The organism is Lachnoclostridium phytofermentans ISDg (assembly GCF_000018685.1).
GTDB lineage: Bacteria > Bacillota > Clostridia > Lachnospirales > Lachnospiraceae > Lachnoclostridium > Lachnoclostridium phytofermentans.
The window spans coordinates 1,142,058-1,603,430 of the sequence record NC_010001.1; the positions used below are offsets into that span (position 1 = coordinate 1,142,058).

At 34.4% G+C, this 461,373-nt stretch carries 390 protein-coding genes, 1 tRNA gene, 4 riboswitches and 3 other annotated features (1 of these 398 cut by a window edge); of the genes, 333 read left to right on the forward strand and 58 right to left on the reverse strand.

Features of this window, described 5'->3' with window-relative positions; all coding sequences use genetic code 11:
• Positions 1-16 precede the first annotated feature (16 nt).
• A complete protein-coding gene (locus CPHY_RS04765; protein WP_012198922.1) occupies positions 17-973 on the forward strand; it encodes a D-2-hydroxyacid dehydrogenase in 957 nt (318 codons plus the stop codon).
• A 137-nt stretch (positions 974-1,110) separates the two neighbouring features.
• Here the strand turns inward: CPHY_RS04765 and CPHY_RS04770 are convergent, their stop codons facing one another.
• The 6 genes from CPHY_RS04770 to CPHY_RS04790 form a co-directional block, all read right to left on the reverse strand.
• Positions 1,111-2,580 carry a catalase gene (locus tag CPHY_RS04770; protein WP_012198923.1) on the reverse strand — a complete coding sequence of 490 codons (1,470 nt, stop codon included), beginning with the start codon at positions 2,578-2,580 and terminating at the stop codon, positions 1,111-1,113.
• Between the two features lie 236 nt (positions 2,581-2,816).
• Positions 2,817-3,929, reverse strand: a complete 1,113-nt coding sequence (locus CPHY_RS22045) for an ABC transporter substrate-binding protein (protein WP_012198924.1) — start codon at positions 3,927-3,929, stop codon at positions 2,817-2,819.
• 24 nt (positions 3,930-3,953) lie between these two features.
• Positions 3,954-4,766: an ABC transporter permease gene (locus CPHY_RS22050; protein ID WP_012198925.1), complete on the reverse strand. Its 813-nt coding sequence runs from the start codon at positions 4,764-4,766 to the stop codon at positions 3,954-3,956.
• Positions 4,760-5,539 carry an ABC transporter permease gene (locus CPHY_RS04780; RefSeq protein WP_242657986.1) on the reverse strand — a complete coding sequence of 260 codons (780 nt, stop codon included), beginning with the start codon at positions 5,537-5,539 and terminating at the stop codon, positions 4,760-4,762. Before CPHY_RS04780 ends, CPHY_RS22050 begins: the two co-directional genes overlap by 7 nt.
• A 106-nt stretch (positions 5,540-5,645) precedes the next feature.
• Complete coding sequence (locus CPHY_RS04785; RefSeq protein ID WP_041703992.1) at positions 5,646-6,719, reverse strand: ABC transporter ATP-binding protein; 1,074 nt, start codon at positions 6,717-6,719, stop codon at positions 5,646-5,648.
• A 14-nt stretch (positions 6,720-6,733) separates the two neighbouring features.
• Complete coding sequence (locus CPHY_RS04790) at positions 6,734-7,273, reverse strand: helix-turn-helix domain-containing protein (RefSeq protein ID WP_012198928.1); 540 nt, start codon at positions 7,271-7,273, stop codon at positions 6,734-6,736.
• A 453-nt stretch (positions 7,274-7,726) separates the two neighbouring features.
• Here CPHY_RS04790 and CPHY_RS04795 point away from each other — a divergent pair, with 453 nt between their 5' ends.
• On the forward strand, positions 7,727-8,482 hold the full coding sequence (locus CPHY_RS04795) for a DUF3221 domain-containing protein (protein WP_012198929.1): 756 nt from the start codon (positions 7,727-7,729) through the stop codon (positions 8,480-8,482).
• 169 nt (positions 8,483-8,651) lie between these two features.
• Here CPHY_RS04795 and abc-f read toward each other — a convergent pair whose 3' ends face one another.
• Positions 8,652-10,652: a ribosomal protection-like ABC-F family protein gene (gene abc-f / locus CPHY_RS04800; protein ID WP_012198930.1), complete on the reverse strand. Its 2,001-nt coding sequence runs from the start codon at positions 10,650-10,652 to the stop codon at positions 8,652-8,654.
• A gap of 561 nt (positions 10,653-11,213) precedes the next feature.
• On the opposite strand from abc-f, the gene CPHY_RS04805 reads away from it, so the two are divergent.
• From CPHY_RS04805 to CPHY_RS04885, 17 genes are all read left to right on the forward strand, one after another.
• Entirely contained in the window at positions 11,214-11,861 is a 648-nt protein-coding gene (locus tag CPHY_RS04805; RefSeq protein WP_012198931.1) for a redox-sensing transcriptional repressor Rex, read from the forward strand.
• A complete protein-coding gene (locus CPHY_RS04810; protein ID WP_012198932.1) occupies positions 11,858-12,625 on the forward strand; it encodes a hypothetical protein in 768 nt (255 codons plus the stop codon). The genes CPHY_RS04805 and CPHY_RS04810 overlap by 4 nt, the downstream gene beginning before the upstream one ends.
• A 24-nt stretch (positions 12,626-12,649) precedes the next feature.
• On the forward strand, positions 12,650-13,018 hold the full coding sequence (gene acpS / locus CPHY_RS04815; protein ID WP_012198933.1) for a holo-ACP synthase: 369 nt from the start codon (positions 12,650-12,652) through the stop codon (positions 13,016-13,018).
• 13 nt (positions 13,019-13,031) lie between these two features.
• Positions 13,032-14,579 carry a bifunctional ADP-dependent NAD(P)H-hydrate dehydratase/NAD(P)H-hydrate epimerase gene (locus CPHY_RS04820; protein ID WP_012198935.1) on the forward strand — a complete coding sequence of 516 codons (1,548 nt, stop codon included), beginning with the start codon at positions 13,032-13,034 and terminating at the stop codon, positions 14,577-14,579.
• The gene (alr, locus tag CPHY_RS04825) at positions 14,572-15,741 is read left to right on the forward strand and encodes an alanine racemase (RefSeq protein WP_012198936.1); all 1,170 of its coding nucleotides are present in this window, start codon (positions 14,572-14,574) and stop codon (positions 15,739-15,741) included. The genes CPHY_RS04820 and alr overlap by 8 nt, the downstream gene beginning before the upstream one ends.
• Positions 15,742-15,873: 132 nt before the next feature.
• On the forward strand, positions 15,874-16,221 hold the full coding sequence (locus CPHY_RS04830; protein ID WP_029501644.1) for a type II toxin-antitoxin system PemK/MazF family toxin: 348 nt from the start codon (positions 15,874-15,876) through the stop codon (positions 16,219-16,221).
• Between the two features lie 488 nt (positions 16,222-16,709).
• The gene (locus CPHY_RS04835) at positions 16,710-18,173 is read left to right on the forward strand and encodes a hemolysin family protein (RefSeq protein WP_012198938.1); all 1,464 of its coding nucleotides are present in this window, start codon (positions 16,710-16,712) and stop codon (positions 18,171-18,173) included.
• 881 nt (positions 18,174-19,054) lie between these two features.
• Positions 19,055-19,828 carry a threonine/serine exporter family protein gene (locus CPHY_RS04840; RefSeq protein ID WP_012198939.1) on the forward strand — a complete coding sequence of 258 codons (774 nt, stop codon included), beginning with the start codon at positions 19,055-19,057 and terminating at the stop codon, positions 19,826-19,828.
• On the forward strand, positions 19,825-20,427 hold the full coding sequence (locus CPHY_RS04845) for a threonine/serine exporter family protein (protein ID WP_012198940.1): 603 nt from the start codon (positions 19,825-19,827) through the stop codon (positions 20,425-20,427). Before CPHY_RS04840 ends, CPHY_RS04845 begins: the two co-directional genes overlap by 4 nt.
• A 57-nt stretch (positions 20,428-20,484) precedes the next feature.
• Positions 20,485-20,964 (forward strand): 23S rRNA (pseudouridine(1915)-N(3))-methyltransferase RlmH, encoded by a 480-nt coding sequence (gene rlmH, locus CPHY_RS04850; RefSeq protein WP_012198941.1) that lies wholly within the window; start codon positions 20,485-20,487, stop codon positions 20,962-20,964.
• Between the two features lie 243 nt (positions 20,965-21,207).
• Complete coding sequence (locus CPHY_RS04855) at positions 21,208-21,747, forward strand: YcxB family protein (RefSeq protein WP_012198942.1); 540 nt, start codon at positions 21,208-21,210, stop codon at positions 21,745-21,747.
• Between the two features lie 301 nt (positions 21,748-22,048).
• A complete protein-coding gene (locus tag CPHY_RS04860; protein WP_278183991.1) occupies positions 22,049-22,567 on the forward strand; it encodes an RNA polymerase sigma factor in 519 nt (172 codons plus the stop codon).
• A gap of 4 nt (positions 22,568-22,571) precedes the next feature.
• The gene (locus CPHY_RS04865) at positions 22,572-23,303 is read left to right on the forward strand and encodes a hypothetical protein (RefSeq protein WP_012198944.1); all 732 of its coding nucleotides are present in this window, start codon (positions 22,572-22,574) and stop codon (positions 23,301-23,303) included.
• Entirely contained in the window at positions 23,304-24,176 is an 873-nt protein-coding gene (locus tag CPHY_RS04870) for an ABC transporter ATP-binding protein (protein ID WP_012198945.1), read from the forward strand.
• Between the two features lie 2 nt (positions 24,177-24,178).
• Complete coding sequence (locus CPHY_RS04875; protein ID WP_012198946.1) at positions 24,179-25,444, forward strand: ABC transporter permease subunit; 1,266 nt, start codon at positions 24,179-24,181, stop codon at positions 25,442-25,444.
• An 11-nt stretch (positions 25,445-25,455) separates the two neighbouring features.
• The gene (locus tag CPHY_RS04880; RefSeq protein WP_012198947.1) at positions 25,456-26,610 is read left to right on the forward strand and encodes a hypothetical protein; all 1,155 of its coding nucleotides are present in this window, start codon (positions 25,456-25,458) and stop codon (positions 26,608-26,610) included.
• Positions 26,611-27,084: 474 nt separating this feature from the next.
• Complete coding sequence (locus tag CPHY_RS04885) at positions 27,085-27,699, forward strand: hypothetical protein (RefSeq protein WP_041703209.1); 615 nt, start codon at positions 27,085-27,087, stop codon at positions 27,697-27,699.
• A gap of 449 nt (positions 27,700-28,148) precedes the next feature.
• Here the strand turns inward: CPHY_RS04885 and CPHY_RS04890 are convergent, their stop codons facing one another.
• Positions 28,149-29,324 (reverse strand): ISL3 family transposase, encoded by a 1,176-nt coding sequence (locus CPHY_RS04890; RefSeq protein ID WP_012198949.1) that lies wholly within the window; start codon positions 29,322-29,324, stop codon positions 28,149-28,151.
• Positions 29,325-29,835: 511 nt separating this feature from the next.
• Between CPHY_RS04890 and CPHY_RS20605 the strand changes: the two genes are divergently transcribed.
• From CPHY_RS20605 to CPHY_RS04930, 7 genes are all read left to right on the forward strand, one after another.
• Positions 29,836-31,038 (forward strand): hypothetical protein, encoded by a 1,203-nt coding sequence (locus CPHY_RS20605; protein ID WP_012198950.1) that lies wholly within the window; start codon positions 29,836-29,838, stop codon positions 31,036-31,038.
• A 208-nt stretch (positions 31,039-31,246) separates the two neighbouring features.
• Positions 31,247-32,260, forward strand: coding sequence for a hypothetical protein (locus tag CPHY_RS04900; protein WP_012198951.1), 1,014 nt, complete (start codon positions 31,247-31,249; stop codon positions 32,258-32,260).
• 614 nt (positions 32,261-32,874) lie between these two features.
• The gene (locus CPHY_RS04905; RefSeq protein ID WP_049762299.1) at positions 32,875-33,387 is read left to right on the forward strand and encodes a hypothetical protein; all 513 of its coding nucleotides are present in this window, start codon (positions 32,875-32,877) and stop codon (positions 33,385-33,387) included.
• A gap of 362 nt (positions 33,388-33,749) precedes the next feature.
• Positions 33,750-35,267 (forward strand): PIN domain-containing protein, encoded by a 1,518-nt coding sequence (locus CPHY_RS04910; RefSeq protein WP_012198953.1) that lies wholly within the window; start codon positions 33,750-33,752, stop codon positions 35,265-35,267.
• 189 nt (positions 35,268-35,456) lie between these two features.
• The gene (locus tag CPHY_RS04915; RefSeq protein ID WP_012198954.1) at positions 35,457-36,272 is read left to right on the forward strand and encodes a hypothetical protein; all 816 of its coding nucleotides are present in this window, start codon (positions 35,457-35,459) and stop codon (positions 36,270-36,272) included.
• A gap of 667 nt (positions 36,273-36,939) precedes the next feature.
• Complete coding sequence (locus CPHY_RS20610; RefSeq protein WP_012198955.1) at positions 36,940-38,325, forward strand: SIR2 family NAD-dependent protein deacylase; 1,386 nt, start codon at positions 36,940-36,942, stop codon at positions 38,323-38,325.
• Positions 38,326-39,123: 798 nt separating this feature from the next.
• Positions 39,124-39,738: a hypothetical protein gene (locus CPHY_RS04930; RefSeq protein ID WP_041703209.1), complete on the forward strand. Its 615-nt coding sequence runs from the start codon at positions 39,124-39,126 to the stop codon at positions 39,736-39,738.
• Positions 39,739-40,214: 476 nt separating this feature from the next.
• On the opposite strand, the gene CPHY_RS04935 is transcribed toward CPHY_RS04930, so the two are convergent.
• Complete coding sequence (locus tag CPHY_RS04935) at positions 40,215-42,515, reverse strand: helix-turn-helix domain-containing protein (RefSeq protein ID WP_012198957.1); 2,301 nt, start codon at positions 42,513-42,515, stop codon at positions 40,215-40,217.
• A gap of 236 nt (positions 42,516-42,751) precedes the next feature.
• Here CPHY_RS04935 and CPHY_RS04940 point away from each other — a divergent pair, with 236 nt between their 5' ends.
• The 31 genes from CPHY_RS04940 to CPHY_RS05085 all read left to right on the forward strand — a co-directional run bounded on the left by CPHY_RS04940 (position 42,752) and on the right by CPHY_RS05085 (position 83,232).
• The gene (locus CPHY_RS04940) at positions 42,752-43,711 is read left to right on the forward strand and encodes an ABC transporter permease (protein WP_242657966.1); all 960 of its coding nucleotides are present in this window, start codon (positions 42,752-42,754) and stop codon (positions 43,709-43,711) included.
• Positions 43,712-43,724: 13 nt separating this feature from the next.
• On the forward strand, positions 43,725-44,609 hold the full coding sequence (locus CPHY_RS04945) for a carbohydrate ABC transporter permease (RefSeq protein WP_012198959.1): 885 nt from the start codon (positions 43,725-43,727) through the stop codon (positions 44,607-44,609).
• A 67-nt stretch (positions 44,610-44,676) separates the two neighbouring features.
• The gene (locus CPHY_RS04950; protein ID WP_012198960.1) at positions 44,677-46,311 is read left to right on the forward strand and encodes an extracellular solute-binding protein; all 1,635 of its coding nucleotides are present in this window, start codon (positions 44,677-44,679) and stop codon (positions 46,309-46,311) included.
• A gap of 115 nt (positions 46,312-46,426) precedes the next feature.
• The gene (locus tag CPHY_RS04955) at positions 46,427-48,679 is read left to right on the forward strand and encodes a polysaccharide lyase 8 family protein (RefSeq protein WP_012198961.1); all 2,253 of its coding nucleotides are present in this window, start codon (positions 46,427-46,429) and stop codon (positions 48,677-48,679) included.
• Positions 48,680-48,740: 61 nt separating this feature from the next.
• A complete protein-coding gene (locus tag CPHY_RS04960) occupies positions 48,741-49,793 on the forward strand; it encodes a glycoside hydrolase family protein (protein WP_012198962.1) in 1,053 nt (350 codons plus the stop codon).
• A gap of 72 nt (positions 49,794-49,865) precedes the next feature.
• Positions 49,866-51,041 (forward strand): glycoside hydrolase family 88 protein, encoded by a 1,176-nt coding sequence (locus CPHY_RS04965; protein ID WP_012198963.1) that lies wholly within the window; start codon positions 49,866-49,868, stop codon positions 51,039-51,041.
• Positions 51,042-51,332: 291 nt separating this feature from the next.
• Positions 51,333-53,249 (forward strand): HD domain-containing protein, encoded by a 1,917-nt coding sequence (locus CPHY_RS04970; protein ID WP_012198964.1) that lies wholly within the window; start codon positions 51,333-51,335, stop codon positions 53,247-53,249.
• Positions 53,246-53,602 carry a DUF2200 domain-containing protein gene (locus tag CPHY_RS04975; RefSeq protein ID WP_012198965.1) on the forward strand — a complete coding sequence of 119 codons (357 nt, stop codon included), beginning with the start codon at positions 53,246-53,248 and terminating at the stop codon, positions 53,600-53,602. Before CPHY_RS04970 ends, CPHY_RS04975 begins: the two co-directional genes overlap by 4 nt.
• 87 nt (positions 53,603-53,689) lie before the next feature.
• The gene (locus CPHY_RS22285) at positions 53,690-53,824 is read left to right on the forward strand and encodes a hypothetical protein (RefSeq protein WP_278183985.1); all 135 of its coding nucleotides are present in this window, start codon (positions 53,690-53,692) and stop codon (positions 53,822-53,824) included.
• 219 nt (positions 53,825-54,043) lie between these two features.
• A complete protein-coding gene (locus CPHY_RS04980) occupies positions 54,044-55,783 on the forward strand; it encodes an ABC-F family ATP-binding cassette domain-containing protein (protein WP_012198966.1) in 1,740 nt (579 codons plus the stop codon).
• A 197-nt stretch (positions 55,784-55,980) separates the two neighbouring features.
• Positions 55,981-56,192: a binding site (T-box leader), on the forward strand.
• Between the two features lie 55 nt (positions 56,193-56,247).
• Positions 56,248-58,671, forward strand: a complete 2,424-nt coding sequence (gene leuS, locus CPHY_RS04985) for a leucine--tRNA ligase (protein WP_012198967.1) — start codon at positions 56,248-56,250, stop codon at positions 58,669-58,671.
• A gap of 480 nt (positions 58,672-59,151) precedes the next feature.
• Positions 59,152-63,123: a leucine-rich repeat protein gene (locus CPHY_RS04990; protein ID WP_012198968.1), complete on the forward strand. Its 3,972-nt coding sequence runs from the start codon at positions 59,152-59,154 to the stop codon at positions 63,121-63,123.
• A 286-nt stretch (positions 63,124-63,409) separates the two neighbouring features.
• Positions 63,410-63,868: an RNA polymerase sigma factor gene (locus CPHY_RS04995; protein ID WP_012198969.1), complete on the forward strand. Its 459-nt coding sequence runs from the start codon at positions 63,410-63,412 to the stop codon at positions 63,866-63,868.
• On the forward strand, positions 63,865-64,590 hold the full coding sequence (locus tag CPHY_RS05000) for a hypothetical protein (protein WP_012198970.1): 726 nt from the start codon (positions 63,865-63,867) through the stop codon (positions 64,588-64,590). The genes CPHY_RS04995 and CPHY_RS05000 overlap by 4 nt, the downstream gene beginning before the upstream one ends.
• Complete coding sequence (locus tag CPHY_RS22710; RefSeq protein ID WP_330370886.1) at positions 64,581-64,925, forward strand: ATP-binding cassette domain-containing protein; 345 nt, start codon at positions 64,581-64,583, stop codon at positions 64,923-64,925. Before CPHY_RS05000 ends, CPHY_RS22710 begins: the two co-directional genes overlap by 10 nt.
• Before the next feature lie 2 nt (positions 64,926-64,927).
• On the forward strand, positions 64,928-65,428 hold the full coding sequence (locus CPHY_RS22715) for an ATP-binding cassette domain-containing protein (protein WP_330370910.1): 501 nt from the start codon (positions 64,928-64,930) through the stop codon (positions 65,426-65,428).
• On the forward strand, positions 65,385-66,005 hold the full coding sequence (locus CPHY_RS05010; RefSeq protein WP_012198971.1) for a hypothetical protein: 621 nt from the start codon (positions 65,385-65,387) through the stop codon (positions 66,003-66,005). Before CPHY_RS22715 ends, CPHY_RS05010 begins: the two co-directional genes overlap by 44 nt.
• Before the next feature lie 289 nt (positions 66,006-66,294).
• Positions 66,295-70,290, forward strand: a complete 3,996-nt coding sequence (locus CPHY_RS05015) for a leucine-rich repeat protein (protein WP_012198972.1) — start codon at positions 66,295-66,297, stop codon at positions 70,288-70,290.
• Positions 70,291-70,474: 184 nt separating this feature from the next.
• Positions 70,475-70,669 carry a hypothetical protein gene (locus CPHY_RS05020; RefSeq protein ID WP_041703217.1) on the forward strand — a complete coding sequence of 65 codons (195 nt, stop codon included), beginning with the start codon at positions 70,475-70,477 and terminating at the stop codon, positions 70,667-70,669.
• Positions 70,670-70,865: 196 nt separating this feature from the next.
• A complete protein-coding gene (locus tag CPHY_RS05025; protein ID WP_012198973.1) occupies positions 70,866-71,426 on the forward strand; it encodes an RNA polymerase sigma factor in 561 nt (186 codons plus the stop codon).
• Positions 71,423-72,388 (forward strand): hypothetical protein, encoded by a 966-nt coding sequence (locus tag CPHY_RS05030; RefSeq protein ID WP_012198974.1) that lies wholly within the window; start codon positions 71,423-71,425, stop codon positions 72,386-72,388. The genes CPHY_RS05025 and CPHY_RS05030 overlap by 4 nt, the downstream gene beginning before the upstream one ends.
• Before the next feature lie 775 nt (positions 72,389-73,163).
• Positions 73,164-73,328 (forward strand): VOC family protein, encoded by a 165-nt coding sequence (locus CPHY_RS05040; RefSeq protein WP_012198976.1) that lies wholly within the window; start codon positions 73,164-73,166, stop codon positions 73,326-73,328.
• Positions 73,329-73,405: 77 nt separating this feature from the next.
• A complete protein-coding gene (locus CPHY_RS05045; protein WP_012198977.1) occupies positions 73,406-73,933 on the forward strand; it encodes a GNAT family N-acetyltransferase in 528 nt (175 codons plus the stop codon).
• Positions 73,934-73,980: 47 nt separating this feature from the next.
• Entirely contained in the window at positions 73,981-74,214 is a 234-nt protein-coding gene (locus CPHY_RS05050; protein WP_012198978.1) for a PF20097 family protein, read from the forward strand.
• 41 nt (positions 74,215-74,255) lie between these two features.
• On the forward strand, positions 74,256-74,783 hold the full coding sequence (locus CPHY_RS05055; RefSeq protein ID WP_012198979.1) for a GNAT family N-acetyltransferase: 528 nt from the start codon (positions 74,256-74,258) through the stop codon (positions 74,781-74,783).
• 87 nt (positions 74,784-74,870) lie between these two features.
• The gene (locus CPHY_RS05060) at positions 74,871-75,287 is read left to right on the forward strand and encodes a DUF3788 domain-containing protein (protein WP_012198980.1); all 417 of its coding nucleotides are present in this window, start codon (positions 74,871-74,873) and stop codon (positions 75,285-75,287) included.
• Positions 75,288-75,449: 162 nt separating this feature from the next.
• Complete coding sequence (locus CPHY_RS05065) at positions 75,450-75,641, forward strand: helix-turn-helix transcriptional regulator (RefSeq protein ID WP_012198981.1); 192 nt, start codon at positions 75,450-75,452, stop codon at positions 75,639-75,641.
• A gap of 255 nt (positions 75,642-75,896) precedes the next feature.
• Positions 75,897-76,850, forward strand: coding sequence for a TIM barrel protein (locus CPHY_RS05070; protein WP_049762301.1), 954 nt, complete (start codon positions 75,897-75,899; stop codon positions 76,848-76,850).
• 126 nt (positions 76,851-76,976) lie between these two features.
• Positions 76,977-77,220 (forward strand) — a binding site (T-box leader).
• Between the two features lie 64 nt (positions 77,221-77,284).
• Positions 77,285-79,060, forward strand: a complete 1,776-nt coding sequence (locus CPHY_RS05075; RefSeq protein WP_012198983.1) for an alanine--tRNA ligase — start codon at positions 77,285-77,287, stop codon at positions 79,058-79,060.
• Positions 79,061-79,567: 507 nt separating this feature from the next.
• Positions 79,568-81,415 (forward strand): P-loop domain-containing protein, encoded by a 1,848-nt coding sequence (locus CPHY_RS05080; RefSeq protein WP_012198984.1) that lies wholly within the window; start codon positions 79,568-79,570, stop codon positions 81,413-81,415.
• 338 nt (positions 81,416-81,753) lie between these two features.
• Positions 81,754-83,232 carry an aldehyde dehydrogenase family protein gene (locus tag CPHY_RS05085; protein WP_012198985.1) on the forward strand — a complete coding sequence of 493 codons (1,479 nt, stop codon included), beginning with the start codon at positions 81,754-81,756 and terminating at the stop codon, positions 83,230-83,232.
• 183 nt (positions 83,233-83,415) lie between these two features.
• Here the strand turns inward: CPHY_RS05085 and CPHY_RS05090 are convergent, their stop codons facing one another.
• A complete protein-coding gene (locus CPHY_RS05090; protein WP_041704017.1) occupies positions 83,416-84,555 on the reverse strand; it encodes a DUF3800 domain-containing protein in 1,140 nt (379 codons plus the stop codon).
• 469 nt (positions 84,556-85,024) lie between these two features.
• Here CPHY_RS05090 and nth point away from each other — a divergent pair, with 469 nt between their 5' ends.
• The 5 genes from nth to CPHY_RS05115 all read left to right on the forward strand — a co-directional run bounded on the left by nth (position 85,025) and on the right by CPHY_RS05115 (position 90,852).
• Positions 85,025-85,663, forward strand: coding sequence for an endonuclease III (gene nth, locus CPHY_RS05095; RefSeq protein WP_012198987.1), 639 nt, complete (start codon positions 85,025-85,027; stop codon positions 85,661-85,663).
• Positions 85,664-86,344: 681 nt separating this feature from the next.
• Positions 86,345-88,270, forward strand: a complete 1,926-nt coding sequence (locus CPHY_RS05100) for an ABC-F family ATP-binding cassette domain-containing protein (RefSeq protein WP_012198988.1) — start codon at positions 86,345-86,347, stop codon at positions 88,268-88,270.
• A 281-nt stretch (positions 88,271-88,551) separates the two neighbouring features.
• Positions 88,552-89,127: a class I SAM-dependent methyltransferase gene (locus CPHY_RS05105; RefSeq protein WP_012198989.1), complete on the forward strand. Its 576-nt coding sequence runs from the start codon at positions 88,552-88,554 to the stop codon at positions 89,125-89,127.
• On the forward strand, positions 89,102-89,779 hold the full coding sequence (locus CPHY_RS05110) for a response regulator transcription factor (protein ID WP_012198990.1): 678 nt from the start codon (positions 89,102-89,104) through the stop codon (positions 89,777-89,779). The genes CPHY_RS05105 and CPHY_RS05110 overlap by 26 nt, the downstream gene beginning before the upstream one ends.
• Positions 89,776-90,852: a HAMP domain-containing sensor histidine kinase gene (locus tag CPHY_RS05115; protein ID WP_041703220.1), complete on the forward strand. Its 1,077-nt coding sequence runs from the start codon at positions 89,776-89,778 to the stop codon at positions 90,850-90,852. The genes CPHY_RS05110 and CPHY_RS05115 overlap by 4 nt, the downstream gene beginning before the upstream one ends.
• A 317-nt stretch (positions 90,853-91,169) precedes the next feature.
• Here the strand turns inward: CPHY_RS05115 and CPHY_RS05120 are convergent, their stop codons facing one another.
• Positions 91,170-91,784 carry a uridine kinase family protein gene (locus CPHY_RS05120; RefSeq protein ID WP_012198992.1) on the reverse strand — a complete coding sequence of 205 codons (615 nt, stop codon included), beginning with the start codon at positions 91,782-91,784 and terminating at the stop codon, positions 91,170-91,172.
• A 283-nt stretch (positions 91,785-92,067) separates the two neighbouring features.
• Between CPHY_RS05120 and CPHY_RS05125 the strand changes: the two genes are divergently transcribed.
• The 4 genes from CPHY_RS05125 to CPHY_RS05140 all read left to right on the forward strand — a co-directional run bounded on the left by CPHY_RS05125 (position 92,068) and on the right by CPHY_RS05140 (position 95,446).
• The gene (locus CPHY_RS05125) at positions 92,068-92,250 is read left to right on the forward strand and encodes a hypothetical protein (RefSeq protein ID WP_041703222.1); all 183 of its coding nucleotides are present in this window, start codon (positions 92,068-92,070) and stop codon (positions 92,248-92,250) included.
• A gap of 154 nt (positions 92,251-92,404) precedes the next feature.
• Positions 92,405-92,770 carry a DUF3783 domain-containing protein gene (locus CPHY_RS20615; RefSeq protein ID WP_012198993.1) on the forward strand — a complete coding sequence of 122 codons (366 nt, stop codon included), beginning with the start codon at positions 92,405-92,407 and terminating at the stop codon, positions 92,768-92,770.
• Positions 92,771-93,001: 231 nt separating this feature from the next.
• The gene (locus CPHY_RS05135; protein ID WP_012198995.1) at positions 93,002-93,919 is read left to right on the forward strand and encodes a DUF2935 domain-containing protein; all 918 of its coding nucleotides are present in this window, start codon (positions 93,002-93,004) and stop codon (positions 93,917-93,919) included.
• Between the two features lie 705 nt (positions 93,920-94,624).
• Positions 94,625-95,446 (forward strand): nitroreductase family protein, encoded by an 822-nt coding sequence (locus CPHY_RS05140; RefSeq protein WP_012198996.1) that lies wholly within the window; start codon positions 94,625-94,627, stop codon positions 95,444-95,446.
• A gap of 132 nt (positions 95,447-95,578) precedes the next feature.
• Here the strand turns inward: CPHY_RS05140 and CPHY_RS05145 are convergent, their stop codons facing one another.
• Positions 95,579-96,280: a (Fe-S)-binding protein gene (locus tag CPHY_RS05145; protein WP_012198997.1), complete on the reverse strand. Its 702-nt coding sequence runs from the start codon at positions 96,278-96,280 to the stop codon at positions 95,579-95,581.
• Between the two features lie 26 nt (positions 96,281-96,306).
• Positions 96,307-97,605, reverse strand: coding sequence for a DUF4317 domain-containing protein (locus tag CPHY_RS05150; RefSeq protein ID WP_012198998.1), 1,299 nt, complete (start codon positions 97,603-97,605; stop codon positions 96,307-96,309).
• Positions 97,606-97,830: 225 nt separating this feature from the next.
• Here CPHY_RS05150 and CPHY_RS05155 point away from each other — a divergent pair, with 225 nt between their 5' ends.
• The 19 genes from CPHY_RS05155 to CPHY_RS05235 all read left to right on the forward strand — a co-directional run bounded on the left by CPHY_RS05155 (position 97,831) and on the right by CPHY_RS05235 (position 111,722).
• Positions 97,831-98,241, forward strand: coding sequence for a helix-turn-helix transcriptional regulator (locus CPHY_RS05155; protein WP_012198999.1), 411 nt, complete (start codon positions 97,831-97,833; stop codon positions 98,239-98,241).
• The gene (locus CPHY_RS05160; protein ID WP_012199000.1) at positions 98,238-98,819 is read left to right on the forward strand and encodes an ATP-dependent Clp protease proteolytic subunit; all 582 of its coding nucleotides are present in this window, start codon (positions 98,238-98,240) and stop codon (positions 98,817-98,819) included. Before CPHY_RS05155 ends, CPHY_RS05160 begins: the two co-directional genes overlap by 4 nt.
• 267 nt (positions 98,820-99,086) lie before the next feature.
• Entirely contained in the window at positions 99,087-100,130 is a 1,044-nt protein-coding gene (locus tag CPHY_RS05165) for an alpha/beta fold hydrolase (protein ID WP_012199001.1), read from the forward strand.
• A 407-nt stretch (positions 100,131-100,537) separates the two neighbouring features.
• Positions 100,538-101,251, forward strand: coding sequence for a LytR/AlgR family response regulator transcription factor (locus CPHY_RS05170; protein WP_012199002.1), 714 nt, complete (start codon positions 100,538-100,540; stop codon positions 101,249-101,251).
• A complete protein-coding gene (locus CPHY_RS05175; protein ID WP_012199003.1) occupies positions 101,248-101,976 on the forward strand; it encodes a sensor histidine kinase in 729 nt (242 codons plus the stop codon). The genes CPHY_RS05170 and CPHY_RS05175 overlap by 4 nt, the downstream gene beginning before the upstream one ends.
• 235 nt (positions 101,977-102,211) lie before the next feature.
• A complete protein-coding gene (locus CPHY_RS05180; protein WP_041703230.1) occupies positions 102,212-102,712 on the forward strand; it encodes an ATP-binding cassette domain-containing protein in 501 nt (166 codons plus the stop codon).
• Positions 102,712-103,125, forward strand: coding sequence for an ATP-binding cassette domain-containing protein (locus CPHY_RS05185; protein WP_041703233.1), 414 nt, complete (start codon positions 102,712-102,714; stop codon positions 103,123-103,125). Before CPHY_RS05180 ends, CPHY_RS05185 begins: the two co-directional genes overlap by 1 nt.
• A gap of 103 nt (positions 103,126-103,228) precedes the next feature.
• On the forward strand, positions 103,229-104,245 hold the full coding sequence (locus tag CPHY_RS05190; RefSeq protein ID WP_041703236.1) for an ABC transporter ATP-binding protein: 1,017 nt from the start codon (positions 103,229-103,231) through the stop codon (positions 104,243-104,245).
• Positions 104,227-105,033, forward strand: coding sequence for an ABC transporter permease (locus CPHY_RS05195; RefSeq protein WP_012199005.1), 807 nt, complete (start codon positions 104,227-104,229; stop codon positions 105,031-105,033). Before CPHY_RS05190 ends, CPHY_RS05195 begins: the two co-directional genes overlap by 19 nt.
• Positions 105,034-105,036: 3 nt before the next feature.
• Positions 105,037-105,849: an ABC transporter permease gene (locus CPHY_RS05200; RefSeq protein ID WP_012199006.1), complete on the forward strand. Its 813-nt coding sequence runs from the start codon at positions 105,037-105,039 to the stop codon at positions 105,847-105,849.
• Positions 105,850-105,964: 115 nt separating this feature from the next.
• Positions 105,965-106,459: a DUF3201 domain-containing protein gene (locus tag CPHY_RS05205; RefSeq protein ID WP_012199007.1), complete on the forward strand. Its 495-nt coding sequence runs from the start codon at positions 105,965-105,967 to the stop codon at positions 106,457-106,459.
• Positions 106,460-106,632: 173 nt separating this feature from the next.
• Entirely contained in the window at positions 106,633-106,809 is a 177-nt protein-coding gene (locus tag CPHY_RS21620) for a hypothetical protein (RefSeq protein ID WP_157668656.1), read from the forward strand.
• Positions 106,810-107,073: 264 nt separating this feature from the next.
• On the forward strand, positions 107,074-107,826 hold the full coding sequence (locus CPHY_RS05210) for an exodeoxyribonuclease III (protein WP_012199008.1): 753 nt from the start codon (positions 107,074-107,076) through the stop codon (positions 107,824-107,826).
• A gap of 318 nt (positions 107,827-108,144) precedes the next feature.
• Complete coding sequence (locus tag CPHY_RS05215; RefSeq protein WP_012199009.1) at positions 108,145-108,891, forward strand: hypothetical protein; 747 nt, start codon at positions 108,145-108,147, stop codon at positions 108,889-108,891.
• Positions 108,892-109,160: 269 nt separating this feature from the next.
• Positions 109,161-109,598: a DUF4362 domain-containing protein gene (locus CPHY_RS05220; protein ID WP_012199010.1), complete on the forward strand. Its 438-nt coding sequence runs from the start codon at positions 109,161-109,163 to the stop codon at positions 109,596-109,598.
• Positions 109,599-109,783: 185 nt separating this feature from the next.
• Entirely contained in the window at positions 109,784-109,918 is a 135-nt protein-coding gene (locus CPHY_RS22290) for a hypothetical protein (protein ID WP_012199011.1), read from the forward strand.
• Between the two features lie 175 nt (positions 109,919-110,093).
• Positions 110,094-110,336: a hypothetical protein gene (locus CPHY_RS05225; RefSeq protein WP_012199012.1), complete on the forward strand. Its 243-nt coding sequence runs from the start codon at positions 110,094-110,096 to the stop codon at positions 110,334-110,336.
• Between the two features lie 26 nt (positions 110,337-110,362).
• Entirely contained in the window at positions 110,363-110,737 is a 375-nt protein-coding gene (locus CPHY_RS05230; protein ID WP_012199013.1) for a desulfoferrodoxin family protein, read from the forward strand.
• Between the two features lie 388 nt (positions 110,738-111,125).
• Positions 111,126-111,722 carry an FMN-dependent NADH-azoreductase gene (locus CPHY_RS05235; protein WP_012199014.1) on the forward strand — a complete coding sequence of 199 codons (597 nt, stop codon included), beginning with the start codon at positions 111,126-111,128 and terminating at the stop codon, positions 111,720-111,722.
• A gap of 161 nt (positions 111,723-111,883) precedes the next feature.
• On the opposite strand, the gene pdxR is transcribed toward CPHY_RS05235, so the two are convergent.
• Complete coding sequence (pdxR, locus tag CPHY_RS05240; RefSeq protein ID WP_012199015.1) at positions 111,884-113,305, reverse strand: MocR-like pyridoxine biosynthesis transcription factor PdxR; 1,422 nt, start codon at positions 113,303-113,305, stop codon at positions 111,884-111,886.
• A 106-nt stretch (positions 113,306-113,411) separates the two neighbouring features.
• Here pdxR and thiD point away from each other — a divergent pair, with 106 nt between their 5' ends.
• From thiD to CPHY_RS05265, 6 genes are all read left to right on the forward strand, one after another.
• Positions 113,412-114,218 carry a bifunctional hydroxymethylpyrimidine kinase/phosphomethylpyrimidine kinase gene (gene thiD, locus CPHY_RS05245; RefSeq protein WP_012199016.1) on the forward strand — a complete coding sequence of 269 codons (807 nt, stop codon included), beginning with the start codon at positions 113,412-113,414 and terminating at the stop codon, positions 114,216-114,218.
• Positions 114,219-114,406: 188 nt separating this feature from the next.
• Positions 114,407-115,315, forward strand: a complete 909-nt coding sequence (locus CPHY_RS05250; RefSeq protein WP_012199017.1) for a helix-turn-helix transcriptional regulator — start codon at positions 114,407-114,409, stop codon at positions 115,313-115,315.
• 63 nt (positions 115,316-115,378) lie between these two features.
• Complete coding sequence (locus CPHY_RS05255) at positions 115,379-115,648, forward strand: DUF3795 domain-containing protein (RefSeq protein WP_041703242.1); 270 nt, start codon at positions 115,379-115,381, stop codon at positions 115,646-115,648.
• Positions 115,649-115,688: 40 nt separating this feature from the next.
• Positions 115,689-116,411 (forward strand): AlkZ-related protein, encoded by a 723-nt coding sequence (locus CPHY_RS05260; RefSeq protein ID WP_012199019.1) that lies wholly within the window; start codon positions 115,689-115,691, stop codon positions 116,409-116,411.
• A 127-nt stretch (positions 116,412-116,538) separates the two neighbouring features.
• On the forward strand, positions 116,539-116,823 hold the full coding sequence (locus tag CPHY_RS21625) for a hypothetical protein (protein WP_012199020.1): 285 nt from the start codon (positions 116,539-116,541) through the stop codon (positions 116,821-116,823).
• Positions 116,824-116,921: 98 nt separating this feature from the next.
• Positions 116,922-117,206, forward strand: coding sequence for a hypothetical protein (locus tag CPHY_RS05265; RefSeq protein ID WP_012199021.1), 285 nt, complete (start codon positions 116,922-116,924; stop codon positions 117,204-117,206).
• Between the two features lie 226 nt (positions 117,207-117,432).
• Here CPHY_RS05265 and CPHY_RS05270 read toward each other — a convergent pair whose 3' ends face one another.
• Positions 117,433-118,398: an alpha/beta hydrolase gene (locus tag CPHY_RS05270; protein ID WP_012199022.1), complete on the reverse strand. Its 966-nt coding sequence runs from the start codon at positions 118,396-118,398 to the stop codon at positions 117,433-117,435.
• Positions 118,399-118,766: 368 nt separating this feature from the next.
• Here CPHY_RS05270 and CPHY_RS05275 point away from each other — a divergent pair, with 368 nt between their 5' ends.
• The 13 genes from CPHY_RS05275 to hisS all read left to right on the forward strand — a co-directional run bounded on the left by CPHY_RS05275 (position 118,767) and on the right by hisS (position 134,070).
• The gene (locus CPHY_RS05275; RefSeq protein WP_012199023.1) at positions 118,767-120,221 is read left to right on the forward strand and encodes a protein adenylyltransferase SelO; all 1,455 of its coding nucleotides are present in this window, start codon (positions 118,767-118,769) and stop codon (positions 120,219-120,221) included.
• A gap of 330 nt (positions 120,222-120,551) precedes the next feature.
• On the forward strand, positions 120,552-121,193 hold the full coding sequence (locus CPHY_RS05280; RefSeq protein WP_012199024.1) for a trimeric intracellular cation channel family protein: 642 nt from the start codon (positions 120,552-120,554) through the stop codon (positions 121,191-121,193).
• A gap of 255 nt (positions 121,194-121,448) precedes the next feature.
• On the forward strand, positions 121,449-121,976 hold the full coding sequence (locus CPHY_RS05285) for a flavodoxin domain-containing protein (RefSeq protein WP_012199025.1): 528 nt from the start codon (positions 121,449-121,451) through the stop codon (positions 121,974-121,976).
• A gap of 276 nt (positions 121,977-122,252) precedes the next feature.
• Positions 122,253-123,746 carry a YfcC family protein gene (locus CPHY_RS05290; protein WP_012199026.1) on the forward strand — a complete coding sequence of 498 codons (1,494 nt, stop codon included), beginning with the start codon at positions 122,253-122,255 and terminating at the stop codon, positions 123,744-123,746.
• 158 nt (positions 123,747-123,904) lie between these two features.
• On the forward strand, positions 123,905-124,180 hold the full coding sequence (locus tag CPHY_RS05295; protein ID WP_012199027.1) for a hypothetical protein: 276 nt from the start codon (positions 123,905-123,907) through the stop codon (positions 124,178-124,180).
• 111 nt (positions 124,181-124,291) lie between these two features.
• The gene (gene thpR / locus CPHY_RS05300) at positions 124,292-124,822 is read left to right on the forward strand and encodes an RNA 2',3'-cyclic phosphodiesterase (protein ID WP_012199028.1); all 531 of its coding nucleotides are present in this window, start codon (positions 124,292-124,294) and stop codon (positions 124,820-124,822) included.
• Positions 124,823-125,127: 305 nt separating this feature from the next.
• A complete protein-coding gene (locus CPHY_RS20620) occupies positions 125,128-126,858 on the forward strand; it encodes an FMN-binding protein (protein ID WP_012199029.1) in 1,731 nt (576 codons plus the stop codon).
• A 436-nt stretch (positions 126,859-127,294) separates the two neighbouring features.
• On the forward strand, positions 127,295-128,320 hold the full coding sequence (locus tag CPHY_RS20625; protein WP_012199030.1) for an ArsR/SmtB family transcription factor: 1,026 nt from the start codon (positions 127,295-127,297) through the stop codon (positions 128,318-128,320).
• Positions 128,321-128,619: 299 nt separating this feature from the next.
• Entirely contained in the window at positions 128,620-129,393 is a 774-nt protein-coding gene (locus CPHY_RS05320; RefSeq protein ID WP_012199031.1) for an ABC transporter ATP-binding protein, read from the forward strand.
• A 180-nt stretch (positions 129,394-129,573) separates the two neighbouring features.
• Positions 129,574-130,356 carry an ABC transporter permease gene (locus tag CPHY_RS05325; RefSeq protein WP_012199032.1) on the forward strand — a complete coding sequence of 261 codons (783 nt, stop codon included), beginning with the start codon at positions 129,574-129,576 and terminating at the stop codon, positions 130,354-130,356.
• A gap of 104 nt (positions 130,357-130,460) precedes the next feature.
• Positions 130,461-131,240, forward strand: coding sequence for an ABC transporter permease (locus CPHY_RS05330; RefSeq protein ID WP_012199033.1), 780 nt, complete (start codon positions 130,461-130,463; stop codon positions 131,238-131,240).
• A gap of 344 nt (positions 131,241-131,584) precedes the next feature.
• A complete protein-coding gene (locus tag CPHY_RS05335) occupies positions 131,585-132,346 on the forward strand; it encodes a MerR family transcriptional regulator (RefSeq protein WP_012199034.1) in 762 nt (253 codons plus the stop codon).
• A 482-nt stretch (positions 132,347-132,828) separates the two neighbouring features.
• Positions 132,829-134,070, forward strand: a complete 1,242-nt coding sequence (gene hisS, locus CPHY_RS05340; protein WP_012199035.1) for a histidine--tRNA ligase — start codon at positions 132,829-132,831, stop codon at positions 134,068-134,070.
• A 4-nt stretch (positions 134,071-134,074) separates the two neighbouring features.
• Here the strand turns inward: hisS and CPHY_RS22055 are convergent, their stop codons facing one another.
• Positions 134,075-134,251, reverse strand: coding sequence for a hypothetical protein (locus CPHY_RS22055; RefSeq protein ID WP_242657967.1), 177 nt, complete (start codon positions 134,249-134,251; stop codon positions 134,075-134,077).
• Between the two features lie 395 nt (positions 134,252-134,646).
• Here CPHY_RS22055 and CPHY_RS05345 point away from each other — a divergent pair, with 395 nt between their 5' ends.
• Positions 134,647-135,759, forward strand: a complete 1,113-nt coding sequence (locus CPHY_RS05345; protein WP_012199036.1) for a DNA (cytosine-5-)-methyltransferase — start codon at positions 134,647-134,649, stop codon at positions 135,757-135,759.
• A gap of 202 nt (positions 135,760-135,961) precedes the next feature.
• Positions 135,962-136,342, forward strand: coding sequence for a hypothetical protein (locus CPHY_RS05350; RefSeq protein ID WP_012199037.1), 381 nt, complete (start codon positions 135,962-135,964; stop codon positions 136,340-136,342).
• A 235-nt stretch (positions 136,343-136,577) separates the two neighbouring features.
• Here the strand turns inward: CPHY_RS05350 and CPHY_RS05355 are convergent, their stop codons facing one another.
• The gene (locus CPHY_RS05355; protein ID WP_012199038.1) at positions 136,578-137,690 is read right to left on the reverse strand and encodes a GntR family transcriptional regulator; all 1,113 of its coding nucleotides are present in this window, start codon (positions 137,688-137,690) and stop codon (positions 136,578-136,580) included.
• A gap of 259 nt (positions 137,691-137,949) precedes the next feature.
• On the opposite strand from CPHY_RS05355, the gene CPHY_RS05360 reads away from it, so the two are divergent.
• The 16 genes from CPHY_RS05360 (at position 137,950) to CPHY_RS05430 (ending at position 158,259) form a co-directional block, all read left to right on the forward strand.
• Entirely contained in the window at positions 137,950-139,434 is a 1,485-nt protein-coding gene (locus tag CPHY_RS05360; RefSeq protein ID WP_012199039.1) for an ABC transporter substrate-binding protein, read from the forward strand.
• Between the two features lie 16 nt (positions 139,435-139,450).
• Complete coding sequence (locus CPHY_RS05365) at positions 139,451-140,359, forward strand: carbohydrate ABC transporter permease (RefSeq protein ID WP_012199040.1); 909 nt, start codon at positions 139,451-139,453, stop codon at positions 140,357-140,359.
• Entirely contained in the window at positions 140,359-141,201 is an 843-nt protein-coding gene (locus CPHY_RS05370) for a carbohydrate ABC transporter permease (protein WP_012199041.1), read from the forward strand. The genes CPHY_RS05365 and CPHY_RS05370 overlap by 1 nt, the downstream gene beginning before the upstream one ends.
• Before the next feature lie 21 nt (positions 141,202-141,222).
• Positions 141,223-142,299, forward strand: coding sequence for a hypothetical protein (locus CPHY_RS05375; protein ID WP_012199042.1), 1,077 nt, complete (start codon positions 141,223-141,225; stop codon positions 142,297-142,299).
• Between the two features lie 17 nt (positions 142,300-142,316).
• Positions 142,317-143,174, forward strand: coding sequence for a hypothetical protein (locus CPHY_RS05380; RefSeq protein ID WP_012199043.1), 858 nt, complete (start codon positions 142,317-142,319; stop codon positions 143,172-143,174).
• A 15-nt stretch (positions 143,175-143,189) separates the two neighbouring features.
• Positions 143,190-145,385 carry a hypothetical protein gene (locus CPHY_RS05385; RefSeq protein ID WP_012199044.1) on the forward strand — a complete coding sequence of 732 codons (2,196 nt, stop codon included), beginning with the start codon at positions 143,190-143,192 and terminating at the stop codon, positions 145,383-145,385.
• 126 nt (positions 145,386-145,511) lie between these two features.
• Positions 145,512-147,782, forward strand: coding sequence for a 3-O-alpha-D-glucosyl-L-rhamnose phosphorylase (locus tag CPHY_RS05390; RefSeq protein ID WP_012199045.1), 2,271 nt, complete (start codon positions 145,512-145,514; stop codon positions 147,780-147,782).
• On the forward strand, positions 147,782-149,047 hold the full coding sequence (locus CPHY_RS05395) for an SGNH/GDSL hydrolase family protein (RefSeq protein ID WP_012199046.1): 1,266 nt from the start codon (positions 147,782-147,784) through the stop codon (positions 149,045-149,047). Before CPHY_RS05390 ends, CPHY_RS05395 begins: the two co-directional genes overlap by 1 nt.
• A gap of 128 nt (positions 149,048-149,175) precedes the next feature.
• On the forward strand, positions 149,176-149,805 hold the full coding sequence (gene pgmB / locus CPHY_RS05400) for a beta-phosphoglucomutase (protein WP_012199047.1): 630 nt from the start codon (positions 149,176-149,178) through the stop codon (positions 149,803-149,805).
• Between the two features lie 424 nt (positions 149,806-150,229).
• The gene (locus tag CPHY_RS05405; RefSeq protein ID WP_041704042.1) at positions 150,230-151,567 is read left to right on the forward strand and encodes a Na+/H+ antiporter NhaC family protein; all 1,338 of its coding nucleotides are present in this window, start codon (positions 150,230-150,232) and stop codon (positions 151,565-151,567) included.
• 396 nt (positions 151,568-151,963) lie between these two features.
• A complete protein-coding gene (locus CPHY_RS21630; RefSeq protein ID WP_157668657.1) occupies positions 151,964-152,104 on the forward strand; it encodes a hypothetical protein in 141 nt (46 codons plus the stop codon).
• A gap of 1 nt (position 152,105) precedes the next feature.
• On the forward strand, positions 152,106-152,888 hold the full coding sequence (locus tag CPHY_RS05410; protein ID WP_012199049.1) for a hypothetical protein: 783 nt from the start codon (positions 152,106-152,108) through the stop codon (positions 152,886-152,888).
• Between the two features lie 127 nt (positions 152,889-153,015).
• On the forward strand, positions 153,016-153,690 hold the full coding sequence (locus CPHY_RS05415; protein WP_012199050.1) for a response regulator transcription factor: 675 nt from the start codon (positions 153,016-153,018) through the stop codon (positions 153,688-153,690).
• Positions 153,687-154,970 carry a HAMP domain-containing sensor histidine kinase gene (locus CPHY_RS05420; RefSeq protein WP_049762305.1) on the forward strand — a complete coding sequence of 428 codons (1,284 nt, stop codon included), beginning with the start codon at positions 153,687-153,689 and terminating at the stop codon, positions 154,968-154,970. Before CPHY_RS05415 ends, CPHY_RS05420 begins: the two co-directional genes overlap by 4 nt.
• A 170-nt stretch (positions 154,971-155,140) precedes the next feature.
• The gene (locus CPHY_RS05425; protein WP_012199052.1) at positions 155,141-155,896 is read left to right on the forward strand and encodes an ABC transporter ATP-binding protein; all 756 of its coding nucleotides are present in this window, start codon (positions 155,141-155,143) and stop codon (positions 155,894-155,896) included.
• Positions 155,897-155,898: 2 nt separating this feature from the next.
• Entirely contained in the window at positions 155,899-158,259 is a 2,361-nt protein-coding gene (locus tag CPHY_RS05430) for an ABC transporter permease (protein ID WP_012199053.1), read from the forward strand.
• A gap of 146 nt (positions 158,260-158,405) precedes the next feature.
• Here CPHY_RS05430 and gltS read toward each other — a convergent pair whose 3' ends face one another.
• Both gltS and CPHY_RS05440 read right to left on the reverse strand, forming a co-directional pair.
• On the reverse strand, positions 158,406-159,608 hold the full coding sequence (gene gltS, locus CPHY_RS05435; protein WP_012199054.1) for a sodium/glutamate symporter: 1,203 nt from the start codon (positions 159,606-159,608) through the stop codon (positions 158,406-158,408).
• 180 nt (positions 159,609-159,788) lie between these two features.
• Positions 159,789-160,979: an iron-containing alcohol dehydrogenase gene (locus CPHY_RS05440; RefSeq protein WP_012199055.1), complete on the reverse strand. Its 1,191-nt coding sequence runs from the start codon at positions 160,977-160,979 to the stop codon at positions 159,789-159,791.
• Between the two features lie 385 nt (positions 160,980-161,364).
• Between CPHY_RS05440 and CPHY_RS05445 the strand changes: the two genes are divergently transcribed.
• The 8 genes from CPHY_RS05445 (at position 161,365) to CPHY_RS05480 (ending at position 169,556) form a co-directional block, all read left to right on the forward strand.
• Positions 161,365-161,565, forward strand: coding sequence for an NUDIX hydrolase (locus CPHY_RS05445; RefSeq protein ID WP_012199056.1), 201 nt, complete (start codon positions 161,365-161,367; stop codon positions 161,563-161,565).
• Positions 161,566-161,593: 28 nt separating this feature from the next.
• The gene (locus tag CPHY_RS05450) at positions 161,594-162,187 is read left to right on the forward strand and encodes a GNAT family N-acetyltransferase (RefSeq protein ID WP_012199057.1); all 594 of its coding nucleotides are present in this window, start codon (positions 161,594-161,596) and stop codon (positions 162,185-162,187) included.
• A 16-nt stretch (positions 162,188-162,203) separates the two neighbouring features.
• Positions 162,204-163,160 (forward strand): carbohydrate kinase family protein, encoded by a 957-nt coding sequence (locus tag CPHY_RS05455; RefSeq protein WP_012199058.1) that lies wholly within the window; start codon positions 162,204-162,206, stop codon positions 163,158-163,160.
• Between the two features lie 596 nt (positions 163,161-163,756).
• Complete coding sequence (locus CPHY_RS05460; protein WP_012199059.1) at positions 163,757-164,245, forward strand: GNAT family N-acetyltransferase; 489 nt, start codon at positions 163,757-163,759, stop codon at positions 164,243-164,245.
• Between the two features lie 494 nt (positions 164,246-164,739).
• Positions 164,740-165,297 carry an NUDIX hydrolase gene (locus CPHY_RS05465; RefSeq protein WP_012199060.1) on the forward strand — a complete coding sequence of 186 codons (558 nt, stop codon included), beginning with the start codon at positions 164,740-164,742 and terminating at the stop codon, positions 165,295-165,297.
• Positions 165,298-165,508: 211 nt separating this feature from the next.
• Positions 165,509-166,978, forward strand: coding sequence for a methyl-accepting chemotaxis protein (locus tag CPHY_RS05470; RefSeq protein WP_012199061.1), 1,470 nt, complete (start codon positions 165,509-165,511; stop codon positions 166,976-166,978).
• 112 nt (positions 166,979-167,090) lie between these two features.
• Positions 167,091-167,387, forward strand: a complete 297-nt coding sequence (locus CPHY_RS05475) for a hypothetical protein (RefSeq protein WP_012199062.1) — start codon at positions 167,091-167,093, stop codon at positions 167,385-167,387.
• 636 nt (positions 167,388-168,023) lie between these two features.
• Positions 168,024-169,556: an ABC-F family ATP-binding cassette domain-containing protein gene (locus CPHY_RS05480; protein ID WP_012199063.1), complete on the forward strand. Its 1,533-nt coding sequence runs from the start codon at positions 168,024-168,026 to the stop codon at positions 169,554-169,556.
• Positions 169,557-169,692: 136 nt separating this feature from the next.
• Here the strand turns inward: CPHY_RS05480 and CPHY_RS05485 are convergent, their stop codons facing one another.
• Together CPHY_RS05485 and CPHY_RS05490 are read right to left on the reverse strand one after the other, a co-directional pair.
• Positions 169,693-170,040 (reverse strand): hypothetical protein, encoded by a 348-nt coding sequence (locus tag CPHY_RS05485; protein ID WP_049762306.1) that lies wholly within the window; start codon positions 170,038-170,040, stop codon positions 169,693-169,695.
• A gap of 94 nt (positions 170,041-170,134) precedes the next feature.
• Positions 170,135-171,046 carry a YitT family protein gene (locus tag CPHY_RS05490; protein ID WP_157668659.1) on the reverse strand — a complete coding sequence of 304 codons (912 nt, stop codon included), beginning with the start codon at positions 171,044-171,046 and terminating at the stop codon, positions 170,135-170,137.
• A gap of 515 nt (positions 171,047-171,561) precedes the next feature.
• Between CPHY_RS05490 and CPHY_RS05495 the strand changes: the two genes are divergently transcribed.
• The 11 genes from CPHY_RS05495 to CPHY_RS05545 all read left to right on the forward strand — a co-directional run bounded on the left by CPHY_RS05495 (position 171,562) and on the right by CPHY_RS05545 (position 180,153).
• Positions 171,562-172,029 carry a low molecular weight protein-tyrosine-phosphatase gene (locus CPHY_RS05495; protein ID WP_012199066.1) on the forward strand — a complete coding sequence of 156 codons (468 nt, stop codon included), beginning with the start codon at positions 171,562-171,564 and terminating at the stop codon, positions 172,027-172,029.
• Positions 172,030-172,084: 55 nt separating this feature from the next.
• Entirely contained in the window at positions 172,085-172,798 is a 714-nt protein-coding gene (locus tag CPHY_RS05500; protein WP_012199067.1) for an RluA family pseudouridine synthase, read from the forward strand.
• A 196-nt stretch (positions 172,799-172,994) separates the two neighbouring features.
• Positions 172,995-173,204, forward strand: a complete 210-nt coding sequence (locus CPHY_RS05505) for a hypothetical protein (protein WP_012199068.1) — start codon at positions 172,995-172,997, stop codon at positions 173,202-173,204.
• Positions 173,197-174,090: a radical SAM/SPASM domain-containing protein gene (locus tag CPHY_RS05510; RefSeq protein ID WP_012199069.1), complete on the forward strand. Its 894-nt coding sequence runs from the start codon at positions 173,197-173,199 to the stop codon at positions 174,088-174,090. Before CPHY_RS05505 ends, CPHY_RS05510 begins: the two co-directional genes overlap by 8 nt.
• A 143-nt stretch (positions 174,091-174,233) precedes the next feature.
• The gene (locus CPHY_RS05515) at positions 174,234-174,416 is read left to right on the forward strand and encodes a DUF6472 family protein (protein ID WP_012199070.1); all 183 of its coding nucleotides are present in this window, start codon (positions 174,234-174,236) and stop codon (positions 174,414-174,416) included.
• Between the two features lie 453 nt (positions 174,417-174,869).
• The gene (locus tag CPHY_RS05520) at positions 174,870-175,370 is read left to right on the forward strand and encodes an RNA polymerase sigma factor (RefSeq protein ID WP_012199071.1); all 501 of its coding nucleotides are present in this window, start codon (positions 174,870-174,872) and stop codon (positions 175,368-175,370) included.
• Positions 175,357-176,253 carry a DUF3298 and DUF4163 domain-containing protein gene (locus CPHY_RS05525; protein WP_012199072.1) on the forward strand — a complete coding sequence of 299 codons (897 nt, stop codon included), beginning with the start codon at positions 175,357-175,359 and terminating at the stop codon, positions 176,251-176,253. The genes CPHY_RS05520 and CPHY_RS05525 overlap by 14 nt, the downstream gene beginning before the upstream one ends.
• Positions 176,254-176,372: 119 nt before the next feature.
• Positions 176,373-176,612: a phage holin gene (locus tag CPHY_RS05530; protein ID WP_012199073.1), complete on the forward strand. Its 240-nt coding sequence runs from the start codon at positions 176,373-176,375 to the stop codon at positions 176,610-176,612.
• 375 nt (positions 176,613-176,987) lie between these two features.
• On the forward strand, positions 176,988-178,118 hold the full coding sequence (locus CPHY_RS05535) for a Gfo/Idh/MocA family protein (RefSeq protein WP_012199074.1): 1,131 nt from the start codon (positions 176,988-176,990) through the stop codon (positions 178,116-178,118).
• A gap of 11 nt (positions 178,119-178,129) precedes the next feature.
• On the forward strand, positions 178,130-179,101 hold the full coding sequence (locus tag CPHY_RS05540) for an aldo/keto reductase (RefSeq protein ID WP_012199075.1): 972 nt from the start codon (positions 178,130-178,132) through the stop codon (positions 179,099-179,101).
• Between the two features lie 20 nt (positions 179,102-179,121).
• Complete coding sequence (locus tag CPHY_RS05545; protein ID WP_012199076.1) at positions 179,122-180,153, forward strand: aldo/keto reductase; 1,032 nt, start codon at positions 179,122-179,124, stop codon at positions 180,151-180,153.
• A gap of 200 nt (positions 180,154-180,353) precedes the next feature.
• Here CPHY_RS05545 and CPHY_RS05550 read toward each other — a convergent pair whose 3' ends face one another.
• A complete protein-coding gene (locus CPHY_RS05550) occupies positions 180,354-181,706 on the reverse strand; it encodes a putative bifunctional diguanylate cyclase/phosphodiesterase (protein WP_041703252.1) in 1,353 nt (450 codons plus the stop codon).
• 193 nt (positions 181,707-181,899) lie between these two features.
• On the opposite strand from CPHY_RS05550, the gene CPHY_RS20630 reads away from it, so the two are divergent.
• From CPHY_RS20630 to CPHY_RS20635, 12 genes are all read left to right on the forward strand, one after another.
• On the forward strand, positions 181,900-182,901 hold the full coding sequence (locus CPHY_RS20630) for a putative ABC transporter permease (protein ID WP_012199078.1): 1,002 nt from the start codon (positions 181,900-181,902) through the stop codon (positions 182,899-182,901).
• A 116-nt stretch (positions 182,902-183,017) separates the two neighbouring features.
• Positions 183,018-184,274 carry a methyl-accepting chemotaxis protein gene (locus CPHY_RS05560; protein ID WP_012199079.1) on the forward strand — a complete coding sequence of 419 codons (1,257 nt, stop codon included), beginning with the start codon at positions 183,018-183,020 and terminating at the stop codon, positions 184,272-184,274.
• Positions 184,275-184,676: 402 nt separating this feature from the next.
• Positions 184,677-185,603, forward strand: coding sequence for a glycoside hydrolase family protein (locus CPHY_RS05565; protein ID WP_012199080.1), 927 nt, complete (start codon positions 184,677-184,679; stop codon positions 185,601-185,603).
• A gap of 155 nt (positions 185,604-185,758) precedes the next feature.
• Positions 185,759-187,423: an ATP-binding cassette domain-containing protein gene (locus tag CPHY_RS05570; RefSeq protein ID WP_012199081.1), complete on the forward strand. Its 1,665-nt coding sequence runs from the start codon at positions 185,759-185,761 to the stop codon at positions 187,421-187,423.
• The gene (locus tag CPHY_RS05575; RefSeq protein WP_012199082.1) at positions 187,417-189,057 is read left to right on the forward strand and encodes an ABC transporter ATP-binding protein; all 1,641 of its coding nucleotides are present in this window, start codon (positions 187,417-187,419) and stop codon (positions 189,055-189,057) included. Before CPHY_RS05570 ends, CPHY_RS05575 begins: the two co-directional genes overlap by 7 nt.
• Before the next feature lie 203 nt (positions 189,058-189,260).
• Positions 189,261-190,199 (forward strand): ABC transporter ATP-binding protein, encoded by a 939-nt coding sequence (locus CPHY_RS05580; protein ID WP_012199083.1) that lies wholly within the window; start codon positions 189,261-189,263, stop codon positions 190,197-190,199.
• A complete protein-coding gene (locus tag CPHY_RS05585) occupies positions 190,186-191,517 on the forward strand; it encodes an ABC transporter permease (protein WP_157668661.1) in 1,332 nt (443 codons plus the stop codon). The genes CPHY_RS05580 and CPHY_RS05585 overlap by 14 nt, the downstream gene beginning before the upstream one ends.
• A 23-nt stretch (positions 191,518-191,540) precedes the next feature.
• The gene (locus CPHY_RS05590) at positions 191,541-192,914 is read left to right on the forward strand and encodes an ABC transporter permease (protein WP_012199085.1); all 1,374 of its coding nucleotides are present in this window, start codon (positions 191,541-191,543) and stop codon (positions 192,912-192,914) included.
• Between the two features lie 311 nt (positions 192,915-193,225).
• A complete protein-coding gene (locus CPHY_RS05595) occupies positions 193,226-194,284 on the forward strand; it encodes a LacI family DNA-binding transcriptional regulator (protein WP_012199086.1) in 1,059 nt (352 codons plus the stop codon).
• A 128-nt stretch (positions 194,285-194,412) separates the two neighbouring features.
• Entirely contained in the window at positions 194,413-195,489 is a 1,077-nt protein-coding gene (uxuA, locus tag CPHY_RS05600; protein WP_012199087.1) for a mannonate dehydratase, read from the forward strand.
• A gap of 21 nt (positions 195,490-195,510) precedes the next feature.
• Positions 195,511-197,130, forward strand: a complete 1,620-nt coding sequence (locus CPHY_RS05605; protein ID WP_012199088.1) for a mannitol dehydrogenase family protein — start codon at positions 195,511-195,513, stop codon at positions 197,128-197,130.
• A gap of 421 nt (positions 197,131-197,551) precedes the next feature.
• Entirely contained in the window at positions 197,552-201,343 is a 3,792-nt protein-coding gene (locus tag CPHY_RS20635; protein ID WP_012199089.1) for a family 10 glycosylhydrolase, read from the forward strand.
• A gap of 105 nt (positions 201,344-201,448) precedes the next feature.
• Here the strand turns inward: CPHY_RS20635 and CPHY_RS05615 are convergent, their stop codons facing one another.
• Complete coding sequence (locus CPHY_RS05615) at positions 201,449-202,588, reverse strand: metallophosphoesterase (RefSeq protein WP_012199090.1); 1,140 nt, start codon at positions 202,586-202,588, stop codon at positions 201,449-201,451.
• Positions 202,589-202,786: 198 nt separating this feature from the next.
• Between CPHY_RS05615 and CPHY_RS05620 the strand changes: the two genes are divergently transcribed.
• The 16 genes from CPHY_RS05620 to CPHY_RS05700 all read left to right on the forward strand — a co-directional run bounded on the left by CPHY_RS05620 (position 202,787) and on the right by CPHY_RS05700 (position 223,646).
• Positions 202,787-203,026 carry a hypothetical protein gene (locus tag CPHY_RS05620; protein WP_012199091.1) on the forward strand — a complete coding sequence of 80 codons (240 nt, stop codon included), beginning with the start codon at positions 202,787-202,789 and terminating at the stop codon, positions 203,024-203,026.
• Between the two features lie 122 nt (positions 203,027-203,148).
• A riboswitch (Lysine riboswitch) is annotated at positions 203,149-203,351 on the forward strand.
• 326 nt (positions 203,352-203,677) lie between these two features.
• Complete coding sequence (locus CPHY_RS05625) at positions 203,678-205,186, forward strand: Na+/H+ antiporter NhaC family protein (protein ID WP_242657987.1); 1,509 nt, start codon at positions 203,678-203,680, stop codon at positions 205,184-205,186.
• 836 nt (positions 205,187-206,022) lie between these two features.
• Positions 206,023-207,384 (forward strand): MATE family efflux transporter, encoded by a 1,362-nt coding sequence (locus CPHY_RS05635; protein ID WP_012199093.1) that lies wholly within the window; start codon positions 206,023-206,025, stop codon positions 207,382-207,384.
• Between the two features lie 395 nt (positions 207,385-207,779).
• Positions 207,780-210,287 carry a substrate-binding domain-containing protein gene (locus tag CPHY_RS20640; RefSeq protein ID WP_012199094.1) on the forward strand — a complete coding sequence of 836 codons (2,508 nt, stop codon included), beginning with the start codon at positions 207,780-207,782 and terminating at the stop codon, positions 210,285-210,287.
• A gap of 91 nt (positions 210,288-210,378) precedes the next feature.
• Complete coding sequence (locus CPHY_RS05645) at positions 210,379-211,296, forward strand: DMT family transporter (protein ID WP_012199095.1); 918 nt, start codon at positions 210,379-210,381, stop codon at positions 211,294-211,296.
• Between the two features lie 11 nt (positions 211,297-211,307).
• Positions 211,308-212,300 carry a YitT family protein gene (locus CPHY_RS05650; RefSeq protein WP_012199096.1) on the forward strand — a complete coding sequence of 331 codons (993 nt, stop codon included), beginning with the start codon at positions 211,308-211,310 and terminating at the stop codon, positions 212,298-212,300.
• 507 nt (positions 212,301-212,807) lie between these two features.
• Positions 212,808-214,994, forward strand: coding sequence for a glycosyl hydrolase (locus CPHY_RS20645; protein WP_012199097.1), 2,187 nt, complete (start codon positions 212,808-212,810; stop codon positions 214,992-214,994).
• Positions 214,995-215,406: 412 nt separating this feature from the next.
• Positions 215,407-215,841 (forward strand): class I tRNA ligase family protein, encoded by a 435-nt coding sequence (locus tag CPHY_RS22060; protein ID WP_049762307.1) that lies wholly within the window; start codon positions 215,407-215,409, stop codon positions 215,839-215,841.
• Positions 215,792-216,151, forward strand: coding sequence for a class I tRNA ligase family protein (locus tag CPHY_RS22535; protein ID WP_242657969.1), 360 nt, complete (start codon positions 215,792-215,794; stop codon positions 216,149-216,151). Before CPHY_RS22060 ends, CPHY_RS22535 begins: the two co-directional genes overlap by 50 nt.
• A gap of 473 nt (positions 216,152-216,624) precedes the next feature.
• Complete coding sequence (locus tag CPHY_RS05670; protein ID WP_012199098.1) at positions 216,625-217,947, forward strand: ABC transporter substrate-binding protein; 1,323 nt, start codon at positions 216,625-216,627, stop codon at positions 217,945-217,947.
• Between the two features lie 59 nt (positions 217,948-218,006).
• Entirely contained in the window at positions 218,007-218,849 is an 843-nt protein-coding gene (locus CPHY_RS05675; RefSeq protein WP_012199099.1) for a carbohydrate ABC transporter permease, read from the forward strand.
• 35 nt (positions 218,850-218,884) lie between these two features.
• Positions 218,885-219,712, forward strand: a complete 828-nt coding sequence (locus tag CPHY_RS05680; protein ID WP_041704065.1) for a carbohydrate ABC transporter permease — start codon at positions 218,885-218,887, stop codon at positions 219,710-219,712.
• Between the two features lie 141 nt (positions 219,713-219,853).
• Positions 219,854-220,891 carry a LacI family DNA-binding transcriptional regulator gene (locus CPHY_RS05685; protein WP_012199101.1) on the forward strand — a complete coding sequence of 346 codons (1,038 nt, stop codon included), beginning with the start codon at positions 219,854-219,856 and terminating at the stop codon, positions 220,889-220,891.
• A 30-nt stretch (positions 220,892-220,921) separates the two neighbouring features.
• Complete coding sequence (locus CPHY_RS05690) at positions 220,922-221,503, forward strand: DUF2500 domain-containing protein (RefSeq protein ID WP_012199102.1); 582 nt, start codon at positions 220,922-220,924, stop codon at positions 221,501-221,503.
• 329 nt (positions 221,504-221,832) lie between these two features.
• On the forward strand, positions 221,833-222,693 hold the full coding sequence (locus CPHY_RS05695) for a hypothetical protein (RefSeq protein WP_012199103.1): 861 nt from the start codon (positions 221,833-221,835) through the stop codon (positions 222,691-222,693).
• On the forward strand, positions 222,690-223,646 hold the full coding sequence (locus CPHY_RS05700; protein ID WP_012199104.1) for a U32 family peptidase: 957 nt from the start codon (positions 222,690-222,692) through the stop codon (positions 223,644-223,646). The genes CPHY_RS05695 and CPHY_RS05700 overlap by 4 nt, the downstream gene beginning before the upstream one ends.
• A gap of 1 nt (position 223,647) precedes the next feature.
• Here CPHY_RS05700 and CPHY_RS05705 read toward each other — a convergent pair whose 3' ends face one another.
• Both CPHY_RS05705 and CPHY_RS05710 read right to left on the reverse strand, forming a co-directional pair.
• Positions 223,648-225,270 (reverse strand): tetratricopeptide repeat-containing diguanylate cyclase, encoded by a 1,623-nt coding sequence (locus CPHY_RS05705; protein ID WP_012199105.1) that lies wholly within the window; start codon positions 225,268-225,270, stop codon positions 223,648-223,650.
• A 15-nt stretch (positions 225,271-225,285) separates the two neighbouring features.
• On the reverse strand, positions 225,286-226,629 hold the full coding sequence (locus CPHY_RS05710) for a GGDEF domain-containing protein (RefSeq protein WP_012199106.1): 1,344 nt from the start codon (positions 226,627-226,629) through the stop codon (positions 225,286-225,288).
• A gap of 242 nt (positions 226,630-226,871) precedes the next feature.
• Between CPHY_RS05710 and CPHY_RS05715 the strand changes: the two genes are divergently transcribed.
• The 3 genes from CPHY_RS05715 (at position 226,872) to CPHY_RS05725 (ending at position 229,723) form a co-directional block, all read left to right on the forward strand.
• Positions 226,872-227,633, forward strand: coding sequence for an ATP-binding cassette domain-containing protein (locus CPHY_RS05715; RefSeq protein WP_012199107.1), 762 nt, complete (start codon positions 226,872-226,874; stop codon positions 227,631-227,633).
• A 170-nt stretch (positions 227,634-227,803) separates the two neighbouring features.
• A complete protein-coding gene (locus CPHY_RS05720) occupies positions 227,804-229,252 on the forward strand; it encodes a M1 family metallopeptidase (protein WP_012199108.1) in 1,449 nt (482 codons plus the stop codon).
• 96 nt (positions 229,253-229,348) lie between these two features.
• Entirely contained in the window at positions 229,349-229,723 is a 375-nt protein-coding gene (locus CPHY_RS05725) for an MmcQ/YjbR family DNA-binding protein (protein WP_012199109.1), read from the forward strand.
• Positions 229,724-229,979: 256 nt separating this feature from the next.
• Here CPHY_RS05725 and CPHY_RS21635 read toward each other — a convergent pair whose 3' ends face one another.
• Positions 229,980-230,144: a hypothetical protein gene (locus CPHY_RS21635; RefSeq protein ID WP_157668662.1), complete on the reverse strand. Its 165-nt coding sequence runs from the start codon at positions 230,142-230,144 to the stop codon at positions 229,980-229,982.
• 359 nt (positions 230,145-230,503) lie between these two features.
• Between CPHY_RS21635 and CPHY_RS05730 the strand changes: the two genes are divergently transcribed.
• Positions 230,504-231,031 (forward strand): RNA polymerase sigma factor, encoded by a 528-nt coding sequence (locus CPHY_RS05730; RefSeq protein ID WP_012199110.1) that lies wholly within the window; start codon positions 230,504-230,506, stop codon positions 231,029-231,031.
• Between the two features lie 82 nt (positions 231,032-231,113).
• On the forward strand, positions 231,114-232,637 hold the full coding sequence (locus CPHY_RS05735) for a hypothetical protein (protein WP_012199111.1): 1,524 nt from the start codon (positions 231,114-231,116) through the stop codon (positions 232,635-232,637).
• 242 nt (positions 232,638-232,879) lie between these two features.
• Here the strand turns inward: CPHY_RS05735 and CPHY_RS05740 are convergent, their stop codons facing one another.
• Positions 232,880-233,101, reverse strand: coding sequence for a hypothetical protein (locus CPHY_RS05740; RefSeq protein WP_041703260.1), 222 nt, complete (start codon positions 233,099-233,101; stop codon positions 232,880-232,882).
• A 128-nt stretch (positions 233,102-233,229) separates the two neighbouring features.
• A complete protein-coding gene (locus tag CPHY_RS05745; RefSeq protein WP_012199112.1) occupies positions 233,230-234,513 on the reverse strand; it encodes an aminotransferase class I/II-fold pyridoxal phosphate-dependent enzyme in 1,284 nt (427 codons plus the stop codon).
• An 825-nt stretch (positions 234,514-235,338) separates the two neighbouring features.
• Between CPHY_RS05745 and CPHY_RS05750 the strand changes: the two genes are divergently transcribed.
• From CPHY_RS05750 to CPHY_RS05805, 12 genes are all read left to right on the forward strand, one after another.
• Positions 235,339-236,832, forward strand: a complete 1,494-nt coding sequence (locus CPHY_RS05750) for an extracellular solute-binding protein (protein WP_012199113.1) — start codon at positions 235,339-235,341, stop codon at positions 236,830-236,832.
• Positions 236,833-236,919: 87 nt separating this feature from the next.
• Complete coding sequence (locus CPHY_RS05755) at positions 236,920-237,804, forward strand: carbohydrate ABC transporter permease (protein ID WP_012199114.1); 885 nt, start codon at positions 236,920-236,922, stop codon at positions 237,802-237,804.
• A 13-nt stretch (positions 237,805-237,817) separates the two neighbouring features.
• Positions 237,818-238,714: a carbohydrate ABC transporter permease gene (locus tag CPHY_RS05760; RefSeq protein ID WP_012199115.1), complete on the forward strand. Its 897-nt coding sequence runs from the start codon at positions 237,818-237,820 to the stop codon at positions 238,712-238,714.
• Between the two features lie 14 nt (positions 238,715-238,728).
• The gene (locus tag CPHY_RS05765; RefSeq protein WP_012199116.1) at positions 238,729-239,385 is read left to right on the forward strand and encodes an efflux RND transporter periplasmic adaptor subunit; all 657 of its coding nucleotides are present in this window, start codon (positions 238,729-238,731) and stop codon (positions 239,383-239,385) included.
• Between the two features lie 1,312 nt (positions 239,386-240,697).
• Entirely contained in the window at positions 240,698-242,014 is a 1,317-nt protein-coding gene (hflX, locus tag CPHY_RS05770) for a GTPase HflX (RefSeq protein ID WP_012199117.1), read from the forward strand.
• A gap of 189 nt (positions 242,015-242,203) precedes the next feature.
• On the forward strand, positions 242,204-242,716 hold the full coding sequence (locus CPHY_RS05775) for an RNA polymerase sigma factor (RefSeq protein WP_012199118.1): 513 nt from the start codon (positions 242,204-242,206) through the stop codon (positions 242,714-242,716).
• On the forward strand, positions 242,709-243,455 hold the full coding sequence (lepB, locus tag CPHY_RS05780) for a signal peptidase I (protein ID WP_012199119.1): 747 nt from the start codon (positions 242,709-242,711) through the stop codon (positions 243,453-243,455). Before CPHY_RS05775 ends, lepB begins: the two co-directional genes overlap by 8 nt.
• Before the next feature lie 24 nt (positions 243,456-243,479).
• A complete protein-coding gene (locus CPHY_RS05785) occupies positions 243,480-244,091 on the forward strand; it encodes an ABC transporter ATP-binding protein (RefSeq protein ID WP_012199120.1) in 612 nt (203 codons plus the stop codon).
• Between the two features lie 13 nt (positions 244,092-244,104).
• The gene (locus CPHY_RS05790) at positions 244,105-244,878 is read left to right on the forward strand and encodes an ABC transporter permease (RefSeq protein ID WP_012199121.1); all 774 of its coding nucleotides are present in this window, start codon (positions 244,105-244,107) and stop codon (positions 244,876-244,878) included.
• 234 nt (positions 244,879-245,112) lie between these two features.
• A complete protein-coding gene (locus tag CPHY_RS05795; protein ID WP_012199122.1) occupies positions 245,113-246,561 on the forward strand; it encodes an FAD-dependent oxidoreductase in 1,449 nt (482 codons plus the stop codon).
• A 326-nt stretch (positions 246,562-246,887) separates the two neighbouring features.
• Positions 246,888-247,409 (forward strand): DNA-deoxyinosine glycosylase, encoded by a 522-nt coding sequence (locus CPHY_RS05800; RefSeq protein ID WP_012199123.1) that lies wholly within the window; start codon positions 246,888-246,890, stop codon positions 247,407-247,409.
• 49 nt (positions 247,410-247,458) lie between these two features.
• Positions 247,459-248,481, forward strand: a complete 1,023-nt coding sequence (locus CPHY_RS05805) for a M42 family metallopeptidase (protein WP_012199124.1) — start codon at positions 247,459-247,461, stop codon at positions 248,479-248,481.
• Positions 248,482-248,617: 136 nt separating this feature from the next.
• On the opposite strand, the gene CPHY_RS05810 is transcribed toward CPHY_RS05805, so the two are convergent.
• Positions 248,618-249,040, reverse strand: a complete 423-nt coding sequence (locus tag CPHY_RS05810) for a DUF4362 domain-containing protein (RefSeq protein WP_012199125.1) — start codon at positions 249,038-249,040, stop codon at positions 248,618-248,620.
• A gap of 208 nt (positions 249,041-249,248) precedes the next feature.
• A complete protein-coding gene (locus CPHY_RS05815; RefSeq protein WP_012199126.1) occupies positions 249,249-250,118 on the reverse strand; it encodes a LysR family transcriptional regulator in 870 nt (289 codons plus the stop codon).
• A gap of 375 nt (positions 250,119-250,493) precedes the next feature.
• On the opposite strand from CPHY_RS05815, the gene CPHY_RS05820 reads away from it, so the two are divergent.
• Positions 250,494-251,465 carry a Gfo/Idh/MocA family protein gene (locus CPHY_RS05820; protein WP_012199127.1) on the forward strand — a complete coding sequence of 324 codons (972 nt, stop codon included), beginning with the start codon at positions 250,494-250,496 and terminating at the stop codon, positions 251,463-251,465.
• 655 nt (positions 251,466-252,120) lie between these two features.
• Here CPHY_RS05820 and CPHY_RS05825 read toward each other — a convergent pair.
• Entirely contained in the window at positions 252,121-253,680 is a 1,560-nt protein-coding gene (locus tag CPHY_RS05825; RefSeq protein WP_198301336.1) for a right-handed parallel beta-helix repeat-containing protein, read from the reverse strand.
• 327 nt (positions 253,681-254,007) lie between these two features.
• A riboswitch (cobalamin riboswitch) is annotated at positions 254,008-254,211 on the forward strand.
• 226 nt (positions 254,212-254,437) lie between these two features.
• Here CPHY_RS05825 and cobT point away from each other — a divergent pair.
• The 17 genes from cobT to murQ all read left to right on the forward strand — a co-directional run bounded on the left by cobT (position 254,438) and on the right by murQ (position 272,584).
• On the forward strand, positions 254,438-255,505 hold the full coding sequence (gene cobT / locus CPHY_RS05830) for a nicotinate-nucleotide--dimethylbenzimidazole phosphoribosyltransferase (protein WP_012199129.1): 1,068 nt from the start codon (positions 254,438-254,440) through the stop codon (positions 255,503-255,505).
• Complete coding sequence (locus CPHY_RS05835) at positions 255,502-256,062, forward strand: bifunctional adenosylcobinamide kinase/adenosylcobinamide-phosphate guanylyltransferase (protein ID WP_012199130.1); 561 nt, start codon at positions 255,502-255,504, stop codon at positions 256,060-256,062. Before cobT ends, CPHY_RS05835 begins: the two co-directional genes overlap by 4 nt.
• On the forward strand, positions 256,028-256,813 hold the full coding sequence (locus tag CPHY_RS05840) for an adenosylcobinamide-GDP ribazoletransferase (protein ID WP_012199131.1): 786 nt from the start codon (positions 256,028-256,030) through the stop codon (positions 256,811-256,813). Before CPHY_RS05835 ends, CPHY_RS05840 begins: the two co-directional genes overlap by 35 nt.
• Entirely contained in the window at positions 256,791-257,207 is a 417-nt protein-coding gene (locus CPHY_RS20650; protein WP_012199132.1) for a bifunctional adenosylcobinamide kinase/adenosylcobinamide-phosphate guanylyltransferase, read from the forward strand. The genes CPHY_RS05840 and CPHY_RS20650 overlap by 23 nt, the downstream gene beginning before the upstream one ends.
• On the forward strand, positions 257,185-257,817 hold the full coding sequence (locus CPHY_RS05850; RefSeq protein ID WP_012199133.1) for a histidine phosphatase family protein: 633 nt from the start codon (positions 257,185-257,187) through the stop codon (positions 257,815-257,817). The genes CPHY_RS20650 and CPHY_RS05850 overlap by 23 nt, the downstream gene beginning before the upstream one ends.
• A gap of 27 nt (positions 257,818-257,844) precedes the next feature.
• Positions 257,845-258,864, forward strand: a complete 1,020-nt coding sequence (cbiB, locus tag CPHY_RS05855) for an adenosylcobinamide-phosphate synthase CbiB (RefSeq protein ID WP_012199134.1) — start codon at positions 257,845-257,847, stop codon at positions 258,862-258,864.
• Positions 258,865-259,020: 156 nt separating this feature from the next.
• Positions 259,021-260,109 carry a pyridoxal phosphate-dependent aminotransferase gene (locus CPHY_RS05860; protein ID WP_012199135.1) on the forward strand — a complete coding sequence of 363 codons (1,089 nt, stop codon included), beginning with the start codon at positions 259,021-259,023 and terminating at the stop codon, positions 260,107-260,109.
• 17 nt (positions 260,110-260,126) lie between these two features.
• Positions 260,127-261,668, forward strand: a complete 1,542-nt coding sequence (locus CPHY_RS05865; RefSeq protein ID WP_012199136.1) for a cobyric acid synthase — start codon at positions 260,127-260,129, stop codon at positions 261,666-261,668.
• On the forward strand, positions 261,665-262,189 hold the full coding sequence (locus CPHY_RS05870; protein WP_012199137.1) for a cob(I)yrinic acid a,c-diamide adenosyltransferase: 525 nt from the start codon (positions 261,665-261,667) through the stop codon (positions 262,187-262,189). Before CPHY_RS05865 ends, CPHY_RS05870 begins: the two co-directional genes overlap by 4 nt.
• A gap of 19 nt (positions 262,190-262,208) precedes the next feature.
• A complete protein-coding gene (locus tag CPHY_RS05875; RefSeq protein WP_012199138.1) occupies positions 262,209-262,763 on the forward strand; it encodes an NADPH-dependent FMN reductase in 555 nt (184 codons plus the stop codon).
• 330 nt (positions 262,764-263,093) lie between these two features.
• Positions 263,094-263,291: a binding site (T-box leader), on the forward strand.
• Positions 263,292-263,486: 195 nt separating this feature from the next.
• Entirely contained in the window at positions 263,487-264,764 is a 1,278-nt protein-coding gene (serS, locus tag CPHY_RS05880) for a serine--tRNA ligase (protein ID WP_012199139.1), read from the forward strand.
• Between the two features lie 272 nt (positions 264,765-265,036).
• Positions 265,037-266,407 (forward strand): MATE family efflux transporter, encoded by a 1,371-nt coding sequence (locus CPHY_RS05885; protein ID WP_012199140.1) that lies wholly within the window; start codon positions 265,037-265,039, stop codon positions 266,405-266,407.
• 144 nt (positions 266,408-266,551) lie between these two features.
• The gene (locus tag CPHY_RS05890; protein WP_012199141.1) at positions 266,552-267,529 is read left to right on the forward strand and encodes an L-lactate dehydrogenase; all 978 of its coding nucleotides are present in this window, start codon (positions 266,552-266,554) and stop codon (positions 267,527-267,529) included.
• Between the two features lie 607 nt (positions 267,530-268,136).
• Positions 268,137-269,762, forward strand: coding sequence for an extracellular solute-binding protein (locus tag CPHY_RS05895; protein WP_012199142.1), 1,626 nt, complete (start codon positions 268,137-268,139; stop codon positions 269,760-269,762).
• Between the two features lie 70 nt (positions 269,763-269,832).
• A complete protein-coding gene (locus CPHY_RS05900) occupies positions 269,833-270,789 on the forward strand; it encodes an ABC transporter permease (RefSeq protein ID WP_012199143.1) in 957 nt (318 codons plus the stop codon).
• A gap of 10 nt (positions 270,790-270,799) precedes the next feature.
• Positions 270,800-271,669, forward strand: a complete 870-nt coding sequence (locus CPHY_RS05905; protein ID WP_012199144.1) for a carbohydrate ABC transporter permease — start codon at positions 270,800-270,802, stop codon at positions 271,667-271,669.
• 21 nt (positions 271,670-271,690) lie between these two features.
• The gene (gene murQ / locus CPHY_RS05910) at positions 271,691-272,584 is read left to right on the forward strand and encodes an N-acetylmuramic acid 6-phosphate etherase (protein ID WP_012199145.1); all 894 of its coding nucleotides are present in this window, start codon (positions 271,691-271,693) and stop codon (positions 272,582-272,584) included.
• Between the two features lie 65 nt (positions 272,585-272,649).
• Here murQ and CPHY_RS05915 read toward each other — a convergent pair whose 3' ends face one another.
• Together CPHY_RS05915 and CPHY_RS05920 are read right to left on the reverse strand one after the other, a co-directional pair.
• Positions 272,650-273,507 carry a MurR/RpiR family transcriptional regulator gene (locus CPHY_RS05915; protein WP_012199146.1) on the reverse strand — a complete coding sequence of 286 codons (858 nt, stop codon included), beginning with the start codon at positions 273,505-273,507 and terminating at the stop codon, positions 272,650-272,652.
• 19 nt (positions 273,508-273,526) lie between these two features.
• Positions 273,527-274,711, reverse strand: a complete 1,185-nt coding sequence (locus CPHY_RS05920; RefSeq protein ID WP_012199147.1) for an anhydro-N-acetylmuramic acid kinase — start codon at positions 274,709-274,711, stop codon at positions 273,527-273,529.
• Positions 274,712-274,846: 135 nt separating this feature from the next.
• On the opposite strand from CPHY_RS05920, the gene CPHY_RS05925 reads away from it, so the two are divergent.
• The 8 genes from CPHY_RS05925 (at position 274,847) to CPHY_RS05960 (ending at position 282,627) form a co-directional block, all read left to right on the forward strand.
• The gene (locus CPHY_RS05925; RefSeq protein WP_012199148.1) at positions 274,847-275,992 is read left to right on the forward strand and encodes a DUF1343 domain-containing protein; all 1,146 of its coding nucleotides are present in this window, start codon (positions 274,847-274,849) and stop codon (positions 275,990-275,992) included.
• 201 nt (positions 275,993-276,193) lie between these two features.
• The gene (locus tag CPHY_RS05930; RefSeq protein WP_012199149.1) at positions 276,194-277,747 is read left to right on the forward strand and encodes a glycoside hydrolase family 3 protein; all 1,554 of its coding nucleotides are present in this window, start codon (positions 276,194-276,196) and stop codon (positions 277,745-277,747) included.
• 61 nt (positions 277,748-277,808) lie between these two features.
• Entirely contained in the window at positions 277,809-278,741 is a 933-nt protein-coding gene (locus CPHY_RS05935) for an N-acetylglucosamine kinase (RefSeq protein ID WP_242657988.1), read from the forward strand.
• A complete protein-coding gene (locus CPHY_RS05940; RefSeq protein ID WP_012199151.1) occupies positions 278,734-279,231 on the forward strand; it encodes a GNAT family N-acetyltransferase in 498 nt (165 codons plus the stop codon). The genes CPHY_RS05935 and CPHY_RS05940 overlap by 8 nt, the downstream gene beginning before the upstream one ends.
• Positions 279,232-279,737: 506 nt before the next feature.
• Complete coding sequence (locus CPHY_RS05945) at positions 279,738-280,724, forward strand: ABC transporter ATP-binding protein (RefSeq protein ID WP_012199152.1); 987 nt, start codon at positions 279,738-279,740, stop codon at positions 280,722-280,724.
• 211 nt (positions 280,725-280,935) lie between these two features.
• A complete protein-coding gene (locus tag CPHY_RS05950) occupies positions 280,936-281,562 on the forward strand; it encodes an ABC transporter permease (protein WP_157668664.1) in 627 nt (208 codons plus the stop codon).
• Positions 281,546-282,340, forward strand: coding sequence for an ABC transporter permease (locus CPHY_RS05955; RefSeq protein ID WP_012199154.1), 795 nt, complete (start codon positions 281,546-281,548; stop codon positions 282,338-282,340). The genes CPHY_RS05950 and CPHY_RS05955 overlap by 17 nt, the downstream gene beginning before the upstream one ends.
• Positions 282,341-282,378: 38 nt before the next feature.
• Positions 282,379-282,627: an RDAC family protein gene (locus CPHY_RS05960; protein ID WP_012199155.1), complete on the forward strand. Its 249-nt coding sequence runs from the start codon at positions 282,379-282,381 to the stop codon at positions 282,625-282,627.
• Between the two features lie 240 nt (positions 282,628-282,867).
• Here the strand turns inward: CPHY_RS05960 and CPHY_RS05965 are convergent, their stop codons facing one another.
• From CPHY_RS05965 to CPHY_RS05980, 4 genes are all read right to left on the reverse strand, one after another.
• Positions 282,868-283,872: an ABC transporter substrate-binding protein gene (locus CPHY_RS05965; RefSeq protein WP_012199157.1), complete on the reverse strand. Its 1,005-nt coding sequence runs from the start codon at positions 283,870-283,872 to the stop codon at positions 282,868-282,870.
• 133 nt (positions 283,873-284,005) lie between these two features.
• The gene (locus CPHY_RS05970) at positions 284,006-285,085 is read right to left on the reverse strand and encodes an ABC transporter permease (RefSeq protein ID WP_012199158.1); all 1,080 of its coding nucleotides are present in this window, start codon (positions 285,083-285,085) and stop codon (positions 284,006-284,008) included.
• Positions 285,086-285,097: 12 nt separating this feature from the next.
• Positions 285,098-286,618: a sugar ABC transporter ATP-binding protein gene (locus CPHY_RS05975; protein WP_012199159.1), complete on the reverse strand. Its 1,521-nt coding sequence runs from the start codon at positions 286,616-286,618 to the stop codon at positions 285,098-285,100.
• Positions 286,619-287,238: 620 nt separating this feature from the next.
• Complete coding sequence (locus tag CPHY_RS05980; protein WP_012199161.1) at positions 287,239-287,826, reverse strand: class I SAM-dependent methyltransferase; 588 nt, start codon at positions 287,824-287,826, stop codon at positions 287,239-287,241.
• Positions 287,827-288,012: 186 nt separating this feature from the next.
• A riboswitch (cyclic di-GMP riboswitch) is annotated at positions 288,013-288,101 on the forward strand.
• A gap of 141 nt (positions 288,102-288,242) precedes the next feature.
• Here CPHY_RS05980 and CPHY_RS05985 point away from each other — a divergent pair.
• Positions 288,243-290,642, forward strand: a complete 2,400-nt coding sequence (locus tag CPHY_RS05985) for an EAL domain-containing protein (RefSeq protein WP_012199162.1) — start codon at positions 288,243-288,245, stop codon at positions 290,640-290,642.
• 304 nt (positions 290,643-290,946) lie between these two features.
• The gene (gene nudC / locus CPHY_RS05990; protein ID WP_012199163.1) at positions 290,947-291,807 is read left to right on the forward strand and encodes an NAD(+) diphosphatase; all 861 of its coding nucleotides are present in this window, start codon (positions 290,947-290,949) and stop codon (positions 291,805-291,807) included.
• A gap of 342 nt (positions 291,808-292,149) precedes the next feature.
• On the opposite strand, the gene rsgA is transcribed toward nudC, so the two are convergent.
• Entirely contained in the window at positions 292,150-293,229 is a 1,080-nt protein-coding gene (gene rsgA, locus CPHY_RS05995; RefSeq protein ID WP_012199164.1) for a ribosome small subunit-dependent GTPase A, read from the reverse strand.
• An 879-nt stretch (positions 293,230-294,108) separates the two neighbouring features.
• On the opposite strand from rsgA, the gene aspS reads away from it, so the two are divergent.
• From aspS to CPHY_RS06095, 19 genes are all read left to right on the forward strand, one after another.
• Positions 294,109-295,434: an aspartate--tRNA(Asn) ligase gene (gene aspS, locus CPHY_RS06000; protein ID WP_012199165.1), complete on the forward strand. Its 1,326-nt coding sequence runs from the start codon at positions 294,109-294,111 to the stop codon at positions 295,432-295,434.
• A 306-nt stretch (positions 295,435-295,740) separates the two neighbouring features.
• Positions 295,741-296,898 (forward strand): SGNH/GDSL hydrolase family protein, encoded by a 1,158-nt coding sequence (locus tag CPHY_RS06005; RefSeq protein ID WP_012199166.1) that lies wholly within the window; start codon positions 295,741-295,743, stop codon positions 296,896-296,898.
• Between the two features lie 180 nt (positions 296,899-297,078).
• Positions 297,079-298,038 (forward strand): tocopherol cyclase family protein, encoded by a 960-nt coding sequence (locus tag CPHY_RS06010; RefSeq protein WP_012199167.1) that lies wholly within the window; start codon positions 297,079-297,081, stop codon positions 298,036-298,038.
• A 188-nt stretch (positions 298,039-298,226) separates the two neighbouring features.
• Positions 298,227-298,787 (forward strand): DUF1836 domain-containing protein, encoded by a 561-nt coding sequence (locus CPHY_RS20655; RefSeq protein WP_012199168.1) that lies wholly within the window; start codon positions 298,227-298,229, stop codon positions 298,785-298,787.
• Positions 298,788-298,851: 64 nt separating this feature from the next.
• Positions 298,852-299,517: a hypothetical protein gene (locus tag CPHY_RS06020; RefSeq protein WP_012199169.1), complete on the forward strand. Its 666-nt coding sequence runs from the start codon at positions 298,852-298,854 to the stop codon at positions 299,515-299,517.
• Positions 299,502-300,923, forward strand: coding sequence for a flotillin family protein (locus CPHY_RS06025; RefSeq protein WP_012199170.1), 1,422 nt, complete (start codon positions 299,502-299,504; stop codon positions 300,921-300,923). Before CPHY_RS06020 ends, CPHY_RS06025 begins: the two co-directional genes overlap by 16 nt.
• A gap of 90 nt (positions 300,924-301,013) precedes the next feature.
• On the forward strand, positions 301,014-302,612 hold the full coding sequence (locus CPHY_RS06030) for a xylulokinase (RefSeq protein ID WP_012199171.1): 1,599 nt from the start codon (positions 301,014-301,016) through the stop codon (positions 302,610-302,612).
• A gap of 140 nt (positions 302,613-302,752) precedes the next feature.
• Positions 302,753-304,156 carry a rhamnulokinase gene (gene rhaB, locus CPHY_RS06035; RefSeq protein WP_012199172.1) on the forward strand — a complete coding sequence of 468 codons (1,404 nt, stop codon included), beginning with the start codon at positions 302,753-302,755 and terminating at the stop codon, positions 304,154-304,156.
• Positions 304,157-304,383: 227 nt separating this feature from the next.
• Positions 304,384-305,634 carry an L-rhamnose isomerase gene (locus tag CPHY_RS06040; protein WP_012199173.1) on the forward strand — a complete coding sequence of 417 codons (1,251 nt, stop codon included), beginning with the start codon at positions 304,384-304,386 and terminating at the stop codon, positions 305,632-305,634.
• 294 nt (positions 305,635-305,928) lie between these two features.
• Positions 305,929-306,900: a helix-turn-helix domain-containing protein gene (locus CPHY_RS06045; protein ID WP_012199174.1), complete on the forward strand. Its 972-nt coding sequence runs from the start codon at positions 305,929-305,931 to the stop codon at positions 306,898-306,900.
• Complete coding sequence (rhaM, locus tag CPHY_RS06050) at positions 306,900-307,214, forward strand: L-rhamnose mutarotase (protein ID WP_012199175.1); 315 nt, start codon at positions 306,900-306,902, stop codon at positions 307,212-307,214. Before CPHY_RS06045 ends, rhaM begins: the two co-directional genes overlap by 1 nt.
• Positions 307,215-307,332: 118 nt before the next feature.
• Positions 307,333-307,446, forward strand: a riboswitch (TPP riboswitch).
• Positions 307,447-307,895: 449 nt separating this feature from the next.
• Complete coding sequence (locus CPHY_RS06060; protein WP_012199176.1) at positions 307,896-308,195, forward strand: thiamine-binding protein; 300 nt, start codon at positions 307,896-307,898, stop codon at positions 308,193-308,195.
• Positions 308,161-308,925 carry an ABC transporter permease gene (locus tag CPHY_RS06065; protein WP_012199177.1) on the forward strand — a complete coding sequence of 255 codons (765 nt, stop codon included), beginning with the start codon at positions 308,161-308,163 and terminating at the stop codon, positions 308,923-308,925. Before CPHY_RS06060 ends, CPHY_RS06065 begins: the two co-directional genes overlap by 35 nt.
• 153 nt (positions 308,926-309,078) lie before the next feature.
• Positions 309,079-310,101, forward strand: a complete 1,023-nt coding sequence (locus CPHY_RS06070; protein ID WP_012199178.1) for an ABC transporter substrate-binding protein — start codon at positions 309,079-309,081, stop codon at positions 310,099-310,101.
• 8 nt (positions 310,102-310,109) lie between these two features.
• Positions 310,110-310,850 (forward strand): ABC transporter ATP-binding protein, encoded by a 741-nt coding sequence (locus tag CPHY_RS06075; protein ID WP_012199179.1) that lies wholly within the window; start codon positions 310,110-310,112, stop codon positions 310,848-310,850.
• Positions 310,851-311,216: 366 nt separating this feature from the next.
• On the forward strand, positions 311,217-313,070 hold the full coding sequence (recQ, locus tag CPHY_RS06080; RefSeq protein WP_012199180.1) for a DNA helicase RecQ: 1,854 nt from the start codon (positions 311,217-311,219) through the stop codon (positions 313,068-313,070).
• A 434-nt stretch (positions 313,071-313,504) separates the two neighbouring features.
• Entirely contained in the window at positions 313,505-319,354 is a 5,850-nt protein-coding gene (locus tag CPHY_RS22295) for a CehA/McbA family metallohydrolase (RefSeq protein WP_012199181.1), read from the forward strand.
• Between the two features lie 105 nt (positions 319,355-319,459).
• Positions 319,460-320,617, forward strand: a complete 1,158-nt coding sequence (locus tag CPHY_RS06090) for a YibE/F family protein (protein WP_012199182.1) — start codon at positions 319,460-319,462, stop codon at positions 320,615-320,617.
• A 713-nt stretch (positions 320,618-321,330) separates the two neighbouring features.
• Positions 321,331-328,095 (forward strand): Ig-like domain-containing protein, encoded by a 6,765-nt coding sequence (locus CPHY_RS06095; protein WP_012199183.1) that lies wholly within the window; start codon positions 321,331-321,333, stop codon positions 328,093-328,095.
• A 76-nt stretch (positions 328,096-328,171) separates the two neighbouring features.
• Here the strand turns inward: CPHY_RS06095 and CPHY_RS06100 are convergent, their stop codons facing one another.
• The gene (locus CPHY_RS06100; protein ID WP_012199184.1) at positions 328,172-328,816 is read right to left on the reverse strand and encodes a GNAT family N-acetyltransferase; all 645 of its coding nucleotides are present in this window, start codon (positions 328,814-328,816) and stop codon (positions 328,172-328,174) included.
• A 413-nt stretch (positions 328,817-329,229) separates the two neighbouring features.
• Positions 329,230-329,547: a hypothetical protein gene (locus CPHY_RS06105; protein ID WP_012199185.1), complete on the reverse strand. Its 318-nt coding sequence runs from the start codon at positions 329,545-329,547 to the stop codon at positions 329,230-329,232.
• Between the two features lie 435 nt (positions 329,548-329,982).
• Here CPHY_RS06105 and CPHY_RS06110 point away from each other — a divergent pair, with 435 nt between their 5' ends.
• Positions 329,983-331,647 carry a MutS-related protein gene (locus CPHY_RS06110; protein ID WP_012199186.1) on the forward strand — a complete coding sequence of 555 codons (1,665 nt, stop codon included), beginning with the start codon at positions 329,983-329,985 and terminating at the stop codon, positions 331,645-331,647.
• Positions 331,648-331,959: 312 nt separating this feature from the next.
• On the opposite strand, the gene CPHY_RS06115 is transcribed toward CPHY_RS06110, so the two are convergent.
• Positions 331,960-332,166, reverse strand: coding sequence for a heavy-metal-associated domain-containing protein (locus CPHY_RS06115; protein WP_041703273.1), 207 nt, complete (start codon positions 332,164-332,166; stop codon positions 331,960-331,962).
• A 26-nt stretch (positions 332,167-332,192) separates the two neighbouring features.
• Positions 332,193-332,429, reverse strand: a complete 237-nt coding sequence (locus CPHY_RS06120; RefSeq protein WP_408611151.1) for a cold-shock protein — start codon at positions 332,427-332,429, stop codon at positions 332,193-332,195.
• A gap of 544 nt (positions 332,430-332,973) precedes the next feature.
• Here CPHY_RS06120 and CPHY_RS06125 point away from each other — a divergent pair.
• Together CPHY_RS06125 and CPHY_RS06130 are read left to right on the forward strand one after the other, a co-directional pair.
• Positions 332,974-334,380 (forward strand): glycoside hydrolase family 5 protein, encoded by a 1,407-nt coding sequence (locus tag CPHY_RS06125; RefSeq protein WP_012199189.1) that lies wholly within the window; start codon positions 332,974-332,976, stop codon positions 334,378-334,380.
• 387 nt (positions 334,381-334,767) lie between these two features.
• Positions 334,768-335,559, forward strand: coding sequence for a gluconate 5-dehydrogenase (locus tag CPHY_RS06130; RefSeq protein WP_012199190.1), 792 nt, complete (start codon positions 334,768-334,770; stop codon positions 335,557-335,559).
• A gap of 205 nt (positions 335,560-335,764) precedes the next feature.
• On the opposite strand, the gene CPHY_RS06135 is transcribed toward CPHY_RS06130, so the two are convergent.
• Positions 335,765-336,595, reverse strand: a complete 831-nt coding sequence (locus tag CPHY_RS06135) for an AraC family transcriptional regulator (RefSeq protein WP_041703274.1) — start codon at positions 336,593-336,595, stop codon at positions 335,765-335,767.
• Between the two features lie 467 nt (positions 336,596-337,062).
• On the opposite strand from CPHY_RS06135, the gene galE reads away from it, so the two are divergent.
• Positions 337,063-338,055, forward strand: a complete 993-nt coding sequence (gene galE / locus CPHY_RS06140; RefSeq protein WP_012199192.1) for a UDP-glucose 4-epimerase GalE — start codon at positions 337,063-337,065, stop codon at positions 338,053-338,055.
• Positions 338,056-338,084: 29 nt separating this feature from the next.
• Positions 338,085-339,674 carry a UDP-glucose--hexose-1-phosphate uridylyltransferase gene (galT, locus tag CPHY_RS06145; protein ID WP_012199193.1) on the forward strand — a complete coding sequence of 530 codons (1,590 nt, stop codon included), beginning with the start codon at positions 338,085-338,087 and terminating at the stop codon, positions 339,672-339,674.
• Here the strand turns inward: galT and CPHY_RS06150 are convergent.
• The gene (locus tag CPHY_RS06150) at positions 339,636-340,436 is read right to left on the reverse strand and encodes a helix-turn-helix transcriptional regulator (protein ID WP_012199194.1); all 801 of its coding nucleotides are present in this window, start codon (positions 340,434-340,436) and stop codon (positions 339,636-339,638) included. The genes galT and CPHY_RS06150 overlap by 39 nt on opposite strands.
• A gap of 407 nt (positions 340,437-340,843) precedes the next feature.
• Here CPHY_RS06150 and arfA point away from each other — a divergent pair, with 407 nt between their 5' ends.
• The 22 genes from arfA to CPHY_RS06260 all read left to right on the forward strand — a co-directional run bounded on the left by arfA (position 340,844) and on the right by CPHY_RS06260 (position 365,554).
• Positions 340,844-342,343: an arabinosylfuranosidase ArfA gene (gene arfA, locus CPHY_RS06155; protein ID WP_012199195.1), complete on the forward strand. Its 1,500-nt coding sequence runs from the start codon at positions 340,844-340,846 to the stop codon at positions 342,341-342,343.
• Between the two features lie 499 nt (positions 342,344-342,842).
• Positions 342,843-343,433, forward strand: a complete 591-nt coding sequence (locus CPHY_RS06160; RefSeq protein WP_012199196.1) for a hypothetical protein — start codon at positions 342,843-342,845, stop codon at positions 343,431-343,433.
• A gap of 26 nt (positions 343,434-343,459) precedes the next feature.
• Entirely contained in the window at positions 343,460-343,822 is a 363-nt protein-coding gene (locus CPHY_RS06165) for a hypothetical protein (protein ID WP_012199197.1), read from the forward strand.
• Between the two features lie 254 nt (positions 343,823-344,076).
• The gene (locus tag CPHY_RS06170) at positions 344,077-345,765 is read left to right on the forward strand and encodes a methyl-accepting chemotaxis protein (RefSeq protein WP_012199198.1); all 1,689 of its coding nucleotides are present in this window, start codon (positions 344,077-344,079) and stop codon (positions 345,763-345,765) included.
• Between the two features lie 547 nt (positions 345,766-346,312).
• Positions 346,313-346,735: a hypothetical protein gene (locus tag CPHY_RS06175; protein ID WP_041703280.1), complete on the forward strand. Its 423-nt coding sequence runs from the start codon at positions 346,313-346,315 to the stop codon at positions 346,733-346,735.
• Between the two features lie 529 nt (positions 346,736-347,264).
• Complete coding sequence (locus CPHY_RS06180) at positions 347,265-349,868, forward strand: glycyl radical protein (RefSeq protein WP_012199200.1); 2,604 nt, start codon at positions 347,265-347,267, stop codon at positions 349,866-349,868.
• A gap of 35 nt (positions 349,869-349,903) precedes the next feature.
• Complete coding sequence (locus CPHY_RS06185; protein WP_012199201.1) at positions 349,904-350,695, forward strand: glycyl-radical enzyme activating protein; 792 nt, start codon at positions 349,904-349,906, stop codon at positions 350,693-350,695.
• A 180-nt stretch (positions 350,696-350,875) separates the two neighbouring features.
• Entirely contained in the window at positions 350,876-351,253 is a 378-nt protein-coding gene (locus CPHY_RS06190) for a BMC domain-containing protein (RefSeq protein ID WP_041703283.1), read from the forward strand.
• 331 nt (positions 351,254-351,584) lie between these two features.
• Positions 351,585-352,379, forward strand: a complete 795-nt coding sequence (locus tag CPHY_RS06195; RefSeq protein ID WP_012199203.1) for a class II aldolase/adducin family protein — start codon at positions 351,585-351,587, stop codon at positions 352,377-352,379.
• 47 nt (positions 352,380-352,426) lie between these two features.
• Positions 352,427-353,815, forward strand: coding sequence for an aldehyde dehydrogenase family protein (locus CPHY_RS06200; protein ID WP_012199204.1), 1,389 nt, complete (start codon positions 352,427-352,429; stop codon positions 353,813-353,815).
• 22 nt (positions 353,816-353,837) lie between these two features.
• Complete coding sequence (locus CPHY_RS06205) at positions 353,838-355,037, forward strand: zinc-dependent alcohol dehydrogenase (RefSeq protein ID WP_012199205.1); 1,200 nt, start codon at positions 353,838-353,840, stop codon at positions 355,035-355,037.
• Between the two features lie 15 nt (positions 355,038-355,052).
• Positions 355,053-355,367 (forward strand): BMC domain-containing protein, encoded by a 315-nt coding sequence (locus tag CPHY_RS06210; RefSeq protein WP_012199206.1) that lies wholly within the window; start codon positions 355,053-355,055, stop codon positions 355,365-355,367.
• Positions 355,368-355,456: 89 nt separating this feature from the next.
• Positions 355,457-355,759, forward strand: coding sequence for a BMC domain-containing protein (locus tag CPHY_RS06215; RefSeq protein ID WP_012199207.1), 303 nt, complete (start codon positions 355,457-355,459; stop codon positions 355,757-355,759).
• 242 nt (positions 355,760-356,001) lie between these two features.
• Positions 356,002-356,280 carry a BMC domain-containing protein gene (locus tag CPHY_RS21640; protein ID WP_041704089.1) on the forward strand — a complete coding sequence of 93 codons (279 nt, stop codon included), beginning with the start codon at positions 356,002-356,004 and terminating at the stop codon, positions 356,278-356,280.
• 180 nt (positions 356,281-356,460) lie between these two features.
• Positions 356,461-357,102, forward strand: coding sequence for a phosphate propanoyltransferase (gene pduL, locus CPHY_RS06225; protein ID WP_012199209.1), 642 nt, complete (start codon positions 356,461-356,463; stop codon positions 357,100-357,102).
• A gap of 40 nt (positions 357,103-357,142) precedes the next feature.
• Positions 357,143-357,403 carry a EutN/CcmL family microcompartment protein gene (locus CPHY_RS06230; RefSeq protein ID WP_012199210.1) on the forward strand — a complete coding sequence of 87 codons (261 nt, stop codon included), beginning with the start codon at positions 357,143-357,145 and terminating at the stop codon, positions 357,401-357,403.
• Between the two features lie 6 nt (positions 357,404-357,409).
• Entirely contained in the window at positions 357,410-358,735 is a 1,326-nt protein-coding gene (locus tag CPHY_RS06235; protein WP_041704090.1) for an SLBB domain-containing protein, read from the forward strand.
• Between the two features lie 84 nt (positions 358,736-358,819).
• Positions 358,820-359,368, forward strand: coding sequence for a BMC domain-containing protein (locus CPHY_RS06240; RefSeq protein WP_012199212.1), 549 nt, complete (start codon positions 358,820-358,822; stop codon positions 359,366-359,368).
• Between the two features lie 472 nt (positions 359,369-359,840).
• The gene (locus tag CPHY_RS06245; RefSeq protein ID WP_012199213.1) at positions 359,841-360,614 is read left to right on the forward strand and encodes a DeoR/GlpR family DNA-binding transcription regulator; all 774 of its coding nucleotides are present in this window, start codon (positions 359,841-359,843) and stop codon (positions 360,612-360,614) included.
• A gap of 145 nt (positions 360,615-360,759) precedes the next feature.
• Complete coding sequence (locus CPHY_RS06250) at positions 360,760-363,453, forward strand: tetratricopeptide repeat protein (RefSeq protein ID WP_012199214.1); 2,694 nt, start codon at positions 360,760-360,762, stop codon at positions 363,451-363,453.
• 630 nt (positions 363,454-364,083) lie between these two features.
• Positions 364,084-365,181 carry a hypothetical protein gene (locus CPHY_RS06255; RefSeq protein ID WP_012199215.1) on the forward strand — a complete coding sequence of 366 codons (1,098 nt, stop codon included), beginning with the start codon at positions 364,084-364,086 and terminating at the stop codon, positions 365,179-365,181.
• Between the two features lie 121 nt (positions 365,182-365,302).
• On the forward strand, positions 365,303-365,554 hold the full coding sequence (locus tag CPHY_RS06260) for a DUF2164 domain-containing protein (protein WP_012199216.1): 252 nt from the start codon (positions 365,303-365,305) through the stop codon (positions 365,552-365,554).
• A 110-nt stretch (positions 365,555-365,664) separates the two neighbouring features.
• On the opposite strand, the gene CPHY_RS06265 is transcribed toward CPHY_RS06260, so the two are convergent.
• Positions 365,665-366,030, reverse strand: coding sequence for a metal-dependent transcriptional regulator (locus CPHY_RS06265; RefSeq protein ID WP_012199217.1), 366 nt, complete (start codon positions 366,028-366,030; stop codon positions 365,665-365,667).
• A gap of 258 nt (positions 366,031-366,288) precedes the next feature.
• Here CPHY_RS06265 and CPHY_RS06270 point away from each other — a divergent pair, with 258 nt between their 5' ends.
• The 6 genes from CPHY_RS06270 (at position 366,289) to CPHY_RS06295 (ending at position 370,184) form a co-directional block, all read left to right on the forward strand.
• Entirely contained in the window at positions 366,289-366,510 is a 222-nt protein-coding gene (locus tag CPHY_RS06270; protein WP_012199218.1) for a FeoA family protein, read from the forward strand.
• 65 nt (positions 366,511-366,575) lie between these two features.
• On the forward strand, positions 366,576-366,797 hold the full coding sequence (locus CPHY_RS06275; protein ID WP_012199219.1) for a FeoA family protein: 222 nt from the start codon (positions 366,576-366,578) through the stop codon (positions 366,795-366,797).
• Between the two features lie 192 nt (positions 366,798-366,989).
• Positions 366,990-369,134: a ferrous iron transport protein B gene (gene feoB, locus CPHY_RS06280; RefSeq protein WP_012199220.1), complete on the forward strand. Its 2,145-nt coding sequence runs from the start codon at positions 366,990-366,992 to the stop codon at positions 369,132-369,134.
• 110 nt (positions 369,135-369,244) lie between these two features.
• Positions 369,245-369,382: a FeoB-associated Cys-rich membrane protein gene (locus CPHY_RS06285; RefSeq protein ID WP_041703287.1), complete on the forward strand. Its 138-nt coding sequence runs from the start codon at positions 369,245-369,247 to the stop codon at positions 369,380-369,382.
• Positions 369,383-369,414: 32 nt separating this feature from the next.
• A complete protein-coding gene (locus tag CPHY_RS20660; protein WP_012199221.1) occupies positions 369,415-369,900 on the forward strand; it encodes a transcriptional repressor in 486 nt (161 codons plus the stop codon).
• Entirely contained in the window at positions 369,897-370,184 is a 288-nt protein-coding gene (locus CPHY_RS06295) for a DUF2325 domain-containing protein (protein WP_012199222.1), read from the forward strand. The genes CPHY_RS20660 and CPHY_RS06295 overlap by 4 nt, the downstream gene beginning before the upstream one ends.
• A gap of 180 nt (positions 370,185-370,364) precedes the next feature.
• Here CPHY_RS06295 and CPHY_RS21645 read toward each other — a convergent pair whose 3' ends face one another.
• Positions 370,365-370,532 (reverse strand): hypothetical protein, encoded by a 168-nt coding sequence (locus CPHY_RS21645; RefSeq protein WP_157668667.1) that lies wholly within the window; start codon positions 370,530-370,532, stop codon positions 370,365-370,367.
• A 288-nt stretch (positions 370,533-370,820) separates the two neighbouring features.
• Between CPHY_RS21645 and CPHY_RS20665 the strand changes: the two genes are divergently transcribed.
• The 17 genes from CPHY_RS20665 to CPHY_RS21185 all read left to right on the forward strand — a co-directional run bounded on the left by CPHY_RS20665 (position 370,821) and on the right by CPHY_RS21185 (position 390,076).
• Positions 370,821-372,824 carry a peptidoglycan-binding protein gene (locus CPHY_RS20665; protein ID WP_012199223.1) on the forward strand — a complete coding sequence of 668 codons (2,004 nt, stop codon included), beginning with the start codon at positions 370,821-370,823 and terminating at the stop codon, positions 372,822-372,824.
• 223 nt (positions 372,825-373,047) lie between these two features.
• Positions 373,048-373,935 carry an ATP-grasp fold amidoligase family protein gene (locus tag CPHY_RS06305; protein ID WP_012199224.1) on the forward strand — a complete coding sequence of 296 codons (888 nt, stop codon included), beginning with the start codon at positions 373,048-373,050 and terminating at the stop codon, positions 373,933-373,935.
• A 62-nt stretch (positions 373,936-373,997) separates the two neighbouring features.
• On the forward strand, positions 373,998-374,867 hold the full coding sequence (locus CPHY_RS06310; protein ID WP_012199227.1) for an ATP-grasp fold amidoligase family protein: 870 nt from the start codon (positions 373,998-374,000) through the stop codon (positions 374,865-374,867).
• Between the two features lie 91 nt (positions 374,868-374,958).
• Positions 374,959-375,612, forward strand: coding sequence for a hypothetical protein (locus CPHY_RS06315; protein ID WP_012199229.1), 654 nt, complete (start codon positions 374,959-374,961; stop codon positions 375,610-375,612).
• On the forward strand, positions 375,599-377,017 hold the full coding sequence (locus CPHY_RS06320; protein ID WP_041703289.1) for a sugar transferase: 1,419 nt from the start codon (positions 375,599-375,601) through the stop codon (positions 377,015-377,017). The genes CPHY_RS06315 and CPHY_RS06320 overlap by 14 nt, the downstream gene beginning before the upstream one ends.
• Positions 377,018-377,076: 59 nt before the next feature.
• The gene (gene pssD / locus CPHY_RS06325; protein ID WP_242657971.1) at positions 377,077-377,664 is read left to right on the forward strand and encodes a PssD/Cps14F family polysaccharide biosynthesis glycosyltransferase; all 588 of its coding nucleotides are present in this window, start codon (positions 377,077-377,079) and stop codon (positions 377,662-377,664) included.
• Entirely contained in the window at positions 377,652-378,170 is a 519-nt protein-coding gene (gene pssE / locus CPHY_RS06330; protein WP_408611154.1) for a PssE/Cps14G family polysaccharide biosynthesis glycosyltransferase, read from the forward strand. Before pssD ends, pssE begins: the two co-directional genes overlap by 13 nt.
• A 22-nt stretch (positions 378,171-378,192) precedes the next feature.
• The gene (locus CPHY_RS06335; protein ID WP_012199233.1) at positions 378,193-379,422 is read left to right on the forward strand and encodes a glycosyltransferase; all 1,230 of its coding nucleotides are present in this window, start codon (positions 378,193-378,195) and stop codon (positions 379,420-379,422) included.
• Positions 379,423-379,430: 8 nt separating this feature from the next.
• The gene (locus tag CPHY_RS06340; RefSeq protein ID WP_012199234.1) at positions 379,431-380,342 is read left to right on the forward strand and encodes an ATP-grasp fold amidoligase family protein; all 912 of its coding nucleotides are present in this window, start codon (positions 379,431-379,433) and stop codon (positions 380,340-380,342) included.
• 21 nt (positions 380,343-380,363) lie between these two features.
• The gene (locus tag CPHY_RS06345; RefSeq protein ID WP_012199238.1) at positions 380,364-381,437 is read left to right on the forward strand and encodes a glycosyltransferase; all 1,074 of its coding nucleotides are present in this window, start codon (positions 380,364-380,366) and stop codon (positions 381,435-381,437) included.
• 12 nt (positions 381,438-381,449) lie between these two features.
• Positions 381,450-382,562, forward strand: a complete 1,113-nt coding sequence (locus CPHY_RS06350) for a sugar-transfer associated ATP-grasp domain-containing protein (protein ID WP_012199239.1) — start codon at positions 381,450-381,452, stop codon at positions 382,560-382,562.
• Between the two features lie 276 nt (positions 382,563-382,838).
• Positions 382,839-383,879, forward strand: a complete 1,041-nt coding sequence (locus CPHY_RS06355) for an O-antigen ligase family protein (RefSeq protein WP_198301338.1) — start codon at positions 382,839-382,841, stop codon at positions 383,877-383,879.
• Between the two features lie 12 nt (positions 383,880-383,891).
• Positions 383,892-385,370, forward strand: coding sequence for an oligosaccharide flippase family protein (locus CPHY_RS06360; protein ID WP_012199241.1), 1,479 nt, complete (start codon positions 383,892-383,894; stop codon positions 385,368-385,370).
• A 42-nt stretch (positions 385,371-385,412) separates the two neighbouring features.
• A complete protein-coding gene (locus CPHY_RS06365) occupies positions 385,413-386,705 on the forward strand; it encodes a UDP-glucose dehydrogenase family protein (protein ID WP_012199242.1) in 1,293 nt (430 codons plus the stop codon).
• Between the two features lie 134 nt (positions 386,706-386,839).
• Positions 386,840-387,853 carry an NAD-dependent epimerase gene (locus CPHY_RS06370; protein ID WP_012199243.1) on the forward strand — a complete coding sequence of 338 codons (1,014 nt, stop codon included), beginning with the start codon at positions 386,840-386,842 and terminating at the stop codon, positions 387,851-387,853.
• A 28-nt stretch (positions 387,854-387,881) separates the two neighbouring features.
• Complete coding sequence (locus CPHY_RS06375) at positions 387,882-388,607, forward strand: CpsB/CapC family capsule biosynthesis tyrosine phosphatase (protein ID WP_012199244.1); 726 nt, start codon at positions 387,882-387,884, stop codon at positions 388,605-388,607.
• 20 nt (positions 388,608-388,627) lie between these two features.
• Positions 388,628-390,076 (forward strand): polysaccharide biosynthesis tyrosine autokinase, encoded by a 1,449-nt coding sequence (locus CPHY_RS21185; RefSeq protein WP_012199245.1) that lies wholly within the window; start codon positions 388,628-388,630, stop codon positions 390,074-390,076.
• A gap of 269 nt (positions 390,077-390,345) precedes the next feature.
• On the opposite strand, the gene CPHY_RS06385 is transcribed toward CPHY_RS21185, so the two are convergent.
• The 3 genes from CPHY_RS06385 to CPHY_RS21190 all read right to left on the reverse strand — a co-directional run bounded on the left by CPHY_RS06385 (position 390,346) and on the right by CPHY_RS21190 (position 392,531).
• Positions 390,346-391,035 carry a DUF6320 domain-containing protein gene (locus CPHY_RS06385; RefSeq protein ID WP_041703296.1) on the reverse strand — a complete coding sequence of 230 codons (690 nt, stop codon included), beginning with the start codon at positions 391,033-391,035 and terminating at the stop codon, positions 390,346-390,348.
• Positions 391,022-392,290: a hypothetical protein gene (locus tag CPHY_RS06390; protein ID WP_012199247.1), complete on the reverse strand. Its 1,269-nt coding sequence runs from the start codon at positions 392,288-392,290 to the stop codon at positions 391,022-391,024. Before CPHY_RS06390 ends, CPHY_RS06385 begins: the two co-directional genes overlap by 14 nt.
• A 76-nt stretch (positions 392,291-392,366) precedes the next feature.
• On the reverse strand, positions 392,367-392,531 hold the full coding sequence (locus tag CPHY_RS21190) for a sugar phosphate isomerase family (RefSeq protein ID WP_012199248.1): 165 nt from the start codon (positions 392,529-392,531) through the stop codon (positions 392,367-392,369).
• Positions 392,532-393,058: 527 nt separating this feature from the next.
• Between CPHY_RS21190 and CPHY_RS06395 the strand changes: the two genes are divergently transcribed.
• The 6 genes from CPHY_RS06395 (at position 393,059) to CPHY_RS06425 (ending at position 402,625) form a co-directional block, all read left to right on the forward strand.
• Positions 393,059-393,445 (forward strand): VOC family protein, encoded by a 387-nt coding sequence (locus CPHY_RS06395; RefSeq protein ID WP_012199249.1) that lies wholly within the window; start codon positions 393,059-393,061, stop codon positions 393,443-393,445.
• A gap of 942 nt (positions 393,446-394,387) precedes the next feature.
• The gene (locus tag CPHY_RS06400; RefSeq protein ID WP_012199250.1) at positions 394,388-396,352 is read left to right on the forward strand and encodes an endonuclease MutS2; all 1,965 of its coding nucleotides are present in this window, start codon (positions 394,388-394,390) and stop codon (positions 396,350-396,352) included.
• A gap of 158 nt (positions 396,353-396,510) precedes the next feature.
• Positions 396,511-397,827 (forward strand): xylose isomerase, encoded by a 1,317-nt coding sequence (gene xylA / locus CPHY_RS06405; protein ID WP_012199251.1) that lies wholly within the window; start codon positions 396,511-396,513, stop codon positions 397,825-397,827.
• Between the two features lie 503 nt (positions 397,828-398,330).
• Positions 398,331-399,224: a leucine-rich repeat domain-containing protein gene (locus CPHY_RS06410; RefSeq protein WP_012199252.1), complete on the forward strand. Its 894-nt coding sequence runs from the start codon at positions 398,331-398,333 to the stop codon at positions 399,222-399,224.
• 22 nt (positions 399,225-399,246) lie between these two features.
• Positions 399,247-401,118: a VWA-like domain-containing protein gene (locus CPHY_RS22720; protein ID WP_012199253.1), complete on the forward strand. Its 1,872-nt coding sequence runs from the start codon at positions 399,247-399,249 to the stop codon at positions 401,116-401,118.
• On the forward strand, positions 401,108-402,625 hold the full coding sequence (locus CPHY_RS06425; RefSeq protein WP_012199254.1) for an ATP-binding protein: 1,518 nt from the start codon (positions 401,108-401,110) through the stop codon (positions 402,623-402,625). The genes CPHY_RS22720 and CPHY_RS06425 overlap by 11 nt, the downstream gene beginning before the upstream one ends.
• Positions 402,626-402,953: 328 nt before the next feature.
• On the opposite strand, the gene CPHY_RS06430 is transcribed toward CPHY_RS06425, so the two are convergent.
• Genes CPHY_RS06430 through CPHY_RS06440 form a run of 3 tightly spaced genes read right to left on the reverse strand, consistent with a single transcriptional unit; the run spans position 402,954 to position 406,187 of the window.
• The gene (locus tag CPHY_RS06430; protein ID WP_012199255.1) at positions 402,954-404,114 is read right to left on the reverse strand and encodes an ABC transporter permease; all 1,161 of its coding nucleotides are present in this window, start codon (positions 404,112-404,114) and stop codon (positions 402,954-402,956) included.
• On the reverse strand, positions 404,101-405,243 hold the full coding sequence (locus tag CPHY_RS06435; RefSeq protein ID WP_012199256.1) for an ABC transporter permease: 1,143 nt from the start codon (positions 405,241-405,243) through the stop codon (positions 404,101-404,103). Before CPHY_RS06435 ends, CPHY_RS06430 begins: the two co-directional genes overlap by 14 nt.
• A gap of 11 nt (positions 405,244-405,254) precedes the next feature.
• Positions 405,255-406,187 carry an ABC transporter ATP-binding protein gene (locus CPHY_RS06440; protein WP_012199257.1) on the reverse strand — a complete coding sequence of 311 codons (933 nt, stop codon included), beginning with the start codon at positions 406,185-406,187 and terminating at the stop codon, positions 405,255-405,257.
• 597 nt (positions 406,188-406,784) lie between these two features.
• On the opposite strand from CPHY_RS06440, the gene CPHY_RS06445 reads away from it, so the two are divergent.
• The 22 genes from CPHY_RS06445 to CPHY_RS06545 all read left to right on the forward strand — a co-directional run bounded on the left by CPHY_RS06445 (position 406,785) and on the right by CPHY_RS06545 (position 434,186).
• Positions 406,785-407,675 (forward strand): class I SAM-dependent methyltransferase, encoded by an 891-nt coding sequence (locus tag CPHY_RS06445; protein WP_012199258.1) that lies wholly within the window; start codon positions 406,785-406,787, stop codon positions 407,673-407,675.
• Positions 407,676-407,677: 2 nt separating this feature from the next.
• Entirely contained in the window at positions 407,678-408,832 is a 1,155-nt protein-coding gene (locus CPHY_RS06450; protein WP_012199259.1) for a trans-sulfuration enzyme family protein, read from the forward strand.
• 74 nt (positions 408,833-408,906) lie between these two features.
• A complete protein-coding gene (locus CPHY_RS06455) occupies positions 408,907-409,881 on the forward strand; it encodes a PLP-dependent cysteine synthase family protein (protein WP_330370911.1) in 975 nt (324 codons plus the stop codon).
• Positions 409,882-410,202: 321 nt separating this feature from the next.
• Positions 410,203-411,108 carry a LysR family transcriptional regulator gene (locus CPHY_RS06460; RefSeq protein ID WP_012199261.1) on the forward strand — a complete coding sequence of 302 codons (906 nt, stop codon included), beginning with the start codon at positions 410,203-410,205 and terminating at the stop codon, positions 411,106-411,108.
• Positions 411,109-411,612: 504 nt separating this feature from the next.
• A complete protein-coding gene (locus CPHY_RS06465) occupies positions 411,613-412,656 on the forward strand; it encodes a methionine ABC transporter ATP-binding protein (protein ID WP_012199262.1) in 1,044 nt (347 codons plus the stop codon).
• Positions 412,640-413,320, forward strand: coding sequence for a methionine ABC transporter permease (locus CPHY_RS06470; protein WP_012199263.1), 681 nt, complete (start codon positions 412,640-412,642; stop codon positions 413,318-413,320). Before CPHY_RS06465 ends, CPHY_RS06470 begins: the two co-directional genes overlap by 17 nt.
• Positions 413,321-413,332: 12 nt before the next feature.
• The gene (locus tag CPHY_RS06475; protein WP_012199264.1) at positions 413,333-414,292 is read left to right on the forward strand and encodes an L-lactate dehydrogenase; all 960 of its coding nucleotides are present in this window, start codon (positions 413,333-413,335) and stop codon (positions 414,290-414,292) included.
• An 83-nt stretch (positions 414,293-414,375) separates the two neighbouring features.
• The gene (locus CPHY_RS06480) at positions 414,376-415,203 is read left to right on the forward strand and encodes a MetQ/NlpA family ABC transporter substrate-binding protein (RefSeq protein ID WP_012199265.1); all 828 of its coding nucleotides are present in this window, start codon (positions 414,376-414,378) and stop codon (positions 415,201-415,203) included.
• Positions 415,204-415,263: 60 nt separating this feature from the next.
• A complete protein-coding gene (locus CPHY_RS06485; protein WP_012199266.1) occupies positions 415,264-416,643 on the forward strand; it encodes an FAD-binding oxidoreductase in 1,380 nt (459 codons plus the stop codon).
• Between the two features lie 77 nt (positions 416,644-416,720).
• Positions 416,721-417,902 carry a pyridoxal phosphate-dependent aminotransferase gene (locus CPHY_RS06490; protein WP_012199267.1) on the forward strand — a complete coding sequence of 394 codons (1,182 nt, stop codon included), beginning with the start codon at positions 416,721-416,723 and terminating at the stop codon, positions 417,900-417,902.
• 29 nt (positions 417,903-417,931) lie between these two features.
• A tRNA-Met gene (locus CPHY_RS21650) sits at positions 417,932-418,001 on the forward strand.
• A gap of 106 nt (positions 418,002-418,107) precedes the next feature.
• On the forward strand, positions 418,108-418,653 hold the full coding sequence (locus tag CPHY_RS06495) for a hydrolase (RefSeq protein WP_012199268.1): 546 nt from the start codon (positions 418,108-418,110) through the stop codon (positions 418,651-418,653).
• A gap of 508 nt (positions 418,654-419,161) precedes the next feature.
• A complete protein-coding gene (locus CPHY_RS06500; protein ID WP_041704100.1) occupies positions 419,162-420,907 on the forward strand; it encodes an ABC transporter ATP-binding protein in 1,746 nt (581 codons plus the stop codon).
• Entirely contained in the window at positions 420,897-422,792 is a 1,896-nt protein-coding gene (locus CPHY_RS06505) for an ABC transporter ATP-binding protein (protein WP_012199270.1), read from the forward strand. Before CPHY_RS06500 ends, CPHY_RS06505 begins: the two co-directional genes overlap by 11 nt.
• 210 nt (positions 422,793-423,002) lie before the next feature.
• Positions 423,003-424,079 (forward strand): sensor histidine kinase, encoded by a 1,077-nt coding sequence (locus CPHY_RS06510; RefSeq protein ID WP_012199271.1) that lies wholly within the window; start codon positions 423,003-423,005, stop codon positions 424,077-424,079.
• Positions 424,080-424,167: 88 nt separating this feature from the next.
• Positions 424,168-424,791 (forward strand): response regulator transcription factor, encoded by a 624-nt coding sequence (locus tag CPHY_RS06515; RefSeq protein ID WP_012199272.1) that lies wholly within the window; start codon positions 424,168-424,170, stop codon positions 424,789-424,791.
• Between the two features lie 89 nt (positions 424,792-424,880).
• Positions 424,881-425,543, forward strand: coding sequence for a response regulator transcription factor (locus tag CPHY_RS06520; protein WP_012199273.1), 663 nt, complete (start codon positions 424,881-424,883; stop codon positions 425,541-425,543).
• A 26-nt stretch (positions 425,544-425,569) separates the two neighbouring features.
• A complete protein-coding gene (locus tag CPHY_RS06525; protein ID WP_012199274.1) occupies positions 425,570-426,565 on the forward strand; it encodes a sensor histidine kinase in 996 nt (331 codons plus the stop codon).
• A 125-nt stretch (positions 426,566-426,690) separates the two neighbouring features.
• Entirely contained in the window at positions 426,691-427,380 is a 690-nt protein-coding gene (locus CPHY_RS06530) for an ABC transporter ATP-binding protein (protein WP_012199275.1), read from the forward strand.
• The gene (locus tag CPHY_RS06535) at positions 427,373-429,691 is read left to right on the forward strand and encodes an ABC transporter permease (protein WP_012199276.1); all 2,319 of its coding nucleotides are present in this window, start codon (positions 427,373-427,375) and stop codon (positions 429,689-429,691) included. Before CPHY_RS06530 ends, CPHY_RS06535 begins: the two co-directional genes overlap by 8 nt.
• A 207-nt stretch (positions 429,692-429,898) precedes the next feature.
• Complete coding sequence (locus CPHY_RS06540; protein ID WP_012199277.1) at positions 429,899-431,026, forward strand: exonuclease SbcCD subunit D; 1,128 nt, start codon at positions 429,899-429,901, stop codon at positions 431,024-431,026.
• A 43-nt stretch (positions 431,027-431,069) separates the two neighbouring features.
• Complete coding sequence (locus CPHY_RS06545) at positions 431,070-434,186, forward strand: AAA family ATPase (protein ID WP_012199278.1); 3,117 nt, start codon at positions 431,070-431,072, stop codon at positions 434,184-434,186.
• 149 nt (positions 434,187-434,335) lie between these two features.
• On the opposite strand, the gene CPHY_RS06550 is transcribed toward CPHY_RS06545, so the two are convergent.
• From CPHY_RS06550 to dpsA, 3 genes are all read right to left on the reverse strand, one after another.
• Positions 434,336-435,142 (reverse strand): aminoglycoside phosphotransferase family protein, encoded by an 807-nt coding sequence (locus tag CPHY_RS06550; protein WP_012199279.1) that lies wholly within the window; start codon positions 435,140-435,142, stop codon positions 434,336-434,338.
• 327 nt (positions 435,143-435,469) lie between these two features.
• On the reverse strand, positions 435,470-436,060 hold the full coding sequence (locus CPHY_RS06555; protein WP_012199280.1) for a dipicolinate synthase subunit B: 591 nt from the start codon (positions 436,058-436,060) through the stop codon (positions 435,470-435,472).
• A 16-nt stretch (positions 436,061-436,076) separates the two neighbouring features.
• Positions 436,077-436,961 (reverse strand): dipicolinate synthase subunit DpsA, encoded by an 885-nt coding sequence (gene dpsA, locus CPHY_RS06560; protein WP_012199281.1) that lies wholly within the window; start codon positions 436,959-436,961, stop codon positions 436,077-436,079.
• A gap of 412 nt (positions 436,962-437,373) precedes the next feature.
• Between dpsA and CPHY_RS06565 the strand changes: the two genes are divergently transcribed.
• Positions 437,374-438,003, forward strand: coding sequence for a histidine phosphatase family protein (locus CPHY_RS06565; protein ID WP_012199282.1), 630 nt, complete (start codon positions 437,374-437,376; stop codon positions 438,001-438,003).
• Between the two features lie 39 nt (positions 438,004-438,042).
• On the opposite strand, the gene CPHY_RS06570 is transcribed toward CPHY_RS06565, so the two are convergent.
• Entirely contained in the window at positions 438,043-438,813 is a 771-nt protein-coding gene (locus tag CPHY_RS06570) for a Cof-type HAD-IIB family hydrolase (RefSeq protein WP_012199283.1), read from the reverse strand.
• A gap of 375 nt (positions 438,814-439,188) precedes the next feature.
• Between CPHY_RS06570 and CPHY_RS06575 the strand changes: the two genes are divergently transcribed.
• From CPHY_RS06575 to CPHY_RS06585, 3 genes are all read left to right on the forward strand, one after another.
• The gene (locus CPHY_RS06575) at positions 439,189-440,526 is read left to right on the forward strand and encodes an MATE family efflux transporter (RefSeq protein ID WP_012199284.1); all 1,338 of its coding nucleotides are present in this window, start codon (positions 439,189-439,191) and stop codon (positions 440,524-440,526) included.
• Between the two features lie 157 nt (positions 440,527-440,683).
• Positions 440,684-441,862 (forward strand): bifunctional metallophosphatase/5'-nucleotidase, encoded by a 1,179-nt coding sequence (locus CPHY_RS20675; RefSeq protein WP_012199285.1) that lies wholly within the window; start codon positions 440,684-440,686, stop codon positions 441,860-441,862.
• A 336-nt stretch (positions 441,863-442,198) separates the two neighbouring features.
• Positions 442,199-443,272 (forward strand): SGNH/GDSL hydrolase family protein, encoded by a 1,074-nt coding sequence (locus CPHY_RS06585; RefSeq protein WP_012199286.1) that lies wholly within the window; start codon positions 442,199-442,201, stop codon positions 443,270-443,272.
• A gap of 106 nt (positions 443,273-443,378) precedes the next feature.
• Here the strand turns inward: CPHY_RS06585 and CPHY_RS06590 are convergent, their stop codons facing one another.
• Positions 443,379-443,903, reverse strand: a complete 525-nt coding sequence (locus CPHY_RS06590) for a peptidylprolyl isomerase (protein ID WP_012199287.1) — start codon at positions 443,901-443,903, stop codon at positions 443,379-443,381.
• Between the two features lie 433 nt (positions 443,904-444,336).
• Between CPHY_RS06590 and CPHY_RS06595 the strand changes: the two genes are divergently transcribed.
• The 12 genes from CPHY_RS06595 to CPHY_RS06650 all read left to right on the forward strand — a co-directional run bounded on the left by CPHY_RS06595 (position 444,337) and on the right by CPHY_RS06650 (position 456,075).
• Positions 444,337-445,590 carry an L-cysteine desulfidase family protein gene (locus CPHY_RS06595; protein ID WP_012199288.1) on the forward strand — a complete coding sequence of 418 codons (1,254 nt, stop codon included), beginning with the start codon at positions 444,337-444,339 and terminating at the stop codon, positions 445,588-445,590.
• Between the two features lie 47 nt (positions 445,591-445,637).
• Entirely contained in the window at positions 445,638-446,798 is a 1,161-nt protein-coding gene (locus CPHY_RS06600) for an ABC transporter substrate-binding protein (RefSeq protein WP_012199289.1), read from the forward strand.
• Positions 446,799-446,884: 86 nt separating this feature from the next.
• Positions 446,885-447,760 carry a branched-chain amino acid ABC transporter permease gene (locus CPHY_RS06605; RefSeq protein WP_012199290.1) on the forward strand — a complete coding sequence of 292 codons (876 nt, stop codon included), beginning with the start codon at positions 446,885-446,887 and terminating at the stop codon, positions 447,758-447,760.
• A gap of 4 nt (positions 447,761-447,764) precedes the next feature.
• Entirely contained in the window at positions 447,765-448,838 is a 1,074-nt protein-coding gene (locus tag CPHY_RS06610) for a branched-chain amino acid ABC transporter permease (RefSeq protein ID WP_012199291.1), read from the forward strand.
• A 23-nt stretch (positions 448,839-448,861) separates the two neighbouring features.
• Positions 448,862-449,632 carry an ABC transporter ATP-binding protein gene (locus CPHY_RS06615; protein ID WP_012199292.1) on the forward strand — a complete coding sequence of 257 codons (771 nt, stop codon included), beginning with the start codon at positions 448,862-448,864 and terminating at the stop codon, positions 449,630-449,632.
• Positions 449,625-450,332 (forward strand): ABC transporter ATP-binding protein, encoded by a 708-nt coding sequence (locus CPHY_RS06620; protein WP_012199293.1) that lies wholly within the window; start codon positions 449,625-449,627, stop codon positions 450,330-450,332. Before CPHY_RS06615 ends, CPHY_RS06620 begins: the two co-directional genes overlap by 8 nt.
• A 27-nt stretch (positions 450,333-450,359) precedes the next feature.
• Complete coding sequence (gene dhaK / locus CPHY_RS06625) at positions 450,360-451,346, forward strand: dihydroxyacetone kinase subunit DhaK (protein WP_041703301.1); 987 nt, start codon at positions 450,360-450,362, stop codon at positions 451,344-451,346.
• A 12-nt stretch (positions 451,347-451,358) separates the two neighbouring features.
• On the forward strand, positions 451,359-452,006 hold the full coding sequence (gene dhaL, locus CPHY_RS06630; protein WP_012199295.1) for a dihydroxyacetone kinase subunit DhaL: 648 nt from the start codon (positions 451,359-451,361) through the stop codon (positions 452,004-452,006).
• A gap of 79 nt (positions 452,007-452,085) precedes the next feature.
• Positions 452,086-452,571, forward strand: a complete 486-nt coding sequence (locus CPHY_RS06635) for an L-2-amino-thiazoline-4-carboxylic acid hydrolase (protein ID WP_012199296.1) — start codon at positions 452,086-452,088, stop codon at positions 452,569-452,571.
• A 205-nt stretch (positions 452,572-452,776) separates the two neighbouring features.
• The gene (locus CPHY_RS06640) at positions 452,777-454,468 is read left to right on the forward strand and encodes a sigma 54-interacting transcriptional regulator (protein ID WP_012199297.1); all 1,692 of its coding nucleotides are present in this window, start codon (positions 452,777-452,779) and stop codon (positions 454,466-454,468) included.
• A 341-nt stretch (positions 454,469-454,809) separates the two neighbouring features.
• On the forward strand, positions 454,810-455,472 hold the full coding sequence (locus CPHY_RS06645) for a hypothetical protein (protein WP_012199298.1): 663 nt from the start codon (positions 454,810-454,812) through the stop codon (positions 455,470-455,472).
• Positions 455,473-455,685: 213 nt separating this feature from the next.
• The gene (locus CPHY_RS06650; protein ID WP_012199299.1) at positions 455,686-456,075 is read left to right on the forward strand and encodes a hypothetical protein; all 390 of its coding nucleotides are present in this window, start codon (positions 455,686-455,688) and stop codon (positions 456,073-456,075) included.
• A 169-nt stretch (positions 456,076-456,244) separates the two neighbouring features.
• On the opposite strand, the gene CPHY_RS06655 is transcribed toward CPHY_RS06650, so the two are convergent.
• A complete protein-coding gene (locus CPHY_RS06655) occupies positions 456,245-456,898 on the reverse strand; it encodes a hypothetical protein (protein WP_012199300.1) in 654 nt (217 codons plus the stop codon).
• A 278-nt stretch (positions 456,899-457,176) separates the two neighbouring features.
• Here CPHY_RS06655 and CPHY_RS06660 point away from each other — a divergent pair, with 278 nt between their 5' ends.
• From CPHY_RS06660 to argS, 6 genes are all read left to right on the forward strand, one after another.
• A complete protein-coding gene (locus CPHY_RS06660) occupies positions 457,177-457,983 on the forward strand; it encodes a hypothetical protein (RefSeq protein ID WP_012199301.1) in 807 nt (268 codons plus the stop codon).
• Between the two features lie 162 nt (positions 457,984-458,145).
• A complete protein-coding gene (locus CPHY_RS06665) occupies positions 458,146-458,463 on the forward strand; it encodes a PadR family transcriptional regulator (RefSeq protein ID WP_012199302.1) in 318 nt (105 codons plus the stop codon).
• Positions 458,464-459,369, forward strand: a complete 906-nt coding sequence (locus CPHY_RS06670) for a DUF1700 domain-containing protein (RefSeq protein ID WP_012199303.1) — start codon at positions 458,464-458,466, stop codon at positions 459,367-459,369.
• On the forward strand, positions 459,366-460,232 hold the full coding sequence (locus CPHY_RS06675) for a DUF4097 family beta strand repeat-containing protein (RefSeq protein WP_012199304.1): 867 nt from the start codon (positions 459,366-459,368) through the stop codon (positions 460,230-460,232). The genes CPHY_RS06670 and CPHY_RS06675 overlap by 4 nt, the downstream gene beginning before the upstream one ends.
• A 38-nt stretch (positions 460,233-460,270) precedes the next feature.
• A complete protein-coding gene (locus CPHY_RS06680; RefSeq protein WP_012199305.1) occupies positions 460,271-460,447 on the forward strand; it encodes a PspC domain-containing protein in 177 nt (58 codons plus the stop codon).
• A gap of 418 nt (positions 460,448-460,865) precedes the next feature.
• Positions 460,866-461,373, forward strand: partial view of an arginine--tRNA ligase gene (argS, locus tag CPHY_RS06685; RefSeq protein WP_012199306.1) — the 5' end (the start) only. The gene runs 1,277 nt beyond the window's last position; only the first 508 of its 1,785 coding nucleotides appear in the window; it begins with the start codon at positions 460,866-460,868; its stop codon lies off the right edge, out of view.

Consider the following 461,373-nt stretch of genomic DNA (forward strand, 5'->3'; position numbering starts at 1 on the left):
AGCATGGAGGCTAAATATGAAAATTGTAATCATGGAAGCAAACACTTTGGGAAACGATGTTGATTTAGGCATGTTTCAAGAGTTTGGTGATGTCGTTATCTATGGAGAATCCAATCCGTTAGAAAATGCAGAAAGAATAAAAGACGCTGATGTTATCATAGTAAATAAAATTCCAATGAACGAGGATATTCTGAAAGGTGCAACAAAGTTAAAATTAATTTGCTTAACTGCGACGGGAACAAATAATATAGATTTTACGTATACCGAAAAACGTGGAATTTCGGTAGCCAATGTAAAGGGCTACTCAACCCAGTCTGTAGTACAGCATACGTTTGCCTTATTATTTTACGTATATGAAAAATTAGCTTACTATGATCAATATGTAAAGTCTGGGGATTATACAAGAAGCGATATCTTTAGTAATTTCGATGTGAAATTTCATGAATTGTATGGAAAAACTTTCGGTATCATAGGGCTTGGAGAAATCGGACAGGGAGTAGCTAAAATTGCAGAGTTATTTGGTTGCAAAGTGGTTTATTACTCCACTTCTGGTAAAAATCTAAATTCTGATTACGAAAGAGTGGATTTACAAACCTTGTTAAAAATCTCAGATGTAGTTTCTATTCATGCTCCGTTGACTAAAGCGACGACGAATTTAATCGGAGAAGCTGAATTAGAGATGATGAAGCCAGATGCTATTTTATTAAATCTAGGACGTGGAGCAATCGTAAATCAAGAAGCATTAGCAAATGCTTTGTTAGCAGGAAAAATTGGTGGCGCAGGGCTCGATGTTTTAACAGTGGAACCAATGCTCGCTGATAATCCGTTGCTAAAAGTAAAAGATAGCACCCGATTAATCATAACACCACACATAGCCTGGGCTACTGTAGAAGCAAGAAATCGCTGCGCGAAAGAGGTATATTTTAATATAAAGTCATATCTATCGGGTGAACCAAGAAATATTGTAGAGTAGAAAAGTCTTATTAAGCCTTAAGTGAATAAAGACGAAAAGCGAGCACATATTTGAATTCTTAAGAAGTGTTTTTCTTATAGAATTTCAAGTGTACTCGCTTTTTCTAATTAGGAGGTATTGGCTATCTTGTGGTATTATTAGCACATCTGTCTATAGTAATCGATTGCACATTCCACTTGCTCTCCAAATTCCTGATGAGCTTTAAAGAAAAAGCAAAGAACACGGTCGATAATATCTTGATTACACTTATAAAGTTCAACCGCAATATTATCGATTAAGTGGCATCTTTCTTCACAACTTAGTGATTCATAGCGTTCCCCAGCTTGCTTAAAATCACATGGATTTTTAATTGGAATACGAGCGATATATCCGCAAACACATTCCGGTTCTGATTGACATACTTCAGCAACTTTTGGGAAGCCACAATTTAAACTATTTGGTGAATAGTTAATAGGATTTGGGTTAAATATATAGGTACCTTGACCATCACGTTGATTATTATTTATGCAAGAGATGGAACGATTAATAGGAAGCTGTGCAAAATTAGGCCCTAGGCGATGACGTTGTGTGTCAAAGTAGGAGAAAGATCTGCCTTGAAGCATTTTATCAGCAGAAAGCTCCACACCTGGTACAATATTTCCAGGGCAAAAAGCAGCTTGTTCTACTTCGGCAAAGAAATTTTCTGGATTACAATCTAATGTCATTAATCCAATTGGCATTAATGGGAATTGGTCTTCTGGCCAGACTTTTGTGTCATCTAGTGGATCAAAATCAAGACATTCAATCATATCAGGGTCCATCATCTGAACACAGAGTTCCCAACTTGGATAGAATCCATTCGCAATGGATTCATATAAGGTCCTAACTGCTACGTCAGGATCAGATCCAGCTAATTGTTCGGCTTCAAAGCGGTCAATCGTTTGTAATCCTTGCTGTGTCTTCCAGTGATATTTGATATAGACACGTTTGCCACATTCATTTACCCAGATGTAAGTATTAACACCAAACCCATCTACATGGCGGAAGTCTTTTATAGTTCCACGATCGGAATAAAGCCAAGTAACCATATGAGTAGCTTCTGGTGATAAGGAAACAAAGTCCCAGAACCTTTGAGGGTCACGTAAGTTGTTATCTGGAGATGGTTTTAAAGAATGAATTACATCTGGAAACTTGATGCCATCACGGATGAAAAATACAGGAAGATCATTTCCGACAATATCATAGATACCGTCTGTGGTATAAAACTTAACTGCAAAACCACGAGGATCTCGTACTGTATCGGCGGAACCTTTAGAACCAATTACTGTGGAAAAACGTACAAATACCTTTGTTTTACAATTTGGATTTTTTAAAAACTCTGCACAGGTGTAATCAGTCCAATCACAATATGGTTGGAAATATCCAAAAGCACCAGTGCCTTTTGCATGTACAACCCTTTCAGGGATTCTTTCACGATCAAAGTGTGAAATCTTATCTATTAGATGTACATCTTGAAGAAGGACTGGACCATCTGAACCAACAGTCAAAGAATTTGTATCATTTGGAATTGGTCTTCCAAGGCTATCGGTTAAGTAATTACAACATTTCTTTTCATTACGTCTATCCATTCATATCCCCTTAAAACATGGCTGTGGAAAGCCTTTTTTACTATTTTATTCATATAAAATGTTACGGATACTTTATTCTGTAGAATTCGTCCTACAAAAAAAATGAATTTGTGACATAAAGAACAAAGAAATGAGAAAAAGCTGATCGAACGAATTTACGAAAGAAATTAAAAAATGAGAAAAAGCTGATCGAACGACATTATCATGATTCGTTCAATCAGCTTAAATTGTGTTATTTAATATTTTACATCATTCCACTTTTTCACATAGATATTTTCCATATCTTCGCCAAGATATTTGAAAGACTTACAGCGATCAAGTATAGACGCATCAGGGAAAGCAACTTGGCTGTTCTTAATGTCTTCGTCTTCAATTAATTCTCTGGCTGCTTTGTTTGGTGTAGAATAAGTAATATATTCAAAGTTCTTTAATGCAATGTCAGGACGGCACATAAAGTTAATCCATGCTTCTGCATTTTCTTTATTCTTACTATTCTTAGGAATTACCCAACCATCAATCCAAACGTTAGAGCCTTCCTTTGGCACCACATATTCAAGATTTTCATTCTCACGTTTTGTGTAAATTGCTTCACCAGAGTAGATAACACCAAGAGCGGCCTCTTCACCAATCATCTTGTCACGAACCTGGTCAACAACGTATGCTTGAACTAATGGATACTGTTTTTTTAATAAATCTCTAGCAGCATCTAATTCTTTCTCATCTGTTGTGTTTTGGTCGTAACCAAGATAGGTTAATGCTACCATGAAAGCATCACGAACGCTATCAATCATTAAGATATCATTTTTGTACTTTTCATCAAATAATACGCTCCAACTATCAACTGGTCCGTCTACCATAGTTTTGTTATAAAGAATACCAACCGTACCCCAACAATAAGGAACACTGTATTTATTGCCTGGATCAAAACTTTCCGCTGTTTTTAAATACATTTCATCGATGTTTGTAATGTTTGGAATATTATCAAAATTAATTTCAGCAAGTAAGTTTTCCTGAATCATTTTCTCGATCATATAATCAGAAGGGCAAACAACATCATAATTTACTGCACCGGTTTTAATGATAGGATACATGTCCTCGTTTAATTCGAATTCCTGATAGATTAATTTAATACCAGTCTCGTCTTCAAACATTTTTTTAACATCAGGGTCAATATATTCACCCCAGTTGTAAACATAGACTTCGCCTTTATTGGAAGAACTGCTGTTTCCTGGATTTTCCCCTCCATTTCCCGGAGTAGTATTATTACCTTTGTCTTCCTTGGAGCCACAACCGGAGAATACCAGTGAGCTTACAAGAAGGAGCGCTACAAAAAGTTTAGATTTTTTCATGTAAAATACCTCGTTATTTCAGTTTTAGAGTTTTTTTGCAGGTGCAAGAGTTACTGCATTGCGCTTCTTCTCTATTCTATCATTTCTACGATTGATGATGATAAGTAGTAATAAGACAGAGAGGAAGAGAAGAGTAGATAGAGCATACATCTCAGGCTTAATACCCTTTCTCGTCTCAGCATAAATCTTAGTGGAGAGAGTATTGACAGCCGCACCTCTTGTAAAGTGTGTAATAATAAAGTCATCTAATGACATAGTAAAAGCTAATAGGAATCCGGAAAAAACACCTGGAAGAATATCAGGCAATACAACCATAAAAAATGCTGATAAAGGAGAAGCTCCAAGGTCTAGTGCGGCTTCATAAGTATTTCGATTTGTTTGTTTTAGCTTAGGCATTACACTTAATATTACATAAGGAATGTTAAATGTAATATGTGCAATTAATACACTTTTAAACCCAAGTGTGAAATTAACTGCAATAAAAAGAAGCATTAATGAGATACCAGTTACAATATCTGCATTCAACATTGGTATATTTGTGATACCCATCATGATAGTTTTTGGTACCTTACGCATATGGTTCATACCAATGGCAGCTGCTGTACCAATTATAGTAGCAATTAAAGCAGATAAAAATGCAATGATTAATGTAGTATACAGTGCATTCATGATCTCTTCATTTTGAAATAAGGACTTATACCAATCAAAGGTAAATCCACCCCATTTACTACGGGATTTGGATTTATTAAATGATAGGACAATAAGTACCATAATTGGTGCATACAAGAAAAACATAATGAGGGCAACATATACTTTTTGACTTATTTTTTTTACCATACGTTTGTACCCTCCGATTCTTTATCATATTTTGCAAGGATTGCCATGCTAATTAAGATAAATACCATCAGAACTGTGGATAGTCCAGAACCTGCATGCCAGTTTCCAACTTTTTGGAACTGCTGTTCAATGACATTACCAATTAAGACAATCTTACTTCCGCCAAGAATATTAGAGATAACAAAAGTGGTTAGCGATGGAACGAATACCATCGTAATACCACTAATTACTCCAGGGATACTTAATGGGAAGATAATCTTACGGAAGGTAATCCATCCATTTGCACCAAGGTCACGAGCAGCATTGATGACATTGTCATCAATTTTTGCAAGTGTATTATAAATTGGCAATATCATAAACGGTAGGAAATTATAAACCATACCAAGCACAATGGCAGTTGGTGTGTTAATGATATTAACAGTTGGCAGATTTAATGCTTTTAGCAAGGTATTGATAATACCGTTATTTTCTAAGATGTTCTGCCAAGCTATAGTACGTAGTAAGAAGTTCATCCACATAGGAAGAATCATAACAAATACGACAAAGCTGTTACTTTTTAACTTCATACTTTTTAAAATTAAAGCAAGCGGATATGCGAGTAATAAGCATATCAAAGTACTGATTAGAGATAGTTTTAAACTTAAATATAAAGCTTTTTGATTAACAGGGTCTGCGATTAATTTTATATTCTCTAAGGTAAAGCTATTATTTGCCTTTGTAGTAAAGCCGTAGTAAACGACCATAATCAGTGGAATGATAATAAAGGCACCCATCCATAAAATATAAGGGAAAGTCAGGAGGGATTTACCACTGAAGTGGTGAGACTTTCTCACCAATGTAACAGTAGCCTCTTGAGCGGTTACTTTACTTTCCTCTTGATTATTCATTGACACCTACTGCCTCCTCATCTTCGGATTCTGGCTTGTTCATAATTTGAATGTCATATGGATCTACCTTAATACCTACTTCGGCACCAACCGGTGAAAGGTCAGTAGAATGTACAAGCCATTCAAATCCATTTGCCATAACCGTCATTTCATAATGAACACCCTTAAAGATTAAGGAAGTGACACGTCCTGTGATAATTCCAGCTTCTGGAGCTACTAAATCAATATCTTCAGGACGGATTACCACATCGACTGGTTGAATTTTACCAAAGCCTACATCCACACATGGGAAATTGGCTCCAAGAATATTAACTAAACGGTCTTGTACCATGGTTGCGTTGATGATATTACTTTCACCGATAAAGTCTGCAACAAAGGCATTCTTTGGCTCGTTATAAATCTTTTCTGGTGTACCAATCTGCTGAATATAGCCTTGATTCATGACCATGATGGTATCTGACATGGTTAATGCTTCTTCTTGGTCGTGAGTAACATATACGAAAGTGATACCAAGTTCATTTTTTAAACGAATTAACTCATATTGCATATCTTGACGAAGTTTTAAGTCAAGAGCACCAAGAGGCTCATCTAGAAGAAGAACCTTTGGTTCATTTACGATAGCACGAGCAATTGCGATACGCTGTTGCTGACCACCACTTAAAGAATCAGGCATACGATTTTCAAAGCCATCTAAGTTTACTAATTTTAAGGCATAAGAAATCTTATCTTTAATATACTGTCTGCTCTTTTTCTTAATTTTAAGACCAAATGCGATGTTTTCTTCAATCGTCATATGAGTAAATAACGCATATTTTTGAAATACAGTATTTAGTTGACGTTCATTCGGAGGAAGCTTTGTAATATCTTTCCCATCAAAAATAACACGGCCCTGATCAGGTTGTTCAAAACCACCAATAATACGAAGAGTAGTAGTTTTACCACATCCGGATGGACCTAAGAGTGTTAAAAACTCATTTTCACGAATGTAAAGATTTAAATCGTCGATTACAACGTTATTTCCATAGCGTTTTGTTATATTTATAAGATCGATTAACTTATTATCTATCATGTTCATTCCTCCTAGAAGCTCGGCGGGGTGGATACCCAAAGTAGCGTAGCGCCGGTCTTACCGGTAGCTGCTATATAGTGATTTTTATTTGGAGTAAAGTAAAAGGATTCCCCTTTCTTTACTCGATGTGTTTTATTTCCGATATGAATTGTAATCGAACCGCTAATCACATATCCAAATTCTTCTCCCTCGTGTGGGTTATCTGGATAGGTGGAACCACCCGGTTCTAATGTTAATAAAATTGGTTCCATCATATTTTTCTGAGCATTTGGAATAATCCATTCAATCTTATTATTTAGCTCATTATCTACCTTTTCAAAATAATCCCCACGTTTGAATACAACCTGCTCTGATGTTGTGTCCGTAAAGAATGCCTCCAGGTTCGTACCTAAACATTGCAAAATATCGACTAGGGTGGCGATGGAAGGCGAAGTGATGTCACGTTCTAATTGAGAGATAAATCCTTTTGAAAGCTCCGCTCGATCTGCAAGCTCTTCTTGGGTTAAGCTTTTTTGAACTCGTAGTTCTTTAATTTTAGCACCTATCTTCATGCTGTTCACCAAACCTTTCTTTGTGGTTCATGTTTACATGTATCATCATTCGTTATGAAAAGGATAAGAGTGCAATTTTTGCACCGGTATTGTAATCTTATCCGATTATGTTCTTTTGAATTCCAGTAATAGGAAGTTGAGATTTTATTAAACCATAAGTTTAGCATTTCTAAACTAGACTTCTATTATTATACACGGATAAACTCGTATGTCAATATAAATTCTTTCTATTACTAAACTTTTTATGTCATTTTACTAAACTTAAAAAAAGATGGAAATAAAATAAGATTTAACTTACATTAGGAGTATAATGCTGCATCCAATTGGATTCAAAGATGGCTTAAGATATATTTTTTCCTTAGTATCTGACAAACTACGTGCCGCTTGCGTGGCTACTTTTGGATATTCTAAGCGTCTAATAATAAGGAGATGTGAAACGGAAGGAGCAAATTCATGAAGAGTAAAATATATTTATATTTATTTATATTACTTTTTACCGGAATATTAGTTGGATGTACTAAGAAACCTTTCTCTATAGAAAATACGAAGTTTAAGGCAGTGGTTATTGATAACAACAATGGTCTTTTAGTAAAACCGGATGTTGATTCCAATGAATTTAGGCTTGCTGATAAAATCAGTATAGGGGCTAACAGTGCAATGATATTTAATCAAGATAAAAAGGAAGTAGATTTAAATGAGATTCAGATTGGAGATGTAGTTAAAATCACTTATGACGGGATTATATTAGAATCATATCCTGCGCAGATTACTGCTGTTTATATTGAAATTTTTGAATCTAATCTATTAATAGATGGATATATTACTATAATTGATGATATTTACAAACTTGATAGTGGTTTAAATAGTGATATCAACATGATTGCTCTCAATTTAACTGAAGCAACGAATCTTTCAGAGATAGATAAGGAAATCTTACTGATGAAGTTATATGAAATGTATGGTCTGGAAGTAAAGGAAAGTACTTTTGATCAATTAGTGAAAGAAGGACTTATTAATGAAGAAGAGCTTTATTTTCCTACAGGTATTATTATAACCATTAGCAATTCGGAATATAATGAAGGTAAACAAACACTAGAGTATGTTATCAATAAATGGAGAAGTGGACTAGGTGCTATTGGTTATAAAGGTAAGGCAAAGTTTGATGGAGAAGAGTGGATAATATCAAAGAAAAGTATGTGGATTAGTTAATTATTTATGGTTTATCGTTCATAATAGGAGGTTAAGAAGGAGTATAGTTTAACAAAAAATATGATCAGCAAAAGTCTACAAAAGGTTATATATCAATCTTTTTGATTCTGCTGATCATTTTTATGTTTATCATATCTTTAGATCATTTATTATTAATTTCAATCATTAGTTACTCACTAAGTTCTTCCCATTGCTCCATAAGAACTTCTAATCTTTCTTCCAATTCCTTCTTTTCTTTATGAACTTCGATTAGTTTTGATGAGTTTGTATAGATAGAAGAGTCTGCAAGCAATACTTCCAGTTCCTCATTTCTTGCTTCCAAACGTGTAATTTCATCTTCAACTTTCTTTAATTCATTCTGACGCTTTCTAAGTTTGGCTTGCTCTTCTTTTTGCTGTTGCCAGTCTAGCTTATTCTCAGAAACTGGTTCTTGTGGAAAAGATGAAGTTTGTAATTCTTTATTTGCCTGATCTAGATGCTTATTGATTCGAAGTCCATTTAAAATATTATCGTTAGCGTCAGACTGATTATAGCCATTATTGTTGCCAAAGGCTCTCCATTCCATCTCTGGTTTCTTCTCAAGATAATAATCATAATTACCAATATAATTTAAGAAAGTCTGATTGGTTAAGTCAAGAATTCTGGAAGCAGTACGATTAATAAAATAACGGTCATGGGATACATAGAGCACCGTACCGGTATAATTGTTAATCGCATTCTCAAGTATTTCCTTTGATGTAATGTCAAGATGGTTGGTTGGCTCATCCATGATTAGGAAGTTTGCATCGGATAGCATAAGCTTTGCTAGAGATACGCGGCCACGCTCTCCACCACTGATATCTTTAATTAATTTAAATACATCATCGCCAGTGAATAAAAATGCAGCAAGGATATTACGTACTCTTGTGTTATCCATATTAGGATACGTATCTTGAATCTCGTCAAAGATTGTTTTGTCCATATTAAGAACATGATGTTCCTGATCATAGTAACCAACAAAAACCTTTGCACCAAGTTTTACATCTCCAGCATCGGCATTGATAATCTGATTAATTATTTTTAAGATGGTTGTTTTACCAGTACCGTTATTACCGATAATCGCAACTTTTTCACCACGTTTTACCTCAAAATTTAGTTGGTCAAACAGTGTTAGAGAACCATAGGATTTACGCAAATCAGTCACTGTTAGTACATCATTACCACTTATGATATTTGGTTCAAGGGCTATATGCATCTTATCATTTACAGTAACTGGTTTATCAAGGCGATCTATTTTATCCAACATCTTCTCACGACTTTCCGCACGTTTTATGGATTTTTCGCGGTTGAAGGAACGAAGTTTTGCTATGACCTCTTCTTGATGTTTAATTTCACGCTGCTGATTTAAGTAATGACGAATCATGGTTTCACGAAGTTGTTCTTTTTTCATTGCATAGTCAGAATAATTTCCTTCGAACATTGTCGCCTTTGTGTTATCTAATTCCACAACCTTGGAAACTACTTTATTAAGGAAGTAACGGTCATGGGCGATTACAACAACAGCTCCAGAATAATTCACTAAGAAAGTTTCTAACCAAGCGATAGATTCCATATCAAGGTGGTTGGTAGGCTCATCTAAGAAGATGATATCTGGTGTACTTAAGAGAAGCTTACCAAGAGCTACACGTGTTTTTTGTCCACCAGAAAGGGTTGATACTTTTTTGTTAAAATCTTCCTCCGTAAAGCCAAGACCTTTTAGTACACCAATTACTTCACTTTGGTAGGCATATCCATTCTTTAACTCAAAATCATGTGTTAGTCTTGAGTAGGAAGAAAGCATTCGTTCTAATTCTGCGCCAGTAGCTGATTTCATATCTATTTCAAGACGGCGAATTGTTTCTTCCATTTTAATTATATCTGATTTTATTGCTAAAACTTCTTCATAAATGGTACTATCTGTGGATAAGTCCTGATGTTGAGCAAGATATCCTACAGTTGCACCTTTAGCAAAGATAATCTCTCCTTCATCGGCAGTTAATTCACCCATGATGATTTTTATTAAGGTAGACTTTCCTGCACCATTAATTCCTACGATAGCTACTTTCTCACGCTCATTTACATGGAAAGCGACTTTATCGAGTATTGGAGTCGTTCCAAAGCTTTTACTAATATTCTTACATGCTAGTATCATGATGTTTCCTCACACTTCTGAAAGGAAGCTGTATAAGAGCTTCACAATAATATAACTTATCAGAAGTTTGCTTTATAAACTTCTGATAAAAGGTGCGCACTTTGCACCGTCAATCCGATTATTGGAACATGTTTTTGTTCCGATAATATAACTTATCAGAAGTTTGCTTTTTAAACTTCTGATAAAAGGTGCGCACTTTGCACCGCCAATCCGATTAATGAAAAAGTACGATTTCCGAACTTTTCCTTGTGAATAAAAAAGCAAAATGAAGTTTATAAGTATTTCATTTTGCATGATAAGAAGACAATATTTCTTCACACTTTCTTAACACCTGCAAATTCTATGAATAGAAGTGTATCGCAGGTGCATATTAACTGTAGAATATTCTAACATACGTAGTATCCTACGTCAAATCATTGACAGGTTATTCACAATTTACTATAATATTTATAATAAGAACACATCCTATCTGTGTATAGTCTGTTGTAATACCAGGGTTACAATCTTATAGATTTGGGGTATAAGAATAGGACAACCTGGAAGGAAAGATGGAGGGTTAGCATGTACGATAAAACAATTTCATCAGCAGTTATCAAGCGTCTTCCAAGATACTATCGTTATCTTGGAGAATTATTAGAGAATGATGTTGTGCGTATCTCTTCGAAAGAGTTAAGCGAAAAGATGAATGTTACAGCATCACAGATTCGTCAGGATCTAAATAACTTTGGCGGTTTTGGTCAACAAGGATATGGTTATAATGTAGAATATCTTTATACCGAGATTGGTAAAATACTTGGTCTGGATAAGAAATATAATGTTATTATTATTGGAGCAGGTAATTTAGGACAAGCGCTTGCAAATTATACAGATTTTGAGAGAAGAGGATTTTATATCTGTGGGATATTTGATGTTAATCCTAGATTGATAGGAATATCCATCCGTGGAATTGAAATCCGTTTAATTGATGAACTAGAAGAATTTATGAAAACAAATACTGTGAATATAGCAGCACTAACGATACCAAAAGCAAAAGCACCGCAGGTGGCGGCAGATTTAGTTAGCCTTGGTATTCATGCAATATGGAATTTTGCACCAACAGATCTAAATTTACCAAAAGATGTTATGGTTGAAAATGTTCACTTGGCAGAAAGCCTTATGAGACTGTCGTATAATTTAAAAGCGGCAGAAGAATCGGGGGAGAGTATTTGAGATTAGGAAAACGTTTTGGCGACAAGTCGGAACCAAAGACGAAATCTTTAAGCGATTTGGATGATTTAGATGAAGACTTCGATCTTGAGTTTGAGAATGTGAAAGTATCAAGTTATGTGGAACCTTCAAGGATGGAACCAAGAAAAATAAATCGGAGTAAAGTATTCTCTGAAATGAGTCTTCGTCAAATCTTTCGAAATCGAAAGATTCCAATAGTAACACTTGATGAACGCTTTATCAACTTATTCCCTGAGGAAAAGATGTCTGGAGTACAACGAAGGTTAAGGGATGAACTTGTCGAATTGATGAAGGATCAGAGCAGAGTCTTAGATGACATCAAAGGATTGAAACGATATAAGTCTCAACTGATGCAGGAAATAATGGATAACATGGAAGTTGATCATACACCGATTGGTAGGCTAAAAGAAAGAAAATTAGCTAAAAATCAAAAACTTATTGAAGATATCAATCAAAAGTTATTGATTGCAGAGGACAGTCTCGAAAAACTACCAGGTGAAATAGCTGCAAAAAATGAAGAATTGATGGTTGAGAGTTTACAGAGTTGCTATGGTAACATATTTGAAAAGAATTTAAGAAAAAAATCCTTAGAAGATGAAATCAGGGAAACTGAGGTAAAGCTGCGAAATTTAAAAAAGCAAAAACTTGAAATCGAGAAAGATTATCGTGGAACTTATACATATCTCTATGACATGCTAGGGACTGAGATGATGCGTAAGATTGACGAAGAACAAGATTTACTATAATGAATTAGAGTGGAGTTTCTTACCATGATTTTTGGAATTGGCACGGATATGATAGAAATTAACCGTGTAGTGAAAGCTTGCGAACGGAAAACATTTCTTACGAAGATTTATACGGAGCAGGAACAGAAGCTGCTTCTTTCGGATATACGAAAGGCAGCTTCGAATTTTGCTGTAAAAGAAGCAGTTGTAAAAATGTTTGGAACAGGTTTTCGTGCGATTGCACCAAATGAGATTGAAGTACTACGCGATAATCTTGGGAAACCTTATGTAAATTTATATGGAAATGCAGAAATTTTAGCGAAGGAACATAATGTCGAGAGGATTCATGTCTCTATAACAAATACGAAGGAATTAGTTAGTGCCTATGTAATAGGTGAGATTATCCGGGAGTAGGAGGCGGTTAGTTATGCGGTATGCACTAGATGCGGTGCAAATGAAAAACTTAGATAAGAAAACAATCGAGCAGATTGGAATTCCAGCAATGGTTCTCATGGAGCGTGCAGCACTTTATGTGGCGGAACAAGTCAGAGAACATGCAAAACCGACCGATAAGATCATCGCGGTTTGCGGAACCGGCAACAATGGCGGTGATGGGATTGCAGCTGCTCGCATTTTGCATTTATGGGGGTATCACGTAACCATCGGAATCATCGGTGAAATGGAAAAGTTTTCGAAAGAATGTAGAGAACAGTGGAAGATTGCGAAAAATTTAGGGTTATCCATCCGTACCGAATGGGAAATAACAGAATATAATATAGTAATTGACGGTATCTTTGGTATAGGCCTTGGCAAACCGGTGAGTGGTGAATATGCGAAGGTGATCCAAAGTATTAATCAAAGTGACTGTTATGTGGTTTCGATTGATATACCGTCTGGTATTAGTGCAAGTAATGGGCAAGTCTTTGGTTGTGCAGTAAAAGCAAACGAAACGGTTACTTTTGGTGAACAAAAACTTGGACTATTGCTTTACCCAGGGGCAACTTATGCTGGAAAGATTCATATCGCGGATATCGGATTTGCAAAGGAAAAACTGGACAGTCTTACCTACACTTACTACGAAACTACTGATTTAGATAAACTACCAATCAGAATGCCATATTCCAATAAAGGGAGCTATGGAAGAGTACTCGTGATTGCAGGAACAGAAAGCATGACTGGTGCAGCTTATTTTAGTGCGGCAGCAGCATATCGTATGGGAGCGGGTTTAGTAAAGATCCTTTCAGCGAAGAAGGCAATTCCTGTGCTTCAGGGAATGCTTCCGGAAGCTTTGTTTGCAGCCTATGATGAGGAGGATTATGAGGAACAGGTTAACAAAGCATTGGAGTTTGCAACTGTGATTGTTATAGGACCAGGTCTAGGGGTAGAGGCTATCGCTAAGAAATTATTGCTTAAAGTATGTAAAGAAGCGAAAGTGCCTCTTATTGTAGATGCAGATGGAATTAATTTACTGGCTATGTTGGCAGATGAAATGATACCTGATGTATTACAGCTAACAGACGAGGTTGAACGTTTGCATCAACGAATTTACTATATAAAGGAAATACTACCAGAAGGAACTATCTTGACACCTCATTTAAAGGAGCTTTCTAGGCTTACTTTATATCCACTTAATAAAATTCCTTGTAATTTAATTGACATAGCCAGCTATTGTACTTATAATAACTTAATGATTTATGTGTTAAAAGATAGCAGGACTATCGTTGCTTCGAAAGACTTGCGTTATATCAATGTATCCGGTACCCATGGAATGGCGACCGGAGGCAGCGGCGATGCACTCACGGGAATCATTGCTGGATTGATAGCAGGGGGACTTGAAGCAGGAAAGGCAGCAACACTAGGTGTGTATCTTCATGGACTGGCAGGAGAAGAAGCCGCCAAAGTAAAATCAACCTACTCTATGTTAGCTGGGGATATGATCGAAGCGTTGCCGGAGGTTTTAAGAAATCATGATTGAAGAAACGTATAATCAAAGATACTTGCGTGTAAGCGCTAATATTAATTTGGATGCTATTATTCATAATGTTGCGGAAGCTAGAAAGAACATAAAGAAAGAGACTGGGATTTTTGCTGTAATTAAGGCAGATGGTTATGGCCATGGAGCGGTTCCAATTGCAAGAGCTATTGATAATGACGTAGAAGCTTATGCAGTAGCGATTGTGGAAGAAGGAATAGAGCTTCGTGAGGCAGGTATAACAAAGCCTATCTTAATATTAGGATATACGGCTCCAGAACTTCTGACCGAAATAGTCCAATATGATTTGACTCAGACAGTTTTTCAACTGTCGATGGCAGAAAAATTGGATGAAATTGCAAGAACTCTTGGCAAGGTAGCCAAAATTCACATAAAGCTTGACACTGGTATGAGTAGAATAGGATACCAGCCGACAGCCGAAAGCATTGACGAAATTGTCAGGATGAAGAAACTTTCTAATTTAATGTTAGAGGGTATCTTTACTCATATGGCATGTGCGGATATGACAGATAAAACATCGGCAAAAAAACAATTTGAATTGTTTACAGCCTTTGTTAATCAGTTAGAAGAGCAAGGGGTTAAATTGCCTATACAACACATTTCTAATAGTGCTGGGACAATCGACCTTCCGGAAATGAATCTTAGTATGGTACGGTTTGGAATAAGTCTCTACGGATTATATCCGTCCGAAGAAGTTGATAAGAATCACCTTAGCTTAGAACCAGCGATGGAACTTAAAACACATATCTCATTTGTAAAGGAACTGGAACCAGGCCATGGAATCGGTTATGGAAGTACATTTGTCACGAAGAAAACGATGACAATCGCAACAGTACCGGTGGGTTATGGGGATGGTTTTCCAAGACAGCTGTCAAATGTTGGCAGAGTCTTGGTTCATGGAGAATTTGCCCCAATTGTGGGTAGAATATGTATGGACCAGTTTATGATAGATGTTACAGACATACCTGAAGTTAAACAGGGAGATATCGTGACGTTAGTTGGAAGAGATGGCGATAATATTATACCAGTAGAAGAACCTGCAGACCTCGCTGGCTCCTTTAACTATGAATTTGTCTGTAATGTAGGAAAGAGAATTCCAAGAGTTTATTATCAGAATGGAAAGCCCGTATCGATCCGACATTAAAAAAGTAACTATATTTTGTTAGGAGATGTGAAATACATAACCGCAATCTACATAGAATGTTACGTTTTATGGAATACGATGGTCAAAAGTGGTAATAATAAAGCTAAAGCCATGAGATGGAGTGTGAGTTATGTGATTATAAAAAGAGGCGATATTTTTTATGCGGATTTAAGACCGGTCATTGGTAGTGAGCAGGGTGGCGTACGTCCTGTACTAATTATACAAAATGACACCGGTAACAAGCACAGTCCGACAGTAATCTGTGCAGCAATTACTTCAAAGATGAATAAGGCGAAGTTGCCTACGCACGTGGAAATCGATGCTGACAAATATGGAATTGTCAAAGATTCCGTAATCCTGCTAGAACAGGTACGTACAATTGATAAATCCAGATTAAAAGAGAAAGTGTGTCATTTGGACCAAGATATCCTAAAGCGTATTGACAAAGCTTTACTTATTAGCTTCGCCCTGGATACATAGGTCGTACTTATTATGAATGCGGTAGTGACGTTAGTTCACTTCCGCGGCTCATAATAGCGTGCTCTTAAGGTGAGCAATTAAGTTATTATGATATATGTAATTTCTTATAACGCTGTGCGGCGTGCACGTGGTAACAAGATTTGCGTAATAATCGTAGATAAATTTATATATTGATTTATTAGTCCTTGTAAAGGTGTGTAACGCACGGAGTTTGGTTAGGTAAAAGCCTTAAGTAGGCTAAGTTTAATAGATGACACAAGGCAAGCTGGGACACGCTTGCCAATTTTTAAAATTAGTAGATCGTTATCTATCTTGTTCATCATGAAGTAACAAGAAGATGTAAACAACCGAAATAATAGAAAAGTTGTAAACTTGGTTTCTATTATTCAATACTTTACATAACATTCATGAAGTATGTTTTGCTCCGTAGAAAAATATGGTATAATAGGAACTGCGGAAAAATATATTTAAAGGAGATTTGAAATAATATGGATGGACATCCCATACGTGGTCTTGTCTTAATACTAGTATTAGTAGCACTAAATGCGATAGCATCAGCTGCAGAGGCAGCCATTGAAAATGTAAATGAAGCCCTTGCCGAAAAGCGAGCAGAAGAGGGAGATAAGAAGGCAAAACGCTTAGTAAGATTGTTAGATACCCCTCATCGATACATAAATGTCATCGAGATCCTTCTAACACTAGCTAGCTTACTCATTGGTATGACTTATTCTTTTCAGCTTTATAGAGTGATTGAGAAGCTTGTCGAAACAAGTACACTTCCAGAAGCTATGGCAATAACAACTAGTATCGCGATGGTATTGGTTACGATATTAATCACTTATCTTATCGTATTATTTGGTATGCTGTTACCACGAAAGCTGGCACTAAAATATGCGGATTCCTGTGCATTTAAAATGGCAGGTATGATTTTAACCTGTTCTCATTTATTTGCACCAATCATTTGGTTATTGGAGAAGAATACAAATGGCATACTTCGTTTATTTGGAATTCGTCCTAGTGACTTAGAAGATAATGTAACAGAAGAAGAAATTATGTCTATGGTAAATGAAGGCCATGAACAGGGAGTTCTTGAAGCAGAAGAAGCTGAGATGATATCTAATATCATCGAATTTAATGAAAAGGCTGCGAAAGACATTATGACTCATCGCAAAAAGATGATTGCAATCAACAGTGCTCTTTGTATCGAAGATGCTCTTCGATTTATGTTAGATGAGAATTACTCCAGATTCCCACTTTATGATGGGGATATTGATAATATTGTAGGTTTGCTACATTTAAAGGATGTTATGTTATATTTTCTGGATCCTAGACTTAAGGTTGAACCTTTGTCTAAGGTGGCCAGAGAACCATATTTCATACCTGATACACAAAGTATTGATGTATTATTCCACGATATGCAAACTAAGAAAATCCATATGGCAATTGCAATTGATGAGTACGGGCAGACAGCCGGTATTGTTGCTATGGAGGATATCTTAGAGGAAATCGTAGGTGACATACAGGATGAATATGATGACGAAGAGGAGCTTTACACAAGATTAGAGGATGACTCTTACTTGTTGTCGGGTGAAGCTTCCCTAGAAGATTTGGAAGACATATTATCTCTTCCGTTTGCAGAAGAAGATATAAAAAATTACGATACGTTAAATGGGCTTATTGTATCATTACTAGACCATATTCCAGGAGACGATGAAAGGGCTACCATTCGATATTGCGGCTATGAATATGAACTAATGGAAATACAGAATCGAATGATCACCTCTGTTCGGGTTCGTAAGATCCCAGAGGAGGAATTAAAAGCTTCCGATAATGAAGATAATCAAGTTTCACAAAGACTTGGTGCGGCGATGACGGATGCGATTGATACAACAGATGAAAAGATTCTAAGTAATGTTGAGGATATTATCCTTGAAAAGAAAAAGGATAAATAATTAATTTTATTGGAGTTTTACAGTTTTTATTGTAAAACTCCTTTCTTTTGCTTAAGATTTTGATAAAACAAAAAGGCAAGCAGGGGATGCTTGCCTTTTGCTTAGTAATGCTTGAACGTAATAAGAACTAGGGAGGTTCCATCTACGTGATATCAGTTGCCTATACAACCGGGGAGGAAGTATAGAAGGTCTGATAACTGCATTACAATGTGTACAAATCAATGTACCATCTTGCGTATAATAGGGTGGGAGTAGAAAGTGTTTAACCACTATCTAATTATTATTATAAATTTGATTTGTGTTCATTTTGTGTTTTAAGTATGAAAAAAATCTGAATAGTATAAACTATGTCTTAGGAAGATTAAGACTTCCTAATGGTATGAGTAAAAAATTGTTAAGCTTAGTAACGAAAAAAACCTTAGCGGTTAACTAAGGCTTTTTTATATATTATAATTGGGGGAGGAGGAGAGAGTGAAACTTGAGATTCACTTTCATGGTTTTATTATATTCAATAAATATGAGGAAACTATGAAGTAATTTGAAATAATTTGTGAACAATTTATGTAATTGTTTGTTCATATATTGTTTTGTTCTTGTAATTTTATGGGAAAAAAGACTTAATTGCGACAATAAACTCTATTCTCTTGCTATTTATAACAGGTCACATTATAATTATGATAGCTTTTATATCGTTAGGAGAAGTTCTATCTTTTTATTAAAAATAAGATTAGACTTTTTACTAAAAATGAAAATCAGATATTGACATAAATTGCTATTGTGAGTATATTATCTTACAGTAAATAAACCTGTTTGAAAGGTTAGGAGGAAGTAGAGAAGCGGACATAAATCTGCTTTATCATCCCAAGAAGGCGAGGATGTGAATGAATTACAAATTATTGGTGGATACCGCAGTGCTGGCAGGTGAGATTATGTTACGCTCTGGTGCGGAAACATATCGTGTTGAGGATACCATCTATCGAATATTAAAAACATCGGGGTTTGATCGCTGCGATGTTTTTGTTGTGTCTACAGGAATTATTGTAACACTAGCGGATTCTTCAATTGATGCAATTAGCCAGGTAAGGCGAGTTGCAGAGAGGCAGACAGATTTGGGAAACATTTATTATGCGAATGATATTTCACGAAAATTATGTAGTGGAGAAATCGATCTTGAAACTGCAAATGAAAAGTTAAGCGAACTTACAAAAACTGTACGTTACCCAGTCTGGCTCGCCTATCTTTGTTTGATTATTGCAGCTCCAGGATTTGCAATCCTTCTTGGAGCAAATTTCATAGAGTGTTTTCTTGCTATGTGGAATGGTATCTTTATCATGGTTAGTAATATTATGTCGAAAAGGTTAAAAATTAACCGTTTTGTAACCAATATGATGATTTGTGCTGTAATGGCTATCAGTACGACTGGTATCGTAAATCTTTTTCATTTGAATGCGGAGATGGAATTGATTATAGCGGGCGCTATCATGCCATTATTACCTGGAGTAGCTTTAACGAATGGTATCAGGGATACTCTTCAGGGGGATTATGTATCTGGTGCTGCAAGATTAGTAGAAGCATTTGTAACAGCAGCTTCTCTTGCAGTAGGAATAGGTGCTGGACTCGCACTTGCTAAGGTGTTATTAGGAGGTATTGTATGATAGTGCAGATTATAGGTGCCTTTATTGCAGTATTTGCCCTTGCTTTGGCATTTGGTGTACCAAGAAAATTTTTAGTATATTCCTCAATAGTAGGAGCAATCGATTGGCTTGTTTACCTCATCAGTCTTGAAAGAGGTTTAGGTCTTGCCATGAGCGTTTTTGTCTCAACTTTAGTTATTGCTTTTATTTCCCACGCCTTCGCAAGGAAATTTAAAGCTCCAGTAACCGTATTTTTAATTCCTGGTATATTACCTTTGGTTCCTGGTGTTGGAACATACCGTATCGTTTATTACTTAATACTTGAAGATGGAGCAAATGCTTCTTACTATTTTTATCAAACGCTACAAATTGCTGGTATGATTGCAATTGGTATCTTTATAATTGATACATTTTTTAAATTCTTTCAAAAGCCTCTAATAAAGGCTGGGGTATGCGAAGTAGCGGAAGACACCTTACCTCAAGGAAGTGATAGCTTAGAAGATAGTACTGGTCACTCTCCTGAGGAGGAAGAGAGACGAATGGAACAAGACCTTCGTGCTAGAGCAGAAGCATTACGAAAGAAGATGAAGGAAAGAGAAAAGGATGATTTGGGCTTGTAGTACGTAACTTAGTGCGTGTGGCCCAAGTTTACAGGCTATGGAAAGGCATAAAAATTAATGAAAATTACAGTAGTATGTGTTGGAAAAATAAAAGAAAAATATTTAACTATGGCAATTGAGGAGTATTCGAAACGTTTGAGCAGGTATTGCAAGTTAGAGATAATCGAGTTAGCTGATGAAAAAACACCAGATAACGCATCACCTGCGGAAGAACTTCAGATAAAGAAAAAAGAGGGCGAGAGGATATTAAAAAATATCAAGGACAATGCCTATGTCATTGCACTTGCAATTGAAGGGAAGATGCTCTCGTCCGAAGAATTAGCAGATAAGATGCAGCTGCTTGGTGTTAACGGAGAAAGTCATCTTGCTTTTGTGATTGGTGGATCACTTGGGTTGGATAGTGAAGTTTTAGACAGGGCAGATTTTAAACTTAGCTTTTCTAAGATGACATTTCCTCATCAGGTTATGAGGACTATTTTATTGGAGCAGGTGTATAGAGGGTTTAGGATTATGAGTGGTGAACCGTATCATAAGTAACGAAGAGTTTTAATGGAATTGGAAATATGAATAGACGAGTTCAAGTCCCGTCGACTGCATATAGAAGGAAGAGGATCAAGTAGAGATACTTAGTCCTTTTTTGCGTAGGATGGACTTGAAATCTATGATAGGAATTAAATTGATGCACTATAAGAAGTATGATAAAGTAGAATGTAGGAAAAGACTAATTGAAATGAAGGTGAAAGCAGGTGGAATACTCATTCAATTATAAGGAGGATTTAAATGTTTGATTTAAAGTATACATATACCAAAAGAGAATGGATAAGAGCTATTCGAAGATATCTGTTTTTGTCAAAGATGATATCGGTGCCCATGGTATTGACGATTCTATTTTTGCATGTAGTAATGATTGATTTAGTCATACTTAATAAGTTCGTATGGTTAGCAATCATAGTTGGTTCAATTAGCTTTTTTGTCACGGTTGTCTATGTATATCTTTATTTCATTCAGCCAGGATATTCCTATAAAAAAAGTGGACTCGAGCAAAAAGAGATACACTTTGTCTTCTCAGAAGACAAAATATTGAATGAGCATATCCTTGGTTCGTCTAAAGTTTTATGGGAGTATTACCATTCCTATTTAGAGTCCCCGGGGTCCTTCTTCCTTGAGGTAGCAAAGAACCAATACAATATCATCCCCAAAAGAGTGTTAGGAACGAAGGAACAGGTGAATGCATTCCGAGTACTAGTGAAAAAACATCTGATGGAATCATCTGAACTAGAACGCGAGAAAAGAATGAAGCAGAAAGACAAAGATATATAAAGGGGAAAATATAAATGATTAGGATTGAATCGAGTGATTCAATCCTTTTTTTGGCAGGTACATGCTATCTTTGTACCAATATAAACCATCCATTTTTGTGCAAATTGATAGATGAAGTTTATTTAGAGGGCTTTTGACCCTCGAATCATAACATAAAAAACCAAATACAATCATAGAAAATAATTTCTTTGTCGAAAGTTAAAACTATTTCTTGAGAGATTACGAATATAGTTAGGAACAAGCATAATGGAAAGCGGTAGTTGTGTGGCGGAGGTGAATCAGAATTAATGAAGAGAAGTTAATTAGACTTGCAAAAGATAAGGGGAGTAAAACTGCCGCTGGAGAGTTAGTGCAGAGATATTACAAGGATATTTTTGTGTATGTGTATCGGCAGACTCAAAATGAAGAACTTTCTAAGGACTTAACCCAGGAGATATTTATTGCAATGTTAAAGTCAATTGAGGGCTTTGATGCAAAGAGGGCCTCATTTAAAACTTGGTTGTATAAAATAGCGAGTAATAAGATTATAGATAGTTATCGTTCTACCTATTATAAGTATGTTACCGTTGTGGAGGAAATTGAGGAGGGGCGGAGCAGTTCTTTAAGCATGGAAGATTTGGTTGTATTAAAGGAAGAGACAAATGATATTTTGGATATCATCAGTACATTGTCTACTAGTATTCAGCAGATTATTCGACTTAAAATCTTTGGTGAAATGACATTTGCGGAGATTGGTTTGTTGCTTGAACTATCAGAATCTACCGTAAAATCAAAATATTATGCAGCGGTGAAAAAAATAAAGAAAGTAATGGAGGTGTAGCAAAATGGATATTAAGATTCCTCAGATGGATATGAAAAAGTTAGAAACGATTGTAAACACTGGCGTTCGAACTAAAATAAGTTTCTTGGGATACTTGAAACGTTCGTTTCAGGAGTTGGGATGGAAGTATATTTTCCATGACAAAATCGAACTAATGATTATCGGTGTTGTAGGCATTCTTATGTTGTTACTTTCTATGGCTAACGTAAGCATTACAGATATGTCATCTTTGTATCAACTCACCTTTCTTGTTTCCCCTATCTTATATTTAAGTGTTGTTGTATTTTCCTTTTATCACTCAAAAGAAAAAGGAGCATTTGAAATTGAGATGACGTGCAAGTATAACTTGTATCAGTTAGCTGCGCTAAGAATGTTTAGTTTTAGTATTATTGGCATGTTTATTAATACCGCTTGTATTGTGGTGATTGGACTAGTATTCGAGCGAGTGGATCTGATAAGAATGACGGTAATATCCATTACGGGACTATTCTTATTTTCGACAGTGTTTTTATATTCTTTAATGAAGTTTCGGTGGAAATTTCTAAAATATATCGTTATCGTAGCTTGGTTTGGTATTAATTTGACCTTCTACCATTTTGGGAGTGAAGTGTATCTTTCATTTTTAATGAAGATTCCATTGTACATTCATTTTGTGATTACGATGGTATGTGCAATTTTATATGTTCGTAATCTGAATAAATTAGTAAATTATAGACGCAAAAAGGGAGAAATATAAATGTTAGTAGTAAATAATGTGAGTAAAAAGTATGGAGACTTTGTGGCCCTAGAGAATATTGAATTAGAATTTGTGAATGGAGTGTATGCTTTGTTAGCGCCAAATGGTGCAGGAAAGACAACGTTAATTAAGATGATAACGACGCTGTTATTCCCGACAAGTGGGGAAATACTTTATGACGGAACAGATATCGTGACTTTAGATGAGGAGTATAGGGATTTGCTTGGGTATTTACCACAAGAGTTTGGATATTACAAAAATTATAGTCCAAACAAGTTCTTACTTTATCTTGCAGCACTTAAGGGAATGAAAGAAAGGGAGGCTAAGAATCGAATTAAGGAACTGCTAACATTGGTGGCATTAGAGGAAGTAGCAGATAAAAAGATGAAGCAGTTCTCAGGTGGTATGATTCAGAGAGTCGGGATCGCACAAGCATTGTTAAATGATCCGAAAGTTCTAGTCTTAGATGAGCCAACGGCAGGATTAGATCCAAAAGAAAGAGTTCGTTTTCGAAATTTGCTAAGTGATCTTTCAAGAGATCGTATCGTTATAGTATCGACTCATATTGTGTCGGATATTGAGTTTATAGCAAATGAAGTAATAATGATTAAAGATCATAAGGTGCTATATAAAGATAGTATAAGAAACATCTGTAATACGATTCAGGGAAAAGTATTTGAAACAGAAATTGAATTTGAGGAAGCAAGGGAGTTTCGAAAGAATCATATTGCTCTTTCTGAAAAGCAAGAGGATGGTAAAATGCAGATTAGATTCATAAGTGAGGTGGAGAAAAGTCCTACCTGGACACAAGTGACACCGAATTTAGAGGATGTATTTTTATATGAGTATAACGAAAGTACAACGAAGGGGTAGGTATGAATATAAAAAAGTACGAGTTTAAAAAGATTCTATCCTCACCGATATTTCTAATTCTAATCCTTTTATTTATCGGATATAACGCGATGTTAATTCGAGACAAATCACATATTAGGAATAATTTAAATGCATTGAATGAAGTCGTTCATGAGGTGGGATATGTAATAACGGATGACATGATGTTAGAATTTCAACGATTTTATGAAACAAAACGCAACGAAGCATTTGAGCTGTTAGCAAAAAAAGGATACCCTTCCTTTGAGACAATGTGGGAATTTTTTGATTATTATGAATATGAAAGCAGCAATTCAAGATTAACGGGGGAGGAGATAACGTTTTTAGAGAGGGTATCAAGCATAGAAGCTTACTATTTTTTATCAAGTGATTTAGAGTTTGCTTACGAGGAAATTGATATCTCTATCATGGCAGATCTAGATTTAGCCAAAAGTCCTTACAATGAAAAAGTGAATCAGATGATTCGTAAAAATTATGATGAGTTTGCTGTCAGATTTGAAGAGTTAAAAGAACAAGGAGAACATAAAAACTTATTTTTCCATGGGAAGACATATAAGATGCACTCATTTTTATTTAAAGATTTAATCAAAGCGATGCTCTATGAAGGTATGATTTTAATTGTGTTAGCGACTGCCTTTTTGTTTCATTATGAGTTTGAAAGTAAAACGGCATCGGTGACATATACAACAAAGAGAGGGAGAAATCTAATTAAGGATAAGCTTTGTGTAACTCTTTTTGCTACAGTGCTAACGACGACCATTCTATTGGCAGTCACGCTTTTTATTTATTTTTCAGTATTTGATTACTCAGGACTTTGGAATACATCAATCAACAATTATTTTGCACAAGAGTACAAAATGCCATATTTGTCGTGGTGGAAGATGTCAGTTGCAACGTATTTAGCAGCAAGCATCGGAGTTGTTTATCTACTTGAGATTATATTTTGTGGGATTACATTTATATTAAGTACGTTTATAAGAAACACATATTTGGTATTTGGATGTTTTGCGGTTATGGTTGGCGGTGGAATCTTATTACCAACATTGATTTTGGCACGTTGGGATATCGTTGTCGCTTCCGTATATACACCATTTACGTTGATACTTAATACATCCTGGTGGTTTATGTTGAAAAGTGGTTTGATTACGAATAAATATTATGAGATTGTAACTTTAGTTACGTGGTCTGTTTTCGTATGCGCAATCGGAATCGTATGTATCAAGAAATTTAAAAGAGAAAACATGAAATAAGGGTGAGAGAATTGAAGATTATTATAAATGAGATGAAGAAGTTATTTAACTTAAAGATGATATGTTTATTGTTCCTAGGAAGTATCATATTCTATGAATTATTCATATCCTTTGAAATTGATTATTTTCCAAATGGAAGGCCAAATTTAGATGTGTATAATGTCACAGTACAAATGCTCCATGATTATGGTAAAGAGATGGATGAAGTGGAATTTGAACAGTTTAAGAACCAATATGAAGAAAAGATAAGACAAACGGATGATTTTTTGAGCCAGAATGTTGATTTTAATAACGTTTCCATTTACTCGTATGAAGATTATATTCGGGTAGAAGAACAGTCCTTTTTTGAACAAAGAAATGAAGCATTCGAAACGATGAAATGGGATTATCTAAATCGAAAAGAAGGAACATGCTTCTGGGAACTACAGACGATGGAATGGATAATAAGCACTTATGAGGGGAGAGACAACTATTACTTTGAAGGTTTGAATGAACAAAAGTTTAACAAAAGGGTGAATGAAATTATAGAACATAATGCAAATGAATCAATATTACCTTCTACGATTTTTAATAACTACAACGATTTCATTATGTATGTTGGAGTTTGTATCGCCGTAGGTATTATGTTTATGTTAACTCCATTATACCTAAAGGATCGAACCGGAAAGGTTGAGTATTTACAATATTCAAGTAAGCATGGCAGAAGATTGTGTAAAAGTAAGGTGATTGCTGGGCTTATGTCAGCATTTATCATTACGACTGTTGAACTTTTGATTTACTTTATCGTATATCGTGGAAACCAAACAAGTATGTTTATGGAAAGCAATATTAATTCTGCATTGAATCATAGTTTCTGGTTTGACCTAACATTCTTTCAATATATCGTCTGTACAGTCATATCTATCTATATGATAAGTATTTTTGTGGCATTAATTAGTATGTTTGTATCGCGCAAAGTAAATAGTTACGTCACAGGGATTGGAGCTTTGGTACCTACGGTATTTATCGTATGCGGGTTAACAGCAGGAGTCTTGTTGAATTTTATTTTCTCCATCTATTGGCCAAAGTATTTGGTCTTTGGAATCTATGTGGTATTCCTAGTAATTACAGTACCGTGTATGGTATGGATGTTGAGAAAAGAAAGAGTTATTGATATAAAAGGGTAGTAAGTAAATCCTACGAAATCATGCCGTTGCTGACGGATAGATTTCGTAGGAAGTGGATGGTTATACTTTTGGGAATATACAGGAGGAAGAGAACCTTCAGGGAAGTTATCCAAAGAAGTAAAAAGGATTAATCTAAGTACTTTAAATATATAGAATATTGATAAGTAATAAGTACATGCATGAGAGCAAGATTGACGATAACGAAGAAGAATTCGTAGGAGATAGCTTAAGCTTTAATGCAAAGCAGTCGGAGTAATTAAAATATCATTATTTTGGTATGCCATCTCGACAGTATAATCAAAAGGCACAGACACAATGAAACCTATGCATTTCTTTTGCAACTATATTGTAAAAGATTTTAAATAACTTTATCTTGCCTTTAGTAATAAAATAAATATTAGAGTAAAGTATTGATAATTTTATGTTTTTACATTATTATGGAGTACTAACTATCAAAAATTATTGTAAGGTACGATGAAGATGAAAAAAATTTATATAGTGTTTATTGCGTCAAATTTCAAATCAGGAAAATTAATTCGGTTTTTCACGAGAGGAAGATATAATCATATAGCATTTTCACATGAACCATATATATCTGAGGTTTATTCATTTGCTAGATATAATTATTACGAATCCCTTCTTGGAGGGTTTGGTCCAGAGTATTCGAATCGTTACTTATGCCAGGGAAAAGATATCGCAATAAAGATATGCCAGTACGATGTAGCTGAGGAACATTATGAGAGGATCAAGGAAAAGCTTGATTACTATGGAAAAACTAAGACAAGGTATAATATTTTGTCTGTTTTAACTTACCCATTGAAGAAACAGGTGGAGCTTCCGGATACCCATACGTGTATCAGCTTTATGTTAGAGTTACTAGAGTTAAACAATAACATCACCATAAATAAATTAGAAACGATGCTATCAAAGAGTGTTATATATGAAGGAAATTTAAGTAATCGATTATCATACGTAGCAGCTCTAGATGAAGATGAATTTTTTGTTCGGAAAAAGCGGCTTGACGTATGGAGAAAAAACTGTTTGTATTATTATTGGTTATTTGCTACATTGGTTAGATTACATATTTAGTGATGTTCTACCGCTATTACCTTATCACAAATTCAGTGAAAGTTAATAAGAAAAGCAATTTGGTAATATGTCAATAACTAATTTGAAATGATTTTAGATAGAAGGGGAACTTTAATAGACCTACGGTCTGAGTTCAACAGAATAAATAGGAAGTAAAATCAGTACAACTCTCCTTTAAACACGATACGGTGAACCGTATCATAAGTAACGGAGAGTTTTACTGCTTTTGGAAAAAGAGACGGTGGTTTCGAATCCCACCGTCTCCGCTTAGTATCATTAGTCTCAACCTTTAGGGGTTGGGGCTTTTTTTGGCTCTTTGTCAAGTCTTGGGGTGGGATTCACGGAATCCCGCTCCATTACTTCATTTAGAGCTATTTTAATGTTTTGGTTTATAATTCATGTTTTTGGGCGTGCCAAATAAGCCTCTTGCCTAGTCGTCCATTTTCTAATTAAATAGTGCAGTGTATAATTCTTGTTCGGAATCTATTGAAGTTACGCATTCCAAAAGATAATCTTTTTAGTACCTTGATTTTGTTATTGTAGCCTTCGGTAGGGCCATTTGTATATTTGTATTTAAAGGCATTTAATATACCTTTTGACCAGTTTCTATAGGTTTTGGCACAGTTCTCAAATTCAGGTATTCCTGATTTTTCAGCTGTTTTAACCCAATCCCAGAAAGCTGTTCGTTGATAAGAATACTTTTCGCTTTGGCAAATACCATAGAACCATTCTTTAAGATTGTGAGCTACTCTCAAGTCATCATTGTAAAGCAACATAAGGTCGCATGCTTTCTTGTTTTCATCCTTAAGCTTGGCGTAGCGAGTTAGTATTAGCTTTCGGCTACGTTTGTAGTATTTTCTGAGGTTTGCAGACATTGTTTTCTGGAGTCTTTTCCTCACATTTTCAATTGCCCATGTAACATACCGGATGAAATGGTATTTGTCGATAATGATTGTGGCATTAGGGAAATAAGCTTTTGCTAAGTCCACGTAAGGCTGCCACATGTCACAGACGAAGAACTTCACACGGTGACGCTCTGCTCGGCTTGTTTCTTTAAAATAGGCACTTAAATGGCTCTGCGTTCTGTCCGGTAGTATATCTAGAATGCTACGTTTCTTGGCATCCAAAAGAATACATTGGTATTTCCCCGCATCCGTATCTCCCTTGAACTCATCAATTGAGATACACTCTGGAAGAGAGGGAGCGGAATAGTTAACGGTGTCTAAAAGCCGGGTAACAGTATTTACTGATACATTCGTTATTTCAGCAACGGACTTGATATTTATAAGATTTCTGAGTAGGTCTATAATCTTGTAAGATAATCGTAAAGTACGCTGTTGATAAGAGGGAAGGAAATGATATTTTTCCGTAAATCTTTTACCACACTGGCAGACATAGCGTCTTTTCTTAAGGACCAAATATGTATGTTTCATTTGAAATGGCAGATCCTTAATTTCTTGATTACGGTAATCATGAATGCGTTTGGTTTGATTACCGCAGCAAGGACAAGTATGTAAAGAAGGAGCTGTTTCAATGAATATCTTTACATAGTGATCAGCATGCACAACTTTTTTGATATAAACATCTTTTAAATCTAAAAGATTTCTGGTACAATTAGAGTGCATTTATATGGAACCTCCTTTGGAAGTGTTTGTTTGGACGACGGGCATTTTCGGGGAGGCTTCTTTTATTTTATTACATAAAAAGAAGGTTGGGAATATGTTAAATGATACACACCCCAACCTTTATTATAGAACCCTTTTTTTGTTGAGTCGATAGTCGCTAAGTGGCAGGAGAGTCAAGGAAGTATTGGGAAGTGCGATTCTAATGTGGAATGACCTGGAATTGGAAATTAAAGGATGGCGTAGGCAAAGAGGGAGAAATGGTGATAGGAAGTTGGACACCCGATGGACACCTAAGTGACTAAATAAGAAGTTTAGATTAGAAAGAGAAAGTTGATTGCTGGAAAAATATAGTGTATTATAGGAGTGTAAATAAATTTTTAATCTATAACTAATCATAAAAATAGATAATACTAATTATAGCAATAATGGGAAGTTGATTTCATACTTCGGAATTAGTGAGAAGATAAATGCAATACATCAAATAGATTTTTTGAAAAAGGTGGTGCTAAGAATGAATCCAAATACTGATAAATTATACTTATATTTATGCAAAAATATAGAATTATTACAATTACCAATTATTGTAGAAGATGGTTGCGATGTTTTTCCAATACTTTTCAGTAAAATTGAACAATATATACAATTATTATGTGGTAATGATTGTCTTAGAAAGTATGTACATAATGCTGAAATAATTGTCCAAAGACTAAAAGAAGCTATAGAATCATATTTAAAGGGCAATATTAATATTGCTAATGATATTATTATGTTAATACTAGAAGATACAAAAAAAATGGGTGGCAAGTTAATAATTTCTACCATAGATGAATGTTTATCTGAAGATGAAATGGACCAACTATATAAAGCAAGAACAGGGAGTTTTCAACCATTCAGCGAAGATGAAATGCTTCATATTCCATTTAATAAAAGAGGTTTAGTCCAGAACCAAAGATACAGTATTAATGGAATGCCTTGCTTATATTTGGGCACATCAACCTATGTTTGTTGGGAAGAGTTAAGTCGTCCAGATTTCAATTCATTTTGGGTAAGCAGGTATGAGGTAAAAGACACCAGATTAAAAATTCTAAACTTATCATATACATTACAAGATATCATGAATTATAAAAATCATAATTCAAACGATTATGAATTAGAAAGAACTTTAATTGAATACTTTTTGTATTGGATAATACAGTGTGCATGTTCAATTTTTGTAAAAAATAAAAATAGAGTATTTAAAGAAGAACATATCATTCCTCAGTTAATAATGCAAAATATTCGAAGGACAGATATTGATGGGATTATGTATTTCTCTACTCGTGGTAAGTATACAGCTGGATATCGTGCTTGGATTATGAAAAATTTTGCTTTTCCTGCAGATGATTACGAGATACTCACAGATAATGTGTTTGATAATGAAAAATATAAAGAAAATAAATTATCTAGAAAACTAAAAGAAGCCTTTTCGTTGACTGCTCCATTAAATATGGGGTTAATAAGAGTAAGATCAGGGAATGAATTTTGTATAAGTGAAGAAACAAAATGTATAAATGAAGCGCTTAAGTACATTGAAATTGCTAAACCTTCGATAAATTCAGATCGGATTAGTAGCCTTATAGCTTTGTCAGAGAAAAATTATATGCGTTACGAATATACAAAATTCTATGAAATGGAATTAGAATTAAGGTATATGATTGCTAATAGGATTACATAACTCTGTATTCTAAACAACAAGTGAAGAGATAGAGAGGATTTTGTTCAAATTCAATTTGATGAATGCAAAGTTTTTATAGTGAACTTAAATGAGCATAGCTGACTTCCCATTATGTTTATAAGGACGAACTTAACCATAATGGAATATGTAAAGCATACTGTAACTTATTCGATGAGTTAAATCTTTGAAAATTAGATGGGGGATACATATGGGAGATTATAATTATTTCAAATTATCTTTACTCGCAGAAGATGGTGACTTGGGTGCTATGATTGATTTAGCTAGGTATGCTTTATCTATTAAAAAATATGATTTAGCATTCGAATGTATTAGTAAGGCTGTAATGTTATCAGACTATATAGATTCGTCTAGAACAATTGAGGCGTATGAGGAGTATGCTTCTTTACATATTAATGGTCGTGGATGTGAAAAGAGTGCTTTTATGGCTGCTTTTTGTTATTACTCAATTTATATTTTAGGTGAAAAAACGTATCATGATAAGTTAACATCTTTTGTATCTATTTACAAAGCAGAACTGATTAATGAAGTTCAATATAAACTGGTTATTGCCCAAATTGAGATTAATAGTATAGGCGCACATATCCTTCCTAGAAAAGATTATAATTTTTTTATATATCTACTGAAAGAATTATCATTTTCATCTATTGAAATCACACAGTTCACACAAGGAGTTGAAATTTTGGATGTTGATATTGAAAAAATTTCAGATGTCGGTAATACTTTTGAAGTAATTTATTTTAAGAAACAGGCAATGAACTATATAAATAAGTGCTTTACTGATCTGAAAGAAAAACAAGAAGCTTTAAAACAAGAATTTAATAAAAGTAATGAAGAGGAAAATCAAATGAATATTATAAAATCATTTGAAGATCGAGCAAAGAATTTAAAAAACAATCTTTCAAGCTCGTATTCAACATTGGGGGATACAGCTCAAGTAATTGAAGAAAATTATTATGCAGCGTACAATTATTACAACGGAATATGCTTTGGATCAAAAGACTCTTATGACAAACTAAATGGGATTATCGATAAAAAAGATGTATATACGGGACTTAATCAAAGAATTCAAGAACTATTTAGTTTTATTTCTGGTAATAAAGATATTAAGTTTGAAACAAATGAATTTGATTTTATTCTTTTTTTAATGAAATATTATGATTTTCAAGAAAAAGATATAAAGGCTGTTGATAGTACATTATAGCTAGATTTAAAGTAAAATAATTTATTTCACAATTGAGAAGTTAAACCAACTTCCCATTATATTTAATCTGAGAATGTATGTTCATATAATAAAAGTCGCAGCTTTTGTTAATATACTATGACACCTTTAGGACACTTGAGACTATAATTTAGTAGTATTAGAATCTTTACATGATGCACTTTTCGACTCCTTCGTCGCTAAGAACAACACTTAGACCTAGTAATTATCCCAATTAAACAAATGTTCGAATCCCACCGCCTCCGTTTGGGAAGATTAGTCCCAACCTGAAAGGGTTGGGATTTTTTATGCGAGAAGAGAGTTAACATACCTTAAATTGTTGGATATGTTAGCTCTTTCTTTGAAATTGTTACTAAATAGAACCGTGGATTTTAATAGGATTAGGTGCGGTTGTTATACTAAAAAGATAAATTCAAAATAAATTTCGCTTATGTTTATTGAGTTGATTTTCATGAGTTTGAGACTTGATATCGGATATTAGAATATAGAAAGGTAAATTTACATATTACACCAAAATATTAATGCCATTGATAATAGCAAACAGCCATGGTAAAATACACCATAATATGACATTGAATAAGTTTTATGAGGTGGGTATGATTGAATTTCAAGTTGATGAGTGGAGAAACCCTGTAAAAGACTACCTAAATTTAAGTATAGATAATTGTTATACATTGTATTATGATGAGTGTAATAATTGTCGAAAGTTTTGTATTAAGGAGCAGTCTTATAATGTACCTGCTGAAGAAGATTTTGTTTTAGCAGGAGTGGGGTATGTGAGTAATCAGAAACCTGATTATGATTTTGGACGGTTGTGGTCAGATTTAAGACTCCAGAAAAATGTTAAAGAAATTAAGTTTACAAAGCAATTTCCTAAAGGCAATTTTTTAGAGTGTATGTCAAGTAGAAGAACTGAAGCATTTTTAGAATGGTTGGATGGTAGTGGTTTGTCTATTCACTGCTCGCATGTTAATAATCTATTTTATTCAACTGTTGATATTGTTGATTCAATAGCTGATATGGACGATATTACTACATTTGGTTATGATATTTACCCATTGAAAAATGTCGTATATAAACTATTTCTATCAAACAGAACATATTTTTGATGAAGAGACGGAGATTTATAAAGTCCTTAGTACATATGATATAAAGGATGACAATAAAAAACTAAGCAATTATAAATTTGTAAAATCAGAAAGTGAATCGTTAGTTCAAGTGTCGGATGTTGTCTCTGGATTGTTTGGTAAGTTCTTCATTTATGTAAATACAAATGAACATATGGTTTTTTTCATATTAAATCTTCACTTTCTGATTTACAAAGAAAAAATATAAAATTATTTTATAAGATACTTATGGATTCTCAAAATAAGAATCCTGCATTTATGCATTCAATAGCGAGTTACACTGAATTACGTAAAATCAGTGATTTCTTTGAAATATTTGGGTAGATTGAGAGGAGAAAGAAGTTATGAAGTATATATTAATGGATACAAATATATATTTAGATATACTTATCGATAGAAAAAATCAGGTATCAAGTAAATTGGTTGAGACATTTGAGAAATTACTGGATTATGATGAGATAAAACTCATTGTACCATCTATAGTAAAGTTTGAAACTTATAAGCATATATATGAAGAATTTGATAAAGTTAGTAAAAATTTAAAGAAAACCATAAAAAATATAGAACAGTTATATGGGATAAATGCCTATAAAGTTAATAGTCTTGACATCAAAGATTATAAGAAGAAATCTAAAAAAGAATTACAAGATGCAGCAGATATGTTTGAGGCAAACAAGGAAACTTATCTAGAAGATTTGAAAAGATTAATTGAGAAGGTCTTTAACCACAGAAACACTATTATAATAAATGAAGATGATAACTTAATAAAATCTTGCTTCCTTAGACGAATGTATAAAAAGGCACCTTTTCACATAGAGGGAAAAGATTCAATTGCTGATGGGATGATTACGGAAACATTAATAAATATTACTTATTACATCACAGTTGATGATGACAGTGAGGTATATTTTGTTACTGGCAATTATACTGACTTTGCGGACAAGGATAATAAAGACATCTTACATCCGCATATTGATCAAGACCTTGTGAGTAATGGATTAGATAAAAAAGTATCTTATATTAGGACATTTCAGCAGCTTATTGGAAAATCGTTAGTTCAAGAAGTCACTAATGCTAATTTAAAAGAAGAATTTGAACGTGAGTTGGAGGAAGAAGAGGAGCAACTACGAGAACAGCAAGAGATGGAATATAGTGATTTATACCGTGAGAGTTTTGGATTAAGCTCTTTAAGTAGCTTTGAATCTAACTTAGAGGATACTTTTATAGACAGTGATTTTTATGAAAAGGTTTGTTCAGTATTTAGAGATATTAATGGTACTTACTCAGCATTTGAAGATTTTGCGTCGTTTTACGAGTATGATCTAATTGATTATTTTAATACATTGAGTTTAGCAGACATAGAAAGTGTTATACAAAAAATGAACGAATTTTTTGACAACATCGGTGAGGCTACTGTAGTTCCGTCATTTGAGGGGATATGCAATATTAAAGATTGGATTCTTGCTAAAGTTGAAGAGTTAGATTATTGTAAATATGATATTAGATTACCTGATGTATTAGAATTTGGAGATGAAATTGCAATATTTGATGTTCATAAGCAAAAATCTTATCTCATTATAGATGAATTGCAGCTATCACCTGATGATGGAGGGCAAGATGATATTGACATTCGTATTAAGGATGAGAGTGGAGATATACTAGCAAGAGGATACATACAAGTAACATATGGAAACATGGAATTAGATGAGGATGGAGGTCTTGGTGATGGATGCTCTGAAGGAGTAGATTATAATGCATTAGAAATTGAAGAGCAAATTGAGCAAATTGCCTTGGAACTAGAAGCAGAAAGGATCAAGAATGAAGAATTAATAGATGATTTAAGAAATCGATTTGGTTTATAAGCCACGATAGAACTTTTTTTGAGATTAAAGAAAAACAATAATATCGATATTTATAGTGTAAGATTTGATCAGTTATTATCCTAAAAATTTGGTGAATCATCGAAGAATATGATATATCAATTTGACAAAATACATAGTGAGACAAGGAAGAATAATTCAATTAATGACAAAGGTTAAAAGGAGAGATTAATGTTCACAGATAATGAAGATTTATTTTTTGCACCAATAATTGATATAGAAATACATTATTTACAACAATATACTAGTGTTTTTGATTTGGGAAACACTATAGTTGATTTACAAGCTCTGGTTAGCGGAATCACAAGAATATGTGAAGATGATTGTGGGTTGTTTCTTGAAGAGAATCCTTACTATAAAATAGATAAGCCTATACCAAGACAAGAGAAAATAAAAGAAATTATCTTAGATGAGGTACCAGAGAACAATATTGTAGATATTGATAAATTAAGTAAAAGAATTGAGGCTCAATTTGCTCCTGAGAAAGTGGCTTATCAAGGAGTAAGGGCATATCCTACTATTTCAAGAAAGTTTTCTAGAAGATATAAGAATTTAATAAGATTAAATACTTTTAGTCAAGGGAGTCTTATTTTAGACATAGCAACATCAGTAATATCTGGACTTATTTTAAAGTTTATAGAGAGACTATTTGTCGATGATAGTTCAATTCAGGTAACTATAAATAATAATATTATTATTATAAATGATAACGATAGTAATAAAAAGATAGTTCGAGTAAAAGAGTACAATAGTCAAGAAGTGTTAGCTCAATCAAGAGGTATGACATTAGACCAATATTATGATGCTATACTTTCATCAGTAGAAGTTAATAATCAGGATATCGAGACATCAGTTGTGAGTTTGTTGCAAAAACTATCTAATGATAAAATATTATCAACACAAGTTATTTATGATAAGAAAGGAATAAAGACACTCACCAATGATATAGAGCGTATGCGAGGTAATCTGTTAGATGTAAGTATTTAAGTTATTACCCTATTTGAAAAAGTAATATTGAAAAGCAAAATAAATCAATAAACTTATACATGTAAAAAAAAGTAAAACTCTCCTTTCAACACGATACGGTGAACCGTACCATAAGTAAAGGAGAGTCTTACTATTTTAGGAAGAGAGATGGTGTGTTCGAATCCCACCGTCTCCGCAGATTATCTTATAATGTGAAAACATTGTGGGGTAGTCTTTTTTTGTTGGTGGGAATGCATTTGGTAGTTGGTGATTTGTGCGCAACACGTTGAGGACACTTGTAATGAATGTTGTTATATGACTTAAGAGTTCTTGCATTAAATACATTAAATAGCATTGTATAGAATATTTAAATAATACTAGAAAAATTTAACATACATATAGTTGAAAAGAGTGTGAAAATGATATAACATGGTATATAATGGAACAATCAAAAGATATATGGTACAGTGTATTATAGCAATAATGAGAAGTGAAAAGAGTAAATAGTAGTTTGAATTTTATTTCAAAATACTTAGTTTTTTTTCAATTGGGTTGAGATATGGATTTTGAAAAAAGAATAGAATCGAATATTTTAAAGTATTAGATTGCTGTATAAGGCGTTAATAAAGACTATAGGGCTTATTCGATTTAAATTACATTATATGAGTTAAGAATCAGGGAGATAGTTATGAACTTAAAAGACATTATTTCATTTAATGCACCATACAATCAACAGAATGTTGATAGCTTAATTGAAGGAATTAAATCCCAAAGAATTATACCGTATATAGGAGCTGGTATGTCGATATTGTTTGAAGGGGTTTATCCCTCATGGAGTGGCTTTCTTAATAGTACGTTTGAGCAATATATCAAGATTGATGAGAAAGCAAAATATGATTCTTTTAGCCTTGAAGAAAAAGCAGATTTTTTATATTGTAAAATGGGAAAAATTACATTTGGGGACCACTTAATAAAAACTTTTGGAGAAGAACATTTACTTAGAAATGCAATCGATTTTGTTGATAAACCGGTATATCTGTTACCAATAATATTTGAAAATGGATTGTTAATAACAACTAATTATGATAAGGTAATTGAAAAAATATTCACATTGCATGAAAAAGTTATAACAGTGGCGCACCCTAAACATTATGAATCCCTTAATCGTGCGCTTAGAGAAAGTAAATTATTATTGTATAAAATTCATGGAGATATTGCTGAACCTGACACATCAATTATTTTAACAAAAGAACAATATGAAACTAAATATACAGATCCAAATTTAATTCAAGCATTAAGCCAGGCGTTTATGAGTAAGGAGATGTTATTTTTAGGTTGTAGCATAACTAAAGATAGACCAATTGAATTGTTGTGCCAAATTTCGCAATCGGGTATGAAAAATTATGCTATTATCTCTTGTGAGGGTAATGCTGTAGATGAGAGAAGATTACAATTGGAAAATGAATATTTTACACAAGCTATTATATATCCGGAAGGAAGACACGAGTGCCTTAAGGTGTTACTTGATTATATTGCGGAAACTATCAATCCACAATTATATCAAAGAACAATGGGGAGATATTTACATGAGAATCCTTCGCAAACGGGTAAAACTTGGATTCGCTCAGATACAAGAAAAGGTGTTTCTTCAAATGAGCTAATCAAGTGCGGAGACGTAGTAACTCAATTAGATGGTAATGTAGTCCGTGCCGAAGTTGATATGCCAGACGGCAAATCCATATATGCTGAATTCAATATTGATAGAAACGAGGTAAGTAATGTTGTCATTGACGGATATCCACAGGCATACTCTCTTGATATTCCAAAAAACATTATCGTAAATAAGCAAGAGGGTATGATAATTATTCAAGGTATTGAGTATCGTGCCGAAAAGTACATCCTCAAGTTTGGCGGTTATTTGAATTCCATCTATGATAAGGTTAGTGGCGAACTGCAAGACATCAGTGCAAAAGCACCTGTCGGAATGACCATAACTGTTGATGAAACAAACAAATTATTAAGAATAGTTGCTAAGAGTGCAGTTGCCGTTAATGTACCTAAGGGTAGAGAATAATCATTAGTAGTTGAATTATGTCTAATGTTTAAGATGGACGAGCTGAATAGCAATGGAAGTTAGGAAAGTGATAAATATTTTGACTGCAAATCGAACATAAAGAATTTTATTATATTAAAGAGTTTTCGCTGCTTGGGAAAATATAAGTAGAGACAATTCCAATTTGTGAGGAATTCTAAAACTTCCCATTATGTTTATTTTGTTCAAATCAGAAACATCATTATTCTATTGAAAAAGGGTGATATATTTGTACAGTGACAACTGGTTAAGCTTGGGTTATATTTATGGCGAATGACTTAAAGTTTCAAAGATAGTAGACTATAAAATTTGGACAGATAATTGTAATCAAGTTGTTGGGGTTACAGTAGATTTTGAATTGGCAAATGATTTTCATTATAATTTATCAATTGATGAATGGATGGAATTTCTAGATAAAGTTTTGGGAAACACAAACTTAGAAAAAACACAAAAGTTATTCGAAAAATTCTTATGTGAAAATAATGGGATTTTTAAATTTGAAGACACATTGAATTTATACGGGATTAAGTTTGAAAAGATTGCATTTTATTAAGATCTTTTTATTGAAGACGTATTTCCTATTACGCTTGTTAGCAGAAGGTATGCGCGATACCCCAAATTATGAAACCTATGCATTACTTTTGCAACTATATTGTAAAAGATTTTAGATAATTTTATCTTGCCTTTAGAAATAAAATAAATATTAGAGTAAAGTATTGATAATTTTATGTTTTTACATTATTATGGAGTTCTAACTATTGAAAATTATTGTAAGGTACGATGAAGATGAAAAAAATTTATATAGTGTTTATTGCGTCAAATTTCAAATCAGGAAAATTAATTCGGTTTTTCACGAGAGGAAGATATAATCATATCGCATTTTCACATGAACCATATATATCTGAGGTTTATTCATTTGCTAGATATAATTATTACGAATCCCTTCTTGGAGGGTTTGGTCCAGAGTATTCGAATCGTTACTTATGCCAGGGAAAAGATATCGCAATAAAGATATGTCAGTATGATGTAGCTGAGGAACATTATGAGAGAATCAAGGAAAAGCTTGATTACTATGGAAAAACTAAGACAAGGTATAATATTTTGTCTGTTTTAACTTACCCATTGAAGAAACAGGTGGAGCTTCCGGATACCCATACGTGTATTAGCTTTATGTTAGAGTTACTAGAGTTAAACAATAATATCACCATTAATAAATTAGAAACGATGCTATCTAAGAGTGTTATATATGAAGGGAATTTAAGTAATCGATTATCATACGTAGCAGCTCTAGATGAAGATGAATTTTTTGTTCGGAAAAAGCGGCTTGACGTATGGAGAAAAAACTGTTTGTATTATTATTGGTTATTTGCTACATTGGTTAGATTACATATTTAGTGATGTTCTACCGCTATTACCTTATCACAATTTCTGTGATAGTGTAAGTTAAATAGGAAAGCAATTTGGTAATATGTCAATAACTAATTTGAAATGATTTTAGATAGAAGGGGAACTTTAATAGACCTACGGTCTGATTCAACAGAATAAATAGGGAAGTAAAATCAGTACAACTCTCCTATAAACACGATACGGTGAATCGTACCATAAATGTCGGAGAGTTTTATAGAGCTACGAAATTGTATAAGAAGAGAATTGTATTTTAATAGAGATAAAGTTATATCTATTTGATGAATCTAGATGTATTGGGATTGGAATTTATGGTGTGATTATTATTAGAATAGTTTATTATGCGATACGAGTTGAATGTAGACAATATATCTGGAGTTCTATTAGATATATTGTCTATTTTTACGTTGGTTGCATTAAGAATGTACCAAATTTAGTTAACGATTAACGGTTGTCCTTTATTTTGATTACTTTTTACGAAACTGAGAAGGTGTAACGCCAAACTTTTCTTTAAATAATCTAGTAAAATAAGCCGGGGTATAATATCCAAGTTCAGCAGCTATGTTTGAAATACTTTTTTCAGGTTCATTATTCAGAAGTTCAGCTGCAGTTTCTAATTTAATGTTTATAACATAGGCTGAAAAATTCTGGTTGGTCACACTTTTGAACAAGCGGCTTAAATGTCCGGTACTGACATGAAAAACTTGAGCAACTAAAGAGAGGGAAATTTCTTCTTTCTGATGAGTTTTAATGTACTCAAGTATCTGTTGGATAAAATAAGAATCCGCATTAAGAACTTCTTCATTAAGAAATTCATGGCACATCTGAACGACCAGACAGATACACTCAATAGAGTGTGCAAAGTTTATTGCATGATTAAAATCATTTAATATTTGATCTTTTTTATGTGGATCATCAAATAACCCCAACTCTTTCCCTATATTAAATGCAATTCTGTAAGTCTGAATTAAAAAATTGTTCGCTTCCTGATAGGAACACTCCCCTGATTCTATGATTTGTTGATAACTTTCCATAAGAAATGAAAATTCATCCGGAGTACCATTTCTCACCATTCGTTCGATTTGCTGGTAATCTTGCAGTGAAAAAGAATAGGAAGTATTATCAAGTTTGTGGATCAGTTCATCTGTAAATATATTCCCATAGCCGAAAAGAAAAAAATATTTCATGTATTCGGAAATTCGAGAATACACCTTGGATATTTCTGAAAGATAGAGAACAGGAGCGGAGAACGCCAGATTTATTTTTATATGAAAAATGTCAAATAAATGGTCTGGAAGAAGCTCTAGTTGTTCTGTAAGTGATAAATAATTATCAGGATTCAGATTTAGCAAAATAGCAATTCGATTATCAGGCTGGGCCTCTGCGGTCTGAATGATAGGTTCGCTAAGGAAATCTTTCAGTAGGGAATCGGACTTTGTAATCAAATATTCCCGTTGTTCAAGAGAAAGTTTGTAGAATACATGTTTATCAAATTCGATTAAAAGCAGACAATAATTACTTTGGGTAATATGAATTCCACTAAGCTCTAACTTGTGTAAAAGTTGGCTATCGGAAAGTTCTTTTTTATTGAGAATATCCATAAAAAGTTTGTAGAGTATGACTTGGCTATTTTTATGGAGCATTTTCTGTATATCATCTACCTGATTCTCCAAAAAAGAAAAGGTTCCTTCAATTATAGAAAGATCATCTTTGCTTTCAATAGATGAATAATTTTTTGCCAGACGATTTCGAAGATTTACAATCGGTTGATAGGCTTTACTTGAAATTCTTTGAACGATAACTAGTGAAAGAAGGATGCAAATTAGTGTAATCATAAGAGTAAGCTGATGCTGTGCTCTAACCTCTGCATTGAGTATATTTATTGGGACACAGGAGATATAATGCCATCCGGAATCCTCAGAAACAATTTCATCCAAACGGTAACGAATACCGTTATAAGTTAAAAATGCAGAAATTTCGGTGGAGTCCGACACACTTTTTAGATATTCATAGGAAATAGAGGATGGGCTTTTTTCCAAGAGAAGCTTTTTTTCAGAGTCTAAAATAAAAAAAGAATCATCTTTGGAGGTAGTGGACATATTTAATTGTTCCCAAAGGCTATTAGTATCCAAAGTAATTGCAATAAATCCACTTCCGTTTGTAAAATTGGTATATAAGGGAACGGAACGTAGCATAACTATTTTCTTTACAGGAAAAGAATTGGGACCAGAAGTGTAGTAAAGAATCCCTTTCTCATGCCCGGAAATGGTGGATAGGTAATTCTTAAGTGATTGATCACTATTCAATGGTCTTTTGGAAGCATTATAAACAAGACCTTCAAAACTATCTAGATAAAGGTCTGATGCATACTGATATAAAGAAACCTGAATTACTGAGGAGTTTTGAGCACAGATATTAGTTATACTCTGGTGTAAATTTAGAAATTCAGAAGGTTTTAGTCTATCTCCATATGTAATAAAACGGTCCATTTTTGAAGTCTTAAAACCGTCCAAAAAAGAACTATTTAAAATGGAAGTGAAATTACCATAAAGATATTGATCACTTAGCTGAGAAGCCCTCTTTAGAAACTGTTGGTTGGATTCAATAATCTTTTTATTATATTCGTTTTCTATTCGGTACCAATTTATTCCTGACATTAGGCAGACTATAGTAATGCTGAAGATAGAAAATGGAAGAAGAATGCGATAGTAAAAATTATGTTTCTTGAATGATAAAAGAATTTTTTCTTTCATGGATATAGATATCATAATTATGCTCCTAAGTAGATTAGTATAGACAGAAATTATAACACATTTTTCTATATAATGAACTTAGAATCAAATTTTTTATGTTTGAATCATATATTTCATAGGTATAAAAAACAGAAAAAACAGTAAAAATGGAGAAAATCAAAAATATTACTACTCAATCATTATTTTTTATATTGGCGAATCCGGTTGTCAGGATGATAATGGCAGAGCAGACGAGAAAGGAGGAGCCAGAGATGTCGAAAGTGAAGTCGATGGAAAAAATGGAGAGAAAAAAGAGAAAAAAGAAGGATATTAGTATCTTGCAGCAATATTATAAATGCAGATATTTATTCTTTCTATTAATACCGACTATAGTTTATTTTGTTATATTCCATTATGTTCCAATGTATGGTGTCATCATCGCCTTTAAGGAGTTCTATCCATTAAAGGGGATTATGGGAAGTGAATGGATCGGGTTGGCTAATTTTAAAAAGTTGTTTACCGGGGTTTATTTTCTACCGGTGCTTAGAAATACGCTGATTATCAGTTTTGCCAAGTTGATAGTAGGATTTCCGATGCCTATCATTCTAAGTATCTTATTAAATGAAGTACGATGTAAATGGTTTAAAAAAGGAGTACAAACGATTGCCTATTTACCACATTTTATCGGTTGGGTTCTACTAGCCGGAATTGTGCAACAGGTGTTGTCACCCTCTACTGGAATGGTAAATTATCTGATTCAGCAATTTGGTGGGGAACCTATATTTTTTATGGGAAGTAAAGCGTGGTTTCGCCCAATTGTTGTATTATCTAGTATTTGGAGAAATTGTGGATGGCAGAGTGTAATTTTTATGGCGGCAATTATGGGGATTGATTCACAGCTTTACGAAGCGGCTGATTTGGATGGAGCAGGGCGGCTTCAGAAGATAATGCATGTGACACTTCCATGTATTATACCTACGATTATTATTATGTTTATTTTTGCTATAGGAGGGGTTATGAATGATGATTTTGATCAGATTTATAACATGCTAAATGCAAGAGTAATGTCAGTGGGAGATGTAATAGGAACCTATACTTACAGGGTAGGTCTACAGCAGATGGATTATGGATATGCAACTGCGGTAGGACTCTTTAAAAATGTGATAGCTTTGATTTTGATTACGACAAGTAACTTCTTTTCCAGAAAATTGAGCGGAAGTTCATTATGGTAAGGAGGAAAATCAGATGACTAAAAAATATAATAAATATCGTACACGGATAAATAATAAAATATTTGATATTGTAGTTTATGCAATATTATTGGGGGTTGCTATTATTACAATAGTTCCGTTTTTACAGGTTGCTACAATTTCGCTAAGTCCTGCTCATGTAGCATCTTCTTACGGGCTACATTTATTTCCGAAAGAAATTGACCTAAACGGATATAAAAGTATTTTGAGATATAAAACAATCTGGACATCTTATGGCAATACAATCATGAGAACAGTGCTTGGAACAGGAATCAGTATGATTTTATATGTTACGGGCGCATATCCGTTGGCTAAAAAATATCTTCCCCATAGAAAGTTTTGGACTTTATTTGTTATTTTCACTATGTATTTTTCTGGCGGTATGATACCTATGTATCTTTTGATAAATAATTGGTTGAAAATTTCAAATACCATATGGGCATTGGTACTTCCAGGTGCCATGAGTGCGTACAATCTTATCATCGTCAGGAACTTTTTTGAATCCATTCCAGATTCGCTGGAGGAATCAGCTAGAATTGACGGTGCTAATGATATCACCATACTATTTAAGATTATTATTCCACTTTCTAAGCCATGTCTTGCAACCGTGTCACTATGGTGCATCGTGGCACATTGGAATTCATGGTTCGACTGTATGTTGTATATGAAAGAAGAATCTAAGTATGTTTTACAATATACGCTACAGAGAATCTTAATTGATGGTCAGGTTCAAGATATAAATCTTGTAGATGTAGTTGTTAATACGGATAGCATGAAAATGGCGGCACTGATGGTGTCAATTATTCCTATTATTATAGTCTATCCTTTCATTCAGAAATATTTTACAAGTGGGGTTATGATAGGTGCAGTGAAAGGTTAAATAGTATGGAAGACAATGTATGATACAGGTGAAAATCTGTAGAATAAATTAACTTAAGGAGGATTATATGAGAAAAAATTGGATGAAAATAGCAGCGATGGGAATGAGTATCGTGCTAGCAGCAGGAGCTTTGACAGGTTGCTCTAGAGGAAATAGCAACAAAGAAGATTCCAAGGTAGAAGAACAAGGAGTAGATAAGGGTGGACAAGATGTTTCTAAAGAACCTGTAACTATTGAGTGGTTGGCATATAATACATATTCGCAACCGAATACAGATACTGAAATAGTAAAACAAATTGAGAAAAAGTTTAATGTTAAATTTGAATTTTGGTACGTGGATGACCAGAAGTGGGATGAAATTCTTGGTGCAAAACTATCTTCAGGAGATATGCCAGATGTCATGAAAATAAAGAACACTGCCAATATCCCAACTTATGTAAAACAGGGAATTCTTGCAGAATTTACAGATGAAATGTTGGCTAAGATACCATCCTTTACAAAACAGGTTGAGGAAGCCAATGTAGAAGGAAATGGTCTTATTGATGCATATTATGATGGTAAGAGGTATGCGATTAAAACACCTTCTATTTCTGGAACATATCCCACTGTTTTGGTATGGAGAACAGATTGGTTAAAGAATCTTGGCATAGAGAAGATACCAGCTACTATTGATGAAATGGAAGAGGCCATGTATGCTATTCGCAACAATGATCCAGATGGTAATGGAGTAAAAGATACCTATGGAATGTCCAATACAGCTATGAATGCAGTATTCGGTGCTTACGGTGCCATTCCGTTGAAGGAATTTAGAGGGACAGGAGCGCAGAATCTTTTCTTTACAGAAAAAGATGGTAAAATTGAATTTGCGTGTACACAGCCGGAGATGAAAGCGGCACTTGCTACAATTCAAAAGTGGTATAAGGAAGGTTTAATTGATCCAGAATTCATCACAGGAGAGAATACAGCTGGATACTGGGCAACTTCACAAGCATTTGAAAATGGAAAAGTGGGAGTGACAGGAATGGCATTGGCTTCGCACTGGGCGCCACCAGTAGAAGAAGGAAAAAAGGGTGGAGCATGTTATGAGGGATTTGTGGCAATGAATCCAGATGCAAAATGGGAAGAAACTGTTAACATAGGACCAGCAATTCAGGGGCCAGAAGGAAAATCAGGGACACACACTTGGGGAGCTTTCAGCCCTTCTGGATTTGGTATAACCACAAAATGTGCAGAGGATCCACGAAAAGTAGATGCAATACTAGCCATGATTGAAGCATACTCCTCAGATCCAGAATATGCGCTATTAGCAGGCTGGGGAATCGAAGGTACACACTATGAGAAAACCGAAGAAGGCGGTGTACGACGTCTTGAACCATTTACGAAACCATCCGAATATATACAAGATGGAGTTGGGGTTTTTATGCTTGGAACTAACACTGAATTTGATAGAAGCTTGAGCAAAAACGTATTTGATTTTAGTGATAAGTATAAGACACCTGGATATCAGGATATTTTAGTACCAGCAACAGAGGCAGCAAATCAGTACTTAACTGATTTGAAGATTTTTACACTAGATGCTTATATTAAGATAATGACAGGCGAAGAAAGCGTTGATTATTTTGATACCTTTGTAAAGGAGTTTAACTCCATGGGTGGAGAACAAATTCTAAATGAAATCAATGCAGAAATAGCAAAAAATTAAGGTTAAATATAACAAGAAATAGACAGAGCTTTCACAGAACGGCAATACGTACTGTGCAGGCTTTGTCTGCTATATGGGATGAATGTAGTAATTATTTTGGTAAGGAGATTGTACAATGACAAAACAGGAAGCAATGAGCAAAATGTGCGAGAAAGCAGCGATGCAGCCTTTTCGAACACATGAATATCGGAATATAGGGAAAGAAGAAGATAAGCAGAAATTTATTCATACATTGACAGCTCAGGGTAGATTCTCTGATTTGGGAGACTCTCCTGATGATGCAGTACAAGCACTTCAAAGACTGGCATTTTTGTCAGAAGACTATCACTGGAAATTAGGGATAGACTGGCCAGAGGGACTAAAAAGTATTGTACTTTCTGCGGCAAAATATTATTGCAAAATAGAAGCGGACAGAGAAGATATGGGAGCAAGCAGATTTCATCAATCCATTTTCCGTTTTCCTGTGGCCTCGCTGAATCTATTTTTTATGCTGTATCCAGATATGGAAAGAGGGGAAGCTAAACCAAAACAGTATCCCCTGGAAGCGGGGGCGCGTAGGGAAATCCTTAGGGTTGCATATCAAACATTTTCATTACCTGTGAGGAATGATGAGACAGATAAGAATCCGGTAAGCGTGGAACGTTTTCAGAAGCATGTATGGTGGATTGGAGGAAATGCGCTTACCTATAGACCGGTATTGTATACAGCATTGGCATTTAAAAGTATCGATATGATGCAGGTAATTGCACAGGTAGCGGCTTGTTCCATATGTGCCGTTTCTCAGGCCGTAATTGAGGATGCATTCTGGCAGGAAGGAATATGTGCAGACGGTTTTGGCTGGGGGCATGGTAAACAAGCATATAATAGTGGATATCCAACGGACGGACTGAATGAGGCACTTAATATTTTATCCTATATTGTTGGAACTCCATTTGAAGATGTATTAGAATATGCAGATTTCTCCAAGCTGATTTCTTATATACGTGGGATTACATGGAGTGCTTATGGTAGTTTCTCTGCTCCAATGCAAACAAGAAATATATTTTTAAGAGATAAGAGTAAGAAGAAGACAATGGATGAATTAGCGGTACATATGGCAGAGTATCTAGCAAACTATTTTAGTGCTTACTTGACAGAGGAGGAACGAAGGGAAGTGGATATGCTTCTGGAAAGAAAGTTGTCCTTGGAGATGACATGTAGGGATGGACTGTATAAAGGAGTCCGCTATTTTTGGAATAATGATGACTTAATAAAGAAAAATAAAGGTTTTTATTTTTACGTAAATATGGCATCTAGCCGTTGTGATGGTGTGGAATTTGCAGATATAATGGCAGATAAAAGAAATTATTATACAGCAGATGGCTCTTATACTGTCCTTGTATCAGGAAAAGAGTATGAAGATGTGATGGGAACTTGGCAGGTAGCCCATCTTCCGGGAGTCACAGAACGTTTTATACCAAATAGTGAACTGTTGACAGAGACTAACTGGCATGGTTATCGCAGTAAATTTAACTTTGCTGCAGGAGTTTCTATAGGAGAAAATGGATTGTGTGGTTTTATATATGAGAAAGATGAAATCAGAGAACCAGACGGTGCAGGAGTAATCCGTAAAGAATTTACGGTAGAAATGTGTGGAATACAGGCGTATAAATCCTATTTTATTATAGAAGATACAATTTATTGTCTTGGAGCTGGTATATGTGATATCCATCCTGAACATGGAAGAGAAGTACATACAACTGTAAACAATACACTCCTTTGCAATGATACAGAACCTGTGGAAAAGGATGGATATGTATTTATTGAAAATGACAAAATTCTATATGGAATACGAAAACAGGAAAATAGTAAGATTTGCATAACAAAAGAAAAAAGAAAAACAGCATGGGAAGATCTAAATTACATGAATGAGGGTGAGAAAGAGGAAGAATATCCTGTATTTGAAATTATAGTGGACCACGGGGAAAACCCTCAGAATGCTTCCTATGAATATTTCATGTGTATCAATCATAAAAAATATGAAAATGTAATGGTATTGGAAAATTCAAAAAGACTGCAAGCAGTGTCAAAGAATGATTTTTCAGTAGTGGAAGGGGTATTTTTTGATAGTGAAAAAACACTGAAAATGAAGGACATAGAAATAACGGTGTCCCAACCATGTGCTCTTTTATTACAGCAAGAGGAAGATGGGTACAGGATAGCTGTGTGTGACGCAGAGCAGAAACCGGAATTGAAGGAAGTTATCGTAACGGTTATCCGTGAGGGACATGATAAACAAGAAGTGGTAATTAAGATGCCGGATGGTTTATTCAGGGGAAAACAAGGGGAAGGCTTCTATTCATATAGCAAAAAAAGAAATGAGTTATAGTTCAACCTCAAACAAAGTTTAATGAAATTTTACACAAATGTTATATAAATGGAGGCGAAAAATGAAAAATACTTTAAAAGATTTGATGCTTCCCGCCCCAGTGGAGGGTGGATTTGCTATGGATGGATATTGGGTATGGTGCAGCAGCGTCATCCGAGGGGAGGATGGAAAATATCATATGTTCGCTTCAAGGTGGAGTATGGATTATCCCATGCATCCCGGTTGGTTAGTGGCATCAGAGATTGTTCGTGCTGTTTCAGATACGTCGGTTGGTCCATACAAGTTTCAAGAAGTGGTTCTTCCTGCGAGAGGACCGCAGTACTTTGACGGGCGTAGTACGCATAATCCTCACATCACCAGATGTGGCGATACTTATATTTTATACTATATGGGAAGCACCCATCCTTTCCCGGAGCTAAAAAATCCTTCTGAACTTAAGCATGAGGATGATATTACGGTGGTGGCTAGAGCCAACAAGCGCATCGGAGTCGCAACGTCAAAAAGCATATTCGGACCTTGGAAACGCAGTGATAATCCAATTCTCTTCCCTCGTCCCGAATATTTTGATAACTTTTTTACCTCTAATCCAGCACCCTGTATTGATATGGATGGTGGTTGTACCATGATTTACAAAACACGGACTTACCTGTCCTCGCTAGACGCCCCTTTCCTTCATGGAAATATGTCCTTTGGTGTGGTAAAATCAAAGAGTCCCACAGAGGGTTTTAGTCAGATGCTTGATATTCCTCTCTTTAATGGAGAAGGTTTCGAAATGGAAGATCCGTTCATTTGGATGGACAAAGATGGATACAACCTGATGGCAAAAGATATGAAAGGAAATGTATGTGGCGAAAAAATGGGAGGAATTTATGCCTTTTCTGATGACGGCATACAATGGATTCTTAAACGTGATTCTCTGTTCTACAGCCGTTCAATTTTGTGGGATGACGGTATCGTACGTGAGATGGGCAACCTGGAACGCCCATTTTTATTAATGGAGGATGGTAAACCTGTTTGTGCTTTTTTTGCCACTTCAGACGGGAAAAATGGGGAAGGATTTATGGAATGCACACGAACCTGGAATATGGCGATCCCTTTGCGTGCTGAGGAATAAGTATAATGATGACTCAAATGGAACAATCATGTTAGAGTATAACTTTTATTGGAGAGAGAAGGAGTTAAGTTAATGCACACATTAAAAGAATTAGAAAAATATTCAAGTATTACAATGGATGAGGTAAAAAAGTCTTTAGATATTTCGGTAGAATTAGTATTACATAACTTAGATGAATTTACGAATCATTTCCCAGATTCTAATAGTAATAATATGTTTTATCCAAAAACAGAAAATGTGGAATGGACCACAGGTTTTTGGACGGGGGAAATATGGCTAGCTTACGAAATGACGGGACATGAGAAATTAAAACATGCAGGTAATATACAAGTTGAAAGCTTTCTAAAAAGAATAATAGAAAAGGTAGATGTAAATCATCATGATATGGGCTTCTTATATTCTCCTTCTTGTGTAGCTGCCTATCAGTTAACAGGTAATGAAACAGCTAAGAAAGCTGCTATAATGGCAGCAGATAATCTAATGGAACGTTTTATTGAAAATGGGCAATATTTTCAAGCGTGGGGTGAAATAGGAGCAAGTGATAATTCAAGACTAATTATAGACTGCCTATTAAATATGCCATTACTATTTTGGGCATCAGAAGTAACAGGTGAGAGTATATATAGTGAGAAAGCAGAAGCTCATATTAAAACAGCCATGAATTATGTAATACGACCAGATAATTCTACTTATCATACTTATTATTTTGATGCAAAGACAGGAGAACCTATGAAAGGTGTTACTCACCAAGGTAACAGAGATGGTTCTGCCTGGTCAAGAGGACAGGCATGGGGAATCTATGGTGCAGCCCTTAGTTATAAGAAATTAAAAGATCCAATGTATCTAGAAGTATTTAAAAAGGTTACGGATTACTTTTTAGAACATCTTCCAGAAGATTTGATACCTTATTGGGATTTTGACTTTGATACAGGAAGCAATGAACCAAGAGATAGTTCTGCCGGAGCGATAGCTTGTTGTGGGATGCTTGAAATGGCAAAATATATGACCAACGAAGATTCCTTATATTACACTGAAATGGCGAAAAAAATATTAAAAGCATTAGTAGATCGTTGTCAAGTAACAGATACTGCTTTATCCAATGGCTTACTCCTTCATGGTACTTATGCGAAAGATTCCCCAAACAATCCATGTCATAATCGTGGTGTGGATGAATGTAATACATGGGGTGACTACTTTTTCCTAGAGGCACTAGTAAGACTTCATAAGAATTGGAAACCGTATTGGTAAGAAGATGTTCTTAAAATTATTTGGTTAAGACATTACAATAGTAATTTTTCTGGCTCTATAATTATGTTGAAGTATAAGTATAAACATATTCACATACTCCAATAGATATAATAAAGCCATGTTTTTAAGAGTAGAGTACAAATTAGTGTACCCTGTTCTTTTTACTTTATAGGAAACTTCGAGTTTCCTATAAAGGGGTATAAAAGAAGGTATGAGTAACATTTACATTGAATCAGTAGAATTATGAGTGGAGATACTTTATAATAGATAAAAAATAGTAGGAGGCTTAACTTGAAAAACGGTATTTATTTGAACGATTCTATTCATGGATTAATTCCATTAACAGAATATGAAAGAAGAATCGTTTCAACAATTGGTTTTAATCGTCTCCATGACGTATATCAAAATTCTACGGTATATCTAACATTTCCAACCAATCGAACCAAACGATTTGAACACTCCGTTGGTACGATGAAACTTTGTTCTGATATGTTTTTTCAATCGTTACTGAATACAACAGATTCTATGTTGAGTGAATTCTTTGAAATCTTTGATAGAGAATATGCAACGATTTTAGATAGATTAAGACAGCAGATGGATGTTTGTGAAGAAAAATTAGGTAGCAGACTCCCGAAGGCGATGCCGCAGATTGAACTAGATAAGTTGAGACATTCCCTTATACCGAACAATATCCCTGATCAGTATAAAGTCATTCATCTTATCCTCATACAATCTATCCGTGCAGCAGCATTGTTACATGATATTGGACATCCTCCCTTTAGTCATATAGTCGAATTTGCGTTGAAAGATGTTTACCTGGAATATAAAGACAAAGCAGTTAGTGAACAGGAAAATGCAAAAGAATTTGTCTCGATTATGTCGAAATACTTTGAGGGTAATAAGAAATTACACGAACAAATGGGTGACGAGATCAGCGAGGGTATTTTAAGCAAAATTATCATGCCAATTTCAGAGGATGATGAGAAATACGATGAAAATTTATTTGAACTTCTGATATTAGAAAGTGTAAAAAGAATTTTTGCAGAGGATGGGGCATTCAAGTATCTTCATAGGATTATTGATTCTAGTTTGGACGGAGACCGCTTGGATTATGTGACGAGAGATGTAATCAATTCGGGAAAGGATTCTGGAAAGATAGAGTATAGCAGAATTATTAATGATATGCAGTTGTTTGTCGAGAATGGAGAGATTTTTTTCTGTGTTCCAATAAAAGCAGTAAGCTCGGTAGAGGATTTTGTTAAGCGTAGATATAATAGCTATAAAGATATTATTTATCATCATAGAGTCATCCAATCTGATTATATTCTGGAAGGAATCGTAAAAGATTTGGTGAAGAAATATTTGAATGAAACAGTATCGGAAACACAGCGTGACAGCGAAGTACTGATACCATTTGATATCTCAGGACTTTGGTTTCCATTGGGGGATAAAAAGTCAGCAATCCAAGCAAATGCACTTTCTCAATGGAATGACTCCTGGTTAACGACCGTACTCCGGCAAATTTATTATACAGAATATTATCATAATGAAGAAATCGAAGAAGGCTCTGGGGATTTTGTGTTGGAACAACGTCTGGCGGAATTGCTGCGGAATAGCAAGCGGTATCATTCCCTGATTAAACGGAGTGAGAATTTTAAGATTATTGACGACGCTGTGAAACTAGAGATAATAAAACAAAAAGGCAAGATTGAAGAGTTCCTAGGGAAAGAAAATGAGCCATCTTGTGGGGATAAATCCACGGAGCTGATTCATCAAATGTTAGAGAATTCTATGAAAAATTCTTCTGGCTTTATTTTGTCCTTTATTTGGAGATATAGTAAAGAAATGAAAATCGAAGCCTTTGAACAGATGGTTAGAGAAATCGTGGAAGTCGAAACAAATCATATCGTTACTAATCTTAAGACTTATGATACGGTTACTTTATTTAAACGGATTTCGATTGGATTAGATTCTCCAATTTATTTCTATAACCATAAGGAAAAGATCAGTACCTTAAAGGATATCAGCGGAATTGCTGACATTTTACAGCTTGATTCCGATTATCTGCCAGTCTTCTATATTTATATTTTAGCAAAAGACAAGGATGGGGTTCTAAAGGAGAAAAGAGAAGAACTGTTAGGTTGCATCGGTAAACGAATCGGTGCCCAGATTATGAGAAGATTGGGAATTTGGGAGGAGATATCATGACAAAACATAATATCTATACAATGAGTGTCGCTAGTGTCTATCCACTTTATGTTACGAAGGCAGAAAGAAAAGGACGTACGAAAACAGAAGTTGATGAAATCATCTGTTGGCTGACAGGATATAGCCCGGAAGGATTACTAGAACAGCTAGAAAAGCAGACGGACTTTGAGACCTTCTTTGCGAATGCTCCGAGGCTGAATCCATCCAGAGCTTTGATTAAAGGTGCTGTATGCGGTGTTCGAGTGGAAGATATTGAAGAGCCGACTATGAAGGAAATTCGTTATTTGGATAAGTTGATAGATGAATTAGCAAAGGGGAAAGCGATGGATAAGATTTTACGGAAAGAAAATTAAATTTAGTATTTATAAAACTATCTTTGCTAATACTCTTGTTATGATATGTATGCAAGACCGTTGATCAGTAAATGGTAGATAATTTGTTTGATTCAAATACATTTTTTTGTCGAGTCAATGGTCACCAAGAATCATGAGGGTCAAGGAGTACCGGAGAATATAGAGTTGGATGGAATGGAATGTGGAGAGAAGTATGGATATGGAGAGGTAGATGGATGGTGATGGGGGAATGGCACCTAAGTGACACCTTTTGGTATAAAGATTGCTAAAGAATTTAGGATTGAAATTAGTCTTAAAAAGTGTTATGCTACCAACGGTAAACAAAAAATCTGTAATAAATACAAATCAATTGTAAAATTATGATTGAGAGATAATATATGGAAGGGACTGTAAAATTATTGTGAAACAGCCCCTTTTTTATTCATAAAGAAAGGTAATAATATGATTAAAGTTGAAAACCTATCCTACTCTTTTCCACAAAAGGATTTATATAATAAAATTTCATTTACATTAGAAGATGATCAACATTGTGCTTTTATAGGAACAAGCGGCACTGGAAAAAGTACATTAATAGATATAATTATGAACCCTGAAAGATATATATTCGATGGAAAGTTAGAGATAACCCCTAACTGTAGAATTGGGTATGTAAGTCAGTTCTCGCAATTGGATAAAACAAAAGAAATTACAGTATTCGAATATATTGCGGAAGAATTCATTAAGTTACAAAATGAAATAAACTCTATTTGTGCTGAAATGGAAACATCTTCGGATATCGATTCTTTACTGGAAAAATACCAACAATCGTTGGATGCATTAGATGCAATTGGTGGGGATGATTTCGAAAGTAATATTACTAAGAAACTAAATCTAGCCAACCTAAGTAAGTATGAAGATCTTATGGTATCGAAACTTAGTGGTGGGGAATTCAAACTTATTCAAGTGATTAAGGAAATGCTAACAGTGCCAGACTTAATGATTATGGATGAACCTGATGTATTTTTAGACTTTGAACACCTTAATGCACTTAAAAATCTAATTAATTCACACAAAGGGATTATGCTAGTTATTACGCACAACCGATATCTATTGAATCATTGTTTTAATAAAATAATACACTTAGAAAACACAGAACTCCAAGAGTATAATGGAAGATATATTGATTATAACTTCTCGTTACTTCAAAGTAAAATCGAGTTACAAGAACTAGCGGATGCTGATGCACAGGAAATTGAGAGAAATAAGAAAATAATCGATAAACTAAGATTTGCCGCAACTTATTACACCTGTGCCTCTAGAGGGCGAGCGTTAGATGCCAGAGTTTCACTTTTACGAAGATTAGAAGAACGTAGAATAAAAGAGCCATTTGTTGATATTAAACAACCGGAAATCAGTTTAGTTACAGAAAATGAAATCGAAGAAACGATTGTTTTAAAAGTTAATGATTACAGTGCCTCATTTAAAGATGTACTTTTAGAGAATGTTAACTTTGAAATTAACTCTACTGATAAGGTGGCCCTTATAGGTCCAAATGGTAGCGGAAAAACAACTTTACTTCGTGAAATCTTTAAAAATAATCATGAGTCTATTGAGATACACGAAGATGTTCAAATGGCTTTTTTATCTCAACTTCAAGGCGAAATGCTAAATGAATCGAATACGATGCAAGAAGAGTTCTTTGAGGCTGGATTTAAAAATTATGATGAGATTCGAACACATCTTTTCAACTATGGTTTTGAGGAAGAACTCATGAATCAAAAGATTGAAGCTTTATCTGGTGGAGAGAAAAACTTACTTCAGTTGGCTAAAATTTCTGCTAGTAAAGCGAATCTGTTGCTACTTGATGAACCAACCAGTCATCTAGACACTTATTCACAAATAGCACTAGAAAAAGCCATAGAAAACTATAATGGCGCGATTTTAATGATCTCTCATGATTTCTATTCTATAGCAAACTGTATGGATTATGTTTTGCTCATTGAAGATAAGACGATTAGAAAAATGAGTATACGAAAATTCAGAAAGATGATTTATGCGAATCATTTTGATAAAGACTATTTAGAAATTGAACAAAAGAAAAAAGAAGTGGAAACTAAAATAGCCTTGGCTCTAAAGGATACTAATTTTGTGCTTGCAAAAGCTTTATCAGAAGAATTAGAAGCACTGATTAAATTACTATAAAAGGCAGTTCTTAGGAACTCTCAAAGGATGATACGCACATATGCTACGGCGATACGCACATATGCTTTGGTGAACCGTACCTAAGTAATGTTAAAAGATACGAATGAAAGTGATAAATGAGATCGATTTCTTTAATTTTTCATAGTTCCCCTTGACATATTGCAAAGAAAAGGTTAGTGTATTATCAGATAAATAAGAAAAAAGTTATGATTAGAAGTAGTAAAAGTAGGTTCCAGTAACAGAGAGTTATCGGTAGGTGGAAGATAATCTGGGAAGCTTTGAACTCGTCTATGAACTCTGAGGTTGAACATAAGTAGACCTTAGCGGGAATTCCCGTTATAGAATTTAAGTGCAGGGTTAGCCCTGAATTAGAGTGGTACCGCGGTAGGTTTATCCTTTCGTCTCTTTATTGGAGGCGAAGGGATTTTTTTAATTTATTAAAAGCAAAAGAATGGAGAAAAAATATGGAACAACTATATGATCCAAATAAAATTGAAGAGAAATGGCAGAAATATTGGGAAGAGAAAGAAACATTTAAAACCGATGTATGGGACTTTAGTAAACCTAAATATTATGTATTAGATATGTTCCCTTATCCATCAGGAGTTGGTCTTCATGCAGGACATCCAGAAGGATATACTGCAACTGACATTGTATCACGTATGAAACGTATGCAAGGTTATAATGTATTGCATCCAATGGGATATGACTCCTTTGGTTTGCCAGCAGAACAATATGCTGTTAGTACAGGAAATCACCCAAATGGATTTACTGAAAAGAATATTGAATCTTTCTCAAAACAGTTAAAAGAACTTGGTTTTGACTATGACTGGTCTAAAATGATTGCTACTAGTGACCCCAAATTCTATAAATGGACACAATGGATTTTCAAACAATTATATTTAGATGGTTATGCAAAATACATTGATATGCCAGTAAATTGGTGTGAAGAACTTGGTACAGTATTATCAAATGATGAAGTTATTGATGGTAAATCGGAACGTGGTGGTTATCCAGTTATCCGTAAAAATATGAAGCAATGGGTAATCAATCAGCCAGCTTTTGCTGAAAAATTATTAGAAGGCTTAGAGGAAATCGATTGGCCAGAATCCACTAAGGATATGCAAAGACACTGGATTGGTAAATCCGAAGGTGTGGAAGTTGATCTTGAGATTGTTGGTGGCGGTAATTTCTCTATCTATACAACTTGTATTGAAACAATTTACGGTATTACTTTCATGGTACTTGCTCCAGACGGTCAGATTGTGAAAGACTTGATGCCTAGAATTGAGAATAAAGAAGAAGTAGAAGCTTATATTAATGAAACTCTTAAGAAGAATGATATGGACCGTACTGAGCTTAATAAGACAAAGTCAGGTTGTATCTTAAAGGGTATCTATGCAATTAATCCAGTGAATGGTAAGGAAGTTCCTTTGTTCATCGGTGATTTCGTATTAGCAAGCTATGGAACAGGTGCAGTTATGGCAGTTCCTTCTCATGACCAAAGAGACTTTGAATATGCGATGGTTCATAACATCCCTATGATTCAAGTAATTGATGGAGCAGATGTAAGTGAGAAAGCATTTGAAAAGGGTGATTATCTTGGCAAAGGTTGCAAGTTAATGAACTCAGAAGAATTTACAGGACTTACAGTAGAAGAAGCCAAAGGAGCTATTACTGAGAAGTTAAGCAAGATGGGAGTTGCACGTAAATCTGTGAATTACCATTTCCGTGAATGGATTTTTGCTAGACAAAGATATTGGGGAGAACCAGTGCCAGTTGTTTATACAGAAAATGATGAAATCCATGTATTAAGCGATAACGAATTACCACTTATTTTACCTGTACTTGAAGATTACAAAGGTAAGAATGGTAAGGCTCCTCTTGAAAATGCAACTGAGTGGAAACAATATGAAAAAGACGGCGTAAAAGGAAAGCGCGAAACTTCAACTATGCCTGGTAGTGCAGGTTCAAGCTGGTATTTTATGCGTTATATCGATCCAGATAACCAAGAAGAATTTGCAAATCAAGAATTGCTAAAGCATTGGTTACCAGTAGATTTATATATTGGTGGTCCAGAACATGCAGTTGGACACTTAATGTACTCAAGAATTTGGAATCGCTATTTATATGATAAAGGTTTATCACCAGTAAAAGAGCCATTTAAGAAATTAGTTCATCAAGGAATGATTCTAGGTTCCAATGGTATAAAGATGGGTAAACGTTTCCCAGAATTTGTTGTAAATCCAAGTGATATCATTAGAGATTATGGTGCAGATACCTTAAGACTTTATGAGATGTTTATGGGACCTTTAGAAGTATCTAAACCATGGAATCAACAAGGTGTAGAAGGCGCAAGAAAATTCATTAATCGTGTTTGGACATTCTTTACTAATGAAGAGAACATTACAGACGACAATAAGGATTCCTTAACAAAAGTATATCATCAGACAGTGAAGAAAGTGACAAGCGACTTCGAACAATTAGGCTTTAATACCGCCATTAGCCAGATGATGATTTTTGTAAATAGTGTATATAAAGTTGGATCTTGCCCAAGAGAGTATGCAGAAGGCTTTATTAAGATGTATTCTTGTATTTGTCCTCATGTTGGTGAAGAGATGTGGAATGTCTTGGGCCATAACAATACACTAGCTAATGAGAGCTGGCCGACTTATGATGAAGACGCTATCAAAGAAGATACTATTACGATTGGTGTTCAAGTAAATGGTAAGGTGAAGGGTACTGTGGAGTTATCTGTGGATGAAGAGAATGACTCTGCCCTTGCTAAGGCGAAGGAAGTTCCTACCGTTGCAAAAGCAATAGAAGGAAATGCAATTGTAAAAGAGATCTATGTGAAAGGTAAAATTATTAATATTGTTGTAAAATAATTGGTGTAGTTAGCGGATTTATTTTTCACCAATTAGAAAGTTCTACGAGTTAATCAGTTAATAAGACAAGATGTAAACTCTCCTTTATTTATGTTACGGTGAACCGTACCATAAGTAAAGGAGAGTTTTACTGATTTTGAATACTCTGTCTATGAAAGCGAAAAGATACTTTCATAGACAGAAAAAAGAAGTTAGGGATAATTTTAAATTTTAAATTTGAAAAGATTGTGATTTTTCCTTTTTTGTATCTCTAGTTTAGTATCTGGTATAATATGTTAAGAAAATGTAATAATTTTACCATATGATTGCCTTTTTCAATGTCTATCTTTAGAATATAGTAAAATTATGTCTAAGCAATATCACAAGCAAGATCATGATATACGCGTGGTAAATTAGGGGGAGTGTGAAAAACGAAGATTTTTTACACTCGAATTTGTGCTGTTGCCCAAATTCGCAGGATTGCGACAGAATGGAGGAAGTATGAAAAGGATAAAATCACTACATATGGCAAAGTGTATTCTTTTTCTTTTTATCATGGTATTTATTATTTTAATGAATACTCAATCAGTCAAAGCATCTGAATCTAAGAACTATGAAGTGAAAGGTCATATATTGTATTTGTATAATAATAATATTACAACACAAGAGTGTGAAGATATAGCGAATACAAAAGGAATTAATCAAGCGACGATTTCAACTTCTGTGGTAAACTTTATTGGCATGCCAGTATGGAATACCATAAAAGAGTTACATATAACAAAAGAAGTGGAAAAAATTTCAATCGATCATTATCTTACAGCACTACAAAAGGTTTTTCCTAATCTGGAAGCGATTTATGTGGATGAGGATAATCCATCTTATAAAAGTATCGATGGAGTTTTATATAGCAAGGATGGAACGAAATTGATTTCCTATCCAATGAAAAAAGGAGCCAATGCGATTGTAGAAATTGGAACAAAAGTGATTAGTAGCAATGCTTTCGCCTCTGTTTCTTTGGATCATATTCAGATACCGGAAGGACTCGTATGTATTGAAAACTATGCATTTCATGCTTCGACATTAGCTGAGATTGCATTACCAAAAAGCTTTCGAATATTAGAAAGTCAGGCATTTTATGAAGCTGAATTAGCATCGATTACGGTTGCATCAACAAATCCATATTTTGTTTCTATCGATGGAATTTTATATCGACATGATAAGAGTTTTATCGAGTATTGGCCTGAAAAGAAACAAGTAGAAGATTTATATCTGCCACAGGGGATGGTGATTTTAGATGGAGCTAAGATTAACAATATCCATACAATTAAAACACTAACAATTCCAAAATCTTTAATATCTTGTTCAAATATGAGTAAAAATCAACTTGTTTCCATACAGGTAGATGATAACAATCCATATCTTGCTTTATTTGATGGGGTTTTATACCCTAATGATTTTAGTTGCATTTATGTATACCCAAATCAGAATAAACAGACTGTTATTAAGATTCATGACAATATAGAAACATTCCCAATGGAGCTATTTGATACTGTAAATACAACACAGGCTTTAAAACTTCCTAAGAATTTAAAAGTAATGGAAGGTTATAAATATAGTGGCTTATTAGGCGGTTTTCGTAACTTATCTGTATTAGAATTAGATAAATCGAATGCTTATTATACGCTAAAAGATGGGATTCTTTACGATAAGGCAATGACTAAAATCATATTGTTTCCAATAGATTTAGATATCAAGAGTTATACAATACCGGAAACGGTTACCTTAATTGATAACGGTCAGCTTAGAAGACAAAATCATTTGCAAAAGTTATATGTGCATAAGAACTGCCAATTGGCTAATGCTCAAGTTAATTTATATACATTATGTGATATTACATTAGGAAAAGAATGTTTTGAGCTAGAAGCCGTGATCATTGAAGAAGGAAACCCGTATTTTAAATCTGTAGATGGTGTTGTTTTTCACTCAGATAAAAATGTATTATTTCTTTATCCATGTGCAAAAAAAGATAAAAAATATCAGATTCCAGATAAGATAGATGTTGCAGATTTTAATGCATATAATCCTTATCTTGAGGAAATTATCTTCTCTAAATCGTTACGTGGTTTGTTTGGAGTTAGTTATGATGAGGATGTATTTCTCTCACTTGGAGAAGGAAAAGCCTTTCCACTGTTTCCTAAATTAAAACGTATTACATTGAATGGAAATGATAATTTTGAAATAAGGGATAATATACTGTATCGAGTAGGCTCTTGGTCAGATGCCTGGCCTAGTGAAAATTATCAAGTTTATTCGTTCAAAGCGGATTATAGTTTATTTGTAAAAGAATATTTGGATTCTAATAGGGTTATGAATAACAGCACTTTGAAAGAGGTACAATTCTCTGTTGAAACGAAAGAATCGAAACAAAAGCCAGAAAATTTGGTGGAGGGTTATGTTTTCTCTAAAGACAATACAATAAAATATAAGAATGAAAAAGTGGCTACCATTCAAGATGTGTCTTTATTTACTACATTTCATTATGATACAATTTTTGATAAAGTTGAAAAAGTGATCATAGCAGAGGGCGTTACTTCTTTACCAGCGAGTATCTTTTACTATTTTCCTAAAGTGAAAGTGATCTCTTTGCCCAAAAGCCTAAACAATGTTGGAAAGGCGTTTTATTTTATAGATTTTGATTCTATGGTAAGAGCTTTGTATGCTGGAGAAACGTTTCCTTATTATTTATCAAACTTACAAGAAGTCAAAGTGCATCCACAGAATTCTTATTATACAGATATTAATGGAATTCTTTATAACCGTGATGTAACTAATTTGATTTGTTATCCAAGCAATAAACTTGATAAAACATATGTTATGCCAGAATCATTAACGAGCATAGAAACATCTGCATTTGGTGCAAATTACAGATTACAACGAATCGAAATCAATGCTTTGTTTCGATTCAATTCAGGTTATATGTATAGTGGGTTTAGTTCTTATGGTTTTTTATCAAATTTAACCTATTTTAAAGTGGATGAGAATAATCTATATATATGTACTGTAGATGGCGTTTTATATGACAAAGCTATGAATACATTAATAGAATATCCCCAAGGGAAAGTTACAAAAATTTATCATATTCCTGAAACAGTTACAAATATAGAATCTAGTGCATTATACGGAGTACAAATGGAAGAACTGATGTTACCACGTGAACTATATCTGAATACGAATTGCTTAGAATATAGTAAGATTGGTCACATTTTAGATAATGACTATACAGATTTTCGTGTTATCGATGGTGTGATATATGATCGAGATATTAAATACTTGATATATTGGCCAAATCAAAAGAAGGTAAAGAATCTAACATTTCCTAGTACGTTACAAAGTTGTTCTTTTAAAAGTATCAGTAATTTAGATTGTGTTGAGTCTATTACAATACCTAGAGATTTGAAAAGTTTTGGAATTACAATGAAGATGGAAAATCTTAAAACAATTTATGTAGAAGAAGGGAACAAATATTTTACTTTGTATGATGGAATTTTGTATAATAAAGCACTCACTAATTTATATTTAATGCCATGTATTAGTTCGATATCAACGATTCATGTACCCGCTAACTATAAAGGCTGCTATATGCGGGATCTTCAAAATAAAATGTTCAATGTAACTAAGATTATAATAGAAGGAAGTGGATTGTATTTTCCTTATGAATGTTTTCCAGATTTAAAAGAATTTGAACTTGCTAAGGGAAATAAAAAAGCAAGTGTAATGGAAGGCGTGCTTTATAATGCCTCTAAATCAACATTAATGTGGTATCCACAGAATAAGAAAACTAAAACATTTACAGTACCTTTCTCCGTTACAAGCTTTAGAAAGAACACATTTGAAGTTCATAATTATCTAGAATCAATTACATTATCAGATAAATTATCGCTAAAATTAGACTATGATTCTAGTTTGTTTTCGAATTGTAAAAAGTTAATAGAGATCAAGGTATCTTCTAAAAATCCTAATTTAACAGCGATTGATGGTGTTTTATATACAAAGGACAAAAAGACGTTACTCATATATCCAATGGGAAAAACAGCGAAAGAATATACTGTACTTGAAAGTGCTACGAAAGTATTTTTGAATCAAAATAGATATCTAAAGACATTGAATATAGGAAGTAAGGTTACAAGCATTGAAGGTTTATATAAATATCATGGTCTACAAGGCTTCACTGCATTAGAATCAATTCAGGTATCTAATAAAAATAGTTACTATTTTAGTAACGACGGCGTTGTATATCATGAAGATGAAATGGTTTTCTATCCGTCAGCAAAGAAGGCTGGATCTTTCGTTGTACCTTCAAAAGTAGTGAGTTTAGATAATTTATATTTGTTACGAAATCATAGGTATTTAAAAAATATTTTATGCGATGGTTACAGATTTAGAATTTATGGAACGAATTTGATAGAACAATAATCCTACGGTATTTGACGGAGATACCATTAAGGAGTATTGCGACAACAGATAAAGCCGAACATATAGAAAACATACAGGAAGAATGGCAAAAAAGAGGTATTGCTTAGTTTGGTTATATAGTGAAAGAGTGCAGGATGAGATACTATCTTTAGAGATGGTATCTTATTTTTTGTGAGGAATTAAGCGATTGTTTTACTATACACTGAGTTATGTATTGCAGTTTTTTTCTTTTTGGCGCACATTTGTTATAATATAACAGTTATACATAGTGAAGGGAGGTAATTCATTGTCGATTGAAATCAAAGAACTGTATGACAAAATATATAGATATTGTTATTTTAAAACAAATGATAGCTATGTAGCTGAGGATCTGACACAAGAAGCTTTCCTCAAATATTTTAGTCAAAATACATATATAGATAAAGGGAAAACATTGGCTTATCTCTATACTATAGCCAATCATCTTTGCATTGATTATTACAAAAAATTAAAGCTACAACCACTTGATGAGGAAATACAGTGCGATGAATTGTTTGAGAATATTAATACCAAAATTACAGTTAAAAATGCAGTGAAAAGCTTACCGAAAGATATGCAAGAATTGCTACTATTGCGATACGCGAATGAACTATCTATGAATGAGATCAGTAAAATTACCAATCAGTCAAGATTTGCTATATATCGTAAAATTAATACGGCTTTACAATGTTTGAAAAAGATGTTAAGGGAGGAGGATTTTCAATGAAAAGAGAGATGAAAGAGCAACTCAGGCAAGTTTTTGATACACCTGATACTAGAAGAAAAGAAGAGTTTCTACAGAATTTCAATTATCCCAAAGCAACATATAGAGAATTTTTATTCCGTCAGATTGGGTATATAAGAAAAAGAGTTTGGGGTCTTTCATTGGTACTAATATTGAGTGCATTTGCTGTGTGTAAGATAATGAAAGATAATGATGCAACTTACTCTATGGTATGGGTGATTTCTTCTTTGTTTCCTTTATTAGCGTTATTAGCGTCTACGGAGATTGCACGATCTAGTTCTTTTCGCATGTCAGAACTTGAAATGACCACAAGATTTAATCTGGGTGAAGTTTTATTAATGCGAATGGGCATATTAGGTCTCACAAATGCGTTCGTATTTGGAATTGTTTTATTCTCTGTTGCTTTCAAAATAAATTATGGGTGTTTACAACTTGGCTTATATTTGAGTGTTCCTTATCTTATATCTTGTCTAGGCTCATTAATACTGATGAATAAAATCTCTAGCAGGGAAGTGGTCTATTGCTGCGCGGGGGTATCCTGTTTTGTGAGCGTATTTAATGGGATTCTAGCCAATTCAAAACCAATGATATATAGTGATAAGTTTGTATTTTTTTGGATTGTGCTTTTTATTTTGCTATGTATTGCAATTGTAAATCAAGGCTCAAAACTTATTAAAAAAACGGAGGCATTACAATGGAATTAGTTTTAGACAGATTAACGAAACAATATAAAAATAAAATTGCTGTAGATAGACTTTCTCTTGAATTAAAACCAGGTGTCTATGGGCTGTTAGGAGCCAATGGGGCAGGAAAAACGACTCTTATGAGAATGATATGCGGTGTTTTAAAGCCGACTTCCGGGGAGATTAAATTTAATGGAATTGATGTAAGCCAAGAAGAGTATCGGGATATTTTAGGATATCTTCCACAGGATTTTGGGTTTTATCCAGAATTTACAGCAATTGAATTTATGTGCTATATGGGTAGTTTAAAGGGATTACCAAAGCAAAGAGCAAAAAAAAAGCAAAAGAATTGTTAGAGATGGTTTCTTTAACGGAGGTCGCAAAGAAGAAAGTAAAAACTTTTTCAGGTGGTATGAAGCAACGTTTAGGAATTGCTCAAGCACTAATAAATAATCCAAAGATTCTTGTGCTAGATGAACCTACTGCAGGCCTTGATCCAAAGGAACGTATTAGGTTTCGAAATATAATTTCGAAGTTAGGAACAAATAGAATAATATTATTATCAACGCATATTGTTTCAGATATTGAGAATATAGCTACAACAATTCTAGTGATGAAAAATGGCCAACTTATTCATAATGGAAGTTTAGATAAGATAATTACAGCCATACAAGATAAAGTCTGGGAATGTATAGTACCGGAAGAGCAAGCAGATGAATTTGCAAAAATTTATCCAATTATCAATGTTAGACAAGAACAGGAACAGATGTTTTTGAGAATGGTTAGCGATAACAAACCATGTGAAAATGCAATCAATGCGAAAAATAGCTATATGCATGGCACCGATTTTTGCAGATGAATATCAAAGCAGAACAGACTATCTTTTGTTATCAACTAGATACGGAAAGAATAAAGAAATTATCGCAAAATTATTTACGGGAACAACACTTTCTTTTGGGATTACAACCATTACATTGTCGATTGCAGTAATCGGGCTATTCAGTATTTTTGGTTCGATGGGATGGAATATGGCGATACAATCCATGAATGTGTCATCCACTTATCCGGTTACATTATTGGGAGCTATGATGATTTCTATAGGTGTAGTACTTGTGATGTCAATATTTTTTGCGATGCTAACGTTACTACTTTCCTCATTATTCAAATCATCATTTCCAGTTATCATACTATCCTTTGTTGTATTAATAGCGCCATATATTATTAATGTTTCACCGGTATATCGAGCATTGTATCAAATCCTTCAAATATTTCCAACTAAGGCATGTGCTGCAGTAGCTATCTTCTCGCCATATCTATTTAAATTTGGGGGTATCGTATTAACGCCAGCCATTACTTATGTTGGATTTGCTATTGCTGGCTCCTTGATTATTTTACCATTTGCATACCGTGGATTTAAAAATCATCAGGTTGGATAAAAAAGGGGAATGATGGTAGCAGGTGGCAAGAATGGTGGAAGCTTTTGTGACAGCAGCTTTAGTACCTGGTATAATATGTAAGAATATTGTAATGATTTTACCATATGATTGCCTTTTTTGATGCCTATCCTTGGGATATAGTAACAAATTTTATCTAAGCAATATCAAGCAAGATTATGATATATGTGCTGATTAATTAATTAGGGGGGTGTGAAAAATCAAGATTTCTCATACTCGAATTTGTGCTGTCGCTCAAATTCGCAGCACTGCCACAGGATGGAGGATAAGTATGAACAGGATAAAATCACTACTTACGATAAGGAGTATTCTTTTTCTTCCTATCATGGTATTTATTATTTCAATGAATACCCAATCAGTCAAAGCATCCGAATCTAAGAACTATGAAGTGAAAGGTCATATGTTGTATTTGTATCAAAATAGTATTTCATCACAAGAGCAGGAAGAAATAACGAATATTAAGGAAGTATATCAAGTGACAATTTCAACTTCTGAAGCTTACTTTAGTAGCATGCCAGTATGGAATACCATAAAAGAGCTATATATAACACAAGAGGTGAAAGAAATTGTTACCAATGGTTATCTCTCATCACTACAAGCGGTTTTTCCAAATTTGGAAAAGATTTATGTGGATGAGAATAATCCATCTTATCAAAGTATCGATGGGGTTTTATATAGTAAAGATGGAACAAAATTGATTTCCTATCCAATGAAAAAAGGAGCCAATGCGATCGTAGAAAATGGAACAAAAGTGATTAATAACGATGCATTTGCCTTTGTTTCTTTGAATCATATTCAGATACCGGAAGGACTCGTATGTATTGAAAACTTTGCATTTCGTGCATCGACATTAACTGAGATTTCGTTACCAAAAAGCTTTCGCCAATTAGAAAGTCAGGCATTTTATCAATCTGAATTAACATCGATTACGGTTGCATCAACAAATCCATATTTTGTTTCGATCGATGGAATTTTATATCGACATGATAAAAGTTTTATCGAGTATTGGCCTGAAAAGAAACAAGTAGAAGAGTTAAATCTACCACAGGGGATGGTGGTCTTAGATGGAACTAAGATTAACAATATCAATACAATTAAAACACTATCAATACCAAAATCCTTAATGTCTTGTTCAGATATGAGTAAAAATCAACTTGTATCCATACAGGTAGATGAGAGTAATCCATATCTGGCATTATTTGATGGGGTTCTATACTCTAACGATTTTAGTAACATTTTTGTATACCCGAATCAGAATGAACAGACTGTTATTAAGATTCATGACAATATAGAAACATTCCCAATGGAACTATTTGATACTGTAAATTCAACACAGGCTTTAAAACTTCCTAAAAATTTAAAAGTAATGGAAGGTTATAATTATAGTGGCTTATTAGGCGGTTTTCGTAATCTATCCGTGCTAGAATTAGAGAAATCGAATACTTATTATACGGTAAAAGATGGGATTCTTTATGATAAGGCTATGACTAAAATTATATGGTTCCCAATTAATTTAGATATCAAGAGTTATACAATACCGGAAGCGGTTACCTTAATTGATAACGGTCAGCTTAGAAGACAAAATCATTTGCAAAAGTTATATGTGCATAAGAACTGTCAATTGGTTAATTATCAAGATGATTCTTATTACGATTACGAGACAATATATGATATCCCTTTAGGAAAAGAATGTTTTGAGCTAGAAGCAGTGATTATTGAAGAAGGAAACCCATATTTTAGATCTGTAGATGGTGTTGTTTTTCGCGCATATGGTAAACTATTACTTTATCCATGTGCAAAAAAGGATAAAAGATATCAGATTCCAGATATGGTATATGTTGCAGACTTTAATGCGTATAATCCGTATCTTGAAGAAATTATCTTCTCTGAATCGTTACGTGCTTTGTTTGGAGTTCGTTCTGATGTGGAAGGTTATTATTCAAGTGGAGAAGGAAAAGCGTTTCAGCTGTTACCTAATTTAAAACGTATTAAATTGAATGGAAATGATTATTTTGAAATAAAGGATAATATACTTTATCGATTAAATAGTTGGTCTGGTGATTATCAAATTTATTCGTTTAAAACGGATTATAGTTCAATGGTAAAAGAATATTTAGATTCTAATTGGGTTATGAATAACAACCCTATGAAAGAGGTACAATTTTCTGTTGAAACAGAAGAATCGAAACAAAAGCCAGAAAATTTGGTGGAGGGCTTTATTTTTTCTAAAGGCACTACAATAAAGTATCAGAATGAAAAAGTGGTTACCATTCAAGATGTGTCTTTATTTGATACATTTCCTTATGCTACAATCTTTGATAAGGTTGAAAAAGTAATCATAGCAGAGGGCGTTACTTCTTTACCAGAGTATATCTTTTTCTATTTTCCGAATGTGAAAGTGATATCTTTGCCAAAAAGTCTAAAGGATGTTGGAAATGCATTTTATTTTGAAGATTTTTATTCAATGATAAGTACTTTATATGCAGGAGAAACGTTTCCCTATTATTTATCAAACTTAGAAGAAGTCAAAGTGCACCCACAGAATTCTTATTATACAGATATTAATGGAATTCTTTATAATCGTGATGTCACTAACTTAATTTGTTATCCAAGTAACAAAATTGGGAAGACATATATTATGCCAGAATCATTAACGAGCATATGGTCATCTGCATTTGGTGTAAATCACAGATTACAACGAATTGAAATCAATGCTTTACTTCAAATCGATTCTTTTTATTCATATGGTGGGTTTGGTTCCTATGGATTTTTACCAAATTTAACATATGTTAATGTGGATGAGAATAATCTATATTTGCGTGCTATAGATGGCGTTTTATATGACAAATCTTTGAATACATTAATAGAATATCCCAAAGGGAAAGTTACGAAAATTTATTATATGCCTGAAACAGTTACAAAGATAGATTACAGAGCATTATACGGAGTACAAATTGAAGAACTAACGTTTCCACGTGAACTTTCAGTTAATTTCGTAAATCAGTATCGCTTAGAATATAGTAAGATTGGTCACATTTTAGATAATGATTACACAGAGTTTCATGTTATAGATGGGGTGATATATGATCAAGATATCACACACTTGATCTATTGGCCAACTAGGAAGAAGGTAAAGAATCTAACATTTCCTAGTACGTTACAAGTTTGTTATGGTAGTATCAATAATCTAGATTATGTTGAATCAATTACAATACCTAGAGATATGAAAAACTTTGGAACTAGAATGAAGATGGAAAATCTTAAAACAATTTATTTAGAAAAAGGAAACAAATATTTTACTTTGTATGATGGGATTTTGTATAATAAAGCACTCACTACTTTATATTTAATGCCAAATAAAAGTTCGATATCAACGATTCGTGTACCAGCTAATTATAAAGGCAGCTATATGAGGAATTTTCAAAATGAAATGACTAATGTAACGAAGATTATAATAGAAGGAAGTGGATTGTATTTTCCGTATGAATGTTTACCGGATTTAAAAGAATTTGAACTTGCTAAGGGAAATAAAAAAGCGTGTGTTGTGGACGGCGTATTATATAATGCTTCAAAATCAACGTTAATATGGTATCCTCAGAATAAGAAGACTAAAACATTTACGGTACCTTCCTCAGTTACAAACTTTAGACAGAACACATTTGAAGTACATAATTATCTAGAATCGATCACATTATCAGATAAATTGTCGCTAAGCCTAGAATCTGATTCTAGTTGGTTTTCTAATTGCAAGAATTTAGTAGAGATAAAGGTATCTTCTAAAAGTCCTAATTTAACAACGATTGATGGTGTTTTATATACAAAGGACAAAAAGACGTTACTCGTATATCCAATGGGAAAAAAAGAGAAAGAATATACTGTACTTGAAAGCGCTACGAAAGTATTTTTGACTCAAAATAGATATCTAAAGACATTGAATATTGGAAGTAATGTTACAAGTATCGAATGTTTAAATAAATATTTTGGTCTACAAGGTTTCACTGCATTAGAAGCAATTCAGGTATCTAAAAAAAATCGTTACTATTATAGTAACGACGGCGTTGTATATCATAGCGATGGATATGGAGATGAAATGATTTTCTATCCGGCAGCAAAGAAGGATGGATCTTTAATTGTACTTTCAAAAATATTGAATTATAATAATTTCTATTTGTTAAAAAATCATAAGTATTTAAAAAATGTCTATACCAATAGTTACAAATTTAGAGCTTATGGAACGAATTTGATAGAACAAGAAGAAGGATGTTAGTAGTAAAGGCATCTGGAACCTCTTATTACTATCTTGTCCGAGGCTACATGACAACACTTGGTATGATTGCTCAATGAATAGGGGTTTTTAGGACTGGGAGGAGGAAGACTATAAAAGCTAAAGTTAATAAAAGAATAATGCTTGCCATTTTGTTAGTAGACTGTGTAATTGGTGGAACGACCCAATGATAGTTCAATTTAAAAATTATCAAGAGGTAAGAGAGTATGTAAAAAAAGAAGTGCGCTGTAAGTTCTGTAATCATCCTACGGTATTTGGCGGAGATACCATTAAGAGTATTGCGACAACGGATATAGCCGCATATATAGCAAATATACAGGAAGAATGGCAAAAAGAGGTATTGCTTAGTTTGGTTATATAGTGAAAGAGTGCAGAATGAGATACTATCTTTAGAGATGGTATCTTTATTCTTTTTTAGTATTTTCAATTATAAAAATTATATTTTAACAAATGCGAACTCGCGCTGATTAAAAAATTTTATTCTCGCGCAACGGAGCATAATTTTTATCGTCTATATGGGTGAAAGGCCTTTCAGAAATTTTAAGGAGGAGAACAACTTGGAAGATAGCAAAATCGTTGACTTGTATTGGGAACGCTCCGAAGCTGCTATAAATGAAACAGCGAATAAGTATTCCCGGTATTGTCATTCTATCTCGTATAATATTTTACATAATAATGCGGACGCTGAGGAATGTGTTAACGATACATACTTCCGCGCATGGAATGCCATACCGCCAAATCGCCCAAACTGTTTTGCAGTCTTTTTGGGTAAGATAACGCGCAATCTTTCTCTAGATAAGTATAAAAAATATACTGCTGGGAAACGCGGTCTTGGGCAGACAGAACTTGCTCTCTCCGAATTAGACGAGTGTGTTCCATCTGTATCAAATATTGAACAATGCATAAGCGAAAAAGAATTAGTAGAAATTCTAAATTCATTTCTCGAAAGCTTACCAAAACAAAAGCGTATTATGTTTATTCAACGGTATTGGTACCTAATGCCTATCAAAGCAATCGCAGAATTCTCAAACGAGAGCGAGAGTCAGGTAAAATCCACTCTATTCCGCACAAGAAATGCACTAAAAACCATTCTGGAGAAAGAAGGTATCACAATATGAAAAATGAAAAATTGATTCGATCCATCGGAAATGTTGAAGACAAATTCATTGAGGAAGCTGCACCACAGCACAAAGCAACAAGCAAACGAAAAACTTTATCACTAAAAAGGATTATATTTCGCTATTTACCTATCGCAGCTTGCATTACAATTTTAATTTTCGGAACAACTGTTTCTGCGGCAAACTATATCCAAAAAAGTATTAGCTCTTTCTATTTAAGATATCTGTCACCAGAGGAAATGGCGGTAGCGGACGCAATGGCGGAGCAATACGGAGTAAAGGTGTATTTTGACGCCTTAAAATCCGACGATATGTATAAACAGTACTTTGCCATCAACAAACTAGTAGAATACTATAATGACGAAAAGGTACGCTTAGAAGCCATTCAAGCATTAACCCCTTTCCTCACAAATGAGGATGAAAAATTAGCGGACGCTGCCGCTTTCTCACTCTCGGTACTCAAAAAGGAGTTTAACGACCCGCGTATTGTCCACATGGCAGATGGAACACTTATATTTACACTGTTTAATGACTACTCTGATTATGGATCCTATAATCAGATATGGAAGATAAAAGATGGCGAACTAAGCGAACTTGCGTCTTTCGAGCGTCCCAAAATGTATATAACACAAATTATCCCATCGCCTGACAGAAAGCTCTTTGCTGTTACATTTGTTTCCAACAAAAGCGGTTATCTTATGATTTGGGATTTGGAAAATGGTATAACTAGCCCAGAGTTAATCGACAGCGCAAGGATTATGGTTGCAAAGGATTTAGACTATACTTTTTGGCAACGATCCGATTATGAGAATTATAGTGGGGCAGAGTCAATCGAGTGGACAGATAACGATAGTATAGAATTTCGCGCTTCACTAACCTATAATGGGACTGAAATTGTTAAAGAAGCAATCGTTCAATTTAATTTCCGGCAAAAACAAATGGAATATAATATAATTAAGTAAGTTTTTGTGTCAACAGAATGTGATAGATTTCTATTAGAGTGTGTTATGAGGAGACTTAATCTTCATATAGAATAGATGGAGAATCATAGGAAGAAGAAAGTAGATATTTAACTAAAAGTCCCAATTCGTTTGAATTGGGACTTTTTTAGCGTTCCGCTTGTCGTCAAATAGCAGATATGACATAAGGAGAGTGTCTTACGTTAAATTAACATACCTAGCCACAAATAATGCAATTAATAGTTCTTCTATAATAAATAAATCATCAGTTTTTCCATTTATAATATATTTAATTGTTATTTCTACTAAAGCGCCGGAGATAAATGCAATAGTATAATCATTTTTTAAATCTTCCTTAGAAAGATGTAACTTTTCACAATTAAAAAGAGAATTCTTAATACCTTCACTCAAAATATTCGTTAGATTGTAATAATGCTTTTGTTGGAGAAACAATAACTACGCTAATAAGTACGATTTTTCATTTTTGTAGATTAGCGAATAGTAGAATAAGGGTATAATTCGTTCTGAATCAGAAGAATATATCCTTATTTTTTTACCAACAATTATAGTATAGTAACAAGCTAGCGAATAATTAAATCAGACAACCAAAGTATTCTCCAAAATAATCTTTATGAGCTTGATAGAATATGGTAAGATGAGATTGGAGAAATAGGAAGGAATTCCATAATATGATGTGTCCTTTTATATGGTTAGATGATATAACAAAATTATCATTCACACATGATTATTCATGATGAATCTGAAAGGAGGTTAGTTTATGATTAGCACATTAGGTCAAGTTATGGTTTGTGTAAATAATCAAGATGAAGCAGTAAAATTTTGGACGGAGAAGGTAGGCTTTATTGTAATATCTGAAGAAGATAATGGCGAAGGAATGAGGTGGATTGAGATCGCACCACAAAAGAATTCGCTTTATATGTAAATGCAATGTAGTTGTAAAACGATTAAATATAATATAATATGGTATATATGGAATAAACAAGGAAAAAGAGGATAAAAATGGACTTAAGATTTGAAAAGGGTACACTGCAAGATGTGGATGAATTGGAAAGGCTTTATGATGACTTAAATGACTTTTTGGCTTGCCATACAAACTATCCAGGCTGGAAAAAGAATATTTACCCAAACCGAGATACTGCAGTTGAGGGAATTGAAGAAGGTAACTTATTTGTAGCGCGAACAGAAGGAAAGATTGTGGGTACCGTGATTCTTCGGCATCGACCGGAATCGGCCTATGCTCTGGTAAATTGGCATACGGATTTGGATTATAGTGAAATTTTTGTTATTTATACACTTGCTGTTCATCCAGAATATTTAAACAAACATGTTGGAAAGCAGATAATGGATTTTGTCATTACTTATGCTGAGCAAATGCAAATGAAAGCTCTTCGGTTGGATGTCTACCAAAAAAACATTCCGGCTATAAGACTTTATGAAAGCTGTGACTTTCAATATATTGATACCGTAGACTTAGGGTTAAGTGAATATGGATTAGATTTATTTAAGCTTTATCAACGTATATTGTGAGATGATGATATATAACACGAAGTGTACAAATTAAAGGAGGCATAGCTATGAAGTGTCCATATTGCAACAATGTAATGGAATTAGGAAAACTAAAAATAGAAGGTAGCACTGGATTATTTTACTTACCTTTGAACGAAAAATATGGAATGTTTCCCACTGAAAAAAGAATAGAAAAAAAAGGTGGGATTTTTTTGGACGGACCCTACTTGACACGATTCAATTCTACCAATATTTCCTGCGAAGCATGTAAAATATGCAAGAAAATAATTATATCTTATTAAAGATTATGAGTTCTTGAGCTTTTTATATTGGAGGTAGATTAATGGAAAATAGATTGCATTTATACACTCCTAAACTTTCTGAATTATGGTATCGCAAACAGATATTGAGCGACCCTGATACTATGAGCTATAACAAGGGGTACGAACTTAATTTTGCAGGCTATAATAATCATACTGGTTGTATTGATTTTCCCAAAAGCCAATGGGAAGGTTGGTATAATTGGTTCATAAATAATGAACCAGACCGTTTTTATGCATATATAGTACGTAATGACGGTGAATTTATTGGTGAAGTAAATTTACATAAGAGCAAACAGGGCGATTGGTATGATATGGGTGTCGTTATAGAAAACAAATATCGTTGCAATGGGTATGCAACTGAAGCAATTAAACTTTTATTAAAACAGGCTTTCGATATTTTTGGAGTTAATGCCGTTCATAATGATTTTGAGATTAATCGGAAATCAGCCGCACAAGCACATTTGTCTGCAGGATTTATTGAATACAAAGAGGAAAAAGGAGTTATTAAACTTGTAATCACGAGAGAGCATTATTACCATACAAAATAATTAACTAGCGGAGAAAAGTGAATCATAAGTTATATACTAACACCATAATATTGAGTTTATATTAGTGAAATATGGTAGGAGGGCAAAATGTACGAGAGGATGCTTGATAAGGCATATCAGCCAACATTTGATGAATTTACAGTATATTGTGGGAACACAAGAGAGATGTTTTTAAATCTGGATCGCTTTTTGACAGGGGAATTAAGATCTGATAAGCTGTTAAGGTTTCCATACGGCAATAAATATGGCTGGGGCTATAAATACTCTATAAAGAGTAAGCACATTTGCGATGTATTTGCCGAAAAGGATGCTTTCACGGTTATGATTAAATTGGATAACAAGCGATTTGAAAGTATTTATAATGACTTGCTCCAATATACGAGGGAGTTCATTGATTATAAATATCCTTGTGGTGATGGCGGATGGATTCATTATCGCGTTTTGTCCAAAGAGCATATGGAAGATATAAAATTAATCTTGAATAAAAAGGTTAAGCCTTTCTGATATTTTGAAAATAAAGAAAACATAACATAACAGTATAAGCATAATCAACAGAAAACTCTTAACACAATATTTCAATGTGCAATTTTATTCCTGTATTTATTTATTGTACTGTCGGTGAAGAAGCTAACAATGAATAGGCAAAGTGAATAGGGGGGAAAGCGCGTGAAGAATTTAAAGTTAAAATCGGCTCGAGTCGCTATGGACCTTTCACAACAGCAGCTGGCTGATTTGGTAGGGGTATCAAGGCAGACAATCTCTTTGATTGAAAAAGGAGATTATAATCCAACCATTAATCTATGTATTGCAATATGTAAAGTATTGCATAAGACGCTAGATGAATTGTTTTGGAATTAGTTGTTGGAAAACTACTACCTTTCTTGAAAAAGATTATCCGTTGAAGAAAGATTATCTAAAGATATGGGAACATTATTGGATAGTCTTTTTTATTTTAGGACTTTGTGTTGATTAGTCTCAATGCGATTGGATTGGAGACTTTTTTCTATAAAAATTTAGTATTTATATTTATCTAGATGGATATTATGTACAGTATTAGCATAAAGTAAATGAATAAAAAAATTAGAAAACGATTTGGTGAATAAGATGTTGCGAATGATTAATTTGGTTAATTACGATTCAGAACTTGAGCGCTTTACTGATAAAGAAGATCTAATTCAGTTTTATTCCAAGTATGAGATAGATGGGATTGAATTACAAAAAGTACAGGAATTACAGGAAAAATATTTGCATCCGGATATGATTATTGGAATGCATCTTTCGTTTTATAATACGTGGGTGGATTTTTACAAAGGTGACATGGATAAGGTTTTAAATGAATATGGAACCATGGAAGTAGTGGAACAAATCTATGGTGGTACAGACAAATCTGCCATACTTAAAGCATATAAAGAACAATTAGAGTTCGCGGACCGCATTGGTGCTAAGTATGTTGTATTTCATATTTGTGATGTATCGGTTGAAGAAACTTTTACTGGCAGATTTATTCATTCAGATGAGGAGGTTATTGATGCTTCCTGTTCATTAATAAATGAGCTATTGGATGGGAAGTCTTATCAGTTTGACTTCTTAATGGAGAATCTTTGGTGGCCAGGTTTAAATTATAAGAATCCGTTAATGGCAAAACGTCTAATTGATGGGGTGAATTATACTAAAAAAGGACTTATGCTTGATACTGGACATCTTATGAATACGAATCAAGAGTTAAAGACACCAAAGGATGCTTTACAATATATTAGAAAAGTTATGAAAGAACACAGTTCGATTAAGGAATATATTAAAGGGATTCATCTACACCAGTCTTTGTCAGGGGAAAATGCAAAAAGAATGCGTAGTAGCAAAATTGAGCTGAAACAGGACTATTGGGAGCGTATGTATCAGTTATATGAATATATCTTTAGTCTGGACGAACACAAACCTTTTGTCTGTGAAGGTGTGAAAGAGTTCATAGAGGAAATAAATCCAAAATATCTCACATATGAACTCATTACCCGCAATCGTGAAGAGCATGAAACTTATTTAAAACAAATAAGCACCATATATGATTGAAGTAGCCCCTATACATGTGGTGTAGATGTAAATTTACAATTAAAATGAAGTTTATATAATACACAAAAAGCAAATTTAATATTGACACATATGGAAATATATGCTATCTTATACAGAACTTAAAAACAAAAGGCAAGGAAGAGAAATAGTATATATCGTGGAAGTTTCAGAGAGAGGATGAAAGGTGCGAATCCTTACAGAAATGATATAGAAGCAGTCTTGGAGCTGTGAACCGAACAGAGTAATCTAAGTAGATTTCACCGGATTTCCACCGTTATAGGGAAAAAGTATCGGAGCAATCCCGTACTGGTGAGAGCAGAGTAAAATCTGAAATTAGGTGGTAACACGGACAGAATAGTTCGCCCTAAGCTAATCTTTATTAGCTTGGGGCTTTTTTGTTTTTAAGGACATTAAAAATTGAAAGGAGTATTGCTATGACCGCAAATGAGTTACGAAAAATGTATGTTGACTATTTTAAAGAAAGGGGACATCAAGAGATAGCGTCTGCATCCCTTCTTCCAGAAAATGATCCGACTGTGTTATTTACTACTGCAGGAATGCATCCTCTAGTTCCATATCTATTAGGGGAGAATCATCCAAAAGGAACACGTCTTGTCAGTGTTCAAAAATGTGTACGAACAGGGGATATTGATGAGGTTGGAGATGATACGCATTTGACGTTTTTTGAAATGCTTGGTAATTGGTCTTTGGGAGAATATTTCAAAGAGGAATCTATTTCTATCAGTTATGATTTTCTAACAACATGTCTTAACATACCGAAAGAAAAGCTTGCAGTTACCGTCTTTGAGGGGGATGAACTGGTACCGCGTGATGAGGAAGTTTCACAAACGTGGAAAAGTAAAGGTTTACAGGATAATCAGATATTTTACTATGGACGTGAGGAAAACTGGTGGGGGCCTGCTGGTCAGACAGGACCATGTGGAACAGATACAGAAATATTCTATGATATGGGTAAACCGTCATGTGGTGTAAACTGTGGGCCTGCATGCGATTGCGGAAAATATGTTGAGATATGGAATAATGTTTTTATGCAATATCATAAAAAGCCAGATGGAAGTTATGAAGAAATGAAGCAGAAAAATGTTGATACGGGAATGGGATTTGAACGAGTATTAACAATTTTAAATGGATACACAAATGTATATGAAACTGAACTTTTTTTACCGGTTAAAAATAGGTTAGATGAAATCATAGAAGCAAATGAAGCAAAGCTATCAGAAAAAAGTAAACGCATTATATGTGAACATATAAGAGCAGTTACATTTCTATTAGGTGATCCGAAAATGATAGTTCCTTCAAATTCGGAACAAGGTTATATCTTGAGAAGACTAATTCGAAGAATGATTCGTCATTTGAAACAAGTAAGTATTGAGAATAATGTGCTATGCAAGTTATCTAAAGTTATTGTTGAACAGTATGGAAGTATCTACGTAGAGTTAAGAGAAAATGAATTATTCATTATGGAGCAGCTAGAAAAGGAGTATGACTTATTTAGTAAAACATTAGATAGGGGACTGAAAAATGCAAAGCTTTATTTTGATCAAGTTGGAGAGGAAAAGATACTAAACGGTGAACTTTCCTTTAAACTATATGATACCTTTGGCTTTCCAATAGAGTTTACGATTGAGCTGGCATCAGAGATGGAAATCACTGTAGATGTTGAAGCTTATAATCAGAAATTTGCAGAGCATCAGAAAAAATCCAGACAGGGAGCAGAGGTTAAATTCAAGGGAGGCTTGTCGGATCATGGGGAGCAGACGACAAGACTTCATACGGCAACACACCTTTTAAATGGGGCATTACGAACCGTTCTAGGAACTGATGTTTTTCAAAGAGGAAGCAATATTACAGAAGAAAGGTTACGGTTTGATTTTTCATTTCATAGAAAGCTAACGAAGGAGGAACTTGAAGAGGTCGAAAGAATTGTCAATGAAGCCATTCGTAATCAAATTGATGTGCTATGTGAAGAAATGACGGTGAAGGAAGCAAAAGAATTAGGAGCTGTTGGTATCTTTGAGGACAAATATGGAGAAGTCGTAAAAGTGTATATGATTCCTGGATACTCTAAAGAAATATGTGGAGGACCACATGTAAAAAATACTTCTGAGCTTAAATCATTTCGGACTGTAAAGGAAGAAGCATCCTCAGCTGGTGTTAGACGAATTAAAGCTGTGATCGGAAGTAACTAGAATAAGAAAAAAGCTTGTAGGCTAAAAGATATACTACTCTGTCTGCAAGCTTTCATCTTATTAAGAGCGAAAGACAAAATAAATAGGGTATTCTGATGAATAGTACTTGAAATTTATGGGAAATAATAGTATAATAACGATTGTATGTTACTTAAAACGTTCAGTTAAAGGAGGAATTATAATATGACAAAGAATACATGGATGGTGAATTATAATTAACTGAATAGGGGCATATCTATCTTAGTGGAAAGCTAGATAATGCCATTTTTTAAGTACCTTTATGAATACTGTTGACTACGGGACGCATGTTTGGTGTGTCTTTTTTTGTGCGCGAAAATAGCCATAACAAGTAGAGATGAAGCTACTTGTTATGGCTATTTTTATGCCTAAAAGCAGATCAGACATTTTTGAAAGGAAAGGTGATTAGTGTATGATAACAATGAATCAATTTATGGGAAGAAAATTTATAGGAAATCAATAGTCATGTGAAAAAAAGGAGATTATAATTTGAAGAGATTACGTTATTATATATTAAATATGAGCCCAAGTAATGAAAACTATGAAGAAATGTATGAAGGCAGTATGCTAGAGACATTTATTGATAAAGACGCAACTAATCACAATCATGCAGTCTATTGGGATGATGAGATTGGATATGAAATTACAAAAAGCAATCGACTTGATTTGTCAAAGCCTACCGTTACGATTCACATTCCGATGAAGAATTTACAGATTACTGATACAAGCACAGCAGTACTTGATTATATCTTTCGCTCCTTTATTCCTTATATTAAGATGCTAAATGAGCTAAATGATAATCGAAAACGGACGGATAAAGAAAATGGTCATTATTATATTTATGAGCCGAATCATAAGGTGCTTAAGAGGAATGTAATCAGTGCAAATATGATTTCTCAGAAGTATTATACCAATCCAACGAAGAACACGATCATTCCGATAGATGGTGCTGGAGATGTACCAGTTTATCTATGTGCCAGCATTATGATTCAGGTGCAGTTACCGATAGGTAAGCATAAAAAGTCGGTGCAAATGCTAACAAAGGATTTACCGGATACCGTGAATCGATTTATTGAGGAGTTTCATAAGGAAGGGGCTTATGAAGCATTAGAACTAGCAAAGAAGCAAGAAGCAATCAGAACGTGGTTAAAGGAAAATAGATGCCTCGCATTTGTTGCGAATGGGAGCATACTACCAAGGGAAAAGGGAAGTGACTTGCCAATGCTAGATGCAATTCCATTTCAATCAACGAAAGAGGATGAGGTAGAAATCATTGGAATCAAGGGAATGGTATTTAAAAAAGGCGTTACTGTTATTACTGGTGGCGGATATTCAGGAAAAAGTACTCTGCTAGATGCGATTAGTGCAGGTATTTATAATCACATTTCAGGAGATGGAAGAGAGTTTGTGATAACAGATGCTTCCGCAATGAAAATCTCAGCAGAGGATGGAAGAAGTATCCGTCACGTGAATTTGTCGCCATTTATTAAATGGATTCCTGGTGGAAATCCCGTGGATTTTTCTACAGAGCATGCCTCGGGTTCGACTTCGCAAGCAGCGAATATAATGGAAGCAATTAATTGGGGATGTAAGGCATTAATGATTGATGAAGATAAATCTGCCACGAACTTTATGATTCAAGATCCGATTATGAAAGCACTCATTGAGAAAGAGCCAATCACACCATTTGTAGAACGTGTTCAGGAGTTATATAAGCAAAGAGGAGTATCAACAATTCTTGTCATAGGGGGGAGTAGTGAGTATCTTTCGGTTTCGGATCGAATTTATATGATGACGGATTATCAGATTCATCAAGTGACTGAAGATGCAAAACAATTCAGAGAGCAGTGTGCCTATCAGGTTAAGGAAGAGAAGGAATTCATGGTTGGGCTAGCGGACTGGTCTAATACAGTACAGATGGATGCGAACTATTTAACGACTTATCCAGACGGATCTTCAACAGAGGTTTTAAAGGTATCAGACTTAGGATTCCTTTTTTTAGGAGAAGAACAGATAGATATCCGCATGATTCATGATATTGTCTCTATTCCACAACTAAATGCAATCGTATTTTTATTGCGGAAGCTGATTAATCGGGTGAATCCAATGGAGCGTTTTCAGAAGTTTTCTTTAGAGAAATTAGAGAAGGAAGAGATCGAACCCAAGTGGATTCACGTAGAAAATGAGGTTACGGAGTTATTAGCTAATGTTATGGAGGAAGGTTTAGAGTCTACTTATTCTCCGTTTTTCACTGAATGCGGTAGATGGATGGATCTGCCGAGAAAATATGAAGTGTTAGCAGTGCTTAGCAGAATGAGGATGCAATACTATAGGTGAAAAATTAATCTTTCTTTTCTCTGCGCAGGAAGGTAATTAAGGTAGTACTTGGTAAAATTGAGCTTTTTATAAAACTGATAAGCTTTGACAAGGTATTATCAAGTATTTAAGAGTAAAAAAATTTAGAAATAGGCTTATATAGATGTTATTGCATTTATATAAGCTTATTTTGGATAATAATTGAAAAATAGCTGATATTTTACAATTAAATGGTTAATTAAATATCAAAATTGCATAATACGACAAAATGTGCTACAATAACATTATAAGAAAAGTATTATCACTCAATTACAGAGCGAATAATTTGATAATTTTAATATAGAACATGGAGGTAAGTTATGAATATACAATTACAAAACAAATATAAATTATATATCAATGGTGAATGGAAAGATGCATCGGACGGTGCGACTATTAAAACTTACAATCCTTCGAATGGAGAATTTTTAGCTGAAATCGCAGATGCTACTAATAATGATGTTGATGAAGCGATTGCAGCTGCTAGAGAAGCTTTTAAAACATGGGGCAAAACAACTCCTGTTGAAAGAGCTGCCGTATTGAATAAGATAGCAGACATCATCGATGAAAATGCTGAATTTTTAGCAACAGTTGAAACTATGGATAATGGAAAACCAATTAGAGAAACAACTGGTGCAGATATTCCTTTAGCAGCAGATCATTTTAGATATTTTGCAGGGGTTATTAGAGCAGAAGAGGGTACCTCTACTATGATAGATGAAAATACTCTCAACTTAATTCTCAGAGAGCCAATCGGCGTGGTTGGTCAAATTGTTCCATGGAACTTCCCATTTTTAATGGCAGCTTGGAAGTTAGCTCCAGTACTTGCAGCAGGTGATGTTAGTGTATTTAAACCATCTAGTACAACCTCACTTAGCGTATTGGAATTAATGAGATTAATTGAAAATGTTGTACCAAAAGGAGTAATTAACATTGTCACTGGTAAAGGTTCTAAGAGCGGTGAATATTTACAACATCACAAAGGACTCGATAAGCTAGCATTTACTGGTTCCACAGAAGTCGGTAGAGAAGTTGGAATTTCCGCTGCACAGAATCTGATACCTTCCACACTCGAACTTGGCGGTAAGTCCGCAAACATTTTCTTTAGTGATGCAGATATGGATATTGCGTTAGAAGGTATCCAATTAGGTATCTTATTTAACCAAGGACAAGTTTGCTCCGCAGGATCAAGAATTTTTGTTCAAGAAGATTTCTACGACGAATTTATAGAAAAAGCAATTGCTGCTTTTGAAAAAGTAAAAGTAGGAAATCCACTGGATCCAACAACACAGATGGGTGCTCAAGTAAGTGAGCAACAATTAAAGAAGATTTTAAGCTATGTTGAGATCGGTAAAAATGAAGGTGCAAAAGTTGCAACAGGTGGCGAACGATTCGTAGAAGGTGACGCTGTCAACGGTTACTTTATGAAACCTACTTTATTAGTAAATGTAACAAACGATATGAGAGTTGCTAGAGAGGAAATCTTTGGACCAGTAGGTGTTGTTATTAAATTTAAGACTATCGATGAAGTGATTGACATGGCAAACGATAGTGATTATGGTTTAGCTGGTGGTGTATTTACAAAAGATATTAATAAGGCAATTAAAGTTGCTAGAGGTATTAGAACTGGACGTATCTGGGTAAATACCTATAATATCTTCCCAGCTGGAGCATCATTTGGTGGTTATAAAGATTCTGGTATTGGTAGAGAAACACACAAGGTAATACTCGATCATTATAGTCAAATGAAGAATATTATTATAAATCTAGCTGAAAAGCCAGGTGGAATGTATAGATAATAGGGAACGATACGTTTACCCAGCGTTGTAAAAGGTGAATAATAATATCTTGGAGTAAAGCTCCATCAAAGTAAAAAAAACTGTAAAAAATCAGGGAAGAATTTCGTTAGCGATTTTCTTCCCTGATTTTATGTAAATTTTTCTTATACCTAAATAAAATCGACACTTAAACTTACTAATTAATTAAATATCAAAAAATTGCTTAAGAGTTTTATATTCCGAATTGTCAAATAAATCTAAATTCCCATCTGTTCCAATTTTAATATTATCTCTACATTTCTTTAACCTTGCCAGCATAGGCATTATAATTGTTGTTCCATGATTAATAAAATCATATAATTCGTTTTCTTTCGCTGGTATTTTATAGCCTTTTGAAGAACTAGCTATAATAACACCTTCATCTCTTAATTTTGCAATAATACGTGTGCGAAAATATTGCATACTAACAGCTTTTCCTGTTCGATATTTCAAATTGTTGATAAGTTCTGTTGTAGGTATATATTTTCTTGTATCGTTATTTAAAAATTTAGAACATAGATACTTTAATACTATAACTTGATTCATCTGATCTTCATCTGCTGGCTTTTCATATTTACATAAAAATCCTTGAATATGCCTCAAACATATATCTGATATTTCATTGTTATGTTCCTCTGATAGAGTGCTTTTCTCAATAATATACTTTGATATTATCCTCGGAAAATGTTCAATGCGGATTATTTTTTTATCCAATATCTTTAAATAATCGGGAGCATCTTCTTTTTTAGCTTTTTCATACTCAAAAGATATTGTTCCACTAATAAAACCGGCTAACTGGATAAGAACATTGTTCTTGCTGTCTTCAAAATAAAATTCTCTTTCACCAAATAAATTCGGTATGTCTTCATTATCTCTTACATAATTGCAAAAGCTTTTCATATAATCATTACCGCCTATTTCATCCGCACATACAACTAATTTTTTGAAGGCATAACGTAATTCTTTATGTACTAAATTATTTACAAATTTATAAAATGACTCTTTATACATGAGACCACTATCATTGAATATTTTTTGCTTATCAACAACTACAGAAAATATTTTGAAATCACTCTTCATTAATTCATCCAATATTTTTAGTCTTCTTGCATGGTTTTTAGCTACCGATGATGATTTTATTTCTCCTGTTTGAAAATATTTTTTTCGTATAGCTTCTACTTCGTTTTTGACTGCATTTAATTTAGCTTCGGTTATCAACACTGCAGTAACTATGAAGTACGTTGAGACTCCATCTTGGTCAAAGTTAAAACCATGATTACCCGATTCATCAGTAAAAGCGTACATAACTTCCAATACCACACCTCCCTACTAAAATTTAATCTAATAACTTAATTTATAAAGCATTTATTAACGCTGCTTACTTCCTCATAAAAGCATATTTTGCATAACTTTTAAAACGATCTTAGTACTCTTTGAATAAGTAAAATATAAATTCACTTATAAAATGTGTATCTGGTTCAATGATTACTAATACATTATATTTTCCATATTGGAAACATGCTCTCTTAGTAGATATTTATAAATTTTTAATTGGAATAAGAATAATTAATAAATCATTATTTATAAATCAGTATTAATAGGTTGCTACTTTTATGATAATACATATTATACCTTTTATCAACATAATTGTAAGAATATCCCATTTTTTCTTATTAGACTTATTAGTATACGAAGAGTTAAATTTACCATATACTGAAGTTGTTTATTATAATATAATACAAGGACAAGAAGAATTTATAAAGAAGGAAAAGCAATGATAAATGAATCAATCCAACAGATATTAATAATATTAGATAAGGAATACGGAACCACCAAGGAAGGATTTTTACACTACGCAGATTGGCAACTATTACTCGCCATCATGCTAAGTGCGCAAAGTACGGATAAACAAGTAAATGAGGTGTTACCGGGTTTGTGGAATAGATTTTCTTCTATCTGTCAAATGGCAGAAGCACCAGTAGAGGAAATAGAAGATCAGATTAGATCAATTGGGTTATATAAGAGTAAAGCTAAGAATATGAAGCAATGCTGTAAACAAGTCATCGATGAGTATGGTGGTAAAGTTCCAACAACCATTAATGAATTAGTAAAGTTATCTGGAGTTGGAAGAAAGTCAGCTACTTTATTTTTAGCAGACGCTTATGATATACCAGGGGTAACGGTGGATACCCATGTTTTGAGAATTGCAAAGCGACTCGGCTGGGCGGAAGGAAAAAATCCAGTACAAGTGGAGCAAGAATTGATGAAGATACTTCCGAAAGAAAACTGGAATCGTATTAATTTTCAATTAATCTATCATGGGCGGAGTGTATGTACTGCAAGAAAATGTTATTGCGAACGATGTTTATTAAACCAATGGTGTGAAAAGAAAAGATGTTGCTATAGATATTGATGAGTCTTTAATAAGGGTGTATAAACCAATAATGAGAAATATGATACCTCCAATTAACATACCTATCATGTTATAACCACTCCTTTATTAGACTAAATTCTTAATTATGTACAAATAATAATTACTTCACTTAGTATACAATTGAATACTGTGTATGGGGATATTATACATATTAAATTAAAATCAATATGTTAATCATTAGAATCCAAAATTTAGATATGGAAATAGAAAATGAGATTTAAGATTCTTCGCAATGTTATATCTTGGATGTAGGGCAAAACGTAACTAGTAATAAGTTAGTAACAATGAATAACAATGAATCATACATAAAAGTTAGTATCAATGAATACATAAATTGACATAATAGGGTAATTATGTTATCATATATAGAAATATACGTAAAGAGAGGTACTCCGATGAAGCGTTGTCTGTGATTGATACAACTGAATATTTATATATATAACCATGCTTTACACATGGTTAGTTGTTGTGGAAAATCGTAGACAAATAAATTACATTGCTTTAGGAGAACTTCAAAGTTCGTATATGATTAATAAACTTACAGCTGGTGGCTGTTAAGTGAATCATATACTTTATTTCTGCATGTATTTATATGTTTATTAGACCTTTTCCAAACACGGAGAAGGTTTTTTTATTACTGAAAATTAGGAGAATATAGATATGGTTTATCAAATGAAAAATGCTATTATCGGATATCCAGGAAACAGATTGTTAGATGGTGTTTCTATGGAAATTAAAAATACAGAAAAGATTGCGATTGTAGGGAGAAATGGTTGCGGTAAGACAACATTATTACAAGTGATTGCCGGTAAACTAGAAGTAGATAATTTAGATAGTGATGAAGAGTTTTTCATACAAGCAGATGGGGCACCTAGTATTGGATATTTAGAACAGATCAGTTTCGAAAAAGAATCAATTACCGTAAGAGAAGAATTGCTAAAGGTGTATGAGGAAATCTTTACTTTACGAGATAAGATGAGTGAATTAACAGGTCTTATGAAAGTGGATTCGAGTGAGAAACTACTGGAGCAATATGCAAAGGTTTCTGATAAATTTGAGAGCCTTGGCGGTTATTCCTATCAATATGAGATAGAGCAGATATTTACAAAGTTTGGTTTTGAATTGCCAGATTTTGATCGTGAAATACAAACTTTTTCAGGTGGGCAAAAAACTAGAATCGCATTAGTTAAATTACTTCTTAGTAAGCCGGACATTATGTTACTAGATGAGCCAACCAACCACTTAGATATGCCAATGATTGAGTGGTTAGAAGGTTACCTTAAAAAGTATAATCATGCAGTGGTTATAGTTTCTCATGATCGTATGTTCTTGGACAGAATTGTGGATGTAACTTATGAGATCGAACACAAAAAGATGAAACGTTACCCTGGTAATTATACAGAATTTTTGAAACGTAAGCGTCTCGATTATGAGAAACTATGCAAAGATTATGAAGCCCAGCAAAAAGAAATTGAGAGATTAACAATATTTATTGAAAAGTGGAAGAACACGCCGACGAAAGTATCTATGACACGTTCTAAGCAAATGCAGATTGCTCATATGGTTAAGATTCCAAAACCACTGCGTTTTGATACAAAAGCTATGCATGCGAAGCTTCAGCCCAATATAGAATCTGGAAAAGAGGTTCTAACAGTGAAAGAGTTAAAGATAGGCTATGAAGAAGTGTTAGCAAGTGTTTCTCTTAATTTAAGGAAGGGGCAAAAGCTTGCAGTCATTGGTGAGAATGGGAAAGGGAAGTCGACGTTATTAAAGTCTGTTGTTGGACAGATAGATACCCTTGGAGGAACGTTTAAGTTTGGTAGGGATGTAGACTGGGTTTATTTTGATCAGGAGCTTCTTAATTTAGATGAGAGTAAAAACGTGATTGATGAGTTTTGGGATGCATATCCAAAGCTAACGCAAACAGAAGTAAGAACCATATTAGGAAATTTCCTATTTACTGGTGATGATGTATTTCAGCCATTAAGTCAGCTATCCGGAGGCGAAAAGGTTCGACTTTCCTTAGCAAAATTAATGAAACGACAGGCGAATTTAATGATTCTTGATGAACCAACCAATCACTTGGATATGATAGGAAAAGAGATGTTAGAATCGATGTTGAAAAGCTATCAGGGAACTCTTCTTTTTGTATCACATGATCGATATTTTGTACGTAGTGTTGCAGATAATTTACTCATTTTTGAGAACGGGGAGGTCAATTATTATCCATATGGTTATGAAGAATATCTTGAGAAAAAAGAAAAGAACTTGATAAGTGACACAAGTAATCTTAGAGATGAGAATAAGGATAAATTATCAGAGAGTACAACTTGCTTACAAAATACGATGACAAGCGAGCAGATATCTTATCTTAATGGGAAGGAAAAAGCAAAGAGGGAACGGAGATTAGTTCAGCTAGAAAATGAGATCTCCGATTCAGAAGAAAAAATCAATAAGCTAAAACTTAAGTTTAGTGATCCTGAAATAGCTACGGATTATCAAAAGCTTAGTGAACTTCAAGAAATTATTAATAAGGAAGAGCAAATTCTAAATGATTTGCTGATAGAGTGGGCAGGCTTGGTCTAAGAGAAAATCAGATAAAATACTCAGAGGTTATTGTTATTTGGGTGATAGGACAGTTGATGAGGAGGACAGAAGAAAGTAATGCCAGCTCAAAAGGGTAGAACTTCTTGAGCTGGTAAAACGAGTACTTATTTATATTCTTTTCTTTCTAAAAGTAGTCGCAAAAATAGCTGGTTTTTTATATTTTCAAATCAAATATTAAGAAATCTTAAAACATTTATGCAGCAACATTTAAACATTTTTCTTTATGATCAATGTAAATAAAATGTTGGAGGTTAGTATAAATGTTTTTGTTAGAGTATATAAAAAATCCAAGATATATTGGAGCAATAGCGCCAAGCGGTAAATATTTAGCCTATAGAATGATTCGTGAGATAGATTTTAAAAATGCAAAATATATTATAGAATATGGACCAGGAACCGGCGCATTTACAGAAAAAATTCTTTCTAGAGTAAATAATAATACAATCGTTATATTAATTGAAAGAAACAAAGAATTTTATAACAGTTTAAATAAGCTTTACGGTTATAAAAAGAACGTGATAATAGTAAATGATAGCGCAGAAAACATTGATATTATACTAAAAAGATATTCGGTTAGTGAGGTTGATTATATTGTTTCTGGCATACCTTTTGCATCATTACCGAAAAATGTCTCAAGGCGCATCTTAATGAAAACATCAGATTTGTTAAAGCATAGAGGAAAATTTATTACTTTTCAATATACACTTTTCAAATTGAGATTTATTAAAAAATATTTTAGAGAGGTCAATTATTCTAAAGTATTTATAAATTTTCCACCAGCGTATGTTTTAACGTGTGAAGAGGGGAGTTATGAAAAAAAATATATTAATAGTTGATGATGATAAAGACATTAGTGAGCTTATTGCCGTATATTTAAAATCAGAAGATTATTACGTTGATAAAGCTTGTAGTGGACTAGAAGCTCTACAATTAATAAAAGAAAATAACTTTGATTTGGTAATATTAGATATTATGATGCCAAAAATGGATGGTTTAGAGACTTTGATTCATATAAGAAAAGATTTTAATATGCCGATTATTTTTCTTACTGCAAAAAATCAGGAAATAGACTTGATTAGGGGCTTATCCTTAGGTGCCGACGATTATATCTCAAAACCTTTTAGCTCGATGGAATTGATTGCTAGAGTGAAAGCTCAACTAAGAAGATATACGATATTTAATAATCTAGATAATAATGACATTTCGATTGGAGAATTAGTTTTAAGTCTTGATATGCATAGGGTGACGGTGGCAGGAAAGGAAGTCAAATTGACACCAACTGAATATAAAATATTAGAATTATTCTGCAGAAATAAAAATATCGTATTTAGTGTTGAACAAATCTATGAAAATATTTGGAGAGATAAATTTGCAGTTGGTGATACGTCAATTATGGTCCATATTACAAAACTTAGGCAAAAAATTGAAAAAGATCCAAAGAATCCTGAGTATATAAAAACGGTCTGGGGAGTTGGTTATAAAATATGAAGAGAAAAGCATATAATTCTTTAGCTGTAAAAGCATTAGGAGCTGTAATTCTTGGCATCGTAGGTTGTTTTATCGTGATGGTATCGTGTTTTAAATTTTATTCTATTATTTTATATAAAAATGCTATGTCATGGGATAACGAATATAATATATTATTTCTTTCATTCATCTTTATTGTTACGATAAGTTCATTTATATTAATATTCTTATTGCTTGTGAACAGAAGGCTTAAATATTTTAAATACATCATAAATTCAGTAAAAAAAATAGATTCCTTGAAATACTTAAGTCAACTAGAGGAGAAAGGAAATGATGAATTTACTGAGTTAGCTCAGAATATAAACATAATGAATAAAAGATTGCAAGATACATTTATGAAGGAAAAAGAAATAGAAGACTCTAAATATGAATTAATAACTTCCGTTTCTCATGATTTAAAGACCCCATTAACATCAATTATAGGATATTCAGATTTATTAAACAAGCATGGTTACGAAGATGAGCTAACTAGGGATGAATATATTTCCATAGTATATAACAAGAGTCTAAGACTAAAAGATTTAGTTAATGAATTATTTGAGTATACTAAATTAACAGGTAACGATGTGAAGCTTGACCTTAAAAGGTTTAACGTTTCTGCATTAATTAATCAAATAGCAGGAGAAAGCATTATTGATTTTAATGAAAAAGATGTAGAGCTAGTATTGATAAATCCCTATAAAGAATTGTACTCGAATATAGATGTTAAATTAATTTCAAGAGTTTTTGAAAATATAATAAAAAATGCTGAGAAGTATAGTATTTCTCATTCTACTTTTAAAATAATTGTAGAAAGTAGCGAGGAGTATATTGAAATTCATTTTATGAATAAATGTAAAGACATAGAAGAAATTGAAATAAATAAGGTTTTTGAGAAATTCTATAGATTAGATAGTGCTAGAAGTAGTGAAAAAGAAGGTTCTGGCTTGGGATTAACAATCTCAAAGAAGATCATAGAGCTGCATCATGGAATTTTGGAGGCTGGAAAGCAAGGTGATAATTTAGTATTTAATATTAGATTAGATAGAATATAGGAGATTGATTTGCTGAACCAATTATTTGTATTAAGCTTGATATATTAGATACCGTACTTTTTATACATCGATAACTTGTATATACCGAAGTTCATAAGATTTAATAAAAAAACATATTCAGAAACTTATAATATAATTTTACAGAAGATTTCCCCTCTTATTAGCGAAGCGAAAGGGGGGACACATCTTCGTCTCAGTGGGTATTCAAGTTCCCACTGAGATAGTAGCAGAGTTGCTGTAAGGTTACAAGGAAGTAGCGAAGCAGATTCTGAATATCCGTTTGACACAGTTCCCTTGAAATGTTTTACTATCTATTCTTAATTACCTCCACAGCCATCTACTACTAGATCTGCTCTTTCATACGGTTTATGTTCCATCATATATTTATCTTCTGCTACCATCCAAATTTTCTCCCATATATCTTTTGCTTCTACGCCATCACGTTCAAGACCTCTTTTTAGCCGTAAATCTTTTGGACAATCAACGAAAATTTTAAAATCATAAAAATCATCTAATTCTTTTCTTGTTGAATATACACCTTCGATAATTACAATTCCACCAATGCCTACTCTGTGCCACTCGCTTAATGAGTCAGAACACCAATCATATCGTTGATATTTTACTTCTTGATTATTTGCTAATGGTACTAACACTTGCTTTCTTAATCTTTGCCAGTCAACATCTGCACCAATAGGCTTTTCTTCTGATGTTCCATTTATTCTTGAACATGATGGTAAATAAAAATCATCCATATGTACAATTGTTATTTTGGGACTTAATTTTTCAACTTCTTTTGCAAATGTACTTTTTCCGGAACCTCCACAGCCATCCACTCCCACTAAAAGGGTAGACTGCTTTCTTTGTAAATTTTCCATGACGTTCAATAATTGTTCAAATGACGTAAATGTTCCTCTAATACTTTTATAATTCATAACTAATTAATCCTTCCATCAAGGTATTATTTATAATTAACTACAACGTTATACCAATCACATTCTACCTATATACTAATCATAACATTATTTACAAAGCTAAATCAATTTTCAACATAGCTTTTGATTAAACATATAAATGATTTGATAATAAAATGGATGGTTAGCATGAAACCAGTAATACTCTTTTTAAAACAGCAAAAAAGTATACTTCATAAGGATTGGTAAACAATATTATTGTAAGTAAAGTTTATCATAATGAAATACAGAAAGAGGTAGAATTATGAAGAATATAAATTCAAATGCTAGTAATAAAAAGAATGCTGGTAAAGGAAATGGAAATTCTATAATCCATAAAAGCACTGATTATAATTCAAATGATTATGTAAGCGGAGATGAAACTCCTACTTCATCAGGTCACAAGTTTAGTAAAAACACACAGAATATTGATGATAAATTAAAATAAATAATCCACCATCAGCTTCATATTTCAAAGATTTTTTGTAAGTGTAATACTTATACCATAAAGGAAAGTGAGAAATTCATGAAAAGATACTTGGCGATTCCAATGGATATGTATTACAATATAAATAAAAAGAAAGATAAGAAGGAATGTATCAATGAAAAAAATATTACTATTCCAAATGGACAACCCTTTGAAAGTGAAGCAGGCGATTGCAACAATGCGCTTACGTGTTGAGTCAATACCAAATGAAAAGTTTAATATAACAATAGATAGCCTCATTAATGGAAGTAAAGAAGAGGAAGCCCCTTATAGTGGTGAAATACCACAAGGCAGTCTTTTGCTAATGTGTGGACTTAACAATACAGAAATTGATCAGGTGTTATATCGATTGAGAAGTCAGAAAATAACCACAACTTATAAAGCAGTCCTAACACAAACCAACCAAGGTTGGAATGCTTTAGAGCTATACAAGGAAATGGAGAAAGAAAGACAAGAAATCGAAGCAAGGAAGAATAATTAGATGAGAAAGATAGGGCTGATATATCAAATTTGATGTATCGGCTCTATCTATTTTTATTGTATGGATTAGATAGTTAAGCTTTATTCATGAAAGGAAAAATTCGAGATGCTTATTTTTTCTTGCGAGTGATTTTAAAATAATAAAATGAAGTAGTTGCGAACCCTTTCTATCACGATATTAGAAATGAGCGCATATTGTATAAGGTGAGTATCTATAGAATTAGGAGCAATTATGGAGTATTACGTTATTTCGTCATTGGAAATTCATTTGTTTTTTGCAAGAATAATGAAAGAACATGCTTTATTCTTAGAAGTTGGCTTTACACAAGCTAATTGTGATTGCAAGGCAGAAGCCAGATTTTTTAGGGAAGCTTTTGAAGATTTATTGAATCAGGTAGTTTGTTGTAGTGAGGGTATTGTAGGACCTTGTATATTTGAGTCAGGAGAAGTAGTTACGGATTATACACTTTGTTCTGAATTACAAACTGCAAAACTTACTGGTACTTGTATCAACACAAATATAACAAAACGACAATTAGAGTTTTTGAATAGTTGCATGAATCAACAACAAAGATGTATAGACAGAAGCTTAGTTAATGCTGTAAGGCAAATTAATTGTCGTAGCCTAGAGTTATTACAAGGATTGATTTGCCTAAAAGAGAGAGTTCTTAATAGTGTATTAAATTGTTGTATGTTTACTATGAATTATCCTCTTCTCATTGAGCATATTCTACGTGAAGCAAAATTATATGAAAAATATATCATGTATTTAGAGAGCGGGAACGAATGTGATTTAGAAGATCTAAAAGATGATGAGCTGTTCTGGAATCAAATAATGATGGAACATGCGCTATTTATTAGGGGACTGTTAGATCCTACTGAAAATGATTTGATTATGCAAGCAGATGATTTTGCAAGTGTATATGCAGATTTATTAGATGAAGCTAGTACAATGACTGAAAGGACAATGGGAGATTTGACTTGTAGAACCCTAGAAGAGACGATAAAATATCGTGATTTTAAGCTTGCAGGAACAAAAGGTATCAATGATTGTGAGATTCGTAGCATAATTCTTCCGTTATTAGCAGATCATGTTTTAAGGGAAGCAAATCACTATATTAGAATATTGGAACAGGATGTATGCCATTAGATTATTCAAATGATCGTAGTCATAGACAAAGATTTATAAAAGTCACTTGGTTGTAGAAATAAAGATTTAGTTTAGAAAAAATGTTAGGTATGCCGGAGCTCGAAATATCCTCGTAGCTTCGGCATTTTTGATAATATGTGCCTATGTAAATCTTTTACGACTTAAACACCATAACATAATCTTAGCTCATGGAATATCAAATCTATCTTGCTACATACATAAAATCAGTATAAAATAAAGAATATAGAAAAATGTGGTAAAAGATAGATTAGAATAAAAGTTATGATACGGTTATGGAAAAGAAGAGGGAAGTATTATGGCAAAAATATTAGTAGTAGATGATGAAGTAATGATTAATGATATGATAAAAAGAAATAGATCAGGCATACGATGGAAAAGAAGCGTTACAGATGATAGAAGAGCGTAACTACGATTTAATTCTACTTTGTTGCAGGTAATGTATCGGAACCATATGATTCTTACACCATCGTATTGGCAACTTCTATGGAGAATGTTATAAATTCAAGACAAACGATGATTCGACTTATGATAGGACTGGATTTCTTATTTATGCTTTTACTGGCAGTAATTCTATTTATAATCTTTGTTGCATTAAAAGAAAATATATGTCATCATAGGAAGATAAGAATCTATTTTGAAAAAATAATTTTATAGATATCTAAGAGAGTTATTAGGAGAAGAACTATGATGATAGTAAATAAAGAAAAATGTATTGCATGTGGTCTGTGCATAAACGATTGTCCTGCAAGATGTATAACATGGAAAGATAACAAGGCGTTTGTCGTAAATAAAATATGCATTGAATGCGGACATTGTATAGCTATATGCCCTAAGTTCGCCGTTTCAACAGAAGAAGATAAAATGAAGGAAGTTATCCCCTATAAGGAAGAAACCTTTCATATAGAACCGGAAAATCTTTTAAATTTTATTAAATTCAGAAGGTCAATTAGGCAATTTAAAGATCAAGAGGTGGAGATAGAGAAACTAGAGAAGATAATAGAAGCAGGCCGTTTTACTGAAACTGCCAGAAATCTTCAAGATGTTTCTTATATTGTAGTCAGAAAAGATATTGATAAACTTCGAATATTAGTAATGGAAAGATTATATCATATGGGTCAACATATTCTAGAAAATCTGACTCAGGAAACCATGTCCATTAAAAAATACGCAAAGATGTGGGTTGATATGTATGAAGCGTATCAAAAAAATCCAAATATTGAGGATACAATCTATTTTAATGCTCCAGCTTTAATATTAGTGGTATCGCCAACACCGATTAACGGAGGATTAGCTTCCACGAATATGGAATTAATGACGAATGCATTAGGGCTTGGTACCTTCTATAGTGGATTTACGGTTCGAGCTGCAGAAGATAATCAAAAGATAAGAGAGTTTTTAGAACTAAAAGAAGACGAACAAATCATTTCTTGTCTTGCGATAGGTTATCCAAAGGTTAACTATCTAAGAACAGTACCGCGTAATGACGCTAAGATTACTTGGTTATAGTAGGAAAGATTCAATACAGAAAATAATAATATGCCGAAGCCCGAGAATACCCCGGGACTTCGGCGTTTTTTATATAATTAGGACAACAAGGTCTTTCGAAGTGAATCAATATAGATTGGGACTTCAAAGGCGTCAGTGAGAATCAATATATGTTTGTAATGTATCATGGTATTTCACCAAATCAATTTCCTGAGGTTCGGTTTCTTCACCTAGCAGTAGATCCACCATATAGCGTGCAGTTTTGCCACCGATGGTCATCGATTTAATGCAGGATACGCAGTAAACTGCTACATCTTGACAGGGCATTTGGGCTGCGCGATTTTTCTGAAATTTGTGGACCTCTTCCAAAGGAATGCGGTTATAAAAGTTGTCACCGCAGCAGATGGAATTGGTTCCGTTAAATTGGGATTCAACAACCTCAATTCCCATTTTGTGCAGCAGACTACGCACCGCAGCATGGACCCGCGGCTTTGAACGGAACGAGCAGGAGTCATGGACTGAAAGAGTCAACCCTTCGTAGTGGGGAAGTGAAAGCTCAGGTAACTGGTCTAGTAGTTCCCATAGGGAGATGGTCTGAATGCCTTCATAAAGAGATCGAAACCGTCTGTCACAACCAGCGCAGTTGTTGATGATGGTAGCGCCCTTGGGAAGCTGAGGGTCATGATGGCAACAGATGCTGTGGAGTTTTACTGGCCCCCAATAACGGTTGAGAAGCGATAGTATCTTCTCGCTAGCGTAAGGCTTGTAAATACTCAAAGCACAGCCAGGGTTAAACCAACAATTTTTTATGTCAATCTGGGAAAGACTGATGCTGGGAAGTCGAAGTTTTGTCATGTATATGTGTCTCCTTTATTAATTTCTTATAATAAATCAGTTACTCCATTTACGTTAGCTTGCTCGTTATCCTCCATTGGAATAACAATGCACTTTTTACCATCAATGATTTGCGAAGTAATTTGTTGCATTTTTTGTGGCTTAACTTTAAGGATAACATCGAAGTTACTGTTTGCGGAATCGTCAGAAGAGTCGGTATCTATGTTATCAGAATCCACTTGATCAGTTATGTTACCATTTTCACGGGTTACCGCTACTTCTTCTAATTTTTTTTGTAATTTAATTACTTGCTCGGTGAGCTCTTGCTCTTTTCTTTTTTGAGCACTAGCAGCAAGTATTTTATTGTCAATCAAATGATCAACTACTGGTGGCATATCAGCAAAATTTTCAGCATAGGAAGTTTCGATTTTTGCTGTAACCTCTTCTGGTAGACCACTCGCAGAAAGGATGTCCTGGATAGAATCATTGGTAAGAAATAATGGTTCTTGATCTTGCTTGGTATCCTTATATTCAGATTGCTCATCTACCATCTGATTCAGTGTTTCCTGTATTTCCATGAATACTGCTTCACTTTTTTGTTCATCATTTATCGCATTACAGATAATTGTTTGGAATGTATTTTTCTGCTCGGTAGCAGTTTGTTTCACTGGACAGCCTAGAACCAATTCCATAAACTCTTTATGAGGTTCTTTTGTGTCTTTGGTAAAGTATAAGACAGAATGGATGTCAGAGCTTCGATCAGAGAATGCCGGAAAAACAAATCCAGTATCAGGTGCATTCACGATCCAATCTCGATTACGAGGCCCGATTCGATTTTCTATTTCTAAATATCCAAGGCCTGCTTTCGAAAGTGAAACAGGGCAGACAGCACATATCAGATAATCATATACTTCCTCTGATTCATCCAATTTAGCATTATCGGAAGTTTTCGTCATAACATCATAGGAGTCATGGAAAATCAGGATAAGATAATTCCCTGTATAATCATAATTATCAATGATTAATTGATAGAAAGATTCTAGCAAAGCGCTATTTTTTAATTTGCTTTCTTTTAACCCCATAAGGAATTGCTGCTTACCACCTGCATTTTCTTCTTCAAGTGGGAATTCAAGCTCTAATAAATTGTTACCTAGGGTACCAGATAATGTTTTATTGGCTATCTCCAAATATTTAAAGAATTCCTCATCTTTTAAATTTAAGAATGTTTCTTCTAGATTTAATACGATTTCTTTTTCTGCATTTACATAACAACCACACATTCTAGAAAACGTACAGTCATTTTTTTTAAGTCGTCTTTTTAATTCTAATACATCTTTTTTTGTCATAGGAACCCTCCGAATAAAAACTTGTACAATACTCATCTTCCAACAATTATACGACATAATAAAAAAATTTGCTATTCTAAGCTCAATAAATAATGTACGAAATTTTTAATGAGATCTATAAGATTTTAATATTTTTGTAGATTTAAAGAAGATAAAACCGCTCTTTTTATTAAGACATCAAATTAGAAAAAGAGGTATAATAGGGTTATTATTAGGAGGTGTCAAATGAGTGTAAGTATATCGAAAGTGAAAAAGTATATTGAAGAAAATTTTAAGGATGACATAACTCTTGATGATATAGCGAAGAATGTTGGATATTCAAAATATCATCTAAATCGTATGTTTCTTGAAAATACAGGTCTAACAATCCATAAATATATATGCGAAAGACGATTAACAGAGGCTGCTGATTTATTACTCTATACCGATCAATCGATCGTTGATATCGCATTAAGTATTGGATATACTTCACAACAGGCTTTCACATTGGCATTTAAGCAAATGTTTGATTGTACACCATATAAATATAGGATTAGTACAATGACATTTGTTTCAACGAAATGCTTGGAAATAAGCCCTTCTAAACGTGACTATGGTGTTAAAATGATTATTTCTTATGGGAGGGTGGCAGCATGAGCGTGGTACCATACGTAATTGAGCAAAACGATCGAAGTGAAAGAAGTTATGATATATATTCTAGATTACTAAAAGACCGAATTATCTTTATCAATGGTGAAGTAAATCATGTTAGTGCTGGCTTAGTAATTGCCCAATTACTTTATTTAGAAGCAGAAGATTCCAAAAAAGATATTAGGCTCTATATTAATAGTCCAGGTGGAAGTATACCGGATGGTCTTGCCATTTATGATACGATGAGGTATTTAAAATGCGATGTTTCCACGACTTGTATTGGAATGGCTGCAAGTATGGGGTCTTTTTTATTAGCAGGAGGTACAAAGGGAAAGCGTTTTGCACTTCCAAATGCAGAGATTTTAATCCATCAACCATCTGGCGGGATACAAGCTCCTGCTCAAGCGACGGATATTGATATTATGAGTAAACATATTTTAAATACAAGAAGACGTGTCAATCAAATTCTTTCAGAAAATACAGGAAAAGAAATTAGCCAAATTGAGAAAGACACAGATCGTGATTATTACATGACAGCGGAAGAAGCATTGAATTATGGAATTATTGATAAGATAATAAAATAAAGGGAGTGCCTGTAGTTGACTTTAGTTATGACTGCAGGCATTTTTTGAGTTATTTGGAAATTGCTCAAATCAAAAAATAGTGGAACATCGTACTAAGAATGCTATCTATAAATAATGATAGTAATTATTGAGGGCGTAGTGTAAAATGGAAAATATTATAAAAATTTATTTAGAATATGATAAGAGAGGCTTTTATGGATACTAAAGATATCGCTCCTTGGGAGTTATGGCAAAAGAAAATAACATGGGAGTAAGAGGAAATAATTTATGATCAAGAAAATTGTTAGGATAATAAAGTGGTTTGGTATAATATTATTGTTACTTGTTGCTACTGGTCTGTGTTTCCCTACGTGGACACCTAAGATAGACAACGAGAACAGTATTAGCGAATTACGCAAAGTTGAGGTGAATGATACCTCACTTGAGGTTATGATACGTGGAAACAATAGAGATAATCCAGTTATTATTTTTGTTCACGGAGGTCCCTGTTGCTCTGAAATACCGTATGTAAAGAAGTATCAAGATTTACTTGAAAAAGACTTTACTATCGTTCATTATGACCAGCGCGGTAGTGGTAAATCATATAAGTTTGGTACAGATTATTCTGACGTTGACGCATCCTTCCATGTGAGGGATTTACTTGCATTGACAGAGTATATAGAGAAATATTTGAACCAAAATCAAGTAATCTTAGTAGGACATTCATATGGAACTTATATAGCCACTCAGGCAATAGCTAAGAATCCTGAATTGTACCGTGCATATGTTGGAATAGGGCAGATGTCAGATACTATAAAGAGTGAATTGGATGGTTTGCAAAAATGTATTAAGGCGGCGGAAGCAAGAGGAAATACAGAGGATGTTATTTATTTGAGTGGATTGGAGAAATCCATTACACAAGGAGAAGGTATCACACCGCGGAATTATGTGAGAAAATACGGATTCGCTGCGAGAAATATTAACGAAAATGAAGATTATTTAAAGGGATTTATTTTTGGTAGTGAATATAATTTATTGGACACCATTCGATTTTATGTAGCATCAATTAAATACCAAGAATCTTTGATCATGGAAGCACTCAAAAATCCAGTTTCTGATATTGTTACAGAGATTAATAAACCTGTGTATTTTGTAATGGGGAAATATGATTGCATGACTTCGCCAGAAGCCGCAGGAGAATATCTAAATATATTAAAGGGGATAGGAACACATGAGTTAGTAATATTTGAGAACTCAGCACATTATCCTCAATTTGAAGAAAAAGAAAAATTCTATAAATGGATGTGTGATACATTCAAAAAAGGAGCATAATAAAAAGCTTTATTTCTAACCCCCAACCCCCTCATGATTGAGGGGCAGGGGGTTGAGAGTGGCGAAGTTACTTTGTTCTTTGATATAATATGCCCATGATGGCTTAACATTCTATTCTGTTTATCTTTATTTTTTTGTAACTTCTTATTTTACATTTCATCTTCATTCTTTCAATAACTCTTATTTTTCTTGATAACTTAAAGCTTTGTAAGTAAAACCACTAAAATCTAGTGAAGCTAACTGCATTAACATAATTGTCACGAAAAATCATAATATGACTTCAAGTATCATAATAGATTGTGAATATGTATAATTATGGATATAATATGTAGAGAAGTTTTTATTTACGATTTAATTTGATATTACATAAACAAATATAGTTAACAAAATATTAAGGGGATTAAATTATGCTAACCATAGGGATTTGTGATGATGAGAAGAAGATTTTGGATGAACTAAAGACTAGTATAGAGTCTATACTGCAAAAACATTCAATGGAAGGAAACATTTTATTATTTCCTAGTGCAAGTACTTTTTTTGAAAGCTACATAAAGAATCCGATTGATATCTTATTATTAGATATTGATATGCCAGAAAAATCGGGAATGGAGTTAGCAAAGGATCTGTCATTAGCAGAGCAAGATACTGTATTTGCCTTTGTTACAAATCAAGAAGCTCTTGTTTATCAGTCTTTTGAATGTCACCCATTTGCATTTTTAAGAAAAGATTACCTTGATGAGGAGTTAGAATCTACGTTACTACGAATGATTGATACTGCTCTTTCGAAAGCGCAAACTTATTCCTTTACTTATCGTGGAGTTATAACCAAGGTGTACATCGAGGATATCGTATATTTTGAATCGGATTTAAATTATGTAAAGTTAGTTACGACAAAAGAGATGTATCGATACCGTGAAACGCTATCTAATTTATGTGAATCTTTTCATGGTAAGAAATTTTTGCGTATTCATAAAGGGTTTTTACTAAATATGAATTACATATACTCCATACGGCAAGAAGAAGTAGAATTAACCAATCATACCGTGTTGCCAATTGGACGAACCAATAGAGAAATAGTAAAGGATCAGCTATTTCGATACCTTAGAGGGATTAGTTTATGATAGGTGGAAAGAAAAACATTTGGAATCAAACCTTGGATCATACAGCTTCTGAACTATTAGCAGAGAAGATGGAGTTAGAATATCAGTATGAGGAGCTGCTTAGAAAATATGAAGAACAGCAATATCAAAAAGAAAAGATAGATCAACTGCATGAAAATACCAGAAGATTAAAACATGATATGAAAAATCATATGCTTGTATTAGCAAATTATTTAAATCAAGAAAATGTGTATGAAGCGAAACAGTATCTATCTAAAGTCTTGGACAAATTAAATCATATCTACACTTACATAGAAACTGGGAATGCAGTTTTAAATTCTTGCATTAATACCAAATTGGAAATGGCTCACCAAATGGGGATTACGTTTAAAGCGGAAATAGAGAATCTTTCTTTTTCAAAACTGGGTAGTATAGATTTAACCGCCTTACTAATGAATCTTTTAGATAATGCCTTGGAAGCTAGTCAAAGAGAAGAGAGGAAAGAAATACAGATACAGATTATTAAAAAAAGAGGGTACGAGACGATCTTAGTTAAGAATTTTATTTCGAATTCTGTATTGCAATACAATAAAGATTTGAAAACAACAAAGACTCAAAACTCAAAAGAACATGGATATGGATTAGTACAAATTAGAAGCATTGTCGAGATGTATCATGGAATGATCGACATATATGAAGAGGAAGGTTGGTTTTGTTGTTTCATTGCGTTTCCATTGTCAGATTAGGATAAAGACCTTATTCATACAGAATACGATATTTCTCATATAGAGAGCTATGTATTTTATGGAACGTTATGTATCCCATGTAACACTATATATCTCATATCGAATGTATCTTTTATATAAAATACTAAATATCCCACACAGGATGCTATATATCCCATACAGGATGCTGTATATCCCACATGAATTGAAAACGCTGACTTTTTATCTATAATGTAGAATATAAAAGGAGGATATTTTGATTATTGCTAAGGATCTTCAACGCGAATTTCATACTAAGAAAGGAATTGTTAAAGCCATTGATGGTATAACATTTCATGTGCCTGAAGGCGAGATAATAGGCATTGTTGGTGAAAATGGAGCAGGTAAAACGACCTTACTACATATGGTTGCTGGACTTTTAGCGCCAACCGATGGATATCTTCGCACGAGGAAGGAAATACCCTATATCTCAAGGAAGGCGTTATCTGAAGATATTGCTGTATTATTTGGGAGAAGCTCCAGGCTTCATGAGCAAATGACTGTGAAGGAATCAATGGAACTTGAAGCGATTTCATATGGGGTTCCCAAGGAGGAATATCAAAGAAAATTATTAATACTAGATCAACTTCTTAGTCTTAGCAAGGTATTTGAAAATCATAAAGAGCAATTATCTCTTGGAGAGCGAATGAGGGCAGATTTAGGAGTGTTATTAATAAGAAATGCAAAACTTATTATATTAGATGAAGCTTTGATGTAATGGTTCGTAATGCAGTATCTGAATATCTTCTGGAACTAACAAAACAAAACGGTACCACAATAGTTTTCACCTCACATGATATGCAAGACATAAAATCGTTGTGTCAACGGTTACTTGTATTAAAAAAGGGAAAAAGCCTTTATTATGGAAGTGTTAATTACGCTATCAACAAATATCAGTCAAGGCGAAGCCTTGAGCTAGAAGTAGATGGGAAGATACCCGATTTATCTGATTTGCCTGTAAAACGATATCAATATCAGAATCAAATCTTAACTATTGATTATGATAGTAATTGTTTATCGACAAAAGTAATAATGAGACATATCTTAGAGCAGACACAGATAAAAAGCGTGAAAACACATCAAGGTGGTTTAGAAGAGGCTATGCAGTCCTTAATGAGTAAAGGAGATTAGGATGAAAAAGCTGTGGTAGAAGTGTGAAGAACTTCACACTGGCTTGGTGCATTGTTTGTGTTGTTGGCTAAATTCGCGGGATTGCGACAGAATGGAGAGTTATATGGAAGATGCATTAATTAAAGTAAATCATGTAAGCAAATCTTTTCGAACTACGAAACAAAACCAGGGGATTTTAAATGCCATAAAGCATATGGTAAAACCAAACTACATATTAAAAAAAGCAGTTGATGATATCAACTTTACAATTAAGGAAGGAGAAATGGTAGGTTTTCTTGGACCAAATGGTTCCGGTAAGTCTACCACAGTAAAGATGCTATCTGGAATTTTGCATCCAGATAAAGGAAGTATTGAAGTGGGAGATTTTATTCCATATCGTGACAGAAAAAAATATGTATCCCAAATTGGAGTTGTATTCGGACAAAAGTCACAGCTTGCTTGGGATTTACCGGTTATAGAAAGTTTTGATTTATTAAAACACATTTATAGAATAGAAGAAAAAAAGTATCAAGATAATCTAGAACGTTTCGTTTCCTTACTTGATATGGGTGAGTTTTTATCACAGCCAGTACGTCAATTATCACTTGGTCAACGCATGAGAGCAGATATTGCTGCGTCACTTTTACATTCTCCCAAAATAGTATTTTTTGACGAACCTACCATTGGTGTAGACGTCGTTGGAAAAGAAAAGATTAGAGAGTTTATCGTTGAGTTAAATAAAACAGACCGAATTACCATGCTATTTACAACTCATGATATGAGAGATATTGAGAAGACTTGTAATAAAATAATTATTATTGATCATGGTACAATGATTTATGATGGTTCATTAGCATCCATAAAAGAACGATATGGAAATACCATGAAAATCGAAGTAACTATGGATAAGTACCAAGAAATCACTAATCTTAAGGATGTAATAATTGAGAATGTTTCTAATCAAGGAGATTATAAGTATCGATTTTTGTTTGATAAAAATAAAGTATCACTGGACTTTTTAATGAAAGAAATTTTAACTACGTATTTAGTAAAAGATTTTTCTATGATAGAACCAGATCTTGAAAGTATCATAAGAGAAATTTATGAAGGAGAGGTAATACTATGTCAAGCAAACCATTAGGAGATATTTATATATCGTTTGCAAAAAAGAAATTTTTAAGTTGCATGGCATACCGATTCGATCATTGGATGACGATTTTTAGTTCAGTTTTTACTGTTATAATTTCCTTTTATCTATACAGCGCATTGTACTCTGGAAATACAGAATTTGATGGAATAACTCTATCGATGGTCGCGACCAATCTTATTATTTCTTTCGTAATTGGGGATGCATTTGCTATGGATGATGAATTTTTACATAATAAGATCAATAACGGTACCATTGCAAATGAATTTTTAAGACCGGTGAATTTTAAGCTACGTATATTAGCAGAAGATTTGGGTCAGACATTTTATAATTTGATATTTCGAAGTGGTCCTGCATTCTTGCTTACAGTATTGTTGATTGATATGGAGCCACCAAAGAGTATTGTTTATCTAATGCTAAGTATCATTGCTTTATTATTCGGATATTTTGTCTGTTGGAATTTAAGTTTTATCGTTCAGACTTTAGCATTTTGGATAATTAATGTTTGGAGTATATCTACTATAAAAGGTGTTCTTTTTAGTTTACTTTCTGGATGTATTTTACCACTATGGTTTTTACCAGATACTGTTCGTACAATTGCCTCTTTCACTCCATTTAGCTCCATTTATTTTGGTACAGTTCAGATTTATCTCGGATTGGTAAATGAACGAGAAATAGTAGCAATCTATTTCAAGCAATGGATTTGGATTGTATTATTATATCTCATAGGAGATTTCTTATGGAGGCGTGGTCAAAAGAAATTGATTGTGCAAGGGGGGTAGGGAATGAAGGATGCAATCACAATGTTTTTTCAATATTCCCGTGTAACTATGAAATCATGGTTTCAGTACCGGGTAGATGCCTTACTACGATCCCTTGCAGTTTTTTTACGTGAAGCGACCGGAATTGTATCAATAGTTTTGGTACTTACAAAATTTGATATAAATGGTATCATTAGCTGGGATGTAGATGAGCTTGTGTTTTTATACAGTTTTTTATTTAGTACCTACGGTATTTTAATTATTTTTTTTACTGGGCTTCGCGACTTTGGAAAAACAATTCAAGATGGTACGTTTGACCGTTTTTTACTGCGTCCACGAGGAGTTTTATTTCAAATCATAGCAAGTGACGCAGATTGGTTTGCTGCGGTTGGTCATGGAGTGTTAGGAGTCGTATTATTCTCATATGCGATAAGCAGAATAGATGTTGTATGGAATCTGGGAAACATCCTATATTTAGCTACGGCTTTTATTGGTGGGATTTTGATTCAGGGAGCAATATTTTTATTTTTTGCAAGCCTTAGTTTTTATTTTGTAAAAGCAAGTAATGTACGTGGAGCATTATTTTGGAATCTACGTAATCTTGCTGGTTATCCACTTAGTATCTTCCCTAAAATGATACAATGCATGTTAATGTATGTTGTACCGTTTGCATTCGTTAACTATTTTCCAGCTCAATATTTACTACGAAATGATGACCTTATCTATTATCCAGAAGTCTATCTATATCTGACTCCACTTATAGGGATTGCTATGTATTTGGGAGCATATTGTTTTTGGAGAACGGCAATAAAGCATTATAAAAGTACTGGAAATTAATAATATTATTTCACTATCTATAGAAAATCCTAGATATAATAATATTTATATTGTTTATACTTGGAGGTTTACTTGATAAGTAAAGATGTTAATCACAAGAACAAGGAGGATTATAGTGGATAAGCTTAAGACGTTAAATGAGATTTACATAGAAATAAATCAAAAGAAGAAGGAATTGATTCATTTTTTTAAGGAAAAAGGATTTCAATACCGATGTGGTTATTACAATCAACATAGTGTTAAGGTAGACAATGAATGGATTACAGAGGAGTATCCGATACCCGTAATATCAATGGAGCAGATAGGTGACCTTGGTATCGATATTAGTCATATTTTTTTTGAGATTGTGGTAACTAGAGAACAGGCATTAACGCTTGACTTTGAGAAGCTTAGGCCTTATCGATTTGAAGTATATGGTGTTGAGAATTTCTTGAATGATTTTTATAATGAGACATTACCATTACAGGATATTAAAAAGAAAATTCGAAGAAGTGATGAAGAATCTATTGGTATTAGTTTTTTCTTTATCATAGATGAACCAGTAGATCAAATTGGTAATGCAGTGATTGATATTCACAAAAAGATAATTCTCAAAGAAAGGTTAATATAGATATACAAGTAGTCCAGGAGCATTAGATGTATAAATAAAAAAGTTTTAAAGTATGGAGTTTATTTTACCTGAATATTCTCACATTCAAACATATGTAAATGTAATTATAATAATTTTAGAAATATATTATCTCGATTTGTTGATATGCTTGGAAAATTGGTTTTGATCAAATAATGCTAGAAGATAGTTTTAATGGTCTTGATTGGGAAGTTAGTGATGATGGTATTATGTATGTTGGTTGTAAAGCTAATTCACAATCAATAAAATATAATGATATTATCCTTAACATAAGACCATATGTTATGGGGTGGACGCCTCAGGTTATTTCAAAGCTATTTGAAAAATTGTGATATCTTACTTTATCAATAATTTTTCTTTCGTAACCTACTATTAATCCTAAGAAATACTTACTGGATGATTGTCTACTCAGAAAAATCCATGTCGTTTCTTCGAGATTTATGTTATAATAGAATAGAAAATGATGATTGTTTACAAAGAAATAGTTTTTCTAAAGATTTAGAAATGACTATTATGAACAGCCTATCATCATTTTTAGAGTTATTAGAGAGGAGTTTATTGTGTAGTTATGATTAGCTGCACGATACAAGATAAATATGAAATTAATATCATGGAATGTAAATGGAATTCGTGCATGTGTTCAAAAGGGATTCTGTGATTTTTTTAAAGAAGTAGATGCAGACATCTTTTGTATTCAGGAAAGTAAACTGCAGGCTGGACAGATAGAGCTTGATTTTGAAGGATATTATCAATACTGGAATTATGCTGAGAAAAAGGGGTATTCGGGTACTGCTATCTTCACAAAGAAAGAACCATTACAAGTTACCTATGGAATGGGTATTGAGGAACATGATAAGGAAGGCCGAGTTATTACGTTAGAATTTGAAGATTTTTATATGGTAACAGTGTATACTCCGAATTCTCAAAACGAATTAGCACGACTCTCCTACCGTATGGAATGGGAGGATGAGTTCCGTCGCTTTCTTAAGAAATTGGAAGAAACAAAACCAGTCGTTGTGTGTGGGGATTTAAATGTAGCGCATAAAGAGATAGACCTTAAGAATCCAAATACAAATCAGATGAATGCAGGTTTTACAATCGAAGAGCGAACAAAGTTTAGTGAGCTGTTAGAGGCTGGGTTTATTGATACGTTCCGTTATTTTTATCCAGATGCCATGGATATGTATTCTTGGTGGTCTTATCGATTTAAAGCGAGAGAGAAGAATACAGGTTGGCGTATTGACTATTTCTTAGCATCCCAAGGATTAGAAAGTAAATTGGTTAGTGCAAAGATTCATTCACAGATTTTGGGATCTGACCATTGTCCAATTGAATTAGAGATAAAGTAAATTCAAAGGGTAAGTAAATAGAGGATTACAACGAGGGTGCTTTATCGTTGTAATCCTTTTTAAAAATAAAGAGAAAATATACATATGTTTTTCTAGCATCCTCGTCAAAGGTTTGACCTTTTAATATGCGGGGCATTATGTTACTACATAAAATAGTTGGAAATGGGGATGGTAGAATCACCAGAAGAAATATCAGAATTTATATTTAAGCATTAAACAATAGATATGGGTTAAATGTATTATGATTAGTTATATGTTGATAGGAATTAGGAAAGTTATTTCTATAAACTATTCAATTCCTTATGTAGAGGTAGGATTATGAAGAAAACACTAATAGATTATAAGGATGCAATTGACAAATTAACCTTAAAAGAAAAATACGAGAAGCAAGAAATCTTAACTAAGGAATTTCTCATCGAAAAAGATGGAGATATCGAAATATATTACGCTCCTCATAATGAGTATAGAAATATAAGAGCAAGGATTTTTATCATTGGTATAACACCGGGGTTTCAACAGATGAGCACTGCGATAGCAACTGCTAAGAAAGGGCTTAATTTGAAGTTTCCAATAGAGCAAATTCAGTATGAATGCAAGGTAGCAGGTCGTTTTAGTGGAGTTATTAGAAAGAATATAATTCAGATGTTGGATGAATTGGAGTTACCTAGCCTTTTAGGTATAAATAGTACAAGTGACCTTTTTTCAAGTAAGGATGAATTATTACACACAGTTTCCTTAATACCTTATTCTGTTTTTTTAAAGAAGCAAAATTATTCTGGACATACTCCAAAGTTACTTAAAAGCAATTTGCTTACAAAGTATATCTATGAAAACTTCCTAGAGGAGTATAATACTCTAAAAGAGAAAGAAAAAGTATTACTGATACCACTTGGACGAGCAGTGGAGGAAGTTCTTATTCAATTAGAAGGGGAAGGACTTATTTCAAAAAATCAAATATTATTAGGTTTTCCTCATCCTTCTGGTGCCAATGTTAACCGAATTACGCAATTTCAGGATAATAAACTTAAGATGATGGATTATCTTCAAAAAAGAGTTTGGAGTTAAAGAGAGATGTTATCGGTCTAAAGATTAAGACTTTTAATTATAAATTTTCAAAAATACACCAATCCCTTGTAAAAACTGGATTAATAACGGTTTTTGAATGAGGTTTAATATTACACTAAAAATGTTTTTAGAGCAATATTATTGAATGAGGTTTAATATACTAAATATGTTTTTTAGTACAAAATTAGATGATATATAATAATATACATCAAATAAGAATAACCTATGAAAAGATAAAGAATATAATAAAAGTAAAACGAGGCAATTAAATGGATTGCAGTAATCCTGTGAAACTATTATTGTCTGTGTCTTTTGACTATACAATTGAGATGGCATACCAAAATAATGATATTTTAAATACTCCGGATGCAAAGTCTATTAACACTGGTAGGCTTAATCTTTTTATAGAGAACGTAAACAATAAGATATCAGACTGTGTATTTATCACCACCTTCGGATTAGATGGTCCACCTACTACAAGTATCTTAAAATTCGATGGAAATACCATTTCCTACACATTTGATAATTCAAGATATAGTAAGATACCTGGTGATATCTCTTCCCATAAAATTAAAAAGATCTATACAGAAAAAAATAAAGATGGTGATAATCTTATCTTTACAAGTTATCATGCAGTTACTTTTGATAATGTTGATTATACAATATTTAACGATTTTGTATTTATTAATGTTAAAAGAAGATATTAGTAACTCATAAGCATTCAAAAAAGGCCTAAATCAATTAATGATTTCGGCTTTTTTAAATTAAATTCTGCTTATAAAGTGAATTTTTAGCATACATAGAATAATTCAGATTGCCAATACTAGTAACGAAATAAATTAATTTTATATTAGAAAAATCATAGCATGAATGAAAAGAAAGGAGGATTTCTATGCCAAAGGATAGTCAACCGGATAATAAAGAAGCAAGAAAAGAAAAAGCTAACGGTCAGACACCAATTACAGCAGAAAATCAAAATCAAAATCCTAATGCTAAAAGAAAGTCAATTCCCAATAATGACGTTTAAATTTTATAATCTCATTCTCGGAAATCCTAGTATTACTTTGTAGTAATTTGGATTTTTTTATAAATTTTAAATTAGAACTAGCTAATTAGTTAGGTATCGTCTTATAGTTATCAAAATGCTTAATTACTATAATCCATTATTATTTTAGGCATATCATGCCAGAAAAGAGGTTCCTATGGAAATTAAGAAAACAACTTCTTCAAAGGATTGCGGAACAAAAGATGGAATTAATTTTGACTACGATTACAATACAGAGTATGGTGATGGAGATATTCCAAATCCAGATAAAAACAGTACAAAAAATTCAACAGAGAACTCAAGAAATAGTTCAAGAAATAGCTCAAAAAATTGTTCCAATAACTACAAAGATGTAATACCAGATGAAGTACCAAGAAGAGATGGACCTGGAGGAGAATAAGGAGTTTAGAGAGGAAGTATAAAGTTATGATGAAATTTTATAAATGCGATGACGACAGTCTAATTATTCCAGTTACGAATACTTATGCTTCTGTTGAATACCTTAAGAACGCGGAAGAAATAAGCCCTAATACTATGGAGGCAAGTACGGAGAAACACATCCCTATTGTCACCTGTAGCGGTAATACCGTAAAAGTAAACGTTGGTAGTGTTGCTCATCCAATGACAGAAGAACATTCTATCACGACCGTCATTTTAGAAACTCGGAGTGGTGGACAGTATAAATTCTTACACCATGGAGATGAACCAATCGTTCATTTTGATGTATCCTCTGGTGATAAGGCAATGGCTGCTTATGCTTACTGCAATTTGCATGGTCTATGGAAAGCAGATATTGATTAACCAAAAGCTCCTTACCCTTGCTCTCTAAAATGTGTTATGGGTAAGGAGTTTTTTATACCCCGGCCAAATGTTAAACCTAAAATAGCTTTACTAGGCAGTTCAGAATTAGCATTAATTTATCAGCTATCTAAAAATCTTTTGTTAAATTTTTGCCCAAGTGTTGACATCTAGAAATAAAAGAAATACAATCACCTAAAGATAGCAGATGATAAAAATCGTTAAAGAATACATTAGGTCTCAATAATTAAATCGATTAATAATGAAGAAAGTAAATGATACTTAGTGGAGAAACTATCAATATTTGAATAAAATCTACTATTTTTAGAGTATACGAGTTTATGAAACTTTTTATTAATAATAAATTACATGAATTATTAGGAGGAAAATTATGAGTAAAGTATTATATATCAAAGCTAACATAAAGTTAGAAGGCGTTTCAAGAACATTTCAGGTATCTGATCATTTCATAGAGGAATATAAAAAGCAACATCCTGAGGATGAGGTAGTTGTATTAGATTTATATAAAGAAAATATTGATTTTTTACGCCCTGAAGATTTAGAGGCAATGGCTGATATAAATGATGAAACTAAGAAAAATACAACATTCCTTAAGTATGCTTTTCAGTTTGCAGAGGCAGATAAATATGTAATTGCAGCACCTATGTGGAACTTGGGATCCCCTGCAATATTGAAAGCTTATTTCGATTACATTACCATAACAGGTATTACATTCCATTATACAGCAGAAGGCCCAAAAGGACTTTTACAAAATAAGAAGGCGGTACACATTGTAGCCAGAGGTGGCGAGTATGGTAACGCTCCTTATGAAATGGGTGATCGTTATGTAAAAACTATCTTAGGTTTCCTTGGTGTTAGTGATATTCAAACGATAGCAATTGAGAACTTGGATATTATTGGAGCTGATGTTGAAGCTAAGGTTAAAGAAGGAAAAGAAAAAGCTGGTTTAGTAGCAAAAGAATTTTAATGAAATTTTGAATTTCTGCTTACCAATATCATATTACAAAACACTTACGCTGCCACGGAGATGTGGCAGCGTTTCTATTTCTTAATTCAATTAAGAAATGGACGAGGACTATGTCAAAAAGAGAACAAGCGTGTCATTTGCCAAGGCATGCATATTCCTGTTTATTCTAGCATATTGACAGATGTCAAGCAGCTTTTTAAAGCCTGTACCGCATCTGGGATATCAGCTGATTTTATGCTGGAAAAATATAAAATCAGTTTAATTTTTGAACTGTGGTTCTTCGGTTTCTCCATTAAAAAATCCTCTACACAGCTAATACGACAGCCGTTCTTTTTGCTTGCTTCTTTTAGGGCTACCCTGTCAATATTAAACTTAGGCTCTAATATTACAAACAGACCAGAGCCGTTATCATATATTTTACCGTTTTCGCCAAAGGCGCCCTTCAGTTCACTGATAAACAGGCGTCTTTTTTCGTTGTAGATTTTTTTTAGGCGTCTGATTTGTCGTTCCAGCTGGCCGTCCTCCATATAAAGCGACAGTGTCATTTGCTCAATTGCAGATGCTGTTTGGCTGTAATGAGATTCTCTGCCCCGGTATTTTTTCATTAGGATCTCAGGCAGAATCATATAGCTGATTCTAATAGATGGCGGGATGATTTTTGAAAAAGAGCCAATGTAAATAACCCGATCAGATTGATCCATCCCCTTCATAGCGGGGATAGGATTACCGTAATATCTGTATTCACTGTCGTAGTCATCTTCAATAATATAAGAGTTGTTTTCGTATGCCCAGTTCAGCAAAGAGATTCTTCTGGGTGCTGGCATAATCAGTCCTGTGGGGAACTGGTGTGACGGGCTGACAAAAACTGCTTTTGCAGTGCTTTTCCTAAGGGATGCTTCGTCTAGCCCCTGCGGGGTCATCTCAATGGGAACAATTTCAAATCCATAGTCGAAAAAGACTCTTCTTCCATTTTTAAATCCGGGGTTTTCAAAAGCGATTTTATCATGATTCGGGTCAAAAAGAGTGCAAAGCTGGCCAATCAGCACCTGTGTGTTAGACCCGATGATAATCTGCTCTGCAGAGGCGACTACCCCCCTTGATTCCATTAAATATTTGGCGATTTGCTGCCTTAGCTCTACCTCACCGGGGATTTCTCCATATTTCATCAGGCGTGCGCTATCAAGTAGCGCCCTACTCATATATTTACGCCAAAGAAAAAAGTCGAAGCCCTCGGAATCCATTTCTCCGGATGAAAAATCATAGGTTATTTCCTCTTTTTTTGGGGGAGTATAATAGGGCATCTTTTTTTGTTTTTTTTCGTCGTAAAGGTCAAAAGGCTCTGAAAGAGCAGCAACGGCAAATCTGCTGCGTTCAGCGCCCTCAATATATCCCTCGCTGAAAAGTTGGTCATAAGCCTTTTCTACTGTTATTTTACTGACGGATAATGTCGCCGCCAACTTTCTGATAGACGGCAAAGCTTCCCGCTCTTGAAACACACCCGAAATAATGCCGTTTTTAATATGTTCGTATATTTGCAGGTATAAGGGTCTGTCTTTATTTAGCTGAATCATCATCGTATCCATAATCTGTCCCTATCTAAAAATTAGAATTTGTATATTTTAATCGTGACACAATCAGTATACAATAAGGAAAACGTAATGTTAAGTTTTATTTTATGGAGGTATTACCATGTTTAAGGCACTTACAATAGCAGGGTCAGACACTAGTGGCGGCGCAGGGCTTCAGGCTGACCTAAAAACTTTTCAGGAATATTCGGTATACGGGATGACGGCAGTTACAGTTATGGTTGCCCAAAATCCAAAAAATAACTGGTCACACGATATCTATCCTATTGGGTTGGATGCCATTGAAGCACAGATTGATACTGTGTTGGGCGGTATAGGCGTAAATGCCATGAAAACCGGCATGCTCCCAAGTGAACAGGTTATCCGTCTGGTAGCCAGAAAGCTAAGGGAATACGGCTGCAGCAATATTGTAATCGACCCGGTAATGGTCTGCAAGGGAACCGATGAGGTGGTGAACCCTGTGGCCGCTGATGCGATTAAGTCAGAGCTTTTGCCTCTTGCCACAGTAACAACCCCAAATATTTATGAAGCGGCACAGCTAAGCGGAATCAAACCTATTGACAGTATTGAAAAGGTCAAAGAGGCTGCAAAGATTATTCATGCATTGGGCGCTAAAAATGTACTGATTAAGGGCGGTACAAAGCTAGGTACCGAAAATGCAGTTGACGTGTTTTATGACGGTAGTGAATTTTTGCTACTTGAAACACCAGTTATTAAGACCACTTATACTCATGGTGCTGGGTGCACAACGGCGGCTGCAATTACCGCAAACCTTGCAAAGGGACTTAGCCCCAAAGATGCGGTTTTGAATGCCAAAGAGTTTATTACAGCCGCGATTCAAGATGGTTTTCAGCTGAATGAATATGTTGGTGCGGTGAGACATTCTGCATCTAGGGAAAAAGCTGACTAACGGCTTTAATGTATCCCTTAAATAAGAATTATTAGAAGGACGAAAGCGACTGCTTTCGTCCTTTTTTTTGCAGGTGTGCCTAGCATGGGGAACAGCAAATAAACAGCATGGACGAAAGCTTTGTAATATGAGATAATACCTAAAAAAGTAAGTATTAAAACTGTCAAATGGATTGGAGTGAATAAGAGATGAAGATAGATCGATTAATTGGTATCATTACTGTCCTACAAAATAATAAAAAAGTAACTGCACCTTATCTTGCCAAAAAGTTCGAAGTATCAAGGCGTACCATTAATCGAGATATAGAAGATATCTGTAAGGCAGGTATACCAATCGTTACAACACAGGGTAATGATGGTGGTATCTCTATTATGGAAGGATTTAAGTTGGATACTACGATTTTTACTACGGAGGAACTAGAAGCTATTCTAGTTGGATTAAAATCATTTGATAGTGTCTCCGCTCACTCTGCATCACATAAGCTAATACATAAAATTTCACCAAATAGACCTACTTTAATGTCTCTTGCGGACAGTATATCCATTGATTTATCTTCTCATTATAAAGATAGTTTAGCTCCTAAGATTGCACAATTAAGGGAAGCAATACAGCAAAAAAGAGTTGTTATGTTTCACTATTATTACAAGAAAGGAGAGGATGATAAGAAGATTGAACCTTATCAAATCGTTTTTCAATGGTCTTCATGGTATGTATTTGGATTTTGCTTAAAGAAGCGAGAATTTCGGTTATATAAATTAAATCGCTTATGGGATTTACAGACGACTGAGGAAGAATTTATCCAAAGAGAAGTACCGGAAGAGTTTTTGGATTTCAATCGACACATTCCGGATAATTATGAAATTACTGTAGTATTTGATTCGAGTGAAAAATATCGCTTAATTGAAGAATATTGTTTTGGTTGCTTTAGAGAAATGGAAGATGGGAAATTATTGTTTAAGCGAGGGTTTACAAATATAGATGTAGCAATAGATTGGTTTTTAGGCTTCGGAGACCGTGCCGAAATATTGGAGCCAATCGAAATGAGAACATTAATCAAAGAAAAAATTCAAAAAATGTCGGAGCGGTATCAATTTTAAACACGACATACTGATGTCGTGTTTGCTATGATAAACTATAGAAAAAGCTTGGAGGGTATAGTAATGATTGATACACGATGTGGTTTACGCTGCGAAGGATGCTCATTTAAAGAAAGTAATGATTGTAAAGGGTGCATTGCTAGCAATGGAAATCCATTTCATGGAGAATGTTCCGTTGCTAAATGTTGTCAAGAAAAGGAACAAGTACATTGTGGTGAGTGCAAAGGATTTCCATGTAATCTTCTTATAGAATATTCAAATGATCCGGTACATGGTGATAATCCAAAAGGAGCAAGAATTGAGCAATGCAAGCAGTGGGGCATTTCTGAATAAAAATAGAAGAAGTGAAAGGAAATAAAGTGGTTAATAGAAAATGAATAGTAGAACAAATAATGATAAAAATAAGTCCATATCTGAGCTCAGGATAAACGATTATCAAGATTTTTATCAGGCATTAATGATATGTGGATTTACAGTTGGAGGATCGAACCCTGAAGGGATATTCTCTTTATGTAGTAAATTTACTGATTTAATCTGCTGGCATACAGAAAATCATGAAACTGATCCTTGGGAATGGCGTATGAGGGTGCTTGATGAACAAGTAGATATAGCTTATGCGAAGGTCTTTTTTAAGAAAAGCGGCTATATCACCAAAGAATGGATTCCATATTTTCTATCGGTAAGAAGAAATGGAGAAAGTTTAGAGGAAGCTTATCTAGCAGGTACTATTTCTAACATGGCTAAGAAAATTTATGAATTAATTGAAGGACATAAGTGCTTGGCATTTCACGATATCAAAAAGCTAGGAAACTTTAGTAAAGAGGATAATTATAGATTTGAAAAAGCCCTGATCGAATTACAAATGAAGATGTATATTACAATGTGCGGAAGAAAGCAAAAGACAAACCGTTACGGTGAAGGCTATGGTTGGAATTCAACTGTTTTTTGCACGACGGAAGAATTTTGGGGAGAGGAACTTTGTCATCTAGCGGATCAGATTAAGGTGTCTGAAGCGGAAGAAAAGATTCGGGAACATATTCTTATCCTAAATCCGAACGCAGAGGAAAAGAAGATACGGAAATTTATCTATGGCTAATCTGCATGATAAAAAAGAATTATGATAATCATCTCGGGAAGCTCTAACTATTAGTTGTAGGGGCTTCTCGTTCTTTTAAGCATATATATAAAATAGCCGACACAAATATCTGCACTTTCAATGCAGGTTGAAGAACGAAGAAGTTGTGGTAATTTCGGATGATGGGACGATAAAAGATTGTATTGGTTGTTTTGGATGCTGGTTAAAACCCCCCGGACTATGTGTACTTAAAGATAATTATCAGACGATGGGGGCTTTATTAGGTGCAACCAGTTCCTTGCTAATCATTAGTAAATGTACTTACGGTACTTATAGTCCATTTATTCGAAATGTACTGGACCGGTCACTTCCTTACATTCACCCTGATTTTACGAAACGAGAAGGTGAGATTCATCACAAGTTACGATTTTAAAATCGAATGCAATGGTTTATGTGTTGATTAACAATGGATTCTTTGATGCAAAACAGAACTCTCATGCTATGGGAGTGATGCAGCACTGGTGCCGGCATATGGGATTATCTTTTGGACAGGGGATATGTGTAGGTGGAGGTGGCATGTTGCTTGGACTTTCCAATGCTCCAAATGAGAAAGGACCGAAAAAGCACATAGGAGAAGCTATCAAAGAGTTAGCTAACAATATTAAGGATAAAAAGAGTGCAGAAACTAAATATGTTCTTCCGATGATCCCCTACCTTATTTACAAATTTGTGGCACATCGAGGTTGGAGGCATGCTGCGAAAGGGAATGGAATTAAAGCTAAGGATTTAGGGCTACAAAGGACGTATAGAATTTAAATATAGCTCCTATAATAGTGGATTGTTTAAATCAACTACTTATAGGAGCTTTTAATTTAAGTTTAATATATACTTTTATATAAAGGGTAGTGTATAAGTTTAATATATAAGTTTAATATATAAGTTTAACATATAAGTTTATATAATGTTTGTTGTTAGTATAATATAGATGTAATCTCGTTGTAAACTTACGGTGTTAGTATATTAATTTGGAAGCGAAAGTTGTTTATTCCCCTTGATTTTTACGATTAATCCATTCCGTAGAAGAGTCCATTGCGGCACGAGTAGCATTGGTTTCGTCCAGTGCATTTAGCATTACAAAATCGTGAATGATTGCTTGAAAACGAACAGCGGTAACTTCAACACCAGCGCATCGTAATTTTCTTGCATAAGCTTCACCTTCGGATCTTAATACATCAGCTTCCCCATTTAAAATAATTGCTGGAGGCAGGCCTGCTAATTGCTCAGTTGTTGCTCGTAAAGGAGATGCTGTAATCTCATTCCGATCTTCCTCACTTGTCGTATATTGATCCCAAAACCACATCATTCCTTCTCGATACAAATAATAGTCAACAGCAAATTCGTAGTAAGAATCAGTATTGAAGCAGGCATTTGTTACAGGATAAAAAAGAACCTGTTTATGAATTTTAGGTCCATTTCTAAATTTAGATAGAATAGTCATAACAGTTGCCATGTTACCACCAACACTATCTCCAGCAACGGTTAAGGTAGAAAAGTCAGCCTTACAGGATAGGGACAGCATCGATATGATTTGTGGTAAACAGCACAGGGTTGTATAACACTGTTCTATTGCAGTTGGATATTTTGCTTCTGGTGAGCGAGAATATTCAGGAAATACAACGATAGAATTTGTTCTAGCAGCAAGCTCATGGACAAGTTTTTTGTGCGTATGCAAACTGCCAAATACCCAGCCAGCTCCATGAATATAAAAAATAACATTTGGTGTATCAACTAGGCATTTTGGTATAATACAGTATACCTTGATAACACCCCATTTCCCGGTATCAACCCTAAAGCCTTCAGTTGTTGCCGGATACATACAGACAGGAGTGCTTTGAGCTTCTTCTAGTTTAAGACGCCCTTCTTCAGGAGGAAGCTGAAAAATTAGTGGTGGTATGGAACTTTGATCGCTAACCTTTTCAGCGGCTTGTTCTAAGGGTACACAACGCATTGTGAGAGCCTCCAATTTATTATCTGGTAGTATTATATGGAAAATTTGGATTAACGTGTTTTAATATAAGTGTATTTTTAAAAATATGTGAAAATATGTTTTTAATAATAATTTTGATAATAATGAGATTGCTGTTTGTCAGCCATTATAAAATACTAGCACTTAAGTATATAATATATTGATATGTAGACACTAGCGATATGGAATATTACAATGGTACTAGAGATTCAAAAAAATTCGAAAATTTAATTAAAGGTATTGGAGTTTTTGTGCTGACAAACGATCAATTTATAGACACTATTAATATTTTACCACTACAATGAAACTATTTAATTCTAAGTCATGAAAATAGGAAGGGATGATGATAAATGAGTCCTAATATAAGTTTAGATAATACGTATATAACACTACCAGAAGAATTTTATACAGAACAATTACCTAGCAAGGTACCTTCTCCTAAGTTAGTAAAATGGAACAGTACGCTCGCGAAGGAACTCGGTCTAGATTCTGATTTCTTTCAAAGCGAAGAAGGTGCATTAGTACTGTCTGGTAATCAAATATTAGAAGATACAACACCAATTGCAGAAGCATATGCAGGACATCAGTTTGGTTATTTTACTATGCTTGGAGATGGGCGCGCGGTACTTCTAGGAGAAATCGTTACAAATGATGAGGAACGTTATGACATTCAGCTTAAGGGCTCTGGTAGAACGCCATACTCCAGAGGAGGCGATGGGAAAGCAACCCTTGGCCCGATGCTACGAGAATATATCATTAGTGAAGGGATGAAGGGCTTAGGAATTCCAAGCACTAGAAGTCTAGCAGTTTTAACTACAGGGGAGACAATACTCCGCGAAACGGCATTGCCCGGAGCTATTTTAGTTCGAGTAGCAAAAAGTCATATACGTGTGGGAACCTTTCAATTCGCAAATCAGTTCCTTGACACCAAGGAGCTTAAGGCACTTGCAGATTATACAATAAAGAGGCATTATAAAGAAATATTCACAAAAGAAGATAGGTATCGACATTTCCTCCACGAAGTTGTGAAAAATCAAGCTAGGTTAATAGCACAGTGGCAGCTAGTCGGTTTTATTCACGGGGTTATGAATACAGACAATATGGTAATTAGTGGTGAAACTATTGATTACGGACCGTGTGCATTTATGGATACTTATCATCCAGAGACTGTATTTAGTTCTATTGATACCGAGGGAAGATACGCTTATCAAAATCAGCCGAAGATGGCTTCTTGGGATTTAGCGAGGTTAGCTGAAGCGCTGGTACCTTTGTTAAACGATAATACGGAAAAGGCAATCGAAATTGCTCAGGAAGAAATTAATCAATTTTCTAAGTTGTATCTTACGTTTTGGTACGAGGGCATGAGAAAAAAATTAGGACTATTCCATGAAAATGATATGGATGAAGATCTGATTGAGGCTTTACTTGGTTTAATGGTAAAGTATGAGGCAGATTATACGAATACATTCCGTGACCTAACGTTAAATCAGACAACACAACCTAATTTGAAAGGTTCAGCTGAGTATCAACAGTGGTTAGATTTATGGCAGGATAGAAGGAAAAAGCAAGAGGAATCCTTGGAGGATTCAATTAAATTAATGGAATCAGTAAATCCAACCGTAATTCCTCGTAATCATAGGGTAGAAGAAGCACTTGAACGTGCTGTGAATTATCATGATTATAATGCAATGGATTCTTTGGTTTCTGTATTACAACATCCGTATGACTATAAAAATCAAAATGATTACTATGCTACACCTCCTGGAAAGACTGCTTGCGGATATAGGACATTTTGTGGAACGTGATGCATAGAGGTATAAAAAAAGTTAGTCAACAAAATATTTATATATAAAATGGATCTTTATACGAATAATATGAGATTAAAAAGATGACACGGTGATACTTTTGTATGCCGTGTCATTTTTCTATAATTCAATAAAAGGAAAAGTTCGTGAAGCTTGCTATTTATTATTTATATTTATGGAAAGTCTATAAAGCTTGCTATTCATTGTTTACATTAATTTAATTCAATGAAAAGAGTAGTTATACAATGAAAAGAATTTCTTTACACGTAGATTACGACCTAGTATAATATGACGAGGATTTGAAATTACAGAGGAGGAAAAGGATATAAAATGTCTAATTTTGTATTTATCATAGAGATTATTGGTACAATTGCGTTCGCAATTTCCGGCGCAATTGTTGCAATAAAGAAGAATATGGATATCTTTGGTGTACTTGTTTTAGGTGTAACCACAGCAGTTGGTGGTGGTATGATTCGAGATATTATACTGGGTGTTTTACCGCCTACCATGTTTCGAAAATCAGTTTATGTAATTGTTGCGGTGATAACCACTCTATTAGTGTTTTTAGTAATGTATTTTTTACAGGGGAAAATAAATCGTTATTCAAAGCGAGTAGATCGATATTTAAATATTTTTGATTCCGTAGGGCTTGGCGTATTTGTTGTTGCCGGTGTGAATACAGCTGGAAACAATGGTTTTAGTGAGATGGCATTCTTATCTATCTTTGTCGGAGTAATAACCGGGATTGGTGGTGGAATACTTAGAGATATTTTAGCAGGTAGAATACCAGTTGTTTTACATAAACAAGTATATGCAGTAGCAGCAATTGTTGGCGCATCAGTATATTACTATACATGCGACTGGATAGGAACAAATGCTGCGATGATATTAGGTCTTCTATTAACGATTACACTTAGAATGTTAGCAACTTATTTTGAGTGGAATTTACCAAAAATTGATGATAAGGCATAAGATCAATATATATTTTTGTATAATGTTATAGCCACTAGTGATTTATTAGTTTTTTTTATAGGAATAGAGTTTCATAACTCTACTCCTATTTTTTTTCTTCGTATTAAGTGCTGGAACGAGCTTCAATAAAAACTGTATTAATAAGAGAACTGTAAAACACAATCGGTTGAAAAACCAATGGTATTTTATAGAATATTTTGATAAATATATGAAATAATCAATATTGGATAATAACCATTAATAGGAGCGTTTACTATGAAACTACTTGTAATATACAAAAGTAAAACAGGCTTTACAGAAAAGTATGCGAAATGGATATCTGACGAGCTTGATTGTCCTGCTGTATCCTATGAGGATTTAAAAACAGTTAATATTTCCGAGTATGATATTATTATTTTTGGAAGCCGCATACATGCAGGAAGAGTTGATGGACTTTCGAAATTTAAGAAACAGTTGGAGGAAAACGATAACAAAAAATTAGTTGTATTTGCTACAGGAGCAACACCTGCGGCGGCAAAGGATGAGATAGAAAACATCTGGAAAACTACTTTTCCTACGGAAGAACAATTAAAAACACCTCATTTTTATATGCAAGCAGGCTTGAGTTATGAAAAGATGGGAGTTGGTGATTGTTTTATAATGAAGGCTCTAGCAAAATTTTTAAGTGAAAAAAATAGCAAAAATAGTGTAGAAAATGGATGTGAACAGGCAATACGAAATTCCTACGATATCTCTTCCAAAGAATATATCGATCCTTTGATAAGCTATATAAGAGAAAAATAAATTAGGAAGTATAGAGACTTAAGAAAGTATAGTAACTTAAGAAAGTATGATAGCCGAAGTTAATACATAACTAGTAAAATAATCAATCAATATTTTGAAATACACCATAAGAAAAACAAATAATTCTTCTGTCTATCTTCAAGAAATTATAAAGAAAAGCGGATAAAAAACAGCTTAAAATGTCAATCTATTTATGTAACATATTGAACGAATATGGATATGAAATGTTAGGTTATAAAGCTTTTCATAATCGATTGACTGGAGATAGAGAAGACAATGAAGAAAAAAATCACATTTCCAACTGCTTATACCATCCTTTTTATTGTTTTGATATTGGGGGCAGCATTAACTTATTTTGTTAATGCGGGTTCTTATGCAAAATTGACTTACGATTTAGAAACTGATAGTTTTATTGAAACATTTCCAGATGGGACAAAGCAGACTTTAGAAGGAACCCAAGAAACTTTGAATCAGTTAGGAATAGTAAATGATATTGCTAAATTTAAAGAAGGAAGTATTAATAAACCGATATCAATACCCGGGACATATGAAAGATTAGATTCAAATCCGCAAGGAGTAGTGGATGTATTATTAGCTCCAATTAAAGGAGTATATGACAGTATAGGAATTATCTTGTTCGTGTTAATCATAGGCGGTGTCATCGGTGTAGTTAACGAAAGTGGCTCTATTAATGCAGGAATTGCTGCGCTATCACGAGTGACGAAAGGTCATGAATATCTACTGATCGTATTTGTAACATTCTTAATTACACTTGGAGGTACTACGTTTGGGCTGGCGGAAGAGACAATAGCCTTTTATCCGATATTAATGCCCGTATATTTAGCAGCAGGATATGATGCCATCGTTTGTATTGCAGCGATTTATATGGGTTCCGCAATTGGTTCTATGTTTTCAACTACGAATCCGTTTTCTGTTGTAATTGGTTCCAATGCAGCAGGTATCAACTTTACTCAAGGGATATCTTACCGAGTTATCGGCTTAATCATTGGGTTCCTTGTTACGACATGGTATATTGTACGATACGCTACAAGAATAAAAAAGAGTCCCGATAAATCTCTTGTTTATGAAATGCGAGAAGATATAAACAAAAATTTCAGTAAGCAGAAGGAAGAAGAATTTACAACTAGAAGAGTTTGGATATTATCTATTTTTGCACTCAGCTTCGTTGTTATGATTTATGGTGTTTCTAAACTTGGCTGGTGGTTTGAAGAAATGACAGCGCTCTTTTTAGTATCGGGAATTTTGATTGGAATTATTGCAGGGATTGGGGAGAAAGTTTTTGTCAACACGTTTGTCAGTGGAGCAGCTGATCTAGTTGGTGTTGGCCTTGTTATTGGTATTGCAAGAAGTATTAATATTATTTTGGAAAATGGTCTCGTATCAGACTCAATTTTATATAGTTTATCGAATCTCGTTTCTGGTATGAGTCCAAATATTTTCGTAATTCTAATGATGGTAGTGTTTTTAATCTTAGGCTTTTTTATTTCTTCCTCCTCTGGACTTGCTACACTAGCCATTCCTATTATGGCTCCACTTGCAGATGCTGTTGGTGTTCCAAAGGATGTGATTATTACAGCTTATATATTTGGCCAAGGGTTAATGGCTTTTATTACACCGACTGGGCTTATCTTGGCAAGTCTTGAGATGGTAAATGTAACGTATAATAAGTGGCTTAAATTTATTATGCCTTTATTAGGGATGATTGCAGTTGTGGCAGTAGCGATTTTATTGTTAGAAGTAAATCTATAAGTTGCAGATTATGTAGATAGATTAAATATTCTAAAAGCATAAATAGGTAGAGAAAGTGCATATTTTGTGTTAAGCAATCGTTTTAATCACTGTAAGATACTTTATGTTATTGGTCTATCAGCTTTTTTTGATAATAATAAAAATTAGTAGGGGATATAATGGATAATAACTCTGATTTAAAAGCTCAGTTAGAATGCTTCAAGAACTGTACCTTTCATTATACTGAAAGTGCACGAAAAGAAATGGATAAAGCTCATTTAGACGAAAAAATGTTAAGAACCAAAATATTGGAAGCGCAACGGATTGAGGTGGAAAGTCCAACTAATTTAGTAATTTCAGGTGAAAAGACGTTCAAGGTTAAGATAGAATTATTACAAGGAAATGATGTTCTGGTTCATTCCATTAGTTTCAATAAAGTAATGTTTGTTTTTTAGTTATTTTGGACTGTTATATATTTCATTAATGAAAGATAAAAAAGGTCTTCACATAGTGTGGAGACCTTTTAGAAGTATTTTGGTAAATAACTGATAAGAAAGGAATACGATATGAGGATTTTTATTGCAATAAATTTTACGGAAGAGATAAAGCATAACTTATATGAGCAAATTTTGAATTTAAAAGGGAAGTCAATAAAGGGAAATTTTACACGCAAAGAAAATCTTCACCTAACTCTGGCTTTTCTAGGGGAGGTTGATGAAAAGCATTTAGAAACATTGAAAAATGTAATTAATCAATTAGAGGTCTCTGAATTTCCTATTAATCTTTCTAATATGAGTGCATTCCATAATGGAGATGAGCTGTTGCCTTGGATAGGCATAGTTCCTAATACAAAACTGCAAGTATTGCAGCAGCAATTAACTGAAGGATTAAAGGCATCTGGATTTGCCCACGATGAAAAGAAATTCACTCCTCATGTCACCTTAGGGCGTAAAGTTCTTATGAAAAGTAATACCGAGCTTAATAGGTATGACGGATTATGTGGAAAAGAAATAGTGGTTAATGCAATTAGTATAATGAAATCTGAAAGGATAAATGGAATCCTAACTTATACCGAAATTTATAAAAGAAAGATTTAGATAATTTCTGTATTGATAGCAATTTCTCATGAAAATATTTGTTCAAATAGTAACAAAGTGATAAGCTATTATAGCATAAGGAAAAAGAATTTGTATGTATATAATAGATGAAACATATATAGAATGTATATAAAAGAAAAAAACATAATAAAATGACAGAAAAATATACGAAATAATCTTACAAATATCTGTCAAATAATTGACAAAATAGTAACAATAAGATAAAATTATACTATATATAATTCATACAAATTATATAGGAATTATGCATAGTTTCTAATGTACATATTGAAGGAGGACAATTTATGAAGAAAGTGGTTAAACTATCGATCTGCCTAGCTTTGGCATGCAGTATGGTAGCTTGTAGCCCTAAGAACGCATCCGATAGCGATACCGTTGGGGGCAACCAATCAACAGACAATGTGTTAACAGGAAAAGCAAAAGGGTTTGGAGGAGAAGTAATTGCTACGGTTACTCTTAAAGATGGAAAGATTGATAACGTAGTAATTGACGGCAGTAAAGAGACAAAAGGAATTGGATCAATAGCAATTGAAAAACTTCCAGCTAAAATTGTTGAAGCAGGGAAAGCTGATGTAGATGTAGTATCTGGTGCGACAGTAACTAGTAAGGCAATCATTGCTGCTGTGAATAATGCATTAGATCCTGAAAAATATCCGTATACAGCTGAAGAAGCAAATGCTGGTGTGACAAAGACTCCGGAAGTGGTTGTAGCCGCGGAAGTATTTCAAGGATTTGGTCTTTCTAACATAGGTCGAGTTGGACCAGGAAAAGATGATAAAGATGTTCAGGTTTATAGTATTAATCAAGTATTTGCAAATGTATTATTTGACGCAGAAGGTAGAATATTAGATCTGTATATCGACCAATTAGAGGTCGCAACACCAAACTATGATGGCGATTCTATGCCACACTTTAGTGGTTTTCCTGGTCAAAAGGGTTATAATTTAGATAGCAATCATGATGGTGTGATCGATGGTGTTACGGAAGATACCGATGCTAATTTCTTATCAGAAATTAGCTCTTGGGCTACAAAACGCGATCGTGGTGAAGATTATAAGATGGGAACCGGTACATGGGCATCTCAGATGGATAAGTTCCAATCGTTGTTTGTAGGAAAGACAGTTGCAGAAATTAAAGAATGGTATACGAAATATTGTTCTGATGTAAATGGCAGACCATTAAAGGCAGATAGTTCAAATGAAGCTGATGTAACAAAATACAGTACATTATCTGATGAAGATAAGACTATGCTTGCAGATGTTGTTTCCGGAGCAACGATGAGCTTGAATGATAGTCATGGAAATATTATTGAGGCAATCGAAATTGCTTACAATAACCGAAAGGGATTGGATATCAAAGGGGCAGCTGCGATTGGACTTGGTTTAGATACGAGCGGCCGTATTGGACCAGGAAAAGATGACAAAGATGTATCTGTATACAGTATCAATGAAGTTTATGCGAATACCTTATTTGATGCGGAAGGTAAAATTGTAGCAATCCGTGTAGATCAACTTGAAATAGCAACACCAAATTATGATGGTGAGTCCATGCCACATTTTAGTGGGTTTCCGGGTCAAGAAGGATATAATCTGGATGCTAATCATGATGGAGCTGTTGATGGGGTATCTGTGCCTACGGAAGAAACATTTGCTAGCGAAATCTCTTCCTGGATGACAAAACGTGATCGCGGTGAGAGCTATGTAATGGGAACAGGGAACTGGTCATCTCAGATGGATAAATTTGAAAGCATCTTTATAGGTAAGACCATTGGGGAAGTGGAAGAATGGTTTGCAAAATATTGCTCTGACTTAAATGGACGTCCATTAAAAGCGGACAGTAGTAAGGACGAGGATATTAAGAAATACAATGCACTAACAACTGAAGAACAAGCGATGTTAGCAGATGTTGTTTCTGGAGCTACAATGAGCTTAAAGGATAGCCACGGTGATATTATATCAGCAATTCGTAAGAGCTTAGCAAATAAAGTTACCATTGACCTGACTGTAAGTAAATAGTAACTATATATCTTGAATTTTCCAAAGGGCATTGTGAAAGATATTTATTAGTATTTAATTCAATTTACCGCTTGCGTAACTAAATAAATGGTGATCTGAGAGGTCGGTAGGTTATTTGTTGTTTTATTAAAAATTTGTAGAATTAACTTAGTTAAATAAAAGATTCTAACTTCTTTGGTACTATCTTAGTACAGTAAAAAGTAGTTAGAATCTTTTTTTAACATAAAAAGACTTGTTTATTAAGCTTTTTATTATTTTAAAAGCTTAAAAATGGCTAGAATCTATGTGATAGCTATGGTTGACGTAAAAGATGAAATGAAGTAAATTAATAACATAGAAACGAATTAGCTAGACGTTTGAATAAGAAGAATTGACTTAAGCGTTCTAGGATATATTTTAAAAAGTAATTGTAAACGGAATCTATTTGGAGGAATCTATGATATATGAGAAGCTAAGTGAAAATAGTGTGTTTCTTTTCAGTGAAGAAATTGAGCTTATTTTTTGCGCTCAGTCTATTTTTATGGAGGAAAGTAAAAATGACATATTTTCAAAGTTATATACGGAGGATTTGATAAATGAGCGAAAGCGCAGCTATTATTTTGCAAGTGAAATTCATTCAGCACTAAGTGCTCCTTATCAATTCGGATTTTTAGAACATTTGCTTCACTATCCGTTAAAAGATTTTTCTCTCGATGAATTTCAGGCATATTTGCTGTCATTATCCAAAGAGGACTTTCTAATGCGTTTTTTTGACTTAAGGGAAGATAGCGATATCATAGATCTAAAAGAAGCGACAAAAGCAGATGAATGCATCGAGAAATTCTATAATAATCATAATAATCTTATGAAAAGCTACATTGCGATGTTTTCTCTTTTTCATAACACAGATCGATATATCAAAGAATTTTTTGAACTAGCAAGAAGTTTTAAAACAAAGGAATTTACAAATTTAATGGAAGATTCAATAGAAGCAAGAAATAACGAGCTAGTTCGATGCCAAAGTGGATTAAGTGAGATGAAGGAATTAGAATTTTCTCAGTTTATTATGGGAAAAACTTTTTACAATCGTGGACCTTATGAGACTTTTTATTTTGCACCCAGCTTCCTGTTACCGTTTCGAGGCTCAAGATTTTTTGGAAAAGACCAGATATTGTTTTACAATGTAAATAAAATTCCTGTAAATGATGAGATAATGTTGAAGCAGTTAAAAGTTATTGCAGATAGTACACGATTAAAAATATTTGCGTTATTAAATAAAATGGAACCTATGCGGGGACTTGATATAGCGAATGAATTAAAATTGGCTCCATCTACCGTATCCCATCATATGGAACAATTAAAGAGCGCAGGGTTATTAAATGAAGAACAAGTCAAGAATTCAAAATACTATTCGATTAGCCGTAATAGTGTTAATGAATTATTGGCTGTGTTAACAGAAACATTAACGAAGAAGGGGGTTTAGAGTGGAGGGGAAATCTAATTCGGAATACTGCTTTTAATCTAAAATAAAATATAAATAAGCTTTCATAATTTATTGATATGCTCTCCCTGATGACAAACAGTTTTATTATATTAAACTGTTTGTCATCAGGGAGAGCATTTTTTATTTATAACAAGAAAGTTAGTGAAGCGTACTTGTATGGAAATTCCTCTTCGTCCTAAAAAATTTAATTGACAAACCATTATGATATTATTACAATGAATTCAACATATATCGAATTAGATATATATCGAATTTAATATGCAAATGGGAGGAATATTATGAAAGGCATAATAGAAGTGCAAAATCTACATAGGGAGTATGTTACGAGTAATGGATTTTTAAAGCGTAAAAAGAAAAAAGTAAAAGCCGTCCAAGGGATTAGTTTTCAAGTTACAAAGGGAGAAATCTTTGGTTTACTTGGAGAAAATGGTGCAGGGAAGACTACGACAATTAAGATGTTAATCACTCTATTAGCACCAAGTTCCGGTGAATGCAAAGTTTTTGGCTACAACACCTTTGGAGAGGAAAAGAATATCCGTAATCGAATCAATTTTATATTTGGCGGTGAGATGGGAGTATATCGGAGGCTATCAGCAAGGGATAACTTACTTTATTTTGCTAATTTATATAAGTTGGATGGGAAAAAAATCAAGCAGGATATTGATTTAATCTTAAAACTAGTAGGGTTAAAGGATAAAGCAGATGAATTGGTTGAAACCTATTCAAAAGGCATGATTCAAAGACTGCAGATTGCTAGAGGTTTAATTAATAATCCGGAGATATTATTCATGGATGAGCCTACGGTTGGATTAGATCCGGTTGGTGCCAGAATGCTACGTGACATCATTCGTCATCTAAAAGAGGAAGGTAAGACGATTGTATTAACTACTCATTACATGTATGAGGCAGATGAATTATGTGACCGTATTGCAATTATGAAACAGGGGAAAATAGTTGCGCTAGATACTCCAACTGGACTAAAGAATTTAGTAGAGGGAGCTAATAGTTTAGAAGATGCTTATATTAAGTTAGTAAGTGATGGAGTAGTCTGAATGATTTAATAGTCTTTTTAATTATAGTATGTACAATCAATTCATTAAAGTAGAAATATTTAATTCTGATTGATGATGAGGAAAAATGAAAGAGGGATAATAATATTTTAATATGCAAGTATGTGGCTGCGCTGTAACCACAAACTTGATTAACAAAATCAGCGCAGAAATGAGGAAGCCATGAATTTTATAAAAGTAATATATAGTACGCTTAGACTCCAGATGAAAAATTCATTTGCAAGGCCTATGTATCGGTTTTGTCTAATTGCAAATCCGATTGTTAACACGATATTACTGTATCATATGTTCTTAAATTCCAACATGGATAATTTTACAACCTATGTTATGCTTGGAGCAGGATTAATGGGGCTTTGGAGCTGTATCTGTTTCTCATCAGCTGGTGATATCAACAGAGAGCGGTTCAGTGGAACATTGTCGCTTATTTATATTACTCCAACAAGTTTTAGTGTGATATTACTTGGTAAGGTAATCGGTAATACAATTTTATCCTTTGTATCTTTGGTAATATCATTTTTAACTGCATTACTATTTTATCAGGCACCGATACATATTGAAGAGATGGGATATTTAATGTTAGCGATTTTTGCAGCTATGATTTGCTTTATTACTATTTCAATATTAATTGCTTATCTTTTGACATTATCAAGAAAGACACAGCTCTATATGAATTGTATTGAGGTTCCAATCATCTTTATCTGCGGCTTTTTATTTCCGGTTGAAATACTTCCAAGTTGGGTACAGCCAATAAGTTATATATTAGCACCAACATGGGCGGTTAAGCTAATTCGCTTAAGTGTTGCTGGGTTTACAGATTCTTTGATTTATTTTAAGACACTTGGTATCCTTTGTCTTATCACCATATTATACGTGATTGGAATCCTCTTAATATATAAACTAATTGATCGAGAGGTTCGCATTCGAGCGTCGTTAGAGCTTAGTTAGTGTTTTTAAATTATAATTGTGATTTAACGAGACATTATGTGAACAGTAGTAGCGTTTTAAAAGTTTTTCGTGTGTAGAATGAAGCTACAAGAATGGAGGTTTTCATGAAGCGTTTTATTACGCAATCTTGGCTTAATTTTAAAGGCCAAAAATCAGTATTTAATTTAGCAGAGTTTCTTTGCTTTGATACTGGATATCCACTGATAACTTTAATTTTTTATTGTGTTTTAGCAGGATATAGTTTTCATACAACGGACTTAACTCGCTGGGTAGTCGGAAATTCTTTTTTACTTTGTACGAATACCTGCATCTTTTCCCTTGGTTCTTCTTTTACAGGAGAACGTTATCATGGAAGAATACGCTCAATCATCGTAGCTCCGAGGAATAAGTTAGTGATTGTGTTAGAAAAAGGGTTGTTTTCAGGTATCATTGCGATTATAACTGTTTTTCTTGGATTCTTGGTTGGCAGTGGTATCTTTCGAGTAGATTTTAGTAGGATTCATCTTTTTTCATTCTTTTTAATAATAGTTATAGGAATGTTTTCAGCTACTGGATTTGGGCTGTTACTTTCTACCTTTGGCCTCATCACAGATCAAATGCACCTGGTGCTTAATCTTTCTTCCTATGCTTTAATGATTTTTTGTGGTGTTAATTTTCCGGTATCACAATTATCCTATGGAGCGCGCCTTTTATCCAATTGTCTTCCGTTAACTAGGAGTATAAAGGCAGCTAATTTATTGTTTGAGGTAACAAAAGGGGCGGAAGTCATTCGTTTGTTACTTGAAGAGCTATTGATAGGTGGTATTTATTTTATTGCTGCTTTTTTCCTAATTCGTATGGTTGAAAAAGTTGCGATTAAAAAAGCAACTTTTGAGGTATTTTAAGTTTATATAAAAAAGCTCTTTATTTTTACAGTCATTCTTTTTAAGAAGATTTTGTGCAATAGAAGAATTATCTATCGAGCATAATCTCCTTCTATTTTCATAGAGCAGAAGTGAGTCTAGTAAGAATTTTGTTCAACAGAAAAGACTAAAAAGTAATCACGGTTATTTATCTCAAATCTTATGTACAAACGTTAAGACAAGATTTTATAAATTAAAGATAAGAACTATGAGAAAATCGTAGAGAAAACGAAAAGAGAAATATGAAAAGAGAAATATGAAGTGAGAAAAAAAATATTGACATTGACGTTGCGTAATAGTTTATACTTCATTTTGAGGTGATAATAGTGGAATATACAGTAAATAAATTAGCAAAAATGTCGGGAATTAGTACACGCACCCTACGTTATTATGATGAAATCGAATTATTATCTCCTGAGAGAATCAGTTCGAATGGATACCGCATATATGGGCAGTCACAGGTTGACTTGTTGCAGCAGATACTATTTTTTAGAGAACTTGGATTGAGTTTAGAAGAAATCAAAGAGATTATTTATTCTAAAACATTTGATCGTACCAAGGCTCTAGAAAACCATTTAGCCGCTCTATATAAAAGGAAAGATCAGATCGATTTGCTGATTCAAAATGTTAGTAAAACATTACGTACTGTAAAAGGAGAGGCAGTTATGAGCGACAAAGAAAAATTTGAGGGATTCAAACAAAAACTAGTAGAAGAAAATGAAAACAACTATGGCAAGGAAATTCGTCAAAAATACGGTGACAAAGTAATTGATGCTTCGAATGCGAAAGTAAAAAACATGACGGGAGAGCAATATGCCGAGGTGGAACAATTATCAAAAGAAGTCAATGAAACACTAAAAGCAGCCTTCCTACAAGGAGACCCTTCGAGTGAGCTTGCGCAAAAAGCATGTGATTTACACAGACAATGGCTTTGTTATTTTTGGCCGGATGGGATGTATTCGAAAGAAGCGCACAAAGGACTTGCTAGCATGTATTGTGAAGATGAGAGATTCAAGGCTTATTATGATGCAATCACACCTGGTTGTGCAGAATTTCTACGTGATGCAATTAATATCTATTGCAAGTAATATGATATATAAGGATACCGCTGAGATTATCAGCGGTATTTTTATTAATATCCTAATTGATAATGGGAGATTTAGAAATACAAATGCAAGCAGCTTGCTTTTTTACTGAAGAAAAATTTTATATCTTCTACTAAAGCAAGCATTTCATAACTAAAGCAAACATTTTAATTTTCATAACTAAAGCAATCATTTTAAATTTCTTCTTGACGTATTTCAAAAAGATGATTACAATGTACCTTAAATTTATAAGAGAGGAGATTTGTTATGTTCTTAACTAAAATGCATCATCATCATCATGGTAAACAATAAGCCTATGAAATTTCATGGGCTTTTGTGCGTTGCATGTGCCCATGATGGATGATAAGTGATGGTTATAGAAAGAATAGCTAATCTCGTAGAATCATAGTCATTTGGGCATATGCCTGAATGGCTTTTTTGTTGCTGCAAGAGAGACAATATGTAGTGAAGAAATGAGGGATAATATGAAAATAAGTACAGTAAAAGGCATGAATGAATATTCGCCAAATGAAGTTTTATTAAGAGATTATTTACAGAATGTAATTTTAACAACATACCAATCTTTTGGATTCCAAAAGATTAGCACGCCAATCATGGAAGATATTGAAAATCTTGAAAATAGTGAGGGTGGAGAAAATTTAAAACTATTATTTAAAGTATTAAAACGCGGTGATAAATTAGAAAAAGATTTATCAGATGGAAACTATGAAAATCTGGCTGATTTAGGATTGCGATACGATTTAACTCTGCCGTTATGTCGCTATGTGGCTAACAATAAATTTAAGTTACCAACCCCATTTCGTTGTATCCAAATAGATAGGGTATACCGGGCGGAGCGTCCGCAGAAAGGGAGATTGCGAGAATTTGTACAATGTGATATTGATATCATTGGAACTGATTCATGCAATGCAGAAATTGAACTTATTACAACAACTGCCAAAGCCTTGGGGGAAATTGGAATACAGGATTTTGCTGTAAAAATTAATAATCGTAAACTGTTAAATACGTTACTTCTGTCTCTTGGTTTTACAAAAGATCAGCTGGAAGGTGTTTGTATCTCCTTTGATAAAATGAGCAAAATTGGAATTGGAGGAGTGAAAACCGAGTTAATGCAGAAAGGTTGTGATGAAGATGCAATTACTAAATTCATGAACCTTCTATCCAATATGCCAATTTCATTAGATACCATGCGTGAAATCTGCGGTGAGAATGAAGACATTAGAAGTCTTGAAACGATTATTAATTCATGCAGTAGAATTTCGAATGACCAATATCGTATGGAATTTGATTTATCTTTGGTAAGAGGTCAGAGTTATTATACAGGGGCAGTGTTTGAAATTGTAAGTAATGACTGGAATGGATCTATTGCTGGAGGCGGTAGATATGATAATCTGATTGGAAAGTTCACAAATGAGGTGATACCTGCGGTAGGTTTTAGCATTGGTTTTGAGCGTATTTATCAGATGTTATTAGAAAATAATTATCAAATTCCAAATATGAAAAAACGTTTGGCCATAGTATATAAAAAAGAAGCAATCGTTGAAGTGTTACAGGAAGCCGCAAAGTACCAACAGGACTTTGATATAGTTTTATATGAAGAAAAATCTAATGTTCGTAAGCAGATTGGTAAGATAAAGACGCAATGTGATGCATATCTTATTCTTAATCAATCTGAGGGAATGGTATTTTTCTCTGAAGAGGTTTAAAGGGTTAAATAATGAGGGATATGTATTGTAAATCGAAAATTGCTAAATATGCAAAAAACGTGATTTTGATTTTCAAGTAGTAAAAGCGTAGTAGCTCAGCTAATTCCTTTTGTGTTAAGTTCTTTTCTTTTCTGGTTTGATCCAGAAATAAACCAAATTTTTCATTGCTAATCTGATACATTAAGCCACCTCCTTCCCATATAGTACATTGATACATTATAGAATACAATCGACTGGCAGTAGAATTTGAGAATTATAACATGATTTCAATGCCGATCGAAGCTCACCCAAGTTGTAATTTGGTAGTGGTGTCATTTCATATATAATGAAACAGTCAATAAATATGAAGAACTGATGGATTATCGACTTTTTTAAAAAGAAAGAAGTAATTGAGGATCTTGTGTTTTTGGATATTGACGAAATGCTAGTTATTACGAAAGTAGAAGGATAGATTTTTGGCGTATGCCTTACATTACCTGCTTTTCGCTTACCACGCGAGTTTTATCAGAAATCACGTTATAGGATAGGAGCGTATCTTATGGTACATTTGTGGTATCAAAAAACTGGAGGTTTGACATGGCAGCTACAATGGATTTAAAAATAGCGCAATTAAGAAAGCGAAAAGGAGTTAATCAACAGGAGCTGGCTGATTTTTTAGGGGTAACGTTTCAATCCGTTAGTAAATGGGAGACAAAAACAACATTACCTGATATCACGTTGTTACCGCTTATTGCAGATTATTTTCAGGTTTCAGTGGATGAGCTTTTGGGTCTAAAACCAATTAAAGATTTACAGTATATGCCTCGTAATACGGATAATCGAGAAAATTGGAAGGACCGAGCAGATGTGATCGAGAATGATCGTCAATTCTTTTGGAATGAGGATTATCTTAATTACCTTATTAGAGAGGTATGGGCTATTAAAGAGCCAATTGATATAATTGAATTTTGCTGTTGCGACGGTGATCTTGGTAAGAGAATTCTTCCGTTGCTTCCTGCTGGAAGTACTTATACTGGGGTTGATAGTGAATGCCTGGTTGAAAAAGCAAGGAAACATTTTTTTGATTCAAATGTTTCTTATATTAGTGCTGATATTTATCAATTTAAAACGGAGCAAAAGTACCACCTTAGCATATGCCAAGCAACCTTGCGTCATATGAATAATCCGCTTCAAGTATTAGAAAATATGAAGGAGGCAGTTTTTCCAGGAGGTCTTGTGGTTTGTGTGGAAATTAATCGAGAAATAGAAAACGTTGGTTTTTATGCAGATGGCCTTAAGTATGACTCGCTTTGTACTTCCTTTGATTGGAGAAAACTTTGGTTAAAAGAATTGGAGTGTGAGGGAAGGGATTATGCAATCGGTATGCGTCTACCTTTTCTTATGAGAGAGATAGGGTTAAAGGATGTTGATGTAAGAATGAATGATAAAGTATCTTTTATAACTCCGGATACCAAAGGTTATGAGAAACTCTGTAATTCCTTTCGTACCTATCGAGGATTTCATCAAACAGGACAAAATGATATGTCAGAACAGGGAATTGAGTTCTTCATGAGCAGAGGATACCAGCGTTCGGAAGTAGAAAAACTAACCAAGTTTCAGATAGAGGTTTCAAAATACTTTAATGAAAATCAAGGTGATTTATCTTTCTTATTCTTCTTTGGTTTCTTGATTTCATTTGGTAGAAGATAGCTTTAAAATAGATCGCTTTAAAATAGAATAAATATTATGTTCCTATAAGAAATATCCCATGGTAATTATTTTGTATGACTTGTTCGGATTCTTGTACTATAGATTTTATAAAATTCATATACTGTATCAAGTTTGGCTAAAATGTAGAATCTTAACAATAGTCACTATTGAAATGATGTAACTGAAAAATGGGAGGTTGACGATGAGAAGAGAGGATTTACCACTACTTTTAGTAGACAATAGAAATGTAATGTCGATAATAAATGAAGGTGAATTCCGATGTTGTGGATTAAGCTTTGAAGAGGCGAAAGCGATTATCGAGATGCACGATGAAGCAGATATAATTCGCTGTTTTGCCGGTTATGACTTGGAGGAAATCGTTTTTGATTATCTTGGTATTGAGCAAAGAGGAATAAAGTATAAAAATATAGCCAACATGAGGGTTGGTCAAGATGCTATCGCTTTTAAGTTATTTATAACTCCATCCGAAACGCAACCAGTGATTGAAACTCCTATTGGTTCAGAAGCTAAAAAGATTCAGAACATTTATGTTTATTGTCAATATATAACTAGGATTAGTTAGGCAATTTCGTGAGGCTCTTTTAACATAACAATCCCTGTAATTACATAATGACAGATCTTTAATTTTAATGAGAGATATTTTAATATTACTTTGAGTAATTTATGTGGTAATAAAAAGAGAAGAGGATGTCACATTATAGAAAAAATTCTATTTTGACACCCTCTTTTGTCATGACTTCTCTATTACGTCCGCTCATTAATCTCTTTTTGACTATATTTAAATATATTCCAAATTACTATACGAATAGTTTAGTGTCTATGGTGACATGTTGTGTTAGATAATTAGGCGAATTTATTTGATCTAATATAACTTGAAATGCTGTAATTCCAATTGTATATGCATCTTGCTGCACATACTTAATTTTAACCTTTAATAAATTGTATATTTCCGAAAATTCTTCATCAAATACAATGATATCATCTGTAGTTAATCTTGTTGTATTCTCCAATACAGTGTTGATCGTTTTGATGCCAAGTTCATAGTTAAATGCTAATATTGCATCGATTTCTTTATTCTCATCTAAAAATTTTAGTATTTTGTTAGAGGTATTCTCATCATAATGCTTTAAATCATGTAATATGTAGTTTTTATATATTGGTACTTTTTCATCTGATAAGGCACTTTCGTATCCAATATATCGTTCTTGTAGCGATATAGCTGAATCAAGTGGGTGAGTAATTACAGCGATATGCTTTTTATTTTTCTTTAAAAAATAATTAGTTGCATTATAAGCAGCTTTTCTATTATTTGAGGTTATGGTACTAGTTTCAACTCCACGAAGTACGTTGTCTATTACAGCTAAAGGAAACTGTTGTAACGATAACTTAATGATTTCTTGGTTATATGTATTTTTGTTTACAGGAAATATAATTAGTGCATCTGCGCTGAGCAGTAGTTTCTTAATTAGTAGCTCTTCTAATATCTGGTCATACATTGTAACAGCAAGGATTACATTCCATCCATTTTTAGTTGCTAAGTGTTGAACGCCATCTACAAGATTCATCATATATCTACTCTTAATATCTGGTATAATCATGGCTACTGTTTTTTTGTTTTTTAAACTTAGAGGTGAGCTTGGTATCTCATCGTAAACTCTTAATTTCTCTAAAAGGTTCTCATCTAATTCAGTATTGATAAAGGTTCCTGAACCTTTCACTCTTACTAAATATCCCTTGTCTACTAAATTATTGATAGCTCTTTTAGAGGTTATGCGACTTACATTAAATTGTTGAGCCAATAGGTGTTCTGAAGGTATTTTATTTTTTCCTTTCTTTAGGTTGGAGCAAATAAGACGGTATAGATATTCTTCCACCTGACTGTATAAAGGCTTTCTCTGTTTATCTTCCATATAACTCTCCCTCTTTCTTTGATTTTTACCTTCCACATATTTATTCGCTATATCAAGTATGAAAAAATATATCAACTTTACATCAATACTAGTATATTTCTTATAATATATCAAGTAAAATTGTATTTATTTATTAAAAATAGATATAAATATAACAACTATTATTAGTTTTTATGTGTGTTTTCGTTGAAAACAAATCACAAACGTGATATATTTAGTAAAAAGTAACATATATTACGAATTTTGAAAGGAGCTTGTGATGAGAAAGAAAAAGTATTTGAGTTTTTTTATGGCTTTAGTACTAATGGTTTCATTAACAGCGAGTTTGGGAGGGTGTAGCAAGAAAAGTGATGAGATTGTAATTTATGTTGATGGAGGAGGGGGAAATGGCAATTTTAATACAACAGCATCAATGGAAAAAACACAGGAAAATCCATACCCGTATAACACATTAGAAGTTTTAGCAAAAGAATACATGGAGTTACATCCACAAGTAAAGATTGTGATTAATAATAATTCATTAAATAGTGATAGAGAAACAGTTGTTTCTTTATTAACAGCTGATGAGGCACCACATTTACTGTTTCAAATATCTCCTGATGAGTTAGCTGATGCAAAAAATGAATGGATAATTGATATGACAAGTTATTTAGAACAACCCAATCCTTATTGTGCTGATGGAGAGCCAGGAGCAAGCAGATGGAGAGAAATCTACAATGATAAAGAACTTTTAGCAACACAAGCTGCAGATGGAAAGTTTTATAAGATATGTTTAGAAAAAATTCCAATCGGTATTTTATATAACAAAAATATTTTTTCAGAAGCAGGTGTTACTAAAAATCCTGATACTTTTGGAGAACTCCTAGAAGTTCAGAAACAAATATATGAGAATACTGGGAAAAATCCTTACTTTCCAATTTATACATGGTATGATATTGTGCTTGAGGTGTCTTTATTTTCAAGATTATTTGATACATATGACGTAATTAAAAAAGATGGATTTATAAGTGCGGAAGAAATTTCTAAAGCCTATGTAGATGGTACATGGGGGATTAGTTCTAATCCAGTAACAGAAGCAGAAAAAATGTATAAAGAATACTTTAAGTTAATGAAAGAAAAGACTAAGTATTATCCAGAAGCATGGTCTTCCTATGTGGCATTAGAGGAGTTCCTGAAAGGAAATGTGGCCATGATAGAGGCTACTGGTGGATATATGGTACAAGCTGCTAATGATACTACGAAAGACTTTGAAGTTGGAGTGTTTGGATTTCCATATGTATCAGAAGATGACTCAGTTTATGGCGGAAATGGTGTATATCGTGGGACTGCAGGTCTGACTACAGGATATTATATTACCAATACAGCTGTAAAGGATGGACCAGAAACGGTTGAGGCCTGCGTGGATTTCCTAAAGTTTTTAACTGCACCAAAAAACAATAATAGATTGATTAATGATTTAGGTCTTGGATTACCATTATCTAAAGATGCTGAAATTATTGATTTATTTCAACCGTTAGTTGATATTTATGAAATCGATGTTGATAATCCAAATCGTTATGATTGGAACGCATTCTGTACTTGGAGTGACTTTGGAAAACAGTATTATGATACTTTTCTTATGACAGTACAGGCATATCAGATGGGAATGTATGATATTGATGAGGCGTTAGACGTAATGGAAACGGCAACAAAAACAGCAGTTGAAGCTATGATAAAAACAAATGGTTGGGTTTTTGAACAGTAAGGAGGCATAAGCTATTTTGCGAGAAAAAAACAAGATTAAACGCAAATATAAGTTAAGAGATTATGAAGCTTTCCTTTGGATTTTGCCAGGTATTGTTTTATTATTAATCTTTTCCTATTATCCTCCGATTTCAGCATTTTTTTATTCATTAACTGACTGGAATGCAAATAGGGCTAACTTTATTGGTTTGCAAAATTTTAAAGAATTATTAACAGATCAAATCTTTTGGAATGCATTAAAAACATCGATATTTTTAACTGTTGTTGGTATTTTAGTGGGTAATATAGCAACGATTTTCTTAGCAGAGCTTTTATTTAACTTAAAAAGAAAAAAAGCAAGCTCAACATATCGTTTTCTTTTTGTACTCCCTTGTTTGGTACCTGGAATTGTCACAATGCTATTATGGAATAAAATTATTTTTGCAGTAAATGAGACTGGACTGGCAAATGCAATTTTAATGAAAATAGGGCTGATTGATAATCCACTTACTTGGTATGCCGGAGATAAAACAGTTCTACTTAGTTTGATTTTAACCAATTTCCCTTGGGTAGCAGGTACTTCTTTTTTGATTTATCTAGCAGGATTACAGGGAATTCCTGAGTCTATTATCGAAGCAGCCGAGTTAGATGGTATCACAATTTTAAAGCGAATTAGATATATAGATTTTGCATACATAAGAGGTCAGATTAAGTACTTCCTCATTTTAGGGTTTATTGGAGGATTGCAAAACTATAGCATGCAGCTCCTTTTTACAAAGGGAGGACCTTTCTATAAGAGTATGGTACCAGGATATTATATCTATTGGCAGGCCTTTAACAATACTAGGTTTGGATATGCTTGCGCTTGTGGGGTTGTTATGTTTGTAATTATTTTCAGTGTTACTATATTTACAAATAAAATGAAATCGTCAGAGGAGGTAATGTAATGAAGCTACAGAAAAAGAAATCCTCCATTGGCCAGTGGATATGTCACATTATCCTATTGATACTTCTATTTCTTGTTATGTTTCCAATATTTTTAATGATAATCAAAAGTTTCAAAACCATAGAACAAGAGATCCACAATCCTTTTGCTGTAACAGTTCCTTTCTATTTTAAAAACTACTCCTTAGCTTGGAAGTACATTAGTGGTTATATTTTGAATACAGTCCTTATTGCTGTATTATGTACGTTAGGAATTGTTACTGTAAGTAGTAGTATGGCCTATGGATTTACAAGATACCAGTTCCCGTTCAAGAATGTGCTTTTTATGCTAGTTCTCTCATTGATGATGATACCAGCGGTTTTAACTTTAGTACCGCAATATTGTATGGTTAAAGATTTTGGACTTATTAACACAAGACTTGGTGTTATTTTACCGACGATTGCAGGATCTTTGCCTTTTGGAACTTTTTTATTAAAAACTTTTTTTAGTGGATTACCAGGTGATTTATTTGAGGCAGCTGATATCGACGGTGCAAATTCAATCACTAAGTTTTCAAAAATTGCATTACCGTTATCAACCCCGATTTTAGCGACATTAGGTTTAACGAGTTTTTTGAATTCATGGAATGATCTTATATGGCCACAACTGGTACTAAGGAAAGAAAGTTTACAGACATTAACTATAGCAATGACTTCATTTACAACCAATTATTATTCTACAACACATAGCTATGCAGTCCCTTTAGCAGGTTATGTAATTGCGAGTGCTCCACTAATAATTCTTTTTATGCTTACTTCAAAGCAGTTTATACGAGGTTTGACCAGTGGAGCGATTAAGATGTAGATGAGAGTAGGAGGAGAGAGATTGAAAATTCGTAACTTTAGTAGTCTTGCTTTGTTAATAGCTACTTCGCTATTATTAGCAGGCTGTAAGAGAATAGAAACAAGTACACAACCGCTAGATACAGAAGTTCAGAAAAATGAAGTAGAGAATAGTGAAGAGGAACTGGGTATGATAAAAGATGGGATAGAAAAAGGGGACATAAAAGAAGTGCAGGTGTTTGCTGATAGAAATTTTAAGAATGGATTTTTTGTAAGATCTCAGACAGATGGAGTTGCAACTCCACTAGGCGTAATTACTTTTGAACAGACGGAGATAGAACCAAGCTGGTCTATCGGTCAGTGGTATTGTGGTTACTATTATCGACAGAACCAAAGTTTATACGATTCTTATAATTTTCTCAAAGCAAAACGGACGGATAATGATTCTAAACATACCTTTGTTGATGCCAGCAAAAAGGTTACTTTAGATACCGAAACAGGTGAAATGTACTTGAGATTAGAGGGAAGTAAGGAATATTTAGAACCAAGAGAGCAAAATCAACCATGGCCGCATTTATTATTTGAATATAATACTGAAGAGCAATTTAAGGTTTCGGAGCTGAAATCACTTCGTTTTAATACAGAATTTACAATTACTAAAATGAAAAGTGGATTTGTTAATGAAGCTCAAATTGATCCTAATTTACATACTGCACAGTTCGTATTTTATATTATAGTTAAAAATACAAATCCTGCTAGTCCTGATTTTAATAATTTTATATGGTTTGGACTAAATCTTTATGATGCGAGGTGGGAGATTGTTCCTGCGTATGCATCTCAAGACTCTGGTAAAGAGATTAATACGGGAGCCTTTATTTACCAGCCAATTTCGTCAACCTATTGCAAGGTTCCAACCAGGGTGGCGGAACAACAGATAATTGATTATGATTTACTCCCACGGATAGAAGATGCATTAACAGCAGCAAAACAAGCTGGGTTTTTAAAAAATACCCATTGGGAAGATTTAAGTTTATGTGGAGGCAATTTTGGATTTGAGGTAACAGGAACTTATGACATTGCTGCTGAAATATCAAAGCTTGATCTTTGGGCAGGAAAATAGTTTAGTTAGGGAGGGTTATGAAACAGATTATAGTTGATTCAGATTTTAAACGTGGATTTGCCTTATGTCATACAGATGGCTTAATAACCAAAAATCCTATTAGAATATTAAATTTTGGGGGATTGGCAGAGGAAAACCCAGTTTGGAAGATAGCGCAATGGTGTAGTCAGTATAATCTTGCAAACGGGACAGAAACTGTATTATCCGATGCTTCCTATGAATACAGAGATAGCAGTAAATACGTTAAAACGCATCGCGGTAAGGGTGTGATTGAATTTGGTTTAAATGCCTCTAAGGAATATAGTCATCCTCGAGCAGAAGGAGAGGGTTGGCCGCATATACTTTTGGAACAAGAATTTGCAACAGATTATTATTGCCGTGATTTGCAACGTTTAGAGCAAGCGGTTGGATTTAGAATTACAAAGTTTAAAAACTATATGAAAGAAGTGGAGCAAACAGATTTGCATACGATCCAATTCCAATGGTTTTTATCAATAGAAAATCGAAACGTGCAATCTAAGGGATACCATGATTTTTATTGGTTTGGTATATCCTATTTTGATTATCCGCGATATAGTTATCCACCAGGTTTCCAGGCTCAGGATGGCGGGAAGGAAGAAAATACAGGTAAATTTATATATATAATTCCTTCTAAGTCTATTTTAAAAAAGCCTGTTATCATAGGCGAGGAAAATTTAATTAGAGCAGATACATTGAAAGAAGTTGAAAATGCATTTTTTGTGGCAAAAGAAAGAGGTTTTTTAAAGGATAGTAACTGGGAGGATATGTGTATTTCCAATATGAACATAGGATTTGAAGTAACCGGAACATTCGAAGTGGAAGCGGTAATAAATGAAATTCAAATAATTGTTTAATGAAGGAGAATAAGCATGAAAAAATTCTGGAAGGTGTTATTGTGTGCATTAGTATCGATTTGCACGGTGTTATCAATGAATGGGGTTTATGTAAGTGCAGAGGAAACGTTTACTGTAAATGATGGAAAGACAACAGATTTCATTGAAGGATGGCCAGGCATGGGGACAATGGGGGCATATGTCAATGAAATAGGCGAAACTGTAATTGGAGCAGATATGCCTATGGGATTTGGTCATAGATTACAAAATTTATATCGTGTTGATTTATATACTCAGGAAATTAACTATACAATGACTGTTCCAGATGGTGCATTAGGATTCTATGCTCTTGTACAGGCAGAATTTATTAATCAGGGTGCATCCTTAGCGTTTGTAATAAATCGTACAGAAGCAGGTACTACCACCTTGTTGATTGGTCAAAGCCATGAAGCAGCAGATCTTACTCTGGTTAAGGGTTTAGAGTTAAAAGATAAAGCAGAACATACCTTGGATATTAAATTTGAAAAAGCAGATGGTGGCGTAGTATTACATATCACGGCAGATGGAAATTCTGAAGATATTATGATTAGCGATGAAGTGCTAGCAGCTTGTTTAGGAACTACAGATGGTTCAATTAATAGTTCTTTAAATCAAATTATTGGTGGATGGAATGGAATAATTGGAACAGTAATTCATTCCTATACTGATGCAAATAGAGCTACTTACATTGAAAGTACCAAATCAGAATTTGAAGAGTATAGTACTAAAATTAATGCTGCCAAAGCTAGTGCTGACAGATTAAATAGTGATTCCAATATAGCAGATTTTGTAGCAGTAAGAAAAGAGGCTGCTCTCGTTGAGATTGCGATTCAACATTCATCTTTACGCAATTATGAGAGAACACTATTAAAAAATGAATTAAAAAAAGTCTATGAGTCAATTGGTAAGCATGGTACAGAAGATACTGATTTTCAAGAGTTAATTATAATAGCTTCCTATATAGAAGTATTTTCAGAAAAAGCTACAGTAAGTTCTTTGGTATCGAAAGAAGATACACAAGCTGCAGAAAATTTAAAGACAACGATTGATTATGATAGATTTCTTGAATATGAAGATAATGAAAAATATGCAGAGTACATAGCAAACGTAAAGTCAAAGTATGCAGATGCAAGAAATAATTTAAATACTGTAAAAGATAAGATTGTCCTCAATGATATTGAAGCATTTGAAACAATGGTAAATGATTTATCAAGTGATGAAAAAATTCAAAAAGCTGGTGATGGTAAGAATATAATTATTTTATCCAATGCATTATTAGCAAATCAAGAGAATTACGGAGAAAGGGTTGCAGCTGCTTCTAAAACTCTTAGTAAGGCTATGAAATCTTATGCTGGAGAGCTTGCTAAATCATGGGATATTTATAATGTATCTTTTGTAAAAGCAAACGAACAAGGTGGTATAGATTTTTCTGCAACGGACTACTATAACGACGATCCAGCAAGTGATGTAGGTATTTCATATCGAGATAAATTAAAGTTAGATGGACTAAGTGTAGAGTTTACTTATAATTCAGGTAACCTTGGCGCGAATGTGTGGTTGGGACTACATTTCTTTAATGAACTAGATGTGATGCATATATCAGAAACAGATAATTATGCAGCGTCTACCGGTATTACTACATTAATTGTTCCTAAGTCAGATTCAACTGATTTTCAAATGGGATACCCTAAATTATATGGAAATTGTCCAATGGAAGGATGGCCGACGGTACCAGTAGGTACTATAGGAACTAAATTCAAATTAGAGTTTAAGAAAAATGCTGATGTATATGAAGTATATGTGACAGCAAATGATGGTGAGAGCACACTTTTGCATAAAATGGATGCAGAAGTCTTAGAAACATATCTTACTAATGGAGAAGGGTATTTGAATATAGGTTGCTGTGATAAGGACTTAGGCCAATGCAGTATAACGCTTCATACGATCAATGGTAAACCAGCTTCATCCTTAGTAGCTACTAATGTCTATGTAGATACAGAGGATGTAGTGGAAAAGGGAGAAGAGACAACTCCAGTACCAACTAGTAACCCAGAAGAAAATGAAGTTATTTCAGAAGAAAATGTCATAAAAGACAAGGGGAATGTTCTTATACCGATTGTAATTGTTGTGGTAGTTCTTGTAGTGAGTTGTATTGTGATTTTTGTATTGAAGAAAAAACAGAAGAAAAATTAGTTCATACAATTTCGTGCTAATAAAGCTGTTAATACGAAGACAGTCTATAACACATCTTGTAATTCAAAACTGAAACTGTTAGAGAATACCTTTAACAGTTTCAGTAATAACTAATCGAGGGTGCTTATGTTAATTCATGAAGATAATAGATATATAGTTGAAAAAGAATATAATCTAGTTACAGAGCCACAAAATGCTTCCCTTTTTACAACGGGGAATGGATATATGGGGGTTAGAGGAAGTCTAGAGGAATTTGGATCGACTAGAATACAAGGTAGCTTTATTCGAGGTTTTGTTGATGAAATAATCGAAGTAATAGAGCCTTTTTGTGATAATGAATATATGAAAAAGTATTATTTTGATGAGGAGAAATTGAAGAAATTTGATAAGCAAATTTCATGTATTAATCTTGTCGACTTTCTTTTAATACGTTTTCGTATTGGTGATGAGATATTTTATCCATGGGAAGGTGAAATCTTATCTTGGGAGAGAAGGCTCGATACTTCTCAAAGCATATTCCAAAGAAGTGTAACATGGAAAGATAAGATGGGTAATATAACTGTTTTTGAATTTGAGCGCTTTGCGTCCTATGATGAAGAACATCGATACTGTATGAGAGCAATGGCTAAGCCACAAAATCATTTTTTACCAGTTGAAATTATCTCTGGTATTGATACAGACGTGAGAACTGGTGGACAAAGAGTTTTACAGTTTATTAATAATCAAATTTTGAATAATGGTTTGATTTCTTGCTTTCAATCAGGGAAAAGGTACGGTATTACTTGCAAGATTGCTGTTAAAAATTCTTTTTTTATGGATGGAAAACTACAGCATTCTATAGGTGAACAGCAAGAGAATTTATTGTTAAACAAAGCATTGATGCCAGGTGGAGGACGTGAGTATTGCGTTGAAAAAACTATCTACCTTACGACGGACAGGGATTGTGATCCACTATTTGATACAATCGATACAGTATTGTTAGATGTTGGTACATATGATGCTTATAAAGAGGCCCATATCAGAGAATGGAGTCAATTTTTTTCAAATTTTGATATAAAGATTTTGGGTGATGATCGAAAGGATGCACAGTTGCGTTTTGCAACCTATCATGCAGTAATTACTGGGGACAGAAATAATAGTATCCATAGCCTCTCAGCAAAAGGTCTAACTGGCGAGCGGTATAATCAGTTTGTATGGTGGGATTGTGAAATATATCAATTACCAATTTTCATCCATGCTTTTCCTGAAGTAGCAAAACATGCTCTTATTTATCGTTATGATAGATTAGAAGAAGCGAGAGAAAATGCTAAGTTAGAGGGGTGTAAGGGTGCTAGATACCCTTTCGTATCTTCTTTAGAGGGAAAGGAACATGTCTGGATTTATGCTAGGCATCCATTTTTGCAAGTTCATATTACTGCTGATATTGGGTTTGGTATCATTAATTACTTTATAAACACACTTGATTATGAATTTATGGAGCTCTATGGATTTGAAATGCTTTATGAAATCTGTCGCTATTGGGTCAGTAAAGTCATATTAAAAGATGGTACTTATCAATTACTAGGGGTTACAGGGACAGATGAACATCATCCATACGTAGATAATGATGCATATACAAACTATATAGTGCAATATGTTCTTCAAGAAACAATACTACTTGATAGCCAATACTCAAGTACAAAAGTAAGAGATAAAATAGGAATAACAGTTAATGAATTAAAGGATATTGAGCAAGTTTCAAGATTGTTATATTTACCGTTAGAAAAATCAGGTTTGATTCCCCAATTCGATGGATATTTTGACTTAAGCAGAGATTTAGAGGTAGATGGAAGCGGTACAGGTAAAAATTTTCAAATGAAACAAGCAGGCTTATATCATAAGAGTCAAGTCATTAAGCAACCTGATGTTATGCTTTTATTTAGTTACTTAAATTTTGAAATTAAGAATAGCAGATATGAAGAAAATTGGGATTATTATGAGAAAATGTGCGAATCGTCTTCTTCCTTAACGTTTCCAGTTCATGCAATTTGTTCTGCAGATGCGAATCGTATGCTTTCCTTTTTAAATTATTTCAATGAAACAGTAAATATTGATTTATTAGATATCCACCATTGTGCTTGGCAGGGTGTTCATGCAGGGTGTTTATCAGGTGCTTGGTATGCGATTTTTCGAGGGTTGATGGGAATTGTTACAAGAATTGATTGTATACAAATTAATCCGAAGTTAATTCCTTTTTGGCAAGGAGTAGAGCTTTCTTTTATCTATCAAACAAAAAAAATTAAGGCTACTTTAAATGGGAATGTATTTACTTTAGGTAGTGAAGATAAGAAAGAAATCTCGGTTTATTTTCAAGGAAAAAGATATGCTTTTGTTGACAGATTGGAGGTATCCTTCTGATGGTGAGAAAGGGAACAATACTTTTTTTACCAGTATTAATCTTATGTAGTTTAGTTAGTGGCTGTAATAGGAAAGAAAACAAGATAAATGAAAATAATGAAGTGTCTATGGAAAGTGACTCCTTGACATTAGGAGGTGAATGGAATGTGGAAGATCGTGTGAAACCACTTTGGAGTACAAAAAGAGTAGAAGAAGAAAGTGTGATGTTAGTTTCAGTTGATGGTGCAATGCCTTGCGGTAATTTGATTTTTAAGCCTACTAAAATTATAAGTGTGTATACTTATGATATGATAATGGGCATTAAGAGAGAATGGAAAGAAGGAGAGGACTTTGTTATAGATGATAATCAAATCACAGCACTCAGTGAGGATATACCATCTATGACATCAAAACAGGTTTTAGGGGAAGAGCGAATTCCAGGTTTTAATTATTCGGATATTCCTAGTGTTACAGCGGGACTGTATTTACCATTTACGGAGGGTACTGAAATTATATCTAAACAGATTTATGTAACTTATGAGCATGAAGATGAATTTCTTGGTCATGTACCAACGTATGCTCTGGAAAAATTACCACGAACGAAAGAAAAACTTAGGAATAAAGGAGAACTTCAATTATTTGTCTATGGAGATTCTATTTCAACAGGTGCAAATAGCACAGGGTATCTGAATGTCTATCCTTATAAAGACAGTTGGCCTGATATGGTTGCAAAAAATCTAAGCAGACACTATGATACGGAAGTTGTTTTATTGAATAAGGCTGTAGGTGGTTGGACAAGTGAAAATGCTATTAAAAGTACAGAGTCTACAGGTTGGGTTAAGGGGAAAGAAATTAAACAATCAGGTATTAAGGGAACACTTGGTGAGATGCCAGATTATTATCCTGATCTAGTTATCTTAGGTTTTGGTATGAACGATGCTACACTTGGAGTTGGAAAACAAGAGTATAAATTATATATGAATAAAATAATTAAAACAATACGAGAGCGTAATAAGGATTGTGAATTTATTTTGTTAGGAAGTATGTTAGCAAATCCAATGGCTATCAATCAATCAAAAAATCAAATTTCTTATTTTAAAATATTAGAAGAAATTGTGGAAGAAAATGAAGGAATTGTTGCTGTTAATATTGGCCAGATACATCAGGATTTATTAGATGCGGGCAAGGGTTATTTAGATATGACTAGTAACAATGTCAATCATCCAAATGATTTTTTTGCAAGTTGCTATGCTATGAGTATCTTGTCATTATTAATTAGCCATTAATGCTTGTCATTATCTTTATCCAATACCAAAACAACTCCGTATATAGAGTAAATCATTTTAGGAAAGACAGATAGGAATAACAAAGTCATAGACAAAAATCTCTAGATTCAAAAGAAAGGGGGGAGAATATGAAAGGTTTTATATTTGATTTAGATGGCGTGATATGCTCGACTGATGAATATCATTACGAGGCATGGAAAGTGCTTGCTAAAAAACTAGGAGTTTCCTTTAGTCGGATGGATAATAACCGACAAAGAGGGGTTAGCAGGATGGAAAGTTTAGAAGTGTTACTTGAAAAGTCAGAGAAGTTGTTTACAGAAGATGAAAAAGTCACATTGGCGGATTATAAAAATAAGATATATCAATCTCTACTAAATAATATGGGTGAAAAAGATTTAAGTTATGAAGTAAAAGATACGCTTGATAGATTACGAGAGAAAGGGTATAAACTTGCTATAGGTTCCTCGAGTAGAAATGCAAAAATAATTTTAGAGAAAATAGGATTAGATAATTATTTTGATGCAGTATCAGATGGAAATAATATAACAAAGAGCAAACCAGATCCGGAGGTCTTTATTAAAGCAGCTGAATATATGAATATTCCGTGTGAACAGTGTTATGTTGTTGAGGATGCTAAATCTGGTGTTGAAGCAGCTATTGCCGGAGGGTTTAAAACAATAGCAGTTGGGGATGCTATTAAGTATAAGATTGCAGAGTATAACCTTAACTCGTTTCAAGAATTATTAAAAATAGTATAATATAAGATATTATGAGAAACCGTAACAGGATGTCTGTAAGACATATGTGATGGTTTCCTTTTTTTTATACAAAATAAGAGGTAATATTTTATGTTGTTATTAATATACTTGCGTGATAGGTAAGGGTCTGTTGATTCAAGAGATATAAGAACAAATAGGAGTGAAGCGAATTATCGTAAACCCGAGAAAGATAACGAAAAAGAGAAAAGCTTGACGAAAAGAGTTTGACAAACAGAAGCATTTCCTAGTAATATAATAAGTATTGATAAGAACCGTTACAAATCATTAACCTGGTTTGTGACGGTAAATTTATGTATTAAGGTACCTTATTGTGCGTAACCTATCAAGCAATGAAAAATAGAAATATTTTTGGTTCATAGGAATGTAGGTGATTAAGGTAAGGGAAACTACAACAGAGTACTTGATAGGAAAGGAGCATCTTGTGAGACAGGGTAAATTAAGTGGTTTACTCCCAATAGGAGTTTTTTTGATATTATTTATAGGTAGCGGAATTTTATTTCAAAATTTCTATGCAATGCCTGCCATTGTTGCGTTTTTAATCGCACTTGCTGTAGCATTGATTCAAAACCCGAAAAAAAGCCTAAATGATAAGCTACGTGTTGTGACACAAAGTATGGGAGATGAAAATGTCATGACAATGTGCTTGATATTTATACTAGCTGGGGCATTTTCAGGTGCGGTTCAGGCAGCAGGAGGAGTAGAAAGCACGGTGAATTTTGGATTATCCATTATGCCACCGAGTATTGCAGTAGCAGGGATTTTTATTATTGCTTGCTTTATCTCGGTCGCAATGGGGACAAGCGTTGGTACAATTGCAGCATTAACACCAATAGCGGTTGGAGTTGGTGATAAAACTGGATTTTCTATGGCAATGTGTATTGGTGCTGTAGTTTGTGGTGCTATGTTTGGAGATAATCTTTCTATGATTTCTGATACGACCATTGCTGCTACGAAGACACAAGGTTGTGAAATGAAAGATAAGTTTAAAGAGAATTTTTGGATTGTATTGCCAGCTGCTATCGTTACAATTATTCTATTTCTTCTATTAGCAGGGAAATCCGATTATAATATTGTTGGTGATCTAGATTATAATCTATTTCGAATTATACCATACTTGGTCGTTCTAATCGGAGCTTTAATTGGTTTTAATGTATTTGTTGTTCTTTTGCTTGGAACATTATGCTCTATTCTTGTTGGGGTATTGAGCGGAACAATTCCATTTGCATCGATATTTACCGTAATAGCAAGTGGTACTGATGGCAAAGGTGGTATCATGAGTATGTATGATATCACAGCAATTTCTATAGTGGTTGCAGGTATTATAGGCTTAGTGAAGGAAAATGGAGGTATTGATTATATCTTATCCTTAATTAAGAAGCGAGTAAAAACAAACAAAGGGGCTCAACTTGGAATAGCAGCGTTAAGTTCCTTAGTAGATATTTCTACTGCAAATAATACCATTGCGATAGTTATGGCTGGACCAATTGCCAAGGATATTTCGGAAGAGTTTGATATTGAACCAAAAAGAACAGCTGCATTACTTGATATCTTTACCTCTGTTTGGCAAGGAATCATTCCATATGGAGCACAGCTTTTGTATGCGAGTGCAGGTGCAGCAGCTGTTGGTATTGCAATTACACCAATGGAAATAATACCATATCTCTTCTATCCTATACTTATGGGGGTATGTGGAATTCTTGCAATCCTTTTTAGTAAATCCACACGATCAAATAAAAATTGAAAAGATAAGATAGGTTACAAGGAAATTATGAAACATTTCTTTATAAATGTTCTACTTGATGTGAGGATACTCACACCTGAAAAGAAGTCAAATAAACTTTATCCATGAATTCTGTTATGAATATTGTAGAATGCTTTCAAATGATAGAGTTGTAGGGGACATTTCTTGTACAATTTCAAAAAAGTGATATAATTTGAAATGTAAAGGCTGAATAAATGCCTCATTTTCAAGGTGTATCACTTTTTTATGTTGAATGTATGTAGGCTATGAATGAAATAAGTGTAGAATTTTATCGTTTTTAAACGTCGGCCTATTTTTGGAAAAGTGATGAGTGTTACATCAATTCACGAGCATTCAGCATTTGAGGATTGATTAGATTTTTATAAGAGGGTGATTGTGGCAGAAGAGAATGAGTTTCCTGATAGAATTAGTGAAATAGTGGAGATGAAAAATATAGAAAAAATGGCGAATAGTACTGATTACGTTTATTTGATTTTAATAAATTCTTACAAATATAATAGTAGTAGGAGAAAATGAAATGAAGTACATAGGAATTATAAAACGATTATTAGGAATTAATATGTTTAACAAAAGAAGAATAAAAAAAGATTACCGTAAAATTGAAAAATGCTTCTCCAAACATCAAAATTATTGTGAAAAACAAAAAAATATGAAAGATCAACTTGAGAAAAATTATAATGAGACAGAGAAAAAAGATTATTCTGAGAAAGAATTACTGAAACGATTGCAATATTTGCAAAATGGATTGGGGCTGTATCAGTCTTTTTATATATCTGTTATCACAGGTGCGATTTTTTTAACATTATCTTTATGTTTACCAGGTATGATGCAGATAACATTAGATTACGAAAGCAAAATAGCACAGCATAAATATCTATTAAACAACGATGAATTTTATGCTGAGGGTTATAAGCAAGGGATAATTGACATGAAGCAAGATAGTGGAAGCGAATATATCACTTCCTCGATAGATTTTGATGTATTGCATGAGCGACAAGTGAATCTATATTTCGACGGATATAATTATGCACAAAATGATGGTTATGGTTATTCTTCATTTAATCTCATAATTTTGATAATAATCGCTTATTTGGGATTCACAATATACATATATTGTCAGTTGAAGTCACAGCAAAATGCTTTCAATAAATACCAAACAAATGATTTTGAAATTGACCTAATAAAAAAGAAGTTGGGCATAGTTAAAAATGAGACTAAACATTATAGGGTAAAACTGAAAAATCAAGGCCGAAAGGTAAAGGTGAGTGTTGATGAGATAGAAATCGTAGAGGAATTGTGAGGTAGTTCATCAAGAAGAAGGCAACAACCGTTTTTCTAAAATGAGTGACCTACTGGTGGTTTGGCGGAATTGGACAGTTTCTTACTATATTATTAATTGAATCCAAAGGGGGAATGGGGAGGTAATCATGACATATACATGTCTGGTGGTAGATGATGAGAAGGAGTTAGCTATCGCAACCTGTGAGTATTTTAATATGTTTGGTGTATCAGCAGCCTATGTGACGAATAAACAGGACTGTCTTAAGTTTCTTAAGGAGCATGAGGTTAAATTGATTTTATTAGATATCAATTTACAAGAGGATAGCGGTTTTTTATTGTGTAAAGAGATACGTGAATTTTCTGATATTCCAATCTTTTTTATTAGTGCAAGACAAAGTGATGATGACATCTTAATGGCACTTAATATCGGTGGTGATGATTATATTAAAAAACCATATGCGCTTAGTGTATTACTTGCTAAGGTTAAGGTGGTATTAAAAAGGCTTGAGGATACGAAAGAAAGACTGCCAATGCAATCGGGAAGAATACGAGTAGATGTAAAAGCTAGAAAAGTATATGTGGAAGATATGGAAATAGAGTTAAAAAATAAAGAGTTTAAGTTGTTTCTTTATCTATTTCAACATCCAAACATCGTTATAACAAAGGATGAATTATTTGCAAATGTTTGGGGTGATGCATTCTTTAGTGACGGTACGCTAAATGTACATATCAGAAAGCTAAGAGAGAAAATAGAAAAAGATCCAAATAATCCGGAAATCATTAAGACAATCTGGGGAACAGGATATCGGATGGAATTATGAAACTGAAACGGTGGATGATTGGAATAACCTTATTCTTAATTGGGTGTTATATGATAACGATTGGATATCTTATGAAGCAAAAGGTATCAAAATTAGATATTACCCAGATGAATGCGATTGCAAAATGTGTTGAAAAAGGCCTCCAAGAAGGAAACTCAGTCTCTGATATAGAGAATACGAAGATAGAAAAATCTAATTATGATTTTAAAATTATCCTCTGCAATAATCCCGAATATGATAAAACGATATATAAAGGTTTAGCTGATAGAACTACGATAATGGACATAAAAAGTGGTGATACAATGATAGGTAAGATTTTATTTCCACTTGATACCATGGCAGAGGAAGCTCTTAGAAATCACTTGCTTCGGATGAGTACAATATTGTTTGGAAGTCTTTTATTGTTTATCTGGGGATTAGGTGCATTTGTTTATATTCGTTTTGTAAAGCCATTTATAAGTCTTAAGAGTTTTGCCACCAGAATTGCTGCAGGGAATCTGGATTTTCCACTACATATGCAAAAAAAGAATTATTTCGGTGCCTTCACAGAGAGTTTTGACATCATGAGAGAAGAGCTAAAAGCATCAAGATTAGGAGAATATGAGGCGAATAAGAGTAAAAAAGAGCTTGTTGCCAGTCTCTCCCACGATATAAAAACGCCCGTTTCCACAATAAAAGCATATTGTGAATTAATAACTGTAAAAAGTAACGAGGAAGATACCATACGAAAGGTTCAAATTATTGATGAGAAAGCGGATATGATTGATCATCTCATCAGTGATATGTTTCATGCAACATTAGAGGATTTAACTGTTCTAAAAATTATCTGTAAGGAAGAAATGAGCACAATTCTTGATGAAATTCTGGAGCAGATGAATCATTATAGTAAGATACATAAAATCAATCCAATTCCAGAATGTTTGATTTATTGCGATGCTTTAAGACTAAGCCAAGTGATTGATAACATCATCAATAATTCTTATAAATATGCAGGAAGTAAAATAGAAGTAAGCAGTAAAGTGGAACAAGAGTATCTAAAAATAACCATTCGTGATTTTGGGGAAGAGGTCGAAGAAAGTGATCTGCCTATGCTATGTGAGAAATTCTATCGTGGTAAGAATAGCTCGAAAACGAATGGTTCTGGGCTTGGATTATATCTAGCGAAACAGTTTATGGAAGGGATGAAAGGGAGCCTGGAGGTATATTGTGAGCAGGGCTTTGTGGTTACCTTATATCTTCGTTTGGGAGGATTAGGTGCCAAAGATTTAAGAAACAGATAAGGATTTCATAAGGAACGGAAAAAGACTGTTTAAGGTTCCAAACGTATAATGTAGTTATCAGTAGTTGCTTTTCAATCTGATAAAAGGTGCGTTTTTTGCACCGTCAAACGGATTATTGAAACATACTTTTGTTTCAATAATTTAGTCAATATTATATGGAGGAATGAAGGATGCCAACTATTTTAGAAGCGAAAATGTTATGTAAAACATTTTCGACTGGAAGTATACAACAGCATGTGTTAAAGAATCTTAATATCCAGATAAAAGAAGGAGATTTTACTGTTATCATGGGGAGTTCCGGATCAGGAAAATCAACTTTACTGTATGCATTATCCGGTATGGACCGTCCAACGCTTGGTGAAATTATTTTTCGAGACACTAAGATTAGTCAATACTCCAATGATAAACTAGCTGTATTTCGGAGATCTCATTGCGGATTTATCTTTCAGCAGATTTATTTAAACGAAACGATGAGTATTCTAGATAATATTTTAGTCAGTGGGTTACTGGTAAGTAAAGACCGAAAGACTATCACTAAGAGAGCAAAGGAGTTACTTTCGGATGTTGGTTTAGATGAAAAATGTTATAATAAGTTCCCTTCCCAGCTATCTGGTGGAGAGGCACAAAGAGTTGCAATTGTAAGAGCATTAATAAATGAACCGGAAATCGTATTTGCTGACGAACCAACCGGTGCGCTTAACTCTGAGAATGCTACTCATGTCTTAGATGTAATGACAAAGATAAATGAAAATGGTCAATCCATTGTTATGGTTACTCACGACATTAAGACTGCAAGAAGGGCAAATCGTATTCTTTACCTGAAAGATGGTGTGATACTTGATGAGTGTAACTTAGGTGTTTACAAGAAGAATGATCCTGATCGCCACGCCAATCTACATGAATTCTTGCAGAAAATGGGGTGGTAAGTATGAAGCTATTTTTGATTGCAAAGAACAATATCAAAAGTTCACTCGCTACCTCTATTATATTGGTTCTTTTAGTTATACTGTCCACTTTCATGATGTATACAGGAATAGGGATAGAGAGTCAGCTTAACGAATTTGTTGATGAAAAAAATGATAGGCTTCAAGGTGCTGACAGTACTGTGATTGTTGGAAATTCAAGCTTAGATAACGCGATTACGATACTTAACCAAAGGAAAGACGTTGACCAATATGAAGTTCATGACAGTATCTATTATACCTCACCGAAGATTATTAATAAAACTAAGCAGGATAAGGAAAAAAATCTGATTACGATTGTTTTAAATGCAAGTGATTCTTATAATATTAGTCAGATTCCAATTCTTGATGAGACCGAAGAAAAATTAGAAAATGGGATTTTGGCACCTTATATCTTAAAAACTGCTGATCATTATGAAACTGGTGATGTGATTGAGATTACTGTTGAAAATCGGACTCACACTTTTGTAATTGCTGGATTTTATGAAAATGTTATTTTTGCTACACCAAGTAATGTTTCGATGTATCAGTTTTTTGTTAATGACTCTGATTTTCAAACTCTTAGAGAAGAAGTGACGGATAGTGCAAAACAAAGTGTTATTAATATTCGTCTGGATGGAACCAGCAGCGAAGAATTTGAGAGAAGCTTTGGGCTTCAATTTAAGAGTATGGTAACGGGAGAGAATGATTATTTACAGATCTTAGCTTATGACACATTTAAAGAAGGTACAACGATGTTTGTTAACATTCTTATGGTCATATTAATAGCATTTTCCCTGATACTTTTAACAATTGCTTTGGTAGTAATCCGATTTTCGATTATTGTACATTTGGAAAAAAATATAAAAAATATTGGGTCCCTCGAGGCAATCGGTTATACAACGAGACAGATAAAATACTCTTTATTACTTGAATTCATAATGCTCACGTTAGGTGGTATTCTGATAGGGTTAGTTGTAGCAATTGCAGCTTCTTCGCCAGTTGGTAATATTATATCAGCATCGATTGGACTACAATGGAATGGGCATATTAGCAATCTAGGTATTATTTTTAGTTTTCTTATAAATCTGCTTCTGATTCTTATTGTCACCGCTATGACTGCAAGAAAATTAAAAAGAATTACTCCTTTGGTAGCCCTCCGTAGTGGTATAGAAACACATAACTTTAAGAGAAATTATCTTCCGCTAGAAAAATCAAAACTTAACCTTAACTTTTCTATTGGTATGAAAGGACTTTTATTCAATAGAAAACAAAACATTGTTATGTCGGTGATTATTTCTCTTTTAACATTTGCTTGTGTATATGCAATTGCTATGTATTATAATTTTGTAATTGATGATACCGCATTACTAAATTTAGTCGGGATGGAAACCTCAGAAATTCAAATGTCAATAGATGCAAAAGACTATGACAAGGTTATTCATCAAGTAAAGGAAATGGATGAAGTTATTAAGGTTTATGACTACATTTGGGAGGATATGCTATTAAAAAATGGAGAGAAGGAAAGCCAGGTACGAGTTGAGGTGACGGATGATTTTTCGTTGCTTGAGATAAAAACATTAGTAGCTGGTAGACTTGCCGAATATGATAATGAGATCGTGATTAGCAATAAAACATTAGATGACCTTGGATTAGAGCTAGGTGACAGTGTCACAGTGTCCTCCTTTGGGAGTGAAGAGCAATATTTAATCGTTGGTGTGAAACAACATATTAATGGGCTTGGAAAGGGTGCCAGTCTAACAACAGAAGGTGTGAAGAGACTAAGACCAAATTATAAGATAACGATGGCTTCCATTTATCTAGCAGATGGAGTGGATGTAAAAACCTTTATTAAAAAACTAAATGATGAGTTCACTGATATTGATAAACTAATTATTAATCTAGAAGATTCAATTAACACAGTTATGGAATCATTTAACGGTTCAATTTCGACACTTTGTATCGTGTGTGGAGGTATAACAGCAATCACGGTAGTATTGATTTTGCTTCTTTTAATTAAAGTAAAAATTATAAAGGAGCAAAAGCAATATGGTATCTATAAAGCACTTGGATACACTACTTCTCAACTTATGCTGCATGTAGGATACAGTTATTTGCCAGTGATCTTACTTGGAAGTTTGATTGGATTAGTACTTGGTGTTCTTATGTCAAATCCTATTACTCGTTCGCTACTTGCAAGTAATGGCATCATGAAGGTTAACTTTATTATGCCATATCAATATATTGTTTTCATTCCTCTTGGTATTATCCTAGTTTCAGCGATAACGATATTGTTGTCGTCACTCAGAATTCGAAGTATAACGCCTACAAAACTGTTTGATCAATAAGATAATTCTTCTCTTAAAAAAATAATGTACAAAAAGGTACCTAAATTTGGTTTGTAAAGCCATCTTAAGGTACCTTTTTATATTACAAATACTATTTTATTATCTGCGTTGCTAATGAAGAATCATCTTGCGACAACCCTGCTTAATTATTTCAAAAAATTAATAAATATCGTTATAACTGCTGAGTTTGCAAAATCAATAAAGAGACATCCGACAATTGGTACAACAAAGTAAGGAGTTGGTACAAAGCCATATCGATTTGTAAGCTCGTCCATATTTGCAATCGCATTCGGTGTTGCACCCATACCAAAACCACAGAGAGCAGATGAAAAAACAGCTGCTTCATAATTATTTCCCATAACACGGAATGTAATAAAATAAGCAAAAAGTCCAGTCAAAAGTACTTGTGCAATTAGTAAAATAATAAGTGGTAAAGCTAAATCAAACAATTCCCATAGCTTTAAGCCCATAAGTGCCATAGTTAAAAAGAAGGAGAGACTAAGTCCACCAAGAGTTTCAATTTCTTTTTCTACTATCTCTATACGTCTCATATCATAGAGATTGCGGATGATAGCAGCAACGACCATTGCTCCAATATAGGAAGGGAACGTTAGCTCTAAGTTTTCGATCCATCCAGATAAATAGGATCCAAGCCCCATAGCTAAAAACAATAAACAAGCGCCCGTCATTAATTTCTTAAAAGATAGTATATTATGATTTTCTTCATTATAATCTCCAACAGTATCTGGCTGATTATTAGAAAATTCATCATGTGCCGTTACTAGTTTTTTACGATGAATCAGGGTTCTGGCAACTAATCCACCAACAATGCTTCCCATGATAAGTCCAAAAGTTGCGGAGGCAATTGATACTGTAGTGGCACCAGAGACACCTAAGTTTTCTAAAATCGGTCCAAAAGAGCCAGCAGTACCATGCCCGCCGACCATTGGGATAGAAGCGGTACAAAGACCAAGAAGTGGAGAAAAATTGAATAACGACGCCAAAGACACTCCTATCGAATTTTGGAGAACAACAAGAAGTATTGAAAGACCTAAAAAGGTGATAACTTTTAACCCTCCCTTTTTTAAGGTCTTAAAACTTGCTGTAAATCCGATACTAGTAAAAAAGGCAGTCATAAAAATCGGTTGTAGTGTAGTATCCAATGTTATAGTTGCTAGATTGGTTACTTTTAATACTAATACTAAGACTGAGAACAGAATTCCACCAACAACAGAGGGCGGAATACAGTATTTTTTAATTATTGTTATTTTATTGTGTAAATATCTTCCGATATAAAATACAATGGAAACCAGAGCCATTGTTTTATATAGATCTAAATGTATTTCCATAGAATTTGGTCCGTCCTTTGATGTTAATTTGTATTAGTATACTAGATATAAATGAAAAAAAACATAGTTCAGGCAGAATTAATCTAAGGAAAATAAATCCAAGTGAAAATAAAATCCAAGTGAAGCTTGAGAGAGAGTTAACAAGCTCACTTGGATTTTATAGGATGTATTAAGATAAAGTTAGAAAGTAATCTCTTCGTTATAGAAGCATGCTTTTAATAACTTCTCCATCTCTTCTTGTGTTGGGATTCTTGGATTTGATCCAGTACAAGCATCAGAGATAGCATTTGCAGCGACTTCAGGTAATTTTTCTAAGAATTCTTTTTCATCGATGATACCATTTTCATATTCCTTGATACAGCTTGGAATATTCAAGGAGCGGTTCATCTGATTTAATTCTTCAATTAGAGCATCTACAAGTTCTGTAGTCGTATTGCCTTTTAAGAAAAGTGCAGTTGCGATTTCAGCGTAACGTTTCGCTGCATCTTCATTTTTAGAATTAAATTTAATAACTTTTGGTAGATACATTGCATTTGCACAACCATGAACAATATGACCTCCTGAGTAGGCAGCGCCGGTTTTATGAGCCATGGAGTGAACAATACCAAGTAATGCGTTGGAGAATGCCATACCAGCTAAACATTGTGCATTGTGCATCTTATCACGTGCATCCATATTGCCATCATAAGAAGACTTTAAATATTCATGAACCATACGGATAGCATGCATTGCAAGAGGATCGGTATAATCGCAATGTAGTGTGGAAACATATGCTTCCACAGCGTGTGTCATAGCATCCATGCCAGTATGTGCGGTGAGTTTTGCAGGCATTGTCTCTGCTAAATCAGGATCTACGATTGCAACATCTGGTGTAATATTAAAGTCTGCCAGAGGATATTTAATACCCTTGTGATAGTCTGTAATTACGCTAAAAGCAGTCACTTCAGTTGCTGTTCCAGAGGTAGATGGGATAGCACAGAATTTTGCTTTTGTACGTAGGGTTGGGAAGTTAAATGGAACAATCAAATCTTCGAATGTTGTGTCTGGATATTCATAGAATGCCCACATTGCTTTTGCTGCATCAATTGGAGAACCGCCACCCATGGATATAATCCAATCCGGCTCGAATTCTCTCATCGCAGCAGCACCCTTCATTACAGTTTCTACACTAGGGTCTGGCTCTACATTTTCAAACAAAGAGACTTCCATACCAGCTTCTTTTATGTAATCAATGGCTCTATCCAAAAATCCAAAACGTTTCATGGAGCCGCCTCCAACAACGATAATTGCTTTTTTACCTGTTAAATTTTTTAGTTCCGCAAGAGAACCCTTTCCATGATATAAATCTCTTGGTAGTGTAAAACGTGCCATAATTTTTTCCTCCTTCTATGTATCGTAGATTATTTGTTAAACAATTAACAAAAGAATAACACATAGAAAAGATGAGGTCAATAGAAAAATGTTAAATAAATAACAAATAAATCGAAATAAAATATAAGACATATAAGGAAAAGCGATATTAATGGGTATAATAGATACTTTAATGTTAATTAAAGCCTTGTTTCTATACGGCAGAATGTTAAATTATAAACATATCATCTACTAGTCAATTGGTTGTATTTAAAAATCGTTTTTAGTAAAATGTAATGTAGTAAGTGTATAGGAGAGAAAAATATGAATCAGAAGACTACTGTACAGTTTTATCCTACTGTAGAAGATCGTAAACTTAAATTTGCAGTTTTAGTAGCTATATATCATGGTAAATTTTGGAATGCTTTATCTTGTAGATGTTTTTGAATTTGGGGATCTTCCAAACTATGAGATGGAGAAAGTTGTTATACTTACTAAAATCCCTGAACAATGGACCTATCCGGACATACAGCCAACATTAATAAAATATATAATGGAGACTGATGAATTTAAAGAAATCACTAAAATAATCGGAATTAAACCATAGTAATTAGGTTATAAGGAGGGAAGCAGGTATGACAAAATCTGAATACTTAAAAAATCCTGGCAGGATGGCATCCTTGCCTTTTTGGAAAGAGCAAAAGTATGGTAATTTAAGCACAATAAAGATAGTTCATGAGGAGCAGTATAAGGAATCGGATTATAGAAATTACACCAAGAAACATTACTTTAAGCTAATACATCGTTTAAATGAGGTTCCACGATTGATATTGGATTCCTCTCTTGAAATTGATGTCGTGAAGATAGATCAATTAGAATTTGTCGCAAACTTTATTAATCAATGCTATGAGAACATCCGGGTTTCTAAGGATGAGGTGAGTAAGTGGATGAACGAGAGCGTATTTTCACCAACCACTTGGGTAACTATAAGTAAAATAGGTGTTGGGGTGATTGCACTTGGGATTGCTGATTTTGATGAAGAAGTGAAAGAAGGAATCTTTGAATGGATTCAGGTATTACCTGAGTATCAAGGGAAAGGTATTGGAAAGATATTGGTGATAGAATTACTACAAAGACTAAAATACTCCTATTGCGAAACAGGAGAAATAATTTACTGTTGTCACAGCAAAGAATTTCATGTAAAATACGCATTACGAGAAAAGAATTGAATATAGGAGAAAAAAGATGTTTTGTGAGAAAGAACCATATATCTTAGTTTTTGGAGTTTCAATATATGATATCATAGGATTTACTAATCAAAGCTTTAAACCAAACGATTCAAATCCTGGTAAGGTTAGAATTTCCTTTGGAGGCGTTTGCAGAAATATTGCAGAGAATTTAGCAAGAGTGGGAGTAAATACAAAGTTTATTTCTGTAGTTGGTGATGACGAAAAAGGAAGAAGTTTATTAGAGCATGCTAATAAGATGCAGCTTGATATGAAAGATTCATTGATTGTAAAAGGAGAGTCTACACCAACCTATATGGCAATCCTCAATGAAGAAGGGGAACTTGAAGCCGGTATTGTAGATATGAAGGTTACAGAATATATTACAAAGGAGTTTATAGATTCTAAGGCTGAATTGTTTGAACAAGCGGAATATGTAGTTCTCGATGCAGACAATCCACCGCTTCTTGAGTATGTATTAAAGAAATTTTATGGGAAAACTAAGTTTATTATGGATCCTGTCTCTTCAACTAAAGCAAAATCTGTTAAGCATCTAATTCCATACCTTCATACGATAAAACCAAATCGTATAGAAGCTGAGATCTTGTGCGGATTTCCAATAAAAGACATGAAAGATTTAAGAAAAGCTGGTAAGTATTTTTTAGACCAAGGTTTACAAAAAGTCTTTATCAGCTTGGATATGCAAGGAGTTTATTATAATGACCGTGAATCAGAAGGCTTATTAAAAACGGATAAGGTGTCCGTTGTAAATGTAACCGGAGCAGGGGATTCTTGTGTTGCAGGTTTGGGGTTTGGATATATGAAAGGGTTGGACACGCAGGATACCTTAAAAATTGCAATTGCAATGTCTGTGATAACGATAGCTCATGAGGACACCATACATCCTGATATGAGTTATGATTTAGTAACAAGCTCAATAAAATCAATCACATGGATAGAAGAAAATATATTATAAAATCCCGCAAGGGCTATTGTAGCGAATGAAATGCACCCAAAATGTTAGATGAAATGCTGGCATGCAGATGCATTTTAATGGTATAAAAATAAAAGTATTCTCCATAATTAAATTGACAAAATTATTATCAATTGTTAGCATAATAATATCAAGATTTTCAAATATAATTGAGAGGATGTGTTTTGCTCGTCATTGACATACAGTGTAATCATAAGCTGTTTTGTTGATGTACGAAACGAGATTAAATCAAAAGTGAAGCTAGTAGAAACTCTGCTAATTAAGCAGTCTTTTTTCGTATGTTTTCTTTTGAATTTATCTCTCGGCAAAACATTTTAGGCTGCAGAGATTCTCTGCAGCCTTTTTTGCGTATTTCAATCTGTTTGAGTTACAGTTAAAACATACTTTCGATTTTGCAAAATCAGTTTTTGCTGATACTAAATTCATAAGGGACACAAAATTTGTTTTTATTTTTTTAAATGAAAATCTTGATACCCTGTTAAGATAAAAAGCACTTAGAGCAGAAACGGGGATAGTTAGTTCACACAATTTTGTGCCTGCGCCCAATTTTGCAGGCTAAGGAAAGGCATGATAATTATATGAGAATAGAGCAAGCAGAGAATATGTTACAACGAAAAATAATTGCTAAAGAAGTACTAATGAAGTTACCAGAATGGTTTGGAATACCAAGTTCAACCGATGAATACGTTGAAAATAGCGGTTCCTTACCTATGTGGGTTGCATACCAAGAATCAGAGGCAGTAGGATTTCTTTCAATGAAAAAACATAATGATTATAGTGCGGAAATCTATGTTATGGGAATAACTCCGAATTATCATAGACAAGGAATCGGTAAAATGTTATTTGAATATGCTTATGAATGGTGTCAAAGCAACAAGATAGAATATTTACAGGTTAAGACGCTGGATGATAGTAGTAAAGATCCGTTTTATGCTAAGACAAGAGAATTCTATTACAGTATGGGATTTCGGCCACTCGAATGTTTTAAGACATTATGGGATGAATGGAACCCTTGCCTTGTCATGATACAAAAGGTTGTAAGTGAGGATACAACAGTAAGATATTAGGTAGTAGAGAATGTGTAGAAATAGCGTAAAATTATATTGTTAGGAGTGATTTTGATAGTTTGCAATTTTTGTCATTTAGTGGTAGAATAAAAAAGGTTAAAAATCGAGAATTCTATTATAAGAGATTATTATAGAATCAAGTATTCTATTTACAGTGATATATATAGAATCAAATATACTATTTACAGTGATATATAAAGAATCAAGTACTCTATTTACAATGATATATAAAGAACCAAGTATCCTCTTGATATAGTAAATTACAATTAACAATTATAGAACGTTTCAAATGTAAAGGAATAAGTATCGAAAGAAGTTTAATGCGCCATTATATGATGTATTAAACTTCTAAGTACGTTAACGAATAAAAAATATCTCATAACGAAAAATGATACTAATAGGTTAACCAATCTATGGATAGTAAGGTTAACTTTGTGCCTGTGATGCAGCTATAAACATGGTATGTGCAAGTAAGTAAAGAAATGGAGATAAATATGACATTATATGAACAATTACAAAATTATAAACCATACAATGAGCAAGAGGAGAAAGATAAAGAAGCGATGATGTGGTTTATGAAACATTCAGAGAATGTTTTTACACGGGATAATAAAATTGCACATTTTTCTGCATCCTCATGGTTAGTTAATAAAGATAGAACCAAGGTAGTTATGGTGTATCATAATCTCTATGATTCTTGGGCGTGGACAGGTGGACATGCAGATGGAGATGAAGATTTGCTACACGTGTCAATAAAAGAAGCGGAAGAAGAAACCGGATTAACGAATGTAATTGCTGTAAACCCAGACATATATTCTGTTGAAATTCTTACAGTAGATGGTCATATCAAACGAGGTTCGTATGTGTCTTCTCATCTTCATATCAATGTTACGTATCTGTTAGAAGCTGACGAGGAGCAAGAGTTATCTGTAAAATTAGATGAGAATAGCGGTGTTAGATGGTTTACATTGGAGGAAGCTGTTACTGCATGTAGTGAACCGTGGATGAAACAAATCTATCAAAAACTAAATGAGAAGCTCAGAAGAAATTAATTTAAAACTCAGGAAACATTAATGAGAAACTCAGAAAAAACTAGTGACGAAATCGTATTTAATTGATATAATTATTATAATAATTGGAATTATTGAGTAAATACACAAAAATATGGCAAGTTATACAAATGATTAAATAGTGCAGAAAATCATTATATCATGGATATTATTGTAATTAAAATACAATGTAAATGTAAAAGGAGAAAACACTATGAGATTGAGACGAAGAGGTTCTTGCGCTGAGATGGATGGCATCTTACAGTATGTAGAGGATGCTATGGCAGGCAAAGATTGTGGTTGTTGTCCTTCAAGCAATCATGTGATTCATAGTCGGGTAATTAAAGATTTTAATACCTTGATTGAGAATGAAAAAAGGATGTCAAAGGCGGCAAAAGAAGTATTGGATATTGCAAGTTCCATCAGTAGTTTTGATGTGGGAATGTCTTATATTTCAACGAAATTAATGGATTTTGCGACTGAAATGTCTTCTGTCAGTGAATCCAATCTCGCTATTGTGGAAGAGACGACTGCAACTATGAATCAAGTAAATGAAACGATTGATTATACAGCAGGTACCTTAGAGAAACTGTCAAATGAATCTGAAATTCTAGCCTCTAAGAATAATAATAGTAAAGAATTATTAGAAGATGTTACTGCACTAAAAGAAAATGTTATTCTAGATACTAAGATTATGAACGACAAAATTGAGCAACTTGTTGTTTTGGCAACTGAGGTTGGTAAGATTGTTGAAAGTGTTCAAACAATTGCAAATCAAACAAATTTGTTAGCGTTAAATGCAGCGATAGAAGCAGCAAGAGCGGGAGAACAGGGAAAAGGTTTTTCTGTTGTAGCAGAAGAAGTTCGTAAGTTAGCGGATGATACAAAGCATAACCTGGAAGGAATGAGAGCTTTCGTAGATGATATCCACAATGCTTCGAGAGAAGGAAAAGAAAGCATGGATCGAGCTATGGAATCTACCAGTCAAATGAGTGATAAGATTGATATGGTATCCGAGACGATTGGTGAGAATATCGAAATGCTCCAGGGTGTTGTGTCTAGTGTTGGGGACATACATAATTCAATGCAAGGAATTAAACTTGCAGCTAATGAGATTAGCAGCGCGATGGAAACATCCAGCTCCGATGCGCAACGTCTTACTGAAATGACACAGGAAGTTTCTAAGGATGCTCAGGAGAGTGTAAAATATTCAAAGAGTATCTCTGAAATTGACGATCGACTATCACATGAAATAAGAGAAATGTTTGAAGGATTGAGTACAGGTAATCAAGCAGTTACCAATGAAGAGCTTCAACTTGTGATTGAAAAGGCTGTAAAGGCTCACTCTGAGTGGATGGTTAATTTAAAGAATATTGTGGATAACATGAAGATAGCACCTATACAAACGAATTCACATAAGTGTGCATTTGGACATTTCTATCATGCACTTGTTATAGATCATGAAGCAATTGAGAAGGAATGGAAAGAAATCGATGGATTCCATGATCAATTCCATAGAATGGGAGATAAGGTAATAAAAGCTGTAAAAGCACAAGATAGAAAGATGGCGAATGATTTATATAATGAGGCATCTGTTGTTTCTACTCAGATACTTGGATTACTGCAGAAAGTTCACCAAAAGATAGAACAATTAAATAAACAAGGAATAAAGATTTTTGATTAAAACAATAGAAAATATATTTTGAACTTTCTATTGTTAGGGGAATGGGGCTATGTGAAAGAAGCATAGCCCTTTTTCTTTTGGTACAATTATATCTTAAGAATCAACGTAAAGTATGACCATTCATATACTGATACTGATAAAAAAAAGAGAATTATGTGTATCCGTTGATCTAGATGAGGTATTTGATCCTGGTTGGAGAGAAAAACTTGAAAATATTTGGACAGAAACGACCACGAGAGCGAAATACTCTTATACCTGTCTCTTTTACTCAGATGGCTCCAAAGGTCCTACCTTTTTATTTAACAAGATTCATAATAGGTTTGGGTATCGTTGGATTAAGCCGGTACACGAAGAATTAGAATACATCGGAGTAGGGGGAGAGCAACACATTATCCCTATCGCTCTTTAGAGTCTCTCACTTCTTGGAATCATATTTTGGAGTCTCAGATTTCTCGGAATAATTGACAACTAAGTAGGTAAGAGGTATAATCACAATACTGGAATGCGTGGAAAGACGTTTTAGTAACATAATGTCTAGCATTCTTAACCAAATGATTGATAGGAACGAATGAATGATGAACCAGAAGGAAACTATTTTTTGTATAACAGTAGGCTCTACACATTTTAATAATGTTAGACATTGTGTAGAGCCGAATACCATAGATTATTTCATTTGAAATAAAGAGGGTAATAGAAAGTGTGCACAAGCCTAGAGATAGTTGGCACTAACACATTTCTTGCTCTCATGGGAAAAGCAAGCATAAACCACTATTATGCTTAGTTTTTGTACCATAAATAAGGTATCGGTAAGGCTGTAGACATTGTCTGCAGCCTTTTGTTTTGTCAGAATGTTCTTTCAAGAAAAAAGCAGAAGGCGAGCGCATAAGCGCAGTCTTCTGCTTTTTTTGTTTATAGAAAATTAAAGAGCGTAGTGTGACAATGCTACTTTTTCTTCCTATCATAAAATTTCTATCCTTAATTACAGGTTTGTGTTTGTGTTGTTCACAAACTTTATAAGATTAAACAGCACAGAAAGAGGAAGTATATGAGTTTATTAGAAATTAACAACGTATCGCATGCTTATGGAGAAAAAACACTGTATAAACAGGTATCTCTAGAATTCTATCAAGGGGAGCATATTGGAATCGTGGGCTCTAATGGTGCGGGTAAAAGCACTTTAATACAAATGATGATTGGGGAGGTGATTCCAGATCAGGGATATATAAGATGGCAAAATGGGATTCGTACTGGATATCTGGATCAATATGCAAAGATGGAGGATGATATTAGTATCATTCAGTATCTAAAGACTGCATTCTCAGAATTATATCAGGTAGAAACTGAGTTAACCAATCTTTATGAAAAGTTGTCTGAGGCAGAAGATGTGGAACTGTACTATAATAAAATTAACGCGTATCAACAAAAATTAGAAGACGAAGATTTCTATCAGATTGATAGTAGAATTTCAAAAATTGTTACCGGACTTGGGATTGATGCATTTAATATTAATTCCTTGCTTGGAAAGCTAAGCGGCGGACAACGGGCGAAAGTGATTCTGGCAAAATTATTATTAAATGAAACGGATGTATTAATTTTGGATGAACCAACGAACTTCTTGGATAAGGAGCATGTTGTATGGTTGGCGGAATATTTAAAAAATTACAAAGGCTCTTATTTTGTCGTATCTCATAATTATGAGTTTCTTGAACAGTCAGGTTCTGATATCTGTGATATCGAGTTTGGGACAATGAAAAAATACGGTGTGAGGTACTCAGAATTTCTTAAATTAAAAGAAAAGCAAAAAGAAGATTATATAAAAAGATACACCCTGCAACAAGAGGAAATAAAGAGAACAGAAGAATTTATACGTAAAAATATCGCGGGTATTAAGACGAAGATGGCACAAGGAAGAAGAACACGTCTGGAGAGGATGGAGCGCTTAGAGAAACCAAATTTTCAGCAAAAAGTACATCTGAATTTCTTATGGGTATCTCCGGCTGCCTCCCCGGCACTAGTGATAAAGAACTTAGAAGTCGGTTATGATAAAGTCTTATTACCGTCAATTAACCTTACAATGATGAGTTCTGAAAAAATAGCAATTACCGGATTTAACGGAATTGGCAAATCAACTCTTTTAAAAACTCTGGTAGGGTATATTAATTCGTTAGGAGGGGCGTATCGTTTTTCGGATACCGTAACACTTGGATATTTTGAACAGGAGTTAAGCTGGGAGGATTCCTCGAAAACCCCGTTTCAGATAGTTATGGATTATGACCCAGCCATGAAAAGGGAACAGATCAGAAGAAAGCTATCTGAAGTTGGAATTAAGTCAGAGCATATTGAGAAGGAGATCAGACTGTTAAGTGGTGGCGAACAGGCTAAAGTAAAGCTATGTTTATTATTATTAAAACCATGTAATTTTTTGATTCTTGATGAGCCTACGAATCATCTAGACCAAGAAGCAAAAGAGGGATTAAAAAGCGCTTTGGAGGAATTTTCGGGAAATATCATATTGGTGTCTCATGAGGAGAAATTCTATAGCGGATTAGTAGACCGTGTAATTAAAATCACGAAATAAAGAATTTTAAAAGATATAGTTGCGCCCCATATCAAGTAGATATTATCAATTTGATATGGGGCGCAACCATGTCTCGTTGTATTAAATTTGGTATTTCTTAAATAGGAAAGAAAATAAACAACGAAATTAAGTTAAACTATAAAATGCGTATATTATCGCGGAAGGAAAAAATACATTCACGTTTTATATTGTTTCTCCAAACATCTTTATAAATCTCATCAATATCTTCACAAATTTTCTCTATTTCTTTATAAATATTTGGAACCTCATAGTAAGCTGTAAATACAGTGAATCGAGATTTTTCTTCCTTAGATTGATAAAGTTGTAAGCCTGCATAGAATTCAGGATATTTGCAGAAAAGATACTCATTTAGTTCATGACTGAACTTTATATACGCATTAATATAGCAAGGCCTTACAAATATTCTATCCATATTTAATAATAGATTATCAAAATCCCTTCTGTTTCTTATAAAATTGTTCATAGACACCTCCTAAATATATGGAATGATATCCTACAATATCATATGGCGCATATACTCGAATTGTGTCTTAAAATATCGTTAATAAGGTTACTAATTATCGGATGATAAAGCCCTCTCCAAGAACCTCATTGGACTCAAGGATAATGATAAAACATTCTGGATCAGCATGTTTTACTGCTTGTTCTAGTTGATACATTTGCTTATTATTACAAGCACACATGACTACTTGCTTTGCTTCCTTTTTATAACCACCAGCCGCATTAAGGATAGTGGAGCCTCTTTGACAACATTCCTCTATTGTATCAGTGATTAATTCACCGTGATGAGTAACAATAAGAGCCACTTTACCGGAGTTGATACCATACATAAGTTTATCAACAGCAATTGCAAATAAATAGTTTATTATCATTCCATAGATGATACCATCCATATCACGAAATATGATACCACCAGCTAATACAATACCTACATCAGTTAAAAAGACTATTTTTCCAAGGGATAAGTGTGGTCTTATTGCTTTTACCGCCATTATAATAAAATCAGCCCCACCAGTAGAGGAGTTTCTCATATAAATCATTGCATAACCCAGACCACCCAGTACACCAGTACAAATCGCTGCAAGTAAACGATCGCCTTCATACAGCGGAAGAAGAGGTCCTACATAATCTATCATTAAGGAGGAAATAATCATACAGCGAAGAGAGCGCAAGAAGAACCCTTTACCTAATAGCCTATAACAAACTAAAGCGACAGGGATATTAAGTACAATAGTGGTAATACCGATAGGTAGTGAAAAAAGTCTATTTAATATAAGAGCAATACCTGAAAATCCGGTCATAGGAAATTTAGCCTGCACTGCAAAATTATAGAGGCTAATAGCTATCAAAAAGCTTCCGATGACCTCAACTAGTATATCAATTCCTACTCTTTTATTAAAAAAAGTGGCTCGAATTTTATTGAAAGAATCAGCCGGCTTGATTTTATTTATGTTTATTTTTCGTTTCATAAGAAATCCTTTCTGCATCTTTTTTATGTGAAACATTTAAGAACTTCATCCCATGCATATGTAATAGGATGTGTAAACTTACATAACTTTACACAAAAAATAGCGATAACGAATTAAAAAAATTATAATTCGCTAACGCTCTTCTTCTGATACGATACCATATCTTACTACTTGTGTCAAACGTTAAAAATACAAGATTTACGAACTTTACTTTATCGTGAATAGGAAAAACAAATTTGTGAACTTTACCTTATTGTGAATAAGAAAAATCATATTGTGGAAAAAGAACTTAGCGTACTTTAATTTGCCCTGAACAAGTTATTTAAATCAAGAAAATTTATTTTTATTATATAAGGAGAAATTGCTCTATATGTTATCAACTTTATCTATAGTAAAGTACAAAAAAATCTGTTACACTATAGAAGGCTTTTTTAGAAAAAGAGTATGCTAAATTTGTAGTTGGAGTTAGGAACATTCCTATATACATGCATAAAAAGCCGTAGATGGGGGTTAAAATGATAAGAATTATGTTTGTTTGCCTCGGAAATATATGCCGCTCTCCAATGGCGGAATTTGTATTTCGAGATATGATAAAGAAAAAAGGTCTGGAATCTGTGATCTGCTGTGAATCAAGTGCAACGAGTACAGAAGAAATCGGTAATTCGGTTCACTACGGGACTAAGAAAAAACTAAAAGAAGTTGGCATCATTGTGGATGGAAAAAAAGCAGTCCAACTAAAGCGTAGTGATTATGATAAATATGATTTGCTTTTAGGGATGGAACAACGAAACATAACTAATATGATGAGAATTCTAGGGAGTGATCCGAATGGTAAGGTTAAGAGACTTCTTGATTTTTCAGAATGTCCAAGAGATATTGCAGATCCATGGTATACGGGAGATTTTGAAACAACTTATCAAGATGTTTATGAGGGCTGTGACCATCTAATAACCTACCTCATCAATAATTATGAGTTATACTAAAGGACGAAAGGGTTAATATAAATTTGGAACAATAATACTTTATAACGAGGTTAACATGTTTAATATATTATTTGAAGACAAGCATATCATTGTCTGTATCAAGCCAATTGGTGTATTATCACAACCAGGTCAAGGGGAAGGTATGGATATGATTACTCTTTTACAAGAGTATCGAAAAAATAATAAGGAATCAGATTACATTGGTCTTGTTCATCGATTAGATCGTAATGTTGGTGGAGTTATGGTTTTTGCAAAGACAGAACTGGCAACTAAAAAATTATCAGTTGCAATTAGGGAGCGCAATTTTACGAAAGAATATATGGCTGTAATTCATGGCAGACCTTCGGAATCATCAGGAATTTTAAAGGATCTCATGTTTAAAGATTCTTCAAAAAATAAATCATTTGTTGTGAATCGAATGAGAAAAGGGGTAAAAGAGGCTTCCCTAGAATATCGTACGATTGAAACAATCGAGGTAGCGAAAGGTGAGTTTTCATTCATACGAGTAAAACTTCATACTGGTCGTACCCATCAAATACGTGTACAATTTGCATCTCGTAAATTACCTCTAGTTGGTGATGGAAAATATGGAGGAAAGGATAATCAATGTGATGCAGCCCTTTGGTCATATCGATTAGCATTTGTTCATCCACTTACCAAAGCTTTGGTAGATATCAAGCAATTGCCACCGGAACAGTATCCTTTTCATTTGTTTTCAGAAGAGCTAAAAAATAAGGAAGTTAACAGTGAAGTAATGTTAGAGCATTAAGAATATAGATAACGAGCAAGTAATATGAAACTGTAGGAAGAGTGAAAGAAAAATCATTAACTCTTCAAATTTGTGTCTGTGTTGTAAACACAAACTTGATAATGCATTGTCTTGCAAGCAAGATAATGTGCAGTGCAGAAATTTGGTAAGTGTTAAAAAATAAAATTTAACGCTATGGAAAGGCAAGGTTAATATTATGAAGATTAAATTCTCAGAGGAACAAACTGCTTTATTAAAGAAAATGGGGATAACATTTTCTCTACAAGGAAATTTAAGCGAGGATTATTTAATGGAACTTGATATGGTAGTAACGGATTATATGATTGAAAATGGAATTGAAGAAGATGAGACTGTGAATGAAGTAGGAAAGCTTTGTGAACAGATTTTAGAGAAGATCAATGAATAGTCTACAAAAAAGTAAAAAACCAAGATTAAAAAAAGCTTATATAGAAATTACAAATGTATGTAACTTACAGTGTGATTTTTGTCCAAAAACAAAACGTGCACCTAAGTTTCTTACGGTTCCAGAATTTGAGCATGTTATTGAGGAAGTATCACCTTATACAAACTATATCTACCTTCACATTATGGGAGAACCATTACTTCATGAGAATCTGAAAGATTTTATTGAGATAGCAGGAAAGAAAAATATAAAAGTAAATCTTACTACAAATGGGACATTGCTAAGTCCAGAGAAAGAATATTTATTAAATTTAAGTGCACTTAGACAAATAAATATCTCACTCCATAGCTTTGAGGCAAATGAGCATAATCTTACATTACATGATTATGTTAAGTCTGTGATGGGCTTTATAAAAAAAGCAACCGAGCAATCGGATATTTTATGTAGTGTTAGGCTATGGAATATGGATTTTGGTGATCTTAAGGGAGCCAATTCCCTAAACAGAGAAATAATCCAGTTGATTGAAAGTGAATTAGAGATTAAGGAATCCTTAGAAGAGAAACTTTGCAAGGAGCATAGTTGTAAGGTTGGTCACAATGTTTATTTTAATATGGCTCAAAAATTTGAATGGCCAGATGTGAATAGAGATATGTTACAGAGTGAAGTATTTTGTTATGGATTACGAGACCAGATAGGAATCCTAGTGGATGGTACGGTTGTCCCTTGCTGCTTAGATAGCGAAGGAACCATAAATCTTGGCAATATATATAAGCAAAATTTAGATATGATACTTTCATCAGAAAGAGCTAAGATGGTATATGACGGTTTCTCCCGTAGAGTAGCAGTCGAAGAGCTATGTAAACGCTGTGGATACGCTACCCGATTTTAAACAAATTTGGTACGTGATTTTTTATGAGTCTTGTTCTATTAATTCATAGAGAGAGAAGGTTGCATAGCGTGGCTTTTTCTTGGTAAGGTGACTAAGATAAGTATATAAATAGGTTAGTGAATTCATAGGATGGAGGAATAGGTATGAAGCAAAAGACAAATTGTGAATGCTGTTCAAATTATCAGTATAATGAAGACTATGAATGTTATGAATGTGATGTCAACTTGGACGAAGATGATATGGTTCGTTTCTTAAGTGATAGTTTTTATAATTGTCCGTATTTTCAATTAGAAGATGAATATAAAATAGTTAGAAAGCAAATGTAGTAATTTGCAAGGGATTAACGGTAATGATTTTGTAGTTTTATGAAATCATTACCGTTAATCCTTTTTAATATATGACAAGGAAAAGTTCGCGTAGTGCTCTTTTTCTTAATCATGAGAAGTAAAAGACCACGAGGCGTTATTTTTTTTGCTCATGAAAGCCCCACGAAGCGTTCGTTTTCTTGTTAAAAATGAAATGATAAAACAGTATTATAGAAGAGATAAAAAATAAAAGTTTCCAAATAATAAAAGAATACAACATAATTCAAGGATTAGAAACTAAAAAGGTAGTTTAAAAAATTGATTACTGTAAGATAATGACTCTATAAAAATAATATAATATATTTTTTAAAAACCAAACTTTTTATATTTGTAATACATCTAAAGAAGGTAAGGAAATGCTCCTTACATGCGCATCTTATAAGAAGTTATTTATCATGATAAAAGGAATACACCATGGAAAACAAATATGAAACATTAAAAGAATACATAGTAGGAAACCAAGCAAGATTTTATCGGTTGGCTTTTAGTTTCGTGCTTAATCAAGAAGTAGCACTTGATGTTGTACAAAATGCTATCTTAAAAGCTCTAGAAAACTATCAAAGTATTCGAGATATAAATTATGTATCAACCTGGTTTTATCGAGTATTGGTAAACGAATGCTATGCCTATTTAAGGAATAGTAAGAGGATTGTATTATATACGCCAGAACTTATGCCAGAGGAAAGATATATTGAGAAGGCGTATGAATGCTATCAAGATGAGGTGTTTCGTGAGGTTGTTAAGCTTCCAAAAAATATCCGTACAGTCATCTTACTTCGATTTTATGAGGAACTTTCTTTAAATGAAATCTCAGAAATAACAAAGACAAATTTAAGCACCGTAAAAACTAGACTGTATACAGGATTAAAAAAATTAAAAGTTAGTTTAAAGGAGTGGAAAAATGAATCATTTTAAAATATCAAAACAGAAATATCAAAGGATGGAGGTTCCAAAAGAGCTCGAAGGTCGAGTGAATCAGACGATAGCTAACTTTGAGGCAGGTAAATCGAGTCATAGTCAAACAAAGATAAATAAAAAGCATAGATTTTCTCATTCTGCAATCTCTTCTATGGCAGCGGCAGCAGCTTTTGCCATTTTAGTTGTAGGCCTTAACACAAGTCAAGTCTTTGCTATGAAACTAGGAGATTTACCAGTTGTAGGTGTAATTGCTAAAGTTCTGACGGTAAGGGAATATGAAAAGAGTAATGAAGATATGACAATTACGGCACAGATTCCTGAAATCTTAATTGACTCGGAAAAAGATGAAGTAAAGCATGCAATTACAGATATTAATGCAGAGATTGATGCTTTGGTTAAAAAACATATAAAACTAGCAGAAGAAAATATTATGGAATACAAAGAAGCTTTTCTTGAGACGGGTGGAACAAAAGAAGAATTTGCAGAAAAGGATCTAAAGGCTGATGTTACTTACGAAATAAAAAAACAAACGGATACTATGATATCTATTGTAATAACATCAGATGAAAACTGGACAAATGCCAATCAAGAGCAATTTTTTTACAATATTAATTTAGTTACTGGTAATCAATATACCTTAAAAGATTTTCTTGGTGAAAATTATATTACAATTGCAAACGATTCAATTAAGAGACAAATAAAAGAAAGAGAACAAGGTAAGAAAGAGATAAAGTACTTTGAAGGAGAAGAAGGATTCCAAACGATTGATGACACCACAGGATTTTATATAAATCAAGCGGGAAATCCGGTTATAGTATTTGCACGTTATGAAATTGCCCCGGGTGCCTATGGAATACAAGAATTTGAGATATTTCCTTAAAAGAACCTCGAATATCGAATAACCTTATTTTACTCCTCATATGATATGGTAAAGAATGTTTTTGGGAAAACCATGAAAGGTAAATACCAAATATTATTTACATAGAATAGGGGGGTATTATGAAACTAACCAAGGGTACGATTATACGTACGATTATGTTAATTCTCGTTATAGTTAATTTAATTTTGAAACGAACAGGCAGGCCTGTCCTCGATATACAAGAAGGTACAGTAGCTAGTTTCGTTGAAACTGTGATTGAACTTGGAACAATAATAATTGCTTGGTGGGAGAATAACAGTTTTACACAAAATGCGAGAAAAGCGGACGATTATTTAAAGAAATTGAATACAACAAATTAATAAATGAATGGATGGAATATTGTAGTTCGGTTGGATTACTAGTATTCTATCCATTTTTTTCTTGCGGGAAAAGAATGGAATTACTATAATGAGATAAGTGAAGGTTTAAAAATCATTTGAAATAGTAATGTAAAGAAATAGCAAAGCAAAGAAATAGTAATGCAATGAAATAGTAGTGTAAAGAAATATTAATACCGAGGATTAGTTTTAGTGATTGAATTGATGCAGAATATCTGTAATTGTTTCCGATAGCATAAATAATATATGGTAGCCCTAGTTTAAATACGCTATAATTCATGAAAGAAGAAAAAGTTTGTATTAGCGCGGCAACCTCAAATGATAGACATATAGTTAGCGCAGAAATGAGGATAATGTATGAATCAGAACACTAAAGTAAGAATAGCACTGATTGGCGTTGGTAGTATGGGGAAAAAGTATGCTACTATGTTAGACATGGATAAGATATCAAATCTTACTTTAACAGCCGTTTGTTGTAGAAGTAAAGAAAATCAAAGTTGGGTAAAGGAAAACCTAAGTGAGAGCGTTAAGTTATATCCAAGTAGTGAAGAATTATTTGCACATCATGAAGAATACGATGCAGTACTAATTGTAACTCCTCACAAACAACATCCAGGACTAGCAATAAAAGCATTTGAATTAAAGAAACATGTATTTTGTGATAAACCCGCTGGAGTTTCTTTACTAGACGCGCAGAGAATGGAACAGGCACAAAAGGAATCTGGATGTAAGTATGCTATGATGTTTCATAATCGAACCTATCCTGTCTTAAAAAAGGTAAAGCAGTTATTGGACGATGGGTTTGTTGGAGAATTAAAACGTATACAACTTGTGAACACCATTTACTATCGTACGGAATATTATCACCAATCCGGTGATTGGAGAAGCAGTTGGCATGGGGAAGGTGGAGGAGCACTCATCAACCAAGGACAACATATTTTAGATTATTGGCAATGGCTATTCGGAATGCCATATTCAATCTATGCTTCTATTCCGTTTGGAAAATACAATTCCTTTGCCGTAGATGATGAGGCGACTTTACTAATGGAATACCCAAACAAAGTGACAGCCACCTTTCTTCTTTCTACGGGTGAAATTCCAAAAGAAGAGGTATTAACCGTAGTAGGTACGAAAGGTTGTATTAAAGTAACTGGAAATGAAATTGAGCTCACGTGTTATAGTATGGACTCTATGCAATATGGAAAAACTGCAAAAACTAATTCAAGAGAAGAGATACTGCAAACAAAGGAATTATTTATATGCAATGAACCAAAGGAGTCTTATGAGCAAATGCTTGTAAACTTTGGGGAAGCAATCCTTCGTGGGAAAGCTCTTATTGCGCCCGGAGAAGAAGGTACAAAGGCATTAGAGTTAACAAATGCTGCTTACCTTTCTGCATGTTTGGGAGAGCGTGTAATTTTACCAATCGATAGTACTCAGTATGAAGAACTATTAAAGAAAATGATTGAAAATGAGAAAGTTCAATAGGAGAGCACGATATGAAATATAGAAAAATGAATGCAACGGGTCTAAAAGTCTCTGAGTTATGTCTTGGTACTATGACATTTGGTGCGCAAACCTCTGAAAAAGAGAGTTTGGAGATTATTGATTATGCACTATCCCAAGGTGTGAATTTTATTGATACTGCTGATGCTTATAATAAAGGGGAAAGTGAAAGAATCGTTGGAAAAGCTTTAAAAGGTTGTAGAGAAGATATTATATTAGCTTCTAAAGTTTGCTTTAAAACGGGCGATGATATTAATGCAAGAGGATTAAATCGCAGGCATATCATAAAGCAAATTGAAGAAAGTATAAAGAGTCTTCAAACCGATTATCTAGATATCTATTATCTTCATGCAATGGATGGTGAAGTTGATTTTGAAGAAACCCTAGATACAATGACAACCTTAGTAAGAAGCGGGAAGGTTAGATACATTGGAATCAGTAATTATCCTGCATGGCAGCTTAGTGAAATGTTATGGACTGCGGATAAACGAAATCTTATTCCACCAATCGTAACTCAAAATATGTATAATATTATTACAAGAGAAGTAGAGCATGAATTGGTACCATGCCTATTAAAACATCATATCGGTATGACAGTTTATAATCCAATTGCAGGTGGTTTCTTAACGGGTAAGTACTTAGATACAGATGCTCCGATGGAGAATACGCGCTTTGATCTTAAGAAAAACTATATGGACCGCTATTGGAGAACGGAAAATTTTGAGGCGGTAAGAAGACTTTCCGAGGTTGCGAATCAACATAACATGTCTTTATTATCACTTTCTTTAAATTGGTGCTTGGCACATTCTTATGTAGACTCTATTATATGTGGAGTAAGTAAACTTTCTCAGTTAGAACAGAATATAGAGGCGCTTCATGGGGAAGGACTTAGCGAAGAACTAAAACAACTATGCGATGATATTGGAAAAGATCTGATGAAACATCGAATTAGCTATTTTAAATAAATAAACATTGGGAGGCTATTATGTCACAAATGAGACTTGGAAAAACAGAACTACTTGTAAACAAAAATGGGTTTGGTGCTCTTCCGATTCAGAGAGCAACGATAGATAATTCAATACGAATCCTACAAAAAGCTTATGAAAATGGAATAAACTTTTTTGATACCGCAAGATTTTATACAGATAGCGAAGAAAAAATTGGACAAGCTCTTTCCACCGTTCGTGAAAAAATTTTTATTGCAACAAAGACAGCAGCAGTAAACGAAGAGTCATTTTGGCGTGATTTAGAGATTTCATTAAACAACTTAAAGACTGATTATATCGATTTATACCAATTCCATAATCCTTCTTTTTGTCCAAAACCAGGGGATGAAACCGGCCTTTATGAAGCAATGTGCAAGGCGAAAGAGCAAGGCAAAATTCGTCATATTGGAATTACAAATCACCGCTTAGCGGTTGCTCATGAGGCTATCGATTCGGGACTATATGAAACCTTACAATTTCCATTCTGTTATTTATCTACAGAGAAGGAACTTGAATTAGTAGAGAAATGTAAGGAAGCTGACATGGGATTCATTGCGATGAAGGCACTTTCTGGAGGACTGATAACGAATGCAAGTGCTGCCTATGCTTATCTTGATCAATTTGAGAATGTATTGCCGATTTGGGGAATTCAAAGAGAGCATGAACTAGATGAGTTTCTTGAATTTTCTAATAACCCGCCTACATTAACAGAAGAAATACAACAAGTGATAGAACATGATAGAGAAGAACTTTTAGGTGAGTTTTGTCGTGGATGTGGATATTGCATGCCATGCCCTGCTGGTATTGAAATTAATAACTGTGCCAGAATGTCACTTTTACTTAGAAGATCTCCATCAGAACTTCAATTAACGTCTGAAGCACAGCAAAAGATGAAAAAGATAGAGGATTGCATCCATTGTAATCAATGTAAGGCAAAGTGCCCATATGGGTTAGATACTCCTAATTTACTTAAGAAGAATTATGTGGATTATCTTGAAGTTTTAGAAGATCGTAGTAAGGTGTCGGTATAGCTTATTAGTGATTTTCAAATAAGATTAAAAATCTAATTAGAGGAATGATCTTCATATAAGAATTAAAAATCCATAAAGGGAACGATACCTTCAAAAATCCAATAGAGGAATGCCATCCTTTTATAAGAATTAAAAGATCCAATAAGAAGCTTGCTGTCTTCTTATTGGATCTTTTACGCTGTACCAATAGTGAACTTTAATTATAGAAGCTTCTCGAAATCTACTAGAGGCATTGGTTTGTAATAAAGATAACCTTGCGCTTTATAGCAGCCACATTCTAGTAAGAACTGTTCTTGCTCTTTCGTTTCTACGCCTTCTGCAATCATATCAATACCTAACTCAGCTAGCATAAATATGATGTGTCTAATCACGGTACGACTTTTTGAGTTTCCTAGGTTTCTTAAAAAGAGCCGGTCAATTTTAACTTCGTCAAGAGGTTCGTCCTTTAGCATATTCATCGAGCTGTATCCAGAACCAAAATCATCCATAGAAAAAGAAAATCCTTTTTCCTGTAGTTTACCCATGCATTGAAATAAAAAGGTGGAATCCTCGGCTAGGGCGCTTTCTGTAATCTCTAAGGTGATTAAGTTTGGAGGTATCTTGTATTCTCTTGATAAGCAGCACAATACTTCCACGAAATCTTTTTGATATTCATGAAGCCTTGAAACATTGAGTGAGATTGGAAGAGGTGTAACGCCTCTTTCGATTAATTTTTGCAAGAACTGAAAGACCTCTGTCCATACATAAATATCAACATCAACGATATAACCGCTTTTTTCAAGTACTGGTATGTAGAGATTAGGATATAGGTAACCATCATGAGGATGATTCCAACGGACTAATGCTTCACCACCAATAATTTGACCTGTTTTCATATTTACTTTTGGCTGAATATGTACTTCTAATTGCTTTTCCTTTAGTGCAGTAGTTATTTCATTTTCAATCTTTTTTTCTAACATTAGTGAATTACGTAGATCGTTATCATAAAAGGAGTAAAAGGAAAATACCTTTCCTTTGATTGTTTGTAAGGCTAAATTAGCATAATCACTTAACAAACTTACATCCATACCGTATTCTGAGATACAGATACCAAACGCAGGGAGTAACTTACAAGAAATTTGAAATGAAGTTATTTTTTCAGTTAATGAAGTTACTATTTTAATTAGGTCTTCTATTTCTTGATAAGGGGTACATAAAGCAAAAATATCAGCACGTAGATGGCCGACTATAGACAATTCAGTCTCATAAACGCGGAAACAATCTGCAATATGTATTAAAAGAGCATCGCCTTTACTTCGCCCACAAAATTCATTTACAGTCTTAAAACGATATAAATCCATACGTATCAATGCATATTTTTTATCTTTATGTGTTCTTAGGCATTCATTTCCTTTATATAAAAAGGCATTATTTCCATATAAGCCGGTTAGGTTATAACGTGATGTAGCGGCATTATGTTCTGCCATCTTCTTTAGTGAATATAGATATAATTCTTCTTTTCCTTCCTCTGTTAGCATAGGTGAGGAAGGGGTTATTCCTTTAGCAAAATTCATAATAATGCTAACCTTTCTACTATGTTTTAATTTACATCCATATTTTAGCACATATCACATAATAATACAATAATCAACAAAAAAATACACAAAAAACACAAAAAAAGGAAGAAACGTGACATTTCTGAAGGATTATAATATAATACTATAATAGGAATAACGAATGAGAAGGAAAGAAATAGAGGAGATATTTATGAATTTTTTTTATTTGATTGGAATAACTTCCTTTCTGTCTCTTTGGGCGGTAAAGGGTATTAGTTTCTATGATGTTTTAATTAACTTCTTTTTGTATAGTTTTATCGGTTGGATTTACGAAAGTACTTTAGTCAGTGTACGTGAGAAGACCCTTACAAATCGAGGATTTCTAAATGGTCCAATTATACCGATATATGGTTGTGCGGCAACTTTAATTTATATGGCATTTTATAATGATTATACGATATCATTAGCACTTCATATAAATGCTCTACATATGATTGAAGTTTTCTTTTTTGGGATGATAATAGCTTCTATTCTTGAATATGTTACTTCTTATCTTATGGAGAAATTTTTCCATGCGAAATGGTGGGATTATAGTAATTATCCATTGAATATTAAAGGAAGAATAAGTCTTCCATCTTCATTATTTTGGGGATTATTATCTATCGTTATGGTTTATCTGATCCAACCTGCCGCAAATAATTTGGTGGAAAGGATTCCAAGACCACTTGGTGATTATCTTATTTTAGCAGCTATCGCAGTAGGGAGCTGCGATTTTATTATGACAGTTGTTGTTACCTTAAAACTTAGCAAGCAACTTGAAGTTCTAGAACGTTTAAGAGAAGAAGTATTTGAGTATACCATGGGATTAAAATGGTATGAAAAAAGAGAGGAACTTAAGGGGCGTCTTTCTCATAGCAAGGTAGCAGAGTTTGCAGAGGAATTAAGAGGCCTCGTTAATAAGAATTACGAGAGGTTTGTGCAAAGAAAAAATTCTGAGGACAATATAGAACGCAAAAGTTTGCGCTTTGATATTGAACAGAAGTTAAAGAACTTTATGGAAAGCTATAATAAGTCTGTTAATACAAAGTTGCAAAGAAGTATTTATAGTCGTATCTTTAAGGCTTTCCCTAATATGAAAATGATCGGCAAGGAAGGGGTATTTGCGGATTTTAAGGACAAACTTAAGAATTCTTCGATAAGAAAGAAGAAATAGAAAAGAAGAAATATTTCTCCATAACAAAAACAGGGGCACATGTCGATGAATAATGAAAGAAGACTAGGTCTTTATACTGGATGTGAAATGATAGGGGTATCTAAGAGGAGGTAGTAATGAAGCACATATTAGAAAGATTAAAGAATGTAAGGATTAGGATAAGGATAGCTTCCTTGTCAACAGTAGCAATATTGTTTTTAATTATGATGTTATTTTTATCTTTTATGAATGATAAAGTCACTTTAAAGATTGTAATCTTTATCATAGCTGCGATTGTAGGTTATATATATACGAAACTTATTTCCTTATCTATTCTTGGGGAGATTAAGAGCTTAAAATCAATTATGATAAAAGTTGCTGAAGGAGATTTATCAGTTATTGTGGAGGATAGTATTAAGACTAAGGACGAATTTGGAGATTTTGCAAAGGCAATGGAGAAAACCTTAATTCAACTAAATACTTATCAGTCCTATATTGATGAAGTTGCGGTCGTTCTTAACAAGATGGCGGAAGGTAAGATGGAACTAGAGCTCCACCAGACATATGATGGACAGTTTATGGTAATTAAAAAGGCTTTAAATAGTATTTCAACTTCCCTAAATAGCACATTAAAGGAAATTAATACGTCCTCTGATAAGGTTGCAAAAGAGGCAGAAAATATGCAGATTGCTGCAACTGACGTTTCTAGTGGAACTACGGAAGAAGCTGCAACGATAGAGGAATTGACCGCGTCTATTCAGGCTATAACATCTCAGGTTAGCATAAATGCAGAAGGCGCAGTAGATGCAAAAAGTAAAATCTCTAATATGGCTGATACAGCCACAATGAACAATGAAAACATGACACATCTTCTTGGGGCGATGGAGGATATTCGTTCTTCTTCGAATGAAATCGTAAACATTATACAAACAATAGAAGGAATTGCTAGACAAACAAATTTACTTTCATTAAACGCATCCATTGAAGCAGCAAGAGCAGGTGAGATGGGAAAAGGTTTTGCTGTTGTAGCTACCGAAATTGGTAATTTAGCGAATCAAAGTGTAAATGCAGTTAAAATTACTTCTCAGTTAATTGAAAATACAATTCAAGCAGTGGAGCATGGCGTAAATCTTACAGGTGAATCAGCAAAGTCCTCCAATGAGGTTGCTATTGTAGCAAAAGATATAACTAAAATTATGGATGATATTACAGACAACTCACAATCACAAAGTGAACTATTACAGCAATTTGCTGATGCAGTAGAACAAATCGCTGTAGTTGTGGATGGAAATAAAGCGGCAGCAGTATCAAGTGCCCAGATGTCTGAAGTTTTAACAAAAGAGGCGGTTCATTTAAAGCAGATGATAGACCAATTCGAGCTTTATGAAGAGTAACAACTAATATGATCTATGAATCATGTTTTAGATAAAAGTAGTATACCTTTAATATAAAGTGTTTACAAGGTACCTAGAAAGGTGGAATATCCTTTTAGGTATCTTTTTTTAGTTAAAAGAAAAATATTCTGCAATAAATACAATAGAAAGTTCACTGTGGGAGGCGCGCTCCTGTAGATTCTGGAAGCGTCTACATCATCAAGTGAAAGACTTCTATGCTTAATAGCGAATCAATATTCTTTCGTATTTTTAATATTTACAAGTATTTACTAAGGATATTTTAATTGTTTCTAATCTTAGTTTAATTTGAGTATCGCAAACATTTGTTTTATAATAGGTGTAATTGAGCTACCGGTAAAATACATGAATACTTATTTGACTAATATAATGGGAGGTATAGAAATGAGTAAACAATTAGTACATAGTCCTTTATTCCGGGACCCGATATATGATGGTGCAGCAGATCCTGTGATAATCTGGAATCACATAGAAAAACAGTGGTGGATGATTTATACAAATCGCCGTGCGAACGTAAAAACTACTGGTTTTGAATGGATACATGGAACAGATTTAGGGGTCGCATCTTCAAATGATGGTGGGCATACTTTCGTTTATCGGGGGATATTAGAAGGTCTCGCTATCGAACCGGGAAGAAATACATTTTGGGCACCTGAGATTGTCTATGAGAAGGAAGTTTATCATATGTATGTATCTTATGTCGTTGGTGTGCCATCTACATGGAACTTTGAACGACATATCTTACATTATACCAGTAAGAATTTATGGGACTGGGAGTATATCGGTAGATTACCACTCTCCTCCAATCGCTGTATAGATGCCTGTGTACATAAGTTGCCAAATGGAAATTACGGACTTTGGTATAAGGATGAAGTGAATGAGTCTCATACTTATATGGTGGAAAGTAGTGACTTGTATGAATTTCATAATCCGATAGCAGTCTTAGAGGAATTTGCACATGAAGGACCAAATGTATTTCGTTTTAAGGGTTTTTACTGGATGATTATTGATACTTGGAAGGGGCAAGGAGTGTATCGAAGTAAAGATGCTATGACCTGGATTCGTTGTAATGATATCTTATCAGAAACTGGAAATAAGGAGGATGACTACGGGTTTGGTTATCATGCAGATGTGCATGTACAAGAAGATGAGGCATATATCTTCTATTTTACGCATCCGGGAAGGATACCATGTGTAGAAGAGAATTTCTACGAACAACAGAGATCTTCTCTTCAAATTAGAAGGCTTACGGTAAATAATGGGGAATTGTCTTGTGACCGTGAGGAAGAGTTTATGTATGAATTAATTTAACCTCATCAGGGACTTCCCCCGCTTCTGTAAGCGGGGGAAGTGACTTGCCTGTTTTAAAAAGCCACGTAGTGGCAATGAGGTAGAGCCGGTAGCGTAAGCGGATTACGAATATCCGCTTTGACTAAAAAAATCAGCGTAGAAATGAGGGTATAGGAATGAAAGAATTGCTGATAAAGCGTAAGGGGAAGTTTATTCAATATTTAGCGGCATCCTTTATGTTTAACATTGACCGCTATGTTCAAATGGGGATATTTGCCCTCATTATGTGGGCAGTAGAAAAAGGTAGGGATGCCAACTATACGGTTGTAGTGATAATCACTATTTTAGCTTCCGTCTATAGTGCAATAAGTTTTGTGGTATCGCGTATGCTTCGAATTGGGTACATGCGAGATACCATACTGGATGTTAGAAAACGAGCATTTGAGAAAATTATGAGAATGCCTTTTAAGCAATATTCCAAAAAGGGAAAAGAAATTTATTTATCGAATTTAATTAATGACATCAATCAGTTTGAATCGGATTTCTTTATCAGTTTTTTAAATTTCTTGATTAATATTGGTATGTTTGTTATCAGTTTTATCATTTTATTATTTTTAGATCCAATTTTAGCGGCGGGGATGTTTGGAGCTTCTGTACTTATTTATCTGGTTTCAAGTATCTTTTCTAAAAAGACAGTGGCTTTAAAAGAGGAGGTATCGACATCTTCAGAAGAATTTACGCAAGAGATTTCAAATACCTTTCATGGACTTGAGATTCTTAAACTAAACCGAATTGAAGATAAGTTTTTACAAAAGAGTTTATCTTCGATTCGTAAAGTAGAACGAAAAAAATGTATCTCAAGCGTATTTACGGAGGGACAACGAAATATTATTCAAATACTTTCTTTTATTGTATCCAGTGGTGTTATGGTATATTTGTGTATTAACTTTAAAAATGGTATATCACTAGCGTTAGCAACGTTTATATTCCAGCTAGCAAGTGTTATGAGTTTTAATTTAGTGGAAGTCTTTCCTTTGTGGAACGCGATGAAAGCTTCGATAAGTATTTATCATAAGATTACGGATGATGAAGTAGAAGACAAAGAAAAGAAAGAAGAGAAAGTAGACGAACGCATTCATTCTTTCGATTTTCAGAACGAAATTGTTGTATCAGATGTTACATTTGCCTATGATAATAAATCAATCTTAAATCATGCAAACTTTTCGATTAAGAAGGGAAAGAAATACCTAATAAAAGGGGTAAGCGGTGCTGGTAAATCTACATTAATGAACTTGCTCTCTATGACATTTGATAATTATGAGGGTGAGATTAAGGTAGATGGGGTTGAGTATAAGACAATGGTTGAAAAAACCTTCCATGATAAAGTGGCATTCATCTACCAGGATGTATTTCTATTCGAGGATACCATTCGTAACAACATTACATTGTATAAGGATTTACCGAAAGAGCGCGTTGAATTCGCTGCAAAAGCCTGCGAATTAGATTCCGTCATAGCAGATAAAAAACTAGGATTAGATGAACCATTATCCGAAAATGGTAAGAATCTATCCGGTGGCCAAAGGCAGAGAATTTCGATTGCCCGCGCAATTGCAAAACAAGCGGAAATTTTATTTGTGGACGAGGGAACTTCAAGTCTTAACGAAGACTTAGGGAAAGAAATTGAAAAGGTATTCTTATCCCTATCTCAAACAGTAATTGCAATCAGCCATCGTTTTTACGAAGGAGTTACAGACCAATATGATTATGTACTTGAAATCAAGAATGGTCAGATTCTTCAGTATGAGGCAAAAGAATATTTTGGGGAGGCAGTGACATGTTAAAAAAAGTATTTAAAAGTACGCCGCAGATGATAGTTGCTCTTTTCTTTGCTGCCTTTAATAGCTTATTAGAGGGTATTGTTACTGTAAAAATGATGGGGCTTATCGATTATGCAATAGCGGGAGATTTAGAACTCTTAAAGCAAAAGATACCTCCTCTTCTGATTTTTGCACTCACTCTTTTACCTGTAGGGATTTTAACATCGATTACAAAAGCATGGTATAAAAAAGATGCAAATTTAGCAATCAAGATGCATTATGTAAGGGGAGTATTTAAGAAAAATATTTCGGAATTTCAAAAAGAAAATACCGCAAATTATATTTCAAGACTAACCAATGACTGTAATACAATTGATAAAAACTTTATTGATGGAATCTATACCGTGTTCCAGGGTATTGCTAACTTTTTCGTTGGAATATGGATTATCTCTACAGTAAGTCCATGGATGATTTTCCTCTCCCTTATCATTATGGTAGCAAATGTTATTATAGGCGCTGTTATGCGTAAACCATTAGAACGCAATTACAAAGAACGTTCTGATATGTTTGATGGGTACACCTCTTATATCAAAGAAGTATTATCCGCTTTTCATATTGTAAAGAGTAACAATTTACAGGAGAAAGTAACGAAGGACTATTATGAAAAGAGTGAAGAGATTCAAAAGAAAGGGTATCATATCGAAAAAATGATGACCTTTATCAATGGTGCACAACATCTAACCATGAATACGTCAATGTATGGTATTTTATGCATCTTAGGATATCTTACGATTCAAGGGAAAATTACAGCAGGTGGTTTATTAATAGTAGCTCAGGGAATTCAAAAACTTGCTTGGCCATTGTTTATGCTAAGTGAAGCCTTACCAAAGGTGTTTACTTCAAAGTCACTTAGTGTAAAAATCGGTGATAGTCTAAAAAATTCGGATACTTACGAAGAAAACTTATCGATGTCAGATTTTGAGGACCATATTGTATTACAAGATGTAGAGTTTCAGTATGAAGACGAGATCGATAGTAAGAAAATTTTAACAAATGTGAATTTAAACATTAAGAAAAATGGGAAGTATTTAATTGTAGGCCCTAGTGGAGGAGGAAAATCTACGCTACTAAAACTTCTTCGAAAGTATTTTGCTCCAACAAGTGGGAATATTCTAATAGATGGAAAGCCACTTCGTGATGTGAAGAAGGAAGATTATTTTTCAATGATAGCAAATGTAGAACAACAGGTTTTTATCTTTCAGGATACCTTAAGAAACAATATCACCCTTTATAAATCATATAGTGAAGAAGAAATTGGGGCTGCGATAGAAGCAGCTGGACTTACTTCATTTGTTCAGAGCTTACCGGATGGATTAGACACTATGATTTATGATAATGGACGAAATATCTCTGGTGGAGAGCGAAGCCGAGTTGTAATAGCAAGGGCAATGTTAACCAAAGCAAGTATTTTATTTATGGATGAAGCGTTTGCTTCTCTTGATATGGAACGGGCTAGAGAGATAGAACAGACGATTCTTAAACTAAAAGATATCACTGTGATCAATGTTAGCCACGTAGTTTTTAGAGATACCAAGAAACAATACGATGGTGTATTCACAGTGAAGGGTACAGTCAAACCGTTACTCGGTCAAGAGTAAAGGACTAGGAAATATATGCCTAATACTTATATAAATTACTACATGCCATATCACCTCCATAAGCAGATGTGATATGGCATATACAAAATAAGGTAAAAAATTCGTTTTATTTTTAACGATTATGTTGTATAATGGTTTACGCAGATTAAAAATGGAAAAACAATTATGCATACGCAAATGCGAAGATGCGGAAAAGAGGGGCTATGTCGTTACAAGTACAAAATTTAATGAAAAAGTATGGAGACAAGGTAGTTGTCGAAGATTTGAGTTTTGAGATTACAAAACCAGGAGTGTATGCTCTATTAGGTACGAATGGTGCAGGTAAAACAACCTCCCTACGTATTATCCTTGGTATGTTAGCTCATGACGGTGGCAAAGTACTTTGGAATGGAGCGCCACTTGACCCAGTGAAGGCAAACGTTGGATACCTTGCAGAGGAACGTGGTTTATATCCGAAATACTCATTACTTGACCAGTTATTGTATTTTGCAAAACTAAAGAATGTGCCTAAGAAAACAGCAATGGATCGAATCAAGTATTGGTCGGACCGTTTACAAGTGAATGAATATGTATTTCCACCTAAGATGAAAGGGAAGAAATCCAAAGCAAATAGAGCAGATCAATTATCAAAAGGTAATCAACAAAAAATCCAGCTGATGGCTGCGTTAATTTCAGATCCTAAGTTAATCATTTTAGATGAGCCATTAAGTGGTTTGGATCCAGTTAATACAGATTTATTCAAATCTATTATTCGTGAGCAGATAGCTCAGGATAAATATTTAATTATGTCAAGTCACCAGATGCCTACGATTGAAGAATTCTGTAGCGACATTACCATCTTAAATCGTGGTAAGGCAGTGTTGCAAGGAGATCTTAATGAAATTAAAAAGAGTTATGGTAGAGTTAATCTATTTGTAAAGAGTGATGTGGATATCGCTTCCTACATCGAAGAGTTTGGATTAAGAATTGTGAATAAAACACCAAGTGAATATCACTTAAAAGTTAAAAACGAGCAACAGGCAATGGATTTTCTTGCAAAACTTATCGGAGAGAAGATTCCGGTTGTAAAATTCGAGCTGCGCGAGCCATCGCTGCATGAAATATTCATAGAAAAGGTGGGAGATGTTCATGAAGAAAAGTAATGTAACTGGTTGGAAAGACGTCTTTACTTTTACCTTAACTCAAACCTTAAAGAGCAAGGCGTTTATTGTAAGTTTTGTTTTATTTATTGTTTTAGCTTCCATTTCTATGCCTGTACTTTCAATGATAATGAATAAGGATACTAAGGTAGAGGATGGTACAAATCCAATACAAAAAGTCTATATTAATGATAATGTTGCTTGGTCTAATGGTGGTTTTTTACCAACACTTAGTCAGGAAAACTTAAAACATATTAAGTTTGAAGCACTTACGGAAGATTATGATACCGTTGTGAATCGCATCGAGCAGGAAGAAAATACATCTGTCATTGTTAACATTGTAGAAACAGAGACAACCTTTCAACTTGACTCTATAAAGGCAAGTACGGGAGATGTAAAAGAGTCTAATGTGCAGACATTAAGCGGGGCTTTGTTAGAGGCATTTGATGCATATCGAATCAATCAATTAGGAATTACTAGTGAACAATTAGCCATGATTCAAGCAAATGTTTCAACCTCTGTTACGTTAGCGGATAGGAATGGAAATGCAGTGATAACGGAAGATACTTCCATATCGAACTCTCAATATTGGTTTATTTACGGTATTTTGTTTCTTGTTATGATGGTTAATATCATGGCAAGTTCCCAGATAGCGTCTTCCATTGTTTCTGAAAAGTCATCTAAGGTATTGGAATATCTATTAACTTCCGTGAAACCACTTGCTATTATGATCGGTAAAATTTTAGCAATGCTTACTGCGGTGATATTGCAATTTGCCGCGACTATTGTTTGCGTATTAATTTCTAATACCGTTACTACAAAAGTATTTTCATCAACTGGAGAAAATATGATTTCAAAATATCTACCATCTGGAATCTTTGATAATATCAATCCGTTAAATATTATCTTATGTCTAGCTGTAGTAATTCTTGGAATGATTTTTTATGCTACCCTTGCTGGGCTCGCCGGTGCTACTGCAAGCCGTATCGAGGAGGCTAGTGAAAGTTTAATGTTATTTACCTTTTCGAACCTTATCGGTGCTTACATCGGTATGGGGGCAGCAGGTGTGTTAATGGCTAGTGGTACGAATGGTTTTGTAACATTTGCTTTATTATTCCCATTATCTTCCCCGTTCTTATTACCTGGAGCGATGTTTGTAGGAAAGGTATCGGTTGGGTTATCAATACTATCCATAGTCCTTCTAGTAATTTTTATGATCTTACTATTTAAATTTGTAGCAAAAGTATATGAAACATTAATCCTTCATAGTGGAAATAGAATCGGTTTGAAGGAACTAGTTAAGATTTCTAAAAATGTATAGAAAGGTTTTGTTTGGAGGTAAGTATGATGAATGAGATACAACAAAATAAGAATTCCAACCTAGGCACAAACTTTCGAGGATGGAAATCTGTATATAGTTTTACATTTAAACAGGCTACAAATGGTGTTGGATTTAAGGTAGTAACAGCACTAATTGCGTTATTGATTATCGCTGGCTTCATTTTAATGAATGTACTTGTAGCAAAGCCAAAAAATGAAGATGAAATAAAACCGTCTAATATTACAAGCGTTTATGTATTAGATCAAAGCGGAATTGCTACGGCTGATTATGAAAGTTTGATGAAACAGTTTTCACCGCTGGTCTTTGGAAATACTAAATTTATAATAATGGAGACAGGGGAGCGCACGGGAGTAATACAAAGTGCAAGAGATGATTCTCCTACCACCATTGCAGTAAGTATTACGAAGAACGAAGACGGTTATCTAATTGAAGGATTGATACCGGAGGGCTCTTCTATTAAGGAATCCGATTCTTCAAAACTACTTGAAGCTATGAAGCAATGCTTTGAAACAAACAAGTTAATGCAAGCAGGACTTTCTGTCACTCAATTAACTACAGCATTAAAACCAATGAATTCTGTGATTACGGAAGTAGGTGAGGATAATAATCCAACTACATTTGTTATAAAAATGATAGCACCTATGATATTTGGATTATTACTTTACTTTATGTTGTTGTTACATGGTCAGACAATCAGTAAAGAAGTGTCAACAGAGAAAACTTCAAAGTTAATGGAAACTTTATTAACCTCTGTTCATCCATATGCGATGATAACTGGTAAGGTGCTGGCAATTTCATCAATCGCTATTTTACAGTTCTTAACTTGGGTTATTTCTGTATTTATAGGATTGTATGGAGGTAATGCAGTTGCCCATGCTATCTATCCAGAGTATGAGAATACTGCAATCACAATTATCAATTTCTTGAAGGATAATGTTGGTGAATCCGCATTCTCATTACCTGCAGTGATTATAGCTATTTTAGTATTCTGCGTTGGTTTCTTATTCTATTGTGTATTAGCAGGACTTGCGGGATGTATGGTTACAAGACCAGAAGATGCAGCTAGTACGCAGGGAGTGTTTGTGTTTCCGATTGTAATCAGCTGGATGGTATGCTATTTTGCATCAGCTGCTGGGAATGAAGGCGTACTAAGAATTGCAAGATATATTCCATTCACAACACCGTTTTGTGTTCCGGTGGATTTAATTACTGGCACGATTGGAATCGCACAGGGAATTGCTGCATTCTTACTTTTAGTAATATTCTCAGTCTTGGTTATTATGATGGCTGCAAGAATCTATCGTGGATTAGTGTTATACAATGGTCAAAAATTAAATTTAAAAACAATGTTTCAGGTGTTAAGAGCAAAACAATAAAGTAAATATGATATAAAAGCTGTTGCATGATAGCTCCTATGGTATAGGAGAAACCATTATGTAACAGCTTTTTTCTTTCTTAAAAACCACTTTAAAAAAATAACGTTAACGTTAACGAATATTTCTAGTGACAAACGACTTTTTATAGGATATAATGACATTATATTAGTGTTAATTAACAAGAAGCTACTGTATTTATGTATCAAGCTGCTGTATTTATGTATGAAGCTTCTGTGCTTAAATATAAATAAAGTTTCTACTTATTAAAAAGTACTACAATATAACGAAAAATAACGGAGCCGAGGTGGGGTATGAAGAAAAGAGTTACCATAGCTGAAATAGCGAAGAGGTGCAATACTTCTATTGGTACAGTAGATCGTGCTTTGAATAATCGTAATGGGATTCATTCAGAGACGAAAGAATTCATCTTGCAGACTGCCAAAGAGATGGGGTATCAGACAAACCCAATTGCAGGAGCATTAAGCCGTAAGAAATCGATACGCCTAGGGATAGTCTATTGTGAAAATCATGCTGAATTTTATGACTATGTTACCAGGGGAATTGAACAGGCGGCAAAAGAATTGCAGTTTTATGGAGTTGAAGTTACTCAGTGGAAAACATTGAATATATCATGGGAAGAACAGCTTGCATTGTTGGAATCTATTGATATAAAAGAATATGATGGTTTTGCTATCAACTCTGCAGGTATGAAAACGGATGCTATGATTAATCGGATGGTAGAATTGGGGATACCTGTATTGACTTTTAATACAGATGCACCGGCTACCAATCGTTTTTGTTATATAGGTACGAATGCCAGAGGAGCAGGCAACTTAGCAGGTGAGCTAATTGGAAAACTAATGGGACAAGAAGGAAAAGTCGCAGCGCTAGGTAGTTTTTTAGCAACGAACTCCTTCATTGAACGTTTTATAGGGTTTTATGAAGTTATTCAACGAGAATATCCCAATATAACACTTTGTCCACATTCAGAGTGTTTTAATGACACCCAAAGTGCCTATTATGAGACACTACGTGTGATAAAGGAGAACCCAGATATAAAGGCATTATACATAACTGGTTCTTCTGGTACAGTAGGCGCACTTGAGGCAATGAAAGAACTTGGAAGAAAAGATATTATATTAGTGGGTTATGATATTACGAAAACTACGATTCAAGCATTAAAGGACGGGTGGTGTACTGCTGTTTTATATCAAGATCCTTATTTTCAAGGATATCAAGCAGTGAAAGTATTAGCGAAACATATCTTAGAAGGTTTTGTTCCAAGAACACCATTGTTGACTGTAGATACCAAAATTATGATGAAATATAATTTAGAAGAATGTGGGAATACCGCATTGTTTTTATCATAATTGATAGAAAAGCCTGGAATAATAAAGGCAATAAATTAGTGAGTTAATCAGATTAAAAATATATAGTAACTCAAAAAAACATCAAGTTAGTCAAATCATGAAAAGAAAGTTATTAGGAGGTATTTGTTATGAAGATGACATTTCGTTGGTATGGAGAAGGGAACGATAGTATTACATTAAAGCAAATCAAGCAGATTCCTGGATGTAGTGGGTTAATGGGAGTAATTGATCAATACGCAGCCGGAGAAGTTTGGGAAGAGTCCGTAATTGCTGAGTACGTAGAACATGTTCACAAAGCAGGTCTTGAAGTTGAAGTAATCGAAAGTGTCAATGTACATGAAGATATTAAGTTAGGTCTTCCTAGCAGAGAACTTTATATAGAGAATTACATCAAAACTATTAGAAATCTTGCAAAACATGGAATTAAAGTTATTGTTTATAATTTTATGCCAGTACTTGACTGGTTAAGAACTGACTTGGCACGTGTCATTGAAGAAGATGGCTCCAATTCTTTATACTATGATGAAGAAGAATTATTAGGCTTAACTCCACTTCAAATTGTGGAGAATACTAGCAAAAGCTCAAATGGTTTCACTCTTCCAGGTTGGGAACCAGAACGCTTGAAAGAATTAGAGAATGTTCTAGCATTATATAAAAATATCGATCCTGATAAATTAAGAGAAAATTATAAATATTTCTTAGAAAAAGTAATTCCAGTATGTGAAGAGTGTGGTGTTAAGATGGCAGTTCACCCAGATGATCCTGCATGGCCAATCTTTGGATTACCTAGAATTGCTCATTCCGAGGAGTTATTCGATAAAATCCTTGAGTTATATGATAGTGAAAGCCATACAATTTGTCTCTGTACAGGATCTTTAGGATCAAATCCAGAGAATAATATACCAGAAATCATTCGCCATTTTGGGGGTAAAAACCGTGTGGGATGCTTCCATGTACGTAATGTTAAGTATTTAGGATATCGTAAGTTTAGAGAAAGTTCTCACTTATCCAGTGATGGTTCTCTAGATATGTTCGAGATTATGAAGGCAATTCATGAGACAGCTCCTGATACTTATATCCGCCCTGACCATGGACGTATGATCTGGGATGAAGTAGGTAGACCAGGATACGGATTATACGATAGAGCACTAGGTATCGCATACTTAAACGGTATTTGGGAAGCATTAGAGAAATCAAGCAAATAAATACGAAAAAGTGAGGCCAATATGAAGTTAAATAGAAAAGAAATCTTAGAGCAAAAAGAAAATTTTCAAAAAGCTGATATTAAACTTCCTACCTTTGATTATGATAAAGTGAAGGAAGACACAATGAAAGAGCCGACTTGGTTACATTTTGGGGCCGGTAATATTTTTCGTGCATTTCCAGCTGCATTACAGCAAAAACTTCTTGAAGAAGGAATTGAAAAGAAGGGTATCATAGTTGCTGAAGGATATGATTATGAAATTATCGACAAACTATTTACACCACATGATAATTTAAGTCTTTTAGTTACCTTAAAAGCAAATGGATCTATTGAAAAGAACGTGATTGGCAGTATTGTTGAGTCATTACGTGTTGATGAAGCATTTGTAGAAGATAAGCAAAGATTAAAGGAAATCTTTTGTTCTCCTTCCCTTCAGATGGTTAGTTTTACAATAACTGAAAAAGGATATCAGGTAAATAAAAGTAACGGTGAAGTGATACCAGATATCGCAAAAGATTTTGAGGCAGGCCCTGAGAAAGCGAAGAGTTATCTTGGTAAACTAACAGCTCTTTGTTATGAGAGATATCTTGCAGGTAAGTTACCATTTTCTCTTGTAAGTATGGATAACTGTTCCCATAACGGAGATAAGCTTTATGCTGCAGTAGATACATTTGCAAAGGAATGGGAAGAAAGAAAATTAGTAGAAGAAGGATTTGTTTCCTATATTGAAAATCCTGAGCTTGTTGCATTCCCATGGAGTATGATTGATAAAATCACACCTCGTCCTGATGAGAGTGTAAAGAAGATGCTATTAGAAGTTGGATTTGATGATGTTGAAGATGTCATTACTAGTAAAAATACTTATGTTGCACCATTCGTAAATGCGGAAGAGGCAGAGTATCTAGTAATTGAAGATGCATTCCCTAACGGAAGACCTGATTTATCAAAAGCAGGCGTTATCTTTACTGACAAAGAAACAGTAGATAAAGTTGAAAAAATGAAAGTTTGTACTTGCCTTAACCCACTTCATACAGGTCTTGCAGTATTTGGATGTTTACTTGGATATACAAAGATCAGTGAAGAAATGAAAGATAATGATTTAGTACGTCTTGTTGAAGGCCTTGGATATGTTGAGGGACTTCCGGTAGTAGTAGATCCAAAGATCATGGAACCAAAAGACTTTATCGACACTGTAATTAGGGTTAGAATTCCAAATCCTTTTATGCCAGACACTCCACAGCGTATTGCAACTGATACAAGCCAAAAGCTTTCCATACGATTTGGAGAGACCATCAAAGCTTATCAGAAGAAGGAAGGTACACCAGTTCGTAGCTTAAAACTCATCCCATTAGTACAAGCAGCATGGGTTAGATATTTACTTGGTGTTAATGATGAGGGAGAAAAGTTTGAAGTAAGTCCTGATCCATATTATGAGGATTTAAAGAAGATTTTAGATGGCATCGAATTAGGAAAAGCACTTCCACAAACTTTCCAAATTTCCGACATCTTAACCCGTAAAGATATCTTTGGGGTAGATTTATATGAGGTTGGTTTAGGCGAGTTAGTAGAAGAATACTTTACTAAAATGCTTGAAGGTAAAGGTGCTGTTAGAAAAACTCTTAAGGAAACTTTAGATAAATAGTGTAAGATAGATTTATAGTGATATAAGATCTGATTTATAGTAAAAAAAGTAGCTAATTTCGTAATAATAATTAGTGATATAAAAAGAAGTATCCTACAAGATAGAGTGTAAAACCTCTTTTTTGTGGGATACTTCTTTTTTCTTTTGTTATTTTTTAGTAACTCATTTTTAGAAAAATAGGAAAAAAGGAGGATAAGAAAAAAATATTTTTCAATTGACATTTGATTTTTATATGATAATATGTAAATAGTTCTAATAAAGCATTATAAAATATTGCTATTTTGGTCAATATGTAATATTAGAACTAAAAAATAAAAAGCATTTTCAAATATTAAAGAAAAAAATTTTCAATTCTTTGATAAAAACTATGAAATATTGACAAAATTGAAAATGCTAAAGTATCGAAAAGGAGAGAAAGAGAATGAAACATCGAGTTACTGCATTGCTTCTTTGTCTAACTATGTTATTAGGAATAATAGGTATCCATCCTGTAACAGTAAAGGCAAGTGATCCATCTTTCCAATTAATGATAGGAACAAAAGATGGAGAGAAGAAAACAATTGATTTTGTAAATCCTGTATTTACAGCAAGTGGAGGGGCCATACAAATTAAGAATTCTATATCGCTTTTTTCTACAGGGAACAAAGCATATGTTAGTGAGGGTACGATTAAGACTAATGTCGCTGTAGTTGTAGGTAGCGACATGAATGTTATTCAAGTCATTAATCAATCCAGTAATGGTGCAAAACCATCATTTACAGAATCTACTGATGTTATGCCACCGGAGGGAGGATTTGTTTTACTAGCTTACGATGACTCCTATGCGAATGCAGGGTTTAAGTCCTTTTTAGCAACAAAGTTCCAAGCTGGTGATAGTGTAAAGCTATACAATGGAGATGTTGAAATATCACTAGAGGAAGCACTCAACAGCTACCCTGTGGAAATTCCAGACGGTGGAAATAATAATAATCAAACAGATTTTACATATACCTTAGAAAACTTAGCAGTTGAGACTGCATTCGACCCTAACAAAGGAAGTACTGGTGAAACAAAAGCAATTGATTTTGTAAATCCTGACTTTTCAGGACCAGTAGCAGTTAAAAACTCAATATCCATATTTACCTATGGTAATCGTCCATATGTCAGCGCTGGATCTATACTAACCAATGTTGCAGTTGTAGTTGATAAAAATATGACTGTAATCCAGGTGATCAATCAATCGATCAATGGAGGAAAACCATCATTTTCAGAATCTACAGATGTTGCTGTACCAGCGGGTGGTTTTATTCTACTAGCATGCGATGACAGTTATGCAAACGCAGGATATAAGAGTTTTCTTGCTACTAAGTTTAAAGCTGGCGATGCTATAAAATTGAAAGTAAATGAAAAGACAGTAACTGTGGCGGACATTTTACAGTTAACCGGCCAAAATGGGAATATTAAGAAGCATGCTTCCTTATCGATTGCACAGGAAGGTATGCAAACCATTACAGAAAGTTCTTTCACAATCTCAGGTAAAGTTAATAACTTAGAAGATAGTGTAACTTATTCCGTAAGAGTAGATCAGATAAATAATGGGAAGGTATATCCAGGTGTAGTTGGGGCAGATGGATCTTACACTGTTCCAGTATCAGTAGATCCAGGAGCGAATTACTTTGATATAACATTAATTGAAAATGGAGTAGATTATTCTGAAAGTACAAAGAGTGTAATCCTATTCCAGAGAGTTAGAACATCAGAGAATAAACCTATTATTTTATGGATTGACCAGTTTGCGAGCGTTAAAAATTTAAATACTGTAGAAAAGATTCAAAAGATGATGGCAAATGCGAAAAGAGCTGGAATCACTGCATTAGCATTCGACGTAAAGGGAGTCGAAGGTTATGTCTCCTATAAAAAGGCAACCGTAAGCAATACACCATATATGACAGAAACCAAAAATCCAAACAAAGCAGTTGCTATGGATATTGATTTTCTTGAGGAGATGCTAGCAGAAGCACATGCAAATGGAATTAAGTTATATGCTAGTTCTAATTTCTTTACGGAAGGTAACATTGCAACAAATGATTATGCTTTTGATATTAGAAATACACATCCTGATTGGGCAGAAGTATTTCAGACTCCAGAAGATAAAGGAGAGTTAAAAAGCATTCTAAATTCCTCCAGAAACTCCACCTTACTTTTTGTAAATCCAGCGAATGAAGAAGTTAGGGCACATGAGTTGGCTATAGTAAAAGATGTACTTGAAAACTATGCTGTTGATGGTATCATCTTAGACCGTGCTAGATATGATAATCAGTATGCAGATTTTAGTAATTTGAGCAAAGAGCAATTTATGGCATACCTTCAGGGAAAAGGTAAAACATTGCAGAACTGGCCAGACGATGCGTTCAAGATTAAAGCAGATGGCTCTATGGTAACCGGACAGCATTATCTTGAATGGTTATCCTATCGTAGTACTGTGATTGAAAGCTTTGTTTCTGAAGTAAGAACCCTAATAGATCAATATAAAACATCTCAAAATCGAAACATAGATTTAGCAGCATATGTTGGATCATGGTATGAGTCATATTATCAAAATGGCGTTAACTGGGCAGATTCTTCTTTTGAATACAATGAACGCCTTGGTTTCCCTATGGAAGAACTATATGCGAAAGAGTTTGAATATTCTAAGACTAGTTATGTTAAACATATTGACTTTATTATGACAGGATGTTATTACACAACCGAAGCATTGATGCAAAAATATACAACATTAAATAACATCTTAATAAATAACCAAGTTCCATTATATGCTTCTATTGATTTAACGAATTTATCAGAAGCACCAGACCAGAGAATGATATTCCAAGCAGCGTATCAGCATAGCGAAGGATCAATGATCTTTGATTTGTGTTTTGTTGATTGGGATAAAATTCGATGCGCGATAGCAGATATTGAATATAAGAATTCAGCAGTGATTGGGGTTTACGATCCTAAGACTAAGAATGTTTTAACAGTTGATAACATTGATACTGCCAGAGCAGAAGATAAATTAACAATTTATACCGATGCCTATGGTACAAGTACAGGTACCAATCAATGGGGTGTAGAAGTTGTAGTAGATGCGAAAGGTAATGTAATAGAATTAAAAAACCAGAAACAAGCGGCAGACTGGAACTGGGCAACACCAGAAATTAATGATAGTACAATACCTGTAGGTGGATTTGTATTATCAACAGTTGATCGTTCTGGATCTCGTACTTATAGACAGCTTCTAGCAAATTCATTCCATGTCGGTGATAAAGTTGCAGCAGCCATCTTAACTGGATTCGTTGATTATGAAGAAAAAGTATATACTTCTGCAACAGCGGATATTGAAGTGAAGGTACAAACCTTTGGCCAAGATCAAAATACTGTTGTAAAGATTGGTGATAAAGAAGCAATCGCGAAAGAAGATAATAATTATTTAGCGAAGCTTAACTTAAGCAATGGTGTCAATTTGATACCAATTACCGTTTATGTGGATGGCCTTAATGTTTTAGAGAAAACTATATCACTTACAGCTACATTAACACCTGTAACACCAACGATAACTCCTCCAGTAACCGGGCCATCTGAAAATGGAAATGGAAATGGTAAAGATAAGACTGATGATAAGAATGTTGTTATAGATGACAAAATGCTTGATAATATTTCTATAAATGCTTCTAACTTTAAGCTTTATGTGGGTGGTACTAAAGACTATGAGCGTCAGCTTAAGGTTAATTTACCAAACTCTATCATGAAGCTTGAGAAAGAAAAAAAGGCAATTGTTGAAATTACTTATCAATCTTCAAATCCTAAGGTAGCTAAAGTAGGTAACGATGGAAATATTACAGCAGTAGCTGTTGGTAAAGCAGTAATTACTACCACCGTCACAGTGAATGATAAGACTACTACGTTCGAAACAGTTGTAAACGTTTTGAAAGCTTCCATTAAGATAGTATACGATGAAAGTACAATAAAAGTTGGTACAAAAGTGACTGCACATTGTATGGCAAGTGGCTATGATATTTCAAAAATACAGTGGGGAACTACGAAGAAAAAGATTGCTGTTGTTGGTAAGAATACCGGCAATCAAAAGGTAAATGTCTCCACACAGTCCGCTGGAAAAGATGTTGTTATTGTGTATGTCATGAATGGAAAAGAAAAAGTAGTATTAGCAGAGAAGGATATTACAATAGTGAAATAAAGAAAAGACATGCAAAAGCAATCTGTTTTTGCATGTCTTTTCTTTATTTATAAGACAGATTTATGGCTTGTCTTTGAAGGGGGGAAGATTCGTATAGCATGCTTTCTATTTTTGGAAGCTTTGCTTAGAATTGGTCACTTGGATAAAAACAATCTCGGATTTACTACCAAGTCTTAGCGGAGATCCCCAGCAACCAATACCGGATGTCACAATAGCATTGTAGTTATCAATTTTCTCATTCCCATAATTTAGCTCATTAACATGGAATATCTTTGCAATTAAGCCAACTGGCCATATTTGGCCATTGTGAGTATGTCCGGAAAGTTGTAAGTCTACTCCAAGGGAGGCGGCAGTTTTAAGTTCTAGTGGTTGATGATCTAACAGAATCATATATTTATTCGTATCTAAAGGTTCCATTAATTGAAATATTGTTTTTCGTTTGGAATTTTTAAAGAAGCTTTTATCACTTCGTCCGATTAGATAAAAACTATGATTTATCATGATACTTTCATCATCTAAAATTATGATATTGTTTTTGATAAGGTTATCTGTTATATCTCTTTTTTCCAAAGAAACTAGTGGCCGATAGCTACTTACATCATGATTTCCAAATACATAATAGGTACCATAAGTACTTGACAACGTACCAAAAGCTTGGCAGGCTAGTTCCATAGCTTCTTTATCTGTACTTTCATCGAAGATATCTCCAAGTAGCAGAATAATATCGGGATTCTTTTCAGTGATTTGGGTACAATATTCCTCTAATTTCTTTACATTCATAGTAGTACCCAAATGCAAATCAGAAATCATAGCTATCGTTAACTTATCACTTTCTAATGTTTTTTCGGTCTGTAATGAATACTCCGTAATCTCTACATGAATGGCTTTGTAATAACTTAGGATAAGTAAACATATTGTGATAAGAAAGGCAAGAATACCACTACGATAAATCTGACTCCACTTTTTCTTAAGAGCATCCGACTTTAGGGCTTTACGTAAAATCAAGTGAAGAATATCACAGATTATGAAAGCATAAATCAAATATATAATTACAATTATAGTAACTGCAGATACTGAATATGTCAAAATTAAACATAGAATTATTAAAGCTATGGATAATAAATTTGGAAGCCATTTTGGATGGGTAAGACAGCGAATCCAACTAAAATTCTTAAAATGAATAAATAAATATGCCACTGCAAGTAGCATAATACTAATAATTAGTATAATAAAGATATTAAACATTCACACATCTCCTAGCGATAGTCTATCTAATGCCTTAGTGTACCATGTTTTGGCAAATAGTATCAAGTTAATTAACAAAAAAAAGAAAAGATAATATGTAATATATTCCAATTTTAGTAAAAATAATTGGTTTTGAATAGAATTTGTTTGTGTCGAGAAGTATTATAAGTTATAATAATGAATAAAAGGAGGGGTTATATGTACCGAAAAAGAATTGTTTGCGGAATTGTTGTGCTAATTGTTCTAATTGGAAGTATCATCTATCTACGTGTATCGGAAGCTCGCGGTTGGAACAAACATGATGATATCCTTACGGAAGACAACAGTAAGATCCTAACTCCTACGGAAATGCCAATTGGTGATGGGGCTATGCTTATTTTGCCTAGTGAATCGCATTTTGGAGATAATATACTATTTTTAGGTTTTCAATGTTCATAACATAGAGAGTAAGGAATTTCTATTAATATTTGGAGTAAAGAATATCTAATAATATGTGGTTGATTAAAATGTCGATCCATGGTATTATAGGTTCAACTATGAAAACGTCTTAGTAACATTAAGACATTGATAGAGGTGCAACAATTATGAGTACCCCATCCGTAATCAGGCTTTGGATGATGGGAAAGGAATTGCTGCCGAAGTGGTCTTTCGCTGCCTGTGAGTAAAGACTGCTGGTCTAATGCAGAATATGTATCAGACTGTCACATGATATAAAACAAGCAAAGAACAAATCCTTGCTTGTATGTGGAGCGCTATCATTACTGAAATAAAACATGTGCGGAATTTTCCGTTTTTACTTCCTTATGTAGAATTTTAGTCATGAAGCAGCGCTAAGACTGTTTCATGGCTATTTTTTTATTTAAGGAGGATATTATGAAAGTTAAAATGAGAAAATGGTATAGTTTCTTAATTGCCTTATTTGCAGTAATGATGTTATTTACACCAATTACATGTAAGGCAGAAGAGAAAACCACATTTGACTCAGTAGAAGAGGCGAAAGAGTATATCTCACAGCAAGAGGATATAGCAGGTTCTGCAGGGGATAACATAGCGGGGGCAGAACAGTATATCAAGGAAAAAACGGTACCAATGTATGCTACGATATGGGCATTGGTCCCACCGATTATTGCGATTGGTTTAGCATTAATTACGAAGGAGGTTTACTTCTCCTTATTTGTTGGTATTTTAACAGGTGCATTGTTTTATTCTAACTTCAATTTGGAAAAGACAATAAGCACAGTGTTTGTATCTGGCGTAATTAGTAAGTTGTCTGATGTTGATAATGTTGGAATCTTAATATTCTTGGTTGTCTTAGGTATTATGGTATCACTTATGAACAAAGTTGGCGGTAGTGCTGCTTATGGTAAGTGGGCAGGGCAGAAGATTACGACAAGAAGAGGGGCTATGCTAGCTACTTTTGGCCTTGGAGCATTAATTTTCGTAGATGATTATTTTAACTGTTTAACTGTTGGTAGTGTTATGAGACCGGTTACTGATAAGTATAAGATAAGTAGAGCGAGACTGGCTTATATTATCGATGCAACAGCAGCTCCAATCTGTATCATTGCACCGATTTCTTCTTGGGCAGCAGCAGTGTCTGGAGTTGTAGAGGGAAATGATGGATTTACATTATTTTTAAGATCGATCCCTTATAATTTCTATGCACTATTGACTATTGTAATGGTAGTTACTATGGCAATCATGCAGTTTGACTTTGGTCCTATGAGAAAGCATGAAGAAAATGCATTAAAGGGTGATCTTTTTACAACAGGAAATCGTCCGTTTGAAGACGGAGAGGTAGTAACCAATGGAAAAGGAAAAGTTATCGATCTTATCCTTCCGGTTCTTGTCTTAATCGTTTGTTGCGTATTAGGAATGGTTTACACAGGTGGTTTTTTCCATGGAGAAGCTGGATTTATGGAAGCCTTCGCTAATTGTGATGCTTCCCTTAGTTTAGTTTATGGTTCTTTCCTCGCTCTTGTAGTTACGTTCTTTTTCTATATTGTAAGAAGAGTGTTATCACTAAAAGAATTTGCGGAATCATTTACAGATGGTTTCAAAGCTATGGTTCCAGCAATTTTAATATTGATATTTGCATGGACATTAAGTGGTATTACTCGTATGCTTGGAGCTGATGTTTTTGTGGCTAATATAGTTCAAAATAGTGCAGGAGCATTGCAATTATTCTTACCTGCTATTATCTTTGCTATTTCAGTTGGTTTGGCATTCGCAACTGGTACCTCCTGGGGAACTTTTGGTATACTTTTACCAATCGTAGTTGCTATACTTGAACCAGGTAGCGAGATGTTAATCATATCAATTTCTGCTTGTTTAGCAGGTGCTGTTTGTGGAGATCATGTCTCCCCAATTTCTGATACTACAATCATGTCATCAGCGGGGGCACAGTGTGATCATATGAATCATGTTACTACACAGCTTCCTTATGCATTAATTGTAGCAGCGGTAAGTTTGGTAGCCTATATTATAGCTGCATTTATACAAAATGTTTGGATTTCACTACCAATAGCGATTGCATTAATGTTAATCGTTCTTTTCGTTATGAATGCTAAATATGGTAAAGATTCGGGAATACAATAAATAGAGTTAAATATAAATTAAGAATGTTCTAAAAAGATAACCCTGCTTTCTTCGGAGCTAACTAGAAAATAAACTAGATTGCGAGAGATAGAAAGCAGGGGGTTTTTATTCATGAGAAGGAAACTATGTGGTGATTTCAAGTAATTAGATGTGATTTAATTTTTATTTACAAATATATGGAAATAGTTTACTATAGTAATAGTTTAGACCAACAACATAATTGATATATAATAAATTAATGGAGTGAGTTTATGAACAATTTTTTATTAATAGTTGCTATTATAGTTGCCATCTACGGAGTCTATAACATCATGAGACCTATTTTTATTGGGAGGAAATTACGAGCTGGGTATCAGGTTATGTTTTTAGCTCCAAAATCCGTATATTTTTTCATAATCATATTTGTATTGGCTACTATTACGAATGTATTGCTCTATATTCATTATAATTATTTCATTTTTCTTTTCATTGCAAGCATATGCTTTACCTGCGGATGTACAGAATTTTCGAAAAGTTATATGATATTTTTGCACAAAGGTTGGTTTATTGATGGTACATACTTTGCGTTAGAGGAAGTTGTTAATCATGGAGAATTTTACATTTTACCTCATTTGAATTTCAGAAGCATTTTTAAGGTCGCAACAAAAAATAAGAAATCCTATGGATATGTTTGCAAAAAGAAAGAAAGCATCATAAATAGTAGGATCAAGTCAATGGGGATTGTAAAGTCTTAAGCTAGAAAAACTATTTGAACGTCTTTTTATTGAATAAAGATAAAAATCTTGTTATCATAGAAATATTGACGTCAAAAAGAAAAAATACATAACGAGGACACTATGTTTAAATTAGAAAACAAAGAAAAAAATTACTTATTATTAAAAGAAAAGAAGTTGTATCAGGCGTTTTTATATCTTGCGTTGCCTGTTATGGCTGCAAATCTGTTAAAATCAGTTCACGATTTGGTAGATACCTATTTCATAGGGCAGTTAGAAAATTCAGTAGCTGCCCAGGCAGGGATAGCTATTACTTGGCCGTTACTTGATATATTTCTTTCCTTAAGTACTGGATTAGCTATAGCTGGAGTTGCTATTATCAGTCAATTTCTAGGTGCTAAGGACAACGAGTCAGCTAGAGAATATTCTGGTTTGTTGTTTATCCTTAGTATAGGAATCGGTCTAGTTGTGAATGTGTTGTTGTTTTTATTTTCGCCTTTGGTTCTTCATTCAATGGGAGCAAAAGAAGGGGTTTATGATTCTGGTTTAATTTATCTTCAAGTACGTTCTTTTGAAATGGTATTTCTATTTTTATTTACTGCGTTCCAGTCAATGAGACAAGCACGAGGGGATACTGTAACACCAGTCATATTATCAGTAATTTCCATTCTTATTAACATTGTGCTTACTGCATTGTTTACCAGTGTATTAAACATGGGGGTATTTGGTGCAGCAATAGGGACACTAATCGGACAAGCCGCAATTGCTCCTGCAATATTATTCATGATGTTTCGTAAGTCTGATGAACTCTCCATTAGAAAAGAACATCTTAGAATAAAAAAGGATACGATGAAAAAACTGATTCATATTGCGATGCCATCTGCAGCTAGTCAGGCTTTAAGTTCCCTAGGATTTCTGATTTTACAAACTGTTATCCTAAGTTATGGGGAAGTAGTGGCAGCAGCTTTTAGCTTAGGTAATAAGGTGTCTAATCTATTATTGATCCCGATTATGGCAATAGGTTCTATCTTAGCAGCATTTGTTGGGCAGAATATAGGAGCCTCGAATAAGGAGAGAGCAAGAAAATCATATCATGCCAGTAGAAATATAGCCTTGATTTTATCGATAGTTGGATGCTTCCTTATCTTCCCGTTTCGATCTAAGATGCTTAATTTATTAACTAATGATTCGGAAACATTAAAAGTAGCAATGGAGTATATGATTTGGGTACTAATAACTCAACCATTGATGGCACTCTTTCAGAATTATATGGGAGTATTTAATGGTTCTGGTAATACAAGGTATTCCTTTACTATTGCATCCGCAAGGCTATGGGCAGTTCGTTTACCTTTAATTCTTATCTTTAAGCAATTTACTAATTTGGGTAGAAGCGGAATTTGGTATGCAATGGTGATTAGTAATATCATAATTTTAATATTAGCACAGAATTTATTCCGTAAGGTTGACTTTGAGAGAAAAGTGTAATTTAATGAAACTTTTGTATTTAAAACTATGCTAAAATCCACGCAAGACAGTGGATATATGATTTAAATGAAAAGGCTATGATCGACTAACAATAAAGAGCTAGTTCAAATGGTGTTCTCCATTTGAGCTGGCTCTTTTTGTCACACGGGGAACTGATAAGGTAGGTAGATAGTCATTGCTTTATTACGCTTGAATTCTTTATTGTTAGACTTTGAATATATCATGGTAAATATTGTAAATCTATATGTACTTCGATATAATATAAAAGTAAACACATTGCCTTTATTATTCGAGACAAGGATAAGTTCGAAGCGTGCTTTTACTCGTATATCATTGAAAGAATGAAACGTAATAAAAGACCAATGTGAGTATAAATCAGATATAGGGGGGATTTCATGAGGTTATTCAAAAGAGGAATTATTAGTTTTATGCTGATTGTAATAGTGTTGACTGCATGTAAGAAAAAAGAGAAAGAGAGTTCTAGCGAAGAGATATCACTTCCAACTGGTATGGAGGTTCTAACGAATCAACCTACGCAAACAGTGACACCAACACCAACAAAAACAGGTGTTCCAACCAAACCACCATCACCAACCCAAACGCCTTCACCAACTATTAAAGTGATTCCAGAAAAAACTGTGTTTACTTTTGAAGTGCAACCAATCAATATTCCACAAGATATGGAAGTACCACATATGTCGAAAGAAGAATTTCCAAAATTAGATGGTTCTACAGCAAATATTCCACTCGGTGAGGCATTATATTGTTATATAACGAACGCAACAAAAGAAGAAGCAAAGAAAGACTTGAAGTTTTACAAAACACCGGACGCTTACAAAAATCTAATGTATGAACAGTCTGACATTCTGATTGTATATGAGCCACCACAGAGTATATTGGAGGATATGCATAAATACAATTATGAACTTGAGTTTAAGCCTTTGGGACGTGATGCATTAGTGTTTCTTGGAAATGAAACGAATCCCGTATCAAATCTCACCAAGGAACAAATTATGAATATCTATACGGGGGCAGTTACAAATTGGAAAGAACTTGGCGGTAAAGAGAATGAAATATTAGCTTTTCAACGTCCGGAGTCTTCGGGAAGCCAAACTTTAATGGAAAAGTTAGCGGTACCATCTGATAAAATTATGAGAGGACCAACAGTAAAGAGTATTGAGGAAATGAGTGGTCTAGTGGACGCAATAGCACAATATAATAACAAAAGTAACGCAATCGGATATTCTGTTTATTATTATGCGAATTACATGTATCAACAACCTGGACTTAAGTTTTTTTCCATTGATGGTATTTCACCAACGGATGAAACAATACAAAGTGGAGAATATCCATATGTAAATGATTTTTATGTTGTAATACGTAAAAATGAACCAAAAGATTCGAAAGCTCGTTTACTTTATGAATGGCTCACTTCTATTGAGGCTCAAAAATTAGTGGCTGGGGCCGGTTATGTGCCTGTTGTTAACGTAGAACAACAGAAACTAGATTTACCAATTGATACGATTGAACCAAAGCCAATTTCCATCAAGGAAGATGAGTATGTGGTTATACATAATTCAAATGCTCAACAAGAACCATTAGGTGATGTACTATTAAATCGTTATGTAAAAGAAGTACTGATATTCTCTGGAAAAAGAGTTTTAATTGATGCTAATCTTCTGTGTAAAAAAACAGATTGGCTTATTTTACAAAGTATAAGACCACAGTTTGGATTACCAGATGAAGGAAGTCATTATCAGTACGAATTGTATGATTTAAGTAGTACGAAATATATAACTGACCGAAAATACGACAGATTGTACCAATTAAATAATGATATTTATATTGCTAGAGTCGATGCGGAAGAAAGTATCTTGTCATTTTTATTCTCAAATAAAAAACATCTGGATTTTCAAGAAAAAAATAACCAATACTATGATTATGCTGTTTCTAAGAACAGATTATTTGTATCCAATAACCATGAAATATCTCTATACGATAATCAAGGGGAATTAATTAAAACGATACCAATTTCAAATGAAGGCCATTTAAGTAAAGTGGAAGGAGTGGAGCTTTCTAATTATGTCCAGTTTCGTTATCAGCAAAACAACTCATATTTCTTATACTTGATAAGCGAACAAGGGGATATCATTAAAGCGGATACATTCCTTAATAAGACCAAGTGGAAATCACAAGCTGGAATTATTTCTGATGTCATTTATGATGAGAAGGGGAATATTTGGACAGCTATTTATGTAGACGGTAATCTGCTTGTAGTTTCATTGGCTGGAAAAGTACAATTTCAATTTAAAGCTATGGTGGAAAGTTCAGGGTTAATGTTCTATCCAGGATATATTAGACTCTATAATATTGAGTCGGATAAACCTTATTATTACGATTGGGACGGGAAAGAGATCGGTGGAAAAGTGGGAGAAGAGTTTGGTTTCTTAAATTTTAATCTGATTGTTTGCCGCCAGAATGGATTTACTATGTATAACCAATATCAAAAAGAACATTATGACATCAAAGTAAAGAACTATAATAGAGATCAATTCTACGGAATGGAAGGTTATATGATTCCAAATTTAGTTTCTTTTGAAGCCGAAGGGAAGAATGGAGAAGTAAAGGAATATACTTATTATGGTGATAAACTTCTTTTAAATAAACGTGCTTTTGCGATACGAGAATTAAAAGACTATATTGTTATAGGAAGTGACAACTATTCTTATGTCTTTACAAAAACGGGAAAAAAAGTATATGAGAGTGAAAAGGGTGAACGGATTCGCGATCTTATACTTGGTGAGCAATTATATGTTTATGTAGAGCAGGGAAACTATCGGGGGATTAAGGATATGAACGGAAATTTCCTTTATAGAACTTATTCACCAAACTTGGATGATTAGTCCTTTACTGTAATTTGTGTAAACTAAAAAATAGTACTTGTATTGTGATAATCTTCCGTATACAATAAGTAAGGATAAGGAGGTTATCGCAATGCCACGAAAGACATTAGGGCACGTGTTCGCTCTATTTACGATTCTAATTTGGGGAGCAACTTTCATAGCGAGTAAGATGTTATTAACAGAATTTACACCATTTCAAATTATGTTAATGCGTTTTATTATTGCTTATGTCGTTCTACTTATTATGAATCACAAATTACATAAGATAATATGGAAAGATGAGATTATGTTTTGCCTACTTGCAATATTCGGAAGTACCTTGTATTTTATCTGTGAGAATATTGCACTAACATATACACTAGCTTCGAATGTCGGCATTATCATTGCATTAGCTCCAATATTAACAGCATTATTAGCACATTTTACTACACACGATGAACGTTTACATAAAGGAATCTTTCTAGGTTTTTTTGTTGCTTTTATCGGGGTTGTATTGGTAGTGTTTAATGGAACTGTGTTACTTAAATTAAATCCTATGGGGGATATCTTATCATTACTTGCAGCAGTTATGTGGGCAGTGTACTCTACATTATTAAAACGTTGTGTACATAAATACGATGGTATCTATTTAACAAGACGAGTTGTATTTTATGCAATACTTACGACATTACCTTTAGTCATAAAGGAAAATAAGTATTTTCCTTTAGAAACATTAAAAGAGCCAAAACTATTTCTAAGTTTGATGCTCTTAGGTATCTTAGGTAGTGGAATTTGTTATGTCACATGGAACTATGCATCAAAATGGCTTGGTATTGTTGTAACGAATAATTACATTTATCTAAATCCGTTTGTTACAATGGTTGCGGCTGGAGTTCTTTTAGGTGAACCTATCACGATAATGGGATTACTTGGATCAGCATTGATTATTGGTGGTATTATTATATCTGACCGAATCAAAAGCAATAAAAATATAGAAAATAAAAATTATGAGATTGGGAAGGAATTATAGGAACAATTGTCATGAAGGAAAATGAAAACATGGGGATAAAGTTGGAAAAAGTACAACCGGAGGTTACAAAAGAGGTACAACCGAAGGTTAAGGAAGAGGTACAAACTGTAACAGTTAAGCTTGAAAAAAAGGATAAGGTTGAAATCACAGAGCAACATAGCCCTGTCAAAAAAATTGTGAGTGATTATTTGTTAATTACATTTAGTGTTATTCTTATCATGATGGGGTCTTATTATTTTAAGTTTCCGAATGATTTCACGTTCGGGGGAGTTACAGGCTTATCTGTTGTAATTGGTAAACTAAAGTTAATGACACCTGGTACTGCCAACCTTGCGATAAATATGATCTTATTAGTCATAGGCTTTTTCTTTTTAGGAAGAGGCTTTGGAGTAAAAACAGTATACTCCAGTTTATTGTTATCCTTTGGTTTATATATTATGGAATTTATTGATCCAGTTACTGCACCACTTACGGATGAACCGTTCTTGGAACTTATATTTGCTGTAGCACTTCCAGCAGCCGGTGCAGCTATTTTATTCCGCATTGGAGCATCGGGTGGTGGTACTGATATCATTGCCATGATTATTAATAAATACATGAAGATTTCGGTAGGTAAAGCGTTATTGTGGTCCGATGTTTTAATTACATTAAGTGCGGTCTTCATCTTAAGTTTTAAAACTTTTCTATTCTCAGTGTTAGGTATGTTTTTAAAATCGTTTGTCATTGATGATTTAATAGAAAGTATGAATCAGAATAAGTATATGAATATTATTTGTTCAAAGCCGGATCTTATCTGCGAGTATATCACGCATGAATTAAAAAGGAGTGCAACGATATGTCAAGCAGAGGGTGCTTATAGTCATACTCAGAAAAACTTAATTTTGACTGCTATGAAGCCAGCACAGGCGAACAAGTTGAGAGCTTACCTTGCAAAAGTTGATCCTACAGCCTTTACTACTATCATTAAAACAAGTGAGATTATAGGAAAAGGTTTCTTAAAATAGATAATTAATATTATTAAAAAATTTAATAGAAATTACAAAGTGCTCCAGAGTAAAAAATTACTTTGGAGCTTTTTTAAACTTTAAATTAGATGTATAAATTTTCTGTAATTACGCTTACAACGATAAATGTGCTGTGAGGAATTACCTTGTATTAATAAAGAGAACCCTGTAATATGGTATAAATAATAACTATTTATAAACAAAATGAAGATATTACACAAAATGTCCGTCTATATTTGTTTATTTTTAATATTGTCAAATTATAACATGTCCATTATAATTTTTAATAGGTAAAATATGTAAAACTAAAATCGACGGTTATCCAATCATCTTTAGACATTAGGTGTGCGCGTGTGATTCACCATGTGGCAGTACTCACGGGAAAGATTAAAATCAGAGCATATCTGGTTTGTGCTTTTCCTTTATGATAGAAGTTCTTCTTACATAAGCCGATAGTTTTGATTTTTTAGAATTTCCGGGAGTAAAAAAATCAAGGAGGGTATTTATATGATAAGAGGTAAAAAGAGAGTAATTGCAATGGCGGTATCTTTATGGGTTGTCGTAGCCATGCTATTTACTAGTGTACCTGGACCTTTGGGGTCAATAATAGGTACAAAAAGCAGTACAAAGGTACAAGCTGCTGAGAAATTTTCAACGAAATTAGAAGCAGAGAATGGAAAGATGACTGGTACTGTAACGGTAGCCACTACAAGGCCAGGGTATAGTGGAACTGGATATGTCACCGGTTTTACTCAAAACAGCAGTAATTCCTGGTCAACTTCTGTAGTGATTCCGACAACTGGTCACTACACATTTACAATCCGAAGTGCTGCAGATAGTTATAAAGAAAATTATCTTTATATTAATGGTACACAAGCTGGAATTATTTATAGTACAGGTGATGGTAAATGGGGAGATACTGTCATCGAAAGCGTATACTTAGAGGCTGGAACTATCACTTTATCCGTAAAGGAAAATTGGGGTTGGTTTGACCTAGATTACATTGCAATTGAGGCGGGAAGTGGTGTTGATAACTCTGTTTATCAGAAGGCAACGTCTACTCTAGTAAACCCGAATGCAAATGAAAAAACAAAGAATATTATGGCATATCTAAAGAGTATCTACGGGAAAAAGACTTTAGCAGGTCAGTCCTGTACGTTAAACGCAAGCACTGAAATTGAAGCACTTTATAAAGCAACTGGAAAATATCCTGCAATTCGTATGCTTGATTTAATCTTTTGTTCTCCAGCAAGCGACTGGCATTCCACAGGAGAAGTTGATTTGGCACTTGACTGGGATAAAAAAGGAGGACTAACGACATTTCAGTGGCATTGGCATGCTCCAAAAGGTGGTGCATCTTTTTATACCGATAAAACATCATTTGATTTATCCAAAGCAGTAACATCTCAAAATATCAGTAGATTGCCATTGGCAGATGTAAAAGCATTGTATGATTCGGGTAAGATTTCTGAAGAATGTTATCTGATGGTTCGCGATATCGATGCAATCTCTGGCTATCTAAAGCAATTACAAGATGCCGGTGTCACAGTTCTTTGGAGACCGCTTCATGAAGCGAGTGGCGGTTGGTTCTGGTGGGGCGCTGCCGGAAAAGATCCATACCTTTGGTTATATCGCCTCATGTTTGATCGCCAGACGAATTATCATAAATTAAACAACCTAATATGGGTATGGAATGGACAGGATGCAGCTTGGTATCCAGGTGATGCCTATTGTGATATCGTAGGAACTGATATTTATGCTGATAATCGCAATTACAGTGCACAAACAGCTCAATTTAATAAAACAGTAAATTATGCGAATGGAAATAAAATGGCAGCTCTTAGTGAAAATGGTGTAATGATTGACCCAGCTTTGATGACGAGAGACAATACCTTCTGGTTATGGTTTGCAGTATGGTATGGAGATTTCCTTATCGATTATTCGGGCAACCTAAATGGAACATATACTGAGGCTTCTATGGTGAAAAAGGTTTATAACAGTAATGAGGTGATAACCTTGGATAAACTACCTAATTTTAATGGAACAACTCCAACGGTAACACCAACACCAACACCAACAGTTAAGCCTACAGTAACGCCAACAGTAACACCGACGCCAACAGTTAAGCCAACGGTAACGCCAACAGCAACACCGACAGCAACACCGACACCAACAGTTAAGCCAACAGTAACACCTACACCAACGGTTACACCATCAGTAACACCAATTCCAGGTAGTTTTACTCTTTCTTTAACCAATACAGGTAATAACAATCTATCAACAAACACAATAAATGCTGATTTTAAGATTAAACATGAGAAAGGAAGCGATATAGATTTATCTAAGCTAGTGATTCGTTATTATTATACGAAGGAGGGAACTGCGAAGGAGAACTTCTATTGTGATACTGCTGCAATGCAATTAAATAAAGATCCATGGTACATTCCATATACATCGGTAGTTAATGGAACCTTTAACTCAATGGCGGTACCAAAAACAAAAGCAGATTCGTATCTTGATGTATCGTTTAACACAACTGATAAATTATCCGCGGATTCTACCTTTATAGTGAATATCAGATTTACGAAGAGTGATTGGAGCTTGTATAACCAAGAAAATGATTATTCTTATGGAGATAGTACAAAAGTTGTTGTGTACTATAATGGTAAGTTGGTACTAGGTGTGGAGCCATAGTTATTTACTAGTTGATTCTTTTTTCACATTGTGGTATATAATAATATAAACTTAATAGTTTAAAGGCGTTGAAAAGAAGAGTAGACAGATTTATGCTTTTACAGAGAGCCCTCGGAAGCTGAGAATGGGTGAAGTCAGAATTTGTTGAACATGGTCTTGGCGCTGCGTACCGACTAAGAATTTCTATTCTTATAGGCAGTACAATACTATCGGTAAATCATTTCTTGCCCGTAGTTAACGAGACTTATATCGCGAGATATAGGTAAATTTGGGGTGGTAACACGAAGCATATGCTCTCGTCTCCGAAAATATATTTTTTCGGAGACGAGGGCTTTTTTTATCCAAATTGTTTATGACACACAATTTGAGAATGCTTTGTGTTATTAAATCAAATAGAAATGAGGTTTAGAATATGAAAATACTAATTGGAGGTGCATGGCCATATGCAAACGGTTCACTGCATATCGGTCATCTGGCGGGATTATTACCAGCCGACATTATAGCCCGTTACCATAGGGCAAAAGGCGATGACGTATATTTTGTATCGGGTAGTGATTGCTTCGGTACACCTGTAGCTATTAGAGCAAAACAGGAAAATCGTACACCACAGGAAATTAGCGACTTTTATCATAATGAATTCTATAAGTGCTTTCTTAAGCTAGGATTTAGTTACGACTTATACGGCAAAACATCATCTATACAACACCAGGACTTTGTGAAAGACTTCCACAGTAAAACGTATAAAAGTCCATATATTTATGAAAAGTCCGTTCCACAGGCGTTTTGCGAAAATTGCAATGCCTTTCTTGCCGATCGCTTTGTCAAATTTGCGAGATGCTTTGGATGAAATTTTTGAACTAGTATGTTTTGGGAACAAATATTTTGACACAGAGAAGCCATGGAATACAAGGAGTAACGATGTTGAAGCTTGCAAAAATACTATATTTAATTGCGTTCAATTTATTGCTAACCTATCCGTTCTACTTGCACCCTTTCTGCCGTTTTCCTCTGAAAAAGTATGCAGATGGCTGAGCCTTGATACACTTTGGAAACCGCAGTTTATTGAAGGCGGCTTTATAATCCCCAAAACAGAAATCCTATATGAGAGGTTAGATAAGAAGATTGTAGAGGATGAATTAAATCGTCTGAAGCAATAGAATTATAAGAATTAAAGCGAAACAATAGAATTATAAGAATTTTAAGCGACAGATTATAAGTTGAATTTTATGAGTTTTACTAAGAAGGTCTTTTGCATACTATTATAGTATAAAGCGAAAGACCTTCTTAATTTTAAAAAAATTTTCATAGAGCGAGTTTTTTTATTATTGTAAAAAGCCTTATTTATTGTATTATTTGTACTAAATTACAAGAAAGTTAAAGTATGAGAATAAAATATTGTGCAATATTTAAAAATCTCATTGCAAATATTACTAATATATGGTAATATGTAATCAGATTGGTAACGATACCGGTAACATTACCGACATCGTTACCAATTAGGAGACTTTTTCACAACAATAAAGGTTAAGGGGGGATGGAATTTAAGAAATCATGGATAGGTTCTCATCTGTTATTGTTTTGAAAAGCCAGAAATAACAAGTTCAAAAATATAGGAGAGAGAGGTATTTTTATGAAAAGAAAATTAATTAGTATCTTGTTATGTTTAAGCTTATGTATGGCTTTTTTTGCAGGTTGTAGTAAGCAAGACTCCAAGGGAAAAGTTTATTATCTAAGCTTTAAACCGGAATCCGATGAGATTTGGAAAGAGATTGCTAAGGCTTATACCGAAGAAACCGGTGTTGAAGTTGTTGTGAAAACAGCTGCAGCTGGTACTTATGAGCAAACATTAAAAGCAGAGATTTCTAAGAGTAATGCACCTACCTTATTTCAAATCAATGGACCTGTTGGATATCAGTCTTGGAAGGATTATTGTCTTGATTTACAAGGTACTGATCTTTATAGCTGGCTCCTAGATAAAAGTTTAGCTGTATCTTCTGGTGATGGTGTTTATGGTATTCCATATGTGGTTGAGGGTTATGGAATTATTTATAATGATGCAATAATGCAAAAATACTTTGCTTTGTCTAATAAGGCAGTTACCATCTCTTCTGCAGCTGAAATTACAAACTTTAATACACTTAAGGCAGTAGTTGAGGATATGACTGCTAAGAAGGCAGAACTTGGAATTGAAGGTGTCTTTGCTTCCACTTCTTTTGCTCCAGGTGAGGATTGGAGATGGCAGACACATTTAGCCAATTTACCAATCTATTATGAATTTTTAGATAAGAAGGTGTCAGATGCTGATACTATCGATTTTACATACTCTGATAATTATAAGAATGTTTTTGATTTATACATAAATAATTCCTGTACGGATAAGGGAGTGCTTGGAAGTAAAAGTGTTGCAGATTCTATGGCTGAATTTGCACTTGGAAAAGTTGCAATGGTCCAGAATGGTAATTGGGGTTGGGGACAGATTAATGGTGTAGAAGGTAACACAGTAAAAGAAACGGATGTAAAATTTCTACCGATCTATACTGGAGTAGCAGGGGAAGAAAAGCAAGGATTATGTACTGGAACAGAGAACTTCTTCTGTATTAACAGCAAAACCTCAAAAGCTAATCAAGAAGCATCCATTGCCTTTATTGAATGGCTTTATAACTCTGAAAAAGGAAAAGACTATGTTACAAATAAGTTAGGTTTTATCGCTCCATTCTCAACTTTTAAGGAAAATGAAAAACCAACAGATCCATTAGCAAAAGAAGTACTCCGCTATATGTCTGACACAAGTAAGGTATCCGTTGCTTGGAATTTTACTGCATTTCCAAGTCAGGCATTTAAGGACTATTTTGGCTCCAGCTTATTACAATATGCTCAGGATAAAGATACTTGGCAGGATGTAAAGGATTCCGTAATTAATTACTGGAAATTAGAAAAAGAGGCTACAAAGTAAAAAGGGACGAAAGGGTGAGGCAATCATAAGTCTCACCCTTTTAAAGAAGGAGAAGGTTTATGCAAAAATCTATGAAAAAATATATGGTCATATTTGCATTACCCACAATTATTGCATTTGCAATCGCATTTTTCATACCGTTTATTATGGGAATCTATTTATCCTTTACGAAGTTTACTACTGTTACCAATGCTCAGTGGGTTGGGTTAGAGAATTATAGAAAAGCATTTTCAAATGCTGATTTTGTGAATGCATTTTTATTTACTGGAAAATTCACAATCGTATCAGTCATAACCATCAACCTTTTCGCATTTGCACTTGCGTTACTATTAACGAGAGGAATTCGAGGCACTAATTTGTTTCGAACTGTTTTTTTTATGCCAAACTTAATCGGAGGTATTGTACTCGGTTATATCTGGCAGTTAATCATCAATGGAGTATTGGCTAACTTTGGTGTTGATATCACGTATGATGCAAAGTATGGTTTTTGGGGTTTGGTAATCCTGATGAATTGGCAGCTAATTGGGTATATGATGATAATATATATCGCAGGTATTCAAAACATACCAGGGGAACTTATTGAGGCAGCGAAAATTGATGGTGCAAGACCAAAACAGATACTCGGCAAAATTACAATTCCATTAGTTATGCCTTCTATCACAATTTGTTCCTTTTTAACATTAACAAATTCTTTTAAGCTATATGATCAGAATTTAGCATTAACCGCAGGAAAGCCAGGAAGGTCAACCTCAATGCTTGCTCTTGATATTAGTAATACCTTTTATAATAGAAATGGCTGGGAGGGCGTTGGACAGGCAAAAGCAGTGTTATTCTTTCTTATGGTCGCAGTAATTGCACTGATTCAGTTAGTCATAACAAGACGTAAGGAGGTAGAGCACTGATGAGAAAGTCTAACGATGGGCATGAATCAAACACTATGCCGAAAATTCATAAAGTAATCTTAACATGTTTCCTTACTCTCCTCTCTTTATTGTTTTTATTTCCAATCGTTATTGTATTCTTAAATTCTTTCAAAGGTAAGTTTTTTATCAGTTCGGCACCTTTTAGTTTTCCGACCAAAGAAACATTTGTTGGTCTTATTAACTACACCCAAGGCTTGGAAAAAACAGGGTTAAATCAAGCATTTGCTTGGTCTTTATTTATTACAATTTCTTCGGTAACGGTTATTGTCCTCTTAACTTCGATGACAGCTTGGTACTTAACTAGAGTGAAAAGTAAGTTTACGTCTGCAATGTATTACTTATTTGTGTTTTCCATGATTGTACCATTCCAAATGGTAATGTTTACGATGACTAAGATTGCGGATATGCTGAATCTTTCAAATCCTATTGGTATCATACTTATTTATCTTGGATTTGGTTCTGGATTATCTGTATTTACTTTTGGCGGATTTATTAAATCTGTGCCGATTGCTGTGGAAGAAGCAGCTATGATCGATGGATGTAATCCGATACAAACTTTTTTTCGTGTTGTATTTCCGATATTAAAACCGACTTCAATTACGGTAGCGATATTAAATACAATGTGGATATGGAATGATTATCTACTTCCAAGCCTAGTTCTTGGTACCGATTTTCAAACGATTCCTATCGCAATTCAATCACTAAAGGGCGGTCATGGCTCGATTGATATGGGTGTTATGATGGCGATGTTAGTGCTTGCGATTTTACCAATTATTATTTTTTACTTATTGTGTCAGAATTATATTATTAAGGGAGTAGCTGCAGGAGCTGTGAAGGGATAGAAAGTAATATTATAGAATGAAAAGGCTATCCGAGTATTTTTGTATCTTACAGGGGATTGAATTTAATATCGCTTATTGTTATAATTAGTATAATAATGTAAAAATGCTAGTTTGTACATTGAAGAGTAGAGGGAATATTAGATGGAAACAATTACAATTAAGGATATCGCCAAACTATGTGGTGTAGGAGTAAGCACCGTATCGAGAGCAATTAACAATCATCCCGATATAAATAATGAAACAAAAACGATGATAATAAATACGATTAAGCAATATAACTATGTACCTAATAACAGTGCAAGAAACTTAAAGCGAGTAGAGGCAAAGGCTATTGCTATCTTGGTGAAAGGCATCACGAATCCTTTCTTTTCTAGTATGATAAAAGTTATGGAAGAAGTGATTGAAGAAAAGAAATATTCTCTGGTGCTTCATCATGTGGAAGGCAACGAAGACGAAGTAGATGTTGCACTTGAGTTAGTTAAGGAAAAACGATTACGTGGTATTTTGTTTCTTGGAGGTTACTTTACTCATACAGAAGAAAAATTACGTCAGCTTAATGTACCATTTGTGATAAGCACTATTAGCGCAACCGGATGCGTGGAACAGCAGATGTACTCCTCTGTATCAGTGGATGATTTTGAAGAAAGTTATAAGATGGTACAGTACTTATGTGAATTAGGTCATAGAAACATTGCAATCTTAGCTTCTAGAGAAGAAGATAGAAGTATTGGAAGACTTCGACTTGATGGTTATATGAAAGCACTGAGCGATCATAAGATACCGTTTCGCAAGGAATTGGTGCTACCTATGGATACTTCTATTGAAGAATATTCCATGAAAAACGGATATGTAGTAATGAAAGAATTCTTACAAAAAAAGATTCCTTGCACAGCGGTTTATGCGATTGCAGATAGTCTAGCAATTGGAGCTTGTAGAGCGATTCTTGAGTCTGGCAAGAAAGTACCAGAGGATTTCTCTGTTGCTGGATTTGACGGGATTGAAGCAGCTAGATTTTATAGTCCCTCGATTACAACGATAGAACAGCCAGTTGAGGATTTAGCAAGGGAGTCTATTAGTACCTTGTTTGAAATGATAAAAAATAAAAATCACCATGTGCATAAGATATTTAAAGCGAACCTTATAATTAGAGAGTCAACTGGAAAACCAACCTGTCTTTAACAGTGAAGAAGTTCGTTAGGAGGCGATCGTATGATGATTGGAAAAGAAAATAGTAAACAAAAATCACTTCGTATCTTATATGGTTTAGGTATTACAATACTATCAGCGTTACTGGTTTTACTGTGTACCTGGGGATACCTTGAGAACAAATGGACGGCGAATCCTTCTATATGGAAAATGCCCCTTCTTGGTATCTTAGGTATCATCGTAGTACTTGATCTTCTTATCTTTGTATTGTTCGATGTAATTAATAAAAATATTAGAAAGATAATGGCTAAGGAAAAAGAAGTCGAAGCAAAACTTATTTCGAAGTCTAGTTACCCTTACACTACGCAAAAAGCTATGGTTACAAATAGTGCTGGTGGGCGTTCTAATGTAGATTTAAGCCACACGTTTTCAGGTATCAAATATGAAGTACTCTTTCAATTACGAGATGGAAAAATGCTAACCTTTATCGTTTCGAAACAGTTTTATGATACATTACAGGAAGGAACGGAAGGTAAACTGCATTATAAAGGAAAGAATCTGATTGGATTTTTAAATGGAAATATAAGTGTTCAAAACGGAGAGGAAAAGAAGGGATTTGTTTCTTTCGCTGATGATTTTAAATAACGAATATAACAATAAGAAAAGGTATCTCCCGTATAATGGGTGATACCTTTTTTTGCACTGATCGTTATCTATTGATGAGGTGTTACAAACAAATCTCCAATGCGAGCCTCCTTTTAAGTTATCTGGACATGCCTTAACTAAAAGCGGAGATCGAAATTAAGAAATGATATGCTTATGTTAACAGCAAACATTCAAGAATTTGCATAGATTTTTATAGTTATGGAAATTATAGAGAATAAAAAGGACTATTGTAATTAGTAACGTTATTTTGCTAAAGCCCTTTTGAAATACCATGAAGTGCGAAAGACCGCACAGATATGAGGTGAAACATGGGAAAAAAGCTATGTTTAAATTTTTGTGAGATACTAGAGAATATTATGTCGGTAGCTCCCGAGGTAGAAACTGTTATACAAAAAGTTTTAGAACTGGCAGGTTATACGGAATGCGAACGTATCTATGTCGGTTCTTATTTTTGTAGTCAGTACGTACTTAATTTATCCCACAAGTTAATTGATAAAGTAATTAAGGAAGTGGACAACATGGGCATAAAAGTTACTTTGGTATTACCTATGTTCACAGAAAAAGACCTATTACGTGGGAAGGAAAAAATAGAAGAATTCTCCTCTTATTTTCTTAAGGAAATTGATGAAATTACGGTAAATGATTATGGTATGCTAGAGTATATCCATAAGAAATATCAGAGGATTCCTATTAACCTTGGAAGACTTATGTTTAAGGATTATCGTGATCCTAGATATGATGAATACTACCGCAAATCAAGCAAACCAAAGTATTTTACAAGACTTCTTAAACAAATCTGTAAACAGTATCAGGTGACTGGATTAGAACTTGATATTACTCATGAGCAAATCGATATATCGGATGCTCCTTCTGAAACTAAAATTGCAATTCATGTTCCTTATAGCTATATGACGGTGGGTATGGTTTGTGAATTTGCCTCGATACCATATGAGATAACAGAAAAATTTCGACCGAATCTTCCATGCCATAAAGAATGTTTAAGGAACCGAATCAGCTATCATATGTTAGAGGATAGAAAATATCTTAAGATTGGACGTACGGTTTATTTTGACCATAAGGTTTATTTTGACCATAAGGATGGAATAGTTAGTGGGAGTAGGAATTACCGAGAAATATTTGCACCGATTGATCTGGAGGTTAAGGCATGAATATCTTAGTTCCCTTAAATAGTGCAGAACATATAAAGGATTATATGGAGTGCGGTGCCAAAGAATTCTATATTGGATTCTATGATAAAGAATGGTCAAATCACTTTGGTGAATATGCAGATATTAATCGTCTCACTGGATTTAAAGAAAGTGCGAATCCCAATAATTTAGAAGAAATGATAAAAGTGATAGAAACGATTAAAGCACAAGATGGGATTATATTTGTAACGTTTAACTCCAGTAGTTATAGTGAACAGCAATTGGAGTATATTAGAAACTATTTTAAAAGTTTAGCAAGAACTAAGGTTGATGGTGTTATTGTTTCCTGTATTGAACTTGTAACTCTTGCAGTGGAGGAAGGATTGACTGCCAGTATCAGTACCATTAGTGGTATCTATAACTCCGATATGGCAAGATTTTATTATGAACATGGTGCATGCAGAATCATATTACCAAGAGATTTATCCTTAGATGAAATAGAAGGGATAAAGAATACTGTGCCACAGCCGGAATATGAGGTATTTTTAATGAGGAATGGCTGTATATTCTCTGATTCCAACTGCCTTGGGTTACATCGATTGGAGCAAAAATCTTTTTGTAGCTGCTTATTAAAATCAAAGAATGAATTTGTAGAATCAATAGAAGAGTTTGAACTTCGTCATCAGATGGAATTAAATAATATCCTTTATAACCAATATTATCATGATATGGCATGTGGTATGTGTGCTATCTATCGATTATTAAATATGGGGATATCCGCCTGTAAGATTGTTGGCAGATCGGATGATTGGGAAAATATCTGTGCTGATATTAAAGATGTTTATGAAAATATTCAGATAGCTTATGATAGTAAATCAGAGGATGAATATAAAAAACGTATGGTTTTTCCGAATAATAGCAAGCAGATTTGTAAGCTTGGTTTATGCTGCTATTATCCGGAAGCAAGATTTTAACTTAATAGGAAACGATATGTCCTTTCCCTTCATCTTTCGCACGATAGAGGGCTTTATCTGCATTGCGGATAAAGTCATTCAAGCATTTTTCTTTTGTAGGAACACTATAATAGTATCCAATACTTAAGGTAATGTTAGATTGCCTCATTGTTTCTGCAATCGGAATTTGCTTGTTTGCCACGCCCTCTTGAATGCCTTTTGCTAAGTTTATTAACTTTTCTTCTTCTGCGTTATAAGAAATCAGAACGAATTCATCTCCTCCAAATCTAGCGGCAAAAGCATTTCCAGAATTCTCTCGAATTGAATTTGCAACTTGCATAAGACAATAATCTCCTACGATATGTCCGTAGGTATCGTTATAGGATTTAAATTCATCAACATCAAGTACGATAATTCCAAGAGGTACATTATTGTGCCTCGCTTCATGTAACTGACTTTCTCCATATAGATTAAGAAAATTACGATTAGCTAAACCTGTTAGAGAATCATAAGAGGAACGTATTTCCAATTCTTTTACTTGGGCATCCTTATTTTGCTGTATAAGAGCATCCTCCTCAATCTTTATATGACTTAGTAAATTAGATTGATAGATACGATCCATCTCTTGATGGCGTTTTTGCAATAATTGAAAGTAATCATCATAGAGTGATTCCATTTTTGTTATATCACCAAGAGATTCATAGTAGGTAAGTTTCCGTTGATATACCATTAATGTAATGGTATTACTGTGACATTCTTTTGCAGTATTTTCAAGCAAAGAAAGCATTTCTTCTATATAACAAAAGGCGGATATCTCAATTAAATAATCTAGGATATCTAAATAATCGTGAATAACATCTGCATTATACAAAATATTTTTGGAGCAATATATAATTTCTTCAACAAGAGAAAGAAAATTACTGTAATCTAATAAATTTGTAGTATTTTGATGTTTTTGCTTTAGTTTTTTATAGGTAACCTTAGCATTTGCAACATTAATATATTGCCCCATACTCTGAAGTACTTCCTTGTTCGTATGAGAGGGAAGGTTATCTAAATATTCAGTTGCTTTCTCGTAATCTTGTAATTTCTCATAAAGCAAGGCATAGTTGATATGAAAAATAAGCTGATTTAGCTCGGCATCTATTTGAGGACCATGTTCTTTGCTATCAAGATCATAGTAGTAATCTGCCGTTTTGTAACATGCAAGTGCTTTTTCATATTGTTCCATATTAATGTAGACAGATGCCATATTCATATAAGTGCAGCTGAGGGCAATATAATTTTTTATTTCCTTTAAACAGTGAATGGATTGATGAAAGTAGTCAATTGCAATAGATTCGTTACTTTTTTTACAGTAAATAGAGCCAATCATATTACAACACTTTCCTTCTAAAGCCATATCTTTTAGCTCCTTAGACATCGTAAGTACTTTATAAAAATACTCTAAAGCTGAGTCTAGTTTACTTTGCAGGTATTCTGTCTGACCAATAAAAAAATAAGCAGTTGCGATGGCTATCTCGTCTTGCTCCTTTGTTGCGGTGGATAGAAGTTCGTCGTTTGCTTTAATCCATTTAGGTAAATCCACATAAACATATTGTTTGGAGGCTTCAATTAATTTTTCTATTGTATTAGAAGATTTCATGATTCCCTCCTAGATCTATGGTAAAACATTCACAAAGGTTATTTGGTTTTTATTTGATTTTTTCCCTTTATATAGAGCGTAATCTGCGCGACGCACATAATCTTCCCAGGTCATATCGTAATTTGGTATTTCATTTACGACGCCTTGACTTATGGTAAGAGTCCCAAAAGGAAGAACATCGGCAATTATTTGGTCACAATTTTTTAAATCTGTGCTTATGTTCTGGCAATATTCTTTAATCTGTTCATTGGTTTGGTCATAAAAGATAACTAGAAATTCATCTCCACTTAATCTTGCAGCAAAAGCGGTGTCACTGTATTTTTGTAATATAATACCTAATAGACTAAGATATTTATCTCCAATTAAATGTCCAAATTGATCGTTGTATAGTTTAAAGTTATCAATGTCTAACATTAAAACACCAAGGCTTTTCTGTTCTTTTCTAGCCTTTAGAAAATGGCTTGGTCCATATTGATTAATCCGATAACGATTTGGTAATTTGGTTAAGGAATCAACCTCGGCAATTGCTTTTAGCTTGGCAATTCGCTTGTTTGTTTTAACCTTTTGTTCATATTGATGAAAGATAATATCTTTAAGATAAATATTCTTATCTTTCATCTTTTTATATTCTTTCTCTTTTAAATTTGTTAAGGATATTAATTCAAGAAATGTATTTTTATAAGAAATTATATCATTCGTAGATTTATAATAGAGTACTTTGCATTCTGCAAGTTGGCATTGTGAGTCAATTCGATTGGATTGTGTTACAATTGATGTTAAGATATCTAGTATTTTTATAGAAATTTCATATTCTTCTAATGAGATACTGTAACGAAATAATAGAATGAATTCGTTGAAATCTCTTAGTATAGTCGAAGGATTCAGTGGAAGTTCTAGTAATGTTTGTACCTTTGAAACGAAGAGAGCTGGCTTGTCCTCCTTATAGGCAAGTACACCTTCTAATAACAGTAAGTGGTGTTGCATCCTCTTATTCTTTATCACTGATTTTTGAACTGGTTCCTTCACTAAGAAATCTCTTGATAATTTTGTTTGATTAACATAACAGTGAGCAAAAGCTATCTCAATAGTCTCCCAAGATATTAATTCTTCTCTATAAGGAACGGTATTATCTACAGACTGATAACAATCAAGTGAATTAAAATAATAATCAATAGCACGTCCATATAACCCGACCTTATAAGCAATTGAACCAAGGGCATGGCAGAATAGTCCACGCAAAATAACGTCCGATTCCTTAGACGCATCAACCAATCGTTTCTTAAAATAATCAAAAGTATCTTGATCGGATTGTTGATATACCATTTGATTGATTAATCCAATTTCTTCTTGATAATCCATGACAAAAGATATCCCCCATTACATTAATAAAATGTAAAAATATGCTAAGTGCCGATTAATCAATAGTATAGCACAAAACTATTTTGGAGGAAAGTGGAAGTTTATTAAAAATATAGAAAGTTAAAGAAGACATGAACTAGAGGTTTTAATAGAAAAATATAGTTATCTAAAGTGGATTGACATGGCCTATTAATTGTGATAGACTAATACCCTTTTGACAGTAAAAATGAAAGGTAATAATTATGTATAATGAAATACTGATTGATAAAATATCAAAAAATATAGATGGTAAAAATATTTTACAAAACGTGAACATGCAAATAAAAAAAGGGGATACCATTGGATTTTTCGATGTGGGTGATGGTGCAAAGTCAGTTTTATTTCAGATTTTGTGTGGAGAACTGACTCCAGATAACGGAATAGTTTATTATCGAGAAGAACAATTAGGCAAATTTAGTGAGACTCCACGAGATGTGGGAATCTCTATCCATCCCATGGGATTTATAAAAGAGTTTAACGGTTACAAAAATTTGAAATATATTGCTGGAATTAATGGAAATATTGAAGATGTTGAAATCATTGACTCTATGAAAACGGTTGGATTAAAACCTGAGAGTCGTACGAAAGTCGGAGATTTTAGCACACGTATGTCGCAAAAGTTAAGTATTGCTCAGGCAATTATGGAAGGACAAGATATTTTAATATTTGATGAACTATTTACCAAAGAGAATATTAAAAATCACCGAGAACTCCGTAAGATCCTTTGTTTATTAAAAGAACGAAATATTACTATCCTATTAACAAGCGACAAAAAAGAATATATAGAAAAAATTTGCGATAAAGGGTACATGATTCAAGATGGGGGAATAAAAGAGCTTTTTATTAAACAAGAAAACAAAGACGAAGAACAAATAGAGGAAAAACAAATAGAGGAAGAACAAATAGAGGAAGAACAAATAGAGGAAGAAATGATAGTAGAAGAAATAATAGAAGAAGTAAGCTGAAACCTAAAGTTCAATCCACTATAGTATTATTTTTTTATCTATTTTCCACAATATATTGTAAAGTTATGGTAAATATGATATTCTTCGCTTAATGAGATTCTAGTTCATGAAAAGATGAATTGGCTTGCCAATTCATCTTTTATTTCTAAATAAAAGAGTGGGAGAAAGAAATGAATCAGGGGGATATGGTAAGTAAGGCATGTTATAAGAGAAGGAAATCGGCCTTCATAATAGGTTTTCTAGGTATTGCTATAAGTATTTGGTTGACGGGGTGCCAAGCTAAAGAGAAACGTTCTGACTCATTAAACGAGGGTCGAACTCTTTATGAAATTGAAGGGACATTGGATACAAAAGAACATATTTTAAACTTTTCTGAAACTATTACATACCAAAATAAGAAAGAGGTAGCGCTCTCTGAGTTATATTTACATATCTATGGTAACGCTTATCAGATTTATGATAGTACCAAAGGAATTCAAGTGTTAGCTGTAAATAGTATATCGAAAGATACACTTAACTTTGAAGTATTAGAACATAATCAGTTATTGAAAATCATACCCGAGAAGCCATTGGAACCAGGGAAAACAATTCAGTTTGAGATTAGCTGTAAGTTCCTAATACCCGATTTAGTAGAACGTTTCGGTTATTATCAGACACAGTATTGCTTTAGCTTTTTCAATCCTCAAATGGCTGTTTATGATGACAATGGATGGGATTTCTCACCTATGAGTTTAGTTGGTGACGGGCGTTATCATGACATGTCTGATTTTCTTATGAAAATTACAGTTCCCAAAGATTATGTAGTTGCTTGTGGTGGAGTTGAGCGTAAGAAAGATGTAAAAGAAGAAACCGTAACTTATACATTTGAAAATAATAACGCAAGAGATATCTGTATGGCAATATCAGATCAGTATGAAATCGTAGAAGATGAGTTAGGTGATATAAAAATTTATGCTTATTTTGAAAAAAATGTAGTAAGCCAAGAACGTAAAGATTCTTCAATGCAGCAGATAAAGGATTCCCTTGATTGTTACGAAACGGTATTTGGAGATTATCCATATGATACATTTCGAATGGCAATGATTACACAAAAGCCAAATATAAATGTAGCGATGGAGTATAGTGGATTGATATATATGCCAAGAGAAGCTTTTCTTGAGAATCAGTTTGTATTCTATGAACAAATATTAAGTCATGAAATTGCTCACCAGTGGTTTTACGGAATTATAGGAAATAATGAAACAACAGAAGCTTGGTTAGACGAGGGACTTAGTACTTTTGCTGTTGGAGTATATTTAGAGAAAGTAAAGGGAAAATCGTTGGCTGAGACCTATTCCATTCAAGGTAAGTATTTAAAATCGGATAAAGTCCCAATTAATAAAGAGATTACGGAGTACAAAGATAATTCTTATTTTATGGAATGCTATTATAAAGCACAATATTTCTTATATGAGCTTAGAGAACGAATGGGAGAAGAATCTTTTTTTAGAGCGATGAGAGAGTATTACGATACCTATGCGTTTAAGCAGGCAAATACAGAAGGATTTATTAAAATAATGAAACATAACTCGGCAGTTAGTATTGACGATCTTGTAAGTAACTATATCGCATTGCATTAATACATCGGCAGGAAGATAAAGTTTAGAAGATAAGGACAGTAGTAAGAAGATTCGCTTCAAATAAATGATAAAGATATGGAAAATGGGGTGGGTTATATGAATGCAACAGCAAAAGAGGTTATGGAGTATTGTTTAACCAAAAAAGATGCGTACATAGAGTATCCTTTTGGAGAAATTCCTATTGTATTTAAAGTAAGGAAGAAGATTTTTGCAGAACTATATCCAAATCCAGAAGACTATAAGATAACTTTAAAATGTGATATGGTTTTAGCGGATTTTTATCGTGAGCAATATCCTTCCATAGTAGTTAGAGGATATCATTGCCCGCCTGTTCAACAGCCATATCGTAACACAATATGGATTGATAGAATAAACAAAGAGATCCTATTTGATATGATAGATCATTCTTTTTTACAAGTAATAAAGTCTCTACCGAAAAGAGAGCAGATAGATTTTTCTGAATACTTATAAATATATAAATATATTGATGTTGATTCAATACTTTTCCGTTCATAAGAGATGTTGAAGTATAAGTTATACCATAAAAAGCGAGTGTATATCGAAATCCATATTGAAGGAATAGCTTCCATTATGAGATAATCGAATTCACTCGCTTTTTTAATTGTATTCAGCAATACTTACACTAATAAGGTAACATTCGTAAAGTACGCATTTTTAATGTGCGTGACAAGAAATGGCTTCTGAAGCGTACTTTTTCTTGTTTAAGTTATTTATTTGTATTATTCTTGGTAGCTTGCTTTTGTGTTGTATTTGAGCAGTCTGAAAGGTTAGAATCATTACTTGTAGAGTTCGAACAATTTTCAGATTTATTCGTGCCTTGTAATTGTTTCTCTCTTTCTTTTACATAACGTTGTTGGTACTGTTTACTCATAAGAACCTCCATTCATTCGCTTATATACTACGAATCTTTCTCTTTTTGATTTTATTAATTTACAATAATAGTATGATATAAAGTGAATGAGATTATAGTGTATCTTTCTGTAAATATAAAAACTATATTTTTACATATCTGATATAATGAAATATCGGAATGAAAATTATATTTGTAAAATAATACATGAAATTATTTGAAATATTTAATCTTAGTCAGTTAATAAAGTATTATCTCTAGACTGACCCACTAAAATAGATTACTTAAACGAAATAAAAAAGAGAATTTTAATTTTCAATTACTAAACGACAAAGATAAATCGTATTATTAGTAAAGGATAAATTTGTAGGTACTAAACGATGAATGTAGGTGAGGGGGGGAGTGCTAGATTGCCAGATTTTCGAAATGTATCCAAAGAGGCAGAAGTAATCTATCAGAACTATGTTGATATGGTATTCAGGATTGCTATTCAAAATGTGAGAAATATTATGGTGGCAGAGGATATCATGCAGGAAGTTTTTGTTCGATTATTACAACAAAATTGGGAGTTAATCAGTGAAGAACATTTAAAAGCTTGGCTAATACGCGTTACGATCAATTTATGTAAAGATCATTTTAAATCAGCTTGGTTTCGTAAACGTTCTTCATTAGAGGAATATGAGGATTATGTCTTAGATGGATTTCAGTCCATCAGGGAAAAAGAGTTGTATCATAAAATACTTAGCTTACCAAAACAGCAAGGTATTCTTATGTATTTACACTATGTTGAAGGGTATACCTACATTGAACTATCAACCATCTTTAATTTAAATCCGAATACAGTAGCAGCTAGGATTAGGAAAGCAAAGGGAAAATTAAAAGAATTTCTCGAGGTTGATCTTGATTAAAAGACATGTATCCAAAAGTGCTAATACTTTACTTGGAATATGAATTAGTTTTTTATAATGGTTTTTCGGAATGGAGGTTAACATGTATCAGGAAGAATATCAAAGCGTAATGAATCGGATTGGTTATAAGAATTCTAAAAAACAAGAAACTTGGGAAAAGATAACCAAGGAGTATCAAAGGCGATTACATACAAAAGCTGATATACAGGAAGAAATTATCTTTAAGAGAAGAAAAAAAGATAAATTACTGTGGATACCTATTGCTACTGGCAGTCTTGCGATAGTAATTATCTTAGCGGTGCTTACAAATGAGATATTAACTAGGATGCCAGATAGGATAACAGAAAGTTTATCAATTAAAAGCACGATATATCAAGACTTAAATATAAAATCAGAATTATTGAATCCACTATATTTAGAAAAAAGCAAAGTAATTATTACTCAGGTTGATAAAAACGATATTATTGTTATGTTAGAAGGAAAGTTAAGCGGGAAATTTATTATTCCTATGTTTGATACCGGTAAATATTATGTTGGAGACAAATTTGATGTGGACTATGAATTCGATGGAAGCTTAATTCATGTGGACCTGAAGATAGATGAAGATATATTTAAGCTTGGAAACTATTATGTTCTTGGTGCAGATTTTGTGATAAATGAAGAATATAGTTATATCGAAGATGTTACTCTGGATATCAATGCAAACCAACCAGATGAATATGGGGTAGTAAATCAAAATGAAATTCCAGATCAGATGGAACCAGGCTCTATCATACAATTCTTTGATGAATCACATTATCTGATTCTAGAGGGAGGAGCATATAATTACACACCAAATACCTTATTAGAAAAATATAAAAATTTGGAAAAGACAAGAAGAGAATGCAGGGAAAATAATTATACCTATACAGAAAAGGACAAACCGACAGAAGGACTTCGTGTTACTTATGGTAATGATGGAGGTATGTATCACTTTTACTATGAATTATCATTAGAAGGGATGAAATTAGATGGTCATGACTTACTTTGGCAAAGACCATTCTCCACTTTAGCGATAGGGGAAATTATAAAATATCATGAGGGTAAGTTACAACAAAAAGGAGAATGGACTGTAGCAAAAGAACCTGATGATAGAGGTTACTATTGGCATAGACTTGACTATCCAGGTATTTCATATCTTACTTTTTCCACGGTAGATACTCTGAACGAAGAATCACTCGTGTACTTTTTCATACTAACAGATAGTACTTATAAAACAAAATGGGGAGTATATGTTGGGTTGGAAGAAGAGAAGTTAAGAAAGCAAAATTTTGTACTTGCAAAGTACACTTTAGAAACGAATGAGATATCATTATATTTTAACAGTGAAGTAGATGCGTTATCAGAGAATTATTTAAAATCCTATCTATCACGAGTAGATGCTGGAATATTACCAGAAAAATTTGATACCATCTATTATTCTGCAGATATGATACCAGAGGGACAGATGAGACAATTGAAGGAACAGTACAGTTCCATAAGTGGGAACTCTACTATAGGTCTTGCAATATTTGTATCAGAAGGAAAGGTAGTGGAGATTGTAAATGATTGGCCAACAGCAGATTAGATTTTGCTAGGTTAGGACATATAATAAGAAAATAGCAGTGCAACAAGAGAACGATTAATTGGCGGATACAGCGTAACGAGGCATCGATTGTAATACATTTGAAAAAGGCGCAACTGGAAGTTGAAAAATCCAGTTGCGCTTAAAAAAATTACAAAATGTGATTATTTTAAGTATTAAATAACTATTCCATAAAAAAGAAGGTTTTTGGCATATAGATTGTCGTCAGTCTGAACCAGTGTAAATCAATCAGGATGGCGCATACGCCGCTGAATAAGAATAACTACTCGAACACCAACTAAAACAATACTAATAAATGTAATAATAGCTGATACAACTGCGATGGCACGAATTTTATCATATGTCATCAAATCAGAGATTCCATTGATAAGCATATGAAATGAAACCAAAGTAGTTATTCCACTAATTAATAACATCACTACAATTATAATAGTAAAAGCTTTCATATGCACCAATCCTATTGTTATTTTATGAATTTAGTTATTAGTGTTTTTTGTATGATTACGACTTTAAGAGTTAGTTACTAGGTACACTCCGGTCGCAGATATTCAAATCTCAAGTTGAAGTGTCATTATTACTGCTCAAGTAATTTCTCAACACTAACTAATTTAACACATAAAGCAAATAGTTCGGCCGCTTGTTTTAATTCATCCAGTGTTGGGAAGGATGGAGCAATTCGAATATTACTATTCTTAGGATCTTTTCCATATGGATAAGTTGCTCCAGCGCCGGTCATAACAACACCAGCTTCTTTAGCCTTAGAAACGATATCCTTAGCACATCCATCCATGGATTCAAAAGAGATAAAGTAACCGCCTCTTGGCTTAATCCAACTAGCGATTCCAAGTCCACTAAGCTCTTTTTCTAGAATATCAATAACAGCTTCGAATTTCGGTCTCATAATATCAGCATGTTTTTTCATATGCTCATGAATACCATCTAAATCTTTAAAGAAACGCACATGACGGAGTTGATTCACCTTATCATGCCCTATGGTTTGCAAGGTTAATTGCTTTCTAATATCTGCAAGATTATTCTTTGAGGTTGCAATAGCAGCTACTCCAGAACCAGGAAAACTTATTTTTGAAGTTGAAGTGAATTTATAAACGATGTCTGGGTTGCCAGCCTTTTCACATTCTTCGAGAATTTCTAAGCAGAAATCTTGTTGGTCTTCATATAAATGATGTACACTGTACGCATTATCCCAATAGATTCTAAAATCTTTTGCAGCAGGTTTAAGTCTTGCAAAACGTTTTACAGTTTCTTCAGAATAAGTGATTCCTTGTGGATTGGAGTACTTTGGAACGCACCAGATACCTTTTATAGTATCGTCTGAGCTTACAAGCTGTTCTACCATATCCATATCCGGACCTTCATTTGTCATAGGCACATTAATCATTTCGATACCAAAATGTTCTGTAATTGCGAAATGACGATCATATCCAGGGACAGGGCACAAGAATTTTATTGTATCTAATTTGCACCAAGGAGTACTTCCCATAACGCCATGTGTCATAGAGCGGGAAATGGTATCGTACATTATATTTAAACTAGAATTTCCATAAATAATAATGTTATCGGCTGGTACTTCACTTATTGCACCAAGAAGTTCTCTTGCTTCTTTGATACCGTCAAGAATTCCGTAATTTCTACAATCTATTCCTTCTTCACATTGTAGGCTTACTTCGCTATTTAAAACATCCATCATCCCCATGGAGATATCTAATTGTTTTGCAGAAGGCTTTCCTCTTGACATATCAAGCTTTAATCCCATTCCTTGGAATTCCTTGTATTTTGCTTCTAAATCAGTTTTCAAACTGGTCAACTCATCTTTACTCATAGTTTGATAAGTTTTCATAATTCTTACACCCTTCCTTTTGCAATCGTAGTTATGTATACATATCCATTCTATTCCTTTTTAAATTATAACAACCTTACCACACGATGATTCATATGTCCACATTATTTTCTTGTACATTTGATATTTTTTACCTGTTATAAGTCCATGTTATGATAGGTATAAATGACGCTAATCACTGTACTTTTACACCTATCAAAAAGTAAGTGTATAATTTGTTTGACAGCCTTGAAGGGGATAATAGTCTGATTTGATTTTATCATATAACGATAATGTGTCACTGGCACATACTTTAAAGATATATGAAGCAGGTAAAAAACCTCTAAGCATCAAAATGAAGCGTTTCTCGATTGGAACGAATCCTGCAAAACATATTGAAGCCGTACTTTGTAATTTTAAAAACATGCGTTTATCGTGCAGACAGGGTGTAAATATAAATAAATTTTGACATTTTATGTTAAAAGCTATATGATAAATTTATGTAAATTATAGTTAATAAATGTATAAAAATTAAGTAGCGTTAATTCCTTATATAAAAATATATTAGTGTTACTAAAAGCTTACAGTAGGTAGATAATTAGCATATTTATTTGTATGATTGTTTCTGCCATTCCGTCTATTAGCTGGAAGTTAGTTGGTGGAGATATATCATCCAGCAACTATAGACTGTTTAACGGACTGTATATTTTCATTAACAAACTAATGTGAAACTACATATAGGTATTAAAAAGTAGTGAAGCAATGAAGAGATAATAGAACATGTATATAAAGAAACAGGTGTTTTTTTGAAGTGAGTTTACTTTCATTATAAAGAAGGGGGATTTGATGTATAAGTATTTAAAATTTATCATGTTTTTGGTAATAACAATGGGGAGTTTGACTGGTTGTTCCTTTGAAGCAAAGAGTGATGAGTTGTACAACAGTAAATTGAATGAAATCACCGTTAATTTGGATAAGTACCAAGAAAGTAATGATGAATTAATTAAAAATTCCCAAAATGAAAACCAACAGGCTCAAGAAGCACAGATGACCGATTCGATAGACAGCAATTTGAGCGGAACACTAAGAATATCTGTTTTTTGGCCAGACAATGAAAGGAATTTAATTGCAGTGGCGGCAAAGGAATTTCAAGCGTTGCACCCCGAAGTTAACATTCAGATACAGTTTTATGATGATTTCTTTAAGTACCAAGCACAAACTTCGGTGGAGCTGATGAGTAACACAGCAGCGGATATTATTGATTTGTCCCTTATTCCATATGAGCAGTATGCCGATAAAGGGCTTTTTGCGGATTTATACCCATTGATGAATGCAGATGATAGCTTTAATAAAGAGGATTATTTTGTTAATGTCTTTGAGTCATTTGAAGATAGTCAAAATAGTCTGATGGCGATTCCTTTGTCGTTTAGATTTAATTTTGTTACCATGCGGCAGGACTTCATGAAGTCCTTTGATGCTGAGTTTGAAAATCGAGGGGGCATATCCTATCAGCAGATGCTAGATTTGTATGTTACGGCACAGACAGAAATGGAAGATGAGGATTTGTATATGGCTGATTTCGCGAGTGCCGCAACATGGTTTGAGTTTGAGTGGGATAACCTTGTTGATATAAAAAACAAAAAGGCATATATGAATACTCCTGAATTTGTGAGAAATTTAGAAAAGCTAAAACGTATTAAACTGACTGAAAAAGTAGTACAATCAAAGGATGGACCAGGAATTTTAGTAAAACACTACTTTCTATACAATATTTTTCAAAGAAACCCTGCAGTGCTGTTTGTTCAAAGTTTGAAAATTGAGGATATCATACAAATCCTCCTTCCGTTTAACGATATGCTTTATTCAAAACCGATCCCCTTAATATCTGACGGAATACCAATAATGGATAGAACATTTACCCTTGGGATAACAAATACATGTAAAAATAAAGAGCTTGCGTGGAAATTTCTTTCCTATTGTATGGCAGAACGGGCACTTCCAACAAAAGAAATAGACACAAGTATTTCTCTTTTTCGCCAAGGATTCCCTGTAAATAAGCAAAATTTCAGAAAGTTTTTGCAGGCTGCTGTCAATGAAATATTGCGCAGAGGTAATGCGTTGGGTTATTCGTTTTCGGGAAGCCGTACAGCTGTGATAGAAGAAAACATAGCACAGATAGAGAAATGGTGCAGCATGAAGGGCAGAGTAAAGCAAATGGATTTAAACATATTTTTAGATTTAATCTATCCTGACTTGTATCAATATTTAATTGGAGAGCAAACGGCGGAGCAAACAGCTGCACGTCTTCAAATGAAAACAGAGATTTATTTGAATGAGTAATATATGGTTATATTACATTAAAATAGTAAAGAAGGATACCTGCTACGGTTTGAAAGGAATATAGATATTAATGATAGGGGGACTTTGATGAACGTAATCACAAGGAGGAGAAATAGAAAAAAACACAGAGAATGGACGCTGTGGCTGTTATTGCTGCCCAGCCTGATGGGAATGTTGATTTTTTATTTACTTCCATTTTTTCTTTCCATGTATTATGCAGTGATTGACAATGTGGTGTCGCACAGGTTTGTTGGGTTACAAAATTTTATTGATACATTTCATAATTTGTCATTTCAGCGGGCATTGAAAAACACGGCATTTTTTATACTGGTCGGTGTGCCGCTGAATTTGATTTGCTCATTTACCATCGCCAGCCTTCTTAAAAAAGTGACAAAGTTGAAAGGTTTTTTCGGCTTAATTTTTCTTATCCCTATGATTATTCCGGCAGGAGCGGTGGTGTTTGTCTGGAAAAGTATATTTGATGTCAACGGAATTTTGAACTGGGTTTTATATTCCGCCGGACTGCCAATGAAAAACTGGTTGGAAAGTGAATGGGTGTTGGGGATTGTTGTTATTATTTTTTTATGGAAAAATATTGGTATTGGTATGATTTTGTTTTGGACAGGACTGAACCGAATTCCAAAAACCTATTACGAAATGGCGAGGGTAGAGGGCGGCGGTGCAATTGGTCAGTTTTTTCAAATTACGCTGGTGTATATTATGCCGACTGGGTTTGTGGCAGCACTTCTGTCTATTATTAACTCGTTTAAAATTTTCAAGGAAGTTTTTCTTTTATTTGGAAATTATCCGTCGGAATGGGTCTATCTGCTTCAGCATTATATGAATAATCAATTTTTAGCCGCCAATGCACAGAAATTGAGTGCATCTGCAGGCATTATTTCTGCTTTTATTGTTAGTGTATTGTTTTTCTTCTTCCGTTCACAGCGAAAGCTGTCGGAACATTTTAGTTGAGAGGAGGAGAAATATGATAAAGAGAAAAACATGGCAGAGTGGGTTGCTTTATATCTGTATTATGGTGTTGGCACTGGTCACGCTGCTTCCGATTGTGCTACTGTTAACCAATTCTTTGATGAGCGGGCGAGAGATAGTAAGCCGTTATTCTATGGATATAACGATTTTTAATGTATTGAATACGGAATACATAAAATCCGGTGATGCACCGTTTCATTTTGTTGAAATGGCATTTTTGCCTGATTATATTACGTTTCATCAGTATTTTAAATTGTTTTTTAACAGTCCTGAATACTTAAGATTGTTTTGGAACTCGGTCATTTTATGCGTGCCGATTGTTGTGGGGCAATGTATTATTTCTGTGCCGGCAGCTTACGCATTTGAGCGGTTGCAATGGAAATACAAGGAGTTTTTGTTTTTTATCTACATTATTGTGATGCTGATGCCGACACAGGTTTTGCTGGTACCCCATTATCTTCTAGCGGAACTGGTTACGCTGCCGCCTTATTTGGCCATTATATTACCGGGTATTTTCAGTCCCCTTGGTGTTTTTTTACTGCGGCAGCAGCTGAAGGGCTTTCCCCATGAGTGCTTAGAAGCGGCACAAGTGGATGGTGCGGCACATCGCACTATTTTGCATCATATTGTATTGCCGAATATGAAGTCGAGTGTGGCGGTGCTAGTCGTGATTACATTTGCGGATTATTGGAACATTGTTGACCAGGCGATTGTCTTTATTAAAAATGCGTTTGACGAGCCAATGTCGGTCGGGCTGTCAAGGGTGATGCAGAATGACACAGGTATGTTTTTTGCGACTGCTTGTTTTTATATGTTTCCGATTGTGATATTGTTTATGTCTTGTCGAGACTATATATCACAGGAGTTGTCTTTTGCTGGGGTGAAAAATTAGATGGGAGGTTGTATATGAAAATCAGGAAAGGCTGGGTGCTGACAGGTATCATTTTTTTATTATTTGTTGTGGGCTGTACCATCTATTCACGTACCTATTATCAATGGAATTTGCCGACAGTAGAAATAATGGCGCCAAGGTCGGGAACGTTGATGCTGGGGCGGTACGATGTACGGAGTGTTTCAAAAAAGGAAGAAGGGTCAAGTGGCTTTACACACAGTACCCAGATTTTGCTTCCGCTTACGGTGAATTATTTCTTTGTCGATGATGAGGCTGAGGTTACGTTGACCGGAATCAGAAACAGTACAAGAAAGGGGCGTGTAACCTCTATCACCTATACAAAGGAAAACCTTGTGCTGACGATTGGCTTTCATGCTGAAAATTTCGCGGATGGGGAGTCGGTTGATGTGTCAATTATGAAAGAAACGACTCTGTTAAGTAATATTATGCCTAAAAGCGCACTGCATGAAGATGATAAAGGAGCGTACCTGTTTGTGGTTATGAAAGAACAGGGGGCTTGGGGGCGTGAGTATGTGGTACGGCGCATGGACGTAACGGTTTGGGCGAGCACAGAGCAGGAGTTTTCAGTTAGCTCAACTATTGAATACCCTGTGGTGTTTGCCAGCGACAGTAAGCTTGCGGACGGACAGCGGGTAAGGTTTTATCCGTAGGGAGCGGAAGTGCTTCGATATCATTTATCGGAATATTTGCAGTACTATGGTTAGCAAATCCACTTTTTTGGATTCTATTAACCATAGGCGCAATTCCCAGTGCGGCTATGTCTATGAAATATACCAAGTCCATTTATCGTTTAAGCATGGAACAGCCAAAAACCGAACCTTATTATAAATCATTGGTTTAATTCTTCTCTCTCCTCGTTATCTTCCAATAATAACAATGTTTTCTTTTCTTGGAATAATATAATTAACAACAGATATATTTGTAGTCAAACTTTGTAAACTTTCAATTTTTGTTTTTCAAAATGATAAAATTATTAATATAGGCATCAAAATAATCTTTTCCTTCAAATATTAACTTAAACTCTTTCGTATTTATATTATAACGATAGATACCGTATGGATACCTTTCTTCCTCTTCTTCATTTTTTGCACTTCCACGAAATACAATTTCATTTTCAGAAATAAAAAATAATCTTCTCTAATAATATGAAATGGACTATCACTTCCCATAAACCGAAACTCTTCGGTCTGATTTGATTTTACCATATAACGATAATGTGTCACTGGCACAGTTATTTGAATTTATTAATTCAAATATACAATTGTGTATAATAATGTAAATGCTTAATACTAGAACTAGTGAATTTTTCATAAGTAGAGTTTTGAGAAAAAGCTCCTTTCGGAGCTTTTTGTTTGATGGAGTGTTTGACATAAGGATAGTAATGTGATATTGTTATATTTATATTGGTGTGACAAAGGAGAAAGTACATGTTTATTAGTCGTTTAAGATAAGTTTATTAAAAAGCAGATATGTTTTGGTAACCTGAACAAGGCTTTTTTGTTATGCTTAAACGGCAAATATGTTTCATTTCTATGAGTTAAGACTAATCAAATTTTATAATTAATATCTTACCTTTGCTAAAATTGCTAGGGTAAGTATGATGTTTTTAAAAATAAATGATAAGTAACTCATGATTGTTTCATAAGAGCGTATATAGCAGACAGAGCCTATCTAGGTTTTGTCTATTTTTTTATATCTTTTGACTAACGTGTTGTATCATTTCTTTTCACATATAAGGGAGGTCTTAGAATGATTAATTCTATGAGATTACGTTACTAGTACTGGATTATGGTACTCGGGAGAAGTATAACGTTTATCATAATCCTTTTCGTAACAAAAGTGTGAAAGTAGAACTTCACACTCAAGTTTTTCTAAAAACTTAGTAAAAACTTGTCAAGAGAAAAGTTTATATACAATGATGGTTCGCTAAATGGCTATCATTATGAAAAGGAGATTATGATTATGAAACAAATCGGTATAATAGTAGGAGTTAATGTTAAGAATGAAGAGCATTTTCATGAGGGAATGCAGGAATTAATCGCATTAAGTGATGCGTGTGATATTGAGATTGTTGATAGTATAGTACAAAATGCAGATAGCATAAATAGAGCTACTTATCTTGGAAAGGGTAAGCTTGCAGAACTTGGAGAATTAGCTAGAGTGCGCGGAGCAGAGGTTGTTATCTTCAACGGGGAATTAACAGCATCTCAAATCCGTAATATTCAAACGGTGGTTGATACCGTGGTACTCGATCGAACCAACCTAATATTAACGATATTTGCAAGTCGCGCTAAGACGAGGGAAGCAAAGCTTCAAGTTGAAGTGGTAAGATTACAATATGAATTACCTCGATTAATTGGAGCGAATGAAAACCTATCAAGGCAGGCAGGTGGTATCGGTGGTGGAACCGGAGCTGGTGGTAGAAATAAAGGTGCCGGAGAAACGAAACTCGAACTTGATAAGCGAAGAGTAGAAGAAAAAATCAATGTGATGCAAAGAGAGCTAGAAGAGCTTATCACGCAACGATTGACACAGAGAAATCAGCGTAAGAAGAATGAGATAAATACGGTAGCATTAGTGGGATATACCAATGCGGGAAAATCGACGGTAATGAATTATATGGTTCAACAGTTTATCGGTAAAGAAGAGAAAGAAGTTTTAGCAAAGGATATGTTATTTGCAACCCTAGAGACTTCTGTTCGAAAGATAAACCTCAAAAACCGTAAGGAATTTTTATTATCTGATACGGTCGGTTTTGTAAGTAACTTACCGCACAAGCTTGTGAAAGCGTTTCGCTCAACTCTAGAAGAGGTATGCGAAGCTGATTTGCTTGTTCATGTGGTAGATCGCTCCAATGAAGATTACCAGAGTCAGATAGAGGTAACAAATGCTACCTTATCGCAAATAGGAGCAGGTCACATACCAGTTATCTATGCTTATAATAAAGCAGATTTAATCAAGACGGATTTGATTAAAGAGGAAGCTTTGCAAGGTGATATGGAAGAGAAACAGATGTTAGAGACTAAGGAAGATACCGTATTGATTTCTGCGAAAAAAGGAGATGGTATGAATGAGCTTATCGAACTCATTTGTAAGCGTTTATACCCGAATGAAGTTAGAACTAAGGTTTTGATACCATATCACCTTGGTGCACTGATTGCGAAGATAAATGCTTCGACGAATATCCTTTCTTCCAACAGCGAAGAAGCAGGTATGGTATACGAAATCGAGTGCAATGAGCAAATTTATCAACAGGTAGAGGCTTTTGTTTTAAAGTAACATGCCATAATATTATGTAATATCTTGCAATATCTTATAGTTTCTTGTAACATTACACTATATAGGAAGACTTCGATGGATGATCATATCAGAAAGAAGTCTTCCTATATTTTTTTATTTTGTAACCTTTTCGACGTTAATGTTACTAATAGATAGAGGTACTAAGGAAAGCGCAGACGGAGGCAGACGATGAAGACAGAGTTTCAACAATTATATGAAAAATACTATTCTCGAGTCTATTATTTTTTGCTAAAACAAGTTTATAACCGTAAAGATTTGGCGGAAGAACTGACCCAAGAAACCTTTTATCAAGCATTTTTATCATTACACCGATACCGAGGAGACTGTGATATTGTAACTTGGCTTTTTCAGATTGGTAAGAACACTTGTTTTCGTTACTTTAAGAAGCATCCTATCTATGCAGATTATGATAGCGAAGTATTAGGTAAAGAAAATCTGATAGCTAATGTTAAGAGCATGGAACAGGAGTATGAAGACAAAGTAAATGCCGAGGCAGTAATTAGTTGTATCAAACAAATGAAGGAAAATTATCGTGAGGTTATGTTATTAAGATTACAAGAAAATCTTTCTTTTCGAGAGATAGGAGAAAAGCTACATATTAGTGAGAATTCTGCAAAAGTGTTGTATTTCCGAGGAAAAGAAATGGTAAAGAAAGAATTGGAGGGCGAATATTATGGATAAGCAGACATGCATACTAGTAAAGGAATTAATTCCTTTATACTGTGATAAGGCGACTAGTGAACAAAGTAATCAGATTATTGAGGAGCATTTAAAAGAGTGTGATTCCTGCAAAGTTTTTTTAGATAGCATAATGGCAGAAAATGAGTTTAAAAAAGAAATGGGTCAATGCTCTGACGAAGTTAAGGATGACAATGAGAATTATGTAAAAATAGCAAAGCGTTTAAAAAAACGTAGAAGAATGATAATAACCAGCACATTCGCAGCAGTCGTTTTTATATTTATTTGTATAACTTCGTGGTTTCAAACTTTTTTTAATATAGGAGGAATGGAACCAACTTATGATTTTGGAGCAAACTTCGTTGCAAACAAGTTGATTTATAGCTTCCGTGCTCCAAAGCAAGGAGAAGTTGTGGTATTATATTATGGAGATAATGTTTGTATGAAGCGAATCATCGGAATACCTGGTGATACAGTAGATATCAACTCAGGTCATATTTATGTAAACAATGAGCTAATAGATACAGAATATACTTTCGGAACTATGCAGTGGGAAGGAGATGTAAATTATCCAATTGCATTGGGTGAGGATGAGTATTTTGTCCTTGGAGACAATTATGAAAACTCATTAGATAGTAGATATCAGTCTTTTGGATTAGTTCCTAGAGACAATATTTTTGGAAAAGTAATGTTTCAAACGAATTTTAGTTTGACTAGAACAAAGGTTACTACAGCAAGATAATGAAATAAGTTATAGGAGAAAGTTATGGCATTATTTACAATAGAAAATGTGAATTATAAAAATATTATTCGTTATCCCAATATTGAAATACCAGAAGGAGGAGCTACATTTATCTGCGGAGAAAGTGGCTCTGGTAAAAGCACGCTTTTAAAATTACTGAATGGCGTTATTTCACCAACGGATGGGAAAATCAACTATTTAGATAAAAATATTGAGGATTACGACCCAATAACGCTACGTCGGGAAGTTCTCCTTATCAGTCAATCGGTTTATTTATTTGATATGTCCATTAAAGACAATTTCAACGAGTATTATGCTTATCGGGATTTGGAAAACATCAGCGAAGAAGAGATGAAAAATTATTTGGATATTTGTTCTGTTCATCTACCACTCGATAGTATGTGTAGTGTAATGTCCGGTGGGGAAAGGCAGAGGGTGTTTAACGCAATTAATCTTTCGTTTCAATCAAAGGTATTAATGTTAGACGAGCCTACAAGTGCACTTGATTATAAAAATGCAAATGCGCTATTAGAAAATGTTAAATCATTTTGTAAACGAAAAGAAAAAACGCTTCTTGTCGTTTCTCATGATAGAGCTATTGCCAATAAATTTGCTGATAATATAATCAATCTTTAGGGGGGTCAGAATAATGAACGAGATTATATCATTAAATATTGGGCAATTCGCTTTAATATATTTGCTTCTTTTAATAGTACTTTTGGTAATGAAAAAATGTAGAATTAATCAAACCAAGCTGCTTGTGATCGCCAGCTTACGGATGACCGTACAACTTACTTTGGCTGGTTTGATATTGACTTATATTTTTAAGAATCCTCATCCTGCATTTACAATTTTTTACATTCTGTTGATGACAGGATTTGCGATTTATATGGTGCTTAATAGAAACAAAGAAATTAATAGAAAATTCAAGTTGATAGTGGCGGCTTCCCTCGCTTTATCGGGTATTGCTATTATATGCTTTTTTATAATAGCAGTGGTCGGTGTAAATATTTTTAATCCCCAATATACGATTCCAATCGGTGGGATGATAATAGGAAACGCTATGACAGGGGTAAGCCTCGGGCTTAAAACATTCAATGAGACAATCAAATCGCAAAGAAATAGAATAGATACGCTTATAAATATGGGTGTTACGCCTCAAAAAATATTAATACCATTTGTAAATCAAGCGATTGAGACGGCTCTCTTACCGACCTTAAACTCAATGCTTAGCATGGGGGTTATCTCTTTACCAGGTATGATGACAGGTCAGATTCTATCCGGTACCCTTCCTATGACGGCAATACTTTACCAAATAGCGATTATCATAGCCGTAAGTGCAGTCACATGCCTATCTGTTTTCTGCTCTTTGTTTTTTGGTTATAAAACGCTATATAATAAACGAAATCAAATAACGATATAAAGAAACAAAATTATCTAGATGATGAGTGAATTCCAATAGTAGTGATTAGTACGTCATTACCGTAGATATTCATAAAGTTCTAGTACTTATTTTCATAAAGATACGTAAACAATGTAATACTAAGAAGGTAGATTAATAAACAAAGATTTATCAACCGACAAATTAGTAATTTGCGCTGGCGCAGATATGCCGCAATTAAGATGAGGGCGCTAAGCGCCAGAATTGAGGTTAAATATGGTATCTATATGGGAAGAAAATTATTCGATTACTCCAAGAGAGGAATTATCTGGTGACTTATCGACGGACGTAGCAGTGATAGGTGCAGGAATGGCAGGAATATTAACTGCCTATTATCTCACACAAAAAGGATTTAAAACGATAGTAGTAGATGGAAAACGCATTGGAAGTGGGCAGACTAAGGGAACAACTGCAAAGATTACTTCGCAGCATGCGGATATTTATCATAAACTCATCGATCAATTTGGTGAAGAGAAAGCAAAGCAATATGCTTTTGCAAATGAGAATGCAATATTAGAATATAAGAATTTAGTTAACGAGCTACTAATCGATTGTGACTTTGAAGAAAAAAGTGCTTATCTATATACTTTGGAAGATGCAACTCCTTTAGAGGAGGAAGCGGTAGCTGCTAGGAATCTAGGAATTGATGCTGAATTTACCAAAGAAACAGAACTACCTTTTGAGGTAAAAGGCGCGGTAAAATTTGCAAATCAAGCGCAGTTTCATCCATTAAAATTCTTGTCTGCAGTGGCAAGTACATTAACCATTTATGAAAATACACAGGTACTTGAAGTAGAAGATACGTTACTTAAAACTAATCGCGGCGATATATCAGCAAAATACATTGTATTTGCAAGCCATTATCCGTTTATCAATGCTCCAGGATTTTATTTTCTACGAATGCATCAAGATCGATCTTATTTTCTTGCATGTAAAAATGCGACTACTTTAATTGGAATGTATCGAAGTTTAGAAAAGACCGGATATTCACTACGATGTTATAAAGATATCTTATTATTTGGTGGTGGAGGCCATCGAACCGGTGAGAATTCTCGTGGTGGGCAATATAGTGCTTTGAGAAGTGCGTTAGCACAATTTTATCCAGAAAGCAAAGAGTTTGCTCACTGGTCTGCACAGGATTGTATGACCTTAGATGGTGTACCATATATTGGTCCATTTTCAGATGGTAAACCGAACTGGTATGTTGCCACTGGTTTTGGTAAGTGGGGAATGACAAGTTCTATGGTATCAGCACAAATTATCTCAAAGCAAATAGCAGGTGAAGATGTTTGGTATGCTCCAGTATTTTCTCCAGAGAGATTTACCCTAACTAGTGATTTTAAAGCATTGTTAGAAGAAACCAAGCATGCAGTAAAAGGGTTAACAAGAAGGATATTTCAGTTGCCAAAAGCGACTGAGGAAGAACTTCCATTGGGTCATGGTGGAATTATTGAAGTAGATGAAATTAAATATGGAGTTTATAAAACTGAAAATGGTGAAATTTACATTATAGACCCTAAATGTCCGCATCTTGGTTGCCAGTTAGAATGGAATCCTGATGAATTAAGCTTTGATTGCCCATGTCATGGATCAAGGTTTACTTTCACCGGAGAATTATTAGATAATCCAGCACAGACTGATATTGATGATAAAAAAGAAAGGTGATTATAAGAAAAGTGATTAGAAAAAAAGTGGTTATAAAAGAAAACGTGATTATTAACAAAAGAAGAGTGATTCCTTGATTTTAGTGCTGGGATCTATTACACTAAAGAATAGGATTCAACGCTAGCTTTTATAGATTAAAAGATATGTAATCAACAAACAGGCTTGTGATAATCACAGGCTTGTTGTCGTTGAAATAGAATAGGATATCCATTTTAAATAAGGATAAGAGGAAACATTAAAAAGATGATTGTATTATAACAATACGGAAATAGGGTTAATGTGAAAAATTAAGACTTTTCATACTTTGCGTCAGAATGGAGGTTACAATGGGTGATTATCAACATGTTTCACATACCTTCGAACCGGTTTTTGATAAAAATAGTAAAATCTTGATATTAGGAAGTTTTCCTTCTGTTAAGTCAAGGGAGCAAGAGTTTTATTATGGACATCCGATGAATCGGTTTTGGAGGATGTTATCTTCGGTCTTAAAGAAAGAAATACCATCGGATAGTTTGAGAAAAAGAGAATTTCTATTAGAGAATCACATTGCATTATGGGACGTCATAGACAGTTGCGATATCATCGGATCAAGTGATAGCAGTATAAAAAATGTAGTACCAACCGATTTATCTAGGATCTTAGCGATAAGCCCAATAAGTCATATTTACGTGAATGGAAAAACAGCGAAAAAACTTTATGATCGATATAGTGAATCAGTAACTGGATTAAAAGCTATATGTCTTCCTTCTACCAGCCCAGCAAATGCAATGTTTTCGTTAGAAAAATTAATAGAAGAATGGAAAGTTATTATAGAACCATTGGGAGATAATTATAGGGATTGTTTTTGACAAGGAAGTGTTATAATCTATAATTAGAAAAAATTTAGAGGAGATTTGTATGGAAACGAAAGAGTACATTATTAAAACGTTAGAAACATTAGTGAACATTCCAAGCCCATCTGGGTTTACGAAAGAAGTGATGGAGTTTGTTGAAAGAGAAGCTAATAAGTATCATTATTCCTGTGAGTATATCAAACGAGGTGGCCTAATTATTACAGTTCCTGGAGAAAGTAATGATTGCCTTGGTCTATCAGCTCATGTAGATACACTGGGTGCTATGGTCCGTTCCATCGGTGGTGATGGTATAATTCGCTTCACCTGTGTTGGGGGCTACACAATGAATAGTATCGAAGGTGAATATTGCAAAATCCATACCAGAGAAGGAAAGGTGTATACCGGAACTATTCTTTCAAAAAGCCCATCGGTTCATTCCTATGATGATGCAAGAACTCTTGAACGCAAGGATCGAAACATGGAAATCCGTATTGATGAGAAAGTAGAGAATAAAGAAGATGTTTTAAACCTTGGAATCAATAATGGAGATTATATTAGCTTTGATGCACGTTTTGAGTATACAAAAAGCGGTTTTATCAAATCCAGACATCTGGATGATAAGGCAAGTGTAGCTGTTTTATTAGGTTTACTGAAAGATTTGTCTGAACAAAATGTTACACCAAAGAGAACTTTAAAGATTTTAATCAGCAACTTAGAAGAAATCGGTATGGGCGCTTCCTATATCCCATCTGAAATTAGTGAATTTATTGCTGTTGACATGGGAGCCATTGGTGATGATTTAGCTGGTAATGAGTATTCCGTATCAATTTGTGCATTAGATTCTTCAGGTCCATATGATTATGAGTTAACAACAAAACTTATGAATCTTGCAAAAGACAAGCAAATCCCATATGTTGTAGACATCTTCCCTCATTATGGTTCTGATGCATCTGCTGCTATGCGTGGTGGCAATAATATTAGAGCAGCGTTAATTGGACAGGGAATCCACGCTTCTCATGGGATGGAGCGTACTCATGAAACAGCATTAATTGCTACTTTAGATTTATTAAAAGTATATGTAGGATAAGAGATAATTTTCTTGGCTATATAACACTAAAAGAAGACAGAAAAATGAAAAAGATAAAATGAGAAAAGAGGCTTTTGCAAAATAGCTGATGTAAATCAGCTATTGAGCAAGGACTCTTTTCTTTGCAAATAATATCCTATCTCTGAACATTTTTAATAATATTTGTTGAATTATTATTAATGTCTATTAAATCGTAAAATGTTACTAATGTTCCATACATATTTTGAGTATGAACGTCTATCCTATTGCCAACAATTGTAATGATTTTATCTTCAAGAGGGGATCTAGTCATATCTAATGTATAAATAATTTGATTTCTATTAAATTGCAAAACGCTTGTAACTGCTGGTCCGTCCATTCCAAAGGTTGTTACTGTGACAAAGTCAGGTATACCACTGTTTACATTATTTATAAACTCTAAAAGTTTATCTAAATTATATGTTCTTGCATAGCCATCATAAAGTATATCATTATTTTCTAGAGCCATTCCTGGAGTATAATCTCTTGGTAGAGAACGTAAATATTGCTCAGCAAAATTAATATATTGAGTTATATCCATAAACTAAGTTTTTTTTTTATAGTATTCAGTTATTTTAACATTATACCATTTTATTCTTTTACTAAGATACCTTAGAATAGTAAAAATTAATGAGTACGACTGGTTGCATACCTTAGCTATTTTTGTAGGAAAGGGAGGGTTGTAAAATGGTTGATTAATAACTATGGAGTGACGCTCTTTCCAATTTGTAGTTTGACTGAATTGTAACTTAATGTGAACGGATAGATTCTATAAAATCCTCAATTACTGAAGCATTACCGACATTTTCTTTTCGCAGAATATAGCTATTAATTTTTGGCGTGTCAAAATCAAGAAGTGGGATTATAATGAGTTGCCCATTTTCTACATAATGATTGATCAAGCTTTTTGGAAGAAAGCTAAATCCTATTCCATCTAATAGATACTGTAAAAGAGTCGTACTCTTATCAATCTCAAACCGAAAATGATGATGTTTTGGAAATAACTCACGTATATATATTCCGACATCTTGCAAAGCAAAATTGCAATAAAGATAATTGGTGCTTACCAATTGGTCTTTTGAAATACCACCCACATATTTTTGGTTTTTTGGATGAGTTACGAGCACTAATTCATCGGCACGAAATAAACTACATTGAAAGTATTTCTTATTCACCGGAACATAAGTAAATGCAAGGTCTATTAATTGATCTTGGAGCATTTGAATTAATGTAAATGAGTGGTCGATGGTAACCTTGATCGATACATCCGGATGATTCATAAAAAAGGAACGAATCGGATCATATAGGTGGCACTCATACACAGTATTTGCAGTACCAACACGAAGGGCAGCACGAAATGTATTTTGTGTGTTGAATTCATGTATAGCAGTCTCTTCAAGTTCCACAATACGTTTCGCATATTCAAGAAATATCTCCCCGTCCTTTGTTAGTGAGAGATTATTACGTTCCCTATGGAATAATTTTTTCCCTAGTTCTTTTTCTAATTCCATGATACGGTTTGTTACCGTAGACTGTGCAACAAATTGTTGTTCCGCTGTCTGGGTAAAGTTCTTTATTTTAGATAAAAGGAGAAAGGTTTTTAAATTTTGAGTATCCATAATAACCTCTTTCTGGCTATTTAGAGCCTATTAATAAGATAGTAACTTTGTAACAGTGCAAAGTTCCGTTTTAATATGATTGGTTTTTCAACCTATAAGATTCTCCCAGTATTAATATTAATGATAATTGACTATGTTTAAATCAGATTAATTAATTATAGTATGTTCTAAAGGTACAGTCAATATTTAGTAATGAATGGGTAATATCAAACAACAATCTAGGAAATAGTATATAATGTGGACATGATAAGTTACGTAGCTTTCATAATTTACGATATAACTTTTACCAAATCTATGTTACAATATGAAATATGGGAGATATAGTAGTTACGTATAGGATTTGTTACAGAGGGAAAAGAAAGGAAGGATTTTTTTATGAATAATATTGCAATTTTAGGTGCTGGAAGAATAGCCACATTCATGGCTCAGACTGTCAATGGAATGAAGGATGTAAATTTATATGGTATTGCTTCTAGAGATATTAATAAAGCAGAAGAGTTTGCAAAGGAATATTCAGTAGAACATGCTTATGGATCCTATGAAGAGATGTTGCAAGATCCAAATATTGATTTAGTGTATATAGCAACACCACATTCTCATCATTATGATCATGCAAAGTTATGTTTACAATATGGAAAAAATGTTTTATGTGAAAAAGCATTTACTGCGAATAAAAAGCAGGCAGAAGAAGTTCTTTCTTTAGCAAAAGAAAAAGGATTATTAGTTACGGAAGCAATTTGGTGCCGTTATATGCCAATGGCTCAAATGATAAAAGATACACTTAATAGTGGTAAGATTGGAACTCCAGCTTCTTTAATCTCTACATTCGGTGCATTGGTTAGTGGAAAACCAAGACTTAAAGAGCCTTCATTAGCAGGTGGAGCGTTACTTGATCTTGGAATCTATCCATTAACATTTGCTATGATTGCATTTGGAAATGAGATTTCGGATATCAAAACTTCTGCAGTATTAACTGATCTTGGTGTAGATGAAACACATAGTGTCATCTTGACTTATAAAGATGGTAAGGTAGCAACACTTAGCAGTTCTATGATTAGTGCGATGGAATCACAAGCAATCATCTATGGTACCGAAGGTTATTTAAAGGTTTATGGGATGAATAACTATGAGAAAATTGAAGTATACAATTCAAACCGCGAATTAGTAGAAACCATTGAGAGACCAGAACAAATTACTGGATATGAGTATGAAGTAACTGCAGCTTTCAAGGCAATAGCAGAAGGTAAATTAGAATGTCCGGAGATGCCTCATGAGGAAACTCTCCGCGTGATGGAAATTATGGACGGTCTTAGAGCTAGTTGGGGTGTAATTTATCCTTTTGACTAATAGTAAAGGAGATTGCATGATTGACAGAAATAAATTTGATGCGATTAAAAGGCCATTGCTTATGGAAAGGAACAAGGAGCTGTACGTTCTTTTCTTATGGCAGACGAGTTAAATGAGCCAGCAAAGCATGTTTATGAAAAGATAGGATATGTTGGTAGTGAAACAGAATTCCAACTTGATATGGTTTATCAGCATGTTTAAATCTTTAAAAAAGATATTAGAGCTGCTTTATACTTGAAAAGCTATGAAGTAAGAACTAGCTAAGTTGAAAAGTAGCGAGTGCTTATTTAGTGCTTGAAAAGAATGCACAGAGCGTATAAGAAAGCAACAACAACGATAATAAAAGAATATGCAATCATAAAGGGAGCTTATGCTCAATAGTAGATATAAAAGCTATTGAGCATAAGCTCCTCTTTTTCATAAAAATAATGTCCCCAAAAGGTTCATATTCATAGTAGTTCTAGCACAGGTAATGTTACTGGCTATTAGAAATAAAGCTTTAGTATGTGATCCACACAATTTTCTTCTTCCGGAAATAGCAACTTTTCGTATGGAAATTTTTTTGGTTTAAATGTGCCGTATGGCGTAATTATCTTGGAATCATCAGATAGTTCAGAAAACCGCCACTTCATTGTTCTATAACAAAACTAACAAATTACTTTTTTACTTTCGGTGTATTATTTTTAACCGTATGTCCATCTTTTGTATCTGCATAAATAGCTTGAGCAGCGGCTACACCGGTGATCTTATTCCAGGTAACATTGCAGTTTCTTGTAGTTGAATTTAGATAAATACCATTTTTGGCTGTCACGTTTATCTTATTACTATAGATCTTTAAATTTTGGGTATATGATACACCAATTCCTCCATAATAGCTGTTTTTCGCTCCCGCTTTACTAATCTGGTTCCAGTATAGATTACCTGAGTTACTATTGTGTACGCAAATTGCATAACGATAGGTATCAGTGATATAGTTGCTACCAATATAACAGTTAGGGGAGTATTCTACAAAGATTCCATAGCGGGCTGTCTTTGTTAGCTTATTCTTTCTAATAGAAACATTGGATAAAGGTCGTGCTTTGCTACCAATAACACGTATTCCATCACCCCAGGTAAGCGTTGAACCTTCTAGATATTGTCTCATATTCTTAATAGTATTTCCCTCAATTACGATGCGATAATTTTTAGGAAGGGGCTGTTTTTTCGTACTTGGAAGAGCAGGAAGATAATTCATCTCCTCATTTGCAATTGTCGTATAGACAAGAATCCCAACACCTGCTCTATCTATGATATTGTTTTTTATATTGGTGTTTGTATAGTTATAAACTTTAATGGCAGCTTCCGAGATATCATGAAGCCTATTATTCTCAATTGTTATGTTAGTATGGAAAACTCCTTGGACAGAAGTATGGGAACCAATACCGCGGGGAAAGTTGTATATTAGGTTATCTTTTATGACAATTGTATCACATGGTAAATCGTCATATAGGATAGAACTTGACTGCATGGAAGGAACGATGATATTGTCATGAACGATGTCGAGCTGAATCGCTTCTTTTAACGTTTCACCATTATAACCAAAGAGTATGCAATTTTCTATAGTACCGTTTTTAACACCAGCAAAGGTAATAAGGTGGCTTTTGTCTGGTACATTACGAATGGTTGCGTTTTTAACGGTAACATTTGTAGCGTGTATAAAACGAAAACTCTCCGTACCCTTGTTATAGCCTGCTATCATAGAGGAATCCCAGATACCCCCATCGATGGTGATATTTTCGGTAGTAGAATAACCACCGTTATCTTTACTCATATCATTTGCAATCATGGCTCCACGTTGGTGGTTCTTCATTAATTTAGCTCCAGTAGAAACAATAATTGTAGTATTAGAATAGATACGAAGTTCTTGATCAAGTACATAGGTACCATATGGTATTCTTATGGTTAGGTTGTATACATTATTCTTGTTATAATCTAATAATTGCTGAATTTCCGACGCGGTCGCATTTTTTGTAACGCTAACGTCGAGATCTATCTTATTTTGACCTTGTCGGACTGATACCTCGTGAGATCCTACATTAGAAGTGATGAAGCGAGAGGTTGTTATAAGTGGGGGGGAGATTTTATATGAAGTAGCGTGAGCTACTGGGATAGTTGTAATATATCCAGATAAAACCAGAGATGTTACTAGAGTGCCTAATTTAACTTTGTAGTTCATATTCATTACCATTCTTTCGTATTTTAGATATCTTAAGTATTTCATAAAAGTGCGACAAAAAAGAGTCAAATAGGTTACATCTTTTTGTCAGGAGATTCAGAACATGAGGATATTTTGTTATAGAATTACCAAAATGAAATATTTCTGTAATAATATTGTAACATTTTTAAAGTAGTTATTCCATTGTATATTATTGGTTATTATCAGGGATTATAAGGATTAATTACGGTAGATACTTTACATCCTTTGATTTTTTAGTTATAATGAAGCGGGTTTAATTTCCAAATAAGAGAATTAAATTTTTTACATGTACTGAAATTCTATCTTAAAAATATAATGTAGAGAGGTGCCTTGGCATGATTTATAGCCAAGGATAATAGGGAAATGGGTGAAAAATCCCATGCGGTCCCGCCGCTGTAATGGAAGAGCATACTTCACTTACGAATGTAGGACATGTCACTGAGTAATCGGGAAGACTGTAGTATGTGCTGAAGCCAAAGCCAGAAGACCTGCCTCACTATAAGAAATAACACAAGGCTACGGTGAATAGCTGGTGTAGTAAAGAACTCATTTAGGGAGTTTTTTTGTTATGCCTCTTATGCTATTTTGTGTATGAGGCATTTTTTAGTTTATAGGAATTTGCGCTGCAATTTCCTATATGTATGGTTAAGTCACGTTGGTCATTATTGCAAGAATAAGGGAAAGACCTTAAAAAGGGAAAGTCCATAAAAAGGTATGAGACAAGAAAGGAATTATTATGGAGCGGGAAATTGATTGTAAACTTATCATAAGACAGCTGATAACAAGAGATTTTAGTGAAATTGAAGAAAGAAAAAGAGAAGCTAATAAGTACTGGGATAAGATTGCAAAACCACTTTATGGACTTGGATATCTGGAGGATGCTGTTGCAACACTGGTTTCTATCAATCCTAAGATAACGCTTAAGAAACGTTGTTGCATGGTATTTTGTGCGGACAATGGGATTGTAGCACAGGGGATTTCCCAGACTGGAAGTGAAGTGACTGCGGTTGTAGCTCAAAATATTCTTCATGGGAGAGCCAGCATCAATCATTTTGCAAAAGTGGCTAACGCTGAGGTAATTCCAGTTGATGTTGGTATGCTAACTGAAGTAGAGGAAATGCGCTGTCTGAAGGCAAGAAGAGGAACAAGAGACTTTTCTCAGATGGAGGCTATGACAGAAGATGAGTTATGTAATTGTATAGAAGCCGGTATCTTATTAGTGAAGGAATACAAAGAATCAGGTTATGAAATTATAGCAACGGGGGAGATGGGAATTGGCAATACGACTACCAGTAGCGCTGTCACTGCTGCTCTCCTTCAAGTACCTGCGAAGAATGTAACAGGAAAGGGAGCAGGCTTAAGTAAGGAAGGAATTACGCATAAGGCAAAGATAATCGAGGAAGCAATCGCTTTTCATCATTTAAACCCAGAGGAGCCTTGGGAAATCTTAAAGAAGGTTGGAGGCTTTGATTTGGCAGCCATGGTTGGTGTCTATCTTGGAGGAGCATTTTTTGAGGTACCTATTGTCATTGATGGTTTTATATCCTCAGCAGCAGCGCTTCTAGCTACCAGATTATGTGAACCTTGCAAATATACGATGGTTGCCTCTCATCAATCTGGTGAGCCAGCCGCACAAATGATACTGGAAGAACTTAAACTAAATCCTATCATCCAATGTCGCCTATCTTTAGGTGAGGGAACAGGAGCTGTTGCGGTAATGCCACTACTTGAGATGGCATTAAGTGAATATCGCAGTATGCCAACCTTTACTGATATACAAATAGAGGAGTATAAACCATTATGAGATATTTAATCACCGGAGGCAGCGGGAGTGGCAAGTCTGCCTATGCAGAAGAAATTGCGGATTCTTTCAATTTGCCTGTGTATTATCTAGCTACGATGCAAGTGTATGGAGAAGAAGGAAAGAAGCGTGTAAAGAGACATCGTTTACTACGAAGCGGAAGAAATTTTCATACAATTGAGAAATCGCTGACGGTGAATGAAGTATCTATTCCCAAAGATAGCGTCGTGTTATTGGAATGTTTATCTAATCTTCTAGCAAATGAGATGTTTGATCCGATAGGAATTGGTGCGGATGGGGTGATAGATGGAGTACTAAGACAAGTTGAGCTGCTTTCTGAAAAAACGACACACTTAATTGTAGTATCCAATGATATCGGATTTGATGGAATCAGTTACGACGAGGGTACTTCCTTATATATCAAAGCACTTGGAGAACTTCATACAAGGTTAGCAGTAGACTTTGAGCACGTTGATGAAGTAGTTTGTGGTATTCCTTTAAATCATAAAGGGGAAAGAGGTTATTATGAAGTGGCTAAATTCTTTATGGATTGCATTTAGTATGTATTCAAAGATTAGAGTTCCCATGAAGGAATGGGAGGAATCGTCTATGCGTTATGCGATTTGTTTCTTTCCCTTGATTGGGGCGGTGATAGGAGGAGTGTTCTTTCTTACCTTTCAAATAGGACATCTTCTTAAGCTTGGTGATATCTTAATCGCAGCTTTGCTAACATCAATTCCAATCTTAATATCTGGTGGGATTCATATGGATGGTTATTGTGATACCATGGATGCAATTTCTTCTTACCAGTCTAAAGAACGAAGATTAGAAATATTAAAGGATCCGCATTCCGGAGCATTTGCAATTATTCGTAGCGGAGTTTATTTTTTGTTGTACTTTGGTATGGTTTCGGTTTTAACTTTAAAAAGCAGTATTATCATCGCCATATTTTTTGTTGTGTCAAGAGCCTTAAGTGGTTTAGCAGTCGTTCAATTCAAGACAGCAAAATCAAATGGTCTGGTAGCAACATTTCAGCAAGCAGCACATAAAAGGAAGGTAACAATCAGTATGGTTATCTACTTAGTGATTACTGTAATAGGCATGTTATTGGTTTCTCCAATTCTAACAGTAGTTGGAATGTTAACAGCTTTGCTATGTTTTATTCGGTATAAGAAGTTAGCATATCAGTTGTTTGGAGGTACGACAGGAGATTTAGCAGGTTATTTTTTAGTACGTTGTGAACTGATGGCTGGATTAGCTGTCGTAATTGCGGAAGGAGTAATAATATATGGAACTGGTCATTGGTGGTAGGGCTTCAGGAAAATTAGAATATACTATGAAAGTTTCAGGATTAGCTATAGATGCTGTAGCAGAGAGCGTAATAGATGAGACAAAGCAGATACTTAATTCTTTACAGGATACTATTCGTGAGTGGATGAAAGAAGATTATTCTTCACTTTCGGATGAAGAGATGATAACAAAATATTTAGGACGACTACACGGATATATTAAGAAAAATCCGAATTGTTTTATTATCTGTGATGAAGTCGGTCTTGGAGTAGTTCCCTTAGAGGCTATAGAGAGAAGTTATCGTGAAGTGGTTGGAAGAGTTCTCTGTGAACTTGCAAAGTTAAGTAAAAAGGTACATCGAGTCTATTATGGGATTGGAGCGATAATAAAAGATGAAACGAATTGCACTCATTAGGCATGGGCTAACGAAAGGAAATCTTAGCAAGTGTTATATCGGGAAAACGGACGAACCTTTATGCGAAGAAGGTATCAACGAACTTCTATTAAAAAAAGAAAGAGGTTGCTATCCTTCTACGGAAAACATTTATTGTTCTCCAATGCTTCGATGCCAGATGACTGCTAATTTAATTTATCCTAACAGAGAACTTAAATTTGTACATGATTTTAGAGAATGTGATTTTGGATTATTTGAAGGGAAAAATTATAAGCAGCTTTCGAATGAACCTTTGTATCAACAGTGGATTGATTCTAATGGTACGATGCCATTTCCATCAGGTGAAGCGAGAGAAGAGTTTGAGCATCGTTGTAGGGAAGCCTATCGTAAGGTGATAAATGAAGTTTTTACAGAGACATCTATGAAAAATATGGGTAGAACAGATAACAGGATAATATCAGAAAAAGAAGCAGATGCAGCCCTCATCGTACATGGCGGAACTATCATGGCAATCTTATCAGCATTTGCGAAGGAAAAGAAAGATTACTATGCCTGGGGCTGTGGAAACGGGGAAGGTTATCTGCTAGAAGTTAGGAACGATGGACGCTTAGAAGTGATTCGTGAGATTTAGTTATTGTTCGGTGATTTTGGAGGTTTCATGAATATTACAATTATAGCATTTTTATTAGGGTTTCTCTTAGATTTAATTCTTGGTGACCCTCACTCTATTCCTCATCCGGTATGTTTTATCGGAAAGCTTATATCAACTAGTGAAAAGTTCTTGCGTAGATGTTTTCCTAAAACTAAGCGAGGTGAGCTAGTCGCTGGAGCCGTTCTTTGTTTTATTGTAATCAGTATCTCAGGACTAATACCTTTTGTTTTATTGTATATTGCGGGAATCATTCATCCGATGGTAAGGCTTCTTGTGGAAACTGTGATGTGTTATCAGATTTTAGCTACCAAATCATTACGTGTGGAAAGCATGAAGGTATATCGTGAATTGGAGAAAGAAGATATTGTTAGGGCTAGATATCAATTGTCAATGATAGTTGGTAGAGATACAGATTCTTTAACTGAGGAAGGAATTATTAAGGCAGCAGTAGAGACAGTTGCAGAAAATACTTCGGATGGAATTATAGCGCCAATGCTCTATCTAGCGATTGGTGGGCCTATATTAGGATTTATCTATAAAGCAATCAATACAATGGATTCTATGGTTGCTTATAAGAATGAGAGGTATCTATACTTTGGCAGGGTAGCAGCTAGGTTAGATGATGTAGCAAATTTTATTCCTTCAAGAATAGCCGCTTTGCTTATGATAATAGCTAGTGGCATTTGTGAAGTTTTAGATTTTATTTTCTCTAAGAGAATTTCCACTTCTTCAAATAAGGATGGTAAGTTTTATTCCATGAAAAGGGCTGCAAAAACCTTTCTTAGAGACCGATATCAACACGCCAGTCCTAATTCTGCTCAAACAGAAGCAGTATGTGCAGGAGCTCTTGGGATACAGTTAGCAGGAGATGCTTATTATCATGGAGTTCTACATAAAAAGGAGTTCATTGGTGATTCGGTTAGAAAGATTCAGATAAAGGACATTATAAGAGCAAATGTATTATTGTACGTGAGTGCATTCCTTTGCATGGGTTTATGTATGATTATTAAGATTGTGATTCTGTAAACAGGATTATGTTTGTTTATTATAAAGAAAGAGGCGGGGATGGGAGTGAGATTTTATTAATCTTTCACTCAGCAAGTCTGTATCCGCGATGCAACCACAAACTTGTGTTACGCAGAAAAGTACACGTATTACGTGTGTTCAGAAACGAGGTTAAATATGTTATTACATCAGGCAAATCCTCATGGAGGTGATGTCTACCGTCATAAGATACGGTTAGATTATTCTGCAAATTTAAATCCTTTTGGTACCCCACCTTTCGTAAAAGAAGCGATTATTAAGGCAAGTGAGTGTCTCTATCAATATCCAGATCCTTATTGTGAAGAATTAAGACAGGCGATTTCTTTAAAAGAAGAAGTACCTATGGAGTATATCATTTGCGGAAATGGTGCCGCAGAATTAATTTATTCCTATGCAGCTGCGACAAAGCCGGGAAAGGTACTTATTGTGGCACCTACGTTTTGTGAGTATGAACAGTCGCTATACTATCAGGAAACAGAAGTCAATTATTATTACCTTAACGAAGAGAAGGGTTTTATGCTTTCTGAGGATATTTTAGATAAAATCAATAGAGAGTATGATACTATCTACTTATGTAATCCGAATAATCCAACTGGAAAATGTATTCCTTATGCTCTGTTTCAAAAGATTCTTATTAAGAGTAGGATGCTTGGAATCAAGCTATTTGTGGATGAGTGTTTCTTAGAATGGGTAAATGGAGCGATTTCTCTAGTGGGAGAGTGTAAGGAGTATACGAATTTATTTATATTAAAAGCATTTACTAAAAGCTATGGGATGGCTGGTGTCCGTTTAGGGTATGCAATTTGTTCTAATCAAGAACTTTTACATAGGATGAGTGAAGGGAGTCAAACTTGGAATATCTCCACGTGCGCCCAATTAGCCGGGATAGCAGCTTGTAAATGTGAGGAATTCTTTCAACAAGCGAAAACTCATATCGAAGTGGAGAGAAGTAGGATAATAAACTATTTTAAAGAAAGTAATATTAAAGGAAGCAATATTGAAGGAAGTAATATTAAAGGGAGCATTATTAAAGTAATAGATGGCGAAGCAAATTTTCTATTACTAAAGTCTGATATAAATTTATATGATGAGTTATTAGAACGTGGTATCATAATACGAGACTGTAGTAATTTTAATGGTTTATCGAAAGGTTACTATCGTATTGCTATTAAAACAAAAGAAGAGAATGATTTATTGTTAGAGGCATTTGCAGAATTATGTAATTGAGAAGAAGGAGAATAATCATGGCTAAGTCAATTATGATACAAGGAACCATGTCCAGTGCAGGCAAGAGCTTATTAGTGACAGCCCTTTGTCGCATTCTTAAACAGGATGGTTATAAAGTGGCACCATTTAAATCACAGAACATGGCTTTAAATTCCTTTATAACAGAAGACGGTTATGAGATGGGAAGAGCACAGGTGGTACAGGCGGAGGCGGCAGGTATTAAGCCAAGTGTATTAATGAATCCTATTCTTCTAAAGCCAACGACAGATGTAGGCTCACAGGTTATTGTGAATGGAGAAGTTCGTGGTAATATGACAGCTTCTAACTACTTTAAATACAAGAAAGAGCTGATACCAGAAATCATGCATTCATATCAAACGCTTGATAAAGAGTATGATATCATTGTAATAGAAGGAGCCGGGAGTCCTGCGGAAATAAACCTAAAGTCAGAAGATATCGTAAATATGGGAATGGCACGCATGGCAAATGCTCCTGTTCTTTTGGTGGGGGATATTGACCGTGGTGGAGTATTTGCCCAGCTTTATGGAACCGTTGCTTTGTTAGAAGAAGAGGAACGGGCGATGATAAAAGGAATGATAATCAACAAGTTCCGCGGTGATGTAAAAATACTAGAGCCTGGACTTACTATGTTAAGTGACAGACTAAGCCCTATTGCTAATATTCCATTTGTAGGAGTGGTACCATATACGACGGTGGATATTGAAGAAGAGGACAGTATCTCCGAACGATTTTTACGAAAGACAGCCAAAAAGATTGATATTGCGGTAATTCGCTTGCCTAGAATCTCAAATTATACTGATTTTCATAATTTGGAGCGCTTTCCGAATGTATCAGTCCGATATATATCTAAAGTTTCAGAACTTTTAGAACCTGACATGATTATCTTACCAGGAACAAAAAATACAATTGATGACCTGAAATTTTTAAGAGAAAGCGGTTTAGAAGCTGCCATATTAAAAGCGGAATCCAAAGACACCTTAATATTTGGCATCTGTGGTGGTTATCAGATGTTAGGCGAGTGGCTACATGACCCTTATGGTGTAGAAGGTGGCGGAGAGATAAAAGGATTATCACTTCTACCTATCAATACGGTTTTTGCGAAAGAAAAGGTAAGAAAACAAAACAGTGGAACACTAAATAAGGTTGCAGGTATGTTATCTGGTCTATCTGGGAAAACTTATCAAGGATATGAGATTCATATGGGCGAGAGTACATGGAGTTCAAAGGTAGAAGAAGAGAAGAATAATTGTTTTTCCAATAAGGACGAAGAGAATTTGGAGCATAACACAATAACTTCAGTTTTAATTTCCAATGGAGCACATGTGTATGGTACTTATCTTCATGGTATCTTTGACGAAGAGGGTATTTGCAAAGAGATCATAGGAACTTTATGTAAGAGAAAAGGAATAGATTTTGAAGAGGTTTACGAATTTGATTATAAACAATATAAAGAGGAACAGTATGATAAGTTAGCAGATGCAGTGAGAAGTTCTCTAGATATGAAGAAAATATATCAGATAATGGAGGAAGGCGTATGAAAGAGACAGGAAAGATTCATATTAATTGCGGTGATGGAAAAGGAAAGACAACGGCTGCCATGGGCTTATCCGTACGTGCTGCTGGTAGCGGACTTAAAGTACTTGTGGTACAGTTTTTTAAGGATGGTTCTTCATCTGAGCTTAAAATCCTTCGTGGGATTCCGAATATAACGGTAGTTACAGAAGAAAGAAATTTCGGTTTTTTTAATTTTATGAAAGAAGAAAATAAAGCAGAGGCAAAACAAGCGTATCAGGAATTATTGCAAAAAGCTATCACAATGTCAAAGGATGCCGATGTTTTGATTTTGGATGAAATCATATCCACGTATAATTACAATATGATTGAGAGAGAAACATTAGTAAAATTTCTGAAAGAAAAACGGAGTGACTTAGAAGTCATTCTTACAGGAAGAGACCCAGAGGAAGAATTAGTAGAGCTCGCAGATTATGTAACAGAGATGAAAAAAATTAAGCATCCTTATGATAAAAAACAACCAGCCAGATTAGGAATTGAGTTTTAATATAAAGGAGGAAATTTAAATGAGCGTTACAATTGGTGTTTTTGTTGGTAGTTTAAGAAGAGATTCCTTTTGTAAAAAGGTAGCAAATACATTTCAGTCTCTTATACCAGAAGGATATGAAATGAAATTTATTGATATCAGTAAGTTGCAAATGTATAATCAGGATTATGATGATGATGGAAATACACCTATGGAATGGGAGACATTCCGTAAAGAAGTAAAAGAGTTGGATGGATTTTTATTTGTAACACCTGAATATAATCGTTCCATTCCTCCTGTACTAAAGAATGCATTGGACATAGCATCAAGACCATATGGACAAAATGTTTGGTCGGGTAAGCCGGGAGCAGTCTTTAGTGTTTCTCCTGGAAATATTGGAGGCTTTGGAGCAAATCACCATCTACGTCAAGTGTTGTCCTTTCTAAATGTATATACGATGCAGCAGCCAGAAGTATATCTTTCTAACATTACGAATAGTTTAGATGAACAAGGAAATATCTCAAACGAAAGTACAATTAAGTTTTTGCAGGATATTGCAAATGCTTTTGCAGCATGGATAGCTAAATTTATGTAAAATGATATTAGCTTCAGTAATTATTCTTGTTGATTTCATAAGTAAAGTACCTCAATCTTCGTACTTAGATCACAAAAGTATGTATATCTGATGATTATATTACTTACGATATCAGCAAGAATAATTTAGTGATGTGGTATGATTGTATGCTTATAAATATTATTTGAAATATAGCTATTTGAAAATAGTTACTTAAAAATATCTACTTAAAGATAGTATTTTAATATAGCTATCTGAAATTAACTGCTATAAAAATAGAAATTAACTGCTATAAAAATATCTACTTGAAAATATGGAATAAATAGTTTATAATAAGCAAAACTATAAGTTATCACGGTGATGATAAAAGCTACGATTTTTGTATTTGTTCAGAGAGCTGATGGTTGGTGTGAATCGGTCAAAGAAAAAATCTATCCACTTTTGGAGCCGGCAGTGAAAGCTGCAAGGTTAGTACCCTTTAGCGTACTTTATTGAGTGGCCGGTTTAACGGCAATTTGGGTGGCAACGCGGAATCCTTTCGTCCCATGTAATTAATGCATGAGGTGAAGGGCTTTTTTTATATCTTTTTTACCTCAGCAAGCAATGTGACAGTCAATATAAAGAGTAATTTCCAGTAGGAAATGGATGTTTATTTAGATGTATTAATATATGTAATAACTCATCTTAAAATATTAATGTCACAGAATATATTAATTTTACTGTAACGTAAAAAGGAGGATACACATGTTAGATTTAAAATTTGTAAGAGAGAATCCAGAAGTTGTAAGACAAAATATTAAGAATAAGTTCCAGGACCACAAGCTTCCTCTAGTAGATGAAGTGATTGCACTAGACGTAGAGTCTAGAAATGCAAAAGGAGAAGCGGATAACTTAAGAGCGGATCGTAATGCGATTTCTAAAAAAATCGGTGGCTTAATGGCTCAGGGAAAACGTGAAGAAGCTGAAGAGATGAAGCAGCTCGTTACTAAGGAGTCTGAGCGTTTAGCAGAGTTAGAAGAAAGAGAAAATGAGCTTCAAGAGAGAATCAAGACAATCATGATGACACTTCCAAACATCATTGACGCAAGTGTACCAATTGGTAAAGATGATAGCGAAAATGTAGAAATCAAGCGTTATGGTGAACCAGTGGTTCCTGATTTCGAAATTCCATATCATGCAGAAATCATGGAAAAATTCAATGGCTTAGACCTTGATAGTGCAAGAAAGGTAGCAGGAAATGGCTTCTATTATTTGATGGGAGATATCGCTAGACTTCATTCAGCAGTAATTTCTTATGCAAGAGACTTCATGATTGATCGTGGATTTACTTACTGCATTCCACCATTTATGATTCGTAGCGACGTTGTTACTGGCGTTATGAGTTTTGCTGAGATGGATGCCATGATGTATAAGATTGAAGGGGAAGACCTTTACTTAATCGGAACAAGTGAGCATTCCATGATTGGTAAATTTATAGATACTATTTTACCAGAGGAGACTCTTCCACAAACTTTAACAAGTTATTCTCCATGTTTCCGTAAAGAAAAAGGTGCTCATGGTATTGAGGAAAGAGGAGTTTATCGTATCCATCAGTTTGAGAAGCAGGAAATGATCGTAGTATGTAATCCAGAAGATAGTATGATGTGGTTCGAGAAACTATGGGAAAATACTGTTGATTTATTCCGTTCCTTAGATATTCCTGTTCGTACCCTTGAGTGCTGTTCTGGTGACCTTGCAGACCTTAAGGTGAAGTCTATTGACGTTGAAGCTTGGTCTCCAAGACAGAAGAAGTACTTCGAAGTAGGTAGCTGCTCTAATCTTGGTGATGCTCAGGCTCGTCGTTTAAAGATTCGTGTGGTAGGAGAAAATGGTAAATACTTTGCTCATACCCTTAACAACACTGTAGTTGCTCCTCCTAGAATGTTAATTGCATTCTTAGAAAACAATTTAAATGAAGATGGAAGCATTAACATTCCAAAAGCTTTACAACCATACATGGGTGGAAAGACTGTAATTAAGTAAGATACATTAAATATATAGAAATAAAATATGCCAAGGAAAATTAGTTTTCTAGTTTACCTTGGCATATTTGTCTTATAAACTGATTAAGTATAGAAATATTAAAGTATTGAAATATTAAAGTATTAAAGTATTGAAATATTAAAGTCTTGTTATGTATTGAAATTATAATATGCTTGTGTTTAAATTGATTTAGTAAGTAAAATAGTAGAAAGTTTGATAAAATCTATATTACTACATATCGAGATAATCAGTGATTGTTATAGGAGTATAAGATGCAAAAGAGAACAAAAGACACAAAGAAAAATCAAGACCATGTCATGAAGATGCTTCTAATGGTTGCAATACCAATTGCCATACAAAATTTAATTAATGTTGGAGTAAGTACCGCAGATACTTTGATGATTGGAAATATTAGTGAGGTACAATTATCGGGAGTCTCACAGGCTAATTTAGTTTATTTTATTTTTACAACAGTATTGTTTGGACTAGCTTCCGGTTCCGTAGTTTTGAATGCACAATACTTTGGTAAGAAGGAAATGGAGCCAATAAGAACTATATTAGGATTTATGATTCGTGTCGGTGTTATTATGGGAGCTCTTATGGGACTGGTCGTACTTGCTTTCCCAAATCAAGCAATGTCTATTTTTACAAATGAGCCTGAAGTTATCATGTATGGTTCAAAATATCTTCGAATTATTGGATTTTCCTATCTATTCTCTGGTTTTACTGGTGTATATCTAATGGGGCTTCGTAGTATTCAGAATGTAAACGTTTCGATGTATATCTATGGAATCTCACTATGCACCAATGTGGTACTAAATTATATCTTTATCTATGGAAAATTAGGTTTTCCGCGAATGGAGATAGAGGGAGCTGCCATTGCTACTTTAATTTGTAGAATTCTTGAGAGTATTTTAGTTGTTATTTATATGTATAAGGGTGAGAAGGTACTTAAGATGAGACTTTCTTATATTTTTAAGAGATCTAAACAGTATTTTCGCTCTTTGGCTCGTTATAGTGCGCCAGTGCTTATGAGTGAGGTTAACTGGGGGCTTGGGATTGCTGTTCAGTCTGCAATCATTGGGCGTATGGGTGTTAGTTTTCTTACAGCCGCCAGCTTCATTAATGTAGTACAACAGTTAGCCGGAATCATTCTGATTGGTATTGGTGTGGGTTCGAGCATTATAATAGGGAATTTGATTGGTGAGGGAAAAGAGCATGAGGCGAGAATGCTAGCCAATAAGTTAATACGTATCAGTATGATACTCGGAGGAATTGTTGCTTTTGCAGTAATCTTACTACGTCCAATCGCTCCTAACTTTATTGAGGCGTCTAAGGAAACAGCGGATTTAATTCGTCAGATGCTATTTGTTTCGGCTTACCTCTTATTCTTCCAAGCCTTATCTGTATTAACTATGGCCGGAATATTACGTGGTGCAGGGGATACCCTTTACTGTGCAACCTTTGATGTTTTGACCTTATGGGTACTAAAACTTGGAGGAGGTTTGCTTGCAACCATAGTACTTCATCTTCCACCTGTATGGGTTTACTTTATCTTAAGTAGCGATGAGTGTGTTAAAGCGCTATTTACGGTACCGCGGGTCTTAAAGGGACGTTGGATTCATGATACAACACTGCATTAAGATTTCATATGTCCAGATATTTTTGCACAGTAGCATAATTACTAGAGCTTATTCCTATAATATTCATAGGTTTTGATGGTCCATTTTACGTTACGATAGCATATATTACATCAAAACCAATTCTATATAAGATGAGGTTATAGTATGGCGATTACAATAAACCGAAGTAAAGTTATTGTTGTGGGTGCAGGTTTAGTTGGTACTTCAACGGCGTTTAGTCTAATTACGCAAAGTGTTTGTGATGAGGTTATGTTGATAGATATCAATCGTGCTAAGGCGCATGGGGAAGTAATGGATTTGTGTCATAGTATCGAGTATTTAAATCGAAATGTTTTGGTAACGGAAGGAGATTATACAGACTGTAAGGACGCTGATATTGTTGTAATAACTGCAGGGCCTCCGCCAAAACCAGGACAGTCGCGGCTTGATACTCTTGGGTTATCCGCAGATATTGTGAGCACGATTGTGGAACCTGTCATGAAGAGTGGGTTCAATGGAATATTCTTAGTCGTGACGAATCCGGTGGATTCGATTGCTCAATATGTTTATCAATTATCGGGGCTTCCAAAGCAACAAGTTCTTGGAACTGGAACAGCGATTGACTCTGCAAGATTAAAACACTTTATTGGAGATATTTTACATGTAGATCCTAGAAGCATACAGGCTTATACGATGGGAGAGCATGGAGATTCTCAAATGTGTCCTTGGTCGCTTGTTACGGTTGGCGGTAAAAATATTATGGACATCGTACGGGATAACAAAGAGTATTCCGATATTGACTTTAATGAAATCTTATATAAGGTTACCAGGGTAGGTTTTGATATTTTATCAGTGAAGGGTACTACTTGTTATGGAATAGCGTCAGCAGCTGTGGGGATTATAAAAGCAATTCTTTATGATGAGAATTCCATCCTTCCGGTCTCTACCTTATTGGAGGGGGAATATGGTGAGTTTGATGTATATGCAGGGGTACCATGCATTCTAAATCGTTTCGGCGTGAAGGATGTAGTGGAAGTAAATATGACAGAAGTAGAGTTAAATCAATTCCGAGCCTCTGTTCACGTTGTGAGGGAAGCTATTGAAAACTTAAAAGACAGAGATAAAAAGGCATTATTTTTATAAAAGTAATAGGAAATAATACTCGAATTATTCTGCAATCTGTTCTAAAAAATAAAATTAAGAAATTACTATAGCAAGCCAGGTTAAAATTACTAGCTTGCTATTTTTGTGCATTTAGTACAGTTTTGATTATTAAAGAATAAATTTAATAACTATTTTGCAATAAGTTATTGACTATTTCACAAGTTAGTGTTACTATACAAGTATGAAATAAAGATACATAAAAAAATAAATAATATGAAACATAAATTCATGACATGCGGAATAGAATGAAAGAATATTATGTCGGTTCCTAATACTAAATGGATATAACAATCTATTGAAACACTTATGGGGTGTAAGTGTGGAGAGAATTTCTAAAGCGCCAAAAGACTCTACATATGAAATTCTAAAGCTTCACACGGGAATAATCTAATTTATGTATCTTATTATCATAATTCAGGAAGGTAGTGTGAAAATATAAAAATTAGTTTTCCTGTTTCATTCAGGCAGTAGCATTTCTTAAACAAATTTGCTATGCATTGGGTGTTATCTGAAAAACAAAAAGCAATTTTCTCACAACTTATTTCTGAACAACAATGGTATTAAAAATTTGGAGGAGGATTTTACTATGAAAAAAACGGTAACATTACTGTTGGTTCTGACCATGGTGGTAAGCTTATTTGCAGCATGTGGTAAGAAAAATGGATCAAGCGAAACCGGCACAAAAGATCCTGTGGCAACAAGCGGTGCAAAAGAACCTGACAAACAAGATCCAGGCAATAAAGAGCCTGAAAAACAAGACCCTGTTAAAATCAAGATTTATTACTCTGATAATGCAACCTTACCATTTAAAGAAGATTGGTTAGTTATAAAGGAAGCTGAGAAGAGATTTAATGTTGATTTCGATTTCGAAGTAATTCCAATTGCAGATTATCAAACAAAAGTTTCTTTAACATTAAATACAGGAAATAACGCTCCAGATGTCATCCTTTATCAGTCAACGCAGGGAGAGAATGCATCTCTTGCTCTAAATGGTGCTCTAGTACCAATCAGTGACTATGCTGAATATACACCTAACTTTAATGCACGTGTAGAAGAGTTTGGTCTAACTGGTGCTATAAACAGATTAAACCTCGCAGACGGAAAACGTTATTATATGCCTGGCTTATTTGACGTTCCTTTCTATGATGGTGGACTTATTTTAAGAGAGGATTTCTTAGAGGCAGAAGGATTAGCTGTACCTAAGACATTTGATGATTTATATAATATCTTAAAGGCATACAAAGCAAAGAATCCTGATTCTTATCCTTTAACTATCTTAGCTGGTCCTCGTGTATTATACCGTATGACAATGCCATCCTTTGGTGTTAGTTTAGGTAAGAACGGAGCTGGCGGAACGAATACCTTAAGTTGGGATTATGAAAAGGGCGAATATTTTGAAGGTGCTATCAGTGATGGTTATAAACAATATATTAGCTACCTTGCAAAACTTTACAATGAAGGATTACTTGATCCTGAAATGGCAGACCCAATCGATGGCGATAAATGGTCTCAAAAGATGGCAAGCGGAAAATCTATGGCTACCTATGCATACTATGACCAGATTGGTGGTGTAAGTGCTTCTACTGAAATCGAAGGCTTTAAATTACAGATGTACCCATCATTAGAGGGACCTGCTGGTGCTCATCATCAGCAAAAGAACCGTACTGGTTCCGGTATTATGTTCCCAGCAGCTACTGCACAAAGAAAAGACTTTGAAAGAGTTGTGAGAACAATTGATGAAGTATTCTTCTCCGAAGAAGGTGCTAAATTATGGTGCTTAGGAGTAGAAGGCGTAACATATACAGAAGAAAACGGAGTAATCAAATATTCTGATGAGTTAGTAAATTCAGCAGAAGGTGTTTATAAAACACTTCAAGTAAAATACGGCTGTGGTTCTGACGTTACCCAATTAGTATGGGTTAACGAACGTGAAATGACAAAATATGATGAGAATTATGCACGTATCAATAAAGAAGTTGCTGCTATGGGAGATGTTATTCAACAGATACCTCCAACACCATTATTTGATGATATGAAAGCAGAAGATGCGGGCGTTTTGCAAACTCCATTATTTGATACCTTCAGTGTATGGGCAGACGCATTTATAACTGGTAAGAAGAGTGTAGATAATGATTGGGATGCTTATGTAAATGAGATGAAAACATTAAAAATTGACGAATTCTGTAAGATTTATAATGATAATCTTAACTAAGCTTTCATAATACTGAGGCTACCCTTTGAACATAAGGGTAGCCTTTTATAAAAAGTATGGGAGGTTTAATATGTCCTTAGAAAAAAAGAAAAGCGAGCAAGTGCAAGTACCTAAGCTAAAAAGCAGTAAACAAAGACATTTACGTCGTTACTGGCAGCTTTATGCGATGATGGTATTGCCAATCGCATATTTTATTGTATTTAAGTATGTACCGATGTTCGGTAATGTTCTGGCATTCCGTCGTTATCGTCCTGGTATGGGCCCTTATGGGGTTAGTTGGGTTGGATTTAAATATTTCAATCAATTTATGAAGGATCCATCCTTTTGGAGAGCCTTTCGTAACACATTTACAATATCGTTTATGAACCTGATTATTAATTTTCCAATTCCTATTGTTTTTGCTATTCTTTTAAATGAAGTGAGAGCTGTAAGATTTAAGAAAGTTGTACAAACCGTTTCCTATATGCCTAGATTCATATCAACAGTTGTTGTTTTTGCAATCTTAGGAGAATTACTTTCTCCTAGTTCCGGACTATTAAACCAGTTTTTACATAATGTGTTCGGAATGGAACCAATTTATTTTATGAATGAACCACAGTATTTTAGATGGCTTTATGTACTTACTGATTCTTGGCAATTTACTGGTTGGACTGCAATTATTTACTTAGCAGCGATTACTGGAATCAGCGCTGACTTGTTTGAAGCGGCTCAGATTGATGGAGCAAACCGTATAAAGCAGATTATACATGTAACGATACCTTCCATCTTACCTACCATCATGGTAATGCTTATCTTAAATGTTGGACGTATGCTAAGTCTTGGGTTTGAAAAGGTGTTATTAATGTATACTCCTTCGAATTCTAGTCTCAGTGATATCATTGATACCTTAGTATATCGTACAGGTCTTTACAATCAGAATTATTCCTATGCGACAGCGATAGGATTGTTTAGTGGAATTATTGGAGTTGTTTTAGTTTCTTCCTCCAATACCTTAAGTAAAAAGTTTACCGGAGATGGAATCTATTAGGAGGTGCCTTGTGAAAAAATATCGTACAAAAGGCAATATCATATTCGACGCAATTATATACATCATCATGATTTTTGTGCTCTTGGTATGCTTAGTGCCATTTATCTATATGCTTGCGGTATCACTTTCTGATCCAAAGGCAATCGTTAACAATAAAGTTTCCCTTATCCCTATCGGGATTAATTTTGAAGCCTATAAGCAAATATTTAGATATCCAAATTTCTTTAGGGCTTATGGAAATACAATCTTTTACACAGGGGTTGGAACTTTAATATCCCTGATTATGACTACACTATTTGCATACCCGTTATCAAAACCAAATCTATGGGGTCAAAAAATAGCAATGAAAATCGTTGTATTCTCCATGTTTTTCTCTGGTGGATTGATTCCGAATTATTTACTTATATCTAATTTAGGGTTAACAGGAACAAGATTTGCAATGTTACTACCATTCGCTATCAGCCAATTTAATTTAATCATATTAATCAATTTCTTTAAATCACTTCCGTCAGAAATCGAAGAAGCTGCACTAATTGATGGTTTGAGTTATTTTGGGGTATTAAGAAAAATCATTGTTCCGCTTTCAAAAGCAGCATTGGCTACGGTTGGCCTGTATACCGCAGTATTTTTCTGGAATGACTGGTTTAATGGTTTAATTTACTTAGATACAAAACAGTACCCAGTTATGCTATTTTTAAGAAACATTGTAAATGGTACTACAATGGTGGGAGACGCTGCTGGTTCTGCGGATAAAGCAACGATTGCAATATCCATTAAGTCAGCAGTAATTATAACCTCCACATTACCAATTATTATTTTATATCCATTTTTACAGAAGTATTTTGTGAAAGGACTTACTGTTGGTTCCGTTAAGGGCTGATAAAATAGAGGGGTAAAGACTATGGTTGAATTAAATATTTTAGATACCGAGCAAAAAAATGAACGTACAAAAAATATCGACATTCTTTCTACATTGGAAGTCCTAAAACTAATGAACGATGAAGATAAAAAAGTAGCATATGCAGTGGAAAAAGAGTTAGAAAATATCCAAAAAGCAGTCGACATAACTTATGAAAAGATGGCAGCAGGAGGACGATTGATTTACTCTGGTTGTGGAACTTCTGGTCGACTTGGAATCCTTGATGCAGTGGAATGTCCTCCTACCTTTGGAACTGATCCAGAATTAGTTCAGGCTTTAATTGCCGGTGGAGTAATGGCATTTGTGAAAGCGGTAGAAGGTGCGGAAGACAATCAAGAATTAGGCGCAGAGGATTTAAAAGCAATTGGATTTTCAGAGAAAGATATTTTGGTAGGTATAGCTGCAAGTGGAAGAACTCCTTATGTGATTGGAGCTGTATCCTATGCAAAAAGTATCGGTGCAAAGACCATAAGTGTAACTTGCAGTACAAACTCACCACTAACCTCGATTACGGATGTTGCAATCACTCTTCAGACTGGTCCTGAAGTAATCACTGGTTCTACCAGATTAAAGAGCGGCACAGCACAAAAAATGGTACTAAATATGCTTAGTACCTCAGTAATGATTAAGCTTGGAAAAGTTTATGGAAACTTAATGGTAGACTTAAAAGCTACGAATGAGAAATTAGTAGAACGAGCAGTAATGATAGTTAGGACTATTACGGAGGCAGATGATCTTACTGCTAGACAAACATTAGAAGCTTGTGATTATTCTGCTAAAACTGCAATTGTAATGCTAAAATGCAATTTAACTGCAGCTAAAGCAGAAGAAGCAATCAACAAAGCAAACGGACATATATCAAGTATAATATCTTAACCTGTGGTATAGATATACAATCAGAATTAATTCTGCTTAGACATTGTGATAATTATATTTTTACATTAAACCCTGTGGCTACGACAGACTTCAGAACTCTTTTCCAGATACTTTTCAACAGAGGTATAATTCTTATTGGCAAGGCTGGTAAAGAGTAAGTCAACTATGGTTAACTGTGCGATACGACTACTCATTGCTCCGCTTCGATAATTAATTTCAGGAGCAGAAATATAAATAGAGTAGTCTGCACTAGCAACCAGAGGACTTTTGGTATACTTCGTGATTACTATGGTAGGACAATTTGATTTTTTAGCTAAGTCCATAATTTCAAGCATTTCCTTGGTAGTTCCAGAGTAAGAAAAGATAACCGCTACATCTTCAGGGCGTGCATTTGCACCATAAACAAGTTGTGTGTGCATGTCATAGCTAAAATTTACATTTTTATTGATACGAAGTAATTTTTTACAAAAATCATCGGCTACTAAAGCAGATGCACCAACGCCAAATAATTTTATACAAGAAGCTTTTGATAAGATGGAGACAACTTTTTTTAAAGTATCATAATCAATTAACTTTATGGTATCTTCGACTGCCTGAAGTGTTGTATTGCGAATGGTGTTACACATTTGTTCCAGTGTACTGTGTTTTTTAATATCGGAGAAGTCAGAAGTATCAATACCTTCCGATGTGGAGCTGTTTAATTCCATGAAAAGACTCTTTTTTAAGTCTTTTAATCCGTCAAATCCAATTGCTTTACAAAAGCGAATCCAGGTTACCTGGCTAACTCCGGATTCTTCTGCAAGACGCGCAATTGGAATAGAGAAAATATTCTCGATATTGTTTAAAAAGTAGGTAGCTACTTTTCTTTCGGAATTATTCAAAGAATCCATGATACTCCTAGTTTTGATTTCGATATTCGTCATATGATCCTCCATTATCGCTTTATATTGTTATTTTACCCATCACGACCGTATGTCTGGCGCCAGTCGCGGAAGGAACATTATTGGTATTACCAAAGATCGTTTCATTAGCTAAGATGGCAAAAGCTACAGCTTCCTTTGCGTTACTGTCAAATCCGATGTCTTCATTAGTCATTACCTTACACATTGGAAGACACCTAGCAATGAATTTCATCAGAGTATTATTTTGACTACCACCACCGCCTACGATTAATTTGTCAGGAAGCTTAGGGAGGTTCTGTAATACATTGATTTCAATAGCTTTTGCGGTAAACATCGTTGCTGTTGCTATGATATCTGGAAAGGATAAGTGATAAGAGGCTGCTTTTTGGCAAAGCTTATCAACAAACTCGGCACCATAGTATTCTCTTCCAGTTGTTTTTGGAGGTTTCGCATAAACATATGGATCCTTTAATAACCAATCAAGTAGTTCTTTATGAACTGTACCACTTGCAGCTATTTTTCCGTTGTCGTCATAAGTTTGCTGCATGTTTGTAAAATTAGATACTAAGGAATCAATTATCATATTACCAGGGCCGGTATCAAAAGCAAGGGTATGTTCCATATTACCGCTAGCAGGTAAGAAAGTTATATTGCCAATGCCACCAATATTTTGTAAGGCAATGTTTTGATCAGCTTCACTGTAGAGTAAGAATTCAGAGTAAGGAACCAATGGGGCTCCTAATCCACCTGCAGCCATATCGCGGACGCGAAAGTCAGCAACTACAGGACACTTCATGGTCTCACTAATTACAGCAGCTTCCCCTATCTGTAAGGTAGAGGTAATCTTCTGACCAAAGTATTCTTCTTCAACCGGTTGGTGATAAATTGTATGGCCATGGCTACCAATAAAATCGATCATAGAAGGTGAGATATTTGCCTTTTTACATATGGATAAGCACGCGTTTGCTGATAACTTACCGAGGAGAAAGTTCATTTTACTGATTTCATAACTACCGCCAAAGGTACCAGAGGCAATCTGTAGCAACGTCGTGCGTAATTCATTCTCGTAAGGGATTGTAATGAAATCAATTAATTGAACTTTTGTATGTATTCCAGATTCGCTTATTTGTACGAGAGCGGCATCAATGCCATCCGTACATGTTCCACTCATCAAACCAATGGCTAATCTTTGTTGCTTCTTTGTTAATTGTTTCAGCTGGTTCATAATTGTACGTTCCTTCCATGATTTGTATTTAGATTGTTTTTTACTAATTAAAAAAGTTTTATGTAATTTAATTTCATCATATGATGAATATTATGTAACTATTTAACTATAAAAAAAAGGAGTTGTCAATATACTATGATTTTAAAAGGGATAGATAATCTAAAGTCTTATGATACAACCTTTAAAGATAAGCGTTTAGGGTTGATTACTTCCATATCTGGAGTCGATAATAATTTTAATTCAACTATAGATATTCTAAATGAAAGGTACCACATCACCGCGTTGTTTGCACCGGAGCATGGGGTTAGAGGGGATAAGGATGCCGGACAGACGGTGACAACTTATACGGATGAGGAAACAGGATTACCGGTTTATAGTTTATACCGAGTGGACTCCAAACGATTTACAAAAGAGATGTTAGAAAATGTTGATGCCGTTGTATATGATATTCAAGATCTTGGTGTTCGTTATTATACCTTTATTTCATCTATGATTTACGCGATGGAGGATTGTGCGAAATTCGGAAAAGAACTAATCATATTAGACCGACCGAACCCACTTGGCGGTGAAACCATAGATGGTAATGTCCTAGAACTAGAGTATAAAAGCTTTGTTGGAGCATATCCGCTAGCAACTCGCTATGGATTAACGATAGGTGAGCTTGCTAACATGGTAAATGAGGAAGAAAAGTTTGGTTGTCACCTAACGATTATTCCATGCTCTGGGTTAAAAAGAAGTGCACTATTTCCTGAGCTAGAGCAGACATGGATTATGCCAAGCCTAGGTATACCAAGATTTGATACCGCTCTTTTGTATACTGGAACTTGCCTATTTGAAGGAACTAATGTTTCTGAAGGTAGAGGGACTTCTTGTCCGTTTGAAATCATTGGCGCACCATATATTGATTCCAAACGATTACTTGCATATTTAAGAACCAAAGACTTACCAGGTGTTGCATTTACTCCAGCTTATTTTACCCCAACTAGTTCAAAACACAAAGGGGAGTTTTGTCAAGGAGTTCATATACACATTACGGATTATCATAGCTATGAAAGCTATAAAACTGGTCTAGTGGTATTAGAGGCAATAAAAAGCTTGTTTCCGGAGAAGTTTTCTTTCTTAGAACCAGTTTCTGAGGGGAAAAAACCTTTTATAAGTCTTCTTGCGGGTAGTAACATTTTCGAAAAGGAAGATTGGAGTAGTATAGAAATCTTAAAAAAGAATCAGGTGCAACTAGAGAAGTTTAAGGATAGAAAAGAAAAGTATCATCTTTATCAGTAGGCTGAAACTATAGAATATTAAATAGTTTTTATGATACATCAAATGAATGAATATACCTGACAGATAACAAAACATATGCTATTTTTGCTTAGATAACAAGGCTAATAGTAAACGAGTGCGTTTCGGTATGGTGTGCTTTGGGGCTGTTCGGAACATACTAGCTTTTTAAGCAGATCAATAGTGTGGAATTGGAGGAGAATTATGGACTTATCAATAAGAGGAAAAGTTGGACAACGAATTGTAGCAGGATTTCCTGGTACTACGATCGATAGTGAATTAGAGGATTTTATCCGTACCTATAAGATTGGGAATTTCATTTTATTTAAAGAAAATATTGTAGATGCGAATCAGTTAAGTAATCTATGTGAGGGATTACAGCAGCTTACAAAAAAATATACCGGACATAGAGCATTTATAACGATAGATCAAGAGGGTGGAATGGTAACAAGACTATCCGAAGATAGTGTTAATATTCCTGGTGCGATGGCGATTGCTGCAACTAGGGATGAAAAAAATGCTTATATGGCAGGAAGGATTACTGGTCAGCAATTGAGAACCTTAGGGTTTAACTTTGATTTAGCACCTGTGGCAGATATCAATTCCAATATGGATAATCCGGTCATTGGGGTAAGAAGTTATGGTGATGAACCAGATCAGGTAGCAAAATACTGCGTAGCCATGATGAAAGGTCTTACCGATGGAGGGGTGCTGGCTTCAGCGAAGCATTTCCCAGGGCATGGAGATACCAATGTAGATTCTCATCTTGGGTTACCGAAGGTACATAAGTCATTAGAGGAGATGGAGCTGTGCGAATTAGTTTCATTTAAAGCATTGATTGAGGCAGGAATACCGGCAATCATGTCATCCCATATCATTTTCCCAGCCTTAGAAGAGGAACTTCCAGCAACGATGTCAAGAAAGATTATCACAGGACTCTTAAAGGAGAAGCTTGGATTTAAAGGGTTAGTTATTAGTGACTGTATGGAAATGAGTGCGATTAAGAAATACTATGGATCAATTGAGGGAATCAAGCATGCGATTGAGGCAGGTGTTGATTTAATCTTTGTATCTCATACCATGAGTGTCGCAAGGGAAGCCTCAGATGTATTGACAGGCTTGTATGAAAAAGGCGAATTATCTATGGATGAGATGGATGCATCTATTGATAAAATTATGTACTATAAAGATAAATGTTTATGCAATGAGAACGAAAAGCATGATACCAATGAATTTGATGTGAAGGCTGGAATTGAATTTACAAAAGAGCTTCTTCGAAAGAGTTTAACCCCAATTCAAATGCCTAGCGATAACCTACCAGTTGTTGATCATAATTCCCTATTTCTTGGATGTATGCCATTTAGAGCTACGAATGTTTTCAATATAGATGCAGGTGCCTTTCAATTTGCAGATTATATGGCTAAGTATTTTAATGGAAATGGTATTTTAACATCACCACAACCTACAGACGAAGAGATGGAAGCGTTAATACAACCAATGAAAGAAGCAAGTACTGTAGTCATCGCAACGTATAATGCACATCTATATAAAGAACAACTAAAACTCGTTGAACTTGCAGCAAAATCCAATACAAACGTTATTGTTTTTGCTCTTAGAAATCCATATGATTTAAAAGACTTACCAGCAAATGTGTATGGAATTGCTGTCTATGAGTATACCTTAAAGAGTGTAGAGGCATTGGCAGAATATATGAAACAGCCATATGAGTTGAGTGGAAAATTACCTGTGAAGATGTAAAATAGAAAGCAGTACAAAAATAGAAAAAGTAGTTTAGAAAGGAGGTAGGAAATTGAAATATGTGGTAGGATGGGATGGTGGCGGTACCAAAACATCAATGAAAGTATTGGACTTAGATGGGAACACAGTTCTTTGTGCTAATGCAGGTTCTCTTAATTATAACAGTAATCCAAAAGAAGAAATTAGAAAAACCATCAATACCTTAATTGCAAAGTTACTAAACCTAACTGGTGAATTATCCGATTGTAAGGGAATGTGTATCTCAGCAGCAGGAATTAGTAATAGAGAAGCATCCTCATTTCTAACCTCTAGCTTAGAACAAAGTGGGATTCGATGTGAGATTAACATTGTAGGTGATCATGAAGCTGCACTGTATGGAGCATTTGGAAAGCCAGAAGGCATCATTCTTATCAGCGGGACTGGTTCTATCTGTTTTGGTATGAATCAAAGTGGACAGAAAATAAGAACTGGTGGGTATGGACACCTAATTGATGATGAAGGTAGTGGTTATGCAATAGGAAGAGATATTTTATCTACGGCGGTACAAATCTATGATAAACGTATTACAAATAGTAACATACTGGACTTGGTCTATGAAACATTAGGAGTTCATTCTGTAGAAGAAATCATTCAGTACACTTATCAATCAAACTGGAATAAAGCATGCATTGCATCACTTTCACCTGTAATTTTAAAAGCGCTGAAAAGGAATGATCCTCATGCGAGAGCTATCTGTGAGAAAGCTTCCAATGAGCTGGTAAGACTGGTGATACCAGTAGCTAAGATGTTAACTCTTGAGCAAGGGAAGATGGCATTACTGGGGGGAATATTGACTCATTACGAACCAATTAAGAATATGGTGGTTAAGAAATTGGCTGATGAATTGCCAGCTTTAAACATAGTTGAACCAATGTATGATAGTGCAACAGGGGCAGCAATCATCGCTCGGCATAATTATTTAAAAGAGTATATAGGAGGTAGTTTTCATGGCTGATATGTTAGTTAATTTATTGGATATGGAGGATTATCATAAGGATATCGAAAGGTTAAAAGCAGATGGAATAGAAATATTTCGGGCATTAGCACCAGATAAGTTTAGAATAATTGACTGGGTGAAGGAGCACTCTAGTATTAGTGCTGCCGGAGAATGTGATAAGTGTTTTACTAACCAACCAATTTCTTGTTTTATCGCAGCGAAAGGCAGTAAGATACTTGGATATGCATGTTATAATGCAACCGCTCCAGACTTCTTTGGACCAACGAGAGTATTAGATGAATGTCAAGGCATGGGAATTGGAAAGGCATTACTATTACGTTCCTTACATGCTTTAAAGGATGAAGGTTATAATTATGCCATTATTGGAGGTATTGGGCCAGCAAAGTTTTATGAAAAGTGTGTTAATGCAGTTCTAATAGAAAGCTCAAAAACTCACAATACATATGAACATTTTTTAGCGGGAATTGAAAGAAGAGAGTTGCAGTAAATGTTCATAAAATAGGAGTCAATTATAATACATTGGTTATAGTAAGGTTATCAGGCTAAAAAAGATGCAGGAGCATATCTTTTTTAGCCTGATTGAATTTAGTACAATAATCGTAGACTTACTTGTTTTAGTGGGAGTACAAACTCGCTCCCACTGGATAATAACTGTTTTGGAAATAAATTAAACTCTTTTATTAAATAATGGTTGACATCTAATAATTAAGGTGTTAATCTAGACAGAAATATTTTAAGGAGTCAGATAACATGAGAAAGTTTGTATACGTCATTTACGTCAGCATTTTAGAACAAAGACATTAGCTGTGGCTATTTTGCATAGTCGCAAGAGATGTCTTTTGAGGCTATGCGGTAAAGACGATACAATATGATATAGTTGTAGTTTAAAACCGCTATTAAAAACGTAACAGGAATATTTTATTCTGAAACGTTAGGGATAGCGGTTTTTTTATTACATATCTTTATGATCTGGCTATAAAGGGAGGAGAATATATGGAACAGAGAATGATAATTCAGGCAAGGAACTTATCAAAGACATTTCAAGTAAAAGAAAAACGTAAAGGGCTTAAGGGAAGCCTTCTCTCCATCGTAAAACCTAGCTATAAGGAAATAAAAGCGGTGGAGAATATTAATTTTAATATAGCGGAAGGCGAGATTATAGCATTCATTGGGCCTAATGGTGCTGGAAAAAGTACCACAATTAAAATGCTAACCGGAATTTTATATCCAAGTGCAGGAGACGCTTTGGTAGAAGATATTAATCCATGCAAAAAAAGAAAACAACTTGCCTATAAGATTGGTACTGTATTTGGCCAAAAGGAGCAGTTATGGACACATTTGACCCCGTATGATAATTTTAAGTTCTTTGGAGCAGTATATGATATCGCTGAAGAGGAAGTAGAAGCTCGCATAGACGAGCTAAAGAATACATTTGAACTAAGCGAGTTTATCAATACTCCAGTGCGAAATTTGTCTCTTGGGCAGCGGATACGATGTGAGATAGTTGCATCACTGATACATAAACCCAAAATATTATTTTTAGATGAGCCAACAATTGGACTTGATCCAGTTGTTAAAGAAAATATCCGTACCTTGATTAAGAAGATGAACAAAGAGTTTGGTATGACAGTTTTTTTAACTAGCCATGATGTTGGTGATATAGAGAAATTGTGCAAGAGAATTATTATAGTAAATCATGGGAAGATTGTTCTCGATGATTCAATGGAGAAGGTAAAGTACCATTATCTTGATAAGAAAATGATTGAGATAAAGATGAAGGAGGAGACCACGCTTCCAAGAATCGAAGGTGTTACAGTACTTAAAAGTAAGGGTGTGAATTTAAAGCTTGAAGTAGATACGAAGGTAATTAGTATTCAAGAGGTTTTAAAGTGGCTTGATACAGATAACTTGATGGACATTACTATTTCCAATGTACCACTTGAGAAAATAATAACTCAAATTTATAAGGAAAGAGGTTAAATGCTATTCCTTAAGAAAAGGCGCGAAGCGTCAGAATCGAGGTAAAATGAGAAAATATCTATTTATTTATAAAACAACCTTAATGGAAAATTTACAATATATAGTTAATATCTTTTTGAGCTTTATAACTTTTGTTCTTATTATTTTTATATTTTTAAATTTATGGCAATACATTTATTCAGATTCGTCAAACCTTATCGAAGGCTATTCAATGACACAGATGATCTGGTATGTCATACTTACAGAAATTATGTGGTTTGGTAATCGAAATGGGTTACTGACCAACCAAATTAGTAGTGATATTAAAAGTGGTTCGATCGCCTATGGACTAAATAAACCATACAACTATTTATATTATACAATTGCAAAGCACTTTGGTGATGTAACGATAAAACTGTTTTTGTATTTATTTGTTGGTATCCTAATGGGGCTATTATTTGCAGGAAAATTATCAAGCTTTCAATTTCAATATCTCCCTTTTATTGCTATTACGTTTATACTAGGCTTATTTGTGAATGCTTTGATACGTATTATAATTAGCATCAGTTCCTTTTGGATAGAAGATGCAAAGCCAATCCATTGGATGTATGACAAATTGATCTTAGTTATCGGAACTTTGTTTCCTGTGGAGATGTTTCCTATTTGGCTTCAACCAGTGATTAAATGTTCTCCGATTTTTGTAATTACTTATGGTCCGGCTAAGTTAATTATTGATTTTAGTATGGAGATGTTTCTTCAAGTTGTTTTTGCACAGATTGTCTATATTGTAATTGCTGTTACAATATTAACTCTATTATACCAGAGAGGGGTGAAGCGATTAAATGTTAACGGTGGTTAAGAAAGAATTAAAAATAGTATGGTTATCAGTAAAATATAATTTGATGAGAGAAATGATTAATCGTGCAAGTTTTCTAATGAATGTTATCTTTATGATCTTAAATAATGCAAGCTTTATTATCCAATGGCTGATTTTGTTTCAGTTAAAGAAAGACATCGGGGGATATGAGATGAACGATGTTTTAACCCTTTGGGCACTCACAGCAAGTACTTTTGGAATATCCCGTATCTTCTTTAGCGGAGCATTTCAACTACCAAATTTAATCATGAATGGGAAATTAGATGCCTTTTTAGTCCAGCCAAAGAATACTTTGCTAAGTATTTGTTGTTCTAGTAGCAGTACTTCAGCGATTGGAGACCTTATCTATGGGTTTCTGGTTATTATCATCTTTGATTTTAGTATCCAAAGACTTTTATTATTTACCTATTTTACAGTACTCGGTGGAATTACTCTGACGGCATTTGCAGTTATTGTTGGAAGCTCATCCTTTTTAATTGTTAGAGGGGATATACTGGCGGATAATCTAAATGGGGCGATGATTAATTTTTCTACCTATCCAGAAGGAATATTTAAAGGAACCGTTCGATTATTGTTATATACCATTATTCCAGTTGGAATTGTAAATTACCTACCAATCCTAATATTAAGAGAATTTAAAGTAATTAATCTTGTTGCTGTTACAGTATTTGCAGTAGTGTTAACAGTAATCGCCTTTTGGATATTCAATAAAGGCTTAAGAAGATACTCCTCTAGTAATTTGATGAGCGCAAGAGTATAATAAAGAAAATAAAATTATAGAACAATGGAGGAAGCCAAATGAAGTATATCTCAATTGCAGAAGTGCTTACCTTGAATCAAAAGATTAAGGAGGCAGATTTGCCTTACCAGATACATCTAAGAGATGCTTGTGGAAAACAATCCCTATGGATAGAGGACCTAAACGATGATAAGAATGATCAAAAGAGGCGAATATTAGAGGAATTATTAGCAGAGTATTTTCATTCTTTGCATTTTATCTTAGAATTTAGTGAAGATAGAATGAACTTCTGGATATCAGCAAATTAAAATGTCTTAGCACCTTTCTAATGTTAAAAGAGCAGTGAGAAAGAAGTACGGAAGTTGTAAGAAGAGAAGTAAATAAAGAAATAAAATAAGTGCTAGAGAAGTAAGATGAAGAGTAATGAAGTAAATAAATGAAGTTTGATAAGAAGATATAAAATAAGTTACAAAAGAAGAGCACTTCAGGAGTTATCCTCCATGGAGTGCTCTTCTTAATTTATATTTTAATTAATTATTTCGAATCAATTATTTACCTGGGTTGATGATGCCCTGAACATCTTCGCTATCAACGTTTTTATTGTCAACAACTAAAACGCCTGTATCAACGATTTTGTTTTCTACTTTACCGCCATTTGCTAACTCAAGAGCAGTTTTAACACCGTCATATCCCATCATATATTGACGCTGAACCATAGAAGCAACATCATATTCACCACCACGGATCATTTGCTCAATTTCGTTAGAGAAGTCGAAACCGATCATTGTTAAGTCAGTACGTTTTGCTTCTGTTAAACCAGTTACGAAACCTACAGTAGAACCATTGTTAGGACCAAATACACCGATTAAGTTTGTATAAGTAGTTAAGAAGTCCTGACAGAATGCAACAGCCTTGCTGATATCACCATCATTGATCTTAATGTCGTCATTTAAAACTTTCCAAGAAGCTGGTGCGTTCTCACCCCAGTACTCATTGAATCCCTTAAGACGATCATTGATTGCCATAGAACCTGTAGAACCAGCCTGGATAGCGATAGTTCCTTCTTTATCTTCTGCAACGCCTTTAGCTTTTAATCTAGCGATCATTTCTTTTGCAGCCATTCTACCAGCTTCAACGTTATCTGTCATAAGAGCTGTACTGTAATCTTCTCCCTCAACGCTGGAGTCAATTAAAACGATAGGAGTACCTGATTTAAACTGCTCTGAAATAGGATTCTTTAATGCTGTTCTGTCAAGTGGTGCAACTACGATTGCATCAGCTTTAGCTGAGATAGCATCCTGAATGTAACGAACTTGACCTTCGATATCGGATTCTGCAGCAGTACCAACGATAACTACTTTACATCCAAGATCTTTTCCTGCTTTTTCAGCACCAGCCTGAACAACAGACCAATACTGGTTACCAAGAACCTTAACGATAACATAAATTGTTTTTTCACCTTCAGAGCTATCTTTGCTCTTGTTTGTGCTTCCACATGCTGTAAGGCTGAATACCATTACAAGGGCAAGCATCATGCTTAATAATTTTTTCATAATTATCCTCTTTCTGCGCTACATTTGATGAAAATCTAGTTTGCGATTGCAGCGCTGGAACAAACTAGATGGGTGAAAGAGATATCTTTTGCCCGTAACTTCTTTTAAGTTACTTTCTTTTTATAGTTACCGATTATTTATGAAATAAACGGCTTACTATTGCCTTAAATGGAGATGGAGCGGAAGAATTATTTTTACGATGACGGTACATCTGTCTAGCAACTGCAAGTACTAAAATTAATCCGATGATAACCATTTGCCAGAATGAGTTAACCTTTATTAGGTTAAGACCATTACGGATAATACCCATCATTAATGCACCAATAACAGTATTTAGGATAACACCTTCACCACCTGCAATGGAGATACCACCAAGTACAGCTGCTGCAATCGCTTCCATCTCGTAACCAGTACCTGCTGTAGGCTGAGCGGAACTTAAACGGGAAGTAACTAAAATACCACAGATAGCTGCAGAAAGACCACTGATGCAATAAGCAAACATACGTGTTCTTACTACGTTAATACCAGATAGCTTTGCTGCCTCTAAGTTAGAACCACATGCATAAATCTGACGACCAATTCTTGTTTTAGCAAGTACAACACCAAGAATTATTGCATAAACAAGTGCAATAACAACGCTGTATGACAAACCGCCAGGGAAACGACCACCACCAAGTTTATAAAATTGATCTTGAACTTTTTGACTTGGAATAGAAGTAGTGTACACTGGTGCACCATTTACGATAGCATTGGCAAGACCTCTGTAAACCCATTGTGTACCAAGGGTAGCTACGAAAGGAATAACACCAAGAATTTCAATGAAAAATCCGTTCATGATACCAGTAAGAATACCCATGGTTAAGCAAACTAAAATACCAATCCATAGAGGAACGCCTTGCTTAAGCATTAAAACAACGATAATACCAGAGAGAGCCATAGATGCACCTGCTGATAAGTCGTTACCACCGCAGACAAGACAAAATGTTAAACCACAACCAATGATTGTGTATGTTACGATCTGTTGTAAAAGGTTCTGCATATTGTTAGCGGATAAAAACTGGTCCGGCTTCAATATAGCAAATATCATAAATAATAAAGCGAGTACGAAGGATGAAGAAATTGCTCGTTTAGTGGATACTCCAAGATTACTGTAAAAACCAACTTTGCTGTTACCAGCTTTGTCGGCTACTCCATTTGTTTTAGTATTAGCCATAATATAAACTCCTTAAGAAATTGTAGGGGCTGGTTTTCCTTCCAGCTTGTTATAACCTGCGGCAAGATAGAGGATCTCTTCCTGAGAGGTCTTTTTAGCATCCAATTCACCATTGATACTTCCCTCGTGAATTACCAGAACACGATCACTCATTCCAAGAACTTCTGGAAGTTCAGAAGAAATCATAATAATTGCAACACCAGAATCACTTAGTTTGTTGAAAATTTGATAAATTTCAAATTTAGCACCTACGTCAATTCCACGTGTTGGTTCATCCACGATTAGAACTTTAATATCATTGCACATCCACTTGGATAAAACAATTTTTTGCTGATTACCGCCAGAAAGCTGACCGGCAGGTTTTCTTAAGGTAGGTGTTTTAGTGTTCATAAGTCTTCTGTATTTTTCAGCGTTTTTGGCACCTTCTTTATCGTTTATGAACCCAAATCTTGAAAGTTCATGAAGATGTGCCATGTTGGTATTGTACTCTATGTCAAGGTCAAGAGCCAAACCATCGTACTTACGGTCTTCTGTTGCATAAGCAAGTCCATGTTTAATGGCCTGAGCTACAGAATTAATAGTAACCGGTACACCATCCATGGTTAATTCCATAGAATCAGCTTTATCAGCTCCGAAGATACATCTCATGATTTCGGTTCTACCAGCTCCTACAAGTCCGGATATTCCAAGAATTTCACCTTTGTGAACTTTTAAATGGTCAACATTCACTTTATTTCCACGATGAAGATTGCGTACCTCAAGAGCGACATCTCCAATTTTACGTTCGTATTTTGGAAATTTATCTTCAAGGGAACGTCCAACAATCATATTAACCAATTCATCTAAAGTAATGTCACTTAAGCTTCTTGTTCCGATATATTGTCCATCTCGAATAACTGTAGCGCGTTCACATATTTGCTTAAGTTCATCCATACGATGAGAAATATATACCATTCCAACACCTTTTTTTTGCAGATTACGAATAATTACAAATAATTGCTCGATTTCACGCTCTGTTAGTGTTGCAGTAGGCTCATCCAATACTAAAATTCTTGAATTATAAGAAATAGCTTTTGCTATTTCCACCATTTGTTGCTGAGCAACACTTAAAGTGGATACCATTGTATGCGTATTAATATTAATGCCAAGATTATCAAGAATCTTTTTAGCTTCGCGATGCATCTGTTTGTCACTGATAAATACTCCCTTTACTGGGGGACGCCCAATAAAGATATTATCTGCAACTGTTAAATGTCGGCAAAGTGTTAATTCTTGAAAAATAATGCTGATTCCATATTCGTGTGCTTTTGCAACAGAATCAATCACTACTTTTTCATTTTCAATATAAATATCACCCTTATCAGCTTGATAAACGCCGGTCATAATTTTCATTAAAGTGGATTTTCCAGCACCATTTTCTCCAACTAGGCCGTGAACCTCGCCCTTGTTAACAGATAATGATACATTATCTAATGCTTTTACACCGGGGAATGATTTGCTGATACCCTCCATACGAAAAAGTTCTTCGCTCATCCTCTCACCTCATATTTTCCTTTGAGTTGTGTTTTTTTGAAAGTTACCGTGTTCGATAACGTTACACACTGATTATAGGTGGTAATGTCGAATTTGTCAACAATATGTACAAAAAAATCTTTTTATGTCGAAAACCGAGAGTAGTTTTTTTACAATATTGAACAAAGGGTTCTTGGGATTACGTCATTAATATGTTAAAATTGCTATTCTTTGTTAACGATAACGCTACAACAATAACCAATATATGAAATTGTAGTAAAATAAATCTACTATTTTTTAATGGAAGGTATTAAAATCAGATTATTATGACAAGTAAAAGTACGTGAAGCGTGCATTTCCTTGTTTTTGAAGATTTATAAAAAGATTAGAGGAAATATGGCTTAAGAACAAACAAAAATGATTATACAAATAAATAATAAGAAATTATGGATGTATAGATTAGGCAGCTGTGCGCCTATATTTATGTTTCGGCGCAAGCTACTTATAGATATTCAGATATTATTATTGATTTGGCTCTAAGTTATCCCAATCTTTATTTATAAGAAAAATGGATCTAAAAATTATGGGATAGAAAAATTATGGAATAGAAAAATTATGGGATAGAAAAATTAGATATTATATTAGGAAGCATCATAGGAGTATATCATGTATCGATCCCTAATATCATTGCTATGAATAGCATAAACTTCCACGTCTTTTTCCAATTGAAATGGAGTTTGTTGATTTAAAAAGTTTGTATATTCCTCATCTGGATAATAAAGAATTAAGGATACCTTACGAGGATGCTTAAGTACAGAGTCTAATATGTGATGAACAACACTACTAAAGATAGGAAAGGAAAATGGATTAAAGAAATAAAAAACCGAATCGTCCTCGCCAACCTCATAAGCGGTAGCATAGATGGATTCAAATCGAATTGCTTCTTTTTTAGGGCCATTGTATGATTCTAAATTTTTTATAGCACACCGATAAAATTCATCATTATATTCAACACCGACAGTCTTACAATGAAACCTGTGATGAATATAAAAATTTAGCCGTCCTTTTCCACAACCAAAATCAACAAGGATATCATCTTTACTCAGCGGATAGACATGAAAGAGTTGGTCGAGCACCTCATAAGGAGTAGGTTCATATCGATGAAAATGAAAAGTATCTTTCCCATCTCGTTGAATACCTTCTGTTTGAATGTTTAGCAATTTATCCATAAATACACCTCATTTTTTATCTATATTATACCAAAAAATAAAAATAAGTAGCAAATACTTAATGATATCGCCATTGTTTGTCACATTTTATAATGGTATAATAATTAGCATATCAAATTCTATCCATTTAATTCAAGTAAAGTGTTGATATGTTAAATGATTTATTTACTGTATTAACATAAGTAATTATAAATTTAGCAAACTAATTGAAAGATTAGGACGCAAAGCTATGGGTCTAAGGATATCATAATATCAACGATTGCCAGGTTACAGAAAAGAATCCAGGTGAAAGATCTGGATTTTTTTATTATTAATAAGGAAAAGTTCGCAAAGTGAGCATTTTCCTGTTTATAGAAATTGCTTTACCGATTATTAATAAATATTTGTAATGGAAAAGGACTTGCTTGGAGAAATATATGCTAGACAAAATAAAAATAAAGATAATTTTAATCATGGGAGTAGTATTATCAATTACCATAATTGCTAATTATACAATTAGTGACCATATATTGAAGGCTGAATTAGAGAAAGCATTTTCAAAGGAAGTGTTATCTACTACGCGAGGATTACGCGCTCAGGTTGTACGAATGCTATATGCGGGTATAAAAATAGATGAGATTGATGGATTCGATGAGCAAAGTATAGCTGCTTTTAAAGAAACAGAAAATTTTAAATTTGCTATTACCTTTGATTTGGATGGGAACATTTTATTTCATAGCGGTAATCAGTATAATGAGATTTCTGAGGATATCATTGGCTATTTAAGAAGTTTGGATCATATGGATGAAGATATTAAAACGATCGAATCTAATAATGAGGAATATTACATATGTAGTCTGCCTGTCACAGTAAGAGGTGAAACTAATTCTTATATTGTTGCAGGATATTGCAGCAGAAGTTATGAAAGAGCAGTAAAATTTCTTTCTTTTTCAACAGTTGTTATAGCTATACTAATATTATTGGTAGCTATGGTTATTAGTATTTATTTATTAAATCGTTGGATTACGAAACCTTTAATTAAGCTTCATAAAGCGACGAAAGATATCTTAGTTAATGGCATGGAAGGGGTATCAAAGGTTGAGATAGATCAAAAAGATGAAATAGGAAAGTTGGCGGATTCCTATAATCAGATGATTGATTTTATAGGACAGAGTACAGTATCCAAGAGCTATTTAAGAAATGTTATATCTAATATTTCCGATGCGTTGGTCGTAGCAGACGCAGATTTTTGTATCGAAACTGTAAATGAAGCAACAAAAAAGATGTTTGGATATTCAAAAGAGGAATTGGTTGGGTCTTCGGTATCCATATTTTTTCCTCAAATTCAAGAACAAGTAATAGAACATTGGAAAAATACAATCATTACGCATCGACAATATAGTGATTACGAGGTGATTATTCACACAAAAGAGAAAAATGCAATTCCGGTATTAATTAGTAGTACGGTAATGACAGAAGATAACTCAGGGCAAGTTCATTTTGTATGTATAGCAAAGGATATCTCGGAGCGTAAAAAATCCGAGGAGTCGATACGTTATCAGGCAAATCATGACATGTTAACTGGGCTTAGCAATCGATATGCACTTGAAAAGGAAATCCAAGCGTGTTCGAATATGATATTATTATATCCAGAAGAGATGTCGATGTTTTTGTTTCTAGATTTAGATAAATTTAAAATAGTCAATGATGTATGTGGTCACCATGCTGGAGATGAGTTGATTAAGCATCTCACTTTAATGATGAAACAAAATCTTAGAGAACAAGATACCCTTGCACGTATTGGTGGAGATGAATTTGGCGTGTTATTAAACGGAATAAGTCAAGTGGAAGGCCTAGAAATTGCAGAAAATCTCTGTGAGACAGTGAAAAAATTCCGTTTTGTATGGGAAGAAAAAGTATTTACCCTAGGTGTCAGTATTGGTGCTGTGATTATAAATAGAGATTTATATGAGGTATCAAAAGTGATATCCGCAGCAGATCAAGCATGTTATATCTCAAAAGAAAACGGTGGAAATCGAGTACAACTATTTAGCGAATCAGAACAGGAATTTTCTCTTAGAGAGGAAGAAATGCAAGTAATGCCAAGCATAACAAAGGCATTTGAGGAAAATCGTTTTCTTTTGGTTTATCAAGACATCGTTCGAGTATCAGATAAGGTTTTAAGTGGGTATGAAGCATTGATACGTTTGAAAGATGAACAGGGGCAGCTAGTATCTCCTGGAACATTTCTACCAGCAGCACAGCGTTATAATAAATTGACTGATATTGATCGTTGGGTAATAACAAACTTTTGTAAAAACTATGATTTCCATCAGATTGGTTCCATAGAGAATGATTTCATATATAACATTAATATTTCAGCAACATCAATTAATGCAGAAGGCTTTCTTGAATTTATTTGTCATCAGTTTGAAGAACATCAGGTACCACCACAGCGTGTATGTTTCGAGATTACTGAAACATCTGCGGTTTCAAATTTTGTGAAAGCGAAAGAGTTTATTCAAGAACTTAAGAAGTTAGGTTGCAGATTTGCTCTTGATGACTTTGGTAGTGGTTTGTCTTCCTTTACTTATTTAAAATATCTACCAGTCGATTATATAAAGATAGATGGAATTATTGTCAACGACATCGATACGAACAAAATAGATTATGCCTTGGTTTCTTCTATTAATGAAATTGCTCATCTAATGGGAATGAAGACAATAGCAGAATATGTAGAGAATGAGGATATTTTTAATTGTTTACGTGAGATAGGCGTTGATTATGCGCAGGGATTTTGGTTAGGTGAACCAAAGGGGTTATCTAATATGGTATAATTAATTAGTGGGCAAGCTTAAGCTTGTCTGCTTTTTTATTTCTTATAAGAACATATAGAAATTTGCGTGACATAATCTTCAAAGTACTTTAATCAAACTTTAAATTATTCTATATTTAATAATTAGTATATAATAAGTATAACATATAGAACAATAGAAACAGAGTATCAAAGCTTATGTGAGTACCAGCTCACACTTGAAAACATGCCTGATTAGTAACGTGTGAAATTCACACTTCTCATATGGAATTGTTTAGAGTATAATGGATTGCATTACTGACATTTGATAATTTGGAGGAATTCCCATGATTCATGATATTGAACCACATATATTAAGAAACGAATATAAAAATATAAAGCCTCAAGAGAAAGATCTATGTATTTGGTTTTCGAAAGGCGAGGTACTTTTATCAAAGGATACTGAGTGCCCCTTTCCAACTTTTGAGGAAGTAAGCAAAATAAAGCCATCCTTAAGCGATAGGCTATTTGAAGAAGCAGAGTACTTATTTCAAATAGATAATCAGTCATTTTTTCTTTGGATAAATGACAATTTAGAGGAACTAACAACAGAATATCAATTTGAAAAACAAGAGATATTTCGTACATTGAAGCCAAAACATTACGCTTTTGCAGGAATTACAGCTTGTCAGCTTTATCGATTTAAGTTGAATAATCGATATTGTGGAAGATGTGGAAAAGAAATGAAACATAGTCTTACGGAACGTGCTTATACCTGTGATGCTTGTAGTAAGGTTACTTATCCGACGATTTCGCCAGCAATCATTGTTGCAATAACGAATGGAGATCGGTTACTATTAACCAGATATGCAAGAGGAAATTATAAAAGGTATGGTTTAGTAGCAGGATTTGTAGAAGTTGGAGAAACATTTGAAGAGACAGTAAAACGTGAGGTAATGGAAGAAGTCGGATTAAAGATTAAAAATATACGTTATTACAAGAGTCAACCTTGGTCATTCTCAGATTCCATGATGATTGGTTTTTATGCTGATTTAGATGGAGATGATAAGGTCACACTGCAAGAGGATGAGCTTGCGGAAGCTACCTGGTTTTCTAGAGATGAGATTCCTTATAATGAGAGTAGTATTAGTATCGCTCAAGAATTAATTGAGAATTTCCGGAATGGGAATCATGCAGAAATGATATAATAGGTTTTGGTAAGTAAACATCTAGTTCCTTTAGGAAAATAAATCTAATTCCTTTAAGATAATAAATATCTAGCTACTTTAGGAAAATAAATATCTAGCTACTTTAAGATAATAAATATCTAGCTACTTTAGGAAATTAACATTATATTACTTTACTATATATAGCTCAGGGGTATTATTTCTCTGAGCTATATATAGTTCATGACAAGTAAATTGACAAGCAATTTATCTTGTTTTACTCAATAATCGTTGCTTTCAAATATCATGATAGATTTGCTATACGTGTAATAGATATTCTATTCGTGGTAGATTTTCCAAACGTGTTATGGTTTAGATAATTTCTTAATAATCAATCTTTTTTCTAGAATAATTTTGTTGTTTTGAAGTACTTTTGCTATCAGTTGTCCTTGCTAACTGATAAGCAGCTTTTGCAGAGCTATGTCTTACTTCCCTTTGTAATTTATGGTAAGAACGAAGTCTGTCTAGACTTAAAGTGCCATCTTCGATGGCTTTATTCACCGCACAGCCAGGTTCTTTCTCGTGTTTACAATCTTGAAATTTACAGTATTCAGACAAGGAATCAATATCCTGAAACGTAGAGGAAAGACCCGATTCTACATTCGATAATCCGAGTTCTCTCATTCCTGGTGTATCAATAATCATAACACCATTTTCTAGGCTAATTAATTCGCGATGCGTTGTCGTATGACGTCCTTTGTCATCATCTTCTCGTATGTTAGATACTTTCATCATTTCCTTACCAGCAAGTGCATTAACAAGTGATGACTTTCCGATTCCAGAAGAGCCTAAGAATACAAAAGTAGTACCTTCCGTTAGATATTCTACTAATTGATCCAATCCTTCTCCAGTTATTGCGCTGATTGCAACTACTTTTACTCCAAAGGACACTTGCTCCATAATTGCAATCTTTTCTGAAACATCATCGCATAAATCCGCTTTGGTTAAGATAATGATTGGTGTAGCCCCGCTATCGTAAGCGGTGGAAAGATAGCGCTCCATTCTTCTAACATTGAAATCCTGATTTAAAGATTCCATTAAGAATACATAATCAAAATTAGATGCAATCGATTGAAGGCCTTCGTTACCAGTGTAGTTGCCAAACCCAGGATTATTCCTAGTGAAGTAACTTTTTCTATTTAAAATACGATAGATAATATCATCCCCAAGCTCATTATGTTTGATAAGAACAAAATCACCGACTGCTGGGTAGATAAGATATTTGGAGTTTTTGTAAAATAATGAGCTTTTTAATTTTGCGTTGCTTTCTCCATATTCACTGATAAGTTCATAAGATTCTTTATGAACAGCACTCACTCGTGCTGGAATTAATGAAAGCTCGATATCGTTTGCAGTTATCTGACTTTTAAAATAATCAGAAAAACCAAGTTGTTGTAAATTCATTGTAGTTTCCTCCTAAAATTAGGCACAAAAAAAACACGCCTTCACGTGTTTGTGCGATTTCCAAATAGCTTTAATAAGCTTTTGGTAGCAAGATTTTTGCAGATATTATTCTGCAAGCCTATTACACATACGAAATCATGAAAGGTTACGAAGTATTGTTTATTTGTTTAAAACCTCAACTTTACTATTTTTCATCATGAAACACCTCTCCTCTCTGATACGTCTGCGTATCTAAAAACTGACAATATTTACATAACTATTATTAACATAATTAAAAAGTTATGTCAAGGATTTTTGGTGTTGTTGGTGTTGTTGGTTGACATATGTAAAATCATGTGCTACATTATTTGCTAACAATCATGAATCAATCTTAGAAAAAATGTTATTGGGTTATGATTGATTGAAAGAAGGAAGGTATCTATTATGTTGATAAGTCCGATGTCAATTCAAAATAGGGACGATGATAGATAGCGCTTGCAGCTTTGAAATGTTTTGATAGCCGACGGCTTTCATTTCATCATAGGTGTAAGCGCTTAAAGTGTTGCACCTATGTGGAGGAATTGATGTCGGTTTTTTTATATACAAATGAATTGATTTGCCAATTCATCTTGTTATACAAGGAAGAGTTTGCGAAACGTGCTTTTTCTTGTAGGGGAGATGGGACGCTGTCTTCTTAGAATAGTCCTAGGCTATATAAAAAAATTGATTTGGAAAGGACCACATTGGTAATTATTACGAATGTGGTCCTTTTTTCTCGTTATAATTATCTTCCATTCCTTAACAAAAAATTCTTCCAATAAGGTGCGCATGAAACGTTTGCTTTGACATATTCTCAAGAGAGAAAGAAAAGAGACTTATCCTAAAGTCAGGAGGAATTTTATGAATACGATAAAACAAATTGTGATTAAGAATGGAATTGAAGCTGAGGAATTAAAAAATTTTATGGGTAAAAAGGTTACATTACACGGGAGTATCTATAAAATAAGAAAAATGAGTGGCTTTGCATTTGTATTACTGCGTACGAAGAGGGCAGTAGTTCAATGCATATATTCAGAAGAATTTGCAACATTTGCACTGGAGGAATTAGTCGAAGAATCTACAGTAAAGGTAGAAGCAGAGGTTATTTTAGAAGAGCGATCAAAGGTAGGATATGAGCTACGTCTACTTTCGCTAAAGATATTATCAAAACCCTTAGAGGAAGCACCTGTGGTAATTCACAATAAATTAGTTGAGGCTTCCATCGATACGTTACTAAATTATCGTCCGATTACATTGCGAAATGAGAGAGAACGAGCTATTTTTAAGTTGCAAGAGGGGATAGCAGGTGGTTTTCGTAAATTCCTTGCCGAGCAAAAGTTCACAGAGATCCATAGTCCAAAGATCGTTCAGATGGGTGCAGAAGGAGGCGCAAATATATTTTCCTTAAATTATTTTGGAAAAGAAGCATATCTAGCTCAAAGCCCTCAATTTTACAAACAGATGATGGTAGGAGTGTTTGAACGGGTTTATGAAATTGCTCCAGTTTTTCGAGCAGAAAAGCATGATACTTCAAGACACTTAAATGAATATACAAGCGTTGACTTTGAAATGGGATACATTGAAAGCTTTGAAGAAATTATGCAAATGGAATCCTGTATGCTAAAGGCTACTCTTAGTTACCTAAAGGAATATTATCAAAAAGAGTTATTTCTACTAAATATTTCGCTTCCAGTTATCGAAGAAATTCCAACAATAAGGTTTAACGAAGCCAAAGAACTTGTGGCGAAGGAATATAATCGAACCATTTGTGATATGTCAGACTTTGAACCAGAAGAAGAGAAACTTCTTTGTGAGATTATTGAGAGAACAACAGGGAGTGAATTTGTATTTGTAACCCATTATCCAAGTAGCAAAAGACCATTTTATGCTATGGAGGACCCTAAGAATACAGAAGAAACTTTAAGTTTTGACCTCTTGTTTCGTGGTTTAGAGATAACAACAGGCGGGCAAAGAATTCATGATTTTAAGGAACAGGTAGATAAACTTCTAAAGAGAGGGATGAATGTAGAAGATTTTCAAAGTTACTTAATGATGCACCGCTATGGAATGCCTCCACATGGTGGTTTAGGGCTGGGTCTGGAACGATTTACTAGTAAACTGTGTAATCAGAATAATGTTCGCTATGCTACATTATTCCCAAGAGATATCAATCGCTTACAGCCGTAAGATTAGACGGTTACATTTCTTGAAAATCTTAAACTCATTTTCTAGAGAATCTTAAACTCTTTTTTCTAGAGAGCCTTAAACTTATTTTCTAGAAAACTTTAAATTTATTTTCTAGAGAACCTTCAATTTCCTACTTCTATGGTATACCAAATCTGTTACTAGTTTTGTTATACCATAGGTAAAAAAAAGAATGATTTACGAACTTATTTTTTATTACAAAAATTATTTTGTTTCATTCTAATACATCCTAATACTTGACAAAAAATTGACAAGTACATCTTGACTTTCCTAATAATGGAGAATATTATGGAATATAATGGTGAAATTACTAGTAAGGTAAGGAGAGGTACGATGGGGGAAATGAGAAAGGTTCCATTAGAGCAAGTGGAACACTATAAGGTACATGGAAGAACAACCAAAGAAAGAAATCCGCTAACATTATTTTGGACTGGTAGTGGAATTGAGGTAAATGTATCTGGTACAGAAATTTGGGTCGAGCTCTACTCAGATTACGACTGTTTTGAACCTTGGATTAGTGTTTTAGTAAATGGAGAAGTCATAAGTAGACAGATGGTGTTAAAAGGGATGCATAAATTATGTCTATTTCGAAACATGAATCCTGACGTTATAAAAAATATTCAGATTTTTAAGGAAGTTCAGGCTATGCCTGATGATGAAAAGCATTGTCTCCAGGTTTTCTCTTTTGAGTTAGATGGAGAGTTTTATAAAGTACCAGAACGTAAAGCAAAGCTCGAAGTAATCGGGGATAGTATTACATCAGGGGAAGGGGCTATTGGCGCAACATGTGAAGAGGACTGGATTTCTATGTGGTTTAGTTCTCAAGATAATTATGCAACCCTGTTAGCTAAAAAACTAGGTGCAGATCTTCGAATTATATCTCAAAGTGGTTGGGGTGTAGTCTCTAGTTGGAATAATAACCCTTATGGAGCAATACCACCAATCTATGAAGAAGTTTGTGGACCTCTAAAGGGTGAGAGAAATGAAGCACTTGGAGCGCATGAAAAGAATGATTTTAAAGCTTGGCAGCCAGATGTAATTGTAATTAATCTTGGTACGAACGATGGTGGCGCATTTGATCAGCCAGAATGGCAAGACGAACGAACAGGAGAAACATTTAAGGAGCGAAAGAACGAGGATGGCACCTATTATGAAGAAGATTTAGATCGTTTTGAATGGGCAGTTCGAGCGTTTTTAAGAAAACTACGAAGATTAAATCAAAATGCGTACTTACTCTGGGTTTATGGAATTCTTGATAAACCTCTTCTACCTACCTTGCAAAAAGCAATCAATACATATCAAACAGAATGTGAAGATTTAAAGGTATCTTTACTTGAGATTCCCAAGATGACAGAGGAGGAGATTGGAGCAAGGTATCATCCAGGGAAAAAAGCGCACGAACGTATGGCTACTATCTTAAGTGAAGAAATTCAAAATATATTATAGAAATCTTTGAGCTTATAGTTATTTCAAAGATTAGGTGTAAATGTGAAAAGTTAACGAAAGTAAAATGGTTTGAAAAATCTTGTAGAAATATCATAAGTAAATATATACTGAATAAATTATTAAAATACAGTTACATTAGTATAAGTATTATAGTTTAGCAGGAAGGAAATTGATAGACTTATGAAGTATTTTTATGGTGATAATAAGAAAGCCTCGTATTTTGAAGGGTGGTATATCAAACAACAAAATGAGGAAGAAACCATTGCAATTATTCCTTCCTTTCATATTGATGAGTATGGTGCTAAGAGTGCGAATTTACAAATCATCACAAAAGAAGGGGCATATTCCTGTTCTTTTTCATGCAGTGAATTCTTTGCAAGCAAAAGGCGGTTCTTTGTAAAACTGGGGAAAAGTATTTTCACAGAGAGCGGAATGAGAATAAATCTGCATACAGAAAATTTAACAGTTACGGGTCGTTTATTCTTTACTAAAAAAATACCTTCTAAAATGAAACCTGATATTGTGTTAGGAGATTTCGTAAATTCTAATGAACCCGCTTTTCATCCGCTACGATACTCTATTATGGGATATTATGATTATGTACCATTCCTTCCTTGTAAGCACGAGGTTGTTAGCATGCTTCATGGAGTTTATGGAACGATAGTAATCAATGGTAAAAGAATTGATTTTCGAGATGGGTTAGGATATATAGAGAAAGACAGGGGACATTCGTTCCCGACCTCTTATTTATGGACTCAATGTAGTTTTAAAAAGCCATCGATAGGTAGTATTATGGCATCGGTAGCAGAATTACCATTGTTATCGACTACTTTTGTTGGTTGCATCTGTGCAATCTGGTATCATGGCAAGGAATATCGTTTAGCGACTTACCTCGGTGGAAAAATAGTTTCTTATTCAGAAAAAGGATTTTCAATCTTTCAGGGGAAGTATTTACTTGAAGTATCAGTAATAAAGCAGGAACCACATTCCTTGAAAGCTCCAGTAAAAGGTGCGATGAGACGCCGGATTAAAGAGAGCGTGGCATGTAAGGTTCGGTACCGTTTCTATGAAGATGGAAAGCTTTTATTCGAAGTAGTAAGTAATCAAGCAGGGTATGAACATGTTATAAGGAAAGGCTAAAGCGTACCACAAATATATATTATAAAATTAGAACTCCCTATTCTTTTCAATCTGAATAAGATTATAATAGTATAGGGAGCTTTTATATGAATGTGGTTGACATTCATATGAATGGCTAGTAAAATTATATTACGTAAGAGGAAAAGATAGACATTATATGTAAGGTCGTGTAAACTGGAGGTGATGAAATGGCAATTTGTTTTCCAGGGACGGTAATTGAACGCAAGGATCTTACTTCAAGAGAATTTTTTGGTGTATTTCGTGTTACCAAAGGCTTGATGTTAGCTCAGGTTAGAGAGATTACCGGACTGGATACCACAACAATTCAAAACTGGATTAACCGAGGTTGGGTTAAAAATCCAGTAGATAAGCGTTATTCGGAGAATCAACTTGCAAGTATCCTACTCATCCAGATGTTACGGGATGTGATGAAACTCGATCATATCGCTAAACTATTCGATTATTTAAAGAAGAAAGAGTTTGGGGATTCTGAGGAGGTATTGTTGATTTCAGAAGCAGAATTATATCATTATGTTTGCGATATGTTAGATAGTATTGATTATGATATTATTCTCACACCGAAAGAGTTAGAAAGAGCAATTCTCATGACACTAAGTACATATGTTGAGCCATACGAAGGCGCAAAAAGAAGAGTGGTAAATGTACTAAAGATTATATTGGTTTATTATGCATCAGCGATTGTAAAGCATCGAGCAGATTCAATATTCACTGATATTATGAATGAATAAGAGATAAAGATAGTTTTCAATTAGGTTAACAAAAAGGCGCATTCGCGCTAGAATTGAGGTTACTATGAAAGAATGGTGGGATAGTTTAAGTCAGTTGAGCCAGGTATTTGCAACGGTAGCGATACCGGCAACTGTAGTAATGGTGTTGCAGACCATTTTATTATTATTCGGAATTGGGCATGATCATGATTGTGACGTAGCTGATCATGATATCGCTGATCATGATATGTGTGCCGGTGCACATGGTGGTTCGGACGGATTGTCGTTATTTACCATTCGAGGAATTGTAGCATTTTTTGCAATAGGTGGATGGACAGGAATTGCTGTTGATTCTGCAGATGGATCGGAAGCCTTAGCAATTATTTTATCATTATTAGCAGGAAGTGCAGCTTTATTTGGAATCGCATATCTATTTAAATTTGCATTAAAACTACAAAATAACGGAACGTTATCCCTTGATAATGCAGTAGGAAAAACAGGAGAGGTTTATATTCCAATTCCTGCGAATCGAAAAGGTGCAGGCAAAGTTATGGTGACAGTACAGGAACGACTTTGCGAGCTTTCTGCGATTACCTCGGAAGAAAGAGACTTAAAGACCGGGGAATATATTAAAGTCATCGAAGCCATCGATGATCAAACCGTATTGGTTGTAAGTCACTCAAGTGACGAAACTACAGAGAATAAAGATACAGAGAATAAAGGAGGAATTTCAAAATGGATAACAACCTAGTAATTTTACTCACAGTAATAGCAGTATGCTTGTTTACCTCAGTGGTGGTTATATTATCAAGATACCGCAAATGCCCTTCCGACAAGATTTTAGTTATTTTCGGTAAGGTTGGTTCGAATAAGGATGGTACATATCGTAGTGCAAAGTGTATTCATGGTGGTGCAGCATTTATTATGCCGGTTATCCAATCGTATGAATATATGGATTTAACTCCGATGTCCATACCGGTTGATTTAAAGAATGCACTATCAAAACAAAATATTCGTATTGATGTTCCATCTCGTTTTACAGTTGGTATATCAACAGAACCTGGGGTTATGCAAAATGCAGCAGAACGTTTATTAGGATTAAAACTAGTAGAAATTCAGGAATTAGCAAAGGATATTATCTTTGGTCAGTTACGTCTTGTAATTGCAACTATGGAAATAGAAGAAATCAACACAGACCGTGATAAATTCCTTGCTGCCGTATCGAATAACGTAGAAAGTGAATTAAAGAAGATTGGTCTTCGTCTTATCAACGTAAACGTAACAGATATTACAGATGAATCTGGCTACATCTCTGCGTTAGGTAAAGAAGCTGCTGCGAAAGCAATCAATGACGCTAAGATTTCTGTAGCGGATGCAGATCGTTCGGGTGCCATCGGTGAAGCGAATGCAAAGAGAGACCAGCGTGTACATGTTTCTTTAGCAGACTCTGAAGCAATCAAGGGTGAAAATGAGGCTAAGGCTGCCGTTGCAGAATCAGAGGCTACCCTAAATGAAAAGAGAGCAGAAGCCTTACGTCGTTCTACAGCTGCAGAAAAGATTCAGGCAGCGAAAGCATTACAGGAAGCATATGAAGCAGAAGAAGAGGCAGAGAAAACTCGTTTTGCTCGTGAGCAGGCAGCGTTAGAGGCTGATGTCATTGTTAAAACTGAAATCGCCAAGAGACAAAAGGAATTACAAGCAGAAGCAGAAGCAGAGCAAATCAGACGTAGAGCACAAGGTGAGGCAGACGCTATCTATGCTAAGATGGCAGCAGAAGCGAAAGGTATTCAGGAAATCTTAACAAAACAAGCTACTGGTTTTGCAGAAATAGTAAAATCCGCAGGTGGTGATACAAACGATGCAGTAAAACTATTAATTGCGGATAAGTTAGAAGAAATTGTGAAGATTCAAGTGGAAGCAATTAAGAATCTTAAGATTGATAAAGTTACTGTTTGGGATGGTATGGGAGGCAAAGATGGAAGCCCTACCACAGCGAATTTTCTATCCGGGATGTTAAAATCAGTTCCACCAATGAATGAAATGTTTAAGATGGCAGGAATGGAATTACCAACTTACTTGGGTAAGGATTTGGAAAATATGGATAGGGTTAATACAACGGAAAATACCGTTACAGTAGAAGAAACGGAAGAGAAGTAAGTACATCCTGATTTGCATGCGCTAAATCATGCAGGTGGGAGTTAAGATGAAAATAAAGCGAAAAGTACTTGCAAGACTAGGAGGAATGGTATGGGCATGGAGCATTTTAAAGATGCGATTCTTACGGGTAAAACAACACTTGGAATTGAGCTTGGTTCCACTAGAATAAAAGCTGTTTTAGTAAATGAAGAAAACGAACCAATTGCGTCAGGAAGCCATGATTGGGAAAATCAATATATTGATAATGTATGGACTTACAATCTGGATGATATCTGGAGGGGCGTTCAGAATAGTTATGGACAAATGACAAGTGATGTTAAGAATAAGTACGGAGTAGAACTTACAACAATTGGAGCCATTGGTTTTAGTGGAATGATGCATGGCTATATGGCTTTTGACGAAAGTGGAGAGTTACTTGTACCATTTCGTACCTGGAGAAATACAATAACAGGACCAGCATCCGAGCAGTTGACCAATGTATTTCAGTATCAAATTCCACAACGTTGGAGTATTGCCCATCTATATCAAGCTATCTTAAATGGGGAATCCCACGTGAAAAATATTAGATTCCTGACAACATTGGCAGGATATATTCACTGGAAGCTAACAGGAGAAAAAGTATTAGGAGTCGGAGAAGCATCTGGAATGTTTCCAATCGATATAAATACGAAAGATTTTAATAAATCAATGTTAGCTCAGTTTAATGAACTGGTTGCTTCGAATGACTATTCATGGAAAATAGAAGATATTCTACCGAAAGTACTAGTTGCAGGAGAGTCTGCTGGAGTATTAACCGAAGAAGGAGTAAAACTTCTTGATGTTTCAGGTAAATTAAAAGCAGGAATTCCTCTTTGTCCGCCGGAAGGAGATGCTGGAACTGGTATGGTAGCAACCAACAGCGTAGCAAAGAGAACTGGTAATGTATCTGCTGGTACTTCTGTATTTGCAATGGCTGTATTAGAAAAAGAGCTTTCAAAAGTTTACGAAGAAATTGACCTTGTGACGACTCCAAGCGGAGATCTTGTGGCTATGGTGCACTGCAATAACTGTACTTCTGATTTGAATGCGTGGGTTTCTATCTTTAAAGAATTTGCTTCGGCAATGGGCATGGAAGCTGATATGTCAAAGATATTCTCAACGCTATACAATAAGGCGTTAGAAGGCAATGCAGAGTGTGGAGGCTTACTCGCATACAATTATTTTTCCGGTGAACATATAACACACTTTGAAGAAGGCCGCCCATTGTTTGTAAGAACTCCAGAGAGTAAGTTTAACCTTGCGAATTTCATGAGAGTTCATCTATTCACAGCACTTGGTGCTTTAAAGATAGGTCTTGATATCCTATTAAAACAAGAATCAGTACAATTGGATGAGATTTTTGGTCATGGTGGATTATTTAAGACGAAAGATGTCGGACAAAAAATTATGGCTGGTGCAATCAATGTTCCTGTTTCTGTGATGGAGACTGCCGGAGAAGGCGGAGCATGGGGAATCGCAATCTTGGCTTCTTATATGATTTCTAAGGAAGAAGGTCAGTCCTTAGATGAGTATCTTTCTAAACATGTATTCCAAGGAAAGACAGGTAGCAAGATGCAGCCGGATCCAAGGGATGTAGAAGGTTTTGAACAGTTTATCAAACGATATATTGACGGACTTGAAATTGAGCGTAAAGCAGTGGAGATATTATAATCAAACAACATATTCTGCAAAAACGGACGTAACTATTAGAAGTTACGTCCTTATTTTTCCTTCGGCTCAATATTATAATTGAGATAGGACGAAAATAGTCCACTCTATCCAAGAGATTACAAGGTAAAGGGGGTTACATATTGACAACTTATTATCTAGCAGTAGACATTGGAGCATCTAGTGGTAGACATATCTTAGGATGGCTTGAAGAAGGAAAAATTGTTTTAGAAGAAGTACACCGTTTTTCCAATGAGTTATCAAAAAAAGATGGTGAATTGTGCTGGGATGTACCGTATTTATTTGGTGAGATTAAAAAAGGTCTTAAAAAGTGTAAAGAGATTGGAAAAATTCCAACTTATATGGGAATTGACACCTGGGGTGTAGATTTTGTTTTATTAGATGAAAAAGATCAGATTCTTGGAAATACCGTAGGGTATCGAGATGATCGTACCAAGGGGATGGAGGAATTCGTATATCAAGTAATGGATGAGAAGGACTTATATGCGAGGACTGGTATCCAAAAACAGCCATTTAACTCCATCTATCAAATGATGGCAATTAAACAGAAGCATCCGGAATATTTAGAGAGAGCCAAAGACTTTTTATTGATTCCAGACTACTTTAACTTCTTGTTAACTGGAAAAAAGTCGGTAGAGTATACGAATGCAACAACAACACAATTAGTAAGTCCAATAACAAATCAGTGGGATTACGAATTGATTTCTAGTCTCGGTTATCCAAAGGAAATCTTCAAGGAGCTACGAACTTCAGGAGACGTACTTGGTCCAGTAACCGAGGAAATAAGGAAAGAAATAGGGTTTGATTTAACGGTTATGCTCCCTGCAACGCATGATACAGGTTCAGCGGTTTTATCAGTACCAAGCAACGAAGAGCAAACGTTATACATAAGTTCAGGTACTTGGTCGCTCATGGGGATTGAACAAAGAAAGGCAGATTGCTCAGAAGAAAGTCGTCTCGCAAACTTAACCAATGAGGGTGGATTCGATTATCGCTTCCGTTATTTAAAAAATATTATGGGGCTTTGGATGATTCAATCTGTGAAAAAGGAATATCATGACGAATATTCCTTTGCTAAACTTTGTGAAATGGCAAGTGAATGCAATGAATTTCCATCTCGTGTTGATGTCAATGCTGATTGTTTCCTTGCTCCGGAAAGTATGATCCAGTCAATCAAAAAATATTGTGAAGGAACCAATCAAAAAGTTCCTCAAACACCAGGTGAAATTGCAACCGTAATCTATCAGAGCTTGGCGGAATGTTATGGTAAGACAGTAGAAGAACTAGAGAAACTATCGCAGTATCAATATGACAGTATTCATATCGTGGGTGGCGGCTGTAATGCACAGTATCTAAATGAGTTAACTGCAAAAGCAACTGGGAAAACAGTATACGCAGGTCCTACAGAAGCAACTGCAATCGGAAATATATTAGCACAAATGCTTGGTACAAAGATATTTGATTCTGTATCATTGGCAAGAGAAGCAGTATTTGAATCCTTTGAAATAATGAAATTTAAAGCTTAGATTATAAAAATGAATGAATCTATGCGTTGTATCATTATAAATGCGAAGGTAACAGGGGCTTAGATAACTGAAACAATAAAAACGAAGAATTTAATATTACTATAACAATTAAATAAATTGGTTCCATTATAAATTAGTATCTTTATAAAAGTATTTACTATTCGGTTCGTTAGGTTAATTATTGTAAAACAGTGCTCCTTAAATGAAGAGCAGAAATGAGGGAAAATATGATAAGAACAAGATATGAAATGGCAAAACAGATTTATGGTAAGCTTGGTGTTGACACGGATAAGGCATTAGAAACACTAAAGGGAATTTCGATTTCCATGCACTGCTGGCAGGGAGACGATGTAACAGGTTTTGATAACGATGGACCTTTATCTGGCGGAATTCAGACAACAGGAAGTTATCCTGGAAAGGCAAGAAACCCAGAAGAGTTAATGGCAGATATCGATATGGTATTATCCTTGGTACCAGGAAAACATAAAATCAATTTACATGCTAATTATGCAATATTTGAAAAAGGTGAGTTTGCAGATCGTGATAAGTTAGAGCCAAAACACTTTGCAAAATGGGTAGAATTTGCAAAGAAGAGAGGACTTGGTTTAGATTTTAATCCAACTTTCTTCTCACATCCAAAGGCAGGTCAATTCACTCTTTCCTCCCCAGATGACGAAATTCGTAAGTTCTGGATTGATCATGGAAAAGCTTGTATCCGCATCTCTGAGTATTTTGCAACGGAATTGGGTCAGCCATGTGTTATGAATATCTGGATACCAGACGGATATAAGGATATTCCAGCGGATCGTCTTTCTCCAAGAGCACGCTTTAAAGATTCTCTTGATCAGATTCTTAGCATTGATTATGATAAGAAGAAAGTTATTGTTGCCCTAGAATCTAAGGTATTTGGTATTGGTATGGAGTCATACACCGTAGGTTCTAGTGAATTCTGCATTAACTATGCAGCGAAGAATGGAATCTTAAGCCTTATGGATAATGGTCATTACCATCCAACAGAGGTGGTTTCTGATAAGATTTCTTCGATGTTATTATTTGCAGATAAAATTGCACTACATGTAACAAGACCAGTTCGCTGGGATAGTGACCATGTTGTTTTATTCGATGATGAAACAAGAGAAATTGCAAAAGAAGTAATCAGAAATGATGCACTTGACCGTGTTATCTTAGCACTTGATTTCTTTGATGCAAGTATTAACCGTGTTGCAGCATGGACGATTGGTATGAGAAATTTACAAAAATCCTTATTATATGCATTATTAACACCAAACGATAAGCTAAAGAAACTTCAGAATGAAGGTAAATTTACAGAACTTTTAATGCAACAAGAAGAGTTAAAATCTTATCCATTCGGTGATATTTGGGATTATTTCTGTGAAGTAAATAATGTACCTGTAAAAGAAGAGTGGTATGCTACAGTATCTCTTTACGAAGAAGAAGTTTTATTAAAGAGACAGTAGAATATTAAATAATTTCTCATAATACTTTGAAACAATACCAGATCTGTGGACAGATTTGGTAAAATGGGGCTGGTGCATGTGTACCAGCCTTACTATTCATAACAAGTGAAAAATCTACGAAGAATGTTTATTCTTGCTTCATAATGTTAGATGGACAAAATTCTCAGGGTTAACTATAATAAGGGTAAGTAATGATCGAAATGAGCAACAAGATTATATCCTTTAGCTAAATAAGAGTTAACTTTCCAATGCGTAAAAGTTAAAGTAATACGCGGAGCAGAAATGAGGTTATAGATGAACCAAGAATTGATTCAGATTCTTTCTCAGATTACGGAAGAGGAAAAACGTATTTTAAACGTAAAAAAGGAAGTAGAAAAAGAACGATACACCTCGAGCAAGGATTTTGTGATTCAGAAAAATAAGATGTTAGAAGAAGAACAACTAATTACAATTCGTCCGCATACTCGCTTTATCGATTTCCCCAAACATAAACATGATTATATTGAAGTAGTTTATGTCTGTAAGGGATCTTTAACCCACACTATAAACAATGTTCCAGTAGTACTTGAGGAAGGGGACATATTATTTCTTAATCAACATATTTACCATGCAATTAAGGAGGCTGGGAAAGAGGATATCGCAATTAATTTAATCATCTTACCACATTTTTTTGATGTGAGTTTTTCGATGATTCAAAAAGACAATGTATTAGCGGACTTTTTAGTAGGTATCTTAAGAAATGCTTCTCATAAAGAGCAATATCTACATTTTAAAGTTAAGGGAATTCTTGAAATAGAAAATTTACTAGAAAATCTTGTGTATTCCTTGGTTCATGATGCCTCCAATAACGACATGATTAATCAACGTGTGATGGGACTTTTATTTTTGTATTTGGTTAAATACTCGGATTCATTAAAAGCTGGATCTCCCAATAGTTATGAAGATGTTATTGCTAAGGCAGCTGTCAATTATATTGATATAAATTATAAGACAGCAAGCTTAACAGAATTAGCAGAGAAGCTATGCTTATCGCTATCATCCTTAAGTAGATTAATAGCAAGTAAAACGGGGAAATCATTCAGAGAGTTATTGCAGGAGAAACGATTTGAAGTTGCCATATCACTTCTAGCAGAGACGAATCTGTCAATTACTGATATTGTAGTAGCAGTAGGATACGAGAATAACAGCTTCTTTCATCGTAAATTTAGGGAACGATATCATATGTCACCAAAGGAATACCGAGAAAAAAATAGGAGGATTAGATAATGGTACGGAAAGCATTTAAAATGCAATTATTTGAAGGACAAGCAAAAGAATATGAGAAACGCCACAATGAATTATGGCCTGAAATGAAAGAAATGATTCATGAGTATGGTGGAAGCAATTATACTATATTTTTAGATGAAGAAACCAATGTGCTATATGGTTACATAGAATTAGAGGACGAAGAAAAGTGGGATAAAACTGCAGAGACTGAGATTTGTAAGAAATGGTGGGCTTTTATGGCTGACATTATGGAAACAAATCCAGATAATAGTCCGGTAAGTGTTTCATTAAAGAATGTATTTCATCTGGATTAAAAATAGAGGGAGCAGAGGGAGAAGATCCCTGTGCTTCTTTAGAGTTTATTTGGACGAAATTACAACATATTTCATTTACATATTGACAAATTTAAAATTTAAAGTAAAATTGAGTTTGAAAAAGAAACAGGGGTGCCAAATGAATTTGGCTGAGATTAGAACTACGAAAATGTTCTTGACCCTACAACCTGATCTGGATCATGCCAGCGGAGGGAGTTTTATTGCTTTTATTTTTGAGTTATAACTCCCTTTGGATATCAAAGGGAGTTTTTTTAGTTTATAGGAAATTGCATTGTAACTACCTATAAATTAATTATTTTGCAAGTTGTATTCAAATAAAAGAAAAATACTCCACTTGTGATGCAAATTCGCTTCGCAAACCTTATCCATTTCTAATACTGAGCGTAAAATAAACGTTCTTACGCTCAGTAAGTTTTAAATCTGCATTGCTATAAAAACTATGAAGTAGCGCAGATAGTCACTATAGTGTGAAAGAAAATACCACTTTTACACTAAATAATTTATGGGGCCTTAGAGTGGTTTCATGTTGGGTAGTGAGAAAATTAAAGTAGTATTCGCTTTTTAACAGTATGCTATCTGCAGTAAGCAGATATGATATGCAAGGAGTGGCTGCGAAATGGATTTTCATACACGTATACCCGCAAGAAAGGAGATTAAAAAATGAATGCAAGTGTAGCAATTCAAACATTACCAGTAGCAAAGAATGATGAAGATTTAATTCGTATCGTAGATGAGGTGATAGCCTACATCAAAAGTACCGGTTTAAATTATTATGTTGGACCATTTGAAACAGCCATTGAAGGTGATTATGATGAACTAATGGATATTGTAAAAGAATGCCAACATATTGCAATCCGTGCCGGTGCACCTTCTGTAGCAGCCTACATAAAGGTTACCTATCGTCCAGAAGGAGATGTATTAACGATTGAGAAAAAAGTTACGAAACACCATCAGAACTAAACTACCTTCCTTTAGTGCAATATTTGGAATCTTAGCCCTTTGGCAGATAGTCTCAAGCATTGGTTGGGTGCCAAAGTATATGCTTCCATCTCCGGTAGATGTTGTTCTAGCGTTCGTAAAAGAGTTCCCCCTCTTAATGTCACATATGAGGGTAACCTTGGTGGAAGCATTTTTTGGCTTATTATTAGGGACTCTTCTGGGATTTACAATTGCAGTTTGGATGGAGAGGTTTCCGAAAGTTTATCAAGCGTTCTATCCAGTAATTGTTATAACGCAAACCGTACCTACCGTTGCGATAGCGCCTCTGTTAGTGTTGTGGTTAGGTTATGGAATGGCTCCCAAAATAGTACTAATTATCATAGTAACGTTTTTCCCTATCACAGTAGGGCTCTTGGATGGATTTCATTCTGCGGACAAGGATGCTATTCAGTTGTTGCGTTCTATGGGAGCAACGAAATTCCAGATATTTCGTCAAATCAAATTACCTAGTTCATTAAGTTATTTTTTTGCTAGCTTAAAAATATCTGCATCTTATTCCGTTGTAGGTGCGGTAATTTCGGAATGGCTCGGCGGTTTTCATGGGCTCGGAGTTTATATGACGCGAGTAAAAAAATCCTATGCTTTCGATAAAATGTTTGCGGTTATTTTCTTGATATCAGCGATAAGTCTTTTGTTAATGAAGCTGGTGGGTTACTTAAAAAAACGATGCATGCCTTGGGAAGAGAAATAAAGTTAGCAATTAGAATGTATGAACGGAAAAATCGCAAGAATGAAATTACAACCATGTAAATTTATATAACTTTTTAAATAGTTACTTATCAATAATTTATATTAATTTAAAGCAAAGATAAGAAATAGTTCTTAAAAGAAAGTGGGAAAACTAATGAAATATAATAAATTGAAGCGTATCCTTGCTTTGATCTTAGCAGCTACTACGCTTACAACAATGACAGCCTGTGGGAAAAAAGATAATGATGTAAGTAATAATAATTCAAAAGATTTAGAAAAGATCACCTTCGTATTAGACTGGACTCCAAATACAAATCACACAGGTCTATATGTAGCTCAAGCAAAAGGATATTTTGCAGAAGAAGGCCTTGATGTAACGATCGTTCAGCCGCCAGAAGATGGAGCAGCAGCATTGGTTGCGAGCGGCAAGGCACAGTTTGGAATCTCTTGTCAGGATACAATTACTCCAGCAATTGTGGGGGATTCTACCTTACCAATTACAGTATGTGCTGCCTTAGTACAGCATAATACCTCAGGTATTGTAAGCCGAAAGGGAGAAGGTATGGATACCCCAAAGGGCTTAGAAGGAAAAAATTATGCAACTTGGGATTTGGATGTTGAAAAAGCTATGTTGAAAAATGTAGTTGAAGTAGATGGCGGTGATTTTAGTAAAGTGAATTTAATACCAAGTACAGTAACGGATGAAGTAACTGCACTTCAAACAAAATCGGTCGATGCGATTTGGATATTTTATGCTTGGGGAGGAATTGCAACTAAGGTGAAGGGGTTAGAGACGGATTATTTTGCTTTTAAAGACATCAACCCAGTCTTTGATTACTATACACCAGTTGTTATTGCAAACAATGAATTCCTTAAGAAAGATGCTGATACAGCAAAAGCATTTTTCTGTGCCTTAAAGAAAGGTTATGAATATGCAATTGAGAATCCTAAAGATGCAGCAGAACTCTTACTTAAAGCTGTACCCGAATTAGATGCAGACCTTGTGAACGAGAGTCAAGTTTGGCTATCTAAGGAATATAAAGCGGAGGAAAAACGTTGGGGATACATTGATCCAAACCGCTGGAATGCCTTTTATAACTGGCTAAATGATAATAATCTAGTCGAAATTAATATCCCTGAAAATACTGGTTTTACAAACGAGTATTTACCAGAATAGGAATTAAAATGGATAAACTAACAATTCGGAATATCTCCAAATCATATGGAGATAAAGCAGTATTAAAGAATGTCTCAGTGGTATTAAAGGAAAATGAGCTGGTTTGTCTGCTTGGTGTCAGTGGGGCAGGTAAAACAACGCTTTTTAATATTATAGCAGGATTATTAGAACCAGATAAAGGTGAAGTTCTACTGGATGGTAAAGATATTACAAATCAAGCAGGTAATATCAGCTATATGCTTCAAAAGGATCTTTTACTGCCATATAAGACTATTGAGGATAACGTTTCATTGCCACTGATTATAAAGGGAATGAAAAAGCGAGATGCCAGGGATAAAGTAGCAGATTATTTTGAGGAATTCGGGCTGGAAGGTACACAAAAGCTCTATCCTGCCAGTTTATCCGGTGGTATGAGACAACGAGCTGCACTTCTTAGAACCTATTTATTTTCAGATAAGATTGCTTTATTAGATGAACCATTTAGTGCTCTTGATATGATAACCAAAGGGAAAATTCATCGTTGGTATCTTGATATCATGGAAAAGATAAAACTTTCCACGTTATTTATTACCCATGATATTGATGAGGCTATTCTGTTATCGGATCGTATTTATCTTCTAACAGGTGAACCGGGACAGATTACGAAGGAAATCATTATGAAGGAAAAACGTCCAAGAGACGAAGAATTTTTGTTAAGTTCAGAATTTCTTAGGTATAAGAAGGAAATATTGGAGAGTTTACAGGAGTAAATATAATATAAGTGATGTAACATGAAAAAAGCTCTCTATTATTTTCGTTGAGGATGCATTGTAAATGAAATAATAAGAAAAAACAATTTATTATTTCGTTGAAGATGTATTGTAAATCGATACAAAAAGAAAAGAAACAGAATATTATTTGGTTACTGCCTTTACTTTATCTAGAATACTGATTGTAGTGCTCTATATAAATGCAAGGCAGTTTCTTTTTAATTTAACTTTTTAATCAGCATATCGTTTAAAATTTAGCAAAAACTTTGCCCTTTTGTCGAATTGACGTTCCATACCCAGTAGTTTACAATGGTCTTAAGAATATAAGTTATAAGCTTATAAAAGAGTTGAAACGAGGATTAGTAATTGAATAAAGAACAAATTTTAAAAAAGTACTATGGTTATGACTCCTTTCGAGATGGACAGGAGGAGTTGATAAACAGTATTTTAGCAGGCAAGGATACGTTTGGTATTATGCCAACGGGAGCAGGAAAATCAGTGTGTTTTCAAGTCCCTGCGCTAATGCTTTCTGGAATAACACTAGTAGTATCACCATTAATTTCTTTAATGAAGGATCAAGTAGGTACCTTGAATCAAATGGGAGTCCATGCGGCATACTTAAACAGCTCTTTAACTGCAAATCAATATCGACTAGCGTTATCCTATGCGAAAGAAGGACGATATAAAATTATCTATGTAGCACCTGAGAGATTATTAACAGAGGAATTTCTTGAATTTGTGAGGGATGTTGAGATTTCAATGTTAAGTATTGATGAGGTACATTGTGTATCCCAATGGGGACAAGATTTTCGTCCAAGTTATTTAAAAATCATTGATTTCGTAAATCAGTTACCAGTACGTCCAATCGTTAGTGCATTTACCGCTACTGCTACGAAAGAAGTGAAAGAGGATGTAATCCGATTACTTGGATTACAGCGTGCTACGGTAGTTACGACTGGATTTGACCGTAAGAATTTATATTTTGCAGTAAAAAGTCCTAAAGATAAATATGCTGAGCTTGTTTCCTATCTGAAGGAACATCAGAATATGAGTGGTGTCATTTATTGTGCTACGAGAAAAGCCGTGGAGGAAGTAGCGCAGCGTTTAGAAATTGAAGGATATCCGGTAACTAGATACCATGCGGGATTAAGTGATGTCGAAAGGCATCAAAATCAGGATGATTTTATCTATGATGTGAAACCAATTATGGTGGCAACAAATGCATTTGGAATGGGAATAGATAAGTCGAATGTAAGGTTTGTCATTCATTATAACATGCCAAAAAACATAGAAAGCTATTATCAAGAGGCTGGACGCGCGGGAAGAGATGGGGGGCGTGCAGAATGTATTCTGTTATATGGTGGACAAGATGTGATTACGAATCAGTTATTTATAGAAAATAATCGCGAGAATGAAGAATTAACTGGTGAATTGTTAGAGGCAGTAAAGATAAGAGATCGGGAACGCTTAAAGAAAATGACATTTTATTGCTTTACGAATGACTGTCTTCGTCATTATATTTTAGAGTATTTTGGTGAGAAAGCAGAGCCAACTTGTGACGATTGTTCCAATTGCTTATCGGAATTTGAAATTATTGATATAACCGAAATCAGTATAAAATTAATTCAGTGTGTATTAGAAACGAGGCAACGGTTCGGGTTAATGACGATTGTTGATACCGTACATGGCAGTAAGTCTGCGAAAATAAAGCAGTTTCGTCTTGACGAATATGCATGCCATAATTCATTATCAGATATAACGATACCAAGATTACGGCAGATTATGAATCATCTTGTACTAAGTGGTTATTTATTGCTAACAAATTCGGAATATTCCATCTTGAAAGTAACAGATAAAGCAAAAGAATTATTAGAACATAGAGATGCGATTGAACTAAAGGTTTCTAAGGAACGAGAAAGGAAGGCGAAAAGCACCGAAACACGAAGTAAGAAAAAAGCTGTGTATTCATTGGATACGAATGATGAACTATTTGAAGAACTTCGTGTCTTACGTCTATCAATCGCTAGAAAAGAAAAAGTTCCACCTTATATAATATTTGGAGATAAGACATTACTCCAGATGAGTCAGTCTTTACCAACTAGTAAAGAAGAAATGCTTGAAATTACTGGGGTTGGTGAAGTAAAGTATGAAAAATATGGTGCTCAATTTGAAGATGAGATCCGTAGGTTTCAAAGTAATAAGAAGATAATAAATAGTTAAACAGGTGGGCTGTTATGCCCACCTGTTTCGTATTACTAGGCAATAAGGAAGACTATAAAAGAAAATGCTAGAGTATACGAGTTTTTTTCGTACACCCTAACATTTATTATAGAGTCTATATATCAATAACGAAAAAATGTTAAAGTTCTAACAGTTAGTAAAATTGCACTAATATTTATTTTAAAATAAGAATAAAGTATTAAAATAGTAGCAAAATGATAAGATATAAATGTTTTTTTATATATATAAATGTTATATTTAGAACAAAGAATATTGCATTAATAGTGCATATGTGCTATAATTGGAACTAAATAATACTGGAATAAAATGAGAAACAAAGCTTAATAAGTAATATTTGATGACATTTTTATTGTAAAAGATCTAGTCAATGCATTTATGATGCATGATGTAGAGGATTATCATGTGGTTATGCATTGCCTGAACTCGATGCGAGCAAAGGATGGCTTGGTGACGGCACCGAAACACCAATTGCTGTTACGGATAATAAGGTGGAGAATCCGGATAGTAAATATGTGTGGGATCTTAATGTTTCAGGGGATCAGGTGATTTTGACGGATTCTAAAGGACAGAAAATTATGCCAAAAGCTGCGGCTACGAATGGAATAATGGAAGGTAAATATACATGGATATTTGTAGAAGAGAGCGTTGGGATCTTTACGATTAACTCAACAGCTGAAGATGCTGTAATTTTAGCAAGCAATAAAACCTTAAATAGTGGAGATAATAAATTTAGAGCTTATAAAGTTGGGACGGTATCAGGTGCTCCAAGTACTTATTTTTCTAAATTTACTCTATACAAACTAGATGATGGCATACCATCAGGACCTGTAAAAACAGCAACACCGCAAGCAAGTAAGCCGTCTGGCGTAGTTGCCTCTGGAAGTGCTATTACACTCTCCTGTACAACAACAGATGCGAGCATTCAGTATCGTGCTACGACTGTTTCTCCTTCTGCAATTTGGGTAGATTATATAGAGCCGATTATAATTAACAGTGATACAAGAATTGAGGCAAAGGCTACAGCACCGGAGTATTTAGAAAGTGATATTGTAGTATTTAATTATGTGCTAGCAAAAGAACCGGAAGTAGACCCAGGTTTATTTGATCCGATTCCTGTAATTCCCGAAGGTGCAATATCTGTATTAGAGGCCAGTCAACTAAGCAGCGGTCAAGTTACTGTAGTGGGACAACTTGTTTACCGATACGGCAACTATAATGCGGTGAATACTGCGATTTTAGAAGATGTCATTAATGGACAGATTTATGCACTGCAGATATTTAATGCCCTATCCGACTACAAAATCGGAGATGTTGTAAAACTAACCGGAACAATGGGGGAATATGGGGGAGTTCCTCAGTTAAGCAACCCTTCAAAAATAGAAGTACTCACACCGGCTGCAAATACTCAGTTGATTCCTGCGCAGAAATTCACTTCATTTAATGAATTGATGGCGGTTAAGGATTCCTTGTTATCGGAATGGGTAGTAATTAAGGATGTAACACTTGGTACATATAGCAGCAGTGCAAGCACAAAGGTTACGGATAGCAATGGAGTAAGCATGGATATATACCGTGCAGCAACCTATCCAATCGGAGTAACAGCCGGCGAAAAGGTCGATCTGTATGCATGTGTATCCAAACATACTACGACTGATCAGCTTCGTGTCGGTTATTCCACTGATTACGTTATATCAAATGATATGAAAGCTCCGATAATAACATTACCTACTTTCGAGAAGGCGGAGTTAGGAAAAGATTATAAAATATCAATAACAATTACAGATAATGTAGCAGTATCCGATGCAGATTTAACTTATACAGTAAATCAGGTACCTACTAAGGTGGCTTTGGCACAGAGCGCTGCTGATAGTACAAAATGGGAAGTAACCATACCTGGAAGCACATTTACTGCAGGCGTTTCTAGCTATACTGTTCTTGTAACTGCCAGAGACAAGGCAGGCAATGAGGCAACCAGCAGCGTAATAATGATTTCTGTAGTAGATGAACCTCAGGTTACGAAAGTTACACCTGAACGTAATGGAAAAATAGTGGATGAAAAGAGACCGCTTATTAGCATAGCTGCAATAAATCTTGGATTGGCTCCAACTGCAAAGCTTACGTTAAAATCAGGAGAGACTGTTACTTTAAATGCTGTTAACATGAGCTATTCTGGCGAAACCTTTTCCTATACTCCGTCCAAGGATCTAGCAGATGCTCGTTATACAGCATCCGTAGTGATTACCCGTGCAGATGGAAAAGCTATAACCTATGAGTGGCCATTTACCGTAGGTACACCAAAATATAGCTTATACTTTGGACAATTACATAGTCACACAACTTATTCCGATGGTTCTGGTTCCTTAGATGAAGCACTTAATTATATTAATAAAATTAGCAAGGGTGATAATATTGATTTCGTAGCATTTACAGATCACTCTAACTATTTTGATAAATCAGGTGCGGCTAACCCAGAAGCTTCTCTTTATAATAAGAGTTTGATGACGGCAGAAAGTCAAAAAATATGGAATGAATATAAGAATAAAATTGCTGATTTTAATGCATCTTCAACAAACAGAGGAGTGATTGCCCTCGGTGGTTTTGAAATGACTTGGTCAGGCGGACCGGGACATATGAACACCTGGAACACAGAAGGTATTGTCAGCCGTAATAACACAATCTTGAACAACAAAACAAATGATGCCGGAATGAAAGCTTATTATACTTTATTAAGCCAACCAGAAGGTGCTAATTCTGTCAGTCAGTTTAATCACCCAGGCAAAACATTTGGTACCTTTAGCGATTTTGCTTATTGGGATCCTACCATTGATTCCCGTATTACTTTACTTGAAGTTGGTAATGGAGAAGGCGCAATCGGCAGCGGCGGGTATTTCCCATCTTATAATTATTACACCATGGCATTGGATAAAGGATGGCATGTTGCGCCAACTAATAATCAGGATAATCATAAGGGTAAATGGGGAAATGGAAACGATGCCCGTGATGTTATCATTACCGACAACTTTACGGAACAAGGTATTTATGATGCATTAAAGGCGCGTAAAGTATATGCAACGGAAGATAAGAATTTAGAGATTACCTATACTGTAAATGATGAATTAATGGGAAGTATCATAAAGGAAGTACCTAAAAGTCTTGATTTAAAGGTAACATTAAGTGATGCGGACGATATAATTCAAAAAGCAGAGGTAATTGCAAACAGTGGACGTATTGTCCATACCTGGGATGTAAATGCTCAGAGCAAAGAACTTAGCGTAACACTTAGTCCAGAATATAGCTACTATTATATCAGAGTAACAGAAAAGGATGGAGACCTTGCAGTAACGGCACCGGTATGGATTGGTAATGCAAAGGTGTTTGGTATCTCCAATGTAGAAAGTGACACAATAATACCGGTTACCGATGAACCAATGACGGTAAAAACTACTTTATTCAACAGTGAATCAACAGATATTACTATTAAGTCTATGGCTTATAGTTTAGATGGAAAAATTATTGATTTAAAAACGAGTGTAGGTACTGTTGCAAAAGGAACGACTCAGGTAATTAACTATTCGTTTAAACCTACCAAAGCAAAGGTACAGACCCTAAATGTTGAAGTTGTTATGACCTTAGATGGCATTGACTACAGCTTTACAAAGGACCTTAGCTTAGATGTGAGAGATGCTAATAAGCTGGTATACATAGGAATTGACGGAAGTCATTTTAATGAATATGTGGCTGGTAATTACAAAGATTCTATGGGCAACTTTGGAAAACTCGCTGCAGAAAGTAATGTAAGATGTGTGGTTCTTAACACCAGTGAACAATTATTAGAGGCAGCTAAAAATGAGAATGGTAAGTATAAGATGCTTATATTAACAGCACCAAGCCGTCGTGATGGTACTAAATTAAGAAATCCATATCTCAATTACTCAGCTGGGGAGATAGCAGCAATTAAAGGTTTCTCAGAAGCAGGGGGAAGTTTAGTACTTTGTGGCTGGTCAGACTTATACGAGAATTATGGAGCTTTTCCGGCAGAGGACCATATGGCAGCACAGCAGAATAAATTATTAGAAGCAGTTGGAGCTTCTCTACGCATTAGTGATGATGGAGCTTATGATGATGTATTAAATGCTGGTGGAAGTGAAGCCAATAAAGCAAGATTATATTTATCCACCTATAATTGGGAGAATCCATTTACACAAGGTATTGAATTCGATAAAGATAATCCAAATGATAATATGCATTCACAACTCTTTAGTCAATATGGTGGCGGTACAATTCATGTGGTAGATAAGAATGGAAATGCTACCTCTACACTACCAGAGAATATTTCTCCAATTGTATGGGGACATAGTACTACCTATTCAAAGGATTGCGATAATGATCATCTTGGTGGAAGCGCTATACCAAAATATGAATATGCACAAGGTGATAATCGTCTGATGGTACTTGCAAGTGAGACTGTGACACATGCAAATGGAACTCAATCACTAGTGATTGTAGATGGTGCAGCATTTATGAGTAATTTTGAAATCCAAGCTACATTAGATAATACTGTAGAAAAAAATTATTCAAATTATACAATTTTACAAAACTTAATCCAGTATGCAAATCCGACACAGATTGATAAGATTGCAGATGTACAAAAAGAAGCAGAAGAAGGTGTTAAATTTTCAGTAGAAGGTATCGTAACTTCCAATGCTTCTGGATATGATAAGCCTACTGCATTTTTTGACTGTATCTATCTACAGGACGAAACAGCTGGTATTAATGCATTCCCAGTGGCAGGAGACTTTAAAGTTGGTCAGAAGGTTCGAATTACGGGAACATCTTCTTCTTATCAGGGAGAAAGACAGTTAAATGTTAGCAGTATATCCCTGGTAGATAGTAATATTACAAAAATAGAACCTAAAGAAGTAACTGCAAAGCAGATTAATGATAGAACATACCTTGGAAGCCTTGTAAAGATTTCAGGAAAGGTAACAAAGGTTGAACTTGAAAACGGAGCTGTCCAGACGATTCTTGTTCAGGATAACGCTGGAAACACTGCTCGTATCTTTATTGATGGCTATATTACAACCGACAAGGAAATTATAGATTTAGTTGTTGGAAGCTTGATTACTGCTGTTGGTCTGTCCTCTTATGATAATACCTTTGATGGTCTTGCAGCGCGTATTCGTATTAGAGATCGTGGGGATATTGTATGTAAGCGTGATGATACACCAACACCAACATCAACACCAACACCAACGCCTACGACAACACCAACGCCAACACCGAAACCTGAGGGTCAAACTGTAATAACAGTTGATAAAGCAGAAGTTACCATCGTGGGTGGAAAAGCAAATGTAAAAATAATAATCAGTGAAGAAGTCCTGAAAGATGTGGTGAAAAATGGTAATAAAAACATTACAATTTCATTAGGGAAAGAAGTATTAAAGGATATTATATCGAATAGCCAGGTTAAAAAGGGTATAGTAATCGACTTGTCCATTCCTTCTGTTAAAGATGCAAATGTGAATAACATTGTATTAAGTAAAGATACATTGTTATTAGCAAAGAAATCCGGACAGAAGCTTACTATCAATGTAGCATTTGGAAAGGGTTACACAGTTGATATTCCTGTATCTGAACTGAAGAAAGTTGCATTTGTTTCAAAAGATCTGAATATAGCAGTTACCTTGAAGAAAGATACGAAAGCAGCTGCAAAATCAGTAGGAATCCTTTCCGTAGGAACGGAAGGTAAGTTAACAACAGGTATGGTAGTTACAGTGCCTGTGAAAGGTACACTTTCCTTATCAGCAGATAAAAAGGTATATATTTACCATAAAAATGCTAAGACCGGTGCATTGGAAGAAATGCCAAACAATCCAAGAACCGTAGCAGCGGATGGTACCATAAAACTTTCTACCCTAAGCGGAGGAGATTTTGTTATTTGCACAGCGAAGGTAAAGGATGCAGTAACATTAGTAGACAGGGTGAAAGTAACCGTTGAATCTACCGTTGCTAAAGGTGAAAAAATCAATGTAAAGGTAGCTCTTCCACAGGAATTAGCGCGAGTTACTGCATTTACAAAAGGTGATCCGGTTGGTCAGGAAGAAGTAAAGGTAACATATAAAGTAAGCGATAAGAATATTGCAACTGTATCCAGTAATGGAACTATTACTGCTAAGAAGAAAGGAACCATTAAGTTAACAGTTGTAATTACCTTAGAGAATGGAGAAAAGAAGAACTTTAACAAAACTATCAAAGTAAACTAGTAGATTGTAAACAGGTATAAGACTTAATTTATAAAGGGCTGCCACACTAGTGTAGTGTGGCATTCCTTGTTAGGTATTTGCTTAGTATTAAGAGGGGGATACTATATGAAAAAGAATCTTAAGGTGAGAATTTTAACAGCAGTGCTAATGCTGTTAGTATTTATAGGTGCAGCTGTAATTTTAAACCGCCCGAATCCGGATGCAGTGCTATCTTCTGCTAGGAAACGAACGTTCGCGGTTGCAAAGGTTACAGATATATTAAGGGATAATGCATCACCGGACACTTGGACAGAAGGAAGACGTATTGGGGAACAGCAATTGGAAGTAAAGGTTCTTACGGGTAAACATAAGGGAGCTGTTCTGGAAACGATTAACTACTTAAATGCATATTATAATGTTGACGCAAAGCTTGGGACTAGGATTATTGTCCGACTGGACTATAATGATGCGGGAGATCTGTATGTAGTGTCTATTCCTAATTATGATCGAAGTAGCGTATTGATTATAGCTATAATTGTATTTGCTATACTCATGATGTTAGTAGGCGGAAAGCAGGGAGCAAGAGCATTACTTGGATTGCTGTTTACTTTGCTGAGTCTTTGGTTTATTTTGATTCCTCTAGTTCTAAAAGGAGTTTCTCCGATTTTAGCTACTATATTGATTGCTGCATTTACCAGTGCGGGTGCATTACTAATGCTGACTGGATATACAAAGAAGACATTTTGTGCACTCTTAGGATGTGTTGGAGGTGTTATAGCAGCTGGAATTTTTGCGTGGATTATAACGACTTTGACACCGATGAACGGATTTAATATGTCAGAGGCAGAGGAACTGGTAATACGGGCTTCGGACTCGCCATTGAAAATCAGTGGTTTGCTGATTAGTGGTATTCTTCTTTCAGCACTTGGGGCATTGATGGATACCTCCATGTCCATTGTATCTGCTCTTCATGAGGTCTATGAGCAAAATCCTTCCATATCCAAAAAGCAGATATTTCGCTCTGGAATGAATATCGGACGGGATACCATGGGAACGATGGCAAATACATTGATACTTGCATTTGTTGGATCGGCGTTCAACCTATTGATTTTATTTCAGGTATATGATTATCCGATGATTCAAATACTAAATAGTGATATGATGGTAACTGAAATAATTCAGGGAATCGCAGGATCGGTAGGTATTATTGCAACCACACCATTAGTTTCTATTCTATGTGCTGCAATATTTCGATTAAAGGGAGATAAAATATTATCGCGTTAAATTTTACTTATACCCCTTTTAAATTTAGTAATTTATTGATACAATTATTAAACAATATTTACACCTCCTAGTGATTTGTTTGTCATTGACTGACACTGGGAGGTTTATCTTTTATTATAAAAGAAAATGCTAGAGTATATGAGTTTTTCATACACTCTGACATTTGTTAAAAATGCACTAAAAATTATTCGAAAAATAGAATAATATATCGAATATGTAGAGCAATGATAAGATATAAACATTTTTGTATATATATAAATGTTATATTTAGGACGAATAGCATTGCATTAATTGTGCATATGTGCTATAATTGGAACTGTTCAACATTTGGAATAAATTGTAAATAACTAAATAAATTTTTTGATGATTTTTTATTACAAACGATCTACTCATGTGATCTATGATGCAAGATGTAGACAATTATAATACAGCAGATAAGTTGATTATAAGTAATAAAAATGTCATCATTCAAAAAGGATGTGACGTTAGAAATCACGTCCTTTTTTCTTGTCAAGTAATCGTTTTATACTATTGGATGATTTGGGTACACCCGGAAAAGATTTCTTTCAGAAGTATAGGAAATATTTAACAGATATAAATATTCCTCTGTTTTTAAGTGAAGTTGTATAAGTGTTTCATATGATTTTACCACGAGCAGGGAGGAAATTTATATAAACGTAGTAAGAAACATAATATAATTAAGGAGGAAAGTAATGAAAAAAAATGCAAAACGGTATTTGGCAGTGCTATTGAGTATCATAATGGTATTCTCAATAAGTCCTGTCAAAAGTTATGCAAATGAGGCTGCTAGCACTTTTGTGAGAATAAATAGTGCAGCAGAACTTACTACAGATAAGTATGTAATGGTAGTAAATACTGGATATGCAGTGGGGGCCCTGGATAGTGGATGGCTTGGTTCTACTCAAGTTAGTTCTATGGATGACAAGGTAATTAATCCAGGCAGTTCCTTGGTATGGGACCTTTCTGTTTCAGGGACAAGTGTTACTTTAACTGATGCAAACGGAAAAAAGGTTAAGCCATCTGGTGGTAACGCTAATGGAATAGCTGAGGGAGGCTATGCATGGGCGTTTGAATTTAATAACGGAACGTTTAGATTTAAGGGAACCGGAGCAGATACCGTGACTTTAGCTAGTAATAAAGGCTCTGATAACAAGTTTAGGGCTTATAAAAATGATACGGTAACAGGTTCACCAGCGGGTTATCCTTCTAATTTTACTCTGTACAAGTTAGATAGCGGTAATCCGTCAGGACCTGTAAAAGTAGCAACACCGCAAGCAAGCCCGGCATCTGGAGCAGTCGTTTCCGGAAGTGTTATTACACTTTCCTGCGGAACACCGAGTTCGAGCATTCAGTATCGAGTTACGACTGTTTCACCTTCTGCGATTTGGGTGGACTACGCAGATCCTATCATAATTAATGGTGATACAACAATTGAGGCAAAAGCAACAGCACCGGATTATGAAGAAAGTGATATCGCTGTATTTCATTATGTGATTTCTGAGGATCCAGTAGACCCAGAAATATTTGATCCGATTCCTGTAATTCCGGAAGGTGCAATATCGGTATTAGAGGCAAGTAAACTAAGCAGCGGTCAAGTTACTATAGTGGGACAGCTTGTTTACCGGTACGGTGATTATGACAAGGTAACGACTGTGATTCTGGAAGATGTCATTGATGGGAAAATTTATGCACTGCAGATATATAATACTCTATCCGAGTATAAGATTGGTGATGTTGTAAAACTAACAGGAACAATGGGAGCATATGGGGGAGTTCCTCAGTTAACCAACCCTACAAAAATAGAAATACTCACACCGGCAGCAGATACTCGGTTGATTCCTGCACAGAAATTCACTTCATTTAATGATTTGATGGCTGTAAAGGATTCCTTGCTATCGGAATGGGTGTTAATTAAGGGTGTAACACTTGGTACCTATAGCAGCACCGCAAGCACAAAGGTTACGGACAGCTATGGAGGTAGCATGGATATATACCGTGCAGCGACCTATCCAAGCGGCGTAACAGCCGGAGAAAAGGTTGATTTGTATGCATGTGTATCCAAATATACTACGACTGATCAGCTTCGTGTCGGTTCCAGCACTGATTATGTTGTAGCAAATGATACGAAAGTTCCAACGATAACAATGCCTACTTTTGAGAATGCGGAGTTAGGAATAGATTATAAGATATCAATAACAATTACAGATAATGTAGCAGTATCCGATGCAGATTTAACCTATACAGTGAATCAGGTATCTACTAAGGTGGCATTGGTACAGAGTACAACTGATAACACGAAATGGGAAGCAACCATTCCTGGAGGCACATTTACTAAAGATGTTTCCAGCTTTACCGTTTTTGTAACTGCCAGAGATAGGGCAGGAAATGAGGCTACCAGTGACGTAAAAACAATTTCTGTAGCAGACGCACCTCAGGTTACGAAAGTAACACCTGACCGTAATGAATATACAGGGGTTGAAAAGAGACCGCTTATTAGCATAACTGCAACTAATCTTGGAACGGCTCCAACCGCAAAGCTTACACTAAAGACAGGAGCGACGGTTATATTAGACGCTGCCACTATGAGTTATTCTGGCGGAACCTTTTCCTATAAGCCATCTAAGGATCTGGCTGATGCATCTTATACAGCATCCGCAGTGATTACCCGTGCAGATGGAAAAGCCATAACCTATGAGTGGCCATTTACCGTAGGTACGCCAAATTATAAATTATACTTTGGACAATTACATAGTCATACAACTTATTCGGATGGTTCTGGCTCTTTAGATGAAGCACTTAATTATATTAATAAAATTAGCAAGGGTGATAATATTGATTTTGTTGCATTTACAGATCACTCAAACTATTTTGATAAATCGGGTGCGGCTAACCCAGAAGCTTCACTTTTTAATAAGAGCTTAATGACGGCAGAAAGCCAAAAAATATGGAATGAATACAAGAGTAAAATTGCTAATTTTAATGCATCTCCAACAAACAGAGGAGTGATTGCTCTCGGTGGTTTTGAAATGACTTGGTCTGGCGGACCGGGACATATGAACACCTGGAACACAGAAGGTATTGTCAGCCGTAATAACGCAACCTTAAACAGCAAAACTAATGATGCCGGAATGAAAGCTTATTATGCTTTATTAAGCAAACCGGAAGGTGTTAATAGTGTTAGCCAGTTTAATCACCCAGGTAAAACATTTGGTACCTTTAGTGATTTTGCTTACTGGGATCCTGCTGTTGATTCCCGTATTACTTTACTTGAAGTTGGTAATGGAGAAGGTGCAGTCGGCAGCGGCGGATATTTCCCATCCTATAGTTATTACACCATGGCATTGGATAAAGGATGGCATGTAGCGCCTACAAATAATCAGGATAATCATAAGGGTAAATGGGGAAATGCAAACGATGCCCGTGATGTTATAATTACCGGTGACTTTACGGAACAGGGTATTTATGATGCATTAAAGGCTCGTAAAGTATATGCTACGGAATGTAAGAATTTAGAGATTACCTATACTTTAAATGGTGAATTAATGGGAAGCATCATAAATGAGGTACCTAAGAGCCTCGATTTAAAGGTAATATTAAATGATGCGAAAGATGTAATTCAAACAGCAGAGGTAATTGCAAACAGCGGACGTATTATCCATACATGGGATGTAAATGCTCAGAGTAAGGAACTTAGCGTAACACTGAAACCGGACTATAGCTACTATTATATCAGAGTAAGAGAAAAGGATGGAGACATTGCAGTAACGGCACCAGTATGGGTTGGCAGTACAAAATTGCTTGGAATTTCTAATGTAGAAAGTAGCACAAATACACCAGTTACCGGAGAAAAAATGACGGTTATAACAACCTTGTTTAACAATGAGTCTGCAGATGCAACGATTAAATCTTTGACTTATAAGTTGGATGGAACTGTTATTGATCATAAAACGGATGTAGGTAAAATTGCAAAAGGAACGACTGTTACAAACAATTATGATTTCACACCTGAAAAAGCCAAAATGCAAACCATAACCGTTGAGGCTGTTCTAGCAATTGGTGGTCTTGACTATGCCTTTACAAAGGATCTTAGTTTAGATATTAGAGATGCGAATAAACTGGTATACATAGGAATTGACGGAAGTCACTTCAATGAATATGTAGCTGGAAATTACAAAGATAACATGGGTAACTTCAGCTTGCTTGCAGCACAAAGCAATGTAAGGTGCGTAATTCTGAATACTAGTGATGAATTAATAGCGGCAGCTAAAAATACAAATGGTAAATATAAGATGCTTATATTAACAGCACCAAGTCGCCGAAATGGTACTGCGTTAAGAGAACCATATGCTACATATTCAGATAAAGAAATAGAAGCCATTAAAGGTTTCTCAGAAGCAGGCGGAAGTTTAATACTCTGCGGATGGTCAGATTTATACGAAAATTACAAACAATTCCCGGCACAAGACCATATGGCAGCACAACAGAATAAGTTACTAAAAGCAATTGGAGCGTCTTTACGTGTCAGTGATGACGGTGCTTATGATGATGTATTAAATGCAGGCGGAAGTGAAGCAAATAAAGCAAGACTATACTTAACAACTTACAATTGGAATAATCCATTTACAAAAGGTATTGTATACGATGCGGCGAATCCAAATGATAACAAGTACACACAGCTCTTCAGTCAGTATGGTGGCAGTACAATTCATGTGGTAGATAAGAATGAAAAACCTATTTCTACATTACCAGCTAATGTCTCACCTATAGTATACGGACATAGTTCTACCTACTCAAAGGATTGTGATAATGACGGTCTAGGCGGGAGTGCTATTCCAAAATATGAATATGCAAAAGGTGATAATCGTCTGATGGTGCTTGCCAGCGAGATTGTTACACATGCTAATGGAACTCAGTCACTGGTAATTGTAGACGGTGCAGCATTTATGAGTAACTTTGAAATTCAAGCTACAATTTCAGATACCAACGCTGAATTAAATTACTCAAACTATACAATTTTACAGAACGTAATCAAGTATGTAAATCCGACTCAAATTGATAAGATAGTGGATATACAAAAAGAGTCTGAAGAAGGTGTTAAATTTACGGTAGAAGGTATCGTAACCTCCAATGCTTCCGGATATGATAAGGCTACAGCATTTTTTGACTGTATCTATCTACAGGATGAAACAGCTGGTGTTAATGCATTCCCAGTGGCAGGAGACTTTAAAGTTGGTCAGAAGGTTCGTATTACGGGAACAACGTCTTCTTATCAGGGCGAAAGACAGTTAAATGTTAGCAGTATATCCTTGGTAGATAGTAGTATTACAAAAGTAGAACCTAAAGAAGTAACTGCAAAGGAGATTAATGACAGAACATACCTTGGAAGCTTTGTAAAGATTTCAGGAAAGGTTACAAAGATTGAACTTGCAAACGGAGCTGTACAAACGATTCTTGTTCAGGATGACGCAGGAGACATTGCTCGGATATTTATTGACGGTTATATTACAACCGACAAGGAAATTGAGGATTTAGCAGTTGGAAGTTTGATTACTGCTGTTGGTCTGTCCTCTTATGATAATACCTTTGATGGTCTTGCAGCGCGTATTCGTATTAGAGATCGTGGGGATATTGTATGTAAGCGTGATGAAATACCAACACCAACGCCAACACCAACGCCAACAGAAACACCAACACCAACGCCAACAGAAACGCCAACAGAAACACCAACACCAACAGCAACACCAACACCGACAGCAACACCAACGCCAACGATTGATAAGATAGTGGATATACATAAAGCAGAAGAAGGTGCTAATTTTACGGTAGAAGGTATCGTAACCTCCAATACTTCCGGATATGATAAGACTACAGCATTTTCTGACTGTATTTATCTACAGGACGAAACAGCTGGTATTAATGTATTCCAAGTGACTGGAGACTTTAAAGTTGGTCAGAAGGTTCGTATTACAGGAACAACTTCTTCTTATCAGGGTGAAAGACGGTTAAATGTTAGTAGTATATCTTTGGTAGATAGTAATATTACTAAAGTAGAGCCTAAAGAAGTAACTGCAAAGCAGATTAATGATAGCACATACCTTGGAAGCCTTGTAAAGATTTCAGGAAAGGTAACTAAGATTGAACTTGAAAACGGAGCGGTACAAACGATTCTTGTTAAGGATAACGTAGGAAATATTGCTCGTATCTTTATTGACAGTTATATTACAACCGACAAGGAAATTAAGGATTTAGCGGTTGGAAGTTTGATTACTGCTGTTGGTCTGTCCTCTTATGATGATACCTTTGATGGTCTTGCAGCGCGTATTCGTATTAGAGATCGTGGGGATATTGTATGTAAGCGTGATGATACACCAACACCAACGCTGAAACCAACACCAACACCAACAATACCTACAACGCCAGAAACACCAACAACACCTACAACGCCAACAACGACGCCAACACTAACGCCAACACCGAAGCCTGAGGGTAAAACTGTAATAACAGCTGATAAAGCAGAAATTACCATTGAGGGTGGAAAAGTAATTGTAAAAATAAAAATTGATGAAGAAGTTCTGAAAGATACGGTAAAAGACGGTAATAAAAACATTACAATTTCATTAGGTAAAGAAGTATTAAAGGATATTTTAACGGATAGTCAGATTAAAATAGGTATTGTAATCGACTTGTCCATTCCTACTGTTAAAGATGCAACTGTGAATAATATTGTATTAAGTAAAGATGCATTGTTATTAGCAAAGAAATCTGGACAGAAGCTTACTATCAATGTAGCAATTGGAAAGAGTTACACAGTTGATATTCCTGTATCTGAACTGAAGAAAGTTGCATTTGTTTCAAAAGATCTGAATATAGCAGTTACTTTGAAGAAAGATACGAAAGCAGCTACAAAATCTGTAGGAGTCCTTTCTGTAGGAACGGAAGGTAAGTTATCAGCAGGTATGGTAATTACAGTACCTGTAAAAGGTGCACTTTCCTTATCAGCAGGTGACAAGGTATATATTTACCATAAGAATGCTGAGACCGGTGTATTAGAAGAAATGCCAAACAATCCAATAACTGTAGCAGCGGATGGTACCTTAAAACTTTCTACCCTAAGCGGAGGAGATTTTGTTATTTGCACAGAGAAGGTAAAGGATGCAGTTACATTAGTAGACAGAGTGAAAGTATCCGTTGAATCTACCGTTGCAAATGGTAAAAAAATCAATGTAAAGGTAACTCTTCCACAGGAATTAGCACGAGTTACTTCATTTACAAAAGGTGATCCGGTTGGTCAGGAAGAAGTAAAGGTAACATATAAAGTAAGCGATAAGAATATTGCAACTGTATCCAGTAATGGAACCATTACTGCTAAGAAGAAAGGAACTGTTACGTTAACAGTTGAAGTCACTTTAGAGAATGGACAGAAGAAGAACTTTAGCAAAACTATCAAAGTAAACTAGTGGATTGCAAACAGGTATAAGTCTTAATTAATGAAGGGCTACCACACTAATTTAGTGTGGTATTCCTTTGTTAGGTTTAGGTATTTACCACACCATTAGTTTCTACACTATGTGCCGCAATATAAAATAATTCCCCAAAATTCTCATCAAATGCCTTCGCTTGTTCACGATTTAAATCATCATTATAGATAGGTGATTCAATAAACTTTCCAGATACTCCTTTCAGATAACCTTTCTTCAACTCCATAGCCATAAAAGCTGGATAATTGTATCCATTACAATCGGTGATATTAAATTCTTTTGCTTCGACAAATCCAAAACGAGGATAGTATTCCGGTCTTCCAAAGAATAAGATGGCCCCGTAACCTAGAGATTTCGCAATTTCAATAGAATGTTTCATTAATGCAGTACCTAGCCCTTGTTTCTGATATTGTGGGTGTACACTTAGTGGGCCAAAGTTAAGAACATTAACCTTAGTACCATTTGGTTTTTGTATGTATGCATTACTATATATGATATGTCCAACTATTTTACCCTGTATCTCTGCGACAAAACTAAGATCATTAATACCATCTACCTCTCTTAAGGAATGAACCATATAATGTTCTAAGCAACAACCAATTTTAGAGCGTTCCACTCTTTCTGGATAAGAAAAAGCCAATTTCGTTATTTCTTCCACAGTGCGGTGGTCTTGAGTTTTTTCTAATCTAATAGTAATCATTGAATCCTCCGTTGCATCATTTATTGACCGCATGAATTCCAAGAAATCATGGGTGTTTTTAATCCTTTATATATTATAAATGATTCAACTAAAAATATCCAATTTTAAATTTATTCATAGATAAGTTTCGCAAGGCTAAAATATTAAGTACTAATGTTACACAAGATGCCAGTAAAATCAATGATTATGAACAAGCTATAATGACCCAACATTGACAGTCTGCGGGTGAAAAGCTTGATACAAACGATAGAAAAAATAAAAATAGATACTACAGTTTATGAGAATCTCAAAAACTATTTGTAGTATCTATTTTTGCCTATGCATTACTCATCTTATTAGATTATTATTAAATTATTATATAATGTGATTAAATTATATTACATGTAAATTTGTTTTAGGGTAATAAAAGATAATTAATCTCCACGTGTTAAAGAATAGTAAAGAATTACTTCTTTATTGCCACAAGGGCAGGTACAACCTAGGAATACTGTATCTTCATGTTTGAAGCAAACATGAAAGAGATGAGAAAACGTGTTAACTAAGAAAAAGAAAAAATCTAACTCTTCTTCAAATTCACGAGTAGAGCAGTAAATGAAAACCTTAGCAAACCAAGCTTTACAAGATCCTTCAGGAATACTCCAATTAATACCATAGTTTTTCTCGAGAATTTGTTTCATTTCTTCATCTGACTTTCCTTCCATTAGTCGTAATAAACCTTCTTTATTTAGCATAGTACCATCTCCTTTCCAATACTATATTATTCAATATATTTATATTTGTTACTAAAATATAACAAATTTCAACATAAAATTATCTTTTTCTACAATCCCATCTTTGTAGGTACGATAACATAAGTTAGTATTTTAATTTTGCTATAAATATTTATATTAATTTATGTATGATCTTTACACATCTATTTTTGTTTTAATAATTTTTGATAAAATTACACCCAAAAGTGAACTTACTATTTTATTTCCATCAAATGGTTTATAATATAAAATAATCTGTTAAAGTAATTCTAACGAGATATGATGTTTGAAGTAGTTGTAGCAGGTAAATCCTTAGAGTTAGATATGAAATATATGAAATTAGTGTATGGGGTCATTACGAACAGAGTTTGGCAAATTACATAGTTGCCCGCTAAAGCTGTAGAAAGGGGATTAAGAATGAATTCATTTTTTATAGTACTTGGAATCTTTTTATTTGGAGTAATATTAGCTTTGATTATTCAAGAATATTTCTTACAAAAAAGTCGTAGACAATACATACAAAAGAGATTTGGTACGATACCACCAGAGCGTAATTATGATTTTGAGGGAATAGCATCCTATTGGGAAGAAATTAAAAAACAGATTCCAAACCAAGTACAAGTGGATAATGTTACTTGGAATGATTTAGATATGGACAAAGTGTATGCAAGAATAAATCAATGTTGTTCCTCTGTAGGTGAGGAATACCTTTATGCAATACTTCATCAGCTTCATTGGTCAGAAGAAGAGCTATCCGGGTTAGAAGAAAAGATTCAGTATTTTGAATCAAGGGACGAGGAACGAATTAGAATGATGGAATATTTGCTCGCTTTAGGTAAAAAACCGAGAAACTTCTTAATTCCTTTTTTAAATCATACTGATATTTTTGAGATTCCCCACATCCTAATTTATCGAATACTTCAGTTTCTTCTATTTGGAAGTTTTATTGGAGCATTGGTACTACAAAACGCATTATGGATTACGATACTTATAGTAATAGCGGGAATTAATCTTGTAGTGTTTGAATGTCAGCACGCCAAGTATGAAACAAGTGTTGTAACCCTATCTTATATTACACGATTACTTTTTACAGCGAAAAAGATTGCTAAGAGTAAAGAAACCTCATTTGAGGAGACGTTTCATGAATTGCATGAACCTTCTTCTAGTTTTCGCAGTTTTTCCAAAAGTGTACAATCACTAGAATTGCATACACAGACTAGACTGAGTGGGGTTGGTTTAGAATTATTATTTGAATATCTTCGAGGAATTACTTTAGTTGACTTTACGAAATACCATAAGGTTATGAAAGCCTTAAAAGGGAAAAAGGATTTGTTTTATAAAATTTACCATAGTATCGGGCAGCTTGATTGTGCGATATCAATTTTATCATTTCGTCATAGTATACCTTTCTACTGTAAACCGGAATTTAGTTCTAGCACAGATTCAATAAAAGCGAAGGAAATCTATCATCCGCTTATTCAGGATGCGATAACTAACACGATTTCATTTGACCGATGTATTATACTTTCAGGTTCAAATGCATCTGGTAAATCAACTTTTATAAAGACGATTGCAATCAATGCTATTCTCGCTCAAAGTATCCAAACTTGTCTAGCGACACAATTTTGTATGCCAAGATCTTCTATTGTTTCCTCAATGGCAGTGCGAGATGATATTATAAGTGGCGACAGCTATTTTATCACGGAACTAAATTACTTAAACCGCATTCTAAGTAATCTAAATGAAGACAGAACTACCCTTTGTTTTATCGATGAGATTCTACGAGGAACCAATACAGCAGAAAGAATAGCAGCTTCGATTGCGGTGGTAAAATATTTAGTTCAAAAAAATTGTATTGCGATTGTAGCAACCCATGATGTGGAACTTACAGAAGAATTAAAAGAAATCTGTGACAACTATCACTTTAGAGAGGTTTTAAATGAGGGGGACGTAGTATTTGATTATAAATTGCATGATGGACCGACAACAACACGCAATGCTATTCTTCTATTAGAGCGAATGGGATATCCGGAAGAGATAATTAAAACAGCTAACCGCTATGTGAATTCAATCAATAATTAGTAATTTAGCAGACGGAAACGAAAGGCGGTTTAATAAGAAAATATTTGGGATGAGGTATCTAGATGGTTGTTATAGAATTATAGAGTAGCTAAATAAAAGTCTAGTACAAAAAGAAGGAGCGTGAAGATTGTAAGAATATCTGTAACTGTTCAGAACCTCGTGAACCACGTTGCATTGGCATCGCTATTAGCACATGGCATCTGTAGTTGCCATGTAGTTATGAAGGTACTAAACAGTTATGAATATCTTACAATTTCCCGCCCGATTCTTCACGCATAGATCCCATAGTTCGGCTTGATGAATAGTGACTATTTAGCTTTCTATTTTTCCGCCTACATGTTCAATACAATTACGGATAGATCCTTCATCCGTTTTTTTATTGTAACTTACATCTATGGTACTATTAGCCAAGTTAACATTGACTTGTTGAACGCCTTCAAGTTTTTCTAATACGTTCTTTACCTGGGTTTTCATCTGGGTGTTTTGTATACCAGTTACATCATAGTGGACTCTGTTCATAGACATGCTCCTTTCCTTTGCGGGATTTAAGAGTTTTTGTGCACGTTGATAGCTGCTGGGCCTTTCTCCTGTTCGATAATATCAAATCCAATCGATTCACCTTCATGAACTTCTTTATCGAATCCTTTTTCTTTGATTTGAGAATGATGCAAAAAGACATCGCGGCCGTCGTTCGTGGATACAAACCCATATCCACGTTCAGAATCGTACCATTTTACAGTTCCAGTATAATTTGCCATATGAAATCCTTTCTTATGGTCCATATGCGAGGTGCATTAAAAAGCACAAAAATAGTATTTGCAAAATAATTTTTTTAATGTTGGTGATAGCAATAGAAAAACAAAAAAATAATGAAACGCACTCTCTCTCTAAGAATTAGTGTTCGTTTTCATGAATACGAGACGGTATTCGAACGATATATTATGCTTATTGGTAGAAGTTTAGGTTATTTATACTAGCCCCTTTATTCTGACGTACGGTGCTTTGGGAGGTTGCTACCTGATTGTGATAATATTTAATAGTCACCATTTTTAATTAATTCAATATAATATTGGTATAAAAATAGCTTTAGGACATACGGATATAGAAGAGTGATTGTCTTGAGGAAGTATGTATCAATTACAAAATGTAATTAATAAGTGATTTCGTAATTGGTATAAATGAACATCATTTGGCTTGAATACGAAGGGGGTGAAAGTTAAATAAAGGCGAATGGTTTCAGGGAAAAAATATTGGGGAGGTGTTATTTTCTAGAGATCACTCATATAGGGAGCTATAAAAAATATTAGAAAAAGGGGAAATTTAATTATGAGTAAAATCAGAAGAATAGTTTCATTGTTTTTGATTGTAACAATCTTTATCACGACATGCTTTTTTAATGTTGGTCAAAAGGTATATGCTGCTGATACGAATAATGATGATTGGCTACATTGTGTAGGCAATAAAATTTATGACATGAATGGCAATGAGGTTTGGCTGACCGGTGCGAATTGGTTTGGTTTTAACTGTACTGAAAATGTATTTCATGGTGCATGGTACGATATTAAGGGGATGTTAACTAATATTGCAAACAGAGGAATAGGATTTTTAAGAGTTCCAATTTCAACGGAACTTTTGTATAGTTGGATGATAGGCAAACCTAATAAAGTTTCAAGTGTGACCGCTGTCAATAATCCACCTTATTATGTATGCAACCCTGATTTTTATGATCCTACAACAAATAGTGTTAAAAATAGTATGGAAATATTTGATATCATTATGGGATACTGCAAACAATTGGGGATCAAAGTAATGGTAGATGTTCATAGTCCGGATGCAAATAATTCAGGTCATAACTATCCGTTATGGTATGGGTTAACTACGACTACTGCAGGTGAAATAACGACAGATAAGTGGATCAATACTCAAGCATGGCTGGCTGATAAATACAAAAATGACGATACTATTCTGGCATTTGATATAAAAAATGAACCTCATGGACAGAGGGGATATAGTACTACAACACCTACTAATATAGCAAAATGGGATAATTCCACAGATGAGAATAACTGGAAGTATGCGGCGGAAAGATGTGCGAAAGCTATACTTGCTAAAAACCCTAAATTATTAATTATGATTGAAGGTGTTGAACAATACCCTAAAACTGAAAAAGGTTATAACTATAATACACCGGATGTATGGGGAGCTACTGGTGATCAGTCTCCATGGTATAGTGCTTGGTGGGGTGGAAATTTAAGAGGAGTAAAGGATTATCCAATTAATATAGGCACTCTCAATAGTCAGATCGTCTATTCCCCTCATGACTATGGTCCTTCCGTATACAACCAACCATGGTTTGATAAGGATTTTACAACTCAGACCCTATTAGATGATTATTGGTATAATACTTGGGCATATATTAAAGATAAAGGTATTGCACCACTTTTGATAGGTGAGTGGGGAGGTTTTATGGATGGTGGAAAGAACCAGAAATGGATGACATTATTAAGAGATTATATAGTAAATAATCGTATCCACCATACATTCTGGTGTATCAATCCGAACTCAGGGGATACTGGAGGTTTACTAGGATATGATTGGCAAACTTGGGATGAAGCAAAATACGCTTTATTAAAACCTGCATTATGGCAGTCAAATGGTAAATTTATTGGTCTAGACCATCAGACACCTCTTGGTGTAAATGGTATATCATTAGGGCAATATTATGGAAAATAAATGAACAAAAAAATAAAATAATTTATAGAGAATGGGTTCAAATCGAGCCCATTCTTTTTTGTGCGAAGCCGTAGCCTTAAGAAACTTTTTTGGTTTATAAATGCAAAGTGTTCTGAAATTATTATTGTATATTTAATAGAATTGACAGTTAGCAACAAATACCGTAAAATTAGTGATGCAGAATTTACGGGAACATAGTATGTAACTATCGTTAAGACATGTGCCTAGATGACGCAGGTCTTCCTTTTTATTATACATAGGTACGAGAAGGGAAGGGTAAGCTAGTTATAATAAAGCTTTTCGATAGATTGCAGAAGAAAAAGGTTGAACAAAAATGCGTGTTTAACTAAGATAAAGTACGCATCGCAGTGCGTAGATGGAGATACTATGAGTTTTACAGAGAAGTTTTCATTAAAAGGGAAAGTAGCGTTAATCACTGGTGCATCTCATGGAATAGGGTATGCTATAGCAAAAGCGTATGCTGAAGCAGGTGCAACAATTGTTGTGAATGGCTCACGTCAAGTTTCTGTTGATAGAGCATTAGAAAATTATGAAAAAGACGGAATTAAAGCTCACGGATATGTATGTGATGTTACAAATGAAGAACAAATACAAGAAATGGTAGGAAAGATTGAACGTGAAGTAGGCGTTGTTGACATATTAGTAAATAATGCAGGTATTATAAAGAGGATTCCAATGTGTGATATGACAGCGGAGGAATTTCGTGAAGTTGTAGATGTTGATTTGAACGCACCATTTATTCTATCTAAGGCAGTATTACCAGGTATGATAAATAAAGGTCATGGTAAAATTATTAATATTTGCTCTATGACAAGCGAATTAGGACGTGAGACTGTTTCCGCCTATGCTGCTGCCAAGGGAGGATTAAAGATGCTTACAAAGAATATCGCATCGGAGTATGGTGAGTATAATATTCAATGTAATGGTCTAGGTCCAGGTTATATCGAAACTTCTCAAACCGATGCACTTCGTGAGGAGGAGCATCCTTTCAACGACTTTATTATAGGAAGAACGCCAGCTGCACGATGGGGAACTCCAGAAGATTTGACAGGTCCAGCGGTATTTCTAGCATCGGAAGCGTCTGACTTTGTAAATGGTCACATCCTTTATGTCGATGGTGGAATTCTTGCTACAATTGGAAAACAACCAAAATTTTAATAATAAGTTAAGCATATATGGAGCTAAATTTCTAGAAGATCAAAATAATAGAAAATTAGCTCCTTTTTCATATCATCTCGGTTCTTTTACATAGTTACCTATTTCTGAAGAGACAACTTTCACATCCAAAGCATACAACACTTCTAATCAAAGTTCGTAATTAATAACAATATACTTACTAATATATCATAACTATCCATAGCAACTAGCTATGAAGATTCCTATATTTGCTTGGTGGCATACCTTTCACAGACTGAAATACTTTGGAGTAGTATAACCCATTGTCATAACCAACAGAAGTAGCAATTGCCCCAATGGACAGATCAGTATTTTTTAGTAGTGTACAGGAATATTTGATACGGTATTCTGATAGATATTCTTTTGGAGATTTTCCTAAATGTGCTTTAAACTCTCTAAAGAGATGGCTTCTGCTAATACCAACATACGCAGCCACATCATCAATTGTAATCGGATAAGAAAAATGTGACTCCATATAAGTAATGCCTTTTTGGACATAATCGAGGTTCTGATGATGTTTTTTATTATGATTCGATGCTCCAGAAAGGAAGAGGCTTAGGGTGATATAGAGCTGTCCTGCCATAGCAACAGCGTTGGCGAATTCATTCCCACGAGCTTCATAGATTTGATAAAGTTGATCCTTCACTTTCTCACCATAGGAGCAAGAAGAAATAACAGGAGATTCGTTCGAAAAATCAGTGGCCTCTAAGATTAATCCGGCATCACTACCAGAAAAGCCAACCCAATAATATTCCCAAGGATCCAAGGCATCTGCATAATAAGTTACTTGAGTATCCGGGTAAATTAAAAATACATCACCTGAAGTTAAGGGGAAGGTTTTATGATTTGTTTCATAATAACCTTTTCCTGAAACTATGTAATGGATTAAATAGTGATCACGTACTCCAGGCCCCCACTGATAATTAGGCTCGCATCGCTGATAACCAACATTGTATACGGATAAAGAGACCATTTCTTTTTCTTTTACTTTATAAGAATTCTTGAATGTTTGATTCATATTCAAATCATGCCTTTCCCTAGTCTGCAGACTTTAGGTCGCAGGCAAAACTTTGCGTTTTATATTTTCATGAATTTTTATCAAAATTATTTTAATTTATAAACTCTTTATCATGTGTATTCTTAAAAATAATTCATGTGCATAATAAAAAATTTTTTAATAATAAGAACGAGTTGTGTTTCTTAGTAACTGTAATCAGTGGTAGCTTTCTTCTGAAATATTTATATTTATTATATCACTCCGTGAATGATATGCAACATTATTACATAAAGAGAATACTTTTTCATATTGTAATCTTACCAAGATAAGATATGATATTAATAGTATAAAAAACAATCCGGAATTGATTTTTTAAGCTGAAATGATAGACAAAGAAGTTTGCAGATACAGCTAATAAGGGGAAAAAAGACACTATATAATACAAAATAATATAAAAAATAGGTTCTATATTAAAAGGAGGTAGTATTATGAAGATTTTAGTGCTTGGTGGAGCTGGATACATTGGTTCTCATACCGTTTATGAATTAATTGCTGCGAATGAACAGGTTGTGATTATTGACAATCTCGAGACAGGACATAAGGAAGCTGTCCATCCAGATGCAACATTTTACCAGGGTGATATTCGTGATCGAGCATTTTTAGATTCTGTATTAGAAAAAGAAAAGGATATTGATGCAGTAATTCATTTTGCTGCGAATTCCTTAGTTGGGGAGAGTATGGTAAACCCATTAAAATATTATGATAACAACCTATGTGGTACGAAAGTGTTATTAGAGGCACTTGTAGTACATGGAATTGATAAAGTAGTATTTTCTTCTACAGCAGCAACCTATGGAGAACCAGAACGTGTACCAATTGTTGAGACTGACCGTACAGAACCAACGAATACTTACGGTGAGACAAAGTTATCCATGGAAAAAATGTTTAAATGGACTTCTGTTGCTCATAATCTTCGTTATGTATCTCTTCGCTATTTTAATGCTTGTGGTGCAATTTTATCCGGACAAATCGGAGAAGCACACAATCCGGAGTCACACTTAATTCCAATTATTCTACAGGTTGCAAATCATAAGAGAGAAGCAATCAATGTATTTGGAACAGATTATGAGACAAAAGATGGTTCTTGTGTACGTGATTATATCCATGTACTTGATTTAGCACAGGCTCATATTTTAGCAGTGAAATATTTAATGGCTGGTGGAGAAAGTAATATCTTTAATCTTGGAAATGGTATGGGGCATACTGTATTAGAGGTTATTGAGTCAGCTAGAAAAGTGACAGGAGAAGAAATCCCTGTAGTTTTTGCAGACCGTAGAGCGGGTGATCCTGCAACCTTAGTAGCATCAAGTGAGAAGGCGAAAGCAATGCTTGGATGGAAACCACAGCATGCAGATATTGAAGAAATAATTGAAAGTGCATGGAATTGGCATAAAAACCATCCCAATGGATTTAATTTATAGTTTTTACTGAGAAGGAAAAGGGTTAAGTAATGGAAATAAAGAAACCTTCTCAGGATTGGAGGAGCAATTTGAACGTATACCAAGCAGTTGCACGTTTGGTTCAATATGGAATCATAACGGGCTTAATAGAGGAAGAAGATCGTATCTATGTTAGAAATCGTATCTTATCTGAGTTACAATTAAGTGATTATACAGAGGATGTGCAAAGCACATCCTCTGAGGCAGAATCAAATATACCTAATATACTTGAGACAAAAGTAGAAGATTTAGAAGAAATCTTAAAAGTCTTACTTGATTATGCTTGTGAACAAAAGTTAATAGAAGATAGTATCACATATCGTGATTTATATGACACAAAACTTATGGATTGTTTCACTCCATATCCAAGAGAAGTTGTTAAGACTTTTAACGCGCTTTATCAAAAGGATAGGGTAGCAGCGACTGATTATTATTATAAGCTTAGTCAGGATAGCGATTATATACGTCGCTATCGTATTCAAAAAGATGTAAAATGGATTACGAAAACAGAGTATGGTGATCTTGATATAACAATCAACTTATCAAAACCTGAGAAAGATCCAAAGGCGATTGCTGCTTTATTACATGTAGCAAACACAGAATATCCAGCATGTCAGTTATGTAAGGAAAATGAAGGCTATGCTGGAAGAGTAAATCATCCCGCGAGAAACACTCTTCGTACGATACCAATTACGATTCAAGAAGATCCTTGGTTTTTACAGTACTCACCTTATGTATACTATAATGAGCACTGTATCGTATTTCGCGGAGAACATAGTCCAATGAAAATTGATCGGACTACGTTTGCCAAGTTATTTGATTTTATTCAGTTTTTACCTCATTATTTCGTGGGTTCCAATGCGGACCTACCTATTGTAGGAGGTTCTATCTTAACACATGAGCACTATCAGGGCGGAAACTATACTTTTGCTATGGCAAAAGCCAAAGTAGAGGAAAAATTCTCTTTACCAGGATTTGAAGATGTTGAAGCCGCGATTGTAAAATGGCCAATGTCAGTGTTGCGTTTGCATGGTAAAAATACAAAATCGATTGTGGAACTTGCAGAGCAAATTAGAATTGCATGGCAATCCTATAGCGATGAAAGCGTAATGATTTATGCAGAGACGGAAGGGATACCACACAATACCATTACACCAATTGCTAGAAAAGTTTCTGATGATTATGAGCTTGATTTAGTTCTTCGTAATAATATCACTACGAAAGAGCACCCAGATGGGGTATATCACCCACATAAAGAGCATCATCATATAAAGAAAGAAAACATTGGTCTTATTGAGGTGATGGGGTTTGCAATCTTACCATCCCGTTTACTTCTTGAATTAGAGGAGGTCAAAACCTGTATCTTAGAAGATAAAAATCCAATGGATCAAGAATCCACTGCAAAACATACAGAATGGATCACTGCTATACGCGAGAAGTATAACAATCTAACGGAAGATAATGTTGACAATATTATTAAAGATGAAGTAGGACTTGTTTTTTGCTCCATCTTAGAACAAGCAGGAGTATTTAAGCGTAATGTAGAAGGTAAACAAGCATTTTTACGTTTTATGGAATCCATCGGTGCCAAGGAACTCTAAACGATATTCGGTTGGTGTCATCCCTGTCTTAGAACGAAATAGTCTAGTAAAATGAGGCATATCTTCAAAGCCTGTTAACCTTGCTGCTTCTTTAATAGAGATGGTCTGGTCAGTTAATAAGAACTGAACTTGATTTAATCTAGTTTCCAGTAAATCTGCTTTTGGCGAGGTATAAAAATAATACTTATAATAGTAATGGAAACGACTGACACTTAAGTTTGCTAAGTCTGCCATCTCAGGAAGAGTCCAGTTTTTTGAGTAGTTTGTTAGTATTTTTATACGTACGCTTTTCATAACATCTAATATATTTTCAGAGGTAACCCCTTTGTGATGAGGTACATTGATATCTCTACTTACCGTAATTAGTAGTTCGGTAAGTAGAGAATGAATGGCCAATTCATATAAGGGGTCTTTTGTTATACTCTGATTTAAGATCTGTTGTATGTATTGATTTATTGCGGTATAGTGCTTGGGATAGAAAATCGTATTAGTTGGTATATGAAACTGAGATAAATATTCTTCATCTACTTCAAAGTGAAGAAAGCTATTGTAGAAGATTTCAACATTTCCATAATATTGTCGTGCATTCGGTGAATAGAGAATACAAGCGTTTGGTTTTGTTAATGTAGTGTGGTGATTCAAAGTGACTTTCATAGGAGCAATAAAATAAAGAAATAAATAATCTCCGGAACCGTTCGGTCGGTCAATAACGTCATAATTTGCGTTGTGCGTATTATAACCGCAAAGACTCAAATGAATCATAGATACCCCCTATTCTGCATCTGCCTGTGAATGTTGGCGTTAGCACATTACTTTGCGAAGCAGGTGATTCGAAAATTAATTTATGAAAAATGTTTTTTATCTTTAAACGAACTCCTTAAAATACAGTAGAAAAAGACAATGATACAATATTTTTTTACATTGGAAATCATTCTATGCTGTGATATATGTATTAATAGGTTAAATAAATACCTAACTCCTACAAAGCATAAGGATAAGAAACCATAGTACTTCAAGCATTAGAGTACTACACAATCTATATCAGGTCAAGAGATTATCACAAGGGTAGTTATAAATGGAAATGAATTTAAAGGAAATGGTTAATGTTTTATTAATAACTTGAATCTATTCACAAAAATAAAAGTGAATGTTACATAAGGAGGAAAACAATGAAAGCAAAACTTACTTTATCAAAGATTAGTAAGATAGGAACCATAGACAAAAGAATTTATGGCTCCTTTATTGAGCATCTAGGAAGAGCAGTATACGGTGGTATTTATGAACCAGGTCATGAAACTTCAGATGACATGGGATTTCGTCAGGATGTAATGGAATTGATTAAAGAATTAAATATTCCAATCGTTCGTTATCCAGGTGGTAATTTTGTATCAGGCTATCGTTGGGAAGATGGTATTGGAGATAAGGCGAAGAGACCAAGGCGTCTTGACCTTGCTTGGAAGAGCATTGAGACAAATGAGGTTGGTGTAGATGAGTTTCAGGAATGGGCGAAACGTGCCAATAGTGATGTTATGATGGCTGTTAATCTAGGTACCAGAGGACCACAAGAAGCGCAGGATTTAATTGAGTATTGTAATTTTCAAGGAGGAACTTATTACAGTGACTTAAGAAGAAAGAACGGATTTGAGAAGCCATTTGATATTAAAGTTTGGTGCTTAGGTAATGAGATGGATGGACCATGGCAAACCTGTGCTAAGACAGCAGAAGAATACGGGAGAATTGCTTGTGAAACAGCAAAAGTCATGAAATGGGTTGATCCAAGTATCGAGTTAGTCGCTTGTGGTAGTTCTGGTTTAACAATGCCTACCTTTGGAGATTGGGAACGTACGGTATTAGAACATACCTATGATTATGTTGATTATATTTCCCTGCACCAGTACTATAATAATTATGAAAATGATCCAGATGTTTTCTTAGCTAGATCATTAGAGATGGAAACCTTTATTGAATCGGTAGTAGCAATTTGTGATTCTGTGAAAGCGAAAAAGCATTCTAAAAAGACCATCAATCTTTCCTTTGATGAGTGGAATGTATGGTTCCATAGTCATGGTCAAGATAAGAGGATAGAGCCTTGGGGCAAAGCTCCTAGTTTATTAGAGGATGTCTACACTTTTGAAGATGCTTTGTTAGTGGGATGTTTGCTAATCGCACTGGTTAAACATTGTGACCGCGTAAAGATGGCGTGTCTTGCTCAATTAGTAAATGTTATTGCTCCTATTATGACAGAGAATGGTGGAGCTGCTTGGGCTCAAACAATTTTCTATCCATTTATGCACGTATCAAATTATGGTAGGGGTACCGCCTTAAAACCAATCTTAGAGTGCGAGACTTATGAGAATAAAATCAGTGATAAAGTACCTTATGTAGAAACAGTTGCAGTACATAATGAAGAAAAGAATGAGGTTGTAGTGTTTGCTGTAAATCGCTCCGCAGATCAAACCATTGATTTTTCAATTGATTTAACAGAGTTTCAGAATGCAAAATTGGTGGAGCATACTGAGATGATTCATGCTGATTTAAAAGCTACGAATACTGCAAGCAATCCTAAGAATGTAGTTCCTAGTGCAACTGGAGTTACAAAAATAGAGGAAAATACCGCAATAGCTACGTTAAAGCCTTATTCTTGGAATGTAATTCGTTTTTCATTGTAATTAAATTTTGTAGCATTAAATAAATAGTTGTGACCATTAATAATAAGCTATCAAAGAAATTTGTTTTTTCTTTGATAGCTTTGTTTTTTCTTGATAAGGAAAAGTTCGTGAAGTTTGTTCTTTCAAAATATAGAAAAAATCAAGAAATTTATTTTTTCTTGTACATGCAAAGTAATGGGATTTCTTTAGAACGTAGGATGCCTGATATCCATTTCAGTTTGATTATTAAAAGATTATTACTAGAATTTTAGTGCATACGGGAAATTATTCCATAAACTTCTTGCTTATTATTCCTAAATTATTTAAACTTAAATAAGTATAGAATATCAAAACTAGATTTGTGTTTACTATAATAAATACAAATAAAATATAAGTCTTTTAAAAAGCTAATTACTCTACGAAACTTGAATGAACATCTTCTCAAAGCATGGTATTAAGCCTATGAACGTTATCATAGGATAATTAAATCAGAGATGCGTTAGCATAAGAGGGAGGGCATATGGAGAAAAGGTTAGATTTAATTTTGGATGAAAGAAAACAAAGAAAAAGATTTTTATTTAGAACAATCATCACCTGGACTTTATTACTATGCCTTTTACTATTTTTAATTTTAAAAGGGAATACTTTGATTGCAGGTGGCGACCTCAATAAAATACATCCCTTAGTCGAAGGAGAATACTCCTTTGAGAAATGCTTATATATGCATCCTTTGAGTTCTTATTGTCCATCTGAAACGACTGGGCAGTTATATGTGATAGGGGAGGATTATTTTCAAATACTTGAGGAAAAGACTCATAAAGAAGAAAAGTTATTCTCAGGAATCACATGGCAGGTAAAAGAGGTTGATGAAGAGGAGTGGAATAAACTGTTTAAATTTAAGGATATATATAATGGTGACATATATAATATTAATCATTTTTCTATCCGACTGCAGTATGATATAGAAGAAGGATTAAGCATCTATCAGATGGACGACGAGATATGGCTCGCCAGAATATCTGATAAAATGTTGTGGAGTTTATATAAATTAAAACTTGATAATCCTAGTGCGTTTTTAAATCCAGTACAGAAACCTCTTATTAACGTCTAAATCTAGGATAAGAAGGTGAATGTTAAATGAAAATGAAAAAAATAAATTCAATAGGCTATGGTCATAAAATTATTGCGATTGCGGCTGCCTTTTTAATCGTTATTCCGGGTATATCCTATTTACTTTCGTATTTACTTAAAGTGGATGGGTTATTATTCATTTCTAAAATTTCAGTTGCAATTGGGTTACTCATCCTTTTATTTTTATTTCTGTTGTTAAAGGTTGAGTTTTATCAGGATAAAAAGTTAGAAAGATACTTTGAAAATAATAAAAATACAAGATTATTACTTCATAATGGCTTATATGAATGCCAAGCGTGTGGAAATAGGGAAGTGAAACAAGAGCAGGAAAGATGTGATATTTGTGGGGCATGTTTTAAACGAAAATGAAAATTTAGAAAGGTTGAAGTACATATTATTTATCAATTACAATTTATAGTATAAGGCATATAGAAGGAAGGCTCCCCTTTTTAAATGAACAAAAGCAGGTATTTCAATACCTGCTTTTGTTGAATACTCAGAATGGTAAGCAGGTAATTTGTTCGAATAAATACAAAAAAACCAAAAAATATACTTATTGACAGTATATTAACAGCCATGCTATTATAAGTGCGTTTGCAAAATTACAACAGAGGAGATACTCTATGAAAAAAAAGTTACTGAATTACAAAATCGGTAAAAAATTAACCACTTCTTTTAACATTGTTATTGCTTGTTTTACTATAACAATCCTAGTTTCTATTTTGGGTCTATTTCTGGTAGGTAATAATTTAAATTACTTTTATAAAACGCCTTATCGAAATAACCTCGCCCAATATCAGTTTCGCCGTGACGTGCAAAGTATCATGAAAAACATTCTTTGGATCACCAATCTTTCAGATGATCCTAATAAAATTTCCCAGCTTAGACAAGAAATTGACTCTGACATGGCGGATCAGGAAGTGCAATTGGACTTACTCAACAAGAATTCTGATGCCAAAGATCTTTTGACAGAACTCAATTCTGCAATGGTAGCCAATAAGGAAGCACGATCCAGAGTACTAGAATATGTAGATGCCGGAGATTTTGGCCAGGCTTTTAGAAGTTTTAATGAAGATTACTCCGTGAAAGCCAACAAAGTATTGAGTATATTAAGAGAAATTGGTGCCTATTCCGAAGACGATGTAAGCTCTACTTATAATCAGGCAAATATCATAGAAGTTATTATAATTATAATAGCAATCCTTATTTCTGTTGCTGCTATCTTAATTGCACTGACCGTAGAAAAACTTATTACCAAGCAGCTTACCACTCCTATTTTTGAATTAGAAAACGTTGCGAAAAGTATAGCAGAAGGGGACTTAAAGGTAAACATTACATATGAATCCGAAGATGAACTAGGTTCTCTTGCTACCAACCTAAAGAAAATGGTGGATACATTCCAACACATTATTCCTGATATTGAATATTGTTTAGGAGAAATGGCTAATAGTAATTTTACTATAAAATCCAAATGCACTGAATTTTATATCGGCGATTTTTTACCTATTCTCTTAGCTATGCGTGGCATTAAGACAACCTTAACCGAAACCCTTAGCCAAATCAGAGATGCTTCCATACAAGTTAATTCGGGTGCTCTTAACATGTCTCAGGGAGCTCAGAACCTGGCTGAAGGTGCTACTGAACAAGCTAGTTCTGTAGAAGAACTTACTGCCACAATTGAGGATGTTACCGAGCAGACTACCAAAGATGCCAAAAAAGCCGAAGTCGCAGAAAGTAATGCAAAGATAATCAGCACTAAGGCTGATCAGAGCAAAACTTATATGGAAAGCATGGTAGTCTCTATGGAAAAGATTAGTGACCTTTCTGCACAGATCGAAGCTATCATTAATACCATAGACGGAATTGCTACCCAGACCAACTTGCTATCCTTAAATGCATCTATTGAAGCTGCTAGAGCTGGTGAAGCAGGAAGAGGTTTCGCCGTAGTTGCCGCCGAAATCGGAAAACTGGCGACTGAAAGTGCACGGGCAGCTCAAACTACCAGAAGGTTGATAGAAAATACGGTTCATGAGGTGGAATCCGGAAGCCGTACCGTAAAAGAAACTTCAGAATCCTTAAATGACGTACTGTCCAACTTGGATGAAATCATTAATTCCATCCATGAACAGGTGGAATCCTCTGAAATACAGTCAACTACCATGAATGAAATACAGTCTGCCATTGAACAGATTTCCTCAGTAATCCAGTCTACCTCTGCCACCGCAGAAGAGAGCTCTGCGATTAGTGAAGAACTATTTGCCCAGTGTGAGAGCCTTGACAGTTTGATTGATCAGTTTAAGCTAGAAAAATAAGCCTAAAGCTAGAAGGGTGTTGATCCAAAGATGTTATCATTTTATGGATCAACGCCCTCATTTTAATATATATTTCTAGGATTAATATTCTTGTACATGTCAAGGAAATTACATGAAGTGTATAATAATGTTTTATTTCTAATATCCATTTCTTCCTTCCTCAAAGCAATCTTTATCTGTTGTACTCCAATATATCTATCATTATAACAATATCTATATACATGACCTTATACATAACTACCTACTGCCGTGAATCCATCTTCAAATTCCTATCCAATGCATTTGATAAATTGAAATTCTCAAATCGAAACAATAGTGTATAATAGTAATGAAATAATAAATTACATAAAAAAAGAGTAAGCTTGGATTGCTATGACATAGTTTCTTAGTTTTTTGTTATAATGATTATACAGCTATTTGTAGGTGTTTCCGTATAATGTCGCAGTTTATTAGTGTACTAGTAGAAGAAATAAGAAATATATTTTATTAGGGAAACTATATTAATTAATCTGATTGCATGCTATTACGCATAATAACAGGAGGTCAAATGAAAAAGAAGCAAGTTATTATTCTAATCGCTCTTAGTATGGTAATTATTCTACTATGCTATAATTTGATTAAGTACCCCCTAAGAACAACTTTTTGGAAAATAGTTGGTATCTCCAGTGAGGAAACCTATGAACTTTATTTATGGCACTATGGAGAAGAAGTGCAAATAAAGGATGAAACATTGAAAGACGAATTATTAGAATATCTGTCAGGTACATATAAGCGTGGAATGAGTGATTATATTATGAAATCAGCAGGCGGTGATTGGGTTATTCGAGTGAAACATCAGGATAAGGTTGTGAGCATGGCGATATTTACAGGAGAAAATAGCGAAAATAGCAGTATAAAGTATGGTGCTTATAGGTACTTAATTTCTAATGATATTCCAAAATCATTTTTGGAATCGATATTTGTGAAATGACAATTAACTTCCTCATAAATAGAAATATTAATCATTGAGCTGAAATCTGATTATAAAGTATTCTGAAATAAATAATTAATATAATAAATAAAAGGCTGAACGCTGGAATGTGCTTCAGCCTTTTTGTATTTCGTTAACTAGGAAAATTCGGGGTATATCCAATACATGAAATTGAATTAATGTGAACGCTCCCACCACTTAAACCAACGAAGTTAATTTGAAGTGGGGGCTTCTGTAAAGCCGTTGTATTTAAGTTTCCACTTAGGACGTATCCTAAGCCACCCTTTGCTTTACGGGGCTATCCACATAGCCCTTACCCGGCGTGGGAATTCATCTCACCACCTACGCGCTGAAACGCTTTGAGGTGGGAGGTTCTTCTCAATTATTGATAAAATGAACATTGTTATCAAATGTAATAGATACAATACCACATAAATAAACATTTAACATGTGGGATTATATTGACTTATAATTACAGCAATGATATAATTGCGGTAAAATGACACAAAACCACAAGTAGGAGGTTGGTATGATGGCTGAACCCAAAAAAGGATATGAAAAATCACCTCGTATACAAAAGCTTATGGATGCTTTATACGAGAAAATGCCAGAGATTGAATCAAAACGTGCAGTTTTAATCACGGAATCGTATCAGCAGACGGAAGGAGAGCCTATCATTAGTAGACGCTCCAAGGCTTTTGAACATATAGTAAAGAATCTTCCAGTAGTAATTCGAGAGAATGAATTAATTGTAGGAAGCGCAACCGTTGCAGAAAGAGGATGTCAAACCTTTCCGGAATTCTCTTTTGATTGGTTAATTGCTGAACTTGATACCGTAGCAACTAGAACTGCTGATCCGTTTTATATCTCAGAGGAAGCAAAAAAAGAGTTAAGAAAAGTACATAGCTATTGGAAGGGAAAAACAACAAGTGAATTAGCAGATTATTACATGGCTCCAGAAACGAAACTTGCGATGGAGCACAATGTATTTACACCAGGTAACTATTTTTATAACGGTGTAGGGCACATTACAGTGCAGTATGATAAGGTAATTGCGATCGGTTATGAAGGAATTAAAGATGAAGTCTTAAGCAGAAAAAAAGAATTACATCTAGGTGATGCTGATTATGCAAGTCGCCTTACTTTCTATGACGCTGTAATCAGAAGTTGTGACTCGGCTATTTTGTATGCTAAGAGATATGCAGCGGAAGCAAAAAGACTTGCACTTTCTTGTCAGGATGAGAAGAGAAGACAAGAACTTTTAATGATTTCATCTAATTGTGAGAGAGTCCCAGCAAAGGGTGCGAATACATTTTATGAAGCATGTCAGGCATTTTGGTTTGTACAACTTTTATTACAGATTGAAGCTAGTGGACATTCGATTTCACCAGGTAGATTTGACCAATATTTATATTCATATTATAAAGCAGATCGTGAAGCAGGCAGAATCACTGGTGAACAGGCACAAGAAATCATCGATTGTATTTTTGTGAAATTAAATGATATTAACAAATGCCGTGATGCTGCTTCTGCGGAAGGTTTTGCAGGCTATGGTATGTTCCAGAACATGATTGTTGGCGGACAGGATAGTAACGGAAGGGATGCTACGAATGAACTTAGTTTTATGATATTAGAGGCATCCATACACACCATGCTTCCACAGCCTTCCTTAAGTATCCGTGTATGGAATGGTTCTCCGCATGATTTACTAATTAAAGCTGCGGAAGTTACCAGAACTGGTATCGGTTTACCTGCTTATTACAACGATGAAGTTATTATCCCAGCTATGATGAATAAGGGTGCAACTTTAGAGGAAGCGAGAAACTATAATATTATCGGTTGCGTGGAACCTCAAGTACCTGGTAAGACCGACGGATGGCATGACGCAGCATTCTTTAATATGTGTCGCCCATTGGAAATGGTATTTTCTAGTGGATATGAAAATGGAAAATTAGTTGGTGCTCCAACAGGTTCGGTTGAAAACTTCACTACATTTGAGGCATTTTATGATGCTTATAAAACTCAGATGGAATACTTTATCTCTTTACTAGTCAATGCGGATAATTCAATCGATATTGCGCATGCAAAACTTTGCCCATTACCATTTGAATCCTCTATGGTAGAAGATTGTATCGGACGTGGGTTATGTGTTCAAGAAGGTGGAGCAAAATATAATTTTACCGGACCACAAGGGTTTGGTATCGCCAATATGACAGACTCCTTATATGCGATTAAGAAACTTGTATACGAAGAAGGCAAGGTTTCTATTACTGAATTAAAAGAAGCACTTCTACATAATTTCGGAATGACAACGAAGAACGCTGGCTTAAAGGAAAGCTCTCATCTGTCCATAGATATCATATTAGCGCAGCAAATCACAGTGCAGATTGTAAAAGAATTGAAAGAGCGTGGAAAAGAGCCTTCAGAGAAGGAAATAGAACAAATATTAAAGACAGTTCTTGAAGCAAAGAAAGAAAACACAGAGAGTCCAATATCTACAAGAGTGTCAGAGAACACAAGTAATCATTCAAGATATCAAGAAATTCTACAGATGATTGAAGTGTTACCAAAGTACGGAAATGATATCCTAGAGATTGATGAATTCGCCAGGGAGATTGCTTATACCTATACAAAGCCATTACAAAAATATAAAAATCCAAGAGGTGGTGTATTCCAAGCTGGTTTATATCCGGTTTCCGCAAATGTACCGTTAGGTGAACAAACAGGGGCTACTCCAGATGGAAGACTTGCGAATACCCCAATTGCAGATGGTGTTGGCCCAGCGCCAGGACGTGATACCAAAGGACCAACAGCGGCAGCTAATTCCGTAGCACGCCTTGATCATATGGATGCAACAAATGGTACCTTATACAATCAAAAATTCCATCCATCTGCGTTACAGGGTCGTGGTGGACTAGAGAAGTTTGTAGCGTTAATCCGTGCCTTCTTTGATCAAAAGGGTATGCATGTACAGTTTAATGTAGTAAGTAGAGAAACTTTATTAGACGCACAAAAGCACCCAGAAAACTATAAACATTTGGTGGTACGTGTTGCTGGTTACAGTGCCCTATTTACTACATTATCCAGGTCCTTACAGGATGATATTATTAATCGAACAACACAAGGGTTCTAGGATTGATAGATAAAAAGTGTAAGAACGGAGTTAAGATGGACGACTTAAATGTAAAAGGAAGAATATTTGATATTCAACGTTATTCTATTCATGATGGAAATGGAATTCGTACTATTGTATTTCTAAAAGGCTGTGCGTTTCGATGCCGTTGGTGCTGCAATCCAGAATCTCAGGAACATGAGATACAGACAATGAAGGTTCAGGGGAAAGACAAAATAATTGGTACGGATGTTACCGTATCTGAAGTTTTAGAAGAGGTTTTAAAAGATAGAAACTATTATCAAAGGTCTGGTGGAGGCGTCACTCTCTCAGGTGGTGAGGCTTTATGCCAACCGGAATTTACGAATCACCTATTACATGCCTGCAAGGAAGAAGGACTACATACGGCAATGGAGAGTACTGCTTTTGCAAACTACCCAGTGATTGAGAGGATTTTACCGGTTCTTGATCAATATCTTATGGATATAAAACATGTTAACTCAGAGAAACATCGATTATTTACAGGACAGGGAAATGAATTAGTTCTTGAGAATGCGAGAAAAATTGCAGCTTCAAGAGAAACAGAGTTAATTATTCGAGTACCGGTCATACCAACCTTTAACCAAACGGAAGCTGAAATTGCAGCAATTGCTGAATTTGCAGGAAGTTTACCAGGTGTTAAGGAAATGAATTTGTTACCATATCACCGCCTGGGGCAAGACAAATATGATGGGTTAAATCGTGAGTATGCACTGATGGGAATTATGCCACCAATGATAGAAGAGATGGAGTATTTAAAGAAAGTTGCAGAAAAACACTCGGGATTACTTGTGAAAATTGGTGGATGAGTATACTTTGAATCATGCTAATGAGACTGTTTGATATGGAAAGAGAAAGGTTATCTAAAAATACCTTTCTTCAAATATAGAAAGTGTATAAAGAATTTACAGTAAGAAATAGAATGCCTTCATTAAGGAAAGAACCTATGAAGATATTTTATGCCGCCAGCGGCAGAATGAGAGGAAACTATGGGGATTTATGATTCAATGACAACCGAAGATAAACTTCGCATTGTACAGGAATTAGTTCCTGGTAAGCAGATATCTCTGGCTCACATAATAGCTGCACCAGATCCACTTCTAATGGAGAAATTGTGTTTTCAAAAAGAAAACGAGAGGATGAAGGCTGCTATCGGAATATTAACCATGAGCCCTGCGGAGACAGTAATTATTGGAGCTGATTTAGCATTGAAGGCATCGGGTGTTACACTGCAAAATGTAGATTATGCCAGCGGCACTTTAGTATTTACAGGAACAGTATCTGAGGTAGAAGCTGCGATGAATGCGGTTGTGGAGTATTCAAATCGCACCTTGTCTTTTACTGTATGTGACATAACACGTACCTAAGACAGTGTAAAGAGAATTTCTAAGGCGCCAAAATACGCCGCCTAAGGAATTCTAAAACTTCACACTAGAAGAGAATTTCTAAGACGACAAAATACACCGCTCAAGAAATTCTAAAACTTCACATTAGTTTCATGCATTTGTGCTGCCTTTGGCGCCATGTTTTCAAGAATGGTGGTTAAAACTTAGTTAAATGAATCAAAAGAATATAAAACCACATAAAACAACATATAAATTAAATAAACATGTTGACTTATGAATGATTACGGAATATAATATAGAAAAACAAAGAAATACAACGACAAAAGTCACAGGATATAGAAGGAGGATTACAATGAACGAATATGAAGTTAAAAAAGAGATATGTGAGATAGGACGCAGAATCTATAACAAGGGTATGGTTGCTGCAAATGACGGCAACATCTCTGTAAAATTAAATGAGAATGAGTTTTTATGTACACCAACTGGAGTTAGTAAAGGATTTATGACACCAGATTATATATGTAAGGTAGATAAAGATGGTAAAGTACTTCAAGCTAATGGAATATATAAACCATCCTCTGAGATTAAGATGCATATGAGAGTATACCAAGAGCGTCCAGATGTTAATGCGGTAGTTCATGCTCATCCAATGTATGCAACAAGTTTTGCTATTGCAGGTATTCCTTTGACACAGCCAATTATGCCAGAAGCAGTTATTTCCTTAGGTTGTGTTCCAATCGCTGAGTACGGTACACCTTCTACTGACGAGATTCCAGATGCAATTTCTAAGTATATTCAACATTTTGATTCTGTTTTATTAGCAAACCATGGTGCACTAAGCTTCTCCGATTCATTATTAAATGCATATTTTAAGATGGAGTCAACAGAGTTTTACGCACAGTTATTATATCAGGCAAAGGTACTTGGAGGACCAAAGGAGTTAAGTAATTCTCAGGTTCAGAGATTGTATGAATTAAGAAGAGAATTTGGATTAAAGGGAAAACATCCTGCTAATCTTTGTTCCAATACCAAAGAAGGTAAAGCAAGCTGTCATTGTTGTGGTGAAGAGTGTAAGTCTGGTGGCGTAGATAATGCAGATTTAGTTGCTTCCATAACAAGAAAGGTGATGGAACAGCTAGGATTATAAGATTTGGTACTTACGAAATAATAGATTTCGATAAGGAGGGATCGTAAGTGACAGTGAATGAACAATTGGTTCAAGACATCATTAAAAATGTCGTAGCGAGTATGCAATTGACACAAACAAATAAGACAGAACTTGGCGTATTCGACGACATGAATCAGGCAATTGAAGCTGCAAAAGAAGCTCAATTGGTTGTAAAGAAGATGTCGATGGATCAGAGAGAGAAAATCATCTCTGCGATACGTAAGAAAACGATTGAACATGCAGAAACACTTGCCCGTATGGCGGTAGAAGAAACTGGCATGGGTAATGTTGGACATAAGATTTTAAAACACCAGCTGGTAGCAGAAAAGACACCTGGAACAGAAGATATCACGACTACTGCTTGGTCTGGTGATCGTGGTTTAACCTTAGTTGAGATGGGACCATTTGGTGTGATTGGTGCAATAACACCATGTACTAACCCAAGTGAAACAATCATTTGTAACACGATTGGCATGTTAGCTGGTGGAAACACAGTGGTATTTAATCCGCATCCAGCAGCGATAAAGACCTCGAACTTTGCTGTACAGTTAATTAATGAAGCATCACTTTCGGCTGGAGGTCCAGTCAACATTGCTTGTTCTGTGAGAAAACCTACCCTAGATAGCAGTAAGATAATGATGTCTCATCAGGACATTCCATTGATTGCTGCTACTGGAGGTCCAGGCGTAGTTACTGCTGTATTACAAAGCGGAAAACGAGGAATCGGTGCAGGAGCAGGAAATCCACCGGTTTTAGTAGATGAAACAGCTGATATTAGAAAAGCAGCCGAAGATATCATTAATGGATGTACCTTTGATAATAATCTTCCATGTATTGCAGAAAAAGAAGTTGTTGCAATTGATGCTATAGCAAATGAATTAATGAACTACATGGTAAAAGAACAAGGTTGTTATGCAATCACCAAAGAACAGCAAGAAAAGTTAACTAATCTTGTGATAACACCCAAAGGATTAAATCGTAATTGCGTTGGTAAAGATGCCAGAACATTACTTGGTATGATTGGAATTGATGTTCCATCCAATATTCGTTGTATCATTTTTGAAGGTGAGAAAGAACATCCTTTGATTTCTGAAGAGTTAATGATGCCGATTCTTGGAATTGTTCGAGCTAAGAGCTTCGATGATGCGGTAGAAAAAGCGGTTTGGTTAGAACATGGTAATCGACATTCCGCACATATTCATTCCAAGAATGTGGACCGTATCACAACTTATGCAAAAGCGATTGATACAGCTATCCTTGTTAAAAATGCACCTTCCTATGCAGCAATCGGATTTGGTGGTGAAGGATTTTGTACCTTTACTATAGCAAGTAGAACCGGTGAAGGCTTGACGAGTGCAAGTACATTTACAAAACGCAGACGATGCGTGATGTCGGATAGTTTGTGTATCCGATAAAAGGAAGGAGAAAATCGTTACCATGAATTCTGAAAGTATAGAACAGATTGTTCGTCAGGTTTTAGCTGGTTTATCGGATGCGCCAAAGAGCACTTCTACAGTGCCAAGTGCAGGTATTCCAGAGAAAGCTAGAGTCGCAGTATTGACAGAGCTTGAAAAGATTGAATTAAAAGAGTACCCATTACCTCCACTTGGAGATGATGACATCTTAGTAAAGGTGGAAGGCTGCGGTATCTGTGGCACTGACGCTCATGAATATAAAAGAGATCCATTTTCCTTGATTCCAGTTGTACTTGGACATGAAGGTACAGGTGAAATCGTAAAGATGGGTAAGAATGTTAGGTTAGACAGTGCTGGTAAGTCACTTACTGTTGGTGATAAAGTGGTATCCTGTATGATTTTTAAGGATAATCCAGACATCACTATGTTTGACTTAAACAAACAAAATGTCGGTGGTGCAGATGTATATGGTTTACTACCAGAAGATAAGGAAGTTCGTTTTAATGGTTGGTTTGCTGATTACATAGTAATAAAGGGAGGTTCTACAATCTTTAACGTAAGTGATTTGGACCTTTCCTCAAGAATTTTAATTGAGCCTTGTGCAGTATTAATTCACGCAGTGGAACGTGCTAAAACAACAGGGATTCTTCGTTTTAACAGTAGAGTAGTCGTTCAAGGATGTGGTCCTATCGGTCTTATCTGTATCGCAGTTCTTCGTACTATGGGTATTGAGAACATCGTTGCAGTAGACGGCGAAGCAAAGAGATTAGAGTTTGCTAAGGAAATGGGTGCACAGGCGAGTGTGAATTTCAAAGAACACCAAGGAATTGATGCATTAGCAAAAGCAGTAGAAACAGCTTGCGGAGAAAAGCCAGCAGATTTCGGCTTCCAGTGTACAGGAGCTCCAGCAGGACACTCCAATATCTATAAGTTTATCCGTAATGGCGGCGGACTTTGCGAGTTAGGATTCTTCATCAATGGAGGAGATGCCACTATCAATCCTCACTTTGATATTTGTGCAAAGGAATTAACTGTAGTTGGTTCTTGGGTATATACTTTACGTGATTATGCGACTACCTTTGATTTCTTAAAGAGAGCGAAGGGAATTGGGCTTCCTATGGAGAAATTGATTACTCATTCCTATCCATTAGAGCAAATTAACGAAGGCTTTCAGACAAATCTCGCGATGACGGGTCTTAAGATTGCTGTCGTAAATAAATAATAAGAGGTATTGGATATGGGTTTAGCAGTTGGATTTTTAGAGGTATATGGTTTGACGGCAGCATTTGTGGCAGCCGACGCCGGATGTAAGGCCGCTGATGTAACCTTGGAACCATTTGACCGAAATAAGCCGGCAAATGCAGATAAACTTCCCGTTCCATTATTGGTTACGATAAAATTCAGAGGTTCCATTGAGGATGTCAATGCAGCTTTAGATGCAGCGAAATTAGCTGCAAAGCAAGTTACCGATGTCGTATCCATCCATACAATAGCCGCACCTGAGGGTGATGTGAATAAAATGCTTCACTTAAGCGGCTTTGATAAGAATTAATTGAAAATAAATTAATGATGTATGTAGTAATCAACTTGTTTGCAAGTTGATTATATAGAGGATAAGATACGAAGAAAGGACTTGACATTATGGGAAAATCGTTAGGCTTTATTGAAATCAGTGGTGTAACCGCAGCGATTGATGCCCTCGATATTATGTGTAAAACAGCAGGTGTCGAGTTAGTTACATGGGAGAGAAAGATGGGTGGAAGGTTGGTTACAATCATCGTATCAGGATCTGTTTCCGAAGTAACACAGGCAGTAGAATCAGCGGTAAATCAGGCAATTAAAAAACCAGTGGCCCATGCAGTCATTGCAAATCCTCATGAAGAGGTTCTTCGCTTGGTAGATATCAGTGCAAGTAGAATGAAGCCACAAAACGAAGAAATGTAGTGCAAAAGAAGGCAGGGTGATAACATATGGATGATAAATTAGATAAAAAGTCGAATTCGACGAGAAAAGCTGAGATTACTGGAGAGGGAAAAAAGTCTCGCAGTACATCCAAAGTATCACTTACCGGACAAAGCATTGATGCGGTAAGCGGTAGCAACATTTCCATGGAAGTTATGAAAGCTAATAAAAATATAAATGAAGAGGTTACTGTTGATACAACAGTTCTTAAGGAGGAAAAAATTATGGCACAGGAAGCATTAGGAATGATCGAAACAAGAGGTTTAGTAGCAGCGGTAGAGGCAGCAGATGCAATGTTAAAGGCAGCTAACGTAACATTAGTAGGAACAGAAAAAATCGGTTCTGGATTAGTAAGTGTTATGGTTAGAGGAGATGTAGGAGCAGTGAAAGCAGCTGTTGAGGCTGGTGCAGCTAGCGCTGGAAGACTTGGTGAGTTAGTAGCTACTCATGTAATCCCAAGACCACACTCTGATGTTGAGAAAATTTTACCAGGAATTAAATAATAGTTTAATTAGGTAATATCCTTAAACTTCTTATGATGGATAAAGTGACAATGGTTGCTTTATCCATTCAAAAAATAAGGATTTATATAGTTACAAAAGATTTAGAATAGGGTACATATTAGATAACAAGAAGATTTATAAAAAAGCAATAAACATTAAAAAGTAAAGCAGGTGAACGACTTGGAAGATAATCAAATTGAACTCATAACCCGGATGGTATTAAATGTACTACAAGAAAAACAAAGCGGAAAAACAGGCTTCGCGGTTCCAGTCGGTGTGTCTGCAAGACATCTTCATCTAACACAGGATCACGTAGAGCAATTGTTTGGAAAGGGTTATGAATTAACTAAGAAAAAAGACCTCATGGGTGGCCAGTTTGCGGCAAACGAGACGGTTACCATTGTAGGATTAAAGCTTCGAGCTATAGAGAATGTTAGAATATTAGGACCAGTGAGAAAGGCATCTCAGGTTGAAGTTTCTGCAACTGATGCAATCAAACTGGGAGTTAAGATACCAATAAGAGAATCCGGTAACATAAAAGGATCTGCTCCGATTGCAGTGGTTGGACCAAAAGGTGCGATTTACTTGGATGAGGGATGTATAATTGCAAAACGTCATATCCATATGTCACCAACCGACGCTTCGACAGCTGGAGTTAAGGATGGAGATATTGTTTCTGTCAAAGTAGACGATGAAAGAGAGACGGTATTTCATCAAGTACAAATCAGAGTAGATAGTAGCTTTACCCTTGAGATGCATATCGATACGGATGAAGCGAATGCTGCAAAAATTACATGCGGACAGATAGTAACGATTTTATAATCTCGAGTCTTACAAAATACTCTGAAATGGAGGAATTAATATGTTAATCGGCAAAGTAATCGGTAGTGTTGTTTCAACAAGAAAGAATGAGAATCTGGTTGGAAATAAATTTATGATTGTTGAACCTTTAAAAAGCTTTCAAGAAAATAGAATAGTAGCAATTGATAATGTAGGAGCCGGAATAGGTGAATATGTGTTAGTTGCACAGGGTAGTGCTGCAAGAATAGGCTGCGGTGCAGAAAACTCGCCGATTGATTCGGCAATTGTTGGAATTATTGACGATGCAACAGGACTGGAGTAAAACATGATGGTGATAGAAGAGCTTAGCCAAATTGTAAAAGAATATGGAATCTGTGGAGCCGGCGGAGCCGGTTTTCCTACTTATGCGAAGTTTTCTAATAAGGTGGATACTATTATTCTAAATTGCGCAGAGTGCGAGCCTTTGTTAAAGTTACATAGACAATTGTTACGAGACAGAGCATATGAGGTACTGAAAGCATTTTCTATAATAGCTGAAAGTATTGGTGCAAAAGAAGCAATTATAGTTGTAAAACCTTCCTATAAAAACACAATTGCTGCGGTAGAGGCAGAGATTGGTGCTTATAAAAATATGAGCCTAAAACTTTGCAAAGAAGTATACCCAGCTGGAGATGAAGTAGTATTGATTTACGAAGCTACAGGGAGAGTTGTAAAGCCAGGTGGTTTACCAGTAGACATAGGTGTAGCAGTATTTAATGTAGAAACAGTATATAACGTTTATGAAGCTGTTATAAATCATCGACCAGTGACTAGCAAATTAGTCTCTGTTGTGGGAGAAGTGAAAGAGCCGAAAACAGTACGAGTGCCACTTGGTATGACAGTAAAAGAAGTTGTAGAAATGGTAGGCGGTATCACAACAAAAGAGCCAGCTTATCTTATGGGCGGTCCAATGATGGGTTCCGTTGAAAGTGAACAGCATTTAATAACGAAAACATCGAATGCCATTATAGTGCTACCAAAGGATCATTATGTGATTATTCGTAAGGAAAGTAAGCCCTCTATCGATTTAAAAAGGGCAGCGGCATCTTGTTGTCATTGTGAGATGTGCACGGATCTTTGTCCTAGACATTTATTAGGACATCCAAGTAATCCACACCTTTTTATGCGGGCAGCAACCTGTAAGGACGTTCAAAATCCTCAGATATTTTTAGATACCATGTATTGTTGTAGTTGCGGACTTTGTTCTATGTACGCATGTGGTCAAGGATTATCACCTGCAAGTTTAATCACCTTATATAAGCAGGGGTTACGTCAAAATGGGGTGAAACCACAAGTGTTAGAACCAGCGCCAGTAGAACCTTCTAGACAATATCAGCAAATTCCAGTGGAGCGTTTGATGAAACGACTTTGCCTCACTCATTATAATGTTCCAGCTCCGTTATTTGAGGAGTTACAGAGGGCAAAAAGAGTGAAAGTGAAATTGAGTCAACATGTGGGAGCACCTGCAGTTTCTGTGGTCTCTGTTGGAGATAAAGTGGTAACAGGACAATTGATTGCGAAAAGTGGTGATGGTCTTAGTTTACCGGTTCATGCCTCCATTGATGGAACAGTGTTAGAAGTGAATAATCAGTTTATTATGATAGATGCAGTGTAAAACAGTACGTAATTGGTAGCATACGATACTATAGTGCCATACGACAATGTCGTACGCTATAATATCGTACAGAAAGGATAATCCATGAGTAAAGCAATTGGAATGGTAGAATATAAAACCGTATCATCAGGTATTATGGCAGCGGATTTGATGGTTAAAACAGCAGATATTGACATCGTGGAAGCACAAACCGTTTGTCCGGGTAAATATATTATTTTAATCACTGGTGATTTAAGTGCGGTAAATGCTTCGGTAGAGGCAGCCAGAATTCAGTTTGAAACACATCTCATTGATAGTTTCATACTTGGTAATCCTCACGATGGTATTTTACCGGCAATTTACGGTGCGTCAGTGGTGGAAGAAATCGAAGCGCTTGGTGTGTTAGAAACTTACTCAGCAGCTTCCATTATCGTTGCGGCTGATGTTGCAGCAAAAACAGCAGCTGTTGAACTAGTAGAGGTTAGGGTCGCACGTGGTATGTGTGGTAAGTCTTATCTTATGTTAACCGGTGAAATTGCATCAGTAACCGCTTCTATTGAAGCTGCAAAGAAAGCCATTGGAGAAAACGGTATGTACTTAGATAGCTCTGTACTTGCACATCCAGATAAGAAGTTACGCAATAAGTTGATGTAGTAAGTGATATGATAATTGATATAGTAAGTGATATAGATAATATTGATATGAATTTGTAAAGCTTAGCATGAAGGGTGCGCATGATAAAAAGGATTGCGTACCTTTTTATTATAAAGGAATGGTTCATTTAATTGTAAATTGATTTCAATCAAATATAAACGCACAAATATAAATATGCAAATATAAACATGAAAATACTGTATGATTACTTTGTTTCTTAAGCAGGACCGGCTAAAAAGGTAATACTATTATTAGGATTGATTTTAGCTAAAAAAATCATTATACTATGCTTAGAGTTAATATTTCAGGACGAAAATTTGTACATTTTGTTATTCAAATTAGAAAAACAAAAGAATTTGATTATGTCAGGTAATGTATCTGTTGAAGTTTACATAAGTGTTTATTGGATTATAATATTACAAAGGATATATGACAAAATAGTCGCCAGAAGATGAGTTATGGGGGAATGTAAATGTTAGCAATAGAACGAAAGAATTTGATATTAGCAAAGTTACAAAAAGAAAATAAAGTTGTGGTTAGTGAACTAAGTCAGCTTTTTGATGTTTCAGAAGAAACAATACGAAGAGATTTAGAGAAGCTCGATAAAGAGGGGCTTGCAATTAAGACTTATGGTGGCGCTGTATTAAATGAAAATAATAATGCAGAATTACCATTTACCGTTCGAGAAAATACTAATGTTTCACAAAAGCAGAGGATAGCAGAGATTGTAGCAGGACTTATTAAAGATGATTCTACAATCATGTTGGATGCAAGCTCAACAGCATTATTTGTTGCTAGAAATATTAAACATAAGAAAAATATAACGCTTATTACGAATTCGATTGAAATTTTAGTAGAATTAGCCGATGTATCTGGATGGAATATGTTATCAACCGGTGGAACTGTAAAAGAAGGTTCTTTAGCTTTGGTTGGACATCAAGCAGAGAAGATGTTAAGTTCCTATCATGTGGATATTGCGATTGTTTCATCAAAGGGAATCGATTCCATTGAAGGATTTTCAGATTCCAGTGAAACACATTCCGAAATAAAAAAGAAGATGTTAGACTGCGCCTTTAAAAAAATCTTAGTAGTGGACTCCTCTAAGTTTGACAGGATATCATTTAAGAAAATTGGTGAAATATCGGAACTAACTACAATTGTAACAGATTGTGAGCCAAGTGATCGTTGGAAGAAAGTATTCGATTCCGCTAAGGTGGAGTATTTGTATCCTGGGAAGCAGGAGTAGTTTTGAATAGGGATAACACTAATTACTCATTAAAACCTCTGAAAAATCTTCGCAAAAAAACATATTAGTTTTCTTGCTCGATTTTTTGGAGGTTTTATAATATGATAAGATAAGTGAAAAATGATTGAAGAAATGGGGTTTACATATGGAGGAAACACAGAAGGAAGTATCTATAGATAAGTCTGATGGGAATAATTATGGAGAATTCGTCGAAGTAAGGCCGTGGAAGCGGTTCTGGGCTAGAGGACTCGACAATATTTTATTTATACTCTTTGTTTTTTTCTTGCTTAAAGAACTTTTACAAGTAGATTTAATGGAGTTTGAATCTTTTTTGGTTTACTTATCGGCCATATTCATATGGACATTAATTGAGGCTGTTTTATTATGCACATGGGGTACAACGCCCGGTAAATGGCTTTTTAACGTGACAATCCGTAACGAGGATGGGAAAAAACTAGGATTTGTATCTTCACTAAAAAGAAGCATTTGGGTATGGATTTATGGAATGGGATTTGGAATTCCTGTTATAACCCCATTCGGACTGTTTAATCAATATAGGAAACTGACAAAAATGAAGTCTACGACGTGGGATCGTAGATTGAGGCTTATCGTTCGGCATGATTTTTTGCAAAACATAAAAACAATAATTATCGTATCTACATATATCCTTATTGTGATTTTTAAGATTATTATTCCTTTAGCGGATCAGATGGACGAGGAAACCATGAGGGTTATGATGTATAACGAGACTCCTGGTTCTGCTTTATCCTTCAACAACAGTGGCTATTCATTAATGGACAGCGGGGAGTATCAGAAAGCAAAAGAACAATTTTTAAAAGGATTGGACGCACGTCCAAGTATTGATTTAAAGGGCACACTACTCAATAATTTAAGCTGGGCATGCTTATCACTGGGTGAATACGAGGAGGCGCTTCAATACAGTAAGGAAAGTTTAGCGATTGATGATCTTAGCAGTGTTGTATACTGCAATTATGCTAACGCCCTATATATGCTTGGAAAGAATAGTGAGGCGGAGGAAGCATATAAGACTGCCTTGGATTTGGATAAGAAAAATGCTTACGCATATTACGGTCTTGGAAAGCTTAAGTACTATGCTTATGCTTATAAAGAGGCCATTGATTCATTTAGCGAATATACCAGATTGAAAAAGGCTGATGAGGATGGTTGGTGCTTTTTAGGACTGTCATATCTTTATGGAACCAAAGATATGTCAAAAGCAAAGGAATACCTTGATAAGGCAATGAAAATTTCTCCTGAAAATGTCTTTATTATAAGCAGTATGGCCGATTATTATCAATATGTAGGTGATTCACAAAAGGCAGAGGATTTATATAAAAATGCTCTTGAAAAAAATCAGGATGATTATGACTTGTTGTATTCTGTTGCTGAATTCTATCAGGATAATGGAAAGTATGATGAAGCCATTCAATATGCAGAACGTGCTATCAATACTGACGAGTCAGAATATAAAGCATACGGTATAAAAGCGCAGACATTTTTCTGGCAAGGAGAAAAACAAAAGGCAATTGACACAATTGATCTAATGACAAGAAATAATCTACAAAATGCTGATGCTTATTATGCTGCCGGTAATTTGTACATGAACGAATATGAGTACAAGTTTGCTGTTGAAAATTATGATAAAGTCCTTGAGATGAATCCACTTAATGAATATGCCTGTATAGGGAAAATCAGGGCACTTTATTTTAGTAAACGCTACACCGCTTGTCTCAAATACGCACTTATTACAGAGGATCAATTTAATAATTATGAAATTTCCTGGTATATAGGAAATGTATATTCCAGGCTTAGTGATTCTGAACAAGCACTGGAACATTACAAAATGGCATTGGAAAAGAATGAAGAGGATGCGGACCTTTTAACAGATATAGGATGGGAATACTATTATACTGAGGAATTTACCGATGCAAGCTTATATGCGGATAAAGCGTTGCAGTTAGATGGTACCAATTATAAAGCGACAAATCTTAAAAAATTGATTGAAAAGAGACAAACTAATGTAATAGATCAAGTTACAGAATTTATAGAAAAAAATTATATGTACTATAAATCCAACGCATCCTATGATACATTAAAAAATAGCTTGATAGCAAATCAATCCGAGAAAATAGAGGATATAAGCAAGCTTTTTGACTCGATACATAAAGATAATGATCCATTTTCCTTTATTCTATACGGAGAGAACTATAAACGTTACCTTAAGTACCAATCCGGCAAAACAGTAGAGTATAAAGATGTCGGTGAGAATATAAACTACATAAGGATAACCAGCTTCTCCAGTAGTACGGCAAACGAGTTTTTGGATGTTGTTGATGCCATAGAGAATACCAAAGACAAATATCTGATCATTGATTTGATAGATAATGGCGGCGGTGATACAAACAGCGGATGCGATATCTTGGATTTTTTGCTACCAGATCGCGTGGTATGTAATCTGATATACAAGGATGGATATTCTGATTCATACTATTCGGATGATGCGTATATAGCATTTAAACATATTTTTGTCCTGACAAATGAAAATAGTGCCAGCTGCTCAGAGCTGGTAACCCTGGGCTTAAAAACCTACCTTGACAATGTAACTGTCATTGGCAGAAAAACCTTTGGAAAAGGAGTAGGGCAGCTCTTGTTTGAGGATAAAACCAGAGGGTTTGTTATATTTATGGTTAATCACTATTGGAACGTACGTGAAGAGAATATAATGGGAAAAGGCATACAGCCTGATATTGAAGTTCTCGGGGATTCTAATGAGTTATACATGAATGAGGTATATAATCTGATAAAAAGTATGAAGTAGTATGATATAAATTGTATTAATTTATATTGAAGGTACCCATTATACTCGCTGTTCCATTAAGAAGGTACTTTTTTTAGATAACCGGACTTTTAAATATATATTGCATTATTAAGAGGAATTTTGGAATTGGAGAACGCAAAGATATGTATGTTGCATTGATTTCATTGAAGGATTTCCGATTTCAGTAAAATACATTCAGATTTAAAGAAGAAGTTACAGTGGGACTAATGTGAGTATACACTGTAACTTTTTTGTATATATAATTTTATGAAAAAGTTTGCTCAATGAATCGATGTTTTATGTAAATAAATAAAGGCTAAATAAATAAAGAATTAAATAAGATGGGATAAAAAAGACGTAAAGTAAAGTGTAAATTATACCATAAAACCTTGCATTAAATACCAAATAATGATAGAATATTACAGAATCTGATAACAAGCAAATTATAACGTGAATTTTTTAAAGTGTTAAAAAGACAAAACGATACTTTAATCCTTGTTATTACTGTTTGTTTCAAAACACACAAAAGAGAAAAAGGCATATAAGAAACTTATTACAATGTAATGAGATAAAATTATAAAGTACATCTGATACCGAAAAAATGAAACGTATGAATATGGAGGAAGTATAATGAAAAAGGTACTACTAATTATTTTAAGTTTGATGCTAATCATCCCGTCTGGAAAAGTTTATGCTGAGGAATCAGTGATCAATGCCTATACTACAGCGAAAGAAGATGCAGTGGTTAATACCATAACATTTCCAGAAGAAGAAAAGACATATTCCGAAGAATTAAAATTATCTAAGGGTGCTCTAATAGTTAATGTTGCTGATACACAGGATACGAAATATAGTATGTTCACGCTAACTATTTATTCTGATGCACAGAAAAAAACAAAAGTCGGATATTCTGTAAGTCGTTTTTACGGAGATAAAGAAACACAAAAAAACATTGAGATACCAAAAGATGGTACCTATACTGTTGTATATGAATTATCACGTAGAAATGATCCACAGGAGATTTCCTTTGATGTGACTTATAGTGAGGTGCTAAATAAGGACCAAACATTAAAAAAGGGGGAGACTGTAGTAGGTTATCTTAGCTCTAATTTAAAAGAAACATTATATAAGATAACTATTGAAGAGACAGGTTACATAAATGTGAAGATGGAGACAGACGAACCTTATGGTGGCGTAGCATATATGTCTTTCTTAGACTCCAAGAAGAAAGAGTTAGAAAAAGAAGAATATGTTAATGTTCAGAGGAAGGATACTATGTACTATGGTGTTAAGAAGGGAACTTACTATATTAAGGTAAGATCAAGTCTTGGTATCTATTCTATCTCTTATTCCTTCCAAAAAGTAAAAGATAATGGAGCTGCAAAAAAAGCGGATGCGACTACGTTAAGCGTAGGTGGTAAAGCGATGAGCGGAGTTATTTTAGCAGATAGCAAGGACACTACAGCAGAGTGGTTTAAGTTTACATTGAAAGAAAGTACCAAGATTGAAATAAAGTATAGCGGAAATACAAATAGTAACATGCGATTTGAAATTGAAAGCGATTCCGTTAAATTTATACTTGGCTCTTTCAATATAACAAATGCTAAGAAAGAAGATTCAGCAAAGTTTACAAAGGCATTACCGAAAGGAACCTACTATATAAAAGTTTATAAAGGAACATCCGGTACATCTGGTAATTATAATGTTCAAGTTGTAAAAGAAAAGTAATATATTGAAATAGAAAATGCTCCTTTGGGGGCATTTTCTATTTTAGGACAAGGAGAAGTTCGCGAAGTGCTTTTTCTTGTTTAAATAAACAATTAATCATTGCTAAGGATGGAGGTTAACCATGGAAAAAACGTATTCGAAATTTCGTTTTAGTCAAGAAGAGAAAAGCATGATGCAAGATGCAATTATTCAGTATTTTGAAGAGGAGCGTGATGAAAAGTTAGGTATCATAGGTTCAGAGAATTTATTGGATTTCGTTCTTGAATTGATTGGTGATAAAATATACAACACAGCTCTTGATGACGCTAAGAAATTCTATAAACGGTCACTGGAAGATTTGGAAAGTGATTATTATGGTTTGTATAAAGATTGAATTAATACGGAAGAGCATGTTCTATTGGTATTATAAAGAAAAAAGTTGAAATGATGGTATTCATTATTAAAAAGCAAAATAAAAAGAAAAAATGCCAGTCAAAAAATCTTTTAAGATTTTTGAAGGCATTTTTTTATTGCTTCAAAGCTTGTCTTGCTAATCACATGCTCCATCTTACAGGCATCTTCGACAGCTGTTTCATTATCAACTCCAAGGCTAACAAGCCAGGAAGTCAGAAGATTATGGCGTTCATAAATCATCTCTGCAATTTCTTTACCCGAATCAGTGAGATAAATGAAACCAGCATCCGTTACAGTAATATACTCGTTCTCTCTTAAGTGCTTCATAGCAACACTGACACTGGATTTTTTATAATTTAACTCATTAGCAATATCAATAGAACGCACGACCGGTAAGGATTTGCTTAAGATCAATATAGTTTCTAAGTAATTTTCAGCAGATTCATTTATATTCATAAAAACCTCATTTCTATGTGACAATTTGTAAAATTATATCATCTAGTATAACATAATTTAAGCATAATATCAATTTAGGAACTACATTTGGGTTGATATTCACTTGAGACATACCAATAGTCTTTTTAAATCGACTGAGATAGAGTGAAAATAAGTTAATGAGAAATATTCTCAATTAGGTCATTGACACAAAACATTGGTTAGTATATACTAACTGTCAGAAAGAATAAAGAGCTGATAGGAAAGGACGTGAAGGTTATGCCATTATCCATGGCGAAGAAAGGTGAAGTCAGTGTTATACAGAATGTATGCGGTAAAGAAGAAACTAAGAGATTTTTAGAGAGCCTTGGTTTCGTTACTGGTAGTTTTGTAACAATTGTCTCAGAACTTGGAGGCAATATCATCGTTAATATTAAAGAATCAAGAGTTGCGTTAAATAAGGATTTGGCTAGTAAAATTATGATTCAGATTCAGGGATAATCTATTGAATAAAGCAAGAGAAATGGAATCAAGAGAAATGGAATCAAGAGAAAGAAGGGTAGGATATGAAGACACTTAGAGAAATTCCTTGTGGGCAGACAATAACAGTCGTTAAAATCAATGGCAATGGTCCTGTTAAGCGTCGTATAATGGACATGGGGATAACCAAGGGAACAGATATTTATGTAAATAAGGTTGCTCCACTTGGAGATCCACTGGAATTAACCGTAAGGGGATATTCTTTATCTTTACGTAAAGCAGATGCTGAAATGATAGAGGTAGAGTAATTTTTTTGCTCATAGGTTAGATATAACTAACTATAATTAGAGAAACGAAACATTCTGTTTTATTTCCTTAACAAATTACATGATGGGAAGATTGAGACGACATAACAAGGAAATGAAAAATAAAAAGGGAAATAAAAAATAAAAAGGGAAATAAAAAATAAATAGGAATGTAAATAAATAGGGAGGCTTTAAATGTCAATAAAGATAGCACTAACAGGAAATCCGAACTGTGGAAAAACAACTTTATTTAATGCTTTGACTGGATCCAATCAATTTGTTGGAAACTGGCCAGGGGTTACAGTTGAAAAGAAGGAAGGTAAATTAAAAGGATTTACGGATGTAATCCTTACCGATTTACCGGGAATTTACTCACTATCACCTTACACTTTAGAAGAGGTTGTTGCGAGAAATTATTTGATGGGAGAAAAGCCAGATGCCATTATTAATATTATTGATGGTACAAATTTAGAGCGTAACCTATACTTAACTACTCAACTTTTAGAATTATCGATTCCTGTTATTATGGCAATCAACATGATGGATGTGGTTGAAAAGAGCGGGGATAAGATACATATTGATAAGCTGAAAGAAAAATTAGGCTGCGATATTGTTGAAATATCAGCATTAAGAGGAAAAGGTATTTCTGACTTAGCAAAAAAAGCGGTAGATTTAGCACAGAGTAAGCAATTGATCGAAAAATCACCTCGCTTTTCAGCAGAGGTGGAAGAAGCAATCGAGAGTATTGAAGAAAGATTACCTGTCGAGGTTCCAATCGAGCAAAAGCGCTTTGTTGCGATTAAATTATTGGAAAAGGATGATAAGATTGAAAATCAATTTGAGAACTTACCAGTTGTAAAATCTGAAATTTCCCGGCTTGAAGAATTATATGATGAGGATACCGAGAGCATTATTACGAATGAACGTTATGTGTTCCTTACCAAGATTACGAAGAAATGTTACCAAAAGCAGCTGAAAGAAAAATTAACTACTTCGGATAAGATTGACCGTATTGTGACCAATCGTATCTTAGCACTTCCGATTTTTGCAGTAGTGATGTTTTTAGTATATTACGTGTCTGTCACAACCATAGGTGGTATGGTGACAGATTTAGTGAATGATGGAATATTTGGAGAGGGATTCTCTTTCTTCGGATCATTTGTGCCTGGAATTCCAGTACTAGTTGAGCAGGGATTAACTGCAATTGGATGTGCAGACTGGCTACAAGGCTTAATTCTTGATGGTATGATCGGTGGTGTAGGAGCCGTACTTGGCTTTGTACCTCAGATGCTATTGCTATTTCTATTCCTTGCATTCCTCGAGAGCTGTGGTTATATGGCTCGAGTTGCTTTCCTTATGGACCGTATCTTCCGTAAATTCGGTTTATCCGGTAAATCCTTTATTCCTATGCTAATTGGTAGTGGATGTGGAGTTCCTGGGATTATGGCCTCCCGTACAATTGAAAGCGACAGAGATCGTAAGATGACAATTATTACAACCACATTTATCCCTTGTAGTGCAAAGTTACCAATCATAGCTTTGATTGCAGGTGCATTATTTGATGGAGCCTGGTGGGTAGCTCCAAGTGCTTATTTTATTGGTATCGCGGCGATTGTTACATCAGGTATCATATTAAAGAAGACGAAATTGTTTGCTGGGGATCCTTCACCGTTTGTTATGGAAATGCCTCCATATCATATGCCGACAGTAGGAAATATTCTTCGTAGTATGTGGGAGAGAGGATCTTCCTTTATCAAAAAAGCAGGTACTATTATTTTGCTTTCTACTACTGTAATTTGGTTTGCTCAGAGCTTCGGATTTACAGACGGAGTGTTTGGAATGGTTGAGGATATGAATGATAGTGTCTTGGCTGCATTTGGGAAAATTATAGCTCCAATTTTTGCTCCGCTTGGATTTGGTGAGTGGAAATCGACGGTTGCTACAATTACTGGACTTATTGCGAAGGAAAATGTTGTTGGTACGTTTGGTGTGTTGTACGGCTTTGGAGAAGTTGCGGAAGATGGCGTTGAGATTTGGGGAACACTTGCAAGCAGTATGACAACAATTTCTGCATACACTTTTCTAGTATTTAATCTTCTATGTGCACCTTGTTTTGCAGCGATGGGAGCAATAAAAAGAGAGATGAATAATGCAAGATGGTTCTGGATTGCGGTTCTTTATCAGACTGGATTTGCTTATATCGTAGCATTTGTTATCTACCAATTTGGATCATGGATTAGCTTGGGTACTTTTGGTCTATTTACTGTAATTGCAGTTCTTATATCAGCAATTTTTATATACTTATTGGTTCGACCAAGTAAAAGAGTTTTAGTAAAATAAAGATATTTGATGTTTAAATAGTATGAACTGAATGTAGAGAATACGTTCATATTTGCACATAAAGTTCTACTATTTTAGTAAGGTGTTGGTGCACCGGAATGGAGGTTCTTATGGGAACATTTCTTGTCTTACTAGTAGTTGTTGCGGTTATTGCAATTGTATGTCGAAGCATATACAACGATAGAAAAAAGGGAAAGATAGGCTCCTGTGGTTGCGACTGCTCTAAGTGTGGTGGTAGTTGCCATTAAGAGAGATAGCAGGTAAGTGATAGGAGTTTATTGTGACTGAGAACTTAGAAGAACATATACTGAAAAAACTTAAGGATAGCGGATACAGGATTACTAAAACAAGAATCAAGCTACTTCATATTGTTCTTAATGAAGAGTGTACGAGTTGTAAAGAGCTATATATTAAAGCAAGGCAAGGTAATCTTGAGATTGGTTTAGCAACAATTTATCGATTTGTAAACACATTAGAAGATATAGGGGTTCTTAAACGCAAGAATATGCAAACTATGCTACCTGATAACATAAGTACACCTATCTTTGAGGTTCAAAAAGAATTAAATCAAACAAATAAAGAAAATCATCAGGTTATATTAATAGCAGATAACAGTGAATATTCAATAATATTAGAGGATCATACTACCCACCTACTTTCTGAATCTGAATGGAAGAAGGTATTGGAAACTGGACTTAGTGCCTGTGGGTTCTCAATGCATAAAAATATAGCTACTGTAATAATGAGAAAAGGAGGCAACGTATGAGTGTTGTAATTATAGGTGGTCATGACCGTATGGTTTGTCAGTATAAAAAGATATGTCAATCATATCAATGCAAGGCAAAGGTATTCACCCAGATGCCAAATAAATTAAGGGACCAGATAGGTTCTCCTGATCTCATTGTGTTATTTACCAATACGGTATCTCATAAGATGATTCGTTGTGCACTCGCAGAGGCAGAAAAGAATCAAGTTGACGTGATACGTTCACATACCAGTAGTGGAAACGCATTGATTGGCATATTAGAGCAGAAGATGATAGCATTATAAAGCAGGTTTAAATTAAAAATATTAATAACACAAAAGTCGGGTTAAAAGAATATGATATCCTCCTTGCATGAAACAGTTTTTATTATTTAAACTGTCTTATAAAAGGGAGCTTATCAAACTATATCCCGACTTCTCTTTAATACATGCCAAGAAGAATTAGTAAATCGTATTTTTGTTTCCTTATCGATAATAACCACAATCCTTACAGTTTCGAATTGAGTTCATGTTTCTAGTCGCACATTTAGGACAAATCCAAAAATCTACTTTTTTTATCTCTGTTTCTAGTTCTTTTGACTCGTTTTCTGCATTAAGAGCATTCACTTTTTTTGTTTTTTTAAATAATCCCATGACATTACCTCCCACAATAGGAAAATTTATGTTACTATTATTCCTATATAGTATATTTTGGTACAAGTAATTGTATGACTAATGGTCATACTTTACCTGCGTCCTAACATGAATACCTTACCAAGGAGGAAAGAAGCATATATTATAAAACTATGTCGATTTAAAATTTTCATGTTACAGAAACGTTATGAAGCTGCCATATTTTTAACAAAGATTGAACCTAGACTTAAGAAGAATAAGACGAGCAATATGTTGTTTGCTCGTAATTAGGAAGGAAGTAAGTATCAAATGAGCAAGAAATGTACCAGAGAGGTTATTACTAAGAGAGAAAATAAGCAATACACCAGCATAAAATTCATCAAAGGGCTAAGTTTCTTATTAGTTGTAGCGATTCTTGGGAGCAATATAGCTCCAAGTATAGTAATAGCTAAGACTACGGAAGACACTACATTTGAATTTCAAGAAGAGAGCATGCCAGACGATATCAATACGCAAGGCGATCTTAATATAGATGCTGATACGTTAAAAAAGTTCGGTGAGAAAATAGACTATTTAAAAATGTCAAAGAAAGCAACAATCTCAACAGAGAATAAGGCAATGTTAGTTGATATGACGGCGAGTGAATTATTAGGAGGGTCCTTTTTATCCAGTCGTTCCAATTTTAGTGGGTTTAATGACTTGATGTTTATCTTGACTACATTAAGGGAAGCTCCTCTAACAGATATTGTAACGGTAAGTAAGCGAGCTGCTTCATTAAAGGGAGAAAATATATTCGGATTCAAAGAAGGAGATAAGATTTCTCTCAATGATTTACTTCTATGTTTTTATTTCACGGGAAGTGAAGATGCTAGGTTAGCTATCGTTGATCATATTGCTGGTAATGATACCACATTTATTGCTATGATGAATTCTGTTGCTCGAAATATCGGATTAATTAACACGAATTACTCTAACATAAATGGCGATTATAATAAAAGTCAGAGAACAATGTTATATGATATCTATTCCATTGTTTACGAATTATTCAATGAAGATTTTATGAAAGAGGTTTTAACAGAAAATAAGCTTTTTATTACATATGAAAATAGTAATGGTAATACAGTAAAAAAAGCTTGCGTTAATCAGAGTATGATAGATGCTAATAGTGTTGCAGTACCTGAGAACATGAAAATAGTTATAGCATTTACAAGAAACTGCAAAATACTAGGTAATGGGCAAATCGTATTAGTGGAAGGAGAAGATGGCCATTTTTATCTCTCTATCTTAATGGAGGTAGATAAGAGAAGGGATATCGGAAAGGAATCGGGTAGAATATTAGAGATAGTTAATGGTAAAGAGTATTTTGATGAAAAAATACCAACGCCTACGCCGACACCAACGAAGAAACCGGAACCAACACCAAAGCCAACAGTTACCCCGAAGCCAACACCAAAACCAACAGCGATTCCGACTCCTACACCAATTGCATATAAAGCTAAAATTCCTACCCAAAGCAACAATGCACGTTATCAGTTCCTTATGAATACAAATTATAAAGCGTATACTATTTATGATGCGCCTGTAGGATTTCGGTCTGCAACGGAAGCAGCCAAGAACATGAAGGTAATAACGGTTCCGGTCTGGAAGATGGATGTGGCAGGAAAGAAGTATCCCTCAACAATGAAACTATCAATCCATAAGAAACTTGCGGATGGAGTTTCTAGCATCTTTAAAGAAATTTATGATTTACCAATGAAATTTCCGGTTAAGACAATGCTGGGATTTAGTTATCGTAAGGTTGGAGGGGTAGGACTTAGTCAATCTACTTTACTATCCATCCATTCGTTTGGCGCTGCAATTGATATAAATCCAGGAGATTATGACAATGACTATTTCCTTGGAAAAGGAAATGACTTAAGAAACAGATCAAATCCATATTGCATTCCAGACGAAGTGATTGAGATATTTGCAAGCTACGGTTGGTTCTGGGGTGGTGATTTTGAAATTAGTGCAGATACCATGCATTTTCAATATCTAGGATTAGAATTCTTGTCGTATCAGGGAAAGAACCCATTTCGAGAATTAAAATATAAAGATGGAACTGTTATGAGTGGTATTGATGTTAAGAACTTACAGCAACGTTTAAATCGTCTTGGATATAAGGTGACTGTCGACGGCACCTATGGAAAGAATACAGAAACAGTTATAAAGAAGTTTCAAAAGGATAATAAATTAAAAGAAACAGGAGTAGTAAATTATTCTACTTGGGAAAAATTAATCAATTTAACACATTATATGGGATATGTATTTTAACCTTATCATATCTGCTTTAACAAGTTTTTTTATGTGTTTCATGCCAGGCATGGCTATTAGTCGTGCCTGGCTTTTTTTATATAAAGTAAGAATACTATTATTTATAATCCTAACATATATTGTGTAAAGAATGAGTGTCCCAATAAAAAACGTGACTTTTCAGGAGGTATATTTGACACAATAGTAACTATTTTATTTTTATCATCTAAAGGAGATATAGAAAGTGAATACGAGGCTTAAGGAAGTTATTTTAGCACCTATGAACTTATTATATAGAATTAAACCTGAATTATGTTTAAAGATTTTATATCGCTTGAAGACTGGTAGAAAGTTAAATTTAAATAACCCAAGAGTATATTCTGAAAAAGTACAGTGGCTTAAACTAAATTATAAAAATAAACTTTTACCGATATGTGCAGATAAATATACAGTAAGACAATATGTAAAAAAATGTGGCCTCGAAAGTATACTTGTAAAATTATTATGGGAAGGGTATAACCCGAATGATATACCATTTGATGACCTACCACAGAAATTTGTAATTAAAGTAACCCATGGATGTGGGTGGAATATTATTTGTAAAAATAAAAATCAATTGAATGTTCCAAAAACAATTAAAAAATTAATACGGTGGCTAAAAACAAAGTATCTTCCTTGCTATGGTGAATGGTTTTATGGAGTTATAAAACCAAGAATTATTATAGAAGAATATCTCGATAACGGAACTGGGAAAGTGCCTATCGATTATAAGATATTTTGTTTTCATGGAGAACCCAAATATATTGCAGCACATGTTGATAGATTCATTAATCATAGAAGAAAAATGTATGATATAGAATGGAATCCATTTCCCATTACTGCCAGATATGTTGATCCTAATGTACATGTAGAAAAACCAAAGGAACTAGATAAACTTTTAGGGTATGCCAGAATACTATCAAAAGAATTTATACATGTGAGAGTAGATTTCTATATAGTGAAATCTAAAATATATTTCGGTGAATTAACTTTCGCTGATGAGGCTGGGTTTGGGACCATTTCTCCCAAAGAAATGGAGAAAAAGATAAGCAGCTGGATTAAACTGCCTTTACATCAAGAAGGGTATTCTTAGAATAATGATGGAAAGTTTAAATAATAAAAGACATTTTATATTAGCATAAGGAGATATATAACATGAATAAGAGTGTAAAGAAATTTATTTTAGCACCAATGAACTTATTATATAAAATTAACCCGGAATTAGATCTTAAAATCTTATATCGATTGAGAATCCATAGAAAGTTAAATTTAGAAAACCCAAAGACGTATACGGAAAAACTTCAATGGATTAAGCTTTATTATAAAAATAAATTACTACCAATATGTGTAGATAAATATGAAGTAAGACAATTTGTAAAAAAATGTGGTTGTGAAAATATACTTACAAAATTACTTTGGGAAGGGTATAACCCACAGGATATTCCATTTGAAGATCTACCGCAAAAATTTGTAATTAAAGTTACACATGGAAGCGGAATGAACATTATTTGTAAGAATAAAAATGATTTAAATATTCCGAAAACAATTAGAACATTAAAGCGAAGGTTAAAAGAAAAGTATTTTCCATGCTATGGGGAATGGTTTTATGGAGTCATAAGGCCAAGGATTATAATAGAAGAATTTCTTGATGATGGAAAAGGTTACTCTCCGATGGATTATAAAATATATTGCTTTCATGGGCAGCCAAAATGTATCATAGCACATGTTGACAGATTTACGAATCATCGAAGTCATATGTATGATCTGGAATGGAACTCCATTGAGAATATATCGACGAAAGAAATAGATCCCAATCTAACTGTAGAAAAACCAAAGGAATTAGATCAATTATTAGAGTATGCAAGAATTTTATCTAAAGATTTTATGCATGTTAGAGTGGATTTATATAGTTTGAATTCTAAAATATACTTTGGCGAATTAACTTTTACTAGTGACTCTGGATTTATGACTATTAGCCCAATAGAAACAGATGAAGAAATAGGAAGCTGGATTGTGCTACCGTAAGTCTAACTTTCTAATTTATTAACTGTTAATAGTAACAATTCGACAACTCATCAATATAATAAACAATCTATTTAAAAATGAGGTGTTTTTATTGAACAAACATAATATGCTTTCTTGCATAACAATATTTGTATTACTAATTATTGCTTGTATAGTAATAACTATTAAATTTAGTTTATTAAATAATGCTGATAAAATAACAGAAGAATATACCAGCAAAGTACATATAGAGGATGATAATTTGAATGAAACCGAAAATGCTATTTTAAATATACTTATTGATACTGCTTCTACATCAAATATTCAATCAACTACTTTAAGTGAAACATATTATACCTATTTAAAAAGTTATCTTGAAAGCACAAAAGTGCAATTAGAACCAGAAACTTTATATCAACTAGAAGATAACATGAAAGACATAACTGCAATTATAAGTTTAGAAAAAGTAAGTAATATTAAAAGCATGTCACTAGATTCTAGAGAAATAGTATTAAGTATAACAAAACAAATATATAAAACTTGCGGATTAAAGATAGTATTTAATCTACAAGGGGATATACAAAAGATATCTGATATCAATGGAAATTATTTAGACTTAGGCGAAAGTTTATTTGAACAGGAGTTTTTTGATTTTCCTATATTTTTATCTGTACTATTTGTAGTGCTTTTCTTATTTCATATATGTTTACGCATTGCAAAGAAAAATCAATTATTTATAAAGGAAGAGAGATATGAACTTCATTAAAAAAAATGCCCCTAATAAATATCTGCTAGCAGTAGATTTATGCTGCATTTTATTATCTTTCTTTTTTACAACATGGATACGTTATGGAGGAATAACTAGATATTGGGTTAGAAATATGTATGGAATTGCATTTATCTTTATTCTCCTTTTATATATAGCAATCTACTATGCTTATGATACCTATAGTAGAATTTTTAAGCGTGGATTCCTAGAGGAATTAATTTCGATTATTAAAATAAACTGCTTGCTTGCAGTAACTCTTACTTTCTCAATGTTTGTCTTCCAGGAAGGAACAGCATATTCGAGATTATTTTTCTTGACTTTTTTTACACTTAATATATTAATAAATTATTTAGCCAGATTGTATTTTAAGTTTTTTTTACTTGCTGTTTATAAAAAGAGTGGCTCTAGCAGTAAGCTTATGATAATAACAACTTTAGATAAAGCAAAAGAAGTTTTAGATAGAATTAGAAAAGAAAATGACTGGGAGTATCAAGTTACATACTTAACTATAGTGGACAGGCAATTAATTGGAGACTGGATTGAAGAAATACCTGTTAAGGCAAATTTAGTTAATATGTATGAAGTAGCAAGACAAGAGGTAGTGGATGAAGTATTTATATATCTTCCTAATGACTCCTCTTTATCTATTGATTTAGATGAGACAATACTTGAATTTGTTAATATGGGAGTGACGGTTAACTTAAGTATTAATGCATTTGGATTAAAGGTACGTGAGAAAATAGTTCGTGAAATAAGTGGGTACTATGCACTGAGTTTTAGTACACGTTTATTAAAGGAATCCCAAAAACACTTGAAAAGGGTTATGGATGTTGCAGGAGGAATTGTAGGATGTATATTAACATTAGTATTGATTGTGTTCCTAGCCCCAGCTATTAAATTAGAATCACCAGGACCAATTTTCTTTTCACAAGTGCGAGTAGGTAAAAACGGAAGACGTTTTAAAATATATAAATTTCGTTCCATGGATTTAGATGCAGAAAAGCGCAAGGAAGAATTGATGAATCAAAATGAAATGGAAGGCTTTATGTTTAAAATGAAAGACGATCCGAGATTAACAAAAGTAGGTAAGTTTATGCGAAAAACAAGTCTTGATGAGTTTCCACAGTTCTTTAACATCTTAAAAGGAGATATGAGTTTAGTGGGAACCAGGCCGCCTACAGAAGATGAGTTCCTTAGGTATGAAGGGAGGCATAAGAGGAGGCTAGCTCTTAAATGTGGATTGACTGGGTTATGGCAGGTTAGTGGAAGAAGTGATATTCAGGATTTTGAAGAAGTGGTTAAGTTGGATCTGGAATATATCGATAACTGGTCATTTAAGTTGGATATAAAGATATTATTAAAAACAGTGGTAGTTGTATTATTTGGAAAGGGATCTAGATAAGAAACAGTAGTAACTGCATTATTTGGAGAAGTTCTAGGTAATATACAATGGAATGGGTTATGGAAAGGCTTAAGAGAAATATTTGTTATAGGGTCATAATTGAAAGGAGTTGTCATATAGTTAATAAAATGAAAAGAAAATTAGAAAAGGGGAAGAAAAGTATAGAGATAAATAATGAATTTAAAGGTAAACATAATCGTAATCCCAAAATATGCCTCGTATCTTCCTCAGGAGGACATTGGGAACAGCTTAAAAAGTTGCAGCCACTAATAGATAAATATAGTGGCTTCTTTATTACTGAGAAAACCCAGATTGAGGAAAATGCAAAGTATTTCATGAAGCAGACTGATTTAAAAGATAAATGGATGCCATTTAAAATGCTTTATAATTCCATTTATGCCTTGTTTATTTGGTTAAAAGAACGCCCTGACTTTATTATTACTACTGGCACAATGATTGCCTATCCCTTTTACATATTATCTATTATTTTCCATAAAAAATTTATCTTTATCGAAACCTTTGGTAGGGCTAATATGCCCACTGAAGCAGGAAAAAGAATGGAAAAGCACACTGACTTATTTATTGTTCAATGGGAATCCCAGAAAAAATTTTACAAAAATGCAATCTACGGGGGGTGTTTGTATTGATTTTTGTATGCGTAGGTTCTAGAAGCTACCAATTTGACCGCCTATTTGCAAAACTAGATAAATTGTGGGAGGAAGGAATTATTAAGGAAGATATTTTTGCTCAAATTGGAGTTTCCTCCTATAAACCAAAACATTTCCAATATAAAGATTTTATAGCGGAAGAAGAATTTATTGATAAAATTAATGAGGCTCATATCGTTATTAGTCATGGTGCATCAGGATCTATTATGAAAGCTTTAAATGCAAAGAAGAAGGTTGTTGCAGTAACCAGATTAGAGAAATATGGCGAGCATATAAATGATCATCAAATACAAATTAACGAAGCTTTTGCGGTAAATAAATACGTACTATCCGTTTACAATATGGAGGAATTAGGTGAAGCTCTCAAGGCGTATTATGAAGATACGGCTGAAATTGTGCCCTGGGAGAATACAGACCCTATGGCAATAGTTAATTTAATAGATAATTTTATTATAGAAAATTGGTATTCTGTGAAGAGTTTATAAAATAATTGCAAAGAGGAATAGGATGATGAATCCATATAAAACAAAGAAATATTTATTTTTAATTACTGGAATGGTAATGGGTGGCGCCGAACGTGTTATGGCGACAATAGCCAATGAATTCGCTGAGAGAGGAAATGAAGTATTAATAGTATCTTTGAAAGATTCTAGTAGTACTTATAGGCTTGACCCAAGGGTAAAGATAGTAGGAGCAAAGGGTAACATCCAGTCAAAGTATAAATTCATTCGTATGCTAAAGCTTATTTTTAGTGGCATAAAGGGCTTTTTTTACTACTTATACTATTTAAAAACATATAAACCAGATGTTGTATTATCATTCTTAACCTATTCTAATTTGTTAGCTGTTATAACACGTTTGTTATTTGTAAGAAATATACCAGTAGTGATATCAGAACGATGTGATCCTTTAAAAAGAGGATATATTATTAAAAAAATTTGCGAATTTATTTATCCGAAAGCAGATTGTTTGGTATGTCAAAGCAAAAGAGTTGGATATTATTTTAGAAAATCGTTTAGAAAGACAAACATAAAGACAAACATAAAAACAAACATAAAGACAAACAGAAAGACAAACATAAAGACAAACATAAAGATTATACCCAATCCTGTAAACCTTGAATGTGTGGCACAAACAATTCCTGAAAAAAGACGAAATACTATTATTGCAGTAGGTAGGTTAGATTCTCAAAAAAATTATAATTTATTAATTGAAGGTTTCCAAGAAATTAAGAGTGATTATTCTGATTATATTGTTGAGATATATGGACAGGGACCAGAATATAATAATCTATATCAAAAAATCCAGGCTCTTCACTTGGAAAACAATATATTTTTAAATGGTATTAAAAATAACGTAATGCAAAGTGTTCATGATGCTAAGCTCTTTGTTATGACCTCAGATTTCGAAGGATTTCCCAATGCTTTAGTTGAGGCCATGGCTTCAGGGCTCCCGGTTATTTCTACTGATTTTCCGACAGGAATAGCAAAAGAATTAATAAAAGATGGAGTAAATGGCTATGTAGTTCCAAGGAATGATAAAAAAGAACTGGCTAAGGCAATGGTTAAAATTCTTAATAATTCAGAATTGCAAGAGTCTATGAGTATGGAGAACAGAAAAATAACCAAACAATTAGATATAGATAAAATTATGGATAAATGGAGTACTGTTTTGAATGAAGAGTATAAAAGAGGCTTTTGTCACTCTAATCAATATTTTAAATTAAAGAATAGGTGAATTAAATAATGAGAGATTTATTAGAACGAATTATAAAAGAACCAGTTTTGTATTTAATTTACGCTTTAGGAAGAATATTAAACGGAACGTTATGGTTAGATAAAGTATATCTTAAAATACTATTTAGATTCAGAATAGGAAAATCACTAAATCTTAAAAAGCCTAAGACATATAATGAAAAAGTCCAATGGTTGAAGCTATATGACAGAAATCCAGAATACTCAAAATTAGTGGATAAATATGAAGTCAGAAAATATATTGCAAAGACGATAGGCGAAGAATATTTAATTCCATTATTGGGAGTATGGAAGAGATTTGAAGATATAGATTTTAATAAGTTACCCAATCAATTTGTATTAAAATGCACACACGATTCTGGTGGGGTCATAATTTGTAAAGATAAAAGTACATTTGATAGGGAAGCCGCCCGAAAAAAATTAAACCGTTATTTAAAAAGAAACTATTATATCAACTCAAGAGAATGGGTATATAAGAATATAAAGCCAAGAATTATTGCAGAAAAATACATAGTTGGTGAATCAGGAGCAGATTTAAAAGATTATAAATTTATGTGTTATCATGGGCAACCAAAAACAGTGGATATTATATCGAATAGAGAGTCGGATCCTAGATCAGACATGTTTGATATAAACTTTAAGAGGTTACCTGTAATTAATTATTTTAAAAATAGTGAGCAGATAATTAATAAACCCGAAGATTTTGAAGAAATGATTAGGTTATGTAAAGTGTTATCAAAGGATCTTATTCATGTTAGGTGTGATTTTTATGACATCAATGGAAAAGTCTATTTTGGTGAAATAACATTTTATCAATGTAGTGGTCTTGAAAAATATGAACCCTATAAGTATGATGTAATATTTGGAAGTTGGATTCACCTTCCGATAGAAAGAAAAAACTAAAAAAGGATAGATCTAAAATAAATGAAAAAGAAAATCGTATTTGTGAATGCAAGTCTTACGGATGGTGGGTCTGAAAGAGTAATGTCCACTCTTGCAAATTATTTAGCTGATAAAGGTTTCGATGTTACTATGATAGTTGTTAGAAATAGAGAGCGGACCTATAAATTAAATAGTAATGTTACGGATGTTCAGTTAACTTATAAAAATAATAATAAATTTTATATTTTATATAAAAGGATATATGAAATAAGAAAAATTGTAAAGCAGCTAAATGCAGATACAATTATATCATTTATGACTGATATTAATTTTTTCACTATTCTTTCTTGTATAAATCTAAAAAAAAGAGTCATTATTTCAGAACGTGCGCACCCTTTGCTAATCAATGTAGATGAAAAGAAACCTTTATACATTAGAATTTTTAGAAAAATATTATATCCTTTGGCAGATAGTATTGTATTCCAAACTAAATTTGCTAAAAGTTGCTATTCTTTAAAAATGCAAAGGAAGAGTTTTATTATACCTAATCCCATTTCTCCTAACTTACCAAATGTTTATGAAGGACTACGTAAAAAAGTCATTGTTGCAGCAGGACGTTTTTCAGAAGAAAAGAATTTTGAAATGTTGATTACTGCCTTTTCAGAAGTGTCCCAGATACATAAGGATTATAAATTAATTATTTATGGCCGTGGTCATATGTTAAGAGAGTTAAAATTACTGAGAAAAAAATTAAAACTTGAAGAAAAGGTAAAATTCCCTGGTTATGTAGAAAACTTAATGGAATGTATTAAGGATGCCTCCATTTATGTTTCATCTTCTGATTTTGAGGGCATATCTAACTCAATGTTAGAAGCACTGGCAATGGGAATACCATCGATATGTACCGATTGTCCTGTTGGCGGTGCGGCAATGGTAATAGAGAATAATAAAAATGGTATATTAATTCCAGTAGGAGATGTTAAAGCACTAAGAGATGCAATGCTAAAAATTATAGAAGATAAAGAGTTTGCTAAGTTACTGTCTGTAGAAGCAGTAAGAGTAAGAGAAAAATATGATGTATCAAAGATCTGTAAGAAATGGATTGATATAATCTGAAAGGATTTAGATATGGGGATCTTAAAAAAAGAACGAGCTTTGTTAAATCATTTTATCGATAAAAGTTTTTGTACTGGCTTAAAAGTAGGAGAATATAAATACATATGGGGATACCGAAATTTATGGAGAAAGGTAGTTTTATCAAAGAAACAAACAAATTCAATTCAAAGAAATTTTAAGAAATATTATGGGAAATCTTTTTCAACAAAGTGGCATCGTTTTTATCAAAGTTATACTGGAAAGTTCGATAAAGATTATTTTCCTGAAATTCTATTTTCGACTGAATTAGAACCTTTATTAAACCCTCGTAGTATCAGTTTAACATTGGAAGATAAAAATCTTCTAGAACCTTTATATAAGTCAGTGAAGGGACTTAAAATCCCTAAAACATTAATTGGTAATAGCTATGGTACCTATTATTCTAATATAGAAGGCAAAAGAAAAATTATAAATGATAAGAAAGCCTGTGACATAATAAGCAATACGGATTATGTGGTTATTAAGCCTACGATTGGAACACATTCAGGCAGTGGTATTATGATTTGTAAATTTATGAATGGTATCGATGAATTTACCCAAAGTTCTTGTAGCGATATTTTAGAATTGTACAAAGAAAATTTTATAATTCAAGAATATATTACTAATTGTAAAGAATTAAGTTCACTCTATGGAGAATCATTAAATACTATAAGAGTGGTTACATATATTTTAGATAACAAGTTATATTATCTTCCTTTAGCTCTTCGTTTAGGATGTGATGGGAATAAAGTTGATAATATAGGAGCTGGCGGTCTTTTTATAGGGATATCACAAGAGGGATATTTAAATCCTTATGCTTTTGCTGAAATTGGAACGAAATATAGTCACCATCCCAATAGTAAAGTAGTATTTCGGAATTATTTTATACCCAATATACCTAAAGTTCTAGAAATGGCATATTGTTGTCATTTAAAAACACCACAAGTTAAAATGGTTTCTTGGGATTTTACTATTGATGAGAGTTTAAATGTAGTGTTAATTGAGGCTAATATGTTAGGTCAAAGTGTGGGGTTCCCACAAATGGCGAATGGGGAAAGTGCTTTTGGAGTTAATACTGGAAGGATGCTAAAGTTAATTCGAAAATAAGCGAAAGGTGGGGGAAATTGAGTAAAGGAATAAAAAATGAATAATCTTAAGTTTAATTCAATGTTTTATAAAAGCAGATTCATAATACGAATTCCTAAAGATATATGCAATTTTCTGATTTTTGGTATAGCAGTTGCATTTATTGCTTTACGATCAATTGTCCCAGTTTTATATGGTGTTCAATTACTTTTTATATCCTGCATGGGGATCATAGCCTTAAAGAATTTAAATAAATTATTTACTACTAAATATGTAGTCGTTTATGGATTATTTTTTATGTGGTGTTGTCTTTCTGTTCTTTGGTCACCAGCAATGGACAAAACAATAGCTGCAGCTGTAAGCATAGGTCAGATGGTAGTTATTTGTTCCCTAATGACACTTTATTTAGTAAGTGTAGAAAATATAGAAAAGATTTTATATGGGATTGCTATAGCAAGTCTTATTATGATCGTCTTTTTGATCATAAAAACACAACCATCTGAATGGATATATGTTTTAAAAGGCTCATTTTCAGCCTCCTCCGATAAAGGCAGAATAGGGTATTCCATAGGTCATCATCCCAATGCTATGGGTAATTTATGCGCTTTATTAGCCTTTCTATGGTTATATTTTTACGACAAATCAAAACGTAAAATTTATTTAGTATGGATTTTGTTATTAAGTTTAATTCTTTTATTTACAAAATCAAGGGCAGCTATTCTAATGCTTATTATGTACTTTTTTGGATATATTTTTCTTGCTAAAAAAAGAAGCTTTTTATTCATTAAAATAATTCCAATAACAGTCATATTATCACTCATATTATACTGGGCGATATTTAATATACCTATTTTATATGAATTGATTGGTTTTAGAATTGAGGGAGTATTTGGGGTATTTAACTCCTCTTATACTATGGATGCTAGTTCCTATACCAGAATAAATATGATGAAATATGGACTAGACATGTTTATAAAACATCCTTTTTTAGGAGTTGGTTTTGGAAATTATGGATATTATGCCTATCATTATTATGATTTATTTTCTGAAACCTATGCTCACAGTAATTATATCGAAATACTAGCGGGATTGGGAGTGGTTGGTATATTCCTTTATTATATCCTACCAGTTGCTAGCTGTATTATTCTTGGACTGACGTTAAAAAGAACAGAAGGGAATAAGCGTAAGCTATGTGCTTTCTTATTTGTTGCTATTATTGTTAGATTAATAACGGATTTTATAAAGATTACATATAGCGATGAATTAACACAAATGATAAATGTAATTTGTATCTGTGGTGCTAGTGTAATAAATAAAATGCAAAAGGCAGGCGGGTGACAAATATAATCAATGAGTGAAAATTTTAATTACAAAATAGTAAAAGCTACAAAGTGGTCAACATTTACAGAAGTTTTTGTAAAAATACTATCTCCTATTATGAATATGATTCTGGCAAGAATTCTTACACCGGAAGCATTTGGTGTAGTGGCTTCTATCACTATGATAACAAGTTTAGCTGATATATTTTCAGATGCAGGATTTCAAAGTTTCTTGGTTCAACATGAATTTAAAAGCGAAGAGGAATTAGATAATAGTACAACAGTTGCTTTTTGGTCTAATTTCATAATCTCATGTTTGATATATTTGTTAATATTTATTACAAGAAATCATATTGCTAGAATGCTAGGAAGTCCGAATTTAGGATTTGCAATTAGTATAGCCAGTCTAAATATACTATTAACCACATTTTCAAGTATCCAAATAGCAAGATATCGAAGAAATTTTGATTATAAAACACTTTTTTACGTTCGAATTGTTAGTTCTGGAGTACCATTTTTAGTTACGATACCTATGGCTATGATCTACAAAAATTATTGGGCTTTATTAATTGGTACTCTAGCATCCAATATAATTAGTGTAATCGGGCTTACGATTCGATCTGATTGGAAGCCTAGATTCTACTTTAGTATAAGACATTTTAAAGAAATGTTCTCATTTAGCATGTGGACATTTTTAGATATTATAACGATGTGGTTGGTATCCTATACAGGAACTTTTATAGTAGGATATTATTTAAATGATTATTATCTTGGATTATATAAAATCTCAATTACTACAGTGGATAGTTATATGGCTATTATCACAGGTTCCACTGCAACTGTTTTATTTTCTGCTTTATCACGGTTAAAAGATGACCAAAAAGAATATGAAAAGACACTTTTTACATTCCAAAGAATGATATCCATGTTTGTTATGCCTATGGGGATTGGATTATTCCTTTACCGTGGCTTAGCAACTAAAATTCTACTAGGTTCTCAATGGACAGAAGCAAAGGATTTTATTGGACTATGGGCATTAATTAGTGCAATCAATGTTATATTTGGACAAAACATTAGTGAAGTTTTACGAAGTAAGGGGAAACCCCATTTAGCACTTTTAGCACAATTTTTGCATTTAATTGTTCTTGTTCCCGCGCTAAGTTTTACATCAAAAATAAGTTTTAGAGCACTATATATAACCCGTTCTTTGGTAAAACTAGAATATGTTTTTGTAGGCTTGGTTCTTCTTTGGATAGCATTAAGAATATCATTTCTAAGAATACTTAGGAATGTAGCACCGACGATTATAGCATCCTTATTGATGGGGGGTATAGCTATCGTATTGCAAAAGGTAAGCAACGCGGTAATTTGGGAATTTATATCTATATTTATATGTATGCTGGTGTACTTTGGAATCATTTTATCCAATCCATCCATGCGCGGTGATTTAATAGGTATAAAACTTGTCAGAAAGATATTAAGTAAGATTAAGTTTTTGAAAATAGATTAGAAGTTAATATAAGATGATTTCTCAAAAGAGAGAGGAGATAAATTGAATATAGCTGTTGCGGGTACCGGTTACGTAGGATTAGTGGCAGGTGTATGTTTTGCTGAAAAAGGACATAAGGTTATCTGTGTTGATACAGATAAGGAGAAGGTTGAATTGATGAAATCCGGAGTTTCTCCAATTTATGAAGCTGATTTAGAAGATCTGATGAGAAAGAATTATGAAGAAGGTCGACTAAATTATACTACCGACTATGGATTGGCTTATAAAAATGCAGATGCAATCTTCATAGGAGTTGGAACACCTGAACTACCAGATGGATCTGCGAATCTTTCCTACATAGCTACAGTAGCACGACAAATTGCAGAGTCTGTTGAACAAGATTGTCTAGTAGTTGTTAAGTCCACCGTTCCTGTTGGTACCAATGATAAAGTTGAACAGTTTATAAAAGACTTCCTTATCCATGATGTAAAAGTTGAAGTAGCAAGTAATCCAGAGTTTCTAGCACAGGGTAGTGCTGTAAGGGATACTTTGAAAGCTTCAAGAGTCATAATAGGAACAGAAAGTAAAGAGGCTGAAGATAAGCTTCTAGAAATTTATGAACCTTTTGGTCTACCTATGGTATCTGTAAGTAGAAGAAGTGCAGAAATGATAAAATATGCTTGTAATAATTTTCTCGCCTTAAAAATCTCCTATATGAATGATATTGCAAATTTATGCGAATTGGTTGATGCAGATATTGAAGAGGTAGCAAAGGGGATGTCTTTTGATGCTAGAATTGGTTCTAGCTTCTTAAATGCAGGTATAGGCTATGGAGGAAGCTGTTTTCCGAAGGATACCAAAGCTTTAAAATATCTTGCAAAACAATATTACTATGATTTAAAAACAGTAGGAGCAGCAGTAGAAGTTAATAAAGAACAAAAAACAAAGTTATTTACGAAAGCCAGGAAACGACTAATTACGTTCCAGGGGCTTAAAGTTGCAGTATTAGGACTTTCTTTTAAACCTGGTACAGATGATTTAAGAGAAGCACCATCCCTTGATAATATAGCACTTCTTCTTGAACAAGGTGCAAATATCTATGCATATGACCCTGTAGCTATGTGTAACTTCAAAAAAAGATATCCGGATGAAATTATATATACACATACACCAGAAGAAGCATTAGAAGGAGCCAATGTATGTTTTATCTTTACTGAATGGAAAGAAATTAAAGAAACTACGCCAGATACATATAAAAAATATATGAGGACACCTTTAGTATATGATGGACGTAATATATATAAGCCTGAGGAAATGAAGGAAGCAGGCATAGAGTATTATTCTATTGGAAGATAAACATGATTAGATGTAAAAATCTAAAAGTCGGTTGTGAGATGAATATTGATATATAAATTGTCATTCATCATTTAAAGGTCTTGAACTTTTGACAATCTAAGCAATAATTAAAATTAAATTAAAAAGGATGAATTATGAGGTCGGTTATTAATAAGCTAGATATAACAAAAATATATTTAGTAACAGGAACAGCAGGGTTTATTGGATTTCATCTTGCAAAGATGCTTCTCGATCAGGGTGCAACGGTTGTTGGTTATGATAATATAAATGATTATTATGATACAAAGTTTAAGTATGCAAGGCTTAATATTTTAGAAAAGTATAATAATTTTACATTCATGAAAGGCGATCTTGCGGATAAACAAGCCATTGACAAATTATTTATAGAATGCAAACCGCAAATAGTGGTAAATCTGGCTGCCCAAGCAGGTGTTCGCTATAGTATAGAAAAGCCTGAAACGTACATAAATTCTAATATCATAGGTTTTTTCAATATTTTAGAGGCATGCAGACATTATGGAGTGGAACATTTGATTTTTGCTTCTTCTAGTTCTGTATATGGAGCCAATCAAAAAGTACCTTTTTCTACCTATGATAAAACTGATACCCCTGTTAGTCTCTATGCGGCTACAAAGAAATCCAATGAATTGATGGCGTATCCTTATAGCCATCTTTATGGAATACCAACGACTGGGCTTCGTTTCTTTACCGTTTATGGCCCATATGGTAGACCAGACATGGCTTATTTCTCTTTTACTAAATCTATAATGGAAAGTAAGCCAATCAAAATATTCAACAATGGTGATATGTATAGAGATTTCACATATATCGATGATATTGTAAAAGGAATTGAGCAAATATTATGTAATCCACCTGAACAAGATGAGAATAAGATAAAATATAAAATTTACAACATCGGTAATAACAAACCTGTTAAGTTAATGGATTGTATAGAATTATTAGAAAAATATATAGGTAAGAAAGCCATAAAAGAATATTTACCTATGCAGCTTGGGGAAGTGTATCAAACATATGCTGATCTATGCGACTTAGAGGAAGACTTTCATTTTATACCAAGTACCTCCATTGAAACTGGGTTAAGTAATTTTGTGGAGTGGTATAAGAAAACATGTAATAATGAATTATAAGATTGTTTAGATCAAAGGGGAGATTTTATTGAATCAATGGACTGATATTCATATCCATATACTTCCATCTGTTGATGACGGTTCGGTAAATTTAGAACAAACACGAAGTATGTTGGAAATAGCACACGAAGAGGGGATTATTCATATCATAGCAACTCCACATTATGGAGTTGGATATATAAATCCAGACATACAAGAACTTCAGAAAAAGCTAGAACTTGTTAGAGAAGAGGCTAAAAAGATTGATCCTGATTTTCAAATAGACTTAGGAAATGAATTATTTTATAGCGAGGATATTATAGAGCATTTAAAAAAGCAGAAGGCATTAACAATGGCAGGTACCAGATATGTTCTTGTAGAATTTCCCGTCTTTGAAAGCTTTCGAAACATCAGGACTGGATTACATCGATTACTTATTAACGGATATTTACCTATCCTTGCTCATGTCGAGAGATATGAAAGTTTATATCGGAATCTTGACAGAATAGAGGAATTAGTTAAGCTTGGTGTTTATATGCAAATGAATATTACAAGTATTCTTGGCGGTTTTACCAATCAAAGAAGTAAGTATTGTAAAAAATTAATGAGCAATGGATACATCCATTTTGTTGCTACAGATTCCCATTCTGATCATAATAGAGAACCAAGAATGATAAAGGGGGTAAACTATTTAAGCAAAAAGTATGGAATAGAATTCGTAAATCTATTGCTAGTTAAGAATACATCCCAATTATTAAGTAATAAATATATATGATGTGGAAGAGGAGCAAGTATATGCAAAACAATAATAATGATATAGAGATCAATCTTGGTGAAATATTCATTTTATTATTGCATAAGATATGGATCATCGTATTATCTAGTATTGTATGTGCTGTAGCGGCAGGGTTAATAAGTAAGTTCGTTATGACTCCTGTCTATACTTCTGATACAAAACTATATATTATTAATCGACAAAATAAAGATACTATCACTAGTAGTGATTTACAAACAGGATCTCAACTTACTCAGGATTTTAAAGTGATGGTTTTAAGTAGACCGGTAACGGAGCAGGTTATTAGTAAATTAAATTTAAATATGACTCACGACGAACTTGTATCTAATATTAATGTAAAAGTTCCTGAAAATACACGTATATTAGAAATAACAGTTCAAAATCAAGATCCTTTATTAGCTAAACAACTGGCTGATTCTATTGCAGAAGTAGCATCAGAGAGAATGGTTTCCGTACTTGAAATGGAGAAAGTAAATATTGTTGAGGAAGGAAATATCCCTACGATACCAACAAGTCCTCATATAATGAAAAATACAATATTAAGTGGGATAATAGGGGCATTAATCAGTGCCTTTGTTATAATATTTATACATATTATAGATGATTCTATTAAAAATGCGGAGCAGATTGAAAAATATTTAGGCCTAACAGTATTAGGGACAATACCGTTAGAACTTAAAAATTCTAATAAAAGGGGAAAAAATAAAAAAGCTTATAAAAGAAAAAAAGGTGATACTAATAATGAACATAGCAGTATTCAAAAAGCCACCTTGGAATTTACCATTAATGAGGCGTATAAATCATTACGGACCAATATACAATTCTGTGGAAAAGATATAAAAACAATATGTATAACTAGCAGCTTGCCAAATGAGGGAAAGACAGTTGTATCCTTTCGCTTAGCCACTGCTTTTGCAGACAGCGGTAAAAAGGTATTATTTATAGATGCTGATTTGCGTAAATCAGTCATTATAAGTAAATTAAAAATTGATAATGCGGTTAATGGTTTATCACAATATATATCAGGAATGAATAGTTTGGAAGAGGTAATACATAAATCTAATGTTGAAAATAGGGATATTATTTTTACCGGAATATTACCCCCGAACCCCTCTGAGATGTTAGGTAGCGAAGAATTCAAAAACTTAGTTAAAAATCTAAGAGATGAATATGATTACATTATTATAGATACTCCTCCTCTTGGAGTTGTAATTGATAGTGCTAATGTAGCAGATATATGTGATGGGACTATTATGGTTATAGAATCTAACAAAATAAGTTATAGATTTGCACAAAGAGTTTTAAAACAATTAATTACAGAAAAAAGTAAAGTTTTAGGAGCTGTTCTTAATAAAGCTAATATTTATGGCGTAGGATATAACAAAAAATACTATGGAAAATATTATAGTCACGTATATGCTAATGATTATGATGAGAATGGTAACTAAATATGGCTACACAATATGTTATTGCTTTAACGTTTGGATTATCATCTGGAATGGAGCATTATATGGATTTGGATATTTTGTGGGATTAGAGTCTTTAGTATAAAATAGTGAAACAGCCACCTTTGCTTTTTAAAGGTGGCTGTCTGTTTATGCTTATTATCTAGAGTAAGTAATTTTGAAATGATCAGTACTCAAATATTAAAATATGAGTTTTTCGCTTTTACGGTTCTTTGTCTTCAAAACCAAAAACTATGTCTAAAGAGCAAAAATTATAAATGTAACCTTCTTTTTAATTCCTCCTTGGTTGCCTCTGGAGAAAAGATTAATATACCTATAAAAGTTGCCAAACTATATAAAAAGCAAGTTATCGTTGGCCATGTATAAGTTAGACTATGGTTGAGTAATAAAATAACCGGTAGTATACCAATGATAGAGGTTAACATGCTGTAGATGGCATAATCGTGATGACGTCTTTTCTTTATTAATAAAAAGAACAGCATTGTTATATTGATGGAAATAAAACCAAGCGGCATAACAAAATCTACAGACCATACAGAGCTATTGCCTATCGAGCCTAGATATACCAAAAACAGCAGTGTTAGATAGGAAAGATATATGACTTTTTGTATCGATTTTTTAGAGTTCGTTATTATTGCTAAAAAGAGTAAAATATAAGCGATAGGACTAATTACATAACGTGACCAACTTAATCCTTTATCTAAATTCTTGGAAAGATCAAGATAAACACAGGTTATCATAGTAATCAAACCAAGGAAGGTATACAAACGAAGTAAAAATCGTTTTGAATTCTTTCTTTTCTGAAATGCAGGATAATGATAAGTTTGCTCCAACATTTGATCTGTATCTTCTAGATTGCTATTCGTTAACTCATTATTACAAAATAAACAGTTGTCTAAGGGCGTATTATAATGAATGTTACAGTATTTACAATATCTCATCTAATCCCTCCCTATAGTTTGTATCAATGTTTACTTCAAGGCCTGAATCTACTAGAAACTTCATAAAATGTGAGATAAAGGCAAGGTCTTTCCACTCGGTATTTAGCATGATATTTGTATGACCATAAATGGAGGATATGGCCATATTAGTACCCCCTATGGAAAACTCCACATCTTTTACTATTGCTTTCATGTCTTCTGGTAAAGAAACCGACCCAAGATTAGAAATAGCATAAGTACTGATATTTTCTGCTAAGTAATAATATCCAAGCTTAAACCCTAGATTCTTAAGAGCCAAAGGTAAGATTTTAATAAAAAAGCTCTTTTCAATCCAAACATTTGAATTAATTCTTCCATGAAGATCTTCTTTATTTAGCTGTACTAAGAACTGCCGCTTCGTTTCTAATAACATGGATTCAAAAGTCCAATCAAGCCTCGGATCAAAGGTTGCCTTTATATAAAGTGAGAAATTACGCAAAGTATTCGATGGAAAATACTTGCGCAGATTTACCGGGACAAACAACTTTATTGGTTTTTTACTCTTTCTACAATCGACATTTTGAGTGTAGATACTGTAAGCGAGTAAAGCTGTTACATATTCTCCGATTGTGACATTAAGACTTCTTGTAAGTGTTAATAATTGTTCCGTATCCACTTGTGCACGAATGCAAAGGGAAAAATGATCTGCAAATCTTTCGCCTTTTAGACGATAGGCAGGCTCTTCCTTTAAGTTCTTTTTCTTAGATTTGTCATATTCATTACAAAACATATCTTGTGTTTCCTTAGAGGAAAAAGGAATATTACTACGAATAATACCTTCGTGTTCCATCTGATAGCCACATAAACAACAGTAACGATAAGTAATTGACTTTAAGAACTCCATTGAACCAGTTCCATCACTTAAGCTATGGAAAGTTTCCAATGTTATTTTATTTTCGTAATAATAGACATTGAATAGATAACCATAATTTTTCGATGCAGGTACATATTTGCACATAATAGAAGGCTCTGGTTTCACACGAAAGCGATGTTTATTCGGAGATAAATAATTCCAAAAAAGACCGCTCTTTAATTCCACGGCAAACGTTTCAAAACGGGGTAGCACTTCGTTTACAGCCTGTTCCAAAACAGTGGGCTGAATATTTTGTGTAAGGTAAAAGGATAGACGAAAAACACTGCTTCTGCTATCTTTGGAAACAGCAGGAAATATCTTACCAGCATTGTCTACCGGATACCAATAATTATTTCGTTTCATTGTAGACCTCCTATTGACATGATATTTATGCCAAAGTTATAACTTGATTTAAAAAAATGGCTAAACTTACTTATTCTCAATAACTTGAAGTTGCAACTGCTTTCAAATTCATACCATTTTGAACCAGTTCACCAACCTTTTTAATCATATAATACGCTGTAGAACCAGTTCCCAATCCTAATATCATGCCATCTTTTATATAGTCTATCGCTTTTTGTCCAGCGATTCTTTTTTGCTCCATAATTACCTCCTAGACCTTTTTGTCAGATATTTTTCAATTGGCAGGACTACGTTATATTGAACCATAAAATTTTTAATTTCAATCTATGAATTTGGCCTAATTATAGCATAAGCATATCAAATTTCAATATTAATTTATGGTATAGCTTTTTAACATAGCTTTAACAATTAATTTATAGCATGGCATTTAACATAAGCAATCATACACAGTCATTAAAATATGAATTTTACAGATTATTTAAGATAATAGTGTGGAAAGCGAGTATTGAAGAATATAAAATTTTTAAGCGGAAAAGTATGCTAACTTTCCATTATAATGTGGGAAACTATTTTTGAGTGAGTCTGAATACTTATGCTTTCTTTCCAGAATAGTGTGGAGTTTGAGATAAGTATAGTAGTTCACCTAAACAAGCGTTGAAGCGGTAGATTTTAATTTCTTTTTGTGATACTATAGTAAAAACATTATATACGCAAGTCAAGCAAAACAAGCTTGCGTAATGGTATTTATATTTTGTGCAGGAGGTATATATGAAAAATTATACTCAGGTTTATGTGAAAAGTAGTTTTGAAGCGGCAGAAATGTATTGCAAAGCTTTTGGCGCAGAAATTACATTTGAAGTGAAAAATGATACCGAAACTGCTTATGTACACTGTGAATTATCCGTAAATGGTGAAGGTTTTTTAGCATTAGGCGAAGCAGCAAACCCTTGTGACATAAACATAGTTCACAAAATGAAATGGGAAACAATGACTTTTAATGTTTTTGAGATGGGAAGCGAAGAATCGGTTTATAATGCCTTTAATATTTTGAGTAATGGCGGTGTTATTATTAATCCTATTCATGAAGTTCCGTGGAGCAAATGTTGTGCCACTGTTATTGATAAATTTGGAGTGTGTTGGTGGATTTCAATTTAATAAACAAAATAAGCATTTTGTTATTAGTTATTAAAAATATCATAACCACTTGATTGTCAAGATTAGTTACATATAGAAACCAAAGAAAAGTCAATATTACTCACAGGTTGGGGCGACACACAGCCCGTGTTATTTTTTGGTGCTATTTTGCCTGTAAAACGTTCTTCATATTGTATACCCTTTTACAAACAGAAGGCACTCCCATTTTATCAGCCTTTCGCATTATGATAACGATTTCATGTAATCTAAGGTTTTCAACGGGAAAGCCCCAAATTATTAGCTTTTGTCTTTCTGTAAAGGTCTTGCCATATGGGTTGTAGCACCACACTGGTAGCGTTTCAAGGCGAATTGCTATAAATAAAAAGAAAACACAGTTGGGCCTGTAACTGTTTAAGTTTGGTGCTTTAAAAGAATACCACACTAAATTTTAAATAGTCATTTTACAGCTCTCGTTGACAATATACGGAATTCATGTTATTTTAAAGAGGTATAAAATTTAAATCAGAGAGGAAGATGTTTTTGTTACGTGTATTAAGTAAAAGTGAGGTTTGTGCTAACTAGCACGAAAAATTAAAGATGCAAAAAAGGTTATTTGCTGAAGGTAAAGTTTATCAGCTTTCTTTTTTGTGCCCAAAACCTGTTTTTACTTGAACGCCATTTAGACATGGTATACCGTAGGATACATCTTTTTATTTATACTATTTCTAAGTAGTTTGAACTAGCAGTTTCTTTGAGGAAGCTTTTTTGTGATACGAATCTATTGTTTGTAATTTTAAACAGTAATAGTATCGTATGCCATAAAGACTTTCTTTGTAGAGGCTTGATTATAGTCGTGAGTATCTTTAAAAACAGGATACCACGACTTTTTTTGTGCTTTTTTATCGATATAAACCCTAAAATGACGTGGTAATAAGAAAATTTTAATACAGATAGGAGCAAAAAATGAATACAAGACAGACGTTAGAATTTCAGAAAATATTAGAAATGTTATGCGAATATGCAGTATCAGAAGAAGCAAAAAAGAGTTTGCTTAAGATGGAACCTAGTCTTAGTGAGACAGAGGTATGTAATCGAACCAAAGGGACAACAGAAGCTAGGATGATTTATGATGTACAAGGAAATCCTCCGATGTCAGAGCGAAAAGATATTATGATGATATTATCGCTTGCCAACAAAGGTGGAATGTTATCACCAGAACAACTAACTTTAGTATCACAGTTTATCGCTGCCAGCAGACGTTTAAAAAGTTATCTAACCAAGGCTCAATGCCTTAAGGTAGATTTAGCTTTCTATGCGGATTCTTTCACATCATTAGAGGATTTACAAGGAATTATTGATGGAGCAATCAGAAATAATCAGATCGATAGCTCGGCATCCAAAGAGCTAAAAGATATTAGGCGAAAGATGGAATCCGTAAGTGGAGCAATGAAATCAAAATTGGAGGCACTTCTAAGAAGTAAAAAAGAGTATTTTAGCGAAGGGTTTGTGTCATTAAGAAATGGGCATTTTGTACTTCCAGTAAAAAAAGAGTATAAGCATCAGGTTTCAGGAACCGTACATGATGTTTCCTCTAGCGGTGCAACGTACTTTATTGAGCCGGTAATTGCAGTTCGCTATAGTGAAGAACTATCAGCCTTAAAATCAGCAGAAGCAAAAGAGGAAGCGGTGATTTTATATACGTTAACCTCTCTTGTGATAGAGAATGAGTTCGAGCTAATGAGAAATTATGAAACAATGGGAATTCTCGACGAAATATTCGCTAAAGCTAAACTGTCTGCATTTATGAAGGCAGTTCCAGCAAGCCTCAATACAGATCGAAAGATTAGGATAGTGAATGGCAGACATCCACTTTTAAACAGAGAGAATTGCGTTCCTCTTAATTTTGAATTTGCAAATGGTATTCGAGGAGTAATCATTACCGGGCCTAATACAGGCGGTAAAACTGTAGCACTAAAAACAGTTGGATTATTATCCATGATGGCTCAAAGCGGTCTTCATGTTCCATGTGATGAGGCGGTTTTATGTATGAATGATGCGATTCTTTGTGATATTGGAGATGGTCAAAGTATCACAGAGAACCTTTCAACATTCTCAGCTCATATTACGAACATCATTGCGATAATAAAGGAAGTTACGAAAGATAGTTTGGTACTTCTAGATGAGTTAGGCTCAGGAACAGACCCTGCAGAGGGGATGGGGATTGCAATTTCGATACTGGAAGAACTTAAAAAGAAGCAGTGTTTATTTATAGCTACCACTCACTACCCACAAGTAAAAGACTATGCAGCACAGTCAGAGGGAGTTGTGAATGCGAAGATGGCATTTGATAGAGAAAGCTTAAAACCACTCTATCACTTAGAAGTTGGTGAGGCAGGTGAAAGTTGTGCTTTGTACATTGCGAAAAGATTAGGATTACCAAAGCACATGCTTTTGATTGCTTATCAGAATGCCTATGATACTAAGGAAAATGGGAAAATTAAACAAAATAATGAAAGTGAGCTTTTTTTCGAGAATAGTCATATAAACGAGGAACAAGTAAACATAGAAAATACAGGGAATACAGAAAATACAGCGAGTAAACCCCATATAGAAAAGAAAATTGAGAGTAGGAAAAAGGAGCTTCCGAAAAAAGCAGCAAGTTTTCACCTTGGGGATTGTGTGATTGTGTATCCAGAGAAGAAAATAGGGATCGTGTATCAAGTGTGTAATGAAAAGGGAGAAATAGGGATTCAAATTGCAAAAACTAAAAAGCTTATTAATTATAAACGTATAAAACTTCATGTCGCAGCAACGCAGATGTATCCGGAAGATTATGATTTTTCAATTGTATTTGATACCGTAGCAAACCGAAAGGCCAGACACAAGATGGAGAAAGGTCATCAGGAGGGAATGGAGATAAGATATTAAGGGTAGAAAGAATAAAAAATAAAGAACTTAGAACAAAAAAATGAAGGTAAAATTTTGATAATCCATGGAAAGCTTATTGACTATTTGCGTAACAAATGTTATCATATAATTGTAGTTAGTTCAGTGAATAAACAAATAGGTTTTGAAAGGGGAATCCAATGAAAAATTACTTTCCAAATGTTCCAGAAGTAAAATACGAAGGCCCAAATTCAACGAATCCATTTGCTTTTAAATATTATGACGCAAATAAAGTTGTAGCGGGTAAAACAATGAAAGAGCACTGTCGTTTTGCATTATCTTGGTGGCATACTCTTTGTGCAGGTGGTGCTGATCCATTCGGTGTAACAACTATGGATAGAACCTACGGAAATATCACAGATCCAATGGAACTTGCTAAGGCAAAAGTTGACGCTGGTTTCGAATTAATGACTAAATTAGGAATTGAATTCTTCTGTTTCCATGACGCAGATATTGCTCCAGAAGGTGATACTTTTGAAGAGTCAAAGAAGAATCTTTTTGAAATCGTTGATTACATCAAAGAGAAGATGGATCAGACTGGTATCAAGTTATTATGGGGTACTGCTAATAACTTTAGTCATCCAAGATTTATGCATGGTGCTTCCACATCTTGCAACGCAGACGTATTTGCATATGCTGCTGCTAAGATTAAGAATGCATTAGATGCAACAATTAAATTAGGCGGTAAAGGTTATGTATTCTGGGGTGGTCGTGAAGGTTATGAAACACTTCTTAATACAGATTTAGGACTTGAGCTTGATAATATGGCTAGACTTATGAAGATGGCTGTAGAGTATGGCCGTGCAAATGGTTTTGATGGCGACTTCTATATTGAGCCAAAGCCAAAGGAACCAACCAAGCATCAATATGATTTTGATACAGCAACCGTACTTGCTTTCCTTCGCAAATATGGCTTAGAAAAAGATTTCAAGATGAACATTGAAGCAAACCATGCTACTCTTGCAGGTCATACCTTTGAACATGAACTTGCAATGGCTAGAGTTAATGGTGCATTTGGTTCTGTAGATGCAAACCAGGGTGATCCAAACCTTGGATGGGATACGGATCAATTCCCAACTGATGTTCATAGTGCAACTCTTGCAATGCTTGAAGTACTTAAGGCTGGTGGATTCACTAACGGCGGACTTAACTTTGATGCAAAGGTAAGACGTGGTTCCTTCGAATTTGATGATATTGCATACGGTTATATTGCAGGAATGGATACTTTTGCACTTGGTTTAATTAAGGCTGCTGAGATTATCGACGATGGTAGAATCGCAAAATTTGTAGATGATCGTTATGCAAGCTATAAAACAGGAATTGGTAAAGCAATTGTGGATGGAACTACATCTCTTGAAGAATTAGAGCAGTATGTTTTAACACATAGTGAACCAGTAATGCAGAGTGGTCGTCAGGAAGTTCTTGAAACAATCGTAAATAATATTTTATTTAGATAAGATTAACTTATATTGAATTAGGGATTTTGAAATTGTAATGAGCAAGTAGCGTAAGCGGATTGCGAATATCTATATAATAGGGCGGTCACATCAATCTTGGTATTGTGTGATCGCCCTGTTCTTATTTATGATAAGGAAAAGTTAACAAAGTTTACTTTATCTTGGTTAGGATTTATTCGATGTATTATGCCATGCGAATGAATCAATCGAGTTATGTTCGATAAGTATAAAGAATTTACGTTAGGTTGGAGTTGAAATATCTGACTTATTTATTTATAATCGTAAGTAACAGAACAGTTTTTTTAGAATAGGTTTATAATAGTAATTATCTTGAAAACATTAGAATATTACTGCAACTATGTAATCTTCGGCACAAACATCCAGCTTACTGAGCAGGCTCAAGGGTGAAATTATTTTATATAATTTTTAATTCAGCAAGTTTGTGTCCGTGATTGTACATAAACTTGATTAGCGCAAATTGTAGCGCTTAGATAAGGAAAAAAATGAGACAGGATATTGAATTTAGAAAAGAAAATAACGAAATTATCGTTCAAAAATATAATGGGACATCGAGTCAGATTGAAATCCCAAGTGTTATAGATGGACTTCCAGTCACAGAAATTGCAGATTATGCGTTTCATAATTGTAGAAGTTTACAAAAGGTAATCATTCCCGATAGTATAACAACAATAGGTAACCATGCTTTCTATGATTGCAGAAAACTAGAAAGCATGGTTGCTTCTGATGCAATTCATAGCATAGGTGATGGAGCTTTTAAGAACTGCTACTTATTAAAATCGATTGAAATATTTCTAAGAAATGGAAAGATTGCAGTAGTAAGAAATATCTTATCTGAATTTAGTTCAGAGCTGACAGTTACACTTCACTATGGACAGAATGCTTATGAAACAGGGAAAACTGCGAAGATAATTTTCCCAAAGTTTTTATACGACTATGTAGAGAATAACTCTGCAAGAATTATTCGTCAGGAAACCTATGGCTCCGGAGTACATTATCGTGAGTGTATGACCGATAGTGATATTGATTACAAAAAATATGATTCGATCTTTCATGTCGGAATGGCGGTTGATATGTTAGATACAACTTTATTCATTGCACTTTATCGAATCATGTACCCGTATCAACTGATGAATACAGCGAAAGAAAATTACGGAAACTTTATTAGAGAACATTTTGAAGTATTAATGAAATTATTAGTTGAAGATGAAATGCGAGAAGAAATCCTTTGCTTAATAAAGGAAAGCATCATAACCTTAGAGCAACTGGATTATTTAATGGAATATGCACGTAGACAGCAAAAATTAGAACTTGTTAGTTATTTTTTAAGCTATAAACAACGGAATTACCTTAAGAAAAGTATGACCTTTGATTTATAGGCAGGAAGAAATGGAGGTTAGAATGGAGCATGAGGTTAAGCAAAGACTAAGGCAGCTTGGAGAGCGAATCTTAAAAAATAGTTCCAATGAGTTGTACTTATCCATGCGTTTTTTAGATGTTCCACTCAGTGAATTAAATTATGAGCTACGGATGTCCTCTTTTTATATGGGAACGGACGGAAGTACTATTTATTATAATCCTAGATTTGTAATAGAAAAATACACTTATGATAGTGTATATGTAAACCGTTCCTATCTTCACATGTTACTCCATAGTATATTTCGTCATATGTATTTAAGAGAAGAACGAGACGAAGAAAAATGGAATTTAGCATGTGATATCGCAGTGGAATATATTATAGATGGCCTGGATAATAAGGCAACGAAACGACTTGTTACATCTCGTAGAGAAGAACTTTATGAACGTTTATCCAAGGAACTTAAGGTATTCACAGCGGAGGGAATCTATCATTTGCTTCAAACAAATTGGTTAACTGAGCGAGAGCTTGTTCAATATAGCGCTGAATTCTTAGTATGCGACCATCAGTTTTGGGATTTTGGAATCTCAAAAAATAAAGTGAAGGATAGTGAGGACTCTAATCAAAATGAGAATCCTGACTCTTCACAAAAGAATGAGCAAGCAGACCAAGAGAAGAATTCAAAGGAACAAACAAGAGAGAATCAAACAGGGGAAGAAAAACAAGATAAAGAGAAACAAGAAAAAGAACAACAAGATAATGAACAAGGGAACAAGGATAAGGGGAATAATCAAGAAGGAAAAAACGAGACTAGGGAAGATAAGACTGAAGAAGAAAACAGTCAAGAAAATAGAACTCTAGAAGATAAATCACAAGAAGATAAATCACAAGAAGATAAATCACAAGAAGATAAATCACAAGAAGATAAATCACAAGAAGATAAATCACAAGAAGATAAATCACAAGAAGATAAATCTAAAGATGATAAATCCGAAGAAGATAAATCCAGTGAAGATAATTCAGAAAAAGATAAATCCAATGAGGATAAATTCAAAGAAGATAGAACCAAAGAAAATCAAACACAAGAATATATGTCATATGACAATCCGATGGATGACAGCGGACTTCATGATCGTGAAGCTAACAATAAAAAAGCGCAGGAAAATCGTTGGAAGGATATCAGTGAAAAGCTTAAGACAGACCTTGAGACTTATCAGGCAAATAATCCAAAAGCGACAGAGAGCTTACTAAAAGGTATTGGTGCAGCTAATCGTGAAATCTATGATTATCAGACATTTCTTCATAAATTTGCAGTATACAAAGAGCGCCTTCAAGTAGATGAGGATTCGTTTGACTATGGTTTTTATACTTTTGGTATGGAGCATTATGGGAATGTTCCTTTTATAGAACCATTGGAATATAAGGATGAAATGCGTGTTGAGGAGATTGTAATAGCAATTGATACTTCTGGATCATGTGCTAGTAGTTTAATCTATCGTTTTTTAAAAGAAACAATAAAAATTCTTAAAAACACAGAGACATTTCATGATAAATTTCGAATTCATTTGATTCAGTGCGATGAAGAAATTAAGGAACATAAGATCCTTACAAATCTCATGGAACTAAATGATTACATGGAACATTTTCAGGTAAAAGGATTTGGTAATACAGATTTTAGACCTGTGTTTGAATATATCGGGGAATTAAAACAAATGGGGGAATTAAAGCGTTTAAAAGGATTACTATATTTTACAGATGGATATGGTATTTTTCCTAGCAAACAACCAGAATACGAAACTGCCTTTATTTTTGTTCGGAATCAGTATGAGGAAGACAAAGTACCTGCCTGGGCAATGAAGGTAGTATTAGAAGAAGAACAAATTGAAAAGATGGGTGATAGTAACGATGAATATTAAAGAATGTAAAATTGAAATAAGAAATACCATACAAGCGTATTTAAAAAAAGATGAATTTGGGGCATATATGATACCTGTTAAGCATCAACGTCCTATTTTACTTATGGGACCTCCGGGCATTGGTAAAACAGCTATTATGGAGCAGATTGCAAGAGAGTGCGAGATAGGTTTGGTTTCCTATACCATTACTCACCACACTAGACAAAGTGCAATCGGACTTCCCAAAATTGAACAACGAAGTTTTCAAGGACTTGAGTATACTGTTACAGATTATACGATGAGTGAAATTATTGCTTCTGTGTTTGAGAAGATGGAAAATACAGGGCTTAAAGAGGGAATCTTATTCTTAGATGAGATTAACTGCGTGTCAGAAACGCTGGCTCCAACGATGCTTCAATTTCTTCAGAATAAAACATTTGGAAATCACAGCATTCCGGAAGGCTGGATTGTAGTTGGTGCAGGTAATCCACCGGAATATAATCGCTCCGTTCGTGAATTTGATATTGTAACTCTTGATAGAGTGAAACGAATTGAGCTTATAGAAGATTATAATGTATGGAAAGAGTATGCTTATATACAAAAACTCCATGGCTCCATCTTATCTTATTTAGAGATTAAGAAAAATAATTTTTATATTATTGAAATGTCAGTCGATGGGAAGCAGTTTGTGACAGCAAGAGGTTGGGAGGATTTATCTCAAATTTTGTATGCATACGAAGTACTTCATTTACCTGTTACAGAAGAAGTTGTTAGAGGATATCTACAACATCCTAAGATTGCGAAAGACTTTGCAAACTATTACGAATTGTACTTAAAGTATCGACAGGATTATCAAGTACAAGATATCTTAGATGGTAAAGCAGAGTTGCATTTAAAGAGACAATTGCGTACCGCTGGTTTTGATGAAAGGTTAAGTGTTCTTTCCTTATTACTTGATCGACTTTCTTGTGATTTTTATGAATCTTATCAGATGGGTGAATATCTAAAGCGACTTCATGCTACCCTAAAGGAAGTAAAGGAGTATTTTGCAAATGCTTATATGGAACCGGAAGTTATCATGACTGATATCATTACTCAAAAAGAGAAAGAGCTTGCAGATAAAAAATTAGCAGGGTTATTGGATCGCACGCAAGGTCAGGTCTTGAATAAGTTAATTTTAAAGTTATACTACTTCAAAGAGCAGATACTTCTAAATCGTTTGAAAGAAAATGATCATGCCTTCTCTTATATCAAAGCGGAATTTGATGCAATGGTGGAAGACTATCAAAATAAAATTACTACAACATCGAACTCCTTGGAGAATTCCTTTATTTTCTTAGAGGAAACCTTTGGAGAAAGTCAGGAATTAGTCGTTTTCTTAACAGAACTTACAGGAAACTTTTATAGTATGAAATTCATCGGTGAACATGGAAGTGAACATTATGTAAAGCATAATCAAAGCTTATTGTTTTCTGATACAAAGCAGGAGTTACTAAATGAAATCGAGGAGTTAAAACAGTTATCTTAATTTGATTTTAACTTGAAGGTACAGTATGCTTAACTTAATTCAAAAATAAAGGTTACTTAATGTAGTTTGTTTGTCAAGCAATTGGAATATTATTTATGTATAGAAACAATAAAGAGATGTAATAAAAAGATGTAATAAAAAGATGCATAAAGAGATCAATAAAGAGATCAATAAAGAGTTGCAAGGGCTTTTCTTATTAGAAAATAAATAGCGAGAATGATTTCATATTCTGAGCTTATCTTTAAGCTAGAAAGAGTATGAATCATTCTCGCATTTTTATTATTCATTTATACAATTATTCATTAACACTTAAAGTATTTATCCAAAACTAACAAGCTTGAGTCTTTCTTTTTGTAATTACCAACGAGATACCAAAGATAGCAATCGCAAAGCAAAATTGTATTAAAATACCAAATATAACATCTTTTAAAACACTTCCAACAAGTTTTGTATTTTTTCCTATAATCTTATTCGTAATAACGTACCAGTACGAAGGTAAAAATTTTGAAATGTAAAGTATTTGTTTACTCATAACCGACTGAGGAACAAATACACCACCTAAAAAGCATAGTCCAAGAGATACTGAGTTACTAAAGATAGCGATTGTTTCCACGGAATTACTAAATATACCAATGAGATAGGATATGCTAAAACTAACAATGAGGAAGGTAAAGCTATTCAGTAGATAAAATCCGTATACACCAGAGTGTATCATGTCAGCTCCTACTAGAATAAAAGGAAATAGCATAAGTATAACCCAAATAATAATAGCAACTATGATGTTAGCAAGAGATAATTCAAAATTACGCTTTTTTAAAGAAAAAGATGCACAAACCGTTCTGTTTTTTATATCTTTTTGATTAAATAGTATGAGAATTAAACTAATGCAGGATACCAATATTGCAACCATCGGGTAAGGGAGGTATTGAAAATAGTAATTACATCTTGGAGCCTCCTCTAAACTATGATTATCTAATTGAAGACTAACTGGCGCATTGGTTTGCATGATATCTTTCGTTTTTAACATAGCATCTGATGGTGTATACCCAATTGCAAGATAGGTTTTTAAATATTTCATGATTTGCTCAAATTGTATATTAGATAATGCTGTAACACCAGCATCAGGTGCTTCTAAAGTTTCTAGTGGCAAATCTTTCCCGGCGATAAGATTTTCTTCAAATCCAGCTGGTATAATGATGATTTCATAGACCGTATTAAAGAAAAGTTCGTCTTGAAAAACTTCAGGATCATCTTCTAGTTCAGTCAATATATGGAGTTCACCAATATAATTCTTAAGTTCCATACTAGTTGCTGAATGATCACGGTCAATGACAGAAAGTTTCAGTTTTATGTCTTTAAAATTAATCTGATCTTCTGGAGAACCATTTTGTACGGCAATGGAGCTAAGACCTAAAAAGACTACTAGATTAATGATAATACTCCATTTATTTTTAGCTAATAGTTTAAAAAATGTATTAAATACTATCATATCGTTCCCTCCTGAGTATCAAAAAGCTTGCTAAAATAAAGATTGCTGCAATGACTATTAAGGATACAATATCACTTGTAAATCTAGAATAATCACTAAATACGGTTAGACTATAAAAAGCATCTGTTATCAAAGAAGCGGGATTGATCCGATTTAATAACGGAACATTCACTTCTATGACGTGTTTTATTGTATCAACCATTAAACCACTGAGGAAACTAAATACTAAGCTAATTCCGGTAACTATAGAAAAGCGTAGTGCTTCATGACCTTTGCTAATAGATCCAACAAATTGACCATAAGCAATACCAATTACACTACCAATAAATACAGTAAGCAAAAAGAAAAGTGGCTGATCCCCAATTGGTATACCAAGAACTAATCTAAGATAGATCCATACAACAATCAGTTCTAGAAAATGAATGGTTACAGCTGCAGAGGAATCTGCAAGGATTAATATTAACTTATTGGTTGGAGTAATGCATCTTCTTGCAGCTACTGGTTTTTGGTTACCTTGAATATCCATACTATTGCTTAGACCTAAATAACTTCCAAACATGCATGCCATTGCAATTAAGGAGTAGAAATATTGGATAAAGCCGTTGGTATTCTTTCCATTCAGTGATACTTTCACAATATTTTGGGCATCGGATTGTAATAGTGATATTGCTTTCGGAAGAGATTGCGGATTGTTTCTTGCAATATCCTCTATTGCTTTGCTCATTCGGCTATATTGATCTAGAAATTGTTTTAAAATATTGGTTTGTAGCTCACTATCAGATACAAATAGTTCCACAGTATCAGATAGCACTATGATCCCATTCACTGTTCCCTCTCTAAGCATTTGATCTGCTTCTTCCCTTGTTGTCTTTGTAACTTGAAACATTGGAGTTTCATCTTTATAAGTAACTGATGGAAGAACAGATAATAGAGCATGTTCTTGTGGTAGCTCTTTTTCAATCACAACAGCAACAGGGATGCTATCCATAACACCAAGATTTAACATTGCATCACCAAAAGCAGCACGAAATAATGTCCCCAATATAAGAGGAAAGAAAAATGCCCAAAAAAGTATGGTTGGAGTCTTTAAAAAGTATTTGATACGGTATTTATATTGATGAAAAAACATAAGTGCCTCCTTTAATCTCTAAGCTCCTTGCCGGTTATTTCAAGGAAAACGTCATTTAGGGTTGGAAGTTCTGTATAGACACGGCCAAATGCTACTTCATTTGACTGTAGATAGTTAAGAACTCGAATTAGGTTATGCTTTCCTCCACTGCAACTAATTAATAGTTTCTGGTCGACATAATCAACTTTATAAACATGAGGAAGCTCTTTTATATTATCAAGATGCTTCTCATCCAACTCTAATACTTCAATGCAGATGGTCTCACCCGTCTTTATCATAGCTTTTAATTGTTCCTTCGTACCCACTGCTATCGTTTTACCTTTATCAATAATAGCAACACGACTGCAAATTTGTTCAACTTCTTCCATGTAATGAGTGGTATAGATAATTGTTGCACCTTTCTTATTTAAATCCACAATACCTTCTAATATCCGGTTTCTACTTTGCGGGTCTACTGCTACGGTGGGTTCATCCAAGATAATTAATTCTGGTTTATGAGCTATTCCACAAGCAATATTTAATCGGCGTAACAAACCACCGGATAATTTTTTAGGATAAAACTTTGTGAAATCCTCTAACCCAACAAACTCGATTGCTTCCCTTACAAGCTTTTTTCTTTCATTTTTATCTTTTACATATAAACCACAGAAATAATCGATATTGTCATAGACAGTTAATTCGTTAAAAACTGCTACATTTTGAAGAACCACTCCGATTTTACGTTTCAAATCGTAGCTATCTGGTCTCATAGGTTTCCCAAAAACCTCAATATTTCCTTTATCAAAGTTTAGCAAAGCTAAGATACATCCAATAGCAGTTGATTTACCAGACCCATTTGGACCTAGCAGACCAAAGATTTCACCTTTTTCTATACATAAGTTCAAGTGGTCAAGAGCTAGGAGATCTTTATATCTTTTTACGAGATTTTCAACTTTAACGATCATATAATATCCTCCAATTATTTTAGTTATGAGATTATTATAAAAATATTTAGATGCATTTGGTAGTGTTTTCCGTCAGGTGTTAATGTGACATTTATCACATTTTAGGAAATGAGTATGGAGATGGCTTAGAGTTAATGGATTGTACTTATTAATTTAAATTCGAAAAGATAGAAAATCTTCAGAAAAATTTAGAAATATATTGACATATGTTTCATGAGGTCATATACTATACTAAACATATCAAAATAGTATGAATTATTTTAAAGAGGGAGTTTATATGACTACACTAAATTTTCTAACTAATAAAGCAGAATGTTGTTGCAGGGGCAAGTTTAATTGCATATTACTTGTGCCTGTAGCTTCGTGCTGCTTTATAGAAACATAGTAGAGTAGTCTATCTCTTTTTCTAGACAATTCCTAAACATGTGAAAGACAGGTGCATTGTATGGTGTACCTGTTTTTTTGCGTTTAAAAGAATTTTTTGAAGGATTTATGGAGGGCGTATTTTTAAAACCTATATTTCTAACAGAAAGAATTAAAAAATTCAGAAACGTAAAAAATTAGTTCCCTCATGAATAAAAAAAGGAGTGAGATTTTATGCAACAAACCGAAGCCAGTATGACAGCGAAAATATGTGCATTTACTAGAGCCTATCATTCAAAATTTGCATCAAATAAAGTTTATGACGATTATTTGGCTTATGAAATGATAGGAGAGAAGGAATTTGAGCTTATAAAAGATATGCTTGATAAGATGATGAAGAAGCAAGATTTTCAATTATCTGAATCTACGTGGGATAGAGCGTTGGATGAGTTTGTTTCACCAATCATACTATCAAGAATAAAGTATACAGAAACATGTTTAAAAAAATATGTTGAAGATAGCAATGAAATACAATACGTTAATTGCGGTGCTGGTATGGATTCATTTGCATTTCGTAATACAGATAAACGGATTCAGATATTTGAATTGGATCACCCCAATACACATCACTATAAGTTAAATAGAATAAAACAATTGGAGTGGTTGATTCCAAACAATGTACATCATATTTCTATTGATTTTGACAAGCAAAATATGATGGAATCGTTAATAGAAGCAGGTTTTCAACCAGCTAAAAAGACATTCTTTGCAATACTTGGAGTGACCTATTATCTAGAATTAGAGTCTTTCGCTAAAATCATCAGAGATATGTCGCAGCTTACAGATAATGAAAGTATTGTGGTACTAGATTATCCGGACAGTAATTTATTTGATCATGAATTAGGTAGAATGAAGATACTAAAGAATTTGACAAATCGGTTGGGAGAAGAGATGAAAGGGGTAATGAGCCGTGAGGAATTAACTAAGGTATTTGGTATAAATGGATTTACCATTATAGAAAGTCAAGATGCTAAGGAGATTCAAAATAATCTTCTTAATAATAGCTCATTAAAAGCATACCAAAACGTCAATTTTATTACAGCAAAAAAAGAGAAGGAGATATAAGTATGGACAAATTTAATAAGATTTCAACAACATTAATTCATGGAGGTATTGACGGAGATGAGAGAACTGGAGCAGTGAATGTTCCAATCTATCAGACGTCAACTTATAAACAGGAAGGGTTAGGAAAGCATAAGGGATATGAATATTCGAGAACCGGAAATCCCACTAGAGAAGCCCTTGAGAAACTTATTGCTGATTTAGAGGAAGGCTTATATGGGTTGGCATTTGCCTCAGGTATGGCAGCCACGACAGCTGTTTTAACCTTATTTGAAACGGGTGACAAGATATTAATATCAAAAAATGTGTATGGTGGAACCTTCCGAGTGCTAGATAAAATTTTTAGTCAGTTTGGTATCCATTATGAGATCGTAGATACGAATGATTTAGAACTTCTTGAAAATTCTTTGTCTGAAGAAGTTAAGGCTGTATTTATTGAAAGCCCTGCAAATCCTTTAATGACAGTAACGGATATTAAAGCCGTATCGGAAGTTACTAAAAAGCAGGGGAAATTATTAATCGTTGATAACACATTTATGACTCCGTATTTACAACGCCCTCTGACACTTGGAGCTGACATTGTAGTCCATAGTGCAACAAAGTACTTAGGTGGGCATAGTGATCTTATTGCAGGGCTAGCTGTTGTAAATGATGATGCTCTGGCAAAAAAATTATACTTTATACAGAATGCAACAGGGGGAATTCTTCAACCGTTTGATGCCTTTTTGTTAATACGTGGAATGAAAACTCTAGGGGTTAGGCTAGACCGCCATCAGGAGAATGCAAAGGCTGTAGCGGAGTGGCTTTTAGATCAAGATGCAGTAAAAAATGTATATTATCCGGGGCTGACAACATTTGAAGGCTATGAAATCCAGAGGAAGCAAGCAGACGGACCGGGTGCTATGATATCCTTTGAATTGAACGAGGGGTATCATATCGAAAAGTTTTTTGGTGAATTAAAGCTGATAACACTAGCAGAAAGCCTTGGCGGTGTAGAATCACTAGTATGCCATCCAGCCAGCATGACACATGCGTCGATACCGGAGGAAATAAGAAAGCAAGTTGGAATATCAAATCAATTAATCCGCCTCTCGGTTGGAATTGAAAACAAAGAAGATATTATTGCAGACCTTAAGAATGCAATACTTTTAGCTAAATAAATATTCTGAAAGATTTAATTTAATTTGATAGTATTATAATCGATTGAATGATGTCTTGGTGGAATAATGCCTTGGTGGTTTTATTAAGTATCACTATGTTTGACATTTGCGCACAAGTCTGCGCAGGAATTGAGGTTGCTATGTTATATGATAATATGCAGGAGTTAATCGGGAATACGCCCCTTGTGAAATTAAATTATGTAGGGGTTCCAAAGGAAGTGAATTTATATGCAAAGCTAGAATATTGGAACCCTTCCGGAAGTGTAAAGGATAGAACCGGGCTTTATATGATAAAGGATGCAGAAGAAAAAGGGTTATTAAGAAGAGGAGCAACAATCATTGAGGCAACTGCGGGGAATACAGGCTTAGGAATTGCTATGGCAGCCTTAAACCGTGGATACCGGGTTATCTTTGTTGTGCCTACGAAATTTTCTGTAGAAAAACAAACCTTATTACGCGCTCTAGGTGCAGAGATTATCAATACACCACGTGAGGAAGGAATGCAAGGTGCGAATCATAAGGCATCAGAACTGTTAAATGAAATTCCGGGTTCGATATCTCTTCGTCAGTTTGATAACCTTGCAAATCCCAAAGCGCATTATGAAACGACAGGTAAAGAAATATATCAAGATTTAGGGGACTCGATTCATTACTTTATTGCAGGTGCAGGCAGCGGTGGCACCTATTCTGGAATCGTTAAGTATTTAAAGGAGAGAAATCCTAAGATACAAGGTATATTAGCTGACCCTGTTGGATCTACCATGGGAGGCGGAGAACATGCTGATTATGATATTGAGGGGATTGGAAACGATTTTATTGCAGGAACAATGGATATGAGTTTAGTGGATGATGTTGTAAAGATAACGGATACGGAAGCATTTGAAGGGGCGAGACTGCTGGCATTAAAAGAGGGAATAATTGCAGGGTCATCCTCTGGTGCAGCTTTGGCAGCAGTAATAAAATTAGCAGAGAAAGTTAAAAAAGGAAACATTGTAACCCTATTTCCGGATCGAGGGGATAGATACTTCAGTAAAAATTTATACTTATAAGATAGATAATTGTTTAGTTATACACTAAGAAACTTAAAGCCATTTTTCTCTATAATGTTAGAAAATAAGCAAAGAAACGAATTAAGACATTAGTTGAAATAAGCTCTGCAGGGGTATCATAAATTATTTTAATGGTGTAAAATAGAAAATAAACGTAGTTAAAAAACGATATGCTTAACGGAAAGATAAACGTAGTTAAAAACGATATACTAATGGAAAGCTTTTGAAATATTATAAAAATAGCATTTGAAATAATATAAAAAACGATTGCAAAAGTTCGCAATTTAATTTATAAAGTAAAAAAAATTATTGGGAGGACACATGACACTACAGCAGTTAAGATATGTAATCACGATAGCAGATTGCGGTTCTATGAATGAAGCTGCAAAACAGCTTTTCATCTCACAACCTAGCCTTTCGGGAACGATAAAGGAACTGGAATTAGAAATAGGTTTTGATATCTTTCTTCGTTCGAATCGAGGAATCGTAATAACTCCGGAAGGAGAAGAGTTTCTTACCTATGCAAAGCAAGTATCAGAGCAATATCGGTTATTGGAAGATAAGTATATTGAAAAGAAGTCAAAGAAAAAATTCAGTGTATCTATGCAACATTATAGTTTTGCAGTAAAAGCCTTTGTTGAGGTAGTGAAAAAGGTTGGGATGGAGCAGTATGAATTTGCAGTTCATGAAACTAAGACCAATGAAGTGATAGAAAATGTAAAGAATTTTAAGAGTGAATTAGGAGTATTATATCTCAATGATTTTAATGAACAGGTTATGACTAAGGTTCTTAGAGAGAATAGTTTAGAATTTGTAGAGTTATTTCAATGTGACACTTACGTATATCTTTGGTCTGAGCATCCGCTTGCAAACAAAGAAGTCATTTCTATGAAAGAATTAGAAGAGTACCCATGTCTAGCTTTTGACCAAGGCAAAAATAACTCCTTCTATCTAGCAGAAGAAGTTAAGAGTACTTATGACTACAAACGTATTATTAAAGCAAATGATAGAGCTACAATGTTAAATTTAATGATAGGCTTACATGGATATACCCTATGCTCCGGAATCATTTGCGAGGAATTAAACGGGGATGACTATAAAGCTGTACCTTTGGTTGAAAGTGAAAAAATGAGAATTGGCTACATTAAACGAAAAGGCTCTATTATCAGTAATAATGGTGAATTATATATCAAGGAGCTAATGAATTATAAAGACATGGTGTTATAGGTTTAACCTATAACAGATTATCAGTTTTGAGTATTAACACTTTCTTTTTTTGACTGTTATAATAGCAACATAAGAACTACAGCAGATAAGAAACATACAAGGTAATCAATAAATTATAGTAAGAAATAGATAACCTAAGGAAGATATACAAAATAACGGAAGGGAGAATTTCGATGCGTACTGTTAAATCAATAAATACTATGTATATGATAAATATGATGATGTGTTGCAACGGTGGATGTATGTGTAATAACATGCCTAATTCAGTGCGCTCAAATTCCGGTTTTTTGTAAGATTAGAGTTATTATGATCTGATAAAAGAACAAGGGAAACAGGGTGCATGAGTATATGTACCCTGTTTTTTTGCGGGAAACTTGCAGGATAGAAGAATGAAAAGTAGAAAAAAATCAGGTCATCAAATTTGTGTCAGCGCTGTATCCACAAACTTGATATGAAGCAATATCTCGAAAATGAGACATGAGCAGCGTAGAAAAGAGGTTATTAATGATTCGATTTGAAAATCTTAGCAAGACATTTTCTTCCGGTGATCGATTGGTTGATGCTGTTAAAAATGTTAATTTAACTATTGAAAAAGGTAAGGTTTATGGCATCATTGGTTTTTCCGGAGCAGGAAAGTCCACCCTAGTAAGGTGTATCAATTTATTAGAGAAACCAACGGAAGGGAAAGTCTACATCGGCGATGTTGAACTTACTGCATTAAAATCAAAGGAACTTAGAAAACAGCGAAGAAAAATTGGAATGATCTTTCAACACTTTAATTTATTTGCATCCAGAACGGTATTCCAAAATGTTGCGTACTCTCTAAAGCATCAAGGTTTATCAAAAAAGCAAATTAAGGATAAAGTCAATGAGTTATTAAAGCTGGTTGGTCTTGAGGAAAAAGCAAATGAATATCCATCAAAACTTTCTGGTGGGCAAAAGCAGAGAGTGGCAATAGCAAGGGCGCTAGCAAATGATCCGGATATCTTACTGAGTGATGAGTCTACCAGTGCGCTAGATCCACAAACTACAGTTTCAATTCTAAAACTGCTTAAAGAAGTTAACCAAAAGCTTGGTATCACAATCGTCATCATCACCCATGAGATGCAGGTAGTAAAAGAAATTTGCGATAGAGTTGCAGTAATGGAGAATGGTGAAGTTGTGGAAGAAGGGGATGTATTTGAGATATTTGCAAACCCACAGAAGAAGATAACAAAGGATTTTGTTGATAGTACTTCAAATCTTTCAAGAATCTATAACTACATAGATGAGAAAGCAAAGATTACAGAACTTAAACAAGGGGAGTGTATCTTACGATTCAAGTACTTGGAGAGAAGCACATCAGAGGCTCTCGTATCACAGTTGTCAAGGGAATTTTCATTGAACATTAATATCATTTTTGGAAACATTGAGCTTATTGGTGAAAATCCAATCGGTGGTTTGGTTTCTATCGTAAGTGGTAAGAAGGAAGATATTGATGATGCAATAAAGTATTTACAAGATAAAAATGTTGGAGTGGAGGTGATACTTGATGCAAGAGCTTCTTGAAAAATATCTACCAAATGTAATGTCGAAGCTACCTGACTTTTATAAAAGTATTTCTGAAACGCTACAGATGGTTTTAAAAGCAGGAATCGTGATTTTTATTATTGGATTGTTAATAGGAATTATCCTAACTGTAACAAAAAAGGATGGAATACTTCAAAATCTAGCAATTTATCAGGTTCTTGATAAGGTAGTCAATTTCTTTCGCTCCATTCCGTTTATTATTTTACTTGCAGGTCTGATTCCTCTTACAAGATTGATATCTGGAACAGCAATCGGAGTGAAAGGAGCAATCGTTCCATTGATTTTTGGTACAGCACCATTCTTCTCAAGGCAAGTAGAAACTGCTCTAGCAGAAATGAATCCAGGACTAATTGAAGCTGCGCAAGCGATGGGAAGTGGTCCGATTGAAATCATTTTTCGAGTACTATTAAAGGAATGTATTCCCGGATTAGTCAGAGCAACAACCATAACAGCGATTAACTTAATTAGTTTAACTGCAATGGCTGGAGCTATTGGTGCGGGGGGGCTTGGCGATTTTGCAATCAGATTTGGTTATCAACGTAATCAAACGGATGTAACTTACGCATCAGTGGTTGTTTTAGTGCTACTGGTAAGCGTTATTCAAATTGTTGGTAACGTGGTATCAAGAAAATGTACACATTAGGAGAAAAAAGTTATGGCAAAACCAAGAAAAGTCATTATTATCGGAGCAGGTCACGTAGGATCTCATGCTGGATATGCACTGGCAGAGCAGGGGCTTGCAGAAGAAATTATCTTTATTGATATTGATAGAGAAAAAGCGAAAGCACAAGCACTGGATATCTACGATGCTACAGTATACCTACCACACAGAGTTAAGGTAAAATCGGGTGATTATAGTGATGCAGCTGATGCAGATCTCATGGTGATTGCAGTAGGAACCAATCCAGATAAAAATAAGGGTGAAACAAGAATGAGTACCCTTACGAATACTGCTCTAATTATTAAAGAGGTAGCTTGGCATATCAAAAATTCAGGTTTTGATGGTATGATTGTTAGCATTTCAAATCCAGCAGATGTAATAACACATTATTTACAGCATTTACTTCAGTACTCATCCAATAAAATTATTTCAACAAGTACGGTACTAGACTCTGCCAGACTTAGAAGAGCAATTGCAGATGCTGTTGAAATTGATCAAAAATCAATCTATGGATTTGTTCTTGGAGAACACGGAGAAAGCCAGATGGTTGCATGGTCAACGGTATCTATAGCTGGAAAACCAATTTTGGAACTAATCAAGGAAAAACCTGAAAAATATGGGCAGATTGATCTTTCTAAGCTTTCTGATGAAGCTAGAGCAGGGGGATGGCATATCCTAACTGGAAAAGGCTCAACGGAATTTGGTATTGGTGCATCACTAGCTGAGGTTACACGAGCCATTTTCTCAGATGAGAAGAAGGTATTACCAGTATCTACTCTCTTAAATGGTGAGTATGGCCAGCATGATGTCTATGCATCTGTTCCTACGGTACTTGGAATTCATGGTGTAGAAGAAATCATTGAGCTAAATTTGACACCTGAAGAAAAGGGAAAATTCGATGCTTCTTGTAGAACAATGAAAGAAAATTTTCAGTATGCATTGACGCTATCATAAGATATGCCCAATTATGATAATGCATAGTAAGAAGTTGTGAGTTATTAAAATTTAAAATAAAAGGATAGAAAAGGGGAAAATTTATGAGAAAATTAAAAAAATTAGGTATTTTAGCGTTAGGATTAACTTTAGCTTTTGCAGTAACAGGATGCGGAAAGAAGGATGCAGCTAAGGATAACAAAGTAGTTAAGGTCGGTGTTGTTGGTGAATCGAATGAAATGTGGGTACCTGTCATTGAAGAACTTAAGAAAGAGGGAATTGAAGTTCAATTAGTAACATTTACAGATTATAATACTCCAAATGCTGCTTTAAATGGGGGTGAAGTTGATTTAAATGCATTCCAGCATTATGCTTATCTTAATAAAGAGAAAGACAACAATGGGTATAAGATTGATTCAATCGGTGATACATTTATCTCCGCAATGAATATCTATTCCAAGAAGATTGATAATTTAAGTGGGATAAAAGAAGGGGATAAGGTTGCAGTTCCTAATGATGCTACTAACGAAGGTAGAGCATTAAAGGTTCTTGAAGCAGCGGCGCTTATCGAATTAAACAAAGCTGCAGGTGACAGCCCGGAAGTGAAGGATATAACTGCAAATCCTTTCAATCTTGAGTTAGTAGAAGTAGATGCAGCAAATGTTTATGCTTTACTTCCAGATGTAACGATTGCAGTAATTAATTGTAATTATGCTTTAGACAATGGTTTAAATCCGGGAAAAGATTCATTATTCCAAGATAGTGTAAGTATCTATGCAGGGAAGAATTATGTAAACCTGATTGCAGCAAGAACTGAAGATTTAGATAATGAAGTGTATAAAAAGATTGTAAAAGCATATCAATCCGACGCAGTAAAAGATGTTTATGCAGATACCTTTAAGGGATCTTATCTAGCTGCATGGGAGGAGTAAATTCTTTCAATTGGGATGTTACAATATTTGTAACATCCCAATTGAAAGCGGTGTGAAGTTATGGCAGAGGTTAATGTTAAAATATTAAATAGTATAATCAATGATGGTGATAGGATTCTTATTGATAAAATAGATGATAGTTACCTTAGTGATGCGCTGGGACGTATCAAAGGACATGCAGATGTGGTTTTGTTTCCCGTAAATGTAGATGAAGTTTCAAAGATTATGAGATATGCTTGGGAAAACCAGATTCCTGTTACACCAAGGGGCGCAGGAACAAATTTAGTTGGATCTACTGTACCCGTAGAGGGAGGAATTGTACTTGATTTAACAAGAATGAATCAGATCATTGAATTTGATGAAGAAACTATGACTGCCACAGTAGAGGCTGGGGTAGTATTAGCCGATTTTCAAGAGTATGTGGAGGCAAAAGGGTGTTTTTATCCACCGGATCCAGGAGAAAAAACTGCAACAATAGGTGGAAATATCAGCACGAATGCGGGAGGAATGCGTGCTGTTAAATATGGCGTTACCAGGGATTATGTCAGAGGCTTAGAAGTAGTACTTGCCAATGGAGAAATTCTATGGGTCGGGAGTAAGAATGTAAAAGATGCGAGTGGTTTGTCACTTAAAAACCTGATTGTAGGTTCGGAGGGTACCTTAGCAATCATAACAAAGTGCATTCTTAAGATAATCCCCAAACCGGAAGTCACATTAAGTGTACTTCTTCCCTATCGTGATGTTAAGACTGCGATTCCTGGCGTTCTAACTATTATCAAAGAAAACGCAAATCCTACAGCAATTGAATTTATTGAAAGAGATGTTATAAAATTGGGGGAGGATTATACTGGCCTGTCATTCCCGTATCCGAAAGCCGGAGCATACATTTTGATGACCTTTGACGGCCGCAGTCTTGAGTTAGAAGGAAACGTAGAGCGAGTAAAAAAATCGGCAATAAAACAAGGTGCACTTGATGTTTTGATTCTTGATAGTGAAGAATTATTGATGAATGTATGGAAGATAAGAGGTTGTTTTGTTAAGGCGGTAGAAGCAGTATCAGAGCAGGAACCAGTTGATTTAGTGGTACCAGTAAATAAAATCGTTGAATTTATATCTTATGTAAGTGAATATGAGAAAAAATCAGGGATGAGGATGATTCGATTTGGCCATGCTGGGGATGGAAACATCCATCTTTGTATGGTAAGAGGTAACCGAAGCGATGACAAATGGGAAAAAGAATTGCAGGAACATCTGAATGCTATATATCAGAAAGCATTTTTACTCGGAGGACTGACCTCTGGAGAGCATGGTATTGGATTAAGCAAAAGGATTTTTTACCTGAAGGAGACTGCACCACAGAATTTAGAATTGATGCGGCAGATGAAAAGAGCCTTTGATGAGAGGGAGATATTAAATCGACATAAGACATATTTAGCATAGGAATGGTGCATACAAGTTTGTGCTCTTAAACGACAAACATGTTAATACAAAGAGTGTGCACAGGAAAGGAAAAATTTATGAAACCATTAAGTGAACGAACTGCCAATTTTTCGGATTCTGTTATCCGTAGAATGACCAGAATATCGAATCAATACGATGCCATTAATTTATCTCAAGGGTTCCCGGATTTTAATCCACCCAAAGAGATCACAGATAGACTTGCTAACATAGCAGGAGAAGGTCCTCATCAATATGCACTTACATGGGGAGCTGAGAATTTTAGGTATGCTCTTGCTAAGAAACAGGAACAGTTTTCTGGAATGAAGATTAATCCAGATACTGAGATTGTAGTTACCTGTGGAAGTACAGAAGCAATGATGGCAGCAATGATGACAGTAACAAATCCTGGGGATAAAGTAATTATATTCTCTCCTTTTTATGAAAATTACGGTGCTGATGTCATACTTTCCGGTGCGGAACCTATCTATGTACCACTAAAGCCTCCTGCCTTTTCCTTCGATGCAAATGAGCTAGAAGATGCATTTAAAAAAGGTGTAAAGGCATTAATTTTATGTAATCCATCGAATCCTTGCGGTAAAGTATTTACTTACGATGAATTAAAAATTATTGCAGACCTTGCAATAAAATATGATACTTATGTTATTACTGATGAAGTATATGAACATATCATATACGAGCCTAATCAACATATTTATATGGCGACCTTGCCTGGTATGAGGGAAAGAACGATCATATGTAGTTCGCTATCCAAAACATATTCCATCACTGGTTGGCGTTTAGGATATGTAATAGCAAGTCCTTTTGTAATAGAAAGGGTAAAAAAAGTCCATGACTTTTTAACGGTTGGAGCAGCAGCACCTTTAATGGAAGCAGCGGTTGTAGGGCTTAATTTTGGTGAAGAATATTATAAAGAGCTACAAAAACATTATACACAGAAAAAAGATCTGTTTATTGGTGGATTGTCTGATTTGAAACTAAACTTTACAGATCCACAAGGAGCATATTATGTATTAGTGGATGTTTCTGAATTTAATGTAAAAGACGACGTAAGATTTTGTGAATGGTTAGCCAGAGAAGTTGGTGTAGGAGCAGTACCAGGCTCTAGCTTCTTTAAAGAAGAGGTGAATCACCTTATTAGGCTTCACTTTGCAAAGAAGGATGAAACCTTAATTGGAGCATTGGATCGACTAACCGATTTAAGAAAGAAAGCAATCCAAAGCAATGGATATTTTAAATAAAAGTAATGAATGATCATTTTAATTCATTGGGTGTCGTGGCCAAGAGGAAGGCGGGAGTCCCATAAACTCTTAATCCTGGTTCGAATCCAGGCGGTACCGTAACAGGAAACAAGATAAGAATCAATAATTTTTGCCAGCGCAGCACCTAAAAATATGATATAGTTGTATTGCAAGCAAGAAGAGTAGCGCAGAAATGAGGTAAGGAATGAAACGTGAAGAAGCATGGAAACTTCTAACAGAATTTAATAAAGAAGAATTTCATCTAGAGCATGCTCAGATTGTTGAGCAGACAATGAAGTATTTTGCTAAAAAATTAGGATATAATGAGGAAGAAGATTTTTGGGGAATTGTTGGATTACTGCATGATTTAGATTTTGAGCAATTTCCGGACGAACATTGCATCAAAGAGCAAGAGATAATGAGAGAGCGTGGGGTAGATGAGAGAATAATCCATGCTGCAGCAAGTCACGGCTATGGTATTACGGTAGATATAAAACCAGAGCATGAGATGGAAAAAATCCTTTATGCGGTAGATGAGCTTACAGGACTTATCGGAGCAGTGGTGATTATGAGACCATCCAAAAGTGTTCAGGACCTGGAACTTAAGTCTGTTAAGAAAAAGTATAAAAGCAAAGGCTTTGCAGCAGGCTGTTCCCGTGAAGTAATTGAAAGAGGTGCGGACATACTTGGGTGGACATTAGATGAGTTACTTCAAGAGACCATAGATGCATTAAAAACATTTCGTGATTAAATTGTATAATTAAGATACTTAATACATTTGGTTCTCATTTTAGCATTAGACTAGTCATGAATATTTGTGAAATACAGATTTGAAATACTGAGTGAGAGACTTTTTTATCTTTCACTCAGTGATCTTTTATCAGCATTTTTATCTGAAAACTTAATAATACGTATAGTCTCATAAGATATACAATGCTAAGTAATGAGGGGAAGATCATTATAAAGCGCCAAGAAGTTGTTAAGAATAAGTAAACAGTTTCCGTAGAAATATGCCTATATAATAAAAAATATAAAATTGAACCCATAGATAATTTGACAAATAAATTTTATTTATATAAAATAGTTATATCGAGCAGCTTTCTTGCGTAAGTCCAGATATTAAGGTCTGACTGCGCTTTTTTTTTGGTCTTAGCTATAAAGTGTCAAAATGAAAGAAAAATAGAGAAAGTCCGAAATTATTTCTTAATACAGAAAGCTGTCAATTAATAAGAAAAATGTAAAGGAGATGAGCAATGTCAATGTATAAAGTACTTGCTAAAAGTATACGGGAATTTAAAAAGCATTCCATCAAAGCTCCTGTATTCGTTTCATTTGAGGTTATGATGGAATGTACCATACCTTTTATTACAGCAAAACTCGTAAATCAAATAAAAGCTGGATGCGATTTTGGTGTTATTGCAAGATATGGTCTTCTTTTAGTAGTAATGGCTTTACTATCACTAATGTTCGGAACAATAGCTGGTACTGCTTGTGCTACTGCCTCCACAGGCTTTGCGCGTAATTTAAGAAAAGACTTATTTTATAGGATTCAAACGTATTCATTTGAAAATATTGATCGTTTTTCCGCATCATCATTAGTTACTAGACTTACTACTGATGTATCAAATGTTCAGAATGCTTACATGATGATAATTCGTACGGCAATCAGATGTCCTTTAATGCTTATCTTTTCCTTTACCATGGCATTTGTCATGGGTGGTAAAATGGCGTTTATCTTTCTATTCGTTGTACCTGTCCTTGGGTTTGGCTTATTTTTTATCATTCGAAAAGTAATGCCACTATTTAAAAAGGTATTTCGTAAGTATGACGTACTGAATAATTCCATTCAGGAAAATGTAAAAGGTATGCGTGTAGTAAAATCTTATGTTAGAGAAGATTACGAAAAGAGTAAATTCGAAGTAGCAGCGGGAGATGTATGTGCTGATTTTACAAGAGCAGAAAAGATTTTGGCTTTTAATAATCCTTTGATGCAGTTTTGTTTATATACTGTTATGGTTTTCGTTTTATACTTTGGTTCTTACACCATCATTACATCAAGAGGTCTTGATTTAGATGTAGGACAGTTTTCTGCATTACTTACTTATAGCTTCCAGATTTTAAGTAGCTTAATGATGTTATCTATGGTATTTGTCATGATTACAATTGCTAGTGAGTCAGCAAGCCGTATCGTAGAAGTTTTACAGGAGGAAAGTACTCTAACGAGTCCAGAACTTAGTCTTAAGGAAGTAAAGAATGGCTCAATAGATTTTGAACAGGTAAGTTTTAAATATTCAAAGAAAGCAGAACGTATGTCCCTTGAAGAAATTAATCTTCATATTAAATCAGGCGAGACGATAGGAATTATTGGTGGTACTGGTTCTTCAAAATCATCCTTGATTCAATTAATCCCTCGACTTTATGATGCTACGAAAGGCGTTGTAAAAGTTGGTGGTGAAGATGTAAAAAAATATGACCTAGATTCCCTTCGTAATCAAGTAGCAGTGGTTTTACAAAAAAATGTTTTATTTTCCGGTACGATTAAGGAAAACCTTCGTTGGGGAAATAAAGAAGCAACAGAGGAAGAGCTTGTAGAAGCATGTAAGTTAGCTGGGGCGGATGAATTTATATCAAGATTTCCAGATGGATACGATACTTATATTGAACAGGGCGGTGCCAATGTATCAGGTGGACAAAAGCAGCGTCTATGTATTGCCAGAGCACTACTAAAAAACCCTAAGATCCTTATAATGGATGATTCTACGAGTGCAGTTGATATGAAGACAGATGCTTTGATTAGAAAATCGTTAAAAGAGTTTATCCCTGAGACAACAAAAATTATTATTGCTCAGAGAACAGCGTCTGTAGAAGATGCTGACCGCATTATTGTTATGGAGGGCGGTACTATTAATGCTATTGGAACTCATGCGGAACTAATTAGGAGCAACAATATCTATCAAGAAGTTTATTTATCACAGAATAAGGTAGGTGATCAGGATGCAGAATAAGCCAGTAATCAAGCGAAAAGGTGTACTAAAGCGCCTGATAAAAACATTATTTGAATTTTATCCAGTTATGTTACCGATTGTAGTAGTTTGTATCGTCTTTAATGCAGTGATATCCTCCATCCCTTCTATCTTTATGCAGAATATCATATCATCGGTGGAAAGTACTTGGCAGACTGGAGATTGGAAATCTGTATCCGGACATATTGCCGGGCTGGTAGGATTGTTAGCAACCTGCTACGTTCTATCCTTAGCAGCCTCTTTCGCATTTAACCGAATGATGGCTATTATAACACAAGGTTCTTTAAAGAAATTGCGTGTAAAAATGTTTCATGGTATGCAGAATCTTCCGATTCAATATTTTGATACACATAATCATGGAGATATCATGAGTTACTATACAAATGATATTGATACTTTACGTCAGATGGTTTCTCAAAGTATACCTCAGTTAATGACTTCAGGTATCATTGCAATTACCGTATTTTGTATTATGCTATATTTTAGCGTTTGGATGACCCTTGTGGTTTTAGTTGGTGTATTCTTCATGTATAAAATCACTAAAAAAGTTGGTGGCGGGTCTGCTAAGTATTTTATTCGTCAACAGGCGGCTCTTGGTAAAGTGGAAGGTTATGTCGAAGAGACGATGAACGGACAGAAAGTTGTAAAAGTCTTCTGTCATGAGGAAGAATGTAAAGCTGGTTTTGATGAGATCAACGACGCATTATTCGCAGATGCCGAAAGAGCAAATAAATATGCTAATACACTAGGACCAATCTTAAATAATATTGGAAATATCCTTTATGTAATTGTTGCATTATTTGGTGGATTTTTATTACTTACCGATGCACCAAACGTAAGTATATCAGGATTTGCTATCAGTATAAGTATTGTAGTACCATTTTTAAATATGACGAAGCAGTTTTCTGGAAATATCAATCAAGTATCGCACCAGATTAATGCAGTTGTTATGGGACTTGCAGGAGCTTCTCGAATCTTTGAACTTATCGATGAGTTGCCAGAAGAGGATGAAGGTAATGTAACGTTAGTGAATGCCAGAGAAGAAAATGGAGCAATAGTAGAATGTAAGGAACGTACCGGAATTTGGGCTTGGAAATATCCACATGACGATGGAACAGTATCTTATACAAAACTAACCGGTGATGTTAGGATGTTTGATGTAGATTTTGGATATGTAGAAAATAAGACCATATTGCATAACATAACCCTGTATGCAGAGCCAGGACAGAAAATAGCTTTTGTTGGTGCGACTGGTGCTGGTAAGACAACAATCACAAACCTTATCAATCGTTTTTATGATATCGCAGATGGTAAGATTCGATATGATGGTATCAATATAAATAAAATCAAAAAGTCAGACCTTCGTCGTTCCCTTGGTGTGGTTTTACAAGATACCAATCTTTTTACCGGAACAGTTATGGACAATATTCGTTATGGTAAGCTAGATGCTACGGATGGGGAATGTATTGAGGCTGCAAAATTAGCAGGTGCTCATGATTTTATTACGCGTTTGCCGGATGGTTATCAGACACCACTTACTAGCAACGGATCTAATTTATCTCAAGGACAGAGACAGCTATTAGCTATTGCACGAGCAGCAGTTGCTGATCCTCCGGTAATGATTCTAGATGAGGCTACTTCCTCCATTGATACCCGTACCGAAGCAATTGTACAGCGAGGCATGGATGCATTAATGAAGGGCCGTACGGTATTTGTAATAGCTCATCGACTTTCTACTGTTAAGAATTCCGATGTGATTATGGTTTTAGAACAGGGCCATATCGTAGAACGTGGTAATCATGATCAGCTAATTGCTGAAAAGGGAAAATATTATCAGTTGTATACCGGTGCTTTTGAATTAGAATAGGGATTCACGAATTTGAAATTGATTATAATATTAGGTCGCTTGTTTTTTTACAAGCGGCCTTTTTGATTTACAAGATAATAAAAGGAAAAATTAAGAAAATTGTTTAACAATAGAGAAGGAATATGGTAAACTTATGATAATTAGGATCTAAATTTCTATAGCAAAAGGATTCATAGCGATAGCTGTGATTCATGAAGGGAGTAAGACTGTTTGAATTCCATCTATGATCGGTTACTTATACTAATATGTTGCAGTTTTTTTCTTGATATAAATACAAATATAAAGTATGCAGTGATAGCTTTACTGGTTGCAATGGCAATTAGCGAATTTAATTATGTAATGGAAAAAGAACTATTCTTGTATGGAAGTTATATTTGCTATTTTCTACTCTGCTTTTTTATGCCACAATTCTTCGCCTTTTTACCACTGCTATTATACGAGGCAGTTTGTTTTCGTAAGAAGACGTTAAGTATTGCAGTCGTATTTACTGCTGGCTATCAATTGGTGCAGTTTGATTCAACTTTTAAGTGTTTGTTTTTTATCATGTTACATATTATTTCTGTAACATTTGCGGTACGAACGATGAAGCAAAGCCAATTGAAGGCGCAATTATTTAAACTACAAGACACAACCAAAGAATCTAATATGGAGTTAGAGGCCAGAAATCAAGAACTTATCAGGCAACAGGATACCGAGATTTATTTAGCTACACTAAAAGAAAGAAATCGAATTGCCAGAGAGATACATGATAATGTCGGTCATATGTTGTCTCGTTCTATCCTAATAGTAGGAGCAGCCATTGCGGTAAATAAAAATGAGGAAAGCAATGAATTACTTTGCGGGTTAAAAGATACATTATCAGACGCTATGAATTCCATACGATTAAGCGTTCATGATTTGCACGATGGTGCAATTGATCTGAGAACGAGTGTAGAACAGTTGGTGAATGATTTTTCTTTTTGCAAGGTGGAATTAGATTATGATATGGGAAATGTGGTAAATCGGAATGTAAAGTATTGTTTTTTAACGATATTAAAAGAATCATTTTCCAATATGATAAAGCATAGCAACGCCACAAAGGTGGAGGTATTACTACGGGAGCATCCGGGCATGTACCAGTTACTGATAAAAGATAATGGTACTGGAGGAAAAAAGACGTCAGAAGAAGGAATCGGATTAATGAACATGAAGGATAGAGTGAATGCATTAGGAGGAAATATTACGATTACTTCTGAAAAAGGATTTCGGATATTTGTAATGATCCCAAAAACGCAGGAAGAGAAATAGTAGGTTTGTGTCTACACTGCAAATACAAACTTGATGATACGCATTGGCTTGCAAGTAATCAAATAGTAACTTAGAAATGGGGTAAAGGATGAGAATTGTAATAGTTGATGATGACCGTTTGGTATGTTCATCTTTAAAGGTTATCTTAGAAATGGATTCTGAGATTAAAGTAGAAGCTATCGGAAATGATGGGCGTGAAGCCATTACTCTATATGAGAAGTATACTCCTGATGTGCTATTAATGGACATTCGTATGTCTACAATGAGCGGCATTGATGCAGCAGAAAAAATATTAGTGAAACATAAAGATGCTAAGATATTATTTTTAACAACATTTTCAGATGATGAATATATTGTGAAGGCATTAAAGATTGGCGCAAAAGGATATTTGTTAAAACAAGACTATGATAGTATACAGCCTGCGTTAAAGGCGGTTTCCATGGGTCAAAGTGTATTTGGTTCAGATGTTATAACCAAGTTACCAGACTTAATGCAGAAGAAAAAGGAATTCCCTTATGGGGCATATCAGCTAACAAAGAAGGAATACGAACTTCTAACTATGGTCGCGGAAGGACTTAGTAACAAAGAAATCGCAGATGTCATGTTCTTAAGTGAAGGTACAGTTAGGAATTATTTAAGTAATTTGATGTTGAAACTAGATGTTAGGGATCGTACACAGGCAGCTATTTTTTATTATAAGCAGATGCAGTGAGGGGATACGATGGTTAATATTGAAGAACTTTTTTACCAAAAGATTAAAGTAGGTACAGAAGTATTAAAGATTCGAAAGGAGAGACGAATATGAATCACATTTTAGTGGTTGAAGATGATGAAAAACTACGAAATGGATTGGTATTATCCTTATCGTCAAACAATCAAGAAGTCAAAGCAGCCCCCTCTATTAAATCGGCGAAAGAATTACTTAAGATACATAAGTTTGATTTATTAATATTAGATTGTAATTTGCCAGATGGTAACGGAATTGAATTTTGTAGAGAAATAAGCGGAGCAACAGAGATTCCTATCATATTTTTAACTGTCAATGATACTGAAATTGATATTGTATCAGCATTTCGTGTGGGAGCAACGGATTATGTAACGAAACCATTCTCTATTATGGTATTAAGGGAAAGAGTTAAAGCAGCATTAAGGCGAAATAAATGTAGAGATGATATATATAAAGATGATTATTACTATTTTAATTTTACTGCTTTGGAATATAAGATAGAAGGGGTAGAAGTTATATTAAGTGTTGTAGAGCAGAAAATAATAAAACTATTGGTCTGTAATAAAAATAAGATTATACCAAGGGAAAGACTAATAGATTTGGTATGGTCCTGTAATGAAGAATTTATTGATGATAATGCACTTACTATGGCTATCAAAAGGTTACGTTTTAAAATCGGAAATGAAGCTATAAAAACGGTATATGGATTAGGATATATGTGGGTTGGGAAAATTTAAAGTAGATTTAATAAAGGGGATAATAAATGTTTATTGCTAAATATTTTATTACAATTTTTATATGGTCTATGGTTTATGTTATACTTTCGCAGTATTTATTATTTGATATGTTTATTCTAATATATATTGCTGGAGTCTTAATAATTTCTCTGTTTTTTATGTTTCTACTTCATACGCAAAAGGAAAAACTTCGACATAGCCTAAGTGATATTTTTGATAAATCTTGGTATGATTATAATTATTCAGAACAGGAAGCATCTATTTTTGAATATAAGTTTTATCAATTTATACAATCCAATATTACTATAACAAAAAGTATTCAAAAGGAAAAAGAGCAAATACATAGTTTAATAACCGACATCTCACATCAAATAAAAACTCCTTTGTCGAATATCATTTTGTATGCGGATTTGTTACAAGAAGAATATAATGATGAGCGCATAAATAACATAAGTTCAGAAGGAGAAAAGTTAAAATTCTTATTTGATGCAATGATAAAAATGTCACGCTGTGAAAGTGGATTAATTCTTGAAAATTTACAGCGAAAAGAAAATTATATAAAAGAATTATTGACAAATGCGGTATCTAGTATTTATAAAGATGCAGAACAAAAGAATTTAGACATACAAATAGATTGTAATTCCAATATTAAAGCTTTCTTCGATATGAAATGGACAACGGAAGCAATCTCTAATATTCTAGATAATGCAGTTAAGTATTCATCAGTTGGCAGTAATATAGAGATAACGGTTAATGATTATAATTTGTATATTGAAATTGAAATCACAGATCATGGAATAGGGATAGAAGAGCATGAACAACAAAATATATGGAGACGGTTCTATCGTAGTGATTCTGTAAAGGAATTACAAGGAGTAGGTATCGGCCTTTATTTGACGTCTAATATTATATTAAATCAAAAGGGTTATCTAAAAGTAAAAAGCAAATTAGGTGAAGGAAGTACATTCAGTGTTTTTTTAAGCAAATTAAAAAGTGATGAATGTATTAGTTCTCCAATATAAAATAAAAAGTGATTACTGTGTTGGTTCCAATTATAAAATAAAAAGTGATGAATGTGTTAGTTTCTAAACATAATTCTGTTATAAAAAAATGATACAATAGCAAAAAAGAAAATGAGGGTTGTGTCATGTTAATAGAGATTAAAAATTTAAAGAAAACTTATGGAATCGGCGAAACTACAGTACATGCTCTAAAAGGAATTAACCTATCGATTGAACAAGGTGAGTTTATTGCTATTGTAGGAACAAGTGGGAGTGGTAAAAGTACATTGCTAAATCTTATCGGAGGATTAGATTATCCTACGGAAGGAAATATTCTTATTAACGATAGAGATATCTACGCATTGAAACCGGATGAATTAACAATATTTCGAAGAAGATCTATTGGTTTTGTATTTCAAAGCTATAATTTGGTACCTATATTAAATGTTTATCAAAACATAATGTTACCATTACAATTAGATAATGTAAGACCAGATAAAAAGTTTTTAGAACTTATAATAAATACTCTCGGTATCTCTGAAAAGAAAAACAGTCTTCCAAATAATTTATCTGGCGGGCAGCAGCAAAGAGTTGCAATTGCAAGAGCATTGATAGCACATCCACAAGTAATATTAGCGGATGAACCTACCGGTAATTTAGATAGTAAAACAGCTCTTGAAGTAATTTTATTATTGAAGCAGTTAAATGAAACCTACGGTCAGACAATTATAATGATAACGCATGATGAAGAAATTGCGCAAATTGCTACAAGGAGAATACATATAGAGGATGGTCGTTTAATCTCTGATACGAAGGAGGTATTTGGCCATGAATAAAGGGTTAATCGTACTTGCTTCTCATATAATTAAATCAAAAAAAATACGCACCTTAGCAATTAGCGTATCTATTATGCTTACAGCTATTTTATTTATAACAGTTGGGGGAATCACCTCTTGTATCTATCAATCCTTAGAAATTTCCAAGCAACTAGCAACTGGATCAAATTTTCACGCTGTGATAGATGAAGTACCAATATCTAAGAAGAAGGAAATAGAAGAACATAGATTAGTAAAAAACAGTTATGTTGTGAATCATTTAGGACAAGCGACCATTGGTAGTACAAAGACGGATGAATATTGTGAAATATATTCCTGTAGCGATTCCACAATATTAAACCATATGTTCATGAATATTATTGAGGGAAGTTATCCTGTTAATGATAGTCAGATTTTAATTGACGAGGAATATTTATTAAAGCACAACATACCACTCAATGTTGGGAGTGAGATTTATCTATATAATATCTATTCTGAAGAAACGAGATATATCTTAAGTGGTTATTATCAATCAACGGCAGATAATACAGCTACTAGACCTGCGTTTACAATAAGTAATGATGATAAGGAAACTACTATTTATCTCTTATTAAATAACCCAATCAATATTGAGGGGAAAATAAAGAAAATTATATCAGATGTTCAATTAGTGCCAAACTATCAAGTAAATGAGGCGTTTAATCTAGCAAAAACTCATTTTTTTAATGTTCAAAGCGTGAGTATCATAATTTTTGTTTTCTTAGTAATTTTAAGCTGTGGATTCCTTGCTATCTATAATATTTATTATATAGCTTTAACAGGAGAAATCAAATTTTACGGATTATTAGAAACGTTGGGGACGACAACGAAACAATTAAAAAAGTTAGTATTTTATCAGGTGACTATGATTTATTGTTTTTCCTTCCCTATTGGATTATTACTTGGATATTTCATAGGATGGAAAATAATATCTCCGATATTTATGTCTTTATCTGGGAAAGAGTACATATATTCATTTCATTTTAGCATATTTATTTTTACTGTTCTATTTACATACTTAACAATCATAATATCTGCGATCTTACCAATAAAAAGAATAACAAATATGTCTTGTATTAGCGCATTAAACGAAGAGGGTATAAAAAATTGTAATAATTCAAGAATTCTTATGAAAGATAGAATAAGTCTTTGGTATTTTGCAATCAAAAATTTAAAACGCAATCTAAAGAAAGCTATAATTTCAATAATATCAATTGCCATATCAATTATATTATTTTTATTTACTATGTCGATGGCTAATATTTTGTTAGAAGACTCCAGAGTCCAAACCTATGACTTTTGTATTGATGAATTAAAGGAATTAATCGACATAAAGAAGGAAATACATTTGCTTCTAGAAAGGGATTTAGAAAATATTCAGCAGATACCAGGGATAAAGGCAGTTATACCTATTTATACAAAAAAAATATCTAAAGGGGTAGAGGATATAATAATATACGGTATACCTAATGAAGCAATTGAAAAATTTAAAACTCAGTGGTTTATTGGTAAGTTTGATAAGGAACTTTTTAAAACAGGAACGAACGCAATTATATACAAATATGAAAAAACAAGTGAAAATACAACGTTCGATACAGAAAACAACATAATTGAATTAGATATGTTGAAAAATCCGTACGGTATACAAGCTTTTGAAAAAGGTAATCGGCCGATATTATCCAATTTTACGATACTAAATTTTTATTCTATTTATGATTATGCACTTTATATTCCGTTTGATCAGTTTAACCATGAATTTTCCGATTATCATATTGAATCAATTAATATCCAAGCAGAAAAAGGCTATGAAGATATCATACTTAGACAATTAAAATCTATGTTTGATAGTAATATTCAAATAAGAGATCGAAGAGAACAATTAAGTGAACTTAGTGAGCGTTTAATGGCGCTAAAAGTAACTGGTTACAGTATGAGTGTGATACTAGCCTTTATAGGAATTCTAAATTATTTGAATGTTACAATATGTAGTCTTTATGAAAGAAGACGTGAGTTTGCTCTACTAAATATTGTAGGAATGACACAAAAGCAAATTTTTTTATGTCTATTACTTGAGTGTTTGTATTATGTGATACTTGCGGTAATGATAAGTATTTTATTTGGAACTATTTGTTTCAAAATTATTTACTTAATAATAGGCATGGATGTGAAGATGCAATTTTCTTCAATCATTGGAATGGGACTTATTCTGTTTTTAACTACTATATTCACAAACTTTTTAGTATATTTTAGAATGAAAAAAATCTTACCTATAGAAGCTTTGAGAAGTTGTTAACACTCAGGATTTTTCTGTAGCAGAAATACGTTATGAGAAGAATATAAAGGCGCTATGTATATGTTGCCTCCTATCAAGTAAAAGGGAGTGAATCGTACATAGTGCTTTCTGTTTTTTGTTCCATCCCCTTTTCCAGAATATTTGTTCTTATCATTTCCTGTACTTTTGTGGTATGATACAATAGAAAAGATTAGAGGAGGTGTCGGTATGAAATTTATGCATTTATCGGACTTGCATATTGGAAAAAGAGTAAATGAGTTTTCAATGATAGAAGACCAGACATATATCTTACAAAAGATTTTGGAACTTGCAGATGAGGAAAAACCAGATGCAGTACTGATTGCTGGTGATGTGTACGATAAGAATCTACCGACGATAGAAGGAGTTAATTTGTTAGATGATTTCTTATCAGACTTACATAAACGTAAGATTCCAGTATTTATGATTAGCGGAAATCATGATTCTGCTGAGCGACTTAATTTTGCAAGCCGTATTTTAAGAAATAATGAAGTTTATATAGCAGGTACTTATCAAGGGGAGATCGCGCGATATACATTAAATGATGGACATGGTCCAGTCAATATCTATCTGTTGCCATTTGTAAAGCCTGCCATTGCTTCGGTGTATCACGAGGGAATAGAGTCCTATCATGATGCGGTGAAGGCGATTCTTGCAGCAGCGAAGGTAAATAAAGCGGAGAGAAATATTCTTGTGGCACATCAATTTGTAACCGCAGGGGATATTTCACCAGAGTGCTGTGATTCTGAAAACATATCAGTCGGAGGGCTTGATAATGTCGATGTAAGTGTATTTGATGATTTTGAATATGTTGCATTAGGACACCTTCATGGACCACAGCGAATTGGAAGAGATACGGTTCGTTATGCAGGTTCTCCACTAAAATACTCCTTTTCGGAAGCGAAACAGAAAAAATCTGTAACTATGGTAACGATTGATACCAAGGGGGAGATTAAACAGGAATATATTCCTTTGATTCCATTAAGAGATATGCGTCAGTTAAAAGGGCCAATTGATGAACTTCTGAATCCGAAGAACTACCACAATGGGAATACAAAGGACTATATTCATGCGACATTAACTGATGAAGAGGAAATCTATGATGCAATTGGACGGATTCGTAGTATTTATCCAAATGTAATGCGGATTGAATTTGATAACAGTAAGACAAAGCCAAATGAGACAGCAAAACTGGTAGCTGAGGATGTTATTAGAAAAGACCCTCTTTGTTTATTTGAAGAGTTTTTCAAGAATCAGAATAATGTTTCTATGTCCGACGAGCAGAATGAAATCATGAAAAAACTACTGTTTGAGTAAAGTGAAAGAAATATTGTATAGCGTAAAGAAAGGAGGAGGATTCATGAAGCCGCTTGAGTTAGCAATTAGTGGTTTTGGACCATTTAAAGGTGAAGTTAATGTACCATTTGAAAAGATTGGAGAATCAGGGCTTTTTTTAATCAGTGGTGATACTGGAGCTGGTAAAACGACGATATTTGATGCAATTGCATTTGCATTATTTGGCTGTGCAAGTGGAGAAAATCGAACCACAGATTCTATGCGCAGTGATTATGCTACAGGTGATGATAAGACCTATGTTAAGCTTGTATTTTCCCATAAAGGTAGACGATATGAGGTTGAGAGAAATCCATTATACCAAAGAGCAAAAAAACGTGGGGATGGATTTACAGAGGAAAAGCCAAATGCAACACTGATAAAATGGGATGGTTCTGTGGTAGCAGGCTATCAACCGGTTACGAATGAGATCATGGAGATATTATCCATTGATTATAAGCAGTTTAAGCAGATCGCCATGATTGCGCAGGGTGAGTTTATGAAACTTCTTACGGCAAGCAGTGAGGAACGTGGTGTCATTTTCCGTAAGGTATTTCAAACGGGGAATTATGAAGCAATGCAAAAGAAGTTAAAGTCCATGGCTTCCGAATTAAGGGGGGAGTGTGACCAGCTAGAACGTAGTATGGTTCAGTACCTTTCGGGAATTTTGCTATCTAAAGAAAATGAAGTTTTAGAAGAGTGGAAGCGTAAGCCGGATATTCATAAAATCAATGACTTATTAGAGTTACTAGAGCTTGACTTAGAGGAAGATAAATCGAGATATGATACCTTAGAGGTGGAAAATAAAGAGTTATCAGGTAAGCTTGTTGAGCTAACTACGAAGATTACGCTGGTAGAGGAACAAGAAAAAAAGAAGCAGGAATTAGAGCAAAGAAGACTACTTCTAGAGGATTTAAGAAAGCAATCGGAGCAGATTAAATTAAACCAAATAGATCTTCAAAATGCAAAGAAAGCGTTATATCAGGTAAAACCAGTTGCAGATGCATATCACAAAAGCAGAGTTGAAACTGAAAATTTAGTTAGAGAAATTATAGAGCAGAAAAAACGATTTGATATTGTTTCGGAAGAGACGAAGAAAAAGCAGGCAGAATATCACGAGCATGAGAAAGATAAGGCTCGATTAGAAGAACTTGCAATAGCCATCAATCAGTGTAAAGAAGAATTAGCACAGTTTGAGAATCTAAAACAATTGGAAATAAAGATACAAAGCAATCTTAAGAATCAGGATGCTATTGTATCGAATGAGAAAAAGATTGAAGAACAAGGTAAGTTACTTAAGGGTGATCATAGTGAACTTACGAAGGAGCTTCAAGGATATCTTTCTATTGACCAAGAAATCTTAGAATGTATCCAGATAGGGAAAGATTTAAAGTCAAAGATAACGAAACTAAAAAGTCTTTTAGATGAGCTGAATCGTATTGAATTAGAGTCAAGTAATTTAAAAGTGTTACAACAAGAGTATTTTAAGAAAGAGAATTCTTATCAAACTGCAAATAAAGAGTATCAAACCTTAGAGTTAGCGTATTTTCGTGAACAAGCAGGCTTGCTTGCTATGAATCTGAAAGGCGAAGAACCGTGTCCTGTCTGTGGTTCTACCAAGCATCCAAAGAAAGCGGAATGTAGTAAGGAAGCGCCTACGGAGGCTATGTTAAATCAGGCGAAAGTAAAACTTGAGAGCGAAACGGTTGTACTTAACCAGCAAAGTCTTTCTGTTAGTAATCAAAATACTAAGATTTCTTTGATGTGGGATAACTTATGTGTGGTTTGTGAAGAACTTTTTGAAGAATCGTTTGGCAAAGATAAAATAAAAGATCGTATTACGGAAGAATTATCTCGCAGTGAAGAAGCATTCCTTCAGAAAAACGAAGAATACAGAGTACTTAAGAAAAATCAAGAGAGAAGAGACTGGTGTAATAAACGTACAACAGAAATCTCTGCAGCTCTTGAAGAAAATGTACAGAATATTCAGAACCTTAATCAAGAGAAAATAGCAATTGCTACTGTCCTAGGTCAGATGGAAGGAAGCAGAGAACAGATTTTAGAACGAAGAAAGTATGCTACCAAAGAGGAATGTGAAAACAAACATACTGCCCTTCTATTGGAAAGTAATCAACTTCGCAGTAATCTGGAGCGACTAGAGAAAGAGTTTCATGAATTACGCTCTCAGTGGTCGGCATTAAAGGCTGTTATTGAGGACAATGAAATTAAAGAAGCGAAACAAAAGGTTACGTTAGAGGAAGAAGAGAAAGCTTATCAAAGGAAACTGACAGAAACATCCTTTGATTCTGAAGAAAGCTATCTTGCTTGTCTTTGGACGGAAGATAAAATAGAACAGACACAAAAAATGATCGAAGATTACGAAAAACAGGTATCTGAACAACATTTAATGATAGAAAAGTTGGTTAACGAAATTAAAGAAACAGATTCCGTTGATATTCAGATACTAAAAGATAGCCGTGACGAGATTAACGCTCAAAAATCAGTATGTGAACGTCAGAAAGAGGAAGTAAATCGAAGAATCCGGAATAACGATCAGATTTACAAAGATGCGAAGAAACAACTGGAGGCAAAGGGAGAGATACAAAGAAAGTATCTTAGCATCAATGAACTTTCTAAAACAGCAAATGGTGAACTTACAGGGAAAGTGAAAATAGCTTTTGAACAGTATGTACAAGCCTTTTATTTTGATACTGTCATTGAAGAAGCAAATAAGAGACTTCGTAAGATGACATTTAGCCAGTATACTCTTCACCGTGCAGACAGTGTTAACCTAAGAAGCCAGGGTGGATTAGAAATCTTTGTTCTGGATCATTACACCGGAAAGCAAAGGACTGTAAAGTCTCTTTCAGGAGGCGAGTCATTTAAGGCTGCATTAGCACTTGCTCTTGGTTTATCCGATGTAATTCAAAGTTACGCAGGTGGTATTGAGTTAGATTCGATGTTTATTGATGAAGGCTTTGGTTCCTTAGATTCTGAGTCTTTAGAACAGGCGATTGAAACGTTGATTTCTTTAACTTCTGGAAATAGGTTAGTTGGTATCATCTCGCATGTAACAGAACTAAAAGAGCGAATTGACAAGAAGATTTTGATTCATAAGACGATGGAAGGTAGCTATATCAAATAGTGGTTATTTATCTAAACTATATGTTAAAGCATTCCTATATCTGAAAAACAGGGGTAGAATTTAAAAATATCAGGAGGGATTTTGAATCCCTCCTTTTCTTTGAATTAATCACTATAGGATATATCAAAACTGTAGGCTTTTTGGCATTGTTAAATCTTTCGTATAAAGCTAAAAAGCCATTCTCTCTCTATCCTCGAATTTTCATTATCATTCATATTATTATCATATAATCTACGGGTAGCAACAATTGGTAAGCACTTCAAGACGCTTACCTGCTTAATTCCAGATAATTTGCAATAGTAAGATAAATAGTCCTTAGCAAATTTAGAAAATAGATCTGATACTAAATCTCCTAATAAATATTCAACAACAGGAGAGTTTAAAGTCATGTAGCTCCATGCAACATCTAATATAGGATTTCCTATACAAGCTCCATTCCAGTCTATAACGATATATTCGTTAGCCTCTCCAATTATATTCAAAGGTTGATAATCACCATGACAAAGCTTAAAATCATTAGGGATATCATCTAGCAGATTAAGTAAGGATAATGTAGCCTTCTCACCCAATGTGTCTTTTAATTCAAGGATACGTTTTTTTAAAAATTCATTTTGTGATGGTAGTTCTTCTATTGTTTTCTTATGGATATCATAATGCATTTGTGCAAATTTGTTAGCTAATTCTATATCGTAAACTCCTTTTAAAAGTGGTTCTGCCATTACATTACCATAGATACGTTCATATATTAATGCTTTTTTGCCATTATAATCAATTGATCCAATACACTTTGGGATATTAAGTGAAAATTTATTTAAGAACTGGCCAATATACATCTCATTATTTATTGTATTTTCTTCAATACGTGGCTTATATATTTTTATAACTTCGTTATTTCCCCATTCATATACATTAGATGTGCCACCACTTCCCACTAGTTTGCCTAACATATCCTCCATAAAACACCTCAAAGACCATTATTATTAGTTGATATACTATGAATCTGACATACCTTTTATGTAAATATTATACATTTAATATTACTATATAATCAATGTTTTACTTATGAAAGTTTAAACTAAGTTATTTACAAACAAGTAATGCATGCTTTGCGAATATTTTCTTGTCATAGATTAAAACGAGAACACTCAAATACCTAGGAGCGTAGTCGCTACCTTTCAGGTTTTTAAGTGTTCTCACTTTTTTATAGGAGATTATATTTTATATACAACTGATTTCTTTCACTTGTTTATAAAGAAAGTATACAACATTCGTTTCTTATAACATTAACCTTCTGGACTCTCAATAATAGGCTGAATTTGTTTCCCTTCCATCGCTAACTCAAGAGTCGGAATGATGAGTGAGGTATTAGAAATCATAGAGTTCGGCTTTTTATTAAAATCATCCTGACCAAATGGTACAAAGTATACATTTTTACAGTTTAACATGTAGCCTACATTTTTAAAGTTAATGCCGAGTGCATCATTGGTAGCTAAGGAAATAACGAGTGGTTTTTGATTCCGCAAATGACCTTTCGCAGCCATTAGGACTGGAGTATCGGTGATGCCATTGCAAAATTTAGCGAGGGTGTTACCAGTACATGGAGCAATAATCATGATATCAATCATTCCCTTAGGACCTAGTGGCTCTGCTCCGGCGATTGTTAAGACTGGTTTATTTCCAGTGATTTTTGTAATTTGCTCCATAAAATCAGCTGCTTTACCAAAACGGCTGTCGATGGTTTGAGCATTAAAAGAAAAGATAGGTATTACATTTGCTTGTTCATTCACTATATTTTGAATTTCTTGTATTGTTTTTGCAAAGGTACAAAATGAGCCAGTTAGTGCTACACCAACATTCTTACCTGATAATTTCATAGTTTCACATTCCTTTTTAATCTTTCGAGGAGGCACTGCCGCTAATACAATTAAATAAAGCTGTCACTAAGATCGTAGCAGATGCTTTTGGAGCATAAATTCCAGGAAGCCCAAGGCATAGAGAGGCGTTGATTCCTAATTGATTGCAATAGTCGAAATTTACGCCGCCAGGTTTTGACGATATATCGATAATCACTGCATCTTTTCGTACATAGCTTATCAGTGCAGAATCTAATACCATAGCAGGAATGGTATTAAAGATAAATGGAAAACGATGCAGATGTTTGCTAAGCTCTGAAATTGGAATATTTTCATAACCATAAGCATCTATATAAGCTAATGCTTCTTCCTTGCGTGCGCCAACACTAACTTTTGCGCCCATACCTTTTAATTTGTCTGCTAGAATTTTAGCACAACGACCAAAGCCTAGGACAAGGCACTCGTTTTTGTGTAGGTTGACAGGACTACGCTGAATAGCTTCTGCTATCGTCCCCTCTGCAGTTGCGATGGCATTCGCAATGCTTACAGATTCAATTTCCATAAAGTCATAGAGGCGAATATTTTTTTTATCACAAAATTCTGACATGGATTTATTAAAACAACCTCCGAAGAGAGTATGACCCTCCGTTAAATTCTCCTTAAGCTTATCAAGATTTAAATCAGGTATAGTTTGTTTTGAGACGATATCTACCTGATTTTTGGAGACTGGAATAGGACATATCACAATATTCCCAAAAGATAATGCTTCTTTTAGTGTGGTCGCTTCATATATGGTGTCGCCAAATTCTCCACGGTCCAGACCATAGACCGCCACAGGAAAACCAGCTTCCATAAGTTGTTTTATCATATAATACTGTCTTAAATCTCCGCCAAGAAAGACAATTTTACTTAGCTGTGACATAGAGCTACCTCCTTCTTCTATAATATATGAATGGTCATTCATTCGGTTCCACTTTCTTAAAAAGCAGTATTCTTATGTAGACAAATACTTAATGATTAGGTAACATATAAGCTATAAAGACTTGGCATACCAAGTTAGAGTTTATTTTGTTACATTAAAAGGGAATACCACCATCCTTCTTATGCCGGTACTAATTATATGCATCGTAATTTCGGGATATTATAGATAAAAAGGCTTAGTCTATTGCATCCGAGGATACGATTTTTAGCAACAGCATGAGTTTGGTAATACTAAAACTTTCTAAGAATTATTTTAGTATGCGATGAAGGTTGGTGTAAGGAGTAATAGATTTTTACACCGTGAAGTTATGCTTTGGTTATCAAGCATGAATTTCATAGGAATGGAGGTTAGGATGAACATATTTTTGATAAGACATGGTAGACAAAGTAGTCAGCTATGTAACGTGGATGTAGATCTAGCGGTAGAAGGAAGAGAACAAGCAAAACTTCTGGGGAAGCGGCTTAGTGAATATGGGATTGATTGTCTTTACACCAGTGATTTGCTTCGGGCAAGGGAAACCGCAGAAATTGCAAAGATATATTTAGGTAATGTTGATTATCGTATTAGAACAGAGCTGCGGGAAATCGATTTTGGTCGTATGACTGGAAACAGTGATGAATATAACAATATGGCATTTGCTGATTTTAAAAAGAAACGGATGGAATTATCGGAGGATTTACCGTTCCCTGGTGGAGAATGTGGACAGGATGTAGTCGACCGTGTAAGAGATGTGCTAGAAGAGATGATACATTCTGGAAAACAAAGAATAGCGGTAGTAACTCATGGAGGAGTAATCCGCTCCATTGTTACAGACATCTTAGGTATGCCTCAATCAAAGAAGCTGCTATTTGCGGTATCGCTAGAGAATACCAGTATTACACAGCTTCGATTTGATCGGGATTATCAACGTTTTTATTTGGAACGATTTAATGATTTTACTCACCTAGAGGCAAATAATAATCTATTACGTAGAAATTGGTAGGTTACATACCTGCTAGTCCGTGTGAAAAATCTAGATTGTTCATAATAACTTCTCTAAGGTATCTTCTACTAAGGATGTTTTATAAGAATATCGATTTTTGATATCAGGTACTGCATTATCCATTACATAACCATAGGAGACTAAAGAGAGCATCTCTAGGTCATTATAGTTATCACCGAAGGCCATTGCTTCATCTGGGCTAAGGGATAGATAATCTAATAAATGGCTTAGAGCCGCTCCTTTATTTACGAAAGGGTTAACGAAGTCTAGCCATTGTTCACCTGATATGGTCGCTTTTAACTTATTACCAAAAAGTGAGGTAAAATAGGAAGCAGAATGAGAAATACCATCTACTTCATATACTGAAATTTTTATGATATCTTCTGGTATTTCTTCAAAACTATTGATTACTACTACGTTGTTCTTTACGATATTTTTCATACGATGAACATAGCTATCAGTTTTTGGGAGTAAGTAGGAAGTATTTTGGCCGGAGGCAAGAACTTCGCAACCTTCTCGTTCATATATAGTTTGAAATAGTTCTTTCGCCAATTTTGGCTCCATAACACTTTTATACAAAACCTTATCTTGATACATGACAAGGGAACCATTTTCACATATAAATGCCATATGTTTGGCAACATCTTTAAAATTACGGTATAGATTTGGATATTGACGGCCACTGGCTGCAACAAAGAGAATATCTTTATCATGTAGCTGTTTTATAATAGAGATAGCACGGTCACTAACTTGCTGGCATCCGTTTAGTAGTAGTGTCCCGTCCATATCGCTAGCAATTATTTTTATCATAGGTCCTCCAGTGAAATTTTTCCCCTATTATAACAGGTTACTATGGTAGAAACAAGGTGAGATGTTTGGAATGCATCTACATACTCTTGTTTTTTGAACGAACGCAATACATAAATACAAGGGAATAATAGATACAGTGCATAGTTCTTTTTTATTCATAGCAAGATTTAGAATAAGGAAAAGTTCGTGAAGGTTCTTATTCCTGTTCATAGCAAGAAAAAGTTAGCGGAGCGTACTTTTTCTTGTATAGTATTTACAAAAGTAATACAGACATACAATAATTTTTAGTGTTTCTACTATTGTATATTTGTAAAAGATACTTCATAATAATTCAGTGTTAGTAATTTTCGGAAGAGAAAGCGGAGAGGTTTAGCCATGTTTACTAAAAAAAATCTTATCAAGTTATTGGTTCCACTTGTTATTGAACAGCTGCTTGCAGTAACGGTTGGTATGGCAGATACCATAATGATTGCAAAAAGGGGAGAGGAGGCTGTTTCAGGAATCTCTGCGGTGGATGCAATCTGTGTGCTTTTAATAGGACTGTTCTCAGCCTTAGCAACGGGTGGTGCTGTCGTGGCGGCACAGTTTATTGGGCAAAAAAACAGAGAGAAAGCCAATGAGGCTGCTAACCAGTTAGTGCTATCTGTAGCATTTTTATCGGTTATTTTAATGGTTATTTCTTTGATTGGAAATGAAGCAATTTTACATCTGATTTATGGTAAATTAAGTCCACTGACGATGCAAAATGCGAAAACATATTTTTATATTGTAGCAGTATCATTCCCATTTATTGCGATATATAATGCAGGAGCTGCATTGTTTCGTGCAATGGGGAATTCTAAGATATCTATGATGACATCCCTTTGGATGAATATCATTAATATAGTAGGAAATTCTATCCTCATCTTTGGATTTGGTATGGGAGTAGCAGGAGCAGCTATCTCAACCTTATTATCACGTATGATTGCTGCTATTATAGTTATTTATCGTTTACGGAATCAAGAAAATGCCATATGTATCGAATATAATTTTCGCTTAGGCTACCAACCGGAGATGATTCGGCGAATCCTAAAAATTGGTATTCCAAATGGTTTAGAGAACAGTATTTTTCAGTTTGGTAAGCTTTTGGTAGGCAGTTTGATTGCCACGTATGGTGAGGTTGGAATGACAGCGAATGCTATTGGTAACTCTGTAGCATCGTTTAATTGCATCCCAGGTAGTGCGATTGGATTAGCAATGATTACTGTAGTTGGCCAATGTGTAGGAGCAGGAAAGCTTGATGAAGCAAAGAAGTACACATGGAAGCTTTTAAAATATGCAAGTATTTCAATGTTAGTGCTCAATATCATCGTATTGTTAAGTATCAACCCAATTGTAAATTTATTTGAGGCTCAAGCAGCTACAAAAGAGCTTGCAACGAAGTTACTTATTTATCATTGTATCTGTTGTATTATCATTTGGCCTTCTGCATTTACTCTTCCTAATGCATTAAGAGCTGCAAATGATGTGAAGTATACGATGTTTACTTCCATTTCGTCGATGTGGATTTTCCGCGTTGGTTTTAGTTTTGTATTAGCTCAAACTTTTGGTCTTGGTGTGTTCGGTGTTTGGGTAGCGATGACGATCGACTGGGTATTCCGTGCAATCTTATTCCTTAGTCGTATGATTAGTGGCGGATGGAAAAAACATGCACGAATGGAGCATGCGCGTTAACTAAGTAAAAAAGCATGTTTTAGTGAATAGATACGTGATTAAGTAAATAAATACGTGAATCATAAAATAACTTGAAGGTTCTTTAAATTATAGGATAAGTTAACTAATTTAATCACATAATACCATGGAAATATGTGATGTTAGGAGTGTTATCGGAGTGAAAAAAAGAGCCATAATATTAGTAATCGTAGCTTTTCAGGTATTTTTATGTTCTCATACGAAAGCATATGCTGGTGGGGATGCATTTCGTCTGGAAGATTTAGCGGGGAAAACGGTAATTTTGCATACGAATGATACTCATGGGAGAGTTCAGTTAGGGAAGGATAATAGTGTAGGGTTAACAACGTTAGCTGCTTTAAAGGATGCCTGTATTGCAGCAGGAGCAGAAGTTCTATTGTTTGATGCGGGGGATACCTTTCGTGGTACTACTCTAGCGACTTATAATGAAGGAGAGACGATTGGAAAGTTAATGAATGCTCTTGGTTATGATGCAATGGTGACTGGCAACCATGACTATGAGTATGGAACAAATCGTCTTGTAGATTTAGCAAACAAATTAAATTTTCCTGTTTTGGGTTCAAATGTGATTGACCTGACAACCAATCATTTATTATTTGGAGAACATGTTCTCATTGAGAAAAATGGTGTTACTTATGGAATTTTCGGACTTAGTACGCAAGCAACCATGACGCTCAATGATGCACGTAAGGTAGAACATATTACAATCATGAGCCCGGTTGATTCTGCACGTATGGAGGTTGGTTATTTAAAGAGCGCTGGAGCGGATGTAATTATTGCTCTTGGGCATCTTGGTATAAACGATAAGAGTCGCTTAAATAGTATCGATGTATTATCCAAGGTGGATGGTATTGACTTATTTATCGATGGACACAGTCATAGTACCCTCTTTGAATGTGAGAGTGTCAATCCTCGAAAGAGTACCTTACTTGTAAGTTCAGATCAGTATTTGAATGCTATTGGCGTTGTAGTTGTTGATAAGAATATGAAAATGAAGGCGTACAGTCTGACACAATCGATGCTAGATGACTTAAATGTTCTTACCAAAGAATCGGATGATTTAGAAATCGATGAGAAAAAGGCTCCTTATACGAAAGCAGTAAATGAGATATTACAAAATGCAATAAAGGAATGTAGTCAGGGACTTAGCATGAGAATCGGTTCGAACAATGTTCGGATGTCAGCAATTCCTAATGATAACATATCAATATTAGCAGAAAATACCGCAGTAGAGACGTCCGTTACCACAATGGTTGGTTATCAAGAAAAGGAGCAGCAGCTTACGAGATTTCGTTTGATATTTTCTATAAAGAGGTAGTTCCTTCGTTTACTTTTATAATTCACTTTGATATTATATTAAAAAAGATTAGTACAAGAAAGATTAGTACAAGAAAGATTAGTACAAGAAAGATTAGTACAAGAAAGATTAGTACAAGAAAGATTAGTACAAGAAGATTAGTACAAAAAAGATTAGTACAAGAAAGATTAGTACAAGAAGATTAGTACAAGAAAGATTATTACAAGTAAAATTAATACAAGTGAATTTAGTACAGATAAGGTTAATTTAAAAAGTACGGAATCAGGGATTTGTTAAGCTATAGAAAAGTGGCGAAGTCACTATAACAAATCCCTGTCATTAAGAGGAGGAAATGTTATGCTACAGAGGAGTGAATGGAGTGGAGATTATGGCGACGTAAAGCCAATCGGAAGAACTTATTCTAAGGATGGAATTCGATGGCTTGCTTTATCAGGAAGTGGAATCGAGTTTATCTGCGAGACTGAATTGGTTGAAATCGCAATTGTTTCCGATAGTTCTGTTCATGGACAGAATGGCACCGATTATGCAAGATTTGCGATGTATATCAATGAAGAACTTGTTTTTTGCGATACTTTAAGAGAAGAACAAAAAACAGTTAAAATCTTTGAAAGCATAGAGAAACAGGAGATTACGGTCCGTATTTTAAAGATATCGGAAGCGCCTCATTCCATGATTGGAATAGAAAAAATTATATTACATAGTGATATACCACCTAAGAAAACCGAGGATTTGGCACACAAAATCGAATTTATAGGAGATTCCATCACTTGTGGATATGGTGTTGATGCAGAAAGTGAATTAATACATTTTACAACAGCTACTGAAGATGTGACCAAAGCATATGCTTATCTGACTTCAAAAGCATTAAATAGTGATTATAGTATGGTATCGTATAGTGGTTATGGTATTGTAAGCGGATATACAGAGAATGATAAAAAGGATACGATTCAGATTGTACCAAAATACTATCAAAGTGTAGCCAGATGTTTTGGTACATTTAAAGACCTGCCGTTATTAGAGAATATTCCATGGGATTTTTCTAAGTATATCCCAGAACTTATAGTTATTAACCTTGGTACGAATGATAATACTTATTGTAAGGATAAAACAAAACGTCACGAAGAATATCGAGACGAATATGTGAAATTTCTAAAGGTAGTGAGAGAAAAGAATATGGATGCAACTATATTATGTGCGTTAGGACTGATGGGTGCTAATCTATATCCAATGGTAGAAGAAGCAGTAGCCCTCTATCAAAGTGAAACGAAAGATGATAACATAGTTACCTTTCAGCTAACAGAGCAGGATAAGGCTGATGGCTATGGAGCAGATTGGCATCCAAGTAAAGTAGCACATCAAAAAGCTGCTAAGCAGTTGACAGAAGAGATTAAAAAGATTATGGGTTGGTAATCATTTAGGTATTATGGCATCAGTTATAAAACTTAGTGTAGTGAATAAAAAAATCAGTCATAGAATTTATCCATGACTGATTTTTTTCTAATTAGAGAAACATAAATTATAGCTTTTCTGGCTCGTCGTATTCAACACCAAAAGTTTCAACTGTAACTTTCTTTAATTTCTGCTCTTCCAAAGGACGATCATTGTAATCAACCTTTGTCTCAGCAATCTTGTTCACAATATCCATACCTTCTGTTACTTTACCAAAAGCTGCGTATGCACCATCAAGGTGTGGGGAATTTTTATGCATGATAAAGAACTGAGATCCTGCGGAGTTTGGACGCATGGAACGTGCCATGGATAAAACGCCTTCGGAATGCTTAAGATCATTGATAAATCCATTTTGTGCGAACTCACCGCGGATAGAATAGCCAGGACCACCCATACCGCTTCCTTCTGGACAACCACCCTGAATCATGAAGCCTTTAATTACACGATGGAAGATAAGGCCATCATAATAACCTTTCTTAATTAAAGATACAAAATTGTTTACGGATATTGGTGCGATTTCAGGATAAAGTTCAGCCTTAATCACATCACCGTTTTCCATTTCAAATGTAACAATAGGATTTTTTTCTGCCATGATATTCTCCTTTTAATTTCTTATCAAAGTTCTTCGCTATTATATCATATCTGAGTCGATTCCTCAACCATATAGTTACAGGGTTACCAAGGCTTTCACCTCTATACATAGCAATCCTCAAGTTATGTATATGTAAGAATTGAGAGTTAAAGCATTTCATGAATGTTCCAGTCATTCATGATGAGACATGTCAAGAATATAATGTATCAAAATGATACAAACACATCGTAAAAGTGCACTAATCGTACACTGAAAATTATCGAATAGGTAAATATATATAAATATATTAAACAAAAAAACTATAAATAGGTCAAATTGCACAAATTTATATTGAAATCCATTCTGTTTTAGTATATTATTAGTGTATCAAGTTGGTACAGTGATAACTGAATAAAACAATTAGACAGAAAAGATAAGGAAAAGGTGAGAACACATGTACAAAAAAATGATTGATATTCTAAAAGCCGAACTTGTTCCTGCTTTAGGGTGTACAGAACCGATAGCAATAGCACTTGCCTCAGCAAAAGCCAGAGAGGTGCTTGGTGAGATGCCAGACGAACTTACTGTGGAATGCAGTTCTAATATAATCAAAAATGCCAAGAGTGTAGTCGTCCCTATGACAAAAAACCTAAAAGGCATTGAAGCAGCTGCTATCGTTGGTTTGATTGGCGGTGATGCAAACAAAAAACTGGAAGTGCTAACTACGGTAACAGAAGAGGATTTAGAAGAAACGAAACGTCTTTTAGCAACTGGATTTTGTCAAACAAAATTTCTTCAAACGACAGAGAAATTGCATATTATAGTACGTATGAAAAAAGGGGAGAACTCCTCTTTGGTTGAATTAGTAAAAACACATACAGGGATAGCTCGCATTGAAAAAGATGGCGTTGTTACCTTTGAAGAAGAAATTGAAGACTGCGATGATAGTACTGTGGATTACAGTGTCTTAAGTGTAGCGAGTATCTTAGACTTTGCTAATCAGGTAGATATAGAAGAAGTAAGACCAATCTTAGAAAGACAAATCGAATATAACACAAAGATTGCAAAAGAAGGTCTTCGTAATACATATGGTGTCAATGTTGGCTCAACATTATTGGATGTTTACGGTGATGATGTAAAAATCAGAGCAAAGGCGATGCCGGCAGCAGGATCAGATGCAAGAATGAATGGATGTGAACTTCCTGTAATCATCAATTCAGGTAGTGGTAATCAGGGAATGACAGTATCTCTTCCAGTCATTGAATTTGGAAAGATGTTAGATGTAGAGGATGAAAAAATTCTAAGGGCCCTTATAATCAGTAATCTGATTGCAATATACCAAAAATCTGAAATTGGAAGATTATCAGCTTATTGTGGGGCGGTAAGCGCAGCTGCAGGAGCAGGTGCAGGAATTACCTATCTATACGGTGGAAACGAAGAACAAATTAACCAGACTATCATCAATACGCTAGCAAATGTATCAGGAATAGTTTGTGATGGGGCAAAGTCCTCCTGTGCAGCTAAGATTGCGTCTGCAGTAGATGCAGCAATTGTTGCTACAATGATAAGTCTAAAGGGGAAAGGCTTTCTATCTGGCGATGGTATTGTAAAGGATACGATTCAAAAGACGATTGACGGAGTGGTAACTTTAGCAAAGGAGGGAATGCAGGAGACGGACGAAGTAATAGTAAAAATAATGTTAAACTAAGAAGCACAAAGAAAACTAAAATGAAATGTTAGAAAGGGACGAGGTATATGAGAAAATTAAAAAGAGTATTTGGGTTGATTTCATTAGTGGCTATTGTAGTTTCAAGTATGACGGGGTGTGGAAACAAAGGAAAAACAACATCGGGGGATAGTTCTAGTGCAGAAACCATCAAAATAGCTGTAGCAGGACCAATGACTGGCGATAATGCAGAATATGGTATAGGATTTACCAATGCAGCAAAGATGATGGCAGATGAATGGAATAAAAAAGGCGGAGTATTAGGAAAACAGATTAAAATCGTACAGTACGATGATAAAAATTCCTCAGAAGAAGCAGCAACCATTGCTCAAAAGATCGTCAGTGAGGGTGATATTGCAGGTGTTATCGGACATTTCTCTTCTGGTGTATGTTTAACAGCAGCACCAATTTATCAAGAGAATAAATTGGTTGAGATCTCTCCTTCCGCATCTCATCCAGACTATAGTTTAGTGGGTGATTACATATTTAGAAATAATACGGTTATCAGCGCCGAGGCAGCAGCAAGTATTGATATCGCAGTGAATGACCTTGGAAAGAAGAAAATTGGTATTATTTCTATTAAGACAGACTGGGGAACAAACACGTCAAAGATTATCAAAGAGTTAGTTGAAAAACTTGGTATAGATGGTGTTTCTATCGTAGCACATGAAGAAGTAGTAGAAGGGTCTGATGACTATAGCCCAGCAATCACAAAATTAAATCAGGCAGGAGCCGATGTAGTAATCTGCGCTGGTATGTACAATCTTGTAGCTCCTGTTGCAAAGCAATATAAGCAGATTAATCCTGATATTAAGGTAGTTGGTTTCTCTAATTCATATAGCCAACAATTAATCGAACTTGGCGGCTTAGCAATAGAAGGTGTATGTTTCCCAGTTATCTTCTTCTCTGAATCTAAGGATGAAAAGATAAAAAACTATGTTAGTGCTTTTGAAAAAGAATTTGGTAACAAACCAAGTGCTTTAACTTCACAAGCTTATGACTCCGTTGGTATGTTATTATCTGCAATTGAAAAAGCAGGTTCCACAGATAAAGAAGCTGTTCGAAATGCATTAGCAGAGGTAGATTATGAAGGTGTAACAGGTCAGACGAAGTTTGATGAAAATGGTAATGTAAATAAGCAATTTGTTAAAGTAACAATTCAAGGTGGAAAATTTGTAAAGATGAACTAGGCTAGATAGACAAGAAAGGGGGGCTGGCAAAAAGGAATAGTTTGTTATATACCTATGGTTTTGCTAAGCCCCATAAAGGTGAATAAATGATTGGACAACAGATATTTAATGGCCTAACGCTTGGAATGTGTTATGCACTGCTCGCAGTTGGTTATTCCTTAGTATTTGGCATATTGCGTCTGGTAAACTTTTCTCACGGTTCCATATATGCCTTTGGTGCTCACACGGCTCTTTTGCTTGTCAGTATGAATTTAGGAATAGTTCCAGCAGTTTTACTTAGTTTGGTATTCACCGGATTATTAGGCGTATTAATTGATAAAACTGCGCTCGAACCTTTGCGTAAAAAGAATTCAATTCCAATAGCGTCCCTTATCACAACAATTGGTATTTCTAATATAATTCAGAATTTATTAACTGTTTTTTTTGGTAGTGAGAAAAAAGCTTTCCCAGCACTTTTTAATTTCGGTGTTATTTCTATCGGAAATATTCAAATTACATGGACACAGATTTGCATCTGCATCGTATCCTTAGGACTGATGTTACTTCTTGTTCTTGTAGTAAAGAAGACTAAGATTGGGCTTGCGATGCGTGGCTGTGAGCAAAATCCAAAAGCAGCTAATCTTATGGGTGTTAATGTTAATTTTGTAATTTCATTTACTTTCTTTCTCGGTGGAGTTTCTGCAGCGATAGCAGGGGCCTTAATCAGTGGGTATTACCAGATTGTATATCCTAACATGGGATATATGGCAGGATTAAAAGCGTTTGCAGCAGCAGTACTTGGTGGTATCGGTAGCATTCCGGGAGCATTAGTTGGTGGTTTGTTAGTAGGTGTATCTGAGAGTATGGCAGCAACTTTCCTTGGTTCTACCTATAGAGACTGTATGGCGTTTGTTATTTTAATTATTGTGCTAATTGTAAGACCTAACGGCTTATTTGGCAAGAAAGGTATAACAAAGGTATAAGGGCATGAATGGAAAAGAACGCAAAGAAAACAAAAGTCAGTCAGTAAAGAAAAATTTTGTTTATTACATAGAATATAATGTGAATCTTTATAAAGTTCCGCTTGCTATCCTTTGTGGAGTATTACTCTTAGTGTTTCCAAAGATAATCTCGGACCGTTATATTTTAACGATTTCTGTAAAAATTGGTATCTATATCATGTTGGCGCTAGGCCTTAATATCTTGGTTGGATACACAGGATTAGTATCCTTAGGACATGCAGGTTTCGTAGCAATTGGAGCCTATACAGCATCACTTTTGGCAACCAAATTAGGATTTGGATTTTTCCTATCCATCCTCGTTGGTATGGTAGTAGCAGCATTAGCGGGACTTTTGCTTGGATTACCAACGTTACGATTATCAGGAACGTATCTTTCCATTGTAACACTGGGGTTTGGTGAAATTGTTAAAACCATTGCAATGAACTGGGATTCAGTAACGAATGGTACTCTTGGTGTTAAGAATATCCCTAGTCCCAAGCTTTTCGGGATTAAGTTAACCATTGCAAATCACGGACTTTATTATTTAATGTTAGCAATGCTACTCATCGTTACAGTATTTTGCTATTTAGTTTATAAATCACGTACTGGTAGAGCATTCTTAGCAATCAAAACGGATGAAATGGCCGGTACTATGATGGGGATTAACGTTACCTATTATAAGGTATTAGCATTTGTGTTATCCGCTGTGATTAGTGCTGTAGCAGGTGCTTTATATGCAACATTAATTGGATATATTGATCCGAATACATTTACATTTGATGTTTCAACCTTAATTTTAAGTATTGTGATCTTAGGTGGTATGGGGACGATACGAGGCATGTTTGTAGGTGCTTTGATATTAATCTCTTTTCCTGAAGTATCAAGATCTTTAATGGATTACCGTTTCGTAGTATATGGACTTATTTTGATTCTTATGATGAGGTTCCGCCCACAAGGTCTACTAGGCTGGCGATCGCAGATTCCATATAGATTATCTAAGAATGTAAAGAAGCAGCTAGAAATAGATGCGAATCAATATCAGGAAAGTAGCAGTCTATAGGTGGAAGGAGGGAAGAAAACATTATGGCTTATTTACAAGTGAATGGCATTACAAAGAGATTTGGAGGTATTGTCGCCGTTGATAAGGTCAGCTTTGAAGTTAACGAAGGAGAAATTGTTAGTATTATCGGACCAAATGGTGCTGGAAAAACAACAATATTCAATATGTTAACTGGTGTCTATACCATAGATGAGGGTGAGATTATATTCGATGGCTGCGCAATCCATAATCATAAACCTCAGGAAGTTGTGAAAGCTGGTATTTCGAGAACTTTCCAAAACATCCGCTTATTCCAGGACCTTCGAGTAGTTGAGAATGTATTAGTTGGCACTCACATTAAGACAAAATATAGTTTTCTTGATTCTGTGTTACGTACGAGAAGATTTCGTGGAGAGGAAGATGAGAAAGTACTGACTGCAATTCGAATTCTTAAGTCCATAGGGCTAGATGATCGCAGGGATGATTATGCGCAGAATCTTCCTTACGGAGACCAAAGAAAATTAGAAATCGCAAGAGCAATAGCAACTGGAGCGAAGGTACTTTTGTTAGACGAACCGGCAGCAGGTATGAATCCACAAGAATCTGCGGAACTTCTTCAGTTTATCAGAAGCTTGCAAAAACAGGGTTATACCATTATTTTAATTGAGCATGATATGAGCGTAGTTATGAATATATCGGACCGTATTTATGTTATTGACCACGGAAAACCAATTGCACATGGTTTACCAAAGGAAATTGCTAATAATGAAAAGGTAATTGAAGCTTACTTAGGAGGTGTTAGTACCGGTGCTTAAAGTAGAAAAGTTACATACCTATTATGGAAATATACACGCTCTTAAGGGGATAGACCTTGAGGTAAACAAGGGAGAAATCGTTTCTCTGATTGGTAGTAACGGTGCTGGAAAGTCAACCTTACTAAGCACTATTACAGGCATCGCAAAGGCACAAAGCGGTACCATTACCTTTAAGGGAAATAACATAACTAATACAGCTCCTTATCATATTACAAAAACGGGAATTAGTATCTCTCCAGAAGGACGTGAAGTATTCCCAAGTTTAACGGTAGAAGAGAACTTGAGACTTGGAGCTTACATTGTAAATGATAAGAAAAAGATAGCAGAAGGTTATGAACGTGTCTATGAGCTATTTCCAAGGCTGAAGGAAAGATATAAACAAAGTGCAGGTACAATGTCTGGTGGTGAGCAGCAGATGTTAGCGATTGGACGTGCTTTAATGAGTAATCCAGAATTGCTTTTATTGGATGAGCCATCTTTAGGACTTGCACCCAACATCGTATTACAGATCTTTGACTTAATAAAATCAATCAACTCACAAGGGGTTACTACCCTATTGATTGAACAAAATGCCAATATGGCACTTAGTGTATCAAATCGTGCTTATGTACTTGAAAATGGTGTGGTATCCATGTCAGGCGATGCCAAAGAAATCGCAGCAGATCCTAGAGTAAGAAAAGCATATTTGGGTCATGCATAACACGAAAGGAAAGGAATGGAGGTAAATATGAAAAAGATTATTAATGAACCAACGAAGGTTGTGTCAGAACTTCTCAAAGGCATGGAGCTAGCACATCCTGAGTTAGTTTATACAGAAAAACTAGAAGTAATTGCAAGAAGAGAAAAGTGCAACAAAGTTGCAGTAATATCAGGTGGTGGTGCAGGACATGAGCCGGCTCATGCAGGATATGTAGGAAAAGGTATGTTAGATGCTGCTATCTCTGGTAATGTATTTTCCTCGCCAAGTCCAGACAGGATTATAGAAGGTATTAAGCAGACAGATGCAGGTAAAGGCGTTTTGATGGTAATCAAGAATTATTCTGGTGATATTATGAACTTCGGACTTGCTAAGGATTTGGCAGAGCTTGAGGACATCGAGGTAGAAAGTGTTGTTGTAAGAGATGATGTCGCTGTTCCGGACAGTACTTATTCCACAGGACGCAGAGGTATAGCAGGGACTGTATTTGTTCATAAGATTGCAGGAGCAAAAGCGGAGAGTGGCGCTGATTTGCAGGAAGTAAAAGCAGCTGCTGAGAAAGCAATCGCAAATATCAGGAGTATGGGAATGGCAATGACTCCTTGTATCTTGCCAGCAGTAGGAAAGCCTGGATTTGTACTTGAAGAAAATGAAATAGAAATCGGTATGGGAATTCACGGAGAACCAGGTGTGGAGCGTACAACTGTAAAGACTGCAAAGGAAGTAGCGAAGATTTTATTAGATAAGATTTTAGTGGATTATGACTTCTCTAACAGCGAAGTGGCTTTATTAGTAAATGGTCTTGGCGGCACACCACTTATGGAGTTATATATTCTCAATAAAGAAGTACAAGAATTATTAGCAGAACAGAATATCAAGGTATATAAGACATTGGTTGGGAACTACATGACAGCACTTGATATGAGCGGATGTTCTATCACTTTAATGAAACTAGATGATGAGCTTAAGGAATTACTGGATGCACCTTGTAATACTCCTGGTCTTACGATTAATTAAGAGGTGAATGCGATGGGATTTCAATTAACAAGTAAAGATTATGCTGATTATATTAGAAAAACCTATGAATTAATTTATTCTAAGGGTGATTATATTACTGCTTTAGACAGCGCAACTGGAGATGGAGATCACTGGACCAATATCAATATGGGCTTTGAAAAATTAGTTGAAGTTGCTGAAGAGTTAGAGCAAAAGAGCGTATTTGAGGAGTTTATGCAGATTGGAACAATTATGATGTCAGTAATCGGTGGTTCTTCCGGTGTACTTTATGGAAGTGCTTATCTGGCTGCGGCTAAGGTATTGAAGGAAAAAGAGTCGATTGGTAATGAAGAATTATGTCAGGTGTTAGATGCAATGTTACAGGCAATTATATCCAGAGGTAATGCACAGAAGGGCTGGAAGACAATGATTGATTGTTTGGCCCCTGCAGTAGAATGTTATCAGGCTTGTATCGCACAGGGACTTGATGAAAAAGTGACAGCAGATCAAGTAAAACAAGCTGCAATTGATGGTGCTGAGAGCACCAGGGATATGGAAGCAGTGAGAGGCAGAGCTACCTATCAGGCAAATAAAGGCGTTGGACATCTTGACCCAGGAGCAGTAACCATGTCTTATCAGATTGCAACTTTAATGGATTTTGTGAAAGAACATTGTGAATAATAGGCTATTAATCTAGGTGATTAAAAATATAAATAGCAAAATTAAAAAAAATACAAAATAAGAAAAGGAGTACATAATTATGATTAAGAATGAAGCAAGTGACAGAGGACAACATATTAAGGATTTACGTGATGCAATTGAACATAGAGCAACATGGTTCTATTACTTAGTGCAAGAAGCGAAAAAAAGAGGTTTAGATTATGATTTTGCAAGTGATGCAATTACTGCCTGTGGTTGTTTTCATGGCGATAGCAAATACACAAAGACAGATGACTTAAAAGCATTTGCACCTGAGTTTGTCAGCGACAATGTATGTAATATCTTTGAGATGGATACAGAAGTTACGGACGATGAATTTAACATTACATTCCACTATTGTCCATTAGTAGCTGCATGGAAGAAATTAACGGATGACGAAGAGGAAATTGCAAAGTTATGTGATATTGCAATGGATGGTGATAGAGGTATTTGTAGCACATTTCCCGATTTCGAGTTTGAGTTAGGGAAAACGATTGCTAAGGGAGATCCAATCTGTGAGGTTTGTTTCCGTAAGAAACAGAAATAAGTTGAGAGGGGTAACTGCGGGAGACTACTTTTGCAGTTCCCCTTTCTTTTGTAAAGAGATACATTAAGGGTTAAACCGAAAAATCGTTGAACAATATCAGTATATTAAAGAAGTACATAAAATTTTATTAGTTAATTATAGAAGTAAGACTCTGCTTGATTTGTCTTTTATAATATGAAATAATAAAATTTGGGAGGTGTAAATAATGTGGTTGGAAACAATTCTTGGATCAATCAAAGAATTTGTGGTTAGATTTTCTGATATTATCTCAAATACTGTTGATTCCGATGTAATTATCGCGGATAATAACCTAAAAATAGTAGGAAGTAAATTTCGATACTTTACTCTATATAATGAAATAGAAGTAGGATCTTTAATATCTGAGGTAATTTCAAAAAAAGAAAAAGTTATAGTAAAGGATAAGGGTGATATTAAATCCTGTAGGCAATGTGAACAATTTCAAGATTGTAAGATGATAGGATTTGTAGGGGTACCAATTTATTATAAGGACTGTGTGGTAGGGGCTATTGCTTTGTTATTACCACAGCACCGGGTAGAGTCTTTGTTTCAGACAATTGATACATCAATAGAGTTTTTAGAAAACATGGCAGAGCTTTTATCTGGTAAGATCGAGTACTATAATCAAAACCAATCTCTTAGCCAAATTATTGTTGAACGTGAAGCAATGATGGATTTACTATCAGACGCTGTTGTATTTACGGATTATTATGGTAATATCCAGCACTGTAATAGCAGATTTAAGAAGCTTTTTACATCGGGTAAAAACGTAAACGGTAAACAGTTACAAGAATTATTGCCACATGCTATCTTTGAAGAATATTTTAGTGAGTACAATGAGTTAAAAAATATAAGAGTATACATATCTTGCGGATCGTATTCGTTCTATGGATTTGTATCTAGTAAACAAGTAATAGTAAATGGAAAAGAATATGGAATCATGTTTGTGTTTGAAACGATGAATCAGGTTCAGAAAAATGTTCAGTTATCAGAGAAAGGTTCTATGGTAACATTAAAATGGGCAGAATGGATTTATCCACGTGATATTATACAAAAATCAAAAGCCTTGGCTGTGACAGGAAAGACAATTTTAATTAGCAGCAAGAATAGAAATCTAAGTGAATTACTTACAAAAGGAATTACCAATTTCTCAGAACGAAGCCTAAACGGTCTTAAAATCCTATTTTGTGATAATATGTACCGAGATTTATTAAATGTTTTTTTATTTGATGAGTTTGGTGAATTAAGAGATGCTAATAATGGGACAATGTTAATCCACGATGTAGAGAACTTACCACTCTATGTTCAGGAACGACTTTTGTATTTTATAAAAACTGGTAATATTAAGTTAAATAACAATACAAGTGTCAAATCTGATGTTCGACTCATCTTTTCTTCCACAGGTGATTTAAGAGAACTCGCCAAGAAGGGGCTGTTTTTAGAAGAGTTATACTATCATATTTCAGAAAATGAAATCATAGTTCCAAATCTGCAAGACGATATGACATTATTTCAACTTTTGGTCAACTCAGGGTTAAGTTATTACGGTAAAATATATCAAAACAATAATGTTTCCTTGGATAAGGAAGTGCTTGAATACCTCTTTCGTTCTAACTTTAAGGAGAATCTCAATCAGTTGGAATCAGTTTTGGAGTCCATTGTAAGAAAGAATGAGAATGAAGTTACGTTAAACGACATCAATGATATGGGGCTTTACATAGAAACAAATCAGAATGATATATCTTTAAGTACTTTTGAAATGGAGAAGATATCAGAATTGTTGAAAACGGGATGTAGTAAATCAGAAATTGCCAGACGCCTTGGAATAGGAAGAGCAACTCTTTATCGAAAGCTTGTAGAATATGGATTATCTGATTAGATAAGATTAGGAAACTTAGATAAATTTAGGAGCCAACGGAAGAATTAATATATGCACTTAATTGTTTCAAATTATAAAAGATGCTTTTGTAAGATAGGTGAGTAATCATCTGTTAAGCAAAAGCTTTTTTATTTTAAAACGCATCAAAAAAAGACATTGCACAAAGTAAAAGTTTTGTTTACAATATGGTAAAAAGAGTAATGTATGATAATGTCGATTTTATAAGTTCCGTCGAATTCTTATTAAATTATTCACCGGAATAAGGTTTGACAGTTGGAAGCATTCTTTAAGAAAGTTTAGCATTTAACATTAGAGGAACCTAAATGAAGGAGGAATAAGAAGTGAATGTAGAAGAATATAAAAAACTTGTTGAAGCCAAGAAAAATAATGGAGAAAACATAGGAGCAGCACATAACGAATTTAACAGAGTATGGGCAAAAGATAGAAAGGGTAAGATGCCATATATGCTTAAGGTATTTTTATTTTCCTTTCTTTATGTAATTGCGATAATGATTTTAATGTTTGTTTTTGACGCAATTTCAGAAGAATATAGTCTATTGTTATTGCTACTTACAGTTATCGCGTCCATCCCTATATTCGTTATATTTATTAAGAAAAATATGAGTAATTTTACTACTTATATTTTATACGATGGCGACTTACATCGCTTGTTATATACGAAGCGAAATCTATCGATAACGTCAGATGTATTACCAATTCAATTACTTGGTGCTGCTTTAGCAATGTCCGGAGCGAATAAAGCGGTAAATAATGCTGCCAATGCGGGAGTAAATATCGAGAAAACAATCAATGAGATGAGCAATGATCCCAATACATGGCGTATTGATAGGATAAAGGAGCTTAAAGTACATAAACATGGATTTAAAGCAAAGGTATTAGTTACAGTGGTCATGACGAATAAAACAAAATCTAAGAAGATAAGTGTAATGGATGATTATATTGATTATCCTTTATTATTAGATACTGTTAAAAATTTAAAGTGAACATCTACATATTTTGATTAAAGATATTTTAAAAGAATACGAAAAGGCCAGGTGATTATGTTGCTTGGTCTTTTTTATATTATAAAATATAATTTATAAGGTCATGCTAGTTTTAATTTTAACGATTTTTTAACATATTAAATATATAAAATTAGGAGACAAAAATGAAAAACTATTATATAATGTAAATTGTTTTGGAAAGGAATATGGAAAATGGATAAGATTGACATACTAAGATCATTAAAAGATATGTTTGATAATGATTCAGAAAAAGAAGAAAAGTACAGTATTGAAACAAAACAAATAGATAAAGCCAATTACTTATCGTTAGTTGCAAACGATAGGAGGACATTTATCCAAACACATCCAGATTATGAAACTTTTTTAAATCTTCTAAGATTTCATAATACGAAAGCCTCGAATTATGTAGCTAATAAATTAAATGAAAATAAGACAAAGTTTTTTGTTGAGTTTACTGATACTGAAAAAGAAAAATTTTTAGATGACACTAGAGATTTATATCGAAGATTAGTTAATGCAAATTCAATGAATGTAGTAATAATTGAAGATATGATAGTTGAATGGGTAAATAATCTATTTTAAATTACTTATTAAGACGAAGTTACTGGAGTACTAGATTCTAATGTTAGTGATAGATAATTACATATAAGGATAATAAGATGACTGCTCCCTTGAAGCAGTCATCTTGTTAAGTTATTCTATTAAATTTCTAAATTTTTCTATGTATTTAAGACAGACATTTCCTTTTTTATTATTGGTTCAACCTTTCCGCTTCCTCTTCAGTATTATATAAAGCAAGCCTTAGCAATACCGCATAATCAATGTTTTTCAATAGATCCTCTTGCTCTGCTATTGATTCGCATTGTATGTCTTTTATACCGTTTACACTTAAATAAAAAAATCTTGCTGCCAATATATATTCTTTTCCTGATTCAAGTTTCATTTTATCTTTTTGGCTGTCACCTATGACACTTTGTGACCTGAAATCAAACGTTGTATTATCAGGAAATTGAAAATAACGAGGATTTAATAAAGTTCTAAGACCTTGAGCATCAGTCATTAAATTCCATTCAACACCTTCCCATGCTGAATAATCATTTTTTATAGTGTTTGAATTGATATACAAACCATAAGTTTCTGATGTTCCTCCATATGATATAGTATAAGAATTAGTTTTTTCACCCTTGATCCATTCTTCTAGATAAAGAGCTTGTCCTCCAATGTCATTACCGAACTCAAAATTCAATTCAGCAAACATATCCCCTGAAAAACTAGCAATAACTTTCTCACGCTCTGTTAACCCTATATTCATTACTGTATTCTTGTTTTTACTTGAGCATCCAATCATCGAAGTACTTAAAAGTGCTAATATGATTAGTACAAACTTATAAAATCGCTTATTCATATAACATCTCATCCTCACTCTAATTAATATTTACTTAGTTTCTACAATTAATCTCTAATCAACACAAAAAATCTACAGTTGTCAAATACTATACTTACTATAAATTGTAACTCATAACCATTTTTAAGGCAACCATGTTTAACATATATTACCACAAAGTAATTATTAATATATTATAATGAGGTTAAAGAATATAAAAGGGTTCGAGGTTTAAGTAGATTATTATAACACTAATGTTTTAAACATTATTCTATACAGGGAGGAAGAGGTAAAAAATTATGAAATATATGACATTTAATTCATCATGTTCTTTTGCAGGATTAGCTAATATGCTGTCATTATATGATGTAGATACCGATGATAAGACAATAGCAAGAAAGATGAGACTACCGTTTTTATTTAGTAAAATAGAGGATAGTTACATCGCTGGGCCAATGTTGCAAGAAGCAAAATGGTTCAATTTATTTTTGAAACCAATCGGGTTTCAGATGTCAGAAAAGGAAGTTGAAGTAGAACAGTTATGTTCTTATCTTTCTAACATAAAATGTGCTATGTTAGGAATTTACATAAAACCAATGATTAAACATGCTGTCATATATACTAGAAAATTAAATGATAAGTACTGTTTCCTAAATAATAAATGGGAGAATTCTGATGAAGAGGAAACTATCATGATGACAGAAGAGGAATTGTTTGAAAGGCTAGATCTAACAACAACGGTGGCTACATTGAGTAGAGTTGAACCAGAAGTCGTAGATATCAAATCATCCATGAAAAATTCAATATCAGTTCTAAATAGTCTACAAAATGATATAAATACATTCTGCAATATAACAAGAAATCCTGAAGAATTAAGAGTAGCCATGAATTTCTTATTTAGACCAATATTACTGGATGGAATAACAATGCTAGAATTAATAAATCAAGATGAAATCTGTAATAAATTAAAATATGTTCAAAAAGAGTTACTTGGTGCTATTAAGGGAACAGAGTCAATTTTATTGAGTAAAAAACTATCTCTACCTATATTAAACAATGCTATAGACGATTATGTTAATTTGATAAAAAAGAATTTAAACTTATGAAAGGATTTTTATTTAAATAAATATTAGAGAAAAATTAGAAATTGATTAACCATATTGACAGTACAATATTATACGGTGTATAGTATTGTCATCGGAATAATATTATAATTAAAAAAGGGAAGAATAAAGAATAATATGATAATAGTAAAAGGAGTTGATATCATGGTTTTTAATACAGGATCCGCACTGTTGGACGCAATTGTGCTGGCTGCGGTTTCTAAGGAACCGGAAGGAACTTATGGATATAAAATAACACAGGATGTAAGGGAAGCAATTGAAATTTCGGAATCTACGCTATACCCGGTACTTCGTAGATTACAAAAAGATGATTGTTTAGAAGTGTATGATATGGAAATTGCGGGAAGAAATCGAAGGTATTATAAAGTAACACCACAAGGACGGATACAGCTTCAGCTGTATTGCTCAGAGTGGAAAAACTATTCCGCAAAGATTAGTAAAATTTTTGAGGGGGTGGCGTAGTTGAACCGAGTTGAATTTTTAAAAGAGTTGGAGGAGTTGCTTCAAGATATTCCAACGGAGGAAAGAATGGAAGCACTCGCGTTCTATGATAGTTATTTTGAAGAAGCAGGGGAGTTGAATGAACCGATAATATTGAGGGAATTAGGTTCGCCAGCAAAGGTTGCAAAAAGTATTAAAATAGACCTTGGTACTATAAAAGAAGAAGAGTCGGGTGAGTATACCGAAAGAGGTTACCAAGATAGCGTTCAAAGTAAAGACAGTATTATGAAATTGAATGAAGTTTCAAATTCAGGATTTGCTAATGGTGATGAGCAGCAAGATTATATAAAGAGCGGGCAAAATACTTCCTATCAGAATCAAGGAAATCAAAATCAGTCCGCTTACAATGGGAATCAAAATGCTGGGTATCAGTATCAAAATGGTAATTATCAAAATCAAAATGCTGACTACCAGTACCGAAATGGAAACTACCAGAATCAAAACGCATCTTATCAAAACCAGAGCATGTATAATCAGAATGGTAGCTATCAAAATCATAGACCTGTTGTCAAAAAGACTGGTATTAATGTGTTTGCTTTAATTTTATTATGTATCTTTGGGTTTCCAATTATAATCCCTCTGATGATAGCTTGCTTCGCAACTGTTTTCGCTTTGGTTGTTGGATTTGGTGGAGCAGGTATCGGATGTATTGTAGCAGGTATTGCGCTATTTGTAACGGGAGTAGCACAAGTATTTGTAATTCCAATGTTAGGAGCTTTATCGGTCGGGGGTGGATTACTATGTTTTGGCATCGGCTTGTTGTTATTTCTAGTAGCTTGCTATTGTGCTAAGATGTTTCCGGTATTGATTCGTGGCCTTTTTGGTCTGTTAAAAGCGCCATTTGGGGGAAGGAGTGTAGTAGCATGAAATCAACAGGAAGAATCGTATTAGGTATAGCCTGCGCTTCCATAGGAATTGGTATAGCCATCCTACTTTTGGGAACATTATTTAGCGGAGGCAGTGTTAGGAATCAGCACAACACATTTTCCTACCAAGATGAAGTAAAAGATGTTACCTCAATTAATCTAGATATTGATTTTGCTAAAGTTCGTATTTTGGAAGGAGATACCTTCCATGTTGATGTAAAAAATACTACGGAAGACGGGCTTCATAGTGAAGTAAGAAATGGTGTTTGGTATCTAGAAGATAAGTTTGATGACCGCTATTCGATGAATTTTTTTGGACTTAGGCTACCTGTTAACTTTAATGGTTTCAGTTTTCGAAGTGAAGTGGATTTGTATCCTACCATTACAATCACATTACCAGAAGGCTTTAAAGCAGATGAATTTAACATTGAATTTGGTGCAGGAGAATTATTAACTGATAATATCGATGCAGAATCCGTGAATATTTCCTTAGGTGCTGGTGATATGACAATAAAAAAACTTACGGTAGAGAAAGATTCTAGATTTTCAGTAGGTGCAGGTTCCATGAAAATAAATCGCTTAACAGCAAAAGATGTAACATTGAAAAGTGGTGTTGGTGAAATCTCCGTTAATGGTGAAATCTACGGTGACAGCGATGTAGACTGTGGTGTGGGTGAAATAAACCTTAATTTAGAAGGCGATGAAAAGGATTATAATTATATAGTTGACTGTGGTATTGGAAGTGTTAAAATAAATAATAGGAATTGGGACTTTACAGCCCATGAAAGTATTTATAACGATAATACCAAAGGAACATTTAAACTTAAATGTGGTATTGGTTCTATTACTCTTAAAATTCGTTAATTCGTTTTTTTATATAAGAGTAGAAAGGGAGGATAATTATGCAAAAAAAATTAGTAAAATCTCGTACTGATAGAAAAATATGTGGAGTATGCGGAGGGATTGCAGAGTACATTAATTTAGACCCTACAGTGGTTCGTATTTTATGGATTATCTTTTCATTTTGGGGAGTTGGTATACTTGCGTATATAGCATGTGCTTTTGTTATGCCGGACTAAACCCATATATAATCTTTTAATAAGAATTAAAATTAATTAGTGAGAAACTAAAATTAATAGGGCTAATTTTGTGTTTAATAGACCAAAATTCAGTCCTTTTTCTTATTCAAGAATCTTATTCCAGAAAAGGATAAAATTGCGAAGAGTGCTTATCTTGTTGAGATTTCTTAATATACGAATATATCCTCTTTACTATTATTTTTATAGGCAATAATATACAAAGGGACATAAAGAATGAACCACTAAGAGTAATGAATTATATTATAGTTCTTCTAATATTTTGCTTAGGAAAAAACTACTACTTCTTGAAGTCTTATTTTTGCTCAATTGCGGGCAGCATTACTTTACAAGCGATATAAATTGTGTTAAAGTGTGAAATAATGATGAAAAAGAAATGTAAATATCGATGGAGGCATTTATGATAAAAGTTATTGATCAATTAACCAATCTCTTTACTACTGCATTTGTAGAGTGTGGCTACGAAGAAAAGTACGGAGTGGTAACGATATCGAATCGCCCGGATCTGTGTCAATATCAATGCAATGGTGCATTAGCAGCAGCAAAGCAATACAAAAAAGCACCAATTATGATCGCAAATGAGATTGTAGAACATTGTAAAGACAATCCAGTATTAAAAGAAATTACAGCAATTATGCCAGGGTTTATTAATTTTTCTGTTAAGGAAGAATTTTTAGTAGATTATCTTCAAAGCATGTCAGTGGATGAACGTCTGGGCTGTGAGGAAGCTAAGAACCCAGATACAATAGTTGTGGATTACGGCGGTCCAAATGTGGCAAAGCCTCTTCACGTTGGACATCTTCGTCCTGCAATTATTGGTGAAAGTATTAAACGTATGATACGCTTTTTAGGACACAATGTAATTGGAGATGCACATCTTGGTGATTGGGGTACTCAAATGGGTCTTA

Coding starts and splice junctions, on each gene's coding strand:
- CPHY_RS05520 (WP_012199071.1), top strand. CDS start 174,870: ATGGAAAACAAATATGAAACATTAAAAGAATACATAGTAGGAAACCAA.
- CPHY_RS05450 (WP_012199057.1), top strand. CDS start 161,594: ATGACAAAATCTGAATACTTAAAAAATCCTGGCAGGATGGCATCCTTG.
- CPHY_RS05190 (WP_041703236.1), top strand. CDS start 103,229: ATGGAAGATGCATTAATTAAAGTAAATCATGTAAGCAAATCTTTTCGA.
- CPHY_RS06135 (WP_041703274.1), bottom strand. CDS start 336,595: ATGAATCAAACATTCAAGAATTCTTATAAAGTAAAAGAAAAAGAAATG.
- CPHY_RS04950 (WP_012198960.1), top strand. CDS start 44,677: ATGAGAAAAAATTGGATGAAAATAGCAGCGATGGGAATGAGTATCGTG.
- CPHY_RS04820 (WP_012198935.1), top strand. CDS start 13,032: ATGCGGTATGCACTAGATGCGGTGCAAATGAAAAACTTAGATAAGAAA.
- CPHY_RS05890 (WP_012199141.1), top strand. CDS start 266,552: ATGGCGATTACAATAAACCGAAGTAAAGTTATTGTTGTGGGTGCAGGT.
- CPHY_RS04865 (WP_012198944.1), top strand. CDS start 22,572: ATGGATATTAAGATTCCTCAGATGGATATGAAAAAGTTAGAAACGATT.
- cobT (WP_012199129.1), top strand. CDS start 254,438: ATGGAGCGGGAAATTGATTGTAAACTTATCATAAGACAGCTGATAACA.
- CPHY_RS06465 (WP_012199262.1), top strand. CDS start 411,613: ATGATTCGATTTGAAAATCTTAGCAAGACATTTTCTTCCGGTGATCGA.
- CPHY_RS05955 (WP_012199154.1), top strand. CDS start 281,546: ATGTTAACGGTGGTTAAGAAAGAATTAAAAATAGTATGGTTATCAGTA.
- CPHY_RS20605 (WP_012198950.1), top strand. CDS start 29,836: ATGAATCCAAATACTGATAAATTATACTTATATTTATGCAAAAATATA.
- CPHY_RS06530 (WP_012199275.1), top strand. CDS start 426,691: ATGTTAATAGAGATTAAAAATTTAAAGAAAACTTATGGAATCGGCGAA.
- CPHY_RS04900 (WP_012198951.1), top strand. CDS start 31,247: ATGGGAGATTATAATTATTTCAAATTATCTTTACTCGCAGAAGATGGT.
- CPHY_RS06095 (WP_012199183.1), top strand. CDS start 321,331: ATGAAAAAAAATGCAAAACGGTATTTGGCAGTGCTATTGAGTATCATA.
- arfA (WP_012199195.1), top strand. CDS start 340,844: ATGAAAGCAAAACTTACTTTATCAAAGATTAGTAAGATAGGAACCATA.
- CPHY_RS06660 (WP_012199301.1), top strand. CDS start 457,177: ATGAAATATATGACATTTAATTCATCATGTTCTTTTGCAGGATTAGCT.
- leuS (WP_012198967.1), top strand. CDS start 56,248: ATGGAACAACTATATGATCCAAATAAAATTGAAGAGAAATGGCAGAAA.
- CPHY_RS06590 (WP_012199287.1), bottom strand. CDS start 443,903: ATGGCAGAAAAAAATCCTATTGTTACATTTGAAATGGAAAACGGTGAT.
- CPHY_RS05020 (WP_041703217.1), top strand. CDS start 70,475: ATGATAGTTCAATTTAAAAATTATCAAGAGGTAAGAGAGTATGTAAAA.
- CPHY_RS04945 (WP_012198959.1), top strand. CDS start 43,725: ATGACTAAAAAATATAATAAATATCGTACACGGATAAATAATAAAATA.
- CPHY_RS04915 (WP_012198954.1), top strand. CDS start 35,457: ATGTTCACAGATAATGAAGATTTATTTTTTGCACCAATAATTGATATA.
- dpsA (WP_012199281.1), bottom strand. CDS start 436,961: ATGTCACAGCTAAGTAAAATTGTCTTTCTTGGCGGAGATTTAAGACAG.
- CPHY_RS22715 (WP_330370910.1), top strand. CDS start 64,928: ATGGTTTCTTTAACGGAGGTCGCAAAGAAGAAAGTAAAAACTTTTTCA.
- CPHY_RS05200 (WP_012199006.1), top strand. CDS start 105,037: ATGAAGGATGCAATCACAATGTTTTTTCAATATTCCCGTGTAACTATG.
- CPHY_RS05360 (WP_012199039.1), top strand. CDS start 137,950: ATGAGAAAGAAAAAGTATTTGAGTTTTTTTATGGCTTTAGTACTAATG.
- CPHY_RS05485 (WP_049762306.1), bottom strand. CDS start 170,040: ATGAACAATTTTATAAGAAACAGAAGGGATTTTGATAATCTATTATTA.
- CPHY_RS05215 (WP_012199009.1), top strand. CDS start 108,145: ATGAAGAAAACACTAATAGATTATAAGGATGCAATTGACAAATTAACC.
- CPHY_RS04965 (WP_012198963.1), top strand. CDS start 49,866: ATGCACACATTAAAAGAATTAGAAAAATATTCAAGTATTACAATGGAT.
- CPHY_RS05115 (WP_041703220.1), top strand. CDS start 89,776: ATGAAGAGAAAAGCATATAATTCTTTAGCTGTAAAAGCATTAGGAGCT.
- CPHY_RS05540 (WP_012199075.1), top strand. CDS start 178,130: ATGAAATATAGAAAAATGAATGCAACGGGTCTAAAAGTCTCTGAGTTA.
- CPHY_RS06260 (WP_012199216.1), top strand. CDS start 365,303: ATGGAAAAAACGTATTCGAAATTTCGTTTTAGTCAAGAAGAGAAAAGC.
- CPHY_RS05925 (WP_012199148.1), top strand. CDS start 274,847: ATGATTTTAAAAGGGATAGATAATCTAAAGTCTTATGATACAACCTTT.
- CPHY_RS21620 (WP_157668656.1), top strand. CDS start 106,633: ATGCTAGAAGATAGTTTTAATGGTCTTGATTGGGAAGTTAGTGATGAT.
- CPHY_RS05815 (WP_012199126.1), bottom strand. CDS start 250,118: ATGGATACTCAAAATTTAAAAACCTTTCTCCTTTTATCTAAAATAAAG.
- rsgA (WP_012199164.1), bottom strand. CDS start 293,229: ATGAATTTACAACAACTTGGTTTTTCTGATTATTTTAAAAGTCAGATA.
- CPHY_RS04805 (WP_012198931.1), top strand. CDS start 11,214: ATGTACGATAAAACAATTTCATCAGCAGTTATCAAGCGTCTTCCAAGA.
- CPHY_RS05460 (WP_012199059.1), top strand. CDS start 163,757: ATGAGAATAGAGCAAGCAGAGAATATGTTACAACGAAAAATAATTGCT.
- CPHY_RS05440 (WP_012199055.1), bottom strand. CDS start 160,979: ATGGCACGTTTTACACTACCAAGAGATTTATATCATGGAAAGGGTTCT.
- CPHY_RS05325 (WP_012199032.1), top strand. CDS start 129,574: ATGAATTTTATAAAAGTAATATATAGTACGCTTAGACTCCAGATGAAA.
- CPHY_RS05385 (WP_012199044.1), top strand. CDS start 143,190: ATGAAAAAATTCTGGAAGGTGTTATTGTGTGCATTAGTATCGATTTGC.
- CPHY_RS05225 (WP_012199012.1), top strand. CDS start 110,094: ATGGAAATTAAGAAAACAACTTCTTCAAAGGATTGCGGAACAAAAGAT.
- CPHY_RS06570 (WP_012199283.1), bottom strand. CDS start 438,813: ATGATAAAAATAATTGCTAGCGATATGGACGGGACACTACTACTAAAC.
- CPHY_RS06525 (WP_012199274.1), top strand. CDS start 425,570: ATGTTTATTGCTAAATATTTTATTACAATTTTTATATGGTCTATGGTT.
- CPHY_RS05950 (WP_157668664.1), top strand. CDS start 280,936: ATGACACAGATGATCTGGTATGTCATACTTACAGAAATTATGTGGTTT.
- CPHY_RS06025 (WP_012199170.1), top strand. CDS start 299,502: ATGGATAACAACCTAGTAATTTTACTCACAGTAATAGCAGTATGCTTG.
- CPHY_RS05970 (WP_012199158.1), bottom strand. CDS start 285,085: ATGGCTAATACTAAAACAAATGGAGTAGCCGACAAAGCTGGTAACAGC.
- CPHY_RS06480 (WP_012199265.1), top strand. CDS start 414,376: ATGAGAAAATTAAAAAAATTAGGTATTTTAGCGTTAGGATTAACTTTA.
- CPHY_RS05710 (WP_012199106.1), bottom strand. CDS start 226,629: ATGGATTATCAAGAAGAAATTGGATTAATCAATCAAATGGTATATCAA.
- CPHY_RS05195 (WP_012199005.1), top strand. CDS start 104,227: ATGTCAAGCAAACCATTAGGAGATATTTATATATCGTTTGCAAAAAAG.
- CPHY_RS05810 (WP_012199125.1), bottom strand. CDS start 249,040: ATGGATATAACTCAATATATTAATTTTGCTGAGCAATATTTACGTTCT.
- acpS (WP_012198933.1), top strand. CDS start 12,650: ATGATTTTTGGAATTGGCACGGATATGATAGAAATTAACCGTGTAGTG.
- CPHY_RS05585 (WP_157668661.1), top strand. CDS start 190,186: ATGAAGAAAAGTAATGTAACTGGTTGGAAAGACGTCTTTACTTTTACC.
- CPHY_RS06355 (WP_198301338.1), top strand. CDS start 382,839: ATGTGGTGTTGTCTTTCTGTTCTTTGGTCACCAGCAATGGACAAAACA.
- CPHY_RS05650 (WP_012199096.1), top strand. CDS start 211,308: ATGAAGGAAAATGAAAACATGGGGATAAAGTTGGAAAAAGTACAACCG.
- CPHY_RS05635 (WP_012199093.1), top strand. CDS start 206,023: ATGTTTAAATTAGAAAACAAAGAAAAAAATTACTTATTATTAAAAGAA.
- CPHY_RS05220 (WP_012199010.1), top strand. CDS start 109,161: ATGGATTGCAGTAATCCTGTGAAACTATTATTGTCTGTGTCTTTTGAC.
- CPHY_RS05570 (WP_012199081.1), top strand. CDS start 185,759: ATGAAAGAATTGCTGATAAAGCGTAAGGGGAAGTTTATTCAATATTTA.
- CPHY_RS05170 (WP_012199002.1), top strand. CDS start 100,538: ATGCTAACCATAGGGATTTGTGATGATGAGAAGAAGATTTTGGATGAA.
- CPHY_RS06435 (WP_012199256.1), bottom strand. CDS start 405,243: ATGTTTTTTCATCAATATAAATACCGTATCAAATACTTTTTAAAGACT.
- CPHY_RS05465 (WP_012199060.1), top strand. CDS start 164,740: ATGACATTATATGAACAATTACAAAATTATAAACCATACAATGAGCAA.
- CPHY_RS06180 (WP_012199200.1), top strand. CDS start 347,265: ATGATGGCTGAACCCAAAAAAGGATATGAAAAATCACCTCGTATACAA.
- CPHY_RS06320 (WP_041703289.1), top strand. CDS start 375,599: ATGAACTTCATTAAAAAAAATGCCCCTAATAAATATCTGCTAGCAGTA.
- CPHY_RS05380 (WP_012199043.1), top strand. CDS start 142,317: ATGAAACAGATTATAGTTGATTCAGATTTTAAACGTGGATTTGCCTTA.
- CPHY_RS06130 (WP_012199190.1), top strand. CDS start 334,768: ATGAGTTTTACAGAGAAGTTTTCATTAAAAGGGAAAGTAGCGTTAATC.
- pdxR (WP_012199015.1), bottom strand. CDS start 113,305: ATGGATACGATGATGATTCAGCTAAATAAAGACAGACCCTTATACCTG.
- CPHY_RS05645 (WP_012199095.1), top strand. CDS start 210,379: ATGCCACGAAAGACATTAGGGCACGTGTTCGCTCTATTTACGATTCTA.
- CPHY_RS05850 (WP_012199133.1), top strand. CDS start 257,185: ATGAAACGAATTGCACTCATTAGGCATGGGCTAACGAAAGGAAATCTT.
- CPHY_RS06680 (WP_012199305.1), top strand. CDS start 460,271: ATGCAAAAAAAATTAGTAAAATCTCGTACTGATAGAAAAATATGTGGA.
- CPHY_RS05010 (WP_012198971.1), top strand. CDS start 65,385: ATGCGAAAAATAGCTATATGCATGGCACCGATTTTTGCAGATGAATAT.
- CPHY_RS06105 (WP_012199185.1), bottom strand. CDS start 329,547: ATGCTAAATAAAGAAGGTTTATTACGACTAATGGAAGGAAAGTCAGAT.
- thpR (WP_012199028.1), top strand. CDS start 124,292: ATGAGGATTTTTATTGCAATAAATTTTACGGAAGAGATAAAGCATAAC.
- CPHY_RS05110 (WP_012198990.1), top strand. CDS start 89,102: ATGAAAAAAAATATATTAATAGTTGATGATGATAAAGACATTAGTGAG.
- alr (WP_012198936.1), top strand. CDS start 14,572: ATGATTGAAGAAACGTATAATCAAAGATACTTGCGTGTAAGCGCTAAT.
- CPHY_RS05695 (WP_012199103.1), top strand. CDS start 221,833: ATGGGAAAAAAGCTATGTTTAAATTTTTGTGAGATACTAGAGAATATT.
- CPHY_RS05615 (WP_012199090.1), bottom strand. CDS start 202,588: ATGTTTAATATCTTTATTATACTAATTATTAGTATTATGCTACTTGCA.
- CPHY_RS05795 (WP_012199122.1), top strand. CDS start 245,113: ATGGTATCTATATGGGAAGAAAATTATTCGATTACTCCAAGAGAGGAA.
- CPHY_RS22535 (WP_242657969.1), top strand. CDS start 215,792: ATGCCTTTCTTGCCGATCGCTTTGTCAAATTTGCGAGATGCTTTGGAT.
- CPHY_RS04780 (WP_242657986.1), bottom strand. CDS start 5,539: ATGGGTGCCTTTATTATCATTCCACTGATTATGGTCGTTTACTACGGC.
- CPHY_RS05825 (WP_198301336.1), bottom strand. CDS start 253,680: ATGAACTACAAAGTTAAATTAGGCACTCTAGTAACATCTCTGGTTTTA.
- hflX (WP_012199117.1), top strand. CDS start 240,698: ATGAAACAAATCGGTATAATAGTAGGAGTTAATGTTAAGAATGAAGAG.
- CPHY_RS06205 (WP_012199205.1), top strand. CDS start 353,838: ATGAATTCTGAAAGTATAGAACAGATTGTTCGTCAGGTTTTAGCTGGT.
- CPHY_RS05410 (WP_012199049.1), top strand. CDS start 152,106: ATGAAGTACATAGGAATTATAAAACGATTATTAGGAATTAATATGTTT.
- CPHY_RS20665 (WP_012199223.1), top strand. CDS start 370,821: ATGAGCAAGAAATGTACCAGAGAGGTTATTACTAAGAGAGAAAATAAG.
- CPHY_RS06160 (WP_012199196.1), top strand. CDS start 342,843: ATGGAGAAAAGGTTAGATTTAATTTTGGATGAAAGAAAACAAAGAAAA.
- CPHY_RS05165 (WP_012199001.1), top strand. CDS start 99,087: ATGATCAAGAAAATTGTTAGGATAATAAAGTGGTTTGGTATAATATTA.
- CPHY_RS20615 (WP_012198993.1), top strand. CDS start 92,405: ATGAAAAAAATATTACTATTCCAAATGGACAACCCTTTGAAAGTGAAG.
- aspS (WP_012199165.1), top strand. CDS start 294,109: ATGAATACGATAAAACAAATTGTGATTAAGAATGGAATTGAAGCTGAG.
- CPHY_RS20640 (WP_012199094.1), top strand. CDS start 207,780: ATGAGGTTATTCAAAAGAGGAATTATTAGTTTTATGCTGATTGTAATA.
- CPHY_RS22060 (WP_049762307.1), top strand. CDS start 215,407: ATGAAAATACTAATTGGAGGTGCATGGCCATATGCAAACGGTTCACTG.
- CPHY_RS05760 (WP_012199115.1), top strand. CDS start 237,818: ATGATAAAGAGAAAAACATGGCAGAGTGGGTTGCTTTATATCTGTATT.
- CPHY_RS06600 (WP_012199289.1), top strand. CDS start 445,638: ATGAGAAAATTAAAAAGAGTATTTGGGTTGATTTCATTAGTGGCTATT.
- CPHY_RS06440 (WP_012199257.1), bottom strand. CDS start 406,187: ATGATCGTTAAAGTTGAAAATCTCGTAAAAAGATATAAAGATCTCCTA.
- CPHY_RS05295 (WP_012199027.1), top strand. CDS start 123,905: ATGGATAATAACTCTGATTTAAAAGCTCAGTTAGAATGCTTCAAGAAC.
- CPHY_RS06120 (WP_408611151.1), bottom strand. CDS start 332,429: ATGGACCATAAGAAAGGATTTCATATGGCAAATTATACTGGAACTGTA.
- CPHY_RS06635 (WP_012199296.1), top strand. CDS start 452,086: ATGATTAAGAATGAAGCAAGTGACAGAGGACAACATATTAAGGATTTA.
- CPHY_RS05590 (WP_012199085.1), top strand. CDS start 191,541: ATGATGAATGAGATACAACAAAATAAGAATTCCAACCTAGGCACAAAC.
- CPHY_RS05670 (WP_012199098.1), top strand. CDS start 216,625: ATGAAAAGAAAATTAATTAGTATCTTGTTATGTTTAAGCTTATGTATG.
- CPHY_RS06045 (WP_012199174.1), top strand. CDS start 305,929: ATGAACCAAGAATTGATTCAGATTCTTTCTCAGATTACGGAAGAGGAA.
- CPHY_RS21190 (WP_012199248.1), bottom strand. CDS start 392,531: ATGGAGCAAAAAAGAATCGCTGGACAAAAAGCGATAGACTATATAAAA.
- CPHY_RS04855 (WP_012198942.1), top strand. CDS start 21,208: ATGTTTGATTTAAAGTATACATATACCAAAAGAGAATGGATAAGAGCT.
- CPHY_RS06190 (WP_041703283.1), top strand. CDS start 350,876: ATGGGGATTTATGATTCAATGACAACCGAAGATAAACTTCGCATTGTA.
- CPHY_RS05535 (WP_012199074.1), top strand. CDS start 176,988: ATGAATCAGAACACTAAAGTAAGAATAGCACTGATTGGCGTTGGTAGT.
- CPHY_RS04935 (WP_012198957.1), bottom strand. CDS start 42,515: ATGATATCTATATCCATGAAAGAAAAAATTCTTTTATCATTCAAGAAA.
- CPHY_RS06460 (WP_012199261.1), top strand. CDS start 410,203: ATGACACTACAGCAGTTAAGATATGTAATCACGATAGCAGATTGCGGT.
- CPHY_RS04890 (WP_012198949.1), bottom strand. CDS start 29,324: ATGCACTCTAATTGTACCAGAAATCTTTTAGATTTAAAAGATGTTTAT.
- CPHY_RS05015 (WP_012198972.1), top strand. CDS start 66,295: ATGAACAGGATAAAATCACTACTTACGATAAGGAGTATTCTTTTTCTT.
- CPHY_RS04885 (WP_041703209.1), top strand. CDS start 27,085: ATGAAGATGAAAAAAATTTATATAGTGTTTATTGCGTCAAATTTCAAA.
- CPHY_RS06395 (WP_012199249.1), top strand. CDS start 393,059: ATGAAAAATTATACTCAGGTTTATGTGAAAAGTAGTTTTGAAGCGGCA.
- CPHY_RS05715 (WP_012199107.1), top strand. CDS start 226,872: ATGTATAATGAAATACTGATTGATAAAATATCAAAAAATATAGATGGT.
- CPHY_RS05720 (WP_012199108.1), top strand. CDS start 227,804: ATGAATCAGGGGGATATGGTAAGTAAGGCATGTTATAAGAGAAGGAAA.
- xylA (WP_012199251.1), top strand. CDS start 396,511: ATGAAAAATTACTTTCCAAATGTTCCAGAAGTAAAATACGAAGGCCCA.
- CPHY_RS05545 (WP_012199076.1), top strand. CDS start 179,122: ATGTCACAAATGAGACTTGGAAAAACAGAACTACTTGTAAACAAAAAT.
- CPHY_RS06075 (WP_012199179.1), top strand. CDS start 310,110: ATGGATAAACTAACAATTCGGAATATCTCCAAATCATATGGAGATAAA.
- CPHY_RS05030 (WP_012198974.1), top strand. CDS start 71,423: ATGAAAAATGAAAAATTGATTCGATCCATCGGAAATGTTGAAGACAAA.
- CPHY_RS06665 (WP_012199302.1), top strand. CDS start 458,146: ATGGTTTTTAATACAGGATCCGCACTGTTGGACGCAATTGTGCTGGCT.
- pgmB (WP_012199047.1), top strand. CDS start 149,176: ATGAAAGGTTTTATATTTGATTTAGATGGCGTGATATGCTCGACTGAT.
- CPHY_RS06575 (WP_012199284.1), top strand. CDS start 439,189: ATGTTTACTAAAAAAAATCTTATCAAGTTATTGGTTCCACTTGTTATT.
- uxuA (WP_012199087.1), top strand. CDS start 194,413: ATGAAGATGACATTTCGTTGGTATGGAGAAGGGAACGATAGTATTACA.
- CPHY_RS05940 (WP_012199151.1), top strand. CDS start 278,734: ATGGCTGATATGTTAGTTAATTTATTGGATATGGAGGATTATCATAAG.
- CPHY_RS20610 (WP_012198955.1), top strand. CDS start 36,940: ATGAACTTAAAAGACATTATTTCATTTAATGCACCATACAATCAACAG.
- CPHY_RS06265 (WP_012199217.1), bottom strand. CDS start 366,030: ATGAATATAAATGAATCTGCTGAAAATTACTTAGAAACTATATTGATC.
- CPHY_RS06555 (WP_012199280.1), bottom strand. CDS start 436,060: ATGAAATTATCAGGTAAGAATGTTGGTGTAGCACTAACTGGCTCATTT.
- CPHY_RS06125 (WP_012199189.1), top strand. CDS start 332,974: ATGAGTAAAATCAGAAGAATAGTTTCATTGTTTTTGATTGTAACAATC.
- CPHY_RS05895 (WP_012199142.1), top strand. CDS start 268,137: ATGAAAAAAACGGTAACATTACTGTTGGTTCTGACCATGGTGGTAAGC.
- CPHY_RS06090 (WP_012199182.1), top strand. CDS start 319,460: ATGAAAAAGAATCTTAAGGTGAGAATTTTAACAGCAGTGCTAATGCTG.
- CPHY_RS05745 (WP_012199112.1), bottom strand. CDS start 234,513: ATGAAAACTTATCAAACTATGAGTAAAGATGAGTTGACCAGTTTGAAA.
- CPHY_RS06410 (WP_012199252.1), top strand. CDS start 398,331: ATGAGACAGGATATTGAATTTAGAAAAGAAAATAACGAAATTATCGTT.
- CPHY_RS05725 (WP_012199109.1), top strand. CDS start 229,349: ATGAATGCAACAGCAAAAGAGGTTATGGAGTATTGTTTAACCAAAAAA.
- CPHY_RS05045 (WP_012198977.1), top strand. CDS start 73,406: ATGGACTTAAGATTTGAAAAGGGTACACTGCAAGATGTGGATGAATTG.
- CPHY_RS06335 (WP_012199233.1), top strand. CDS start 378,193: ATGATGAATCCATATAAAACAAAGAAATATTTATTTTTAATTACTGGA.
- CPHY_RS06470 (WP_012199263.1), top strand. CDS start 412,640: ATGCAAGAGCTTCTTGAAAAATATCTACCAAATGTAATGTCGAAGCTA.
- CPHY_RS05985 (WP_012199162.1), top strand. CDS start 288,243: ATGCTAGACAAAATAAAAATAAAGATAATTTTAATCATGGGAGTAGTA.
- CPHY_RS05755 (WP_012199114.1), top strand. CDS start 236,920: ATGAACGTAATCACAAGGAGGAGAAATAGAAAAAAACACAGAGAATGG.
- CPHY_RS05425 (WP_012199052.1), top strand. CDS start 155,141: ATGCCAACTATTTTAGAAGCGAAAATGTTATGTAAAACATTTTCGACT.
- CPHY_RS04975 (WP_012198965.1), top strand. CDS start 53,246: ATGACAAAACATAATATCTATACAATGAGTGTCGCTAGTGTCTATCCA.
- CPHY_RS05980 (WP_012199161.1), bottom strand. CDS start 287,826: ATGGATAAATTGCTAAACATTCAAACAGAAGGTATTCAACGAGATGGG.
- CPHY_RS05930 (WP_012199149.1), top strand. CDS start 276,194: ATGGACTTATCAATAAGAGGAAAAGTTGGACAACGAATTGTAGCAGGA.
- CPHY_RS05150 (WP_012198998.1), bottom strand. CDS start 97,605: ATGACAAAAAAAGATGTATTAGAATTAAAAAGACGACTTAAAAAAAAT.
- CPHY_RS06005 (WP_012199166.1), top strand. CDS start 295,741: ATGGAATATAATGGTGAAATTACTAGTAAGGTAAGGAGAGGTACGATG.
- CPHY_RS06605 (WP_012199290.1), top strand. CDS start 446,885: ATGATTGGACAACAGATATTTAATGGCCTAACGCTTGGAATGTGTTAT.
- CPHY_RS22050 (WP_012198925.1), bottom strand. CDS start 4,766: ATGGTAAAAAAAATAAGTCAAAAAGTATATGTTGCCCTCATTATGTTT.
- CPHY_RS20650 (WP_012199132.1), top strand. CDS start 256,791: ATGGAACTGGTCATTGGTGGTAGGGCTTCAGGAAAATTAGAATATACT.
- hisS (WP_012199035.1), top strand. CDS start 132,829: ATGAAAATAAGTACAGTAAAAGGCATGAATGAATATTCGCCAAATGAA.
- CPHY_RS06520 (WP_012199273.1), top strand. CDS start 424,881: ATGAATCACATTTTAGTGGTTGAAGATGATGAAAAACTACGAAATGGA.
- CPHY_RS05875 (WP_012199138.1), top strand. CDS start 262,209: ATGAGCGTTACAATTGGTGTTTTTGTTGGTAGTTTAAGAAGAGATTCC.
- CPHY_RS06430 (WP_012199255.1), bottom strand. CDS start 404,114: ATGATAGTATTTAATACATTTTTTAAACTATTAGCTAAAAATAAATGG.
- CPHY_RS06310 (WP_012199227.1), top strand. CDS start 373,998: ATGAATAAGAGTGTAAAGAAATTTATTTTAGCACCAATGAACTTATTA.
- CPHY_RS04990 (WP_012198968.1), top strand. CDS start 59,152: ATGAAAAGGATAAAATCACTACATATGGCAAAGTGTATTCTTTTTCTT.
- CPHY_RS04770 (WP_012198923.1), bottom strand. CDS start 2,580: ATGGATAGACGTAATGAAAAGAAATGTTGTAATTACTTAACCGATAGC.
- pssD (WP_242657971.1), top strand. CDS start 377,077: ATGGAAAGGCTTAAGAGAAATATTTGTTATAGGGTCATAATTGAAAGG.
- CPHY_RS05140 (WP_012198996.1), top strand. CDS start 94,625: ATGATGATAGTAAATAAAGAAAAATGTATTGCATGTGGTCTGTGCATA.
- CPHY_RS06490 (WP_012199267.1), top strand. CDS start 416,721: ATGAAACCATTAAGTGAACGAACTGCCAATTTTTCGGATTCTGTTATC.
- CPHY_RS05475 (WP_012199062.1), top strand. CDS start 167,091: ATGACCATTCATATACTGATACTGATAAAAAAAAGAGAATTATGTGTA.
- CPHY_RS06250 (WP_012199214.1), top strand. CDS start 360,760: ATGGAGGAAACACAGAAGGAAGTATCTATAGATAAGTCTGATGGGAAT.
- CPHY_RS05860 (WP_012199135.1), top strand. CDS start 259,021: ATGTTATTACATCAGGCAAATCCTCATGGAGGTGATGTCTACCGTCAT.
- CPHY_RS06215 (WP_012199207.1), top strand. CDS start 355,457: ATGGGAAAATCGTTAGGCTTTATTGAAATCAGTGGTGTAACCGCAGCG.
- rlmH (WP_012198941.1), top strand. CDS start 20,485: ATGAAAATTACAGTAGTATGTGTTGGAAAAATAAAAGAAAAATATTTA.
- CPHY_RS06675 (WP_012199304.1), top strand. CDS start 459,366: ATGAAATCAACAGGAAGAATCGTATTAGGTATAGCCTGCGCTTCCATA.
- CPHY_RS06060 (WP_012199176.1), top strand. CDS start 307,896: ATGAATGCAAGTGTAGCAATTCAAACATTACCAGTAGCAAAGAATGAT.
- CPHY_RS06195 (WP_012199203.1), top strand. CDS start 351,585: ATGAACGAATATGAAGTTAAAAAAGAGATATGTGAGATAGGACGCAGA.
- CPHY_RS05350 (WP_012199037.1), top strand. CDS start 135,962: ATGAGAAGAGAGGATTTACCACTACTTTTAGTAGACAATAGAAATGTA.
- CPHY_RS05100 (WP_012198988.1), top strand. CDS start 86,345: ATGGTTTATCAAATGAAAAATGCTATTATCGGATATCCAGGAAACAGA.
- CPHY_RS06445 (WP_012199258.1), top strand. CDS start 406,785: ATGCAACAAACCGAAGCCAGTATGACAGCGAAAATATGTGCATTTACT.
- CPHY_RS05900 (WP_012199143.1), top strand. CDS start 269,833: ATGTCCTTAGAAAAAAAGAAAAGCGAGCAAGTGCAAGTACCTAAGCTA.
- CPHY_RS05090 (WP_041704017.1), bottom strand. CDS start 84,555: ATGTACGCTTTTACTGATGAATCGGGTAATCATGGTTTTAACTTTGAC.
- cbiB (WP_012199134.1), top strand. CDS start 257,845: ATGAATATTACAATTATAGCATTTTTATTAGGGTTTCTCTTAGATTTA.
- CPHY_RS05500 (WP_012199067.1), top strand. CDS start 172,085: ATGTTTAATATATTATTTGAAGACAAGCATATCATTGTCTGTATCAAG.
- CPHY_RS22055 (WP_242657967.1), bottom strand. CDS start 134,251: ATGTATCAGATTAGCAATGAAAAATTTGGTTTATTTCTGGATCAAACC.
- CPHY_RS22045 (WP_012198924.1), bottom strand. CDS start 3,929: ATGAAAAAATCTAAACTTTTTGTAGCGCTCCTTCTTGTAAGCTCACTG.
- CPHY_RS04845 (WP_012198940.1), top strand. CDS start 19,825: ATGATAGTGCAGATTATAGGTGCCTTTATTGCAGTATTTGCCCTTGCT.
- CPHY_RS06540 (WP_012199277.1), top strand. CDS start 429,899: ATGAAATTTATGCATTTATCGGACTTGCATATTGGAAAAAGAGTAAAT.
- CPHY_RS05675 (WP_012199099.1), top strand. CDS start 218,007: ATGCAAAAATCTATGAAAAAATATATGGTCATATTTGCATTACCCACA.
- CPHY_RS06390 (WP_012199247.1), bottom strand. CDS start 392,290: ATGAAACGAAATAATTATTGGTATCCGGTAGACAATGCTGGTAAGATA.
- CPHY_RS04930 (WP_041703209.1), top strand. CDS start 39,124: ATGAAGATGAAAAAAATTTATATAGTGTTTATTGCGTCAAATTTCAAA.
- CPHY_RS04910 (WP_012198953.1), top strand. CDS start 33,750: ATGAAGTATATATTAATGGATACAAATATATATTTAGATATACTTATC.
- CPHY_RS05415 (WP_012199050.1), top strand. CDS start 153,016: ATGACATATACATGTCTGGTGGTAGATGATGAGAAGGAGTTAGCTATC.
- CPHY_RS05550 (WP_041703252.1), bottom strand. CDS start 181,706: ATGAATTTTGCTAAAGGAATAACCCCTTCCTCACCTATGCTAACAGAG.
- CPHY_RS20655 (WP_012199168.1), top strand. CDS start 298,227: ATGGCAATTTGTTTTCCAGGGACGGTAATTGAACGCAAGGATCTTACT.
- CPHY_RS05560 (WP_012199079.1), top strand. CDS start 183,018: ATGAAGCACATATTAGAAAGATTAAAGAATGTAAGGATTAGGATAAGG.
- feoB (WP_012199220.1), top strand. CDS start 366,990: ATGTCAATAAAGATAGCACTAACAGGAAATCCGAACTGTGGAAAAACA.
- serS (WP_012199139.1), top strand. CDS start 263,487: ATGTTAGATTTAAAATTTGTAAGAGAGAATCCAGAAGTTGTAAGACAA.
- CPHY_RS06515 (WP_012199272.1), top strand. CDS start 424,168: ATGAGAATTGTAATAGTTGATGATGACCGTTTGGTATGTTCATCTTTA.
- nth (WP_012198987.1), top strand. CDS start 85,025: ATGATAAATGAATCAATCCAACAGATATTAATAATATTAGATAAGGAA.
- dhaL (WP_012199295.1), top strand. CDS start 451,359: ATGGGATTTCAATTAACAAGTAAAGATTATGCTGATTATATTAGAAAA.
- CPHY_RS06275 (WP_012199219.1), top strand. CDS start 366,576: ATGAAGACACTTAGAGAAATTCCTTGTGGGCAGACAATAACAGTCGTT.
- CPHY_RS05685 (WP_012199101.1), top strand. CDS start 219,854: ATGGAAACAATTACAATTAAGGATATCGCCAAACTATGTGGTGTAGGA.
- CPHY_RS05145 (WP_012198997.1), bottom strand. CDS start 96,280: ATGACAAAACTTCGACTTCCCAGCATCAGTCTTTCCCAGATTGACATA.
- CPHY_RS06150 (WP_012199194.1), bottom strand. CDS start 340,436: ATGATTCATTTGAGTCTTTGCGGTTATAATACGCACAACGCAAATTAT.
- CPHY_RS21185 (WP_012199245.1), top strand. CDS start 388,628: ATGCAAAACAATAATAATGATATAGAGATCAATCTTGGTGAAATATTC.
- CPHY_RS04795 (WP_012198929.1), top strand. CDS start 7,727: ATGAAGAGTAAAATATATTTATATTTATTTATATTACTTTTTACCGGA.
- CPHY_RS06210 (WP_012199206.1), top strand. CDS start 355,053: ATGGGTTTAGCAGTTGGATTTTTAGAGGTATATGGTTTGACGGCAGCA.
- CPHY_RS06610 (WP_012199291.1), top strand. CDS start 447,765: ATGAATGGAAAAGAACGCAAAGAAAACAAAAGTCAGTCAGTAAAGAAA.
- CPHY_RS04790 (WP_012198928.1), bottom strand. CDS start 7,273: ATGAAGATAGGTGCTAAAATTAAAGAACTACGAGTTCAAAAAAGCTTA.
- CPHY_RS05605 (WP_012199088.1), top strand. CDS start 195,511: ATGAAGTTAAATAGAAAAGAAATCTTAGAGCAAAAAGAAAATTTTCAA.
- CPHY_RS05510 (WP_012199069.1), top strand. CDS start 173,197: ATGAATAGTCTACAAAAAAGTAAAAAACCAAGATTAAAAAAAGCTTAT.
- CPHY_RS05085 (WP_012198985.1), top strand. CDS start 81,754: ATGAATATACAATTACAAAACAAATATAAATTATATATCAATGGTGAA.
- CPHY_RS05160 (WP_012199000.1), top strand. CDS start 98,238: ATGAGCGTGGTACCATACGTAATTGAGCAAAACGATCGAAGTGAAAGA.
- CPHY_RS06495 (WP_012199268.1), top strand. CDS start 418,108: ATGAAACGTGAAGAAGCATGGAAACTTCTAACAGAATTTAATAAAGAA.
- CPHY_RS05915 (WP_012199146.1), bottom strand. CDS start 273,507: ATGACGAATATCGAAATCAAAACTAGGAGTATCATGGATTCTTTGAAT.
- CPHY_RS04905 (WP_049762299.1), top strand. CDS start 32,875: ATGATTGAATTTCAAGTTGATGAGTGGAGAAACCCTGTAAAAGACTAC.
- CPHY_RS05595 (WP_012199086.1), top strand. CDS start 193,226: ATGAAGAAAAGAGTTACCATAGCTGAAATAGCGAAGAGGTGCAATACT.
- CPHY_RS05430 (WP_012199053.1), top strand. CDS start 155,899: ATGAAGCTATTTTTGATTGCAAAGAACAATATCAAAAGTTCACTCGCT.
- CPHY_RS05040 (WP_012198976.1), top strand. CDS start 73,164: ATGATTAGCACATTAGGTCAAGTTATGGTTTGTGTAAATAATCAAGAT.
- CPHY_RS06230 (WP_012199210.1), top strand. CDS start 357,143: ATGTTAATCGGCAAAGTAATCGGTAGTGTTGTTTCAACAAGAAAGAAT.
- murQ (WP_012199145.1), top strand. CDS start 271,691: ATGGTTGAATTAAATATTTTAGATACCGAGCAAAAAAATGAACGTACA.
- CPHY_RS06115 (WP_041703273.1), bottom strand. CDS start 332,166: ATGAACAGAGTCCACTATGATGTAACTGGTATACAAAACACCCAGATG.
- CPHY_RS05445 (WP_012199056.1), top strand. CDS start 161,365: ATGGTAAATTTTGGAATGCTTTATCTTGTAGATGTTTTTGAATTTGGG.
- CPHY_RS05070 (WP_049762301.1), top strand. CDS start 75,897: ATGATTAATTTGGTTAATTACGATTCAGAACTTGAGCGCTTTACTGAT.
- CPHY_RS06185 (WP_012199201.1), top strand. CDS start 349,904: ATGGACGACTTAAATGTAAAAGGAAGAATATTTGATATTCAACGTTAT.
- CPHY_RS05280 (WP_012199024.1), top strand. CDS start 120,552: ATGTCTAATTTTGTATTTATCATAGAGATTATTGGTACAATTGCGTTC.
- CPHY_RS22720 (WP_012199253.1), top strand. CDS start 399,247: ATGGAGCATGAGGTTAAGCAAAGACTAAGGCAGCTTGGAGAGCGAATC.
- CPHY_RS05835 (WP_012199130.1), top strand. CDS start 255,502: ATGAGATATTTAATCACCGGAGGCAGCGGGAGTGGCAAGTCTGCCTAT.
- CPHY_RS05705 (WP_012199105.1), bottom strand. CDS start 225,270: ATGAAATCTTCTAATACAATAGAAAAATTAATTGAAGCCTCCAAACAA.
- CPHY_RS06585 (WP_012199286.1), top strand. CDS start 442,199: ATGCTACAGAGGAGTGAATGGAGTGGAGATTATGGCGACGTAAAGCCA.
- CPHY_RS05275 (WP_012199023.1), top strand. CDS start 118,767: ATGAGTCCTAATATAAGTTTAGATAATACGTATATAACACTACCAGAA.
- CPHY_RS05050 (WP_012198978.1), top strand. CDS start 73,981: ATGAAGTGTCCATATTGCAACAATGTAATGGAATTAGGAAAACTAAAA.
- CPHY_RS05075 (WP_012198983.1), top strand. CDS start 77,285: ATGACCGCAAATGAGTTACGAAAAATGTATGTTGACTATTTTAAAGAA.
- CPHY_RS06070 (WP_012199178.1), top strand. CDS start 309,079: ATGAAATATAATAAATTGAAGCGTATCCTTGCTTTGATCTTAGCAGCT.
- abc-f (WP_012198930.1), bottom strand. CDS start 10,652: ATGATACTAGCATGTAAGAATATTAGTAAAAGCTTTGGAACGACTCCA.
- CPHY_RS06535 (WP_012199276.1), top strand. CDS start 427,373: ATGAATAAAGGGTTAATCGTACTTGCTTCTCATATAATTAAATCAAAA.
- CPHY_RS05470 (WP_012199061.1), top strand. CDS start 165,509: ATGAGATTGAGACGAAGAGGTTCTTGCGCTGAGATGGATGGCATCTTA.
- CPHY_RS05740 (WP_041703260.1), bottom strand. CDS start 233,101: ATGAAAGCTTTTACTATTATAATTGTAGTGATGTTATTAATTAGTGGA.
- CPHY_RS06010 (WP_012199167.1), top strand. CDS start 297,079: ATGAAGTATTTTTATGGTGATAATAAGAAAGCCTCGTATTTTGAAGGG.
- CPHY_RS05785 (WP_012199120.1), top strand. CDS start 243,480: ATGGCATTATTTACAATAGAAAATGTGAATTATAAAAATATTATTCGT.
- CPHY_RS04955 (WP_012198961.1), top strand. CDS start 46,427: ATGACAAAACAGGAAGCAATGAGCAAAATGTGCGAGAAAGCAGCGATG.
- CPHY_RS05105 (WP_012198989.1), top strand. CDS start 88,552: ATGTTTTTGTTAGAGTATATAAAAAATCCAAGATATATTGGAGCAATA.
- CPHY_RS05625 (WP_242657987.1), top strand. CDS start 203,678: ATGTATGCTACGATATGGGCATTGGTCCCACCGATTATTGCGATTGGT.
- thiD (WP_012199016.1), top strand. CDS start 113,412: ATGTTTAAGGCACTTACAATAGCAGGGTCAGACACTAGTGGCGGCGCA.
- CPHY_RS06565 (WP_012199282.1), top strand. CDS start 437,374: ATGAACATATTTTTGATAAGACATGGTAGACAAAGTAGTCAGCTATGT.
- CPHY_RS05480 (WP_012199063.1), top strand. CDS start 168,024: ATGAGTTTATTAGAAATTAACAACGTATCGCATGCTTATGGAGAAAAA.
- CPHY_RS04940 (WP_242657966.1), top strand. CDS start 42,752: ATGTCGAAAGTGAAGTCGATGGAAAAAATGGAGAGAAAAAAGAGAAAA.
- CPHY_RS05920 (WP_012199147.1), bottom strand. CDS start 274,711: ATGAACCAGCTGAAACAATTAACAAAGAAGCAACAAAGATTAGCCATT.
- CPHY_RS05210 (WP_012199008.1), top strand. CDS start 107,074: ATGAAATTAATATCATGGAATGTAAATGGAATTCGTGCATGTGTTCAA.
- CPHY_RS04835 (WP_012198938.1), top strand. CDS start 16,710: ATGGATGGACATCCCATACGTGGTCTTGTCTTAATACTAGTATTAGTA.
- CPHY_RS05175 (WP_012199003.1), top strand. CDS start 101,248: ATGATAGGTGGAAAGAAAAACATTTGGAATCAAACCTTGGATCATACA.
- CPHY_RS05235 (WP_012199014.1), top strand. CDS start 111,126: ATGAGTAAAGTATTATATATCAAAGCTAACATAAAGTTAGAAGGCGTT.
- CPHY_RS06545 (WP_012199278.1), top strand. CDS start 431,070: ATGAAGCCGCTTGAGTTAGCAATTAGTGGTTTTGGACCATTTAAAGGT.
- CPHY_RS06615 (WP_012199292.1), top strand. CDS start 448,862: ATGGCTTATTTACAAGTGAATGGCATTACAAAGAGATTTGGAGGTATT.
- CPHY_RS06020 (WP_012199169.1), top strand. CDS start 298,852: ATGAAAGAATGGTGGGATAGTTTAAGTCAGTTGAGCCAGGTATTTGCA.
- CPHY_RS05865 (WP_012199136.1), top strand. CDS start 260,127: ATGGCTAAGTCAATTATGATACAAGGAACCATGTCCAGTGCAGGCAAG.
- CPHY_RS05495 (WP_012199066.1), top strand. CDS start 171,562: ATGATAAGAATTATGTTTGTTTGCCTCGGAAATATATGCCGCTCTCCA.
- nudC (WP_012199163.1), top strand. CDS start 290,947: ATGATTCATGATATTGAACCACATATATTAAGAAACGAATATAAAAAT.
- CPHY_RS05575 (WP_012199082.1), top strand. CDS start 187,417: ATGTTAAAAAAAGTATTTAAAAGTACGCCGCAGATGATAGTTGCTCTT.
- CPHY_RS05820 (WP_012199127.1), top strand. CDS start 250,494: ATGAATAATATTGCAATTTTAGGTGCTGGAAGAATAGCCACATTCATG.
- CPHY_RS05345 (WP_012199036.1), top strand. CDS start 134,647: ATGGCAGCTACAATGGATTTAAAAATAGCGCAATTAAGAAAGCGAAAA.
- CPHY_RS06500 (WP_041704100.1), top strand. CDS start 419,162: ATGTATAAAGTACTTGCTAAAAGTATACGGGAATTTAAAAAGCATTCC.
- CPHY_RS06345 (WP_012199238.1), top strand. CDS start 380,364: ATGAAAAAGAAAATCGTATTTGTGAATGCAAGTCTTACGGATGGTGGG.
- CPHY_RS06240 (WP_012199212.1), top strand. CDS start 358,820: ATGAGTAAAGCAATTGGAATGGTAGAATATAAAACCGTATCATCAGGT.
- CPHY_RS05805 (WP_012199124.1), top strand. CDS start 247,459: ATGGAAACGAAAGAGTACATTATTAAAACGTTAGAAACATTAGTGAAC.
- CPHY_RS04960 (WP_012198962.1), top strand. CDS start 48,741: ATGAAAAATACTTTAAAAGATTTGATGCTTCCCGCCCCAGTGGAGGGT.
- CPHY_RS20645 (WP_012199097.1), top strand. CDS start 212,808: ATGATAAGAGGTAAAAAGAGAGTAATTGCAATGGCGGTATCTTTATGG.
- CPHY_RS05395 (WP_012199046.1), top strand. CDS start 147,782: ATGGTGAGAAAGGGAACAATACTTTTTTTACCAGTATTAATCTTATGT.
- CPHY_RS05120 (WP_012198992.1), bottom strand. CDS start 91,784: ATGAATTATAAAAGTATTAGAGGAACATTTACGTCATTTGAACAATTA.
- CPHY_RS05620 (WP_012199091.1), top strand. CDS start 202,787: ATGTACCGAAAAAGAATTGTTTGCGGAATTGTTGTGCTAATTGTTCTA.
- CPHY_RS05885 (WP_012199140.1), top strand. CDS start 265,037: ATGCAAAAGAGAACAAAAGACACAAAGAAAAATCAAGACCATGTCATG.
- CPHY_RS20620 (WP_012199029.1), top strand. CDS start 125,128: ATGAAGAAAGTGGTTAAACTATCGATCTGCCTAGCTTTGGCATGCAGT.
- CPHY_RS06110 (WP_012199186.1), top strand. CDS start 329,983: ATGAATTCATTTTTTATAGTACTTGGAATCTTTTTATTTGGAGTAATA.
- CPHY_RS22710 (WP_330370886.1), top strand. CDS start 64,581: ATGGAATTAGTTTTAGACAGATTAACGAAACAATATAAAAATAAAATT.
- CPHY_RS05355 (WP_012199038.1), bottom strand. CDS start 137,690: ATGGAAGATAAACAGAGAAAGCCTTTATACAGTCAGGTGGAAGAATAT.
- CPHY_RS05060 (WP_012198980.1), top strand. CDS start 74,871: ATGTACGAGAGGATGCTTGATAAGGCATATCAGCCAACATTTGATGAA.
- CPHY_RS22290 (WP_012199011.1), top strand. CDS start 109,784: ATGCCAAAGGATAGTCAACCGGATAATAAAGAAGCAAGAAAAGAAAAA.
- CPHY_RS05515 (WP_012199070.1), top strand. CDS start 174,234: ATGAAGCAAAAGACAAATTGTGAATGCTGTTCAAATTATCAGTATAAT.
- CPHY_RS05135 (WP_012198995.1), top strand. CDS start 93,002: ATGGAGTATTACGTTATTTCGTCATTGGAAATTCATTTGTTTTTTGCA.
- CPHY_RS06360 (WP_012199241.1), top strand. CDS start 383,892: ATGAGTGAAAATTTTAATTACAAAATAGTAAAAGCTACAAAGTGGTCA.
- CPHY_RS05260 (WP_012199019.1), top strand. CDS start 115,689: ATGAATAGTAGAACAAATAATGATAAAAATAAGTCCATATCTGAGCTC.
- CPHY_RS05870 (WP_012199137.1), top strand. CDS start 261,665: ATGAAAGAGACAGGAAAGATTCATATTAATTGCGGTGATGGAAAAGGA.
- CPHY_RS06425 (WP_012199254.1), top strand. CDS start 401,108: ATGAATATTAAAGAATGTAAAATTGAAATAAGAAATACCATACAAGCG.
- CPHY_RS05945 (WP_012199152.1), top strand. CDS start 279,738: ATGGAACAGAGAATGATAATTCAGGCAAGGAACTTATCAAAGACATTT.
- CPHY_RS06170 (WP_012199198.1), top strand. CDS start 344,077: ATGAAAAAAAAGTTACTGAATTACAAAATCGGTAAAAAATTAACCACT.
- CPHY_RS05960 (WP_012199155.1), top strand. CDS start 282,379: ATGAAGTATATCTCAATTGCAGAAGTGCTTACCTTGAATCAAAAGATT.
- CPHY_RS05125 (WP_041703222.1), top strand. CDS start 92,068: ATGAAGAATATAAATTCAAATGCTAGTAATAAAAAGAATGCTGGTAAA.
- CPHY_RS06475 (WP_012199264.1), top strand. CDS start 413,333: ATGGCAAAACCAAGAAAAGTCATTATTATCGGAGCAGGTCACGTAGGA.
- CPHY_RS05455 (WP_012199058.1), top strand. CDS start 162,204: ATGTTTTGTGAGAAAGAACCATATATCTTAGTTTTTGGAGTTTCAATA.
- CPHY_RS06270 (WP_012199218.1), top strand. CDS start 366,289: ATGCCATTATCCATGGCGAAGAAAGGTGAAGTCAGTGTTATACAGAAT.
- CPHY_RS05965 (WP_012199157.1), bottom strand. CDS start 283,872: ATGAAAAAATTATTAAGCATGATGCTTGCCCTTGTAATGGTATTCAGC.
- CPHY_RS06640 (WP_012199297.1), top strand. CDS start 452,777: ATGTGGTTGGAAACAATTCTTGGATCAATCAAAGAATTTGTGGTTAGA.
- CPHY_RS05290 (WP_012199026.1), top strand. CDS start 122,253: ATGAAGAAAAAAATCACATTTCCAACTGCTTATACCATCCTTTTTATT.
- CPHY_RS06370 (WP_012199243.1), top strand. CDS start 386,840: ATGAGGTCGGTTATTAATAAGCTAGATATAACAAAAATATATTTAGTA.
- CPHY_RS05735 (WP_012199111.1), top strand. CDS start 231,114: ATGTATCAGGAAGAATATCAAAGCGTAATGAATCGGATTGGTTATAAG.
- CPHY_RS06550 (WP_012199279.1), bottom strand. CDS start 435,142: ATGGAGGATATGTTAGGCAAACTAGTGGGAAGTGGTGGCACATCTAAT.
- CPHY_RS04875 (WP_012198946.1), top strand. CDS start 24,179: ATGAATATAAAAAAGTACGAGTTTAAAAAGATTCTATCCTCACCGATA.
- CPHY_RS06400 (WP_012199250.1), top strand. CDS start 394,388: ATGAATACAAGACAGACGTTAGAATTTCAGAAAATATTAGAAATGTTA.
- CPHY_RS04765 (WP_012198922.1), top strand. CDS start 17: ATGAAAATTGTAATCATGGAAGCAAACACTTTGGGAAACGATGTTGAT.
- CPHY_RS06295 (WP_012199222.1), top strand. CDS start 369,897: ATGAGTGTTGTAATTATAGGTGGTCATGACCGTATGGTTTGTCAGTAT.
- CPHY_RS06385 (WP_041703296.1), bottom strand. CDS start 391,035: ATGAGATATTGTAAATACTGTAACATTCATTATAATACGCCCTTAGAC.
- CPHY_RS05330 (WP_012199033.1), top strand. CDS start 130,461: ATGAAGCGTTTTATTACGCAATCTTGGCTTAATTTTAAAGGCCAAAAA.
- CPHY_RS21635 (WP_157668662.1), bottom strand. CDS start 230,144: ATGAGTAAACAGTACCAACAACGTTATGTAAAAGAAAGAGAGAAACAA.
- CPHY_RS05490 (WP_157668659.1), bottom strand. CDS start 171,046: ATGAAACGAAAAATAAACATAAATAAAATCAAGCCGGCTGATTCTTTC.
- CPHY_RS05265 (WP_012199021.1), top strand. CDS start 116,922: ATGGGATTATCTTTTGGACAGGGGATATGTGTAGGTGGAGGTGGCATG.
- CPHY_RS05250 (WP_012199017.1), top strand. CDS start 114,407: ATGAAGATAGATCGATTAATTGGTATCATTACTGTCCTACAAAATAAT.
- CPHY_RS06165 (WP_012199197.1), top strand. CDS start 343,460: ATGAAAATGAAAAAAATAAATTCAATAGGCTATGGTCATAAAATTATT.
- galE (WP_012199192.1), top strand. CDS start 337,063: ATGAAGATTTTAGTGCTTGGTGGAGCTGGATACATTGGTTCTCATACC.
- CPHY_RS05775 (WP_012199118.1), top strand. CDS start 242,204: ATGAAGACAGAGTTTCAACAATTATATGAAAAATACTATTCTCGAGTC.
- CPHY_RS05155 (WP_012198999.1), top strand. CDS start 97,831: ATGAGTGTAAGTATATCGAAAGTGAAAAAGTATATTGAAGAAAATTTT.
- CPHY_RS05790 (WP_012199121.1), top strand. CDS start 244,105: ATGAACGAGATTATATCATTAAATATTGGGCAATTCGCTTTAATATAT.
- CPHY_RS05840 (WP_012199131.1), top strand. CDS start 256,028: ATGAAGTGGCTAAATTCTTTATGGATTGCATTTAGTATGTATTCAAAG.
- CPHY_RS05680 (WP_041704065.1), top strand. CDS start 218,885: ATGCCGAAAATTCATAAAGTAATCTTAACATGTTTCCTTACTCTCCTC.
- dhaK (WP_041703301.1), top strand. CDS start 450,360: ATGAAAAAGATTATTAATGAACCAACGAAGGTTGTGTCAGAACTTCTC.
- CPHY_RS05390 (WP_012199045.1), top strand. CDS start 145,512: ATGTTAATTCATGAAGATAATAGATATATAGTTGAAAAAGAATATAAT.
- CPHY_RS05000 (WP_012198970.1), top strand. CDS start 63,865: ATGAAAAGAGAGATGAAAGAGCAACTCAGGCAAGTTTTTGATACACCT.
- CPHY_RS05765 (WP_012199116.1), top strand. CDS start 238,729: ATGAAAATCAGGAAAGGCTGGGTGCTGACAGGTATCATTTTTTTATTA.
- CPHY_RS04980 (WP_012198966.1), top strand. CDS start 54,044: ATGATTAAAGTTGAAAACCTATCCTACTCTTTTCCACAAAAGGATTTA.
- CPHY_RS05730 (WP_012199110.1), top strand. CDS start 230,504: ATGAATGTAGGTGAGGGGGGGAGTGCTAGATTGCCAGATTTTCGAAAT.
- CPHY_RS05800 (WP_012199123.1), top strand. CDS start 246,888: ATGGGTGATTATCAACATGTTTCACATACCTTCGAACCGGTTTTTGAT.
- CPHY_RS05055 (WP_012198979.1), top strand. CDS start 74,256: ATGGAAAATAGATTGCATTTATACACTCCTAAACTTTCTGAATTATGG.
- CPHY_RS05320 (WP_012199031.1), top strand. CDS start 128,620: ATGAAAGGCATAATAGAAGTGCAAAATCTACATAGGGAGTATGTTACG.
- CPHY_RS05270 (WP_012199022.1), bottom strand. CDS start 118,398: ATGCGTTGTGTACCCTTAGAACAAGCCGCTGAAAAGGTTAGCGATCAA.
- CPHY_RS06030 (WP_012199171.1), top strand. CDS start 301,014: ATGGGCATGGAGCATTTTAAAGATGCGATTCTTACGGGTAAAACAACA.
- CPHY_RS05285 (WP_012199025.1), top strand. CDS start 121,449: ATGAAACTACTTGTAATATACAAAAGTAAAACAGGCTTTACAGAAAAG.
- CPHY_RS05580 (WP_012199083.1), top strand. CDS start 189,261: ATGTCGTTACAAGTACAAAATTTAATGAAAAAGTATGGAGACAAGGTA.
- CPHY_RS05255 (WP_041703242.1), top strand. CDS start 115,379: ATGATTGATACACGATGTGGTTTACGCTGCGAAGGATGCTCATTTAAA.
- CPHY_RS05750 (WP_012199113.1), top strand. CDS start 235,339: ATGTATAAGTATTTAAAATTTATCATGTTTTTGGTAATAACAATGGGG.
- CPHY_RS06450 (WP_012199259.1), top strand. CDS start 407,678: ATGGACAAATTTAATAAGATTTCAACAACATTAATTCATGGAGGTATT.
- CPHY_RS05530 (WP_012199073.1), top strand. CDS start 176,373: ATGAAACTAACCAAGGGTACGATTATACGTACGATTATGTTAATTCTC.
- galT (WP_012199193.1), top strand. CDS start 338,085: ATGGAAATAAAGAAACCTTCTCAGGATTGGAGGAGCAATTTGAACGTA.
- CPHY_RS04840 (WP_012198939.1), top strand. CDS start 19,055: ATGAATTACAAATTATTGGTGGATACCGCAGTGCTGGCAGGTGAGATT.
- CPHY_RS06505 (WP_012199270.1), top strand. CDS start 420,897: ATGCAGAATAAGCCAGTAATCAAGCGAAAAGGTGTACTAAAGCGCCTG.
- CPHY_RS05700 (WP_012199104.1), top strand. CDS start 222,690: ATGAATATCTTAGTTCCCTTAAATAGTGCAGAACATATAAAGGATTAT.
- CPHY_RS06340 (WP_012199234.1), top strand. CDS start 379,431: ATGAGAGATTTATTAGAACGAATTATAAAAGAACCAGTTTTGTATTTA.
- CPHY_RS05690 (WP_012199102.1), top strand. CDS start 220,922: ATGATGATTGGAAAAGAAAATAGTAAACAAAAATCACTTCGTATCTTA.
- CPHY_RS20635 (WP_012199089.1), top strand. CDS start 197,552: ATGAAACATCGAGTTACTGCATTGCTTCTTTGTCTAACTATGTTATTA.
- CPHY_RS21645 (WP_157668667.1), bottom strand. CDS start 370,532: ATGGGATTATTTAAAAAAACAAAAAAAGTGAATGCTCTTAATGCAGAA.
- CPHY_RS05185 (WP_041703233.1), top strand. CDS start 102,712: ATGGTTCGTAATGCAGTATCTGAATATCTTCTGGAACTAACAAAACAA.
- lepB (WP_012199119.1), top strand. CDS start 242,709: ATGGATAAGCAGACATGCATACTAGTAAAGGAATTAATTCCTTTATAC.
- CPHY_RS06285 (WP_041703287.1), top strand. CDS start 369,245: ATGGGAACATTTCTTGTCTTACTAGTAGTTGTTGCGGTTATTGCAATT.
- CPHY_RS06175 (WP_041703280.1), top strand. CDS start 346,313: ATGAAAAAGAAGCAAGTTATTATTCTAATCGCTCTTAGTATGGTAATT.
- CPHY_RS05565 (WP_012199080.1), top strand. CDS start 184,677: ATGAGTAAACAATTAGTACATAGTCCTTTATTCCGGGACCCGATATAT.
- CPHY_RS04870 (WP_012198945.1), top strand. CDS start 23,304: ATGTTAGTAGTAAATAATGTGAGTAAAAAGTATGGAGACTTTGTGGCC.
- gltS (WP_012199054.1), bottom strand. CDS start 159,608: ATGGAAATACATTTAGATCTATATAAAACAATGGCTCTGGTTTCCATT.
- CPHY_RS06595 (WP_012199288.1), top strand. CDS start 444,337: ATGTACAAAAAAATGATTGATATTCTAAAAGCCGAACTTGTTCCTGCT.
- rhaM (WP_012199175.1), top strand. CDS start 306,900: ATGGTACGGAAAGCATTTAAAATGCAATTATTTGAAGGACAAGCAAAA.
- CPHY_RS06255 (WP_012199215.1), top strand. CDS start 364,084: ATGAAAAAGGTACTACTAATTATTTTAAGTTTGATGCTAATCATCCCG.
- CPHY_RS05525 (WP_012199072.1), top strand. CDS start 175,357: ATGAATCATTTTAAAATATCAAAACAGAAATATCAAAGGATGGAGGTT.
- CPHY_RS21640 (WP_041704089.1), top strand. CDS start 356,002: ATGGCACAGGAAGCATTAGGAATGATCGAAACAAGAGGTTTAGTAGCA.
- CPHY_RS06350 (WP_012199239.1), top strand. CDS start 381,450: ATGGGGATCTTAAAAAAAGAACGAGCTTTGTTAAATCATTTTATCGAT.
- CPHY_RS06235 (WP_041704090.1), top strand. CDS start 357,410: ATGGTGATAGAAGAGCTTAGCCAAATTGTAAAAGAATATGGAATCTGT.
- CPHY_RS05230 (WP_012199013.1), top strand. CDS start 110,363: ATGATGAAATTTTATAAATGCGATGACGACAGTCTAATTATTCCAGTT.
- CPHY_RS06100 (WP_012199184.1), bottom strand. CDS start 328,816: ATGATTACTATTAGATTAGAAAAAACTCAAGACCACCGCACTGTGGAA.
- CPHY_RS06650 (WP_012199299.1), top strand. CDS start 455,686: ATGGATAAGATTGACATACTAAGATCATTAAAAGATATGTTTGATAAT.
- CPHY_RS20630 (WP_012199078.1), top strand. CDS start 181,900: ATGAATTTTTTTTATTTGATTGGAATAACTTCCTTTCTGTCTCTTTGG.
- CPHY_RS06485 (WP_012199266.1), top strand. CDS start 415,264: ATGGCAGAGGTTAATGTTAAAATATTAAATAGTATAATCAATGATGGT.
- CPHY_RS05505 (WP_012199068.1), top strand. CDS start 172,995: ATGAAGATTAAATTCTCAGAGGAACAAACTGCTTTATTAAAGAAAATG.
- CPHY_RS20625 (WP_012199030.1), top strand. CDS start 127,295: ATGATATATGAGAAGCTAAGTGAAAATAGTGTGTTTCTTTTCAGTGAA.
- CPHY_RS06655 (WP_012199300.1), bottom strand. CDS start 456,898: ATGAATAAGCGATTTTATAAGTTTGTACTAATCATATTAGCACTTTTA.
- CPHY_RS06040 (WP_012199173.1), top strand. CDS start 304,384: ATGATAAGAACAAGATATGAAATGGCAAAACAGATTTATGGTAAGCTT.
- CPHY_RS05975 (WP_012199159.1), bottom strand. CDS start 286,618: ATGAGCGAAGAACTTTTTCGTATGGAGGGTATCAGCAAATCATTCCCC.
- CPHY_RS06245 (WP_012199213.1), top strand. CDS start 359,841: ATGTTAGCAATAGAACGAAAGAATTTGATATTAGCAAAGTTACAAAAA.
- CPHY_RS05370 (WP_012199041.1), top strand. CDS start 140,359: ATGAAGCTACAGAAAAAGAAATCCTCCATTGGCCAGTGGATATGTCAC.
- CPHY_RS05420 (WP_049762305.1), top strand. CDS start 153,687: ATGAAACTGAAACGGTGGATGATTGGAATAACCTTATTCTTAATTGGG.